This window comes from Kosakonia radicincitans DSM 16656 (assembly GCF_000280495.2).
Classification (GTDB): domain Bacteria; phylum Pseudomonadota; class Gammaproteobacteria; order Enterobacterales; family Enterobacteriaceae; genus Kosakonia; species Kosakonia radicincitans.
In genome coordinates this window covers 57,010-518,382 of sequence record NZ_CP018016.1, presented here as the reverse complement: position 1 = coordinate 518,382, position 461,373 = coordinate 57,010, and the positions used below count along the sequence as shown (strand labels likewise).

Genomic DNA, 461,373 nt, shown 5'->3' with positions numbered 1-461,373 from the left:
ATAAAGCAGAGCAGATGGTGCGTAATGGTACTGTATTGCTGGTGCTCTCTGATCGTAACATCGCCAAAAATCGCCTGCCGGTTCCGGCGCCGATGGCAGTGGGCGCGATCCAGACACGCCTGGTGGATAAGAGCCTGCGCTGCGATGCCAACATTATTGTTGAAACAGCAAGTGCCCGCGACCCGCACCACTTTGCGGTGCTGCTCGGCTTCGGCGCGACGGCCATCTACCCGTACCTGGCGTATGAAACGCTGGCGAAACTGGTCGACAACAATGCCATTGAGAAAAATTACCGTACAGTGATGCTGAACTACCGTAACGGCATCAATAAAGGGCTGTACAAAATCATGTCCAAAATGGGCATTTCGACGGTCGCCTCATACCGTTGCTCAAAACTGTTTGAAGCCGTGGGCCTGCACGATGACGTTGCTGCGCTCTGCTTCCAGGGCGTTATCAGCCGTATTGGCGGCGCGGGCTTTAGCGACTTCCAGCAAGATCTGCTGAACCTCTCTAAACTGGCCTGGCTGGCGCGTAAACCGCTGTCGCAGGGCGGCCTGCTGAAATATGTCCATGGCGGTGAATACCACGCTTATAACCCGGATGTCGTACGTACGCTGCAACAGGCAGTACAGAGTGGCGAGTACAGCGATTATCAGGAATATGCGAAGCTGGTTAACGAACGCCCGGCAGCTACGCTGCGCGATTTGCTGGCCATCACGCCGAACGGTGAAGCGGTCAGTCTGAAAGATGTGGAACCGGCGACCGAGCTGTTTAAACGCTTCGATACCGCAGCGATGTCTATCGGCGCGCTCAGCCCGGAGGCTCACGAAGCGCTGGCAGAAGCAATGAACAGCCTCGGCGGTTTCTCCAACTCCGGTGAAGGCGGCGAAGATCCGGCGCGCTACGGCACCAATAAAGTGTCGCGTATCAAGCAGGTTGCTTCTGGCCGCTTTGGTGTAACCCCGGCGTACCTGGTGAACGCTGATGTCATTCAGATCAAAGTCGCCCAGGGGGCAAAACCGGGAGAAGGCGGCCAGCTACCAGGTGACAAAGTCACCCCGTACATCGCCAAACTGCGCTACTCCGTACCCGGCGTAACGCTGATCTCTCCGCCTCCGCACCACGATATCTACTCTATCGAGGATCTGGCGCAGCTGATTTTCGACCTGAAGCAGGTCAACCCGAAAGCGATGATCTCCGTGAAGCTGGTTTCCGAACCGGGCGTCGGTACCATCGCTACCGGTGTGGCGAAAGCCTATGCCGATCTGATCACTATCGCCGGCTACGACGGCGGTACTGGTGCAAGCCCGCTCTCTTCGGTGAAATATGCCGGTTGTCCGTGGGAACTGGGGCTGGTGGAAACCCAGCAGGCGCTGGTCGCGAACGGTTTGCGTCACAAGATCCGTTTGCAGGTGGATGGCGGTTTGAAAACCGGCCAGGACATCATCAAAGCTGCCATTCTGGGCGCCGAAAGCTTTGGTTTCGGTACCGGGCCAATGGTCGCGCTGGGCTGTAAATACCTGCGAATTTGTCACCTGAATAACTGCGCAACCGGCGTAGCGACTCAGGATGACAAACTGCGTAAGAATCACTATCACGGTCTGCCGTTCAAAGTGACCAACTACTTTGAATTTATCGCCCGTGAAACCCGCGAGTTAATGGCGCAACTGGGCGTGAAACGCCTGGTCGATCTGATTGGCCGCACCGATCTGCTGAAAGAGCTGGACGGTTTTACCGCCAAGCAGCAGAAGCTGGATCTGGCGAAACTGCTGGAAACCGCCGAGCCGCACCCAGGCAAAGCGCTGTACTGCACGGAAAACAACCCGCCGTTTGATAATGGCGTGCTGAACGCGCAGTTATTGCAGCAGGCGAAACCGTATGTCGATGAGAAGCAGAGCAAAACTTTCTGGTTCGATATCCGCAACACCGATCGTTCCGTGGGTGCTTCACTGTCTGGCTATATTGCGCAGTCTCATGGCGATCAAGGGCTGGCAGCCGATCCGATTAAAGCGCATTTCAGCGGCACCGCAGGCCAGAGCTTCGGCGTGTGGAACGCTGGCGGCGTTGAGCTCTATCTGACCGGCGATGCCAACGACTATGTCGGTAAAGGTATGGCGGGCGGTTTGCTGGCGGTGCGTCCGCCGGTGGGTTCGGCCTTCCGTAGCCATGAAGCAAGCATTATCGGTAACACCTGCCTGTATGGCGCAACCGGCGGTCGTTTGTACGCTGCGGGCCGCGCAGGCGAGCGTTTTGCGGTGCGTAACTCCGGCGCCATCACGGTTGTAGAAGGCATCGGCGACAACGGTTGTGAATATATGACCGGCGGCATTGTTTGCGTGCTGGGTAAAACCGGCGTCAACTTTGGCGCAGGGATGACCGGCGGCTTTGCCTATGTACTGGATGAAGACGGTGAATTCCGTAAACGCGTTAACCCGGAACTGGTGGAAGTGCTGAGCGTCGATGACCTCGCCATCCATGAAGAGCATCTGCGCGGTCTGATCACCGAGCATGTGCACCATACCGGTTCTCAGCGTGGCGAAGAGATCCTGGCGAACTGGCCGGCATTCTCATCGAAATTCGCCCTGGTGAAACCGAAGTCCAGCGATGTGAAAGCCCTGTTAGGTCACCGTAGTCGTAGCGCGGCAGAGTTGCGCGTGCAGGCGCAGTAAGGAATTGAGATGAGTCAGAACGTTTACCAATTTATCGACTTACAGCGTGTTGATCCGCCCAAGAAACCGATCAAGCTGCGTAAAATTGAATTTGTTGAAATCTACGAGCCCTTCTCTGAAGGGCAAGCTAAAGCGCAGGCCGATCGCTGCCTCTCCTGCGGTAACCCGTACTGCGAGTGGAAATGTCCGGTTCATAACTACATTCCTAACTGGCTGAAGCTGGCCAACGAAGGTCGTATTTTTGAAGCAGCAGAGCTGTCGCACCAGACTAACACCCTGCCGGAAGTATGCGGACGCGTCTGCCCGCAGGATCGTCTGTGCGAAGGTTCCTGCACGCTGAACGACGAGTTCGGCGCAGTCACCATCGGCAACATCGAGCGCTATATCAACGATAAAGCGTTCGAAATGGGCTGGCGTCCCGATCTGACCGGCGTGAAGCAAACCGGTAAACGCGTGGCGATTATCGGTGCAGGTCCGGCAGGTCTGGCGTGTGCCGATGTACTGACCCGCAACGGCGTAAAAGCCGTCGTCTTCGACCGTCATCCGGAAATCGGCGGCCTGCTGACCTTTGGTATCCCGGCCTTCAAGCTGGAAAAAGAGGTGATGACCCGCCGCCGTGAGATTTTTACCGGTATGGGTATTGAGTTCAAACTCAATACCGAAGTGGGTCGCGATGTGCAGATCGACGAACTGCTGAAAGATTACGACGCGGTGTTCCTCGGCGTCGGTACCTATCAGTCAATGCGCGGCGGGCTGGAGAACGAAGACGCTACGGGCGTATTCGACGCACTGCCGTTCCTCATCGCTAATACACGTCAGATTATGGGCTTTGGCGAAACGCCAAATGAGCCGTATATCAGCATGGAAGGCAAACGCGTCGTGGTGCTTGGCGGTGGTGATACCGCAATGGACTGCGTGCGTACTTCTATTCGCCAGGGCGCAACGCACGTAATTTGTGCTTATCGCCGTGATGAAGAGAACATGCCGGGTTCCCGCCGCGAAGTGAAAAACGCGCGTGAAGAGGGCGTGGAATTCCAGTTTAACGTGCAGCCGCTGGGCATCGAAATCAATGCCAACGGCAAAGTGTGCGGCGTGAAGATGGCGCGGACCGAAATGGGCGAGCCGGATGCTAAAGGCCGTCGCCGTGCGGAAATCGTCCCGGGTTCTGAGCATGTGGTTCCGGCCGATGCTGTGGTGATGGCGTTTGGTTTCCGTCCGCACAGTATGGAGTGGCTGGCGAAGCACAGCGTTGAACTTGACGCTCAGGGCCGCGTTATCGCACCGGAAGGCAGCGAAAATCCGTTCCAGACCAGCAACCCGAAAATCTTTGCCGGCGGCGACATTGTACGTGGCTCCGATTTGGTGGTGACCGCGATTGCCGAAGGCCGTAAAGCGGCTGACGGCATCATGAACTACCTCGAAGTGTAATACCCATGTAGCGACCCAAAAGGAGGCTTCGGCCTCCTTTTTTATTGGCGGATCGCAGATAGTAAAACAGGGCCCTTCGGCCCTGTTTGATTACTTCACTACCCGCAACGACGGGCGTCCACCGCGCGGCGGCGGATCGTCATCAGGGTCGTTGTCCTGATCGTCAGCATGATCGGGTTTATCACCGTCGATAACCGACATCACCGTCTCACTTTCCTGCGCTGAAGTTTCGTGGTCGTCATTCATCATGGCGACGTCTTCATCGTAGGCAGCTTCCGGTTCGAACATGGTACCCGCGCCGTTTTCACGGGCGTAAATAGCCAGTACGGCCGCCATCGGCACCGCAACCTGACGCGGCACGCCACCGAAGCGCGCATTGAAACGCACCTCGTCGTTCGCCAGTTCCAGATTGCCTACCGCGCGCGGCGCGATGTTCAACACGATTTGACCGTCACGCGCATACTCCATCGGCACGCGAACATCCGGCAACGTCACATCAACAACCAGATGTGGCGTTAGCTGGTTATCCAGTAACCATTCATAGAAGGCCCGCAGCAGATACGGACGGCGTGGAGACAGTTGTGACAAATCCATTCAGTTAACCCCGGCCAAGGCGCATTTCGCGCTCGGCTTCAGTCAGAGAAGCGAGGAAGGAATCACGCTCAAATACGCGCGTCATATATCCTTTCAGCTCTTTGGCGCCTGCGCCGCTCAGCTCGATGCCCAGTACCGGTAAGCGCCACAGCAGCGGTGCGAGGTAGCAGTCAACGAGGCTGAACTCGTCGTTCAGGAAGTAAGGTTTCTGGGTGAACAGCGGGCCAATTGCCAGCAGCTCTTCACGCAGTTGCTTACGGGCGGCATCGGCCTGTGCGCCGCTGTTGTTCTGGATGATATTCATCAGGGAATACCAGTCCTTTTCAATGCGATGCATGTACAGGCGGCTTTCACCGCGCGCGACCGGGTAAACCGGCATTAGCGGCGGATGCGGGAAACGCTCGTCCAGATATTCCATAATGATGCGTGATTCCCACAGGGTGAGTTCACGATCTACAAGTGTCGGTACGCTTTGATTCGGGTTGAGGTCAATCAGATCCTGAGGAGGATTATCCTTTTCCACGTGCTCAATTTCGAAGCTGACACCTTTTTCGGCCAGCACGATACGGACCTGATGGCTATAGATGTCCACAGGACCAGAAAACAGCGTCATTACCGAACGTTTGTTGGCAGCGACAGCCATGAAAACCTCCAGGTATATTCAAGAATTTACTGCTACCGGACTTACTCGACCGGTCAGATGTGAGTTACCTACCCGCCCGTACTGTCACTTTCGTTCAGGAAGCAAACAAAAAATGAACAATCCCAGCCATTTGGGCAGAAAATTGGATGATAGTTTACCAGATTTTGCGGGGTTTGTGGTGAGGGGATTCTGCAAATGCTGAAAAAGACGCAATAAGCGATTGATTACTGTGGATAACACGATTTTTATCCATAAAAAAACCCGGCTTGCACCGGGTTTTTTCGCCAATCGTTCTGCCGAAGCAGAAAGCAATTAACGTTTGGAGAACTGCGGACGACGACGTGCTTTGCGCAGACCGACTTTTTTACGTTCAACCTGACGAGCGTCACGAGTGACGAAGCCAGCTTTACGCAGTTCGGAACGCAGAGACTCATCGTACTCCATCAGAGCGCGGGTGATACCGTGACGGATCGCACCTGCCTGACCGGAGATACCACCACCTTTAACGGTGATGTACAGATCCAGTTTTTCAACCATGTCGACCAGTTCCAGCGGCTGACGAACTACCATGCGGGCAGTTTCACGACCGAAGTACTGTTCCAGAGAACGCTGGTTGATTACGATTTTACCGTTGCCCGGTTTGATGAACACGCGAGCGGCGGAGCTTTTGCGGCGACCAGTGCCGTAGTATTGATTTTCAGCCATTGCCTATAATCCCGATTAGATGTCAAGAACTTGCGGTTGCTGTGCCGCGTGGTTGTGCTCGTTACCCGCGTAAACTTTCAGTTTACGGTACATAGCACGACCCAGCGGGCCTTTTGGCAGCATGCCTTTAACCGCGATTTCAATCACACGCTCAGGACGGCGGGCAATCATCTCTTCAAAGGTCGCTTGTTTGATACCACCGATGTGGCCGGTGTGGTGGTAGTACATTTTGTCAGAACGTTTGTTGCCGGTTACAGCAACTTTTTCTGCGTTCAGAACGATGATGTAATCACCAGTATCAACGTGCGGAGTGTATTCCGCTTTATGCTTACCGCGCAGGCGACGAGCCAGTTCGGTAGCCAGACGGCCCAGAGTTTTACCGGTCGCGTCAACAACATACCAGTCGCGTTTTACGGTTTCTGGTTTAGCTGTAAAAGTTTTCATTATAAAGCTTACCCAAATAATAAGTTACACGTTGGTGAACACCCAAACGCCTAAATACAAGTGAGGTTCACACGACATTGTCCAGTAAACCTACCCCTTCGGATATGTTTAGCCGGCACACAAGAGTTTCGGGAAAAAAACCTTGTAGTAACGTGGGGTCGCAGGATTATAGAGAAGTCGTGGGCAAAGATCGACCCCTTTTTGTGATTTGGCGCGGCTTTTGTGCAAGGCGAATCCCTTTCCCGGTGGGAAAGGGATTTACCGATTACGGCATATGCGCGCGCTTGAGATATTCTTCGCTCTGCATCTCTTGCAGGCGGGACAAACAGCGCTGAAACTCAAATTTCAGCCGTTCGCCCTGATAAATCTCATGTAGCGGCGCAGCCGCACTCACCACCAGCTTCACATGGCGCTCGTAAAACTCATCCACTAAAGCAATAAAACGTCGTGCTTCGCTCTCCATCAGTGGTGTCATTACCGGCACATCGAACAACATTACGGTATGGAACAACCGCGAGAGCGCGATGTAATCGTGCTGGCTGCGCGCATCGACGCAGAGCGTGGCAAACGACACTGCCAGCGTCTGGTTTTCCACACCCAGCGTCGGCAGCGCACGGTGATTAATCTCCAGCTGTGGCGCATGCTCACGCTTTGCGCCCGCCAGCGCTAACCACAACGTATCCATTTGCCGCGCGGTCTCGCTATCCAGTGGAGTCAGCCATAAGTGCGCCTGGGTTAATGTGCGCAGACGATAATCGACGCCCGCATCGACATTCATCACATCGCAAAACTGCTTGATGGCATCGATAGCAGGTAAAAAGCGCGAGCGCTGCAAGCCGTTGCGGTAGAGCTCATCCGGCGGAATATTCGACGTCGCCACCAGCGTGATACCACGGGCGAACAGCGCTTTCATTAGCCCGCCCAGCAGCATGGCGTCGGTAATATCCGAAACGAAAAATTCATCGAAGCACAGCACATCGGTTTCAGCTTTGAAGCGATCGGCAACAATTTCCAGCGGATCGCTATGCCCCTGAAGTGAAGTCAGTTCTTCGTGCACGCGCAGCATAAAACGGTGAAAGTGCAGACGTTGTTTACGCTCACCCGGCAGGCTCTGATAGAACATGTCCATCAGCCAGGTTTTGCCACGGCCAACGCCGCCCCACATATAAAGACCGCGCACTGGCGCGCTTTCACGCGGTTCTCGTTTTCCCAGCAGTTTGCCGAACTTCGCCAGCAAACCACCGTTTGTCGGTGCGCTGTTGTCGCTGCGGGTAATAAGTTCTTGATAGATATGTTCCAGCCGCTGAACGGCTTCTTTTTGCACATCATCCGGCTGATGGCTCCCCTCGTTGAGGGCGCTGTTGTATCGCGATGTCGGGGTAAGGCTTTGCATGGTGTTATGGTTGTTCCTTGAAAATCGATCCGCCCCCACAGGGTTGACGAAAAAAAGGCCGTTCTACACTACGCGATGATTTGTCAGGATTCCACTTCTACACCAGAAGCGGTTATAGTGGCACTATCAGGCGCAGGCAAGGAGCTTGCAGCCCACACCCTACGGAATCACAAAATAACGGGAGAAGTACATGACCTGGGAATACGCGCTAATCGGGTTGGTTGTCGGCATTATCATTGGTGCCGTGGGTATGCGTTTCGGAAACCGTAAATTGCGCCAGCAACAGGCCTTGCAGTATGAGCTGGAAAAAAACAAAGCGGAACTGGAAGAGTATCGCGAAGAACTGGTGAGCCATTTTGCCCGCAGCGCGGAACTGCTGGATAACATGGCGCATGATTATCGCCAACTGTATCAACACATGGCGAAAAGCTCGTCCAACTTGCTGCCGGAAATGTCGGCAGAAGAGAATCCGTTCCGCAACCGTCTGGCCGAATCTGAAGCCAGTAACGATCAGGCGCCGGTGCAGATCCCGCGTGATTATTCTGATGGCGCTTCCGGCCTGCTGCGCGGCGGCGCAAGCCGTAAATAATTCCGCCCTGTCATCTGTTTTTTTCGGGCGCGTTCCCCGCGCCCACCCCATCTTCCGCATCATAGCTATTATTTAGTCATTCACCTCATTGTTACCCGGTTGAAATTTCAATAACATCAAACTGTTTTGGGGCGTCATTCCTTTCACTTCAGGTTACGAGAGCCAGCATCAATGAAGAAACCAACCCTGCTGTTGAGTGCATTTGCGTTAAGTGTCGGGTTAACTCTCTCGGCACCGTTTCAGGCGATGGCCGCCATGCCATCACAAGTGCCCGGTCAGGGCGCGTTGCCAAGCCTTGCGCCCGTGCTGGAAAAGGTACTGCCTGCGGTGGTTAGCGTGCAGGTAGAGGGGACAACGACACAAGGTCAGAAAGTTCCGGAAGAGCTTAAGAAGTTTTTCGGCGACGATGTGCCGGATCAACCGCAGCAACCGCAACCTTTTGAAGGGCTGGGCTCCGGGGTGATCATTGACGCCGCGAAAGGCTACGTGCTGACAAACAATCATGTGATCAATCAGGCGCAAAAAATCAGCGTGCAGTTGAACGATGGTCGCGAGTTCGATGCCAAGCTGATCGGCGGTGATGATCAGAGTGATATTGCTCTGCTGCAATTACAGAACGCCAGCAATCTGACGCAAATTGCGATTGCCGACTCCGATAAACTGCGCGTCGGCGACTTTGTCATTGCCGTAGGTAACCCGTTCGGCCTTGGGCAGACAGCCACTTCCGGGATTGTTTCCGCGCTGGGCCGCAGCGGCCTGAATCTGGAAGGGCTGGAAAACTTTATCCAGACGGATGCCTCAATTAACCGTGGTAACTCCGGCGGCGCGCTGCTTAATCTCAATGGCGAGCTTATCGGCATTAATACTGCTATCCTCGCACCAGGCGGCGGTAGTGTAGGGATTGGCTTCGCCATTCCGAGCAATATGGCACAAACCCTCTCCAGGCAATTGATTCAGTTTGGCGAGATCAAACGCGGTCTGTTGGGCATCAAAGGCACGGAAATGAGTGCGGATATCGCCAAAGCCTTTAACCTTAACGTCCAGCGCGGCGCCTTTGTCAGCGAAGTGCTGCCTAACTCCGGCTCGGCAAAAGCCGGGATCAAATCCGGTGATGTTATCGTCAGTCTGAACGGTAAGCCGCTGAACAGCTTTGCCGAACTGCGTTCACGTATTGCCACGACGGAACCCGGCGCGAAAGTGAAGCTCGGCCTGCTGCGCGATGGCAAGCCGCTGGAGGTGGAAGTCACGCTGGATAAAAGCACGTCTTCGTCCGCCAGCGCCGATCTGATTTCACCGTCATTGCAGGGTGCAGAACTGAGCGACAGCCAGCTCAAAGATGGCACCAAAGGCATCGCGATAAATAATGTCGAAAAAGGCAGCGCCGCCGCGCAGGCCGGTCTGCATAAAGATGATGTGATCATTGGCATCAACCGTGAGCGCGTTCAGTCGATCGCTGAAATGCGTAAATTGCTGGAAACGAAACCTTCGGTAATGGCGCTGCATATCGTGCGCGGCAACGACAGCATCTATCTGCTGTTGCGCTAGGTCCCTCACTCTCCGGACATCATCATGTGATGTCCGGAGAACTCATGTTATGCTGCTGCCGTTCTTCCTTTTAGCGATAATCCCATCATGTATGTGAAGATTTTACGTTCAGTTGCAATCGGTTTGGTTGTGGGTGGCCTGATCATCGTCGCCATGCCTTCGCTGCGCAAAAACATCCCACTTAGCGCTCCCCAGCTTGAAAGCGCTGACGAAACGCCAGCCAGCTATAACCCGGCTGTACGCCGCGCAGCGCCGGCGGTGGTCAACGTCTATAACCGCAGCCTGAATAGCTCCACTCATGATCGTCTGGAGATCCGTACGCTTGGTTCCGGCGTGATTATGGATCAGCGTGGCTACATCATTACCAACAAGCACGTCATCAATGATGCGGACCAGATTATCGTCGCCCTGCAGGATGGCCGGGTGTTTGAAGCATTGCTGGTTGGCTCGGATTCCCTGACCGACTTAGCGGTGCTGAAAATCAACGCAACCGGCGGTCTGCCGGTGATCCCCATCAATACGAAACGCACGCCACATATCGGCGATGTGGTGCTGGCAATCGGAAACCCGTACAACCTTGGTCAAACGACAACGCAGGGGATTATCAGCGCTACCGGGCGTATCGGCCTGAACCCGAGCGGACGGCAGAACTTTTTGCAGACCGATGCTTCTATCAACCACGGGAACTCCGGCGGCGCACTGGTCAACTCACTGGGCGAGCTGATGGGCATCAACACGTTGTCATTTGATAAGAGCAACGACGGCGAAACACCGGAAGGCATCGGTTTTGCCATCCCTTTCCAGCTGGCCACCAAGATTATGGATAAGCTGATCCGCGATGGTCGGGTGATCCGGGGTTACATTGGTATCGGCGGGCGAGAAATTGCGCCTCTGCATTCGCAAGGCGGCGGTATCGACCCAATTCAGGGGATTGTCGTTAACGAAGTTTCGCCTGGCGGTCCTGCCGCGCGCGCCGGGATTCAGGTCAATGACGTTATCACCTCCGTCAATGGTAAAGCGGCCGTTTCCGCGCTTGAAACTATGGATCAGGTCGCCGAGATCCGCCCGGGTTCCGTCATTCCGGTTGAAGTGATGCGTGACGATAAGAAACTGACCCTGCAAGTCACCATCGAAGAGTATCCGGCAACTAACTGATTGCCATAAAAAAACCGGAGCACAGGCTCCGGTTTTTTTATGGCGGCGATAACACGTTAGCGGTTAACGAAATCCACGCCCAGTTGAATATCTTTTTTCAGCGTGTCCAGCATACCTTCCAGCGACTGTTGTTCATAAGCGCTAAGCTTGCCGATAGCATGGCGCTCTTCAATGCCGTTTTTCCCCAGCAGCAGCGGCTGTGAGAAGAAGCGCGCATATTCGCCATCGCCTTCAACATAGGCGCATTCAACCACGCCTTTCTCGCCTTGCAGCGCACGAACCAGCGACAAACCAAAACGCGCAGCGGCCTGCCCCATCGAGAGCGTAGCCGAACCGCCACCCGCCTTCGCTTCCACCACTTCAGTACCAGCATTCTGAATGCGTTTTGTCAGTTCTGCGACTTCTTGCTCGCTAAAGCTGACGCCCGGTACCTGCGACAGCAGCGGCAGAATGGTAACGCCGGAATGGCCACCAATCACCGGCACTTCGATATCGCCCGGTGATTTATGTTTCAGTTCGGCAACAAAAGTATTGGAGCGAATAATGTCCAGCGTAGTGACGCCAAACAGTTTGTTCTTGTCGTAGACACCCGCTTTTTTCAGCACTTCCGCCGCAATGGCGACGGTGGTATTAACCGGGTTAGTAATGACGCCAATACAGGCTTTCGGCGCGGTTTTCGCCACCTGGGTGACCAGGTTTTTCACAATGCCCGCGTTGACGTTAAACAGGTCGGAACGATCCATACCCGGTTTACGCGCCACGCCAGCGGAAATCAGTACGACATCGGCCCCTTCCAGCGCAGGAGTCGCATCATCGCCGGAGAAACCTTTAATGCTCACATCAGTTGGAATATGGCTGAGATCAACAGCAACCCCGGGGGTTACAGGAGCAATATCATAGAGAGAGAGTTCTGAACCAGAAGGCAGTTGTGTTTTCAGTAGTAGGGCTAGCGCCTGACCGATACCGCCGGCCGCGCCGAGGACTGCGACTTTCATCCTAAACTCCTTATTATGGTTAGCTAAATATCTTGTTACTCCGTTGCGGCGACCTTAATTCACCCTGATAATTATGGCAATGCATGCGCAAAAATTCTGCAGCACACTCCACTTTAAAATCTTATAAGAAGGTAAATACGTCGTCAGATCGGCAAACTAAGCAACTAACACTGAGAGTTTATAATATAGCTGCGATATCCACCAAAATAACATCAACTTTATAACATTTAATTTACTTTTTAATGTTATTTGCGACGTAAGACACATGTGCCTGTCCTTCAGCGCAGGATTTGGTAAACTCCGCGCCTTTCAGCATACATTTCAGAATTTCCCAGACGAGATTGTTTGCATAAAAATTCATTAATATGCATAATAATGTTGTTTTCACGGCCATATTACGGGTGACTTATGCGAAGCTCGGCAAAACAAGAAGAATTAGTTAAAGCGTTTAAGGCGCTTCTTAAAGAAGAGAAATTCAGTTCTCAGGGAGAAATTGTCCAGGCTTTACAAGATGAAGGCTTCGACAATATCAATCAGTCTAAAGTCTCCCGCATGCTGACCAAATTCGGTGCGGTGCGTACGCGCAACGCAAAAATGGAGATGGTCTACTGCCTGCCGATTGAACTGGGCGTCCCGACAACCTCCAGCCCGCTGAAGAACCTGGTGCTGGATATCGATTACAACGATGCCGTTGTGGTGATTCACACCAGCCCGGGCGCAGCGCAGCTTATTGCACGCCTGCTGGATTCCCTGGGTAAAGCAGAAGGTATCCTCGGCACCATTGCTGGTGACGATACGATTTTTACCACCCCAGCCAGAGGTTTCACCGTTAAAGATCTCTACGAAGCGATCCTCGTGTTGTTCGAGCAGGAACTCTGATATCACTTCCCCCCGCTTCGATTGCGGGGGAATGTTCTGCCGCCTCCCCCTTCGTTCACGACTTTTCACTCACATTAATTTAACAGTTAGTGCGATTTCCTGTTTCAAACCCCCGGCGCAGTGAATGCCATCGCACAAAAAATCAAATTCAAATATCTATATGATTTTCTTAGATATCACCAATCATTTTTTAATCGCATCCAGGTTTTTTATGCTTTCTTGTTATAAAAAATGATTTCATAGAGGCCTAATTACCATAGAAACAATTAGCATGGTATTAATTTTTTCTGTGACTAGTGTATACTTGATTTTGTGATGAGGGTCACGAAACAAGGCCCCAATGAATTGAAGTAAAAGAATACGACGAGGTGAAGAATCATGAATATCAAATCAACTGTTGCAACACTCGGCATTCTCTCAGCACTGTCATTTGGCGCTTTCGCTGCCGATTCCATCAGCGCAGACCAGGCGCAATCACGCCAGTCTCTGGGCACAGTATCCGTAGGATCTGTCGCCTCCTCTCCGATGGATATGCGTGCTGAACTGAACAAAAAAGCGGAAGAACAAGGTGCTTCTTCTTATCGCATTATCGAAGCACGTACCGGTGACAACTGGCACGCAACAGCCGAACTGTACAAATAAGTTTTACCGATAACCCTATGCCATCACTCAACGGCGCCAGGCACAAAAATAGCAGTTCAATCCTCCCTGCCGTTGAGACTCTCTTAAGGAGACAAACTATGAAACGCAATCTAATCATCGCATCCCTTGGCCTTGCATCCCTGATCTCTTTCGGCGCAAGCGCTGCAACGCTGGTTAACAGCGAACAAGCAAGCAACCTCCAACCTATGGGCAGTGTTTCTGTTTCACAGGTTGCCGGTGTACCGATGGATATTCGCCAGGAACTCTCTGCGAAAGCTGACCAGGCGGGCGCCAGCAGCTATCGCATCGTTGAAGCACGTACGGGTGACCACACCCACGTCACGGCGGAACTGTATAAATAAACCCTCGTCGTCTAGTCCGACGACTTGCCCCTGCCTGTCAGGGGCTTTTTTTTGCCTTTAACGCACATTAAAACGCAGCTCGCCTTCCAGCTCCTCTTCCGCTTCATCAAACAACAGGATCAATGCGCCAAAACGGCGGCGCTGTCGCTCCGGCAGATGAACAAACTCTATCTCCAGCGGCAAAGGTAATGCTCCCGCCATCACCGCGTCCCACAGTGAATCGAGATCGCGAATTTTGCCGCTTCCCAGCTCGAACTGGCGCGAGAACTCCCGGTAGAACGCGCCCTGATCGTCGATGTTTTTAAAATCGAAAGTGTAGGTATTCATTATTTCCGCCACCAGCCCAACAGGGCGGCATCCGCCGCCGACGCGTTATAATCCGCCGAGATGCAGGGTTTTCACCTCAAGAAACTCCTCCAGCCCCAGCACCGACCCTTCGCGACCGAGACCCGACTCTTTCACTCCGCCGAACGGCCCCAGTTCGGTGGATACTGCGCACTCGTTAATACCGATCATTCCACTCTCAATGGCCTGCGAAACGCGGAACACCCGCTGCAAGTTTTGCGTATAGAAGTAAGCAGCCAGGCCAAACGGCGTCGCATTCGCACGCTGGACGACTTCTTCCTCGCTGGTAAAGCGGAAACAGGCAGCAACCGGACCAAATGTCTCTTCCTGCGCCAGCTTCATGCCATCGCTACAATCGCCCAGTACGGTTGGTTGCCAGAAGTTACCGCCAAGGCTGTGCGCTTTACCACCAGCCAGCACTTTAGCGCCTTTGGCCACCGCATCTTCCACATGCTCACGCACTTTCTCGACGGCGGCCGGCTCAATCAACGGCCCCACTACCACGCCCTCTTCCAGACCATTTCCCACTTTCAATGCGCTTACCGCCGTACTCAGCTTTTGCGTGAAAGTATCGTAGACAGACTCATGAATATAGAAGCGGTTTACGCTAACGCATACCTGGCCAGCATTGCGGAATTTGTTAGCAATCGCCCCCTGAACTGCCGCATCGATGTCGGCATCTTCAAAGACGATATACGGCGCGTTGCCCCCCAGTTCCATCGACACTTTTTTCATGGTTTCGGCGGCGTTGCGAACCAGGGTTTTCCCTACCGCAGTCGAACCGGTGAAAGAGATCTTACGTACCTCGTGGCTGGCCATAATCGCATCGCTGATTTCTGCCGTGTTACCGGCAATAGCATTGAGCACACCATCCGGTACGCCCGCCTTCTTCGCCAGCGCCAACAAAGCAAACGCGCTGAGCGGGGTATTGTTCGCCGGTTTGATAACGCCGGTACACCCTGCCGCCAACGCAGGCCCCAGTTTGCGGGTCAGCATTGCCATCGGGAAGTTCCACGGCGTGATGGCAGCCACCACACCTACCGGTTCCCGGGTCGCCAGAATGCGCGACCCCGGCTTGATCGGCGGGATAATTTCACCGTTGGCGCGTTTTGCCTGTTCGGCAAACCACTGAATAAAGCTGGCGGCATACTCGACTTCCCCCTCAGCTTCTTTCAATGGTTTCCCCTGCTCGGTGGCCATTAAGCGCCCTAACCAGCTTTTATTTTCAATGATCAATTCATACCAACGATAGAGGATGGCGGAACGCTCTTTCGCGGTTTTCGCCCGCCAGCCCGGAAAAGCCCGACTCGCCGCAGCAATGGCATCTTCGGTCTCTTTTTTCCCTGCTTTCGCGACGCTGGCGATGACTTCACCGGTGGCCGGATTCAGAACGTCAAATGTGGTGTTCAGGGATTTCCAGACGCCATCCACCAGATAGCCGGTCTGAAAAAGTGGGTTGTCCTGCAATACCTGCGTTGTCATTTGTTCTCCCGATCGGTGTGTTATCAGCTTTCACAAAGTATAGCCATAAAAAAACCGACGCTTTTTAGCGTCGGTTCTCTGTTTAGTTGCTGGTCAGCGCATGCTGATATTTGTGAAGCATCCCGGTTAATCGCTGCACCGGTTCCGTCACCTGTGGCGGCGCATCCCAGATGCGCAGTTTCTCCTGGTAGATATCCAGCTCTTCCAGCAGTTGCGTAAAGTAGCGCCGTCGTTTGTTATCCGATCCAGCCGAAATCACTTGCGACGCGGTACGGCGTAACTGGCGATGAAAAGCGGAAAGATCATCGTTGATCGGCACCGGCGCATCGCGCAGACGCTGGTGGGCAATAATCAACGTTAATGCCAGACGAAACTTCGCCACGTCGCCGGGAAATTTGTTCAGCAGTAAAAACAGTTGCTGATACAGTGCGGGCAGATGGTTCTCTTTACGTCGCGCTGTATTGGTGGTCATTGCCGATACCGCCGCCGAAACAAACTGATTCAACAACGTACGCCCGGTGCGCGCCTGCGAGTTATCCCGCACCAGCAGCAGAACCACCATAGCCAGCACCACGCCCACTAACTGGCCAAGCGCATTGTCGAGAAACTGGCTGAATTTAAAGGTCATTGGGTTATCAAGCACCAGAATGTTGATGGTGCCCGCCAGCGTCGCCATCGATCCCAGACGGCGCTTCTGTACCTCAATGCCGATGAAAAAGGCCAGCACCGCCAGACTGATACAAAGCAGCAGCATGCTTTGTTGTGTCGAGGGAATAATCACCAGATAGAACAACGCCCCGATTGGTAGCGCCCACAGCATGCCGTAGATAAAGTCTTTCGCCACCATTTTTGGGTTCGGCAGACGCATCGCCAGCGAGGTAACGACGGCAATCATGACCATTGATCCACTGCCGGATGTCCAGCCGGTCCACAGCCAGAAAAGCGTACCCAGCATGCACGATAAAGTAGTGCGCCAGAAGTTAACCATTGCATGGTGACGTTCGGCGGATTCCGGTTTTACCACCACTTCGCCCTGCAGAACCTCTTCTTCAACCGCACTGATTTTGGCATTACCGATGACACCGCGTTTCAGCAGCAGGTAGCGTGTCGCCGCACCCACCCAACTATAGATGGTTACCGGCGTATCATGCTCACCGGTCCAGGCTAGCACCCGGCGCATGCGTTTCAACTGTTTATGCACATCCTGCACATTGTCGACGGGATCCGCGAACAATTCCCGGAAAGTATCAGTGACCAGTTCCGGGCGCGTATTCTGAATAAGGTAGGTTTCGCAAGCCTGAGTGATCAGCGTTAATGACAGCGTGTTGATGACTTTTAACCGCCGGTTAGCACGCCCCCAGCGGGAGGATTCAATCTTCAGGTTGCTGCGCATGCCTTCCAGCGCGGTGGTACGGCGCACCAGTGCAGCCCACGCTTGATCCACCTCTTCTCTATCGCCGTGCTTGATACACAATCGCATCAATTGATAGTGCGCCACCAGCAGAGCATCCAGTTCACGGTCAATCTCACGTTTGATCGAGCGGGGGGAAAACAGCAGATCGGCAACAATGGCACAGAGGATGCCGACGACGATTTCGCTACAACGCTCCACGGCATATTGCGGTGCCAACAGCGGCTCGGTCTGAATGGTAACGACGATGATTAACGCGGTATACCCGGCCAGCCCCCAGGCATAAGAGTTTTCAACCCGTACCAGCGAGGAGAGCCAGGTACAAAAACCGGCCCAGATACAACACACCATCAGCATCAGCAGCGGCGTGCGGATCAATACAATGATGATCGCCAGACCAGCAATACAGCCGATAAACGTCCCGACAATACGCAACATCCCGCGGTAACGGATAGCGCCGGAATAGGGCTCGCCACCGGCGGCAAACGCCGGGCCAGCCGCAACAATCGCAGCGGTCAGCACCGCCCAGCGCGGTGTTTCAAGCTGAAAGTGAAAACCGACAAACAGAGCCAGCACCACGGCAAAGGCCAGCTTGACGGCAAAGCGCAAATGCTGGCTGGCTATCGACAACAGCCCCATAGCGATTACCCCAGCTCACGCAGGCGGTGGGCCATTTTACGAAAGAAGGAGTCCTGGCTCTCGTCACGATCGGTTTTCCCGGTCACGACAACGGTCGCGGTAGTCCCCGCAGGCCAGAGATTTCCCGGCTGTTTATCGAGGCGAATACGTACCGGTACGCGCTGGGCCAGACGCACCCATTCCAGATTGGAGTCGATGGTTGCCATCCCTTTGCTGTCGTTGCTGCTGCTGGAGTTGGTCACACCAGCGGCAATACTGTCTACCGTGCCTTTCAGCACCAGGTTACTGCCGAGCGGCGTGATCTCTGCCCGGTAGCCAGGACGAACGCCTTCGAGTTTGGTCTCTTCCATATAAGCCAGAATATAGAAGGAGTTCTGTTTTACCAGCGCCACAGCGGTGGAACCGCGGGTAATAAACTCACCGGCGTAAACATTCAGGTTGGTGACCCAGCCGTCAGCTGGCGCGCGGATGATAGTGCGCTCCAGATCGAGTTTCGCCAGGTCGCGGGCCGCTTGCGCTTTCGCAAGCTGATGCATCGCCGTTTGCAGTATGTTGTTCGCCTGGTCGATCTCTTCACGCGACATCGCCTGTACGCCTAATTGATTACGACGACCGGCCTCACGGCGCTTCTCGTTGACCAGCGCGTCGTAATAAGCAACATCCGCTTCATCTTCTGCCAGCGCTTTCTGGTAGCGGGGCTGATCGATGGTGAACAGCACTTGTCCCTCTTTTACCAGTTGGTTGTCATGCACGTTGACCGAGGTCACCAGCCCGGTGACATCCGGCGCAATGGCAACCACATCCGCGCTGAAGCGCGCATCGCGCGTCCAGGGCGATTCGGTGTAATAGACCCAGGCACGGAAAATTGCGATGAACGCCAGGATAACCAGAATGACCGTAATAGCGGTACGGGAGATATTTCTTGTTAGTGTTTTCACTTCAACCTCAAACAAACAGACGCGACAGCAGGTAAAACAGGCAGCAGTACAGCGCAGTATTAAATAACGCGGGATGCCAGACGAAATCATAGATTCCGGTGGGGATCAGCACCCGTCGCACCAGCCAGAAAATCGCCAGTGACAAAATCAATTCGAAAAAAATCGGTGGGAACGACAAACCGAACACCACGATTACGGGAAACAGACTCATGTTGACCTTGATTCGAGAACAAGCAGGTGAAATTGTTTTTACGTCACCGCAGGAATAGGACAGGCGTGCCAGGGCGAGAGTGACGTGGATATTCTTAAGAGATAGTATATTAACGTAACTGTTATGCTGTTATCTATATTGTGTGATCTAAATCACTTTTAAGTAAGAATGAATAATGGAACGACTAAAACGCATGTCGGTGTTTGCCAAGGTAGTGGAATTAGGTTCATTTACCGCCACCGCCCGACAGCTGGAAATGAGCGTTTCGTCCATCAGCCAGACGGTGGCGAAGCTGGAAGATGAATTACAGGTCAAGCTGCTAAACCGCAGCACACGCAGCCTGGGGCTGACCGAAGCCGGAAAAATTTACTATCAGGGGTGTCGTCGCATGCTGCATGAAGTGCAGGATGTTCACGAGCAACTTTACGCTTTCAACAACACGCCGATTGGTACGCTGCGCATTGGTAGTTCTTCAACCATGGCGCAAAATGTGCTGGCAAAAATGACGGCAGAGATGCTGAAAGAGCATCCAGGGTTGACTGTTAACCTGGTAACCGGTATCCCGGCGCCGGATCTGATCGCCGACGGGCTGGACGTGGTGATCCGCGTCGGCGCACTTCAGGATTCCAGCCTCTTCTCCCGCCGCCTCGGCGCGATGCCGATGGTGCTGTGCGCGGCGAAAAACTATCTTGCCCAATATGGCGTGCCGGAAAAACCCACCGACCTGGCAAATCATTCGTGGCTGGAATATAGCGTCCGTCCGGATAACGAATTTGAACTGATCGCGCCAGAAGGGATCTCAACGCGGCTGATCCCGCAGGGACGCTTTGTCACCAACGATCCGATGACGCTGACGCGCTGGCTGACCGCCGGTGCCGGGCTGGCCTATGTCCCGCTGATGTGGGTGATCGATGAGATCAACAGCGGCCAGCTGGAGATCCTGCTGCCGCGCTATCAGTCCGATCCGCGCCCGGTTTATGCGCTGTATACAGAAAAAGATAAGCTCCCGCTGAAAGTGCAGGTCTGTATTAACTACATGACGGAATATTTTATTGAAGTGGGAAAGGTATATCAGGGAATGCAGGGGCGCAGTGCCTGAGCGGATAATCCTCTCCCCGCAGGGAGAGGATTTTAACGATTAAGCCGTACCGCCTACCGTCAGGTTATCTACTTTCAGCGTCGGTTGACCCACGCCAACCGGCAGGCTTTGTCCCTCTTTGCCGCATACGCCAACGCCGTTATCCAGCTTCAGATCGTTACCGACCATAGAGATCTGCTGCATGGCTTCGATCCCGGAGCCAATCAGCGTTGCGCCTTTCACCGCTTTGGTCACTTTACCTTTCTCAATCAGGTACGCTTCCGAGGTGGAGAAGACGAACTTGCCGGAGGTGATATCCACCTGGCCGCCACCGAAGTTTGGCGCGTAGATCCCGTAATCAACGGATTCGATAATCTCCTGCGGCGTCGATTTACCGGCCAGCATATAAGTGTTGGTCATGCGCGGCATCGGCAGATGAGCATAAGATTCACGGCGGCCGTTACCGGTCGGTTTCATGCCCATCAAACGCGCGTTCATCTTGTCCTGCATGTAGCCTTTCAGCACGCCATTTTCGATCAGCACATTGTATTGCCCCGGCGTGCCTTCATCGTCAATTGCCACTGAACCGCGACGATCGGCAATCGTGCCGTCATCAACCACCGTGCAAAGCTCTGAAGCCACCAGTTGGCCCATCTGACCGCTGAATACTGATGTGCCGCGACGGTTGAAGTCGCCTTCCAGACCGTGACCGACCGCTTCGTGCAACAGCACGCCCGGCCAGCCCGCGCCCAGCACCACTGGCAGCGTGCCCGCAGGCGCCGCAACAGCAGACAGGTTCACCAGCGCCATGCGCACGGCCTCTTTCGCCCACGCATCTGCACGCACATCGCCATCAACGTCTTGCAGGAACCAGTCATAACCGAAACGACCGCCGCCACCGCTGGAACCGCGCTCGCGTTTGCCATCCTCTTCCACCTGCACGCTCACCGAGAGACGCACCAGCGGACGCACATCGGCGGCCAGCGTACCGTCGGTCGCCGCGACAAGAATCAATTCATAAACGCCGGTCAGGCTGGCAGTCACTTCCTGCACGCGCCTGTCGGCCGCGCGCGCCACTTTATCCACGCGGCGCAGAATATCCAGCTTCTCTTCGCGGCTCATGCTTTGCAGCGGATCAAGGCTGGTATAAAGCGCCGTATGTTCCACCGCGCCCAGCGTCTTCACTTTGCCGTCGCCATCTTCACGCACAATGGTACGCGCGGCCTGCGCGCTCTGCTCCAGTGCCAGCAGGCTTATCTGGTCGGCATAAGCAAAACCGGTTTTTTCACCGCTCACCGCGCGAACGCCCACGCCCTGATCGATATTGTAAGAGCCATCTTTAATGATGCTGTCTTCTAAAACCCAGGATTCGTGATAGCTCGACTGGAAATAGAGATCGCCATAATCAAGACGACGTGCGGTCAATTGACCGAGAATGGCAAACAGATCCTGATGACTCAGGCCATTCGCTGCCAGCAGTTGTTCACTCACCAGATTAAGACTCATCATTTTTTACTCATCGTTGCCGCCACATCGGGCAATAAAAAAAGCGATACAAGGAGCTTGAGGCAATTCGCCGATGCCGTCAAATCATTGCGTTTTGTCCGTGCGCGGCTGGCGCAGGACTTCGTTAATCTGCGGCTGATCGACCGGGCCAGTAATGCGGTAGCGCAGAATAGAGACTTTATTCCATAGCGGCCCCAGCACTTTACTGGCGGCAAACACTGCCGCGCCTACAATCGGGTTGACGGCGAAAGCGGCTGCCACACCTACGGTTGCCGAAATTTCCGGTGCCACGACCGCTTCAACATCCAGCTCGCGACGCACCAGATCGACCGAACCTTTCATCGCGATATCCGCTTCCAGCCCGTCCACCAGCGTATCGTCGCTGTGCAGCACGCCATCTTTGATCCATGCGGTGCTGCGGATCGAATCAAACCAGAACCCTTCACTGCTGAAGGTATCGCTAAAATCGAAGCGCAGTTTGCGCAGCAGCGCGTCGACGCTGAACAGGCGCAATACCTGACCCGCATGACCGGTGCTGATATCGGTGATCTGCCCTTTCCCCAGCCGCGTACGCAGAATGCCGTTCAGCGACTCTTCCTGCGGCTGCCACGGCGGGCTGCGCCAGTGCAGGTCATAGTTGATATCAAAAGAGGAGCCACGTACCGGCGTCGGCACGCCAAAGAAACTCATCGCCGAATCGAGCTTCTCGCCGCGCAGCACGCCTTTCAGCGATGTGCGTTCCGCTCCTTCCCGGTTCACCCATTCGCCGTCTGCCGTCAGACGCGCGGTGCCGCTGTCCACCAGGCCGTTTGCCAGCGTCATCGTATCGCCATTGATCGTGAAATCACCGTCGATGCGCCCATATTTTTGCCCCCACAGCCAGCATTCAGCGCAGCGCAACTGCAAATCCGGCCAGCCGGTAAAATCAATACGGGTTTTGCCGCGCAACAACGTCGACGGCGACGAAATGTCATCATCATTCGGCTGCGTATTCGCCGGATTGTAATAGAGGTAACGGATGGCCGCCTGCCACGGCGCATTATCGCGCAGCGTCAACGTACCGCTAATTTCCCGTGCCTGCGCCTCAATGGTTGAGCCGGAAAGCTGCGGCTGCGAGACGATACTCAGGTTATTCCACTGCTGCCCGCCCAGCGTCAACGCTGGCGTGCGTAACGTGATGCTGGACGGGAAGCTCGTTGAATTACTGACATTATTCGCCACGCCCTGGCGGAACAGCGCCAGCCACTGCGCGCCGTTCATCGCGGGGAGATTCAGCTCCAGCCCGGCCTGCTCCGGCAGTGGTGGAAGGGTGCGGCTATCCGACGCCCAGATCCCACGATCGAGAGTGAGTTTGTTGTTAAGCAGCCAACGGCTGTTGAAGTGATTATTGCTACCGGCGTTGCCGGTCAGCGTAAAGCTACGCAGATCGCCGTCCACTTTCAGTTTTACCGGCAGCGCTTTACCTGCGTCTTTATCCAGCGGCGGCGGCAAGGTGCTGGCGATGTTACTCAGATCGCCATCAATATTGACCTTGTAAGTCGCACCGCCACGATGCGGCAGCTCAATACCAACATCCCCTTTCCACGCCACGCTGCCGCCGAGCGCAGACTCAAGTTGAGCGGGTAATACGCCCGTGTGCGCTGGCTGCCAGTTGCCGTTGAGATTGACCGCAACCTGGTACGCTTTATCGCCTTCGGTGGTGGAAAAATCGAGGTTCAGCGGTTGATTAAACCAGCTCGCCTGTAACGGCTCGCTCTTCAGGGTGCCATTATCAAAACTGAATTTGCCGCTGAGGTTTTTCAGCGTGCTGTTGAGCGGCTTAATAAACAGGCTGTTGTTACGCAACGCCACATCGCCTTTGGCGACAGTCATCTCGCCATCCAGCGGAATATCAAGATGTAAGCGAGCGCTTACGTCGCCATCAAGTTGCAGTTCATCCAGCGCGCTGGCCAGCGTATCGTGTAGCGGCGTCTCTTTGAAATAGGGGCCAACGGCTTTGCCCGGGCCGTTAATATCGGCATCGATCAGCAGCTTCTCTTTTTCATAATCCGGAATAACCGCGGTCAGATTGCTGGCGGTCACGCCGCCGAGGGCCGCCTTATCGCTTTTCATCCACAGACCGTCATTGAGGAAATCCAGCTCGATATCCAGATTTTGCAGCGCTGGCCAGTCAGGTTGAAAAGCAAAGGTCGCATTACGCAGTGGCACCAGTACTTCAAACTGACCTTCATTGTGCTTATAGGGGAATAAGTGCGGGTTACCGCCGTACACCAGCGTGGCATCCTGCGCCTGCCCGCCTTTAATGGCGGCGCTGAGATACGACACCAGCGCTTTGCCCATCAGGTTTTGCGGGAAGTAGCGCCAGGACTGCCCGGCGTCGGAAACATTGATCCCCGCCAGAATGCCAAGCCAGGGTTCATCATCCTGCGGCTGGAGATAACGGAAACCACCGTGCGCATGTAGCGCGTTCGCCTGCACATCAATGTTATGCCCATCAAGCTGGAAGCCACGTTCGTTCTTCTGCCAGTTCAGCGTGGCATCCGCTTTCTCAATCTCCAGCGGTGCCGGGAACACACCGACGTACGGCATTTTCGCCTGCATCACTGTGCCCGTTAAGCGCCCGTCAGCGAGGCTGCCTTCCAGCTTGCCGCTGAAATGTTCAACGCCCGGCAACAACTGCCACTGTTTCCAGCGGATATCTTTCCACTGTGCCTGGAAACGCGTTTTGTCGGCTGCCTGCAACGGGATATCCAGCGCCAGTTGCTCCAGCGAACCTTCCGGCTGCATAGTGCGCCAGATGTCGTACAGGGACGGCGAGATCTTCTGCGCAATCGGCAGCAGCCCTTCCAGCCCGCTCAACTCAAGGTTGTTGGCGCGAACGCGCAATTCATCGCTGCGAACGCCGTTCACCCCGCCCGCTTCCTGCGCCGGAACCCAGGCGAAACTCAGAGCGCCCTGCGGCCATGCGCGGTCATCAATAGCGATACGTGTTACCGGTACATCAAACTGCCAGCCTTGCTGTTGACGGGAAACATGGACGGTCAGGTTATCGACCGTCAAATGGTGGGTGGTAGCCTGCTCTCCCTGCCAGCTTGCGCCGCCTTTTTTCAGCCACGCATCGCCGCTTTCCACCACGCCTTTATTCAGCGTCATCCAGCCCTCAAGGCTAAAACGGGCAGAATCGAGCGCCACGTTGTCCTGCATCCATGTGCCGAGCCACGGTTTAACATCGATATCATCGGCTTGCAGCCAGACACGACCATTATTCAGCAGCCCGTTGTCGTCGCGGAGATCCATCCGAACCTGCATCACACCGTGCTGCCCGGTCAGACTCGAGAGACTGACTTGCCCCTCAGCGCGGTGACGATCGTTGCCATTAAGCCAGGTAAGCTGCGGGATCGCCAGTTCGGCGCGTTGGCCGGAAAGCGTCAGAAAACTGACGCGGCTGTCGCGAAGATCGAAATGATCGAACTGGCGTAAGAAGAGATCGCTGATGCGATCGCTGGCAATCGGCTCACCGTTGTCATTCCGTTGCAGCGGGGTATTGGTGCGTGCGACCAGTTGATAAAAGGTGAGGTTACGGAACTGCCAGCGCAGGTGCAGCAGGCTCTGCCAGACATCCAGCGCCAGCGTCACGCGCTTAACAGAAAGATCGCCGCCGTCATTCAGGCGGGCTTTGATATCGCGCACTTCCAGCTCTGGGCCGAAATTCTCCCAGCGCGCCTGCAACTGGCTGGCCGAAACCGGAATACCGGTTTGCGCCGTGATGCGCGTCAGGATCTCCTCGCGCCAGTTATCCAGGTGCGGCAACACCAGGCGCAAACCGCTCACCAGCAGCGCCGCGATAACAATCAGCGTCGCCCCTGTAAGCAGCAATATCCCCGGCAGTCGCCTCACGCCTCTCTCCTTGTCAACCCAATCAGACCCGCTTGTGTCGCAGCACGCTGCGTATTACATCATGACTACGTCAAACTGCTCCTGATTATAGAGCGGCTCGATTTGCACTTTTACCTGCTTGCCGACAAAGATTTCCACCTCGGCCAGCGCGTGCGACTCTTCGCCTTTCAGGGTTTCCGCTACCGCAGGTGAAGCATAGACCAGGAAGCGATCGGAATCGTAGGCATGGTGGACGCGAACAATCTCGCGCATGATCTCATAGCACACGGTTTCCACGGTTTTCACCGTTCCCCGGCCATGACAGGTGGGACATTCGTTGCACAGGACGTGCTCCACGCTCTCGCGCGTGCGTTTGCGGGTCATCTCTACCAGCCCAAGCTGGGAAAAACCGTTAATACTGGTTTTCACCCGATCTTTGCTCAACGCCTGCTCCAGCGAATGCAGCACGCGGCGGCGGTGATCCTCATTATTCATATCAATAAAATCAATAATGATAATGCCGCCAAGGTTACGTAACCGTAGCTGGCGGGCGATCGCCTGAGTGGCTTCAATATTGGTGTTGAAGATGGTGTCATCAAGGTTGCGATGGCCGACAAATGCGCCGGTATTAATATCGACAGTGGTCATCGCTTCGGTTTGATCGATGATCAGATAGCCGCCCGATTTCAGTTCAACCTTACGCTCCAGCGCGCGCTGAATTTCGTTTTCCACATCGTAGAGATCGAAGATCGGCTGGCGGCCGCTGTAATGTTCCAGTTTGCTGGTCATTTCCGGAATGTATTCGGCCGTGAATTCAAGCAGTGCCTCAAAAGTCAGCCGTGAATCAACGCGGATACGATCCAGATGCGCATCGGCAAAATCGCGCAGTACGCGCTGCGCCAGCGCCAGTTCGCCGTAGAGCTTGCAGCGCGTCTGCTGGCGCTTCTTGCGCTCCATCACTTTCGTCCAGACACGCTTCAGATAAGCGGCATCAGACGCGAGATCCTCTTCGCACACGCCTTCGGCGGCAGTACGAATAATAAAACCGCCCTGCTCATCGCAGTAGCTGGCCACTACCTGCTTCAGGCGCTCACGCTCGGCTTCACTTTCAATACGCTGGGAAACGCCAACGTGCGCCGCACCCGGCATAAACACCAGATAGCGGGACGGTAGCGTAATATCTGTGGTAAGGCGCGCGCCTTTGGTACCGAGAGGATCTTTGACCACCTGCACCATCAGATCCTGCCCCTGGCGAACCAGTTCGGAGATATCGCGAACGGTGAAGTTTTTCTGTTCTTCTCCGGCGACGCATTCGGTGTGCGGCATAATGTCGGAGGCGTGTAGAAACGCCGCCTTTTCCAGACCAATATCTACAAAAGCCGCCTGCATACCCGGAAGTACCCTGCTGACCCGACCTTTGTAGATATTGCCTACTATCCCGCGCCGTGCTTCGCGCTCGATGTGAATTTCCTGAAGAATACCGCCGTCAATATAGGCGACGCGTGTTTCCGATGGTGTAACGTTGACCAACAATTCAGCCGTCATGATTATCTCTTCCTTCACGCAGTGCGTTAAAATTGCTCAGCAATTCCCAGGTTTCCACCAGCGGTAAACCCACAACGGCATGATAACTACCGTTAATTTTCCTGACGAAACACCCACCCAGCCCCTGAATGCCGTACGCGCCGGCTTTATCCAGCGGTTCTTTGCTTTCGACGTAGGCGGCAATATCCTTTTCTGATAACACTCTGAAGGTCACTTCTGTTTCTACCAGACAATCGAGCAGGTGCTGGCGATCGGCCAACGCCACAGCAGTCATGACCTGGTGTGTTTGCCCGGAAAGCAGACGTAACATACTGGCAGCATGCGAGGAGTCTTTCGGTTTTTCAAGCACTTCACCATTAAATATCACAATCGTGTCCGCGCCTAACACCGGCAGATCGCGCGGTGCCATCGCTACGCCCGCCAGTGCCTTCTCACGCGCAAGGCGCAGAACGTACTGCCGCGCGCTCTCCTGCGGCTGGCGTTGTTCTTCAATTCCCGGAACGATACGTTCAAAAGCCACACCCAATTGGGTGAGCAGTTCCTGACGACGGGGGGAGCCGGAAGCGAGCCAGATATCTGTCATAACAACCTTTATTGCACCGCAAACTGCTGGCGGATCTTACGCATTAACAGGAAGAGCCACGGCCAGAGCACGCCATTTACGAGGCTGCTCCAGAAAATGTCGGGCTTGAACGAAACGTTGATGACCAGAAACTCAGCCCAGAAAACAATCACTTCGGTCGCCAGCGACAACAACATTACCACCAGCGCCTGTTGCCAGAGCGCCAGATTACGGAATAACTGAAATTTCAGTGCAACCAGATAGGCGACAATGCTTAATGACAACGCACGAACGCCAAGGGTGGATCCGCTAATAAGATCCAGTATGGCACCCATAGCGAAACCCGTACCGACATTTACGCGGTGCGGGAGCGCCAGGATCCAGTAAAGCAGAATAAGCAGAACCCAGTTTGGCCGGTAAACAAGAATGTCATCCGGCCAGGGCATGATTTGAAGCAACAGAGCAATGAAAAACGAGAGCCAGATAACCCAGCGCCCCTGGCTACGGTAACTTGCCACTATTGCCCTCCCGGAGAGAGTTGCGGCGGCGGCTGTGTAATACCGGTTGCCGGAGCAGGCATCGGCGCAGGCGGCCCCATCACATCAGGTGAAGGCAGAACCTGCGGCATCATTTGCAGCAGACGTTCATTCGCCACACGGTGCACATCTTCCGGCGTCCGTGGATTGGTGCCGTTACGATCCGCCCCCCACAGCAGCAACAGATAACGTAAACGTTGCAGGCCTGCCGTCGGACGCGCCTGAATCACCGTGTACGCACGCTGCGTATCCAGTTTCACCGATGAAACAACAGCAACCGGATATCCTTCAGGGAAACGACCGCCAAGACCGGAGGTAACCAGCACATCGCCCACGCGAATATCGGTGTTCGCGGGCAGGTGTTCCAGTTGCAGATCATCGGTACAGCCGTTACCGGCGGCAATTACGCGGATGTCGTTACGCAGAACCTGAATCGGCAGCGCATGCGTCGCATCGCAAATCAGCAGCACGCGGCTGGTCAGTTTCGCCACCGCGACTACCTGACCGACGACGCCTTTGTCGCTGATCACTGGTTGGCCTTCGTAAACGCCGTTCGCGCTGCCTTTGTCGATCACCACCTGATCGCTGTACGGATCGTTCACCGTCGAGATCACCTGGGTCACCATTTTCTGCTCATCCTGACGCAGCGGCGATCCCAGCAGTTCACGCAGGCGCGCATTCTCCTGTTTGTACTGCCCTAACATCAGCAGTTCGCTGTTTTTCAGCAGCAGTTCCTGACGCAATGCCCGGTTTTCAAGCTCGAGTTGATCGCGCGATGCCAGCGTTTGTGACACGCTGTCGAGTAATTCACGGGGACCGTTGGAAATAAAATAGAAGGGACTGACGGCAGTATCCATGTACGTTCTGATCTGGCTGAACGTACCGAGGCGGCTGTCGGCGATGATGACTCCAAGCGCCACCAAAACCGCCAGAAAAAGGCGAATCTGTAGCGACGGGCCACGGCTAAAAATTGGCTTCATAGGCTTTGCGTATTCTCAGGCCAGACAGAACCGGAGCGGAATATCACTCCGGTTCTGACGCGGACTATTCTTCGCTGAACAAGTCGCCGCCGTGCATGTCGATCATTTCCAGCGCCTTGCCGCCACCACGCGCTACACAGGTCAGTGGATCTTCTGCAACCACAACAGGAATACCGGTCTCTTCCATCAGCAGGCGATCGAGGTTACGCAGCAGCGCGCCACCACCGGTCAATACCATGCCGCGTTCGGAGATGTCGGAAGCCAGTTCCGGCGGGCACTGTTCCAGGGCAACCATCACGGCGCTGACGATACCGGTCAGCGGTTCCTGCAGCGCTTCGAGGATTTCGTTAGAATTCAGAGTAAAGCCGCGCGGTACGCCTTCAGCCAGGTTACGACCACGCACTTCGATTTCACGCACTTCGTCGCCCGGGTAAGCGGAGCCGATTTCGTGTTTGATACGTTCAGCGGTCGCTTCACCAATCAGGGAGCCGTAGTTACGACGGACATAATTAATGATCGCTTCGTCGAAGCGATCGCCGCCAATACGCACAGAAGAGGAGTAAACCACGCCGTTAAGAGAGATAACCGCAACTTCCGTGGTACCACCACCGATATCCACAACCATAGAGCCGGTCGCTTCAGATACCGGCAAGCCTGCGCCGATTGCGGCCGCCATCGGTTCTTCAATCAGGAACACTTCACGCGCGCCTGCGCCCTGTGCGGATTCACGAATCGCGCGGCGTTCAACCTGGGTCGCGCCAACCGGCACACAAACCAGCACACGCGGGCTTGGACGCATAAAACTGTTGCTGTGCACTTGTTTAATAAAGTGCTGCAACATTTTTTCGGTCACGAAGAAGTCAGCAATAACGCCATCTTTCATCGGGCGAATCGCTGCGATGTTGCCCGGTGTACGCCCAAGCATCTGTTTCGCTTCATGACCTACTGCGGCCACACTTTTCGGTGAACCGGCACGATCCTGACGAATGGCCACCACGGACGGCTCATTCAATACGATGCCTTGTCCTTTTACATAAATCAGGGTATTCGCGGTACCCAGGTCAATGGACAGGTCATTGGAAAACATGCCACGAAATTTTTTCAACATACTAAGGGATAATCCTGAAAGCTGGGGCGGATACAAAATCCGCTTACTTTACCAACCACACGCAGCAGCGACAAGGCGTAAGAATCATCTGCTACGGTGAAAATTAGTGCAGTTTGTTTCCTTTGTTGCAAAACGACACGACTTCAGCCGGAAGCAGAAAAAACTCTTCTGTTCCAGCGTATTGCTTTTGCGTTATTTCAAAGGTCAAACCGGCTTTGTATTACTGTCACAATCCGGCGGGCAGGCAAGCACACCCCCAAAAATGGCAGCGCGCATTATTCTACGTGAAAACGACTCAAACAGCAGTTCAAACCGAGTATCTTTGCGAATATTTTTTCACATTGGTATCGAGCGGTTGAGAAGACGCGAAAAAATCGCCCTGTCCCCCGACAACGCCCCGATCCACCAGCGTCTGCCATTCAGCCCGCGCGCGAACGCCTGTCGCGAAAACGCGTGTCCGTGTGCCTTTGCACGCCTCCACAAGACTCTGAACCAGCAACTGATTTTCGGTACGCTTTTCAATGTTCCTGACCAGTCCCGGATGCAGCTTTAATAACTCCACATCCAACACTTTAATCCAACTGGTGCTCACCAACGTCAGACCCGCCTGCACCACCGCTACGCGCGCGCCCAGAGCGTTAATTAATCGCACCACCGACTGTAACCGGCTGATATGTTGACAAACATCAGCCTCAGCAAGTTCAAAAATAATCCGTTTGCGTTGAGATTTTTCGCATTCCATTAATGTGTCGCGTAGCCAGCGCTGAAAACGCGGGCGTACCAGAGACTGAACTGTCACCTGCATCGCCAAATTCTCTTCCGGCCAGAAACCCAGGAAGGGAATAAGACGGGTGATCTGCTGGCGGTCATACTCTTCAGAGAGACCAAACTGGAGCACCATCGGCATATATTCTTCGGCGATCACTTCTTGTTCACCGTCGAAAATACGACACATCAGCTCCCGGTGATGCACCAGTCCATCGCGATTAACCGCGGGTTTCTGATAAACGCGCGGCCCGCCCCGGCTCAGCATCTGCTCTATCAGCGTCCGCCAGCGCACATTGCCACGCCCTTGCTCGGGCAATGAATCATCATAAACCGACCAGCTGTTACCGCCCTGCAATACCGCATTACGCGCCGCAGCTTCCGCATGCTCCATCACTTGTTCCGTTGACTGGCCGCTACGCCATGCACAAACGCCAATGTGCATAATATCTTCGCGGTTCTGCGCCTTATTGTGCGGCAGCCCATCGACAGATTTCAGGATCTGCCCGGCGATACTTTCCGCTTCCTTTAATGTCCGGTGCGGCAACAGCACGGCAAAATCGCTGCGGTGATAACGTGCGAGCAGCGCGCCAGGGTAACGCATAATAAAAGTAGAAAGTAAGTTGATGAGGGTGAAGAAATACTCTTCCGCCGCCGTAGTCAGCCCCCAGCTTTCGCGCATAAGATCAAAATCCGGCAGGCGGATCATCATCACCACGCCGTGCGAACCGACTTTTTCCTGATCTTCCAGCAGTGTCGCCAGTTGATTATCAAAAAACAGACGGTTATTCAGGCCGGTACGCGTATCTTGCGCCGCATAAGAGCGGATCAGCGTATCCATCCGGCTGCGCTGATCGCTGGCAAACTGGATATCGGTCAGCAGCACATCCAGCGCACTGCTGGTGCGTGATGGCCACTCGTAGATGCTGCCGCGAACCTGCGGGCCTCGCTCACCATTAAGGATCCGCGTCGCTCGCCCTTCCAGCAGTTCTTGTCCGGAAAGCTGACGACGCAGCCAGCGCACAGCAAGAAAGATAATGACGATCATAAAACCGATCGCGAGAGTCAGCGGCGCCGTATTGACCAGCGAACGAAAGTAGTTGGCCATCGGATCCTGGTAGATAAGCGAAATCGTGAGGCCGGGGTTTTTCAGCCCCGAAACGGACAGTTCACGGGTCTGCAAACTACTGCCTGCCGGACGGTAGCTACCATTGCGCGCATAGCTGAGCAGGGTTTTCTTCCCCTGCTTGATCTCAACTTTAATGATATCCAGCGGCACCATCAGCTCATCAAGCTGAGGCGAAAGCCGGTTGACAGGTGTAGAAATCAGTCGGGTATCCACAACCGCTGCGACCGCCGCCACGCGGTTAGCCACCTTGTTTTGTATGGCATTATAAAAGCTCAGTGAGCAGCCGATCAGCGTGACGAAAATCGCCAACGCGGTCAGCAGTGTCACAAAAGCGGAAAATTTCGTCGTTAATCGCATCCCTGTGTTAACTCCGTTGTATTAAAGAACAAGACGATATCGACCCGGAGCTTGTTAAAAAGTAAGCACTAACTTTCAAATCTAACCGCGATATGGAATAGTCAGGAGTAAAGTTAGAAAAATCCGAGGCCGTTTTTACCCCTGCGAGTATAGTCCTCATAAATATTTTTCCAATCAGCAATCATATGGATGATTGTTTCGGCAAATGATCCCAATGTTTGGTAACACACTCCCACTCGCGCTATCGCATCGCTTACACCATGCTTATTAACAAAATTCGCGGAGGATGCAATGAAGAAAAAACTGACTGAAGCCGACGTAACCGCTGAATCCGTATTTATGTTACAGCGCCGTCAGGTGCTAAAAATGCTCGGTATTGGCGCGACAACGCTAAGTTTGTCGCCGATGGCGCAAGCGGATCTGCTGGATTGGTTTAAAGGTCATGACCGTCCGAAAGCGCCAGCAGGAAAACCCCTCGACTTCAGCCAGCCGGCGCAGTGGCAAGCCAAGCTTGAGTTGACACCGGAAGATAAAGTTACTGGCTACAATAACTTTTATGAATTTGGCCTGGATAAAGCCGATCCCGCCGCTAACGCCGGGGGGATGAAAACCGATCCCTGGACACTGACCATTGATGGTGAAGTGGCGAAACCATTAACCCTCGATCATGCTGCGCTGACGTCGCGCTTCCCGCTGGAAGAGCGCATTTACCGCATGCGCTGCGTCGAGGCGTGGTCAATGGTCGTGCCGTGGATTGGTTTCCCGCTGCATAAGCTGCTGGCGCTGGTCGAACCCACCAGCAACGCCAAGTATGTCGCTTTCGAAACCCGTTACGCGCCGGAGGAGATGCCGGGGCAAAAAGATCGGTTTATCGGCGGCGGGTTGAAATACCCCTATGTCGAAGCACTCCGTATAGATGAAGCAATGCATCCGTTAACGCTGCTGACGGTGGGTGTCTACGGCAAAGCGCTACCGCCGCAAAATGGCGCGCCGATTCGGCTGACCGTACCGTGGAAGTACGGTTTTAAAGGCATTAAATCGATTGTCAGCATTAAGCTCACCAGTAAACGGCCCCCCACCACGTGGAACCTCGCCGCGCCGGACGAATATGGTTTTTACGCTAACGTGAATCCACATGTGGATCACCCGCGCTGGTCGCAGGCAACGGAGCGCTTTATTGGTTCCGGCGGCGCGCTGGATGTAAAACGCCAGCCAACATTACTGTTTAACGGCTACGCTGAGGAAGTGGCTTCGCTTTATCACGGGCTGGATCTACGGGAGAATTTTTAAGTGCGTTTAACGGCAAAACAGGTTACCTGGCTTAAAGTCGCGTTACATCTTGCAGGACTACTGCCTTTTCTCTGGCTGTTCTGGGCGGCAAATCAGGGCTACTTCAGCGCCGATCCGGCGAAAGATATTCAGCATTTTACCGGCAGAATGGCGCTGAAATTCCTGCTGGCGACGCTATTGGTGACACCGCTGGCGCGCTATGCAAAACAACCTTTATTGATCCGCACGCGGCGACTGCTCGGGCTTTGGTGTTTTGCCTGGGCGACGCTTCATTTGACCAGCTATACGTTGCTGGAGCTGGGCATCAATAATCTGGCGCTGCTCGGCCAGGAGCTGACCACGCGTCCTTATTTAACGCTGGGAGCCGTAAGCTGGCTGATCTTGCTGGCGCTGGCGGCCACATCAACGCAGTGGGCGCAGCGCAAAATGGGCAAGCGCTGGCAACAATTACATAACTTCGTCTATCTGGTGGCGATCCTCGCTCCGATTCACTATCTCTGGTCCGTAAAGATTCTTTCCCCGCAACCGCTCCTGTACGCCGCTGCCGCGATCGCGCTTTTAGCATGGCGTTACAAGAAGTTCCGCCAATGGTGGCGTTAATGCAGCAATCTGTGCAGTTTCCCGCAAATCTATTATCATCCGCGTCCATATGTTAGCCGGGTGGTTAATAATCTTCCCTGATAAGACCAGTATTTAGCTGCCAAATGCTACGAAATCGTTATAATGTGCGACCTTGGTTTTCACGGCAGGGTTTTCGGACTTTAACAACGTGACAACCACGCAACGAAGGTATATTTTGTTTTTTACCGGAAAATTGCAGGAGATAGCAGCACAATGGCGGACAAATTGCGTATTTTGCTTTTGAACGGCCCCAATCTGAATATGCTGGGAACCCGTGAACCAAAAACCTATGGTTCGCTTACCCTGCAGCAGATTGTTAACCGTTTAACAAATGAAGCGGAAGCGCTAAACGTCACGCTCACGCATTTTCAGTCGAACGCCGAGTTTGCGTTGATCGACCGTATTCATCAGGCAAAAGACACTGCGGACTTCATCCTGATCAATCCGGCCGCTTTTACGCATACCAGCGTCGCGATTCGTGATGCGCTGCTGGCGGTGGATATCCCGTTTATCGAGATCCATCTGAGTAATGTCCATGCGCGCGAGCCATTCAGACATCACTCTTATCTCTCCGATATCGCTGTCGGCGTTATCTGTGGATTAGGCGCCGATGGTTATACATACGCTTTACAGACGGCGGTAAAACGCCTGTCACAAACACACTAAACAAGAGTACGGAACCCACTCATGGATATTCGTAAGATTAAAAAACTGATCGAGCTGGTTGAAGAATCAGGCATCTCCGAACTGGAAATTTCTGAAGGCGAAGAGTCTGTTCGCATCAGCCGCAGCGCGCCGAATGTCGGCTATCCGATGATGCAGCAGGCTTATGCTGCGCCGGTAGCTCAGCCTATGGCAGCCGCTGTCGCACCAGCCGCAACCGCTACGGAAGCACCTGCCGCAGCAGAAATCAGTGGCCACATCGTACGTTCCCCGATGGTTGGAACCTTCTATCGCACCCCGAGCCCGGACGCGAAAGCGTTTATCGAAATCGGCCAGAAAGTCAACGTGGGCGACACCCTGTGCATCGTTGAAGCCATGAAAATGATGAACCAGATCGAAGCGGATAAAGCAGGCGTGGTGAAAGCCATTCTGGTGGAAAGTGGCCAACCGGTTGAATTTGACGAGCCGCTGGTCGTCATCGAGTAACGAGGCGCACATGCTGGATAAAATTGTTATCGCTAACCGCGGCGAGATCGCACTGCGTATTCTTCGTGCCTGCAAAGAGCTGGGCATCAAGACTGTCGCCGTGCACTCCACTGCGGATCGCGATTTAAAACACGTACTGCTGGCGGACGAAACGGTCTGTATCGGTCCGGCACCGTCCGTGAAAAGCTATCTGAATATCCCGGCGATCATCTCTGCTGCCGAAATCACCGGCGCAGTGGCGATTCACCCGGGTTACGGCTTCCTTTCAGAGAACGCCAACTTTGCTGAGCAGGTTGAACGCTCCGGCTTTATCTTTATCGGCCCGAAAGCCGACACCATTCGCCTGATGGGCGACAAAGTGTCCGCGATTACCGCCATGAAGAAAGCCGGCGTACCGACCGTTCCGGGTTCTGACGGCCCGCTGGGCGATGATAATGACGCTAACCGCGCGCATGCCAAACGCATCGGTTATCCGGTCATTATCAAAGCCTCCGGCGGCGGCGGCGGTCGCGGTATGCGCGTTGTGCGCAAAGATGCCGACCTGGCGCAGTCCATCGCCATGACCCGTGCGGAAGCGAAAGCCGCTTTCAACAACGACATGGTGTACATGGAAAAATACCTGGAAAATCCTCGCCACGTCGAGATCCAGGTGCTGGCAGACGGCCAGGGCAATGCCATCTATCTGGCCGAGCGCGACTGCTCCATGCAGCGCCGCCACCAGAAAGTGGTCGAAGAAGCGCCGGCACCGGGCATTACCCCGGAACTGCGTCGCTATATCGGCGAACGCTGCGCCAAAGCCTGTGTCAATATCGGTTATCGCGGAGCGGGTACGTTCGAGTTCCTGTTTGAAAACGGCGAGTTCTACTTCATTGAAATGAACACCCGTATTCAGGTTGAGCACCCGGTTACTGAGATGATCACCGGTGTTGACCTGATCAAAGAACAGCTGCGCATTGCTGCCGGTCAGCCGCTCTCCATCAAGCAGGATGAAGTTGTGGTCAGAGGCCATGCGGTGGAATGCCGTATTAACGCCGAAGATCCGAACACCTTCCTGCCAAGCCCGGGTAAAATTACGCGCTTCCACGCGCCGGGTGGTTTTGGCGTTCGCTGGGAATCGCACATCTACGCTGGCTATACCGTGCCGCCGTATTACGATTCCATGATCGGCAAACTGATCTGCTACGGCGAGAGCCGCGATGTGGCGATTGCGCGCATGAAGAATGCACTGCAGGAGCTGATTATCGACGGTATCAAAACCAACGTGGAGTTGCAGACCCGCATCATGAACGACGAGAATTTCCAGCACGGTGGCACCAATATCCACTACCTGGAGAAAAAACTCGGCTTGCAGGAAAAATAATCTGCAATCATCGCAAAGGGCCGGATTTTCCGGCCTTTTTTCTTTTTCTCTCCCCTCATCTTTTCCATAGGGTACAATCCCCGCTTTCTTCATCCACAAGGGAAAAAAATGGACAACCGTTTTGTTCAAGCCCACAAAGAAGCCCGCTGGGCACTGTGGCTGACCCTTCTCTATCTTGCTGCATGGTTAGTGTGCGCTTACCTACCTGGTACGGAGCAGGGATTTACCGGGCTGCCGCGCTGGTTTGAGCTGGCCTGCCTGTTGACGCCGCTGGTCTTTGTGTTGCTGTGCTGGGCCATGGTGCGCTTTATCTTCCGTGATATTCCGCTGGAGGATAACGATGCAGAGTGAAATTATCGCCGTACTGGTTATCTACCTGATCGTAGTATTCGGTCTCTCCTTTTATGCTATGCGCCAGCGCAGCAAAGGCACGTTCCTGAGTGAATACTTCCTCGGCAGTCGTTCGATGGGCGGTTTTGTGCTGGCTATGACGCTGACGGCAACCTATGTCAGCGCCAGTTCATTTATCGGCGGACCGGGCGCAGCCTATAAATTTGGCCTCGGCTGGGTGTTGCTGGCGATGATCCAGGTGCCAACCATCTGGCTCTCTTTGGGTATCCTCGGCAAAAAGTTCGCTATCCTGGCGCGCCGTTACAATGCGATTACCCTGAACGACATGCTGATGGCGCGCTACCAGAACCGTGCGGTTGTGTGGATCGCCAGCCTTAGCCTGCTGGTTGCCTTTGTCGGCGCCATCGCCGTGCAATTTATCGGCGGCGCGCGTCTGCTGGAAACCGCCGCCGGGATCAAGTACGAATCCGGCCTGCTGATCTTTGGCATCACCATTGCGCTATACACCGCATTTGGCGGTTTTCGCGCCAGCGTACTCAACGATACGATGCAAGGGATGGTGATGTTGATTGGCACGCTGGTGCTGCTCGTCGGCGTGATCCATGCCGCTGGCGGGCTGCACAGTGCGGTAGAAACGCTGCAACAGATCGATCCACAACTGGTAAGCCCGCACGGCGCTCACGATATCCTTTCGCCTGCATTTATGACCTCATTCTGGGTGCTGGTCTGTTTTGGTGTTATTGGCTTGCCGCACACCGCCGTTCGCTGTATTTCCTATAAAGACAGCAAATCGGTTCATCGCGGCATTATTATCGGCACTATTGTCATCGCGCTGTTAATGCTGGGAATGCATCTCGCTGGCGCACTCGGCCGCGCCGTGTTACCGCATCTTTCGGTACCCGATCAGGTGATCCCGACACTGATGGTCGAGGTCTTACCGCCCTGGGCTGCCGGGTTGTTTCTTGCTGCGCCAATGGCCGCGATCATGTCGAACGTCAATGCGCATTTGTTGCAGGCTTCGGCCACAATCATCAAAGATCTGTGGTTAAGCGCCCAGCCGACTAAAATTCGTCATGAACCGCGTTTAAAACGCATCTCCACCGTGACAACCCTGGTACTCGGCGTACTGATGATGCTGGCGGCATGGCGTCCACCAGAGATGATTATCTGGTTAAACCTGCTGGCGTTTGGCGGTCTGGAAGCGGTATTCCTGTGGCCGCTGGTTTTGGGGTTGTACTGGGAGCGGGCGAATGCTGCTGGTGCATTGAGCGCCATGGTCACGGGCGGCGTACTGTATGCCGTTCTCGCCACGTTTAATATTCAGTACCTGGGCTTTCATCCGATTGTGCCCTCGTTGCTGTTAAGTTTGCTGGCCTTCGTCGTCGGGAACCGTTTTGGTCAACCGGCGCCGCAGGCTCCGACTGTTTCTGTTAATGAATAAAGAGTTACGACATGCCATGGATCCAACTGAAACTGAACACCACCGGCGCAAATGCTGAAGATCTGAGCGATGCTTTGATGGAAGCGGGTGCGGTATCCATCACGTTCCAGGATACGCACGACACGCCCGTGTTTGAACCATTGCCGGGCGAAACTCGCTTGTGGGGCGATACCGACGTTATCGGCCTGTTTGACGCCGAAACAGAGATGGCCGATGTGGTCGCCCAGCTTGCGCTGCACCCACTGCTGGGTGAAGGCTTCGCCCATAAAATCGAGCAGTTGGAAGATAAAGACTGGGAACGCGAATGGATGGATAACTTCCACCCGATGCGCTTTGGCGAGCGGCTATGGATCTGCCCAAGCTGGCGCGATGTACCGGACGAAAACGCGGTCAACGTGATGCTCGATCCGGGCCTGGCATTCGGCACCGGCACCCATCCAACGACGGCGCTGTGCCTGCAATGGCTGGACAGCCTCGATCTGAGCGGCAAGACAGTGATCGACTTTGGCTGCGGTTCGGGGATCCTGGCGATCGCGGCGCTGAAACTGGGCGCCGCAAAGGCGATCGGCATTGATATCGATCCGCAGGCGATCCAGGCAAGCCGCGACAACGCCGAACGTAACGGCGTCTCCGATCGTCTGGATCTCTATCTGCCCAATGACCAGCCAGAGGTGATGAAAGCGGATGTCGTGGTCGCTAATATCCTGGCTGGTCCTCTGCGCGAACTGGCGCCATTAATCAGCGTACTGCCCGTAGAGGGCGGCCTGCTGGGGCTTTCCGGTATCCTCGCCAGCCAGGCGGAAAGCGTCTGCGAGGCTTACGCCGATCTCTTCACGCTCGATCCGGTGGTCGAGAAAGAGGAGTGGTGCCGTATCACTGGCCAGAAGAAATAGGACTTAAGCGTGGCCTGCGGGCCACGTTTTTTATCTCCCCTCGCCTTTATCTGTCGTCAAAACATCCTTTGACAATTTTCCCATCGCAATCCGGACGCTTTTCACGCTCATCATCGCCGCTAAAGCCGATGTGTGGCGGCCTGGCCACGAAAAAACATCGGCATAAAAATGCGAGCAGGTTCGCAAAATCCGCTTTTTTCTGCTGTAAAAAACAGCAATTCTGCCGCTGATGGCCAGGTAAAAAACGATAACTCGCGCGAATTTATTAGTTACGTGAAATTTTTATCTTAATCATAACGCCATGAAATATATAATTTAATTCCAGAATCACTCTGGCGGACTGGCGATTCCTTGATCTACAACAGAGGATTGCTCAAAGTTTGGCCTTTCATCTCGTGCAAAAAATGCGTAATATACGCCGCCTTGCAGTCACAGTATGGTCATTTCTTAACTCATGCGTATCGGACATCACCAGCTCAGAAATCGCCTGATCGCAGCGCCCATGGCTGGCATTACTGACAGACCATTCCGGACGTTGTGCTACGAGATGGGAGCAGGTTTGACCGTATCCGAGATGATGTCGTCTAACCCGCAAGTGTGGGAAAGCGACAAATCCCGACTGCGGATGGTGCACATTGATGAACCCGGTATTCGCACCGTGCAAATTGCAGGGAGCGATCCGGATGAAATGGCGGAAGCCGCACGCATTAACGTGGAAAGCGGCGCCCAGATTATTGATATCAATATGGGTTGCCCGGCGAAAAAGGTGAATCGCAAGCTGGCAGGCTCGGCTCTGTTGCAGTACCCGGATCTGGTGAAGTCTATCCTGACCTCGGTAGTGAATGCAGTAGATGTGCCTGTTACGCTGAAGATTCGCACAGGCTGGGCTCCGGAACACCGTAACTGCGTAGAAATTGCCCAACTGGCTGAAGAATGTGGTATTCAGGCTCTGACCATTCATGGACGCACCCGCGCCTGTTTGTTCAACGGAGAAGCTGAGTACAACAGTATTCGGGCAGTTAAGCAGAAAGTTTCCATTCCGGTTATCGCGAATGGCGACATTACTGACCCGCTAAAAGCCAGAGCTGTGCTCGACTATACAGGGGCGGATGCCCTGATGATAGGCCGCGCAGCTCAGGGAAGACCCTGGATCTTCCGGGAAATCCAGCACTATCTGGACACTGGGGAGCTGCTGGCCCCGCTGCCTTTGGCAGAGGTTAAGCGCTTGCTTTGCGCGCATGTTCGGGAACTGCATGACTTTTATGGCCAGGCAAAAGGTTACCGAATCGCACGTAAACACGTCTCCTGGTATCTTCAGGAGCACGCTCCGAATGACCAGTTTCGGCGCACATTCAACGCCATTGAGGATGCCAGCGAACAGCTGGAGGCGTTGGAGGCATACTTCGAAAATTTTGCGTAAACAGAAATAAAGAGCTGACAGAACTATGTTCGAACAACGCGTAAATTCTGACGTACTGACCGTTTCTACCGTTAACTCTCAGGATCAGGTAACCCAAAAACCGCTCCGTGACTCGGTAAAACAGGCACTGAAGAACTATTTTGCTCAACTGAATGGTCAGGATGTTAATGACCTGTATGAGCTGGTACTGGCTGAAGTAGAACAGCCACTGTTGGACATGGTGATGCAATACACCCGTGGTAATCAGACCCGCGCGGCGCTGATGATGGGCATCAACCGCGGCACGCTGCGTAAAAAACTGAAAAAATACGGCATGAACTGATTCTGAATCAGTAAGTTGTATTGATAAAAAGGCGCTAACCGGCATGGGGAAGCGCCTTTTTTATTGCCTGAAATGACGCTAAAAACGCCGCTTTCCCTCTCTTTGCACGGTTGCGGATTCGTGTATATTTTCAGCCAATGGTTGCAAGAAAGGGAGATACGGAATGATTCGCAAATATTGGTGGCTGGTCGTTTTCGCCCTCTCAATCCTTGCGCTGGATGGCTTAATCATGCACTGGGTGGAGTACATCACCACCGAGGTCGATAAATGCCGCAATATGAATTCCGTCAACCCTCTCAAACTGGTGAATTGCGATAATCTGTAAGTGATTGCTTGTAGCGAAAATTCGCGAACTTGCTGCTATCCCCTGTATATCTCGGGGATTTAAATCATTTTGCGTCATCCTTAGTCGATGATAATGTCTCAGCCCTTTTCGCCCGTACGACCGTAGTAATACGTAACGATCTTAGTGAATGAGTTGATGACATCATGCTGGTTAGCCAATACGACTATATCCTTGTTGTTGTTTCTTTTATTGTCGCCATTCTGGCCTCTTACACCGCCCTGAATATGGCCGGACGCGTCACCTCCAGTAGCGGAACCGCGTCCTGGGTCTGGTTAAGCGGCGGCGGCGTGGCGATGGGGATCGGCATCTGGGCGATGCATTTTATTGGCATGCTGGCGATGAACATTTCGATGAGCATGCTGTATGAACCCTTTCTGACTGCCCTTTCGATGGTTATCGCCATCGGCTCATCACTGTTCGCCCTGTGGCTCGTCAGCGGCTCGCAACTTCATCTCCAGCGCCTGATACCCGGCGCCATTATTATGGGGTTGGGAATTGTCGCTATGCATTACACCGGCATGGCTGCATTACAGGTTTCGCCTGCTATCGTCTGGAATATGAACTGGGTCGCGCTGTCGGTGGTGATTGCCATGGCGGCATCCTTCGCTGCATTGTGGCTCACTTTCCGTCTGCGTCATGAAGGCGCTCAAGTAGCGCTGATGCGCTTTGGCGCGGCGATCCTGATGGGGATTGCCATTGCCGGAATGCACTATACCGGCATGATGGCGGCGCAATTTCCTCCACAGCATGCAACAGGGCACCACGGATTCAACAACAACTGGCTGGTCATTCTGGTCAGTATGATGGCGTTCTCTGTACTCGGTATTACTCTGCTGGTCTCAATGTTCGATGCCCGTTTACAGGTGCGGACTTCCCTGCTGGCGGCTTCACTGGCGGCGGCTAACCGCGAGCTGGCGCGTCTGGCTCTGCATGATACGCTGACCCGTCTGCCAAACCGCGTATTGCTGGAAGACCGCCTTGAACAAGCGATCAATAAAGCCAGGCGCGAAGGATCTTTCTTTGCGCTGATGTTTATGGATCTGGATGGTTTCAAAACCGTAAATGATGCCTGGGGCCATGATGTTGGCGATAAGCTTCTGGTGGCGGTTACCGATCGTCTGAGACAACCGCTGAAAGGGCAATATACGCTGGCGCGTATCGGCGGCGATGAGTTTGTTCTGCTGGCGGAAGTCAATGCCCCGGATGAAGCAGCAACGCTTGCCAATGCGCTGGTCCGTGCAATCGACAAACCCTTCAACATCGATCCTTACGATGTGATCGTCACGCTGAGTGTCGGGATTGCCCTCTATCCTCACGATGGTAAAAACGAGCGCGAGCTGATGTTTAACGCCGATGCGGCGATGTATCACACCAAACATATGGGGCGTAACGGCTATCACTTCTTCCAGCCTTCAATGAATACGCTGGCGCAAACCCAACTGCAACTGCTCAATGATTTGTGGTTAGCGCTGGAACGCCAGGAGTTTCGCCTGGTTTACCAGCCGAAATTTAAAGCACCGTCCGGGCCGGTCATTGGTTTTGAAGCCCTATTGCGCTGGCATCATCCTTTTCAGGGGGTTCTGTCGCCGGAGGTGTTTCTTCCGCTGGCGGAGAAAACCGGCCTGATTATTCCGCTAGGTAACTGGGTGGTGGATGAAGCCTGTCGGCAGCTTAGCGAATGGCGCAAACAGGGCCATCTGGAGTGGTCGATTGCCGTTAATCTTTCCACCATGCAATTCGAGCAAAATGGGCTGGTGCAGACCATTTTGGACGCACTGAAAAAGCATGATGTTCCGCCAGAAAAGCTGATTCTTGAGGTGACAGAAACCACCGCTATGAGCAATCCTGATGAGAGCGTGCGTGTATTAACCGAGTTAACGAATGCGGGCGTGCAGGCATCGATTGATGATTTCGGCACCGGTTACTCCAGCCTGCTTTATTTGAAGCGTCTACCGGCTTGCGAGTTAAAAATCGATCGCGCCTTTGTTCGGGAACTATGTAAAGAAGGCGAAGATGCCACGATTGTTTCGGCGATCGTCGCGCTGGCCAAAACGCTGAACCTGAAAGTTGTGGCGGAAGGGGTGGAAACGGAAGAACAACAGGCTTTTCTCACTGAACTGGGCTGCAACACGCTGCAAGGTTATTTATTAGGGAAACCAGTAAGTGCGGAATCCATTACCGCTTATGGTAATAAACTTAGCCCGACGGACACCTTTTCCTGAAAATAATTAAGCAGTTAAATCCAGGCGCTTAACGGCGCTTTTATTTTACCTGACCGATAAACTGAATTATTATTCGTATCCAGTTAATTTCACAATGCCGCGCCGGTTGGCCATTAATCAATACGTTGTAGTTGAACAGGCGCTATTTTTATTCTTTGCTTCATCTTTTCTGCATTTTCTATTCTGAGCGCACTTTTCCCTCCATGATGTTTACACTGCACATACTTTGAGATTATTGCACCAGGGAATCGCCGTTACCGGATGGTAAAATAATCAATATCGACTCAGTAGAGATATCACGGGTATTGATATCGGGAGTTGTGTTTATTCGAGGTAACATTATGAAAAATTTCATCGCTGTAGCATCACTGACAACACTGCTTGCCGGTTGTGCTCATGATTCTCCTTGCGTGCCGGTGTATGACGATCAGGGTCGCCTGGTACATACCAATACCTGCATGAAAGGGACAACTCAGGATAACTGGGAAACTGCCGGAGCGATTGCGGGCGGCGCAGCGGCGCTGGCTGGTCTGACGCTCGGCATCGTGGCATTGACCCGATAAATTAGCAAAAGCGCGGCTTACCGCGCTTTTGCTTTATTGTGGTGCACTCTTTTTCCCGCCAGTAAATGTCCAGCATTTCATATCTGTCGTTATTCAAAAATAAATGATTAACCGCCGCGTATTAATATCCTGTTTTTCTATCTCTCCCCTTTCTTCGTGAGCTGATTCACAAACGCAGCCATTCACTATATTGCTTATATTCACCTGCGAAACTTGTCTGTTAATAAAAAGTAATTTCTGTGATTTTTTTGCTCCATTTTGTGGCGCAGGTTGTAGTTTTGCACCACGACGGGGCGCTGGTTTTATTTTTTCCTGTCTACACTCTCAATATTGCGTATACGCCCCTTTCAAACACGTCATTCGCAATATTGGCATTCCCTTTGCTTAAGAGAGAATGGCCATAGCCACAGACAGGTTTCAGGCGTTTCCCGGACGCCTTTATATAACGATAAATTTTTCGCCACACAGGATACATTATGAAAAAGATGATGATCGCCAGCCTGGTCGCTGCCGGTGCGCTGTTTGCTCTTGCAAATCAGGCGCATGCGGGCACAACGCTGGATGCCGTTAAAAAGAAAGGTTTTGTACAATGCGGTATCAGCGACGGCCTGCCTGGCTTCTCCTACGCGGACGCGAGCGGTAAATTCACCGGTATCGACGTAGACGTTTGCCGTGGCGTCGCCGCCGCCGTTTTCGGTGACGACAGCAAAGTGAAATATACCCCGCTGACCGCGAAAGAGCGTTTTACCGCTTTGCAGTCCGGCGAAGTGGATATTCTTTCCCGTAATACCACCTGGACTTCTTCCCGCGACGGCGGCATGGGGCTGTCATTTACTGGCGTAACTTATTACGACGGTATCGGCTTCCTGACCCATAACAAAGCGGGTCTGAAAAGTGCTAAAGAGCTGGATGGCGCAACCGTTTGTATTCAGGCCGGTACCGATACCGAGCTGAACGTGGCGGATTACTTCAAGTCCAACAACATGAAATATACCCCGGTAACCTTCGATCGTTCTGACGAATCGGCAAAAGCGCTGGAGTCAGGCCGTTGCGATACGCTGGCTTCCGACCAGTCTCAGTTGTACGCGCTGCGTATCAAACTGAGCAACCCGACTGAGTGGATCGTCCTGCCGGAAGTGATTTCTAAAGAGCCGCTGGGTCCGGTTGTTCGCCGTGGCGACGACGACTGGTTTGCCATCGTGCGCTGGACGCTGTTCGCGATGCTGAACGCCGAAGAGATGGGCGTTAACTCGAAGAACGTTGATCAGAAAGCCGCAAACCCGGCGACACCGGATATGGCTCACCTGCTCGGCAAAGAAGGCGACTTTGGTAAAGATCTGAAGCTTGATAATAAATGGGCTTACAACATCATCAAGAAAGTCGGTAACTATTCCGAAATCTTTGAACGTAACGTAGGTTCTGAAAGCCCGCTGAAAATCAAACGTGGCCAGAACAACCTCTGGAATAACGGCGGTATCCAGTACGCTCCGCCAGTGCGTTAATTCGCAAGTGCTGTAACGGGCACCACCTCGCGTGGTGCCCAGCCCAGAGTCATGGTTACTGAGGTTTTTGCTATGTCCCATCGCCGCCCAACCGTGAAAGGCTCCTTCTCCCTTTCTAACCCTGCGGTTCGTGCCTGGCTGTTTCAAATCCTTGCGATTGTCGCCGTGGTCGTTATCGCAATCTATTTGGTACACAACACGGTTACTAACCTGAACAATCGCGGGATCACCTCCGGCTTTGCGTTCCTCGATCGCGCCGCTGGTTTCGGAATTGTTCAACACTTGATTGATTATGAGCAGGGCGACACCTATGGCCGAGTGTTCCTTGTCGGTTTACTTAACACCCTGCTGGTCTCGGCATTGTGTATTGTATTCGCCTCTTTCCTCGGCTTCTTCCTTGGTCTGGCGCGCCTGTCGGAAAACTGGTTACTGCGAAAACTGTCGACGATTTATATCGAAACCTTTCGCAATATCCCGCCGCTGCTGCAAATCTTTTTTTGGTACTTTGCCGTACTGCGTAACTTGCCCGGCCCACGCCAGGCGGTTAATGCAATGGATTTGCTGTTTTTAAGCAACCGTGGCCTCTATATTCCTTCGCCACAAATTGGCGAAGGTCTGCTGGCCTTTGCTGCCGCTGTTATCGTGGCAGTGATCATTTCTGTCGGTCTGTTTCGTTTTAATAAAGCCCATCAGATCAAGACCGGTCAGTTGCGTCGTACCTGGCCGGCTGCGCTGGGGTTGATTATTGCGCTACCGCTGCTGACGCACTGGGTTTTCGGCGCAGCATTGCACTGGGAGATTCCGCAACTGCGCGGTTTTAACTTCCAGGGCGGAATGGTGCTGATCCCGGAACTTGCCGCGCTGACGCTTGCGTTATCGGTTTATACCTCAGCGTTTATCGCTGAGATTATCCGTTCAGGCATTCAGTCCGTTCCTCATGGTCAGCATGAGGCCGCGCGTTCTTTGGGGCTGCCGAATCCGGTGACGCTGCGCCAGGTCATCATCCCTCAGGCATTACGCGTCATTATTCCGCCACTGACCAGCCAGTACCTGAACATTGCGAAAAACTCCTCTCTGGCGGCCGCTATCGGCTATCCGGATATGGTGTCACTCTTCGCGGGAACAGTGCTGAATCAGACCGGTCAGGCCATTGAAACCATCGCTATCACTATGTCTGTTTATCTGCTTATCAGTCTGTCGATCTCACTACTGATGAACATTTATAACCGTCGCATTGCACTGATTGAGCGCTAAGGAATTACGATGACAAAAGCTATTCTGTCTCCCTCTGCGCGCCAGACACCTGCAAGAAGCAATGGCGCGGTGTTGTGGGTACGAAAAAATCTGTTCTCCAGTTGGTCTAACTCACTGCTAACGATCGTTTGCCTGTGGCTGATGTGGGAACTGATCCCACCGCTGCTGGAGTGGGCGTTTTTTCAGGCGAACTGGGTGGGCTCAACCCGGGCGGACTGTACAAAAGCGGGTGCCTGTTGGGTATTTATTCATGAGCGTTTTGGCCAGTTTATGTATGGCCTTTACCCGCATGAACAGCGCTGGCGTATTAATCTGGCGCTGATTATCGGCCTGCTCTCGATTGTGCCGATGTTCTGGAAAGCTTTACCAAGTCGTGGCCGCTACATTGCCTGCTGGGCTGTTATCTACCCGATCGTTGTCTGGTGGTTAATGTTTGGCGGCTTTCTGGGACTGGATCGCGTTGAAACCCGCCAGTGGGGCGGTCTGACGTTGACGCTGATTATCGCTTCTGTCGGTATTGCCGGTGCGCTGCCGCTGGGCATTTTACTGGCGCTGGGGCGTCGTTCAAAAATGCCAGTCGTGCGTATTTTGTCAGTAGTGTTTATTGAGTTCTGGCGCGGTGTGCCGCTGATCACCGTTCTGTTTATGTCCTCGGTCATGCTACCGCTGTTTATGTCGGAAGGAACCAGCATTGATAAGCTGATCCGCGCGCTGGTCGGCGTGATCCTGTTCCAGTCTGCTTATGTGGCGGAAGTGGTGCGCGGCGGTTTGCAGGCGCTACCGAAAGGCCAGTACGAAGCCGCGGAATCTCTGGCGCTGGGCTACTGGAAAACGCAGGGGCTGGTGATTCTGCCGCAGGCGCTGAAGCTGGTGATCCCGGGCCTGGTGAACACCATTATTGCGCTGTTTAAAGATACCAGCCTGGTGATCATCATCGGCCTGTTCGATCTTTTCAGCAGCGTGCAGCAGGCTACAGTCGATCCGGCCTGGCTCGGTATGTCGACTGAGGGCTATGTTTTCGCCGCATTAGTTTATTGGGTTTTCTGTTTTAGCATGTCGCGCTACAGCCAGCATCTGGAAAAGCGCTTTAACACCGGGCGTACACCGCACTGAGGAACACCATGAGTAATATGATTATGCAACCTGCCGACGCGATGATTACGCTCGATAATGTGAACAAGTGGTACGGGCAGTTCCATGTCCTGAAAGACATCAATCTGAACGTTAAGCAGGGTGAACGTATTGTACTCTGCGGCCCTTCCGGTTCAGGGAAATCAACGACTATCCGTTGTATCAACCATCTGGAAGAGCATCAGCAGGGCCGTATCGTTGTTGATGGTATCGAACTGAACGAAGATATCCGCAATATTGAAAAGGTTCGCCAGGAAGTGGGCATGGTTTTCCAGCACTTCAATCTGTTTCCGCATCTCACCGTGTTACAGAACTGTACGCTGGCACCAATTTGGGTGCGCAAAATGCCGAAGAAGGAAGCTGAAGCGCTGGCAATGCACTATCTTGAGCGCGTGCGTATTGCCGAGCATGCGCACAAATTCCCCGGACAGATTTCGGGTGGTCAGCAGCAGCGTGTGGCGATTGCCCGCTCGCTCTGCATGAAGCCAAAGATCATGCTATTTGATGAACCCACGTCAGCGCTGGATCCGGAAATGGTGAAAGAAGTGCTGGATACGATGATTGGCCTGGCGCAATCTGGTATGACGATGCTGTGCGTAACCCATGAAATGGGCTTTGCCCGCACCGTCGCTGATCGTGTGATCTTTATGGATCGCGGTGAGATTGTTGAGCAGGCGCCACCTGAAGAGTTCTTTGCGAACCCGAAATCAGAACGTACCCGCGCTTTCCTGTCGCAAGTTATCCACTGATCGTTATCGCCGTATTTCAGGGCCACCTACGGGTGGCCTTTTTTATCGCTCGCGTTCTAATGTTATGGTGTTTTACGAGAGGTCGAGCGCAACGTTCAACATCTCCCCGACGATTTATCCTCATCAGGAGATGATGTTTATGGGTAAACAGCAGATAAAACAAAAGGCCCCGTCTTTCGACAGGGCCTTTTGTTTTGTTTGATGCCTGGCAGTTCCCTACTCTCGCATGGGGAGACCCCACACTACCATCGGCGCTACGGCGTTTCACTTCTGAGTTCGGCATGGGGTCAGGTGGGACCACCGCGCTACTGCCGCCAGGCAAATTCTTTCTAAGTGCCGAACTTTAACCGCTATAACTGGTGCTGATACCCAGAGTCGAACTGGGGACCTCACCCTTACCAAGGGTGCGCTCTACCAACTGAGCCATATCAGCACGCTAAATTTGATGCCTGGCAGTTCCCTACTCTCGCATGGGGAGACCCCACACTACCATCGGCGCTACGGCGTTTCACTTCTGAGTTCGGCATGGGGTCAGGTGGGACCACCGCGCTAGTGCCGCCAGGCAAATTCTGTTCACCGCCATGCCCCAGGGGCACACCGGTTTAATCTGTATCAGGCTGAAAAAATTCTCTCTCACGCCAAAACATCTTCGGCGTTGTAAGGTTAAGCCTCACGGTTCATTAGTACCGGTTAGCTCAACGCATCGCTGCGCTTACACACCCGGCCTATCAACGTCGTCGTCTTCAACGTTCCTTCAGGACCCTTTAAGGGTCAGGGAGAACTCATCTCGGGGCAAGTTTCGTGCTTAGATGCTTTCAGCACTTATCTCTTCCGCATTTAGCTACCGGGCAGTGCCATTGGCATGACAACCCGAACACCAGTGATGCGTCCACTCCGGTCCTCTCGTACTAGGAGCAGCCCCCCTCAGTTCTCCAGCGCCCACGGCAGATAGGGACCGAACTGTCTCACGACGTTCTAAACCCAGCTCGCGTACCACTTTAAATGGCGAACAGCCATACCCTTGGGACCTACTTCAGCCCCAGGATGTGATGAGCCGACATCGAGGTGCCAAACACCGCCGTCGATATGAACTCTTGGGCGGTATCAGCCTGTTATCCCCGGAGTACCTTTTATCCGTTGAGCGATGGCCCTTCCATTCAGAACCACCGGATCACTATGACCTGCTTTCGCACCTGCTCGCGCCGTCACGCTCGCAGTCAAGCCAGCTTATGCCATTGCACTAACCTCCTGATGTCCGACCAGGATTAGCTGACCTTCGTGCTCCTCCGTTACGCTTTAGGAGGAGACCGCCCCAGTCAAACTACCCACCAGACACTGTCCGCAACCCGGTTTACGGGTCCACGTTAGAACATCAAACATTAAAGGGTGGTATTTCAAGGTTGGCTCCACGCAGACTGGCGTCCACGCTTCAAAGCCTCCCACCTATCCTACACATCAAGGCTCAATGTTCAGTGTCAAGCTATAGTAAAGGTTCACGGGGTCTTTCCGTCTTGCCGCGGGTACACTGCATCTTCACAGCGAGTTCAATTTCACTGAGTCTCGGGTGGAGACAGCCTGGCCATCATTACGCCATTCGTGCAGGTCGGAACTTACCCGACAAGGAATTTCGCTACCTTAGGACCGTTATAGTTACGGCCGCCGTTTACCGGGGCTTCGATCAAGAGCTTCTCCTTACGGATAACCCCATCAATTAACCTTCCGGCACCGGGCAGGCGTCACACCGTATACGTCCACTTTCGTGTTTGCACAGTGCTGTGTTTTTAATAAACAGTTGCAGCCAGCTGGTATCTTCGACTGATTTCAGCTCCACGAGCAAGTCGCTTCACCTACCATCAGCGTGCCTTCTCCCGAAGTTACGGCACCATTTTGCCTAGTTCCTTCACCCGAGTTCTCTCAAGCGCCTTGGTATTCTCTACCTGACCACCTGTGTCGGTTTGGGGTACGATTTCGTGTTACCTGGAGCTTAGAGGCTTTTCCTGGAAGCAGGGCATTTGTTGCTTCAGCACCGTGGTGCCTCGTCATCACGCCTCAGTGTTAAAGCGCTCCGGATTTGCCTGGAGCACACACCTTCACGCTTAAACCGGGACAACCGTCGCCCGGCCAACATAGCCTTCTCCGTCCCCCCTTCGCAGTAACACCAAGTACAGGAATATTAACCTGTTTCCCATCGACTACGCCTTTCGGCCTCGCCTTAGGGGTCGACTCACCCTGCCCCGATTAACGTTGGACAGGAACCCTTGGTCTTCCGGCGAGCGGGCTTTTCACCCGCTTTATCGTTACTTATGTCAGCATTCGCACTTCTGATACCTCCAGCAACCCTCACAGGCCACCTTCAACGGCTTACAGAACGCTCCCCTACCCAACAACACATAAGCGTCGCTGCCGCAGCTTCGGTGCATGGTTTAGCCCCGTTACATCTTCCGCGCAGGCCGACTCGACCAGTGAGCTATTACGCTTTCTTTAAATGATGGCTGCTTCTAAGCCAACATCCTGGCTGTCTGGGCCTTCCCACATCGTTTCCCACTTAACCATGACTTTGGGACCTTAGCTGGCGGTCTGGGTTGTTTCCCTCTTCACGACGGACGTTAGCACCCGCCGTGTGTCTCCCGTGATAACATTCTCCGGTATTCGTAGTTTGCATCGGGTTGGTAAGCCGGGATGGCCCCCTAGCCGAAACAGTGCTCTACCCCCGGAGATGAATTCACGAGGCGCTACCTAAATAGCTTTCGGGGAGAACCAGCTATCTCCCGGTTTGATTGGCCTTTCACCCCCAGCCACAGGTCATCCGCTAATTTTTCAACATTAGTCGGTTCGGTCCTCCAGTTAGTGTTACCCAACCTTCAACCTGCCCATGGCTAGATCACCGGGTTTCGGGTCTATACCCTGCAACTTAACGCCCAGTTAAGACTCGGTTTCCCTTCGGCTCCCCTATTCGGTTAACCTTGCTACAGAATATAAGTCGCTGACCCATTATACAAAAGGTACGCAGTCACACCCCGAAGGGTGCTCCCACTGCTTGTACGTACACGGTTTCAGGTTCTTTTTCACTCCCCTCGCCGGGGTTCTTTTCGCCTTTCCCTCACGGTACTGGTTCACTATCGGTCAGTCAGGAGTATTTAGCCTTGGAGGATGGTCCCCCCATATTCAGACAGGATACCACGTGTCCCGCCCTACTCATCGAGCTCACAGCCTGTGCGTTTTCGTGTACGGGGCTGTCACCCTGTATCGCGCGACTTTCCAGACGCTTCCACTAACACACAAGCTGATTCAGGCTCTGGGCTCCTCCCCGTTCGCTCGCCGCTACTGGGGGAATCTCGGTTGATTTCTTTTCCTCGGGGTACTTAGATGTTTCAGTTCCCCCGGTTCGCTTCACAGCACTATGGATTCATGCTGTGATGATGCACCGTAGTGCACCGGGTTTCCCCATTCGGACATCGCCGGGTCAAGGGTTCATATCACCTCGCCGGCGCTTTTCGCAGATTAGCACGTCCTTCATCGCCTCTGACTGCCAGGGCATCCACCGTGTACGCTTAGTCGCTTAACCTCACAACCCGAAGATGTTTCTTCCGATTCATCATCGCGTTGCAAAAATTTGAGAGACTCACGAACAACTTGCGTTGTTCAGTGTTTCAATTTTCAGCTTGATCCAGATTTTTAAAGAGCATATATCTCAAACATGACTCGTGAGTCAGTTTTGAGATACATCGGCAGGTGACTTTCACTCACAAACCAGCAAGTGGCGTCCCCTAGGGGATTCGAACCCCTGTTACCGCCGTGAAAGGGCGGTGTCCTGGGCCTCTAGACGAAGGGGACACATAGTCTGCTTCGCAAGACGCCTTGCTTTTTACTTTTCATCAGACAATCTGTGTGAGCACTTCAGGAGATGGTTCTTTAAGGTAAGGAGGTGATCCAACCGCAGGTTCCCCTACGGTTACCTTGTTACGACTTCACCCCAGTCATGAATCACAAAGTGGTAAGCGCCCTCCCGAAGGTTAAGCTACCTACTTCTTTTGCAACCCACTCCCATGGTGTGACGGGCGGTGTGTACAAGGCCCGGGAACGTATTCACCGTGACATTCTGATTCACGATTACTAGCGATTCCGACTTCATGGAGTCGAGTTGCAGACTCCAATCCGGACTACGACGCACTTTATGAGGTCCGCTTGCTCTCGCGAGGTCGCTTCTCTTTGTATGCGCCATTGTAGCACGTGTGTAGCCCTGGTCGTAAGGGCCATGATGACTTGACGTCATCCCCACCTTCCTCCAGTTTATCACTGGCAGTCTCCTTTGAGTTCCCGGCCTAACCGCTGGCAACAAAGGATAAGGGTTGCGCTCGTTGCGGGACTTAACCCAACATTTCACAACACGAGCTGACGACAGCCATGCAGCACCTGTCTCACAGTTCCCGAAGGCACCCCGGCATCTCTGCCAGGTTCTGTGGATGTCAAGACCAGGTAAGGTTCTTCGCGTTGCATCGAATTAAACCACATGCTCCACCGCTTGTGCGGGCCCCCGTCAATTCATTTGAGTTTTAACCTTGCGGCCGTACTCCCCAGGCGGTCGATTTAACGCGTTAGCTCCGGAAGCCACGCCTCAAGGGCACAACCTCCAAATCGACATCGTTTACGGCGTGGACTACCAGGGTATCTAATCCTGTTTGCTCCCCACGCTTTCGCACCTGAGCGTCAGTCTTCGTCCAGGAGGCCGCCTTCGCCACCGGTATTCCTCCAGATCTCTACGCATTTCACCGCTACACCTGGAATTCTACCTCCCTCTACGAGACTCCAGCCTGCCAGTTTCGAATGCAGTTCCCAGGTTGAGCCCGGGGATTTCACATCCGACTTGACAGACCGCCTGCGTGCGCTTTACGCCCAGTAATTCCGATTAACGCTTGCACCCTCCGTATTACCGCGGCTGCTGGCACGGAGTTAGCCGGTGCTTCTTCTGCGGGTAACGTCAATCAGCACGGTTATTAACCGGACTGCCTTCCTCCCCGCTGAAAGTGCTTTACAACCCGAAGGCCTTCTTCACACACGCGGCATGGCTGCATCAGGCTTGCGCCCATTGTGCAATATTCCCCACTGCTGCCTCCCGTAGGAGTCTGGACCGTGTCTCAGTTCCAGTGTGGCTGGTCATCCTCTCAGACCAGCTAGGGATCGTCGCCTAGGTGGGCCATTACCCCGCCTACTAGCTAATCCCATCTGGGCACATCTGATGGCAAGAGGCCCGAAGGTCCCCCTCTTTGGTCTTGCGACGTTATGCGGTATTAGCTACCGTTTCCAGTAGTTATCCCCCTCCATCAGGCAGTTTCCCAGACATTACTCACCCGTCCGCCACTCGTCACCCGAGAGCAAGCTCTCTGTGCTACCGTTCGACTTGCATGTGTTAGGCCTGCCGCCAGCGTTCAATCTGAGCCATGATCAAACTCTTCAATTTAAAGTTTGATGCTCATCGAATTAAACTTCGTAATGAATTACGTGTTCACCCGTGAGACTTGGTATTCATTTTTTGTCCGGAGACATCAAGAATCCAGTCACCTGAGTGCCCACACAGATTGTCTGATAAATTGTTAAAGAGCAGTTGCGACGCGGCTTTCAGCGCTTCGTCGCGAGGTGGCGTATATTACGCTTTCCTCTTTCAGAGTCAACCCTGAATTTCAGGATTTTTTCTCTTTCGTTACCCGACTATCTCGTGAAGTGATTCACGTTGTCGTGTCAACGGAGGCGCATTATAGGGATCCCAATTTTAAGCACAAGCCTTTTTGCGATCTTTTTTTCTGACTGCTGTTTTTTCATTCTTTTTGCTGCGATCCCGTACGATCTGCGCACTTAATGACGCGTAAAAGGCTTGCAGAAGGCCTTTCTAACGATCAAAGTCTCTATCTCAGCCCGTTTTTGATGAGGTAGCTATGTCAATTGTTTTACGTCCTTATAAGGATCTCTTCCCTAAAATCGGCTTGCGGGTCATGGTTGATAGCAGCAGCGTGGTAATTGGTGATGTCAGAATTGCCGATGATGTAGGCATCTGGCCGCTGGTCGTCATTCGCGGTGATGTGAACTATGTAGAGATCGGTGCCCGCAGCAATATTCAGGACGGTAGCGTTCTGCATGTTACACATAAATCTTCTTATAACCCCGAGGGAAACCCACTCATCATCGGCGAGGATGTCACCGTTGGGCATAAAGTGATGCTACACGGGTGCTCCATTGGCGATCGCGTGCTGGTTGGAATGGGCTCTATTTTGCTGGATGGCGCGGTTATTGACGACGACGTCATGATCGGCGCAGGCAGCCTGGTGCCGCAAAACAAGCGGCTGGAGAGCGGATACTTGTATCTGGGAAGCCCGGTAAAACAGATCCGCCCCCTGAAGAAAGCGGAAATAGAAGGATTAAAGTACTCGGCGAACAACTATGTGAAATGGAAAGATGAGTATCTGGATCAGGATAACCAGACAATACCCTGATCATCTTCCTTCTGTTGGCGGATCAACTGTTCCGCCTCTTCCTCCAGATCCCAGCGATAGTCACGAAACGTCGCCAGAAACTGCTCCGGCGTTTCAACGCCGAAACGTTGCTTTAGGGCATCACCTTTAATGCCGCATATCATCTGCATTCCATTAACCAGTGCCGGAAAGCAGACAGCCTGCATTGAGGGATCCCACTCTTCGCGATCCGGAAACTGGATAGCCTGATTCATTTCGCCAGCTCCTGCTTCAGCGTCTGAATGACTGGTTCAACATCCGGCAACACGCCGTGCCACAGCAATACCGCATGTGCAGCCTGCCCCACCAGCATACCCAAACCATCTGCGCACTGTTTTGCACCCAAGTTTATACTCCAGTCCAGAAACGGTGTGTTCCCTTTTTGGTAGAACATGTCGTAGCAGTAAAGCCTGGCATGAACGAGCGACGACGGTAATGCCGGGATATCCCCACCAATCCCGCTGGAAGTTGCATTGATGATCAGATCGAATTCATGCTCCTGAAGATCATCCATTTGCACGGCAACGACGCTACCGGTATGAGCAAAAAGCTTCGCCAGCTCTTCCGCCCGTGAAAATGTTCTGTTAGTAATCGTTATCGCACAATCCAGTGATAATAGAGGAAGTAATACGCCACGCGCCGCACCTCCCGCGCCAACCAACAGGATACGAAATCCCGGGCGGATAAAGCCCAGCCGTTGTAAATCGCTGAGCAGACCTATGCCATCGGTGTTATCTCCCACCAAACGCCCATCATCAAGGCGCTTTAATGTATTTACTGCACCAGCCAGCGCTGCACGTTCTGTCAGTTCATCGGCTCGGGCAAATGCCTCTTCTTTAAAGGGAACCGTAACGTTTGCGCCTTTACCACCAGCAGCAAAGAAGGCATCCAGCGTATTCACAAAGTCATTTATTGGCGCAAGCACGCGCCCATAGGGATGGTCGATGCCAAGCTGAAGAGCAAACTGTTGATGGATAAAGGGCGACTTACTATGAGCAATAGGGTTACCGAAGACTGCGTAGGATTCCATACTATTATCCCTGGCGAAAAAGTTCGCCGGTGAGGGCATCACGAATTTCCGAAGGGTTCTGCCGGCCACCCGTTGGCGCATCAATCACCGGAAAGTCGGCACCAAATTGTTCGATAACCTCTTGCGCTGTTCTGCAAGGCGGCAGCCCGGATAAATTGGCACTTGTTGAAACCAGCGGTTTACCGTAAGCCGTGCAAAGTGCAATGACCATAGGATGATCGGTGACACGTACAGCCAGCGAGTCAAAACGCCCGGTTAACCAGCGCGGTGTGGTTGGTTTTGCCGGAAACACAAAGGTTACCGGGCCAGGCCAGCATTTGAAGACGGCCTTGCGTTGTTCGTCCGTCAGCATACTGTCATCAATATAGGGTTTCAGTTGATCAAAGTTGGCAGCAATCAGGATTAAGCCTTTATCAACCGGACGCTGCTTCAGTTCAAGCAGACGATAGACGGCAGTTTCACTGTCCGGGTCGCAACCGACACCAAAAACAGCTTCAGTTGGATAAGCGATGACTTCTTCTTTATTCAGAACCCCGATCGCCGAAGCGACAGGATCTGTTGGCAGGTTATTCTTCACGAGTTTGTTCCGCCGTTACCGGCTGTCCACATTGTTTACTGGCGCAGAAGCGTTTTACACCTTGCGCGGTTTTCTTTTCGATAAGCAGCGGGTAGTGGCATGCAGGACATTCACCCGCCACCGGCTTGAAATTGATAACGAACTGACAATCAGGGTAGCGATCGCAGGAATAGAAGGTTTTGCCGTATCGGGAACGGCGCTGCACCAGATGACCGCTCTGACACTGCGGGCAGGTAATGGCGGTATCGTCAGGCTTATCAATCAGCTCGGTATGTTCACACTCCGGATACTGACTACAACCGATAAACATACCAAAACGCCCTTGCCGTAATACCATCGGTGCACCGCAATCCGGACACAGATGCCCATCCAGAACTTTAACAATATGTCCATCCGCCTGGCTCTTCAGGGGACGAACATAATCGCATTCCGGATAATGGGAACATCCGAGAAACGGGCCGTGTTTCCCGGAACGGATAACAAGTTCAGCCCCGCATTGTGGGCAGGGCTCGTTGTTGCGCACCGAAAACAGTGCTGATTTGGCCATAACGACTCTTGAAGCTGCAAAAATGATTAGTGCAGCATACCTTCATTCACTTCAAAGAGTAATTCTTCCATTTGCTGGTATGCGTTTTCACACCCTGGAATATTGAAGAGTACCATCAGGATGACCCATTTAAGGTCTTCCAGGTCGAACTCTGCCGTATCCAGCGCCAGCACACGTTCTATCACCATTTCTCGGGTTTCGAGGTTTAGCACCTGAATCTGCTCAAGGAACAACAAAAATCCCCGGCAACTGGCATCCAGCCTTTCGCACTCTTCAGCCGTATAGATACGCACGGAGAGTGGATCAGAAGCAAGCTGCATCGGTTCGGCGAGGCCTTCCTGATAATCAGCCAGCTTTTCCAGCCACAAAAGAGCGTTGTAGATATCTTCACGATCAAATCCGGCGTCGGTAAGATCCCGTTCCAGTTTGTCTTGATCCACACGCATTTCAGCTTCGTTATGGATGTAAGTCTCAAACAAGTACATTAGTACGTCGAACATGGCTTGCCCTCCTCAATCGGACATAGCCGCCGGGTACAGCTGCGATCCATCCTGCTAACTCCAGTTCAAGCAATTGAGCGGCTGTGACTGGCACAGGTTGGCCGGCACGTTCAGCGACGACGTCAACAGGTGTTACCTCATCTCCTACGTTAGCCAGGAGCTCAGGAAATGGCAATGCCACCTCTTCTTGATCTGAAGAATAAAATGAATTTCCACCTGGTTCAGGTAGCCAGCTTAGCCCATATTGCAAACTTTCGAGGATCTCATCGGCAGATGTCACCAAAGTTGCCCCTTGTTTGATCAACCAATGCGGCCCCTCGCTACCGGGACTACCAATTGGGCCGGGCAGCGCAAAAACCTCACGGCCTTGTTCAAGCGCACTTCGGGCGGTAACGAGCGATCCGCTGCGTAACGCGGCTTCAACAACCAGCACACCACGACTAAGGCCGCTGATAACGCGATTTCGTCGAGGAAAATGTTCCCGTTTGGGATGCGCCGCAAGGGGAAATTCGGAAACCAGTGCACCACCGCAATCAATAAGCTGGCTGGCAAGCGCTGAGTGTCGCCGGGGATAGAGGCTAAACAGGCCATTTCCCAACACAGCCACGCTTTTGCCTCCAACATTCAACGCGGCCCGGTGAGCAACACTGTCGATCCCCAGAGCCATACCGCTGGTAATGGTGAAACCACTTCGGGCAAGCGCTTCGCAAAACAGACGTCCCCAGCGCTCTCCATACCAGGAATGGGCACGGCTGCCAACAACTGCCAGTTGTTGAGTTTTTAGCGCTGAGACTTCGCCCTTCACCAAAATGGCACCCGGATAATCAGCAATAGCGCGCAGAGGTTCGGGATACGCCGCATCACTGGCGCTGATGAGATGATGGTTTGCCTGACTCAGCCAGTCCAGGCTCCTCTCCAGTTCCTGCGCCGACAAAGAGAAAAAACGCCTGACCTGCGCTGTTGTCAGCCCGAAATGCTCTAGTTCTTCAGGCGTTGCTCCCTTGCTTTGCTCCAGCCATTGCGCTGTACGTAACCATTTATCGCCGCACAGGTCTCCGACCTGTAGTAAACGTAATTCTATCTCTGTGGGTGTCATCCGTTTCCCCTGCCACAAGCCGTCCTGGCAATCCTTGCGATTGGTCACCGATGCTGTCAATCAGTGGGGGTTTTGTCTAGAATAGAGATAATATTCTCACCAACTCCTGAACACGACTCTGGATATTTATGGCAGTTTTGCATGTGTTACATATTCCGGACGAGCGTCTTCGCAAAGTCGCCGAGCCGGTAAAAGAAGTAAATGCGGACATTCAACGTATTGTGGATGATATGTTTGAAACCATGTACGCAGAAGAAGGTATTGGTCTTGCGGCAACGCAGGTTGATATCCATCAGCGCATTATCGTGATTGACGTTTCTGAAAATCGCGATGAACAACTGGTACTGATTAACCCGGAACTGCTGGAAAAAAGCGGTGAAACAGGCATCGAAGAAGGCTGTCTGTCAATTCCGGAACAACGTGCATTAGTACCGCGCGCTGAAAAAGTGAAAATTCGGGCGCTGGATCGTGACGGAAAAACATTCGAACTGGAAGCTGATGGGCTACTGGCTATCTGTATTCAGCACGAGATGGATCATCTGGTAGGTAAACTGTTCATTGATTACCTGTCGCCGATGAAACGTCAGCGCATTCGCCAGAAAGTTGAAAAACTGGATCGCATGAACGCTCGCGCTTAAGCGCAGGCAAAAAGGGATAAACGTGTCAGATTCTCTACGTATTATTTTCGCCGGCACACCTGACTTCGCAGCGCGTCATCTTGACGCGCTGTTGTCTTCTGAGCATAAGGTCGTTGGGGTTTTCACCCAGCCCGATCGTCCCGCCGGCCGCGGTAAAAAACTAATGCCTAGCCCGGTGAAAGTGCTGGCAGAAGAAAAAGGCTTGCCGGTGTTTCAGCCAGCATCTCTGCGCCAACAGGAAAATCAGCAACTGATTGCCGACCTTAACGCCGATGTCATGGTCGTAGTGGCATATGGTTTGATTCTTCCCAAAGCCGTTCTGGATATGCCGCGCAAGGGCTGCATAAACGTGCATGGTTCTCTGCTGCCGCGCTGGCGCGGCGCGGCGCCGATCCAGCGCTCATTATGGGCTGGCGATGAGGAAACCGGCGTCACTATTATGCAAATGGATGTGGGGCTCGATACTGGCGATATGCTATATAAGCTTTCATGCCCTATTACCGCACAAGACACCAGTGCCACGCTGTATGCGAAATTAGCGGAACTTGGCCCGCAGGGGCTGCTTGCGACACTGCAACAGCTTGCTCAGGGCAACGCGCAACCACAGGTGCAGGACGAAGCGCTGGTCACTTACGCAGAGAAACTGAGCAAAGAAGAGGCGCGTATTGACTGGTCGCTCAGCGCCGCGCAGTTGGAACGCTGCATCCGTGCTTTCAACCCGTGGCCAATGAGCTGGTTCATGATTGATGAGCAGCCGGTGAAAATATGGCAAGCCTCGGTGATTCCTTCTGCTACCCGTGCTGAGCCGGGTACGGTTCTGGATGCTTCAAAAGCGGGTATTCAGGTTGCCACCGTTGATGGAATACTGAATCTTGAGTCGCTACAGCCGGCAGGTAAAAAAGCCATGAGCGCGCAGGACCTCCTGAACTCGCGGCGTGAGTGGTTTGTCCCCGGCAACCGCCTGGCGTGATACGCATTTCCTGGCCCGGTTTTGCCGGGCATTTTTATGTTTGTGGTTATGAAAAAACAGAATAATTTACGCAGTATGGCTGCGCAGGCCATCGAGCAGGTGATAGAACAAGGGCAATCGCTCAGCAATATCCTGCCGCCGCTTCAACAGAAAGTCTCTGACAAAGATAAGGCACTGCTCCAGGAGTTGTGCTTCGGTGTTTTACGTGTGCTGCCGCAACTCGACTGGCTGATCAATAAGCTAATGTCGCGTCCGATGACCGGGAAGCAACGCACGGTACACTATCTGATCATGGTCGGGTTTTATCAGCTTCTACATACCCGAATTCCTGCGCATGCAGCGCTGGCAGAAACGGTAGAAGGTGCGGTTGCTATCAAACGACCGCAACTTAAGGGGCTGATTAATGGCGTGTTGCGTCAGTTTCAGCGTCAGCAAGAGGAGTTACTGGCGGAATTCGCCAGCAGCGATAACCGCTATCTGTTTCCGGCATGGCTGCTAAAACGAGTACAAAAAGCTTATCCGCAGCAATGGCAGCAGGTTATCGAGGCCAGTAATCAACGCCCACCAATGTGGCTGCGCGTGAACCGCCAACACCATACCCGTGACGCCTGGCTGGCATTACTGGAAGAACATGGTTTGCAAGGATTGACTCATGCGGATTACCCGGATGCCGTGCGTCTGGTAGCGGCAGCTCCCGTTACTGCGCTTCCTGGATTTGCAGAAGGCTGGGTCACGGTGCAGGATGCGTCAGCCCAGGGTTGTGTTTACTTCCTCGCTCCGCAAAATGGCGAACGCATTCTCGATCTTTGTGCTGCACCAGGCGGCAAAACAACACATATTCTTGAGGCGGCGCCGGAAGCCAGCGTTCTGGCCGTGGATGTTGACGAACAACGCTTATCCCGCGTTTACGACAACCTGAAACGTCTGGGTATGAAAGCGCAGGTCAAACAGGGAGACGGTCGTTTCCCGTCACAGTGGTGTGGTGATGAAGTCTTTGACCGTATTCTGGTAGATGCTCCTTGCTCTGCGACAGGGGTTATTCGTCGACACCCGGACATCAAGTGGCTGCGTCGCGATCGCGATATCCCTGAGCTGGTACACTTACAGTCAGAAATTCTGGATGCTATCTGGCCTCATCTAAAATCTGGCGGCACGCTGGTATACGCAACCTGTTCGATCCTGCCGGAAGAGAACAGCCAGCAGGTTGCAGCTTTCCTTAAGCGTACGCCAGATGCGCAGCTTAGCTTGACCGGTACGCCGGAACAGCCAGGGTTGCAGAAATTGCCGGGAGCGGAAGAAGGCGACGGTTTCTTTTACGCTAAGATAATCAAACAGTGATGAGAACAACGGGTCACAGCAGATGAAAATAATTATTCTGGGTGCAGGGCAGGTTGGCGGCACGCTGGCGGAAAACCTGGTCGGTGAGAATAACGACATTACCGTTGTCGATACCAATGGCGACCGTCTGCGCAGCCTGCAGGACAAGTTTGATCTGCGCGTTGTGCAGGGGCATGGATCGCATCCACGAGTATTACGTGAAGCCGGCGCAGATGATGCCGATATGCTGGTCGCTGTGACAAGTTCAGATGAAACCAATATGGTTGCCTGTCAGGTTGCTTACTCGCTGTTTAATACGCCGAACCGCATTGCACGTATTCGTTCGCCAGACTATGTGCGCGATGCCGATAAACTGTTCCACTCAGAAGCTGTACCGATCGACCATTTAATTGCACCGGAACAGTTGGTTATCGATAGTATCTATCGACTAATCGAGTATCCGGGAGCACTGCAAGTAGTGAATTTCGCCGAGGGGAAAGTCAGTCTTGCCGTAGTTAAAGCCTATTACGGTGGGCCGCTCGTTGGTAATGCATTATCGACGATGCGAGAACATATGCCGCATATTGATACCCGCGTTGCGGCCATATTTCGCCACGACCGCCCTATTCGACCGCAAGGTTCCACCATTGTAGAGGCCGGAGACGAGGTGTTCTTTATTGCCGCATCGCAGCATATTCGCGCAGTAATGAGCGAACTGCAGCGCCTGGAAAAACCGTACAAACGCATCATGCTGGTTGGCGGCGGGAATATAGGCGCAGGTCTGGCACGCCAACTGGAGAAAGATTACAGCGTCAAATTGATCGAACGCGATCAGCAGCGTGCCGCAGAACTGGCAGAAAAACTACAAAACACCATCGTTTTCTATGGGGATGCGTCGGATCAAGAATTGCTGGCCGAAGAACACATCGATCAAGTTGATCTGTTTATTGCCGTCACCAATGATGACGAAGCGAATATTATGTCGGCAATGCTGGCCAAACGTATGGGAGCGAAAAAGGTCATGGTGCTGATCCAGCGCCGCGCTTACGTCGATCTGGTACAGGGCAGCGTAATTGATATTGCGATTTCACCGCAGCAGGCAACTATCTCCGCACTGCTTAGCCACGTACGCAAAGCCGATATTGTCGGTGTATCTTCATTGCGTCGTGGCGTTGCCGAGGCGATCGAAGCTGTCGCGCACGGTGATGAAACGACTTCTCGCGTGGTGGGTCGTGTTATTGATGAGATTAAACTCCCACCCGGAACGATTATTGGCGCGGTAGTACGTGGCAACGATGTGATGATTGCTAATGATAATTTGCGTATTGAGCAGGGCGACCATGTAATTATGTTCTTAACCGATAAAAAATATATTACGGATGTTGAAAGACTCTTCCAGCCAAGCCCTTTCTTCCTTTAATCATCAAAGGATGCGAATATCCGCATCCTTTTTTAATCCCTGTATTAACAAGGGATTAAAAAGTCTGGTTAGTTTTCTCTGCAAATGGAAATTGAACAGTAATTTGTTAAACTTATCCAGACAGCCTGCCCATGGAGAAGGATATGAGTATTTTGAAAGAGTTCCGCGAGTTCGCAATGCGCGGCAATGTAGTGGATTTGGCCGTTGGTGTGATCATCGGTGCAGCATTCGGTAAAATCGTATCTTCACTGGTAGCCGATATCATTATGCCGCCACTTGGATTATTAATTGGCGGAATTGATTTCAAACAGTTTGCATTAACGTTGCGAGATGCACAGGGCGATGTGCCCGCTGTCGTAATGCATTACGGCGTGTTTATCCAGAATGTATTTGATTTTATCATCGTTGCTTTTGCCATCTTCCTTGCGATCAAGGTAATTAATAAACTGAAACGCAATCAGGAAGAAGAGCCTAAAGCCCCGCCGGCACCAAGCAAAGAAGAAGTCTTGCTGAGCGAAATCCGCGACCTGCTGAAAGAGCAGAATAACCGTAATTAATTAAGCAGAAACCAGAAGGCCAGTGGTAAATAAGCGATATGCTTGCTTGCCACTGGCCTCCTTATAGCCCCGGTTTGCATGTTTTTCTTTTCGCAGATAACTCCCTTTCCCTTTCTTATTTTTCTCAATACGCTGTCTGAACAGTGGATCATGCAACAATGCCTCGATGGCATTATCATTAATCTGCCCTTTGGTATGTTGATAGCGGCTCATAACTTCTCCAGTTTGTATATTAAAACGGCCGAAGTGTAGATCTCTGCGCAGAGAAGATCAACATGTCGACGAATCAGTCTTACCACTCGCGCCCTGTTCCAGCTCTTCCAGAATGGAACAATAGACGCTGCTGTGCGCGGTACCACAACAGGCATCGTTCAGTTTCTGCAGGGAACGCCGCATCGTCTGGAGTTCATCAATACGTGCCTCCACTTCAGCCAGACGGGTCTGCACAATACTCTTCGACTCCTGGCATGTATGATGTTCAGGATCAATTCGAATCGACAGTAATTCGCGTATCGCTTCTAACGTAAATCCTAACTGGCGCGCATGGCGGATAAATTTTAGACGTTGCAAATCCCGATCCGAATAAAGACGAAAACCGCCTTCCGTCCGTATTTCATGATCCATCATTTGTTGTTTTTCGTAGTAGCGGATGGTATCTGGCGTCACTTCAGCTAGTTTTGCAATTTCACCAATGCGGTACATAGGCTACTCCTCATTCAACTTTTGCAGCAGTTTTGTGGCGTAATCACCACGCAGAAAATCAGTACTTAAACCTGCCTGGCGCAATTTGAGCTCAAGTAAAGATAAGCGACGTTGCAACTCTCGATGCTGTGGATGATTTTCCTGCACGCCATTTAACAAATCAGCCAGCGCGATCGCTTCTCTACGATATTCAAGCTCTGGCGGTAGACAGCCGGCATTCTTTAATAAACGGTATCCAGCTCGAAGCTCCGGAGGAACATGAGAATCATCATCCAGAGTGAGCGGCTCGCCGCTGCCGGGAAGGCTGTCGAATTCACCTTTATTTTGGGCGTCAAGAATATGCCGTTCTGCCCACTGATCAAGCAACCACATAATGGGTCTCCAGGGATGAGCAAGAAAGATAAGAACATTGTAGGAAAGTGATAATGCTCAGGATATAAAAAAACCCGCCGAAGCGGGTCTTTTTACGTTACTACAGATTACTCTGCAGCAGCTTCTGCTTTCGGCTCGGCGCGATCAACCAGCTCGATGTAAGCCATCGGAGCATTGTCACCAGCACGGAAGCCACACTTCAGAATGCGAGTGTAACCACCGGCACGGCTCGCGAAACGCGGGCCCAGCTCGTTAAACAGTTTTGCCACGATCTCGTTATCACGAGTACGGGCGAATGCCAGACGACGATTAGCAACGCTATCAGTCTTGGCAAGAGTAATCAGCGGCTCAACTACGCGACGCAGCTCTTTCGCTTTCGGCAGAGTCGTCTTGATGATCTCATGACGAACCAGAGAACCTGCCATGTTACGGAACATGGCCTGGCGATGGCTGCTGTTGCGGTTCAGTTGACGACCACTCTTACGATGGCGCATGACCTTATCCTTCTCAGTAAAACCTTAACCTGTGATCCGGTTACTCGTCAGCAATGCTTGCCGGCGGCCAGTTTTCCAGGCGCATGCCCAGAGACAGACCACGTGAGGCCAGCACGTCTTTAATCTCAGTAAGAGATTTTTTACCCAGGTTCGGCGTTTTCAGCAACTCAACCTCGGTACGCTGTACCAGATCACCGATATAGTGGATAGCTTCTGCCTTGAGGCAGTTAGCAGAGCGGACAGTCAATTCCAGATCGTCAACAGGGCGCAGCAGGATCGGATCGAATTCTGGTTTCTCTTCTTTAACTTCCGGCTGACGTACATCACGTAAATCAACGAAAGCTTCCAGTTGTTCTGCCAGGATGGTTGCCGCACGACGAATCGCCTCTTCAGGATCGATTGTGCCATTGGTTTCCATTTCGATGACCAGCTTGTCCAGGTCGGTGCGCTGTTCAACACGTGCTGCTTCAACATTGTAGGCAATTCGCTCTACAGGGCTGTAGCACGCATCAACCAGTAAACGGCCGATCGGGCGCTCATCTTCTTCCGAATGAATTCGGGCAGACGCCGGCACATAACCACGACCGCGCTGAACTTTGATACGCATATTGATAGATGCGTTTTCATCGGTCAGGTGGCAGATCACATGCTGCGGCTTGACGATTTCGACATCACCGTCGTGGGTAATGTCGGCTGCGGTCACAGGGCCAATGCCAGATTTATTCAGAGTAAGAATAACATCATCTTTACCCTGAACTCTCACCGCCAGCCCTTTCAGGTTGAGCAGGATTTCAAGGATATCTTCCTGAACGCCTTCTTTGGTGCTGTACTCATGAAGTACACCATCAATCTCAACCTCAGTCACCGCGCAACCCGGCATCGATGAGAGCAGAATACGGCGCAGTGCGTTACCCAGAGTATGGCCAAAGCCACGCTCTAAAGGCTCAAGGGTCACCTTGGCGTGCGTCGAACTCACTTGCTCGATATCTACCAGGCGCGGTTTTAGAAACTCTGTCACAGAACCCTGCATTGTGTCCTCTCTTTGGTACTAAGCTTTACTTGGAGTAAAGCTCGACGATCAGGTGTTCGTTAATGTCCGCAGACAGATCAGAACGCTCCGGCTTACGCTTGAACGTACCTTCCATCTTGCCAGCATCAACTTCCAGCCAGGTTGGCTTTTCACGCTGCTCAGCCAGCTCCAGAGCGGCTTTCACGCGAGACTGCTTTTTCGCTTTCTCACGAATGCTAACCACGTCATTCGGACTAACCTGATAAGAAGCGATGTTAACAACACGACCGTTTACCATGATTGCTTTGTGGCTAACCAGCTGACGTGCTTCTGCACGAGTGGCGCCAAAGCCCATACGGTATACAACGTTGTCCAGACGACCTTCCAGCAGACCCAGCAGGTTTTCACCAGTGTTGCCTTTCAGACGTGCTGCTTCTTTGTAGTAGTTACGGAACTGACGCTCCAGCACACCGTAGATACGGCGAACTTTTTGCTTTTCACGCAACTGCACACCATAGTCAGACAGACGCGGTTTACGCGCACCGTGCTGGCCAGGAGCTTGTTCAATTTTACACTTGGTATCGATCGCGCGAACGCCAGACTTAAGGAACAGGTCTGTGCCCTCACGACGGCTCAGCTTGAGCTTAGGACCCAAATATCTTGCCATTTTCTTTCTCCAACAATCCTAGAAAACGAGCGCGTTATACGCGACGTTTTTTCGGCGGACGACAACCGTTGTGAGGGATCGGAGTCACATCAGTAATATTAGTGATGCGGAAACCAGCGGCGTTCAGAGCACGAATAGTAGATTCGCGACCCGGACCCGGTCCCTTAACCATAACTTCCAGATTCTTGATGCCGTATTCTTTTACGGCTTCAGCGCAACGCTCTGCTGCAACCTGAGCTGCAAACGGAGTGGATTTGCGAGAACCACGGAAACCGGAACCACCGGCTGTTGCCCAACCCAGCGCGTTACCCTGACGATCAGTAATAGTAACGATGGTGTTGTTGAAAGAAGCATGGATATGAGCCACGCCGTCAGAGACTTGTTTTCTTACACGTTTACGTGCACGAATTGGTGCCTTTGCCATTATTCAATCACCCCGATTATTTCTTGATCGGTTTGCGCGGACCCTTACGGGTACGTGCGTTGGTCTTGGTACGCTGACCGCGAACCGGGAGACCACGACGATGACGCAAACCGCGATAGCAACCAAGATCCATCAGGCGCTTGATGCTCATGCTAATTTCACGGCGCAGATCACCTTCAACGACAAATTTGGCAACTTCGTCACGCAGCGTGTCGATTTGTTCTTCAGACAGCTCACTGATCTTAACATTTTCAGCGATGCCCGCAGCCGCCAGAATGGCCTGGGAGCGGGTTTTACCGACGCCATAGATCGAAGTTAATGCGATCACAGCATGTTTCTGATCAGGAATGTTAATGCCTGCTATACGGGCCACTATGCACTCCTATAATTTTACTTGTACGTACCATGCTGAAAAGCCCGTTTTCAGGATACTCAAATGGAAACGTACAGACATACAAAAGATTGGCTGGCTAATCTAGCCAGCTCAACCCAACTTTGCAAGAAAAATATGCGAAATAATCAGCCTTGGCGCTGTTTATGCTTCGGCTCGGCACTGCAAATCACACGGATGACGCCATCACGTTTAACGATTTTGCAGTTACGGCATAATTTCTTGACGGAAGCACGAACTTTCATTTTTACTCTCCGTAACTTCTCGGGCGACCATTAACGACCGTAGCCTTTCAGGTTCGCCTTCTTCAATGCAGACTCATATTGACTGGACATCATCAGAGTTTGCACTTGAGCCATAAAGTCCATAATCACGACAACAACGATAAGCAGAGAAGTCCCACCGAAGTAGAACGGCACTTTCATTGCATCACGCATGAACTCCGGGATCAGGCAGATAAAAGTAATATACAACGCACCAACCAGAGTCAGACGAGTCATTACTTTATCGATATACTTCGCCGTTTGCTCTCCCGGACGAATTCCTGGTACGAATGCACCAGACTTCTTCAGGTTATCTGCTGTTTCACGCGGGTTGAAAACCAACGCCGTGTAGAAGAAACAGAAGAAGATGATTGCAGACGCATAGAGTAACACATAAAGCGGTTGCCCAGGCTGCAAATACAGCGAAATTGTTGTCAGCCAGTTCCAACCAGTACCGCCCCCGAACCATGATGCAATAGTCGCAGGGAACAGAATAATACTGGAAGCAAAAATAGCCGGGATTACCCCTGCCATATTTACTTTCAGCGGCAAATGTGTGCTCTGAGCAGCATAGACACGACGACCTTGCTGACGTTTCGCGTAGTTTACCACAATGCGGCGTTGACCACGCTCAACGAAAACAACAAAGAACGTCACTGCGAATACTAATACTGCAACCAACAGCAACAGAAGGAAGTGCAGGTCGCCTTGACGCGCTTGCTCGATAGTATGGGCAATGGCTGGCGGAAGACCCGCCACAATACCGGCGAAAATAATGATCGAGATACCGTTACCGATACCACGTTCAGTAATTTGTTCGCCGAGCCACATCAGGAACATAGTTCCTGTAACCAGACTTACAACAGCGGTGAAGTAGAATGCAAAGCCCGGATTCATTACCAGGCCCTGCATTCCGGGCATATTCGGCAAACCGGTAGCAATACCGATCGACTGGAATATAGCCAACACCAGGGTACCGTAGCGGGTGTACTGGCTAATCTTACGACGACCAGATTCCCCTTCTTTCTTTAACTCCGCCAGGGCCGGGTGAACGACCGTTAGCAGTTGGATAATAATGGACGCCGAAATATACGGCATAATACCCAGAGCAAAGATAGAAGCACGGCTGAGAGCACCACCAGAGAACATGTTAAACATTTCAATGATGGTGCCTCGCTGTTGTTCAAGCAGTTTGGCAAGTACAGCGGCATCAATACCAGGGATCGGAATAAAAGAGCCAATACGGAACACAATCAGCGCACCGATAACAAACAGCAGTCTGCGTTTCAGTTCGCCAATTCCACCTTTGGCACTTTGGAAATCTAACCCCGGTTGTTTAGCCATCTGCTACTTATTCCTCAATTTTACCGCCAGCAGCTTCGATAGCAGCACGAGCGCCTTTAGTAACACGCAGGCCACGAACAGTTACCGGACGAGCTACTTCACCAGCCAGGATCACTTTCGCGAACTCGATCTGGATGCCGATAATGTTAGCTGCTTTCAGCGTGTTCAGGTCTACTACGTCGCCTTCTACTTTCGCCAGATCGGACAGACGAATCTCTGCCGTGATCATTGCTTTACGAGAAGTGAAACCGAATTTCGGCAGACGACGATACAGTGGCATCTGGCCACCCTCGAAACCGCGACGTACGCCACCGCCAGAACGAGATTTCTGACCTTTGTGACCACGACCACCGGTTTTACCGAGGCCAGAACCGATACCACGACCCAGGCGTTTACCCGCCTTTTTGGAGCCTTCGGCCGGAGACAGAGTATTTAAACGCATCTCTTACTCCTCAACTTTAACCATGAAGGAAACCGCGTTGACCATACCACGAACCGCAGGAGTATCCTCACGTTCTACAGTATGACCAATACGACGCAGACCCAGGCCAAGCAGCGTTGCCTTGTGTTTCGGCAGACGACCGATTGCACTGCGGGTTTGAGTGATTTTAATAGTCTTTGCCATGGTCAATTACCCCAGAATTTCTTCAACGGATTTACCACGCTTGGCAGCGACCATTTCCGGAGATTTCATATTTTCCAGGCCATCAATAGTTGCACGAACCACGTTGATCGGGTTGGTGGAACCATATGCTTTAGCCAGAACGTTATGAACCCCAGCGACTTCCAGAACGGCGCGCATTGCACCACCGGCAATAATACCGGTACCTTCGGAAGCCGGCTGCATGAATACACGAGAACCCGTGTGAGTACCCTTAACCGGGTGCTGCAGGGTGCCGTGGTTCAGCGCGACGTTAATCATATTGCGACGGGCTTTTTCCATCGCTTTCTGGATCGCTGCCGGAACTTCGCGGGCTTTACCGTAACCAAAACCAACGCGACCGTTACCATCACCAACAACAGTCAGAGCTGTGAAGGAGAAAATACGACCACCTTTAACGGTTTTAGATACGCGGTTTACCGCGATCAGCTTTTCCTGCAGTTCGCCAGCTTGTTTTTCGATGTGAGCCATCTTACACCTCTACCTTAGAACTGAAGGCCAGCTTCACGGGCAGCATCTGCCAGTGCCTGGACGCGACCATGATATTGGAACCCGGAACGGTCAAAGGACACATCTTTAATGCCTTTTTCCAGAGCGCGTTCAGCTACAGCTTTACCCACAGCTGCGGCCGCGTCTTTGTTACCGGTGTACTTCAGTTGTTCAGCGATAGCTTTTTCTACAGTAGAAGCAGCTACCAGAACTTCAGAACCATTCGATGCGATTACCTGGGCGTAAATATGACGCGGGGTACGATGTACCACCAGGCGTGTCGCACCAAGCTCTTTGAGCTTGCGGCGTGCGCGGGTCGCACGACGGATACGAGCAGATTTCTTATCCATAGTGTTACCTTACTTCTTCTTAGCCTCTTTGGTACGCACGACTTCGTCGGCGTAACGAACACCCTTGCCTTTATACGGCTCAGGACGACGGTAGGCGCGCAGATCTGCTGCTACCTGGCCGATCATCTGCTTATCAGCGCCTTTCAGCACGATTTCAGTCTGAGTCGGACATTCAGCAGTGATACCGGCCGGCAACTGATGGTCTACAGGATGAGAGAAACCCAGTGCCAGGTTTACTACGTTCCCTTTGACCGCTGCACGATAACCTACACCAACCAGCTGCAGCTTCTTAGTGAAGCCTTCGGTAACACCGATAACCATTGCGTTCAGCAGGGCACGCGCGGTACCAGCCTGAGCCCAACCATCCACGTAACCAGCACGCGGACCGAAGGTCAGAGCATTGTCTGCATGATTAACTTCAACAGCATCGTTCAGGGTACGAGTCAGCTCGCCGTTTTTACCTTTGATCGTGATAACCTGACCGTTGATTTTTACATCAACGCCGGCAGGAATAACGACCGGTGCTTTAGCAACACGAGACATTTTTTCCTCCGATTAGGCTACGTAGCAGATAATTTCGCCACCAAGACCAGCCTGGCGCGCTGCACGATCAGTCATAACACCTTTAGAGGTAGAAACAACTGCGATACCCATACCACCCATAACTTTCGGCAGCTCATCTTTTTTCTTATAGATGCGCAGACCTGGGCGGCTGATACGCTGAATGCTTTCTACCACAGCTTTACCCTGGAAGTACTTGAGAGTCAGTTCCAGTTCCGGCTTGATGTCGCCTTCAATTTTAAAATCTTCAATAAAACCTTCTTCCTTCAGCACGTTGGCAATTGCCACTTTCAGCCTGGAGGAAGGCATGGTGACCGCAGCTTTGTTCGCGGCCTGACCGTTACGGATACGGGTCAGCATATCCGCGATCGGATCTTGCATGCTCATCTGTCTTTACTCCCGTGATTCAATTGGTGACAATTACCAGCTAGCCTTTTTCAGACCCGGGATTTCACCGCGCATAGCGGATTCACGGACCTTAATACGGCTCAACCCGAACTTCCGCAGGAAACCATGCGGACGACCAGTTTGACGGCAGCGGTTACGCTGACGAGACGGGCTGGAATCACGCGGCAGACTCTGCAGCTTGAGAACAGCATTCCAACGATCTTCGTCGGAAGCGTTCACATCAGAAATGATCGCTTTCAGTTCAGCGCGTTTCGCGAAGTATTTTTCAGCTAAAGCTACGCGTTTAACTTCGCGTGCTTTCATTGATTGCTTAGCCATGAAGTAACCCTACCTTACTTGCGGAACGGGAAGTCAAAGGCAGCCAGCAGAGCACGGCCTTCTTCATCAGATTTCGCAGTAGTGGTAATGGTAATATCCAAACCACGCACGCGGTCGACTTTATCGTAGTCGATCTCTGGGAAGATGATCTGCTCACGGACACCCATGCTGTAGTTACCACGACCGTCGAAAGACTTAGCGGACAAGCCACGGAAGTCACGGATACGCGGTACAGCAATAGTGATCAGGCGCTCAAAGAACTCCCACATGCGTTCGCCACGCAGAGTCACTTTACAGCCGATCGGATAGCCCTGACGGATTTTGAAGCCCGCAACAGATTTGCGCGCTTTGGTGATCAACGGTTTTTGACCGGAGATAGCTGCCAGATCAGCTGCTGCGTTATCCAGCAGTTTCTTGTCAGCGATCGCTTCACCAACACCCATATTCAGGGTGATCTTCTCGACCCGAGGGACTTGCATGACAGAATTGTAGTTAAACTCAGTCATGAGTTTCTTAACTACTTCGTCTTTGTAGTAATCATGCAGTTTCGCCATCGTACTACTCCAAATTACTTGATAGTTTCGCTGTTAGACTTGAAGAAACGGACTTTTTTACCGTCTTCGAATCTAAAGCCTACACGGTCAGCCTTGCCGGTTGCCGCATTGAAGATTGCAACGTTAGAAACCTGAATTGCAGCTTCTTTTTCAACGATGCCACCCGGTTGATTCAGGGCCGGAACCGGCTTCTGATGTTTCTTAACCAGGTTGATACCTTCAACAATGATCTTGCCGGAAGACAGGACATTTTTTACTTTACCGCGCTTACCTTTATCTTTACCGGTTAACACGATAACTTCGTCATCACGACGGATTTTAGCTGCCATGATTCGCTCCTTAGAGTACTTCTGGTGCCAGAGAGATGATTTTCATAAACTTCTCAGAACGAAGTTCACGAGTAACCGGCCCAAAAATACGCGTACCGATAGGCTGCTCGCTGTTGTTGTTCAGAAGAACACAAGCATTGCCATCGAAGCGAACGACAGAACCGTCAGGGCGACGAACACCCTTCTTGGTGCGCACCACTACCGCCTTCAGCACATCACCTTTTTTGACCTTACCACGCGGAATTGCTTCCTTAATGGTGATCTTGATGATGTCGCCTACGCCTGCGTAGCGACGGTGCGAGCCACCCAGAACCTTGATACACATTACGCGACGTGCACCGGAGTTGTCGGCGACGTTCAGCATAGTCTGTTCTTGGATCATTTCAGTGCTCCGCTAATGTCAACTACTACTGAAGACCCTAAAATCAGGGTCGTTAAAAAGCCCCATATCGAGGGCGCAGCATTATAACACCGGATCTCGGATATGGGTAGAAAAAATAAACGGCTCATCGCTGAGCCGTTTATTCGTTTGAGAACGCGTACTGTATTACAGAACCGCTTTCTCTACAACGCGAACCAGCGTCCAGGACTTGGTCTTGGACAGCGGACGGCATTCGCGGATTTCAACCACGTCGCCAGTGCCGCATTCGTTGTTCTCGTCATGTACGTGCAGTTTAGTCGTACGTTTGATGAATTTACCGTAGATCGGGTGTTTCACGAAACGCTCGATAGCTACAACAATGGATTTCTCCATTTTGTCGCTAACAACACGACCTTGCAGAGTACGGATTTTATCGGTCATTACGCACCCGCCTTCTCAGTCAGTAAAGTCTTAACGCGTGCGACATCACGACGCACTTGCTTCAACAGGTGAGTCTGTTGCAGCTGGCCACTTGCAGCCTGCATACGCAGGTTGAACTGCTCGCGCAGCAGGTTAAGCAGCTCGGTGTTCAGCTCTTCAACGCTCTTTTCACGCAGCTCTTTTGCTTTCATTACATCACCGTCTTAGTTACAAAGGTGGTTTTAATCGGCAGTTTTGCTGCTGCCAGCTCGAAGGCTTCACGGGCCAGCTCTTCCGGAACGCCGTCCATTTCATACAGGACTTTACCCGGCTGAATCAAGGCAACCCAATACTCCACGTTACCTTTACCTTTACCCATACGAACTTCCAGCGGCTTCTCGGTGATCGGTTTGTCCGGGAATACACGGATCCAGATCTTACCCTGACGCTTAACAGCACGAGTCATAGCACGACGTGCTGCTTCGATCTGACGAGCGGTCAGACGACCACGGCCAACAGCTTTCAGACCGTAAGTGCCGAAGCTCACATCCGTGCCCTGCGCGAGACCACGGTTGCGGCCTTTGTGCACTTTACGGAATTTTGTACGCTTTGGTTGTAACATCAGCGACGCTCCTTATTTACGGCCTTTACGCTGCTGCTTTTTAGGTTGAGCAGCCGGTTTTTCCGGTTGTTCAACTGCAGCCATACCACCAAGGATCTCACCTTTGAAGATCCACACTTTTACGCCGATTACACCGTAAGTGGTGTGCGCTTCGGAGGTGTTGTAGTCGATGTCAGCACGCAGAGTGTGCAGCGGAACGCGACCTTCACGATACCATTCGGTACGTGCGATCTCAGCGCCGCCCAGACGGCCGCTAACTTCAACTTTGATACCTTTAGCGCCCAGACGCATTGCGTTCTGTACAGCACGCTTCATAGCACGACGGAACATAACACGACGTTCCAGCTGAGAAGTGATGCTGTCAGCAACCAATTTTGCGTCCAGTTCAGGCTTACGAACTTCGGCGATATTGATCTGAGCAGGAACGCCAGCGATATCCGCTACGACCTTGCGCAGTTTTTCAACGTCTTCACCTTTTTTACCGATAACGATACCCGGGCGAGCAGTGTGAATGGTTACACGGATGCTCTTAGCCGGACGCTCGATAACGATACGAGATACAGACGCTTTAGCCAGTTCCTTAGTCAGGTACTGACGTACTTTAAAATCGCTGTCCAGGTTGTCAGCGAATTCTTTGGTGTTCGCAAACCAGGTAGAGTTCCATGGTTTTACAATACCCAGGCGAATACCATTAGGATGTACTTTCTGACCCATTGCTAGTCTCCAGAGTCTCAGCGATCGGACACAACCACAGTAATGTGGCTGGTGCGCTTCAGGATGCGATCTGCACGACCTTTTGCACGCGGCATAACACGCTTCATGCTCGGGCCTTCGTCTACGAAAATTTTCGCAACTTTCAGATCGTCAATGTCAGCGCCATCGTTGTGTTCAGCGTTAGCAATGGCAGATTCCAGAACCTTCTTGACCAGTACAGCCGCTTTCTTGTTGGTGTAGGTCAGAATATCCAGGGCCTGCGACACTTTCTTACCGCGAATCAGGTCAGCAACAAGGCGAACCTTCTGAGCAGAAGAACGAGCATGGCGATGTTGAGCTAAAGTTTCCATCTCTTCCTCCTACCTTATTTCTTCTTCGCTTTTTTATCAGCAGCATGGCCGCGATAAGTACGAGTCGGTGCGAATTCACCCAGTTTGTGACCGACCATTTCGTCGGAAACAAATACCGGAACGTGCTGACGACCATTATGGACAGCGATGGTCAAACCGATCATGTTAGGAAAGATCGTTGAACGACGGGACCAAGTGCGCAGGGGCTTCTTGTCTCCGCTTTCCACCGCTTTCTCTACCTTCTTCAGCAAGTGCAGGTCAATAAAAGGACCTTTCTTGAGAGAACGTGGCATGGCTTATCCTCTAAAATTATTTGCTACGGCGACGTACGATGAATTTATCAGTACGCTTGTTGCTGCGGGTCTTCTTACCTTTGGTCTGAACGCCCCACGGAGTTACCGGGTGCTTACCAAAGTTACGACCTTCACCACCACCATGTGGGTGGTCTACTGGGTTCATCGCAGTACCGCGAACGGTCGGACGAACACCACGCCAGCGTGCAGCACCTGCTTTACCCAGAACGCGCAACATATGCTCAGCATTGCCAACTTCGCCCAGAGTAGCGCGGCACTCAGCTTCAACTTTACGCATTTCACCAGAACGCAGACGCAGGGTGACATAAGCACCATCACGTGCAACGATCTGAACGTAAGTACCAGCAGAACGTGCCAGCTGACCGCCTTTACCTGGTTTCATTTCTACGTTATGAACGGTAGAACCAACCGGGATATTGCGCATCGGCAGGGTGTTACCCGCTTTGATTGCAGCATCAACGCCAGACTGAATCTGGTCGCCAGCTTTCAGGCCTTTAGGGGCCAGGATGTAACGGCGTTCGCCATCTTTGTACAGAACCAGCGCGATGTTCGCGGAACGGTTCGGATCGTACTCAAGACGTTCAACAACTGCCGGGATACCATCTTTGTTGCGTTTGAAGTCAACAATACGGTAAGCCTGCTTGTGGCCACCACCGATATGACGAGTGGTGATACGGCCATTGTTGTTACGACCACCGGATTTGCTGTTTTTTTCCAGCAACGGAGCAAAAGGTTTGCCCTTGTGCAGCTCAGGGTTAACCACTTTAACTACGTGGCGACGACCCGGAGATGTCGGTTTACATTTAACAACTGCCATTGTATTACTCCTCCGACTTACTCAGCGCCGCCAACGAAGTCCAGATTCTGGCCTTCTTTCAGGGTGACGTAAGCTTTTTTCCAGTCGCTACGACGACCGATACGCTGTCCGTGACGTTTAACTTTCCCTTTAACTACCAGGGTGTTAACGACTTCGACTTCGACTTCAAACAGTTTCTGCACAGCAGCTTTAATTTCTGCTTTGGTCGCGTCTTTAGCAACTTTGAGAACGATGGTGTTAGTTTTTTCCATCGCAGTAGACGCTTTTTCAGAAACGTGCGGTGCACGCAGCACCTTCAGCAGACGTTCTTCACGAATCATGCCAGCATCTCCTCAACTTGCTTAACAGCATCAGCAGTCATTACGACTTTGTCGAAGGCGATCAGGCTAACCGGGTCGATACCAGTCGCGTCGCGAACGTCAACCTTGTGCAGGTTGCGCGCGGCCAGGAACAGGTTCTCGTCCAGCTCACCGGTGATGATCAGCACATCTTCCAGAGCCATGTCTTTCAGTTTCTGAGCCAGCAGCTTGGTTTTCGGTGCTTCAACAGAGAACTGCTCGACAACGATCAGACGATCCTGACGTACCAGTTCGGACAGGATGCTTTTCAGCGCGCCGCGGTACATCTTTTTGTTAACTTTTTGACTGTGGTCCTGCGGACGCGCAGCGAAGGTCACGCCACCAGAACGCCAGATCGGGCTCTTGATAGAACCGGAACGAGCGCGGCCGGTGCCTTTCTGGCGCCACGGTTTTTTACCGGAACCAGTTACTTCAGCACGGGTCTTCTGAGCACGAGTACCCTGACGAGCACCGGCTGCATAAGCCACAACAACCTGGTGTACCAGCGCTTCGTTGAAGTCACGACCGAAGGTAGTTTCGGAAACAGTCAGCGCGCTCTGCGCGTCTTTCAATACTAATTCCATTGCTATCTCCTCACGCCTTCACAGCTGGTTTAACGATCAGGTCGCTACCGGTTGCACCCGGGACAGCACCTTTAACCAGCAGCAGGTTGCGCTCAGCGTCAACACGTACTACGTCCAGGCTCTGAACGGTTACACGCTCATTACCCAGCTGACCTGCCATTTTCTTGCCCTTGAACACTTTGCCCGGAGTCTGGTTCTGACCGATAGAACCCGGAACGCGGTGAGACAGGGAGTTACCGTGGGTAGCGTCCTGGGTACGGAAGTTCCAGCGCTTAACGGTACCTGCGAAACCTTTACCTTTAGAGGTGCCAGTTACGTCAACTTTTTTAACTTCAGCAAACAGCTCAACGCTAATTGCCTGACCTACGGTGAACTCTTCGCCATCAGCAAGACGGAATTCCCACAGGCCGCGGCCAGCTTCTACGCCAGCTTTAGCAAAATGGCCAGCTTCCGGCTTGGTTACACGGTTAGCTTTTTTAGCACCGGTGGTAACCTGGATAGCGCGGTAGCCGTCGTTAGCCAGATCTTTAACCTGAGTAACGCGGTTTGCTTCAACTTCGATTACGGTTACTGGGATAGATACGCCATCTTCAGTGAAGATGCGGGTCATGCCCACTTTTTTACCGACTAAACCAATCATTGTTTCAACCTCTCAATCGCTCGATGACCTGATTAACCCAGGCTGATCTGCACGTCTACACCGGCAGCCAGGTCCAGACGCATCAGAGCATCAACGGTTTTCTCGGTTGGCTCAACGATGTCAACCAGACGCTTGTGAGTGCGAATTTCGTACTGATCGCGCGCGTCTTTGTTAACGTGCGGGGAGATCAGAACGGTAAAGCGCTCTTTGCGGGTCGGCAGCGGGATCGGACCACGGACTTGCGCACCAGTGCGCTTGGCAGTCTCGACGATTTCCGCGGTTGATTGATCGATCAGACGATGATCAAACGCTTTCAGGCGGATACGGATTCTTTGGTTCTGCATGAGACCAGAGCTCCAATTATTTATAGACGAAAATAATTACTCCTCACACCCATTACGATTGATGGGGGAGTGTAATCGTTCATAACATAGCCCCCCGATTGGGAGCATTGTTAGCAGCTAAAAAACACTGCTGGGGTTCAGATTGAACCCGCCGTCAATTACGACAAGCCCGCGCATTATACGTAAATCTGGGCTGGACGCAAGTGCCGTTTAGAAAATAAGCAACATTGCGCGCAAGTCCACAGCAGGAATGTCATTGCAATCAATCAGGTGATATTTCTGGCGAGTCTTCTCGTAATTTTGCAGAAATACATTATGCAATCAGCCCCTCCTTCGCCACTCTCCAGGTACGACATCATTCTTTACTTGAGGCGAAATGCTCTTTATTTACTTATTCCTGAACTTGCTACTCGTCTGGCATGACATTCGTAGTGGACTCCTCCCTGACCGTTTTACCTGCCCTTTATTGTGGACAGGACTTTGCTGGCACACTCTTTTCCATGTGTCTTTTTTGCCATATGCCGTATGGGGAGCAATCGCTGGCTATTCTGTTTTTGCTGCTGTCTATTGGGGTTATCGCTTGTGGCGTGGTCGGGAAGGAATGGGATATGGCGATGTAAAATACCTTTCTGCGCTGGGGGCCTGGCATGGTTGGGAAAGTTTGCCCACGCTGATTGTCATTGCATCTTTGTTGGCCTGTTGCGTCGCAGGAATCAGATGCATCTGTACTCATAACTGGCAGTCATTAAAAAACCCGCTGCCGTTAGGTCCATTTCTGGCGGCTGCGGGTCTGCTGGCTGGATACCCAACACTGATATCGTTTTAATCTTCAACTTTGATTTGCGATTGCAGGTAGTTTTGAATTCCAATTTTCGCAATCAGATCGAGCTCTGTTTCGAGCCAGTCAATATGGTGCTCTTCTTCGGCGAGAATATTGATCATCATATCGCGGCTGACATAATCATGAACACTATCAGCATAGGCAATGGCTTCGCGCAGATCTTTTGCGCCTTCCAGTTCCAGCCTGAGGTCAGATTGCAGCATCTCTTCGACATCTTCACCTATTCCGAGCTTGCCCAAGTCCTGCAGGTTCGGTAATCCTTCAAGAAACAAAATACGCTCAATGTACTGATCAGCGTGTTTCATTTCATCAATGGATTCGTGGTATTCAACGTCGTTGAGGCGCGTCAGCCCCCAGTTTTTGAACATTCTCGCATGGAGAAAGTATTGGTTTATTGCGACAAGCTCATTTCCCAATAATTTATTGAGATAATTTATGATTTTAACATCACCTTTCATTATGTAGTCCCTCCGCTTCCACTTATTGAAGCGTAGATGCGCCTACAAGGATGTCAAAAAAAGATAGCGCCTTAAGCGATCTCTTTATATTCCGGCATCTGTGTAAGTTCGTTCTGCATAATCTCTCTTGCCGCGCGAACACACTTACCGCATTGATTTCCCACCGGAACAAATTTGCGAAGCTGCTGAAATGATTGGGGGTGAAACTGGCGAACTGCCTGACGAATTTTTTTATCACTCACACCATTACACAAACAAACGTACATGATCACTCCCGTTCAATTTATGCACAAAAGTGTAAATGAGAATAGTTACGATTACAATAGCACAACTGTAAAGCCCTCGTCAGAAGCGCAGGGAGAATTACATGGAAATATGTCCGCAATTAATTTTTAGCAGACAGCAAAAAGGGCGCCGGAGCGCCCTTTTTCATTCAAAGCCAGATAATTAGCTGAGAACTTTTGCCACAACGCCCGCGCCAACGGTACGGCCGCCTTCACGGATTGCGAAACGCAGACCATCGTCCATCGCAATCGGGTGAATCAGGGTAACAACCATTTTGATGTTGTCGCCCGGCATTACCATCTCTACGCCTTCCGGCAGTTCGATGGTGCCAGTCACGTCAGTTGTACGGAAGTAGAACTGCGGACGGTAGCCTTTGAAGAACGGAGTGTGACGGCCGCCTTCATCTTTGGACAGGATATAAACTTCTGATTCGAATTTGGTGTGCGGCTTGATTGAACCCGGCTTAGCCAGTACCTGACCACGTTCGATTTCTTCACGTTTGATACCACGCAGCAGAACACCCACGTTCTCGCCCGCACGGCCTTCGTCCAGCAGTTTGCGGAACATTTCAACGCCAGTACAGGTCGATTTCGCGGTGTCTTTGATACCAACGATTTCAACTTCTTCACCCACTTTGATGATACCGCGTTCTACACGACCGGTAACAACGGTACCACGACCGGAGATGGAGAATACGTCTTCGATCGGCAGCAGGAACGGCTTGTCAATCGCACGCTCTGGTTCCGGAATGTAGGAATCCAGGAAGCCTGCCAGTTCGATGATTTTCGCTTCCCACTCTGCTTCGCCTTCCAGCGCTTTCAGAGCAGAACCACGAACGATCGGCGTGTCGTCGCCCGGGAAATCGTACTGAGACAGCAGTTCACGAACTTCCATCTCTACCAGTTCCAGCAGCTCTTCGTCATCAACCATGTCACATTTGTTCAGGAACACGATGATGTACGGAACGCCTACCTGACGACCCAGCAGGATGTGCTCACGGGTCTGCGGCATCGGACCGTCAGTCGCAGCAACAACCAGGATCGCGCCGTCCATCTGCGCAGCACCGGTGATCATGTTTTTAACATAGTCGGCGTGCCCCGGGCAGTCTACGTGCGCGTAGTGGCGGGTCGGGGTGTCATATTCAACGTGAGAAGTGTTGATGGTGATACCACGAGCTTTTTCTTCCGGCGCGTTATCGATCTGATCGAATGCGCGGGCAGAACCACCGTAGGTTTTTGCCAGAACGGTAGTGATTGCAGCAGTCAGGGTAGTTTTACCATGGTCAACGTGGCCGATTGTGCCGACGTTAACGTGCGGTTTTGTACGTTCAAATTTTTCTTTAGACACGGCTTTATTCCTTACTATAGCGCTCTCCCCTTCTGGAGAGAGCACGGACTTTGGTTTTAACCCTGAGGCTTATTTACCACGGGCTTCGATTACGGCCTGAGCAACGTTGTTCGGTGCATCATCATACTTCAGGAATTCCATAGTGTATGATGCACGACCCTTGGTCAGAGAACGCAGTTGGGTTGCGTATCCGAACATTTCAGACAGCGGCACTTCAGCATGAATCTTAACGCCAGTGACTTCAGATTCCTGACCGCGCAGCATACCGCGACGACGGCTCAAGTCACCGATAACGTCACCGGTGTTCTCTTCCGGAGTTTCTACTTCAACCTTCATGATCGGCTCAAGCAGAACTGGTTTTGCTTTCTTAAAGCCTTCTTTAAAGGCAATAGACGCAGCCAGTTTAAACGCCAGTTCAGAGGAGTCAACGTCATGGTAAGAACCGAAGTGCAGACGAACACCCATATCTACTACCGGGTAACCAGCCAGCGGGCCAGACTTCAGTTGTTCCTGGATGCCTTTATCAACGGCCGGGATGTATTCGCCAGGAATTACACCACCTTTGATGTCGTTGATGAACTCGTAACCTTTCGGGTTAGAGCCCGGCTCCAGCGGGTACATGTCGATAACAACATGACCGTACTGACCGCGACCACCAGACTGTTTCGCGTGTTTACCTTCGATATCGGTAACTTTCGCGCGAATCGCTTCACGGTAAGCAACCTGAGGTTTACCGACGTTCGCTTCAACGTTGAATTCACGTTTCATACGGTCAACGATGATGTCGAGGTGCAGCTCACCCATACCGGCGATGATGGTCTGGTTAGATTCTTCGTCAGTCCATACGCGGAATGACGGGTCTTCTTTCGCCAGACGGCCCAGAGCCAGACCCATTTTTTCCTGGTCAGCTTTGGTTTTCGGTTCTACTGCGATGGAGATTACCGGTTCCGGGAATTCCATACGTTCCAGAATGATCGGGTGATCCGGGTCACACAGAGTGTCACCAGTGGTCACGTCTTTCAGACCGATAGCAGCAGCGATATCGCCTGCACGAACTTCTTTGATCTCTTCACGCTTGTTAGCGTGCATCTGAACGATACGACCGAAACGCTCACGTGCAGATTTCACGGAGTTCAGGATGGTATCACCAGAGTTAACCACACCAGAGTACACGCGGAAGAAGGTCAGGTTACCAACGAACGGGTCGGTAGCAATTTTGAACGCCAGAGCAGAGAACGGCTCTTCGTCGCTTGCGTGACGCTCAGCCGGAGTATCTTTACCGTCATCCAGAATACCGTTGATCGCAGGTACGTCAGTCGGGGACGGCAGGTAGTCAACTACCGCATCCAGCATCGCCTGAACGCCTTTGTTCTTGAACGCAGAACCACAGGTTACCAGGATGATTTCGTTGTTCAGAACGCGTTGACGCAGAGCAGATTTGATTTCCGCTTCAGTCAGTTCTTCACCACCCAGGTATTTCTCCATCAGCTCTTCAGAAGCTTCAGCAGCGGATTCGATCAGGTTCTGGTGCCATTCGTCAGCCAGATCCTGCATGTCAGCCGGGATATCTTCGTATTCGAAGGTTACGCCCTGGTCTGCATCGTTCCAGTTGATGGCTTTCATTTTCACCAGGTCAACAACACCGGTGAAACCTTCTTCAGCACCAATTGCCAGCTGCAGCGGAACCGGGTTCGCGCCCAGACGGGTTTTGATCTGACCAACAACTTTCAGGAAGTTGGCGCCCATACGGTCCATTTTGTTAACGAACGCGATGCGCGGAACTTTATATTTGTTAGCCTGACGCCATACGGTTTCAGACTGCGGCTGAACACCACCAACTGCGCAGTAAACCATTACCGCACCGTCAAGAACACGCATGGAACGTTCTACTTCGATAGTGAAGTCAACGTGCCCCGGGGTGTCGATGATGTTTACGCGATGCGGTTCATACTGCTTCGCCATACCAGACCAGAATGCAGTAGTTGCTGCGGAGGTAATGGTAATACCACGCTCCTGCTCCTGCTCCATCCAGTCCATGGTTGCGGCGCCGTCATGAACTTCACCGATTTTGTGGTTTACACCGGTGTAGAACAGAATACGTTCGGTAGTCGTGGTTTTACCGGCGTCGATGTGCGCACTGATACCGATGTTACGGTAACGTGCGATGGGTGTTGTACGAGCCATTTGATTCCTCGTTTGTCTCTTAGGCGCTCAGATTTAAGTTGCCAAACGGCGAGCGACTTACTGGAAGCGCCCGCCTGGTGACTAAAACTCCGAAGGGATTACCAACGGTAGTGTGCGAACGCCTTGTTGGCTTCGGCCATACGGTGAACGTCTTCACGTTTCTTAACTGCGGTACCTTTGTTGTCCGCAGCATCAGAAAGTTCGTTCGCCAGGCGCAGAGCCATGGATTTATCACCGCGTTTACGAGCAGCTTCAACGATCCAACGCATTGCCAGGGCATTACGACGAACCGGACGAACTTCAACCGGAACCTGATAAGTAGAACCACCAACGCGGCGAGACTTAACTTCGACAGTCGGGCGCACGTTTTCGAGGGCTACTTCGAAAGCTTCCAGTTCATTTTTACCAGAACGCTGAGCCAGGGTCTCCAGCGCGCTGTATACGATTGCTTCTGCAGTAGATTTTTTACCGTCTACCATCAGGATATTTACAAATTTAGCCAGCAGTTCTGATCCGAACTTCGGATCCGGCAGAATTTTACGCTGACCAATAACACGACGACGTGGCATGGAAATACTCCGTTGTTAATTCAGGATTGTCCAAAACTCTAAGAGTTTAGTTTGACATTAAAGTTAAAACAGTTTGGCCTTACTTAACGGAGAACCATTAAGCCTTAGGACGCTTCACGCCGTACTTGGAGCGAGCCTGCTTACGGTCTTTAACACCAGAGCAGTCGAGCGCGCCACGAACAGTGTGGTAACGAACACCCGGGAGGTCTTTAACACGACCGCCACGGATCAGGATCACGGAGTGCTCCTGCAGGTTGTGACCTTCACCACCGATGTAGGAAGTCACTTCGAAACCGTTAGTTAAACGAACACGGCATACTTTACGCAGTGCGGAGTTCGGTTTTTTCGGGGTGGTAGTATATACGCGAGTACATACACCACGTTTTTGCGGGCATGCTTCCAGCGCAGGCACGTTGCTTTTTGCAACTTTGCGAGCGCGTGGTTTGCGTACCAGCTGGTTAACTGTTGCCATTAAATAGCTCCTGGTTTTAGCTTTTGCTTCGTAAACACGTAATAAAACGACCTCATATAATATGAGGACGCAGAATTTTATGGCTGTGCTTAAAAGGTGTCAAGAAATATACAGCGATCCCACATTACCAATGCATCTGAACGGCGTGTTTTACCGTCAGGCTAACGAAATCAGTATAGCCAACCCTGACAACACTGCTCGAAATTTGACCGCTCAATCCGCGTGCGTGCACATCATCATTTAACGCATGAATGGTTATGGGGGCATTTAGCAATAAAGCAATATAACGACTGCCTTCCAGCGCCGCCGTGACGCCATCCGATAACAGCAGTACATCATCGCCAGAGCGCAACATGCGCAACAGCGCCGTCATATCGCATTGCCAGGGAGAGTGGGACAGAGTATGCAGCATAGGCGCCTCAAAACGTCAGTACGACAGTGTACTCATCAAGCTGTTCACGCAGCGCTTCCGGCTCCAGCTGTTGCGCAGGCAAGACGAAAGCCGTCTCCTCGCCGAGACCGCGTTCGCGTAGCGAGGCCGCACACAGCCAACACTGTTCGATGTCGTACAAAGGAAGGACTTTAAAGGTGGCGATGTAATCGCGCGCCAGAATCGCATCCGGCTGCTGCCCGGCTAATAGCTGAAACACGCCATCGCCGATAAAAAATACGCCAATCTCGTCAGTGAATGCTGAGGTAGCGAGTAAGGCATCCAACCCTTCGCGCCCGGAGGATGAACCGTGCGGCGCGGAAGTAAAGACAAATGCGATGCGCTTCATCAAAACTGCACCACCCGATCACAGGAGATCGCGGCTTCGGCCAGCGCGCCCAACCCGGTAAGTGAAAAACCTGCCTGTAAATTCGCGGCAGGCAGCGCTAATCGCTCAGCTTCATTATCATCAACCACACCACGGCGCAGTGCGGCAGCGACACAGATATGCAGTTTAACCTGCTGTTCATCATGCAAGCGCTGCCAGGCGCGCACAAGGTCAAACTCATCGCTGGCAGGTGCCGTAAGCGCATTCGCGTTATTCACCCCTTCACGATAGAAGAAAACGCTGCTCAGCGTATGTCCGGCTTCCAGCAACGCCAGCGCAAATTGATAAGCGCTACTGGCTTGCTGAGTGCCGTACGCCGGGCCGGTGACCATCAGGGCAAAACGCATTAACGATCCTGTCCGGAAAAATCACCGCTTTTGAACTGGCGGATGTAAAGGTAAACAGTATGTTTCGAGATATTCAGGCGATCGGCAACCTGGTTAATCGCGTCTTTAATGTCGAAGATGCCCTTCTCATAAAGGTTCAGCACAATCTGGCGATTCTTGGCATTATTGGAAACGTTGCGATCGGCATTAACCTCTTCGATGGTGAACTCCAGCGTCTGCATCACCAGATCCTCTACCGAGGATGCAAAGTTAACGGCCGAGCCAACATCCGGAGTTTCCGGCGGAATAAAGGTGTTCATGATTTGCGAGAACGGCACATCAAGGTTCATGTTGATGCACAGCAGGCCAATCACCCGATGATCGCGGTTACGGATAGCGATAGTCACTGACTTCATCAGCACGCCGCTTTTCGCGCGCGTGAAGTAGCATTTGGAGACGCTACTGTCGGCACCGGTCATATCGTGCAGCATGCGCAGGGCAAGGTCGGTAATCGGCGAGCCAATTTTACGTCCTGTGTGTTCGCCGTTCGCAATGCGGATAGCGGAACATTTCAGGTCTTGCAGGGAGTGCAGAACGATTTCGCAGTGTGAGCCAATGAGCATCGCTAACCCGTCCACCACCGCCTCGTAGGATTTAAGGATATCGAAGTCGGTCTGATCGAAAGGACGTTGATCCAGTAAATCAAGTTCACTGGTTTCGTTGGTTAATAGCGACCTGGACATGAAAAAAAACACTCCTTTTCAGGAGCCTGTCGTTAACTTTTCAGGGCAGGCTCATTATTTATATGGGGATATAAATTAATACATCGTACGTTAAGATTATATCCTTACTACAAAAAAAAACGCCGCCCGGAGGCGGCGTTTTTTCATACTGTTACTTCGTGCCAGTATCGGCAGCCTTCGCATCAGCAGGCTGATCTGCAGCGGCCGGAGCCGCATCTGATGCGCCAGCATCCGCTTTCGGCGCTGCGGCATCAGCTTTCGGAGCCGGTTTGATATCCAGCAGCTCTACGTCAAACACCAGCGTGGAGTTAGCCGGAATGCCCGGAACGCCAGTTTTACCGTAAGCCAGAGCCGGTGGGATCACCAGCTTGATTTTGCCGCCTTTCTTGATGTTTTTCAGACCTTCAGTCCAGCCCGGGATCACGCCGTCGAGGCGGAAGGAGAGCGGTTCGCCACGGGTATAGGAGTTATCGAACTCTTTACCGTCAATCAGCGTACCTTTGTAGTTTACAACGACAGTGTCGCTGTCTTTCGGCGCATCACCAGTCCCTTCTTTTTCGACTTTGTACAGCAGGCCGGTATCAGACGTTTTCACACCTTTCTCTTTGGCGAAGGTGTCACGGAAGGTTTTACCTTTCGCTTCGTTGTCAGCAGCGTCTTTCTCCATACGTTCTTGCGCGGCAGTTTTCACACGCGTTTCGAACGCTTGCAGCGTTTGTTCAATTTCCTGGTCGCTCAGTTTGCTCTTATCAGCAAACGCGTCCTGAACGCCAGCGATCAACTGGGCTTTGTCCAGTTTGATGCCCAGTTTTTCCTGCTCTTTCAGGGAGTTTTCCATGTAGCGGCCCAGAGATGCGCCCAGCGCATAAGCAGATTTCTGGTCGTCATTTTTAAATGCCGCTTTGCTGTCAGCTGCAGTGGCAGTCTCTTTCTTCGCCGTCTCCGCAGCGAAAGAGATCGGCGCATGAAGGGCAACGGCCATTGTGGTCGCCAGCAGCGTGACTTTAAACAGTGATTTCATCCATTTCTCCAGGGGTCGGGGCATCTCGCCCCAGGGTTAAACATTAAGTAAGAAGCGTACTATAAAGCGTTGCGGTAGAAATCAACATAAGGACACTACCCGAATTCACCTGTTTTCTGACTATTTTTGTTTAAATTAGTTTCTGATTTTCTGACGTAATGCTGTACCGCATGACAAACTTCAGTAAAATTCGCCCGGTTTATGAAATTTGAGCCGGAAGCAGACCCGAGGTGAAGAATGCAAGAGCTAACAACAGAAGCGCGACTGGCTGAACTGGAGAGCAGACTGGCTTTTCAGGAGATGACAATCGAAGAGCTAAACCAGACGGTTATTGCCCACGAACTGGAGATGGCAAAGCTGCGCGAGCATCTGCGACTAATGGCAGAAAAACTCAAGGCCAGCCAGCCTTCCCATATGGCGTCGCCATCAGAAGAAACACCGCCGCCCCATTATTAGGGCGTAAAAAAAGCGGGTTTCCCCGCTCAGTGCATAAATCCCTAATATTTCGTGTTGCAGGCAGGCGGCAAACTTGAAATCCCCGGGAGCATAGAAAACTATGTGACCGGGGTTTGAAAGTGAAACCAACGCACCAGCAGTGCGAAAGACGATGGGATTTTATTAGTGGCAACCGCAGCCGCCGTTACCACCGCAACCGCCTTTACCATGGTCGTGACCATGATCGTGGCCGTGACCACCGCAGCAACCGTCGTGATCGTGGTCGTGGTCATGATCGTGGCCATGCGCACCGTGAACGTGGCCATGAGCCAGTTCTTCTTCAGTCGCTTCGCGGATCGCGACAACTTCAACGTTGAATTTCAGGTTCTGGCCAGCCAGCATGTGGTTGCCATCAACCACAACGTGGTCGTCTTCGACTTCGGTAATTTCTACTGGTACCGGACCCTGGTCGGTTTCCGCCAGGAAGCGCATGCCAACCTGCAATTCATCAACGCCCATAAAGACGTCTTTCGGTACGCGCTGCACCAGGTTTTCATCGTACTGACCGTAAGCGTCGTTCGCGCCAACCGCCACATCGAATTTATCGCCGACTTCGTGACCATCCAGCGCGTTTTCCAGACCAGAGATCAGGGAACCGTGACCGTGCAGGTAGTCCAGCGGCGCACTCACCGGAGACTCATCAACCAACACACCGTCTTCTGTACGTACCTGGTAAGCCAGGCTGACCACCAGGTCTTTTGCTACTTTCATGATATCTCCTGAGCGTGGGAAAATTACTGGCGCAGATTGTAGCGGAATTCTGCACCCGTGTACCCTTTAGCTTAAAAAAAGCTGCCCGATATGGCTAGTCCGGATGAAAAATCCCAATAACTTGCTCATCTTTGCGAACATGATCGCGGGCCTCTTTATCGGCTTCACGCATCTGGTGTCCGCACTTAACACACTCAACTATATCGACATTATTTTCACGCCACATCGCCAGCGAATCCTTCGCCTGGCATGACGGACAGACCGCCCCGGCAATAAAACGTTTACGTACAGCCATTCGAATCCCCTTATTCAAACTCGTCCCAGCCATCCAGCTGGCGACGCTCTTGTTGCATTTCACGCTGGAAAATCTCCTCCAGCTCGCGCCGCGCTTCGCGTACGCGGGAAATTTGTAGCGTATCGGTATGCACCGGCATCAGTTCGCGCAGCATACGCATATCCAGCCGTTTAAAATGCAGTTGCGCGCGCTGCGCCTGGTGAGGGTGCATCCCCAGCGAAATAAGTGCCTTACGCCCCAGTTCAAGCGCACTGGAGAAGGTTTCGCGGGAAAACTGCGTCACACCGGCCTGCAACAGCTCGTGCGCTTCCACGCGTCCACGCGCCCGCGCCAAAATAGCCAGATGCGGGAAATGTTGCTGACAGATTTCCACCAGTTTCATCGTATCCAGCGGATCGTTGCAGGTAATGACGATGGATTGCGCTGATTCCGCGCCCGCCGAGCGCAACAGCTCCACCTGCGTCGCATCGCCGTAATAAACTTTATAACCGTACTTACGCATCAGGTTAACGGCGCTGATATCCCGTTCCAGCACGGTAATGCGCATCTTATTCGCCATCAGCAGGCGGCCAATCACCTGGCCAAAGCGGCCAAATCCCACCACAATCACCTGCGGTTTGTCATCTTCCACCCACGGCGCTTCGTCTTCATCTTCCGGCGTGTTAAAGCGCCATGAGAGCAGCTTATCGATGCCGCGCATCAGCAACGGCGTGGTCATCATCGACAGGGTGACGGTCACCAACAACAGCGCCATCTGATCGTGCTGAAACAAGCGCTGGGACGATGCCGAAGAGAAGAGCACAAACGCAAACTCTCCCCCCTGGCTAAGCACGCCAGCAAACTGCATCCGCTCCGAGCTGCGCAGCCCATACACACGCGCCAGCACGTACAGCACCAGCGTTTTGATCGCCACCAGCACTGCGACGCTCATCACCACCCATAGCAAGTGGGTGTAAAGCACACCCAGATTCAGGGCCATACCGACAGAAATAAAGAACAGACCGAGCAGTAAACCTTTAAACGGCTCAATAGCGATTTCCAGTTCGTGGCGATATTCACTCTCCGCCAGCAGCACTCCGGCAATAAAGGTGCCTAGCGCCATCGACAGCCCCAGTGCATCCATAAACAGCGCCGAGCCGAGCACCAGCAACAGCGTTGCTGCAGTAAAAACCTCGCGTACACCTGAACCGGCGATAAAGCGAAATACCGGGCGCAGCAGGTAACGCCCGCCAATCAACATACCCGCAAAGGCCAGCACCTTCATGCCGACCTTCATCCAGTCAAGGTGATCGTCGCCATTTCCTGCCAGCAGCGGCACCAGCGCCAGCGCCGGGATCACCGCCAGATCCTGAAACAGCAACACAGAAAAACCCAGTTGCCCGGATTCGCTGCGATTCATGCCTTTATCGCGCATCAGCTGCAGCGCCATCGCCGTCGATGACATCGCAAGACCAATACCGCCAATCACAGCGGCCTGCCAGGCGAATTGCGTCAACATCAGCAATCCGGCCAGAATCGCCGCGCTCAGCAGCACCTGCGCGGCACCGACGCCGAAAATCGAGCGCCGCAATTCCCAGAGCTTGGCCGGATTCAGCTCCAGCCCGATGATAAACATCAGGAACACCACGCCCAGCTCGGAGAAATGAAGGATCTCGTCAACGTCGCTGATAAACCCCAGCCCCCACGGGCCAATGGCTATCCCCGCCAACAAATAACCAAGCACAGCCCCAATACCAAGCCGGGCGGCCAGCGGTACGGCGACGACGGCAGCGAAGAGAAACAGCACACCAGCCAGTAACAGCGTGGAACCTTCCATCAGCGGCCTCCTGGCGGCAGGGGCGACGCCAGCCAGTCGCCGTAAGCTTTGGCATGATTTGCCAGTTCCTGCGGCGGCTGCCTGCGCGCCCAATAAACAATGATCGGGCTAAGCCAGTGCATACGGCACATGGCGGCGGTCAGCTCAAACGGGCGCAGAATGTCATTCATTGAGTAGCGATTCAGGCCATCATGACGATAAGCCGCCTCCGGCTCACCGGTGGTGACCACGCTACGCCAGTACTTTCCCGCCAGTTGATTCCCACCAATACCGCTGGCAAAACCGCGGCTTAACACGCGATCCAACCACTCTTTGAGTAATGCCGGGCAGCTGTAGGTATACAGCGGGTGCTGGAAGACGATCACGTCATGCTCGCGCAACAACGCCTGTTCACGAGGAATATCGATAAAGAAATCAGGATAGCGCGCGTAGAGATCGTGCACCGTGACGTTTTGGAGTTGCATTGCCGGTTTAAGCAAAACCCGATTAGCCACCGAGTCCTGAGATTCCGGATGGGCATACAGCAGCAACACTTTGGCTGTCTGCGACATCATTCCCCTCCCGGGTGTCGTACCTGTTATTCTTCCGGCGCGGCCGCTTTTGCCCGCCCAGAATGATTTTGTCTATCGCCTTCATTTTGGGCTACCATTGCGGCCCCGGTACGGCATTAGGCCGTAACCTTACATTATCATAATGACAAATTAACATAGTCTGAACATACGGCGCCTTATGATTGTTTTCTCCTCGTTACAAATTCGTCGCGGTGTGCGTGTCCTGCTGGATAACGCCACGGCCACCATTAACCCGGGCCAGAAAGTCGGTCTGGTGGGTAAAAACGGCTGCGGCAAATCAACGCTGCTGTCGCTGCTGAAAAACGAGATGAGCGCCGATGGCGGCAGCGTCACGTTTCCCGGCACCTGGCAACTGGCGTGGGTGAATCAGGAAACCCCGGCCCTGAACGAGGCGGCGATAGACTATGTGATAGACGGCGATCGTGAATATCGCAAACTGGAAGCCGAGCTGAACAGTGCCAACGAGCGCAACGACGGCCATGCCATCGCCACGGTACACGGCAAACTCGATGCCATTGACGCCTGGACTATTCGTTCCCGCGCTTCCAGCCTGTTGCACGGGCTGGGCTTTACCAACGAGCAACTCGATCGCCCGGTAAGCGACTTCTCCGGCGGTTGGCGCATGCGTCTGAACCTCGCGCAGGCGCTGATTTGCCGTTCAGATTTACTGCTGCTCGATGAACCGACGAACCACCTGGATCTGGACGCGGTGATCTGGCTGGAGAAGTGGTTGAAGAGCTATCAGGGCACGCTGATCCTGATCTCCCACGACCGCGATTTCCTCGATCCGGTGGTCGACAAAATTCTGCATATTGAACAGCAAAGCCTGTTCGAATATACCGGCAACTACAGTTCGTTCGAGCGCCAGCGTGCAACGCGTCTCGCCCAGCAGCAGGCCACTTACGAAAGCCAGCAGCTACGCGTGGCGCACCTGCAAAGCTTTATTGATCGCTTCAAAGCGAAAGCCAGCAAAGCCAAACAGGCGCAGAGCCGTATCAAAATGCTTGAACGCATGGAGCTGATTGCGCCAGCGCACGTCGATAATCCGTTCCATTTCAGCTTCCGCGCGCCGGAAAGCCTGCCGAACCCGTTATTGAAAATGGAAAAAGTGAGCGCGGGTTATGGCGATCGCACCATTCTGAATGCCATCAAACTGAACCTGGTACCCGGTTCGCGTATTGGCCTTCTGGGGCGCAACGGTGCAGGTAAATCGACGCTGATCAAAATGTTAGCCGGTGAACTGGTGCCGCAAAGCGGTGAAATCGGCCTGGCGAAAGGCATCAAACTGGGTTATTTCGCCCAGCATCAACTGGAATTTTTACGCGCGGATGAGTCGCCGCTGCAACACCTGGCGCGCCTGGCACCGCAGGAGCTGGAACAGAAGCTGCGCGATTATCTCGGCGGTTTCGGCTTTCAGGGCGACAAGATTACCGAAGTGACGGAACGCTTCTCCGGAGGCGAAAAAGCGCGGCTGGTGCTGGCGCTGATCGTCTGGCAGCGCCCGAACCTGCTACTGCTTGATGAACCGACCAACCACCTGGATCTTGATATGCGCCAGGCGCTGACCGAAGCGTTGATCGAGTTCGAAGGCGCGCTGGTCGTCGTCTCGCACGATCGTCACCTGTTACGCTCCACCACTGACGATCTCTACCTGGTACACGACGGCAAAGTGGAGCCGTTTGAAGGCGATCTGGAAGATTACCAGCAATGGCTGAGCGACGTGCAGAAGCAGGAAAGTCAGCCCGCGGAAGGTGCAAAAGATAACGGCAACAGCGCTCAGGCACGTAAAGATCAAAAACGCCGCGAAGCGGAACTGCGCACACAAACCCAGCCGCTGCGTAAAGAGATCGCCCGGCTGGAAAAAGAGATGGAAAAGCTGAATGCACAGTTGGCGCAAGCCGAAGAGAAGCTCGGCGATAGCGGGTTGTACGATCAAAGCCGTAAAGCCGAACTGACCACCTGCCTGCAACAACAGGCGACGGCGAAAGCCGGTCTGGAAGAGTGTGAAATGGCATGGCTTGAAGCGCACGAGCAGCTGGAAGCGATGCTGCAAGGGGAATAACTGGCGATAACAGCGGGCGAGAGAGTTATGAATCTGGATATCACCAACGACATTACGTTTCGCAAGCTGGGCATTTTCATGGCGTTTATGGAAAAGGGAAATATCGCCCGCGCGGCGGAAACCCTTAACCTGAGCGGCGTCAGTGTGCATCGCGCGCTGCACACGCTGGAAGAAAATGTGCGTTGCCCGCTATTCGTGCATAAAGGGCGCAATCTGATCCCCCTTCCTGCCGCCTGGACGCTTATGGAGTATTGCCAGGAAGTCATGCAGTTGATGGAGCGCGGGCTGGATGAAGCGCGGAAAACGGCGGGCGTCGGTCAGGGTCGTTTACGTGTCGGTACGCTTTACTCGCTGACGCTGGAAACCGTGCCGAGGCTTATTATGGGCATGAAGTTGCGCCGTCCGGACCTGGAAATGGATCTGACCATGGGGTCAAACGAGGCGCTGCTGCATATGCTGGAAGAGGGGACGCTCGATGCCATCCTCATCTCAATCTCCGGCAGCGAACTCGACCACAATAATTTCGAAATGCTGCCGCTGTTTCATGACGATATCTTTCTTGCTGCGCCAGCCAGCGCCACGCTGAAGAGCGACGACTTTGCCGATCTGCGCGATTATCGTACGCAAAAATTTGTCTCGCTGGCCGAAGGGTTCGCCACTTACGCCGGGTTTCAGGAAGCGTTTCATATTGCCGGGTTCGAGCCGGAAATCGTCACCCGTGTTAACGACATCTTTTCCATGCTCAGCCTGGTGCAGGCGGGCGTGGGTTTTTCCCTGATGCCGGGAAGAATGAAAAAAGTATACGAAAGCTCCTTGCAGTTACTGCGTCTCGCCGAGCCGTATCAGATGCAGCAGTTGATCGCTATTGTCTTCGCCCGCAACCGCGAGCACGATCCCAATTTACTGGCGCTGGCAGCCGAAGGGCGAATGTACGCCCGCAGTCTGGGAGATAGCGCCTGATCTTTGCCGGATAGCGCCTGCACCTTATCCGGCAAAGATCGGCGCTATCAGGCAATCAATCTTCCCTGTAAACCGTTCGCCAGCCTGCAGGCCCGACAAGCGGAGCGCAAACTTACCCCCGAAGCCGCTTAGCCAGATGCAGCGCAACATCCGCACCACTTCTTTCCAGCGAAATGCATTCACCGTTCCATGCCGCCTGGCGCGTCAGACAGGTCAGAATGCCGCCCGGCGGCATCTCAATCGCCAGCCTTGCGTCACGTTCATTCGCGGCAACCATCGCCTCCTGCCAGCGCACGGTGCGCGCCATATTACGTGCCAAATCGTCAGCAATTTTTTCCGGCTGCCACAGCACACGGCCAGTACTGCCGCTTAAATAAGCGCATTGCGGCCGGTTCAGCGCGATGTGAGTAAAGGCCTGCGCCAGTTTTTCCGCGGGCGCAGCCAGCAGTTCACAATGCGAAGGCACGCTGACCGCCAGACGCTGCGCTTTGTTCGCGCCTTTGGCCAGCGCACGCTGCGCGACCAGCGCCATCGCGTCATCACTACCGGCGATAACAATCTGCGTTTCCGCGTTCAGGTTGGCAATATACGCCCCGCTCCCTTCGAGCAGCGTTTCCACGACAGGCAGCGTCAGCCCCATAATCGCCGTCAGACCGTACCCGTGCGGCCAGGCCTGTTCCATTAAGTCGCCGCGCAACGCGACAAGCTGCAAGGCATCGTGGAAATCCAGCGCTCCAGCCACCACAGCGGCAGGAAATGCGCCAATCGATAATCCACAGGTGATATCCACTATCATGCCCCGGCGCTGTAATTCCCGCGCCCAGGCAACACCGGAAATCAGCAGTGCCAGTTGTACGGCACGCGTATGTTCTAATGCCTGCGGCGTATCAAGCGCATCCACTTCCGCGCCTAATATTTCACGCGCTTGCGCCAGTTCTGTGCCGGGCAGCCCCTGTAACATGCCGGGACGCTGCGTCCCCTGCCCCGGAAAGGTAAACAGAATTTTCATTACGCCTCCCTGTACCACGGATCGCTGACCAGCCGCGGCCCATGATTGGTTTTCAGCATTGCCCGCCCATCGCGTAACCACTCCGCCAGCGCAAAACCGCCATTCGGCGTCTCAATCTGGGTATCCGCCCGGCACAATCCACCGCTCAGTTGCTGTTGCCAGCGTAAAAGATCATCGGGAGAAAGCGGCTGCGGAGCGCGGATCAGCAGGTCAAGATCGCTGGTCGCATGGATAACCGGAATGCCTGTCGCCAGCGCGTAGCCGGTGCTGCCGGTCACGCCCCATATCCACGGCCAGTTCTGCTGCGCCAGTTGCAAAGCCAGTTGCACCGGCGGCTGAGAAATAAAGGGGGAACGAAGCAGCGCCAGCGGTGCGACAAGCTGCTCTGGTGAGACAATGCGGGTAATGCGCTCTGATCTCACCCACCCCGCAGCGCGCTGATCGCGTCGTAAACCGCGCACGCCAACGGGGATTCGATCGCCCTGAACAACATCACGCCGCACCACTACCGGTAAACCGGCGTGCCACACTTCATCGACCCAGGGTTCAGTTACCCCTTCCAGCGCATCGCGTGCGCCAGGCCAGAGAAGATCGTGCGGGCGTAATGTTGTGGTCATGATTACATTCCTGAAGTCAGCGAGATAAACAGCGGCAGCGACAGGATACACAGTACGGAACTTAACAGCAGTACCGCTTCCGCATCCGGCGACTGCACGCCAAAGCGGTTACCAAATACCACGCCGAAGAAACCAGCCGCCAGCGCAATCATCAGGATCGCGGTGATAGCGACAGAGCCATGCAGGCCCAGCACCAGCACAATCCCCCAGGCAATAGCAGGCTGGATCAGCAGCTTGGTGATCGTGGCAGAAATAACCATAGTGTTGATGGCGAGTTTACGCGCTGAGAGGATCACACCGGTCAGGAACAGCGCCGCAGCGGTCGCAGCCAGGCCAAGCGGTTTGATAGAAGCCAGCAGCAATTCCGGCATTTTGAGGCCAAACGCTGAAAGCACAACCCCCAGCAGCGGGCCCCAGACAATCGGTTTTTTCACCGAACGCCACATCAGCACCGGCAGCATTGCCAGCGTAGAGCCTGTGTTGCCGCCTTCTGCACGCGCTTTTTCACGTTCGAGGATCAGCAGGCAGAACGGCGTCATCAGTACCGAACCACAGGCAATAGAAACCGCGACGGAAAGAGACGTTGCAGACCCTTCGCCCAGAACGCTACCGAGGATCGGCAGACCCAGCGCCGCGTAGTTCGGCAGCGCCACTGTCAGGGTTAATACTGCAGCATCCTGCGGCGATTTTTTGAAGACAGAGACCGCCAGGAAGTAGATAGCCGCGTAGGTGATCCACATAGCGAGAACCAGCACCACAATCAGCGGCGACTGGGCGATGATACCGGCCCACGGCGTTTGCACGGTCGCGCTAAACAGCGCGGCGGGCAGGGCAAAGTCCATTACGAAGATATTCAGCAGGGAAACGTTCTTGTTGTCGACCATTTTGGCCTTCCCTGCCCAGAAACCCAACAGCATGATGACAAAAATGGGTGCGAGGGCATGAACAATTACATAAGTCATAGATCACCTATAAGCCTTTAAGAAAAAAGAGAAATAGCGCGATGGTTATTATTTTCAGATGCAGGATGCCGCGTGGGCGCGGCGTACGCGCCCACGGGTTTGCTATCTGGCAGGTTTCTTTTTTTACTTACCAGCTTGCTTTCATGCGTTCGCGCACAAGAGCGGAGCTGCGGCGGTTGTCAGCACCCAGACGGTTTTTCAACGTGGTGTCCTGACGAGCGTCTTTGATTGCCTGTTGCAGAGTGTTCTTCACCTGCGTCAGATCGCTTTCTGAAGGCGCATCCGGATTGCTGATGTTCAGCAGATCCGACAGCAGCCCCAGCGTGGCATAGTTGCTAATGTCGTAGGCCATCGGCGGAATGGTCGCCGCCAGTTTTTCCAGCGCTTCCACGGTACGCAGCGTAATACGCGCCGCCGAGTCTTTACCCATCGCGTGGATCAACACACCGGAATCGTTAAAGGCGATCAGGCGGTTGGCCTGGTAGCCGTGGGCCAGAAATGCCCCGGACATCGCTTTACCGACGATCAGACCAATCACCGGGTGGCCCGCCAGGCGCGCATTGGCATACGCCGCAGCCGCGCCAGCCAGCGCCTGGTGAATACCAAATGCCTCTTCACGACGGCCGTAAGCCTGGCTTGGCACGTCAATCACCGCAATGATCGGGCGTTTCACGCTGCTGTTCGCATCGGCAGCGACCGTTTCGCTGACCACTTTCGCCAGCGTCCAGCCTTCCAGCAAACCGACTTCGCCTTTCGCGGCGCGCGGATAGTGGTTGTTGGCGTCCGGTACCACAGCGATAAAACGCACCGCTTCACCGTTCACCTGACCATCAGCGGCCTGTACGGACGGGCACAGCCCGCTCAGACGTTGCGCATTCGGTGCCAGTTTTTCCAGCCATAAGGCACCACGGCTGACTGTCGTACTCATGCTTTACCCTCCCCGGCAAATAACGCGTTGATCTGTTCAGCATCCGCTTGTTTACGGGTGTCGAACCGGGTCAGACGTTGCAGATAATCGTCGTAGTTATCGGTGCGGTGTTTCGCCGGAACGCCTTTGGCAATGGCGTCATTCATCGCGTTTTTCACCGCGTTCACGCCGTCGCCGACCAGCGCATCCACCAGCCCGCTGCGATAACGCACTTCACCGCCGGTCATGCTCCAGATAAACGGACGGTCGCGGGAGTCGTACTCTTCAATCCCCGCTTCCTGCTCAATCACCTGCGGGCCGTTCAGACCGAGACGCGCTTCGCGGGTCACAATCAGATAACTGCACAGCGCGGCGGCGATAGACATCCCGCCAAAGCAGCCCACCGTGCCGGCAACAATACCGACAACCGGGGTATAACGACGCAGGTCAACGATCGCCGCATGAATATCGGCAATCGCCGCCAGCCCGAGGTTGGCTTCCTGCAAGCGCACGCCGCCGGTTTCAAGACACAGAACGGCCTGCGTCGGGATCCCTTTGCGGTTATCTTCTGCCGCCAGTTCCAGTGCCGCCGCCATTTTCGCGCCGGAGACTTCGCCCATACTGCCGCCCTGGAACGCGCCTTCAATCGCCACGACAACAGCCGGTTGACCATTGATGGTGCCTTTAGCGACTACCATGCCGTCATCCGCCTGCGGAACAATGCCCTGCGGCCCTAACCACGGGGAGATAATGCCCTCAAACGGATTCAACAATTCGCGGTAGCTGCCTTCATCCAGCAGCGCCTGCGCGCGCTGACGCGCTTTGAGTTCGATAAAACTGCGATCGTCACGCATAGCTCACCTCTTCGAATACCTGTTCGATACGGATGCGCGCCACACCGGGCGTCGCGCCGAAATCGTGAATCACAAGCTGGCCAGCGGGCAGCGTGCTGACCAGCCCCAGACGGGTGAACAGCGCTTCCCAACGTCCACGGCTGTTGTCCACGGAGGTGGTGATATCGATTGTCAGTGTCTGCCCCTGGTCGGCGGTGAATAACACCTCCATATCCCCGGAGCCCACAACGCCTGCCAGTGCTCTACCGCGCAATACGCGGCCGGCAGGCACAGTGATCGTGATATGTTCCATAACTTCCTCTTAATTCGCTAAATAAGGCGTGGTCAGGCGATCGAGAAACAGTGTGGCGGCCAGTAAATCCGCCGCGCCGCCGGGTGAAGCGTTCAGCGCCAGCATTTGCCTGTCGAGGTCAGCCAGCGCTTGCCAGCCGTGCGGATGGGCAACACCGCCTGCCTGCAACACATTCCGTGCGCCTTCACGCATCGTCTCCAGCCCTTCCAGACCGGCGCGCGATAAAACACAGGTGTCGCTGAGCGAGGTCATGATCGCCATCAACGCATCCAGCCGTGCGGCAGTTTCGCTGCCGCCGCGCTGGCGGCTTTGCTGCAACTGCGGCAGTGCCAGCTTCATGATGTGTGGAAACGCCTGCTGCGCTTCTTCGCGCGCGCCGGGCACCCGGTAACGATGGGTAGCACGCAGCCCTTTACTGAACACTTTCGGCGCGGCCTCGTCCGGCAGTTGCGCCAGCTTTGCGGCGGTGGCGGTAATCGCCTCAGCCGGGCCGCTGCCGCCGAGCATCGCCACAGCGCTGACCAGCAACCCCAGCGCCCAAATCGCGCCACGATGCGTATTCACACCGCCGGTTGCCGCCATCATCTGCTGCTCGCCTTCGCGGCCCAATCGCCCGATGGTTTGTCTGAGCGCCACATCTACCGGCCGTAACCAGCTCTGTTGCGCCAGCGCCTGAAACGTGGGGGTCAGGCTGTGCGCGGAACGCTCCATCAGTTCAAGCGTTAAATCGTGGTGCGCGCCGTTCCCCCGACTGTCCACCAGACCGGGCTTGGGGCTTAATCGTGCTTCGTCAATCAGACTCTGCGTGGCGGCTCGCGCCAGCCAATCGGCACCGCCTTCAGCTTCAATCCGTGGCAGAAGTTTCATTACCAGCTCCGGAATTTCGCAGGTGGGTTGTAAAGACCGCCGGACCATTCCACCAGATCCGCCACGCTGCTGGCTGCCAGCAACGAACGGGTGGCATCAGTACGACGAATGCCCATATCTTCCGGGTAAACCACTTTGCCACTCTGACGAAGTTGCGCCACGCGTTTGGCGTCAACACCCAGACCGATATCGGTGATACCGGCCACCGCCGCCACCATCGCGCGGCGCTCTTCGATGCTTTCCGCACGATAGAGGTAAGCAATCCCCTCTTCGGTGAGCACGTGAGTCACGTCATCGCCATAGATCATGACGGGTGCCAACGGCATGCCGGAGGTTTTCGCCACTTCAACAGCGTCGAGTTTTTCCACAAAGGTCGGTTTCGCCCCGGCCTGGAAGGTTTCAACCATCTGCACGACCAGTTTTTTACCGCGTTGCATCGGATCCGGTTCGGTGATCATATTCAGCCAGGCAGGTGTTGCATGGCGACGACCGTGCGGGTCATGCCCCATGTTTGGCGCGCCGCCGAAGCCAGAGAGACGACCACGAGTAACCGTGGAGGAGTTCGCCAGGCCATCAACCTGCAGCGTAGAGCCGATAAACATATCCACCGCGTACTGACCTGCTAACTGGCAGAACGCACGGTTGGAACGCATTGAACCATCAGAACCGGTGAAGAACACGTCCGGACGCGCGCGGATATACTCTTCCATCCCCAGCTCGCCGCCGAAGCAGTGCACGCTTTCCACCCAGCCGCTCTCAATCGCCGGGATCAGCGTCGGATGCGGGTTCAGCGTCCAGTGTTTACAGATTTTGCCTTTCAGGCCGAGCTGTTCGCCGTAAGTCGGCAGCAGCAGTTCAATCGCCGCCGTATTGAAACCGATACCGTGGTTCAGCGACTGCACCTGATGTTCTGCGTAGATGCCTTTAATCGCCATCATCGCCATCAGGATGTGTTCTTGTTTGATCAAACGCGGATCGCGGGTAAACAACGGTTCGATAAAGAACGGTTTGTCCGCTACCACTACGTAGTCGATCCACGAGCCAGGAATATCGACACGCGGCAGATCGCATTCGTCATCCACCAGTTCGTTAACCTGCGCAATGACAATACCGTCGCGGAACGCAGCGGCTTCCACCAGAGCCGGCGTATCTTCGGTGCTGGGGCCGGTGTAGAGGTTACCTTTACGGTCGGCTTTGTAACCGGCAATCAGTGCCACATTCGGGCACAGGTCAACATACAGGCGGGAGTAAAGTTCGATGTAAGTGTGGATGGCGCCGATTTCCAGCAGACCATCTTCCAGCAGCTGCGAAATGCGCAGGCTCTGCGTACCGGAGAAAGAGAAATCGAGTTTGCGCGCGATGCCTTTTTCGAAGATATCAAGATGTTCGCTACGGCCGACGCTCGGCATAATCATATGCAGATCATGCACTTTCTGCGGATTGACTTCAGCCAGCGAGCGGGAGAGAAAATCCGCCTGCTTTTGGTTGTTCCCTTCGAGAACGACACGGTCGCCGGGGGCGATCAGTTTTTCCAGCATGGCGACAAGGTCGCCGGTCGGCAGTACCTTGCCCTGCACGGGAATGGACGCCAGGCGACGCTGTTTCTCGCTGCGCCGCGTGTTCCATACCAGTGCTGGCGTTTGCCCAGATAACATTGTTAACCTCCTGATTCAGCTCATCATTTTGACTTGCTTAACACTGAACTCAGTGTGCGCTTTGCTGAGAAAGGCATCAATTAAGGAGGCGACGAAATCATTAGCCTGGGAGTAATAATCAACGAAACAATCTGTGATGTGGATCAGTTTCGCCAGATAAGAAAAGTATTATGGCGGTACGGAACGTACCGCCAACGAAAGATTAGCGCTGGCTGGCCAGACGCTGGCGAATCTGCTCGAAATGCTCCGTTTGATAGAGTTTGCCATCAAGGAAGCGCGTTTTCAGTTCACCGCCTTTTTCCTGCTCCCAACTCTGTTCATCATACAGTTGCAGTTCCCCCTGCGCATCGCGCTCCACGCGCAGTAGTCCCCGCGCCGAACGTTTCAGACCATTATCGGTTTTCGGCTCTTTAAAAATCATGCGTCCTTCGCCGTTTACCGCTCCCCAGGTCGCTTTCATCGCGAAACCGAAGGTGTCACGGGTGTTGTACTGATAAGTAAAGGAACCGACGCCAAACACCACGTTGGAGCTGGCAAAACCTTTGGCTTCCAGACGGCGCAGGATCTCATTCGCACGCGCCAGGGTGATGGAGTCCCCATAAATCAGGCCAACATGCGGATCCAGCACTTTGTAACCTTTCTCATTAATCGTGCCGCCAAAGATTTCCCACAGCACCTCTACCGAACCTTTCTCTTCCGGGCTGCGTTCCGGATGCATGTCATTATCTGCCCCCGTCCCGCAAAGGATCTCTACCGGATCGCCGCTGTCCGGGCGGAACACCACGCGTCCCTCACGGTGGAGAATGATCTGTTTCAATTCCCTGGTGTATTCCGTCAGTACACGCCAGTAATCCCAGGTATCCGATACGATAGAAACAAATCCCTGCGGATAAATATCGGCAATCAGACGACGGAACGTTTCGATTTCATGATCGTGTTCACCCATGCACATCACGCTGTGTTCTGTAGCGGGAATGCTGGCACCAATAAAGTATTCTTCACCGCCAGTGTAGTGATCGCGGACATACAGCAGCGACGGAATGCTGTCGGTACCTTTGAAACTCAGCAGGTGACCGGCCCCAGCCTGCGCCGTATCGTGGAGACCGGCCATGCCGCGAAAAGAGAAGTCGTGACACTGGAAATCCAGATGCGATAAATCGGTGCAGGTTTTCTCTGCCCACTGCTGACAAATTTTACGGTAGTGGTGGGCAATGGTGGCGTTGGTGGAGGCTTTCCATAATTCAGCGGAGAGCACAGTTTCCAGGTAGTTCACCAGCCAGAAAAACTCCTCACGGGTGTTGGTAATCGTCAAAACCGGGACTTTCATTGGCACTTTACTGCCTTCATCCAGCGACTTTATGTGCAGCGGCAGATACCCCAAACGATGCAGCGCGCGAATATGATCGACCGCCACGGCATCCCTGCCGAGATAATTATCCATCACCTGCTTATATTCATTGACGACGTCATCTTCCTGGCGGGTAAAAAAGTCGGCATTGAACAAATCAACCATAAACCACTTCAGAAAGCCTTGCAGGCCGAAAAACACCAGCTTGCCATCCGCAACGGGAGACTGGAAAAAGCGGTCGCTGCGCGGGGTAAAGTTGGAGTAAACCTGAGTTGTTCCCTGCGGGTATTGCACACGGTGCGAAACTTTATAACCGTCGATAGCCAGAATGGGATTGATTTTCATAATGTTGGCTCCCTTAAGCGCGGAAAATAGTGTTGATGTCGATCAGTTCAACTCGCGGGTCTGCAAGCTCAGGCGAGGTGAAGGAGGTGGTGGTGTAAATTGCGTCAATGCCATTATTCAGCAAGTGTTCGACCCCTTTGGAGAAGACGCCGTGCGTGACATACAGACTGACACTGCGAGCCCCGGCATCGCGCAGCACCTGCGCTGAGCCGATAAAGGTGCCGCCCGCATCGCAAAGGTCATCAACGATCAGCACATCCTTGCCCGCCACATCACCAGCCACCAACGCAAACCCCGTAAGATTTCCTGTTGCAACATCACGTTCTTTCGTCAGGATGGCGTAGCTTTGCGCGCCGCTGGCTTTTGCCACGTTGTGGATTTTCTTCAGCGCACCGGCGTCCGGCGCGACCAGCATCAGCTCGCCCTTGCCTATGGCGCGACGCAGCGTTTCGCTCTGCATTAGGCCACTTTCCTGCGCAATCACTACGCAGTTCTTGATGGCTGCCGCCGCAGCATCGCTGTGCGGGTCGAGGATATACACTTTGTCGAAATTCAGGGTATTGAGCTGGTCGGCAAAAACCTTCAGTGCGAAGCTGTCACCTGCCACCATATGGCGGTCCTGACGTGCCCACGGCAACCATGCCAGCTCCAGATGGCTCACTGCGATATCGGTAACATGGCGCACGGCATCCACCAGTTGTGCCAGTAACATAAAGTCGTTCATATCGCGCATGGCGGCGACACGTACCCGCATATGCAGGGCGAATGAGGGAAGTTTACCGGCCACTTTTAGCCATACAGCGCCATCGGGAAAGACGCCATGGCTAATCTCAACCTGCTCATTATCAATCACTAATTCGATTCTGCTCGCCATCATTCACCTCGCTTTAACTCATTAATGTCCCTTGGACACTTTTAATATTGTCTATGAGACACTATTAAGGCAAGCGTTTTTTCCAATTACCACGAAATAACAAGTTAACTCGCTGAAAATTAAGCTGATAAAAGTTAGCTTGCCGCTCCAGGGCAGGCTGATAAACTTGTGACGTGTAAAAAGGAGCGAGAGAGCCATGATCAGCGAAGCAGAGTACCTGGAAGCTTATGATGCCAGCCGTTTTCCCTCACCACTGGTGACGGTGGATAGTGTGCTGTTTACCGTGCATCAGCAGGTGCTTTGCGTGCTATTGGTAAAGCGTGCAAGCCAGCCGCAGCAAGGGCGCTGGGGATTGCCCGGTGGGTTTATCGACATGGCGCAGGATGATTCCACACGCACCACAGCGCTGCGCAAACTCACGGAAAAAACCGGCGTCTCTCCCTCCTGGCTGGAACAGCTCGATACCTTTTCCGGCCCACAGCGAGATCCACGCGGCTGGAGCCTGACTATCGCCTGGTACGCGCTGATTTCATGGGTTTCTTGTGCGCCGCATATTGCCAGTGTGAGTGATGCGAAATGGGTGCCCGTCAGCGAGCTGGATACCATTGAGCTGGCATTTGATCACCGCGATATTATTCAGGCGGCGCTGCACCGGCTGCGTCAGAAAACCATGTACTCGTTACTGCCGGTTTACTGCTTGCCGGAGACGTTTACCCAGGCGCAATTGCAGGAGGCGACCGAAATCATTCTTGGTCAGCCTATTCAGCGTAAAAGTTTGATCCGCCGCTTTGAAGCTTCTGGCATGTTTGAAGAGACGGGTCAGAGCGTGGCGACCGGCGCGCGTAAAGCGCGTTTGTGGCGACGCAAACCGGACGCCGACATTCATCTTTTTACACGGAATTTACTGGCGGATGGGTAACATACCTGCACCCACGCTATTGCGGGTGCAGGCGCGCTTTTATTTCACATAGCCGTCTGTTTTAAGAAGTTTGTCCAGCGTTCTGAGCTCTGAATCAAAATCGTCCGTGTCGTTTTCCAGTAGCGCCTGATGCTGCTGATGAAAAGCACTTCTTAAGCGGATCAACATATCCAGTTGATCTTCAGTCGTCTTTCGGCGCAACTCATCGTCTATCAACTGCTTTGAAAGGGACTGCCCCTGCGTGACGATCATTTCAACGCCCGGCAAGTAGCGCTCCAAAAATCTCCGTCCGGACACTTCATCCCGCTCGTCAGTCTTCATGCACACCACAATCTGCTGCGCCGAATGAATGATTTGAGCGAGCTCGACCAGTAGCGGCCCAGGCAAATCGCTGATTTGTTCCAGACGAGATATCCGCTGCACCAGCGCTTTATCCGAATCAGCCAGTTTTTCTTTCTCTCTTTCCGCTTCGGCAAACATTGCCAACCGGTCCTGTTGCCTGCGGGCGTTAACTTTCAGCGCCAGCTCGTACAGGAGGTATCCGGCAAATAGCAAGGCAAACAGCGTCAGGTAAACAGGATGTGCGGTGTATTCATAGATCGAGCCATACTTCAACGCGGCCGAGAACCATAAAAACAGATACCAGATGTGGATTTTACCCAGTTTGCTCCACCCGCTTCTGTAGATGTGCACCAACAGCGCCATTGTTCCTGCCCAAAATGGCAGCGCTACCGCATCGCCCACAAAAAGCCAGCAAAAGCCCGCCAGCATCCCGACACACAGCGCGATACGATCGAAGAACAACGTGCGGCAGAGCAAAATAAAACAAAACCAGTCCACCGCAGCGAAGCTCGTTTCTATCCCGACCGCTTCACTACCCAGCCCTGTATTAGCCTGCGTGGCGTACGGAGCAAAATAAGTGGCATACATCGCTCCAATGAAAAACATAAGTAGCTGGAGAGCGACCCGATTCAAACGCTTGCTGTAAATAGTATCCAGCCGCGTTCCTACTTTATCGAACATCGTCTTTCTCCCGCCTTACTGCTGACGCACCGCGCCGTTGGCAATAGACGCCAGGCGGCTACGCAGATCGTTTTCCATCGTGACCAACTCTTTTTCCACCTCGGCTCTGCGCTGGCGCGCGTCGGTAGCGATCTTCACGGAGTCTTCAATGGTGCTGAGCAACCGCGTCTGCACCTCACGCAGGGTTTCGATATCCACGACCGAACGCTCCACTTCGCGCGCTGTTTCCAGCGTTCCGGTTTGCAACATTTCTGCATTGCGGCGCAGTAAGTCGTTGGTCGTATCGGCAACGTCTTTTTGCAGTTTTGCCGCCTGACGCTGAGTCTGTAATGACATCGACAGCGCAATCTGGCTCTTCCAGACAGGAATAGTGGAAAGAATGCTGCTCTGGATCTTTTCCGCCAGGGACTGGCTGTTACTTTGCATCAGGCGGATTTGTGGCGCGGACTGCATCGCAATGGTGCGCGACAGCATCAAATCATGCAGACGACGCTCAAAGCGCTGAATGCCCTCCAGCAGATCCCGAAGGCGCTGTGCGTTCATCGGATCGGTTGCCGCCTGCGCCTGCAAAGCGGGTAGTTCGTTCTGTTTGATCTGCTCCAGCTTTTGCTTACCGGCAATGATATGCAACGTGATTTGCTGAAAAACGTCGCGGTTACGATCAAACAGGATCTCCAGGACCGAGATATTACGCAGCAGATCCACCATCGCTTCGTTCAGCTTTTCGGTGATGGTATCTACCTGCTTCGCCAGCGTCTGGTATTCCAGCATGGTGCGCTCGATCCGGTTAAACAGCGATCCCAACAGCGGTAGTGAAGCGAGGAAACCCGGTTTTTGCTCGAAGGCGCTGATATCCACCTGCTTGATTTTCATCAGCAGATCGGTCAGCTGTGCGCCAATCACGCCAGCGTCTTTCGCCCGGACTTCCTGCATCAGCGATTCAGAAAACTGCGAGATGCTGTTCATGGTTTTGGCGCCAAAGGCCAGCGAGAACACCGGATCGTTAATATTAATTTCTTCAACGATATTCTGGATTTGCGTTTGCTCGGCTGGGGTTAAATTTTCACTGCCGGGTAAGTCGTTAATTGCCTGATTGAGCTGCTGTGGCGCCGCAAGGTCAAGCGAGGTATTTTCCGTCATCCAATGAGTCCTCAATGAGTGAAAAGCGGACAGCAGTAATGGAATGAAATTGCTGATTTATTAAATCGTTATAAGGCTGTCCATAGAGCGTAATACGGTACAACAGCAGCAAAGTATTAAACAGCTTAAATATTCGCAAGTATAATAAGCGTCAGTTTCTTGAGATGATTTAACACGATGGCAGATATTACCCCTGCAAATCTTCTTGAAAATCAGGAAGATTCGCACAACTTTCATCCGATGCCGGGTGCGCGGAATCCGCATCTACAAACGATGCTGCCTCGCATTCTACGCCGCCGCTTACAGTTTGATCCCTGGTGGCAGCGCCTGGAGTTGCCGGACGGCGACTTCGTCGATCTCGCCTGGAGCGAAGAGCCCGGGCAAGCAAAACACAAACCGCGTCTGGTCGTGTTTCACGGCCTGGAAGGAAGCCTGCACAGTCCGTATGCGCATGGTCTTATCCATGCGGCAAAAGAGCGCGGCTGGCTGGGCGTGGTGATGCATTTTCGCGGGTGTAGCGGCATTCCCAACCGCCTGAACCGCATCTACCACTCCGGCGAAACCGAAGATGGCACCTGGTTTTTGCGCTGGCTGCCAGAAACCTTCGGCCCGGCGCCGACCGCGGCGGTAGGGTATTCGCTGGGCGGCAATATGCTTGGCTGTCTGTTGGCCAAAGCCGATGATTCTCTTCCCGTTGATGCAGCCGTGATTGTCTCTGCGCCATTGATGCTGGAAGCGTGCAGCTATCATATGGAAAAAGGGTTTTCCCGCTTCTATCAGCGTTACCTGCTGAATTTGCTGAAAGCGAACGCCGCACGCAAATTAAGAGCCTATCCCGGCTCGCTGCCGACAACGCTGCCAGCGCTGCGGAAAGTGCGGCGTATCCGTGAATTTGACGATTTGATCACCGCCAAAATCCACGGCTTTGCGGATGCGCTGGATTACTATCGCCGCTGTAGCGCCATGCCGCAGTTGCCGCTGATCCGCAAACCGACGCTGATCATTCACGCCAAAGATGATCCGTTTATGGATCACAACGTCATTCCCGACGCCGGGCATTTACCGCCAAATATTGAGTACCAACTGACAGAACACGGCGGTCATGTCGGGTTTGTCGGCGGTACACTGCGCCGACCGGAAATGTGGCTGGAAAAGCGCATTCCGGACTGGCTTTCCACCTGGCTGAGAACATCATGATTATTCCCTGGCAAGAGATTGACGCCGACACGCTGAACAATCTGATTGAGAGCTTTGTCTTGCGCGAAGGCACCGATTATGGTGAACATGAACGTTCGCTAGAACAAAAAGTCGCTGACGTTAAACGTCAACTGCAACGCGGTGAAGCTGTACTGGTGTGGTCGGAACTGCACGAGACAGTAAATATTATGCCGCGGGGGCAGTTCCACGGTTAACCGGGTAGATGGCGGCTGACTATACTGCAAACACAGTTTTATTCAGGGAGTTGCTATGTCCGCCAAACATCCGGTCATCGCCGTTACTGGCTCCAGCGGCGCGGGAACCACCACGACCAGCGTCGCCTTCCGTAAAATCTTCGCCCAGCTCGATATGCATGCCGCAGAAGTGGAAGGTGACAGCTTCCATCGCTATACCCGTCCGGAAATGGATATGGCGATCCGCAAAGCCCGCGATCTTGGGCGGCATATCAGTTACTTTGGCCCGGATGCCAATGACTTTGGCCTGCTCGAACAAACCTTTAGCGAATATGGCCAGAGCGGAACCGGGCAAACGCGTAAATATCTGCATACCTACGATGAAGCGGTGCCGTGGAATCAGGTTCCGGGCACGTTTACGCCCTGGCAACCGCTGCCGGAACCCACCGACGTGCTGTTTTACGAAGGGCTGCACGGCGGCGTAGTAACACCGCAAAATGACGTGGCGCGGCACGTTGATTTGCTGGTTGGCGTGGTGCCGATCGTCAACCTGGAGTGGATCCAGAAACTGATTCGCGACACCAGCGAACGCGGACACTCCCGTGAAGCAGTGATGGATTCGGTGGTTCGCTCGATGGAAGATTACATCAACTTTATCACCCCGCAGTTTTCCCGTACGCACATCAACTTCCAGCGTGTGCCGACAGTCGATACTTCTAACCCTTTTGCCGCAAAAGGCATTCCGTCACTCGATGAAAGCTTTGTGGTCATTCACTTCCAGAATTTGCAGGGCATTGATTACCCGTGGCTGTTGGCGATGCTGCAAGGTTCGTTTATTTCCCATATGGATACGCTGGTGGTACCGGGCGGCAAGATGGGGCTGGCGATGGAATTGATTATGACGCCGCTGGTGCAACGGCTGATGGAAGGGAAAAAGATTAAGTAGCCCGGCAAACCGATCGCCGGGCCAGGGCATCAGGCTTCGATAACCTCGTAGGAGTGGGTGATCTTCACGGCCTTCTCCAGCATCAACGCTACGGAGCAATATTTTTCTGCCGACAGATCCACCGCGCGGGAAACCGCCGCGTCTTTCAGCGCCTTACCGGTGACGATAAAGTGCAGATTGATGTGCGTAAACAGACGCGGCGCTTCTTCACGGCGCTCGGAAGTCAGCTTCACTTCGCAGTCGGTCACGTCGTGGCGTCCTTTCTGCAGGATGGAAACGACGTCAATTGCGCTGCAACCGCCCGCAGCCATCAGCACCATCTCCATCGGACTTGGCGCTTTATCCCCGGAATTACCGTCCATCAGAATTTGGTGGCCAGATGCGGACTCACCCAGGAAGGTTAACCCTTCAACCCATTTCACTCGTGCCTGCATTTTATTCACTCCGGAGTAGTAATTTTCTCCACAGATTACGCGTACATAACAAAACTCGCAACGGAAGGCGACCTGCGTCATGCTGAAGCGAGACACCAGGAGACAGGCGTGAAAACCTATGCTAAAACAATCTGGATGCTACAGAGATAAATGGATGTTACGCATGTATGCATGACATCGTAGATTAGAGGCCGCAGATAACGCTGACGGCCTACTTCTCAGGACATGAGAAGCTTTGATTGCAACCCCGGAAGCAGGCTGAAACTACATCCCCGCTTTCGGAGCCAGCTTATAACAGAGGATAACCGCGCATGGTGCTTGGCAAACCGCAAACAGACCCGACTCTCGAATGGTTCTTGTCTCATTGCCACATTCATAAGTACCCGTCGAAGAGCACGCTGATTCACCAGGGTGAAAAAGCGGAAACGCTGTACTACATCGTTAAAGGCTCAGTGGCAGTGCTAATCAAGGATGAGGAAGGTAAAGAGATGATTCTCTCTTACCTTAATCAGGGTGATTTTATCGGTGAACTGGGCTTGTTCGAAGAAGGTCAGGAGCGCAGTGCCTGGGTACGCGCCAAGACCGCTTGTGAAGTCGCCGAGATTTCCTACAAAAAATTCCGTCAGCTTATCCAGGTGAACCCGGATATTCTGATGCGCCTCTCCGCACAGATGGCGCGTCGCCTTCAGGTGACCTCGGAGAAAGTCGGCAACCTGGCGTTCCTGGACGTAACGGGCCGTATCGCGCAGACGCTGCTGAATCTGGCAAAACAGCCGGACGCAATGACTCACCCGGACGGCATGCAGATTAAAATCACTCGCCAGGAGATTGGCCAAATCGTTGGCTGCTCCCGTGAGACTGTCGGCCGCATCCTGAAAATGCTGGAAGATCAGAACCTGATCTCCGCCCACGGTAAAACCATCGTGGTATACGGAACACGTTAATCCGTAAAACGGCGCATCGTTTACCCGGCGCGCCGTTTTTCTCTCCTCATGTGGCGCAGGCTGATTTATCACCCCGAAATCAACTACGCACTGCGACAAACGCTGGTGTTATGTCTGCCTGTGGCGATTGGCCTGCTCGTCGGCCATCTGCAACAGGGTCTGCTTTTCTCACTCGTTCCCGCTTGCTGCAATATTGCCGGTCTCGACACGCCGCATAAGCGTTTCTTTAAGCGCCTGATTATTGGCGGCAGTCTGTTTGCGGGTAGCAGCCTGGCTGTGCAATTGCTGTTGGCGGAAGATCTTCCGCTGCCGCTGATCTTTACCATGCTGACCCTGCTACTGGGCGTCACGGCCGAGATCAGCGCATTGCACGCGCGCTTACTGCCCGCCTCGCTGATTGCCGCCATCTTCACGCTCAGCCTCGCCGGGAATATGCCGGTGTGGGAACCACTGCTGATCTACGCGCTGGGCACGCTGTGGTACGGGCTGTTTAACTGGTTCTGGTTCTGGATGTGGCGGGAACAACCGCTGCGCGAATCGTTAAGCCTGCTCTACCGGCAACTGGCTGATTATTGCGAGGCCAAATACAGCCTGCTGACGCAGCACGCCGATCCGGAAAAAGCCCTGCCGCCGCTGCTTGCACGCCAGCAAAAAGCGGTGGATATGATAAGCCAGTGCTATCAACAATTGCATATGCTGGCGGCCAATCAGCATAACGACTACAAACGCCTGCTGCGCGTTTTCCAGGTCGCGCTGGATTTGCAAGAGCATATTTCCGTTAGCCTGCACCAGCCGGAAGAAGTACAAAAACTGGTTGAACAAACCCATGCCGAGCAGGTGATCCGCTGGAATGCGCAGACCGTTGCCGCCCGTTTACGCGTGCTGGCGGACGATATTCTCTACCATCGGTATCCGACGCGTTTCACGATGGAGAAGCAAATTGGCGCGCTGGAAAAAATCGCCCGCCAGCACCCGGATAATCCGGTAGGCCAGTTCTGCGCCTGGCACTTTAGCCGCATCGCCCGCGTACTACGTACGCAGCGTCCTCTGTACATCCGCGATTTGATGGCAGAGAAGCAGCGTCGATTACCATTTCTCCCGGCGCTGAAAAGCTATTTGTCCCTGAAATCCGCCGCGCTGCGTAATGCGGCGCGCATCAGTGTGATGCTCAGTATTGCCGGCCTGATGGGCAGCGCCCTGCATCTGCCGAAGCCCTACTGGATCATGATGACAATTATGTTTGTTACGCAAAATGGTTATGGCGCGACACGCGTACGCATTGTCCACCGGGCGGCAGGAACCATTGCCGGGCTGGTGATCGCCGGGATCACGTTGCACTTTCATGTTCCGCTCGGCTTTACGCTGACGGCCATGTTATTGATTACGCTGGTCAGCTATCTGATTATCCGCAAAAACTACGGCTGGGCGATGGTCGGCTTTACCATTACCGCGGTGTACTCATTGCAACTGTTGACCTTAAACGGCGAAGAATTTATTGTCGCGCGGCTAATCGATACCTTAATTGGCTGCCTGATCGCCTTTGGCGGTATGGTCTGGCTGTGGCCGCAATGGCAAAGCGGTTTGCTGCGCCAGAATGCCCACGACGCGCTGGAAACAGACCAGCAGGCGATTCGCCTGATCCTCAGCGATGACCCGCAGCCCACGCCGCTCGCCTGGCAGCGTATGCGCGTCAACCAGGCACATAATGCACTTTTTAACTCGCTCAATCAGGCAATGCAGGAACCGGGCTTTAACACCCGTTATCTGGAAGATATGAAGTTGTGGGTGACGCACAGTCAATTTATTGTCGAACATATCAATGCGATGACCACGCTGGCGCGTGAGCATACGATGCTGACGCCGGAGCTGGCGCAGCGCTATTTACAGTCCTGCGAAATTGCGCTGCAACGTTGTCAGCAGCGGCTGGAGTATGACGGACCGGGAGAGTCCGGTGATGTGAATATTCTTGAAGCGCCGGAAACGTTGACCCACGGGCCAATGAGCACGCTTGAACAGCATTTACAACGGGTTATCGGGCATCTGAACACCATGCACACCATTTCGTCAGTGGCATGGCGTCAGCGCCCGCATCATGGCATCTGGCTAAGCCGACGCCTTAACCATTAACCACTTTCTCTACCGCGCTGGCAAAGCGGCGCATCCCTTCATCAATATCCTGCTCGTCAATAACCAGCGACGGCGCAAAGCGCATTACGTCCGGACCGGCGTTCAGCACCATTACGCCCGCATCTGCGGCAGCATAGAGAAAATCACGCGCGCGGCCTTTGAACGGCGCAGTCAATTCAGCGCCAATCAACAACCCCATGCCGCGAACTTCGCTGAAGAGTTGATATTTTTCGCCGATCTGCTGCAAATGCTTAACGAAAAGCTGGCGTTTAGCATTCACACCGTTGAGCACTTCTGGCGTGTTGATAATGTCAAAAGCCGTTCCCGCTACCGCGCAGGCCAGCGGGTTGCCGCCATAGGTGGAACCGTGCGAACCGGCGTGGAACACGCTGGCGATCTCATTGGTCGTCAACATTGCGCTGATCGGGAAACCGCCCCCCAGCGCTTTCGCACTGGTCAGAATGTCCGGCGTCACGCCATAGTGCATATAAGCAAACAGATCGCCGCTACGGCCCATGCCGCATTGCACTTCATCAAATACCAGCAGTGCTTTGTGCTGATCGCACAGTTCGCGCAGCCCTTGCAAAAACTCCGGCGTTGCTGCCGTAACACCGCCTTCCCCCTGGATCGGCTCGACCACCACCGCGCAGGTATGATCATCCATGACAGCTTTCACCGCGTGCAGATCGTTGAACGGCACATGAATGATATCGGCTGGTTTCGGGCCAAAACCGTCGGAATATTTCGGTTGACCACCAACCGTGACGGTAAACAGCGAACGACCGTGGAAAGCATTGTGGAAGGCAATAATTTTGGTTTTATACGGACTATGGCGAGTGGATGCATAAAAACGCGCCAGCTTAAAGGCGGTTTCGTTCGCTTCCGTGCCGGAGTTCATAAACACCACGCGCTCGGCAAAAGTCGCGTCAATCAGTTTACGCGCCAGACGCAGAGCCGGTTCGTTGGTGAATACATTGCTGATATGCCACAGCGTTTCACCCTGCGTTTTCAACGTTTCTACCAGCGCGGGATGGCAGTGTCCTAAAGCAGTTACCGCAATTCCACCTGCAAAATCAACATACTCTTTACCCTGCTGATCCCACACACGACTGCCTTTTCCCTTCACCGGGATAAACTCGGCCGGTGCGTAAATTGGCAGAATCACTTCATCGAAGTTTGCACGCGTTACCGCGTCTTGCTGAGTTGCCATGTCTTGCCCATCCAATTTTTTGTTGCATTGATTATGAAAATATAATCACGAAATATGCATAAAAAATCACTGCATGGCAACCAGAAATCACCGTTTGAGGAAGTTTTCCAGTAACTGGTGGCCCTGCTCGCTAAGAATACTTTCCGGGTGAAACTGTACGCCTTCCAGATCCCACTGCCGATGGCGAATCCCCATTATTTCCCCGCTTTCCGTGCGCGCAGTGACTTCAAAGCAGGCGGGTAGCGTAGGTGGATCAATCACCAAAGAATGGTAACGGGTGACGGTTAACGGATTATTAAGCCCGGTAAACACGCCGCTATTGTTATGGGTAATGGGCGATGTTTTGCCGTGCATCACTTTTGCCGCACGGACGATCGTCGCGCCAAAGGCCTGGGCAATCGCCTGATGACCAAGACAGACGCCCAGCACAGGAAGTTTGCCTGCATAATGGCGAATGACTTCCAGTGAAATACCGGCCTCATCGGGCGTACAAGGGCCTGGCGAGATAACGATTTTTTGCGGTGCCAGCGCGGCAATATCCTCAAGCGAAAGCTCATCGTTACGCCTCACCTCCACCCTTGCGCCCAGTTCGCAAAAGTATTGATACAGGTTCCAGGTGAAGGAGTCGTAATTGTCGATAAGCAGGATCATAGCGGCCTCGGTAAAATAAACCGCGCTAGTTTACTCGCTTTCGACAGCTTCGCTTACCACTTTACGGAAGATAGCGCACAGTGGATCTAAATCACCCATCGCTCCGGCCTGGTTCGCCGCGCTCCAGCGTTCAGGAGCGATACCGCGCCAGTCCAGAATATAGCCGGCGTGCAGCGCAAGCTGTTCAAAAAAGATGCGCTGTGCGATGCCATTGCCGAGGCGGAATGGATGCAGCACATTGATCTCACAGTAGTAGTGCGCAAGTCGTTCGATAAACGCATCCGCAGACAGGCCGCACAACCACTCTTCTTCTTCCAGTTGCTGCATCAGCGCGTTGCCCTCTTTTTCGATGTATTCGAAATGGCAAAAACGCGTATCGCCCTCGTAGATGTCTACTTCCCGAAACTTCCCGGCCCAGTCGAACACATCCTGATAAAGGTGATGATGAATAGCGCAAAGATGCGGAAGCCCGCGCGCCAGCGGCCCCAGTCCAAGCGTCGCTGCACGTAATGCCGTCAGCTCATAAGCAGCTTGTTCAAGGCGCTGCGCCTGGTGGATACCCAGTAAGTTGCGCATCACATTCAGGCCTGGATAGAGGTAAGGATCGCGGCCATCGCCAAATTTATCGCTCATAGTGCCTCCGGAGTTCTGCAAGTCGGATGTTGGCTTCTTCGGCGGTGAGCGTCACCAGCGCGCTGTCAACGCCTTCCAGTCGTCGGCTGGCCTGAAAGTTAACATTGCGCTGCTGCTCCCAGAGACGGGATTTTTGCCTGTCGGTGAGTTTTTTCGGCATAGCGCCTCCCTGTTTGCACATGTAGTTGCCCAAATTATAAGCAGCAATTTAACGTTACGCAGGGAAGCGAACTAAGCACGGGCGAAAAACCCGTGCGAAGGGAGTGTTACGGCAGCACTTTTGCGGAAAGGATAACAACCGGTTTTGACGGGACATTCTGGTACGGGCCAACATCGTGCGTGGGCACCTGAGAAATTTTATCCGCCACATCCATCCCTTTCACAACTTTACCGAATACCGCATAGCCGAAATCACGTTGGCCGTGGTCGAGGAAAGCGTTATCCGCAACGTTGATGAAGAACTGGCTGGTCGCGCTGTCTTTATCCGCAGTGCGCGCCATTGCAATAGTACCGCGCGTGTTACGCAGACCGTTGTCAGCTTCGTTTTTGATCGGCGGGTTAGGCTGTTTCTGCTGCATCTGCTCGTTGAAACCACCGCCCTGCACCATGAACCCCGGGATCACACGATGAAACGTCGTGTTGTTGTAGAAACCGTTGTTAACGTAATCAAGGAAGTTTTTCACCGACACAGGGGCTTTCTGGTTGTTCAGCTCCAGTTCGATATTACCTGCGGAGGTGGTGAGCAGAACATGGGGGTCGCCTTTTGCCGCCAGCGCAACAGGGGAAAGAGCAGAAAGGGCAAACACAGCCACAACAGCCGCCAGAGTCGATTTAACCATAGGGTTTCCTTAACGAAGTGCAGTAAAGAAAGCGAGTGGCTTGATTCTAAAGAGCAGTCAGCCAGCAGGCCAGCCTTTTACTTAATTTTACGTATTTGGAAACATATGTAACGTCAGGCCGCTCACAACCGCAAGAATACGGCCTGACGCCGCAGGTTATCGTGCGTGATAACGGCTGAACAGCACCTCTTCACCGCCGCTGTCCATCTTCACCCAACTTTGCGCAGGCTGCGTACTGGCAATCACTCGCCCCTGGCGAATAGACCATCTCACAGGCACCTGGCAACGCACAGCATCAAACCCGCTTTCCACCGGCAAAATAATCATATTGGCCGGGTTGCCGGGGACGATACCGTACTGTGTCAGACCGAAAGTTCTGGCGCTGTTATGGGTGATTAAACGCAGCCCTTGATCAATTTGCTGATAGCCCATCAGCTGGCAGACATGCAGCCCCATATGCAGCACCTGCAACATATTGCCCGTACCAAGCGGATACCAGGGATCAAACACATCATCATGACCAAAGCAGACATTGATGTCCGCCGCCAGCAGCTCTTTCACGCGCGTGATGCCCCGACGTTTCGGATAATCATCAAAACGCCCTTGCAAATGAATATTGACCAGTGGATTGGCGACGAAGTTAATGCCGGAAAGCTTCAGCAGGCGGAACAGTCGCGAGGTGTAAGCACCGTTATAAGAGTGCATGGCGGTGGTATGACTGGCCGTCACACGCGGGCCAATCCCCATTTTCAGCGCCAGTGCAGCCACCGTCTCAACAAAACGCGACTGTTCGTCATCGATTTCATCACAGTGAATATCCAGCGGGCGGTCATATTTTTGCGCCAGTTCAAAGGCAATGTGCAGCGATTCCACGCCGTACTCGCGGGTAAACTCAAAATGCGGGATCGCGCCGACAACATCGGCGCCCAGACGTAACGCCTCTTCCAGCAACTCCGCACCATTGGGGTAAGAGAGAATGCCTTCCTGTGGAAACGCAACAATCTGCAAATCGATCCACGGCGCGACCTCCGCTTTCACTTCCAGCATCGCTTTCAGCGCAGTCAGGGAGGGATCGGAGACATCAACATGGGTGCGCACATGCTGCACGCCATTAGCCATTTGCCACTTCAGCGTCTGCCAGGCGCGTGCTTTCACATCCTCATGGCTAAGCAACGCCTTGCGTTCCGCCCAGCGTTCAATCCCCTCAAACAGCGTACCGGACTGGTTCCAGTTCGGCTCACCGGCGGTTTGCGTAGTATCAAGGTGGATATGCGGTTCGATAAAAGGTGGCAGCGCCAGGCCGCCGCGGGCATTCAGTACTTCGAGGCTATCGCTGTGCGTTGCGCCCATCGGCGTAATTTCGCCAAAGCGCCCTTGTTCGATGGCGATTTGCCACAGCCCTTCGCGATCGGGTAAATGCACATTCTGAACCAACCAAAGCGGTGTTGCCGACATAGCATGCCTCCGTGTTTTCATCAGATATCTTGTATCAGAGACGCGAGCAAAAACCCGCTTTTTTTTGCACACATTTAACGCAAACCATAAAAACCATTGATATCCACAACTTATAAAAACTAATAAAAATCAATAAGCTACTCATTAAGTGGTAGGCGAAGATGTATTTGATGCACATCAATAAGTGGGGGGGCTGAATCGTTAAGGTAGGAGGTAATAGAAAAGAAATCGAGGCAAAAATGAGCAAAGTCAAACTCGCTATTATCGGTAACGGCATGGTCGGCCACCGTTTTATTGAGGATCTCCTCGATAAAACCGACGCCGCTCAGTTCGATATTACTGTCTTTTGTGAAGAGCCGCGTAAAGCCTACGACCGCGTCCATCTCTCTTCCTATTTTTCTCATCATACCGCCGAAGAGTTGTCGCTGGTTCGCGAAGGCTTTTACGAAAAACACGGTGTGAAAGTGCTGGTAGGCGAACGCGCCATCACTATCAATCGGCAGGAAAAAGTGATTCACTCCAGCGCCGGGCGCACGGTCTATTACGACAAGCTGATCATGGCGACCGGCTCCTATCCGTGGATCCCACCGATCAAAGGTTCCGAAACGCAGGACTGCTTCGTCTACCGCACCATTGAAGATTTAAACGCTATTGAAGCCTGCGCGCGTCGTAGCCGTCGTGGTGCCGTGGTCGGCGGCGGTCTGCTGGGCCTGGAAGCTGCTGGCGCGCTGAAAAACCTCGGCGTCGAAACGCATGTGATCGAATTCGCCCCGATGCTGATGGCCGAGCAGCTCGATCAGATGGGCGGCGAACAGCTGAAGCGTAAAATTGAAAGCATGGGCGTACGCGTTCACACCAGCAAAAACACCAAAGAGATCGTGCAGGAAGGCAGAGAAGCGCGCAAAACCATGCGCTTTGCCGACGGCAGCGAGCTGGAAGTGGACTTTATCGTCTTCTCAACCGGTATTCGCCCGCGCGACAAGCTGGCGACTCAGTGCGGCCTGGAAGTGGCGCAACGTGGCGGTATCGTGATCAACGATAACTGCCAGACCTCCGATCCGAACATCTACGCCATCGGTGAATGCGCCAACTGGAATAACCGCGTGTATGGCCTGGTCGCGCCGGGTTATAAAATGGCGCAGGTCGCTGTAGATCATATTCTGGGTACGCAAAACGCCTTTGAAGGCGCGGATCTCAGCGCCAAACTGAAGTTGCTCGGTGTCGATGTGGGCGGTATCGGCGATGCGCATGGCCGTACGCCAGGCGCGCGCAGCTATGTTTATCTCGACGAAAGCAAAGAGGTCTACAAACGTCTGATCGTCAGCCCGGATAACAAAACCCTGCTCGGCGCGGTGCTGGTGGGCGACACCAGCGATTTCGGCAACCTGCTGCAACTGGTGCTTAACGCCATCGAACTGCCAGAAAATCCGGATGCGCTGATCCTGCCTGCACATGCCAGCAGCGGCAAACCGTCAATCGGTGTCGATAAGCTGCCGGACAGCGCGCAAATCTGCTCCTGTTTCGACGTGTCCAAAGGCGCTCTGATCGCCGCCATCAATAAAGGCTGTCATACCGTTGCTGCGCTGAAAGCTGAAACCAAAGCCGGTACCGGCTGCGGCGGTTGTATCCCGCTGGTGACGCAAGTGCTGAACGCCGAGCTGGCAAAACAGGGTATCGAGGTTACCAACAATCTGTGCGAGCACTTTGCCTACTCGCGCCAGGAGCTGTATCACCTGATCCGTGTGGAAGGGATTAAATCCTTCGACGAGCTGCTGGCGAAATACGGTAAAGGCTACGGCTGCGAAGTATGTAAACCGACCATTGGTTCGCTGCTCGCTTCCTGCTGGAACGAGTACATCCTGAAACCGCAACATACGCCGTTGCAGGACACCAACGACAACTTCCTCGCCAATATCCAGAAAGACGGTACGTATTCGGTGATCCCGCGCTCCGCAGGCGGCGAAATCACACCGGAAGGGTTGATGGAAGTGGGCCGTATCGCCCGTGAGTTCAACCTGTATACCAAAATCACCGGTTCACAGCGTATCGGCCTGTTCGGCGCGCAAAAAGACGATCTGCCGGAAATCTGGCGTCAACTTATCGACGCCGGTTTCGAAACGGGCCATGCGTACGCTAAAGCATTACGTATGGCGAAAACCTGCGTCGGCTCCACCTGGTGCCGCTACGGCGTTGGCGACAGCGTTGGCTTTGGCGTCGAACTGGAGAATCGCTACAAAGGCATCCGTACGCCGCACAAAATGAAATTCGGCGTTTCCGGTTGTACCCGCGAGTGTGCGGAAGCCCAGGGGAAAGATGTCGGTATGATTGCCACCGAAAAGGGCTGGAACTTGTATGTTTGCGGTAACGGCGGTATGAAACCACGCCATGCGGATCTGCTGGCTGCCGATCTCGACCGCGAAACCCTGCTGCACTACCTTGATCGCTTTATGATGTTTTACATCCGCACCGCTGACAAGTTGACCCGTACCGCCTCCTGGCTGGAAAGCATGGAAGGCGGCATTGAGTACCTGAAAAGCGTGATTATCGACGACAAGCTGGGCTTTGACGCGCAACTGGAAGAAGAGATGACCCGCCTGCGTGAAGCAGTAATTTGCGAATGGACAGAAACCGTGAACACACCTGCCGCCCAGACGCGCTTCAAACACTTTATCAACAGCGATCGCCGCGACCCGAATGTGCAAGTGGTGCCGGAACGCGAACAACATCGCCCGGCAACGCCCTATGAACGTATTCCGGTCGTATTAGTGGAGGAAAACGCATGAGCCAGTGGAACACTATCTGCAAAATCGATGACATTGTGCCTGCCACCGGTGTCTGCGCGCTGGTAAACGGCAAACAAGTCGCCGTTTTCCGCCCGCGCCATGACGATCAGGTTTTTGCCATCAGCAATATCGATCCCTTCTTTGAAGCCAGTGTGCTCTCTCGTGGGATTATCGCCGAACATCAGGGCGATCTGTGGGTGGCAAGCCCGCTGAAAAAACAGCGCTTCCGTCTGCGTGATGGCCTGTGTATGGAGGATGAAAGCCGTTCTGTCGCGCATTTCGACGCGCGAGTCAAAGAAGGTGAAGTCCAGATCAAAGCCTGACTCTCCAGCGGGAGCGCAACGCTCCCGCTCCTTCAAGATTCCCTTAACTTCCGCAGTTCTCTTGCTGGTATGCTACGTCGAACAACAACAATACCGAGGTAATGTCGTGGATCATTTGCCCATTTTCTGTCAATTACGCGATCGCGCATGCCTGCTGGTTGGCGGCGGCGATGTCGCCGAACGCAAAGCCCGGCTGCTGATGGACGCAGGCGCCCGGCTGACCGTTAACGCTCTCGCGTTTACGCCACAGTTTACCGTCTGGGCGGCGGAAGGCATGCTGACGCTGGCGGAAGGCGCATTCGAAGAGACGCTGCTTGATGATTGCTGGCTGGCGATCGCCGCCACGGACAACGAAGCCGTTAACCAGCAGGTCAGCACTGCGGCTGAAGCGCGCCGCATCTTCTGTAATGTAGTCGATGCTCCCACGCAGGCGAGTTTTATCATGCCGTCAATTATTGACCGCTCACCGCTAATGGTGGCCGTCTCCTCCGGCGGTACTTCGCCGGTACTGGCACGCTTGCTGCGTGAGAAGCTGGAATCGCTGCTACCGCAACATCTCGGCCATGTTGCACACTTTGCTGGCAAGCTACGCGGTCGTGTAAAGCGCCAGTTCGCCAGCGTCGGTGAACGCCGCCGTTTCTGGGAAAAACTGTTTGTTAACGATCGGCTGGCGCAATCTCTGGCGAACCAGAACACTCCAGCGGTAGAAAAAATCACCGAACAGCTGCTGGCCGAGCCGCTGGATAACCGCGGCGAAGTTGTGCTGGTGGGTGCGGGCCCTGGCGATGCCGGATTACTGACGTTGAAAGGTTTGCAGCAGATCCAGCAAGCCGATGTGGTGGTCTACGATCGTTTGGTTTCGGATGAGATCATGAACCTGGTGCGCCGCGACGCCGATCGTGTCTTTGTCGGTAAACGCGCAGGTTATCACTGTGTACCGCAGGAAGAGATCAACCAGATCCTGCTGCGAGAAGCGAAGCAGGGCAAACGCGTTGTGCGTCTGAAGGGCGGCGATCCGTTTATTTTCGGCCGCGGCGGCGAAGAGCTGGAAACCTTGTGCCATGCAGGAATTCCCTTCTCCGTTGTACCGGGGATTACCGCAGCCTCCGGCTGTTCGGCCTATTCAGGCATTCCCCTGACGCACCGCGATTATGCACAAAGCGTACGGCTGGTAACGGGGCATCTGAAGACCGGCAGCGAGCTGGACTGGGCCAACCTGGCGGCAGAAAAACAGACACTGGTGTTTTATATGGGCTTAAATCAGGCCACCACCATTCAGGCTCAATTGATTGCACACGGCATGCAGGCCGATATGCCGGTTGCGCTGGTGGAAAACGGCACCTCGGTGCAGCAGCGTGTGGTGAGCGGTGATTTATCGCAACTCGGCGAACTGGCGCAGCAGGTGGAAAGCCCGGCGCTGATTATTGTGGGTCGCGTCGTGGCGCTACGCGATAAACTGAAATGGTTTTGAAATAAATTGCCGGATGGCGGCTTCGCTCATCCGGCAATCATCAATTACGGTTTGGCGACAAAGCCAATCGCTTCGTAGACTTTTTTCAGCGTTTCAGAGGCGCGTGCACTGGCTTTCTCAGCCCCCTCTTTCATCACCTGCTGCAGGAAGGCTTCGTCATTGCGGTAGCGATGATAACGCTCCTGCAACTCGGTCAGCATACCGGAAACCGCTTCCGCCACTTCGCCTTTCAGATGTCCATACATTTTGCCTTCGAAGTGCTGTTCCAGCTCCGGAATGCTCTGGCCGGTAACGGCGGAGAGAATATCCAGCAGGTTGGAAACGCCCGCTTTGTTGGCGATATCATAACGCACAACCGGCGGCTCGTCGGAATCGGTCACCGCGCGTTTGATTTTCTTCACCACGGATTTCGGATCTTCCAGCAGGCCAATCACGTTATTACGGTTATCGTCCGACTTGGACATCTTCTTCGTTGGTTCCAGCAGCGACATCACGCGCGCACCGGATTTCGGAATGAACGGCTCCGGCACTTTAAAGATATCGCCGTAGATCGCGTTAAAACGCTGGGCGATATCGCGGCTCAGTTCCAGATGCTGCTTCTGATCTTCCCCAACCGGCACCTGATTGGTCTGGTACAGCAAAATATCTGCCGCCATCAGTACCGGATAATCAAACAGACCGGCGTTGATGTTTTCCGCATAGCGAGCGGATTTGTCTTTGAACTGCGTCATACGGCTCAGCTCACCAAAATAGGTGTAGCAGTTCAGCGCCCAGCCCAACTGGGCATGTTCAGTCACATGCGACTGAACGAAAATGGTACTTTTCTGCGGATCAATACCACAGGCCAGATACAGCGCCAGCGTATCCAGCGTCGCTTTACGCAGCGCCTGCGGGTCCTGACGCACGGTAATCGCGTGCTGGTCAACGATGCAATAGATACAGTGGTAGTCGTCCTGCATGTTTACCCACTGACGCAGCGCACCCATATAGTTGCCAATGGTTAGTTCACCTGAGGGCTGTGCGCCACTAAAGACGATGGGCTTAGTCATGTTTCATTTCCTGATGTTCAATATGCGAAAGCCCAAATGCGGGCAGTAAGTCCTTAAAGTGATCAAATACGAGATCTGGTTCGCTCAGGGTGATCGCTTCGCCGTAGTTATAACCGTAAGTCAGGCCCACAGAAACGCTGCCTGCCGCTTTCGCAGCCAGGATATCGTTACGCGAATCACCCACGAAAAGTAGCTCGTGAGGCTGAATATTGAGCTTTTTACACACCAGAAGCAACGGTTCCGGGTGCGGCTTTTTGTTCACCACATCGTCGCCGCCGACGACAAAAGAGAAGAATTGTGCGATATCAAGCGCTTCCAGCAGCGGAGCGACAAACGGCGTCGGTTTGTTGGTCACCAGCGCCAGCGGCAGACCTTGAGCGTGCAGTGCAGCCAGGGTGTCTGCCACGTCCGGGAACAGGAAACTGCCCTCTTCCACCGTCTCTTCGTAATAGCGGTTAAACAGCTTACGCAGCATGCGAATCTGCTCTTCCTGCGGAACATGCTCTTCAATGTCTGGCTTGCCCTGCGCCGCACGCTGGATAGCACGTTCCTGGCGCGACCAGTTGAATGCTCGCTCCATCAGCACATCCGCGCCGTTACCAATCCAGGTCACCACGCGCGCTTCACCGGCCTGGGGGAGTTCCAGCGCATACAACGCGCTGTCTACGGCGGCCGTCAAACCCGGCGCGCTATCCACCAGCGTACCATCCAGATCGAAAGCCACACCTTGAATCGACTGCAATTTATCCATGACTTACCTTCGCCAGTTCGCTACGCATTTCATCAATAACCTGTTTGTAATCCGGCTTATCAAAAATCGCCGACCCCGCCACGAACATATCCGCACCAGCAGCGGCAATCTCGCCGATATTGCTGGCTTTAACCCCGCCATCAACTTCCAGACGAATATCAAAACCGGAAGCATCAATGCGGCGGCGAACTTCGCGCAGTTTATCCAGCGTATGCGGAATAAAGGATTGACCACCAAAACCGGGGTTCACCGACATCAGCAGGATCACATCCAGCTTGTCCATTACATAATCCAGGTAGCTCAGCGGCGTCGCCGGGTTAAACACCAGCCCCGCTTTACAACCCTGCTCTTTGATCAGTTGCAGCGTGCGGTCAACATGCTCGGAAGCTTCAGGATGAAATGTAATGATGCTCGCACCCGCGGCGGCGAAATCCGGCACCAGACGGTCAACCGGTTTCACCATCAAATGCACGTCGATAGGTGCGGTGATGCCGTAGTTGCGCAGCGCTTTAAGCACCATCGGCCCGATAGTCAGGTTCGGTACGTAATGGTTGTCCATTACATCGAAGTGGACAACGTCGCCACCAGCGGCCAGCGCGTTGGCAGTGTCTTCGCCCAGGCGAGCAAAGTCAGCCGATAAAATCGAAGGGGCAATCAAATACTGTTTCATCCGCATCTCCTTGAGAAAATAGGGCCTGGCAACGCGGCGAAAGCGAGTTAAGGTGTCGCCGGGCGATAGAGCGCCAGCAATTCATCCACCTTTTTACGTGTGCCGCCGTTACTGCTGATACTGCGGCGCACTTTCACCACATGCAATTTTGCCTGATGATACCACTCACGCGTCAACGCGGTGTCGTGGTTGGAAATCAATACCGGGATCCGGTTCTGCACCAGGTTCTCGGCAATGGTGGCCAGGTGCGCCTGCTGCTCCAGACTGAAGCTGTTTGTGTGGTACGCCGTAAAGTTTGCCGTTGCAGAAAGCGGGGCATAAGGCGGATCGCAGTAGACGACTGAATTCTCGTCAGCGCGCGCCATACTGTCGGCGTAGGATTCGCAGTAAAAAAAGGCATTCTGCGCTTTTTCCGCGAAGTGATACAACTCCGCTTCCGGAAAATAGGGTTTTTTATAGCGACCGAACGGCACATTAAATTCGCCGCGCAGATTATAACGGCACAGGCCGTTATAACCATGCCGGTTGAGGTACAAAAACAGCAACGCGCGCCGGAACGGATCCTGGCACTGGTTAAATTCCTCGCGCAACTGATAGTAAATCACCGACTGATTCGTCGCAGGCATGAACAATTCCCGCGCATACTGAACGTATTCATCAGGGCGGTCTTTGACGATGTTATAGAGGCTAATCAAATCGCTGTTGATATCAGCGAGGATATAGCGGGAGAACGAGGTGTTAAGAAACACCGAACCCGCGCCGACGAACGGCTCGATCAGGCATTCACCCTCTGGCAGATGCCTTCCGATATCGTCCAGCAGGGGGTATTTCCCCCCTGCCCATTTCAAAAAAGCGCGATTCTTTTTCATGCTGACTGATTACTTACACTCTCTCCGGCTGTGGAGAAAGCTCCGACAGCATCCTGCGCTTTAAACATTACTTCAGATCGGCCTGAACCTGATGCAGCGGCTTAGCCCACGGGTTTTTCGCCTGTACATCAGCGGGAAGCGTAGCAACTGCGCGTTTTGCATCATCTTTTGATGCATATACGCCGCTTACCAGCACATACCACGGCTGGCCGTTACGCGTAGTCTGATAAACCACGAAGTTTTTCAGATTTTCTTTCTTCGCCCACGAATTCAGGTTGCTGTAATTCGAGGAACTGCTCAGTTGCAGCGTGTAGTGGCTGCCCGGAGCCGATTTCAGCGCGCCAACATTCCCGGTTGAGACTGCGCTGCTTGCAGCGGGTGCAGTAGCCTGCGCAGCGGCTTTCGGCTGTTGTACCGGCGCAGCAGTCGCAGCAGTTGTCGTTGTCGCCGGTGCTTTCACCGGAGCGGTTACCGCAGTTTCAGTGCGTTTTGGCGGCTGGGCAACCGGTTTTGACTCGGCTTTCGCGACCGGCGCTTTAACGACCGGTTTCGGCTCAATCACCATCTGCTTGCGCTCAGGACGCGTTGCCGCCGAATGACTTTCTGCAGTCTGCCGTGCATTGCCGTTATGTACCGGTGCTACCGTTGCAGGTTCTGTTGGCAACGTGGAGCTTACCGCATTGTCAATCTGCGCCTGGCTTTGCGGCTGCGACAGCGCGGTGTTCAGATCGCCCTGAACTTCCACACGCTGCTGGCCCGCAGGCGTTGCAGGCGATTCACCCTGAGATGGCGTCGAGGAGATCGGCGGTAAGGTAACATCCTGCGGCGCAGGCGCATTGCCAGCAGGTTGCTGGACAGGCGATGTACCGGCAGCGGGCTGTGCGTTATTCGCCTGGTTAGCGGCGGCGGAGCTGTCCGCACTGCCATTGTTACCGGAGAGATCGATATTCTTCTCTGCCGGAGCATTCTGTTCATTGGCCGTGGAGGGCGCAGGGGATTTCAACGCGGAACCGATACCGATAATGAGCAATAACAGAACCAGAACGCCAATGCCCATCATCATGTACTGGCGCGAAGCAGGTTTCGCGGCAGCCGCTTTCTTACGCTTGCGCGGACGACGTTCTTCACGCTCTTCGTCCAGAGCTTCATCTTCTTCGTCGTAGCCCTCTTCTTCGCGCTCATCACGCGCCCGGCGGGTACGCGAAGGACGGCGGTCGTCGGCATCGAGATCAATATCATCGAAATTGATCTGCGGTTCATCGACACGATCGGAAGATTGACGAGAACGACCAGTACGACGATCGCTGGGATCGGTTTTCAGCTCGTCTTCTGGTTTGTATTCATCCATTTAACACCCCACACAAAGGCGTATGCCACGACATGCATAGCGCCCGAAGTTAAACGTCACGCAACAGGTGACCAGACCTTTCTAATAGTTACGCCTGCTGACAATCAGCAATAGCGCCAAGTACTACGTCGTGCGACACTCCGCCGCGCACTTCGCTCTTCCCTATGGCCAACGGGAGCACTAAGCGCATTTCCCCCGCCAGCACTTTTTTATCGCGCATCATATGTGGCAGATAGGCTTCCGCCGCCATTTCATGCGGCCCCTGAACTGGCAGGCCAGCACGTTTGAGCAGCGTTTTGATACGCTGCGTGTCTGCTTTGCTGAACTGACCCAGACGCTCAGAAGCATGTGCCGCCATCACCATGCCAGCTGCAACAGCTTCGCCGTGCAGCCAGTTACCGTAGCCCATTTCTGCTTCGATAGCATGGCCGAAGGTATGCCCCAGATTCAGTAAAGCACGTAAGCCGGTTTCCCGCTCATCGGCAGCAACAACTTCGGCTTTCAGCTCACAACAACGCCGAATACAGTATGCCATCGCCGGGCCGTCGAGACGCAAAAGCGCATCCATATTCTGTTCCAGCCAGTCAAAGAACTCACCGTCAAGAATAATGCCGTATTTGATCACTTCCGCGAGACCGGAGGAGAGTTCACGGGCGGGAAGGGTTGCGAGGCAATCAAGGTCAACAACGACAGACGCAGGCTGGTAGAATGCGCCGATCATGTTTTTGCCAAGGGGGTGGTTTACCGCCGTTTTACCGCCAACGGAGGAATCAACCTGAGACAGAAGCGTGGTTGGAACCTGAATAAAGCGTACGCCGCGCTGATAGCTGGCCGCTGCAAAACCGGTTAAATCACCGATTACGCCGCCTCCCAGCGCAACCAGCGTCGTGTCACGCCCGTGCGGTTTTTGCAACAAAGCAGTAAATACGGTATCCATCACCGCCAGGCTTTTGTATTGCTCGCCGTCGGGAAGAATCACGCTATCGACCTTCACGCCAGCCTGTTCAAGAACGTGGCGAACCTTATCAAGATAGAGCGGAGCCAGTGTTTCATTAGTGACCAGCATGACCTGATCACCAGACTTCAGGGGCGAGAAGGAAGCTGGATCGTTAAACAAACCAGCCGCGATGGTGATAGGGTAACTACGTTCCCCAAGAGTGACTGTGATCCTCTCCATGACGCGACATCCACCTTAGTTGCTTAAACCCGCAGGCCTGTGTATTAAGCCAGAATTAGTTGCTTTCCAGCATATGGATAATCTGGTTTGCGACCACTTTAGCGCTCTGGTCGTCGGTGCGAATGGTCACGTCTGCAATCTCTTCGTACAGAGGATTGCGTTCGTCAGCCAGTGCTTCCAGTACTTCACGCGGCGGCGCGTCCACTTGCAGAAGCGGGCGTTTTTTATCACGTTGAGTGCGAGCCAATTGCTTTTCGATAGTGGTTTCCAGATACACCACTACGCCACGGGCGGAGAGACGATTACGGGTTTCGCGAGATTTCACAGAACCACCGCCAGTCGCCAGAACGATGCCCTGTTTTTCCGTCAGCTCATTGATGATTTTTTCTTCGCGATCGCGGAAGCCTTCTTCACCTTCAACATCGAAGACCCAGCCCACATCAGCTCCGGTTCGTTTCTCAATCTCTTGATCAGAATCGTAAAATTCCATATTGAGTTGTTGAGCTAACTGACGCCCAATAGTGCTTTTGCCGGCACCCATAGGCCCAACCAGAAAGATATTGCGTTTCTCTGCCATTTTTTCGGTACTACTAAGACTATTCGTTGATGATAAACCCGCTTCACAGATACCCAGCGTAGCAGGACATGAACTGAAACCTCATATGCGATAGTGCGAGAGTCAGATCGAAAATTATCTCAGTACTCCGGCTTGTTTGGCAACTGAATAAACACGTTATCCTTCACGCTGCTTGCTATACGACGGAGACCACTGACGCTCAAATCGGTACTCCTTGTAAGCTAAATCATCTCTCACGTCAAACACCTGAACCAAGTTCCGAAGAAAAAGGGGGATTACGGCAGGTTTAATGTACCGCCGCCAACCTTGGGGTAATAAAGACGACCAGTTCTCGCCGTTCGCTATCCTTCCCATCCTGACGAAACAGCTGACCAATGCCAGGCAGAGACCCAAGCCCCGGAATTTGGTTTTTATTCGTGGTGCGCTTTTGCGAAAAAATTCCGCCAAGCGCCAGCGTGTCACCGCTTTTCACCTCCACCAGCGTTTCAATTTCCTGTTTATCAATCGCCAGGGCTTCGCCTCCGGACTGTTGCAGCACCTGACCAGGCATATTCTGACTGATACGCAGCTTCAGACGAACGCGTTTATCAGGCAGCACAGTTGGCGTCACTTCCATCCCCAGCACAGCCTCGCGAAATTCGACCGAGGTATTATTTTCGCCGTTGGCGACCTGATAAGGAATTTCGCTCCCCTGTTTGATGCTGGCAGGCTGCCGGTGTGAAGCCAGCAGACGTGGGCTGGCGATGATCTCCAACTGCTGCTTTTGCTCCAGCGCGGAAAGCTCCAGATCGAGCAAGCGGGCATTAATACTGCCGATATTGAACCCCACGCGCGTACTGGCATCGGGAACGGAGAGATCCGCAGATAGCGCGTTTATCTGCCCACGCGCTGTTTCGGCGCTCTGCGCCAGCCCCCATTTCACACCCAGCTCGCGCAGGCTTTTTTCATTGATGGTCACAATATGCGCCGCCAGCTCAACCTGCTCGACCGGTAAATCCATTTGCGCCACCCATTTTTCGAGTGTCGCCAGCCCCTCTTTATTATCCCGGATCAGCAGGCGGTTAAGCCGCGAGTCCACGGTTATTGCGCCTTGCGGGCTAAGCAGTTTTCCGCCCGCTTTTGCCAGTTCTTCGGCGTCCGCATAACGCAACACGATGCTGCGCGTTTGCAGCGGGGCATTCTGTTTTTGTCGGGCCTGCCGGGCATCCTGTTCCGCCTGTTTTTGTTGCTGCCACGACGCGGAGTGAACCTGCCAGATTGTCCCCTTCTGACTGAGCGTTAATCCGGCACTTTCCACCACGGTTTGCAATGCCTGCCGCCAGGGAACATCGGTTAAATGCAGCGACAACGTGCCACTGACATCTTTCTGGATCACCAGATTTTGCTTTTCAATCGCGGCCAGCGTCTGTAGCACCTGTACCACCGGCACATCATCGACGGTCAGCGTGACGAGCTGCGTTGTCGCTGTGCTGACGTAAGACAGGGCGAAGAGCATGAGGCCCGTTATCCATTTTTTCATTCTGAGTTCCTTCTCGTTTCCAGCGCCACTGCGCCGGGATGCAATCTTTACCCGTGGAAATTTGCAGCTCATCCACGGTGACAGAAACAACGAGCCAGCCCGTTGGCAGCAACTCGCCAGCAGCGACCCGATGCCAGCGTTCACCGGCATCACGCAATATGCCCACCGCCTGCTTGCCCTGAATCATGCCGCGAAACTGCCATTGGTTCAGTTGGGTAAGCTGACAGGTATCCGGCGGCGGCTGGAAGGGGTCGCGCATACCGCTCAGCAACAGGCATAACGCACAGGCAAAAACCACGCGTTCAACGATCATCGTCATGCTCCAGTTGCAGGGTAAAACGCAACAAATCAGCGCCCACTGCCAGCGAAAATGCCGGAACCTGCATGTCGCAACTGGCAAGGCGCGCAAAAGTTTCCGTCACCGGTTCCCAGCGAGTTTCCAGTACCAACTCCCCCCCATTTTTTCCGGGTTGCCAGCGGATGAGTTGCCTGTTGGTCTCCTGAAAATCCAGAGGACTAAAAGGCTGCGCTGTGGGTAAGGGCGCACTTTCTGTCGGCGGGAATAATGCACGTAGCGTGCGCCACTGAGCCTGTAATGCGGCCTGTTGACCGCTTTGCTGAATATTTAACTGCGCCTGTGCCGCACTAAGCGGGGAAATGGCTAACCACCACACCAAAAGCAAGCCGCAAAAAACGCTCAGCAGCCAGCATGCCGTACGTTGCCACGGCGATAATGCAAACCAGAAATCAGCGTTCAGGGACATCCCTGTTCTCCTTATTAAGCTGGTAGTGGAATTGCCAGCGCCCCTGCGCATCCCGTTCCATTGCGCCGGTTTGTTGTAACTGAAACCCCGCGATGTTGCGCAATTGCTGTTCAAGCACACCTAACGCCCGAACCGAGCTGGCAAGGCCTGATAGCGTCAACTGGTTTTGCTGCCAGCGCAGTTGCGTCAGCCAGGCATTCTGCGGAAGATTTGCGGCCAGGCTAAGCAAGCGTGGCTGCCAGGCCTGCGTATCCTGCCGCCGCTGTCTGCGAACCTGCGCCTTGCGCCACGCGTCTTGCCGTGCCAGCAAAGTTTTTTCACCCGCCTTCAGCGAGGCCAGCAGTGCGGCATCGGCTTGCTGCCAAAGAACCCGCACGTGAAGATTGGCGGCTACCGATGCTCGCCATAGCAAGCCAGCACCACCTGTCAGCAGGAGGCTGGCGATAAAAACGCTCGCCCAGAGACGCACGCTGCGTCGCCGCCGGTATTGCCGCCAGGGCAGAAAATTCACGCCAGCCATCAATATCCCCTGGCGACGGCCAGCCCGAGAGCGACAGCATAGCGATCGCCTGCTGTCGGCAACGGCGGCTGACGCGAAGGTACAGCACTCCAGCAATCAAAGCCGCCGGGTAAATCACTGCACTGCACAACTTCATCAGCAGGCAACCCCAGCACGCTGGCTAACTGAACAGCGCTATCGGCGTCCTCCTGCGCACGCCGACCCCAGCTCTCTTTCGTTGCCCATAACCATTGCCGTTCGTCGCGCCACACCAGGCAACGGGCAGGAGGCGCGAGCCAGGGCAGCAAAGCCTGCAATGCACTGGCATCGGGCGTAATAGAAGAGAGATGTAGTGAGAGGGTCTGCGCCATATCGAGCAGCACCGCCACGTCTTTATTCTGCGCTGCGGTCACGCCATAGGTTTTTCCCGGCTCATCCTCCGTAAAATCAAAGCAGAGCTCGTTTTCCGCCATTTCCAGTTCGCGCGCCATAGCCTGTGATACCCAGCGATTAAGCGCCTCTTCACGCAATGCAATAGCCGGACGTGGTAGCTTTTTTTGTAGGGTTTGTACGGCGGGAAAAGCCAGTCGAACACAGTGCCGTTGTGGTAAAGATTGTCGCCAGGGACGCAGCGCGGCAAGAAGCGGCTCGGGTGTTTTAATACGCCCCTGAACAATCGTTCCGGCAGGTAAAGGAAAGTGCCACCAGCGGCGTAAAGCCTGACCGCCACGTGCGGCGGCAAGCGCCACAATAAAGATTCCATCTTGTTGAATATGCAGCCCAATTTGCCAGTGCCTGAATGCCATAAGTTACGATCTCCTTATCGTCTGCGGGGATGACGCTATATCAATGCATCAGGCTTGCCTTTATACTACCGCGCGGTTGTTTATAAACTGCCCAAATGACTCTTAATGGGAAATCTCCAGTGAAGTTCGTAAAGTATTTATTCATCCTTGCAGTCTTTTGCATTCTGCTGGGAGCAGGCTCGATTTACGGTCTGTACAAATATATTGAGCCACAGTTACCCGATGTCGCGACGCTCAAAGACGTCCGGTTACAGATTCCAATGCAGGTGTACAGCGCAGATGGCGAATTGATCGCGCAATATGGTGAAAAGCGCCGCATCCCGCTGACCCTGAGCCAAATTCCGCCAGAACTGGTAAAAGCGTTTATCGCCACTGAAGATAGCCGTTTTTATGAGCACCACGGTGTTGACCCGGTGGGGATTTTCCGTGCCGCCAGCGTAGCACTCTTCTCTGGCCATGCATCACAGGGAGCCAGTACCATTACGCAGCAGTTAGCGCGTAACTTCTTCCTGAGCCCGGAACGCACCATGATGCGTAAAATCAAAGAGGTGTTCCTGGCGATCCGCATTGAGCAACTGTTGAGCAAAGACGAGATCCTTGAGCTTTACCTCAACAAAATCTATCTCGGTTATCGCGCTTACGGCGTGGGCGCTGCAGCTCAGGTCTATTTTGGTAAGTCGGTCGATCAACTGACGCTAAGTGAAATGGCGGTGATTGCCGGTTTACCGAAAGCGCCATCGACTTTTAACCCGCTCTACTCGCTCGACCGGGCAACCGCACGTCGTAACGTTGTGCTGGCGCGTATGGAAAGTGAAGGCTATATCACCGAACAGCAAGCCGACCAGGCGCGCAGCGAGGCGATAGACGCTAACTACCATGCGCCGGAAATCGCCTTCTCCGCCCCTTATCTTTCCGAGATGGTGCGTCAGGATATGGTCGCCCGTTATGGCGACAAAGCCTATGAGGATGGCTACCGCGTTTACACCACCATTACGCGTAAAGTGCAGCAGGCTGCGCAGGATGCCGTACGCAATAACGTGATGGATTACGACATGCGCCACGGCTATCGCGGTCCGTCAAATGTGTTGTGGAAGATCGGTGAAGCCGCATGGAGCAGTAAAAAAATCACTGACTCGCTGAAAACGCTGCCTACGTACGGGCCGCTCTCTCCGGCGGTCGTCACCAGCGCAAATCCGCAAGAAGCCGTGGCGATGATGGCTGATGGCACGTCGGTTTCATTGCGCATGGACGGCGTCCGCTGGGCTCGCCCTTACCGCTCTGATACGCAACAAGGCGCCACACCACGTAAAGTGACGGATGCCATACAGGCCGGGCAGCAGATTTGGGTGCGCCAGGTCGATAACGCCTGGTGGCTGGCGCAGGTGCCGGATGTGAACTCTGCGCTGGTCTCTATCAATCCGCATAATGGCGCGATACTGGCGCTGGTCGGCGGCTTTGACTTTAACCAGAGCAAGTTTAACCGTGCAACTCAGGCGCTGCGCCAGGTGGGTTCGAACATCAAGCCGTTCCTTTACACGGCGGCAATGGATAAAGGCCTGACGCTGGCAAGCATCCTCAATGATGCCCCGATTTCCCGCTGGGATGTGGGTGCAGGTTCCGACTGGCGGCCAAAGAACTCGCCGGATGAATATGCCGGTCCAATCCGTCTGCGCCAGGGGCTGGGGCAATCGAAGAACGTAGTGATGGTACGTGCGATGCGCGCGATGGGCGTCGATTATGCCGCAGAGTATTTGCAGCGTTTCGGTTTCCCGGCACAAAACATTGTGCATACCGAATCCCTGGCGCTGGGCTCAGCCTCATTTACGCCGATGCAGGTAGCAAGAGGCTATTCGGTGATGGCGAACGGCGGGTTCCTGATCGATCCGTACTACATCACGAAAATCGAAAACGATCAGGGCAATGTGCTGTTTGAAGCGCGCCCGAAAGTGGCCTGTGCCGATTGCGACATTCCGGTGATTTACGGCGAAACGCCGAAATCAAATGTGCTGGAAAACAAAGATATGGAAAACGTCGCCACGTCGCAGGAGCAGCAAAACAGCTCGGTGCCGCAACCGCAACTGGAGCAGGCAAACCAGGCGCTGGTTCAGCGCAGCGGTGGCGAAGAGTATGCGCCGCATGTGATTAGCACGCCGCTGTCGTTCCTGATTAAAAGCGCGCTGAACAGCAACATCTTTGGCGAACCCGGTTGGCAGGGAACGGGCTGGCGCGCGGGACGCGATCTCAAGCGTAACGATATCGGCGGTAAAACCGGCACCACCAACAGCTCGAAAGATGCCTGGTTCTCCGGTTATGGTCCGGGCGTTGTCACTTCCGTGTGGATCGGTTTTGACGATCATCGTCGCGATCTGGGGCGAACCACTGCTTCCGGCGCGATCAAAGATCAGATTTCCGGCTACGAAGGCGGTGCGAAAAGCGCCCAGCCAGCCTGGGATGCATACATGAAAGCGGTGCTGGACGGTGTGCCGGAAGATCCGTTAACGCCGCCGCCAGGCGTGGTCACCGTCAATATCGACCGCAGCACCGGGCAGTTGGCAAGTGGTGGCAGTAGCCGTCAGGAGTACTTCATCGAAGGAACTCAGCCGACGCAGCAAGCAGTACATGAAGTGGGCACGACCATCATTGATAACGGGGAAACGCACGAGCTGTTCTGATAGCGCGTGAACCCAGAGAAGCAAAAAGGGCGCTGCGGCGCCCTTTTTATTTATGATTTTGTGCCTTCAGAGCCGACCCTGCCCTTTTAGCCATTCACGCACTAAAAACAGCGCGCTGACATTGCGGGCTTCATTGAAATCCGGGTCTTCCAGCAAATCCATTAAGTGCTTCAGCGGCCAGCGCACCTGCGGTAGCGGCTCCGGTTCATCACCCGGCAGCGACTCCGGATAAAGGTCTTCCGCTACGATAATGTTCATCTTGCTGGAGAAATAGGAGGGGGCCATACTGAGTTTTTTCAGGAAAGTAAGCTCTTTTGCGCCAAATCCTACTTCTTCTTTTAACTCACGGTTCGCCGCTTCGTATATACTCTCACCGGGATCGATAAGCCCTTTGGAAAACCCCAGCTCGTAAGATTCGGTTCCAACGGCGTATTCGCGGATCAGAATCAGATGCTCGTCCACAATCGGTACAATCATCACTGCTTCGTGCGTAGAAGGACGCATGCGCTCGTAAACACGGCGCACACCGTTGCTGAACTCCAGATCCACGCTTTCAACGTTAAAAAGTCGTGAAGAGGCAACCGTTTCTACGTTAAGAATGGTGGGTTTTTGCAATGATTTGCTCATTATTATCGGTCTTTGCAGAGAAACTTACGTTATTGTGCGACACTACGCACTGTTTCGGCAATGTCATTCGCCGCTAATTTACATTCTTGTAACCTCTCCAAAAGCAATCCCAATTTATCACAAAAGTCAATAGGTTGATATAAAACTAAGAATTTGCTGATATTCCCGCTTGGGTGGTTTTGCTATTCTTTCTCGCAATGGTATGCGCTTAAAAATTCTCAAGTAATTTCTTGCTTACAGCGGCCAGCCACATTAAATGTTTACAGGAAGGGTGCAACTGACTACACCTGTTAGAAAAAGTAAGATGGGGAAAGCATGAGCACCATTTTGATTTTTTTCGCTGCTATGCTGGCCTGCGCATTCCTCGCTGGATGGATTTTCAGGTTCAGGTCTCAACGCCGGTACAGGTTGCCTCATTTACAGGCATTTGCCGGCGCGACAACCCGTAAACTCTTGCCAGAGGAGCGCGATGCTGTTGAGCGCTATCTGGACACGCTTTCCCGTATACAAAATACGCCAGGCCCAACGGGCGCTACGGCTGCGCCGATCTCCATCAAACTCAATGCTCAGAGCAATACCGTCCTGTTTGTCGCGCACTCGATCACGCGCTATGGCATCACCACCGATGCTCCCAACAAATGGCGCTACTATCTCGATTCCGTCGAAGTGCATCTGCCGCCCTCCTGGGAGCAATACATTACCGATGAGAACAATGTTGAGCTGATCCGCACCGATTCCATGCCGCTGATCATTTCGTTAAACGGCCATACGCTTAGCGAATATATGCAGGAAGAGCGCAGCGGAGAGCTGGAGCGCGTATCTTCCACGCGCTCCGCTATTCGCGGCGAAGAGACGGAACAGATCGAGCTGCTGAATATTCGCCGCGAAACACCGGAAGAGTATGCGTTAAGCCGCCCGGACGGTATGCGCGAAGCGTTGCTGATCTGCGCCTCTTTTTTACTCTTTTTCTTCTGCCTCGCGGCGCCGGAGGTTTTCGTTCCGTGGCTGGCGGGCGGCGCCGTGATGCTGTTCGCCGCGGGAATGTGGGGGCTGTATGCGCCGCCAGCGAAAAACACACTGCGCGAAATTCATTGTCTGCGCGGTACGCCAAAGCGCTGGGGGCTGTTCGGTGAAAACAATCAGGAGCAGATGAATAACATCTCTCTGGGGATTATCGATCTGATTTATCCCCGCCACTGGCAGCCCTTTATCACCCGCGATCTCGGTCAGCAAACGGATATCGATATTTATCTGGATCGCCACGTTGTTCGCCAGGGGCGCTTTTTGTCCCTGCATGACGAAGTGAAAAATTTCCCGTTGCAGCACTGGGTGCGCAGCGCGGTAATCGCCACCGGTTCGCTGGTGGTGGTGGCGATGCTGCTGATTTGGGTGCCGCTGGACATGCCGATCAAATTCACCGTTTCGTGGATTAAAGGCGCGCAAACTATCGAAGCCAGTAGCGTTAATCAGCTTGAATCCGCCGGGTTGCGCATCGGCGATACGCTGCGGATCAGCGGTACAGGAATGTGCAACATCCACACGCAAAACTGGTCATCGCGCCAGATATCGCCGTTTACGCCGTTCGACTGTTCGCAGATTATCTGGAATAACGCCCCTCCGCTGCCCTTGCCGGAATCGGATACCGTGACCAGAGCCACTGCGCTTGCGCAAGCGGTGAGCCGTCAGTTACACCCTACAGCCGAAGATGATTCACGCGTTAGCCCGGTGTTACGCTCAGCCATTCAAAAGTCGGGTATGGTCTTGCTGGATGACTTTGCCGATATCGTACTGAAAACAAAAGATTTATGCTCAGCAGAAGACGATTGTCTGAGGTTGAAAAATGCACTGGTAAACCTCGGAAACAGTAAAGACTGGGATACGCTGACCAAACGCGCCAGCGATGGCAAGCTGACCGGTGTTAACGTGCTGCTGCGCCCGGTAAGCGCCGAATCGCTGGATAATCTGGTGACCACCTCAACCGCGCCCTTTATCCTGCGCGAGACAACCCGTGCCGCACAGGCGCTGAACAGCCCGGCGCCGGGCGGGTTCCTGATTATTAGCGAAGAGGGTAACGAACTGGTGGATCAGCCGTGGCCGCCAATCGCGCTGTATGACTACCCGGCGCAAGAGCAGTGGACCGAGTTCCAACGGCTGGCGCAAATGCTGATGCAGACGCCGTTCCACGCTGAAGGGATCATTACCAATATCTATACCGACGCCAACGGTACCCGACACATTAGCCTGCACCGCATGCCGGATGCCACGGGCTTGTGGCGTTACACCGGTATAACGCTGTTACTGTTTGCCATGGTCATTTGTTGCCTCTACAACGGTGTGCTGGCGCTGCGTCGCTACCAGCGTAACCGTACACGCCTCGAAGAGATTGCGCAGTATTACGAAAGCTGCCTGAATCCGCGCCTGCTTCCTACGCAGGACAGCCTTACCTGATAACCACCCGCAACGTGAGCTGTGTTAATCTGTCGCGCACGTTTTCCCCTGGCTGGAGTTTTAATGCACCTTGATATTGCATGGCAGGACGTTGATACCGTTCTGCTGGATATGGACGGCACTTTGCTTGATCTGGCGTTTGATAACTTTTTCTGGCAAAAACTGGTGCCAGAAACTTTCGCCGCTCAACAGGGGCTGACGCCAGAGGAAGCACAGAACGTTCTTCGCCAGGAGTATCACGCGGTGCAGCATACGCTAAACTGGTACTGTCTGGATTACTGGAGCGAACGTCTCGGGCTGGATATTTGTGCGATGACGACACAGCAAGGGCCGCGCGCAGTGCTGCGCGAAGATACGGTGCCTTTTCTGGATGCGCTGAAAAAAAGCGGTAAGCGCCGTATTCTGCTGACCAATGCGCATCCACATAATCTTGCCGTCAAGCTTGAGCACACGGGCCTGGCGTCGCACCTTGATTTATTACTTTCCACCCATACATTTGGTTATCCGAAAGAGGATCAGCGCCTGTGGCAGGCCGTAGCGGAAGAGACCGGGCTATGCGCCGAACGGACGCTGTTTATCGACGACAGCGAACCGATTCTCGATGCGGCAGCAACCTTTGGCATTCGTTACTGCCTTGGCGTGACGAACCCGGATTCCGGGCTGGCAGATAAACACTATCTGCGTCACCCGGGAACCAATGACTACCGTTATCTGATCCCCTCACTTCTCAAGGAGATGTGATGAAACAGCAGCCCGCACAAGAAGTCCGTCTGGATAAGTGGCTGTGGGTGGCGCGTTTTTATAAAACTCGCGCCCTCGCCCGCGAGATGATTGAAGGCGGCAAAGTACATTACAACGGTCAGCGCAGCAAGCCGAGTAAAATCGTCGAGCTGAATGCCACGCTCACGTTGCGCCAGGGAAATGACGAACGTACTGTCGTCGTCAAAGGCGTTACGGATCAGCGCCGTCCGGCAACCGAAGCCGTTGAGCTGTATGAGGAAACGGCAGAAAGTATTGAGAAACGTGAAAAAATGGCGCTGGCGCGTAAGCTGAACGCGCTTACAATGCCGCACCCCGATCGCCGACCGGACAAAAAAGAGCGCCGCGATCTGCTGAAATTTAAATCTGGTGGCAGCGAGTAACGCGCACCTGCAAGAGAGATAATCATGGCCAATCAAGACCAATTACACCGCTATCTGTTTGAAAATTATGCCGTGCGCGGCGAACTGGTGACTGTTTCCAACACCTGGAAGCAGGTACTGGAAAACCATAACTATCCGCTGCCGGTAAAAACGCTGCTCGGTGAACTGTTGGTTGCGACCAGCCTGCTGACCGCAACCCTGAAATTTGCCGGCGATATTACCGTGCAGTTGCAGGGTGACGGTCCGATGAATCTTGCAGTGATCAACGGTAACAACCGCCAGCAAATGCGCGGCGTTGCCCGCGTGCAGGGCGATGTCCCGGCGGATGCCGATCTGAAAACGCTGGTGGGTAACGGCTATCTGGTGATCACCATTACGCCGGAAGAGGGAGAGCGTTATCAGGGCGTGGTTGGCCTCGAAGGCGATACGCTGGCGGCGTGCCTGGAAGATTACTTTATGCGTTCAGAACAGCTGCCGACCCGCCTGTTCATCCGCACGGGTGAAGTGGATGGCCAGCCGGCAGCCGGCGGGATGCTGTTGCAGGTGCTGCCAGCGCAGGAAACCCAGGCCAACGATTTCGAACACCTGGCGGTACTGACCGAAACGGTAAAAGCGGAAGAGCTGTTCTCCCTGGCGGCAGAAGATGTGTTATGGCGTTTGTACCATGAAGAAGAGGTCACGCTGTACGATCCACAGGACGTTGAATTTAAATGCACTTGTTCGCGCGAGCGCTGCGCTGCGGCGCTGAAAACGCTGCCGGATGAAGAAGTGGACAGCATTATTGCCGAAGAAGGTGAAATCGACATGCACTGCGATTACTGCGGCAATCACTATCTGTTTAATGCGATGGATATTGCGGAGATCCGTAATAACGCCTCCCCGGCCGACCCGCAAGTTCATTAATTCCCCCTTCCCTCATGCCGCCTTCGGGCGGCATTTTTTGCATTACACGTCACGTTTCCGCTAAAATCCTCAATGTAATTCTTACGTAATTTTCTTTCATGAAAGCGATTGCAGTCACAAAGTGACGGTTAAAAATATCGGTTTATAGCCTTTTGGGGACATTTTCCCGATTATTGTCACTGTTTTTGCCACAATACATCTCGCTAAGTGACGCAAATGACAGCGTTTTGCGGAAGTCAGCTTTATCGGGATTCGAAAATCTATGAACATCGTCCGGGTAAGCGGCGATAAACAACCCTACAATTTCAGGCAGTACAATTGGCTAAGGAGTAGTGACATGCGCGTTAAGAGCTTAACCCCGCAAGATCTCAAGGCTTATGGTATCAACGATGTTCAGGATGTCGTCTACAACCCCGATTACGATACGCTGTATCAGGAAGAGCTCCGTCCAGATCTGGAAGGATATGAGCGTGGTGTGCTGACGAATTCTGGTGCTGTCGCCGTCGACACCGGTATTTTTACCGGCCGTTCGCCAAAAGATAAGTACATTGTCCGAGATGAAACCACCCGCGACACCGTGTGGTGGGCCGATAAAGGCAAAGGCAAGAACGACAACAAACCGCTCTCGCCGGAAGTCTGGAAGCATTTAAAAGGCCTTGTGACGGAGCAACTCTCCGGCAAGCGCCTGTTTATTATCGATGCGTTTTGCGGCGCTAACCCGGACAGCCGTCTTTCAGTCAGGTTTATCACCGAGGTCGCCTGGCAGGCGCACTTCGTCAAAAACATGTTTATTCGCCCGACGGATGAGGAGCTGGCAGGCTTCAAACCCGACTTTATCGTGATGAACGGGGCGAAATGCACCAATCCGCAGTGGCAGGAACAGGGCCTCAATTCGGAGAATTTCGTTGCCTTCAATCTGACCGAACGCATCCAGCTGATCGGCGGAACCTGGTACGGCGGCGAAATGAAAAAAGGGATGTTCTCGATCATGAACTACCTGCTGCCGTTGCAGGGGATCGCCTCGATGCACTGTTCTGCTAACGTTGGCGAGAAAGGCGACGTTGCGGTCTTTTTCGGCCTTTCCGGCACCGGCAAAACGACGTTGTCCACCGATCCGAAGCGCCGCCTGATTGGCGATGACGAGCACGGCTGGGATGACGACGGCGTCTTCAACTTTGAAGGCGGCTGTTATGCCAAAACCATCCGGCTCTCGGAAGAGGCTGAACCGGATATCTTCCACGCCATCCGCCGCGATGCGCTGCTGGAAAACGTCAGCGTCCGCGACGACGGCAGCATCGATTTTGATGATGCGTCGAAAACGGAAAATACCCGCGTGTCGTATCCGATTTACCATATTCATAACATCGTCAAACCCGTGTCGAAAGCCGGTCACGCCACGCGAGTGATCTTCCTGACTGCTGATGCGTTCGGCGTATTGCCGCCGGTTTCCCGCCTGACGGCCAGCCAGACGCAGTACCATTTTCTCTCTGGCTTTACCGCCAAACTGGCCGGAACAGAGCGCGGCGTGAATGAGCCGACGCCAACCTTCTCCGCCTGCTTCGGCGCAGCATTCCTGTCGCTGCACCCGACGCAGTATGCCGAAGTGCTGGTGAAACGGATGCAGGCTGCCGGTGCGCAGGCGTATCTGGTAAACACGGGCTGGAACGGGACCGGCAAACGCATCTCCATCAAAGATACGCGGGCGATTATCGACGCAATTCTGGATGGTTCGCTGGACAATGCGGAAACCTTCACCCTGCCGATGTTCAACCTGGCCGTGCCGACATCATTACATGGCGTGGATTCGCGCATTCTCGATCCGCGCAATACGTACGCATCGCCGGAACAGTGGCAGGAGAAAGCGACACAGCTGGCGAAGCTGTTTATTGAGAACTTTGATAAGTATACCGATACCGCAGCCGGAGCCGCGCTGGTCAGCGCCGGACCGAAACTGTAATTCGGCTACGCAAGAGAAACAAAACCCGCCATATTCCGGCGGGTTTTTTTATGCTTCTTTGGTGGGCCCATTCAGGCGAACAACCGGGATTGGCAACCAGGCGCGAATCGACAACCCGCCACGCTCGCTGGTACCCAGCTCCAGCAGGCCGTTATGGTTGTCGATGATTCGCTGCACGATAGCCAGCCCTAAACCGGTGCCGCTGGTGCTACGCGCGCTGTCGCCGCGAACAAACGGCTGGAACAGATGTTCACGCTGTTCTGGTTTAATCCCCGGCCCGTCATCCTCAACCTGGAACCAGGCGCGATTCAGTTCAGTACCGCTGCTGACCTTGATCCAGCCGTTACCGTAGCGCGCCGCATTCACCACCATATTGGCGACTGCGCGCTTAATAGAGAGCGGATGCATGCGTACAAAAATCTCACTGTCGTTCAGACCGGTTTCGATCTCACGTTCGTAACCACTTTCGGCGGCGATGACCTCGCCCAGCACGGCATTCAGATCTGCCACTTCCATTGGCATCTCCTGGCCGGTACGCAGGTAATCGATAAACTGCTCGATGATCGCGTTACACTCTTCGATATCTTTATTAATCGATTCAGAGAGATAACCATCTTCTTCCGCCATCATCTCAGTCGCCAGACGGATACGCGTCAGCGGCGTGCGTAAATCGTGGCTCACCCCGGCCATCAGCAGCGTGCGATCGTCCGCCAATTGTTTCACCCCGGCGGCCATCTGGTTGAAAGCGCGGGTGACGGAACGGACTTCTGATGCGCCGTACTCACGCAGCGGCGGCGGAATATGCCCTCGCCCAACCTTCAGCGCCGCGTGTTCAAGGTCAACAAGCGGTCGGTTCTGAATACGAATAAAGAGCCAGGCGCCGCCTATCGCCAGCAGCATAATCGCCAGCGTGTAGCGGAACAGAGGCGAAAAATCGCCCTGATGGATTTCCGTCAGCGGCACGCGCACCCAGATATTGGGCGACAGCCAGGTTTTCAGCCACACCACCGGAGAGCTTTTGTTCACTTCAACGCGCACTTCGGTCGGGCCACCGAGCTGCTGCGCCATCTGCTGACTTAAGAATTCATAGTGCTGCGCCCAGCGTAGGCCCGCGTCTTCCGCCGCTTCATTGGAATAGAGAGAAATACCCAGTTCACGGTAAATTTCACGACGAAACGCAGGTGGCACCACCAGTTGCGTCCCATCCTCCAGTTGCAGTTTGTCGGTCATCAGCATACGAACTTCGTAGGCGAGTACCTTATTAAATTGCTGGAGGCTGGGCAAAATGGCGAAATTCAGCACCACAAGGTATGTCGTCACCAGGCTGACGAACAGCAAGGTGACGATAAGCAACAGCGTTCGGGCAAATGAACTTCGCGGCGAGAAGCGCACGCGCATCATGCTTTAGAACCGTCCGGCACAAATACGTAGCCCAGGCCCCAAACGGTCTGAATATAGCGCGGATGCGCCGGATCCTCTTCCACCATGCGGCGCAGGCGGGAGATCTGCACGTCGATGGAACGTTCCATCGCTGAATACTCACGACCGCGCGCCAGATTCATCAGCTTGTCGCGGGAGAGCGGCTCGCGCGGGTGGCTAACCAGTGCTTTCAGCACGGCAAACTCACCGCTGGTTAACGGCATCGGCTCATCTTCACGGAACATCTCGCGCGTACCGAGGTTCAGTTTGAACTTACCAAACGCAATTACTGCTTCTTCCTGCGACGGCGCGCCCGGCAGCTCATTCGCCTGACGACGCAGTACCGCGCGGATACGCGCCAGCAATTCACGTGGGTTAAACGGTTTCGGAATATAGTCGTCGGCGCCGATTTCCAGGCCAACAATACGGTCCACTTCTTCCCCTTTTGCCGTCACCATAATGATCGGCATCGGGTTGCTCTGGCTACGCAGGCGGCGGCAGATGGAGAGGCCATCTTCGCCCGGCAGCATCAGATCCAGCACCATCAGGTGGAAAGATTCACGGGTTAACAACCGATCCATTTGTTCGGCGTTAGCCACGCTACGAACCTGGAAGCCCTGCTCGGTAAGGTAACGCTCAAGTAATGCGCGCAGACGCATGTCGTCATCCACTACCAGAATCTTATAATTCTCTTGCATTGTTTATACTCCCAAAGGTTCCGAAATTTCTGTTTCCGTATTCTAAAAAAGTGCGCGTTAACGACCAGCGAAATCTGGTATAAATTCTAGTCTAAATTGTTACAAAGCATATTTAACAGCAAGTTATATGCATTCAACATCACATAAAACATGATTAATCCGCACTTTACGCAATACCGTTTGTAAAGTCTGTACATCAAAGCTGTCACAAAGAGAAGGCAGAAGTATGAAAACGCCCCTGATCACCCGCGAAGGTTATGACAAACTGAAGCAGGAACTCGATTTTCTCTGGCGTCAGGAGCGCCCGGAAGTCACGAAAAAAGTGACCTGGGCGGCAAGCCTGGGCGATCGCAGCGAAAACGCTGATTATCAGTACAACAAAAAACGCCTGCGCGAAATAGACCGCCGGGTACGTTATCTGACGAAATGTCTGGAAAACCTGAAAATCGTTGATTATTCACCGCAACAGGAAGGCAAAGTTTTCTTTGGCGCATGGGTGGAGATCGAAAACGATGATGGCGATACTCTGCGCTTTCGCATCGTCGGCTACGATGAGATCTTTGGCCGCAAGGATTACATCTCTATCGATTCGCCGATGGCCCGCGCCCTGCTGAAAAAAGAAGCCGGCGATGTGGCGATCGTACAAACACCAGGTGGCGAAGCCACCTGGTACGTTAATGAAATCGAATATGTGAAATAACCGCACAGAACAATCCAGGAACCACCCCGGTGGCTGGCATTTTACAGTGCCAGTCCGTATAACTATCCGCTGATTTTGTTCAGAAGATGATGAAAGAAATGATGAATGATTCGCTCTGCCGCATTATTGCGGGTGAACTTCAGGCACGGACCGAACAGGTGGAATCCGCCGTTCGCCTGCTTGATGAAGGGAATACCGTGCCGTTTATCGCGCGCTACCGTAAAGAGGTCACCGGCGGTCTGGACGACACGCAATTGCGTCAGCTCGAAACCCGCCTTGGTTACCTGCGCGAGCTGGAAGAGCGCCGCCAGGCAATCCTGAAATCGATTGGCGAGCAGGGCAAACTCAGCGAAGAGCTGGCGAAAGCCATCAACGGTACGCTGAGCAAAACCGAACTCGAAGACTTCTATCTTCCCTACAAACCGAAGCGTCGCACGCGCGGGCAAATCGCGATTGAAGCCGGTCTCGAACCGCTGGCAGACCAACTGTGGAATGACCCGTCGCAGGATCCGGAAACGCTGGCCGCCACGTTTGTGGATGCAGATAAAGGTGTTGCCGACAGCAAAGCGGCGCTTGATGGCGCGCGTTATATCCTGATGGAGCGCTTCGCTGAGGATGCGGCCCTGCTGGCGAAAGTCCGTGACTATCTGTGGAAAAACGCCCATCTCGTGGCGACGGTGGTCAGTGGCAAAGAGGAAGAAGGCGCGAAATTCCGCGACTATTTCGATCATCACGAACCGATTTCTACCGTTCCTTCGCACCGCGCGCTGGCCATGTTCCGTGGGCGTAATGAGGGTGTGCTGCAACTGGCGCTGAATGCCGATCCGCAGTTTGACGAGCCGCCGAAAGAGAGCCACTGCGAGCAGATTATTATCGACCATCTCGGCCTGCGCCTGAATAACGCCCCGGCAGATAGCTGGCGCCGCAGCGTCGTGAGCTGGACGTGGCGCATTAAGGTCCTGATGCACCTTGAAACTGAATTAATGGGTACTGTGCGCGAACGCGCGGAAGATGAAGCGATTAACGTCTTCGCCCGCAACCTGCACGATCTGCTGATGGCCGCACCGGCCGGGCTGCGTGCAACGATGGGGCTCGATCCGGGCCTGCGTACCGGCGTAAAAGTGGCAGTAGTCGATGCCACCGGCAAACTGGTCGCAACCGACACGATTTATCCGCACACCGGGCAGGCAGCGAAAGCGGCGGTTGCCGTGGCGGCGCTGTGCGAGAAACACAACGTCGAACTGGTGGCGATCGGTAATGGTACAGCATCGCGCGAGACCGAACGTTTCTACCTGGATGTGCAGAAACAGTTCCCGAAAGTGACCGCACAGAAAGTGATTGTCAGCGAAGCGGGGGCGTCAGTCTACTCCGCCTCCGAACTGGCGGCGCTGGAATTCCCGGATCTCGACGTTTCTCTGCGCGGTGCGGTGTCTATCGCCCGCCGTTTACAGGATCCCCTGGCTGAGCTGGTGAAAATCGACCCGAAATCAATCGGCGTTGGCCAGTATCAGCATGACGTCAGCCAGACACAGCTGGCGCGTAAACTGGACGCCGTCGTTGAAGACTGCGTGAACGCCGTCGGCGTTGATCTGAATACCGCCTCGGTGCCGCTACTGACGCGCGTGGCCGGTTTAACCCGCATGATGGCGCAAAATATTGTCTCCTGGCGCGATGAAAACGGTCAGTTCCAGAACCGTCAGCAACTGCTAAAAGTGAGCCGCCTTGGGCCGAAAGCCTTTGAACAGTGCGCGGGCTTCCTGCGTATTAACCACGGCGACAACCCGCTGGATGCTTCCACCGTTCACCCGGAAACCTATCCGGTGGTCGAGCGAATTCTGGCGGCAACCGCACAGTCCCTGCGCGATCTGATGGGCAACAGCGCCGAGTTACGTAAGCTGAAACCGTCCGAGTTTACCGACGAGCAGTTCGGCGTGCCGACCGTCACCGACATCATCAAAGAGCTGGAGAAACCGGGCCGCGACCCGCGTCCGGAGTTCAAAACCGCGACCTTCGCCGAAGGCATCGAAACCATGAACGATCTGTTGCCAGGTATGGTGCTGGAAGGCGCAGTGACCAACGTCACCAACTTTGGCGCGTTCGTTGATATCGGCGTGCATCAGGACGGGCTGGTACATATCTCCTCGCTGGCGGATAAGTTCGTTGAAGATCCGCATACGGTGGTGAAAGCAGGCGATATCGTGAAGGTGAAAGTGCTGGAAGTCGATCTGCCGCGTAAACGTATTGCGTTGACCATGCGTCTGGACGAACAACCAGGCGACAGTAACAGCCGTCGCGGCAGTGGCAATGGCGGTAGTCGCGATGTTGGTAACCGGAGTAGCGCGCGTCCGGCAAAATCACCGCGGGATCGCAGCCCTCAACCCGGCGGCAACAGCGCAATGATGGATGCACTGGCGGCGGCGATGGGTAAAAAACGCTAATCCTCTCCCCTCTCTTGCGCCTGCGGGAGAGGGGTTATTTTTGGTGCAACACCGTCGAAAAAGCGCCTTTTTCTTAGTGCTGTTAATCATAGAGAATTATTAACCTATTATTTTTGCTGGTTATTGATATTCAAAATTATTAATCAATTTACTGACATCGTATTTATTTATCGGAATTTACATCAGCGGACTTACGGCCCGCGCACCATTTCAAATATGAATAAAAGATTAAGATCCCGATATAAATAACAATTATTTATTTCTCATTAATGTGTTACTGCGCCGCGCAAAATTCAGAACCCAACTTATTTTTGAGCTACGTCAAAACAAAATCGAATTTTTATTTCCTCTCCCGTCCTGACGCATTTTTATTATTGATGATAAAAACTATTCTCATTATCATTGTTCTCGTTGGCTGTTCTTTACTCTTCATGGGTTCACGGTGCGTCGTGATGACGTACGGCAAACATCGGCTCGCAGCAAAAATAAGTAGGCACTATGCATTTCTCTCCTGACAGTGTGTGGAAAATTACCGGCTTCTCACAGCAAATAAGCCCGGCCTGGCGGCAAAAACTCCTGTCATTAGGTATGTTGCCCGGCTCATCTTTTAATGTGGTGCGGGTGGCACCATTAGGCGATCCCATTCATATCGAGACCCGCCGCGTTAATTTAGTGTTACGGAAAAAAGATCTCGCTTTTCTCGAACTGGAAGCGATGTCCCGTTAACCGGTCAGCTATGACATAGAGTGCTAAGTAAAATGAAAAAATTGACCATTGGTTTAATTGGTAATCCTAATTCCGGCAAGACGACATTATTCAATCAGTTAACGGGAGCGCGCCAGCGGGTGGGAAACTGGTCTGGCGTAACGGTAGAGCGCAAAGAGGGCTTTTTCACCACAACCGATCACCAGGTTACGCTGGTTGACCTGCCTGGCACCTATTCGCTGACCACCATTTCGGCGCAAACATCGCTGGATGAGCAGATTGCCTGTCACTACATTTTGAGTGGCGATGCCGATCTGCTGATCAACGTGGTGGATGCTTCGAACCTTGAACGCAATCTTTATCTGACACTCCAACTGCTGGAACTGGGCGTACCATGCATCATCGCGCTCAACATGCTGGATATCGCTGAAAAACAAAAAGTGCGCATCGATGTAGATGCCCTTTCAGCCCGCCTTGGCTGCCCGGTTATCCCGCTGGTATCCACACGTGGTCGCGGTATTGAAGCGCTGAAGCTGGCGGTGGATCGTCATCGCGCCAATGACAATATCGAACTGGTGCATTACGCCCAACCGCTTTCCCGTGAAGCCGACGCGCTGGCCGCGCAGATGCCGGAGGAGCTTCCGCAACAGCAGCGCCGCTGGATGGGTCTGCAAATACTCGAGGGTGATATCTACAGCCGCGCGAACTCGGGCATCAACAACCAGCAATTCGACGCTGCACTCTCCCGTCTGAAAGACGGGATGGACGATCCGGCGCTGCATATTGCCGATGCGCGTTACCAGTCGATTGCCGCCATCTGCGACACCGTCAGCAACACGTTAACGGCCGAGCCGAGCCAGTTTACCGCCGCCGTTGACCGCATTGTGATCAACCGCTTTTTGGGTCTGCCGATCTTTCTGTTTGTCATGTATCTGATGTTTCTGTTCGCCATCAACATTGGTGGTGCGTTCCAGCCGATCTTCGACGCCGGTTCAGTGGCGATTTTTATCCATGGCATTCAGTGGCTGGGTGCCACGCTGCACTTTCCGGAATGGCTGACAATCTTCCTTGCTCAGGGGCTCGGCGGCGGGGTGAATACCGTACTGCCGCTGGTGCCGCAGCTTGGCATGATGTACCTGTTTATGTCGTTCCTTGAAGATTCCGGCTATATGGCGCGCGCGGCCTTTGTGATGGACCGGCTGATGCAATCGCTGGGGCTGCCAGGAAAATCCTTTGTGCCGCTGATTGTTGGTTTCGGCTGCAACGTGCCGTCAGTGATGGGCGCCCGTACGCTGGATGCCCCGCGTGAACGGTTAATTACTATCATGATGGCGCCGTTTATGTCCTGCGGCGCACGTCTGGCCATTTTCGCTGTCTTCTCGGCGGCTTTTTTCGGCCAGCATGGTGCGATCACCGTCTTCTCACTCTACGTGCTGGGGATTGTAATGGCGATCCTCACCGGGCTGATGTTGAAATTTACCCTGCTGCGCGGTGAAGCCTCGCCGTTCGTGATGGAGCTTCCGGTCTATCACGTACCGCATCTGAAAAGCCTGCTGCTGCAAACCTGGCAGCGCCTGAAAGGCTTTGTGATCCGCGCGGGTAAAGTCATCATCATCGTCAGCATTTTCCTCAGCGCAATGAACAGTTTCTCGCTGGATGGCCGGACGGTACATAAAATCGATGAATCTGCGCTGGCGTCGATCAGCCGGGTATTTACACCGCTGCTGGAGCCGATTGGCGTGCATGGCGATCACTGGCAGGCCACTGTCGGCCTGGTCACTGGCGCGATGGCGAAAGAAGTGGTGGTGGGTACACTGAATACGCTCTATACCGCCGAAAATATTGAGCAAGCTGGCTTTAATCCGGCGGAATTCAGCCTGAGCGACGAGCTGATTGCCGCGCTGGAAGACACCGTGAAAAGCGTGCGCGATACCTTCAGCCTGAGCGTGCTGGCCAACCCAATCGAAGCCAGTAAAGGCGACGGTGAAATGGCGACGGGTACGATGGGCGTAATGAGCCAGAAATTCGGCAGCGCGGCCGCCGCCTATAGCTACCTGATTTTCGTCCTGCTCTACGTGCCGTGCATTACCGCGATGGGCGCAATCGCCCGCGAATCGAGCCGCGGCTGGATGGGATTCTCGGTGCTGTGGGGGCTGAATATCGCCTACTCACTGGCAACGTTGTTCTATCAAAGTGTCACCTTTAACCAGCATCCACTCTACAGCCTGACCTGCATTCTGGCGGTTCTCCTGTTTAACGTGGTGGTCATTGGCGCGCTGCGCCGGGCCAGAAGCCGGGTGGATATCAGTACGCTGGCTACACGTAAAACTGTCGCCAGTTGCTGTGACAGCCCGGCGGGCGACTGCCATTAAGGAGTGAAGCGATGGCATCATTACTTGAGATTCGCGATCTGCTGGCGCTTCGGGGAAGAATGGATGCGCAGCAGTTGAGCAGCACGCTGCGCACGCCCAGAGCGATGATTGATGCCATGCTGGGTCGCATGGAAGCGATGGGTAAAGTGATGCGTGTTCAGGAAGATGCTACCGGTTGTTTAACCGGTAGCTGTAAACAGTGTCCGGAAGGGAAAAGCGCCTGCCAGCAGGAGTGGTGGACGCTGTGCTGAAGGCCCGATAAGCAGCTCACTACCGGGCTGCTTTCACAGCTTCGCTTTTAATGCCAGCAGGGTTTCGCAGAATTCAACCGGATGCGAGATAAAAGGCGCATGCGCTGCTTTTGCAAACACAATCGATTCGCTTGCAGGCCACATCTCATCCAGCACCGGCACGATTTTGCGCGGCACCAGCCCATCGAGCCGCCCGTAGAGGCGTAAAAACGGCAGCGTCAGCGATGATAATGCTTCGCGCAAATCCGCTGTCTTCAGGATCTCCAGCCCGCCGTTCAGCACCTCAGCAGAAGGCATTTCCAGCGACAACACTGCGTTTTTTAGCTGACGCGCGTCCTGCCTTGCGGTTTCCGTTCCCAGCGTTTGCAGCGCGAGAAAACGCTCGACGGTACGCTGAAAATCTTCACTCAACTGATGCTGAAAACCGGCCAGCACTTCGGGTTTAATGCCCGCCCATTCGCCCTGTGCGCTGAAGCACGGCGAGGAAGCAACCGTCACCAGCGCGCTTACACGCTCGGGTGCCTTCAACGCCACGCGGCTGGCCACCAGCCCGCCAAGGCTCCAGCCCAGCCAAATCGCCCGTTCCGGCGCCTGTGCCAGAACAATATCAACCATCTGCCCAAGCGACAAAGGGCTAAATCCCGTACTTCTGCCGTAGCCCGGCAAATCGACCAGATGCAGCGTAAAATGCGCACTCAGTTCCGGAGTTATGCAATCCCATACCTGGGCATTCAGTCCCCAGCCGTGCAACAGCACAAGATGACAATCGCCTTCACCTTTGGTTTGCCACCAGATGTCTTTCATCCGCTATCGTTCTCTTTCTTCACACAAGGAGGTGGAACATGCTAACAGTGCCGGGCTTGTGCTGGCTATGCCGAATGCCGTTAATGCTCAGCCACTGGGGAATCTGTTCGGGCTGCGCCCGCGCGATGCAAACGCAGGGAAAAGTTTGCCCTTTGTGCGGTTTACCTGCTGCCCATGAAAATGTGCCCTGCGGCCGTTGTCTGCAAAAACCGCCGCCCTGGCAACGGCTCATCTCTGTGGGTGGCTACGCCCCGCCGCTCAGTACGCTGGTACAGCAGTTTAAATTTCATCCTCGCCCGGAGCTTGCCAGCGCACTGGCGCGGCTATTGCTGCTCAGGGTGATACAGCGCGGTAAACGTCCGTTACCGGACCTGCTCCTCAGCGTTCCGCTGCATGCCCGACGCCAGTGGCGGCGCGGGTTTAATCAAAGCGATTTGCTGTGCCGACCGCTGGCGCGCTGGCTGTCGTGCCGCTATTCGCGCGTGGCGCTTAAGCGTCTGCGGGCAACGCCGGTGCAGCATCATTTAAGCGCCAGGCTGCGCAGGCAGAACCTGAAAAATGCTTTTCGCCTTGAATTGCCAATAGCCGGGCTCCATATCGTTCTGGTGGATGATGTCGTCACGACCGGCAGTACTGTTGCGGAGATCTCCCGGCTGCTTTTGCGCAGCGGCGCAGCGACTGTTCAGGTCTGGTGCCTGTGTCGAACCTTGTAGACCCTCGATGATGGGCGTATTATAACCAAGTAAAATAGTCAACTATTAGGCCATTGCTATGATCCGTATTTCCGACGCTGCCCAGGCGCACTTTTCCAAACTGCTGGCAAATCAGGAAGAAGGGACACAAATTCGCGTATTTGTGATTAACCCTGGCACGCCAAACGCTGAATGCGGCGTCTCTTATTGTCCGCCAGATGCAGTTGAAGCGACCGATACCGCGCTGAAATTTGAACAACTGGTTGCCTATGTCGATGAACTGAGCGCACCGTATCTGGAAGATGCGGAAATTGATTTTGTAACCGATCAATTAGGTTCTCAGCTCACGCTGAAAGCGCCAAACGCTAAAATGCGTAAAGTTTCCGACGACGCGCCGCTGATGGAGCGCGTTGAGTACCTGCTGCAATCGCAAATCAACCCGCAGCTGGCTGGCCACGGCGGCCGCGTGACGCTGATGGAGATCACCGATGAAGGCTACGCCATTCTGCAATTTGGCGGCGGCTGTAACGGTTGCTCCATGGTCGACGTAACGCTGAAAGAAGGGATCGAGAAGCAACTGCTGACTGAATTCCCGGAACTGAAAGGCGTGCGCGATCTCACTGAGCACCAGCGCGGCGAGCACTCCTACTACTAAGCCTGTTCCGCAGAGCATTGCCCGGTGGCGTAACAGCATGCCGGGCCTGTTTCACCTGCCCGTTTTCATTCCCGGCTGACCCGCCCGTTAATCTCCGGTCATTGTTGTATTCGCAAGATCTTCCCTGCGCCCGCTATCCCTTTTGTGCCTGTCATCTCAAGACGTTACCCGTATCTTTGCGCGCGTTTCCTGCCCTTTAAAGCAAACTAGTTTCCCGGCGTTAATATGACACAGGTCTCAGATCTCACATTTAGATCGGCAGGGTGATTCTCTTTTCACAGATGTTACCCGTATCATTCCAGCCAGCACCAACAAGATAAAAACATCCGACTACAATTTTTAGCAATGGATGTCCAGCCGTAATGGTGCCGCAGTTCGCCCTTCCCGGTTCGGGAGCTTTTAGCGGCTGCCAAGAAACACTGACGTTACCCATAACAAATTAAAGGCCAGGTAAATCATGCCATTAGTCATTGTCGCTATCGGTGTTGTCCTCTTACTCCTGTTAATGATCCGTTTCAAACTCAACGGATTTATCGCTCTGATTCTGGTGGCGCTCGCCGTCGGGATGATGCAGGGCATGCCACTGGATGCCGTTATCAAATCGATTAAAGCGGGCGTGGGCGGTACGTTGGGCAGTCTTGCGCTGATCATGGGCTTTGGCGCCATGCTCGGCAAACTGCTGGCAGACTGCGGCGGCGCACAGCGCATCGCCACTACGCTTATCGAAAAGTTCGGTCGTAAACATATTCAATGGGCCGTTGTGCTGACCGGTTTCACCGTCGGTTTCGCGCTGTTCTATGAAGTCGGTTTCGTGCTGTTGCTGCCGCTGGTATTTACTATCGCCGCCTCTGCACGCATTCCGCTGCTGTATGTTGGCGTACCGATGGCGGCAGCCCTCTCTGTGACACACGGCTTCCTGCCGCCGCACCCGGGCCCGACAGCTATCGCCACCATCTTCCACGCGGATATGGGTAAAACACTGCTGTACGGTACGCTGCTCGGTATTCCGACCGTGATCCTCGCAGGCCCGGTCTATGCGCGTTTCCTGAAAAGCATTGATAAGCCGATCCCGGAAGGTCTTTACAACTCCAAAACCTTTACCGAAGAAGAGATGCCAGGTTTCGGCGTCAGCGTCTGGACTTCCCTGGTGCCAGTGATTCTGATGGCGCTGCGCGCGGTCGCGGAAATGCTGCTGCCGAAAGGCCATGCGATTCTGCCTTATGCAGAGTTCTTCGGCGACCCGGTAATGGCAACCATGATCGCGGTACTGATTGCGGTGTTCACTTTCGGTCTGAACCGCGGCCGTTCTATGGATGACATCAATGACACGCTGACTTCATCCATCAAAATCATCGCCATGATGCTGTTGATCATCGGCGGCGGCGGCGCATTCAAACAGGTGCTGGTTGATAGCGGCGTGGATAAATACATCGCTTCCATGATGCATGCCACTAACCTCTCTCCACTGTTTATGGCCTGGTCGATTGCTGCGGTACTGCGTATTGCGCTGGGTTCCGCAACCGTTGCGGCGATTACCGCAGGCGGTATTGCCGCGCCGCTGATTGCCACCACCGGCGTCAGCCCGGAACTAATGGTGATTGCCGTTGGCTCCGGTAGCGTGATTTTCTCTCACGTTAACGATCCGGGCTTCTGGCTGTTCAAAGAGTATTTCAACCTGACCATCGGTGAGACCATGCGTTCATGGTCGGCACTGGAAACCATTATCTCGGTGTGCGGCCTGGTGGGTTGTCTGCTGCTGGGAATGGTGGTCTGATTTTCAATTGCCCGGTGGCGCTAACGCTTACAGGACAACAAAAAGCCCGGATATCCGGGCTTTTTTATTAACGTTTTCTTCCGGCTTTGCGCCGACGGTCGAGATCTTTAATCAGCTTGTTAACCTTCTCATCACTAAACATCGCTTCCAGCGACACCGACAGCTTACGTCGCCAGTTTTTGTACTGATAACTGGTGCCCGGAATGTTCACCGGCCCCGGCATGTCCAGCCAGTCTTCCGGCTGCAACCCCAGTAATGCGCTGTTGCTGTCGGCAATATAGCGTTGCATACCGCGATTGAGGATCGCTGTCATCGGCATGCGCGACGCTTTATGACCAGCGCGTTTCGGCAGGCAACCGTGCTGATGCAGCGCATCCAGCAGCCCCTGCTTCGCCCGCTCGCGATCCTGATACAAACCGCGCAGTACCTCTTCGTCGGGATATAACCCCAGCGTTTTGCCGAGGGTTAAATCGCCGCTCTCCCAGTAACCGCGCAGGGTCGGAAGATCGTGCGTCGTCGCTACCGCCATCGACTGCTGCGGCCAGGCCTGCGGCGCGCGGAAGTTTTTCTGATGATCGTTTTCGAAGTAGAGCACTTTGTAGGAGTAGACGCCGCTGCTGCGCAGCTTGCCGACAATCTCTACCGGTACAGTTCCCAGATCTTCGCCAATCACCATGCACTGATGCCGCTGGCTTTCCAGCGCCAGAATGGCCAGCAGGTCATCCACCGGATACTGCACGTAAGCGCCGTGATCCGCCGTTTCGCCGTACGGGATCCACCACAGACGCAGCATCGACATAACATGGTCGATACGTAACGCGCCGCAGCTGGTCATATTGGCACGCAGCAGATCGATAAATGGCGCATAGGCGCGCGCCCGCATCACGTGCGGATCCATGGGCGGCAGCCCCCAATTTTGCCCGAGCGGCCCCAGAATATCCGGCGGCGCGCCGACGGAAGCTTTCAGACAGTACAACTCGCGATCGCACCAGGTTTCTGCGCCACCTTCCGCCACACCGACCGCCAGGTCGCGGTAGAGGCCGATGGGCATCCCATTGTACTGGCTGGTTTCCCAGCACTCAGCAAACTGGGTGTAAGCCAGCCACTGCAACCAGAGATAAAAATCGACCTCGTCAGCATGCGCCTTGCAGAAGGCTTTCACCTGCGGGCTGCGGGTAGATTGATACCCTTCCGGCCATACCGGCCAGCCCCAGCGCAGCGCATCTTCTTTCATCTGATTCGCATGCAGCGCGTCAAATGCAGCCTGCCAGTAGAGGCTTTCACCCTGCTGCTCAACAAAGCGGCGGAAAGCGGCTTGCTGCGCGTCATCGTCCGCACGCTGGCGGAAACGCCGCCATGCAAGGCTCAGCGCCGCCAGCTTCAGCGCCGTCACCGAGGCGTAATCCACCCACTCCGCATCGCGCGCGGCGCGCAAGGTTTGTTGAGTAGTGGGAAGTTGCCACCACGCCTGCGCCTCTTCGCTGTCGCGGAAATCCGCCACTGCGTTAACGTCGATGTAGATAATATTCAGCCAGCGCCGTGATGAAGGGCTATAGGGGCTGGCGCTCTCCGGATTTGCCGGGTAGAGCGCGTGGATCGGGTTGAGGCCAATAAATGCCCCGCCGCGCTGCGCCACATCGCCGAGCATCTTTTTCAGGTCGCCGAAATCCCCTATCCCCCAGTTATCATTTGAACGCAGGGTGTAGAGCTGCACACAGGCGCCCCACAACTTTTTTCCTTCCAGCAGAGCCTGAGGTTCATAGCAGCGGGCAGGCGCGATGATCAACCGGCACTGCCAGCGCTGCTTCTGCTGTTCCAGCGTCAGCATGTGATAGCCCAGCGCCAGACCGCCTGGCAACGGCAGATTTTCTCCGCCGTTTACCTGACCCTGGTACTGCTTGCCAGCTTCTGTGACCAGTTGCCACTGGAAACTCCCTTTGCCTGCCACCGGCAACGTTTTCTTTTTGCCGTGAATAAACACCTGCACGGCAGGAACCGGCGGTACGCTGAGCGCCGTTGCGTTTGCGGCGTGCATTGCCGCCAGCAAACGCTGTTTTGTCTGCGCCGTAATGGACTGCGGTTTACCGTGCGCATTGATGTAGTTTGGGCTGATCCCCGCCGCCAGTGCGGCCTGTTCCAGACGTTTACTCTCCATCGCGCTTCCTTAGCGTTTTGCCTGCCAGATGCGGGTTTGATAATCGCGGATTGAGCGGTCAGAACTAAACATACCGCAGCGCGCCGTGTTCAGGATCGCCGCACGGGTCCAGGCTTCCTGGTCGCGATAGAGCACATCCACCTGCTTTTGCGCCTCCACATAGGCCGCAAAGTCCGCCAGCACCAGATAAGGATCTCCCCCCTGTTTGCCAATGCTGTGCAGCATCTGGTCAAAAGCATGTTTATCCCCGTCGCTGTACTTCCCGCTTTCAAGCTCCTTCAGCACCGCATCCAGCAGCTTGTCTTTTTTACGCCATTTCAGCGGATCGTAGCCTTTGGCTTTTAGCGCTTTCACCTGCTCCACCGTGTGGCCGAAGATAAAGATATTCTCTTCGCCAACCTGTTCGGCAATTTCAACGTTCGCGCCGTCCAGCGTACCGACCGTCAGCGCGCCATTCAGCGCCAGCTTCATGTTGCCGGTACCGGAAGCTTCTTTGCCCGCCGTGGAGATCTGCTCAGATACATCCGCCGCCGGGATCAGCTTCTCCGCTGCCGAGACACAGTAATCCGGCAGGAATACCACTTTCAGCTTGTCGCCGACCTTCGCATCGTTGTTAATCACTTCCGCCACTTTATTGATGGCAAAGATAATGTTTTTCGCAAGGTAGTAGCCCGGCGCAGCTTTGGCGCCAAACAGGAAGACACGCGGCACGCGGTCGGCTTTCGGGTTTTCGCGAATTTCTTTGTACAGGGCGAGAATGTGCAGCAGCCCCAGATGCTGACGTTTGTATTCATGCAGACGTTTGATCTGGATATCGAATAACGCCTGCGGATTGATCTCAATACCGGTACGGGCTTTGACAAACGCCGCCAGTCGCACTTTGTTCTGCTGTTTAATCTCGCGATACTGCTTGCGGAATGCCGCGTCGTCGGCGTACTTCTCCAGATTGATCAACTGATCGAGATCGTTGGCCCACTCTTTTTTCAACGTCTTGTCGAGCAGCGCGGCCAGTAGCGGGTTGCACTGTTTGATCCAGCGACGCGGCGTGATGCCATTGGTGACGTTATGGAATTTGCCCGGCCAGAGCTGGTGATATTCCGGGAACAGATCCTTGACCACCAGATCCGAATGCAGCGCCGCCACGCCGTTAACCGCAAATCCGCCCACCACGCAAAGGTTCGCCATGCGTACTTGTTTGTGATGCACCACCGCCAGTTTTGCCCATACTGCGTCGTCGCCCGGCCAGGTTTTCTCGACCAGCAGCTTAAATTTGTCGTTGATCTGTTTGATGATTTGCATGTGCCGCGGCAGTAGCGCTTTGACTAACGTTTCATCCCAGCACTCCAGCGCTTCCGGCATCAGCGTATGGTTGGTATAGGCAAACGTCCGGCTGGTGATCGCCCAGGCATCGTCCCAGCTTAGCTGGTGTTCATCGAGCAGCACGCGCAGCAGTTCCGGAATGGCGATAGTCGGGTGCGTGTCGTTAAGCTGGATCACTTCGAAATCCGGCAACTGCGCCAGTTTGCGGCCTGCCAGATGGTGACGACGCAGAATATCGGCAATTGAACAGGCGCACTGGAAGTATTGCTGCATCAAACGCAGCTTTTTCCCGGCCTGGTGGTTGTCGTTCGGGTAGAGTACTTTCGTCAGCTTTTCCGCGTCGATCCCGGTTTGCTCGGCGCGCAAAAAATCACCGTCGTTGAATTTGGTCAGATTAAAGGGATGAGCATGTGTTGCCTGCCATAAACGCAGCGGCTGCGTCACGCCGTTACGGTAGCCAATAACCGGTAAATCCCAGGCTTCGCCAATCAGCGTAAAAGCGGGCTGCCACTGTCCGGATTTGCTCACTTTGCCGCCAATCCCCACTTGCACATCTAACTGCTCGTTATGGCTGAACCACGGGTAGCTGCGGCGATGCCAGTCGTCCGGGGCTTCATGCTGTTGCCCATCAACAAAAGACTGGCGGAACAGGCCGTACTGATAATTCAGGCCGTAGCCGGTCGCCGACTGGCCAACCGTCGCCATCGAGTCAAGGAAACAGGCCGCCAGACGCCCCAGACCGCCGTTACCCAGCGCCGGATCGATCTCCTCTTCCAGCAGGTCGGTCAGGTTGATGTTGTGTTCCTGCAATACCGCGCCAACATCCTGATACCAGCCCAGGTTCAACAGGTTATTGCCCGTCAGGCGGCCAATCAGAAATTCCATTGAGATATAGTTAACGTGGCGCTGCCCTTTCGCCGCTTTCGGCGCGGGCTGCGCCGCCAGCAGTTCTGCCAGCGCACCGCTCACCGCTTGCCACCACTGTCGGGTTGTCATGTCACCGGCAACCTGAATCCCTAAACGCTGCTGCTGGCGCGTGAGCGCCGCTGCAAATTCCGCTTTATTAAACGTTGGCTTTGACATAAAGAATCCGGGTCCTGTAATGAAGTAAATCGACGTTTGCGTTAGTGTGCCTGGCTCGGTTTATGACTTCCTCATCCTGCCAGGGATTAGCCGGGGAGGAGCAGCGGGGATGAGCAAAAAGTGTGATCGCCGCCACCTAAAGGTAGCGTTTTTTTCGCACGTTATTCAATCAAATTGACTGGAAATTGTTCAGTAAAAATGAAATATCGTTTCGGAGGAAATTAATTTTAGTAACGCGTTAAAAGCAGAAAAAATAATATTCACTGCACTATCACTAATCAATTTTTGCTATTTGTGCGTTTTGTCTGATATGCCGGTTAATAATGCGAACAAACCCTTACTACATGTATAGCTATTAAGCCTTCTGCCATGCGCAGCGCGCCAGCCGTGCCCCGGCTATTTTTCCCCTTTTTTGTCCTTAACTATTCATGAAATAAATAGAAATGTGACATAGTGCAAATTCACAATCGTTAGATCTGGACATAACTTGCAATATTTCTTCATCTGACCGACCTTATTAGTATTAATTACGAAGCGCAAAAAAAATCACCCCCTCCGTTTTCGCACAGTGAAGTGATAACTATGTTGATTCCGTCAAAATTAAGTCGCCCGGTTCGTCTCGACCACACCGTGGTTCGGGAACGCCTGCTGGCTAAACTTTCCGGCGCTAACAATTATCGCCTTGCGCTGGTGACCAGCCCTGCGGGTTACGGAAAAACCACGCTCATTTCGCAATGGGCAGCCGGAAAAAATGATGTCGGCTGGTTCTCTCTGGATGAAGGTGATAACCAGCAGGAACGTTTTGCCAGCTACTTTATCGCTGCGGTTCAGCAGGCGACGGGCGGGCATTGCGCCCGCAGCGAGGCGATGGCGCAAAAACGCCAGTACGCCAGCCTGCCGTCACTCTTTTCCCAGTTGTTCGTTGAATTGATGGAGTGGCAACGTCCGCTGTTTCTGGTCATCGACGATTATCATCTGATCACCAACCCGGTGATCCATGATGCAATGCGGTTCTTTTTACGCCATCAGCCGGAAAACCTGACGCTGATTGTGCTGTCACGTAATTTGCCGCAGTTAGGTATAGCCAACCTGCGCGTACGTGAACAACTGCTGGAAGTGGGTAGCCAGCAACTCGCCTTTACCCATCAGGAAGCAAAACAATTTTTTGACTGCCGCCTGACCTCGCCGATTGAAGCAGCGGAAAGCAGCCGCCTGTGCGACGACGTTGCCGGCTGGGCGACAGCGCTGCAGCTTATCGCCCTCTCCGCTCGGCAAAACCACAGCGCACCGCATCAGTCCGCACGCCGCCTTTCCGGCATTAATGCCAGCCATCTCTCCGATTATCTGGTGGATGAAGTGCTGGATAATGTCGATATCGACACGCGTAAGTTCCTGCTGAAAAGCGCCCTGCTGCGCTCGATGAACGACGCGCTGATCGTCCGCGTGACCGGTGAAGAGAATGGGCAAATGCGGCTCGAAGAGATTGAGCGTCAGGGGCTGTTTTTACAACGTATGGACGATTCCGGCGAATGGTTCAGCTACCACCCGCTGTTCGGCAATTTCCTGCGCCAGCGATGTCAGTGGGAACTGGCAACCGAGCTGCCGGATATTCACCGCGCCGCAGCGGAAAGCTGGATGGCGCAAGGCTTCCCCAGTGAAGCCATTCATCACGCGCTGGCGGCCGGAGACGGCATTATGCTGCGCGATATTCTGCTGCATCACGCCTGGGGTTTGTTTAATCACAGCGAGCTGAGCGTGCTGGAAGAGTCGCTGAAAGCGCTGCCGTGGGAAAGCCTGCTGGAGAATCCACGTCTGGTACTGTTGCAGGCCTGGCTGATGCAAAGCCAGCATCGCTACAGCGAAGTGAATACGCTGCTGGCACGCGCCGAGCAGGAGATGACCACACAAATGGACGCCTCGTTGCACGGTGATTTCAACGCCCTGCGCGCCCAGGTAGCGATTAATGATGGCGATCCGGTGGAAGCAGAGCGGCTGGCGATGGTGGCGCTCGACGAGTTGCCGCTGGCGAACTATTACAGCCGTATCGTGGCGACCTCTGTTCATGGTGAAGTGCTGCACTGCAAAGGCGAACTGACCAGTTCGCTGTCGGTGATGCAGCAAACTGAACAGATGGCGCGTCGTCACGATGTCTGGCACTACGCGCTGTGGAGCTTGATCCAGCAAAGCGAAATCCTGTTCGCGCAGGGGTTTCTGCAGGCGGCCTGGGAGACACAGGAAAAAGCCTTTACGCTGATCCGCGAGCAGCACCTTGAGCAACTGCCGATGCATGAATTTTTGCTGCGCATTCGCGCCCAGTTACTGTGGGCGTGGGCGCGGCTTGATGAGTCCGAAGCGGCGGCGCGCCAGGGGATGGAAGTGCTCTCTGCCATGCAGCCGCAGCAGCAGTTGCAATGTCTGGCGCTGCTGGTGCAAAACTCGCTGGCACGCGGCGATCTGGATAATGCCCGCAGCCATTTGAACCGCCTGGAGAATCTGCTCGGCAACGGTCAATACCACAGCGACTGGGTGTCGAATGCCGATAAAGTACGGGTGATCTACTGGCAGATGACCGGCGACAAAAAGGCCGCCGCGCAGTGGCTGCGCCTGACGCCAAAACCGGAGTTTGCCAATAACCATTTCCTGCAGAGCCAGTGGCGCAACATCGCCCGTGCGCAGATCCTGCTGGGCGAGTTTGATCCCGCAGAGATGGTGCTGGAAGAGTTAAATGAAAACGCGCGCAGCCTGCGTTTGATGAGCGACATCAACCGCAATTTGTTGCTGCTCAACCAGCTTTACTGGCAGGCCGGGCGCAAAAACGACGCGCAGCGCGTGCTGCTGGAAGCGCTGCAACTGGCTAACCGCACCGGATTTATCAGTCATTTTGTGATTGAAGGCGAAGCGATGGCGCAGCAGTTGCGCCAGTTGATCCAGTTGAATACGCTGCCGGAGCTCGAACAGCATCGCGCCCAGCGTATTTTGCGCGACATCAACCAGCATCACCGGCATAAGTTTGCGCATTTCGATGAGAATTTCGTCGAACGCCTACTGACGCACCCGGATGTGCCGGAGCTTATCCGCACCAGCCCGCTGACCCAGCGCGAGTGGCAGGTGCTGGGGCTGATCTACTCTGGCTACAGCAATGAACAGATTGCAGGCGAGCTGGATGTTGCCGCGACGACCATTAAAACTCACATCCGCAATCTTTATCAGAAACTGGGCGTCGCCCATCGTCAGGATGCCGTGCAACACGCACAGCGGCTGCTAAAAATGATGGGCTACGGCGTGTAATTAGCACAGCTCCAGTTGCACATTGTTGTGGTTGATCACCTGTAATACCCCGGCAGGCGGCATGGCATCGGTATACACCGCATCCACAAGGCCAATGCTGCCCATATTCACCATCGCGTTACGGCCAAATTTCGAGTGATCCACCACCAGCATGACGTGACGCGAGTTTTCAATGATCGCGCGTTTGGTGCGCACTTCGTGGTAGTCGAACTCCAGCAGCGAGCCGTCCGCATCAATCCCGCTAATACCGAGGATGCCGAAATCGAGGCGGAACTGAGAGATAAAATCGAGGGTCGCCTCACCAACAATGCCGCCGTCGCGGCTGCGCAGTTCGCCGCCCGCGAGGATCACGCGGAAATCCTCTTTCTTCATCAGAGTATTCGCGACGTTCAGGTTGTTGGTCACAATGCGCAGATCGCTGTGTTCCAGCAGCGCATGGGCGACGGCTTCCGGCGTGGTGCCAATATCGATAAACAGTGTTGCACCGTTCGGGATCTGTTCTGCTACCTTGCGGGCAATGCGCTCTTTTTCCGCCGTCAGCGTTGATTTGCGATCGTGCCAGGAGGTGTTCACCGAACTCGAAGGCAGCGCCGCGCCGCCGTGGTGACGCAAGATTTTGTTTTGATCCGCGAGGTCATTCAGATCGCGGCGAATGGTCTGCGGGCTGACGGAAAATTGTTCAACCAGCTCTTCGGTACTGACATATCCTTGTTGTTTAACCAGTTCAATAATCGCGTCATGACGCTGTGTTTGTTTCATGAAATGTCCCTGGATAATTATGTTCGTTTCCGCACATTCTGCGTGTCCACCAGCGCCATCGCCAGCCCAATCACCATGCCAGCCGTGTGCGCACCGGTAGCAATCTCAAAGCCCATAGCGCCGAACCACTCGGCGACCATCAGCGCGACCGTAAAAATAAACAGCCCATTCGGTAACGCCACCTGAGGAATCGGATCGCGTACACCGTGCAGCCAGACATAACCAATCAGCGCATACACCACGCCGGATAAACCGCCAAACCACGGGCCGGTAAGTTGGTGCTGCACAAAACCGCTTAATAAGGCGCTAATCAGGGTAATGACCACCAGTTTGCCGGTGCCGAGACGCTTTTCCACCGCTCCGCCAAGATACCACCACCAGAACAGGTTGAAGAGGATGTGCACCAGCGAAAAATGCATTATTGCGTGAGTGAAGTAACGCCAGATCTCAAACTGTACGCTGGCATCCCACGGCCAGGCGAGCCACATCATCACGGTTTGATCGCCAATCACGCTCATCACCACGAAGACAAACACGCAGAGCGCGGTCATCAGTAGCGTCAATGGCCCGCCGCGTTCGCGAATAGCCGCCGTCAGGGGAAAACGACGATAGCGCAGGCCGCTGTCGACCTGCCCGGATTGCCAGCTCGCCGCCAGATAACGCGGGTCGGCAGGATTTTCGATAAAGCGCGCCAATTCATTTTTGACGCGCTCAGTCTGGCTCTCATCTGCCAGCCAGATATCGCTTTGCTCGTGATGTTGAATGGTGAGGATCACGCCCTGGGTCTGCATATAATCGACAAACGCCTGGGCGACGCGAGGGTTAGTAAAAGAGGTAATCATCAACATGGCGGGCGTCGCTTAATCCATACAAAGAGAGACAGTATAGCGGCACGGGACGGATGCCTAAAGCGTACCGTGCGCCACTTCCGCCGGGAAATGACGTTGCCAGGCGTCGAAACCGCCGTCAACGCTGTAGACCTGATCGTATCCCTGCTGGAGCAGGTATTGCGCTGCACCTTTGCTGCTATTGCCGTGGTAGCACATCACCATCACCGGGGTATCGAAGTCGTTGTCGCGCATAAACGCGCCCAGCGTATCGTTGGTCAGATGGAATGCGCCCGGCGTATGCCCCATCGCGAAGCTTTGTGGATCGCGGATATCCACCAGCACCGCCTGCTGCTGATGCAATTTCTGATGGGTTTCTTCTACGTTAATGCATTCAAAGTGATCCATGACGTTCTCTTAATTGACACAGGAAATGGCTATTCTGCCGTCAAGTGTACGTCGTGACGGCGGGTAAACGCCATTATGTTATGCATATCACTCTAAATTGTTTTTTTGATGTTACCAAAAGCGCGTTCCTTTGCTATCATGAGCGATAACGAACATTTATGAGCTTTAACGAAAGTGCGTGAGGGCAGCATGGAAACCAAAGATCTGATTGTGATAGGCGGGGGCATCAACGGTGCCGGCATCGCGGTAGACGCCGCAGGGCGTGGTTTATCCGTGCTGATGCTGGAAGCGCAGGATCTGGCCTGCGCGACATCCAGCAACAGCTCCAAACTGATTCACGGTGGCTTGCGCTACCTTGAACACTACGAATTCCGCCTGGTGAGCGAAGCGCTTGCCGAGCGCGAAGTGCTGCTGAAAATGGCACCGCATATCGCTTTCCCGATGCGTTTTCGTCTGCCGCACCGCCCGCATCTGCGTCCGGCGTGGATGATCCGCATTGGTCTGTTTATGTACGACCACCTTGGAAAACGCACCAGCCTGCCGGCCTCAGCCGGTTTGCGTTTTGGCTCAGAATCGGTGCTGAAACCGGAAATCGTGCGCGGTTTCGAATATTCCGACTGCTGGGTGGACGATGCGCGTCTGGTACTGGCGAATGCGCAGATGGTGGAGCGTAAAGGCGGCAAAGTACTGACCCGCACCCGCGCCACCAGCGCGCGCCGTGAAAATGGTCTGTGGATTGTTGAAGCGGAAGATATCGACACCGGAGAAAAATATAGCTGGAAGGCGCGCGGTCTGGTGAACGCCACCGGTCCGTGGGTCAAACAGTTCTTTGACGACGGTATGCATCTGCCTTCGCCGTACGGTATCCGCCTGATCAAAGGCAGCCATATTGTGGTGCCGCGCGTACACTCGCAGAAGCAGGCCTATATTCTGCAAAACGAAGACAAGCGTATTGTCTTTGTTATTCCGTGGATGGATGAGTTCTCCATTATCGGTACCACCGATGTAGAGTACAAAGGCGATCCGAAACACGTTGAGATCGATGAAAACGAAATCAACTACCTGCTGAAAGTCTATAACGCGCACTTTAAAAAACAGCTCACGCGCGACGATATCGCCTGGACTTACTCCGGCGTGCGCCCGCTGTGCGACGACGAATCCGATTCGCCGCAGGCCATCACCCGCGACTATACGCTGGATATTCATGATGAGAACGGCCAGGCTCCGCTGCTGTCGGTGTTCGGCGGCAAGCTGACCACCTACCGCAAACTTGCCGAGCATGCGCTGGAAAAACTGACGCCGTACTACAAAGGCATTGGCCCGGCGTGGACAAAAAATTGCGTACTGCCAGGCGGCGATATCAGCGGCGATCGCGACGACTACGCGGCGAAACTGCGCCGTCGCTATCCGTTTATCAGCGAATCGCTGGCGCGCCATTTTGCCCGCACCTACGGCAGCAACAGCGAACTGCTGCTGGCAAACGCCACCCGCATTGAAGATTTGGGAGAACACTTCGGTCACGAGCTGTATGAAGCCGAACTGCGTTACCTGGTTGAACATGAATGGGCGCGCCGCCTTGATGATGTGATCTGGCGTCGAACGAAGCTGGGAATGTGGCTGAATGCCGAAGAGCAATCCCGCGTGGCGCAGTGGTTAACGCGTCATAACAAAGCGGAATTATCGCTGGCGTCGTAATGGTTGTGCCGGATGGAGGCTACGCCTTATCCGGCCTGAGTTCTGCATGTTTGCAGGCCCGGTAAGCATCACGCTACCGGGCCTGCATCGTTACAGTCGTACCGGATCGATATGCCAGATATATTCGGCGTACTCCTGAATCGTACGATCCGACGAGAAATACCCCATATTGGCGATATTGTGCATCGCTTTGGTGGCCCACTCTTCCGGATGGAGGTACAACTCATCCACCTTATCCTGGCAATCAACATAACTGCGGAAATCCGCCAACACCTGGTAATGGTCGCCAAAGTTGATGAGCGAATCCACCAGATCGCGATAGCGGCCGGGCTCGTTCGGGCTGAACTGCCCGGTGGCGATTTGCGTCAGCACCTGATGCAGTTCTTGATCTTTCTCGTAGTATTCGCGCGGCGAATAACCTTTGCGTCGCAGCGCCTCAACTTCATCTGCCGTATTGCCGAAGATAAAGATATTCTCCGCGCCGACATGCTCCTGCATCTCAACGTTGGCGCCATCCAGCGTACCAATTGTCAGCGCGCCGTTAAGGGCGAACTTCATATTACTGGTACCGGAGGCTTCCGTACCCGCCAGGGAAATCTGCTCTGACAGATCCGCCGCCGGAATGATCACCTGCGCCAGGCTAACGCTGTAGTTCGGGATAAACACCACTTTCAGTTTGTCGCCGATTTGCGGATCGTTATTGATCACCTGCGCCACATCGTTGATCAGGTGAATAATATGCTTCGCCATGTAATACGCCGAAGCGGCTTTCCCTGCGAAGATATTGACGCGCGGCACCCACTGAGCGGTGGGATCTTCTTTGATACGGTTGTAACGCGTGATGACATGCAGGACGTTCATCAACTGACGTTTATATTCATGGATACGCTTGATCTGCACATCGAACAGCGCTTTTGGATTCACCACCACATTAAGCTGATGGGCAATGATCTCCGCCAGCCGCTTTTTGTTCTCCAGCTTGGCCTGCCGCACAGCCTGGTTAACCAGCGGATAATCAATATGCTGCTCCAGCTCGCTCAACTGGCTGAGATCGGTACGCCATGTACGCCCAATATGTTCATCCAGCACGCCGGAAAGTGAAGGGTTGGCCAGCGCCAGCCAGCGTCGCGGCGTCACGCCGTTGGTGACGTTGAGAAAACGCATCGGGAAAATAGCAGCAAAATCGGCAAACAGCGACTGAACCATCAAGTTGGAGTGCAGCTCAGACACGCCGTTGACTTTATGGCTGATCACCACTGCCAGCCATGCCATGCGCACACGGCGGCCGCTGGATTCGTCAATGATCGACGTCCGGCTCAGCAGCGCGGTGTCGTTCGGGTACTGCTCCTGCAACGTTTTCAGGAAATAATCATTAATTTCGAAAATGATTTGCAGATGACGCGGCAAAATTTTGCCCAGCATATCCACCGGCCAGGTTTCCAGCGCTTCACTCATCAACGTATGGTTGGTGTAAGAGAAGACCTGACAGGTGACTTCAAACGCTTCATCCCATTCGAATTTATGTTCGTCGATCAACAGGCGCATAAGCTCCGGAATCGACAGCACCGGATGGGTGTCATTGAGGTGAATGGCGATTTTATCCGCCAGATTGCTGAAGGTTTGATGCAATTGATAGTGGCGGCTGAGGATATCCTGCACGGTCGCTGAAACGAGGAAATACTCCTGCCGCAGACGCAGTTCACGCCCGGAATAGGTGGAGTCATCCGGGTAGAGCACGCGGGAGACGTTTTCCGAGTGGTTTTTATCTTCCACCGCCGCAAAGTAGTCGCCCTGGTTAAATTTACCGAGGTTGATTTCGCTACTGGCCTGCGCATTCCATAGGCGTAGAGTGTTGGTCGCATCGGTGTCGTAGCCGGGAATGATCTGGTCGTAGGCTACCGCGAGGATCTCCTCGGTTTCCACCCAACGGCTCCGCTTGCCTTCCTGCTGAACACGCCCGCCAAAGCGCACTTTATAGCGCGTATTGTGGCGTTTGAATTCCCACGGGTTGCCGTATTCCAGCCAGTAATCCGGCGATTCCTTCTGCCGACCGTCGACGATATTTTGCTTAAACATTCCGTAGTCATAACGGATGCCATAGCCGCGACCGGGCAAGCCCAGCGTCGCCAGCGAATCCAGGAAACAGGCCGCCAGCCGCCCGAGGCCGCCATTACCGAGGCCGGGGTCGTTCTCTTCATCAATCAGCTCTTCAAGATCGAGCCCCATCTCTTCCAGCGCGTTTTTCACGTCGTCATAAATACCCAGTGAAAGCATGGCGTTGGAGAGCGTGCGGCCAATCAGAAACTCCATCGATAAGTAGTAGACCTGGCGGACTTCCTGGGAAAGTTGCGCGCGGGTGGAACGCAGCCAGCGCTCCACCAGACGATCGCGCACGGCGAACAGCGTGGCGTTCAGCCATTCATGGCGGTTAGCAATAGCTGGATCTTTACCGATGGTGAACATCAGTTTATAGGCAATCGAATGTTTTAATGCCTCAACGCTCAACGTCGGTGAGGCATAAGTAAATGGCGCATTCATATAAGTGATTCCTGGAAAACTATTTCAACCGAAGATAAAGATCGCGATAAGACTGCGCTGCGACCTGCCAGCTAAAATCCATGGCCATCGCCTGGCGCTGTACAAAACGCCAAAGCGAAGGTCGGGACCACAACACGAAAGCACGCCTGATCGCCCTTAACAGCGACCAGGCATTACTGTCTTCAAAAGCAAAACCGGTAGCGATGCCATCCGCCAGATTTTCCAGCGAACTGTCGGAAACAGTATCCGCCAGCCCGCCGGTTCGCCGCACCAGCGGCAACGTCCCGTACTTCAGACCGTACAACTGCGTTAAGCCGCACGGCTCAAAACGGCTCGGCACCAGAATGACATCCGCGCCGCCCATAATGCGGTGGGAGAACGCTTCGTGGTAGCCAATCTGTACGCCAACCTGACCCGGATGCTCCGCCGCCGCCGCGAGGAAACCTTCCTGCAAGACCGGATCGCCCGCGCCCAGCAGCGCCAGTTGGCCGCCCTGTTCCAGCAGGCCTGGCAAAGCTTCCAGCACCAAATCCAGCCCTTTCTGGCTGGTCAGACGGCTGACCACGGAGAACAGCGGAACTTTGTCGTTGACCTTCAGCCCCATGGCGATTTGCAACTGACGTTTGTTCTCCGCTTTCTCTTCCAGCGTATCCCGCGTGTAGCGCGCGCCGAGAAGCAGATCCGTCGCCGGATCCCAAATCTTCTCATCCACACCATTCAGAATGCCGCTGAGGCGGCCCTCCTGCTGGCGCTGGCGCAGTAATCCTTCCATGCCATAGGCATATTGCGGCTCGGTGATCTCCCGGGCGTAGGTGGGGCTAACGGCGGTAATATGATCCGCGTAATACAGCCCCGCCTTCAGAAATGAAATCTGTCCGTTAAACTCCAGCCCGTGCATGTTAAAGAATGACAATGGCAACTGGATGTCATTCATATGATGGGCAAAAAACATCCCCTGGTAGGCAAGGTTATGGACGGTAAAAACCGACTTTGCCGGGTGCCCTTTCGCCGCCAGATAGGCCGGAGCCAGCCCCGCATGCCAGTCGTGCGCATGAACCACATCCGGACGCCAGAAAGGATCCAGTCCGGTGGCCATCTCGCTGCCCACCCAACCGAGCAGCGCAAAACGCAATACGTTGTCAGTATAGGCAAATAAATTGGTATCGTGATAAGGACTGCCGGGGCGCGCATATAAATGCGGCGCGTCGATCAGGTAGATCCCTACTCCATTGAAATGCCCAAACAGCAACGTGATGGGCCCGGCAAAGGTCTCCCGGCGGGAGACCACCTGAGCATCGCTCACGCCGCGGCGTATATCCGGGAATGCAGGCAACAGTACGCGTGTATCAACACCACCGGCGATTTGCGCCGCAGGCAATGCACCAATAACGTCCGCCAGACCTCCGGTCTTCAGCAACGGAAACATTTCAGAACAGACATGTAAAACCTGCATTATCGCTCCTGTTCAAATCCATACGGCAAGGATGGCCGTCAGGGGGGGAAACAGCGCGCGGACCTCTTCCGCGCAAGGTTTCAATTCACTTATCAGCCTTGCAGTTTGCGTAGCATCTCTCGCGTTACCAGCACGATGCCCTCTTCGGAGCGGTAAAATCGGCGCGCGTCTTCTTCTGCGTTTTCACCGATCACTGTGCCTTCCGGGATCACACATCCTCTGTCGATAATGCAGCGGCGCAAGCGGCAGGAGCGCCCTATCCAGACCTCCGGCAATACCACCGACGAATCAATATTGCAGAAGGAGTTGACGCGTACGCGATAGAACAACACCGACTGCACAACGACCGAGCCTGAAATAACGCACCCGCCAGCCACCAGCGAGTTCAGCGTCATGCCGTGGCTGCCCGATCGATCCTGAACAAATTTCGCCGGAGGCAGAGATTGATTATAGGTACGGATAGGCCAGTTTTGATCGTACATATCCAGTTCTGGCATCACCGACGCTAAATCGAGGTTCGCTTTCCAGTAAGCTTCAAGCGTTCCCACATCGCGCCAATATGGTTCTGAATTCGGATCCGATTGCACACAGGATTGCGGGAAAGGATGTGCATAGGCCATGCCAGATTTGACGATTTGCGGAATGATGTCTTTACCGAAGTCATGGCTGGAGTTCTCGTTTTTATCATCCTCCTCCAGCAGGTCGTACAGATATTCGGCATCAAAAATATAGATCCCCATACTGGCCAGCGCCTTGCTGTCATCGCCGGGCATAGAGGGCGGATTCGCCGGTTTTTCGACGAAGTCGACTACCTTGTCCTGCTCATCAACCGCCATCACGCCAAAAGCGGTTGCTTCGTGAATGGGCACCGGCAGGCAGGCCACGGTGCAACGCGCCCCTTTTTCGACATGGTCGAGCAGCATGCGCGAGTAATCCTGCTTGTAAATGTGGTCGCCCGCCAGAATGACGATATATTCCGCGCGATAACGGCGAATAATATCGAGGTTCTGCGTCACCGCATCTGCCGTGCCGCGATACCAGTTTTCGCCATGCACACGCTGCTGGGCAGGCAACAAGTCGACAAACTCGTTCATCTCGTTATTGAAGAAAGACCAGCCGCGCTGAATATGCTGAACCAGTGTGTGGGATTGGTACTGAGTTATCACCCCAATACGGCGAATACCGGAGTTGATGCAGTTGGAGAGCGCAAAATCGATGATGCGGAATTTACCGCCGAAGTGAACCGCCGGCTTGGCGCGTTTTTTTGTTAAATCTTTCAGGCGCGTCCCGCGCCCGCCCGCCAGAATCAGGGCGACGGATTTCAAGGGCAACTGGCGCGCTAACATTGTAGGGTCGTTCTTATCTAATCTCACCATGACAGACTCCGTTTTTATGACCGCTGAAATACGCATACTCCATGCGCAGGCCCATGCCAGGCAGTTATCACTACCGGATTGTCCTCTCCGGCAAAGGGAGGAATGGCGTGCCATCCTCCTCGGGGCAAAACCATTTCTGCAACATCGCTGGTTGCGTTAATGGCGATTAAAACCGTATCGGAGAGCAGAATTTGTAAGCGCAGAGCCCCGTGCTGCCACGCCTGCGCCGTCAACGGTTGTCCGGCGTGATCCAGCCAGGCTACACTGCCGTCTCCTTCTTCCCACCAGACGTCGCGCGTCAAAGCGGGGATCCGTTGACGTAACTGGATAAGCGCAGCAGTGAAGTGCATTAGCCCGCTATCCGCATGCTGCCAGCTCAGCCATGTCAGCGCGTTATCCTGACAGTACGCATTATTGTTACCGTGCTGGCTGTGCCCCAGTTCATCTCCGGCCAGCAGCATCGGCGTTCCCTGAGAAAGTAGCAGCGTGGTCAGCAGCGCATGCACGCTGGCGCGCCGCCGTTCTACCACATCAAAACTGCCGCCCAGGCCCTCGTGTCCATGATTATTGCTGTGGTTTTTATCGGTGCCGTCGCGATTGTCCTCGCCGTTCGCCTCGTTATGCTTATGGCTGAAGCAGACACAATCACGCAAAGTAAAACCATCGTGCGCGGTGATCAGATTGACCGAAGCCGACGGCAAACGGCCCGCACGTTTAAACAGATCGCTGGAGGCAGCAAACCGCCCGGCCAGCTCGCCCAGCGACAACGACTGTTCCAGCCAAAAACGACGCGTCGCGTCGCGGAAATGATCGTTCCATTCGGCAAACGGTGCGGGGAAATTCCCCACCTGGTAGCCGCCAGGGCCGATATCCCACGGCTCGGCGATCAGTTTCAGATCGCAAAGTAGCGGATCGTTTTTGATCGCGCTAAACAGCGGCGCCTGCGGATCAAAACCCGGTGTGCGTCCCATTACTGTCGCCAGATCGAAGCGAAAACCGTCAATGTGGAATGTCTCCACCCAGTAACGCAGGCAGGCATGCGCATAGTCCACGCCTGCAGGATGGCTCAGGTTCAGCGTGTTGCCGCATCCGGTCCAGTTGTGGTAATCGCCATCGTCTCTGATCCAATAATAGGTACTGTTATCAATGCCGCGCAGGGAGAAAGTCGGCCCATCGAGATCGGTTTCGGCGCTGTGATTAAGCACAATATCGAGGATCACTTCGATGCCCGCCTGATGCAGCGCCCTCACCGCTTCGCGGAACTCATTGATGGCCTGTTGCGGATCGCTGGCATAGTGCGGATGGAGCGCAAACAGCGCCAGCGGGTTATAGCCCCAGTAATTAGAAAGCCCCAGCCGTTGCAGGCGCGGCTCACTGGCAAAATGAGCGACGGGCATCAGCTCCAGCGCGGTGATGCCAAGCTGCTTAAACCAGGCAATCATCAACGGATGCCCCAGTGCCTTATAGGTGCCACGGATATTTTCCGGTAACTGAGGATGAAGCCAGGTGAGCCCTTTGACGTGCGCTTCGTAAATGACGGTGTTGCCCCACGGCGTGCGCGGCGGCACATCGTCTTGCCAGTCGAACGCGTCATGTACTACCACACTGCGCAAGCCAAGCGAGGCATTATCGTGAGGATCCGGCGAATCATAGCCGTCATGGAACAGCGGGCTGTCAACGGCTTCGCCGTCGACGCGTTTCGCGCAGGGGTCGAGCAAAAGTTTTGCTGGATTAAAACGGTGGCCTCGCGCCGGTTCCCAGGGGCCATGTACGCGGTAGCCATAGTGCAGGCCGGGCTTTGCGCCGCTGAGAAAACCGTGCCAGATATCCCCGGTGCGGCCAGGCAGATCGACGCGCTGTTCGTTACCTTCATCATCGAACAGGCACAACTCGACGCGCTCCGCATGGGCGGAAAACAGCGTAAAATTAACGCCGTCCGCCTGCACTTCTGCGCCGGGCGGCAACGATTGCCCCACCGTCAGCTTCGTCATTCCCCCTCCCGCACCAGCCATATAGTCGCCAGCGGCGGTAACGTCAGCAGTAGCGAGTGTTCACGCCCCCGGTTAGCAATTGCATCGCTGTGTACCACGCCGCCATTACCGGTATTGCTGCCGTGGTAGTGCATCGAATCGGTGTTTAACTCCTCGCGCCAGCGGCCGGGCTGATTGATACCAAAGCGATAATCGTAGCGCGGCACCGGCGTAAAGTTACTGGCGACAATGATTTCGTTGCCCTGTTTGTCGCGCCGGACAAAGACAAACACCGACGCTTCATGATCATCCACCACCAGCCACTCAAAACCGTACGGGTCAAAATCCACCTCATGCAGCGCTTTGTGGTGACGGTAGAGATGGTTCATGTCGCGCACCAGCCGCTGTACGCCGTGGTGCCAGTTGTCGCCACCCTCAAGAAGATGCCAGTCCAGGCTGCCGTCGTGGTTCCACTCGCGTCCCTGGGCAAATTCGTTGCCCATAAACAGTAATTTTTTACCAGGGAAAGCCCACATCCACGCGTAGTAAGCACGCAGATTGGCAAACTTTTGCCAGGCATCGCCGGGCATTCTGTCGAGGATCGATTTCTTGCCGTGAACCACTTCGTCATGGGACAGCGGCAGGATAAAGTTTTCGCTGTAGTTGTAGAGAATGCCGAAGGTGAGTTTATCGTGGTGGTACTTGCGATACACCGGATCGAGCTTCATGTAGTCCAGCGTGTCGTGCATCCAGCCCAGATTCCACTTGTACCAGAAACCCAGCCCGCCCTGAGAAGGCGGCCGCGAAACACCGGCAAAATCGGTGGACTCTTCCGCCATACTGACAACGCCCGGCGCCTGCTCGCCGAGAATGCGGTTGGTGTTGCGCAGAAATTCAATCGCTTCCAGGTTCTCGCGCCCACCATACTCATTGGGGATCCACTCGCCCTCTTTGCGGCTGTAGTCGCGGTAGATCATTGAGGCCACCGCATCGACGCGCAGCGCATCAATACCGAAGCGTTCGATCCAGTAGAGCGCGTTGCCTACCAGATAGTTACTCACTTCGCGACGCCCGTAGTTATAGATCAGCGTGTTCCAGTCCTGGTGATAGCCTTCGCGCGGATCGCTGTGCTCATACAACTTCGTCCCGTCAAACTCCGCCAGGCCAAAATCGTCCGACGGAAAATGCCCCGGTACCCAGTCGAGGATCACCCCCAGCCCGGCAGCATGAGCGGTATGAATGAAGTGCAGAAAATCATCGCGGGTGCCAAAGCGGCGGGTCGGCGCGTACAGCCCGGTCGGCTGATAGCCCCAACTGCCATCAAAGGGGTGCTCATTCACCGGCATCAATTCAAGGTGGGTAAATCCCATCCATTTGGCATACGGCACCAGTTGATCGGCCAGTTCACGATAGCTGAGCCAGAAGTTGTTGTCGGTATGGCGACGCCAGGAACCAAGATGCACCTCATAAATACTGATTGGTGCATCAAACTGGTTTGCCCGTTTGCGCTCATCGCTCTGGGTTTTCTTGCCCGGCAGACCGCAGATCAGCGAGGCACTGTCCGGACGCATCTGGGCTTCAAAGGCGTAAGGATCGGCCTTAATCTTCAACCTGCCGTTTGCATCACGGATCTCGAATTTGTAGAGCTGACCGTTGAGCGCGCCAGGAATGAACAGCTCCCAGATCCCGCTTTCACGACGCAAGCGCATAGGATGACGGCGGCCGTCCCAGTAGTTGAACTGCCCAACCACCGAAACTCGTTGTGCATTCGGCGCCCAGACGGCGAATCGCGTTCCCACCACGCCATCCATCGTATCAGCATGCGCACCCAGCGTTTCATAGGGGCGCATATGTGTTCCTTCACTGAGCAGCCAGCTATCCATATCCTGCAACAGCGGGCCGAAACGATAGGGATCATCAATCAGATTCTGCTGGCCATGCCAGATCACAGCAAATTGATAACGGAAAGGATTTTTGCGGCGCTCCATCACGCCGCTGAAGAAGCCCCGTGAATCCAGGCACTCCAGTTGTCCTACTTTGCGCCCGGTTTTCGGCTCAATGACCCACACTTCAGTGGCGTCAGGCAACAGAGCGCGAACTTCAATACCGGCATCGGTACAATGCATGCCAAGAACGGAGAAAGGGTCGGCAAAACAGCCGGAAATTAGTGCGTTAATCACGTCTCTGTCGATATGAACAGACATGGCTTTCATCCTGTTATGGTGGTATCGCGCTTTCCACCGCCGTTTCACGCGGTTGCGATACTTTTTGAACCTGAACGGAGCAGCACAAATGTGCGCATCCTCTATGCTCCGTCCCGCTTTCAGGTAAGGTGTTCAGACACCTTACTTAAAGCATAGCCAACACTTTTCAACTCCTGAGAAAATAAACACATCAACCACATTTTCCGGTAAAAACTCATAAAAAAAGGTGCCGAAGCACCCTTTTTTTATTTTTCTCTTACGCCAGTTGGCGCAACATTCGACGCAATGGTTCCGCTGCGCCCCACAATAGCTGGTCGCCAACGGTAAAGGCGGAGAGGAACTCCGGCCCCATATTCAGTTTGCGCAGACGGCCAACCGGCGTGGTCAGCGTACCGGTGACAGCCGCAGGCGTCAGTTCGCGCATGCTGATTTCGCGATCGTTTGGCACCACTTTGGCCCACGGGTTGTGCGCAGCCAGCAGCTCTTCCACGGTCGGAATTGACACATCTTTTTTCAGTTTGATGGTAAACGCCTGGCTATGGCAGCGCAGCGCGCCGATACGTACGCACAGACCGTCAACCGGGATGGTGGACGCCGTGTTGAGAATTTTGTTGGTTTCGGCCTGGCCTTTCCACTCTTCGCGGCTCTGGCCATTATCGAGCTGTTTGTCGATCCACGGGATCAGGCTGCCCGCCAGCGGTACACCGAAGTTATCAACCGCCAGTTCGCCGCTGCGGGTCAATGCTGTCACTTTGCGCTCGATGTCGAGGATAGCCGAAGCCGGATCCGCCAGTTCTGCCGCCACATGGCTGTGCAACTGGCCCATCTGCGTCAGCAGTTCGCGCATATGACGCGCGCCGCCGCCAGAAGCCGCCTGGTAGGTCGCTACAGAGACCCATTCCACCAGATCGTTAGCGAACAGACCGCCCAGCGACATCAGCATCAGGCTGACGGTACAGTTGCCGCCAACAAAGGTTTTGATGCCATTGTTCAGGCCGTCATTGATCACCGCCTGGTTAACCGGGTCGAGGATAATAATGGCGTCATCTTTCATGCGTAAAGAAGATGCTGCGTCAATCCAGTAACCCTGCCAGCCGCTTTCACGGAGCTTTGGATAGATTTCGTTGGTATAATCGCCGCCCTGGCAGGTGACAATAATGTCGAGTGCCTTCAGCGCTTCCAGGTTGAACGCGTCCTGAAGCGTACCTGCTGCATGGCCGCCAAACGCGGGTGCAGTCTGCCCAAACTGGGAAGTGGAAAAGAAGACAGGGCGAATGGCGTCGAAATCGCGCTCCTCAACCATGCGTTGCATGAGTACAGAGCCGACCATTCCACGCCAGCCGATAAAACCAACATTTTTCATAGCGAAAGTTCCTGCAGAGGTATGTGCTGAAGATGTGTACCAGTATCCCACTGGGCCAGTGCTCACATTACAAAATGCAGCCAAAGTCGCAAGTGAAATTAATCAATGATAGCGAATGCATCAGAAATGCGGCTAATTACTGCAAGTTGGCCGCCAGCGTCAGGGATAATAATAAATGAGTGAAATCATCTCCGCAGCGGTGTTGTTGATCCTGATAATGGATCCGTTAGGCAACCTGCCCATTTTTATGTCGGTGTTAAAACATACCGAGCCGAAACGCCGCCGGGCGATCATGATCCGCGAACTGCTGATCGCCCTGCTGGTGATGTTTATCTTCCTATTTGCCGGGGAGAAAATCCTCGCACTGCTCAATTTACGCGCGGAAACGGTGTCGATTTCCGGCGGCATCATTCTGTTCCTGATCGCCATTAAGATGATTTTCCCCAGCGAAACCGGCAGCAGCTCCGGCCTGCCCGCTGGTGAAGAACCGTTTATCGTGCCGCTGGCGATTCCGCTGGTTGCTGGCCCTACGCTGCTGGCAACGCTGATGCTACTTTCACATCAGTATCCAAACCAAATGAGTCATCTGGTGATTGCGCTGTTAATCGCCTGGGGCGGAACGGTCGCCATTCTGCTGCAATCGACGCTGTTCTTACGCCTGCTCGGCGAGAAAGGGGTGAACGCGCTGGAACGCCTGATGGGGCTGGTTCTGGTGATGCTCGCCACCCAGATGTTCCTCGACGGCATTCGGGTGTGGATGAAGGGTTAACGACTGAAACGCCGGGTGGTGGTTTTGCCTTATCTGGCCTACAGATATTGATAACAATCGACGAGACAGCTAAACACATTCATAAAAAAGGCAGCGACCAAACGGCGCTGCCTTTTTCTTTACGAAGAACTTAACTCAACAACGTGAAAGCAATCATCCCGATAATTGCACCGGTGGTGCCGAGGATGGTTTCCATCATGGTCCAGGTCTTCAGCGTTTGCGCTTCGCTTGCACCGGTAAAACGGCCATACAGCCAGAAACCGGCGTCGTTCACGTGGCTCACCACGATGGAACCGCCCGCGATACAGATGGAGAGTGCCGCCATCTGCGCGCCGTTGAAGTGCAGTTGTTCGATAACCGGCATCACCAGGCCGACCGCCGTCAGACAGGCAACGGTTGCAGAACCCTGAATGATGCGCACCGCCGCCGCCAGCACGAAGCAGGTAATAGCGACAGGCAGGCCCATACCGGTCAGCGCTTCACCCAAAGCCGGGCCTACGCCTGAGTCCACCAGCACCTGTTTGAACACACCGCCTGCACCGATCACCAGCAGAATAATGCCCGCCGGTTGCAGCGCATGGCCGCAGATTTCCATCACGCGATCTTTCGGCATCCCCTGGCGCATCGCCAGGCCGTAAATCGCCACCAGGCACGCCACGAGGATCGCCGTGAACGGGTGACCGATAAATTCCAGCCAGTCATACAGGTTGCTGCCTTCGGTAACGAAACGCGCAGCGATGGTTTTCATTCCCACCAGCACCAGCGGCAGCAGGATCAACGACAAGCTGAACGCGAATGACGGCATTTTGCCTTCGCCAAGATGTGGCTCGCTCACGTCATCAGGAATATGCAGTTCGACATAACGGCTGATGAAGTTGCCCCACAGCGGGCCGGCAATCAGCATGCCCGGAATGGCTGCGCACAGGCCGATCAGGATCATCCAGCCGAAATCAGCGTGCATCTGCGAAGCCAGCAGCATCGGCGCAGGCCCCGGCAGCAGAAACGCCGCCGCTGCCGCAACACCGGCAAACAGAGGAATCACCAGTTTCACCAGGTTGGTGCCCGTATGGCGCGCCATTGAGAAAGCAACGCTGATCAGCAGCACAATCGCCACTTCAAAAAAGAGCGGCAATGCGCAAATCAGCCCGGCCAGACCAATCGCATAATGCGCGCGGCTGTGGCCGAAAGATCTCAACATCTTGACGGCGATTTGGTCCACCGCCCCGGTTTCATGCAGAATTTTGCCGAACATTGCGCCAAGCGCGACCACAATGGCCAGAAAGCCGAGCGTTCCGCCCATCCCTTTTTCCATGGTCTGCGCGATTTTAATCAGCGGCATACCGGAAAAGAGCCCTGCACCAATAGAAACCACCATCAAAGCGACGAAAGCGTGCATACGCGCTTTCATCACTAAAAACAGCAGCAACAGCACGGAGCCGACTGCTGTTAAAACCAGTGTTAATGTACTCACTGCACATTGCCTTTGTTAATAATCTCAATGGTGCTGGCAACAACACCTTCCAGCGGCTGGTCGATATCAACGACCAGAACATCGCGCTCGTCTGCACCCGGCTCTTCAAGGGTGTCAAACTGCGTGACCAGCATTTGCGTTTTAAAGAAGTGGCCCTTACGCGCCTTCAGACGGCTTTCGATAACCTCGAAATCCCCTTTCAGATAGATGAAAGAGAGGTTCGGGTTACCGTCGCGCAGCAGATCGCGATAGTGCTTTTTCAGTGCCGAGCAAACAATCAGCGACACTTTATTGGTGCGCTGCATGGCGAAAGCGGCATCGTTCAGCGCCTGCAACCACGGTTTGCGGTCATCGTCATTGAGCGGCTCGCCGGAAGCCATTTTCATGATATTGCTGCGCGGATGGAGGAAATCGCCATCGAGAAACGCGGCATGTAACTGATGCGCCACTTCGCTGGCGACAGCAGATTTGCCACTGCCTGAAACGCCCATCAGGACATAAATGTGGTGATCAAAGTTCGTCGTGCTCAAGGGTAGCCCCCACAAAGTGCAAGAGTGAATTGTTACGGGTAACTGTTATCGGTAACATTGTCCTGCCGGGGTCTGGGAGAAGCAATATCCATTCGTGCCAGAGATAAATAAGTGTGAGCTACTTCAAATTTGTCAGACTAAATAGATCCACCTGGTGACAAAGTGAAACCTAAATCTAACATTTTCGGCGTAACTGCTTCACCGCGAATGCGCGCCAGTAAGCGCTCTGCGCCAATGCGTCCCATGCGCTCACGTGGCGTCAGGACGCTCGCCAGACGTGGCTCCATCACCTGGCCGATATCGTGACCGTGGAACCCGGCAATCGCCATATCTTCCGGGATCCGCAGCCCCAGACGCTGGCACTCGAACGCGGCGCCGACGGCAAGGTCATCGTTGGTACAGAAAATCCCGTCCAGTTGCGGGTACTCGCGGCGCGCCTGACGCATCAGTTCTATCCCTGACGTATAAGAGGATGACTGCTCCATCATGACGCTATACGGCGTCAGCCCGGCATCCAGCATCGCCTGCTCGTAACCCTTCTGTTTGATGATAGTACGTTCGTCCAGACGTGCGCCGAGATATGCCACGCGCCGGTGGCCGCGTGCGAGAATAGCGGCGGTCATCTGCCGCGCGGCTTCGAAGTTGTCAAAACCCACGGCGATATCAATGCACGGCGAGCGGCTGTCCATCAGCTCCACCACCGGAATACCCGCAACCTGAATCATCTTCAGCGTGCGCGCGGTGTGTTTGCGTTCAGTGAGGATCAGCCCGTCGATATTCCACGAAAGCATCGATTCCAGACGTTCTTCTTCCATCTCCGGTTTATAACCGTAGTGGGCAAGCATCGTCTGATAGCCGTGCGCATCGGTCACGCTTTCAATACCGCGTAACACTTCAGCGAAAACCTGGTTGGTCAAAGAGGGAAGCAGAACACCAATAGCCCGGCTGGTGGCATTGGAGAGAATATCGGGAGCGCGATTGGGAATATAACCCAGTTCATCAAGCGCAGCGGCGATTTTGCCACGTAATGCCTCGGAAACCTGCTCCGGGTTACGTAAGAAACGGCTGACCGTCATTTTGGTCACGCCAACGCGATCGGCCACATCCTGAAGTACGGGTCTTTTCTTTTTCATCGTCCTGACATTTTTATCTGAGTGAGAGTTTCTCAGTTTATCACGGACAATGCGCAACCTTCCGGTAATAACCGAAAGGTTGCGTTATTTATTCAACTAAATCAGATCAAACCGGCGGCAAATCGAACAGCAGAATTTCACTGTCGCTGTCGGCATGAACCGAAATAGCCTGCTCGTCCCAGATTGCCAGACCATCACTGGTCGTCGCTTTGGTGCCATTAATGGTCACGCTGCCTTTCACCACCTGGATCCAGACGCGGCGTTCGGCGGCAATCTGATGGACAGACTGCTCATCTTTCAACAGCGCCCAGCGGTACAGTTCCATATCCTGATTCACTTTCAGCGAACCGTCGCGGGCATCCGGCGAAAGCACAAGCTGTTTGCCCTGCAGGGCGTCGAAGCGGCGCTGTTCGTAACGTGGCGTGATACCTGTTTTTTCCGGAATGATCCAGATTTGGTACAGACGCAGACGATCGGTGTCGCTCGGGTTGTACTCAGAGTGACGCACCCCGGTACCAGCACTCATAATCTGGAATTCACCGGCGGGCACCTGCTCTTTATTGCCCATGCTGTCCTGGTGTTCAACTGCGCCTTCCAGCACGTAGGTCAGGATTTCCATGTCTTTGTGCGGATGCGTGCCAAACCCCTGGCCCGGATCGATCACGTCATCGTTAATCACGCGAAGAGCCGAGAAACCCATGAAATTCGGATCGTAATAATCGGCAAAAGAGAAGCTATGCCAGGAATCCAGCCAACCATGATTTGCGTGGCCGCGGTCGTTTGCTTTACGTAAATAGATCATCTTTTTTACCCCCGTATGTTTTCGATGGGGTAAGTGTGGACGCAAACGACAGGCAATCATAGAGGGTGAAAATTGACTCCTCTGTTCAAAAAAAATGAACAATCACAGAGGAGCCATTTGTACTTATTTCGCGAGGGTTATCGTGGCCGGAGAGGCCTGCTCAAAGGCGCGTTCGAGCAACTCAAGGTTGGTGAGAACTTCAGATTCCTTGACGTAATTTGGCGCCCCGGTTGTCAACGTTTGATAGAGCGCATCATAGACGCGGCCATAGTCGCCGGTTTCCGGCGCAACCTCTTCGCGAACCGTTTCGCCCGCCGCATTCACATACTCCAGAATGCCAATACTGTCGTCAGCGGCAAAGCCTGGTTCCCCCGGCATGATATTGGCTTTCAGGCTGGTTTCCTGCTGATCGATACCGTATTTGATAAACGACCCTTTCGTGCCATGCACAATAAATTTCGGGTAATCGATTTTTACCAGATGGCTGGTTTTCACGATGGCTTTTAAATCGCCGTAGAAGAGCTGAGCTTCAAAGGTATCGTCCGGATTGGCCTTGTTGCGCAGGCTGCGAATATCGTAGGCCGCATGATCGGGACGACCAAACAGCGAGATAATCTGGTCCATGGTGTGCACGCCGAGGCCATAAAATGAGCCATCCTGCGGCAAGCCGGGTTTGGTTTCCGCCACCGGGCGGTAATAGTCAAAGTGGCTTTCAATTTCAATAATATTGCCGAGCTTACCGCTTTCGATCGCTTTTTTAGCGGTCAGGAAGCAGGAGTCAAAACGGCGGTTCTGGTACGGAGAGACCGTCAGACCCTTGCTTTTCGCCAGTTCAAACAACGCGATCGCTTCCGCCATCGTCGGGGTAAACGGCTTCTCCACCAGCACGTTTTTCCCTGCTTCCAGCGCGCGCTTCGCATAGTCGAAATGGCTGTCGGCGTGAGTACAGACAATCACCAGTTTTACCTGCGGATCGAGCAGGATGTCGTCCAGATCGCTGGTGAAATGAATATGTTGATACGCGGGATGTTGTTCTTCCGGTTTTGCATGGCGGCGAAAGATGTGCGCCACATTCCAGCTCGCTTTCCGGTTGAGAACATAAGGAAGATGATAACGGGTCGTGCTTTTGCCAAACCCGATAAATGCGCAATGTAGAGTCATGATCCAGTCCTTGTTGAGGTGACTGTCACTACCATAGCGCAACTTCGAAAGCCGTGCCCCTCGCCCTTTTCTCAAAAGGCCGCCGTCGGCAAATGACAGGCAAAAAAAAGCCAGCACGCGGCTGGCTAAGAAATACTGGAAGCAATGTGAGCAATGTCGTGCTTTCAGGATTACCGCAACGGTTTCCCTGAATGCATGGCAATAATAATCATTATCATTCGCACTTGTCTACACCTTTTTGCAAAAAATGGCAGTTGACGCTTTTTATGAAAGCCCGGAAGGTATGGGTAAACCTAACCAAATGGAGAAGCAGGATGAGTGAGATAGTGATACGCCATGCCGAAGCGCGCGATGCCGAAGATTTACGTCAGTTCTATGCGCTACCTGAGGTGTATCACAACCTGCTACAGCTACCGCATCCACCTGCCGAACTCTGGGAAGATCGCCTGAAACCACAGCCAGGACGCCGTCAACTGGTCGCCTGCATTGATAATCAACTGGCCGGAAACCTGACGCTGATGGTGGAACAAAACCCGCGCCGCAGCCACGTTGCCACCTTTGGCATGGCGGTTTCGTCGGCGTTTCATAACCGTGGCGTCGCCAGCGCGCTGATGCGCGAGATGATCAACCTGTGCGACAACTGGCTGCGCATCGACAGAATTGAGCTAACCGTGTTTGTCGATAATGCTCCGGCGCTGGCGGTGTACCGTAAATTCGGTTTTGAAATTGAAGGCACCGGAAAACGTTATGCGCTGCGTAACGGTGAGTTTGTCGATTCGTACTTTATGGCGCGCATGAAAGCCTAAGCCATTCCCTCTCCCTGCGGGAGAGGGAAATCATTCAATATCCGGCCGTTAAATCATCCACCGAGCGCGGGTCCGACGCGCCATACAGTGTACCGTCCGGCGCCACCATAATGCTCTGCGTGCTGCCCATCGCCTCCTTCACCGCCACTTTTTGCCCTCTCTGTTCCAGCAGTTTCAGCGTATCCGGGCTAAAGCCTTTTTCGACGCGCAGCTCATCCGGCAACCATTGATGGTGGAAGCGCGGTGCGTTGGTGGCTTCCGCGACGTTCATCCCGAAATCAATGGAATTCACCACCATTTGCAGCACCGTGGTAATAATCCGGCTGCCGCCAGGGCTGCCGGTCACCAGCCAGGTTTTACCGTCTTTCAGCACAATGGTTGGCGACATCGACGACAGCGGCCGTTTGCCCGGCCCAACCGCGTTCGCATCGCCGCCTACCAGACCATACACGTTTGGCACACCGGGTTTGGCGGAGAAGTCATCCATTTCGTTGTTCATCAGGATGCCGGTATTACCGGCCACAATACCGGTGCCAAAAACCGTATTCAGGGTATAGGTGACGGCCACCGCCGTGCCCTCTTTATCCACCACCGAATAGTGCGTGGTTTGGTTGCTCTCGTAGGGTTCGAGCTTGCCAGGGCGGATCTGGCTGGAAGGGCGGGCTTTATTGAGATCAATCTGTGCGGCGATCGATTTGGCATACGCTTTGTTGGTCAGCGCCTGCCACGGCACTTTGACGAAGTCCGGATCGCCGAGATATTCGGAGCGATCAGCATAGGCGTATTTCTCCGCTTCGGTCATCACCTGTATGGCATCGGCGCTACCAAAGCCATATTTCGCCAGATCGAAGTTCTCCAGAATATTGAGGATCTCAACGATATGGATCCCGCCGGAAGAGGGCGGCGGCATGGAGTAAACCTGATAGCCGCGGTAGTCGCCGCTGATCGGCGTGCGCTCCACGGCTTTGTAATTAGCTAAATCTTCTTTGGTGATAAGCCCGCCGTTTTTGCTCATCTGCTGGGCGATTTGCTCAGCGATAGCGCCTTTGTAGAAGGCGTCCGGCCCTTTTTCCGCAATCATCTCCAGGCTTCTGGCCAGATTGCTCTGCACCAGTTTGTCGCCCTTTTTCAGCGGTTCGCCATCCTTCCAGAAGATCGCTTTACTGTTTTCATGATTTGGCAGCACTTCACTGCCGTAGGTTTTCAGATCGTTCGCCAGCGCATCGTTGACCACAAAACCCTGCTTCGCCAGTTTAATGGCCGGCTGCACCACTTTCTTCAGCGGCAGCGTACCGTACTTTTCCAGCGCCATTGAGAAACCTGCCACCGTGCCGGGCGTCCCGGATGCCAGATGTGAGGTCAGGGATTTTTTGCTGTCCGGGTTACCCTGATCGTCGAGGAACATATCGCGCGTGGCGGCGGCGGGCGCCATTTCCCGGAAATCGATCGCCGTGACCTTCCCCTCTTTGGTACGAATCAACATAAAACCGCCGCCGCCGAGATTACCGGCCTGCGGATGCGTGACCGCCAGCGCATAACCCACTGCGACGGCCGCATCAACGGCATTACCACCCTGCTTCAGAATATCGACGCCGACGCGCGTCGCGGCTTCATCTACCGAAGCCACCATGCCTTGCTTCGCAACCACCGGGTGGAAGACATCGGCTTCAACACCGTACGAGACCGGCGGCGGCGCGGTTGCCTGCCCTTCTGGCGGCGCAGCCGCAACGCTAAAACACCCTCCCGCTGTCAGCGCGGCAATCAGCATCCAACGCGCAAACTTCTGTTTCATCATCGTCGTTACTCCCAGGTAAGGGGCTACAGTTCCCGCTTAAGCCTGGTTCACAACTCTTAAAAAATCATTTTCATGAATGAAAGCAAGTAAACTGAAAGGAAGCCTCAACAGGAGGGAACAACGATGAAACATTTACTGATTCTGGCGGCTCTGCTGCCTTTTAGCGCCTTTGCACAGCCGCTAAACCCGACGAATAACCCAAACCAGCCGGGATATGTGATCCCCAGCCAGCAGCGGATGCAGACGCAAATGCTCAACCAGCAGCAACAGCAGCAGGGCATGCTGAGGCAGCAACAGCAGACGCAAAGCCGCCTGCAACAGCAAAATCTGCAAACGCAAATGAATAACAACTCACAGCGGATTAAACAGGCGCAGCCCGGCGCGCTTAACCAGGGCCAGCAAGTGCTGCCAAATACCGGTAGCGGAATGTTAAGCGGCGGAACGGCTTCTGGCGGGATGACGACGCAGCAGCATATGCTGCCGCAGAGTCAAAACGGCAACATGCTGCAAAGCACGCCGCCGTCGACCACCTCTCAATAACGGAAGTTCGGCCCGATATCGTCGATTTTATCGGTGCAGATGCTGTCCACACCCCAGCGCAACAGCTCGGCAGCGCGCGCGGGTTGGTTTACGGTGTAAACCAGAATGCGTAAGCCCGCGTCGCGCAGCATGCGCACTCGCGCTTCATCCAACAGCTTGTGATTGAGATGGATGGAGACGCATCCGAGGCGCGTGGTCAGTTCCTGCCAGTCATCGCGCCACTCGTCAAGCAACAGGCCGCGCGGCAGTTCCGGCGCGGCTTGCTGAGCGGCTTCCAGCGCATCGATTTCAAACGAAGAGAGCAAGGGCGAGGTCATGCCTGCCCACAATTCGCGGGCGGCCAGCGCCACCACTTTGCCGGTCAGCGGACCGGTGCCGGTGGTGGGTTTGATTTCGATATTCGCCATCATGCCGTGCTGGCGGCAACGCTCCGCCACCTGCGAAAGCAGCGGCAGCGGCTCGCCTTTGAATTCGCCGCTAAACCAGCCGCCGGCATCCACTTTCAGCAAATCACTCCACGCCAGTTCGCCCGCCACGCCCCAGCCATTGCTGGTACGCTCAAGGTTGTCGTCATGCAGCAGGAAAATCTCGCCGTCTTTCGACAACTTGGCATCGAACTCAATCATGGTATGCCCGTAACTCGCGCCGACGTCGATTGCCGCCAGCGTGTTTTCCGGAGCCAGTTTCCCGCCGCCGCGATGGGCGACAATATGGGGATAAGGCCAGTTACTCATACGCGTTGTCCTGTTTCACCATCAAATAAGTGCAGGTGATTTTCCGGCAGATGCAGCCACAACGTGCTGCCCGCAGCCGGGCGTTCGTGATGCGATAAGCGAACCACCAGCTTCTGCTCGCCCCAGCGGCCGTGCGCCAGGTTGTCTGCGCCGAGCATCTCCAGCGTCTCCATCACCAGCGGAACGCCACCTTCGGCCTGTGAGCTTAACGCAATATGTTCCGGGCGGATACCCAGCGTCATTTTGCGCCCGGCGTAGCCGCGGTAGTACCAGTTGATCGGCAGCGCCATACCGCTTCCCAGTTCAAAATGGGTGCCCTCGCTATTGATGCGGCCCTCCAGCAGGTTCATCGCCGGGCTGCCGATAAAGCTCGCCACAAAACGGCTGGCGGGTTTTTCATACACTTCCACTGGCGTTCCGATTTGTTCAGCAACGCCTTTATTCATCACCAGCACGCGTTGTGCCAGCGTCATCGCTTCAACCTGATCGTGCGTGACATACAGCGAAGTGGTGTTCAGGCGGCGGTGCAGTTGTTGTAACTCCAGACGCATCTGCACGCGCAATTTAGCATCGAGGTTCGACAGCGGTTCATCAAAGAGAAACACCGCCGGATCGCGCACAATAGCGCGACCCATCGCCACGCGCTGACGCTGACCACCGGACAACTCGCGCGGACGGCGCTTCAACAAACCATCCAGTTCAAGAATACGCGCCGCCTCCGCCACCCGACCGGCAATGTGCGCTTTGCCCATACCGCGGATTTTCAGCCCCCACGCCATGTTCTCTTCCACACTCATATGCGGGTAGAGCGCATAGTTCTGGAACACCATCGCAATACCGCGATCTTTCGGCTCCTTTTCGGTCACGCGCTGGGTGTCGATCCAGATATCGCCGCTGGAGACGCGCTCCAGCCCGGCAACCATACGCAGCAACGTTGATTTCCCGCAGCCCGACGGGCCAACCATCACGATAAATTCACCGTCCGCGACGTCCAGCGTCAGCGGTTGAATTACCTGCGTTTTGCCGCTGTCCCAGCTTTTGGTTACAGCCTGTAATTTTAAACCTGCCATCTTATTTCTCACTGTCCACTAAACCACGCACAAACGCGCGCTGCATGGCTAAAACGATAACGACCGGGGGGATCAACGTCAGCAGCATCGCTGCCATCACCTGGTTCCATTGCGTGGTGCCTTCACCGCTGGCAATCATGCCTTTCACGCCCGCTACGGCAGTGCCGAGGTTGACGTCGTTGATAATCAGCAGCGGCCACAAATACTGGTTCCAGCCGTAGATAAAAGTGATCACGAACAGTGCAGCCAGGTTGGTTTTGGAAAGCGGCAGCACAATGTCGCGGAAAAAACGCATTGGCGAGGCGCCATCAATGCGCGCGGCTTCCAGCAGCTCATCCGGCAGGGTCATAAAGAACTGGCGGAACAGGAATGTCGCGGTGGCCGACGCCATCAGCGGCAACGTTAGACCGGTGTAGCTGTCGAGCATCTTCAGGTTGGCGATCACTTCCACCGTCGGGAAAATACGCACCTCGACCGGCAGCATTAAGGTGATGAAAATCATCCAGAAGAAGAGGTTACGCAGCGGAAAGCGGAACCAGACGATAGCGAAAGCCGACAGCATCGACACCGTGATTTTGCCCACCGTGATCGCCAGCGCCATGATGAAGCTGTTGGTCAGCATCAGCCAGAATGGCGCGCTGTTTACGCCGACGCCGTTCATCCAGATGTTGCGCAGGTTTTCCCACAGGTGAGTGCCAGGAATTAAGGTCATCGGCGTGTCATAGACGGCGTTGATATCCAGCGTCGCGGTCACGAAGGCGACATATAGCGGAAACAGCACCACGACGACACCGAGAATAAGCATGATATGGCTGAACAGCGCCAGTCCGGGGCGATTCTCAATCATTGGTAGCGCACCTTACGTTCAACATAGCGAAACTGGATAACCGTCAGCACAATTACCAGCACCATCAGCACCACCGACTGCGCCGCCGAAGCAGAAAGATCCAGGCCGACAAACCCTTCGCGGTAGATCTTATAAATCAACGTCGTGGTTGCCTGCACCGGGCCACCAGCGGTCGCGGCATCAATCACCGGGAAGGTATCGAAGAAGGCGTAAACGAGGTTCACCACCAGCAGGAAGAAACTGACCGGCGCGATGAGGGGCAGCGACAGTTTGAAGAAGCGGCGAACCGGCCCGGCGCCATCAATAGCCGCCGCCTCGACCAGCGAGCGGGGAATCGATTGCAACGCAGCGAAAAAGAACAGGAAGTTGTAGCTGATCTGCTGCCACACCGAGGTAAAAACCACCAGAAACATCGCCTGGCCGCTGTTTTGCGCGTGGTTCCAGTTGTAGCCGAACTGTTCCAGAAAATGGGTAATCAACCCGCGCCCGGGGTTAAACAGGAAGATCCACAGTACGGCGGCAACGGCTGGCGCAACCGCATAAGGCAGCAGCATCAGCGTCTGGTAGATACGGCTGCCGCGCACCACGTTGTCCACCAGCGCCGCAAAAAACAGCGAGACAAACAGGCCGCTAAAGGTCACCAGCGCGCTAAAACGCATCGTGGTCCAGAACGAATCCAGATAATAGCCGTCATGAAACAGCGCGATAAAGTTGTCCAGCCCGACAAACTGGCTGGAAAGCCCGAACGGATCCACGCTTTGTACCGAGTACCACAACGCTTCGCCCGCAGGCCAGATAAAGAAAATAATGGTGATAACCAGTTGCGGGGCAACCAGCAAATAGGGCAGCCAGCGCGAGCGGAACACCGGACGGGATGATGACATTGCGATTTGCTTCCTGAACCGTGTCGGGTGGCGCTCCGCTTATTCAGCCTGCAAGCATGTGCAGGCCGGGTAAGGCAAAGCCGCCACCCGGCATTTCTACATTAGGACTTCGTTGACTGCTCGAAACGGCGCAGCAGCTGGTTACCACGCTCAACGGCAGAATCCAGCGCCTGTTGCGGGGTTTTCTTACCGGTCCACACGCTTTCCAGCTCTTCATCGACAACACTGCGGATCTGCGGCATGTTGCCCAGACGCAGACCTTTGGTGAACGCCAACGGCGGCTTGTTCAGCATCTGACGCGTAGCGATATCAGCCCCCGGATTTTTGTCATAGAAACCCTGCTTGCGGGTCAAATCGTAAGCGGCAGTGGTGATCGGCAGGTAACCGGTTTTCTGGTGCCATTCGGCAGCAATTTCCGGTTTCGTCAGGAAGTCGAGGAACTGCGCCACGCCTTTGTAGGTCGCGTTATCTTTGCCCTGCATCACCCACAGGCTGGCTCCGCCAATGATGGCGTTCTGCGGCGCGCCTTTCACGTCAGCGTCGTAAGGCATCATGCCCACGCCGTAGTTGAATTTGGCGTAGTGACGAATATCCGCCAGCGAGCCAGAAGAAGCCGTGGTAATGGCGCAATCACCGTTGTAGAACTTCTCGGTGGATTCGTCTTTACGCCCGAAGTAGCTGAAATCGCCCTTCTTGTTCATCTCTTCCAGCATGGCGATATGTTTCACCTGCTCCGGCTTGTTGAACTCCAGCACCGCATCAGTACCGTCGAAACCGTTATTTTTGGTCGCCACCGGCAGACCGTGCCAGGCGCTGAAGTTTTCAATCTGGATCCAGCCCTGCCAGCCGCTGGCGTAACCGCATTTCATTCCGGCCGCTTTCAGCTTCTCGGTGTAAGCGGCCAGATCCTGCCAGGTTTTCGGCGGCTGCTCCGGATCTAAACCGGCTTTTTTGAAGGCATCTTTGTTGTAGTACAGCACCGGCGTGGAGCTGTTAAACGGCTGAGAAAGCAGATGACCGGATTTAGAATCGGTGTAATAACCGGCAACGGTCGGTACGAACTGGCTTTCATCAAAGTTGATACCGGCATCTTTAAACACCTGATACACCGGCTTGATAGCTTTGGACGCCATCATGGTGGCGGTACCCACTTCATAAACCTGCAAAATGGCAGGCGCGTTACCGGTACGGAACGCAGCGATACCTGCGCTCAGGCTCTGCTCATAGTTGCCTTTGTAGACCGGAACAATTTTGTAATCCGGGTGTGTGTCATTGAAACGTTGCGCCAGGGAGTCAACTTCTTTACCTAACTCCCCTTCCATCGAATGCCAGAACGGAATGGTGGTTGCAGCCATGGCGTTGCCTGCAAAAACTAACCCCATAGCCAGACCCAAAGCGGTATGCCGTAACGTTGTCATTGTGATCTCTCTTGTTATGCGGGATGCGCGATATCACGCGTTTTTATGCTCGCGAGGTAACATGACACGCTCGAATTACAGAAAAATAACCTTTTAATTACAATCAGATGACAGCCAGGCGTCAGGAAAATGTCGCAGAGATGATGGTACGGTGACGGAAAAATGGCGGCTCATCGGCGATTCGATGATGCCGCCCGTAAAGGTAAAAAGGCTTCTCTGTCGCAGAGAAGCCTTTTTATTACATGAATCGCCCGGCGACTCAGCTTGTCAGGTATATCGACAAGCCGCCAGGATACTTGCCCGCATAAAATTTGATAAAAAAACCGGCCCCTGGAGGCCGGTTTAAATACTGTTACCTCAAGGAGTTACCCGCCGAGATAAGCGCTGCGCACCGCTTCGTTCGCCAGCAGCGCGTCGCCGGTATCTTCCAGCACCACGTGGCCGTTTTCCAGCACGTAACCGCGATCGGCGAGCTTCAGCGCCTGGTTGGCGTTCTGCTCCACCAGGAAGATGGTCATCCCTTCTTTACGCAGCTGCTCGATGGTGTCGAAGATTTGCTGAATGATGATAGGTGCCAGGCCCAGCGACGGTTCATCCAGCAGCAACAAACGCGGCTGGCTCATCAGCGCGCGGCCAATCGCCAGCATCTGCTGTTCGCCGCCGGACATGGTGCCCGCACGCTGAATACGCCGTTCATGCAGACGCGGGAACAGCGCATAAACCCGCTCAATGCGGCTCTGGAACTGTTCACGATCGGCGAAGAAACCGCCCATCGCCAGGTTCTCTTCCACAGTCATTCGTGAGAAGACACGACGCCCTTCCGGCACAATCGCCACCGCTTCACGCATGATTTTCGCGGTCTGCCAGTCGGTGATCTCTTTGCCGTCAAATATAATGTGCCCGCTGCTCGCACGCGGATCGCCGCACAGGGTGCCCAGCAGGGTGGTTTTGCCCGCGCCGTTAGCGCCGATCAGGGTCACGATTTCCCCCTGATTAATGTGCAGACTGACATCGTGCAGCGCCTGAATCTTGCCGTAGTGGGCGCTGACTTTGTCAAAAGATAACATCACTTTTTCCATCTTATGCCTCACCCAGGTATGCGCGGATCACGTCCGGATTGTTACGGATCTCTTCCGGCGTCCCGTTCGCCAGCGGCGTCCCCTGGTTCACCACATAAATCCTGTCGGAAATCCCCATCACCAGTTTCATATCGTGCTCAATCAGCAGAATGGTGGTGTTGTGGTTGTTACGCAGCTCGACGATCAATTCGTCCAGCTCTTTGGTCTCTTTCGGGTTCAGGCCGGCCGCAGGTTCGTCGAGCATCAGGATCTCCGGCTGCGTTACCATGCAGCGGACGATCTCCAGACGACGCTGGTCGCCGTAAGCCAGGTTACTGGCCTGGCGGTTAGCGTGGGCTAACAAACCGATACGCTCCAGCCACACTGCGGCGCGATCCAGCGCTTCACTTTGTGCGCGGCGGAATGACGGAGTTTTCAGCAGGCCGGAGAAGACGCCGGTTTTCAGTTGCTGATGCTGGCCAACCAGCAGGTTCTCAATCACCGTCATTTCACGGAACAGGCGCACGTGCTGGAAAGTACGCACCACGCCCATCCGCGCGATTTGCTGGCCCGGCAACCCTTCGAGGTGCTTATCACGCAGCATAATGGTGCCGCCGGTCGGTTTATAGAAACCAGTGAGGCAGTTAAATACGGTGGTTTTCCCCGCACCGTTCGGACCAATCAGCGAAACGATCTCTTGTGGATGCAGATCCAGCGCGACGTTGTTCACCGCCAGCAGACCACCGAAGCGCATCATCAGACCGTTTACGGATAACAATGGCTGACTCATGCCTGCTCTCCTTTCGCTTGCCCGTTTTTCAATTTCAACTGCGGACGGGTCATCGGCAGCAAGCCTTGCGGACGCCAAATCATCATCAGTACCATCAAACCACCCAGCATCAACATGCTGTATTCATTGAAATCACGCATCAACTCGCGGGAAACCACCAGCAGGATGGCCGCGAGAATAACCGCAAACTGCGAGCCCATACCGCCCAGCACCACAATCGCCAGCACAAAAGCAGATTCGGCAAAGGTGAAGGATTCCGGGCTGACAAACCCCTGGCGGGCAGCGAACAGCGTTCCGGCAAAACCGGCAAACGCGGCGCTGATGGTAAAAGCGGTCAGCTTGATGCGCGTCGGATTCAGGCCCAGCGAGCGACAGGCGATTTCATCTTCACGCAGCGCTTCCCACGCACGGCCAAGCGGCATACGCAGCAGGCGGTTAATGACAAACAGCGTGACCACGACCAGCAACAGCGCGACCAGATAGAGGAAAACCACGCGGTCATTCGGATCATAGGACACATGGAAGAAGTTGCTGAAGGTATCCCAGCCGCCTTCTCGCGCAGTACGGCTGAACTCCAGGCCGAACAGCGTCGGTTTCGGGATCTGGCTGATGCCGTTCGGGCCGCCGGTAATTTCGGTGTTATTCAACAGCAGGATACGGACGATTTCACCGAAGCCGAGCGTCACAATCGCCAGATAGTCGCCGCGCAGACGCAGAACCGGGAAGCCCAGCAGGAACCCGGCAGCCGCGGAAACCAGCCCCGCCAGCGGCAGGCAGGTCCAGAAACCCAGCCCGTAATAGTGGTTCAACAGTGCGAAGGTATAGGCACCGATGGCGTAAAAACCGCCGTAGCCCAGCACCAGCAGGCCGGAAAGCCCCACGACTACGTTCAGCCCAAGGCCGAGGATGATATAAATCATCGTCATAGTGGCGATATCCACCGTGCCGCGCGACACCACAAACGGCCACGCCACGGCGATAACCAGCAGCGCCAGCAGGAACAGTTTCTGTTTTACCGTTGAGCCATCGATAGCCGGCAGAACGAATTTCGGACCGGAAACGCCGCGCAGGCCTTTCTGTAACAGCGGTCGCAGCAACTGGAAGAAAAAGACCACGGCAGTACCGATGATGATCCACTGCCAGCGGATATCCGCAGCGGTGTTCACCACCAGTTTGGTGCCATCCAGCTCAAGCTGGACACCCATAAAGACGCCAGCCAGCACGAAGAACATCGCGGCGGAAAGCAGCGCCATCGCAAAATGCATCGGTTTCATACTTTTTCCACCTCCGGGCGGCCCAGGATACCGGTAGGCATTACCAGTAGCACCACGATCAACAGCGCGAACGAAACCACATCTTTATATTCCGTACTGAGATACGCAGAGCAGAGCGATTCGGTAACACCGAGGATCAGCCCGCCAATCATCGCGCCAGGAATGCTGCCGATACCGCCCAGCACCGCTGCGGTGAACGCCTTCATCCCGGCCATAAAGCCGATGTAGGGGTTGATCACGCCGTAGAACTGGCCCAGCAACACACCAGCCACCGCCGCCATTGCCGCACCGATCACGAAGGTCAGCGCGATAACGCGGTCGGTGTTAATGCCCAGCAAGCTGGCCATTTTCAGGTCTTCTGCACAAGCGCGGCAGGCGCGGCCCATACGGGAGTAACGGATAAACAGCGTCAGCGCCAGCATCGCCACGAAAGTCACAATCCAGATCACCAACTGCATGGTGGTGACAGAAGCAGAGAAGTTTTCGCTGCTACCGACAACCCACTGGCCGTTGAACAGGCTCGGCAGCGCCACATCGCGCGAACCTTCGGTCAGGCTGACGTAGTTTTGCAGGAAGATGGACATGCCGATGGCGGAGATCAGCGCAATCAGGCGCTTGGAGTTACGCACCGGGCGATAGGCCACCCGTTCGATGCTCCAGCCGTATGCGCTGGCGATCACGATGGCGCCAACAAAACCGGCGGCGACCAGCAGCCAGCTGCTGTCGATGCCCATCATCATCAGCGCGGCGATGATCATGAAGGAGACATAGCTACCGATCATGTAAACCTCGCCGTGGGCGAAGTTGATCATGCCGATGATGCCGTAAACCATGGTGTAACCAATGGCGATCAATGCATAGGTGCTTCCCAGCGTTACGCCGTTAAACATCTGCTGCACAAAATAGAGAAACTGCTCGGACATAACTTAACCTTCTTAAAACTTCCCGGACATTGCGCCCAGGAAGCGGGATGACAGTTATTTCGCCACAGAGGACGAACCATCGGCGTGCCATTGGAAGACGCCAAACTCAAATCCTTTCAGATCGCCTTTTTCATCCCAGTTCAGCGGCCCAATCACGGTTTTAGCCCCGTTGGCTTTTAAATCTTTGATAAGCGTCAGCGGATCGTCGCTGCCGGTACGCTCCAGCGCGGTCGCCAGCGATTGCACGGCAGCGTATGTGATCCACACATATGGCCCGCTCGCATCTTTCTTCTGCGCTTTCAGGGCATCGACGATGCTCTGGTTCGCCGGATCCTGGTCATAGCGCTTCGGCATCGTCACCAGCATGCCTTCCGCCGCATTGCCCGCGATGTTAGACAGAGAAGCGTTACCCACGCCTTCCGGCCCCATAAATTGGGTTTTCAGTCCGCTGGCGCGCGCCTGGCGCAGCATTTGTCCCATCTCCGGGTAATAACCACCGTAGTAGACAAAATCGATATTTTCTTTTTGCAGACGGGCGATAAGCGCGGAGAAATCTTTCTCCCCGGCGGTGATGCCATCAAAAAAGACAATGTTTGCGCCGCCAGCTTTCAGCCCTTCCTGCACGGAACGAGCAAGACCTTCTCCGTACTGCTGCTTATCGTGAATGATGGCGATACGCTGCGGTTTAACCGAATTCAGAATGTATTTCGCGGCGGTCGGCCCCTGCGAAGAGTCCAGCCCGGCGGTGCGCATAATGTGCTGATAGCCGCGCTGAGTCAGTTCCGGATTCGTCGCGCCTGGCGTGATCATCAGAATACCTTCGTCTTCGTAGATATCAGATGCAGGCTGCGTGGAGGAGGAGCAGAGATGGCCAATTACATATTTCACACCGTCGTTAACGATTTTGTTCGCTACGGCAACGGCTTGTTTCGGGTCACAGGCGTCGTCGTACTCAACAGCAACCAGTTTGTCGCCCTTGATTCCGCCTTTGGCGTTGATATCGTGGATAGCCTGGCGCGCGCCATTAAATTCCATGTCGCCCCACTGCGCAACAGGACCGGACATCGCCCCAACAACCGCCACTTTAATATCCTTCGCCACGGCCGCGTGAGACATCGCAAGTGCAACCATTCCCGCGATTAATGTCTTCGCGTTCCTTCTCATTGTTGTAAATCCCCATTCGTGATGTCGTGTAATAATTTTGTTTTTTTATGGTTAAAAAGCATTCTGTACTTTTAATGCACAACGCTATTTTTACCAGCGCCTTTAATGGTTTAGCGCAGTTTTTTGGCAAAAACCAGACTAAATCCTCTATTTTTCAGGCGATTAAGCACAGATAATATTCTGTATTTAATCGGAGATAAACAAAAAAAGTCCCATTGCCAGCATAAAATAATGGTACATAAAGCGGAATAAATCACTACCAATCAGGTTAAAATGCTGCCTGCTTTTCGATCTCTAATGTTTCACACTGGCTGAACGTCTGCGGCAAAATTATTCACCTGCCGAATGAAAAATAAAAAACTACCCCTCTCCGGCCGATGAAATTGATTACACTCACACTATCTTTTGCGTTTTGGACAAGCTGTACATGAAATTGACTATCATCCGACTGGTAACCTTTACCGAGCAGGATCATATTGATTTAGCGAAAGTCTGGCCGGAATACTCTCCTGCTTCCCTTGAAGTGGATGATGACCACCGCATTTATGCGGCCCGCTTTAACGATCGCCTGCTGGCTGCCGTGCGCGTCACCCTGCGCGGCACCGAAGGTGCGCTGGATTCGCTGCGCGTGCGCGATATCACTCGCCGTCGCGGCGTTGGGCAGTACCTCGTTGAAGAAGTGATTCGTGATAACCCCAGCATCACCAGTTGGTGGATTGCTGATATTGGTGTCGAAGATCGCAGTGTGATGGCGGCGTTCGCTCAGACGTTGGGCTTTACCGCGCAGGAAAATGGCTGGGAAAAACGATAAAAAATGCCGGGTAGCGTTTGCTTACCCGGCATAGAAAATAACGATCTTCTGACCAGGAATTTCGTGTCGCAGGAAGCCAGCAAGTTCGTTCATCCCCGGGAGCTTACTGAAGTAAGTGACCGGGGTGAGTGAATGCAGCCAACGAATCTGTGGCGCGAAAGGCGACGGTCAGTTCATAAAATTACTTAGCGTCAGTCGCCGTACCGTTCGCGTGCCAGGTAAACACACCAAACTCAAAGCCTTTCAGATCGCCCTTCTGATCCCATGACAGCGGCCCCATCACGGTATCAACAGTGTGCCCTTTCAGGTAAGTGGCAATCGCGTCCGGTTCCGCAGTCTGGTTCAGACCTGCCGCCAGAGACTGCACGGCTGCGTAGGTGGTCCACACGAATGCGCCGCTCGGATCCTGTTTCTTCGCTTTGATAGCATCAACAATCGGTTTGTTCGCCGGGATCTGATCGTAGTTCTTCGGCTTCGTCACCAGCATGCCTTCTGCTGAATCGCCCGCGATGTTAGACAGGGAGACGTTCGCTACGCCTTCCGGCCCCATAAACTGGGTTTTCAGGCCAGCTGCGCGTGACTGACGCAGGATCTGCCCCATTTCCGGGTGATAGCCGCCGTAGTAGACGAAATCGATGTTCTCTTTCTTCAGACGCGCCACCAGCGTGGAGAAATCTTTCTCACCAGCGGTGATACCGTCAAAGAACACCACGTTGGCGCCGCCTTTTTTCAGGCCGTCCTGCACCGCACGCGCCAGACCTTCACCATACTGCTGTTTATCGTGGATGACCGCGATGCGCTGCGGTTTCACTTTGTCCAGAATGTATTTCGCCGCGGTCGGGCCCTGATCGGAATCCAGGCCAGTCGTGCGCAGCGTCAGTTTGTAACCGCGCGCGGTCAGCTCCGGCGCTGTCGCCGCAGGCGTGATCATCAGAATACCTTCGTCTTCATAGATATCAGACGCAGGCTGAGTAGAAGAGGAGCACAGGTGACCGATAACATATTTGATGCCGTCGTTGACCACTTTGTTGGCTACTGCAACCGCTTGTTTTGGGTCACACGCATCGTCATATTTTACCGCTACCAGTTTGTCGCCTTTGATGCCGCCCTTCGCGTTGATGTCTGCGATAGCCTGCTCAGCGCCGGTAAATTCCTGGTCGCCATACTGCGCAACCGGACCGGACATCGCACCGACAACGGCAACTTTAATATCTTTGGCGAATGCCACGTTGCTCATTGCTAACGCAATACATCCTGCCAGTAACGCTTTGCCCTTCATTTTCATCCTGAGTTTCCCCATTGTTATGGTTATTGCATTTGTTGTGATGTTGTTGTGTGGCACATTATTTTGATTACCATCATAAGCAAAGAATATGATAGTAGTTATTAGCCATTCTGCCGGTGCCTTAGCAGCATACTCTGCTAAAACATACCCCATTTTTCAGAATATGGAATAACAATTTTGAAGGTTATGCGACAGAGTGATGACACGCTGTAAAAAAGCCGCCCATAAGGCGGCTGAATACTTAGCGGGTCAGCGACTGGTGGATAATATCCAGCGCTTTGCGGAACTGAACTTCCGGAATGGTTAACGGATAGAGGAAACGGATCACGTTGCCGTAGACACCGCAGCTCAGCAGCAGCACACCTGCAGCCAGCGCCTTGTCCTGTACCTGTTTGGTAAATTCAGGCGATGGCGCACCGGTACTGGGATCGTTAAATTCCACAGCCACCATCGAGCCCTGCGAGCGGATATCCGCGATGTACGAGCACTGCGCTTTTGCCTGCGTCAGCACTTCCACCAGATGTTTGCCCAGATGGTTAGCGCGTTCACAGAGGTTCTCTTCGTCAATCACATCCAGCACCGCGTGTGCTGCGGCCACCGCCAGCGGGTTACCAGCGTAAGTGCCGCCCAGCCCGCCAGGCGCAGGCGCATCCATCACCTCTGCACGCCCTGCCACCGCCGATAGCGGCAACCCGCCCGCCAGGCTTTTCGCCATGGTGATCAGATCCGGTTTAACATCGTAATACTCGGTCGCGAACAATTTGCCGGTACGGGCAAAGCCGCTCTGCACTTCATCAACAATCAAAAGAATGCCGTGGCTGTCGCACAGTTTGCGCAGCGCGTTCATGAAATCCGCTGGCGCCACGTTAAAGCCGCCTTCGCCCTGAACCGGCTCCAGCAGGATGGCCGCAACCTGATCCGGCGCGATATCCGCTTTAAAAATGCGTTCGAGACTTTTCAGCGCATCTTCGGTACTGACGCCATGCAGCGCATTCGGATATTGTGCGTGGTAAATCGAGCCGGGGAACGGACCAAACCCGATTTTGTACGGGGCAACCTTCCCGGTCAGCGCCATGGTCATAAACGTACGGCCATGAAAACCGCCGCCGAAGGTAATCACGCCAGGGCGTTTGGTGTAAGCGCGGGCAATTTTCACCGCGTTCTCCACCGCTTCCGCGCCGGTTGAGAAAAACGCCGTTTTCGCCGGGCCATCAACGGGCACGCGTTCGTTAATACGTTCCGCCAGCGAAACATAGCTTTCGTAAGGAACGATTTGGTAAGCGGTGTGCGTAAATGCCTGCAACTGCTTTTCCACCGCAGCCATTACTTTCGGGTGACGATGCCCGGTATTGAGCACCGCGATCCCGGCAGCGAAGTCGATGACTTCGTTGCCTTCGACATCCCATAATGTGGCATTTTCTGCTTTTTCCGCATAAAACCCGCACATCACTCCAATACCGCGCGGCGTCGCCTGTAAACGGCGCTGATGTAGTTCGTTATTCTTCACCTGATTACCCTCGTCTGTGTTCGTTGTTGCTGCGTCTGTTGTGAAAACATGACATAAGTGGTTCTATAATCGAGTACCAGTTTTGAATAATTGAGGGATCCAATTGCGCTCACTCGTCTCTGACTTGCTGCAGCTGCGTCTGGACGAGCAGCACGAAGGCAAGCTGCATAAGAAATTATATAACGCGATTCGCCTGTCGATACTCGACGGTAGCCTGCCGACACAAAGCCGACTGCCGCCGAGCCGCGATTTAGCCGCGCAACTGAATCTGTCGCGCAATACGGTGCTGACGGTGTATGAGCAGCTACTGGCCGAAGGGTATGTCGTTTCCCGTACCGGCAGCGGCACCTTTGTGGCCGGCACCGTCCCGGACAGCCTGCTTTCCGCGCCGCTGACGCCAGGTGAAAAACTCAGCGCCAGCCTGCCTTCACAGCTTTCCGCCCGCGGTCAGCATCTGCTGAGCCACAGCAATGCCAGCGCGCGCCAGTGGGGCGCGTTTCTGCCTGGCGTCCCGGATATCAACGCTTTCCCGCATGCGCTGTTGCGAAAAATACAGTCTCGCGTAAGTCGAAAACCGCAGGCAATACAGCTTTCTTATAGCAACGCTGGCGGCAGCATCGCGCTGCAGCAGGCTCTGGTGGAGTATTTGCGGGTCACGCGCTCGGTTCGCTGTAGCGCGGAGCAGATCCTGATTACGGAAGGCATTCATCAGGCCATCGATCTGGTATCGCGCATGCTGTGTAATCCTGGCGATCTGGCGTGGATTGAGGAGCCCGCCTACTGGGGAATTCGTAATGTGCTGGCAGTAAATGGCGTTAACTTGCAGGCCATCGAAGTTGACAGATCCGGGATGAATCCGCCGGAGCCGGGCGATGCGCCGCCGAAACTGATTTTCGTCACGCCCTCGCACCAGTATCCGCTGGGCTGCGTGATGAGTCTGGAACGCCGCCAGCGGCTATTAGCGCTGGCGCGGCAAACCGGGAGCTGGATTATTGAGGATGATTACGACAGCGAATTTCGCTTCTCGGGCCAGCCCATTCCCGCCCTGCAGGGGCTGGTGGACGATGCGCCGGTGATTTATACCGGTACGTTCAGTAAAACGCTCTACCCTGGGTTGCGGCTCGGTTATCTGGTGTTGCCGCGCCCGCTAATGCAGGCGCTTAAAACCGCGCATGCCGAGCTCTATCGCGGCGGACGTTTGCTGGATCAGGAAGCGCTGGCGCAGTTTATCCGCGAGGGGCATTACACGGCGCATATTCGCCGGATGCGATTGCTGTACGCACGGCGCCGAGCGCAGCTGGCGCAGCTTATCACTGATTATCTTGGCAAAGAGGCGCTTAGCGAGTTTAACGATAATGCCGGGCTGCATCTGGTGCTGTCGTTGCCTGCTGCCTGCGATGATGTCGCGCTGGCGCAAACGGCTAACGCGCGAGGCATTCTGGTACGGCCACTTTCACGTTATTACAGCGGCGACACGCCCGCGCGCGGCCTGTTGATGGGATTTGCGGCGATGGAGGAAGAAGAGATGGAGCCAGTGTTTGCCGAGCTTGCAGAACTGATACGCGAAGCGCCGGGAAGCAAAAACGCAGCGCGTTAAAAAGCAAAAAGCCGGGCGAGGCTTGCGCCGACCCGGCTTGTTCACTGCATACGCTTACGCTTCGATAGCGGCGCGCAGTTTTTTCATCGCGTTCTTTTCCAGCTGTCGTACACGTTCGGCGGAAACACCATAACGGTCAGCCAGCTCCTGCAGCGTAGACTTGTTCTCTTCGTCCAGCCAGCGGGCGCGGATGATCTGCTGGCTGCGTTCGTCCAGCCCTTTCATCGCGTCGGTCAGCTTGTTCGCAGCCTGTTCTTCCCAGTTGTCGTCTTCAATGCCATCGGCAAAGTTCGACGATTTATCCTGCAAATAGAGCACCGGAGCCATCGGCTGGCTGTCCTGGGCGTCATCGTCCGGGGACATATCAAACGTCATGTCCTGCGCCGCCATACGCGATTCCATTTCGCGCACGTCTTTGCTGGTCACGCCCAGTTCACGGGCCACCATTTCGACTTCGTCCTGGTTAAACCAACCCAGACGCTGTTTCGCTTTACGCAGATTAAAGAACAGTTTGCGCTGTGCTTTGGTAGTTGCCACTTTCACGATACGCCAGTTGCGCAGCACATACTCGTGGATCTCAGCTTTGATCCAGTGCACGGCGAAGGAAACCAGTCGCACACCCACTTCCGGGTTGAAGCGACGCACAGCTTTCATCAGGCCGATATTACCTTCCTGGATAAGATCCGCCTGCGGCAGACCATAGCCCGAGTAATTACGAGCAATATGAACAACAAAGCGCAGGTGAGACAGAATCAGCTTTTTCGCTGCTTCCAGATCGCCCTGGTAATGCAGCTTTTCAGCCAGCGCCCGCTCTTCATCAGCCGTCAACATCGGCCATGCGTTAGCGGCCCGGACGTAAGATTCCAGGTTACCAACAGGGGCTAAAGCTAAAGTTTGCATTTCTTTGGTCATTCAAATCCTCTCAATTTACTTTCCACTGGCGGCGGTCTGTCCCCATCAGGCAACAAACATGCCAGTCCTTATGAGCAACGAGATTAGCATTCACACTTTTATCAGACAGTGATTTTATCCACAAGTTCCATGTCGCCTTGTGTATAAATTACGCACAAATTGTGACATCTGGATGAAAAAGCCGGTGCAAGGAAAACATCAGAAAGGGGCGATACGCTTTCCCTGCTACGGGAATACTTCATTGCAGGGAAAGAGTATACCAGAGTTTTTTTAATCGGGAGTAAAGTGACGTAAATGTTGCACCGTCGCCAGCCAGGCGGCTATCCAGCCGATCATCGAACAGACCAGCAGCAGCAATAAGCACTCGTCAAAAGACAAGCCGCTTAGCTCGAACTGAGTGCCAAACACTTTCGCCACTTCGGTAACGGCCGAGGAGAGCCGCATCACCAGAATTTCCGACAGGATCAGCGATAAAAACGCGCCGGAGAAGCCGAGCAGCGCGCCGCCATACAGGAACGGACGCAGGATAAAACCGTCCGTTGCGCCGATCAATTTCTGCACGTTGATGGTGTCGCGGCGGGCAAAAATACTCAGCCGCACGCTGTTGCCGATAACCAGGAAGACGGCCGCAACCATCAGTAGGCCTATCATCGCCGACACGCGCCCGACCAGCCCGGTCAGCGACGCCAGACGCGCAAACCAGCTATCGTCCATACGCACTTCATCAATGCCCTGGAGATGAGAGATGCGATCGCGCAGCGTGTTCAGCGAATCCGTGCTCTGAAAATCCAGTTTAGGAACCACTACCGCCACGGCGGGCAGCGGGTTCTCTTCCAGCATATCCAGCGCACCGCCAAACCCGGACCAGTTGCGGAACTCGCCTAGCGCATCTTCGCGGGAAAGATAGTTCACCTTCTCCACGCCCTGTTCGGACTGGAGCTGGGCGACCACCTGCTGTGCGGCGTTATCATCCAGCGTTTTGTCGAAATAGACGGTGATCTGCGGCGACGGATAGTACTGCGACGCCGCCTGGTTGACGTTTTTGTAGACCATATAGCAAACGCTCGGCAGCGTCAGCGAGATGGCAATCACCATCACCGTCAGGAACGTCGCCAGCGGTTTGCTTTTCAGATCCTGTAACGCGCCGTGCCAGGCGTAGCGAACCTGCTCGTTAAAGACATTGGTTTTACGTGATGGCGGTTTGTTTGTCGCTTTGCCACGTCGTGGAGTATTGCGATTACCGTCGCCGGAGCCAGCGGCGGATTTACGGAAACGGTCAAGCCGGCTGCCAAACTGCCGGATATGATTTAATGCGTCGCGCTTATTCACCCGCCGGGCCTCCATGCAAATGGCCATCGCTCAGGGTCAGCATGCGATACGAACGCCGGGAAATCAGCCCCAGGTCGTGAGTCGCCATCAGTACCGTAACCCCAACGCGGTTAAACTCTTCGAACAGACGTAAAATCCCTTCCGACAACGCGTCGTCCAGGTTACCGGTCGGTTCATCTGCCAGCAGCACTGCCGGTTTATTCACTACCGCGCGGGCAATGCCGACGCGCTGCTGTTCACCGCCGGAAAGTTGAATCGGGAAGCTTTTCGCTTTATCAAGCAACCCGACCTTATCCAGCGCCGCCGACACACGACGACGAATGTCATCACCGCTCGCGCCAGCGATGATCAGCGGAATCGCCACGTTGTCATACACCGTGCGATCCATCAGCAAGTGGTGATCCTGAAAGATCATGCCGATCTGGCGACGTAAAAACGGCACTTCACGGTTCTTCAGACGGCTAATGTCGTGGCCGCTGAACAGGATTTTCCCGGTGCTTGGCCGCTCAATCCCGCAGATAAGCTTCAGCAGGGTACTTTTCCCCGCGCCGGAGTGCCCGGTCAGAAAGGCCATCTCGCCTGGTTGCAGGTGGAATGTCACCCCCTGCAACGCTTGTCTCCCACCGAGATAGGCTTTGCTGACATGTTCAAAGCGAATCATTGTTAATCCTCTCGGGCAAAAAGCGCCTCAATAAAATCGCCCGCGTTAAACGGACGCAGATCTTCGATACGTTCGCCGACACCAATGTAGCGGATCGGAATACCGAACTGATCCGCCACCGAGAAAATCACGCCGCCTTTGGCGGTGCCGTCGAGTTTGGTCAGCGTGATGCCGGTAAGACCAACAGCTTCGTGGAACAGTTTGGCCTGGCTTATCGCATTTTGCCCGGTGCTGGCATCAATCGTCAGCATCACTTCATGGGGAGCGTCTTCGTCCAGCTTTTTCATGACGCGGACAATTTTCTTCAGCTCTTCCATCAAATGCGATTTGTTCTGCAAACGCCCGGCGGTATCGGCAATCAACACATCAATATTGCGCGCTTTCGCCGCCTGAATGGCGTCAAAAATGACCGAAGCGGAATCCGCGCCGGTATGCTGGGCAATCACCGGAATATTGTTGCGCTGGCCCCAAACCTGCAACTGCTCAACCGCGGCCGCGCGGAAGGTGTCGCCCGCCGCCAGCATCACCGATTTGCCCTGCTGCTCGAACTGACGCGCCAGCTTACCGATGGTGGTGGTTTTACCCACGCCGTTAACGCCAACCATCAAAATCACAAACGGTGTTTTGCCTTCAATATTCAGCGGCTCATCAACCTTCGCGAGGATGTCGCTCATTTCCTCTTTCAGCAAACCATAAAGTGCTTCTGCATCGCGAAGCTGCTTACGGCTTGCGCCTTCCGTCAGGTTGGTGATGATTCTGCGCGTGGTCTCAACGCCAACATCCGCAATCAGTAGCTGCTCTTCCAGCTCTTCAAACAGATCATCATCGATTTTTTTACCGCGAAACAGACTGATAAATCCGGAACCCAGATTTTCTTTTGTTTTCAGCAAACTGCGTTTCAGACGCGCGAAGAAACCCTCTTTTGTCGGTTTCTCCTGCTCCTGCGCTGCGTCCTCTGGCGGCACAACCATCACCGCTTCTTCCGCGGCTTCAGCGGCCAGCGCCTGTGCGTCCAGCTCTTCATCGCTCAGCGGCGCATCTTCTTCCACCAGCGGTTCAGCTTCCGTCTGCCACTCTTCCGCGCCGATCTCCTGCTCTGCGACCTCTTCCGGCAGCGGCAGTTCTTCGTGTTCAACCTGAAGCGCCTGCTCTTCGACGACAGGCTCCGGCTGCGCCTCTTCGTGCGCCAGCTGTTCGCTGACCTCAACAACCTCTTCGGCAAATTTTTCGCTGTCGGCGGCAGGTTCAGTTGCCGGTGTCTCTTCGACCGGCTGCTCAGTTACCTGCTGTGATTCGGTTTGCGCCTCTTCGGCCTGTTCTTTCTGCCCAAAGCCGAGCCAGGAAAAAAAGCCACGTTTCTTCTCATTTGCCATTGGCGACTACACTCCCGCTGTTGATTCATGGCGCAGCCCGTCTTACATGACAGGGACTGAAAACATTTGTTAATTAGTCGGATAGTCTAACACTTTCCTCAACTCGCATCACGGCCTGAGGATTAGGGTTTAACGTCCTTCGTCAGACCGCTAGAATAGCAGGCCGAAATGATGAGCAAAGCGAAAACCATGAAGAAACCTAACCGTGCCGCCAGCGGCCAGATACGCATTATTGGCGGGCAGTGGCGGGGCCGCAAATTACCGGTTCCGGATAGCCCCGGCCTGCGCCCAACCACCGATCGCGTGCGGGAAACCTTATTCAACTGGCTGGCGCCATCCATGGTTGATGCGCACTGTCTTGATTGCTTTGCCGGAAGTGGCGCATTAGGGCTGGAAGCGCTCTCGCGCTACGCCGCCAGTGCGACCCTGCTGGAGATGGAGCGCAGCGTCGCACAGCAGTTACAGCAAAATCTGGCGACGCTGAAAGCCGTCAATGCCAAAGTGGTGAATACCAATACGCTGGCCTATTTAGCAGGCCAGGGCACTCCGTACACCATTGCCTTTATCGACCCGCCGTTTCGTAAGGGGATGCTGGAAGAGACCGTGCGCCTGCTGGAAAACAACGGCTGGCTCGCCGATGACGCATTAATTTATATCGAAAGTGAAGTCGAAAATGGCTTACCGCCGGTGCCAGCGCACTGGCTTCTGCACCGGGAGAAAGTCGCGGGCCAGGTCGCGTATCGTTTATATCACCGCGAAGCACCACAAGGAGAGAAGCATGCCGCTGCTGATTAATCTGGGACGCCTGCTGATGCTTTGCGTCTGGGCCTTTCTGCTCTGGAATCTGATCCAGCCGTTTCCGCGCCCGTTGAACATTTTCGTCAACGTCGCGCTGGTCTTTACCGTTTTCATGCATGCCTTACAGGCGACAATGCTGAAAACCGCGTTGCCGAAAGAGGGCCCGCAAATGAGCAAAGCTGAGCAGATCCGCATTTTCCTGTTTGGCGTGTTTGAGCTATTGATTTGGCAGAAAAAACTAAAAGCGAAGAAGTAACGTTATAGCCCGGAGGCATCTCGCTTACCGGGCTTGTTCAAAGCCGACAAAACGTGACCCTTTATAGCTCAGCACGCCTTTGTCGCCGACCGTCAATGCATGATATTGCTGCGCATCAACGCGAAAAACCATCTCCAGCCCGCCGCTTTGCGGTTTGAAACGCGCTTCATAACGCATGGCGCTGCCCGCCGGGATCTCCTGCTGCTGGCGCGTACGGCGATCATTGAGCGGTTTTTCCCGCTTACTGCTCACCACCACGTTTTTTTGCTGTAGCGGAGCCGCATCGTTATCCGCCTTTTCCCGCCGCTGTTGAACATAGCGAAAAGAAGCGAGTACGACGATCAAGCCAATGACAAGAATGAAAAAAAGCGGTGGTTTACTCATGACGGCGCCCTGTCAGAAAAAGCGGAATTGAGCTTATCGCGGGTGAAATAGCATTGTCATCCTCCTTTTTCCGCCACTACACTGAACAGGAGAGATTTACGCAACAATAACAGATACAGGGACTTAATTATGCTGTGGTCATTTATCGCTGTCTGTTTGTCCGGCTGGTTGTATGTCGATGCGTCTTATCGCGGCCCGACCTGGCAGCGCTGGGTTTTTAAACCCGTCACCCTACTGCTCCTGCTGTTGCTGGCCAGGCAAGCGCCAATGTTCGACGCCATCAGTTATCTGGTGCTGGCTGGCCTCTGCGCTTCGCTGGTGGGTGATGCGCTAACCTTGCTGCCGCGACAAAAAATGCTCTACGCCATCGGCGCTTTTTTCCTCGCCCATCTGCTTTACACCATTTACTTCGCCAGCCAGATGACACTCTCCTTTTTCTGGCCGTTGCCGGTGGTGCTGCTGGTTATTGGCGCGTTGCTGTTGGCGGTGATCTGGACGCGCCTCGAAGAGCTGCGCATGGCCGTATGTGCCTTTATCGCCATGACGCTGGTGATGGTCTGGCTGGCAGGCGAACTGTGGTTCTTCCGCCCTACCAGCCCCGCGCTGTCGGCGTTTGTCGGTGCGGCGTTGCTGCTGCTCGGCAATATTGTCTGGCTGGGGAGCCACTACCGTAAACGCTTCCGTGCCGATAATGCCATCGCTTCGGCCTGCTACTTCGCCGGACATTTTCTGATCGTCCGTTCGCTGTATATTTAAAAGGCTTGACTCTGGAGTCGACTCCAGAGTGTATCCTCCGGTTAATGAGAAAATTATCATTCACCGGAGGATGCTATGCCGACCCCCACCTCGCCCGCCGGCACGAAAAAAGCCCCACAGTTTGCGGCAATAAAACTGCGCCCGTTGCCGGAGAAACCGCAATCCTGCTGCGCTGATGGTGCCTGCGAAAGCAAGGCGCAACCGGCGCTGAGCGCGGAAGGCGAACGCTATAGCTGGCTGGTTTCTGGTATGGACTGCGCCGCCTGCGCCCGCAAAGTGGAAAATGCTGTCCGCCAGGTTGAAGGCATTGGCCAGGTTCAGGTGACTTTTGCGACAGAAAAACTGATCGTTGTGGCCAACGGCGATGTGCGCGAACGCGTCGAGCAGGCAGTTCAGCAGGCTGGCTACCAGTTGCGCAGCGAGAACAACACGCCCGAGCCAGCACCTTCACGGCTGCGGGAAAACCTGCCGCTGATTGTCCTGATGGTAATGATGGCGCTCAGTTGGGCGCTGGAGCAGTTCAACCATCCTCTGGGCCAGGCTGCTTTTATCGCCACCACGCTGGTCGGCCTGTGGCCGATTGCCCGCCAGGCGCTGCGCTTAATCAAAAGTGGTAGCTGGTTTGCTATCGAAACGTTAATGAGCGTGGCGGCGATTGGCGCCCTGTTTATTGGCGCAACGGCGGAAGCAGCGATGGTATTGCTGCTGTTTCTGATTGGCGAACGCCTTGAAGGCTGGGCTGCCAGCCGCGCACGCCGCGGCGTAAGCGCACTGATGGCGCTGAAACCGGATACCGCCATCCGCTTGCGTAACGGTGAGCGCCAGACGGTCGCCGCCAGCGAGTTACAGCCAGGCGACACCATTGAAGTTCCGGCGGGTGGGCGTTTACCCGCCGACGGCAAGCTGGTGTCGGCATTTGCCAGTTTTGATGAAAGTGCCCTGACCGGCGAATCGGTGCCGGTGGAACGCACTTGCGGCGAATCAGTACCGGCCGGTGCCACCAGCATCGATCGGCTGGTGACGCTGGAAGTGGTATCGAAGCCCGGCGAAAACGCTATCGACCGTATCCTCAAGCTGATTGAAGAGGCCGAAGAGCGTCGCGCGCCAATTGAGCGCTTTATCGATCGCTTTAGCCGCATCTATACACCGGCGATTATGGCAGTAGCGCTGCTGGTCGCGGTTGTGCCGCCGCTGCTGTTCGCTGCGCCGTGGTTACCGTGGATCTACAAAGGGCTGGCATTGCTGTTGATCGGTTGCCCGTGCGCGCTGGTGATCTCTACGCCAGCCGCGATTACTTCCGGGCTGGCAGTAGCTGCACGGCGTGGCGCGTTAATCAAAGGTGGCGCGGCGCTGGAGCAACTTGGTCGCATCCGCCAGGTCGCATTTGATAAAACCGGCACGCTGACCATTGGCAAACCGCAGGTTGTCGCGGTCACGCCGCTGGCAGGGATCGACGAAGCGGAACTGCTGGCGCTCAGCGCCGCCGTTGAACAGGGTTCCACTCACCCGTTGGCGCAGGCTGTTGTACAGGAAGCACAGCGCCGCCAGTTGCCGATTCCGACGGCGCAAGCGCAGAGAACACTGGCCGGAAAAGGGATCGAAGCACAGATTGACGGGCAATATATTCGCATCAGCGCACCGGATAAACTGCCGCAAGATACGCTGGGGAACCTGTTAGCACACATTCATCAGCAGGAGAGCCTCGGCCAGACGGTGATTGTGGTTGAGCGCGATGGCGAAGCGATTGGCACGCTGGCGTTGCAGGATACGCTGCGTGATGACGCCAAAGAAGCGGTTGCCGCGCTGCATGCGCTGGGCGTTCAGGGGGTGATCCTGACCGGAGATAACCCGCGCGCGGCGGCAGCGATCGCCGGGGAGCTGGGGCTGGATTTCCGCGCCGGTCTGTTGCCGGAAGATAAAGTGCAGGCGGTACAGGCGCTGAATCAGCGTTCACCGCTGGCGATGGTAGGCGATGGCATCAACGATGCGCCCGCCATGAAAGCCTCAACCATTGGGATTGCGATGGGTAGCGGCACCGATGTGGCGCTGGAAACGGCGGACGCGGCCTTAACGCATAACCGTCTGATCGGCATTGGGCAGATGATCCGCCTGGCGCGTGCGACGCACAGCAATATTCGCCAGAACATCGCCATGGCGCTGGGTTTGAAAGCTATCTTTCTGCTGACGACGCTGCTGGGAATGACCGGGCTGTGGCTGGCAGTGCTGGCGGATACCGGCGCAACGGTGCTGGTGACAGCCAATGCGTTGCGCCTGTTACGCAGCAAAGATTAGTGGCTTTTACGCACCACGTACCGATACGGCAGTGATTCGGTTTGCCCGGCAACCAGCTCGTGCTCCATAAAACGACAAAAGCCGGGAATATCGCGGGTGGTTGCCGGATCGTCGGCGATAATCAGCAATGTTTCGCCAACCTGCATATTGCGCACGGTTTTGCGCACCATCATTACCGGCTCCGGGCAACGTAAACCCTGCGCATCCAGCGTATGGTCAGCAGTGGAAAAGAAATCGGTCATCTTCATCTCGCAAGGGAAAAAACCGCATTAGTTTACGCTGCCTTTTTTGTGACGCAAGCAAGGTTAACGATTGCGTTAAAATTAACCATTGCATCCGGCAATAGTTGCAGTATCATGCGGCGGCTCTGCGTGGCAGAGCACAAAAAAGTACTGGGTTCCCTCACCCCATTTACCAAAAAGGTCACAATATGACGCAATTTTCATCCTCACAGCGCATGAAAGCGCTGGTCTGGCTTTCGCTTTTTCATCTGCTGGTGATTATCTCCAGTAACTATCTGGTGCAGCTGCCGGTCGCCATTTTTGGTTTCCAGACCACCTGGGGCGCATTCAGTTTCCCGTTTATTTTCCTCGCGACAGATTTAACCGTGCGCATTTTCGGCGCGCCGCTGGCAAGACGCATTATTTTCGCCGTGATGGTGCCTGCGCTGCTGGCCTCTTACGTGATCTCTTCGCTGTTCTATATGGGAAGCTGGCAGGGTTTTGGCGCACTCGCGCATTTCAACCTGTTTGTCGCCCGTATCGCCAGCGCCAGCTTTATGGCCTATGCGCTGGGGCAAATTCTCGACGTGCATGTGTTTAACCGCCTGCGTCAGAATCGCCGCTGGTGGCTTGCGCCTGCAGCCTCCACCGTATTCGGTAACGCCAGCGACACCGTTGCGTTCTTCTTTATTGCTTTCTGGCGCAGTCCGGATGCGTTTATGGCGCAGCACTGGACGGAAATCGCGCTGGTGGATTACAGCTTTAAAGTACTTATCAGCATCGCCTTCTTCCTGCCGATGTACGGTGTGTTATTGAATATGTTACTGAAAAGGCTGGCAGACAAATCTGAAATTAACGCGTTGCAGGCCAGTTAAGAGTACCGCTAAGCAGATGTGATAAGATGGAGCGCTGAGCCGTTATGGCTGTTTATTGAAAGGAAGAAGTCAATGCGCAATCTGGTTAAATATGTCGGTATTGGCCTGCTGGTCGTCGGGCTGGCTGCCTGTGATAACAGCGACAGCAAGAAGCCGGTTCAGGCCGCTTCAGCTGAAAGCAATGCAACAGGCCAGCCGGTAACGCTGCTTGACGGCAAGCTCAGCTTTTCGCTGCCGGCGGATATGACCGATCAGAGCGGCAAGCTGGGCACCCAGTCTAATAATATGCACGTTTACTCCGACGCCACCGGCCAGAAAGCGGTGATCGTTATCGTTGGCGACAATACGCAGGAAGATTTAGCGGCGCTGGCGAAACGTCTGGAAGATCAACAACGTGTCCGCGACCCGCAGTTGCAGGTTGTGACCAATAAAGCGATTGAGATCAAAGGCCAGACGCTGCAACAACTCGACAGCATTATCTCGGCCAAAGGTCAGACAGCCTGGTCTTCCGTGGTGCTGGGGAAAGTCGACAATAAACTGCTGACCTTGCAGGTCACGCTGCCGGCAGATAACCAGCAGCAGGCGCAAACCGCCGCAGAAAACATCATCAATACCATCGTGGTGAAATAATCACGCTGCGAGTGGTAAAAAGGGAACCTGCGGGTTCCCTTTTTTATTGCCGAATGGCACTGTCGGCCCGATAAACAGAGCGCTAGAGAGCAATCATCCCACCGACACCGGCTTTTGTTTTAATCGCCAGGCTAACAACAAGGCGATTGCCACCAGCCCTGCCGCCGCCAGATAAATCGACGACACGCCCGCCCATGCCATCAGCAACCCTGCCAGCGGACCGGTAATACCCAGCGATAAATCCATAAACACCGTATAGGTCGCCAGCGCGGAACCCTGGTTATTCTGCGGCACCGCTTTCACGGCTACGACGCCCAGCGCCGGGAACACCAGCGAGAAACCGGCGCCGGCAAGAAACACACCGAGTTTTGCCATCCACGGATCTACCGCCAGCCCCACCAGTACCAGACCGAGCGTTTCGACCACAAAACAGATCATCGATACATTCAGGCCGCCAAAACGGTTGATGCCATTCGGTATCAGCAAACGGGTGCCAACAAACGCACAGCTGAACAGCGTCAAGGCAAATGCCGCGCCGTCCCAGCCTTTGGCCGCGTAATAGAGCGTGATGAAGGTCGCTATCACGCCAAACCCTGCCGAGCCCAGCGCCAGTGCCATGCCGTACGGCAAGACGCGCCCCAGCACTGCGCGAAACGGCAGTGGTTTGCCTTTACTGGCCTTCACACTCGCCCGCGGTAATGCCAGCACAATCGCCAGCAACGCAATGCCCATAATGGCTAAAGACAAACCCTGTAACCCACCATAGCGGTAACAGAGTACGCCGAGCGGCGCACCCACCGCCATTGCGCCGTAGCTGGCAATGCCATTCCACGAGATCACGCGACCAATATGAATGGAACCGACAACGCCCACGCCCCACAGCGTCGCGCCGGTCCCGGCAAAGCTCTGGCCGATACCCAAAATCACACGCCCGAGGCCCAACAACACCAGGCTTAATATGCCAGGGCTGCTGCCCATTGCCGCCAGCAAGTAACTGAGACCGCTAAGAAAGGCACCGCACAGACCAAAGATAACGACCTTTTTCGGCCCCAATAAATCGGCATAGCGCCCGGCATGCGGTCGGCTGAGCAGCGTGGCGAAATATTGCAGGCTAATCACTAACCCGGCCCAGAAGGCGCTATAACCCATCACATCATGGACATAGCCAGGCAGCACCGCCAGCGGCAGTCCAATGGTGAGATAACTGGCAAAGTTAAAAATAACGACGGACAAAATCCGCAGATTGAGGCGCAATCCGCTAAGCGCCGGTTCAGCGGCATTTTCAGGCATGAAGTTTGACCCAGAGATTCACAACAGTGTTTCACTATTATCACGTCAGGGCGCAGAAATCAGCACCCACTTTAAGAATATCTCTGTCGGGCGAAGACGTTACGGGGCACTACACTTAACGGGCGTGATGACAAAAGGAATGCCGAATGACACAACCTCAACCGGACCAGGCAGGTCTTCATATTCTGTTAAAACTGGCAGCACTGGTGGTGATCCTCGCCGGGATCCACGCCGCCGCTGACATTATTGTGCAACTGCTGCTGGCGCTCTTTTTCGCCATCGTCCTTAACCCACTGGTGAGCTGGTTTATTCGCCGCGGCCTGAAACGCCCGGTCGCCATTGCAATTGTGGTGCTGGTGATGCTGATTTTCCTCACCGCACTGCTCGCGGTGCTTGCCGCATCGGTGAATGACTTTATGACCCTGCTGCCGAAATACAATCGCGAATTCACGCGCAAATTTCTCCAGTTGCAAGATGCTATGCCCTTCCTCCGGCTGCATATGTCGCCAGAGCGCATACTGCAACGCATGGACTCCGAGCGGTTAATGACTTTCGCAACGTCCATGGCGACTCAGCTATCGAACGCGATGGCCAGCATTGTGCTACTGGTGATGACCGTGGTGTTTATGCTGTTTGAAGTACGCCACGTTCCCTACAAAATGCGTTTTGCCCTTACCAACCCGCAGGTGCATATTGCCGGGCTGCACCGTGCGTTAAAAGGCGTCTCTCACTATCTGGCGCTGAAAACGCTGCTCAGCGTCTGGACCGGCCTGATTGTCTGGCTGGGGCTGGTTTTGCTGGATATTCAATTTGCGTTAATGTGGGGCGTACTGGCTTTTCTGCTCAACTATGTACCGAATATCGGCTCGGTGCTCTCCGCAATCCCACCGATGATTCAGGCGTTGCTGTTCAATGGCGCCTACGAATGTTTGCTGGTTGGCGCGCTGTTCCTGGTGGTACATATGGTGATTGGCAACATTCTTGAACCGCGCATGATGGGCCACCGTCTCGGGATGTCCACGCTGGTGGTGTTCCTGTCATTGTTGATTTGGGGATGGCTGCTCGGACCGATCGGTATGCTCCTGTCAGTACCGCTGACCAGTGTCTGTAAGATCTGGATGGAAACCACCACCGGTGGCAGCAAACTGGCGATTTTGCTGGGGCCAGGCAGACCGAAAAGCCGCCTGCCCGGGTAAAATGCCTACCAACGGGGAATTTTTATATCTGTAGTCTCAGTTGTTAATCTTGATAAAATAAAAGCGCCCATATTCTTATGGGCGCTTTTATTTTTAAATCCCGCATCAGATAAATCGCAAAATTTACCTTAAGATGAGATAATAAACATAACAAATATATAACGTAATTAAATAGCCAATTATTAATCAAGAAACTCAGCAGTCATCGGTTCAACTAACCATTTGGGTTCTCATGCCTTAATAAAAGCTACCGTTGCGCAAAACATAATGGTATTTTATGCTCGTTCTGTAAAAGCCATATGATTCCATCATAAAAATCAAGGCAGTATCATTTACCTTCAGAACAACATCATTATTTCGCCTTAGCTTACGATATTAAATGTGTCACCAATCTTATATTTATTTGATACGGAGTTCTCATGAAAAAGATTGTTCAATTACTGACTGCGATTGCTGTCGTAGGTGCGCTGACAGGCTGCGCGCGTACAACCAGCATTCATAATATTACCACTCCGGTCAGTGCGGGCCATTCTCAGGCGCAGGTTCGTGCTGCGATTCTGAAAGCGGGTCAACAACGCCAGTGGATCATGACCGATGCAGGCCCTGGCGTAATCAAAGGACGCCTGCAAAGTCGCGACCATGTTGCAGAAATTCGCGTTAACTACTCGGCAAGCAGCTATTCAATTAACTACGAAAATAGCCTGAACCTGAAAGCCTCAGACGGTAAAATTCATAAGAATTACAACCGCTGGGTTAACAACCTCGACAAAGATATTCAGCTGAATTTGTCCACAGGCGCTGCGCTTTAATTATCATTCTGCCTAAAGTCGGACCGGGAACGGTCCGATAATCAATGTGCTCTTAATTAAGGTTATGCACACCATGTATGAACAGGATCCCTTCAGCGCGCTGGAAGCGATAGCTGAAGCGCAGCGTATTGCTTTTGCCCCAATGTTATTTCAGACCGCGGTCTGTTTGCGGAGATTTGGACTGCTGGAATTTCTGGATAAACAAGGAAAGCGGGGCGCCACTCTCGATGAAGTTGTCGAAGGTTGCGAGGCAGATGAGTATGCCGCCAGCGTGTTGCTCGACATGGCACTTAGCGGGCGAATTATCACCCAGAGTGAAGATCGTTTTTATATCGCGAAGGTTGGACATTTCCTGCTTCATGATCCGATGACGCGCGTGAATATGGATTTTTCCCAGGACGTTTGCTATCAGGGACTTTATTTCCTTGAAGACGCCTTAAGACACGGAAAACCCGCAGGGCTGCGCGTATTTGGCGAGTGGCCAACGATTTATCCGGCTTTATCGCAATTACCAAACCCGGCCCGGGATAGCTGGTTCGCTTTTGATCATTATTATTCCGATGCGGCATTTACAGCGGCGCTGCCACATATATTCGCCAGCCAGCCTGTAAGGCTGTACGATGTTGGCGGCAATACCGGGAAATGGGCGATGACTTGCTGCAAATATGATGCAAATGTCACAGTAACCTTATTAGATTTGCCTGAACAAATTGCACTGGCACAGAAAAATGTTGATGCCGCAGGCCTTTCCGCACGGATTCATTTCCATCCGGTCGATATGCTTAGCGAAGCACCACTACCCAGTGAAGCTGATATCTGGTGGATGAGTCAATTCCTGGATTGCTTTTCTCCCGAACAGATTGTTGGGATGTTAAATAAAATAGCTGGCGTCATGAAGCCGGGTGCCAGACTGTGTATCATGGAACTGTTCTGGGATGCGCAAAAATTTGATGCTGCCGCATTCAGCCTGAATGCAACCTCGCTGTATTTCACCTGTATGGCGAACGGTAACAGCCGTTTTTACAGTGCAGAGAATTTTCTGCGCTATCTGGAAATGGCCGGATTCAGCATTGAAAAACGCCTCGATAATCTCGGGGTTGGGCATACGTTATTGATATGTCATAAAAAATAAGACAGAGCGGCAACTGTGCCGCCGTGATGCCTGACGGGCATCAATGGAAAAACCGTTTTTCGCGGATACGCGTTGATGAAATTTGCACTGAATATTACGGATTGGCTGGCCAGAGCACCGGGTTTGAGCGAAACAACACAGTGGCAACAATGGTCGCTGAGTGGTGGCGCCATCGATCCTGCACTACCGCAGGCGAAACTGGCCGCGCTGCCGATGATGACCGCGCGCCGCCTCAGTTCTGGCAGTCGTCTGGCTGTCGAATGCGGTATGACGCTAATGCGCCAGCATGCGGTGGATGCCGTCGTGTTTAGCAGCCGTCACGGTGAACTGGAACGCAACTATCGCATCCTGCAAGCGCTGGCGAGCGGACTGGATATCTCTCCTACCGATTTTGCCATGTCAGTGCATAACTCCGCAGTGGGTAATCTCACCATCGCCATGGAACAGCCAATTGTTTCATCCTCCGTTTCAGCCGGGCTCGACACTTTCCAGCAGGGGCTGTGTGAAACGATTTGCTTCCTGCAGGCTGGCTATAAACGCGTGTTGATGGTGGATTTCGACGGCAATCTGCCGGCATTTTATCATCCAGAATTGCCTCCGGATATGCCCACCTGGGCCTATGCCGTTGCACTGGTTATCGAAGCAGGCGATGCCTTTCAGTGCGTCAGCGAAGTGGCAGAAGGGAATAGCGAACCCCGATTGCCGCAAAGCGTGCAGTTTTTGCAGCATTATCTGCGTAATGAATCTGCTTTCAGCATTGCTGGCGAGCGTCTTAACTGGCGCTGGAGCCGCGCATGAGCCGTCTCAACTGGCTGTGGCGCTTACTCATGACCGGGCTGTGCTTTGCGCTGTTCGGCATCGGTGGTCTGCTGCTGTCGTTAGTCTGGTTTAATCTGCTGATCGTCGTTGTGCGTAACAAAGCAAAGCGGCGTATGTTGGCGCGCCGCAGCATTGCCGCCAGTTTCCGCCTGTTTTTAAACACTGCAAAGTTTACTGGCGCGCTGGATTATCGTATTGAGGGAATTGAAGCCCTGCGCAGCGAACGCGGTTGTCTGGTCATTGCGAATCACCCGACATTGATCGATTACGTTTTACTGGCCTCTGTGATGCCGGAAACTGACTGCCTGGTCAAAAGCGCGCTGCTCAACAACCCCTTCGTTAGCGGTGTCATTAAGGCAGCGGATTATTTGATCAACAGCCAGGCAGACACACTGTTGTCCGCCTGCGAACAACGTCTTCGACAAGGCGAAACCATATTAATTTTCCCGGAAGGCACGCGTACACGGCCCGGCGAAAAAATGACACTGCAACGTGGCGCCGCAAACATCGCCGTGCGCTGCGGTTGTGATTTACGCATCGTGGTTATCCACTGTAGTGAACATCTGCTGGACAAACACAGCCGATGGTATGACGTCCCACCACGCAAGCCGCTCTTTACCGTTAAAATGCGGGAACGCGTGGCAATAAAACAATTTTATGATGCGGAATCGCAAGAACCGGCGCTGGCGGCAAGACAGCTTAACCGGCATCTTCTGCGTCAATTAACATCAGGTTTTGCACTTTTTTAGGAACGGATGATGCAACAGCTCTATCTTGAAATTAAAAATCTTATTATCAGCACATTGAATCTGGATGAACTCAGCGCCGATGACATCGAAACCGAGAGCGCGCTCTTCGGCGATGGGCTGGGACTGGACTCCATCGATGCGCTCGAACTGGGTCTGGCGATCAAAAATCAATACGCGGTGGTACTTTCAGCGGAAAGCGAAGAGATGCGCCAGCATTTCTACTCTGTCGCCACGCTGGCATCTTTTATTCAGTCCCAACGCGCATAAAACGGATTCGCTATGACCGAGAAAAACGAAATTTATCAGGAAGTTTCTGCACTTCTTATCAAGCTGTTTGAAATCGACCCGCAGGATATCTCTCCCGAGGCCCGTCTGTACGAAGATCTGGAGCTCGACAGCATTGATGCCGTCGACATGATTGTGCATCTACAGAAAAAGACCGGTAAGAAAATCAAACCGGAAGAGTTCAAAGCCGTGCGCACCGTACAGGATGTTGTCGATGCCGTAGAACGTCTTCTGCGCGAAGAATAAGCCACCGTGTCTGGATCTCGTCTGGAAACGGGACTGAAGCTGATCGCCGCGTTATTGATGCTCTGCTGGCCCTTTGTGGTCTGGTTCGGCCTTGCGCATAACAGTCTGCACTGGTTGCTCCCTTTGATGGCCGTCATGCTGCTTTTCCGTTTGCGGCAAGCCCGACAAGCACTGGCGCCGATGCGCTTTGTTACGCGCAGCGTGGCGCTGACCGGTATCGCGTTGTGCGCAACAAGCTGGCTGCTAAAAACGCATCAGCTCTTGCTCTATTACCCGGTGACCGTCAGCCTCATCATGTTGCTGGTATTTGGCTGTTCACTGTGGAGCAACATGCCGCTGGTTGAACGCCTGGCGCGCCTGCGTACACCTGATCTGCCTGAGTCAGCCGTACGCTATACCCGCCGCGTCACGCAGGTCTGGTGTGTTTTTTTCATGGTAAATGGCGGGATCGCGCTGTTTACGGCGCAGTATGGCGATATGCGTCTGTGGACGCTCTGGAATGGCATGATCTCCTACCTGCTGATGGGGTTACTGATGGCAGGTGAATGGCTGATACGCCGCCAGTTGATTAAACGAGAGATGCAATGAAGACTCTTCCCTTCACCGCCTGGCTAAGCTATTCGCGGGCCAATGACACGCCTGTCGCCTGGCTTGGCGACAGGACGTGGACGCTGGAAGACCTGCGCCACGATGTCGCTCAGCTTATGGTATGGCTACAGAAGCACGATGAGGAACGCTGGGCGCTGTGCTTTGAAAACAGCTACCTGTTTATCGTTGCGCTACTGGGCACGCTGCATGCCGGAAAAATCCCGGTGATCCCCGGACACTGCCGGGAATCGCTGCTGGCTGAGCAAAAATCACTCTTTCAGGGCGTCCTGAGCGATCACGCTTTACGCTGGGATGGCCCACATTCGGTGGTGAAGGCAAACACGATACACACAGCGCAAACATACGCATTTCCGCCACTTCGTGAAGGGGCATTTATCGAGCTGTTTACTTCAGGCTCGACCGGACAACCGCGCCGTGTCATCAAACCTGTAGCCTGCCTCGATCGCGAAGCGACGATCCTGGCCGCGCGTTTTGGTGACAAGCTGGCGGGCTGTCGTGTCGTCGCGTCGGTCGTGCCACAACATTTATACGGGCTGACATTCCGCATCTTCCTGCCCATGTCGCTCGGGCTGCAGCTACATGCCGCAATGCTCTATTACGCCGAGCAATTGGCCGCGCTGGAAAGCCATCATCGCTATGCGTTTATCAGCAGTCCCGCCTTCTTAAAACGCCTTGATCCCAGGCTAACGCCGCCGCCGGTAACCATCATTCTCTCGGCTGGCGGCATGCTGCCATGGTCAGATGTTCAGGAGACCGCCGCCTGGTGCGGTATTCAACCGGACGAGATTTATGGCAGCACGGAAACGGGAATTCTGGCCTGGCGGCACCGCCAGCAGGATATGATCCCGTGGCAACCTTTCCCGGGCGTCACGATTGTGCCGGAAGGCGACGCATTTCGCGCGCATTCACCGATTATTCACGAACCGGACGGTCTGTTGCTTGACGATATCCTGATCCTCGATGGCAGCGGGACGTTCCACATCGCCGGGCGTCGTGGGCGCGTCGTTAAAATCGAAGAAAAGCGCATCTCACTCAGCGAAATAGAAAAACGTGTACTTGCGCTTGAGGGGATTCGGGAAGCGGCAGCACTTCCCATCTCCCGTGGCGGGCGTCAGGGCGTTGGAGTGCTACTGGTGCTGGAAGAAGAAGCACGCCGCCAGTGGCTTAATTGCGACAGCAAAGCAATGGAACTCGCCTGGCGAAGGGCGCTGATTCCGTGGCTGGAGCCGGTGGCAGTGCCGCGCTACTGGCGCATCCTGGAGGAAATTCCCGTCAACAGTATGAACAAGCGTGTTTATGCGCAACTACAGGAGTTATTTCATGAAACCTCATGAAGTTGAACGCCGCCAGGTGTCGCCCGCTCACGCAGAAATCGACATCCAACTGGAGAAGGATCTGTTCTGGTTCCGCGGTCATTTCGCGGTTCAGCCGCTGCTACCCGGCGTGGCACAGCTCGACTGGGTGATGCATTATGTGGCGCTGATGCTCGCGCCCGGCTACCGTTTCCACAGTATTCAAAACGTCAAATTTCAGGCACCGCTACTGCCGGGAAATAGAGTCACGCTGATACTCGACTGGCAGGAACAGAAGCAGCAACTGAGCTTTAGCTACCAGCGCCATGTGGGCGAAGAACGCCATACCTGTAGCAGCGGGAAGATTCGCTTATGTCAGTGACATTTAACCCGTGTGTGGTCATTCCTTGCTATAACCACGGCGCAATGATGGCGCGTGTGATTGAACGCCTGCAACCGACAGGTCTGCACTACTTTATCGTCGATGACGGTAGCGATGACACGACACGTCAGGTACTGGAAACGCTGGCCAAAGAGCATGAAACACTGACTCTGACGCGTCTGGCGCAAAACGCCGGTAAAGGCGAGGCGGTGATTCGTGGTTTACAACACGCTGCCCGCGCGGGTTTTACCCACGCTATCCAGGTGGATGCCGACGGGCAGCATGCGATTGAAGACATTCCCAAACTGCTGGAGCTGGCCAGACAGCACCCGCAAGCGCTGATTTCCGGCCAGCCTATTTATGATGACTCCATTCCCCGTTCGCGGCGTTATGGCCGTTGGGTCACGCACGTGTGGGTATGGATAGAAACGCTGTCTTTGCAATTGAAAGACAGCATGTGCGGTTTTCGCGTCTACCCCATCGCCTCAACACTACATCTTGCGGAACGCGTTACGCTGGGCAAGCGTATGGATTTCGACACTGAAGTGATGGTTCGCCTCTACTGGCAGGGAACGCCCAGCTACTTTGTCCCGACACGCGTGACTTATCCGCAGGACGGACTCTCTCATTTTGACGCGCTTAAAGACAATGTCTGCATTTCGCTGATGCATACCCGACTCTTCTTCGGCATGCTGCCGCGCATTCCTTCGTTACTGTTTCGCCGCTCCGGTTCGCACTGGGCTCAGCAGCAGGAGAGGAAAGGATTATGGGGAATGCGCTTTATGCTGCTGGTCTGGAGAGTACTTGGACGACGCGCATTCTCACTGTTGCTCTATCCGGTTGTTGCCGTCTATTGGATTAGCGCGGGTAACGCACGTCGGTCATCGCAGCTCTGGCTGGCGCGCGTATCCACCACCCTGGCGCTGCGTGGACTAACAGCACCAGCAAAACTCAGCAGCTATCGCCACTTTCTGCGTTTTGCCGAAGCCATGCTGGATAAAGTGGCAGGCTGGCGCGGCGAGCTCCAGTTAGGTCGCGACGTTGAATTTGCACCCGGCACTGAAGCAGCGATGGAGCTGGACGATAACAAAGGCAAGCTGTTGCTGGCGTCACATTTGGGCGACGTCGAAGCCTGTCGTGCGTTGGCGCAGCTACATAACAGCAAAGTGATCAATGCGCTGGTGTTCCATGAGAACGCACAACGCTTTAAACAGATCATGCAGGAGATGGCTCCCGAAGCCGGAGTGCACCTGATCCCGGTAACGCATATCGGCCCGGACACCGCCATGCTGCTGAAAGATAAGCTCGATAAAGGCGAATGGGTGGCTATTGTCGGCGATCGTATTGCCGTTAATCCACAGCGCGGTGGCGACTGGCGGGTATGCTGGAGCACTTTTATGGGCCACGCCGCACCCTTCCCACAGGGGCCGTTTATTCTGGCGGCGGCGCTGCGTTGCCCTGTGCTGTTAATGTTTGCCCTGCGTCAGAACGGCAAATTACGTCTGCATTGCGAACACTTTGCCGATCCACTGCCCATGCCACGCGCAACCCGGCAAGCGGCGCTGCGTGCTGCCGTCGATAACTATGCTTCACGCCTTGAGCACTACGCCCTGCAATCACCACTCGACTGGTTTAACTTTTTTGATTTCTGGCGGTTGCCCGACCACGTACCGCAAGCCATGGATAAGGAGTAAAGGTGTTAAACGATCCCCGTTTTACCGCCGAGGTTACGCTGAGCGTTCCCTTTCATGACGTCGATATGATGGGCGTTGTGTGGCATGGAAACTATTTTCGTTACTTTGAAATAGCGCGCGAGGCGCTACTGAATCAATTTGATTACGGCTACCGCCAGATGAAAGCCTCGGGCTATTTGTGGCCGGTCGTGGATACGCGGGTGAAATACCGCGATGTACTGACATTTGAACAGCATTTCCGCGTGCGCGCCCGAATCGAAGAGTTCGAAAACCGCCTGAAAATCGCTTACGAAATCTTCGACGCCGCCAGCGGCAAACGCACCACCACCGGTTACACCATTCAGGTGGCGGTTGAGGAGAAAAGCAGGGAAATGTGCTTTGTCAGCCCGGCCATTCTGTTTGAACGTATGGGAGTAACACCATGAAATACTGGCCTCTGCTGGTGCTGTTTTTCGCCCCATTCGGCAATGCAGTGACGCTGGAGGAGTTGCAGCAGCGCTTTACCCAGCAACCCGTAGTACGTGCGCATTTTACCCAAACCCGAACCATCAAAGATCTGCCGCAGCCGTTGCGATCGCAGGGCGAGATGCTGATCGCCCGGGAGCAGGGATTATTATGGGATCAAACCACGCCGTTCCCGATGGCGCTGATGCTGGATGACTCGCGGATGGTGCAAATCATTAACGGTCAGCCACCACAGGTGATCACCGCGCAGAACAATCCGCAAATGTTCCAGTTTAACCATCTTCTGCGGGCGCTGTTTCAGGCCGATCGCAGGGTACTTGAGCAGAACTTCCGCATCGATTTTAAAGATGCAGGGACAGGTCGCTGGACATTGAAGCTGACGCCGATCACCACGCCGCTGGATAAAATTTTCGCCTCCATCGACCTGGCCGGGGAGCAGTATCTCGACAGCATTCGCCTGAATGATAAACAGGGCGATCTCACCGATATCGCTTTCTCCCAACACCGACTCACGCCCACGACGCTGACCGATGACGAACGCCAACGTTTTGCCACACACTAACTCCCCGCGCCCGGCACTGCTCTGGAGTGCCGTATGTCTGGTTCTGCTGGGCATATTGCTGGTACTGCTTCCCAAAGCGCGAATGAACAGCAGCGTGCTGGCAATGCTACCAACACAGACTATGGGCGCGCTGCCCACGGCATTGAATGACGGTTTTATGCAGCGCCTCGATAAACAGCTGGTCTGGCTGGTCAGCCCCGGTAAACAAGCCAGCCCCGAAGCGGCGCAATACTGGCTGGCGCTGTTGCGTCAATCGCAGGCCGTTAATCATCTGAAAGGCGCGATGGATGCAGAGAGTCAGCAAGCGTGGGGAGCATTTTTTTGGCAGCACCGTAACGCGTTGCTCGACAGCGCAACCCGCGCACGTCTACAAAACGGCGGCGAGGCGCAGGCGCAATGGGTGCTGACTCAGCTCTACTCGGCCTTTTCCGGTGTATCAGGTAAAGAGCTACAAAACGATCCGTTGATGTTGATGCGCGGTGCGCAATTGGCAATGGCGCAAAATACGCAGCGACTGCGGCTGATGGATGGGTGGTTAGTCACACAGGACAATGAAGGCAATTACTGGTATCTGCTCCATGGCGAGCTGGCAGGCTCCTCCTTTGATATGCAGCAAACGCACCAGTTTGTGACCACGCTCGGCTCGCTGGAAAAGCGGTTGAAGACGCACTTCCCGCAGGCGCAACTGCTGTCTCGCGGCACCGTATTCTATAGCGATTACGCAAGCCAGCAGGCAAAACGCGATATTTCGACGCTGGGGATCGCGACGATCGTCGGCGTAATGCTGCTGATTGTTGCCGTATTCCGATCTCTGCGCCCACTGATGTTATGCCTGATTTCTATCGCTATTGGCGCGCTGGCAGGAACGGTAGTCACGCTGCTGATATTCGGTGAGTTGCACCTGATGACGCTGGTGATGAGCATGAGCATCATCGGTATCTCTGCGGATTATACGCTCTACTATCTGACCGAACGCATGGTGCACGGCGCAGACGCATCGCCATGGCAAAGTCTTGCCAAAGTGCGCAATGCGCTGTTGCTGGCGCTGGTAACGACAGTTGTGGCGTATCTGATCATGATGTTGGCGCCGTTCCCTGGCATTCGCCAGATGGCAATTTTCGCCGCCACCGGTCTTAGCGCCTCCTGCCTGACCGTTATTTTCTGGCACCCCTGGCTGTGCCGTGGTTTGCCGGTGCGCCCCGTTCCGGCAATGACCTTGTTACTGCGCTGGCTGGCCGCCTGGCGGCGCAATAAAAAACTGTCAGTGGGATTACCGGTGCTGCTCGCGCTGCTCTCGCTTGCCGGGCTGGCGACATTGCGTATCAATGACGATATCAGCCAGTTGCAGGCATTGCCGCAGGATATTCTTACCCAGGAGAAGGCCATTACTTCGCTGACCGGACAGAGCGTCGACCAGAAATGGTTTGTCATCTACGGCCAGACGCCTCAGCAAACGCTGGAACGGCTGGAGTCCTTTATTCCGCAACTGGAACATGCCCGGGAGAAGGGGACAATTTCAGGTTTTCGTTACGTTCCCGTCAATTCGCTTGCGCGCCAGCAACAGGATCTAAGGTTACTCAAAAATGCGACCCCTACCGTTGCACAAACCTTGCAGAATGCTGGATTGCAGGCGGTTACACCCGATCTCAGCCCAATGACGGTCACGGTCGAGGAGTGGCTGGCCAGTCCGGCCAGTGAAGGCTGGCGTTTGCTATGGCTGACCCTGCCTGACGGGCAAAGCGGCGTACTGGTTCCCGTTGATGGCGTAAAAGACAGCGCAGCGCTAAGCACATTGGCAGAGGCGAAAGCGGGCATCGCATGGGTGGATCGGAAAAGTGCTTTCGATACGCTTTTCGCGTTCTACCGTCTGGTCCTTACCGGGCTGCTCTTTGTCGCGCTGGCGGTGATTGCGGCCGGTGCAGTACTCCGCCTGGGCGGGAAAAAAGGGCTTATCAGCCTGGTGCCCTCAATTCTGTCGCTCGGATGTGGGCTGGCCGCGTTGTCGCTCAGTGGCCATTCGCTCAACCTGTTCTCCCTGCTGGCGTTGGTACTGGTGCTGGGGATTGGAATTAACTACACGCTATTTTTTAGTAATCCTCGCGGCACGCCACTCACATCCCTGCTGGCGATCGCGCTGGCGATGGCCACGACACTTCTCACTCTGGGTATGCTGGTCTTCAGCGCTACTCAGGCGATTAGCAGTTTCGGTATTGTGCTGGTAAGCGGCATCTTTACCGCCTTTTTGCTTTCACCGCTCGCAATGCCGGGTAAAAAAGAGAGAAAACGATGATCCGCACCCTCTGGACTGGCGTGGCACTGGCCACTGCCCTGCTGCTCACCGGATGCAGTCACACAACGCGCTCCTCCGACAGCGCCCGCCCGCAAGCATGGCTGGAACCGGGCACACGTATTACCTTGCCTGCGCCGGGCATTACTCCGGCGGTCAATTCCCAGCAGCTACTCACCGGCAGCTTTAACGGGCAAACACAGTCCCTGCTGGTGATGATGACTGCAGACGATAAAAAAATTACGCTTGCCGGGCTCTCTTCCGTGGGCATTCGTCTGTTTCTCGTGACGTATGACGAGCGTGGCATTCATACCGAGCAATCCATCGTCGTACCGCAATTACCACCGGCAAACCAGGTCCTGGCCGACGTGATGATCAGCCACTGGCCTATCGCTGTCTGGCAGCAGCAGCTGCCAAAAGGCTGGACGCTAACTGACACAGGTGACAAACGCGAGCTGCGCAATGCGCGCGGGAAGCTGGTGACGGAAATCACTTATTTACAGCGCAAAGGCAAGCGCGAACCGATTAGCATTGAGCAGCATGTTTTTAAATACCACATCACCATTCAATATCTGGGTGACTGAGATGATCTACATTTCCGCCATCGGCATGATTAATGCGCTGGGCCACACGTGTGATGACATTGCTGCCAACATGAGCCGTGGCGTTGCGCCGGGGATGATCCCCCGTAAAGGCTGGTTACAGGGCTATGAAGAAGTGATGCTCGGCGGTGTGGATGCCGCACTTCCGTCGATTCCTGAGACGTGGCAGGCGCATCGCAGCCGCAACAACCAGCTTTTACTGGCCGCACTGGAGCAGATCCAACCGACAGTGGATGAGGCGATTTCCCGCTATGGTCGCGATCGCGTGGCCGTCGTATTGGGCACCAGCACATCGGGTCTCGACGAAGGGGATAAACACGTTCATTACCTGCATAACGGCGAAGAGAGTCTGGCATGGCGCTACCCGCAGCAGGAACTTGGCGATCCTTCGCGCTTTTTAAGCCACTGGCTGGCGCTCAATGGCCCGGCATTTACCGTTTCCACCGCCTGTTCATCCAGCGCCAGAGCAATCATTAATGGTCAGCGCCTGATTAATGCGGGACTTGCTGATGTCGCCATCGTTGGCGGCGCGGATACACTCAGCCGGATGCCGGTCAATGGCTTTAACAGTCTTGAATCTTTCTCCCCGACATTATGCCAGCCGTTTGGCCGCGACCGTTGCGGCATCACCATTGGTGAAGCCGCTGCGCTGATGGTATTAACCCGCGAACCGCAGGCGCTGGCGCTGCTTGGCTGTGGGGAGTCCAGTGACGCCTGGCATATTTCTGCGCCACATCCGCAAGGAGAAGGCGCGATCCGCGCAATAAATATGGCGCTAGCCCAAGCCAGCCTGACGCCAGACGACGTGGGTTATATCAATCTGCATGGCACTGCCACGATCCTTAACGATCAAATTGAATCGCAGGTTGTACATACGCTGTTTGGCAACCGTACACCTTGCAGTTCCACCAAACATCTAACCGGCCATACCCTTGGCGCGGCCGGTGTCACCGAAGCGGCGCTAAGCGCACTGATTCTGCTGCGCGATCTTCCATTGCCACCACAGAATTTCAGCCAGTCTCCGCGAGATACAACCTTACCGAAGTGCGGCCTGCTGAGCCAACCACAGCCACTTTCGCGCCCGGTGATTTTATCTAACTCCTTCGCCTTCGGCGGAAACAATGCCAGCATTTTGCTAGGGAGAGTGCCATGAGCCTTTACCTTACCCCGGGTGCCTATTTACCTCACGACGCACCAATGATCCTGCTAGCTGAGGTTATTGCCGTCGAAGCTGATAGCGCCCACTGCCGCGTGGCCGTCGATAAAAATGGCGTTCTTGCGCCGTTTATTGATGCCGCAGGCAACTTGCCTGGCTGGTATGCGCTGGAACTGATGGCGCAAACTATTGGCGTCTGGTCGGGTTGGCATCGCCAGCAACGCGGTGCGGAAAACATTGCTCTCGGTATGGTGCTGGGAGCGAGAGAATTAACTTGTGCGACGGGCTCATTTCCTGCGAATGCCGTGCTGGATATCCACGTCAGATTGCTGATGCAGGATGAACGTTTCGGCAGCTTCGACTGTACCATTCAGGCACAGGCCGCCACGCTGGCTTCGGGCCGGGTCAATACCTTCCAGCCGACAAAGGAAGAGTTAACGTCACTTTTTACTCAAGGGAAAACGGCATGAATCGTTCTGTATTGGTCACCGGCGCCAGCAAAGGCATCGGCCGCGCCATCGCCCAACAACTTGCCGCAGATGGCTTTACGATTGGCGTGCATTATCATCGCGATGAACAAGGTGCGCAGCAAACGCTGCACGCGATTGAACAGGCTGGAGGAAGCGCGCGACTGCTCAGCTTCGATGTGGGCAACCGCGAGCAATGCCGTGACGTGCTGGAGAGCGAAATTGCCCGCTACGGCGCGTGGTACGGAGTGGTCAGCAATGCCGGAATCGCACGCGATGCAGCCTTTCCGGCGCTGAGCGAAGAGGACTGGGATGCGGTCATCCATACCAATCTCGACAGTTTTTACAATGTGATTCAGCCCTGCATCATGCCGATGATTGGCGCCCGCAATGGCGGACGTATTATTACGCTTTCGTCGGTCTCCGGCGTGATGGGCAACCGTGGCCAGGTCAACTACAGTGCGGCAAAAGCAGGGATCATTGGCGCAACCAAGGCGCTGGCGATTGAACTGGCGAAACGCAAAATCACTGTCAACTGCATTGCGCCGGGCCTGATTGATACCGGGATGATCGACATGGAAGAGGCGGCGCTGAAAGAAGCGATGAGCATGATTCCCATGAAGCGTATGGGCCAGACGCAAGAAGTCGCCGGACTGGCCAGTTATTTAATGTCCGATATTGCGGGGTATGTCACCCGTCAGGTGATTTCCATTAATGGGGGGATGCTATGACGCGTCGCGTAGTCATTACCGGTATGGGCGGCGTCACCGCCTTTGGTCAGAGCTGGCAGGATGTCGCGAAGCGCTTACTGGCTTATGAGAATGCCGTACGAAAAATGCCGGAATGGCAGATTTACGATGGGCTGCATACCCTGCTGGGGGCGCCGATTGACGACTTCGTTCTGCCGGATCATTACACCCGCAAACGCATCCGTGCGATGGGCCGTGTATCCCTGCTCTCCACGCGCGCCAGCGAGCTGGCACTGGAGCAGGCCGGGTTAATCGACGACCCGGTGCTGACCAATGGCAGTACCGGTATTGCTTATGGCTCATCGACCGGTAGCACAGGCCCGGTGAGTGAGTTTGCGACAATGCTGACGGAAAAGCACACCAACAACATTACGGGCACCACCTATGTGCAAATGATGCCGCACACCACCGCCGTCAATACTGGTCTGTTCTTCGGCTTGCGCGGTCGGGTTATTCCCACGTCCAGCGCCTGCACTTCAGGCAGCCAGGCAATAGGTTACGCCTGGGAAGCCATTCGCCACGGTTATCAGGATGTGATGGTCGCAGGCGGTGCGGAAGAGCTATGTCCGTCGGAAGCCGCCGTGTTTGATACGCTATTTGCCACCAGCCAGCGCAATGATGAGCCGAAAACCACGCCGTCGCCTTTTGATACCCGCCGTGATGGCCTGGTGATTGGTGAAGGTGCAGGCACCCTGATTCTGGAGGAGCTGGAACATGCGAAGGCGCGCGGTGCCACCATCTATGGCGAAATCGTCGGCTTTGCCACCAACTGCGATGCCGCACACATCACCCAACCCCAGCGGGAAACCATGCAAATCTGCATGGAACAGGCACTCAAAATCGCCGGACTTAGCGCGCAGGATATTGGCTATATTTCCGCACACGGTACGGCTACCGATCGGGGTGATATCGCTGAAAGCCAGGCCACTGCGGCCATCTTCGGTAACACAGTGCCGATCTCCTCATTAAAAAGTTACTTCGGCCATACGCTGGGTGCCTGCGGTGCCCTGGAAGCCTGGATGAGCCTGCAAATGATGCGTGAAGGCTGGTTTGCGCCGACGTTAAACCTGAATACGCCAGATGAAAATTGCGGCGAACTGGATTATATCCGTGGGGAAGCAAGGCATATTGATTGTGAATTCCTGCAGAGCAATAACTTTGCGTTTGGCGGGATAAACACGTCAATCATCATCAAACGCTGGGCGTAACAATGTATCGTGTTGCGCTGGGTACGATCTCTGAACTGTGCGCGGGTACGATCCCGCCCGCGTTACAATTGCAAGCACCGACAGGCACTCGCCACAACAGCTGGCTTGCCGGGCGAATTTTGCTGAGCCGTGTGATCTCCCCGCTGCCGGAGATAATCTATGGCGAACAGGGAAAGCCGGGGTTTCCCGCCGATTTTCCCTTCTGGTTTAGCCTGAGCCACAGCGGTGATCACATTGCCCTGCTGGTTAGCGATGAAGGGGAAGTCGGCTGCGATATTGAAGTGATTCGTCCTCGCAGCAACTGGCGTAGCCTGGCGAATGCCGTTTTTAGCCAGGCGGAACACCGTGAAATCGAACAGGAGCATCCGGAACAACAACTGGATGCTTTCTGGCGCATCTGGACACGAAAGGAAGCCATCATCAAACAACGCGGTGGCAGCGCCTGGGATATTGTAAGCGTTGATAGCTGTCACCCCCGGAATCTGCATCTGAGCCATTATCAAGGTCAGGAACTGAGCTTTGCCGTCTGCACGACCACACCTTTTACGATCTCTGCCGACCAGATCGAGCGCGCCCGGGCAGAAAAATAACCAGCACACCGGCGACAATCAGCAGCACGCCAAGCCCGCCGCGCAGAGAGAAGGGTTCATGCCAGCCGGGCAACCAGATGGCGGCGGCCCACACCAGAATGTAACTCACGCTGAGCAGGGCATAAGCTTTGCTCAGCGGCAAACGGTGCAGCGCAAAATACCAGCACCCCATCGACGCCAGGTAGCCGCACAGCCCGGCAATCAGCGCCAGCGTTCCTTTCTGCGGCTGAAGCAGTACCCATACAAACTCCCACGAAAGGCTCGCCGGCGGCAGTGAAATCATCGCGTAACGCAGCAGCAACTGCGCGATGCTGACCAGCAGCACGCTTGCCAGCGCCCATACCATGCCCCTCATCGCGTACTCCCCAGCAGCACAATACCGGCAATGATCAACGCAACTCCCACCGCATGACGCGCGGTAACTCGCTCATGCCAGATAAACCGCGCGGCCAGCGTAACCCAGACAAAATTGAGGCTCAGCATCGGATACGCCACGCCGACCGGAATACGCTGGAGCACCAGCAGCCACAGCGCCATACCGGCGCCCAGCGATGCCAGCGCCAGCCCCAGCCACAGACCGAGATGCCTGCCACGATGCCCTGGCGGCGCGGGGCGTGTCGCCTGTTTCTGGCACAATTGCCCTACGCAGCTCAACAGGCTGGCGAGGAGGAGCCAGATCCAGCTTGTCATTGTGGATAGTACTGAATAAAGACCATACGCCCCTGCACATAGACGTTATCAGGTTTCGGGATCGGCAAACGGGTGAAATCATCCGGTTTAGACTGGTGCAATACCAGCGATATCACGCCTTGCTGACGATGTTGTGCCAGCCAGTCAGTAAAACCATCCTCACTGACAAAGCGGCCCTGCCCGTCAGGATACGCCATCCCGTAGGTAAGCTCACCCTCAGTACCGAAGAGAATAATATCTTTGCGCTTCAGCTCCCACGCCAGACCAGCGGCAACCCCGACGTTATCGGCCAGCACATAGCGGCTGGGGGTCAGCGAGTCGTTGACGAAGTTAATTAAAAATTGCGGCTGTTTGGAATCCATCACTTTGTCCGGGATAACAATGCCCACCAGCAGTGCAACCCCCAGCGGACACAGCGCGGCGTACGACCAGCGCTCGTGACTGGCGCGCAACGTAAACAGCCCGACCAGCAACCAGCAGAAAAAGGCAAATGCTGCCAGCGCCGCTTTATAGACTTCGATCGGCATCCATACCGGGTGCTTCAAAAAGCCCCACGGCGACACCACCAGCGCGGCAACCGTACCGATCAAACCAAAAGCAATGTTGATCCAGGCGTTAATGCGCAGCGCCCGGCCATGCTCTTTGGCTACCGCCACCGCATAGCGCGCCATCAGGATCGCCAGGGGTCCGAAACACGGCAGAATATAGGTCGGCAATTTCCCCTTCGCGATGCTGAAGAAAATCAGCGGCATCACCACCCAACCCAGCAGATAGAAAGCTTCGCGCAGCCCCTCTTTACGCGCCAGCCAGCCCGTTTTCAGCGCGCCAGGTAACAGCGCGAGCCACGGCAGCGAACCGGCAACCAGAAACGGAATGTAATACCAGAACGGTGCTTTGTGCTGCGCGTCCTGCTGGGCAAAACGCTGAATATGCTCCACCCAGAAGAAGTAGCGCCAGAAATCCGGCTCGCGGGCAGCAATCGCCAGCCCCCAGGGCAGCACAGTCACAACGCAGCAGATCACCGCCAGCCAGCCCCAGAGCAACACCTCTTTCCAGCGTTTCTGCACAATCACCCACGGCAGAACACCGATCACCGGCACCGCCAGCGCGAGGAACCCTTTGGTCATCACCCCCATGCCGCAGGCAACGCCCAGCAGTACATAACCGCCAAACTTACCGCGCAGCGTGGAAGCCTGCGACGCAAGCCAGAAGCTGAACATCGCCAGCATCATCCACAGCGTGATCATCGGGTCGAGCACCGCATAAGTGCCAATGCCGTAAACCAAAAACGCCGTCAGGAATATCACGCCGGAGAGCACTGCAATCCGTTTGTCGCGCCACATCTTCCATGCCAGCCCGCCAACCAGCAGCCCCGACAGCGCAATCGAGAAGATGGCACCGAAACGCACCGCGAAGTTATTGTGACCAAACAGCCACTGGCCAATATTGTTGATCCAGTAACCGGCAATTGGTTTTTCGAAATAGCGCAGGCCGAGGAAATGCGGCACTACCCAGTCGCCGCTGTGCAGCATCTCCCGGCTGATTTCCGCATAGCGGGTTTCATCAGGCTGCCAGAGCAAACGATATTCAATGGGAATGAGATAGTAGAGGGCAAATAGCGCGAACAGCGCCAGCGTAAAATAACGGGATTTCATGACCCTGAACTCAACAGTTGTTGGCAACCCAGCCAGCCTTCCCGGCCGACCACTTCTCCGCGCACGACTTTGCCCACCGGCAACGTGGCAACATCATCCGGCAATAGCTGGCTCAACGGGCAAAAGACGATTTGCTCGCGGGTCGCCATTGTCAGTAATTCATCAAATCCATCCGCGCCGATGATCCCTTCCACTTCAGCATGAATGGTATAAACCGGCGTCCCGTTATCACTGTGGATACAGTCGAGAATATAACGATTGTATTCAGCGGCGCTCACCGTGGTGCCGACCACTTCATCCCAGGTCGGCAAGGTCACCGGGATCTGCGGAGCAGCACAGGTGTTGGCCGTCAGTTGCGGGCGAAACGGCTGCGTACCGCGACAATCGCTGTTATAACGGAAGTCGAACGCAGACTTCGCTTTCACTATCCGCTGATCGGCGCGCCAGCCCGCGACGGCCGAACAGGTCACCGAACGACCAATAATCACTTCCAGCGCCAGCAGGCCGCGTTCGATCTCCGCCTCTAAACGCTTTTGATCCCATACGCCGCTCCAGCGCTGCCAGCCGTGGTGATCCCAGGCGTGCAGCCCGACTTCGTGGCCCTGCGCGGTCTGGCGAATAATCTCCGCATTCCCTTCGCCAATTAACCGTCCCGGCCAGGCCGTTCCGGCCAGCAGAATATCCCAGCCGTAGAGCGATGCCGCGCGCGAGCGCAGCATCTTCCACAGAAACTTCGGCTTAAGCAGGCGCCAGATATGGCGCCCCATGTTGTCCGGCCCGACGCTAAAGAAAAAGCTCGCCTGAATATGGTGCTTTTTTAACAGCTCCAGCAGGCGCGGTACGCCATCACGCGTGCCGCGAAAGGTATCGACATCAATGCGTAAGCCGACATATTTCATGCTTATTTCTCATCCGTCAGTTCGACAGTACGCAGGAAGAAATCCAGCGTCTCATCAATGGTCTGGCGCATATCGACGGTCGGCTCCCAGTGCAGGCAGCGTTTAGCGTTACGGATGCTCGGTTTGCGGTGCTCGACATCCTGGTAACCTTTGCCGTAATAGCTGCTGCTTTCCACTTCGCGGAAACCGGCGAACGGCGGGAAACGATCGCGCAGCGGGTGTTTCTCAAAGCTCGCCAGCAGCATTTCAGCCAGCTCTTTGATGCTCGCTTCGTTATCCGGGTTACCGATGTTGATGATCTCGCCGTCGCAGCGACCATCTTTGTTTTCGATAATGCGGAACAGCGCTTCAATACCGTCGCTGATATCGGTGAAGCAGCGTTTTTGTTTACCGCCTTCGATCAGTTTGATCGGCGAACCTTCCACCAGGTTGAGGATCAGCTGGGTGATAGCGCGGGAGCTACCGATGCGCGCGGCGTTCAGGTTATCCAGGCGCGGCCCCATCCAGTTAAACGGACGGAACAGGGTGAATTTCAGACCGTGCTTGTCGCCATATGCCCAGATCACGCGGTCGAGCAGTTGCTTCGATACCGAGTAAATCCAGCGCTGTTTGTTGATCGGGCCGACCACCAGGTTCGAATTGTCTTCGTCGAAATTCTTGTCGGTACACATGCCGTACACTTCCGACGTCGACGGGAAAATGATGCGTTTATTGTATTTCACGCAGTCACGGATGATTTTCAGGTTCTCTTCGAAATCCAGCTCGAACACGCGCAGCGGATTGCGGGTGTATTCGATCGGCGTGGCGATCGCCACCAGCGGCAGCACCACGTCGCATTTTTTGATGTGATACTCGATCCACTCGGAGTGAATGCTGATATCGCCTTCAACGAAGTGGAAGCGCGGGCTGCCGAGGAAACGGCTGATCGCATCCGATCCGATATCCAGGCCGTAGATCTCGTAATTGTCATCACGCAGCAGACGTTCGGTCAGATGGTTGCCGATAAAGCCGTTCACACCAAGGATCAGCACGCGGGTACGGCGTTTAACCGCCACCACCGGTTTGCTGGTCAGCAATGCGCCAGCGACCAGCCCCAGCGACTGCGCCAGTTGCGCGCCCTGCATATAAACGCCGTTGTCGGCCTGGCCGGTCAAAATTTCCAGCGCGCCTTCACCACAGGCGACAACCAGCGGCGCAACAGACAACACGGTACCTGCGCGGGCCGGGCTGAGATCGGTACGTACGCGGGATTTCCAGACGATAAATTTATGAGTACCGGCAAAGCTGTAAGCGCCCGGCCACGGATCGGAAACAGCACGCACCAGGTTTTGCAGCGTCTGCGCCGGTTTTTCCCAGTCAAGACGGCCATCTTCCGGCGTGCGGCGACCAACATAGCTGGCTTTGCTTTCGTCCTGCGCGGTTTCGCTAAAGCGCTGCGCTTTGATGTCGGGCAGCACGCTGCTCAGCATCGCTTTTGCCGCCTCGGAGAGCTTACGGTGCAGCGAGAGGGCTTCATCATTTTCTTCAATCGCCACGCGCTGCTGCGCGATAATCGCGCCCGCATCGGCCCGCGCGACCATGCGATGCAGGGTGACGCCGGTTTCCGTTTCACCATTCACCAGCACCCAGTTTAGCGGCGCGCGGCCACGGTAAGCCGGCAGCAGAGAGCCATGCAGGTTGAACGCGCCAAAACGCGCAGTGTTGAGGATGTTTCCGCACAGCAAGTTGCGGTAGTAGAACGAGAAGATCACATCCGCGTTGAGGTCGCGAATACGGTCCACCCACAGCGGGTGGTTAACATCCTCCGGTGCGTAGACCGGAATGCCGCGCTCAGCGGCAATGCGTGCCACGGAGCCAAAAAAGTGGTTTTCGTTCGCGTTGTCAGGGTGAGTAAAAATCGCCGCAATCTCAAATCCGGCATCCAGTAACGCCTGTGTACCAACACATCCCATATCGTGGTAAGCAAAAACTACGGCTTTCATTGTTTTTTTTCCTCTTGCGAATCATCAGATTCTTGACGGACAACACGTTGAATAAAGTAGCGGGGACGAGCGCGCACATCGTTGTAGATACGGCCGATATACTCCCCAAGCAGCCCCATGCCGATAAACTGCGCGCCGATAAAGGTGAACAGGATGGCGAAGAGCATGAACACCCCTTCCCCCGCCCACTGCGGGCCAAACGCCAGACGCAGCACCACCAGCAGTACCGCCAGCGAGAAGCCCGCCAGGGCAATCACGCTGCCGAAGACGCTCAGCAAGCGCAGCGGCGTGGTGGTCAGGCAGGTCACCAGGTCGTACATCAGATTGATCAGTCGCATGAAGCTGTATTTCGAATCACCGAACTCACGTTCGGCGTGCTGCACCGGGATCTCAACCGCCCGGCGGGCAAAGGTGTTGGCGAGGATTGGGATAAAGGTGCTGCGCTCGTGGCAATGCAACATGGCATCGACAATATGGCGGCGGTAAGCGCGCAGCATGCAGCCGTAGTCGCCCATTGCTTTACCGGTAGTGCGCTGGATCAGGCGGTTGATGGTGCGTGACGCCATTTTGCGGAACAGGCTGTCCTGGCGGTGCTGGCGCACGGTGCCGACCACGTCATAACCTTCATTGGCTTTCGCCACCAGACGCGGGATCTCTTCCGGCGGGTTTTGCAGATCGGCATCCAGCGTGATGATCAGATCGCCGGTGACATGGCTGAAACCGGCCATGATCGCCGAATGCTGGCCGTAATTGCGGTTCAGTAACACAGCAACAACACGGCTGCCTGGCTCTTCAGCCGCAGCGGTTAACATCTGCGCGGAGTCGTCGCTGCTGCCGTCATCGACCAGCAGAATTTCGTAATCAACGCCCAGCAGGTTGCAGCTCGCCGTAGTGCGGCGAATCAGTTCCGGCAGGCTCTCTTGCTCGTTGTAAACCGGGATAACCACGGAAACTTTTTCGACAAGGGGTAAGGTAAACATATCAGCGCCCTGCAATGTTTTTGAGCGCATCAATGACGCGGGTTGAGTCGTCATGGGTCATATCCGGGAAAAGCGGCAGGGAACAGATACGTGCGCTGTTCCACTCCGTATTGGGTAAAACAATCGGGAAGCGTTCGCGGTAGTACTTCTGCGTATGTGCCGCGCGAAAATGCAGGCCAGTGCCAATGCCCTGCGCTTTCAGGGTTTCCATCAGTGCGTCGCGGGAGATACCGCAACGTTGTTCATCAACGCGAATAATAAACAGATGCCAGGCGTGCTGATGCGGCCATGACGGCAGCGCCAGCGGCTGGAACGGGGTATCAGCCAGTTCCTGCAAATAGCGTTGAGCAATCTCCTGGCGGCGGGCATTGGCCGCTGGCAACTTGCCAAGCTGCACCAGCGCAATGGCGGCGTTGATATCGGCCAGGTTGTATTTAAAGCCAGGGGAGATCACTTCCGCCTGCGGCGCGCGGCCGTGGGTCTGCCGATCGTAGGCATCCACGCCAAGCCCGTGGAATTTCAGGCTGCGAATACGGTTGGCCAGTTGTTCGTCATCCGTCACTACTAACCCGCCTTCAGCGGAGGTCATGTTTTTAATGGCGTGGAAGGAAAAAATCGCCGTACCGCGCGAACCCACATGCTGACCTTTGTAGTAAGTTCCGGCCGCGTGTGCCGCATCTTCAATCACCGGAATACCGTGCTTCTCGCCAATGGCGCGAATGGCATCAATATCAGCAGGCGCGCCTGCGTAATGGACGGGAATAATGGCTTTGGTTCGTGGAGTAATCGCCGCTTCAACCGCTTCAGGGGTGACCATCAGCGTATCGCGATCGACATCGATCATCACCGGCGTCGCGCCGAGCAGGACGATCATGTTGAGAGTGGAAACCCAGGTCATCGACGGGGTGATCACTTCATCACCCGCACCAATCCCCAGCGCCATCAGCGTGACGTGCATTCCGCCTGTCGCAGAACTCACCGCAATCGCATGACGGTTACCGGTCAGCGTGCAAAAAGCCTCTTCCAGCGCCTGATTTTTCGGACCTGTCGTGATCCAGCCGGAAGAGAGCACTTGCTGAATGGCTGCGAACTCTTCATCTCCCATTGACGGGCGCGAGAACGGTAAAAAATCACTCATCATTTTTCCTTGGCGTCAAAGACGCATAAACAGACCGCCACAAAGACACTTTGCGGCTAGTGAGTAAAATGGCGGATGAATGTTAAACCACAATATAATGACTGCATTTTTTTATGCATTAATCATCATTCACAGTTGGTCGGTAGATGTTACCAAAGGAATATTAGGACAAGATTAAGAAAGCTGAGAAGTGACAAATTTAACAATTATAAAAAATATTTATTTTACAAAGCGTTAAATTGATGGAATAGAAAATTAAGCTGTGACAATTGTCAAAAAAATGAAACAATTAACGCCTCTGCGTTGTATACAAAGGCGTTTTCTTTGTTATTTAAACAGTACATCAACAAAAGCGGAAAAAATTAATATTGTTATGCAATTAATTATTTCTATCGTTACTGTTTAAATGTATTTTCTGAATAAGAAATCAGGATAAATTCTGCGGAAAATTAGCCGGTAATTCGCTGGCAGCGCAGTCAATCACGCTATCGTTATTCGCGCCGCAATCGCGCACAAACGTAATGGTGGCGAATTCGTCGATCACTTCGGTCGGATAAGCCGGGCCTGCCGCGCGGTAAGACTCCATCAGCGGAATGTGATCGTTCTGGAAGCAGACGGTTTTTTCCGGGTTGTTGATCACCCAGCGCGGGAAGAAGATAGTGCCGTGGAATAGGCGGTCGCCGAGGTTCACAATCAGGCTGACATCTGTGCCGGTCGGTTCAGTCCAGGAAATTTTATAAATACTTTCCCCCACGCGAACAATATACGCATGCTGGTTTTTCACCCAACGGTTCGCCACGATGCCGCTATGAATACGGTAATCAAGGGTTTCGCCGTTTTTCACGTAGATCTCGTAATTCCAGCCATTATCGTAGGTATAAACCAGATGTTTGCCGATAAAACCGCTCAAATCATGTTTATCAAAGGTGCTCATTTTTCATCTCCTCTGTTCGATAAGGTGATCCTACGCTCGTAAAAATCCAATGAATAACGCTATATTTGCATCACATTCATTCAATTTTTAGATGAGTTATGCACAAGACCACGCTGGAACAATGGACGCTGCTGCAAAAAGTGGTGGAACTGGGCAGCTTTGCCAAAGCCGCCGACGAAACGCACCGCAGCCAGTCATCCGTGAGCTACAACCTGGCGCTATTGCAGGAGAGGCTGGGCGTTGCCTTGCTGGTCCAGGAAGGGCGTCGCGCGGTGCTGACACCCGCGGGCGAACTGCTGCTCAACCAAGTGAAACCGCTGCTCAAAGCCTTCGACTGGGTCGAAACCCGCGCGGCAACGCTGCGTAACGGCATGCGCACCCGGCTGGATCTGGTAGTGGATAACATCTTTCCCCGCGCGCGCCTGTTCGCCATCCTGCGCCAGTTCCAGCAGCGCTATCCGCAAACCCAGGTGCGCTTGACCGAGGTGCTGGAAAACGCCTCTAACGAGCTGCCGGTGTATGCGCAGGCGGATGTGATGGTGCTGACTCGCCGCCAGGACACCACCGGGCGCGGCGAATGGCTGATGAATATCGATTTTGTCGCCGTCGCGCATCGCGATCACCCGCTGGGCGCGGCGCAACAGGTGAGCGAAGAGATGCTGGCCGAGTGGCCGTTAATCCGCATTGCCGAGAGCGATGCCCGGCAAAACCAGAGCGCGCAGGAGTCGTGGACTTTTTCCACCATCGATGCGGCGATAGAAGCGGTGCAGTACCAGGTCGGCTATGGCTGGCTGCCGGAAGAGCGCATTCAGCCCTTGCTGACAAACGGCGTGCTGAAAGTTCTGCCGCTCAGCCACGGCGCGCGACGCGCCACGCCGCTGCATCTGATCGTAAAAAAAGATCTCGCGCCGCTGGATGAACAAGTTGAGATGCTGTTACAGCTATTTAAGGCATAGCACCTGCACGCACATTATTCGCCACCGGGCGAAATCTGACCACAATCAGCGCGGTCTGCGCGCTCAACGCCGCCAGCCATCTTATGCGCCGCGCGCCGGGAGATAAATCCTTGTGATTCACATGGTTTTTGATCCAGGACAGGCCATAAGTATGATGAATAAATAAAATCGTCATACCTTCTCGCTACCGACTTTCGTCAGGGAATTCAACGTGTCCTTCTTTCGCCACGCCTCCGCGCTGCTGTTATGCGCCTCTTTTGCCGCCTGGGCGGCGCTACCCACATTGACCACCGCCTGGCCGGTGAATGTCGGCCCGCTCAACCCGCACCTTTATACGCCGAACCAGATGTTCGCCCAGAGCATGGTGTATGAACCGCTGGTCAAATATCAGGCTGACGGCAGCGTAAAACCCTGGCTGGCCACTCACTGGACGCACTCGGAGGATGGCAAAACCTGGGTGTTTACCCTGCGCGACGGCGTGCTGTTCTCCAACGGCGAGCCGTTTAACGCCCAGGCCGCCGCAGAGAACTTCCGCGCGGTACTGGAGAACCGCCAGCGCCATGCCTGGCTGGAGCTGGTAAACCAGATAACTGACGTCAAAGCCCTGAGCCCCAGCCAGTTACAAATCACCCTGAAAAGCGCTTACTATCCGTTTTTGCAAGAACTCTCCCTGCCCCGCCCGTTTCGCTTTATCGCCCCGTCGCAGTTTAAAAACCAGCAAACCATGAACGGCATTATCGCGCCGATCGGCACCGGACCGTGGGTGTTGCAGGAATCCCGGCTCAATCAATACGACGTCATGGTGCGTAACGAACGTTACTGGGGGGAAAAACCGACCATCGGCAAAGTTGTTATCAAGGTGATCCCCGATGCCACCAGCCGCGCGGTGGCGTTCGAAACCGGTGATATCGACCTGCTCTACGGCAACGAAGGGCTGCTGACACTGGATACCTTTGCCCGCTTCAGCCATAACCCGGCCTGGCGCACGCAGCTTTCCGCACCGGTAGAAACGGTGATGCTGGCACTTAACTCCACGCGTGCGCCCACCAGCGAGCAGGCGGTACGTGAAGCGCTGAACTACGCGGTAGATAAAAAAACGCTGATTGATGGCGCGCTCTACGGCACGCAGCAGGTTGCCGATACGCTATTTGCGCCAACGGTGCCTTACGCCAGTGTTGGGCTACAACCCCGCAGCTACTCGCCGGATCGGGCGCGGGCATTGCTGGAAAACGCAGGCTGGAGGCTGCCCGCCGGGAAAACCATCCGTGAAAAAGCCGGTCAGCCGCTACACATCGAGCTGGCGTTTATCGGCACCGACGCGCTGAGCAAATCGATGGCGGAGATAATCCAGGCCAACCTGCGCCAGGTGGGCGTCGAGGTGGCGCTGGTGGGGGAAGAGGAGAGCAGCATTTACGCCCGTCAGCGCGATGGCCGTTTCGGTATGATTTTCAACCGAAGCTGGGACGCGCCGTACGATCCGCACGCCTTTATGAGTTCTATGCGTGTACCGTCCCATGCTGATTACCAGGCGCAACGCGGCCTGGCGGATAAAGCAATCATCGATCGCGAGATCGGCGAAGTGCTGACCACCCGCGATGAGCACGCTCGTCAGGCGTTGTACCGCGATATTCTCACTCGTCTGCACAACGACGCGGTTTATCTGCCGATCAGCTATGTATCAACGATGGTGGTAGCAAAACCAGAACTGGGTGTGATTCCGTTCGCGCCGATTGCTTCTGAGATCCCCTTCGATCAGATTGCACCGGATGCGGCGCAATGAGCCGCTATTTACTCCGTCGTCTGCTTATCCTGATCCCGATGATCCTCGCCGCATCAGTGGTAATTTTCCTGCTGCTGCGCCTCGGCACGGGCGATCCGGCAATGGACTATTTACGCCTTTCCAGCCTGCCGCCAACGCCGGAGATGATTGCTGCCACGCGAGCGCAGCTTGGCCTCGACCAACCGCTGGCCGCGCAATATCTCCACTGGCTGTGGCGCGCGCTGCACCTCGACTTCGGTATCTCCTACGCCACCCAGCGCCCGGTGCTGGATGACGTGCTGCACTTTCTGCCCGCCACATTACTACTGGCGGGTGCAGCGCTGGCGCTGATTTTGCTCATCTCGGTGCCGCTTGGAATCTGGGCTGCTCGCCACCGCGACGGTCTGCCGGACTTTATCGTGCGCGCAATTGCCTTTCTCGGCGTGTCGATGCCCAACTTCTGGCTCGCTTTTTTACTGGTGATGTTCTTCTCGGTACACCTGCAATGGCTACCTGCGCTGGGTTACGGCGGCTGGCAGCACCTGATTTTGCCTGCGGTGTCGATTGCGCTGATGTCGCTTTCGATCAACGCCCGTCTGCTGCGCGCCAGCATGCTGGAAGCGGCGGGCCAGCGCCATGTCACCTGGGCGCGGCTGCGTGGCTTAAACGAAAAGCAGACCGAGCGCGGGCATATCTTGCGTAACGCCGGTTTGCCGGTGATCACCGCGCTGGGCATGCATATTGGCGAGCTGATTGGCGGCACGATGATCATCGAAAACATCTTCGCCTGGCCCGGTATTGGCCGCTATGCGGTGTCGGCGATTTTTAACCGCGACTACCCGGTGATCCAGTGCTTTACGCTGGTGATGGTGGTGGTGTTTGTTCTGTGCAACCTGGTGGTGGATCTGCTGAGCGCCGCGCTGGATCCCCGCATTCGCCATCATGAAGGAGCGCACTGATGCACTTTTTTCTTACCGCGCGCTGGCCGGTACGTGGAGCGATGCTGATCCTGCTCCTGCTGCTGGTGATTGCGCTGACCTGTCAGTGGTGGGTGCCGTTCGATCCGCAGGCGGTTGATCTGCCTTCGCGCCTGCTGCCGCCCGACAGCCAGCACTGGCTCGGCACTGACCACCTCGGGCGCGATATTTTCTCCCGGCTGCTGGCCGCCACTCGCGTATCGCTCGGCGCGGTGATGATTTGCCTACTGCTGGTGCTGGCGTTGGGGCTTGCAGCGGGCGGCTGTGCCGGATTGCTGGGCGGGCGCGTCGATCAGGCGATTATGCGCGTGGCGGATATTTTCATGACCTTTCCCACATCGATCCTGTCGTTTTTTATGGTCGGCGTGCTTGGCACCGGGCTGACCAATGTGATTATCGCCATCGCCCTTTCCCACTGGGCATGGTACGCGCGCATGGTACGCAGCCTGGCGATCTCCCTGCGCAGCCGGGAGTATGTACTGGCGGCGCGCTTAAGCGGTGCAGGCTACTTGCCGCTGTTTCGCGACCATCTTGCGGGCGCGGTAGTCCCCTCGTTACTGGTGCTGGCGACGCTGGATATCGGTCATATGATGCTGCATGTGGCAGGCATGTCATTTCTTGGGCTTGGCGTGACCGCGCCCACGCCGGAATGGGGCGTGATGATCAACGATGCGCGGCAGTTTATCTGGACGCAGCCCCTGCAAATGCTGTGGCCGGGGCTGGCGCTGTTTATCAGCGTGATGGCGTTTAACCTGCTGGGCGACGCCCTGCGCGACCACCTCGATCCTCATCTGGTTACGGAGCACGCACACTGATGCCTGGACAACTGTCTCTGGAGAGTCTCACCCTGCATGCCGAAAGGCCGCTGGTACAGGAGGTTTCGCTGACGCTGCGACGCGGGCGCGTACTGGCGCTGGTTGGCGGCAGCGGCAGCGGTAAATCACTGACCTGCGCGGCAGCGCTCGGCGTGTTACCTGCCGGTGTGCGGCAGGTAAGCGGCCAGTTGCGGCTGGATGCACAGCCCGTCACCCCGCAGGCCTTGCGTGGCATCACCGTCGCCACGGTGATGCAAAACCCGCGAAGCGCCTTTAACCCACTGCGCACGATGGCCGCGCATGCGCGGGAAACTTGCCAGGCGCTTGGCAAACCCGCCGATGACGAGACGTTAATTGCCGCGCTGCGCAGCGTCGGGCTTGAATCACCGCAGCGCGCGCTGGCCTGTTATCCCTTTGAGATGAGCGGCGGCATGTTACAACGCATGATGATTGCCATGGCGCTGCTCAGCGATGCGCCGTTTATCATCGCCGACGAACCCACCACCGATCTCGACGCCGTAGCGCAGGCGCACATCCTCGATCTGCTTGATGAAATCGTACAACAGCGCCAGCCCGGTATGCTGCTGGTGACGCACGATATGGGCGTGGTTGCCCGTCTGGCCGATGACGTAGCGGTGATGGATAACGGGCGAATTATCGAACACGGCCCGGTGACAGCGCTGTTTACGGCGCCGCAGCATCCTGTCACCCGGCAGTTAGTGGCGGCGCATCTGGCACTGTATGGCATGGAGCTGACGCAATGAATATTCTTGAGGTTAATGGGTTATCCCATCGCTACCAGCAACAGCCAGTGTTGCAACAGCTCTCCCTGCAACTTAAGCGCGGCGAAACCGTGGCGCTGCTCGGGCGCAGCGGTTGCGGTAAAAGTACGCTGGCACGGCTGCTGGTCGGGCTGGAAGCGCCGCACGCAGGCGAAATTTTCTGGCAGGGCGCGCCGCTTTCCCGGCTGAATGCCCGTACACGTAAAGCGTTTCGCCGCGATATTCAGATGGTGTTTCAGGATCCGCTCAGCGCGGTGAATCCGCGTCAGACGGTACGCGAGATCCTGCGCGAGCCACTGCGCCATTTGCTGGCGCTTAACAGAGCGGAGCAGCAGGCGCGTATCGCGCAGTTACTGCAAGATGTCGAGCTGGACGAAGCGTTGCAGCATAAGCGCCCGCCGCAGCTTAGCGGCGGCCAGCTTCAGCGCGTCTGTCTGGCGCGGGCGCTGGCGGTAGAGCCGGGGTTATTGATCCTCGACGAAGCGGTCTCCAGCCTTGATGGGGTGCTGCAAGCCGGGATGATTAATCTGCTGAAGCGCCTGCAACAGCGTACCGGCCAGGCGTGCCTGTTTATCACCCACGACCTGCGGCTGGTTGAGCGTTTTTGCCAGCGGGTGATGGTGATGGAAAACGGCAGTATTGTTGAAACCGTGGAGGTCGCCGCGCCGCTGCGCTTTACCTCCACCGCAGGCCAGGCATTACAACAGGCGGTACTACCCGCCTTCCCTTCACCACGACAAAGAAGAGCGCCATGCAACGCGTAACCATTACCCTTGACGATGATCTGCTGGAAACGCTGGATAACCTGAGCGAGCAGCGCGGCTACAACAACCGCTCGGAGGCGCTGCGCGATATTCTGCGCAGCGCGCTGACGCAGGAATCGACACAGAACAGCGAGCAGCAGGGCTATGCCGTACTCTCCTACGTTTACGAGCATGAAAAGCGCGATCTGGCGAGCCGCCTTGTCGCCACACAGCATCACCATCACGAGCTTTCTGTCGCCACGTTGCATGTGCATATCAGTCACGACGACTGTCTGGAGATCGCCGTGCTGAAAGGCAAAATGGGCGATGTGCAGCATTTCGCCGACGATGTGATTGCCCAGCGCGGCGTGCGCCACGGCCATTTGCAGTGCCTGACAGAAGAATAATTACACGGCGTAGCGCGGAGTGAAAAACTGCTCCGTCTGGCGCAGCGCGCGCTCAATACGTGCCGGATCGAGGGAAAACGGCAGGTGATCGGCCGCCGCCTTCGGGAAACTGATACTGCGCGCCACCGCCTGAATCACCGCCAGGCGGATCTCCTTTAACGGCGCCAGCGTCAGCGGCGCATCGTACTGGCGCAGCAGCGCCAGCAGTGTGGCATCCGGCGTGTCGCTGTCATTCTCCAGAAACGACTGTACCAGCAGGCTGTAGCCAACGCGTTCGCCGTGCAGCCAGTCGCGCAGCGCCGGTTCATAGGTCAGACGGTTATGAATCGCGTGCGCCACGCCGGGCGTGGGGATTTCACCACGAATACTGTTGGCCATACCGGCAACGGCAATATTGGCGTCAATAACGCTGATAAGCGCATCGCTGACCCGCTGCGCCTGATTATCCTGCAACGCCTGCTGACCGTGTTTTTCATAAATATCCACCGCCAACCGCGCAGTCTGTACTTTTAATTGCAGCGATAAGTTATCCGGCGCGTGTTGTAAATAGGGGCGGAATTCATACCATTTCGCTAGCGCATCAACGATGCCCGCTTTTAAATAACGCACATCGCTTTGCGCAATAATTTCACTGTCAACCAGCACCAGCCGCGGCAATGTTTTTAATGGCTGGCTGCGTATCTGCCCACCCTCTTCGGTGTAAAACACCGACAGCGGCGACCAGGCCGCACAGGTAGAGGCCACCGTCGGAATGGTGATCGATGCGCCACCGTCAAGGGCATCCGCCACCGCTTTGGCGGTATCCAGCACGCGCCCGCCGCCAACGCCAACGATATACTGCACGCCCAGTTTGTGCGCCCGTTTAACGTAGTGCGCCACGCGTTCATCGGTACAGTAACCGGTCATGATCTCCGTCTGCCATGCGATGCCGCTGTTGCGCAAACTGTTTTCCAGCGCCGGATTCACCCGCGCCCAGGCCTGCGCGCTGGTAATAATTAAAATATTTTGCGTCAGCGGCGCAATATATTCCCCTGCATCATGACGAATACCTGCGTGATGAAACCAGGTGTGCGGCGTTTTTATTGCAAGCATGAGATTGTCCATATTGAGAGGGATTAACAGCCGTTATTCCCTCATGCTACAAAAATAAAAATAAAAAACAATCTTTGCCATTTCCTGTATTTTCATATCGATAGAACAATATTAGCTATAGCGACAAATACCTTGCCGCCGATATATTCATCCGTGAAGATGCTGAGCAGAAAATAAATTTAACCATGCTTCTTTTTCATTTTTCACCGACAGGTAACAGCGTCTATGTCATCGCATCCCATCGATTTTCTGATTATCGGCAATAACTTCGCCACGCCGGAAATGCGCTCCATCTGGTCGGAGGAAAACCGTCTTCGCCAGCAGGCCGCCGTGGAAGTGGCGCTGGCCCGCGCTCAGGGCGAACTGGGCGTTATTCCCGCGCAGGCGGCGCAGGAGATCGCCGAGCGTGCGCAACCGCAGGCGCTGCAACTGAGCGATATCGCCACGCTGGCCGCGCAAATGAAACACTCGTTTATGCCGACCCTGACGGCGCTGCAACAGCAGATTGGCCCGGCGGGCGAGTATCTGCATTACGGCGCGACGACGCAGGATATTGTCGATACCGGCACGATCCTGCAACTGCGCGATGCGCTGACCATTATTCGCCGCGATACGGTGGGTGTGGCGTGCGCGTTGCGTCAGCTTGCTGAGCGGCATCAGCGCACGCTGATGGTCGGCCGCACCCACGGCATGCAGGCATTGCCCACCACGTTCGGTTTTAAGGTCGCCGTCTGGCTGGATGAATTTCTGCGTCACCTGACGCGCATTGATGAAATCAGCCCGCGCGTGCTGACCGGCAATATCAACGGCGCGATCGGCACCAATGCAGCGCTGGGCGATAAAGGGCCGGAAGTGGAACGCCGCGCACTGGCGCTACTGGGGCTGGCAAGCCCGAATATCGGCTGGCAATCGGCGCGCGATCGCCTGAGTGAATTCGCCTCGCTGGCGGTACTGATCAGCGGCTCGCTCGGCAAAATTGGCAATGAACTCTATAACCTGATGCGCACCGAAATCGGCGAAGTTGAAGAGCCGTTCAGCGCCGGGAAAATCGGCTCCACCACCATGCCACATAAACGCAACCCGGCCGCGATTGAAGGGCTGGCAAGCCTGACCGCGCCGGTGCGCCACAGCGCCGGGTTGATTTTTGAATCGATGCACGTTGAGCACGAACGCGACGCCATGAGCTGGCGGGCCGAGTGGCTGGCGCTGCCGGAAATCTGCCTCTACCTTTCGGCGCAACTGCAAAATGCGCAGGGCATTCTCAGCGGCCTGACGGTCAACGAAGCGAAAATGCGTACTAACCTGGATATTCAGGCCGGGCTGCTGCTCTCTGAACGCGTGATGTTTGAAGCGGGCAAAACCCTCGGCAAACAGACAGCACATCACCTGGTTTACACCTGCGCGATGGCCGCTTTTGAGACTGGTCGTGATTTTAAAAGCATGCTGGCGGAGCAGCCGGAAATCGCAGCGGCGATCAGCGGAGCCGATCTTGATGCGTGGCTTGATCCGGCGCGTTACCTTGGCAGCGCGGTGGAAAAAGTGAATGACGTCCTGCGCGCCGCCGATCGCTCCGCATTACTGGAGCCGCAATGAGCGAACACTACCGCCAGCTTACCGCTGCCGACAGCGAGATCTACCTGGCGTTGATGCTGGAAGCCTACGCGCAGGTGAAAGAGCTGGGGATCCATTTTGATGCTGCCACCACCAGCAAGGCGCAGGTGACGCAACACCTGCAACAGCACGGCGTCTGGGGGCTGTTTGTCGATGACGATCTGGCCGCCTCGATCACCCTGCGCTACCCGTGGGGGCCGCTGCCGGGGCCATTTGGTCTGCCGCATATCGGCTGGTTTGGCGCGCATCCACGCTATCGCGGCGAGCAGCGCGGGCGGCAAATCTACGACTGGGTGGAAACGCATATTCTGCGCGAGCAGCTTCGCGCCCCGGCGGTATCACTGGGCACCGCCATCAACCATCCGTGGCTGATCCCGTTTTATCAGCAGTATGGTTTTGAGCCTTCCCATGAAGCGGATCTGGGCAAAGGCCATATCACATTGTTTATGAAGAAAATCCTTGATAGCGCCGCCCACAGCGCGTGGCTGGCGCGTCAATCTCCCTGATGAGTAACCCTATGACTGATATCGCTGCATTATCCGGCTGGCTGACCGACTTTCGCCATGAATTACACCGTTTCCCTGAACTCTCTAACCAGGAGTTCGCCACCACCGCCCGCCTGCGCGCCGCGCTGGAAAAACACCAGATTCGTATTCTGCCGCTGGATTTAGCCACCGGGCTGGTCGTTGAACTGGGCGGCCAGCAGCCTGGCCCGCTGGTGGTGCTACGTGCCGACATTGATGCGCTGCCGATTGACGAAAAATCCGGTGTGCCGTTCAGCTCTGAGCATCCCGGCGTGATGCATGCCTGCGGCCACGACTTCCACAGCGCCAGCGCGCTCGGCGCAGCCATTTTGTTAAAAGCGCAGGAAGCCGAACTCCCGGGCCGGGTGCGCATTCTGTTTCAACCGGCGGAAGAGACGGGCCAGGGTGCGCCAGCAGTAATTGCCGCCGGCGCGCTGGATGGCGCAACGGCCATTTTTGGTATTCACAACGATCCGGCGCTGCCGGTCGGGGTAATGGGCAGCAAAGCCGGGGCGCTGACCGCCGGGGTTGACCGTTTCCGCATTGATATTACCGGCACCGGCAGCCACGCCGCGCGGCCGCACGAAGGCAATGATCCGGTGGTGATTGCCGGGCAGCTTATCACCACGCTGCAAACCTTAATCAGCCGCAATGTTCCCTCAGAGGAAAATGCCGTTCTGTCGATTACCCAGGTTCACAGCGGTAGTACCTGGAACGTAATCCCCGACAGCGCCTGGCTGGAAGGTACTGTGCGTACCTTTAGCCAGACGGTGCGCGAGCAAATCGAGCAGCGCCTGCGCGATGTACTCTCCGGGTTGGGCACGGCGTTTAACGCGCAAATCGCTCTCGACTGGCAGCCCGGACCGCCGTCGGTGGTCAACAGCGAAACGTGGGTTGATCTGGCGCTGAAAACCGGACGCCAGAGCGGTTTTGACGCCCGGCGTATTGCCGCCAACCCGATCGGCGAAGACTTCGCGTTTTACCAACAGCATCTGCCCGGCGCGTTCATCATGATCGGTTCCGGCGGCCCTTATGCCCTGCACCACCCGCAATTCCGCGTTGATGACGCGGCGCTGTTCCCGACGTCGCAATGGCTGGCAAACCTGGCCGTGCAGGCGCTAAAAAAGGCGGCAGAATGAGCGAACTGACCCAGGCCGTTGCGCGGCTGATTGTTGACGCTCAACCCGACGATAACGCGCGGGAGCAGGCGCGACGCGGCGTACTCGATTTCTTTGCCGTCGCGCTGCCGCTGGTGAACGGCACGCTGCCCGACACCACGCTGCTGGCGTTACGCAAGATTTGGCCGGGGCAGGATACCCAGTCACGCGCATTGCGTCTGGGCTACAGCGGGCATGCGCTGGATTTTGATGATTTTCATCCGGATTTTCGCGGCCACGTCGGAACGGTTATCCTCCCGGCGCTGCTGGCGTTGTCGGCGGCAGACGATATAACGGAGGGGTCACGTTTTCTCGATGCATTTGTGCTGGGGGTCGAGATGGCGGGTCGCCTCGGGCTGGCAGTGGGCAGCGGCCATTATGTGCAGGGGTTTCACAATACCGGCACGCTGGGCGCGCTGGCTGCAGCAGCCGCCTGCGCACGGCTGATTAACGCCAGCGCAGCGCAGACGGCAAATATCCTCGCGATTGCCGCAAGCCAGGCCGCCGGGCTGCGTGTGCAGTTCGGCGCTGATATCAAACCGCTGCACGCCGGGCTGGCAGCAAGAGCGGCGGTGACCACCGTGCAGTTGACACAGCATGGCGTGGAAGCGAAAACCGACGGCGCGCTGGCAGGTTTTCTCGCCGCCTATAGCCCGGCGACGGCCGATCCGGCAAAACTGACCGCAGGCTGGGGCGCGCCCTGGCGCATTATCACGCCGGGGCTGGAATTCAAACCCTGGCCGACCTGTAGCGGCACCCACGGCGCGGCGCTGGCCGCGCTGGATCTGCGAGCGCAGTGGCTGGCGGCGGGATTTTCCGTCGAACAGTTATTTGCTGAGGTGGAACAGATTGCGGTGGCCTTTCCGCCCGGCGGCGATGTGGCGGCGTTTATTCGCGCACCCGCGAACGGTGTTGAAGCCCGTTTCAGCCTGGAATATGTGATTGCAGAATGCTTGCTGGAAAAGGATTTACCGCTCGGCAGCTTCGGGCCCGGTGCAGTGAAAACCCGCACCGCCGGGCTGGCGGCCCGCATCATCCGTATACCGGATAACAGCGCTCCGCCCGATGCCCTTAACCCGTCAGCGCGTTTTCATCGCCTGACTTTAACCACCCGCTCCGGCGCGCAGTTTACCGCGCACGCCACGCGCCAGCAGTTACTGGCGCAGGGAGTGGATTTAACGGAGAAGCTGCGGCGCTGCCTGCCGCAGGTGGATGATGCCACCCGCGAACACTGGCTCGCGCTAACGCGTCTGGAAAACACGCAGGCGTTACCGGCATTACAGGCGCTGCTGCTGGTTTAGAGCGGCGCAAAAGCCTGCACTTCGCCGACATCGCCAGTGAAGAGGGAAACCTGCACCACAGTGATCTGTCCGCTGCACCCCTGACCTAATGATGAAGTGCCGATATCGCGCGTTAACACGTTGGGGTTGCCGTGGCGGCACAGTGGACGCTGCGCCAGCGGGTCGACGGGATCGTACCAGGCGCCTGTCGGAAGCTGGACGACGCCGGGCATAATATCGTCGGCAATCCGCACCGCTGCCAGTACCGCACCGCGCGTGTTATGCAGCATCACAATCGCGCCCTCATCAATACCACGCGCGGCGGCGTCTATCGGGTGCATCGTACACACCTCTTTCCCCTGCTTTTTGTGCCGTGCGCTGTGTCGCCCGTAATCAAGCTGGCTGTGCAGGCGGGTGGCGGGTTGATTGGCGATCAGCCACAGCGGATGCTGCGCGTCGGGCTGCTCGTCCGGCGTCAGCCACACTGGCAGACCTGGGCAATCCGGATAATTAAAACTGGCAATGGTCGCCGAGTAGATCTGGATTTTCCCGTCCGGCGTCGGTAGCGGATGCGCATCAGGATCGGCGCGGAAGCGGCGCATCAGCCGCCCGCCGTCGTCCACCTGCGGCAGTTGCAATATGCCTTCCCGCCAGAAATCGTCAAACGCGGGCGTGGAGACCCCTTCCTGCGTTAGTTTCTCCTGCATCTGACCGTACAGATGTTGTAACCACTCGCGCACCGTCCGGCCTTCGGTAAACGCCTCTTCACGCCCCAGACGGGCGGCAATATCGCGGAAAATAGCAAAGTCATCCCGCGCATGTCCCCACGGCTGCGCCACCGGGTGCATGGCGAACAGATAGCGATCGGTCGGCGCGCCGCCGATATCTTCACGCTCCAGCGTCATGGTGGCGGGCAAAATCAGATCCGCATGGCGGGCCGTGGCCGTCAGGCTGTGCTCATGAACGATTAAGGTATCCAACTGGCAAAACGCATGGCGCAGCCGCGCCAGATCCTGATGGTGATGGAACGGATTACCGCCCGCCCACCACGCTAATTTAATGTGTGGATAACGGCGACGCACGCCGTTGAAGTCGAACGGCTCGCCGGGATTGAGCAGCATATCGGCAATGCGCGCCACCGGAATAAGATCCTCCACGCCGTTGACGCCCTGCGGTAGCGCAGGAAACGAGACGCGGTTAAACGCTTTACCGTAATGCCCCAGCGCCCCCATCGCATAGGCGTATCCGCCGCCGGGCAGACCGGGTTGCCCCAGGGCGGCGGCCAGCACCAGGCCCAGCCATACCGGCTGCTCGCCGTATTGCGCCCGTTGCAGGGAGTGGGCGACCGTCACCAGTACCCGTTTACCGTGCAGACGCCGCGCCAGCGCGACAATCTTTTCCGCCGATACGCCGCAAATGGCTTCTGCCCATGCAGCATCGCGCACAGTGCCATCCTGTTCACCGGATAACGAAGCCACCAGCATCGGCCAGCCAGTGCAGTAACGGGCAAGAAATGCTTCATCGCTCAACCCTTCGCGCCACAACGTGTGAAGCAGCGCGAGGATCAAGGCAGCATCGGTGCCCGGACGCACCGGCAGCCACTCACCGGCGGCTTCCTGCGGCAAGTCGCTGCGCAGCGGGCTGACGGAGATAAACGTCGCGCCACGCGCGGCGGCCTGGCGCATATAGCCGCGCTCGGTATGTTCACTCATTCCACCGCTGGCGACCTGCGAGTTTTTCAGCGCCAGCCCGCCGAACGCCAGCACGATATCGCTGTGTTCGGCGATCTCGCGCCAACTTACGCCGCGCCGGGCGATCTCATCCTGCGGAGCAACAATGTGCGGCAGAATGACGCAGGCAGCGGCGGAGCTGTACGACCACACCGAGCGCACATAACCGCCGATAGTGGTGTTGAGAAAGCGATGAAGCTGGCTTTGCGCATGGTGAAAACGCCCGGCGCTCGACCAGCCGTAAGAGCCGCCGAACACCGCCTGCGGGCCAAAATTATCCGCCACACGTTTCAATTCACTGGCCGCCAGATCCAGCGCCTGCTCCCAGCTAATAGCGATGTACTCATCTGCGCCGCGGCGCGCATCCGGGCCAGGGCCGTTCTCCAGCCAGCCTTTACGTACCATCGGCTGCGTGACACGCGCCGGGTGGCGCAGCGTATCAGCAAGGTTTTCCAGCAGCGGGCTGGGATCGGGATCGCCGGGAAACGGCGTAATCTGCAGTTCGTCGCCGCTATCGGAGGCGGTGAATGCCCCCCAGTGCGAGCTGTGGGTAACAGAAGCCATAATTACAACACCGTAGAGAGGAAATGGCTGACGCGGGCGTTGGCGTTATTCTCCAGCAACTGGCGCGCCGGGCCGGAAGCGATGATTTTGCCTGCCTCCATAAAGACGATGTTGTCGGCCACTTCGCGGGCAAAACCAATCTCGTGGGTGACAATGACCATCGTGATGCCGGAGTGCGCCAGTGCTTTGATCACCTGCAATACTTCGCCCACCAGTTCCGGATCCAGCGCCGATGTCGGCTCATCAAACAGCATCACTTCCGGGTCCATCGCCAGCGCTCTGGCAATCGCCACACGCTGCTGCTGACCGCCGGAAAGCTGTTGCGGCCAGTCGTTTTCCCGCCCCGCCAGCCCCACTTGCTGCAACAGCAAGCGCGCTTTCGCCACCGCCTGCGCGCGCGGCTGTTTCTTCACGCGGATCGGCGCGTCGATAATGTTTTGCAGCACCGTGCGATGCGGGAACAGATTAAATTGCTGGAACACCATGCCAATGCGGCTGCGCTGGCGGGCGATTTTACTGTCGCTAACTTCAAACAGCGCCTGGCCTTTTTGTTCATAGCCCACCAGCTCCCCGCCGATACGTATGGTGCCCGCATCGAGCTTTTCCAGATGGTTAATGCAGCGCAGCAGCGTGGATTTCCCGGAACCCGACGGGCCGAGGATCACGGTAACCGAACCGGCATCGACATCCAGATCGACACTATCGACCACCGTCTGCCCGGAGAAGCGTTTGGTAATGTTGCGTAATTCGATGGCTTCAGCCATTGCTCACTCTCCTGGCATTCAACAGATAAACCGGCAGCTTACGGGCAAACCAGACTTTTGCTTCCACGCGTTTCACGCCGCGCGAGAAGTAGCGCTCGACATAAAACTGCCCAACCGACAACACCGAGGTGAGCAGCAGATACCATGCCGTTGCCACCAGCAGCAGCGGGATCACTTCATAGGTGCGCTGGTAGATGATTTGCGCCGAGTAAAGCACGTCCTGCAAGGAGATCACCGACACCACAGCGGTGGTTTTGAGCTGGCCAATCACTTCGTTACCGGCAGGCGGCAGAATGGCGCGCATCGCCTGCGGCAGCACGGTATGGCGGAAAATCTGCCCGCGCGAATAGCCGAGCGCCCGCGCGGCTTCCAGTTGGCCGTTGCCGACGCTCTGAATTCCTGCGCGAATGATCTCCGCCGCATAGGCCGACTGGTGCATCACCAGCGCAATGACCGCCGCGCTGAACGGGCTTATCAGCGCGTTCGCCGGAGAACTGTAGAGTTCGCCAATCCCTGGCAAGGTTACTGAAATCGTTGGATAGAGCGCCGCAATGTTGTACCAGAGGAACAGTTGCACCAGCATCGGCACGCCACGGAAAAACCATGTATAGCCCCAGCTAACAGCGACCAGCACCGGATTCGACGAAAGGCGCATCAGCGCCAGCACAGTGCCGCCGGCAAAGCCGAGCACCACCGAAATGGCGGTCAGTTGCAACGTCATCAGCACGCCGCTGAGGATGGACTCTTCGGTGAAGCTTTGCGCCACTACGCCCCACTCAAAACGCGGGTTATTGAAAACAGAGTGCAGCAGCCCTGCCAGCAGCAGCAAAACGAACAGGGCGCTGAACCAGCGCCCGTAGTAGCGTTTTCCGATGATGCGCAGTTCATCCTGCGATTGTGAAGCGGTGGTGTGCGCCATTAGAAAATCTCTTCGTTACGTTTGGACTCTTTTACCGCGCCAAAACCGATCGACCAGTGGTCGAGGATCTTCTGGTAAGAGCCATCTTTGATCAGGGAGTTGAGCGCGGCCTGAACGGCCTCTTCCAGCCCGGAACCTTTCGGGAAGGCGATAGAAACCGGTGCATCGTTAACGCTGATTTGCCCGCTCATGGTTAGCGGTTTCACTTTGCTGACCTGCCAGGTCAGGCCTTCGTAAGGGCCAAAGAACATCGGCACGCGGCCGCTGACCACCGCCTGCACACCTGCCGGGCGATCCGGGAAGACGGCGATTTTAATCGGCGGTTTACCCTGCGCTTCACAGGCTTTGCTGCCTTCGTTCAGGCGGTTGATTTGCGTAGTGCCAGCCCCGGCACCAATCTCTTTGCCGCACACCTGGGTGAGTTCGGTGAAGGCGGGAATATTGGCATCCTGGCGGGAAATAATGCCTAAGCGCGAGGCGTCGTAATAACTGACAAAATCAACCTGCTCCAGGCGTTTTTGCGTGGCGTTAATATTGGCGAGCGCCACATCGTAGCGGCCTGATTTCAGCCCCGGAATAATATTGTCGAAACCGCCGGTATCGTGCCATTGCACTTTCACGCCGAGACGTTCGGCAACGGCGGTCATAATATCGATTTCACGCCCGGCCAGCGTTTTATTATCTTCCTGATAAAACGTGGTTGGCGGCGTATTTGGATTGGTACCGGCAATAATATAACCACGCTTTGCAATATCGGCGGGTAATTTTGCGTTTAATGTTTTGTCCGCCTGAATCGTAAATGTCGGATGCGCGGGTACACTCTCTTCCGCCGCATTGGCCTGCTGCACGCCGCTTATTGCGAGGAGAAGGGAAAATATGCCGTATTTATTCATCTGTTTGTTGGTCCCCTGAAATGAGCAAAAAAAAACCAATATATTTTGTGCAATCCATTCTGGTAGAGCGCTGAAAACGAGGGAACGAATAAAACCGGAAAAGCAATGCCAGGAATGGCATAAGCCAGCCTCCACGCGTAATGGCGCAACAATTGACAACGGTTCTGCGGCGCAGGTGCTAGCCTTAGTTATTTGTAAAATCCAACTGGCAAGGAGCGGACGATGAAGATTGAGCTGCACGATAAAGTCGCGCTGGTCACCGCCTCAACGGGCGGGATCGGCTTTGCAATTGCGAAAGGTCTGGCACAGAGCGGTGCGGAAGTGATCCTGAACGGACGCAGCGAAGGGTCGGTCAATAAGGCGAAAGAGGCGCTGACAAAGCAGGTGCCGGGCGCGCGTCTGCGCACGGCGATTGCCGATCTCGGTTCGGCGCAGGGCGTGGAAACACTGCTGAAAGCGGTGGCGGAAGCCGACATTCTGGTTAATAACGCCGGGATTTACGGCCCGCAGGATTTTTACGCTACCGATGATGAAACCTGGGAAAAATACTGGCAGACCAACGTGATGTCCGGCGTGCGCCTTTCCCGCGCGCTGCTGCCGGGCATGGTGAAAAAAGGCTGGGGCCGCGTGGTGTTTATCTCTTCGGAATCGGCGCTGAATATTCCGGCGGATATGATTCATTACGGGGTGACGAAAACTGCGCAGCTCTCGCTGGCGCGCGGGCTGGCAAAATTCGTCGCCGGTAGCGGTGTGACGGTTAACAGCGTGCTGCCGGGGCCGACGATGTCGGACGGTTTTGCCGATATGATGAAAGACGAGATCGAGAAAACCGGTAAATCGCTGGAAACGCTGGCGAAAGAGTTTGTGATGGCGCACCGCCCGAGCTCGGTGATCCAGCGCGCGGCCACCGTCGAAGAGGTAGCAAACATGGTGGTTTACGTCTGTTCGAAACAGGCTTCGGCCACTTCCGGCGCGGCGCTGCGCGTTGATGGCGGCGTGGTGGACGATATTGTCTGAGCCGGTGGCTGCCCTCAACCCGGGCAGCCACTGTTTCAATTAAGCGTTTTCACCAGTACTTCGAACAGCAGACCGGGCCGGGTCGGAATGCCAAACCGGGTATCATCCACCGGAAACGGCTCGGTTTCCCCGGTGCGGCGATAGCCGCGACGCAGATACCAGGCCAGCAGCGACTCCCGCACCTGCAACACCGTCATCAGGATACGTTTCCCGCCGCGCGCCTGACACCACTGTTCCGCCGCTTCCAGCAGGCGTCGGCCATACTGCGCATTCTGCTGCGACGGAGAAATCGCCAGCGATCCGAGATACCACACGCCGTCCTGCTGCGGCTCTACCCAGACACAGCCATCAATGCCGCTGGCGGTTTTCCAGACCAGCAACGTCGCCTGTGGTTTGCTCGCCAGCTCTTCACGTAGCGTTTGCTCGCTAATGCGATCGCCATCCAGTAAACCCGCTTCGGTTGTCCAGCCAGCTTCTTCGCCACCGCTGCGGTAAGCGCGGTTCAGTAATTTGACGACATCGGCGATTTCGTCTTCCCTCACGGGGCGAACATCGAGTTTGGTGTAACGCGCGCCACGAACCGGCAACGGGCGCTCGGCAAGGCGTTTTTCAAGCTGCGTGATCTGCTCGATAAAGTTGCCCGAAAGGCCTGCCGTCAGCTCCTGAACGACTTTGCCCAGCAGCGGCCATGCCATCTCTTCACCCCGCACAATGGCGTTTGTCCCCTCGTCCGTTAAGCGAATAAACGATTTTCGTCGATCTTCACCGTCACTCTGACGGGTGACTAACCCAGCGTGGATCAGGCGGTTGATACTGCTGGTCATCGCAGGCTGGCTAACCCGCGAACAGCGGGCCAGTTCGCCAATCGTCAAACCAGGCTGGCGATGGAGCGCCAGCAAAACCGGGTACAACCCGGCCGGTACATGAATCCCGGTATTTTGTACCAATACACTGGCTTCCGCCTGCAACTGCTCGGCCAGCCGTTTTAACCGGCTACCGAGAAAGGCGTAAGGCATATCAGAGAGAATATCCATTAGTCACCCGCAGAAATATATAATGACTTATATAAATCATTATATATACATACATACGGCAAATGAATTCAAGTCCAGAAGGCGAAAGAGAGAGAATCTTCAGGGCCAGTTGGGGTAGAAATGTGCCATCAAAATCATACACAGCGGCGTCGTTACGGTAGAGAACAGCGTGGAAAGCAGCATGCTGGTTGCCGTTGCGCCCTGCAATACCTGGAACTTTTGCGCCATCAGATAGACATTGATCCCCACCGCCATTGAGCCTAACAGCACCACCACCTGGCTTTCCTGACGCGGCAGATGCAGCAGATACGCTATCGCCCAAATCAGCCCCGGCATCAGGATCAGCTTCAACAGGCAGATAGCGCCGCTTTCGCGCAGCCCTTTGCGGATTTGATAGCGCGACAGGCTCATGCCGAGGGTGATGAGCGTCAGCGGCGCGGCCACCTGCGCCACCATGCTGACCGGGCTATCGAGGAAGCCAGGCACCGGGCGATGCAGCAGAAAGCTCCAGGCAAAACCGGTGAAAATGCCGATGATAATCGGGTTACGCAGTACGCTGAGCAGCGTTTTGCCAATCCCGCGCAGCGAGAAGCTGCCGTTCTGCGCCCACTCCACCGACACGGTGACCAGCGTCCACAGGATCAGGCTGTTAAACACTAAAACCAGCGCCACCGAAGCGAGACTCGCCGGGCCAAGCAGGATTACCGCGACCGGAATGCCGAGCATCACGTTGTTAGAGAAGATGCCCGCAAGGCCAAACACCGAGGCAGAAACCGAATCCAGGCGAAATATGCCTTTCGCCAGAATCCGCCCGATCACGTAGATCACAAAGCAAGTGCCGAAATAAGCAATCAGCAACCGCACATCCACCGCCGGGCTTTCGTAGAATTTACTCATTACTTTGAATAGCATGCAGGGGATCGCCACGTTAAAGCAGAAGCGGTTTAACCCCTCATTGACCGATTCCGGCCAACCAGCAAAGCGCCCCAGCGAGTATCCCAGTGCAATCAGTAAAAAGAGCGGCGCAGAGAGCAGCAGTTGCTGCACAAGCTGGCCGAAAAATTCAGCTGTGTCCATCCCTTACCCTGTTGATATTGATAAAAGTGATTTTCTCTTTGTTTTCCGCAGTATAGGGGATGGTTTTGCGTACGTCTGCTTGTCTGACATCTGTTTTGTGAGAAATGGCTTGCGCCTGGAAATCTCAAAAAAGGATGTGGAACTAAAACGGGGGGCTTACAATTACCCCCAACTTTTTTAATTGTTTCTTCGCGCTATTACTTATTGCATCATTATTAGCGGCACTAAGTAACTTTAATTTTTCAATAGCATCTTTATTATTTATTTTTGCCAAGGTTCTTATACATTTATCTGCCAACACGAAATCTTCATCATAATCACGATAACTGAGCTTTAATAATGCTGCGTAATATAGAGAATTTACACTTGACGCACTCTTATAAAAATCCAATAGTCTAACCAATTCTTCATGCTTTTCATGCCAATCATCTGTAATCAAATCATTTAAGACATCAATGCATTTGAATTCATAACTTACCACAGCAGCAAGATATAGCAATAGATCAACGAATTCACCATCCTTCGCTTCACGGGCTAAAATAAGTTCGTTGCATATATCTAGTTCTCCATGCGCTTCATTGAATTTATTAAGAAATCGTGAAAAGTCAATATCGTTTTTCATTAACGACACAATCAATTTTTTCTTTTCAGGTATCATTTATGTTAATTTAACCTCTCAAAACTCTGAATGCTATTATTGAATATATCTAACGCTTTACCTTTTCCTGGGTCGATATTTATTTGGTCGTCTTCAGATTTAAAGAATGCATTATTTTCTTTCCATCTTTTACCCACTTCTGGCATATCAGGATAGGTCATCCAGGTCAGTGCTGCTGAATCTTTAACATTTATAGATTTTATGCGCTGAACGCGCCGCGCCAGACGATATCGCCGTTACTGTCGGTGACCGATTGCGGCAGCCCGTTGATTTCGCTGTGATACCAGTAAATTTCTGCATACTGCTGGCGACGCGCGCCAGCGGCTCGTAGCTGTTTTCCGTGTAGATATACTGCACGGCGGCTTCCGGGTCGCGGTCGCCAGTTTCGCCCACCATTTGCAGCCCGGACAATGCGTACTGCGTGCGTTCCGGCGTGCGGGTGTGGCGTCGCCACACCTGTTTCTCCGTGCGGCGGCCCAGCGCGTCGTAACGGTATTCCGCTTTGCTGAACTCCGCATCGCCTTGTTAATGCTCTGGTATGTTTAATAAAGCCCGAAGGCTATCGTTATAACCATCGAGCTTTTCAGGCATTATTTTTAATTATCACCAGCCAGCCCAGGCATCATATTTGAAATTTTCGTCAATAGATTTAAAGTCAACTCCTTTTAAACCCAGCATTTCAAATTTTTCTTTAAAAGACCCGGAGCATACTGGCTTTGATAATTCCTGACAGAAAAAGAGATTGTTTTTTATTTCTTTTTTTACAATAAACAAATCAATTGTATCATAATACGTTTTATCAAGCCCACGAGATTCCGGGGTATTCAGTAAACCTGACTCAACATCCTGAGAAATCGTATAGTCAGACTTTTCTCGATCGAGAATCTCAATATAGTCCAGCAAGAAAAATAAATAATACTCTTTTCCAGGTTTTTTCTTTCTAAGGAGTGAGATATCAACTGGGATATGTATGCTATGTACCAAATATTCTTCACACAGTCTAAGAAAATCAAAAGAGACCAGATTATCACTAATCAAAAAATCGCCATCTAATTGTGTAGCACTCGCTTTTAAACGATATGCCGGAGAAAAATCAGTGGATTTTGGCGGCGCTGTAAAAATATCATAATCCGGTAATTCCGGGTCCCACTCTTTATCCATAAAATACGGAGAACCAGCATCATCTGGTAAATATTCCATAACATAAAATTGTTCAGTTGTATTACTCATAGTAATCTCCCGGTATTCGGATCAATTTTAAACATGCCAGACTCAAGACCTTTGCTTGCCCAATCCTGGATGTTTTTTACGCCTAATGCCAGTTGAGTATCACTCATTCTGCTGGCCTGACTTGCAAGTTGAGTTAATCGGCCTCTAACAGCAGCGGTATACTGATTGTGATTAGACCAGTGGCCAGGGAGTCCTATCTTCCCTGCCAGATCTTGAGAGCCAGGTAAGAAAATGCCATTTGAAGCGCCATCGCCATTCCAACCAATTTTTCGAAGCCTTTCAAAAATTGGTTTAAAGTTTTTATCTTTTATCAATTCTTCCGGAATAAGGTGATGGTTCGCCATGCCATCACCACTCCGTGCTCCCATATTACGCCCTAACACACAGCTACTAAGTCCCAAAGGGTCAATCCATGCTAAGGGATCGCCAACATAGGTATACGTATTCAACCCACCCAGCAACCCTATCGGGTCCATCTGGGCGTAGCAGCCGCCGGTCGGGTCATAGTAGCGAAACGTGTTGTAGTGCAGCCCGGTTTCGCGATCGAGGTACTGTCCCTGGAAGCGCAGGTTTTGTGGGGTGTCCCACCTCAGCGCGTCGTTTTCCCGCTCTGTGCGTCCCCATGCGCTGAACGCGCCGCGCCAGACGATGTCGCCGTTACTGTCGGTGACCGATTGCGGCAACCCGTTGATTTCGCTGTGATACCAGTAAATTTCCGCGTACTGCTGGCGGCTGTCGACGCGCGCCAGCGGCTCGTAGCTGTTTTCCGTGTAGATATACTGCACGGCGGCTTCCGGGTCGCGGTCGCCAGTTTCGCCCACCATTTGCAGCCCGGACCATGCGTACTGCGTGCGTTCCGGCGTGCGGCTGTGGCGTCGCCACACCTGTTTCTCCGTGCGGCGGCCCAGCGCGTCGTAACGGTATTCCGCTTTGCTGAACTCCGCGTCGCCTTCAATGAGGACCTGGCTGATGCGCTGCTCATCGTCATAACTGAAGCGCTGCACGATACCGCGATGCGTATCGTGGCGTTCCGTCATGCGCCCGAAGCCGTCATATTCGCGGCGCACGCCGTCGAGGCGTTTTAGCAGGTTGTCCCAGACTGGCGGCAAATCCGCTGTTGTGCGGTTGTCTGCCGCGTCATACCAGAAACGCTCTTCTCCAGAAGGCTGAATACTCTGCGTCATGCGACCTGCTGCATCGTATCCCCACAGCGACTGGCGATATTTATCCGCAGGCGTCGACGGCGCGCCATCGGTGTACATCTGGCGGATGATCTGATCGGCCCGATCCCACTGGTAGCGGCGCTCAAACACCAGCCGCTGGCGCACATTATCAACGCAGCGCCGCTGGCTGATGCGCCCGGCGATGTCGTAGTGCGTTTCCAGCTCCACCGCACCCGTGGTGCGTCGGGTCTCCCGGTGCAGTTTGTCACGCTGGTAACTGGCAACCGGCAGCGTATTCCCGCCAACGGCAAGCTGCATCTCCAACAAATGCCCGGTACCGTAGCGCAGATACTGCAACTGCCGCCCGTCCGGGAAAGTGGTCGCGCTGAGATTGCTTAATGCATCGTACTGATGCAGATACGCGCCGGAATGGTTCTCTTCCCCCACCAGATCGCCGAGTTTATTGCGGCGGAAAACCACCACTTCGCCATTCTCCGGCTCGCGCTGGTCGATCATCGCCTGCCGCCACGCTCTGTACGGGAAGCGGTGAATTTCGGTAGTCAGGGCGTTGTAGCGATACTCGGTGCGGTGTTGCTCGGTTTCCCGCACAACCATGCGGCCGATCGCATCGTATTCATAATTCGTCACCAGCGGCGACAAACCGCTACCGCTGGCGGGATGACGCACCAGCGTCGCCACCTGCTGCATGGCGTTGTACTGATACTCCGTCTGCCGACCGGCGTAATCGTGCTGGCGGGTCAGCAAGCCTTCAGGCGTATAGTCAAAGCGCCATTGCTGGTTGTTAGCGTTGGTCAGCGTCACCAGGCGGCCCGCGCGGTTGAAGCGAAAACGCGTCACCTGCCCGGCGGGATCGATAGCCTCAATCACCTGGCCGCGCGCATTGAGCGTCACTTTACGCTCCAGCAGGCCATCAATGTTCTGCCCGCACAGCAACCCGGCGTGGTTATAGCTGAACAGGGTTTCTCGCCCGTCGGCGCGGATCCAGGTTTGCAGACGGCCTGCCGGGCTCCAGATATAGCGTTCGCTGTTGCCGAGCGGATCGGTGGTGCTAATCAGTTTGCCGGAAGCGTCATACTGGTTGCGACTCTGATAGCCGGAACAATCTTCTTCACGGATAAGCTGGCCGAGCGCGTCCCACCAGAAGCGGTGGCTGTTCTCCAGCGCATCAATGCGCCGCAGCAGATCGCCCTGCGCGTTCCACTCAAAGCGCGTTACGCCACCTTCCGGATCGGTCAGTTTCACCACATCGCCCGCAACGTTGTATTCGTACTGCCAGATTGCGCCATCGGGCAGCACTTCTTTCAACGGGAAGGCGTACAGCGGATGCCATCTGGTCAGCGTCGTGCGGCCCAGCGGATCGCGCTCCATGGTCAGATTGCCGCGCGCATCCCATGCATATTCCCAGCTCGCGCCGTCCGGCTGCACCATTGCCAGCAGTTGTTCAGTGTTGCCCGCCCAGCGAAATTGCCATTTGCCGCCGTGCGGATCGGTGTAAGCGGTGATGCGAAACAGTTCATCCCAGTGATGTTCGCTTGAGACGCCTTGGTCGTTGCTGACGCGCGCACGGCGCTGTGTTTCGTCGGCATCGATGCGCCAGCGTTCCAGCACCTCGCCACGATCATCAAGCACCTGATACGCCTCAACGCGCCAGTGCCGCGAGTTGGCGTCGGGCCGCCACTGGTACTGCACTTTCAGCCCGGTGGCGTAGGCATGCCAGGCCATCATCTCGCTGGCCTGATCCCAGCCGAACTGGCGGGTGACGATGCCGTCGGCGTCGGTGACGGCGATCAATTGCCCCTGCTCGTTAAAACGGTAAGAGACCAACAGATGGCGCGCGCCATCGTACGCCTGATAAACCGCGCACAGGCGGCCGGAAAGCGCGTCATACTCCAGCTCAACGTCCAGCGCCTCGTTATCGCCGGAGATGCGCGCCAGTTGCCCGCGCTCGTTCCAGCTAAAGTGCTGTACGTTTTCATGGCGGTCATAAATGCGCTGAATGCGCCACTCGCCGGGACGCGTTGGGTCCGGTTCGTACAACTGGTGCTCGCCGTCATTTTGCTGAATGACCATCGCCCCGTTCGGGCTACAGAACAGCTTAATGCCATCTTCCTGGTAATCGATCATGTCGCCCGGCTGCACATTTCCCATGCCCAGCTCGCGGCCAGTCATATCGAGGAATATCAGCTGATTATCCGCTTGCCGGTAAAGGCGGGTTTCAAACGGTAGCATCCAGCCGGTGCCGAGCATGCCGGTTGACAGGTTGCGGCTGTGGTAAATGCGCTGCCAGTAAAGCGGCATTCTGTCCGGCAGCACGAAATCGAGATCCTCTTCTTTGCTGAGGATTTTCGCGCCGGTAAGGATATTGACCGGGTGTACGGTGTTTACTGCTGCCGCCAGTACCGGCATCACGCCCGCCGAGGCAACATAAGCGCCAAGCGGACAGATAATTTCCCGCATCAGGCGGTTCACGATCAGCCGGTTACAGCCCATCTTGATAAGCGAGGGGATAATCGCCACGACCGCGCTGCCAAGCAGGTTGCCCGCGAGGTAAGCCAGTTGGTTTTTACCGCTGTGGATATCGCGCACGGTGATGGTGTCGCCACCGATACGCACGCGCGGGTTTTCGCTGACTTTGATTTCCGCTTCGCAGGTGCTGAGGTGACCATTGCGGGCAGCGGGCTGGTTGTTGATCAGCACCGCTTTTGAACCCTGGGCGATAAAGTTGCTGCTGGTAACCATATGGCCTTTTTTGCAGGCCACGTTATCGTGCGGCGCGGGAGACGCATACGGGCTGGCGCTCTCCACCAGCGGCTGCGTCAGGTCGTTCCAGGTGTTTTTGCCCCACTGTTTGACATCGTCGAGGGTCAGCTTGCTGGCGCGTTCAGCCATCGCCATCAGCGCTTCGCCCGGCATCAGCGCCGTTTTCAGCGTTGCGGCGACGCCCGCCAGCGCCATCATGCCGAACCCGGCCCAGTCGAAGCTGCTCTCGTCCGCAGAAGCGGTCGCGTTCAGATAATCGCGATCGACGGTGCCAGCGGCACGTGCCGCCTTTTTGCCCATGATCAGCACGTTATCCGAGCCAGAGATAATTTGCGCATCGGGAGGCCCAGGGTCTATCAGGCTATCGACGAGTTTTCCCGCCGCATTGCCCACGCTCTCCAGCGCGCCGCTGAACATCAAGCCAGCCACCGCCACACCGGCGACGACGATACCGATAGGCGTGGTAGCGGCAATAAAGATCGCGGCGACAATCGCCCCTTCCACTAATCCGCCGACAAAATCCGCCAGCGCGGAGCTATGGATCAGCGGGTCATCAATGCGCGCTGCAAGGTAATCCGTCATCCGTTACGCCCCCGGCTGCACACCGCTTTTTACCGTTGTCCAGAACGCCTCTGCGTCGGCATCAAACGGGGCGACACGGCTGAGCGTGAACGCCATCAGGTGATCTTCCACGCGGGCGACGGCGAGTTTTTCATACACGGTAACGTGCTGATTTTCAAAACGTAGCGCGACTTCACGCGCGGGCAGCCCGCCGATGACGCTATCCTGCACCTCGTCCAGCACCACCTTTTTCATGCTGCGCTTCACTTTCGCCAACTGCTGCTGGAGGAAATTCTCTTCCTCGCCGGGTTTGATATCCCACGCGCGGGTGATGACAAGCGTTGCGCCCTGCTCTTTGAATTTCAGCACATTGATGCTGTGATCCTGATACGCGCCCGGTAACGCCAGCACGCCTTCAGAAAGTGTGAACGTCGCCATTATTTATCCGTCCCTTGATTAAATGCGGCTTTTACCGCGGCCTGAATTTGTTCCGGCGTCGGCTCGACAGTCGGCAGGCTCTCTGGCCGCGTAATATTCAGATCCAGCGTTCCGCCGGTGTTGATTTCACCATTGCTCAGCGCATCAATGCTGAAGTTCAGACATTGCAGTGAAACCGTGCCGTTGGCGCCAAGCGTCAGCACCGATTTGCCCGCCACCAGCATGATGCCGCTGTCGGAAGCCTGAACCAGCGCGCCCTGCACTTTTTGGGTAAAACCGCCGCCGACCAGTTGTTCATGCGCCAGTTGCGTGGCCTGGGTATGCGATCCCGCCACCGCGCCGGTGTAATCCCGCGTCACATTAACGGTCTGCGAACCGCCAACGGTATGCGTTTCGTCGTTTTTCACGTTGGTATCAAGATTGCGCTCGGCCTGAATCCACACCTGCTCTTCCCCGGCTTTATCTTCAAAGCGCAGGGCGTTGGCGTTATCGACTGAGCCATCTTTCGAACGGCTGAGGAAGCCCATTTGCGTCGCGGCGGCGGGCAGCGCCCACGGCGGCATACTGGCTTCGTTATAGACGCGCCCGGTGATGATTGGCCTGTCCGGGTCGCCGTTGATAAAGTCGATCACCACTTCATCGCCGACGCGCGGAATTTGCACCCCGCCAAAACCCTGGCCCGCCCAGGCGCTGGAGACGCGCACCCAGCAGGAGCTGGTGTCGTCGCCCTTCGCCAGTCGATCCCAGTGAAACTTCACCTTCACCCGGCCATATTTGTCCGTCCAGATGCTTTCGCCCTGCGGACCGACGACGCGCGCGGTTTGTGGGCCATAAGTTCGCGGCCAGGCGGTTTGCTGCGCGGGGCGGAAGACCACCGAGGAGGGAATGACGCTGAAATCAATGCGGTGCACCGTCTGGCTATCCGCACCGCTGGCATAGCGGTTCTCTTCAAAGTTGTAATGCGCGGCGGTTACCAGATATTCGCCGTTATCATTGAAAAACGCGGCGTTGGTCAACTGGAAAGTGCTGCCCGGCACGATGCCGATCGCCGTGGCGGTGCCTTCGATTTGCTGATGTTCCACCTGCCAGCGTTCCTGGCGGATGCGGGCATAAAACTCGCCGTGGCCATGTTCAACAAAACGCCCTGGCCAGTCGTAAACGTCAATGCTGCCCGGCTGTGGCGATGAAGGGTTTTGCCGCGCCTGGAACAGCCATGCATTCGGCTTGCGGAAATCATAATCGTCAAGGCTGTAGATGCCCGGCGTGACGCTGTCTTCCAGCGCCCACTGGCTGATGCCCTCTTCATCCGTGCTGCCGCCGGACGGCGTCTGGTGATAAGGAATGGTTTCATAGCCGCTGAAGGGTTGATGTTGCGTAGCGGCGTCGGTCAGCACCAGCGTGTGTTTATCTGCTTCATGCTTAAAGTGGTAAGCAATCCCTTCCAGCTCCATCAGGCGGCTGATGAAATCGAAGCTGCTCTCCTGGTACTGAACGCAATACTCCCAGACGCGGTAACTGCCGCTCAGCTTATCTTCCAGATTGACCTGGTATTCGCCAAGCAGGGTTTTGACGATTTGTGGCACCGTCTGCCCCTGGAAGATGCGCAGGTTACGGTCGCGTTTCATTGGCCACAGATCCGGCTCGACGGTAAGCTGATAGACGGCGTAGCGTGTCCCGCTCAGTTCCACCGCGCTGACTGCCACGCGGGTAATTTTGCCGTTGAAGTAGCGGGAGCCGGAAAGCGATTGCGTGGGCACGGTAACGGTGACCGCTTTGCCGAGCAACTGGCTGCGATCCATGCGCGCGTCGGTGCCCAGCAATTGCAGGTTGAATGCAAACGCCTCGGATAACGCCTCACGACCTGAAAATTTCCAGAAAAGCAGTCCTTCGACGGGTAACTGAACAGTAATACGATTGCTCATAAATCGGATCCTGACATAACGACGCAAGCCGCTCCGGGCTTCGCCTGTAAGTTTAACGTTACGGAATAATTGACACGCTACCGCACAATTTCTGTAAATGTAAAAGGACGTTATTGTCTGATTTTTCGGCGCGAGAAATGCCAGGAATAGTCCTAATCAGGTATCTAAAAACCAGAAAACCCGCCAATTTTTAGAGGGTTAGCCACGTAGCACAATCTGGAAATAATACTTATACGAAATTTTTATGACAATTACTCACGCGGAAACATGTCATACAAGTGTTATTTACCACAGATAAAACTATACCGGTGATAACGTTTTCTCGCCTATTCTCGCACTTTAACATTAAAGATGAGACAGCCGACCGGAAACACGGTATAACGTTTTCATTACTATCGCATCCTTATTTTTTACTTATATCAAATTAAGCCATTATATGCCCAAGGCATAGACCCTACGAATATTTAATACCCATTTAATGGTCGTTAAGCAGGATTAAATCAGTACTAAACTGGAGGGAATAATGGAAACGTATAATCAGTATGGACAACGTATTGGTCAGGAATTTTCGGAATGGACAAAACGGGCGATGCCCGAGAAAGTCGCTCTTGCTGGTCAATACTGTAACGTTGTTCCACTGGCGGTTGATCACGCCGAAGACCTCTTCCCGGAATGGCAGAGTATCGACGACGATCGCGACTGGACCTACCTTGAGGATGTCAGGCCAAAGGATATGACGGCCTGTTATTCCTATTTAAGAAATCTGTCTACACACAAAGAAAGAATTTATTATGCCGTACAGGATAAAGCCGATCAGCAAATAAAAGGGATATTTTATGCCGGTAAATTTGATCCGGAGAATGGCTCCTTCGATATTGGCGGCGTTAACTGGACGCCATTAATGAAAAGGACGCGCATCAGCACCGAAAGCCTTTATTTGGTTCTGGCTTATTTCTTTGATCAATTAAAATACCGCCGCTGTGAATGGCGCACCAGCAGTTATAATACGGAAGCGATTAAGTCGGCAGAACGAATTGGTTTTGTGAAAGAAGGCGTATTAAGGGATAAGCGAATTCGCAAAGGCCATCTGACGGATATTTCGGTGTTCTCGATTACCTTACGGGAATGGCCGGCGATCTCGTCAATGATAACTGGCTGGCTGCGCGCAGATAACTTCGACGACCGCAGCCGCCAGCTGCACAAGCTGGCGTCGTTTCGCCGCTACTGAGGTTGCCATGCGTTGGCTTACCGCGCAACGCATGGCTTTAGGGCTTATTTTCCGTGCTGTTTGAAACGGAAATCGTCCATAAAGTTGCTCAGTTTTTCCACTGCACCAAGCGTCAGCGCGTTATAGATCGAGGCACGGATGCCGCCGATCGCGCGGTGTCCCGTCAGACCAGAGAAACCCGCCAGCTCCGCTTCCTGCAGGAATTTATCCTCCAGCGCCGCCGTCGGCAGTGTAAACGCGGCATTCATATCTGAACGGAAGGCCGCATCGCCCCAGTTACGATAGAAACCGTCGCTGTTATCAATGGTGCTGTAGAGCAGCGCAGATTTCTGCTGGTTGATGCGCGCCATGTTTTCCAGACCGCCAATATCATTCAGCAACCAGCGGGTCACCAGCATCACCACGTAAATGGCGAATACCGGCGGTGTATTCAGGTTAGAGTGCGCTTCCACCTGGCGACGATAATCAAGAAACGCTGGCAGGTTAGTCGGGCCGTTTTGCACCACACTGTCGCGAACCAGTACGATGGTCACGCCCGCCGGGCCGATGTTTTTCTGCGCGTGGGCATAAATCAGCGAGAATTTACCGGCATCGCACGGTTTGGAGAGAAAATCAGAAGACATATCGCAAACGCGTGGCACATCATCACGGCCCAGCACGCGATCGAACTGTAAGCCTTCTACCGTTTCGTTGGAAACATAGTGGATGTAAGGCGCGTCCGGGGAGAAATCCAGCTCTTCGTCGGTCGGCAGACGACGGTAGCCCTCTTTTTCACCGCTCCAGATCACGCGTACCGGCCCTTCGCGCATTGCTTCGGTGATCACTTTGCGGCTCCAGTAACCGGTATCGAAATACTCAGCCGGGTGCTTTTTGCCGCGCAGCATGGTCATTGGCACCATCGAGAATTGCTGCGTTGCGCCGCCCTGTAAAAACAGAATGTGATAATCCGCAGGCAGTCCCAGCAGGGTGCGAATATTATTTTCGGTTTCGCGAACCACATTTTCGAACCATGCGGAGCGATGGCTGATACCCAGAATCGACAGGCCCACTTCCGGGACATTAATAATAGCCTGCTGTACCTGGTTTAATACGACGTCAGGTAATGCGCCCGGCCCGCCGGAGAAATTAAGGGTGTTGTTAGGATTTAATGACATGTTATTTCCTGAGTCATAGTTATCGTTTTAAAGGGCCTGACCGGCGTACTTAAGCAGCATTTCCCGCATCGCGGTTTTCACTTTCAGCATGTGAACTTGCTTATTCGGGAACATCTCTTCATCGTCCATCGCATGAACAACCATCGCCGGATCGATTTCAAAAATCAGCAGTTCGCCGTCGCGCGTTTCCGCGCAGTCGATGCCGATATACTCCAGCCCGGTACGCTGGCTGATGGCGTCCAGCGCTTCGCGATGACGTTCAGCAAAGTCAGCAAACTCATTGAAGAAACGGCCTTCCTGCGCACGTTTGTCCGCATCTTCGTACATCCCGGCGTTAACGTAGTGGATCATCCAGTGCGAAGAGACACCCATATGGCAGGCGAACGGTTTACCGTCGATCAGTACCACGCGCATTTTGCGGAACAGGCCATCTTCGCCGCTGTAATCGACAAAGCGCGAAACGAAAAACTCCTCTCCGGCCGTCTCTTCCAGGTAGGCTGTAACAGCAGCGGCAGAGTCGATTTTTTGCAGGCCGTGACCGCCGTGGCTACCTACCGGGCGAACAATAATCGGGAAGTCGTGATCAGCGGCGATATCTGCCAGCGCTTTCTGACCACAAGCGACATCATGCAGCGCCTGGCGGGAGACATGCAGCGCCGGACAAATCACTAAACCGGGGACATTTTGCAGCAGCAGGCTGGCGTTATGGCGTTCAGAAGTCGGGACATTTTTCGGCGGGTTCAGTACCGGTTTTGGCCAGTTACGCAGAGCATATTCAAGACGCAGCAGCACGGATTCCTGCTCATCGCTGGCGCCAATCGCCACCATAACCACGTCATGTTCCGGCACCGGTGCCGTCAGCGGATTGTCGTTCAGCGGATCGACGTAGTAGTAGATGAGGTCGATATCGCTGTCTTCCATCAGGCAGTCGAGCGGAATATTTGCCGAGAGATTGCCCGGTACCATTAACATCAGCAGGCGTAATTTTGTCGGCTGACGCGCCGGCCAGTGATAAACGCGCTGCATATCCAGCGCCTGCGCCTGGATTTGCAGGCCCAGCTCTTCGTGCTTCAGGCTCATCATCGCAGTCGCGAGATTCATCCATAACACGGCATCTTCAGGGGCATTTTGCGCCTGCGCGATCATCTCCTGCGTGGCGGAGGTGAAGTCAACGCCCGCAATACTCATACGCAAAAAAGGCGCCATTCCGAGGAATCGCGCCGACGAAACGCCTGATTCAGTCGTTAGTGGCATGGTGGTTAATCCTGTTTGTATGGTGCATATCGCTTATGATGCGACATAACGCCAACAAACAATTCGCGGAATAGCGGCCTTAGTTGTCGGGATAACTGAGCGTAAACCGGCCAAATCAGTTACGCGGTGAATAAGTAAAAGTAAAACTCAAAAAAAATAATTAATAAAAACAATCAATAAATAACGACACGTCTGACAGGAAATATAATGAAATATTTCGGCTTTAGCCGCTTCGTTAGCACAGGTAAATCGCGCATCTTCGGGATATGAAAACCTGAGCCTTTCGGCTCAGGTTGATTCAGGACTAGCGTGTTATCTGCAGATCTTTGATGGTGACGGGCAGTTCCGCGCCGTCTTTCCACTGCGTTAATGGCAGAAAAACATTGTAATCGACAAGCCAGGCCAGCGTCTGTTTCTCGCCTTTATCGCCACTCTGCATTTCGCATGCGACTTTCCAGTAGCGGCCACTCAGCGCACTGCTGATCTGGCGAGCCTCATCGCTACCGGTCACTTCGCAACGGCGGTTGATCGCGGTTTTATCACCATCTTTGCCCTTCGCAGGCAGCGCTGTATCAAAGGTGAATTTCTGTCCCTGATGCAGCGGGAAACGCAGGTTGGTGTGTAGTTCGCTGATGATACTCGGCGAGCTATCCAGGCTGATACCGCCTTTTAACTGCCCAAGGTTACCTAAAGTCAGGCGCTGCGCCTTAAACACGTTGTAATTTTCCAGCAGCAGCATCAGCCCGTTGGGTTGAACATCCAGCTCCATCGGCACGCCTTCATCACTCCCCCAGCTCAGAGTCCACTGCATTTTTTTGAAGCGAGGCGTCGCCCACGGGTTAACAATCTGCTGCGCTTGTTTGTCGATCTCCGCAGGCAGCGGGAATTGCGCCAGCCATTGTGGCGAATTGCTGCTCATATCTGGCAGCATCGGGCCAAGCCTGGAGGAGACGCTTTTTTTCTTCGCCTGGGGAACATAAGCCCCTTCCCCTTTAAAAGCAGAAGGCGTGCTCATTGCGCATAGCTGCTTAAACGCCGCAGCGGTGGCAGGCGTATTGGTAAAATCCGCCGCCCGGCGCAGCGCCGCTTTCCCGCTCAGACTATCGGATACATAACCTTCCGGCGTCATATCCAGCCCGGCGAGCACGCTGTCTTTATTGGTTGCGCAGTTATATGCGTGTACTTCGATTTTCATGTCGTACGGCGCATTATACGGCGGATCGTACTGTATCTCGTTGTACTCGAAGCCGATTTTCGCAATCAACAGATCTTTGGCGCGGATAACTGAAGCGGTATCCAGCAGGATCGGCGTGTCATATTGCGATTTTTTTTCAATGTAGACCCAACTGGCATTTTTCAGCCCGGGGGATTTGCAGAGGCTGGCGGCGACATCATTCAGTTCGCTGTTCGGGCTGGGGGCGGCATAACGTCCGTAGCTATCGCCATAAAAACGGCGCACGACCGCCTCTTTATCGTCGAGCATTTCCCAGTAGAGTTTCACCGCTTTTTGCGTGGAGCAATCGAAGCCGTCCCAACGGTTAATGTTTTGCCCATCTTCAAAAACAATATGATTCATTGCCGTAATGCGATCGTTAAGCCGAATCATTACCAGCGGATTTACCGTGCTGCTAACGACTTTTTTGCCTTGCCCGTCAGCCGCATGGCTGCTTAACGTCACGGCCAGTAATGCTGGCAGAAGAATCTTGCCCGTCTTCATTTTCATTCCTTTGTCAGCGCAAATGGAGTAGCGCAACAGATGTGTAGTGATGAGGTTATCGGCAGAAGGCAGGAAATATAAAGGTCTTAAAGGGGAGGCTGAAAGTCACCAAAAATGATAGTGATGGATGAACCCGGTAGTGCGATTCACCCCTCTGGCAACGCCGTCGTTTACGGCGGAAAGATTACTCCGCCAGCGCCTGCGCGCAGGCCCATGCGCTGGACCACGCCCACTGGAAGTTATAGCCGCCCAGCCAGCCGGTGACATCCATCACCTCGCCGATAAAGTAGAGCCCCGGCACATTGCGGGCTTCCATCGTGCGGGAAGAGAGTTCGTGGGTATCAACGCCGCCCAGCGTCACTTCCGCGGTACGGTACCCTTCCGTGCCGTTCGGTTGAACGCGCCAGTGCGTGAGTAACTCGACCAGTGACTCCTGTTCGCGACTGTTGAGCTGCTTCAGCGTGACATCCGGGATCTGCCCCAGTTGCTGCAAGCATTCAACCAGCCGTTTCGGTAACTGCATCGCCAGCGTGTTTTTCAGGCTTTGATTCGGGTGCGCTTCGCGCTGTTCATCCAGGAAGCTTGCCAGATCGCACTCCGGTAACAGGTTAATGCTGACGAATTCGCCTGGCTGCCAGTAGCTGGAAATTTGCAGAACTGCCGGACCTGAAAGCCCGCGGTGGGTAAAGAGCAGATTTTCCCGGAAAACCGTGCCGTCTTCAGCGGTAATAACCGAAGGCACTGACACGCCGGAGAGCGTCTGCATCTGCTCCAGCAGCGGCTTATGCAGGGTAAAAGGCACCAGACCGGCGCGTGTCGGCAGCACTTTCAGGCCGAACTGTTCGGCGATTTTATAGCCAAACGGTGAAGCGCCAAGCCCCGGCATCGACAGCCCGCCGGAAGCAATGACCAGCTTCGCAGCCTGCACGCTGTCGCCATTCAGTTGCAGCGTGTAACCCTGATCATCACGCGTTACGCTCAGCACTTCGCTGCGCAGGCGCTGTGTGACATTGCCTTTTTCGCACTCTGCCACCAGCATATCGACAATCTGTTGCGCCGAATCGTCGCAGAAAAGTTGTCCCAGCGTCTTCTCATGCCAGGCGATACCGTGCTTGCCGACCAGATCGATAAAATCCCACTGGGTATAACGCGCGAGAGCAGATTTACAAAAATGCGGGTTCTGGCTCAAATAGGCTGCGGGTTCGACATAAAGGTTAGTGAAATTGCAGCGACCACCGCCGGACATCAGGATTTTGCGCCCCGGTTTTTTGCCGTTGTCCAGTAACAGCACACGACAGCCCGCCTGCCCGGCCAGCGCCGCACAGAACATACCCGCCGCACCCGCGCCGATAACAATGACATCAAACCTTTCCACACCTGCACCCTCATCAAAAAATCGTGGCGGATTGTAAAGAGTTCACGCTGGTCACACCAGCGCGAAGAGAGCTAAAAACAACATGACATTGAAAAATATACGATAATTTTAAAGTTTCAGCGGAATGTAAGAAATAATGTCAAAAAAAATACATATTTCACTTTGCCGACACCGCTAATGTCCCTGATAATGCGCCGCGTTCATGTCCTCAAAATGGCTTAACGTCCTATGTTACATTTGTTTGCTGGCCTGGATCTTCATACCGGGTTATTACTCTTGCTTGCTCTGGTTTTTGTTCTGTTCTACGAAGCAATCAATGGCTTCCATGACACAGCAAACGCCGTGGCAACCGTAATTTATACACGCGCTATGCGTTCTCAGCTGGCGGTTGTGATGGCGGCGGTGTTTAACTTCTTCGGCGTTTTGCTGGGCGGGTTAAGCGTTGCCTATGCAATTGTGCATATGTTGCCAACCGATCTGTTGCTGAATGTCAGCTCCGCGCACGGCCTGGCGATGGTCTTCTCCATGCTGCTGGCGGCGATTATCTGGAACCTTGGTACCTGGTATCTGGGTCTGCCGGCTTCCAGCTCCCACACTCTGATTGGCGCGATTATCGGCATTGGTTTAACTAATGCGCTGATGTCCGGTACTTCAGTAGTGGATGCCTTAAATATCCCGAAAGTGCTGGATATCTTCGCCTCCCTCATCCTTTCGCCGATTGTCGGGCTGGTAATTGCTGGTGGTCTGATATTTATCCTGCGCCGCTACTGGAGCAATACCAAAAAACGCGCGCGTATTCATATGACGCCAGCTGAACGCGAGAAGATCGATGGTAAGAAAAAGCCGCCGTTCTGGACGCGTATCGCCTTGATTCTTTCCGCTATCGGCGTGAGTTTCTCCCATGGCGCGAACGATGGTCAGAAAGGCATCGGCCTGATTATGCTGGTGCTGATTGGCGTTGCGCCTGCAGGCTTCGTGGTGAATATGAACGCGTCAGGTTATGACATCACTCGTACGCGTGATGCCGTCAACAACGTAGAAACTTACTTCCAGCAACATCCGGCGCTGCTGCAAAAAGCCACCGGCGTTGATCCGCTGATTCCGGCACCGGAAGAAGTGAACACGCAGCCTGGCGAGTTCCACTGCCATCCGGGTCGCGCAATTGTGGCGCTGGATCGTGCGAAGGTGATGCTGACCGGTATCGAAAACTACGAGCAGATTCCGCTGGAGCAGCGTAGCCAGCTGCGCCGTATTATGCTCTGCCTCTCCGATATTACGGATAAAGTGGCGAAGCAGCCGGAGATCAGCACGGACGACCAGCGTCTGCTGAAGAAACTGAAAGGCGATATGCTGAGCACCATTGAGTATGCGCCAATCTGGATCATCATGGCGGTAGCGCTGGCGTTAGGTATCGGCACAATGATCGGCTGGCGCCGCGTGGCGACCACCATCGGCGAGAAAATTGGTAAGAAAGGTATGACCTACGCTCAGGGAATGTCTGCGCAGATGACTGCAGCGGTATCTATCGGGCTGGCAAGTTATACCGGGATGCCGGTTTCCACCACGCATGTGCTCTCCTCTTCCGTGGCCGGGACAATGATTGTCGACGGCGGCGGTTTGCAGCGCAAAACCGTAACCAATATTTTGATGGCCTGGATCTTCACCCTGCCAGCCTCGATTATTTTGTCCGGCGCACTGTACTGGCTCTCGCTGCATCTGATTTAACGCAGCGCAGGCGCAATAAAAAAACGGGTCAGGAAACTGGTCCGTTTTTTTTATTCTCTGATTAGCGCACGCAGCGCTCAATGCCAAATCATCAACGCAATCAGGCTGATGACCACCAGACCACACAGCGAACTGGTTAAAATAAACTGGCGGCGAACGCGCTCACAGCGTCGGATGAATTCGTCATCATGGTGATCGCGGTAGCGCTGGGCATAGATATACCAAACCAGACGCATCTGCTTACTGGGCTGGCCGTGCGCGGTAAAAAAGCCGCCGCCATCCACGTACTGATAGAGTAAGGGATCACAACCACGAAGTACCACTAACAGCGCGCGTAGTGATGAGTAATAACGCGCCATGTTAACCAAACACACCACACATAAAGCCCAAAACAGCGCAACAGTGTTGATCACCATATCCCCTCCCCGGCGATCGCCCGCGGAGAAAGCCTCCGGAACGCTCGCGCCTGGATACCCAACCAAGTCTGACAACGAATAGTGTTACCAATCCCCGGACGGGAAGACAAGCACAGGCGGAGTCCCGCAATTGACCGCATTTCCTTACGCGGATAACTGGGGGACGCCGTCTGTTTCCGTACGGTTTATTTATAGTGTAGGAGATCCGTTTATTTTTTTACCACAAGCTTAATCACCATCAATGCATCTGGCTGTAAATATTGCTTAAGTGATTCGTGATCCAGGTTAATTGACGGTGTGAAAAGAGCGTTATAAGGTAGAAATATCTTCTGAAAAAGATCCTTAAGGCCGGGCGCTACGCTCACGTGAAACGCAGGATGCGGGCGCAGTGCAACTGTATCAGGGGCAATCACCCCGATGGTCATCGACAACTTATGGAAGGAGTACCACTATGGCTTACAAACATATCCTCATCGCAGTCGATCTCTCCCCCGAAAGCAAATTGCTGGTTGAGAAAGCAGTATCCATGGCGCGGCCATACAACGCGAAGATTTCCCTGATTCATGTCGATGTAAACTACTCCGATCTTTATACCGGTCTTATCGACGTTAATCTCGGCGATATGCAAAAACGCATTTCTGATGAAACTCACCAGGCGCTGACCGAGCTGTCCACTAACGCGGGCTATCCGATCACCGAAACTCTGAGCGGCAGCGGCGACCTGGGCCAGGTACTGGTTGATGCGATTAAAAAATACGATATGGATCTGGTGGTGTGCGGCCATCACCAGGATTTCTGGAGCAAACTGATGTCCTCCGCGCGCCAGCTTATCAACACGGTTCACGTTGATATGCTGATTGTCCCGTTGCGGGATGAAGAAGAGGATTGATATTCCCGCTAACAATTAACCGTTAGCCTGAACATAGCCCGGTACGCGCAACGCGACCGGGCTTTTTTATTCCCCGGAACCGGGGTAGATATCGAAACGATGGCTTTTGGTCACTACCGCCGACTGTGTGGCGACACCGGCCAGCGGCGGCGCGTAATCCGGGCGTTTCACCACTACACGCTTGATGGCAAGCTTGCGCGCAGGCTCCAGCAAACCATCGGCGTCAAGATCCGGGCCAACCAGCGACTGGAATACCCGCATCTCCTTCTTCACCAGCGCGCTTTTTTGCTTATGCGGGAACATCGGATCGAGATAAACCACCTGCGGGCGCGGCGTGATATCCGCCAGGCTCGTCAGACTGGACGCGTGAATCAGTTGCAGCCGTTCGCGCAGCCACGGGCCGATTTCCGCATCGGCATAGCCACGATGAAGACCATCCTCCAGCAGCGCAGCAACGACCGGGTTACGCTCCAGCATCCGCACGCGGCAACCCACCGAGGCCAGCACAAACGCATCGCGACCCAGCCCTGCCGTGGCATCCACCACCTCCGGTAAATAGCTGCCTTTGATACCAACCGCTTTGGCGACAGCTTCACCGCGACCACCGCCAAACTTACGCCGGTGCGCCATACCGCCCGCGACAAAATCGACAAAGATACCGCCCAGTTTCGGCTCATCGCGCTTACGCAGTTCCAGATGCGTCGGCGTTAACACCAGCGCCATCAGGTTATCGTCATCCGGCTCCAGCCCGAAGCGGGCCGCAAGAACAGATAAGGCGCCGTCTCCGGCGCCTGTTTCATCCAGCAAACAGATTTTCACTGCATCAGCCTTCGATACCGTAATGCTCAAGCATGGCGTCAATCTGCGGCTCGCGGCCACGGAAGCGTTTGAACAGCTCCATCGGCTCTTCCGAACCACCACGGGTCAGGATGTTATCGAGGAACGACTGCCCGGTTTCGCGGTTGAAGATGCCCTCTTCTTCAAAGCGGGAGAAGGCATCTGCCGCCAGCACATCGGCCCACAGATAGCTGTAGTAACCCGCCGCATATCCGCCCGCGAAAATATGGCTGAAGGCATGCGGGAAGCGGCCCCACGACGGCCCCGGCACCACGGCGACCTGACGTTTGATTTCGGCCAGCGTTTCGAGGATTTTTGCCCCCTGCTCCGGGCTAAATTCGGCGTGCAGACGGAAGTCGAACAGGCCGAACTCCAGCTGACGCAGGATAAACATCGCCGCCTGGTAGTTTTTCGCCGCCAGCATTTTGTCCAGCAACTCCTGCGGCAACGGCTCGCCGGTTTCATAATGACCGGAGATAAACGCCAGCGCTTCCGGCTCCCAGCACCAGTTTTCCATAAACTGGCTCGGTAGCTCGACCGCATCCCACGGCACACCGCTGATCCCTGCCACCCCGGCGGTTTCAACGCGCGTCAGCATATGGTGCAGACCGTGGCCAAACTCATGGAACAGGGTGATCACTTCGTCATGAGTGAACAGCGCCGGTTTGCCGTTGACCGGGCGGTTAAAGTTACAGGTGAGGTACGCGACGGGTTTTTGCAGCGAACCGTCGGCGCGGCGCATCTGGCCAACGCAGTCATCCATCCACGCGCCGCCACGTTTGTGTTCGCGGGCATAAAGATCGAGGTAGAAGCTGCCGCGCAGCTCGTTGTTCTCATCGTAAAGCTCGAAGAAACGTACGTCCGGATGCCAGACATCAATATCCTTGCGTTCTTTGGCGGTGATGCCGTAAATGCGTTTCACCACTTCAAACAGGCCGTTCACCGCGCGGTTTTCCGGGAAGTACGGACGCAGTTGCTCATCGCTGATGCTGTAGAGGTGCTGCTTCTGTTTTTCGCTGTAGTAACCGATATCCCACGGTTGCAGCTCATCAACACCAAATTCGGCTTTAGCGAAGGCGCGCAGTTGCGCCAGCTCTTTTTCGCCCTGCGGACGCGCACGTTTGGCAAGATCAGTTAAGAATTCCAGCACCTGCGCCGGGTTTTCCGCCATTTTGGTGGCCAGCGATTTAAAGGCATAGCTTTCAAAACCGAGCAGTTGCGCCAGTTCATGACGCAGCGCGAGGATCTCGGCCATGATCGGGCTATTGTCCCACTTACCCGCATTCGGCCCCTGATCGGAAGCACGGGTGCTGTAAGCGCGATACATCTCTTCACGCAGCGCCTGGTTATCGCAATAGGTCATCACCGGCAGATAGCTCGGGATATCCAGCGTCAGCAACCAGCCTTGCTGCTCTTTGGCTTCTGCCTGCGCTTTCGCCGCCGCCAGGGCGCTTTCCGGCATGCCGGAGAGTTCAGATTCGTCAGTGACCAGCTTGCTCCAGCCCATAGTGGCATCGAGCACATTGTTGCTGTAAAGGTTACCCAGTTCAGAGAGGCGTGAGGCGATTTCGCCATAGCGCTGCTGTTTCTCTTTTGGCAGGCCGATGCCCGACAGTTTGAAATCGCGCAGCGCGTTATCCACCGCTTTTTTCTCCGCCACGCTCAGCGCAGCGTAATGCGGGCCGTCACGCAGATCGCGATAGGCGTTGTACAGCCCTTCGTTCTGCCCGACCCAGGTGCTGTATTCCGACAGCAGTGGCAGCGTTTGTTCGTACGCTTCGCGCAGTTCCGGGCTGTTTTTCACTGAATTCAGGTGGCTGACCGGCGAGAAGAGACGGCCAAGGCGATCGTCCACTTCAGCCAGCGGCTGACAAAGATTGTCCCAGGAGTAGGGGCCGCCCTGCGCAACAACGCGTTCCACTGCGCTCCGGCAGTCGTCCAGCGCTTTGGTCACCGCAGGAACAACATGCTCAGGAAGAATTTTAGAAAAAGGGGGGAGCACAAAAGGCGTCAATAATGGGTTGGTCATAGCGCAGTCCTTGGTATGAAGTATTGGTTAAGAATGGGGCCAAGTCCCGCAGATTTCAATCCCGTGCGCTCCGCGTACCAGGGTATCGTTGCAATAAGCCACAACGAAGAAAACGCCCGGCGGCATTGCGCTCGCCGGGTATTACACACGCAAACCTCAGCGGGATTTATGCGCCATCTCATAGGCCGCAGACAGGTTCAGGCGCTGCCAGAAGCTCTGTTCATCGTTATCGCCAGAAAGCGGGTAACCCGCCGGTATCGCCGTTTTCACCATCAGCGCACGGCGCTGGCTGGCGGAAAGATTCGGCAACGCCGCTTCCAAAAGCACATCAGCCCCTTCCGGTACTTTCAGTTTTTTCTCTGTCCCTTTCTGCTGCGGCAAATTGTAAGTCATGGTGAAACGGTAGAAATCGCGCATTGCCGGGTCGCGATACGGATCGTCTTTCCCGGCGCTCTGCGCACATTGCGCAAGCGACGTGCCGCACTCTTTTTCCAGCGCGGCGCGAAGCTGGTCGCGGGCTTCATTGAACAGGGCACGGTATTTCGCATCATTCAGGTAATGTGCGACGTTACGCTCCGCCACCATCCTGGAACCGATGACATCCAGCGGATAGTGCACACCCAACACCACGCGGGAATAACCGTAGCGCGCACCGCGCGTCAGCAGTGCGTCAAAACGTTCCGGGATCATCTCCGCCATCAGCAACGAATCAGTATAACCGGTGTTGGTATGGCCGCTGGGGAACGAGCCACCATCCGCGGTATAGGCTTTGTTATCTTTCACCACCACGTCGTCCGGCACCAGGTGAATGCTGTTGTTCTGGATCAGGAACGGACGCTTATAGTCAAAATGCTTTTTCGCCGCGCCAGTACTCACTTCGCTGGCTTTGATTAACGCCGCCGCTTTGCCTAACTCGCCTTTGTCATAGGCAGTGAGAAAAGCGTTGCCCAGTTTTGGCCCCAGCGCATCGGCAATAAAATAGAGATAGCTGATTCCCTCAGCATCAGCCAGCGCCTGACGGCGCAAACCCTGCGTGGCATCGCGGTTAATCGCCTCAACGGTATGCAGATTGGTATCCAGCACCGGCTTTGGCAGAGCGCTAAAACTGGAGAGTAGCGCGATACCCGCCTGCTGATTTGCTTTAGTCTGGAAATCATAACCGCGCGCCTTCAGCCAGGCGCTATCCGCCTGTTTAGCGCTCTGCGCGGCGTGCTCCAGTTGATCGCGGGTCAGCGACGCAGCGTTACCCTGCAAGGCCTGGCGCAGCCCGGCCAGTGATTGTGCTTCCAGCGCAACATACGCCTGGCTGTCCGAGGCTGGCGTGGTGGTATTGGCAATATCGCGCGCCTGCACCAGCGGAATATCTTTTGCCATCGCCTGGTTAGCCAACAGCAGCGCGGCAGTTAAAAGAGTGAGACGGATTTTCATTTTTTATCCTTTTATTCAAAGAATTACCTTGCCTGAACCCGACGCTAGCGCGGCAGTTTGACATTTTCATGACACCGTTATGTTTTGAAACCTTTTCCGCTGAAATGAAACAAGCCCGCGGTGCAGCGGTAATCTGCGGCAATCTACGGTAAACTGTGCAGAATCTCGTTTATTTTCCGGAATCTCAGTCCCCATGCTCAGTTATCGCCACAGCTTTCACGCTGGCAACCACGCCGACGTCCTTAAACACACCGTTCAGAGCCTGATCATTGAAGCGCTGAAAGAAAAAGAGAAACCGTTTCTCTATCTCGACACCCATGCAGGTGCCGGACGCTATCAGCTCTCTGGCGAACATGCGGAGCGCACGGGCGAATATCTGGAAGGCATCGCCCGCATCTGGCAGCAGGACGATTTACCGGCCGAGCTTGAGCCGTACATGACTGCAGTGCGCCACTTCAACCGCGGTGAGCAACTGCGCTATTACCCGGGTTCACCGCTGATTGCCCGTGAATTACTGCGCGAGCAGGACAGCCTGCAATTAACCGAGCTGCACCCAAGCGATTACCCGCTGCTGCGCCAGGAGTTCCAGAAAGACAGCCGCGCCCGCGTTGAACGCGCCGACGGTTATCAGCAGTTGAAGGCCAAACTGCCGCCGGTTTCCCGTCGTGGTCTGATTCTTATCGACCCGCCGTATGAGATTAAAACCGACTACCAGGCAGTAGTGAGCGGTATTCTGGAAGGCCATAAACGTTTTGCCACAGGCATTTACGCGCTTTGGTATCCGGTGGTGCTGCGCCAGCAGATCAAACGCATGCTGCGCGATCTGGAAGAGACCGGCATTCGCAATATTCTGCAAATTGAACTGGCCGTGCGGCCGGACAGCGATCAGCGCGGCATGACGGCTTCCGGCATGATCGTCATTAACCCGCCGTGGAAGCTGGAAGCACAGATGAACAGTGTGCTGCCGTGGTTGCACAGCAAGCTGGTGCCGGCCGGTACCGGGCACACGCTGGTTCACCAGATCGTCCCGGAGTAATCGCAGCCATCGGTGGAACCTTTCGGATTGCGCGTTACAATCGCGACAATTTTCGACTTCGTTCAGGATTAAGGAAAAAACCATGAGCAAACATTACGACTACATCGCCATTGGCGGCGGCAGCGGTGGTATTGCCTCGATCAACCGTGCAGCCATGTACGGTCAAAAATGCGCGCTGATTGAGGCCAAAGATCTTGGCGGCACCTGTGTGAACGTGGGTTGTGTTCCGAAAAAAGTGATGTGGCACGCCGCACAGATCGCTGAAGCCATTCATCTCTATGGCCCGGACTACGGCTTTGACACCACCGTCAACCATTTCGACTGGAGCAAACTGGTTGCCAGCCGCAGCGCTTACATCGACCGTATCCATACCTCTTACGAGAACGTGCTGGGTAAAAATAACGTCGATGTGATCCGTGGTTTTGCCCGTTTTGTTGATGCCAAAACCGTGGAAGTGAACGGTGAAACGATCACCGCCGATCATATTCTGATCGCCACTGGCGGCCGTCCGAGCCACCCGGACATTCCGGGCTCGGAATACGGCATTGATTCCGATGGTTTCTTCGCCCTGCCCGCGCTGCCAAAGCGCGTTGCCATTGTTGGCGCAGGGTACATCGCCGTTGAGCTGGCGGGCGTGGTGAACGGCCTTGGAGCTGAAACACATCTGTTCGTGCGTAAACATGCGCCGCTGCGCAACTTCGATCCGCTGATCACTGAAACGCTGGTCGAAGTGATGGCGGCGGAAGGCCCGACGCTACATACCCACGCGATTCCGAAAACGGTAGTGAAAAACGCTGACGGCAGCCTGACCATCACCCTGGAAGATGACCGCTCGCAAACCGTTGATTGCCTGATCTGGGCGATTGGCCGTGAACCGGCGACCGATAACTTCAACCTTGCAGCCACTGGCGTGAAAACCAATGACAAAGGTTATATTGAAGTCGATAAATTCCAGAACACCAGCGTGCCGGGGATTTACGCGGTGGGCGATAATACCGGCGCGGTAGAACTGACTCCGGTTGCCGTTGCCGCTGGCCGTCGTCTCTCCGAACGCCTGTTTAACAACAAGCCGGATGAGCATCTCGACTACACCAATATTCCTACCGTTGTGTTCAGCCACCCACCGATTGGCACCGTCGGTTTAACCGAGCCGCAGGCGCGCGAGCAGTACGGCGACGATCAGGTGAAAATCTATAAATCGTCGTTCACCGCGATGTACACCGCCGTCACCTCTCACCGCCAGCCGTGTCGCATGAAGCTGGTCTGCGTCGGTCCGGAAGAGAAAATCGTCGGTATCCACGGTATCGGCTCCGGCATGGACGAGATGTTGCAGGGCTTTGCGGTTGCGCTGAAGATGGGCGCCACCAAAAAAGACTTCGACAACACCGTCGCCATTCACCCGACTGCCGCAGAAGAGTTTGTCACGATGCGCTAAGCATCAGCGGTAAAAACGACACACCAGAGAAGCCCCAAACGGGGCTTCTTTTTTTTCATCGGTGTCGCCTGCATCAGATGAGCGGAGAAATGCATATCACCAAGTCGGAATGTTGGTCAGAAAGCGAACCGTCACTGATGCAAGAAATCACCCACTTTTTTAAGAAGCAAGCTGAACCACAAAACGTGTCACGCGGGCAGCCTCAATAAATGGCTGGCGATTCCCCAGCGCATCACCCGACAAGATTTCTCCTCTATCGCCAGCAGCGAAAAGCTGGCATTCGGGTGGTGGTAACGCGCAACATTGCTCAGCGAGTTTTCCATCAGTTGCGCAATAACCGCCTGAATCACATGACCATGCGAGACCAGTGCCACTGTTTCCTGCGAGCAAATATCCGGCAATCTGTGCAGAAAAGTGAGTAGCCGCTGCACCGCCTGCGCCAAAGATTCGCCCTGCGGCGGACAGAAATGTTCATCATCGATAAACGGCGGATATGCGCGCTGTATTTCGCTCAGACTGCGACCTTCAAGCTCGCCAAAATGTTGCTCCTGTAGCGCGTCGTGCAACTGAAAATCGCAGGCGAAATGCGCGGCTATCCGCGCCGCCATCTGCTGTGCCCGGCCTGCCGGAGAGGAGATAACAGCGCCAGGCGTTACCTCCTCGGCCTGCAACCCGGCAATCAGTGCGTTGCACTCTTCCTGTCCGCGCAATGTCCACGGGCTATCGAGACGCCCCTGGATAATTCCGGCGCGGTTCCACTCGGTTTGCGGATGGCGAATTAAAAACACGTTCATTTTCGAAGCTCGCGGCTTATCGGCCTGAAATATTAAAAGGCAGGAAGTGGTTAACTCCCTGCCCTTAGGTACGTTTCCGTTATCAGTTCAGCAACTGAAGTAGATAACGGATCAATTCCAGCAGCGCGATTAACGCTCCCAGAATGATGATTGCTTTATCAATCACCCGTTTTCTCCATAAAACGGAGTGAGAACGCCGCTGCTTACTCGTGGACTGCCTGTCACAGAGGTTGATCTCAGTGTTAGTCAGAGACAGTTCTACTCCGGCCAGAGCACCCGATGCGGCACCACCCGTACATCCGGCCAGGACTTAAAAAGCGTAAAAGCGGCCCCGGAGTAGTCTTGTCACCAGCACTAACGGGCAGATTATAACCACCCTCAGGGCATCCGACGAGTTCAAAATTTGCTCGCTTATCCCCCTTGTTTTATACTGCAGCGGTTAGTCAGAGACAGTTCAAAACCGGCCAGAGCAGTTGGCTGTTCCGGATGTAAAAAAGCCGACCTCACCAGTCGGTTTTTTTTCGCCTGTAGATTCGCTAAACCCGCACCGCCTTCAACTCATTGATCAGCCACTGCACCGCAGGCTGATAATCATAAAGCCGGTGGGTAAGCAGCAGTAAATCGTAAGAGGGTGCGCCGTCCGGCAGCGCCATGATGCGCAGCGGCAGCATCTTTGCCAGCTCCTGGGCGATACGGAACGGAACGCACATCAAATAACCGGTCGCGACAGCCACACGTCCTCCAACAGCATAACTTTGCACTACCGTCGCCAGCGGACGGTAGAGATGCTGCGACAGCAGCCAGCTATCAATATGATCCGCGCCAGAGCTAACCGCCGGTAAATGGATTTGTGACTCGCTGACCAGATGTTTAAGCGTCAGGGTTTCCGGCAAATCGGTGCGCTCCATAGAAGCAATTGCCACGAAATGGTCGGAAATCAGCGGGTATCGATTAAAGTAGTGCGGAATATGCTGCACGGTATCAACGCCGATAAACGCGTCGAGTTGCCCTTTTTCTACCCGTTCAACCTTGATGGTTTCCGAAAGAATATCGACCGACAACCGCACATTCGGGGCGATGGTTTTAAAGCGGGCGGTCAGCACTGGCATAAACATAAATTCGAAGTAATCCACCGCGCCGATATAAAAAGTATGTGCATCGCGGGCGGGATCGAAGTGGCTTGGCCCGCGCGTGGCGGTATCCAGCTTGCTGAGCGCATTCTCAATCACCGGGATCATCATCGCTGCGTACGGCGTCGGCTCCATGCCGTTGCGCGTGCGAATAAACATTTCGTCTTTGAGCTGCTCGCGCAGACGGTTCAACGCATGGCTAAACGCAGATTGTGAAAGATTGGCCTTCTGCGCCGCCCGGGTCACGTTTTTCTCTTTCGCCAGGATCGGCACCAGCCGCAGCAAATTCAGATCGACCACTACTATGCACCCTTTTCATGTTTTCATGATAACAATACATTTTATGCATAACGAAGATCGTTGCTATAGTTTGCAGCAAAAGAAGTGCGGATGATTTGCACTGTCTGAACCGAGACCAACGGGAGAGAATTGATGAGAAATGTAACTGTTGCCGCGACCCAGATGGCTTGCACCTGGGAACTGGAAAAAAACGTACAGAACGCGGAACGTTTAGTTCGCGAAGCGCACCGCCAGGGCGCACAGGTGATCCTGATCCAGGAGCTTTTTGCTGCCCCTTATTTCTGCATCGATCAGAGCCCGGAGCACTATGCGCTGGCGCAGGAAGTCGCAACCAGCCCGCTGATTAAGCATTTCTCAGCACTGGCGAAAGAGCTGGAAGTGGTGCTGCCGCTGAGCTTGTTCGAAAAATGCAATAACGCGTACTACAACTCGCTGGTGATGATCGATGCCGACGGCAGCGTGCTGGACACCTACCGTAAAACCCATATTCCGAACGGTCCGGCTTACCAGGAAAAACAGTTCTTCATCCCTGGCGATACCGGATTCAAAGTCTGGAACACCCGCTACGCCAAAATCGGCGTCGGCATTTGCTGGGATCAGTGGTTCCCGGAAACCGCGCGTTGCCTGGCATTGCAGGGCGCAGAGCTGATCTTCTACCCGACCGCGATCGGTTCTGAACCGGCCTACCCGGATATCGACAGCCAGCCGCACTGGACCCGTGTTCAGCAGGGCCACGCTGCCGCCAACGTCATTCCGGTGATTGCCTCGAACCGTATCGGCACCGAAGCCAGTAAATACATTGAAGGCCTGGAAATGACCTTCTACGGTTCTTCATTCATCGCCGATCAGACCGGTGAACTGGTAGCGCAGGCCAATAAAACCGACGAAGCGGTGCTGGTGCACACCTTCGATCTGGATGCCGTTGCCGCGCAGCGCGCCTCCTGGGGTCTGTTCCGCGACCGCCGCCCGAACATGTACGGCGCGATTGCGACCTCTGACGGTAGCGTGAGGAGCTAAGCGATGGCGCAGCTGACCACGCCCGTAAAAGACGGGTTCGCAATGCCGGCAGAGTGGGCGCCGCATCAGGCTGTGTGGATGATCTGGCCTTATCGTACCGATAACTGGCGCGCCAATGCTGCACCAGCCCAGCAGGCGTTTGCGGCCGTGGCAAAAGCGATTTCCCGCAATACGCCGGTCATCATGGGCGTTCCTGTGGTCGAAATGGCGAAAGCGCGCAGCACCATGCCAGCGGAAGTGACGCTGATTGAAATGGAGAGCGACGACGCCTGGATGCGCGATACCGGCCCGACCGTAGTGCTGAATCAGGCGGGCGAACAGCGCGGTATTAGCTGGACGTTCAACGCGTGGGGCGGCCTGAACGGCGGGCTTTATGCCAGCTGGGATCGCGATCAGTTAGTGGCAGGCCATGTGGCGAATTACCACCAAATGCCATGCTACAACACGGACTTAGTGCTGGAAGGCGGCTCCATTCACGTTGACGGTGAAGGCACCCTGCTGACCACCGCCGAGTGTCTGCTGAACCCGAACCGCAACCCGAATCTGAGCCAGGCGGAGATCGAGCAACAGCTGCGCGATTACCTTGGCGTGTCACAAATCATCTGGTTGCCGGAAGGCGTGTTTAACGATGAGACCGACGGTCACATCGACAATATGTGCTGCTTCGTGCGCCCCGGCGAAGTGGCGCTGCACTGGACTGATGACCAGAATGACCCGCAGTACGCCCGCTCCGCAGCGGCGTTGCAGGTGCTGGAAAACACCAAAGATGCACAGGGTCGTACGCTGAAAGTGTGGAAAGTCCCGTCGCCGCCGGCGCTGTACGCCAGTGCGGAAGAAACCAATGATGTGGAAAAAGGGACGGCGATTGAGCGCCACGAAGGCAATCGTCTGGCGGGTTCCTACGTCAACTATCTGGTCAGCAACCAGCAGATTATCTATCCGCAGTTGCACCCGGCCACCGATGGCGCGGCGCAGGCGCTGTTTGAGGAGATGTTCCCGGATTTCGTCATCACTGGCGTTCCGGCGCGCGAAATTCTGCTCGGCGGCGGCAATATTCACTGCATCACCCAGCAAATCCCGCGTTGATCCACAGCCCGGCGGTGAACGCCGCCGGGTGTTTTACAGCGTGCGCGACATCCGAATGTACTGCACCTCTTTTTTATAAAACGTCTCACCCTCTGGGGCAAAACCGAAGCGCGTATAAAACCCTGCCGCCGAAGTTCTGGCGTCCAGAGTGACCGTTTTCACCCCGTCCTGCATCAGCTTATCCAGCACCGACTGAAACAGAAAACCGCCAAACCCCTGCTGCTGATACGCCTGCAAAGTGGCGAATTTGCGGATCTGGCAACGCTTCTCGCCGATGATGAACACCGACAGGCAACTCACCACCTGAGCATTGAACAGCGCGCCAAAATGTGCGGCGCTTTCGTCGCCCTCCACGCGTGAAGCATTGCGCTCCAGATGCGGCCACAGTACCGCCTGGCGAATATCCAGACATTGCTCTAACGTAATAGTGGCGAAATTCACGGGTTCTCTCTCCCTTTAATGGGGCTTCCGGGCAATGTAAGCGTGCAGGGGCGATTATTCATAAATCGTTGCAAATTGATTACTCTGAAAGCCGCCGCTGCGTTATCCGATCCGTTTTCCAATTTTAATAAAATTAATCAATAGGTTGCTTAATTTTTGCTTGCGCGTAACGGGAAACAAAACGTGATCTAACGCACATTTCATCCCCCAGAGATCGAAGCGAATGTCTACGCTTTATAGATAGCCGGGACACACCCGTCATTTTTTACGACGACATCCGGAGGCCAGAGCCACTATGTTCAACCAGAAACTACAAAGCGCAGAAAACGTCGAGTTTATCATCGAAGAAGAGCTTCTCTATGAAACCGATCCGTGCGAGTTAAAACTGGATGAAATGATTGAAGCGGAGCCGGAACCCGAAATGATCGAAGGGCTGCCGGCGTCCGATGCGCTGACGCCTGCCGATCGTTACCTTGAATTGTTTGAACACGTGCAGTCGTCACGTCTCTTTGCCGACAGCAAAACCTTCCCCGACTGTGCGCCGAAACGGGATCCGCTCGACATTCTGATTCGCTATCGCAAAATTAAACGCAAACCCGAGTTCGACCTGAAGCAGTTCGTGAAAGCGCATTTCTGGCTGCCGGAAAACACGACTAAAGAGTATGTTTCCAATCCGGAGCATTCGCTGAAAGAGCATATCGACAATCTGTGGCCGGTGCTGACCCGCGAGCCACAGGATCATATTCCGTGGTCATCGCTGCTGGCGCTGCCGCAGGCATACATTGTGCCGGGCGGTCGATTCAGAGAGACCTACTACTGGGACTCTTACTTCACCATGCTGGGGCTGGCGGAGAGCGGCCGTGACGATCTGCTGCGCTGTATGGCCGATAACTTCGCGTGGATGATCGAACGCTACGGCCATATTCCGAACGGCAACCGGACTTACTATCTGAGCCGTTCGCAGCCGCCGGTTTTCGCTCTGATGGTGGAACTGTTCGAAGAGGATGGCGTGCGCGGCGCGCGGCGCTACCTTGAACATCTGCTGATGGAGTACGCTTTCTGGATGGATGGCGCGGAATCGCTGGTGCTGAACCAGGCTTACCGCCATGTCGTGCGGATGCCGGACGGTTCGCTGCTTAACCGTTACTGGGACGATCGCGATACGCCACGAGACGAATCCTGGCTGGAGGACGTGGAAACCGCCCGCCACTCTGGTCGCCCGGCGAATGAAGTTTATCGCGACTTGCGCGCAGGTGCCGCCTCCGGCTGGGATTACTCTTCCCGCTGGCTCCGTGACGCGCACCGGCTGGCGAGCATTCGCACCACGCAGTTTATTCCCATCGATTTGAACGCCTTTCTGTTCAAACTGGAAAGCGCGATCGCCAATATTTCCGGGCTGAAAGGCGATCGCGAGCGTGAAGCGGAATTCCGCCAGAAAGCGAGCGATCGCCGGGCGGCGGTTAACCGCTATCTGTGGGATGAGGAGAATGGCTGCTACCGCGATTACGACTGGCGCCGAGAAGAGATGGCGCTGTTCTCCGCCGCCAGTATCGTGCCGCTGTACGTCGGTATGGCGACGCATGAACAGGCGGATCGGCTGGCGGAATCGGTGAAAAATCGTCTGCTCACACCTGGCGGCATTCTGGCGACGGAATATGAAACTGGCGAACAGTGGGATAAACCCAACGGCTGGGCGCCATTACAGTGGATGGCGGTGCAGGGCTTTAAGCTTTACGGTAACGACGCGCTGGGTGACGAGATCGCCCGCAGTTGGCTGAAAACGGTGAATCACTACTACCAGAATCACCACAAGCTGATCGAGAAGTACCATATTGCCAGCAGCACACCGCGCGAAGGGGGCGGGGGGGAATACCCGTTGCAGGACGGTTTCGGCTGGACAAACGGCGTGGTGCGCCGGTTAATCGGGCTGTACGGCGAGCCGTAATGCTCGCCGCCTTTCGTTAATTGCGCCATCGGGCTAAACGCCTGATGGCGCTTCGCTTATCAGGCCATCTTAATTGATGGCGTTATAAATGGCGGTCTGAATATCCGCCCACTTACGGTTTTCGTCACCCGGCTCTGCCTGGTAACGCAACTGCGCCTGTTCCATCTCATAACGCTGACGCTCAACCACCGGTTTTATGGTGCAAAATGCCCGTAAATAACTTTTCCCGATCGATGACAACCCCTTGTTATTCACCGCCATTTCATGGGTCAACGTGCTGATAAACCGACGGCAGGGGCGACTCTCATCCATTTGTATCCGGTAACGCAGCAGCATATCCAGCACCTCGGTATAATTGGCCGCCACCGCCTGCTCCGTCCACGACAGTTTCCAGTTCATTCCGGTACGCAAAAACAGCGACACCACGCGCGTATCGTTACGATCGATTGCCGCGCGGAAGTTGTTCTCGTCGCGCGGCAGCCCCATGCGGCTCAGCTCCTCTTTCGGCGAGATTTTTTCCTTATCCTGCGAAATGGGCACCGTAATGCCACTGCCGCGCGCCATCGGTGCCTGAACATCACTGAGGAACAGCCAGAAGCCGCCAATCGCCACGATCAGCGCCACCACGGCCACCGAACCCCATAACATGCTGACAAACAGCTGCTCCCGCTCTTCACGGCTACGTACCGGGCGTTTAGCCGGTCTGTCGATACTGTCACGCATTGGCATCGCATCACCTCCTGCGGCGCGGTCTTTTTTCCGCGCCTGCTCCCAGAAAGCGTCTAAGTTATCGCCCGCCTCGCGCAATATTTCAGCGGGATTAGTTGTGGTGCGCCCCTCTTCCCATGCGCGTTGTACCGGCCCCGTAATCTGCGGATAGTAGCTATCCAGTAAACTGAGTTGACTGGAGGTCAGCGGCTGTCCCGCCACGACCAAAGCGCGCATGTGCCGCACATCGTCGAGGAACGTGTGCAACGTTTTACGCGTTTCCAGATACAGGTTTAATACCGCGTTATCGTTAAACAAACGGGCGTAATGCTGGCTGAACTCTTTTTTATCCACCAGCAACAACGCCAGCTCGCTAAAGCGCATCCCGCTCAAAACATCGTCGCGATCGCCCAGCCGCAGCCAGCGGCGCACATGATCGGCGCCAAACTGCATTTTCAAATGGTTACGCAGTCGTTCCGTATCCGGCCACGCCTGCGCCACCAGCGAGGTGATCATTATCTCCAGCGCGCGCAGTTGCTGCTGAGCGCGCTGCTGCTGGTTCTCCTCCACTTCGAGCGACGTGCTGTAGCTGAGTAACGGCTGCCGGGTACGCAGATTTTCCAGCGCACTAACAAAGCGGAGCGCGGCAATCAGTTGATTTTCCGTCACGTTCTGCCCGCTCTCATAGCGCGGGACAAGCTGCTGCAAATGACGGAGCTGCAAAGTGAACTGTGTTAATTCCGCATCGTTGAGTTTAAGTCGTTTAGCCACCGCGCCCCAGCCACCCATACTCAGGCGCGCAATATCAAGTTGTTCTAAAAACCAGCGCGGATCTTTACCCTCGTCGAAACGGACATTCAGTAATAACAGAATTTCGACGGACGCCTGGCGAATCACGGCAATGCATTTTTCAAACTGTTCACCCGTATTAACAGGGGCGTTACTTGTCATTATTTTCCTTTAAGTACAACTTAAGAAATAATTATCTGGCCAATGTCAGCGCTGAATTTTTTCTTTAATTACGTGTAGTTAAAAGATAGACCACTTAAGGATTATGATCAGTGATACTGGTTTCAACGCCTAAAAAAAAACGGCTGGAGACATTCATCATGCTTATATTTCATACGCCCAGACTGACCTGTTCGCCGCTGTCTGAAGAGGACTGGCCCTTTTTTCTTGCGCTGCAACAGCACCCCGATGTGATGCGTTACGTTTCGGATACCCGCAGTGAACAGGAGATCCGCGCGGCGTTTGACGCCCGTCTGCCTGAATGGCACCCCGGCAGCCCGCACTGGCTCTGTTTGCTGGTACGCGATAACGCCACCAACGCGCCACTGGGAGTGACCGGCTATATCCACCGTGAGGATGATTGCGCCGAAGTGGGGTTCCTGTTTGCGCCGCAAGCGCAGGGCAGAGGTTACGGCCAGGAATCCCTTACCGCCCTGTGTCATTACGCGTTTAACCAGGGCGGTATTCGTCGGCTGGTCGCCACAGTTACCGCCGGGAATCTGGCTTCGCGCCGTTTACTGGAAAAAACAGGGTTTGTACTGGAAGGTGAACTGCGGGAGGCCTGGTGGCTGGCGGGAGCGTGGCATAACGACTGGCTGTTTGGCTTACTGCGCCATGAATATACAGAAAAAGGCTAATTTATCAGCACATCGCACGCCCTTCTGCCAGGCTTAAAGACGTGTTCCGGCAACTGACAGGAGAAGTTATGAAGAAAACTGTGCTCACCCTCTGTGTAGCAACACTGTTCTCCATGACGGCATTCGCCGAAGATTCACCCGGCCTGAAAACCGATAAAGCCCCGCCGCCGCCACACAAAATGGAGGATGGCTACCGTGGAATGGAAGATGCGCGAAGTTCCACCATCAAAGACGTAAAAGCCATGCATGACGGCGCATCCGTCTCGCTACGCGGCAACCTGGTGAAAAAGGAGAGCGAGGATCGCTACCTGCTTCGCGATAAAACAGGCGAGATAAACGTAGTGATTCCGCTGGCGCTATTTGACGGCAAATCCGTATCGCCGGATGAACTCGTCGGTATCAGCGGCTCGCTGGATAAAAAGCAGCAGCCCGCGTTTATCCGGGTTACGCATTTTCAGAAACAGTAGCCAATGCGCGCCCGGCAGCCAGAAGCCCGCCGGGCGTCGTTATTTTACAGGAACATACCGCCAGAAACTTCCACGCGCTGCGCGTTCATCCAGCCCAGCTCATCGCTCAGCAACGCTGCCATCGCATCGCCAATATCGTCCGGCAGACCTACGCGCCCTAGTGCGGTTTGCGCAGCGATATACTGATTAATCTGCTCATTATCACGCACCTGGCCGCCGCCAAAATCGGTTTCGATAGCGCCCGGCGCGATGATATTCACTGCAATTCCGCGCGCGCCAAGCTCTTTTGCCTGATAACGGGTCAATACTTCCATCGCCCCTTTCATTGACGCATAAACGGCATATCCTGGCTGGCAAAAACGCGTCAGGCCGCTGGAAACATTAAGAATGCGACCGCCATTTTTCAGCAGCGGCAGCAGATTCTGCGTCAGGAAGAATGGCCCTTTCATGTGGATGTTCACCAGTTGGTCAAACTGCGCTTCGGTGGTTTCAGCAAACGCCGCGCGAATGCCGATTCCGGCATTGTTCAATAAATAATCGAACGTCTCACGCTGCCAGACCTGTTTCAACTGTTCATGGACTTCATGGGTAAAGGCAGCAAAACTCGAAATATCGCCGACGTTCAATTGCAATGCTACAGCTTTTACACCTTTTTGTTCAATTTCGCGTACGACTTTCTGTGCTTCTTCGGCATTGCTGTTGTAGGTCAGGATAATGCCCGTTCCCTTCGCTGCCAGCTTCAGGGCCGCATTTTTACCCAGCCCACGGCTGCCACCTGTCACTAATGCAATAGGTTGTGTCATAAGGAACCTCGTTTTCGCTGATGTAGAGAGTGAGAAAAGCTTATTAACTGAGACAGAAACAATAAAGATGCTAAATTAAGCTTCACTGTTTCGCTCACGACAACAATAGAGTGTCAACATGGATAAAATTTACGCAATGCAACTGTTCATCCGCGTCGCGGAACTGGAGAGTTTTTCCCGGGCGGCGGATTCAATGGGATTACCTAAAGGTAGCGTATCTCGCCAGATTCAGGCGCTGGAAACCCATCTCGGCACCCAGTTGTTGCACCGCACCACCCGCCGGGTACAGCTCACGCAGGACGGCATGGTCTATTACGAGCGGGCAAAAGATCTGTTAGCGAATATGGACGAGCTGGACGGCCTGTTTTTGCACGACCCTTCCAGCATCAGCGGGCGATTGCGCGTGGATATGCCGGTCGGTGTGGCGAAGAATCTGGTGCCGCGCTTGCCCGCTTTCGTGCAGCAGTACCCCGGTATTGAACTGGAGTTGAGCAGCAGCGATCGGCTGGTGGATATCATCCGCGAAGGCTTCGACTGCGTGGTACGCGTTGGTACGCTGAAAGATTCCGGCTTAATCGCCCGCCAGCTGGGTCGGTTATCGGTCATTAATTGCGCCAGCCCCGATTATCTGGCGCGTTTCGGTTACCCGGAAAATCTGGATGATTTGTCCTCTCATGCGTTGGTGCATTACACGGTGAATCTCGGTACGCGTCCGCAAGGTTTTGAAGTCTGGCAGGATAAGCAGACGCGGTGGGTAAAAACCGGCGGCATTCTGACAGTCAACAGCACCGAAACCTATCAGGCCGCCTGCCTTGCCGGGCTGGGGATTATTCAGGTGCCTCGTATCGGCGTGCGCGAAGCGCTGCGCGCCGGAAAGCTGGTAGAGATCCTGCCGCAATATCGCGCCGAGCCGATGCCGGTCTCGCTGATTTACCCGCACCGCCGCAATCTCTCCCGCCGCGTACATCTGTTTATGGAGTGGCTGGTGACAGCGCTGAAAGATTATGTCGATTAGCGCCAGGCTATAATTTCCGTTACAGACATATTCAGGAGAAGGAAAAAAGCGCTGATGACGCCGGAAAATCATGAAAAACGCCCGACGCAAGACCTCGACTATGAACCCGTAAGGAAAATGACGGAACAGCCTGCACAGCAGAAGAACGCCACGGAAGGAAAAGTCAGCAGCACGCTGGCGACGGTGACCAGCACGGCGCAAAAACTCCAGCGCCTTCCCGTCATCGCGCACCTGATCCGCGCCGCAGAACGCTTTAATGATCGTATGGGAAACCAGTTTGGCGCGGCCATCACCTACTTCTCTTTTCTGTCGATGATCCCGATTCTGATGGTCTCGTTTGCCGCCGCCGGGTTTGTGCTGGCCTCGCATCCAACATTGTTACAGGACATCTTCGACAAAATTGTGTTGAGCGTCAGCGATCCGACCATGGCGGCAATGCTGAAGAACACCATCAATATTGCCGTACAACAGCGCACTACGGTGGGGATTGTCGGGCTGGCCATCGCCCTCTACTCCGGCGTGAACTGGATGGGCAACCTGCGCGAGGCAATTCGCGCCCAGTCGCGCGATGTCTGGGAGCGTAATGCCCAGGACGCGGAGAAAATCTGGGTGAAATATTTCCGCGACTTTATTTCGCTGATTGGTCTGCTGATAGCCCTGATTATCACGTTGTCGATCACCTCGATTGCTGGCTCAGCGCAGCAGATGATTATCTCGGCGCTCTATCTCGACAATATCGAGTGGCTAAAACCGGCCTGGCGGCTGATTGGCCTGGTGATCTCGATATTCGCCAACTATCTGCTCTTTTTCTGGATTTTCTGGCGCTTGCCGCGTCATCGCCCGCGCAAAAAAGCGCTGATCCGCGGCACCTTTATCGCTGCCATTGGTTTTGAGGTGATCAAAATCGTAATGACCTGGACGCTGCCATCGCTGGTGAAATCGCCCTCCGGCGCGGCGTTTGGTTCAGTCCTTGGGCTGATGGCGTTCTTCTACTTCTTTGCCCGCCTGACGCTGTTTTGCGCCGCATGGATTGCCACTGCGCAATACAAAGGTGATCAGCGCATGCCGGATAAAACCCGCCACTAAATTCGCGATCGGGCTGAGTGAAAATGTAAAATATCAGCCCGTTCTCGCTTTTTAGCATGAAAATCCAGGCCGTAACTTTTATTTAACCGAAAACCAGTTTTATTCACTAATTTATAAAATATGTGAAGCATTTCATGGAAGAGAAATCGCACGTGTGAAAATTATCCGCTTTTTGCGTATTTTTCATGCGATCTGCCGTTTTGTTACAGATTGAAATGTCGCTTTTGCTGTGGCTAATATGGCTGTTCGTTCGCGCAAAAATAAGAAAATTCTATGCAAGCTACAGCTACCACTTTCGACAACGAGCAGGAAAACCCACCGGTAAACTCACGCAATAAAGTCGTCGTTGCTTCTCTGATCGGCACCGCCATCGAGTTCTTCGACTTCTATATTTACGCAACCGCTGCGGTGATTGTATTCCCGCATATCTTCTTCCCGCAGGGCGACCCAACGGCAGCCACGCTGCAATCGCTGGCGACCTTCGCCATTGCCTTTATCGCGCGTCCGATCGGCTCTGCAGTGTTTGGCCACTTCGGCGACCGCGTTGGCCGCAAAGTGACGCTGGTGGCATCGCTGCTGACCATGGGCATCTCTACCGTGGTGATCGGCCTGCTGCCGGGCTACGAAACGATCGGCGTAATGGCGCCGTTGCTGCTGGCGTTGGCCCGTTTTGGCCAGGGTCTGGGGCTTGGCGGCGAGTGGGGCGGCGCAGCGCTGCTGGCCACGGAAAACGCCCCGCCGCGCAAACGCGCGCTGTACGGTTCTTTCCCGCAGTTGGGCGCGCCAATCGGCTTCTTCTTCGCGAACGGCACGTTCCTGCTGCTCTCCTGGCTGCTGACCGACGAACAGTTTATGAACTGGGGCTGGCGCGTACCGTTTATCTTCTCTGCGGTACTGGTGCTGATCGGCCTGTATGTACGCGTTTCGCTGCATGAAACGCCGGTGTTCGCCAAAGTCGCAGCAGCGAAAAAACAGGTCAAAATTCCGCTGGGTACGCTGCTGACCAAACACGTCCGCGTGACGGTGCTGGGTACCTTTATCATGCTGGCAACCTACACGCTGTTCTACATCATGACGGTCTATTCAATGACGTTCAGCACCTCGCCGCAGGGGCTTGGCATGCCGCGTAATGAAGTGCTGTGGATGCTGATGATGGCAGTGATTGGCTTCGGCGTGATGGTGCCGGTGGCGGGCCTGCTGGCCGATGCGTTTGGCCGTCGCAAAAGCATGGTGATCATCACCACGCTTATCATTCTGTTCGCGCTGTTTGTCTTCCCGCCGCTGCTGGGTTCCGGTAACCCGGCGCTAGTGATGACTTACCTGCTGATTGGCTTAAGCCTGATGGGGCTGACTTTCGGCCCGATGGGCGCACTGCTGCCGGAACTGTTCCCGACCGAAGTGCGTTATACCGGTGCGTCATTCTCCTATAACGTGTCGTCCATTCTCGGCGCGTCCGTGGCACCGTATATCGCCACCTGGTTGCAGGCGAATTACGGCCTGATGTATGTCGGGTTCTACCTGGCGGCCATGGCGGGGTTAACGCTGATTGCACTGCTGCTGACCCACGAAACTAAACACCAGTCGCTGTAATCCTTTCTCCCTCTCGCCACCGGCGAGAGGGTCAATTCTTAATGTTTCATCTGCGTCAAAATCGTCTGGCACTGATTTTGCTCCCCTTCTGAGGGCGAGATCAGCGCCAGCAACGCGGCCGCCGGAGTCACTAACGTCGCCAGCGCCGCGGCTACTGCGCCGCGCGCAATCAGCGGCCCGGCTTTAACCCCGGCCTGCGGATTTTTGAAGCTACCGCGCACATACAACGGCGAGCGCAGCGTCACGATACGAATGCCTTTACTCTCCGGATCGATGGTTAAATCCAGTTGCTCAGAAGCAAAGCTGGCGGTGCCGGTGACATTAATTAGCGCATTTTCGGTGTCGAAAGCGAAGATTTGCGGACGCGCCACGCCGTTCGTCAGATCCAGATTGGCCGCCGCGCAGTTGACCCGCACTTCGTCATCGCCAAACAACTGGCCGATAACATAGTTGCCCACGTTCAGGCCGAGGATCTCCATCAAATTGCGGCTCACCAGCCCGTCATTCATCAGCAGCTTGAGATTGCCATTACTGGTGCCGAGCAGCGCGGCGACCGAGTTCCCGACGCCACGAATGTCCGCATCGCCGTTCATCTCGCCAAGTGTTTTTTGCATCAGCTCAACGTTCGGCATCAGTTGTTTTAACTTCAGCCGCCGCGCCTGGATCTCTGCGCGGCCCTGCATCGGTTTTTTATCCCCTTCAAAATGGAGGTTCGATGAGATAGTGCCGCCCGCGAGGCCAAATTTCAGCGGTTGCAGGCGCAGGTCAGCGTTATTAAGGATGATGTGCGTGGAGAGGTCGCTGATGGGCAACGTTGAACCATGCTCAATACGACGGCCTTTAAAGCGGACATCGGCATCCATCACATCCCATTTATCGGTTTCAAAACGATCGTACGGCAGCGCTTTGCCCGCCGGTTGCACCGATTTTTCCCCTTTTTGCTGCTCACTGTGTGTGGAGTGCTGCCCCCCTTTGCCGGAATCAACGCCAATGAGCGGCCCCAAATCCGCCAGCCGCAACTGGCGCGACTCGACATCGCCTTCCAGTTTCGGGCGCGGTTTACCGGTGGTGTAATTGAGCGAGCCGTGAATGTCGCTGTCGCCGATATGGCCGTTGAAATCGCGGTAATCAAATGCCGAGCCTTTTTCACTGTCGATCTTCGCCACCAGATGACCGTCGGTCTCGAACGGCGGCGTATCCGGCAACAGCACGCCGGTTAAGTCATACAGATCGCCCAGCGAATCGCCGCCGAACTTCAGTTGCAGATCGACGCCGCCGATGTTCAGCGGATCGTTGACCGTACCAACAAACGCGACGCGGGTATTGCCGGAGCGAAAATCCGCCTGCACCGGGAAAGGCGTTCCTTCGCTACGCAGCGCCAGCATGCCGCCGATTTTCCCCGTCCCGGAGAGCGGCTGTCCGTTGTAGCGCCCTTTTGCCGTCAGGCCAAAGACATAATCGCCCGCTTTCGTTTTACCATCGTTTTTGCCGGTCACTTCGCTAAATGGCAACGGCTTACCGAGTGGATCGACGAGGATCTCGATATCAGCGCGCGTCACCGCATCATCAATGGCAATACGCCCGCGATCGAAGAGAATGTTATCAAGGCGAAATGACCATGAAGAGGGCTGTGCATTCGTCTCTTTATTGGTGTCGCTGGCGAGGGTGAAGGTCCAGTTATTGAGTTTTTCTGAGCGGCGAATAAGGCGGGCATCCGGCTGTTGCAGTTTGATCCACGGCAGATAGACCGTTTTGCTGAGCAGCGCCAGCGGCGCCAGCGTGGCTTCTACACGCGGCAGATGAACCATGGCCACTTCATCAATGCCCGGCGGATTGCCCAGCATAATATCGTCAGCGTGAACATGCGGCCACGGCACCCAACTGCGCCAGCCGGTCTCCTCTTTTTGCCGCTCCCAGATCACGCCCAGATCGCCACGAATGGCAAACGGACGATTCAGTTCGGCGGAGACTTTTTCATTAATGGTGGGTTTCAGGCGGTTCCAGTCGAAGGTGGCGATGATAACGACGGCAACCACAATCAGTAACAGTACGGTGGCTATAACAGCGGTGATCGCTTTACGCGTTTTTGTCATTGTTTCCCTTTCCTCTTAAGCCTTACCTCTCATAAAGATAGTTTAGGCTCACTGAAAGGGCGGAATTACAAATCGAGTATCACATGTTCAAGTCGGGCCAGAGGAACCGGACGCGACAGAAAATAGCCCTGCGCCGCAAAAGCCGGAGACTCCTGCACATCGCGCCACTCTTCAAGGGTTTCAACCCCTTCAACGATAACGCCCTGACAGTAGCGGTTCATCAACTGCAACAGCATGGTGAACAGGTTTTGCCCTTCCGGAGTTTTACGCAGCATGATAAACAGGTCGCGCGCCACTTTGATGTAGTCGTAACGCACTTCGCTCAGCGCCGAGAAATTCGCCATTCCGGTGCCGAAATCATCCAGCCACAGCGGGCCAATTTCGCTGATCGACGCAAAGGTAGAATCCTGCGGTAAACGAATGTGCTCCACCAGTTCAAAACGGATCCACGGCAGCGACTCGACCAGCGCCATCAGTCGCGTATTCTCGCGCATCGCCAGCAGCGTCGGGCCATCGACATTGACCGAAGCCAGCACATCGTTATCAGCGAAGAAAGTGCGCTGTTCTGCCAGCAATTCGACCTGCTCATGTACCACTTCTACGCGCAGGCGCACGGGGATTTGGCTGAAATAACGATCGGGGGCAATTCGCTGATCCGGCTGTGACGGATGCGTCACAATGGTCAATACTTCAACAGCCATCAGACGACCATCGGTTTTATAGATGGGTTGATAAGTATAAGCACGTTCGCATTGCAGCCAATAGCGACGCTCCTCAAGGCTTTCAATGCTCGCTTCAGGAATGTTTAGCCGCTGGATGACCTGCTTTAACTTCATGTCTGGTGTCCTGTCGATGGGGATGAGCTGGAACAACTCGTCAAAGGGTTATCGGCGCTACGACTAAGAACTTTATGTCCTGCTTTTCGGCAAAATTAAAAACCAGGATGCAGGAATCTGCGCAGAACAGGGTTTAGCTCAAAAAAATACTGGAACGTTGTTTTAATATGATTGACCACGCTTCACGCAAAACGCACACTACTGTTAATTTATCTGATCCAGGTTCACGACTATGTCCAGGAAAATTGCCGTTATCGGCGAATGCATGATCGAATTGTCACAAAAAGGCGCAGAAGTTAATCGTGGCTTTGGTGGCGATACCCTTAACACCTCCGTTTATATCGCCCGCCAGGTCAATCCGTCAGCGCTTTCTGTGCACTACGTTACGGCACTTGGCGCCGACAATTTCAGCCAGCAGATGCTCGACGCCTGGCAGAGCGAAGATGTCGATACCCGTCTGACGCAGCGCATGGAAAACCGCCTGCCGGGCCTGTACTACATCGAAACCGACAGCACTGGCGAGCGCACGTTCTATTACTGGCGCAACGAAGCAGCGGCGAAATTCTGGCTGGAGAGCGAGCAGTCTGCGGCAATCTGCGAAGAACTGGCGTCATTCGACTATCTCTATCTGAGCGGTATCAGCCTGGCGATTTTAAGCCCGGCCAGCCGCAACAAGCTGCTGTCTCTGCTGCAAACCTGCCGCGCCAACGGCGGCAAAGTCATTTTTGATAACAACTACCGTCCGCGCCTGTGGGCCAGCAAAGAAGAGACGCGCCAGGTCTATCAGCAAATGCTGGCCTGCACCGACATCGCGTTCCTGACGCTGGACGATGAAGATCTGTTGTGGGGCGAAAAACCGGTCGAAGAGGTTATCGAACGCACGCAGCGCGCAGGCGTAAAAGAAGTGGTGATTAAGCGCGGCGCAGACTCTTGCCTGGTGGCGATTGCCGGTGAAGCGCTGGTTGAAGTGCCGGCCGTGAAACTGCCGAAAGAGAAAGTGATCGATACAACGGCGGCAGGTGACTCCTTCAGCGCGGGCTACCTGGCCGTACGCCTGACCGGCGGCGATGCCACGGCAGCGGCAAAACGTGGTCACTTAACGGCCAGTACGGTCATTCAGTATCGCGGGGCGATTATTCCGCGCGAAGCAATGCCAAAGTCAGAGTAAAGCTTCTGCCCCCTCTCAACCTTGCGGAAGAGAGAGGGCACACATTACTGCTGCGGCGGGATATCCGACACATCGGTATGCCCGTCGTCACCCGCTGCAGGCGCTGCTGCGGAACCTGCCGGACGCATCACGTCATCCCACGTTGCCTGCAACTCTTTCATGTTGTATTCCGGCTCGCCTTTCGGCTGCATCAGAATCAACGCCATATCCTGCGACAACTGCTGATGCAAATCCTGATTCAGCATCTCCGGCGTAAGGCCATTTAAGAAGCTCTGACGCAGCTTTTGGTACTGCTCCGGCGCGATATCCACCACCTGGTTCTGCCACGAGCGCAGCCGCTGGCCGATCAAAATATCGGTATCGGCGCGGGCGTAGGTCGCGAAAAGCTTTTGCAGTTCAAGGTTTTTCTGCGCAATCAGCGCCTTAAACTCCTCTTCCGGCAGACCTTTTTCACGGACTTTCGCCAGTTCACGCGCGATCACACCGACATTGGCGCTGAGCTTGTCGTTTGGCGTATCGACATTAATGGCGCACTGCGCGCGCTGGAACAGCACGCGGCAATCAAAGCCCAAGCCGATCTCTTTGGCGTTATTTTTCGTCAGGTTCTGCTGGATATGCCAGAACAGCGCTTCGCGCGCCAAATCTGCACGCCAGTAGCGTTCCAGCGCTGCGGATTCGCGGATTGGCTGCCAGGCGGAATCCCACATAATCGACAATCGATCCTGGGTCACCGACTCGCTCATCAGGCTGACCGCCTGGCGCGGCAGCGGAGAAAGTGTGGCCACCGGCGTTGGCGTCTGGCGTTTACCTTTCAGCTCGCCGAAGGTTTTGCTAATTTGCTCGGCCACCGCGCGGCTGTCCACATTGCCGACCACTACCAGCGTCATCGCGTCCGGCGTGTACCATTTTTCGTAGTACGCTTTCAGCTGTGCCGCATCAATCGGCTCTTTCAGCGTTTCGGCGGGATCGTGTCCCAGCAGCGACGAACCCTTCAGACGGTAGCGCCACCAGCTATCTTTGGTATCCGCAGGCCAGGTTGCCACCATATCGTTACTGGCGAGCGCGTGACTGATGGTGGCAGGCGTAATGGTGAGTTTGCCCGTCGCATCCGCCAGATAGACCAGCGCTTCTTTCAGCAGGTCCGTGCGGTTATTCGGCAGGCTCAGGTTGTACTGCGTGTATTCATAGGAGACCAGCGCCGGCGGCAGCGGGCGTTTAGGGTCGATCCCTTGTTGCCACAGCGAACGAACCTGCGCCGGTTCAAGACTACCGCTGTGGGTCAGTGCGACGCGGGGAATAAAATGGGTGTAGCCGCTCTGCTGCGTACTTTCGGCGAGCGAACCGGTATCAATAGACAGGCGAATTTCAATGCGATCGCTGGGACGCTGCGGCGTGGCCAATACCTGCCACTGAAAACCGTTCGCCAGTGTCCCCTGTTGCCAGGCCGGGTCGGGCTGGAGCGCATCTGCCTGCACATAACCGACAGCTGCCAGCATCAGCAAACCGCCCGTTAACAGTCGAATTTTTGTGCCCTGCATGTGAACCCCTAATCAACATTCCTGGTTAAAAAGTATGCCCGCCAGAAGGAGGCTAAAGAGAGATAAAAACACTTCGCTTTTAGACCGCAGGAAACGCAAAACGTCACAACACGAAGCGAATTTTCCCGAAAACTCATCATGAATGGTAACGGAGACAGGGGTCAATTATGCGCAGGAGCCAGCAGTCCGACAAGGGCTGCTGGCTTAAGTGCTGAAATTACGAGGAGATTTCGCGCGTTTTCGCGGTGCTTGTACGATTATCCAGCGTATCGACAAGCTGTTTTTGATCGAGCTCTTTTACCCATTTAGCCACCACGATCGTCGCCACACCGTTACCGACCAGGTTGGTCAACGCACGCGCTTCGGACATAAAACGGTCGATACCCAGAATCAACGCCAGCCCGGCCACCGGCAGATGGCCGACCGCAGAAAGCGTCGCCGCCAGCACGATAAACCCGCTGCCCGTCACTCCTGCTGCGCCTTTGGAAGAGAGCAGCAACACCACCAGCAGCGTAATCTGGTGGACAATATCCATATGGCTGTTGGTGGCCTGCGCGATAAATACCGCCGCCATCGTCAGGTAAATGGAGGTTCCGTCGAGGTTGAACGAGTAACCCGTTGGGATCACCAGCCCCACCACCGATTTACGGCAGCCCAGCCGCTCCATCTTCTCCAGCATGCGCGGCAGCGCAGACTCCGACGAGGAAGTGCCCAACACAATCAGCAGCTCTTCGCGGATGTAGCGGATAAATTTAAAGATATTGAATCCGGTCACGCGGGCAATCGACCCCAGCACCACCACCACGAACAGGATACAGGTGACGTAGAAGCAGATAATGAGCTGCCCCAGTTGCACCAGCGTACCGACGCCGTATTTACCGATGGTGAAAGCCATCGCGCCGAAAGCGCCAATTGGTGCCAGGCGCATGATCATATTGATGATGCCGAAAATGACCTGCGAGAAGCTTTCAATAACGTTAAAAATCAGCTGGCCTTTGTGGCCCAAACGGTGCAGCGCAAAACCAAACAGCACGGCAAACAGCAGCACCTGCAGGATATTACCGCTGGCGAAGGCACCGATAACGCTGGACGGGATCACATCCAGCAGGAAGTCGATAATCCCCTGCTGTTTTGCCTGCTCGGCATAAACGGCCACGGCTTTTGCATCCAGCGTCGCCGGATCAACGTTCATTCCTGCGCCGGGTTGCACCACGTTAACAATAATCAGGCCGATGATCAGCGCCAGCGTACTGACGACTTCAAAGTACAGAAGCGCAACCGCACCGGTGCGACCTACAGCCTTCATGCTTTCCATACCGGCAATACCGGTAACAACCGTACAGAAGATCACGGGGGCGATGATCATCTTGATGAGCTTCACGAAGCCGTCACCAAGAGGTTTCATCTGCGCCCCGATGTCAGGGTAGAAGTGGCCAAGTAAAATACCGATGGCGATTGCCGTCAGAACCTGAAAGTAGAGACTTTTAAACAGGGAGGTTTTCATAAGGTGTCCTTGAAATTAAAACCTCAGGCTTTTTAGGGCTTTCATTAAGCCTGCGGTTTAAAAATAACACCCGATAAACATGACAGAAATGAACTTACATCAAATCAGAAACAACAATGTTAAAAGTTTGAACTGACTCGCACAACCTCGTAACAATTTAGGATTTTTCAACCCTTTCCGAAGCGGCAAGGTAGCGATGTTCAAACTGATCCGCCGACGTTGCACGATCAAATAAAAAGCCCTGCGCCACTTCCACGCCAGCCGCCACCAGCCACTCCCGCTGCGCCTGCGTTTCTACGCCTTCGGCGATAATGTGCAGCTCCAGGCTACGCGCCAGATGAATGATGGCCGACACCATGCTGTCGTCTTCCGGCAAACCTTCAACAAACATTTTATCGATCTTCAGCATATCCACCGGCAGTGATTTCATATGATGAAGTTGACTCAGACCGGCATAGCCCATGCCGAAATCATCCAGCGCAATGCGTACCCCGGCATTACGCAGCGGACGCAGGATCTCCACGGCGGCTTTCGGGTCATCAATATGGCGACTTTCCGTCACTTCAAGGATCATCGTCTGCGGGGCGATTCGGTAGCGATTCAACAGCGCCAGCATGTCCGGTACCATATCGTGATGCAGCAGTTGGATTGCCGAGAGATTAACCGACAGCGGCAACATAATGCCGCGCGACTGCCAGGCGGCCAGCAGACGGCAGGCCTCTTCCAGCACCCAGTAACCAACGGTCACCATCAGGCCGCAGGATTCAATGCGTTCAATCAACCCCTGCGGTAAATCCCAGCTCCCATCAGGCTGGCGAACCCGCAGCAACGCTTCCGCGCTAACCAGTTCACCGCTGTCGATCGCCACCTGCGGCTGAAGCCAGAGCGCAAATTCTCCCTGATCAAGGGCGGTGAGGATATCGCTCTCCTGCGTTAACCGCTGCTGCGCCAGCTCCATCTGCTCAGGATCGAAGAACTGGATCTGGTTTTTCCCTTTACGCTGTGCGCTGGTCACCGCGGACATGGCGCGATGGTAAATCTGCCCGGCGCTCAGATCGCCATAAAACATTGCCACGCCGATATTGGCGTTAGGCCGCAATTGAATACCGTTCAGTGGAACACGTTCATTAATGACAGTGAGTGCTTGCTTACCTAACGTCATCGCATGCCACGGTTCCTGAACGCCGTTGGCAATAATGGCAAAGTCATAACCGCTGACCTGCGCCAGCATCATGTGTGGAGAAAGCACCGATTTCAGCTTCTCAACCAGCGTGACCAGCAGTGCTTCACGTTGGGATTCCTGCAACACACCGGCGGTGTCGCGCAGCGTTTCGCAGGAGACAATCATCAGCGCCGTCGGCTTTTGCCGGGCCACGGTTTGCTCCAGCATCGCCATCAGGAACGCCTTGTTGGGCAGCTCCGAAACCGGGAAGCGGGTAGACTGGATATTCATCTCTTCAAGCTGGCGCAGCAGCATCTGCTGGTTGCGGTTGTAGTTGCGCACCAGAACGCCGATTTCATCATCAAAGTGGTGGCCGGGCAGCGTTAACTGGTGACCAATGCTTTCCTGCGCGGACAGCGCGTTCAGTTCGGCAGAGAGTTTGCGCAGCGGATGGACGATCAGCCGGTTAATGCACCAGGTAATCGCCACGGTAATCATCAGCGACAAAAGTAAGTAAGTCGTTACTAACATAGAGAGCGTGCTGAGGATAAATTTGTAGGTGCGCCAGGAATCCGCCTGCAACACCAGATACGCCAGCGGCTGCGGGTTCGCCGGACGCTCAAGCGAGTAAATCGGCAGCGTAATCTGGATCGGTAATTCGAAAAAGCGGGTGATGGTGATCGGCACCGGATGTTCCGCAATAAAGCGTACGCGCAGCGCCTGAAATTGATTCGGCAACACCACATCCGCCCGGCTGACCACGCCCGCCGGTTTAATCTGTTTCAGGATGGTTTCCGCTTCGGGGATATCGGCTTTCAAAATGGCCGCCGAGAGCGGTTCACGCACAGAGCGGGCAATGCTTTCCAGTTGCGTAGCCGTGTTATAGCGATTCTGCTGTAAGAAGTGAAACAGCAAAATAACGCAGAAAATAAAAACAAACACCATGGAAACACAGGCAACCATGGCCATCTGTTTAATGGTTAAAGAACGGCTGACACGCAAAATTACTTCTCCAGAGACACAAAGCCATGAGTTCAGAGCTAACACAGTAAACTCTGACGCCAGAGTATACTCGATCGCAATGCGGTTAGATAAACGGGCTGATAGATCGTTTTCGCGGGCGAAACAACGGCAGAAAAGGAAGATAACAGTTTGAATATCTGGCGGTTAACCGCAGTATCGACAGCCTGTCTTTACCGCGTATCCCGCCAGGAATGTTCTTGTATTACCAGTCAGCGTACGGCGTCAACGGCTGCGGAGGCATATCCATATCGCCCTGCCAGCCCGCCATTGAATACCGCACGAACAGAATGCCGTGGCTTGGAGTGTAATCCTTCGCCTGCTGAATATCGATGCCAGCACCAATTGACCAGTGCGATGTGACGCGCCGCTCCACCAGCAACCTTGCGGTATAACCGAAACCATTCGAACTGCTGCCCGCGCCTAAATTATCTTTATCCGCATACATTGCCGTACCGTCCGGGAAGAACTGGTTATCCGGGATCAGGTTCTGCAACGGATAGCGCAGAATCGAATCGGTCTTCGAGTGCGACCACGAGACCGAACCACCCAGCTCCCACGACCAGTTTTCCGTGCGTTTGCGCCAGTTGACCGGCAAAGCAAAGGAGAGATATTGCTGCGGACTGTAGTAACCGCCCTGGCCGAGCGAATAACCGCTCAGATCTTTATCGTAGTGCCACAACATATTGTTGACGCCAATGGTCAACCGCTCGTTGTTTTTGTTGATCAGCTTGTAGTAGTAACCGGTCATCCAGCGAACGCGCCAGTTATCTTCGACGTTTTTACCGGTGAGAGTGTCGGCGTTCAGGCTCGACCAGACGCCGTTAGCTTCACCTTTATCGTAACTGATGCTGACCCCGCCGCCGGTCGCGCGTACGCCGCCCCAGGTGGTGCCGGTATTCGGGTCTTTCTGCCCGGCAAAGGCCAGCAGTGAGCTGGAGATCGGACGCCGGTGCGCGTTAACGGTATAACCAATGGGGCCGAGATCGCTGCTGTAACTCACGCCGCCGACCACATTGACCACATCAAATCCCATCGGCGTGGTGCCGATATCCGCCGCCCAGGTACGGTTTTGCCAACCGACGGCAACGCTCGCGCCGTTCGCGGTCTGGCTGGTGCTGCCGCTACACGGTGTAGCGGAACATGTCCCCCATGTTGGATCGTAAGTGCCATTGGTGGTGGCAAAACTCCCGGCATCCATATTGACGACGTCGGTACGGAAAAACATGCGCCCGTCTGATAGCGGCGCATCAACCTGCAACATGGTGGTATGCGCTTTCAGGTCAGAATAACCGCCCGTACCGCTGGAACCCCAGTAGTCATGTTGCAGGGTGGCGTTAACATCTTGCTGGCGGTAAAGATCCGCCGCATCGCTGCGCACGCCGCGCTTCAGCCAGTCATCTTTTTCATCGTTGCGCGTCAGTTGGGTAAAGCTGTCGTTATCCGCCGGGCGCGTGGTGGTAATACCGGAGGCAACCATCGCATCTTTCCAGATTTCCAGCGCCTGCTGCGGTTCGCCATTTTGCACTTCGAAACGAGCGGCATCGCGCAGTACCAGCGCATTCTCCATGGATGGCGGCCGGGATTTAGCCTGCGGTACAAGCGCACTGAAAGCCTGCTGCGCGCTGGCGCTATCACCAAGCGACGCCTGCATCAGCGCAATCCGCCGCTGGGTATTGATGGAACGCGGCTGCGCCGCTGTCGGCGCAGGCAGTTTTGCCAGTTGATCGCGCGCCGCCATCTTATTGCCTTCTGCGGTATACACTTCCGCAAGGCCAAGTAATGCGTCCTCATTGGCCGGTTCACGGTCAAGTACGCGCTGGTAATATTGCCGCGCCGCGCTGAAGTCACCGCGCTGCTGCGCCCAGTCAGCCAGTGTTGAATCAATACGCGTGGAAGCGGGTTGCTGGTTTAAGAAGGCAATCGCCTGCACTTCGTCGCCGTTGTCCCGTAGCCTGTTCGCCTTCTCCAGTAACTGGTTGGCTTGCAGCCGGTCGGCCAGCTCCTGAATATTGCTGTTCCATTTTGCTTTCGGTAGCCCGTTGAGATGGTTCAGCGCCGCCAATTCCTGATTGTTGCCCGACAGATAGAGCCCGTAAGCAAAGACCTGCTCCGGATCGTCCGGCTTTTGCACAGCCAGCTGGCTCATCAGCGAATCGGCTTCGCCACGCCTTCCGGACTGGCGTAAATCACTGGCCAGTCGATAAGTTATCCAGACGTCGCCGGGCGAGAGTGCCAGCCGTTTACGTTGCAACTCCGCTGCCTGCGCCCATTGACCCTGGTTTTCCAGCGCTTCGGCCTGCTGCGACAGACGATCGTTGGTCATGCCGCGTTCAATATCGTCAATGCTGCGCCGCTGGCTGGCGGAGAGCGACTGAATAAAACGTTCGGCTTTCTCCGGCGACTGGGCGCGGTAAATGTTCGCCAGACCGCGCACCGCGTTGCTGTTGCCGCTGTCCATGCGCAATGCCTGACGATAGAAACCCTCTGCCGCCGCGTTATCCTTGCGCGCCACCGCCGCATCGCCGAGGCCCAGCACCGCATAGCTGTCGGTGTTATCAATGCTGCGTGCTTGCTGGTAAAGCCGCTCGGCCTGCGCCGGATTATTGGCTTTCAGCGCCGCATCACCCTGCTGGATCAGCAGCCAGTAGCGGTTCACTTTCAGCAAACTTTCCCATTTGCTGCGGCTGCCGCTCGTTGGATCCATGGCGATGGCTTTCTCAAACTGCGTGACCGCACGGGCGCGATCGCCCCGCTGAGAATATGCCTGCCCCAGCGCGCCCACGGCTTCGCTGTCGTTATGGTTAGCGTTAACCGCTTGCTGCAATTCCCCCACCGCCTGCGCACCTTTACCGGCATCCACTGCCGCAAGGCCCGTGGCGCGAGCGCGAAACGCCGGATCGGCCATCTGTTTTTGCTGCGTAGCCAGCAGCGTACGGGCGCTGTCAACGGCATCGCCCGTACTGAAGATCGTCAGAAAATGCTGCAACGCTTTCACGCTGGCATCACTGACCGGCATGTTCTGAAGTTGCTGATACCAGAGTGTGGCAGCAGCATTGCGTCCATTACTCGATTTCGCCATCTGCTCCAGCACAGCATAGCCTTCCGCGTCACGACCATCGGCAAACAGCAACTGTGCCAGCGAGTTTTGCAACTGATCGTTGCCGGGATAACGGGCGTTCAGCCGTTTCAACTGATTCACGGCTTCCGCACGGCGCGCCGGGACTTTCGACACCAGTACCCAGTACTCGACCGCCAAATCGCCATCCGGCGTATGACCTTTAAACAGCGCATCGTAGGCGGCAATTGCCTCCTGCGTATGCCCGGTGGTGGCCTGCAAACGCGCCTGCTGCAACGCCTGACGCCCCTCCGCCGTGGAGAGCGACATCGCAAGCAGAGAGGACTGGTAAGCCGCGGATTCCGGTGCCAGTTGCTTCATCCGATCGAGCTGCTGCTGCGCGCCTGCATTGTCGCCCTGGCGCAGCAAATAGCGGAAACGGGCGGCAATCACCTCCGGGTTGTTCGGATCGATCAGTTCAAGGCGATAGAGCGACTGACGAACTAAATCTTCGCGTTTGGTTGTTTCCCCCAGGCGCACCTGATCCAGCAACTGTTGCTGCGCGGCGGTATCCGCCGCGCGCGCGGCTGGCGCCAGCGCGAGGCCAAGTGAGAAACAGAGAAGACTTACTGTGAACTTACGCATTCCTGGCCCCAGTCAGGTTGTAACTCACCACGAGGGGTGAAACGAAAACGGTGCTCATCCCACCCTTGTCCAAACAGGGTGAGAACATAGCTGTAGTAGGCATCGTCACCGGGAAAATGGTCTGCGACGTTCTGCCGCTGCCGGGCCTGGGCATCACGATCCTGTAAAAATGGCAACAGTGCCGCGGCAAAACCGACCGGCCCGTTACCCTGGATCTTGCCGGTCGCTATATCCACTTTTTCCGGGGGCACGTTATTTTTCTTTGTGACCGTCGCCATCGGTTTAAACTTCGCCAGCAACCGCGCTTTCTGCGTGTCGCTGTCATTCAGCATGCCAGCCCACAAATAGACGCGAATCGCATCGTAGCTTCCGATCAGCGTCTTTTCGCTTTTAAGTTGCCAGCCCTGCCCCTTTTGATAGCGCACCCAGTCCGGCGAAAAGCCTTTTGGCGCGGTCTCCAGCAACAGCCGCAGATTGGTTTCGCGCAGCGTTGTCCAGGGCGCGCCGAAACGGGTGAAATAGCTCGCCAGTTGCGGCGGCAAATAGCTGGGGTTAAAACGCCATGCGCTGTCATCGGCAAAGCCGATTTTTCCCGGCAGCAACATCAACCCAAGCTCTGGCACCTTCACCACCTCTTCTTTGGCGATGCGATCTAACAGCGCTTCCCCCAGGCGGGTGTAAGCATCGTTTCTCCACAAGCGCCCGGCTTCCAGCAGTGACCAGGCGATCCAGAGATCGGCATCGGAAGCCGAGTTGGTATCCAGCACCGTCCAGCTCTCTTCGTCTTTTTTCCCCCACAGCCAGGCAGGAAGATGGTCGCTGAGCGAGCCTTGCGCCAGGTTGTTTTGCGTCCATTGCAGCAGGTTATCGAATGCCTTGCGATCGTTGGCGGCCAGCGCGAAGAACATCGCATAGCTTTGCCCTTCCGATGTGGTGATTTTGCGCGCATCGCTTGGGTCCACCACCCGTCCGCCATCGCTGATATAGGCCTGTTTAAAATGCTCCCAGGCAGGCCAGGTGCAGGCGGCGCGCGTACTCATCGCCGCCAGCATCAGCGCCATCATCACCACCCAACGTAGCGCCTTCATTACTGATTACTCATGGTCCGAATCAAGGCGGCGGCGGCTGATAATCCGCAGCAAGCGCCACAGTACCCATGCCAGCAATACAACGCTGACCGCAGCCAGAATGGCCAGCAGTACCGGGTGGTTCGCCAGCGCATACCAGATACGCTCAAACCACGGCAAGTGACCGACATAGTAAACATCGCCCACGCGCAGACCGTTAACACCGGATTCACGGATCACCGTCACTGAACCAAAAATCGCCGCGCGTTTACCGCTGTCGTTCATGGCATTGTTCAGCAGTTCGTAGCCGCGCGGGCTGTCCGCCAGCAACGCCACAACGCTGCGCTGATCGTTAAATGGCGACTGGAAGCTAATCACTGCCGCCATTGGGCCATCGGAACTGACTGCCGTTTTCGTATCGGCTTTGCGGTCGGCGGCATCCGTTTCACTCGCCATGAATGGCGACTGGCGCAGCGGCGTTTTCACCCAGCTTTGCGTCGCATTCACCAGCAGGTCGATCTTCTCGTCATTCTTCAACGGTTGCGGAATCGAGCCGATGATCATGATGTCGGCATCTTTGCCCTGCAGCTGGCTGGCATCGCTGGTCAGTTGCATATTAATGGCCGGGAAGCCGGTTTGCGCGCCGATGGTGCCAAGCGTATCCAGCAGCGTACCAACCTGTGCTGTCGTCGGCTGCACCGGAGTGACAATGAGGGTTTGCGACAGATCCGCCATCCGGCTAAACGGGAAGCCTGCATTAGCAAAGGCACGCAGATCCGGCATGGCGATAAAGTGGTAATACTTCGAGAAATCGATAGTTGAGTCGTCGCCAATCACCACGCGGTTCGGTACTTGCTGGAACGTCACGCAGTTATCGATGCTGCCGCCCGGCATGGGATTCATATACTGGAAGTCGAAGCGCAACTGGTTGACCGCCCCCAGTTTCAGCGCCGGAATCGACACATCCGTTTTGCTGTCCAGCAGACCTTGCAGTACCGGCAGGCGCAGCAACAGACGGTTCGTGTCCTGGTTGCTGGTCAGGTTGAAATATTGCAGGAACTGGTTATTCAGGCTGATATCCATGCGCGAGCTATCTTTGGTCAACGGCGCGGTATAACGATAGTTGAGATTCATATCGATACCGGTGCTGCGCAGCAGATAGAGGTCCGGCGGCAAGTTCAGCGACACGTTGATGGACGACGGCTCCAGCCCGGTGGACTGCAACTGTTCCTCATAGGTTTTCAGCTCGCCGAAGGTCACCGGGCGGTCAGTACGCACCCAGTTCGGCGCGTCATACGGCTGGCGAGCCAGCAGCGGCTTAACGTCATCCACCGTGACGCTATCGCCACGGAACAGCACGTTCCCCTGAGCGATACCTTTTGCCGCCTGCAACAGATCTTTATCGTCACGCCCCATCACGATCAGCAACTTCACATACGGGTTATCCGGATGGTTGATCATGCTGATGGTCGGCCCTTTCACCGCAGGCGCATCACGCAGGAAATCCGGACGTTTATCGTTAGTGGCGAAAACAATAGCATTACGATCCGGCAGACTGTTGTAAGAGACCGGGAAAGTCTGGCCGCGCCAGCCGGCACGTGAACCGAACCACGAAGCGATGATCGCCGCAGCCTGCTGCTGCGCGATGTCCGGCGCACCGGCAAAGACCATCGGCAGAGTTAACGCCCGGTTATCACGCGGGTCGAAGAACGGCACCGGGAAGTGGGAGAGATCGTTTTTCAGCGGCAGACTTTGGTAGGTCATCTCCAGCGAACTGCTGCGACCGATATCCAGCCACAGCGTGCTGCTGGCCGGGTTTTCACAAACATCGCGATAGTGGCCAACAAACTCCAGCCGCACGCGGTTGAAATCGCTAATAAACAGCGGGTTGATCGGCACCTGCGCCAGCGTTTTCTTACCGAGCTGCTCTTTGGTGACCGGCAAAACGCCCATCAACTCATCATTCAGATAAACCTTTAACTGGGATTGTACCGGCAACAGCGATGGCGATGGCGTGTACTCAAGGTTCAATACCGCTTTTGACACCACTTCGTCGCTACGAACGCCAAACTCAACGCCACCGTCCGGGTTAATGCCGCGCAACACCATGCTGCCCGGCGGCGGTGCGATCTGCGCGAAGGTGAGTTTGACGTCGCGGGATGGCGAATCTGCCGCCACCACTGGCGCATTAGCGCCTGGCAGGCCCGGCATCACCTGGCCCACAACATTCCCTGCGGTCGGCGTTGTTGGCGTTAGCGATTCAGCTTGCTGCGGTGCAGGCGTTGCAACCGGATCCGTAGCCGGTGCGACAGCCGGGACATTAGGCGCCGGAAGCGAGGGCGCGGCAGAAGTCATCATCGGAGTCAGGGCGCTTAACCCCTACCGCCACAGCACAAATCCAGGAAAGTTTTCTTTTCATCGCGTTTTCATCATTGTTGAGCCAGTCACGTCGTTGGTTGCTGCACGGCCATATTCCGTGCCGGGCGACGCGGAATAAATGACACCACCCAGGCCACCAGATCGGTGAATGAGCGGAAAATCACTTTGACGGACGGCGGAGCAAATTCCGCGAGATGGCGATAGCCGCGGAAACCCAGTTTTAAAATATCAAACAGACTTTCCAGAGGTTTATCTTCCGGGAAGCTGTCCTGCCACAGCGCCCATGTGTCTGCACGGGCAAAGGTACACTGCACAAAATCGATATGTTGTTTGGTGGTGAGCGGCATCAGTTGCAGACCGACCTCATTGCCAATGACACGCGCTACCGTAGTCGGAAACGCATACTCTTGCTGACCACGTTTCAGCAGCAGGTTCACTTTCTGCCCTTCCAGCACCTGCGCCTGGCCATTAATCTTGATGCCCAGACCGCCGTCGGAGAAGTCATGGACGGTACAGGAGAAGAGATGACCATCTTCGCGGGCAATGGCCGCTGGCATGGAGATTTCGACACGGTGCGCGCGGCGCACCTGTTTGCTTTCGACCGATACCGCTACTGCGCCGCCAAGAATAACCATGTTGTAGAACACCCAGGCCATACTGACGAACACGGTGAGCACTTCGTTCTCCGGGCCGTAGAAATAGCGCCAGATCCCCACCAGCACACCTACCAGGTTAAGCAGAACCAGGAAGATGTAAGGACGGGAGATCACCCAGTCCACGTACTCCTCTTCCACCAGCCCGCCTTTGGCGGTGACGTTAAATTTGCCTTTGTGTGGGTTGAACAGCGCCACCAGCGTAGGCGGCGCGATATACCATGCCAGCACCGTTTCGTAGATCTCGCTCCAGAAAGAGTGGCGATATTTCCCCTGAATCTTCGAGTTCGTCAGGCTGGCGTGAATCATATGCGGCAGCACGAACAGGGCGATCATCAGCGCCGGGGCGTAAATGATGTAGGCATGTAACAGCAGAAATGCCAGCGGCGCAGTCAGAAAGATCAGCCGCGGGATGCCCGATAAGAAGTGGAACATGGCGTTGACGTAACACAGCCGCTGCGGCAGTTTCAGCCCTTTACCAAACAGTGGGTTATCGAGGCGGAAAATCTGCACCATGCCGCGCGCCCAGCGAATACGCTGACCAATGTGCGCCGAAAGGCTCTCGGTCGCCAGCCCTGCCGCCTGCGGAATACGCATATACGCAGAGGTATGCCCAAGGCGGTGTAAACGCAGTGAGGTATGTGCATCTTCAGTGACGGTTTCCACCGCAATCCCGCCAATCTGATCCAGCGGCCCACGACGAATAACCGCGCAGGAGCCGCAGAAGAAAGTGGCATCCCACATGTCGTTGCCGTCCTGCACCAGACCATAGAACAGCGTGCCTTCGTTAGGCGTTTTACGAAAGCGTCCGAGGTTACGTTCAAACGGATCCGGCGAGAAGAAGTGGTGCGGCGTCTGCATCATCGCCAGCTTTTTCTCTTTCAGGAACCAGCCCATAGTCATTTGCAGGAAAGAGCGCGTCGGAACGTGGTCGCAGTCGAAAATCGAGACAAACTCGCCCTTCGCATATTTCAGCGCGTTATTGATGTTCCCGGCTTTCGCATGTTCATGCGTCGTGCGGGCGATATACTCCACGCCCACCATGCTGGCGAACTGGCGAAACTCTTCGCGGCCGCCATCATCGAGGATCCAGATTTTAAGTTTGTCTTTCGGCCAGTCGATACCGAGCGACGCGTAAATGGTGTTTTTCACCACACTGAGATCTTCGTTATAGGTCGGCACGAAAATATCTACCGACGGCCACAACGACATATCTTTCGGCAGCGGCACCGGCTGGCGGTTCAGCGGCCAGGCGACCTGGAAATAGCCCAGCACCAGCACTATCCAGGCGTAAGTTTCGGCAAACAGCAGCACCAGGCCGCACACCAGGCTGACCGGATCGTCCCAGTTGAGGGTTGAGGTATAGCGCCACCAGATATAGCGACAAGAGACAGTCAGCGACAGCACAATCAGCATCAGCGCTGAAAAGCGTCCCGGAATACGGCGCACCAGCAGTGCAACACCCCACAGCAACACCAGGAAAACAAACTGCGCCAGCGGGTTAAACGGCTGCGTAATGCACAGCAGGGCGAGGATCAGCGAAAACACCACAATGACGCCTAAAATAAAGCGCCGCAGGTGCGGGCTGATATGGCTAAGCTCTTTTTTGTGATCGAGATGACCCGTACGATGCGTCACGCGTTCCGGCAAGGTATCAAGCCAGTGATACCAGCGTCCACGCAATGCGCGGATACGGGCAAAACGCTGGCGCCGCGCCGATTTCGGCGGTCCCCAGGGTAATGTCACCAGCAGCCAGAGGCTTTGCAGCAGGTAGCGCGCCGGATCAAGCGGGCGCGGCCGGTCAGGATCGATATGCGGAAACCAGTGCTGCTGTTGTGCCCGTAACTGCTGCCAGCGCGGATGTTCAAGCGGGATAAACAGCCAGGCGAGGATCACCCAGAAGCAGCCAGAAGCTGCGCTGAACCACGAGGCGCCATGCTGGCGATAGTGCTGATAGCGCGCGCGTAAGCGTGCGCTGACCGGCGGAATCAACAACCAGCTGGCGGGACCGCTCATGGCCGGCTCCCCTCTCGCTCACCACCTTCGCGCGGCTTTGCGCAATGTAGCAGGCACCAGTTCGCCAGCGTCACCATCTCTTCTGCGGCCAGCGAGTCGCTGCGGTATTCCCCCAGCGGTTGTTTCGATGCCAGACACTCCGCCAGCGCTTCATCACGATGGATAGTCGTCGGCAGGATGCGCGTCTGGCTTTGCAACCAGACCTGCCACAAATCGTCCTGCAACTGGCTACCGATCCGCAGGTCGTTAATCAGAATATGCGACCCCGCAGGCAGCGGCTGCTGATGCAGGCGAATATGACAATTGATATCGGGTTTGATAATGGTGAAAACATGATCGCACGCGGCGACGAATTGCCGCGTCAACGGTGAAAAACCGTGCGGCAGATCGATGAGCACCCAGTGATACTGTTGCTGCGTTTTTAACGCCTGTAAAAGAGCAGCAAGTTGGTTTAACGCGTCATGCTGATGAATAACATCCCACTCGTTCGTCGTGAGTTGGCCGAACGGCAATACATCAAGCTGCGAAGTGTAGCGCAAACCGGCATCGCGCCAGTCCTGACCATCAAGCACGGAGCGCGCCCAACCGCCACGGCTGGCAAAATCGACATTAAATGAAAGGCGCAGCAGATTGTCAGGGCTGGCATCAATAACCAGCACCGATTCGCCTAATAATTGCAATGACCAGGCCAGAGCCGCTGTAATCGATGTTGTACCCACACCGCCGCGGATCCCCTGTAATCCCAAAATGGCCATCTACTGTTGCCTTATTGTTGACGGGATAATTCAGCCAGCAACGGCCAGCGCTTAATAGCCGCAGCCAACTGTTCACGCTGGGAAATATCGGCGTAATCTATTTCGGGTAGAGAAAAAGCCTTGCTCAGCGCCAAAAAATCATTCTGGAATGTATAACCCAGAGTTGGGTCTGTTTGCGTTTTTGGTTCATTGTTATGCATTCTGGCCCGATCCATTTGAATAGAAAACACATGCACTGATTGTAGCAAGGCATCATGCCCGACAAAATTCATTTACATGCTAAAACTGATGTTCTTTAATTTCAATGTTAGGTTTATTTCTCAGCTTTCGCTAGTAAACTGAGATACAGATAAATTTGTTTCAAGAGGGACATCGTGGACCCCATATTTTCTATTGGCATTCAGTCTTTATGGGACGAATTGCGTCATATGCCTACAGGCGGCGTTTGGTGGTTAAATGCCGATCGCGAAACTGATGCAGTTAGCCTTATTAATCAAACTATTGCACAACAAGATACCGAGGCAAATGTCGCGGTTATCGGTATGGACCACGATCTACGGGGCATCCTTAAACTGGATAAAGATCACGGCCCCCAAAAAATTCGTCTATTTTCCATGCCAAACCAGAGTAATAGCCTATACTTTTTCGCCCGCGATTTACTCTGCACCATTGAGCCTGAGAATTATTTACTTATACTGCTCTGTGCTAATAATGCCTGGCAGAATGTTCCTGGCCCCAAAATACATCAATGGTTAGAAAAAACGCATGAGTGGGCGAAATATCATAATTGTACTTTGCTGGTTATTAATCCCGGCAATAACAATGACAAACAAGCCTCGATTTTGATGAGTGAATATCGCTCACTGTTTGGTCTGGCAAGTTTACGCTATCAAAACGGTATGCATCTTTATGATGTTGCCTGGTGGTGTAATGAAAAAGGGATCAGCGCCCGCCAGCAACTGATTCTTCATCATCATGATGACCGGTGGCAATTAGCGAAGCAGGAAGAAACCGCCGTACAACCGCGCAGCGATGAAAAAAGAATATTAAGTAATGTGGCGGTTCTGGAAGGTGCGCCGCCGCTTTCCGAATATTGGTCTTTATTTGAAACAAACGAAGCGCTGTTTGAAGAAGCCCGTTCAAGCCAGGCGGCAACGCTGATTTTTTCCCTGGCGCAAAACAACCAGATCGACAGTATCGCCCGCCAGGTACATACCCTGCGCCGCCAGCGCGGCAGCGGTTTAAAAATTATCGTCCGTGAAAGTCAGGCCAGCCTGCGCGCGACCGATGAGCGATTATTGCTGGGCTGCGGCGCGAATATGGTTATTCCCTGGAACGCGCCGCTATCGCGCTGCCTGACTCTGATTGAAAGCGTGCAGGGGCAACAATTCAACCGGCTGGTGCCGGAAGATATCACCACCCTGCTTTCCATGACCCAGCCTCTGAAGCTGCGCGGCTACCAGCCGTGGAATATCTTCTGCGATGCGATAAGCAATATGGTCAATAACCAACTGTTGCCGCCGGATGGCAAAGGGGTAATGGTTGCGCTGCGCCCGGTACCGGGTATTCGCGTCGAACAAGCACTTACCCTTTGTCGCCCTAATCGCGTGGGGGATATTGTCAGCATGAGCGACAACCGGCTGGTGCTGTTTTTGTCCTTTTGCCGTGTCAACGATCTTGATACCGCCCTGAACCACATTTTCCCGCTGCCAACGGCGGATATCTTCTCAAACCGGATGGTGTGGTTTGAAGATAATCAGATTGCCGCGGAACTGGTGCAGATGCGTATGCTGACGCCGGAAAAACTGGCTAAACCGCTGCCTGACACTGCCGGAATGAAGAAAGTCATTAACGCCGAACATGACGGTACAGGCTGGCGCCGTATTCCGGAGCCTTACCGCTTATTCAGTGACACCACGGAGCGCACATCATGATGTCAGTCAGCGATATCGTTCAGCTTATCATCTTCTGCGCACTGATCTTTTTCCCGCTGGGTTATCTTGCGCGCCACTGGATACGCCCTATCCGGTCCGCATTTCGGATCTTGTTTACCAGACCTCGCTATGTAAAACCGGCAGGAATATTGCGCCGGGAATCGTTCGTCAAGGCAGACCGCAAACATGACTAATTCATCGATGACCACTTCAACGCCTTCGCCGCTGTGGCAATACTGGCGCGGCCTCTCCGGCTGGAACTTCTATTTTCTGCTGAAATTCGGTCTGTTATGGGCGGGCTACCTTAACTTTCATCCGTTGCTGAACCTGGTTTTTATGGCATTCCTGCTGATGCCGTTGCCGCGCATGAGGTTACATCGTCTGCGTCACTGGATCGCACTGCCGATTGGTTTTGGTCTCTTCTGGCATGACACCTGGCTGCCTGGCCCGGAAAGTATGATGAGCCAGGGCTCGCAGGTCGCGGGTTTCAGCGCCGACTATCTGCTTGATCTGGTGACCCGTTTTATCAACTGGCAAATGATTGGCGGGGTTTTTGTCCTGCTGGTGGCGTGGCTGTTTTTATCACAGTGGATCCGCGTTACTGTGTTTGTCGTTGCCATTATGATCTGGCTGAACGTGCTGACCCTGACCGGACCGGCATTTAACTTGTGGCCAGGCGGCCAGCCAACCACCACGGTGACCACAACCGGCGGCGGTGCGGCAGCAACCGTCGCGGCGGCAGGCGATACCCCGGTAGTGGGCGATATGCCTGCGCAAACCGCGCCGCCGACCACGGAAAACCTGAATGCTTATCTTGCCAGTTTCTACGCCTCAGAAGAGAAGCGCCAGAGCACTTTCCCGGCGCAGCTTCCCGCTGACGCCCAGCCGTTTGATCTGCTGGTCATCAATATCTGTTCCCTTTCGTGGGATGATATTGAAGCAGCAGGGCTGATGTCGCACCCGCTGTGGTCGCACTTCGACATCGTATTTAAACACTTCAACTCTGCCACCGCTTACAGCGGCCCGGCGGCGATTCGTCTGTTGCGCGCCAGCTGCGGCCAGTCGTCGCACAAAAACCTCTATCAGCAGGCCAATAACCAATGCTATCTGTTTGATAATCTGGCGAAACTGGGCTTTACCCAGCAGTTGATGATGGACCATAACGGCGAGTTCGGCGGTTTCCTGAAAGAGATCCGCGATAACGGCGGCGTGCAGGTACCATTGATGGATCAGTCTGGCCTGCCGCCTGTACTGCTCTCTTTTGATGGTTCGCCGGTCTATGACGATACTGCCGTGCTGAACCGCTGGATGGAGTCGGACAGCTTCAAACAGGGGCAACGCACCGCAACCTTCTACAACCTGCTGCCGCTGCACGACGGGAACCACTATCCCGGCGATCGTAAAACGGCGGATTACAAACTGCGCGCGCAGAAACTGTTTGATGAGCTGGATGCCTTCTTCACGCAGCTGGAGAAATCCGGGCGGAAAGTGATGGTGGTGCTGGTGCCGGAACACGGCGCGGCGCTGAAGGGCGACAAAATGCAGGTTTCCGGCCTGCGTGATATCCCCAGCCCGTCAATTACCAATGTACCGACAGCGATTAAATTCTTCGGCATGAAAGCGCCGCATCAGGGCGCGCCGATTGAGATTAACCAGCCGAGCAGCTTCCTGGCGATATCAGAACTGGTGACACGGGTGCTGGATGGCAAAATCTTCACCGAGGACAGCGTCAACTGGCAGCAGCTCACCAGCAATCTGCCGCAAACGGCACCGGTTTCTGAAAACGCCAACGCCATTGTGTTGCAGTACCAGAACAAGCCGTATGTTCGCCTGAACGGCGGCGACTGGGTACCGTATCCGCAGTAACGTCCTGCGCCCTCTCCCGCAAGGGAGAGGGTCAATCGGTTAGCGCTGCTGCGCCAGCCACACCAGCATCTTCAGGCTGGCAGAGTAGTAATCATCCTGCGCGGTGATTTGCGGCTCGGCCAGCGGTTCTCCCAGCGTTAAATCACGTACCGCCAGCAGACCGTCATTCATCATATACGGCGCCGTTTCGTTGGTCGCCACATTCACCCAGGCCGGCGTCTGATTGCGGCTAAAGCCCTGCCACCAGCTACGCCACGGCATCAGCAGCGCGCTTTGCGGATCCTGCCAGCTGATATACAGCGGAATACGGATAGCATCATAACTCATGCGTGGCGGCCACTCTTTTGCCGGGGAAAGCTTGCCATCCGCCGCCAGCGAAACCCAGTCTGTCGGGAGCTGTGCTTTGCCAAAGCGCATTTTCCCCAGCAGCTTTTGCCCGTCGGCGATCAAATCGCGCCACACCACTTGATGGCTTCGTTTCGCGAAATCCTGCCACGCCGGGAAGATGAAATAGGCGGGATTCAGGTTCACATAGGTGTTGAGGTTGAAGCCGTTCGCGCCTGGCAGCATCACGCGGTAACCGGCATAACTCACCACGGTATGTTTCAGCACGGCCTGCGTAATAGCGTCCGACGCGCTGGTATAAGCCGGAACATTCCAGCGCTGCCCCGCTTTCAGCAGCGCCCAGGCCAGCAGAACATCGCCATCCGTCGCATCGTTTTTATCAGCAACAGGATCGGCTTCCACCGGGTTATAACGCCAGAAAAAGAGGCCGTTATCTTTATTTCTCAGGGTCTTATTCGTCCAGTTCCACATGCTGTCAAAGGCAGCTCTGTCATCACTGGCCACCGCCATCAACATGGCGTAACCCTGGCCTTCAGTATGGGAAACACTTTTATTACCGGTATCGACGACGCGTCCATCCGGCATTAAAAAACGGGCTTTATAACTATCCCAGGCCGCAGAAGCCTGGGAAAATGACGTAAACAACAGACTCACCATCACCACCAGAGCGGCGAATACGCGCTTCAACATGGGTTTACTCACTTGGGTTAGCGTAACGGAAGAGAACATCCGACACAGAATAGAGCCTTTCGCGGGTAAAAACGAGACCTGCCGCACCACCCTGCTCTTGCATCCAGCGGGTATACAGCCCCTCAAGCACGGCGCAAAAAGCAAAGCACCAGCGCTTCCGGTGCGCTTCTTCCCGCGCGACCGGCAAGCCCTGATGACGAAATGCCAGCCCGTCATCACGGGTATCGATATCGATAAAACCCCAGTTGAACAGCGCCAGTTGCGCATTGATATTGGCTTCCAGTTCGCCCACGGTTTCCGACGGCGGAAGCGGCGTGCGTTCCGCCATTGCATCACCCATCTGTCGCAGGAACGGCAGGCTTTCCGCTTCACCGACGTTGTTTACCATGCCGTCAATCATTACGCTCAGCAAATCAAACCAGCCCGGCGCGGTTTGCTGCTGCTGAAACCACAAGAGCAACGGCGTATCAGAAGTGTGTGTCATCATTTGTCTCCCAACATGTACCGGAGCCAAATCCCGGCGGTGCTTTCGTTATAATTGCCGAAGGTGTCGTAGCCGACTTTGCCGCCCACCGTCATATTTTTATTCACGTTGTAATCCAGCCCCGCATGGAAGTTGTAGCCGATACCGTTTTGCGAAGTGCCCTGGTACTGCGCCTCTTTGATAAAGCCAAGATCCGCCAGTTGCTGGAGCATCTTCTGTGCCTCAGGCTCGGTCGGGAAATAGTCGCTTTTATCCTGGGTATAAGACTGATATCCCACAGCGCCGCCGATGCTCAGCTTCCAGTTATCGATTTTCTGCGAAAGATCGACCGGTAAAGAGACGCTGACATAGTTCTGCGGACTGAAATAACCGCCCTGGCCGTAAGTGAAGTAGCTGAGGTTTTTCGAGAAATCCATCCAGCTCACGCTCAACCCGGCCTGCAACTGGCGGAAATCGTCATGCCACGGGCGTAAATAGACCCCGGCATTGGCGTTCATGCTGGTGTTGCTGGCAACATCCGTCCCGAGATAACTGTAACCTCCGCCGCCGACGTAGAACCCGGCATCGCCATCATCGTAACTTAACTGTACCGATCCGCCGTTTTTGGTGACCTGCCCCCAGCGCTGGCCGGAGTATTTATCCTGTAGTCCGACATACGACAGCAGGCTGTCGGTGATCGCGCGGCGCTCGCCGGTGAAGATCAGCGTCAGGTAGTTGGTCAGTTTCGGCGACCACTTCACGCCGCCCACCAGCGAGGTGAGATCCTGCCCGAGCGGCGTACTGCCGATATCCAGCTTGTAGCTGTCGCCGCTGAGCGCCATATTCAGCTCCACGCCGCTGGCGTTTTGCGAATCGGTAGAGGCGTTAATTGCATCGTTGTAATTCTTCTTGTAGTTCGATGCGCTCAGGCTTTTCAGGCGGCTCGAACCCAATAAAGAGGTCAGGTTGTTGTAACCCTCATCAGTAAACGGTGTCAGTTTGCTGGCATCGGCGTAACTTGTCAGATCGGTAAATTTATCGCTGCCGTCCGTTGCCGTAGAACTGTTGGCATTGCTGATGGAGGTGGCAATATTGCTCGCCGCATCTGCCAGCGGGTTTGAACCATAACGACGCCAGGCATCGCCCGAAGCGCTACCGGAACTGAGGCTGACTGGCGTGGCAGTAAATTCAAAGCGCGCATCGCCGAACGGCGAACTGGACCAGGTCAGCGGCGCTTTCGCTTCCGTTAACTTGCTGGTGCCGGTTTCCCCGTCGCGACCGCGAATATCCACTTCACCTTGCAGCCACATGCCGGTTTTTTCGTTCATCTGCTGCATCATGTCATCCACCTGGCGCAGCGTACGGCTTTGCGCCGTTTCTACCGGCAGATCGGTACGCGTAGTGCCCGGCAGATTACTGCCCGGCTCACGGGCCACCTGCGCCACCTGCCACGGCAACGTCTGCCCATACAGCGACTGAGGCGCAGCCGTGTCAGCCGTGGTTTTACTGGTAGTCATAAACGGGTTATCAGCCAACAAAACGCCGCCAATTGTTGGCGTGGCCGCGCTGTTGGTCGATTCCAGCCCCACCAGCTTGCCGCGGGCGCTACGCAACAGGGTCATCGCCTGCTGATGGTTACCCTTTGCTTCTTCCAGCCGCGCCAGCAGTAGCAGGCGTTCCGGTGAACTGTTACTGCGCAGACCATTCGCCAGGGTCTGGGCTTTATCAATATTATTTTCCGCCAGCGCCACATCAATCGCGCCGACACGCGCGGCCTGATCATCGCTGTCGCGCGTCATCAGATAGTCATACAGCACGCCCGCTTCTTTGTTCATTTTGCCGCTCTGGTAGAGACGGCCCATGGCGAACATCAAATCGGTATTCTGCGGATCGCTTTGCAACGCGCGAATCAGCTTGTCATAGGCGGCGGCATAGTTGCCCTGCTCACGCAGACGATCGGCTTCATTAATCACATAACCGTTACGCACGCCCGCCAGTTGCGCCGGGGTGCTGCGCGCCTGCATCTCGGGGCTGGAAACAAAGGCCTGTGCTTCCTGGTTCAGCCCGGCCTGATTCAGCACGGCAATTTGATCGGCGTAATCCCCGGCATTGCCCTGCACGCCCTGCTGCATATTGGCCCGCACCAGCGAAACCGCCGTTGTCAGATCGCCGGTTTGCGCCAGCATCCGCGCCAGTTTCCCGGCATCGGCCGGGCTTTCCGGTGGCGTGCTGGCGAGCGCTTTCAGGGTATTCGACGCGGCAACAGTATTGCCCTGTGCCAGGTAACGATCGGCGGTCGCCATTTGCAGGTTGTAGTTCACCCGGCGGGCGAGATCGCGCGTCTGGCTGTTTTGCCCCGCGGGCGAGATCCGCGACAACAACGAGCTGGCCTGCTGCCAGCCGCCATTTTCACTGGCGAACAGCGCGGCGGCATACAGGGAGCTTGCGCCCGCGCCGCTGCTTTGCGCCGGAAGCATAACGCTCGCCGCTTCATTCTGCTGGCCGGATTGCTGTAATAATCGCGCCAGATCGAGGCGCAGCCACGGATCGTCCGGCAACCGCTCAACGCCCTGACGCAACAGCGCAATCGCCTGCGGCGTATTGCCGCTGGCAGCCAGTTGTTGCGCCTGACGGCGCAGCGGATCGCCCGGCGCGCCGGTTACTACGCGCGGTTGCAGCTTCGCCTGCAAGCTGGCCGGTAGGGTTCGCAGCATGCTCTGAGCTTCTGCCGTTTTGTTTTGATCGCGCAGAACGTAATAGAGGTTTTCGCGCGCCGGGGCATTCTGCGGTTGGTCGTTCAGAATAGCGCGCAGTGCCTGCTCCGCCTGCGGGTAATCTTTGTTCTGGCGTAACACATCGGCGCGGAACAGTTTTGCCGCCGTTCCCCGCTCGCCGCTCTGCTGCGCCAGCGGTGCGGATAGGGCCAGCGCCTGGCTGACATTGCCCTCTTTCAGCGCCTGTTGCGCCTGCGCCAGTTGGCCGTAAAACGCCGCGTCCTCCGCCTGCGTTTTGCGCTCGGCAGAGGCATCGCCACCCAGGCTCGCCGCCCGATTCAGGTATTGCGCCGCCGCCTGATAATCTCCATTGCGCTGAGCGATATAACCCATGCCCGCCAGCGCATCGGCATCCTGCGGATTGGTTTGTAGCACCTGTTCAAACTGCCGCTTCGCCGTACTGCTGTCGCCGCTGTTCAGGGCGGTAAAGCCCGCGCCTTTCGCTGCGCCGCCGATGTTTTTGCGGTAGTAATCCTGAACTTCGCTGTCCTGCGGATGGCGTTGCAACCAGGTGTCGTAGAAGCGCTCATCGCCGGACTGCGGCCCAAGCCACAGCAGTGCCTGTCGTAAACCGGCATCGGCATCTTTGCTGCCGCTGGCCATCGGTTCGAGCATTAAAATCCCGTCGCGGCGCGTCTCTTCACGCCAGGTGAGCATCTTGCCCAGTGCCACGCGCGCGGCATTGTCCTGCGGATTCTGCGCCACAATGTGCTGCATCTGCGCCAGCGCCTGCGGATAGAGCGCTTTGTCGCTCGCCATCGTCAGGTAATATTCCGGCGCCAGACCCGGCGGAGGCGTATTGCCGTTAAACAGGCTGCGCCAGGTCTCCAGCGCGGCCGGAATGTTGCCGCTCCGCGCCTGCTGACGCGCCAGCGTGAGCTGCCCTTGCGGCACCTGCGCCATCTGTTTGGCGTTATCCAGCGCCTGCAATTCGCCATCGCCGGGCGCGGTTTGCGCCAGCCGCGAACGCCACTGCGCGGCGGTCTGCAAATCGCCATTTTGCTGCGCCCACAGCGCCATCAGATACATCGCCCGGGTGTTATTGGCATCAACCATTAACACCTTTTTCAGCGACTCCATCGCCAGGTCGTCATGGGATTTTTCATGCCAGTAGTTGGCCTGATCGAACAGCGCTTTTAAGGCCGCATCATTCGGCGCGGCCTGTGCCTGCCCGGCAGCGCTGAGCGCAAGTGCGCCGGAGAGGCAAACGGTCGTCCACCGGCGGGCGGTTTTGTTTCGCATTGTGGTCACCCTTTTCACTTGCTGTTCTCCGGATGCAGACGTTTACGCTCGCGCTTTTTCAGCGCCAGATAGAACAGCCAGCCCGCCAGCGAACCGACCAGCAGTCCCAGAATGGCCAGCAGCGCTGAGTGCTGGTTGGCATACCAGACCACCATCATCTGCGGTGGCATTTGACCGCTCGGGAACTGTTCGCCGACGCGGAAGCTGCGTACCCCGTTTTCATTGGTGATGATGGCGGCATCGCCGCGAATACCGGCGTTAATACGCGCTGAGGCCAGATCGCTATGCAGGTGCGAAAGCTGTTCATCGCTGCTGCCCAGCGCCAGTACCACCAGACGCTCATCGTTCCACGGTGAGCGGAAACTGATAAAACCGCGCCATGCTTCGTTAGAGGAGAAGTAGCGATCGGCCTCCAGCCCTTCGGCCGCCCAGTCGCCCGCCATCCAGCGCTGCACTTTCTGCCACAGGGAGGGCGCGCGCACGCCCAGCGTGTTGTCATGGGTGATAAACGGCGAGTCAGCCAGCAGCGCATGGTTGAAGTCGTGCTGATCCATGCCCGTGACCGCCAGCACGTCGCGATCGCGCACCAGCTCTTGCAGGCCGCCGCCGGTGGGAACGCCAAGCACCACGCGGTTATGTCCCAGCGCCGTTCCGGTGGCATTACCGGAGCGAGCAGCCATATCCAGTAGCGTGGCGAGTTGCGTTTCCGACGGATTCTGCGGCAGCATCAGCACCGTTTCCGCGTAGTCCGCCATGCGGGTAAACGGGAACGACGCGCCAACGAAATAGGAGAGGTTCGGCAATAGCGCAAAGTGACGCGTGTGGCTTAAATCGATCCATGAATCATCATCAATGCGGCTTTTGATGTTGTTGTTGAGCAAGGTGCTGCACGGCGCATTCTCTTTCGGCACGATGTTGAAGTAGAGCGAGAGCTGGTTATCGCCGTAGATCATGTACGGCTCCAGCGGCATATCGAACGACTCCTGACGCGCATCGCCGCCCAGTTTGTGCCACAGCGTTTCCAGCGCGCCCTGTTTATTGACCGGCAGGTTGTGCAGGAAAGTGTCGTTCATGGTCATGCTCAGCCAGGAGCGCTGCTCATCGATCCAGTTTTCCGTCGGGAAGCGGTAACCAATATGCAGCGGGATGGTTTCTCCGTCCCACAAAAACAGATCCGGCGCGGCGCGAAATGCCACCTGCAACGGCGAGTGCCAGATCCCGGTGGCGGTCAGGCTTTGATCTTTGCGGATCAACTCATGAAGCTTGATGGGACGATCGGTTGGGATCCAGCGCGGCGCATCATAGGGTTTGCTCAACGGAATGGTCTGCGCCGTAACATCAAACGCAGGCGTTTGCGGCGTGAAATTGCCCCGCGTCAGCCGCCAGGCCGCCGCACGCAGTTCATGTTCATCTTTGCCGACAACCAGCAGCAGCTTGTACACCGGGTTCGCCGGGTTATCGATAATTTTCAGCAGCGGCTGCGTGGTTTGCGGCAGCGTCAGGCCGCCGATCTGCTCGCCGGGATGGCCGATCAGGATGCCGTTCTGTTCCGGCAGACGATCGTGATATACCGCAAACGAGATGCCGCGATAATCAGCCTGAATCCCCATCCACGAGGAGATCAATGCACCCGCGCTAATGGCATCGGCGCTCAACGTCGAGCCGAATGCCATCGCAATGCTGGTGGGCGACATCTGCATGCTGTCAAAGAACGGGCGCGGGAAGTGGCTCAGATCGGCACCAATATCCAGTTGCTGCCCTTCCAGCTCAAAACGCGAATCCGGCAGGACGGTGACACGATACTTATCGTTCAGATCGCGCTGGCACTGCATCGCATCGCCATCATTGATTTTGAAGCTCAGGTTGTTGCTGGAAACCATCAGCGCTGCCGGAATATCCAGCTGGTAGCGCGACAGATCACTATCAGTAGCGGTCAGTGGTACGGTGCCCAGCGGCTGGCCATTAAGCATCAATTGCAGGGTGGCATTACGCGCCGCCATTGCCGGGGAGATCTTTAGATTCAGCGCCAGCCGGGCGTTGGTGATCACCTGATCCATCGGTAGGGTAAAATCGATGCCGCTCTGGAACTGGCCGCCGCTCAGGGTTAATCCCTGCGGTTGCCCCATCTGCGCCAGACTCACGCTGTTGACCACCGACGGCACAAAGGCCGATGCGCTTTGCGTCGTTGTCGGCGGGGGTAAATCAACCGGCAGCAGCGATGAAACCGTTGTTTCCTCACTGTGCAGCGGCGCCATAAACAGCATACCGACCAGCATAGCCAGCGTTGTCAGACGTTTCATACGCCGCCCTCCTCCGACGTCGCCTTCGCCGCCAGCTCTGCCCGCAGGCGGCGGTTTTCCCGACGCGATGTCCAGGTCAGCCAGAAGAGATCAAAGACGCAGCGCACAATGGTCAGCATCGAGCGGAACGGGTTGTCCTGCGGTTTCGGCGGATGGATCCACGCATCCGCGCGGGAAAGCACCACGCGCACCAGTTCACGGCGGCGCGACAGCGGAATATCGTCGAACATCAGGCGGATATACTCTGCATCGCTGGCGATGATGCGAGCCGGAATGGCAATCGCACCCGATTGCAGCAGCAGCTCAATCTCTTCGATTTCATCGCTCTGGTGGCGCTCGTCCGGTACCACGATACGGCAGCCGCCCATCGATAAATCGGCGGTCTGGCTGCGCGAGGTAATACCGCTGGCATAGTGGATCAACACCGGAATATCGACATCAATACGGATGGTTTTGCGGGTCTGACGGGTTTCCCGCGCCACGGCAATTGCCGCCAGCAGGAAGATCAGGCTGTACAGCCCCCAGCCGACGTTAAGGGCGATAACGCGCGGATCGACGCCGAAGTAATCATGGGCGCAGGCGCGGACAATCCCGGCCACCACGCCAGCTGCCAGCAACACCGCGATAATCAAATGCGGGCGCACCACGCTGAAATCGAAATAGCCAACGTTCAGCAGGCCGCCTTTATCGGTGACGTTAAATTTCCCGCGTTTCGGGAACAGCATGGTGACGACGGTCGGCAGGACAATATGGAACGCCAGCACGATGTCATAAATCTCTCCCCAGAAGCTGTAACGGAAACGTCCGTTCAGACGCGAGTTAACGAACACGGCAAGGAACAAATGCGGCAGCGCGTAGGCGAAGACCAACGTGGCCGAAGAGTGAATAATGTTCAGGTTAAACAGCAAATAAGCCAGCGGCGCGGTCAAAAAGGCGATTCGCGGCAGCGCAAACTGGTAATAAAGCATCGCGCTCAGGTAGCACAGACGCTGCGGAAGGGTCAGCCCACGTCCCAGCAGCGGGTTATCGAGGCGGAAAATCTGCGTCATGCCGCGCGCCCAGCGGGTACGCTGGATCACATGCAGTACCAGGCGTTCGGTCGCCAGACCGGCCGCCAGCGGGATATCGATAAACGCTGTGCCCCAGCCCAGGCGCTGCAATTTCAGCGCGGTATGTGCATCTTCGGTCACCGTTTCCACGGCAAAACCGCCAATCTCCTCCAGCGCGCTACGGCGGATCACCGCGCACGAGCCGCAGAAAAAGGTGGCGTTCCAGTTGTCGTTGCCTTGCTGGATCGGGCCGTAGAACAGTGAGCCTTCATTAGGAATGTTGCGGCCTACCGACAGGTTGCGTTCGAACGGATCCGGTGAATAGAAGTAGTGCGGCGTCTGTACCAGCGCCAGTTTCGGATCTTTCAGGAAACCGCCGACCGTAGCTTGCAGGAAAATTCGCGTGGCAACATGGTCGCAGTCGAAGACGCAGATCAGCTCGCCGTGGGTAAGCTTCATCGCGTGGTTCAGGTTGCCGGCTTTGGCGTGCGCATTGTCGTTACGGGTGATATACCCAACGCCGACATCGGCGGCGAACACCGCAAACTCCCGGCGTTTACCGTCATCAAGCAGGTAGATTTTCATCTTATCACGCGGGTAATCAATACATTGCGCGGCGAGCACCGTATCACGCACCACATCCAGCGGTTCGTTGTAGGTCGGAATGTAGACATCCACCGTCGGCCACTGGCTCATATCATCCGGCAGTTGCACTATTTCACGCTTCAGCGGCCACACAGTTTGCAGGTAGCTCAGCAGCAGCATCACCCAGACATAGACTTCCGCAAGGAACAGTCCCATGCCGAGCAGGGTTTCAATCTCAGAGTTAAAATGCAGGGTTTGGGTCAGGCGGAAATACATGTAGCGTGTCGACAACAGCGCTGACATCACGACCATAATCACCGAAACACTGCGCTTTTTGCTGAATCCAAGCAGGAACAAAATACCCATGCTGATCAGGCCAAAAATATACTGCTTTTGGCTGTCCATCGGCGTAATGACCACCAGCAGGGCGACAGGAACCATTGCCAGTACCAGCAAAACAGAAAGAAGCTTTTTCATAGGTTGCCCGTGAGCGTTAGAAACCTGACATGCGCGGCGAGTTGTGAACCGTCCCGTCACCGATTTTGACGCCTAAGATGCCGGCGACGCGTTTTGCAATGAGTTCAATATCGAAAGCGGCTGCGGAAGCCGGGCTAAAATCGAACACCGATTGCTGTGAGGCATTCGCTTCGGCAACGCTTTCATCGCGGTGCAGCACACCCAGGAGCTGGTTGCCCAGGCGCTGCTCAAGAAACGTGGTGACATCACGGCTGATCTGGCGGCGGTTATCACTCTGGTTGACCACAAAATAGTGACCAGCTTTACGGTTGAGCACGTCCCCCGTCAGGCGGTTGTTTTCGATTTGCGGCAGCAGGGAGAGCGATGCGGTATCCGCCAGCAACGTCACCAGATGCACATCGGCCAGCCGCGACATGGCTTTTAACGCAGCCGACGGCCCTGGCGGAAAATCCGCGACGATAATCAGACCCGGATAGTTCAACAGCGTATTCAGTCCACGCGTTAAAAAGTGCTCGTCATTCGCCAGCCGCTCTTCAAATGTGAGTCGCTGCTCTTCCGTGGCGTCGCCATAAGGCAGGACGAAGATATTGCCGCCTGCGGTGAGGACAAACTGGCTCCAGTCCGACGATTCCGCCGCTTTGGCAACGTAGCCGCGTCCGTCCGTTAGCGGTACGCCAAAATGCAGGCGCAGCGCATTCTGCACGTCAAAATCGAGCGCCAGAACTTTGCTGCCCGAACGGGCCAGCGCGTACGCCAGATTCGCCGTCAGGGTCGTTTTTCCGACACCGCCTTTCGGTGAACAAACACAAATCAACGGCATGACGCGATCCTTTCTAACAACGAGTGTAATGGCTGGTTTTTTTCCGTTTTCGGCTTTGCTTCCGGCACTTTGGCGGCGAAGAGTTGCGCGTAATTGACGGTGGCAGATTTTACCCCCTCGGCAGGCAACGCTCTCACCGGTGTGGGGGCGAGCACAGGCGCCGGGGGCGGAATGACCGTCGCAAGCTGGCTGGCAACTCCTTGAAAAATGGAAGGAGCCGGTATTGACGCAGGTTCGCTGACGTCGACTGCGGGCGCATTCTCTGTGCGGGCAAAGAGATCCGGTTCAACGGATTGCGGGACAGGAAGAGAAACATGGCCGCCCATGGTCAGCGTCGATTCATCCGTTGCCGGAGAGAGCTGCTGGATCAGTGCCCAGTTTCCCTGGTCGCTGCCAGGGTTTTGCGCGGAGAGATCCTTAAAATCGTGTTTCTGGTTGCGGGTTTTATCCTTAAACCTCTGCAAATCATCATAATGATTCATTGTTAATCTCATGATTTACAAAATAATATTGTACCCACCACCGCTAAAGATCTCAGCGCCCGGATATTGGTCGAGTTGTGGCTTTTTATTTTGGCTGTGCTGTGTTTGCGCGGGTACAAGATAATGTTTCGGCGATGATCTTCCGCCTGTTTTTACGTGTTACATTTCAGCATTGCTAACACGGTGTTTATTTCCGGTAAATATATAAACAATACCCATACATGTGCCATCTTTTTTTGCTGCTGTATCTATTAAAGTATTAACGTCCAAAAATGTAGGGATATTATGGGGATAAAAACCAGCTTAACCTAAATTTATATTAATAAATGTCATTTTTACCTTGATTAAAAGAGTAATAATCCAGACAAAGAAATAATAACCTTAATTTTTGCTTACTCAGAGAAATATTTAGAAATAATTATTGGGAGTCATAAAACTGTTTTATTCCGCTAACCCATTATTCCTACTGAAATTATCTCTCCGTTCGTTTTAAGGTAAATTTATTGAAAATTTCAAAATTAAGTCGGAACGTTTATAAGGATTGTCAGCAGCGGAGAATATCGATTGTCGGGTGCAGAGTAAAGTGGCAGGCCCGGCAACCTGAACGCTGCCGGGCACATGAGGATTACGCGTGCGGTTTCTCGCCGTTCTCATCCTGGTCGACGGCAAAGCAGGCAACCAATTGACCGCCGTAATCTTTCAGCTGCGGCTGCAGCTGCGTGCAGGGGCCGAAACGACGGGAGCAGCGGGCGTTAAACGCGCAGCCCGGCGGTGGATTCAGCGGGCTTGGCAGCTCGCCGGTCAGTTTAATACGCTCGCGGCGCTCATCCGGATTCAGGCGCGGCGTTGCAGAGAGCAGCGCCTGAGTGTACGGGTGACGCGGGTTGGAAAAGATCTGGTCTTTCGTGCCTTTTTCCACGCAGCGGCCGAGATACATCACCATCACTTCATCGGCGATGTGCTCAACCACAGAGAGATCGTGGGAGATAAAGACGTAAGAGAGCCCCAAATCCTGCTGCAAATCCATCATCAGGTTGAGCACCTGAGCGCGCACGGAGACGTCCAGCGCGGAAACGGGTTCGTCGGCAATCACGACATCCGGATCGAGCATCAGACCACGGGCGATAGCGATACGCTGACGCTGACCGCCGGAGAACATATGCGGATAACGATCGTAATGCTCGGTTTTCAGGCCAACTTTCGCCATCATCGCCAGCGCTTTTTCCCGACGCGCCTCTTTGCTGAGAGAAGTGTTAATCAGCAGAGGTTCTTCGAGGATCTGCCCTACTTTTTTACGCGGGTTCAGCGAGCCATACGGGTTCTGGAAGACGATCTGAATCTTCTGCCGACGCAGCTTCTGCGCATGGGGATCGTGTTTCAGTAGATCCTGACCCTGGTAATACAGCTCGCCGCCGGTCGGGGTTTCAATCATCGTCAGCAGACGGCCGAGCGTGGATTTACCACAGCCGGATTCGCCCACCACTGCCAGCGTTTTACCGCGTTCCAGGTTGAACGATACGCCATCCAGTGCTTTCACCAGGCGTTCCGGGGCAAACATTCCCTTCTTCACCGGGTAGTATTTTTTCAGGTCGATAGCCTGCAACAGCGGCTGCTGCGAGGTGGCCTCGTGCGTACTCATAGTGTCGGCCTCCCGGCGTCATCGAGTGGGTAGTGACATTTGGACTGACGGCCGCCATCGACGGTGTTCAGTGCCGGTTCCTGCTCGCGGCATTTGTCCGTTGCATACGGGCAGCGCGGATTCAGCAGGCAGCCAGTGGGGCGGTCATATTTGCCAGGAACAACGCCCGACAGCGAAGCCAGACGCGCTTTGTCCTGCGCAAACTCCGGCAGCGCACGTAGCAGCGCCTGGGTGTAAGGATGACGCGGCGCGCGGAAGATATCTTTCGCTTCGCCGGTTTCCACCACCTGGCCTGCGTACATCACAATGATTTTGTGCGCCGCTTCCGCCACCAGCGCCAGATCGTGAGTGATCAGGATCAGCGCCATATTCTCTTTTTGCTGCAACTCCAGCAAAAGCTCGATGATCTGCGCCTGGATGGTCACATCCAGCGCGGTGGTCGGTTCATCGGCAATCAGCAGTTTTGGCTGACAGGCAATCGCCATGGCAATCATCACGCGCTGGCTCATCCCGCCAGAGAGCTGGTGCGGGTATACGTCCAGACGCGAGGCCGGATCGGGAATACCGACCTGCGTCAGCAGGTCAATTGCGCGCTGACGACGGGTTTTCTTATTCCCGCCCTGATGCACCTTAATCGCTTCCATTATCTGGAAACCGACTGTGTAGCACGGGTTCAGGCTGGTCATCGGATCCTGGAAAATCATCGCGACTTCGGAGCCCACCAGACTGCGGCGCTCTTTTTCAGAAATGCGTTTCAGATCCTGGCCGTTGAACTCCAGGTTTTCGGCCATTACGCGACCGGGGAAATCAATCAATCCCATAATCGCCAGTGAACTGACGGATTTACCGGAGCCAGATTCACCGACGATGCCAACCACTTCGCCCTGGTTCACGCTATAACTTACGCGGTCTACGGCGCGGAACTCGGAGCCAACGTCGCCGAAGTGCACCGATAATTTATCTACATTTAATAACGCCATCTCGAACCTCTTACTGCTTCAGTTTGGGGTCGAGCGCATCACGCAGTCCGTCACCCATCAGGTTAAATGCCAGCACCGTCAGCAGGATCGCCAGACCCGGGAAGGTCACGACCCACCAGGCACTCTGCGCGAACTGCAACACGTCGGAGAGCATCGTGCCCCACTCCGGTGTTGGCGGCTGCGCACCCATGCCAAGGAAGCCAAGGGCGGCCATGTCGAGAATGGCGTTCGAGAAGCCCAGCGACGCCTGAACGATCAGCGGCGCGAGGCAGTTGGGGAAAATATTGACGAACATCTGGCGCATCGCGCCCGCACCAGCAACGCGGGAAGCGGTCACGTAGTCGCGATTCACCTCCACCAGTACGGCGGCGCGCGTGAGTCGCACATAGTGCGGCAGGGCGACAAACGTCAGCGCCAGCGAGGCGTTGACGATCGACGGGCCGAAGATAGCCACCAGCACCAGCGCCAGCAGCAAGCTCGGCAGCGCCAGCATAATGTCGACGACACGCATAATGATGCTGTCGATAACGCCGCCAAAGTAACCGGCCACCAGGCCGAGCACGATGCCCGCAATCAACGACAGCACGACCACCAGACAGCCCACCAGCAGCGACAGACGGGCGCCAAACATCAGGCGCGACAGCGTATCGCGGCCCACATCATCGGTACCCAGAATGTGCGTCCAGGTGCCGCCGTCCTGCCAGACCGGTGGCGCCAGCAGCGCATCGCGGAACTGATCGGCCGGGTTGTGCGGCGCAAGGAAGTTAGCAAACACGGCGATAATCAGCATGATCACCACGTAAGCCAGGCCAACAACCGCACCTTTGTTGCGTTTGAAATAGTGCCAGAACTCCTGCAACGGCGTCATTGGCACCGGTGCAGCAATAACTTTATTTTCAGTAACTTGTGACATGATGGCCCCTTACTTCTTATGCCGAATACGCGGGTTCACCACGCCGTAGAGCAGGTCGACCAGCAGGTTGACGAGGATAATCATCGTCGCGACCAGTAATACCCCGCCCTGCACCACCGGATAGTCGCGGCGCTGCAGCGCATCAATCAACCAACGACCCAGACCCGGCCAGGAGAAGATGGTTTCCGTCAGGATCGCGCCCGCCAGCAGCGTGCCGACCTGCAAGCCGATAACCGTCACCACCGGCAGCATGGCGTTGCGCAGCGCATGCACGATGATCACGCGCATGCGGGTCAGCCCTTTTGCGCGCGCGGTACGGATGTAATCTTCACCCAAAACTTCCAGCATAGAGGAGCGGGTCATACGCACGATCACCGCCAGCGGAATGGTGCCGAGCACAATGGCTGGCAGGATCATATGCGCAAGGGCATCGATAAAGTTGCCCTGCTCGCCCCAGATGGCGGTATCTATCAGCATAAATCCGGTTAACGGATTGCTGTCGTCAAGGAACACCATATCGCTGACGCGTCCGGAAACCGGCGTCAGGTTGAGCTGCACCGAAACCAGCATGATCAACATCATGCCCCACCAGAAGATAGGCATGGAGTAGCCGGTCAGCGCAAGGCTCACCGCAGTATGATCGAAAATAGAGCCACGTTTGACGGCGGCCAGTACGCCCACCGGAATACCCACAGCGACCGCAAAAATCATGGCGCAGATACCGAGTTCCAGCGTCGCTTTAAAACGCGGCACAAACTCGTCCCACACCGGAAGTCGGCTCTTCAGAGAGATGCCTAAGTCACCGTGCAATACGCCCCAAACATAGTGGACATATTGTTCCCAAAGCGGCTTATCAAGACCAAGCTCAGCCAGCAATTGAGCGTGACGCTCAGGAGAGATACCACGCTCACCCGCCATGATCATTACCGGGTCGCCGGGGATCATATGGACAAAGGCAAAGGTGAGAAGGGTGATACCGATAAACGTTGGGATAACCAGCCCCAGACGTCGGAGAATGAACTGCAACATAACCCGGATTCTCAGTAGTGACGCAGCGCCTGGCGGCGGCGCGTCTGTATTGCTCACAAACAGGAATTCCCTCCGCAGAGGGAAAACGCTTTACCCCCTCTCCCGGAAAGGAGAGAGGGTAGCTATCGTGCTTATTATTCGACAGACACGTTTTCGAAGTGGTGTTTGCCTAACGGATCAACAACATAGCCTTTGACTTCTTTACGCACCGGCTCATACACGGTGGAGTGAGCGACGATCAGCGCCGGAGCCTGGTCATGCATCACTACCTGAGCCTGCTTGTAGAGTTCAACACGCTTGTTGTGATCGTCGGTTGCGCGAGCCGGTTGAATCAGATCTTCAAACGGCTTGTAGCACCAGCGAGAGTAGTTAGAACCGTCTTTCGCCGCTGCGCAACTGAACAGGGTGGCGAAGAAGTTATCCGGATCCCCGTTGTCGCCGGTCCAGCCCATCATGACTGCCTGGTGTTCGCCCGCTTTCGCGCGCTTCAGGTATTCACCCCACTCGTAGGTCACGATTTTGGCTTGTACGCCGACTTTCGCCCAGTCAGCCTGAATCATCTCAGCCATACGGCGAGCGTTCGGGTTGTACGGACGCTGTACCGGCATCGCCCACAGTTCAACGGTAAAGCCTTTATCCTGACCGGCTTCTTTCAGCAGCTGTTTCGCCTTCTCCGGATCGTAGGTGTAGTCTTTAACGTCGTCGTTATAGCCCCACATGGTCGGCGGGATCAGGTTTTTCGCCGCCACGCCAGCGCCCTGGTATACCGCTTTGATGATCGCTTCTTTGTTCACCGCGTAAGTCAGCGCCTGACGCACTTTCACGTCATCAAACGGTTTCTTCTCGGTGTTGAAGGACATGTAGCCAACGTTCAGGCCAGCCTGCTCCATCAGCGTGATGTTTTTGTCCTGCTTCATACGAGCGATATCCGCCGGGTTCGGGTACGGCATAACCTGGCACTCGTTTTTCTGCAGTTTGGCATAACGTACGGAAGCATCCGGGGTGATGGAGAAGACCAGACGATCGATTTTCGGCTTGGTGCCCCAGAAACCGTCAAACGCTTTGTACAGGATGCGGGAATCTTTCTGATATTGCAGCAACTGGAACGGACCGGTACCGATCGGGTCGAGGTCCACTTTCTCCGGCGTACCGGCTTTCAGCATGTTGTCCGCGTACTCTTTGGAGAGAATAGAAGCGAAGTCCATTGCCAGGTCGGCCAGGAACGGCGATTCCGGACGGGTCAGCACGAACTGAACGGTATTGTCGTCGACTTTCTTCACTTCGCTAATCAGGTCAGGCAGACCCATGCCTTCGAAATATTCGTAGCTGCCGCCAGAGACTTTATGGTACGGGTTCTGATCGTTTTTCTGACGGTCAAAGGAGAACACCACGTCATCCGCGTTGAAATCGCGCGTCGGTTTGAAGTCTTTGTTGTCCTGCCACTTCACGCCTTTACGCAGGTGGAAAGTGTAGGTTTTGCCATCAGCGCTGATTTCCCACTTCTCAGCCAGGCCAGGAATCACTTCCGTGGTGCCGATTTTGAATTCCACCAGACGGTTATAAATCGGTACGGAGCTGGCATCATAGGTGGTACCAGAGGTGAAAAGCTGTGGGTTAAAGCCTTCAGGCGAGCCTTCAGAACAATAAACCAGGGTTTTAGCCTGCACGCTTGCCGCGACGGTCATGGCCACCAGGCTAAGACCGAGCTTCAGCATCCCTGACTTCTTCAAGGAAATACTCATTGATTCTGCTCCAATGTGATATGTGTTGTTACCCATGCAGTGGGTATGTCCGACAGACCTTTATTAGTTTTTTACCCGGTCTGGTCGGTTGTGCCCGAAGGCGTTATGAGAGATGGGGATTCCTTTCACAAGGTTGACTGAGTTGCAGTGCAGATTCTCCTTGAAATGCCCCTCATGCCCTACAATCTGTCAACAGAATGTCAAAACGTCAATACAGGTAATCGGGATTTACAACGACGGTGAGAATCGGTAAACAAAGTTTAAAAAAACTTCAAGCCTCTATTTTCAGCAGGGAAATTTGTGCTAGCGCCGAGGCAGCAGAATAATTCGCTCATTAACCACCAAAATCCAGTGCTTAACTTTCATGCAGATTATGAAAAATTTCTTGCAGAATGATGATTATCTGAGCGATTAATGCCATGAACGCTAAAACGCACAGCGAAAAATGCTGTCATTATCCATAAGCAACGCGAAAAAAGATCCAAACATATATAAAAAAATACAATGGAATATCGTACAAAATTGTGAACTGGTAGCGAGAAGTGGGGATAACGGAGATTTTCGATAATTTCGCCGGCTGGCGCTGCGATTGTCCGGTCTACGGGATCGCGCCAGGCCGGTAAGGCGAAGCGGCCTTCAGGCTATTTTCCAGGATGCAGAAAGCAAAAAACCCAACCTTGCGGTTGGGTTTTTCTGAATTTGGTCGGTGATAGAGGATGACCCGCCACTGTGTGGCTCGCCCTGCGGGCCGTTTCTGAAGCAACGTTCTCTCGCGATGCTCGAGTCGAACCTCTTCCCCCGGAGGTTCTCATCCTCTTTTCGAGGCCGGAAAGCAAAAAACCCAACCTTGCGGTTGGGCTTTTTTGAATTTGGTCGGTGATAGAGGATTCGAACCTCCGACCCCTTCGTCCCGAACGAAGTGCGCTACCAGGCTGCGCCAATCACCGAATGCGGGGCGCATCTTACTGCCGTGAAGCTACCCCGTCAATCCCCTAATGTAAAAAACCATACTGACTGGCGATAAAGCCAGCAGAGCGCTTACTTCGCCGCCTGAGCCGGCAAATGGCACCAGTTATTGTTCTCGTTAATACCGCCATTTGGCGAGGTATAACCGAGGCAACCCATAATGGTGTCGTACAGTTCAACATGGCGACGCGGCGTTTTAAACGCTGCCTGCTGCTTAAGCTGAGCAAACATCTGCGCCTTTTGCGGATCCTCAAGATACTTGTCGGACATCCACACCATCATCGGCACGCGGAACTGCTCCGGTGGCGCCATTTTGCGCGGCGTACCGTGCAGATGCTCCTTTTCATTGATCGACTCCCCGTGGTCAGCGGCATAGAAAATGATCGCTTTCCGGTCGCGCATCTTATCAATCACGCTATCAATAAAGTAATCCACATAGCTGACAGAGTTATCGAAGGAGTTTATCAGCTCTGCTTTGCTGCACTTGTCATCGACGCCGACACACTCTGGCGTCCACTGCGCAAAGTTGCGCGGATAACGCTGGGTATAGTTAAAGTGTGAGCCTTTGGTATGCATAATAATCAAATGCTTACCTGCGGATTTATTGTCCAGCGAATTCTGCATTTCATCGACAAGCAGCATATCGTCCACGCTTCTGCCACGGTTACGCGGCTCCGCACCAATCTGCTCGCGATAAGCAATGTTGTCGGCCATGGTATTGCTGTAGAACCACATCTCGCTCTGCATGGCGTACAAATCGCTGGCGAAGCCCAGTTGTTTAAGCACGGCAAAGACGTTTTGCTCTTTCAGCGTGCGCTGCGGGTTATCTTCCGCGCCGCCTTCACGCACAAACATACAGCGCAGAGAGAGCTTGGTCGCGGTGTCGCATGAGTAACCGCGAAACGCCACGAGGTTCTTCTCCTTCGCCAGCTTCGGCGTGGTATCGCGGGAGTAACCCAGCAGCCCCATATGATCCCAACGCGTGGTCTCGCCAATAATGAATACCACCCAGGTATCATCGATATCTTTTGGCGCGACATAGGTAAACTTCGTCGCCGGGTTGATCAGCGATTTATTGCCGGAGGATTCATCCACCTGTGCCCAGGCATACAGCCCCAGCGCAGAGAGCCAGTTTGACGGCAGATAGGAGTTCGCCACTACCCCGCCATAGCTCGGCATATCAACCTTTGACGTCCGCTCGGCCTGTTTCTGCTCCATGTCCAGCAGACGGATTGGCCCCCAGACCAGCAACCCCGCCAACAGCACCAGGCCCAGACTGCGAATGCGCATCCCCGGCGTACGCAGCTCGTTCAGCAGCGTAAAGCGGCAGCGGTTGCCCCAAATCAGCAGCAACGGCAGCGCGCTCACTGCCACCATCCAGACAATAAGCTGCCAGCCCACCACTTCTTTGGAGAGATCGATATCCGTGGTCATGACCGAAGCAATGATGCCATAGCCAATCACCACGTTGAGAAACGTCATGTAATAGCTGGCAGCCGCAGAGCACACAACCACCAGCGAAGCCAGCACGCGCCAGACACGGCGCCCCGTCAGCGACAACAGGCGTAATAAAAAGAAAGTGACCAGTACCGTACCAACGAGTTCAACAACTGCGGAGATACCTTTCAACGCAGTGAAGGATTGCGCATATCCATCAAACCGACGGAAAAAAACCGCGCTATTCATAAACAGACCGATATATAGCGCTAGCAGGAAGCTCAGCTTCTGCTGCGTCATTGTTTTGATATAACTCATGCAAGCAACTCTACAACTAAGGGGAAAAATCCTGACTCAGGCAGGCTATTAATTGGCAGCGGAAGTTAACAGCGGAAACTTCTGAAGCGTGGTAAGTAGACCATAGCGGGGCGGAAAAGTGTCATGCGGAAAGCTTAACCAGCCATATATTTACAAAATATATGGCTGGCGTCAGAAATTTAGCACGAAAGAGCGTTATCAGGAGGTAATCACGTTAAGTTTTACGTCAATGTTGCCACGCGTTGCGTTGGAGTAAGGACACACAATATGGGCTTTTTGTACCAGCGCTTCGGCTTCCTGATGATCCATACCCGGCAAGTGAATATCCAGCTGCGCTTCAATACCAAACCCGGTCGGTAGTGGCCCAATGCCAACTTGTCCTTCAATGTAAGCATCCTGCGGTACTTTCTTTTTCTCTACCGAGGCAACATGTTTCAGCGCTCCAAGGAAACAGGCTGAATAACCTGCGGCAAAAAGCTGCTCCGGGTTAGTGACTTCACCGCCAGCACCGCCCATCTCTTTGGGTACGCCAAGTTTTACATCCAGAACGCCGTCAGAGGAGGTGGCACGACCATCACGGCCACCGGTTGCTTTTGCTTTAGCGCGATAAACTACTTTTTCTAAAGACATCTATAGACTCCTTCAGTAGGGAAGAACCTGACCAATAAGGATAGACGCTCTGGAGAAGGTTGGCGGCAGAGACAGAAAAACCGCCAAAACGGCGGCTTTTCATGTTGTCGGTTCGCGATCAGGCGTGCGCTTCTTTATACACGCTACGCTGCGGCTGACGAATGGTGGTGGAGAGCGCCAGCGAAAGAATCAGCAGTGCGAAGATAACGCAGAAGGTGACATAGAAGCCGCCAAACACCGACGCAATCAGCGAACCACAGATACTGCCGATACCGAAGCCCAGGTAAATCACACCGTAGTTTTTCGCCAGGTTGTTGAGGCCGAAGAACTCGCTGACCAGCGACGGGAAGACGGTGATCGTACCGCCGAAGTTAAAGGCAACACAGGCAATGGCTGCAAAGAATGTAGTCGCATTCAGCGGTGCGAACAGCAGAGCCGCCATACCGACCAGCGAAATCACCTGACCGATAGTAATCACACGGATACGGGCAATTTTATCAGAGAGAATGCCGAGCACCAGGCGACCGCTGAGGTTAGCAATGGCGATAATGGTAACCGCATTCGCCGCTGTTGCGACATCCAGATGAACCATGCCCTGGGCGATATCTTTCGCAACACCAATCACATACAGGCCGCTCATGCAGGCGGTGAGGAACATAACAGCCAGCATCCAGTATTGCGGTTTACGCATGGACTGCGCCAGGGTGAAGTCGTTTGCAACAACACCATTCACGGTCGCAGCTTTCTGCAGCGGCGCATCGGTCATCAGGGTTGCGCCGAAGACAATCATCACCAGCGTAATCAGGCCCCAGATCATAAAGGTTTTTTCCAGGCCAACACTTGCCAGCAAGTGGCTGTCGATGAATTTAAAACCGAGGCTGCCGAGGCCGTAAGAACCAATAGAGAAGGCAGAAATCAGGCCCTTACGTTCCGGGAACCATTTCACGCAGTTCGAGAGCGTTAACAGATAACCCGCGCCATCTGCCAAACCCACCAGCACGCCTGCGCTCATCCACAGCATCAACAGGTTGTTGGAGTGCGCGGTCAGGAAGAACCCCAGACCCAGCAGAATACCGGAAGCTATGGTGACGCGTTTCACGCCAAAGCGCTCCTGCAATTTCCCGGCAATAGAGGAGGAAAGCGCAAGGCCAAGGCTCAACAAACCGAAAGAGAACGCAATCTGACTGACGGGCTCGTTCAGTTTTTCCGCCAGCGAGCTGTTGAACAGGCTCCAGGTATAAACAGACCCTAACGCGAATTGCGTAATAATGGTCCCGATCAGCGTCAGCCAGCGAGTGTGATTAGCAGTTGAAGTTTTCATGGCAGTTGTCCTGCAGAAATAAATGAGAAGTTTCACTGCCGACAACCATAACGAAGCGCATTTCATGCCTGGTGAAAAAAGGCATGAAATGCAGCAGAGGAGGAATGAAATGCATCTAAGCGGGAATGAATGACACAGTGAAATTTCATGCCATCAATAAATCAAGGTAAGTTAGTACATACTATCAATAAGAAACGTGCCAGCTATTGTTTCTTAAGTGTAAAAAGTTTGTTTTAAGCGTGCTTCAAAAACGTGCACTAACGCCCATACTGTATAAATAATGTTGCCCCAGCGTTACATTTTCCGACTGCGATAACGACGCATAAGCGGCAAGGTGTGGATTCAGCAGCATATCGGCGCCTAAAGTCACATCCATCCAGTTACCGTACTGATTCGCCGCCGTTAAGCGATTAAGCCCGGACTGGTTTTTCCAGACATTATCGCCGAACTGCTGATTGAAGCTGATTTGCGCCCACGGGCGAAGGTCGCCAAAACGGCTGTCTACGCGCCATCCAAGCGAGCTAACACTGGCGTGCCATAAAGGATCGCTGTACTGCGCGGTGGTCGCGCTGTCGCCAAATTCGTTATACATTGACGTGGCTGAGCCATCGTAATGCCAGGCCGCAACCGGGCCGGTGGTAACGCTGCTGACCAGCGGAATATTCCAGCCAATACTCATGGTAGTGATCGGATCTAGCGGTGTGTCATCCGGCAAATTCAGCGCAATACCCGGCGAATTTTGCGCAGAGCGGATACGCTCTTCCAGAATATCGTTATAACGTGGTTGTCGTTCGCTATCCCAGGTATAGCGTTCGGTCGCGGTACTTTGCGGGTCGGTAACTATATATTCTTGCTGCCACGCCGCCGCCGTCTGAGCAAAAAGCAGACACGCAGGCAGCAGCGCCAGCGGAAGGCCACTGTTTTTTATTTTCATCAAGTTGCGACTCCAGAGAAGAGCCGAATCCGGCGTATTCGTTATGATTGTTTATGGGCTAAAGCCCTTTACTAAATATTGTCTTTCTGTTGTGCGCGTCAAGGCAGGCGGACGTTTATTTTACCAGGCATAAATGGAGTAAGAATATGCAGCGTTGTGGTTGGGTTACTCAGGATCCTCTGTATCTCACGTACCATGATACCGAGTGGGGCGTCGCGCAAAGGGATGGTAAAAAGCTGTTTGAAATGATCTGCCTGGAAGGGCAACAAGCCGGGCTGTCATGGATTACCGTATTGAAAAAACGGGAGAATTATCGCGCGGCTTTTCATCAATTCGATCCTGAACGCGTAGCGGCGATGAGCGCAGAAGATGTGGAGATTCTGCTGCAAAATGCCGGCATCATTCGCCATCGCGGCAAGATAGAAGCCATTATTGGCAACGCCCGCGCATACCTGGCAATGGCGCAAAACGGCGAGTCATTTTCAGAATTTGTCTGGGGGTTTGTCGATAACACGCCGCAAATCACCCAAGCGGCGACGCTCGGCGAAATTCCAACTTCGACAGCAGCGTCAGATGCTTTATCAAAGGCGCTGAAAAAGCGCGGCTTTAAATTCGTCGGCACCACCATTTGCTACTCGTTTATGCAGGCCTGCGGTCTGGTCAATGACCATATTACCGGCTGCTTTTGCCACCCCGGAGGCATGCATGATCCGCGCGTGGCATAGCCGGGATTTATCGCCTCTGCTGACGCTGTGGATGGAAAGCACCTGTTTTGCTCACCCGTTTATCGACACACGCTACTGGCAGGAGAGCGAAGCGCTGGTGCGTAATGCCTATCTCCCGTCGGCGAAAACCTGGGTCTGGGAAGCGCATGGCGAGCTGGAAGGGTTTATCAGCGTGATGGATGAACAATTTATCGGGGCGCTGTTCGTGCGCCCTGCCGCCATTGGCCAGGGAATTGGCAAAGCGCTGATGAATCACGTCAAACAGCGCTTTCGTTGGCTAAGCCTGGAGGTGTATCAGAAAAACGAACGGGCGGTGAAGTTCTACCATGCGCAGGGCTTTCGTATTGAAGAGAGCGCCTGGCAGGAAGAGACCCGCCACCCGACGTGGATCATGAACTGGCAGGCGGATCAAAGGCCGTCAGCGTAAGCGCCGGGCCGGTATACTTCTCTACCCATGCCAGCGCCGTGTTTCCTGCACAACCATTGCCCAGGCGCGAGCTGGGCAGATCTTTGGTCAGCACGTTCACGGCGCCGTTTTTACAGATGCCGCCCGCCGCAGGCTCCAGGTCCGGCCAGTCGCCTTCGTGAATACAGATCACGCCAGGCTTGATACCCTCGGTCACCACCGCCCCCGCCAGAACCTGCCCACGCGCATTCCATACGCGCACAACATCGCCCGCGACAATTCCGCGCGCCTGCGCATCGGCAGGATGCAGGGTAATGGGTTCGTGGCCAGCAACAGCATACTGTTCACGCAAACGGGTAAAGTTAAGCTGACTGTGCAGACGATGCGCCGGATGAGCCGACAGCACCTGCAACTGATCCGGTTCGGCATTACCGTGCCATTCGTCCGGCTCCAGCCACATCGGATGCGGCGGACAATCAGCGTAACCAAAGCTACGAATGCGCTCCGAGAAGATTTCGATTTTGCCGCTCGGCGTCTTCAGCGGGAACTGTGCAGGATCGCGACGGAAATCGGCAAAGCGCACAAACCGGGCATTCTGATCGCTTTCCGGCATCTCAATGAGCTGGTTTGCTTCCCAGAATTCGGCAAACGGCGGTAGCGTCACCTGCTGGCTGGCACCGCGCTCAGCGGCAATATTGTAAAAGGTTTCCAGCCACTGAAGCTCGCTTTTGCCTTCGGTAAAACGCTCGCGGCCGCCCGTTTCCCAGCGCTCGCTCAGCTCGGCAAACACCTCCCAGTCATCGCGCGCTTCATACTGCGGAGCAACCACGCGCTTCATCGGCACCAGATGTTGATTGCTGTAATCGCCGGTCATCGTCAGATCGTTGCGCTCGAACGAGGTGGTGGCAGGCAGAACGATGTCCGCATGCTTCGCCGCTGCTGTCCAGAAACACTCCGAAATCACCACCAGCTCCGGCTTCTGCCAGGCGCGGATCAGGCGATTGGTATCCTGATGATGGGTAAAGTTCGCACCGCCGGCCCACCAGACAAAACGGATCTGTGGGAAGTGCCTGTCCATGCCATTGTGCTGATACGGTGCGCCGGGGTTTTCCAGCGCTTCCACAATGCGGGCGACCGGGATTTTATCCACCGCGTCAACGCCGCCCTGCACCGTGCCCTGCATCGATGCCAGCACGGCTGCGCGCCGCGTCGGGTTACCGCCGTTGGCAAAATGGTAAGAGAGACCAAAACCGCCGCCGGGCGTACCAATCTGCCCGATCATGGCGGCGAGCGTGACCAGCATCCAGTGTTTCTGCTCACCATACTGCTGGCGCTGCATACCCCAGCCGGACATCAGCATTGTGGTATTTTCATGAAAAAGTTGCGCCAGTTCGCGGATTTTCGCCGCATCAATGCCGCAAATTGCCGCTGCCCATTCTGCCGTTTTCGCGACGCCGTCCTGCTCGCCGGTCAGGTAGGCGGCAAACGTGGGGTAACCTTCTGTGCAGCGGGCCAGGAAATCGTCATCCTGCCAGCCATTTTCCACCAGCGTATGGGCGATGCCCAGCATCAGGGCAACATCGGTTCCCATATGCGGAGCAATCCACTCCATGCTCTCGCCAAAGAAATCAACGGTCTCCGATCGCATCGGATCGATACAGATCACCCGCTTGCCGCTTTTACGCAGCGCATCAAAGTAAGGAATGCCCTGTTCGTCGGTCGCATTCCAGGCAATTTTCAGAGTGTTGAGCGGGTTTGCGCTCCACAGCACCACCACTTCGCTGTGCTCCAGAATCAACGGCCAACTGGTTTGCTGCTGATAGACTTCGTTGCTGCCGACGACGTGCGGCATGATGGCCTGCGCCGCGCCAGTGGAATAATCACCCAGATGGCCCGTGTAACCGCCCGCCAGGCTCATATAGCGTTGCAACAGCGTCGCCGCTTTATGCAGCACGCCGTTGGAGCGCCAGCCGTAGGAGCCGGCAAAAATAGACGACGGGCCGTAGCTGTCGCGAATCCGTTTGTGCTGGGCGTGGATCAGCGCCAGCGCATCCTCCCAGCTCACACGCACAAATTCGTCCTGCCCGCGCACACCCTGCGGATTGGACGGCGAAGCGAGAAAGCCTTTGCGCACCATCGGATAGCGCACGCGCGTCGGGCTGTGCACCTGCTCCTGCACCACGGTTTGCAGTGAGTTCGGATGGCGAGTCGGTAGCGCACCGCGCGAAGCGAGCACGTTTTCACCGTCGGTATCGACCAGCATCGGCCCCCAGTGGGCCGCCGTAAGAACTGTTTTGATAGCAGGGTTTGCCAAAGCGCGCTCCTGAATAGCTTGCAGGTGATGGCGGCACGATGCCGCTCTGATGTTCTGTTCGCTCTATCATCCACAGCCGCGGTGTAATCGCAAAGAATTAAACGTCATTACGCGCACACTCCGGGTGATATGCCTGTGTTAGTGCTTGATTGCCCGCGATTTCGCGCTAAGGTGTGGACAATCATTTACGGCGAGGGAAGCAGCAATGGCGAAAACGGCACGCCCAACCATCAGCGATGTGGCAAAAGCAGCGAAAACGGGGAAAACCAGCATTTCGCGTTACCTTAACGGTGAAAGGCATCTGCTGTCGGCTGACTTGTTGGCGCGTATTGAGCAAGCCATTGCCGATCTGGATTATCGCCCCAGCCTGATGGCGCGTGGCCTTAAGCGCGGCCGAACCCGCCTTATCGGCCTGATTATCGCCGATATCACCAACCCCTATTCAGTGCATGTGCTAAGCGGTATCGAAGCTGCCTGCCGGGAAAAAGGGTTTACGCCGCTGGTCTGTAATACCAACAACGAGCTGGATCAGGAGCTGCATTACCTCGACCTGCTGCGCAGTTATCAGGTAGAAGGCATTGTGGTGAATGCGGTCGGCATGCGCGAAGAGGGGTTAAACCGGCTGCAACAATCCGCCCTGCCGATGGTATTGATTGACCGTAAAATCCCTGATTTCGCCTGCGATGTGGTTGGGCTGGATAACACCCAGGCCGCCACCACGGCCACAGAGCACCTGATTGAACAGGGTTTTGAGGCGTTACTCTTCCTCAGCGAACCGCTGGGAACGGTAAACACCCGCCGCGAGCGGCTCAGCGCCTTTCGCGCTACCCTTGCCCGCTATCCGGGCGTGGTGGCGGAAAACGCCGAAGTGCCGCTGCATGAAGCTGCACTACTGGACAATGCCCTGCGCCAGTTCCATGCCCGCCACCGCGGGATGCGCAAAGCGGTGATCTCCGCCAACGGCGCGCTGACCTTACAGGTAGCGCGTTCACTCAAACGCATCGGCCTGAACTGGGGCAGCGACATCGGCCTGCTCGGTTTTGACGAGCTGGAGTGGGCTGAGCTGGCGGGCGTGGGCATTACCACGCTTAAACAGCCAACCTGGCAAATCGGTTACGCCGCTGTAGAGCAGGTGGTACGACGCATTGAAGGCCAGAGCGACACGGTGCGCGAGCAGGTATTTTCCGGCGAACTGATCGTCCGCGGCTCCACGTCTCGTTAACGACACTGCGTGATAGCGATCATAAATTCAACATACCGCGCTTTTCTTTGGAACCGGTTCCATCTAGCGTTAAAGACAGAACCTATTTGCTGTCTTTGCCGGGGAGCCGGAGTATGCCGAGAAAAATTATCGTTGTTACCGCCGCATACGGTCATGACACGATCCACGCAATGGGCGGGCAGATGGCCCTGCTGCCCGTTATCGCCGCCGCCGGAGCTGACGGCGTAGAAATCCGCCGCGAGCTGCTGAGCAGCGAAGAGATCGGCCATTTGTCCTCGCTGGCGTTCGCCATTGAAATGCACAATCTGCAAGCTTGTTACTCCGCGCCGGAGCCACTGTGCCTGGCGGATGGCGCGCTCAATCCTCGTTTACCCGCTTTGCTGCACGAAGCCCATACGCTTAAAGCCCGCTGGTTGAAAGTCTCGCTGGGCCATTTTACCGATCAGGCGGTACTGGCAACGCTGCGCGACTGGCTACTGACCGGCCCGGTGCCGCTGGTGGTGGAAAACGACCAGACGGACTGCGGCAAACTTGCGCCGATGCTGCGCTTTAAAGCTGCCTGCCATACCCTCTCGCTGCCGGTGACGCTGACATTCGATACTGGCAACTGGTTGTGGGTCGGTGATTCACCCGAAGAAGCTGCCCGCCATCTGGCGCCAGCGGTCAGCTATATCCACGTCAAAGCGGCTGTCGTTCATGGGCACACTTTTCGCGCCGTACCGCCGGATGAAGCCGATGCCCGCTGGCTGGCGCTGCTGGATAACCTGCCCGCCGACGCGCCGCGCGGTATTGAATTCCCCCTGCAGGGCGACGACCTGATCGCCGTTACCCGTCATTACGTTGAACAGTTACGTAAGGAGCCACGCCATGCATAACGCGCTGGATGTCATCACTATTGGCGAAGCAATGGCCATGTTTGTCGCCACCGAAACCGGCGACCTCGCCGGGGCCGGACACTTTATTAAACGCGCGGCAGGCGCAGAACTGAATGTGGCGACGGGCCTGTCGCGGCTGGGTTTGAAAGTCAGTTGGGTCAGCCGCGTCGGCGATGACAGCTTCGGGCGTTTCATCCTCAATACGCTGCGCCAGGAGGGAATTGATACCCGTTGCGTGACGCTGGATGGGCGCTTCGCTACCGGGTTTCAGCTTAAATCTAAAGCCGAAAATGGAACCGATCCCATCGTGGAGTATTTCCGTAAGGGCTCTGCGGCCAGCCATCTGTCGCCGGAGGATTTTAACGCCGACATCTTTAGCCAGGCGCGCCATTTGCACATCAGCGGCGTGGCGGCTGCGCTGTCTGCAACCTCATATGCGCTGCTGGAACATGCCGTCGCGCGGATGAAAGCACAAAACAAAACCATTTCGTTCGATCCGAATCTGCGCCCGGTGTTGTGGAACAGCGAAGCCGAAATGGTGGAGAAACTGAACCGCCTCGCCTTTCAGTCCGATTGGGTGCTGCCGGGGCTGAAAGAGGGTGTCATTCTGACCGGCCAGCGCACACCGGAAGGGATCGCCGATTTCTATCTGCAGCGCGGCGTTCAGGCGGTGGTGATCAAAACGGGCGCCGATGGCGCATGGTTTAAAACCGCCAGCGGTGAGCAGGGCGCGGTGCCGCCGGTCAAAGTGGAAAATGTTGTCGATACGGTCGGTGCCGGGGATGGTTTCGCCGTGGGCGTACTGAGCGCGCTGCTGGAAGATAAAACCCTGCCTGAAGCGGTACGCCGGGGTAACGCCATCGGCGCGATGGCCATTCAGGTGCCGGGCGACAGCGAAGGATTGCCGACACGCGCACAGTTAGGCGCGTTGTAGTTGTAAAGCCTGAAAGTTATTCAACCAAAAACATCCGCCGCACTGTGCCCTACACACAGGCGGTAAGTAACCTCAACCATAGAGGCAATCTTATGAGTAACGCGACAAATTCGTCCAAACGCTGGCTGTACATCATGCCGATTGTATTTATCACTTACAGTCTGGCGTATCTCGACCGTGCAAACTTCAGTTTCGCCTCCGCCGCCGGTATCAATGACGACCTGGGCATCACCAAAGGCATCTCTTCGCTGCTCGGCGCACTCTTCTTTCTCGGCTACTTCTTTTTCCAGATCCCCGGCGCGATTTATGCAGAGCGCCGCAGCGTCCGCAAACTGATTTTTATCTGCCTGATTTTGTGGGGCGGCTGTGCGTCATTAACCGGTATCGTCAGCAATATCCCAATGCTGGCCGCCATCCGCTTTATTCTCGGCGTGGTGGAAGCGGCGGTCATGCCCGCGATGCTTATCTACATCAGCAACTGGTTTACCAAATCGGAACGCTCACGCGCCAATACCTTCTTAATCCTCGGCAACCCGGTGACAGTACTGTGGATGTCGGTGGTGTCCGGCTATCTGATCCAGGCTTTCGGCTGGCGCGAAATGTTCATTATTGAAGGCATTCCGGCAGTGATCTGGGCGTTTTGCTGGTGGGTGCTGGTGAAAGACAAACCGGCGCAGGTAGCGTGGCTCTCCAGCGATGAGAAAGCGGCGTTGCAGGCCCAGCTTGAAAAAGAGCAGCAGGGCATCAAAGCCGTACGTAATTACAGTGAAGCCTTCCGCTCGCGTAATGTCGTTCTGCTGTGCCTGCAATATTTTGCCTGGAGCATTGGCGTATACGGTTTTGTACTGTGGCTGCCGTCAATTATTCGCAGCGGCGGCGAAAACCTCGGCATGGTCGAAGTAGGCTGGCTCTCTGCCGTTCCGTACCTTGCCGCAACGCTGGCAATGATCCTGGCCTCCTGGGCTTCCGATAAGCTGCAAAACCGTAAACTGTTTGTCTGGCCGCTGCTGCTGATTGGCGCATTCGCCTTTATCGGTTCATGGGCAGTGGGCGCCAACCATTTCTGGATCTCTTATACCCTGCTGGTGATTGCCGGTGCCGCAATGTATGCCCCATACGGGCCGTTCTTCGCCATCATCCCGGAAATGCTGCCGCGCAACGTCGCTGGTGGCGCAATGGCGCTGATTAACAGCATGGGCGCGCTCGGCTCATTCTGCGGCTCATGGGTGGTAGGTTACCTGAATGGCGCAACCGGCAGCCCGTCGGCCTCGTACATTTTCATGGGGGTAGCACTTTTCGCCTCTGTGTGGCTTACTTTAATTGTTAAGCCTGCTAACAATAAGCAGATTCCGGCAGGCGCACCATCACAAGGGAGAACCGCATGAAGCCGTCTATCATCCTGTACAAAGCCTTACCCGATGACCTGCAACAACGTCTGGCCGAGCACTTCACCGTAACCCAGGTTGCCAACCTGAAACCGGAAACGGTGCAACAGCACGCTGAGGCTTTCGCCACTGCGCAAGGGCTGCTGGGTTCCAGCGAGAAAGTCGATGCCGCGCTGCTGGAGAAAATGCCGCAGTTGCGCGCGACGTCAACGGTCTCGGTAGGCTATGACAACTTTGATGTGGACGCGCTGAACGCACGTAAGATTTTATTGATGCATACCCCGACCGTGCTGACGGAAACGGTCGCCGATACCATTATGGCGCTGGTACTGAGCAGCGCCCGCCGCGTGGTAGAGGTCGCCGGGCGGGTAAAAGCGGGGGAATGGACATCCGGTATTGGCGCAGACTGGTTCGGCATCGATGTGCATCACAAAACAATGGGCATCATCGGGATGGGTCGTATCGGGCTGGCGCTGGCGCAACGCGCGCACTTTGGTTTCGGCATGCCGATTCTCTATAACGCGCGTCGCCATCACGCCGAAGCGGAAGCGCGCTTCCAGGCGCGCTATTGCGATCTCGATACCCTGTTGCAGGAGTCCGACTTTGTGTGTCTGGTGCTGCCTCTGACCGAAGAGACGCATCATCTGATCGGTAAAGCGCAGTTTGAAATGATGAAAAAATCGGCGATCTTCATTAACGCCGGACGCGGCCCGGTAGTGGATGAAAATGCGCTGGTGGAAGCCCTGCAAAACGGCGAAATCCATGCGGCCGGGCTGGACGTCTTCGAGAAAGAGCCGCTGCCCGTTGATTCACCGCTGCTGTCACTGCCCAACGTCGTGGCGCTACCGCACATCGGCTCCGCAACGCACGAGACACGCTACAACATGGCGGCCTGCGCGGTGGATAACCTGATTGACGCGCTCAATGGCAAGGTGGAGAAAAACTGCGTCAACCCGCAGGTCGCAGGCTGACGATTCACCCTGCTGCGGACATAAAAAAAGAGGCGATTAATCGCCTCTTTTTTTGTCTGCGCCCGCTTACTGCTGCGTGGCGTTAACGGTCGCGGTCCAGGCCTGGTTGAACGCCTGATGCTGCGCCGCCAGCGGAGCAATCAGCGCGTTATACTGGCTGGCCTGCTGGGACGTCGGGAACTGGATGCCGTTAGCAACAAAGCTCACCTGCGTATCCTGCTGGGCAATAAAGTCGCCCACCTGCACCAGTTGCTGAGTGAAGACCTGCGCCGCCGGGATCAGCGGTTGCAGTGCGTTGGCCGGATTGGTAACCACTTTGGTATACACCTGGTCAAACACCGGCTTGAGATCGTCCGCCTGTTTTAACGCCGCGTGGGAAGCATCCGCCTGCATTTTTGCATTCTGCAGTTGCTGGCTAAGTACGCCGAGCGAGCCATTGGCCTGACGAAGCGGTTCACGCTGGGTCATATAATCCTGCGGTACCCGGATGGCGTTAACGCTGTCCACTACCGGACGCAGACCGGAGTCCATCGCCTGGTTCACCTGCTGGGAATAGCCATAAATCACAGCATAATCAGAGACAAACGGACCGAACTGTTTTTTCTGATCTGCTGTCAGAGCGGGCAGACGTTCACTGCTACGCATCGCCGTATTTTGCAGGAAGTCGATAAACGCCTTGCGCTGATCGCCTTCTTTATCGAAACACCCACTCAGGCTAACTACCATTAATAACGCCGCAAGAGGCGCAAACCAGCGAGAGCAGGACTTTCCTGTCGCCATTTTATTACTCCTTTCACCCATAAAAGCGCACACCGGCACACGCGTGCCTGACGGCTTACAAGGATAGTCCAGGTCCGCCTCGCAAGATACCCTTTCCTTACATTCTTAATACGATGAATTCGACCTGGCATGAAAATTTCCCGGAAGGCGTGCAGATAATTCTTAATCCAAATTAAACGAAAGGTTTTACACAAAAATACTGAGCGCCGACAGATGCATATGAATCAAACAATTAAGCGGCAGAAAACTCACTTAAGATGCATCTGAAGCGCATGAAAAGTCATTTACCGTCTAATTAATCACAGCCAAAACCACACACCAGGAATTTTCACGACTATTCTTAATAAGCTGTATCACGATCCCGCTGTGTGATTTTTACGAGGAGTTCTCAATGGAGTATAAAGATCCTATGTTTGAACTGCTGAGCAGTCTGGAACAGATTGTTTTGAAAAATGAAGTAACGCAGCCGGTAACTCTGAGCAAAAATCCGAATTCCTTTAGTGACTTTGAACAATTGCGACGCGGAACCGGGCTTCAAATTGATGACTTCGCTCGTGTAATGGGAGTCTCAGTATCAATGGTGCATGAGTGGGAATCACAACGAATAAAACCCACCGCGACTGAAATGAAACTGATGCGTCTGATTAATGCTAACCCGACGCTCAGCAAACAGCTTATTGATTGAACGTATTTACCACCAGAACCCCCGCTGAGCCGGGGGTTTGTTATTTCTGCTTTAAAGTCCCCCAGACAACCCATACCCACGATTGAAGCCCCCACAACGACAGGCCTGACTCTCTGCGCTTCAGGATTAAATTTCACGTGATGCTGTTATTCAGCGCTAATTTTTTGCGCGCGATTGCCGATGAATATGATGACTTAACTAAAAGCAGCAGACAGGGCGTGTAATCCAGGTACGCAATTTCACAAAGGAAACGACTAAACAAGGCATTAGCGCAAAGCGCAACGCTGCGGCAAGTGCAAGCAATAATCAGGGAAGGCAGTTCCATAGAGAAGCATTGTTCTGGTGTTACGGCAACGAACCACTAAAAGAGAATGAATGATGTCCAGATATATTCTGATTGTTGACGACAGCCGCCTGTCGCGCATGATTTCACGGCAGTTTGTCACTAATTTGCATAACGACTGGAAAATTGACGAGGCCGGCACGGGCGAAGAGGCGATCGCTCTGGCCGCGACGACGCCACCGTATCTGATCTTGCTGGACGTTAATATGCCGGGCATTGGCGGGCTGGAGACGGCTTCGCGCATTCGTAAAAGCCACCCGCAGACCCACATTATTCTGCTCACTGCCAATGTGCAGCATTCCGTGCAAGCCGCCGCCGAAGAACTTGGCCTTGGTTTTCTGCCGAAACCGCTGAAAGAGCCGCAGCTCCATGCATTGCTGAATAGCCTGGAGACGAATTCATGAACGCGCTGACGGATATCAGCGATATCGAAGCTGACAGCCTGATGGAGATCTTCAACATTGGCGTCGGCCATGCGGCTGCAGCGATGAGCAATATCGTCAATGAAGAAGTACGCATGTCGGTACCAACCATCCGCTTTACCACCCGCTCCGACGCTGCCGATGAGCTGGGCGCAGGTGTCTCACTGTTTGGTATCAGTCAGCATTATGAGGGCGCGTATGCTACGGAAGCGATTTTGATGTTTCCGGAAGCCGCCAGTTTTGAAATCGTACGCATGATGGTTGGCGATCTGATCCCCGCCCACGAACTGGGGGAGATGGAACGTGAAGCGATGAGCGAAATCGGTAATATCGTGCTCAACGCCTGTGTCGGTACGCTGGCGAATATGTTCCAGAAAGAGCTACAGGGCTCACTGCCCGAAGTGCGCGTCGGCACCAGCAAGGAGATCCTCAATCCGGACAAAGATGAAAACGATCCGATAGTGATGATGCTGCGCATCGATTTTGCGCTGGAGCGCCAGCAAATTCAGGGGTATCTCGCGTTTATCCTGGATATGTCTGCGCTGCAAGACTTACGTGAGCAAATCCGGCTCTATATCAGCCGCCTTGAATCCGGTTGTGTTCCCGACGGAATGTAATCATGAAAGATAAGTTGCTACTGGATGCATTCTCTGCGCTCAGCCTCGGCGTGATCATCGTTGATGCGCAATACCGCATTACGTTGTGGAACGCCTGGCTGGAAGCCCATACCGGCCTTGCCGCCAGCGAAACGCTGGGGGAGGATTTTTTTACTGTCTTTCCTGACTTGCAGTATCACCGCGTGGGCGATGCTATCCGCCAGGCGATTGGCCACAATTTATCAGCCCTGCTGTCGCAGTCGCTGCACCGTTCTCCGTTTCCGCTTTATGCCGAACCGGCACGGCCTGCTGCCCGGCTGAGCCAGGCCGTGACTATTGTTCCGCTGGGTGATGCTGAACGGTTTTGCCTGATCCAGATTGTGGACGTTACGGCCGCAGTCCGCCGCGAATCCCTGCTGCGCGATCAGGCGCACGAACTGTTATCACAATCGCTGTCGGACGGCCTTACCGGCGTGGGCAACCGGCGTTACTTCGATCTCTGCATTGACCGCGAATGGCGCGCCAGCAAGCGCAACAACAAATCGCTGTCGCTACTGCTTATCGATGTCGATCACTTCAAACGCTATAACGATTGCTACGGCCACCAGCGCGGAGATGAGTGCCTGCAACAGATCGCGACCGCTATGCGTAATGCACTGGATCGCCCAAACGACATTCTGTTTCGCTATGGCGGCGAAGAGTTCTGCGCCCTGCTGCCGGAAACGCGCTCCGCCGATGCGGTGGAAATTGCCGAACGGTTGCGCACCAGCGTTCAACTGCTGGATTTACCCCATGCTAACTCGCCCGACCGCATCGTCAGCGTGAGCATTGGTGTCGCCAGTCTCAACCAGCAACAACACGCAGAATACGGCCAGCTTATTCAGAGTGCGGATGACGCGCTGTACGTAGCCAAACGCGCGGGCCGCAATACGGTGCGCGTAAAATCCGCCACCAGACAATCGCAACCGGTTAAGAGCTGATGAAGTGGGGCTATAAAAAAACCCGCCGGAGCGGGTTTTTTCGTTGCAGATGACCTATTGCAGCAGGGAGATATCCGCTACCTGCAGGAACAGTTCACGCAGTTTCGCCAGCAGCGTCAGGCGGTTAATACGCACGTCTTTGTCGTCGGCGTTTACCATTACCTTTTCGAAGAACTCATCAACCGGCTCACGCAGTTGCGCCAGTTCGATCAGTGCTTCCTGATAGCGACCTTCTGCAAAGAACGGCTCCAGCTTATCGCGCAGCACCACCAGATTACCGGCCAGCTTGATTTCGGCCGCTTCTTTCAGCACCGAAGCATGAACGATATCGTTCAGCGTTTCATCAGACTTCGCCAGAATGTTGGAGACACGCTTGTTGGCTGCCGCCAGCGCCGCCGCTTCTTCCAGGGTACGGAAGTGCGAAACCGCCTTCATGCGCGCATCGAAGTCCGCCGGTTTGGTTGGACGGCGCGCCAGTACGGCCTGAATGGTGTCAACGCTGAAACCTTCGTCCTGATACCAGGCGCGGAAGCGACCCAGCATAAAGTCGATCACATCATCCACCACGTTAGCATTGGTCAGCTTGTCGCCGTACAGACGCACCGCTTCTTCGGTCAGCGTTTGCAGATCCAGCGCCAGGTTCTTCTCAACGATAATACGCAGCACACCCAGAGCGGCGCGGCGCAGTGCGAACGGGTCTTTATCGCCTTTTGGATGCTGGCCGATACCAAAGATACCCGCCAGCGTGTCCATTTTATCGGCAATCGCCAGCGCGCAGGCAATTGGGTTCGACGGCAGTTCATCACCGGCGAAACGCGGCTGATACTGCTCGTTCAGCGCAACAGCAACATCTTCTGCTTCGCCGTCGTGACGCGCATAGTGCATGCCCATCACGCCCTGGGTGTCGGTAAATTCAAACACCATGTTGGTCATCAGGTCGCACTTGGAGAGCAGACCCGCGCGGGTGGCATGATTGACGTCAGCGCCAATCTGCCCGGCGATCCAGCCTGCCAGCGCCTGAATGCGGTCGGTTTTGTCGCGCAGCGTACCCAGTTGCTGCTGGAACAGCACGGTTTGCAGGCGCGGCAGATGATCCTCAAGACGTTTTTTGCGGTCGGTATTGAAGAAGAACTCGGCATCCGCCAGACGCGGGCGCACTACTTTCTCGTTACCGGAGATAATCTGCTGCGGATCTTTCGATTCGATGTTGGCGACGAAGATAAAGTTCGGCAGCAGTTTGCCGTCGTTACCGTAAACCGGGAAGTACTTCTGGTCACCTTTCATGGTGTAGACCAGCGCTTCCGCCGGAACCGCGAGGAATTTCTCTTCGAACTTCGCCGTCAGCACCACCGGCCATTCCACCAGCGAAGTGACCTCTTCCAGCAGGCTGTTGCTCAGATCGGCATTACCGCCGATTTTGCGCGCCGCTTCTTCAGCATCCGCTTTGATTTTGGCTTTACGCGCGTCGTAATCGGCGATCACTTTGCCGCGCTCGAGCAGAATTTGCGGATACTGATCGGCATTATCGATAGTGAATTCCGGCTCGCCCATAAAGCGATGGCCGCGGATCACACGATCGGAATTGATGCCCAGAATCGTCGCCGGAACAACGGTGTCGCCCAGCAGCAGCGTAACGGTGTGCACCGGACGCACAAACGTCACTTCCGACGCGCCCCAGCGCATCAGTTTCGGGATCGGCAGCTTAGCAAGCGAGGTGGCAACCATGTTCGGCAGCAGCGTTTCGACGCTTTCGCCTTTTACATGGGCGCGATAGAGCAGCCACTCGCCTTTGTCGGTGGTCAGGCGCTCGGCCTGATCGACAGTAATACCGCAACCACGCGCCCAGCCTTCAGCAGCTTTGCTTGGTTTGCCTTCGGCATCAAACGCCTGCGCAATCGCCGGGCCGCGTTTTTCAACTTCACGATCCGGCTGCGATGCGGCAAGTTTTGCCACTTTCAGCGCCAGACGGCGCGGCGCGGCAAACCACTGTACGTCGCCGTGAGCCAGGCCCGCGGCATCCAGTTCAGCGGTAAAATTGGCAGCGAAGGACTCGGCCAGGCTGCGCAGTGCTTTTGGTGGCAGCTCTTCGGTGCCGATTTCCACCAGGAATGTTTTCTCAGACATGGCCGCCTCTTATTTATTTCTGTTGCACATCGGGAAGCCAAGGGCTTCACGGGAAGCGTAATACGCTTCAGCGACTGCTTTGGTCAGCGTACGGATACGCAGGATATAGCGCTGACGTTCCGTTACGGAGATGGCTTTACGCGCATCCAGCAGGTTGAAGCTATGGGCGGCCTTCAGAATGCGTTCGTACGCAGGCAGCGGCAGCGGGTTTTCCAGCGCCAGCAGCTTCTGCGCTTCTTTTTCATATTGCTCGAAGCAGCTAAAGAGGAAATCGACGTCTGCGTATTCAAAGTTGTAAGTGGACTGCTCCACTTCGTTCTGATGGAAAACGTCGCCGTAAGTGGTTTTACCCAGCGGACCATCGCTCCAGACCAGATCGTAAACGCTGTCTACGCCCTGAATGTACATGGCCAGACGTTCCAGACCGTACGTGATCTCACCGGTAACCGGTTTGCACTCCAGACCGCCTACCTGCTGGAAGTAAGTGAACTGCGTCACTTCCATGCCGTTCAGCCACACTTCCCAGCCGAGACCCCAGGCACCCAGCGTCGGGTTTTCCCAGTTATCTTCCACGAAACGAATATCGTGAATCGTCGGATCCATGCCCAGCTCTTTCAGTGACCCGAGGTACAGCTCCTGAATGTTATCCGGGGAGGGTTTAATCACCACCTGGAACTGGTAATAGTGCTGTAAGCGGTTCGGGTTTTCGCCATAACGGCCATCGGTCGGGCGGCGGGATGGCTGGACATAAGCAGTCGCCATCGGTTCTGGCCCCAGCGCGCGCAGACTGGTCATTGGGTGGGAGGTGCCAGCGCCAACTTCCATGTCCAGAGGTTGAACGATGGTGCAGCCCTGACGGGCCCAATAATCCTGTAAGGTCAGGATCAGACCCTGAAAGGTCCTGGTATCAAACTTTTGCATATTCTTTCGTGCTGGATACGTGTGGATTTAAAGGAAGCGACCAGTATACCCGCTGACTGCAAGATATACAGTATGAAACGGAGGTGTTTACGGAAAATTGGGAAAATCACACGGCCGCAGGCCGCATTCTGGACGCTTAGCGCATCGAAAGATGTAGAAACTGACCTTCTGCGTCAAAAGTGCAGACAAACGCCTCGCTACGGGGTGTCATACCACGCATTTCGTAGCTGCCGCGAAATTGTTCAAAACCGGTAACGGCAATTTTTTGCGTTGCGGTATTGTAGCGATGCGCAGCGTTTTGCCGGCATAACTGCTCCATATCGAGGGAGTGAACGGGGTCCGGTCTGGCGTTTTGCGCGCGCTGCACGGGCGTGCCCGGTGCAGCGCTGCATCCTGCCACTAACAGCAGCAACATCGGTACAAGAGATTTCATCATTTTTATCACTGCCCTGTTCGCTGGCTGTTATTTTTAAAGGGGAAGAACACTAGTTTTGCAAATCTGTGGAAAACTGCACAAGCGGATGCGGGAAAACTCAGAATTATCCAGAGCGTCAGGTGGATAAATGGCAGGTCAGAGGATATTTAACATTGAAACAGAGGAACTGATGCAGTCGAAAATTTACTGGATAGATAATCTGCGAGGGATAGCCTGTTTGATGGTGGTGATGATCCATACCACCACCTGGTACATCACCAACCCGGCCAGCATTACCACTTTCGACTGGAATGTCGCGAATCTGCTGAATTCCGCCTCCCGCGTCAGCGTACCGCTGTTTTTTATGATTTCAGGTTATCTCTTTTTTGGCGAACGCAGCGCGCAGCCGCGCCATTTCCTGCGCATCGCACTGTGTCTGATGTTTTACAGCCTTATCGCCCTGCTCTATATCGTGCTGTTTACCTCGATTAACAGCGAGTTATCGCTGCGTAACCTGCTGCAAAAACCGGTGTTCTACCATCTGTGGTTTTTCTTCGCGATTATCGTTATCTACCTGGTTTCGCCGTTGATTCAGGTGAAAGCACTCAGCGGCAAAATGCTGCTGGCGCTGGTTATAGTGATTGGCATCGTGGCTAACCCGAATACGGTGTCGCAGAAGATCGGCCATTTTGAATGGCTGCCCATCAATCTCTACATCAGTGGCGACACGTTTTACTACATTCTTTACGGCATGCTGGGACGGGCGATCGGCATGATGGAGACGCAAAGACGGCAGTTGACGCTTTTCAGCGCGGCGATCTTTTTGCTGGCGGTCTGGGGAATTTCGCGCGGTACGCTGCACGAGTTGAAGTGGCGCGGCAACTTTGCCGACACCTGGTATCTTTACTGCGGTCCGTTAGTGTTCCTCTGCGCCATCGCGCTGTTCACGCTGGTTAAAAATACGCTCAACGATCGCACGCTACCGGGCCTGGCGCTGGTTTCACGCCACTCGCTGGGAATTTACGGTTTCCACGCACTTATTATCCATGCGCTGCGCACGCGCGGCATGGAGCTGCGCAACTGGCCGCTACTCGATATCGTGTGGATTTTTGTCGCCACGCTGCTGGCAAGCCTGGCGCTGTCGATGCTGGTTCAGCGCCTCGACCGACGGCGTTTCGTTAGTTAGCCGTCCGTGCCCGTGCCCGGTGCAACTGGCGCGGCGAAGAGAACCCGGCGGCCAGCGCCGCCTGCTCCGCGCCGTGCCCCTGCAATAAGCACTGCTCAGCAATCACCAGGCGTAACTGTTCAAGGTAGTCACGCACGCTGATACCCAGATGTTGCTGGAACAGGCGCGTCAAATGGCGCGGGCTGACGTGCGCGCATTCGGCGATTTCCGCCAATTGCCACGCTTTTTGCGGCTCGGCGGTAAGCGCATCCTGCGCACGATGCACTGCCGGGTGAAGATGATTGCGGTAACGCAGCCACGGCGAAATCTGCGGATCGTCGCCGGAACGGCGGAACCAGACCACCATCTCACGTGCTACCGCCAGCGCCGTTTCCGGCCCCCGCAGGCGGTTGATCAGATGTAGGGCCAGATCGATGCCGGAGGTGATACCCGCGCTGGTCCAGATACCGCGATCTTCAATAAAAATACGGTTCTCTTTCACCTGCGCCGTCGGCGCTGCCGCTTTTAAACGCGCAATCACGTCATGATGCGTGGTGCACTGCACGCCGCTCAACAACCCTGCTTTCGCCGCCAGCACTGCGCCCGAACAGACGCACATCAGGGTAATGCTCTGGTTGTGGATCTGCGGTTGCAGGCGCATCAGCCAGTGCAGCACAAGACTGGCCTGCGGCGTGTTGAAAAAATTCGCCGAATCGCTGACGCCAGGCAACACCAGCAAACTGCCTGCTGGCAATGTTTCCGGCAGCGGCGAGATGTTGCCCATATTCAGGCCAATCGACGTGGGCACTTCGGCGTCTGGCCCGATGTAATGCAGGCGGAAAGCATCCTGCGCCAGCACGAATGTTTCCGCCGGGCCGGTCATATCCAGCGCCAGCACTCCCGGCAACATCACAAACCAGACATCTGTCGTCATTAGCGTTCCAGAATTTCGTGGACAGTTTGAATCGTGGCGAAGCGGCCTTCCAGCACCGTTTCAGTACGATGACGCAACGCATCGCAATCCAGCGTAATCCCTTTATGCGTCATCGGAAAGGTCAGCGTCGCTTCGCTGGCAAACGTCACACGATAGCCCAAATCCGACGCCACGCGCGCCGTGGTTTCGCAGCACTGTTCAGTGCGAATACCGCAAATAATCAGATGATTTATATCACGCGCGCGCAGCCAGTGATCCAGGCCAGTATCGGTAAAGGCATTGTGCACATGCTTGTAAAAGGTAACGGCTGGTTGATGCGTCAGAAAAGGCATCGGCACAACAAAACCGCTTTCCAGCGAGAAGGGGCCGCTGTCTGCAACGTGAAAGATATCGACAACCGGAATGCCGCGCGCTTCACAGCCGGAAATCAGAGCAGAAATGGCCTGCTGGAAAGCAGGAAAATCCTTCTCCTGCCAGTATTCACGATGAAAGAAAGATTGTTGTGTATCGATATTGATAAGGGCGGTACGTGACATTTCAGGACTCCTTGCTCAGTGGGGATAACGCTATTCTGGCAAGGAGTGTTACGTCTGCTAAGACCAAAAAAGGACAACCTCAGGGTGATTCCGGCCCACTGAAGAAAGTGAGCCGGAACGGTCAGGACATTAGCGGCAACAGCTGCTGATAGATGCGCCGGAACGTCTCGCGACGCGAAGCGTATCCACCATGACGTTCAGCGTTCGGCAGGTGTTGTTGTTCAATGGGAAGCTGTGGTAGCAACGTTGCCAGCGGAACATCCGGGTTCACCGCGACCTGCGCCAGCCGCGCCGCACCCAGCGCCGGGCCAACATCGCCACCAGTACGGTAATCGAGTTGCAGGCCGCTGATATCCGCCAGCATTTGCCGCCACCAGGCGCTGCGTGCGCCGCCGCCGATAAGCGTAATACTCTTAGGCGTCACGCCGCAGGCATGCACCACATCCATACCATCCGCCAGCGCATAACCGACACCTTCCAGCACTGCGCGCGCCAGTTCGCCCTGCCCGTGCTGATGCGTCAGGCCGAAGAAAACGCCCTTCGCCTGCGGGTTGTTGTGCGGTGTGCGTTCGCCAGAAAGATAGGGCAAAAACCAGAGATCGCCCGCCTTGTCGTCCGCCTGCTCCGCCGCGTGAATCAGCGCGGGCACCGATTCCAGCCCCGTAAGCCTTGCGGCCCAGTCCAGACAGGAAGCAGCGCTAAGCATCACCGACATCAGATGCCAGCGCCCCGGCAGCGCGTGGCAAAAGCTGTGTACCGCGCTCTCCGGCTTGCTCAGAAACCCTTCGCTGACCGCGAAATAAACACCGGACGTCCCCAGCGAGAGCATCGCCTGCCCGGCATCGGCCATGCCCACACCCACGGCGCCTGCCGCATTATCACCGCCGCCCGCCACCACGGGAACAACGGGCATTGACCAGCGTCGGGCAACCTCCGGCAGCAGTTCGCCGGTTATTTCGCTGCCTTCAAACAGCGCCGGCATATGTGCGCGGGTGAGCGAGCAGGCCGCCAGCATCTCATCGCTCCAGTCGCGCTTCGCGACATCCAGCCACATAGTGCCCGCCGCATCCGACATATCGCTGGCAAAAACACCGGACATTTTCAGACGCAGATAATCTTTGGGCAGCAATACTTTCGCGACTCTGGCGAAGACGTCCGGCTCGTGGCGCTGAACCCACAGCAGCTTCGGCGCGGTGAAACCAGGCATCATCAGGTTGCCGGTAATGGCGCGGGAATTTTTCACCTGCGCTTCCAGTAGCTTGCACTCTTCGCCGCAGCGGCCGTCATTCCACAAAATAGCCGGGCGCAGCACGCGGTTTTCGTTATCCAGCAGCGTGGCGCCGTGCATCTGCCCGGCAAGCCCGATGGCTTTCACCTGCTGTAACGAATGCGCGGCGGCCAGCGCCTGAATTGCACGATCCGTTGCCTGCCACCACTGTTCAGGATCCTGCTCGGACCATAATGGCTGCGGGCGCGATACGCTGAGTTTTTCCGTATGAGAGGCCAGCACATCCCCCTGCTCACCGAGCAGAATAGCTTTCACGCCTGAGGTGCCGAGATCGATCCCGATATACATAGTGACCACTCCTGTTGATGTGCGCCGCGTTATCCGCGGCGCGGCACCGGTTACTTGTCAAAGAGGTAATGATTGACCAGATTTTCCAGTTGTTCCTGATGACCGCTCTGATGGCGCGGCGCCAGGTTTTGCTGCTCAGCGTACTTCGCCAGCTCCGCCAGGCTAAGCTGCCCCTGCAAAATTTGCTGGCCCAGCTCACCATTCCAGCCGGCATAGCGCTTCGCAACACGTTTATCCAGCTCGCCATCTTCCACCATGCGAGCGGCCACTTTCAGCGCCAGCGCCATGGTATCCATTGCGCCGATATGTCCGTAGAAAAGGTCATATTTATCGGTGCTCTGGCGACGCACTTTGGCGTCAAAGTTCAGCCCACCAGTAGTGAAACCACCAGCTTTGAGAATTTCATACATCACCAACGCATTCTCTTCCACGCTGTTCGGGAACTGATCGGTATCCCAGCCGAGCTGCGGGTCACCGCGGTTCGCATCCACCGAGCCGAACAGCCCCAGCGCAATGGCGGTGGCGATTTCGTGATGGAAAGAGTGGCCCGCCAGCGTGGCGTGGTTGGCTTCGATATTGAGCTTGATCTCTTTCTCCAGACCAAACTGTTTCAGGAAGCCATACACGGTAGCTGCGTCATAATCGTATTGATGCTTGGTCGGCTCCTGCGGTTTCGGTTCGATAAGCAGCGTGCCGTGAAAACCAATTTTGTGTTTGTGCTCAACCACCATATGCATAAAGCGGCCGATTTGTTCGCGCTCCTGGCGCAAATCGGTGTTCAGCAGGGTTTCATACCCTTCACGCCCGCCCCACAGCACATAGTTTTCGCCGCCGAGCTTATGGGTGGCATTCATCGCCGTCACCACCTGCGCGGCGGCCCAACTAAAGACTTCCGGATCGGGATTGGTCGCCGCGCCTGCGCCATAGCGCGGATTGGTAAAGCAGTTCGCCGTGCCCCACAGCAGCTTCACGCCGCTCTGCTGCTGTTTTTCAGCCAGCACATCCACCATCTGTGCAAAGTTGTTGAGGTACTCTTTCAGCGATGCGCCTTCAGGAGAGACATCGACGTCATGGAAGCAGTAATAGGGGACGTTCAGCTTATGGAAAAACTCAAAGGCGACATCAGCTTTGCGTTTCGCCTGTTCCATGGCCTCGCCGGGGTGTTGCCACGGGCGATCGAAAGAGCCCACACCGAACATATCCGCGCCATTCCAGCAGAAAGTGTGCCAGTAGCAGGCGGCAAAACGCAGGTGATCTTCCATGCGCTTACCGAGCACTAGCTCATCCGGATTGTAATGACGAAACGCTAAAGGATTCGTGGTTTTTGGGCCTTCATAACGAACCCGATCCAGCTGATCGAAATAAGCTTGCATAATGAGCTCCATTGGCGAGTGAACAATTCTGAAGTAATACTGGATTCTCTCTCTGGCTTGCTCAATTACGTTATTTCACACCGCTATTAAGAGAATGCACAAACGTGCGCTGGCTCGCAAAATAACGCCGACAATTGTTGCGTGTCGCCTTCCTCTTTTTTATGCAAAATCGGTTTTGCTTTTTTTAAAATAAGATCGCGGTCATAAATCAGCAAATAAACCAAAAAACGTAATGCGTGGATAAAAATCAGTAATTGCCAACTTAACGTTCCGTGTTAAAAATTTGCTCGTCCAAAGCATTGCATGTTTCTTTTATCTCGCTCATCACCCTACGAAAGGTATTACTATTATGAAGATAAAGAACCTTTGCCTTACACTCTGCGCCTCCCTGCTCCTTGCCAGCGCCGTTGGTCACGCCAAAGAAGTGAAGATTGGCATGGCGATTGACGATCTGCGCCTTGAACGTTGGCAAAAAGATCGCGATATTTTTGTTAAAAAAGCCGAATCGCTCGGTGCTGATGTGTTTGTTCAATCCGCCAACGGCAATGAAGAAACACAAATGTCGCAAATTGAAAATATGATAAACCGTGGCGTTGATGTGCTGGTTATTATTCCCTACAACGGTCAGGTATTAAGTAACGTAATAAAAGAAGCCAAACAGGAAGGAATTAAAGTTCTGGCTTACGATCGCATGATTAATAATGCCGACATCGACTTCTATATTTCCTTCGACAATGAAAAAGTCGGGGAATTACAGGCGCAAAGCCTGGTCAAGAAAGTGCCGCAAGGGAATTACTTTTTAATGGGCGGCTCACCGGTGGATAATAACGCTAAGCTGTTCCGCGCCGGGCAGATGAAAGTTTTAAAACCGTATATCGATAGCGGAAAAATCAAAATTGTCGGCGATCAGTGGGTCGATGGCTGGCTGCCGGAAAATGCGCTGAAAATAATGGAAAACGCGCTCACCGCTAACAACAACAAGATTGATGCTGTCGTCGCCTCAAATGATGCCACCGCTGGCGGCGCAATCCAGGCGCTTAGCGCCCAGGGGCTGGCAGGGAAAGTCGCCATCTCCGGCCAGGATGCGGATCTCGCCGGGGTAAAACGGCTGATTAACGGCAGCCAGACCATGACCGTCTACAAGCCGATTACACAGCTTGCCAACACCGCGGCGGAAATTGCCGTTGAACTGGGCAACGGCCAGCAGCCGAAAGCAGATACCACGCTCAACAACGGTCTGAAGGATGTTCCGTCCCGCTTGCTGACGCCTATCGAGGTGACGAAAGACAATATCGACGCCACCGTCATCAAAGATGGTTTCCATCAGAAAAACCAGCTCTAGCACGTTCGGCGCGCCTCTCCATTGCGGGCGCGCCCTCCGCCTCCTCTTTCAGGCGTTGTCAGACCAGCAAATGACGTGGAGCAGCTATGCCTTATTTACTCGAAATGAAAAACATCACCAAAGCCTTTGGTGCTGTGAAAGCCATTGATAATGTCAGCCTGCGACTGAATGCCGGCGAAGTGTTATCACTGTGCGGCGAGAATGGTTCCGGTAAATCAACACTGATGAAAGTTCTGTGCGGGATCTACCCGGCGGGCAGCTACGACGGGGAGATCGTGTTTGCCGGCGAAACCTTGCAGGCCAGCCATATCCGCGACACCGAACGTAAAGGTATCGCCATCATTCACCAGGAACTGGCGCTGGTGAAGCACCTGACGGTGCTGGAAAATATCTTCCTCGGCGCGGAAATCACCCGTAATGGCGTGATGGATTACGACCTGATGACACTGCGCTGCGAAAAACTCCTTAACCAGGTGAGCCTGGCCATTTCACCGGACACCCGGGTGGGCGATTTAGGGCTGGGGCAACAGCAACTGGTGGAAATTGCCAAGGCGCTGAATAAGCAGGTGCGGCTGCTTATTCTGGATGAACCGACGGCCTCGCTTACCGAACAGGAAACCGCGGTGCTGCTGGATATCATCCGCGACCTGCGCAACCATGATATCGCCTGTATCTACATTTCCCACAAACTCAATGAAGTCAAAGCGATATCTGACATGATTTGCGTCATTCGCGATGGCAAACATATCGGCACCCGCGATGCGACGGGCATGAGTGAAGATGACATCATCACCATGATGGTCGGCCGCGAGCTTACGGCGCTTTATCCCAGTGAGCCACATACTACCGGCACGGAGATCCTGCGCGTTGAACATCTGACCGCCTGGCACCCGGTTAATCGCCATATTAAACGCGTCAACGACGTCTCCTTCAGCCTGAAACGCGGCGAAATCCTTGGTATTGCCGGGTTAGTCGGCGCAGGCAGAACCGAAGCCGTGCAGTGCCTGTTCGGTGTGTGGCCTGGCCGCTGGGAGGGCGCGATTTACCTTGATGGCAAGCAGGTGGAGATCCACAACTGCCAGCAGGCCATCGCGCACGGCATTGCAATGGTGCCGGAAGATCGCAAAAAAGACGGCATCGTGCCGGTGATGGCGGTGGGAAAAAATATTACCCTTGCGGCGCTGGATCAGTTTACCGGCGTGCTCAGCAGCCTGGACGATGCCGCAGAACAAGCCTGCATTTTACAGTCTCTGCAGCGGCTGAAAGTGAAAACCTCATCGCCAGCACTTGCCATAGGTCGCCTCAGCGGCGGCAATCAGCAAAAGGCGATTTTAGCCCGCTGCCTGCTGCTTAACCCGCGCATTTTAATCCTCGACGAACCGACGCGCGGTATTGATATCGGCGCGAAATACGAAATCTACAAACTCATTAACCAACTGGTGCAGCAAGGGATTGCCGTCATCGTTATCTCATCCGAGCTGCCCGAAGTGCTGGGCTTAAGTGACCGGGTGCTGGTGATGCATGAAGGCAAGCTGAAAGCCGATCTTATCAATCGTAATCTGACCCAGGAGCAGGTCATGGAAGCGGCACTGAGGAGCGAACATCATGTCGAAAAGCAACCCGTCTGAAATGAAGCTATCCACGGTCTCACCGGGCGTATTTTCCGGTCTGAAATCCCTCAACTTACAGGTCTTTGTCATGATCGCGGCCATCGTGGTGATCATGCTGTTTTTCACCGGTATGACCGATGGTGCTTATCTGAGCGCACGCAATATTTCTAACCTGCTACGCCAGACCGCCATCACCGGCATTCTGGCGGTCGGCATGGTGTTCGTCATTATTTCCGCTGAAATTGACCTTTCCGTTGGCTCAATGATGGGCCTGCTCGGCGGCGCAGCGGCGATTTTTGATGTCTGGCTTGGCTGGCCGCTGCCGCTCACAGTGGCAGTAACGCTGGTGCTCGGCCTGTTGCTGGGCGCATGGAACGGCTGGTGGGTGGCCTACCGCAAGGTACCGTCATTCATCGTCACTCTCGCCGGTATGCTGGCGTTTCGCGGCGTGTTAATCGGCATCACCAACGGCACCACGGTTTCTCCTACCAGCGCGGCGATGTCGCAAATCGGCCAGAGCTATCTGCCAGACGGCGTCGGTTTCGGCGTCGGCGTTCTGGGGATGGTGGTGTTTGTGCTCTGGCAATGGCGCGGGCGGTTGCGCCGCCAGTCGCTCGGCCTCACAACACCCGCCTCCACCAGCGCGATTGGCCGTCAGGCGCTTATCGCAGTGATTGTGCTGGGTGCTATCTGGCTGCTCAATGATTATCGCGGTGTTCCTACACCCGTGCTGCTGCTGGCATTTCTGCTGCTGGCCGGGATGTTTATGGCTACGCGAACCGCGTTTGGCCGCCGGATTTACGCCATCGGCGGCAATCTGGAAGCTGCCCGGCTTTCCGGTATCAACGTTGAGCGAACCAAGCTGGCGGTATTCGCCATCAATGGTTTGATGGTGGCTATCGCCGGGTTAATCCTCAGTTCACGCCTCGGCGCGGGTTCGCCTTCGGCCGGGAATATCGCCGAGCTGGACGCCATTGCTGCTTGTGTCATTGGCGGCACCAGCCTCGCAGGCGGGATCGGTAGCGTTGCGGGTGCCGTAATGGGGGCGTTTATTATGGCTTCGCTGGATAACGGCATGAGCATGATGGATGTGCCCACCTTCTGGCAATACATCGTCAAAGGTGCGATTTTACTGCTGGCGGTGTGGATGGATTCCGCGACCAAACGCCGGGCCTGAAAGGAGTGAATACAGGCGCGATCACACTGCCGGATCTTTTTTATCCGGCAGTGTCCTGAATATGATAATCAGAACAGGTCGAAAGCCAGGAATCATAGAGACATGTTTGAAAAACGCCATCGCATCACGCTGTTATTTAATGCGAATAAAGCCTATGACCGCCAGGTTGTCGAGGGCGTCGGCGAGTATTTGCAGGCGTCGCAATCCGAGTGGGACATCTTTATCGAGGAAGATTTCCGCGCGCGCATTGAAAACATTAAAGAGTGGGTTGGCGACGGTGTTATTGCCGATTACGACGACCCAGAAATAGAACAGGTACTGGCCGATGTTGACGTTCCGATCGTCGGCGTTGGCGGCTCCTATCACACGCCAGAAAGCTACCCTGCGGTCCATTACATCGCCACCGACAATCACGCGCTGGTTGAGAGCGCATTCCTGCATTTGAAAGAGAAAGGTGTACACCGTTTTGCTTTTTACGGCCTGCCCGTTTCCAGCGGTAAACGCTGGGCTGCTGAACGTGAATATGCTTTTTGCCGGCTTGTCGCGCAGGAGAAATACCGCGGTGTGGTCTATCAGGGGCTGACCACCGCGCCAGAAAACTGGCAGCACGCACAGAACCGGCTCGCCGACTGGCTACAAACGCTCCCGCCGCAAACCGGCATCATTGCCGTTACCGACGCCCGCGCCCGCCACGTGCTGCAAGTGTGCGACCATCTGCATATTCCGGTGCCGGAAAAGTTGTGCGTCATTGGCATCGATAATGAAGAGCTGACCCGTTATCTCTCACGCGTCGCGCTCTCGTCGGTGGCGCAGGGTACGCGGCAGATGGGCTATCAGGCGGCAAAATTACTGCATCGTCTGCTGGATAGCGAAACCCTGCCGCTTCAGCGACTACTGGTGCCGCCGGTGCGGGTGGTGGAACGACGTTCGACTGATTACCGGTCGCTGAACGATCCGGCGGTCATCCAGGCGATGCACTACATCCGTAATCATGCCTGCAAGGGGATCAAGGTCGATCAGGTGCTGGATGCTGTTGGTATTTCACGTTCCAATCTGGAGAAGCGCTTTAAAGAGGAAGTGGGGGAAACTATCCACGCGGTGATCCACGCGGAGAAACTGGAAAAAGCGCGCAGCCTGCTGATTTCAACGTCACTCTCGATCAACGAGATTTCACAAATGTGCGGCTACCCGTCGTTGCAATATTTCTATTCCGTCTTCCGCAAAGAGTACGACAGCACGCCGAAAGACTACCGCGACCGCTACAGCGAAGTGCTGATATAACGCGCAAAGAAAAACGCCTTCCACAGGGAAGGCGTTTTAGCAGCGAAAACAGTTACATGTGCGCGGCGATTAACTGCTGATTGTCCTGATACATGGCAAACAGATAGTTGTTGTAACTCGCACCGCGGGTCGAGTAACCCTTCAGCTTATGAATCATGTTTGAAGCCGTCACTTCCTGATCGGCCTTGCGTAACTGTGCGCGGGATTTACGGAACGACGCATAAGCAGCATGCGTGTTCAGATTGGTGACGTAGGCATCCACCGACTCCTGCAAGGATTCAAAGTGGGAATAGCCTTTCACCTTACCCGGGCCATTTTTACAGGCACCTTTGGCACACTTCATACCAAACAGATTGTTGTTGGTACGCGCCAGTTTGGAGGTGCCCCAACCGCTTTCCGCCGCCGCCATGGTGGCGACCATGCTGTCAGGAATAATGTCAACGCGCTCCAGCAGCGTGTTCCAGGGGATACGGCGCGTATTCCCGGACCAGCTCACTTTGTAGCGTTTGGCAATATCCTTCAGGCGCGTGCGTTCAGCAGGCGACCATTGGCTGTCGTACTGTTTCTTTTGCAGCCAGTTACGCTCAGCGGTAATCGCTGAGTTTTTACTGGTGATATAAGGCATTACTGTCCGGAGAAACGCTTTTTTCCTTGGGGTTCCGGAAGGGTATTTTCGCAAATCAGGAAGTGAACTGCTATTTACACTATTGCGAGAATACTCTTGTTTACTGCTTGCCTGCTTCTTTACGTTTGCCTTAGTGACGTGGGCTTTGTGACTCGCTGTTTCTGTGTGCGTCTTTGCCAGCACCCCACCCGAAAATATAAGGGTGAAAAACATGAGTATCGTAGCCCCAGGTCGTCGCATGGGTATCGATATCATTAGGTCTCCTGGTCGGATATGAACATTCCAACACCTTCTTTTTTGCATAAATTTGAGAGCTGAATCTCAAATCATACCAAAAATAGCTTACAAGAGCACGTACAGAAATAATCCAATTCCGAAACCATGTCACCAGGAAATTGTGTAGAAAATGGACAGAGAGTGATAAATGTGGTGGTTATCGCAAATCCGTGACGTTCTGTGTGGCTTATCACTCACCCGTTGCTCTCCTCCCTGGCGATAACGCGCCCAGGATGAGTCGGCCCTGTTTTCGGCGTGGCAAACTGAAAGAAACCGCCGTTAACGGGACATCAGATGAAACACGCCGCGCTTTCACTGCTTTTTATACCCTGCTTCGCCTTCGCCGACTGGTCCGCCAGCCGTTTTCCCGCCTTAACCAACGATGGCACCGGTCTGTGGCGCAGCCAGGCGACGCTGAAAAAAGGGGCTTATCCACTCACATTGCAGGAGGGGCAGCAATGCTGGCAGCCTGCTGAAGGGGTGAAGCTCAACCAGATGTTATCCCTGGTTCCCTGCACAGGCAGCCCACCGCAGTGGCGCATTTTCCGCGACGGCGATTACCAGTTGCAGCTCGATACCCGTTCCGGCACGCCCACTCTGTTACTGAGCGTGAAAAGCGAGAATACCGACGCCCGCGCAAACGTGGCGCGCCAGTGCCCGGTGCGCAGCGATAAGCCACTGACGATAGACGTCGGCACAACGTTCCCGGAAGGCAGCCAGGTGCGCGATTTCTACAGCCAGCAAATCACCACCGTCCGCAACGGCAAAATTACCCTTCAGCCTGCGCCAGAGAGTGACGGGTTGCTGCTGTTAGAACGTGCGGAAACCAATGGTCCCGCGCCTTTCCAGTGGCATAACGCCACCGTTTATTTTGTTTTAACTGACCGTTATGTGAATGGCGACCCGTCAAACGACAACAGCTACGGGCGACACAAAGATGGCATGCAGGAGATCGGCACCTTCCACGGCGGCGATCTGAAAGGGCTAACCAGCAAACTTGATTATTTGCAGCAACTGGGCGTGAACGCGTTATGGATAAGCTCACCGCTGGAGCAGATCCACGGCTGGGTAGGCGGCGGCACGAAAGGCGATTTTCCCCATTACGCTTACCACGGCTACTACACGCAAGACTGGACGCGCCTGGATGCCAATATGGGCCGCGAAGAGGATTTGCGCACGCTGGTAGATGAAGCGCACCGACGCGGCATCCGCGTGTTGTTTGACGTGGTGATGAACCACACCGGTTACGCCACACTTGCGGATATGCAGACGTATCAGTTTGGCGCGCTTTATCTGAAAGAGGATGAACGGCGCAAAATCCTCGGCGAGCACTGGACAGACTGGAAGCCCGCCGCTGGCCAGACCTGGCACAGTTTCAATGACTACATCAACTTCAGCGATAAAACGGCGTGGCAAAACTGGTGGGGCAAAAACTGGATCCGCACAGATATTGGCGATTATGACAACCCCGGCTTTGACGATCTGACCATGTCGCTGGCGTTCTTGCCTGACCTGAAAACAGAATCGACCACGCCATCCGGCTTGCCCGTCTTCTACCAACATAAACCGGACACCCACGCGCGGGAGATTGCCGGTTACACGCCGCGCGATTATCTGACTCACTGGCTCAGCCAGTGGGTGCGTGATTATGGTATCGACGGTTTTCGCGTTGATACTGCCAAACACGTTGAGCTGGCGGCCTGGCAGCAGCTGAAAACCCAGGCGACAGAGGCGCTGGCCGAGTGGAAAAAAGCCAACCCGCAGAAGAAAATTGATGATGCGCCATTCTGGATGACCGGCGAATCCTGGGGCCACGGCGTCATGCGCAGCGCTTACTACGACCACGGTTTCGACGCGATGATCAATTTTGATTATCAGGAGCAGGCCGCCAGCGCCGTGCCGTGCCTGGCGAATATGGATACTGTCTGGCAGCAAATGGCGGACAAACTGCAAAGCTTTAACGCCCTGAGTTATCTCTCCTCGCATGATACCCGCCTGTTCCGCGAAGGCGGCCAGCAATCGGCAGAGCTGTTATTGCTTGCGCCAGGCGCGGTGCAGATCTTCTACGGTGATGAATCCGCCCGTCCGTTTGGCCCCACGGGATCCGATCCGCTGCAAGGCACGCGATCGGACATGAACTGGCAGGATCTTGACGGCAAAGCCGCGCAAAGCGTGCGCCACTGGCAAACGCTTGGCCAGTTCCGCGCGCGCCATCCGGCACTGGGCGCAGGAAAACAAACCACGCTGACATTGCCGCAAGGATATGGGTTCGTACGCGAGCAAGGAGAAGACAAAGTCATGGTTGTCTGGGCGGGTGCGGCCACGCGCTGAGCCATAAGGCAAATATCAGCATATTATGCTGACAAAAAATACAGAGTTAGTATAAACAGCGAAAATCGTCACGACGCGGCAATTTGCACACTGCTCTGCGGAGCGTTATGGTTAGCCACTTTGAACAGTAGCCCGACAGAGCAGTAGCGATGACATTTTCACTTTTCGGCGACAAATTTACCCGCCATGCAGGCATTACGCGCCTGATGGAGGATCTCAACGACGGTTTACGCACCCCTGGCGCTATCATGCTCGGCGGCGGTAACCCGGCACAAATCCCGGCCATGACCGATTACTTCCATAACCTGCTTGCCGGGATGGTAGAAAACGGCAAAGCGATTGATGCGCTGTGCAATTATGACGGTCCGCAAGGCAAAACCGAGCTGCTGACGGCGCTGGCCGCGATGCTGCGCGAAGAGCTGGGTTGGGATATTGAACCGCAGAATATTGCACTGACAAATGGCAGCCAGAGCGCGTTTTTCTACTTGTTCAATCTGTTTGCAGGCCGTCGTGCCGATGGAAGTACCAGAAAAGTATTATTTCCGCTGGCGCCGGAGTACATCGGCTATGCGGATTCCGGGCTGGAAGAGGAGATGTTTGTTTCGGCGCGACCCAATATTGAACTGCTGCCTGATGGCCAGTTTAAATACCATGTCGATTTCGAACATCTGCATATCGGCGAAGAGACCGGGATGATTTGCGTCTCGCGGCCAACCAACCCTACCGGCAACGTGATCACCGACGAAGAGTTAATGAAACTCGATGTGCTGGCGAATCAGCACAACATTCCGCTGGTGATCGATAACGCTTACGGCGTGCCTTTCCCGGGCATCATCTTTAGCGAAGCGCGTCCGCTGTGGAACCCGAATATCATCCTGTGCATGAGCCTGTCGAAGCTGGGCCTGCCAGGCAGCCGCTGCGGAATTATCATTGCCAACGACAAAATTATCTCCGCCATTCGCAATATGAACGGCATCATCAGCCTTGCGCCTGGCGGCATCGGCCCGGCAATGATGTGCGAGATGATTAAGCGCAAAGATCTGCTGCGCCTCTCTGAAAACGTGATCAAACCGTTCTATTACCAGCGAGTTCAGGAAACCATCGCCGTTCTGCGCCGCTACCTGCCCGAAGAGCGCTGTCTGATCCATAAACCGGAAGGGGCGATTTTCCTCTGGCTGTGGTTCAAGGATCTGCCTATCAGTACCGAATTACTTTATCAGCGCCTGAAAAAACGCGGCGTGCTGATGGTGCCGGGCGATTACTTCTTCCCGGGGCTGGATAAACCCTGGCCGCACACGCACCAGTGCATGCGCATGAACTATGTGCCGGAACTGGCGCTTATCGAAGCCGGGGTAAAAATTCTCGCCGAAGAGGTTGAAAAAGCCTGGCAAGAAAACGAGGCCTGAAAAGAATTAAAAAAAGCCATCATCAGGATGGCTTTTTTATGCCTGCCAGATAACCACACAAAGGTTAATTTTAATTAAACAGAGATTTGTTTTTACATGGATATATTCCATAAATAAAAACTAAACTTGCTTTCTGTTAATCAAAATAATTGTCAAGGACATATCTATTTTTAATAAAATCTAAAAACGCAAATCTTTGTTAAGTATGAATTAAATTAAAGTCACAAACCTAACTAATTGATTTTAAATCACATACAAAAGGAAAAAACTGGCACTTTAGGAATAATCATATTTTTCATTTTTTTGCAAAATATTAATGCGCCAACGTTGCTGGTCTATAAATGCGATTTACACTTAATTCATGCGTCGTCCGGCGTGTTAATTGAGCGGAGTATCAGCATGGCAACTAATAACATTCGCCACCTCAGCGCAATTGCGGCGACGACGGTGTTTCTGCCAAGGCCTCCGGGCTGCTGGCGAACGTCAATCCCCCCCGAATACGGTCATACAGGCTCAACTATCAGCAATTCCACCAGCACCGGGGAAGCACCACCTCGAAGCCTCTCAGCGATATGAGCGGTATCGTCGGCGGCAGATAAAAACCAACCCAGCAGTAAAAATTTTTGTGCCCCCGCAAGGGGGCACGTCTTCACAGCAATACTTGTCATCGCCGTTCAGCGCACTGATTGAAAAGGGATTGCGTGATGAAACGCTTATTGTGCCGCAGCCCGCTCCTGGCGAACGCGCGCCAACACGCTGACGTAGAACTTTAACGACTTACGCTAACTGGCTTCGCAGACGATACTCGCGCAGTTGCGACGGGTTCACACAGCTGAGAGCGCTGGTCGGGCAGGCTTCCACACAGGCGGGTCCGGTTTCGCGGTGCTGGCACAGATCGCACTTCAGCGCCTGCGCCCGCGCGTCAACCCGCGTCACCTGCATCGCGCCAAACGGGCAGGCGATCATGCAGCTTTTACAGCCGATACAGCGGGATTGTTCCACCCGTACCGCACCGTCGGCGCGATGAATCGCACCAACAGGGCAGACATTTGCACAGGGCGCATCTTCGCAGTGATGGCAGGTTACTGCCGTGGAAAATGTACCGGTTTTAACCACCCGAATGCGGGCAGAAAAGGCGGAGGCCGAGAGGGTTGAGCAGTCCTGATTATCCTGGTGCGACACCACGCAGGCCACTTCGCAGGTGCGGCAGCCAATGCATTTTGCCGAATCGGCGATAATAAAACGGTTCATTTTCCACTCCAGCAGGCATTAAAAAAGCCAAGAGTGCCGAAAGCGTCGCTGCTGCGCTTTGATCGCAGAGGGGAAAGGCGCCAGATTTGTCATTTGCATGAACATTTCTGGCGCTCTGCCTGGGGTTTATTCCTTCAGGAAAAGGGCTTTGTCACGCAGGATATGGTCATTGCCGCGTCGGCGGGTAAAACCAATGCGGTCAAAATATTCCAGGATCTGAATCGCCAGTTTGCGTCCCACGTTCAGCGTATCGCGGAAATCGGCGGCGCTGGTGGAACCGCGCGCCTGATCCAGATCGCGGATCATGCTGGCAAAAGTGACAATCCGATCGTTACGGTAATAACGATCTTTCACGATCGCCGTAATGAGCCCCTGCTGAGCCGCCTGTCGCAGCACGCCGCGCATCACCTGTTCGTCGCTTGCGGTTTCGCGTGCCAGATCGCGCACCCACCATGGTTCGTCACCAAACAGCGGAGCCACCTTTTGCCACAGATGCTCCTGTTCATCGCTGAAGCCAGTTTTATGATCCGGCAGATGCAGCCAGCCATGATGGCTGTGAATGTCGCCCGCCTCGCGCATCCGTTCGATAAGGGTGAGCACCAGCGCTTCATCTTCCATCGGCAACGCCATGCGCCGCAGACGCTCGCGCCCAGGGCCTGGCTCTTCGCGGTGCTGCTCATGGTAGATTGCCAACGTATCCAGCAGCTTCCGCTGCCAGCGCGCCGCTACCGGCGCATTCAACAGGTTATTACCAGCGCGAATAAAACCGGGGTTATCCAGCAGCGCTTCCAGCCCGCGCGCGCTGAGCTGCCGCGCCCAGCCAAACGCCGTCAGATCAACAGCGCCGCGCGATAAATGCGCCAGCAGCGCCTGCGCATCATCACCCGCCTGCGCCAGCTCCGCGATCCATTGCAGATACTCGGTTTTACGTTTGCCGCGACGCGGTGAGTTGAGTGTTACCACGCGCGCTCCGGCCAGCGTACTGCGCGCAGAGATATCACGCAGCACCAGCCGATCGTTATCGGCCAGCCACAGCGGCATATCCAGTACCAGCTCGGCGAGACCGTTTTCCAGCAGCGAAACGCGGCCGGTAACATGGCTGGCGGCATGGTGGATATGCACCGGCTGCCACTGGGTCAGCGGCGTGTGCGTTTGCAGCGCGACAATCACCCGCTCCGTTGGCTCCGGCGGTTGCTGTGACAGCAACCAGTCACCGCGGCTGAGCGCCTCTTTTTCCGCGTCCCCGGCAATATTGAGCGCAATACGCTGCCCGGCATGAGCATGATCAACTGGCTGATTCTGCGCATGCAGGCCGCGCACGCGCATCAGTTTATTCACTCCGGTCAGCCACAACGTATCGCCCACGCGCACATCGCCAGAGAGCGCTGTACCGGTCACCACCAGCCCGGCACCTTTGACGGTAAACGCGCGATCCAGCGCAAGACGAAAACGTTGATTTTCCGGGTGCGCGCGCTCCGGCAACTGCAACAGATGCGCACGTAATTCAGCGATGCCACGCATCTCTGTTGCGGCAGTGACAAACAGGGTTGCCTGCGGATAACCAAAGGCTTTCAGCGTTTCTTGTACTTCTGCGCGCACCTGCTCAATTCGTGCGCCATCCACGCGATCGGCCTTCGTTAGCGCCACGGTCAGCGCCGGGTTACCGGTGAGCTGCAAAATGGCCAGATGCTCGCGAGTCTGCGCCATCACACCATCATCGCAGGCAACCACCAGCAGCGCATGATCGATGCCGCCGACGCCCGCCAGCATGTTCGAGAGGAATTTTTCGTGCCCCGGCACATCAATAAACCCCGGTACGCGCCCGTCCGGTTGCGGCCAGTAGGCGTAGCCCAGATCGATAGTCATGCCGCGTTTTTTCTCTTCCGGCAAACGATCGGCATTCACGCCGGTCAGCGCCTCGATCAGAGTTGTTTTGCCGTGGTCAACATGCCCGGCAGTGGCAATAATCATTTCAGCAACATCTCCAGCAAGCGGGATTCATCATCAAGACAGCGGCAGTCCAGCCACAAGCGACCATCGTAAATGCGGCCAATCACCGGCTGCGGCAACGCCCGCCACTGCGCCGCCAGCGCTTCCAGCCGACGCCCGCTGCCGTTACGCGGCGTAAAGGTCACGGCTGCGCCAGGCAGGCGATCGACCGGCAAAGAGCCGCTGCCAATCTGTGACAAACAGGCTTCGACACGCAGGTCGAACTCGCTATATCGCGCATTCAGCGCCGCGCACAGCCGCAACGCCTGCTCGCGGATCTCCGGCTCCGGGCGCGTCAGATAACGTAGCGTCGGCAGGCTCTGCGGTAACTTTTCCGGGTGCAGATAGAGACGCAGCGTAGCTTCCAGCGCCGCCAGCGTCATTTTGTCCGCCCGCAGCGCCCGTTTCAGCGGGTGCTGCTGCAACTGCGCAATCAGCGCTTTTTTACCGACGATAATCCCCGCCTGCGGGCCGCCGAGCAGCTTATCACCGGAGAAGCTCACCAGGCTGACGCCTGCGGCGATCAGCGCCTGCGGCATCGGCTCTTTTGGCAGGCCGTAACAGGTTAAATCCACCAGCGAGCCGCTACCCAGATCGACAATCACCGGCAGACCAGCCGCTTCGGCAAGGGTCACCAGCTCCGCTTCGTCCACCGCGGCAGTAAAACCGTCAATATGATAATTGCTGGTATGCACCTTCATCAGCAGCGCCGTGTTGTCGTTGATCGCCTGGCGGTAATCTTTAGCATGCGTGCGGTTAGTGGTTCCCACTTCATGCAGCACGCAGCCCGCCTGGCGCATCACGTCCGGAATGCGGAACGCGCCGCCAATCTCCACCAGCTCGCCGCGCGACACCACCACTTCACGCCCCGCCGCCGTGGCTGCCAGCATCAGCAACACGGCAGCAGCGTTGTTATTGACGATGCAGGCGTCTTCCGCGCCGGTTAGCTGGCAGAGTAAATCCGCCAGCGCGCGATCGCGATGCCCCCGCCCGGCGCCGTCGAGATCATATTCCAGCGTCACCGCAGAACCCATGACCGCCGCAACAGCATCGACCGCTGCCTGCGGCTGCACCGCGCGGCCTAAGTTGGTATGCAGTACGGTGCCGCTCAGGTTAAACACCGGGCGCAGCGCGCTGGCGTTGCTCTGTTCCAGCCGCTTTTGCGTTTCACTGGCCCAGGCATCGCACCAGTCGGGTAATGCCTGCTGCTGACGGATTTGCTCACGCGCTTCATCCTGTAGCTGGTGCAGCATCTGCGTTACGCGGCTATGGCCGAAAAGCGTTAATAAAGTGGCGAACGCCTCGTCACGTAACAGGCGATCGGTCGATGGGATCTGGCTGTAAAGAGTTGTCATGAAAAGGCCTGGCTATGAGTTGCCCCCTCCCGTCAGGGGGATTGACGTGAGGGGATTGTACAGCGACTTTGCTCAGGCCGACACCATGCTTATCAGGCCCTTGGCGGCTCCGTACGGGCGAAACTCTCACGCTGGAAGAGGTTCTCGACCAGCTTCACCAGCAGCGGGCGATTCACGCACCAGCCCGGCGAGACATGGCGGAAGTTGAGATAACCAATCGCGCAGGCGATGGCAATGGTCGCCAGGTTCAGCGTATCCACGCTGAGCGTTCCCTCTTGCAGGTAGCGTTCCAGCGTATCCAGGCCCTGCGAAACTTTCTCCCGCTGGCGCAGCAGCTCGCTTTGCGATTGCTGCTCAACCGGGCGCGCCAGTTCACGCACCGAGACCAGCGCAGCATCCATAATGCCGTCGGCCAGCGCTTCCAGCTGGCGAATTTTTAGCGCAGCCACAGGCTCCGTCGGCAATAACGCCGGTGCGATAGCCAGTAACTCAATGTATTGCGCGATGATCGGCGAGTCGAACCAGACTTCACCCTCATCCGTAATCAGCGCGGGGACCTTACCGAGCGGGTTGTATTGCGCCACGCCGTTGATCGCGTTGTAGGGCTGCTCGTTGATAAATTCAAAGGTGATCCCCTTTTCCAGCAGCATCACGGAGATTTTGCGGACAAAAGGGCTGGTGTAGCTGCCGATAAGTTTCATTTTTGGGTCCTTTTTTGCCAACAAAAACCTAATTATGTACTAGTCGTCGTAAATTGTTTCATCAATGTGAAAACTTCCGATACTAGATTAAGCCTCGCCAGACGACGTGAAAGGAAGTTACAGGTTGTCCTGAGTGTAAAAAATACAGTTTGCTGGCGATCACACTCGGAAAACTCCTGACAAAAATATCTTGTGATTTAGGTCACAAATAAATAACAAAGTCACGCACATCAATTGTGAACATGATCACATTTACCCCCTTTAATCGTTCAGTTTTTATCCTTTGTTCTTTTTTTACACTGATTTTTTGTGATGAACATCACGCTAAGTGGCAGGGTATCCCCCTCATTAGTGTGATCAACATCACGTTAAAGGCCATCGTCTGGACAGTTACGCAATTCGGTGCGAGATTTCGCCTCACAGATAACCCAGGTCCGGCTACCTCTGCCGCCACGTTAACAACAAAACCTCGGGCTTCCGGCCTGTGCGATAGTAAACATAAGAAGGGGTGTTTTATGTCATCCGATATCAAGATCAAGGTGCAAAGCTTTGGTCGCTTTCTCAGCAATATGGTGATGCCCAACATCGGCGCGTTTATCGCGTGGGGTATCATTACCGCATTGTTTATTCCTACAGGGTGGTTACCAAACGAGACGCTGGCGAAACTCGTCGGCCCCATGATTACGTATTTGCTGCCGCTGCTCATCGGTTTCACCGGTGGTCGTCTGGTTGGCGGCGATCGCGGCGGCGTGGTGGGTGCTATCACCACAATGGGGGTTATCGTCGGTGCGGATATGCCGATGTTCCTCGGCGCGATGATTGCCGGCCCGCTGGGCGGCTACTGCATCAAGAAATTTGACGCCGCTGTAGACGGCAAGATCAAATCCGGTTTCGAAATGCTGGTGAATAACTTCTCCGCTGGCATCATCGGTATGATCCTCGCCATTCTGGCGTTCCTGGGCATCGGCCCGGCCGTTGAAGTGCTGTCCAAAGCGTTGGCTGCGGGCGTTAACTTCATGGTTGTGCATGACATGCTGCCGCTGGCGTCCATCTTTGTTGAACCGGCGAAAATCCTGTTCCTCAACAACGCCATCAACCACGGTATCTTCTCGCCGCTGGGTATTCAGCAGTCTCATGAACTCGGCAAGTCCATCTTCTTCCTGATTGAAGCAAACCCGGGTCCGGGTATGGGCGTGCTGATGGCATATATGTTCTTCGGTCGCGGCAGCGCGAAACAGTCTGCGGGCGGCGCGGCAATCATCCACTTCCTGGGTGGTATCCACGAAATTTACTTCCCGTATGTGCTGATGAACCCGCGTCTGCTGCTGGCGGTGATCCTCGGCGGTATGACTGGCGTGTTTACGCTGAGCGTGCTGAACGGCGGTCTGGTTTCTCCGGCTTCTCCGGGTTCCATCCTGGCAGTGCTGGCGATGACGCCGAAAGGTGCCTACTTCGCTAACATCACGGCAATTCTGGCTGCGCTGGTCGTCTCCTTCGTTATCTCTTCTATCCTGCTGAAAACCAGCAAAGTGAAAGAAGAAGATGAAGATATTGAAGCCGCTACCCGTCGCGTACAGGACATGAAAGCCGAGTCCAAAGGCGCAACTCCGCTGTCGGCTGGCGATGTCACTAACGACCTGAGCCACGTACGTAAAATCATCGTGGCCTGTGATGCCGGTATGGGTTCCAGCGCCATGGGCGCAGGCGTACTGCGTAAGAAAGTGCAGGATGCTGGCCTGACCAACATCTCAGTGACCAACAGTGCGATTAACAGCCTGCCGCCGGATGTCGACCTGGTGATCACGCACCGCGATCTGACCGAGCGTGCAATGCGTCAGGTACCGCAGGCGCAGCATATTTCGCTGACCAACTTCCTGGACAGCGGCCTGTACACCAGCCTGACTGAACGTCTGGTCGCCGCGCAGCGCCACACGGACAACGAAGCAAAGGTGACGACCAGCCTGAAAGACAGTTTTGATGAGACCGACAGCAATCTGTTCAGGCTGGGCGCAGAGAATATCTTCCTTGGTCTCAGCGCGAGCACCAAAGAAGAAGCGATTCGTTTTGCCGGTGAGCAACTGGTGAAAGGCGGCTATGTTGAGCCGGAATACGTGCAAGCAATGCTGGATCGTGAAAAACTAACCCCGACCTATCTGGGTGAGTCGATCGCCGTTCCGCACGGTACGGTGGAAGCCAAAGACCGCGTACTGAAAACCGGCGTGGTGTTCTGCCAGTATCCGCAAGGTGTACGTTTCGGCGAAGAAGAAGATGATATCGCCCGTCTGGTCATCGGTATCGCCGCACGTAACAACGAGCATATCCAGGTGATCACCAGCCTGACGAACGCACTGGACGATGAGACGGTCATTGAACGTCTGGCTCAGACTTCCAGCGTTGAAGAAGTGCTGGCGTTGCTGAACAAGTAATCCCCAAAGCCCGGTAGCAAAATGCTTACCGGGCTTTTGTCCTCTCCCTTCGGGGAGAGGGTCAGGGTGAGGAGAACGGTATATGTTCCTTCACCCAGGCCCTCTCGGGTAAAACATTTATGAAGGTTAATTCTATGAAAGCATTACATTTTGGCGCAGGTAATATCGGACGTGGCTTCATCGGCAAACTGCTTGCCGACGCGGGGATTGAACTGACATTCGCCGATGTGAATCAGGTGGTGCTCGACGCCCTGAATGCCCGTCATAGCTATCAGGTTCACGTTGTGGGAGAAAAACAGCAGATTGATACCGTTTCCGGCGTCAACGCTGTCAGCAGCATCGGTGATGAAGTGATTGACCTGATAGCGCACGTCGACCTGGTTACCACTGCCGTGGGACCGGTTGTTCTGGAGCGTATCGCCCCGGCGATTGCCAAAGGTCTGGCGAAGCGCAAAGCGCAGGGCATCAACACGCCGCTGAATATCATTGCCTGTGAAAACATGGTACGCGGCACCACCCAACTGAAAGGCCATGTGATCGCCGCACTGGCCGATGCCGATAAAGCGTGGGTGGAAGAGCATGTCGGCTTTGTCGACTCGGCCGTTGACCGCATCGTTCCGCCAGCGGAATCCGCCACCAACGATCCGCTGGAAGTGACAGTGGAAACCTTCAGCGAGTGGATTGTTGATAAAACCCAGTTCAAAGGCGCGCTGCCAGCCATTCCTGGCATGGAGTTAACCGATAACCTGATGGCATTTGTTGAGCGCAAGCTCTTCACGCTGAATACCGGGCATGCTATAACCGCGTACCTTGGAAAACAGACCGGCCATCAGACCATTCGCGATGCCATCCTCGACGACGCTATCCGCGCCGTAGTGAAAGGCGCAATGGAAGAGAGCGGCGCGGTACTGATCAAGCGTTATGGCTTCGATCCCGAAAAGCACGCTGCGTACATTCAGAAAATCCTCGGTCGTTTTGAAAACCCGTGGCTGAAAGACGATGTGGAACGCGTTGGCCGTCAGCCGCTGCGTAAACTGAGCGCCGGCGACCGTCTGATTAAACCGCTGCTCGGTACGCTGGAGTACAACCTGCCGCACGCAAACCTGGTGAAAGGTATCGCCGCTGCAATGCACTACCGCAGCGAGCAGGATCCGCAGGCGCAAGAGCTGGCCCAGCTTATCGAAGAGAAAGGCCCGCAGGCTGCGCTGGCGCAAATTTCTGGCCTGGATGCTAACAGCCCGGTCGTTACCGAAGCCATCGACGCATATAACGCAAAGGCATGATGCCGGTTTTGGCGCGGGAATCCCCGCGCCAGTTAACGAAATTGTCAGATATGCAGGCAATAATGGAACAAACGCAGGCTTTCGAAAACCGTGTACTCGAGCGTCTGAATGCGGGCAAAACCGTACGAAGCTTTTTGATTGCTGCCGTTGAACTGCTCAATGAAGCCATCAATATTCTGGTGTTGCAGGTATTTCGCAAAGATGACTACGCGGTGAAATATGCTGTAGAGCCGCTGCTTGACGGAGATGGACCGCTGGGCAATTTATCCGTACGGCTGAAGCTGATTTACGGCCTGGGCGTGATTTCCCGTGCGGAGTATGAAGACGCGGAGCTCCTGATGGCGCTGCGTGAAGAGCTGAATCACGACGGTACGGAATACGCATTTACCGACGATGAAATTCTCGGTCCGTTCGGCGAACTGCATTGCGTGGCCGCCCTGCCGCCAACCCCACAATTTGATACCAGCGATGCCGATCTGTTCGCCATGCAGAAGCAGCGCTACCAGCAAGTGGTGCGCTCCACCATGGTGCTTTCATTGACTGAGCTCATCTCCCGCATCAGCTTAAAAAAGGCATTCCATAAGTAAGCGCCGCCGCAAATGTTGTATCCTTGCATTTTCCCCCAACAAAACTGAGCACCATGAAAGACGTTGAAAAGAACGAAATCAAGCGCCTGAGCGACCGCCTCGATGCAATTCACCACCAGCAGGCTGACCTCTCTTTAGTCGATGCGGCAGAAAAATACGCCGAACTGGAAAAAGAGAAATCCACGCTGGAGACGGAAATTGCCCGCCTGCGCGAGCAGCACAATCAGAAGCTGAGCAAAGAAGCGCAAAAGCTACTGAAAATGCCGTTCAGCCGCGCCATCAGCAAAAAAGAGCAGGCCGATCTCGGTAAGCTGAAAAAAAGCGTTCGTGGGCTGGTGGTTGTGCACCCGATGACGGCGCTGGGCCGCGAAATGGGTCTCGACGTGATGACTGGCTTTGCCAAAAGCGAATTCTAATTGGTATCGCCCTTGTCGCGTGCTGAGCGCGGGGGCGATCTGAATTGGCCCTACCAATTCCACTTTGATTCTCTCCCTGCTTCACAGTTCCATCAAATCCCGTCACATAGCCATTGCCCAAATGCAACATTTGGATAACCATTCGTTATCACCAACCCTACACCATCGCATTGGCAGGACCACTTTTACAAAACTTGTGACGCAGCGTTAAGCACAGACTTACCGCGTACCGGCTTTGTTGTGGTTCTCGGGAGACACCTGCATGAGCCTCTGGCAACAGAATTACGACCCGGCCGGGAACCTCTGGCTATCAAGTCTGATCGCATCGCTACCGATCCTGTTTTTCTTTTTTGCTCTGATAAAACTCAAGCTCAAAGGCTATGTGGCCGCGAGCTGGACGGTCGCCATCGCCCTTGCGGTGGCGCTGCTGTTTTACCATATGCCCGTGGATCACGCCCTTGCCTCGGTGGTTTACGGCTTCTTCTATGGCCTGTGGCCGATTGCGTGGATCATCGTGGCGGCAGTATTTGTCTACAAGATCTCGGTGAAAACCGGGCAGTTCGACATTATCCGCTCATCAATCCTCTCGATTACGCCCGACCAGCGCCTGCAAATGTTAATTGTTGGCTTCTCGTTTGGCGCGTTTCTCGAAGGGGCGGCCGGGTTCGGCGCGCCGGTGGCAATCACCGCCGCATTGCTGGTCGGGCTGGGCTTTAATCCACTGTATGCCGCCGGTTTATGCCTGATTGTGAATACTGCGCCCGTGGCGTTTGGCGCGATGGGTATTCCGATTCTGGTCGCAGGCCAGGTCACCGGGCTGGAGAGCTTTGAGATTGGCCAGATGGTAGGCCGCCAGTTGCCGTTCCTGACCATTATCGTGCTGTTCTGGATCATGGCGATTATGGATGGCTGGCGCGGCGTGAAAGAGACCTGGCCTGCGGTGCTGGTAGCGGGCGGCTCGTTTGCTGTTGCCCAATATCTGAGCTCCAACTTTATCGGCCCGGAACTGCCGGATATCATTTCGTCGCTGGTTTCGCTGGTGTGCCTGACGCTGTTCCTGAAACGCTGGCGGCCGGTGCGCATCTTCCGCTTTGGCGATATGGGTGCGGCGCAGGTTGATCTCGATTTAAAACGCACGCACTACAGTGCCGGGCAGGTTCTGCGCGCCTGGTCGCCGTTCCTGTTCCTGACAGCAACCGTCACGCTGTGGAGCGTACCGCCGTTCAAAGCGCTGTTTGCACCAGGCGGCGCGCTGTATGACTGGGTATTCAATATTTCCGTGCCGCATCTCGACAAGCTGGTTGCCCGCATGCCGCCGGTTGTCAGTGCCGCCACGCCGTATGCCGCGGTGTATAAATTCGACTGGTTCTCTGCCACCGGCACCGCCATTCTGTTCGCGGCGATCCTGTCAATTGTCTGGCTGCGCATGAAACCAAAAGAGGCGGTCAGCACCTTTGTCAGTACGCTGAAAGATCTGGCGCTGCCGATTTACTCAATCGGTATGGTACTGGCCTTCGCCTTTATCTCGAACTATTCCGGGCTGTCGTCGACGCTGGCACTCGCGCTGGCACATACCGGCAGCGCCTTCACCTTCTTCTCGCCATTCCTCGGCTGGCTGGGGGTATTTCTCACCGGTTCCGACACGTCGTCGAATGCGCTGTTTGCCGCGCTGCAAGCGACCGCCGCTCAGCAGATCGGCGTCTCGGATGTGCTGATGGTCGCAGCCAACACCACCGGCGGCGTCACCGGCAAAATGATCTCGCCGCAGTCGATCGCCATTGCTTGTGCGGCGGTCGGACTGGTTGGCAAAGAGTCAGACCTGTTCCGCTTTACCGTTAAACACAGTCTGATTTTCACCTGCATGGTGGGTGTGATCACCACACTTCAGGCTTATGTACTGACCTGGATGATCCCATGACGGTTTTACCCCGACGCCTGGCTGACGAGGTTGCAGACCGCGTTCGGGCGCTGATTGCTGAACAACAACTGGAAGCGGGCATGAAACTGCCCGCCGAACGCCAGCTGTCCGTACAGCTTGGGGTTTCGCGCAATTCGTTGCGTGAAGCCCTTGCGAAACTGGTCAGCGAAGGCGTGCTGCTGAGCCGTCGCGGCGGCGGTACTTTTGTACGTTGGCAGCACGAAACCTGGTCAGAACAGAATATTGTTCAGCCGCTGAAAACGCTGCTCAGCGATGACCCCGATTACAGCTTTGATATCCTCGAAGCCCGTCACGCCATTGAAGCCAGCACCGCATGGCATGCTGCCATGCGCGCCACCGAAGCGGATAAAGAGAAGATTGCCCTGTGCTTTGACGCCTCGCAGTCGGATGACCCCGATCTCGCGTCGCAGGCAGATGTGCGTTTCCATCTCGCCATTGCAGAAGCCTCGCATAATGTGGTGCTGCTGCAAACGATGCGCGGCTTCTTCGACCTGCTGCAATCCTCGGTAAAACAGAGCCGCCAGCGCATGTATCTCGTGCCGCCCGTTTTTGCCCGTCTGACCGAACAGCACCGCGCGGTGATGGACGCCATTTTCGCGGGCGATGCTGATGGCGCGCGTCAGGCGATGATGGCGCACCTCGGTTTTGTGCATACCACTATTCGACAATTTGATGAAGATCAGGCCCGCCAGGCGCGCATCACCCGCCTGCCCGACGAGCAGAATTCGCATTCAAGGGAGAAAAAAGCATGATTATTTCCGCAGCCAGCGACTATCGCGCAGCGGCAAAACGCATTTTGCCGCCGTTCCTGTTTCACTATATCGACGGTGGCGCATATGCCGAATATACCCTGCGCCGCAACGTGGAAGATTTGTCACAGGTGGCGCTGCGCCAGCGGGTGTTGAAGGATATGTCCACGCTCAGCCTCGACACCACGCTATTCAATGAGAAGCTCAGTATGCCGGTGGCGCTGGGACCGGTCGGGCTGTGCGGTATGTATGCCCGTCGTGGCGAAGTGCAGGCCGCAGGCGCTGCCGATGCGAAAGGCATTCCATTCACACTCTCCACCGTTTCGGTGTGCCCGATTGAAGAAGTGGCACCAACCATCAAACGCCCGATGTGGTTCCAGCTCTATGTGCTGCGCGATCGCGGTTTTATGCGTAACGCGCTGGAGCGGGCAAAAGCCGCAGGCTGCTCGACGCTGGTCTTCACCGTGGATATGCCGACGCCGGGCGCGCGCTACCGCGATGCCCATTCCGGAATGAGCGGCCCCAATGCCGCCCTGCGCCGTTATGTGCAATCGGTATTGCATCCACAATGGGCGTGGGATGTGGGGGTAAATGGCCGTCCGCATGATTTGGGCAATATTTCCGCCTATCTCGGCAAACCGACCGGGCTGGAAGACTATATTGGCTGGCTGGCGAAGAATTTCGATCCCTCCATTTCCTGGAAAGACCTGGAGTGGATCCGCGAATTCTGGGACGGCCCGATGGTGATCAAAGGGATCCTCGATCCGGAAGATGCCCGCGATGCGGTGCGTTTCGGCGCTGATGGCATTGTGGTTTCCAACCACGGTGGCCGCCAGCTGGATGGCGTGCTCTCTTCCGCCCGTGCATTACCAGCGATTGCCGATGCGGTAAAAGGCGATATCACCATTCTGGCTGACAGCGGTATTCGCAACGGTCTTGATGTGGTGCGTATGATTGCGCTCGGTGCCGATTCCGTGCTGCTGGGCCGCGCGTATCTGTATGCGCTGGCAACGCATGGCCGCAAGGGCGTGGCGAACTTGCTGGATCTGATCGAGAAAGAAATGAAAGTGGCAATGACGCTGACCGGCGCGAAATCGATTCGCGAAATCAGCAAAGAATCGCTGGTACAAACGCTCCACCAGCTACCCGCCGCGCTGGCACCGCTGACGCATGGCGATGCGGCTTAGAGAGTGCTATCCTGCCCCCGCTATTAAGGGGGCAGTATGTTAAACATCGTATTATTTGAACCAGAAATCCCACCCAATACCGGGAACATTATTCGCCTGTGCGCCAATACCGGTTTCAGCCTGCACATTATCGAACCGATGGGTTTTACCTGGGACGATAAACGTCTGCGCCGCGCGGGGCTGGATTATCATGAGTTCGCTGCCGTGAAGCGCCACGCGGATTACGCTGCGTTTGTCGAAGCTCAGCAGCCGCAGCGCCTGTTTGCGCTCACCACTAAAGGTACCCCTGCACACAGCGCGGTCAGTTTTCAGGACGGGGATTATCTGATGTTTGGCCCGGAAACGCGCGGCCTGCCCGCCACGATCCTTGATGCGCTGCCGCCACAGCAAAAAATCCGTATTCCGATGATGCCGGACAGCCGCAGCATGAACCTGTCAAATGCCGTATCCGTGGTGGTGTATGAAGCCTGGCGCCAGCTGGGCTATCCCGGCGCGGTGCTGCGGAGTTAACGGATTGTCGGATAGCGGCAATGCCTTATCCGACCTGGAAGTTGGTGTTAACGCGTCAATTTTTCTGGCGTTATTGGCGAGGGCAGACAGAACACGGACAGCGCGGAAAAATCGGAGCGTACACAATGTACGTGAGGATTTTGAGCACTGCCCTGGTTCAGGCGAGCAAAATAGCCGGAAAATTAGATGCCGTCGCCGTACTCGAACCCGTGGTTGATCCCATTAAAATGCTGATCCATATCCATCGACGGTTTATCGCTTTCGGGTTTGCCCACGATGCGCGCCGGAACCCCGGCCGCAGTGGTGTGCGGCGGCACGGGTTGTAGCACCACCGAACCGGCACCGATTTTCGCGCCGCGTCCGACTTCAATATTACCGAGAATTTTCGCTCCGGCACCAATCATCACCCCTTCGCGGATCTTCGGATGGCGATCGCCGCTGGTTTTCCCGGTACCGCCGAGAGTAACCGACTGGAGAATCGAGACGTCGTCTTCAATGACGGCGGTTTCACCAACCACAATACCGGTGGCGTGATCGAGCATAATGCCACGACCGATTTTCGCCGCCGGGTGAATATCCACCTGGAAGCTCACCGACACCTGATTTTGCAGGAAAATTGCCAGCGCCTGACGGCCCTGTGACCACAGCCAATGACCAATGCGATAGGCCTGTAAGGCGTGAAAACCTTTCAGATAGAGCAGCGGCGTGGAGTATTTATCCACCGCCGGGTCGCGCGTGCGCACGGCCTGAATATCGCAGGCGGCGGAGGCGATCATTTCCGGGTCGGCAGCGTAGGCTTCTTCCACCACTTCACGGATGGCAATCGCCGGCATAATCGGCGAAGCCAGTTTGTTCGCCAGCATATAACTCAGGGCGCTGCCCAGATTCTCGTGCTTGAGTAGCGTTGCATGATAAAAACTGGCAAGCATCGGCTCACACTCCGCCAGCGCCCGGGCTTCGGCTTTGATATTATTCCAGACCAGATCCAGTTCTTCACACGGCATTGCTTACTCCAGGAATATCTGCGTTTCAATAAACAAAAGTATTCAGGATGCGTCAAAGCAGTAAGCCCGTGCGCCCTGGTACTTATACAAGCCACCGGGGACACAGGCTTAGCCAACAAAGAGGCAACAAGAAGAAGTGTATTTAGTGATTGCTGCGTTCGTCTTTGCGAGCACGACCCAATAGTGTCAATGCTGCCTCGCGTGCATTCTTTCCGCAATACAATACCTGATAAATTTCCTCGGTTATTGGCATTTCAACGCCAAACCGGTGCGCCAGAGCGCGAACTTCTTTGGTATTGCGATAACCTTCCACCACCTGGCCAATTTTGTCCTGTGCGCTTTGCACATCCATTCCCTGGCCAAGCATCATGCCGAAGCGACGGTTGCGCGACTGGTTGTCGGTACAGGTCAGCACCAGATCGCCTAAACCCGCCATGCCCATAAAGGTGGACGGATCGGCCCCCAGCGCCGCGCCAAGACGCGACATTTCCGTCAGACCGCGAGTAATCAGCGCCGTACGAGCATTCGCGCCAAAACCAATGCCATCAGACATTCCCGCGCCGATCGCAATCACGTTTTTCACCGCGCCGCCAAGCTGCACGCCGATGAAATCCGGGTTGCTGTAAACACGGAAGCTTTTGCCGCAGTGGAGAAGTTGCTGAAGATCTTCAGAAAATTGCGGATCGGTAGAAGCCAGCGAGATAGCCGTCGGCAAACCTGCCGCCAGTTCTTTGGCAAATGTCGGACCGGAGATTACCGCCAGCGGGATCGCCGAACCTAAAACTTCACGCGCCACGTCCTGTAGCAGTCGTCCGGTTTCCGCTTCCAGACCTTTCGTTGCCCACACAATGCGTGCATCATCGCGCATCAGCGGCTTTATCTGTGACAGCACATCGCCAAACACATGGCTGGGTACGACCACCAGAATATTGCGGCTGGCGGCCAGCGCACGCGCAAGGTCGCTTTCTAATTGCAGCGAATCAGGAAAAGGCACATCGGGAAGAAATGCGGCATTGCAACGATCGTGTTGCAGGGTCGCGATATGTTTCGGGTCATGACCCCACAGCACAACCTGGTGGCCATTTCTTGCCAGCGTGATAGCAAGAGCGGTGCCGTAAGAGCCGGCACCGATCACAGTCATTGCAGCATTAAGTGCGTTCATCAGGCATCCTGATGTTGTTCAGCACCTTCGCCAGTCTGCTGTTGCAGGTAGTTCATGAACAGCGCATCAAAGTTAACCGGCGCAAGGTTCAGTTGCGGGAATGTACCGCGGGATACCAGGCTGGTGATGCATTCACGGGCATACGGGAACAGAATGTTCGGGCAGTATGCACCCAGGCAATGCGCCATCTGCGTTCCTTCGATACCGTCGATAGAGAAGATACCGCCCTGCTGCACTTCGCACAGGAAGCCGGTTTCTTCACCAAGAGAAGCCGTGACAGTAACGCGCAATACGACTTCATAAACGCCTTCAGCCAGCTGCGTGGAGGCTGTGTCGAGATCCAGTTTCACTTCCGGCTGCCACTCTTTCTGGAAGACGTGCGGTGCATTCGGCGCTTCGAAAGAGATATCTTTCGTATAAATACGCTGAATCTGGAAAGTCATTTCGGTGTTGTTTTGTTCAGACATGAGTGAATAACCCTTAAGTGTTGTAGTGCTTTAAAAGCATTAACGTAAAAGCGGATCCAGCCCGCCACGCGCATCCAGCGCATATAAATCGTCACAGCCGCCAATGTGCTGTGCATCAATAAAAATCTGCGGAACCGTTGTACGGCCACTACGTTGAATCATCTCTTCACGTTTTACCATGTCGCCATCGATAGGCAGCTCAGCAAAAGCGACGCCTTTGCTGCTCAGCAGCGCTTTTGCGCGATGGCAGAACGGGCAGGTTGCTTTCGTGTAGATCTCAATATTGGCCATGACTTTAGTCTCCTGATGTCCCCTGCGAGCCGCAGCTCGCCGGAGCAATTATTTACCGCGAACCAGTGGCAGATTCTCACCGATCCAGCCAGAGATGCCATCTTTCAGCACAAAGACTTTCTCGAAGCCCGCTTTCACCAGCTCATTTGCCGGCGCCTGCGCCTGCATGCCACTACCGTCAACAACGATAATTGGCGCACTTTTGTGTTTCTCAAGCTCACCTACATTATTGGCTTTGATCTCGTTTGGCAGCAAATTAACTGAGCCTGCAATGTGCCCTTTTCGGAAATCATCACGCTGACGCAAATCCACAACGACAGCCTCTTCTTTGTTGATCAGGCGTGTGGCTTCGCCGCGAGAAATCACTTTTACTTTCGACGCCAGGCCTTTGAAAGTAGTGAATAATACAGCCCCGAATAACGCAATCCAGGCGATACACAGTATGGGGTTGCGGCTAATAAATTGCATAATTTCTTGCATCTGGGGTAACAGCTCCCGACTTAGTGATTAAAAAACCAGGAAAGGAGTATACCTGCGCAGTGTGGCAAATACAGCCAGCGAGCGCGATGGAATGCATTTTCTGCGGAGTGTTACGAAAAAAAGAAAGAAACACCCGTAAATCAGCCCCACAGGCAGCCGCTTTCTTTGATCTTCTGCGGCTATTTTATCGATTCAGCTGTAGTAAAATTACGCAAAATTTTTTTTGTCTTCTGAGCAAGAGGGTGTCGCAATGTCGGTTTCTAAAAAACCTATGGTACTGGTGATTCTTGATGGCTACGGCTACCGCGAAGACCAGCAGGATAACGCTATTTTCAACGCAAAGACCCCGGTAATGGACCAGCTGTGGGCAAAACGTCCGCACACCCTGATTGATGCGTCAGGCCTTGAAGTCGGTCTGCCGGATCGCCAGATGGGGAACTCCGAAGTCGGCCACGTCAACCTCGGCGCGGGTCGCATTGTTTATCAGGATCTGACCCGTCTGGACGTTGAAATTAAAGAACGTACCTTCTTCAGCAACCCGGTGCTGAGCGGCGCGGTGGATAAAGCCGTAGCAGCCGGTAAAGCCGTGCACATTATGGGCCTGCTTTCCGCAGGCGGCGTGCACAGCCACGAAGACCATATTATGGCGATGGTAGAACTGGCCGCAGAGCGCGGCGCTGACAAAATCTACCTGCATGCGTTCCTCGACGGTCGCGATACGCCGCCGCGCAGCGCGGAATCTTCACTGAAAAAATTCGAAGACAAGTTTGCCGCGCTGGGCAAAGGCCGCGTCGCTTCAATCATCGGCCGTTACTACGCCATGGATCGCGACAACCGCTGGGATCGCGTAGAGCAGGCATATGATCTGATGACGCAAGCGAAAGGCGAGTTTACTGTCGACAGCGCGGTGGCTGGCCTGCAAGCGGCTTACGCCCGCGATGAAAACGATGAATTCGTCAAAGCGACCGTGATCCGTGCTGCGGGTCAGGCTGATGCCGCGATGCAGGATGGCGATGCGCTGATTTTCATGAACTTCCGTGCTGACCGCGCGCGTGAGATTACCCGCGCTTTCGTCAACGCGGATTTCGACGGCTTCGCACGTAAGAAAGTGGTTAATGTGGATTTCGTGATGCTGACGGAATATGCCGCAGACATCAAAACTGCCGTGGCTTACCCACCAGCCTCTCTCGCTAACACGCTTGGCGAGTGGATGGCGAAGCACAACAAAACGCAGTTGCGCATCTCTGAAACAGAAAAATATGCGCATGTGACCTTCTTCTTTAACGGCGGTGTTGAAGAGCCGTTCCCGGGCGAAGACCGTATTCTGATCAACTCGCCAAAAGTGGCGACTTACGATTTGCAGCCGGAGATGAGCTCCGCCGAGCTGACCGAAAAACTGGTTGCGGCGATCGCCAGCGGCAAATACGACACCATCATCTGTAACTACCCGAACGGTGATATGGTTGGTCATACCGGCGTATTCGATGCAGCAGTTGCCGCGGTTGAAGCGCTGGATCACTGTGTGGCGGAAGTGACCAAAGCGGTCGAAGCTGTGGGCGGTCAATTGCTGATCACCGCCGATCACGGTAACGCAGAACAGATGCGCGACCCGGCAACCGGCCAGGCGCATACCGCGCACACCAACCTGCCGGTGCCGCTGATCTACGTTGGCGATAAGCCAGTGAAGGCTGTTGCAGGCGGAAAACTTTCCGATATCGCACCGACCATGCTGACGCTGATGGGCATGGAAATCCCGCAAGAGATGACTGGTAAGCCGCTGTTCATCGTGGAATAATCGCTCCCCATGAGGGGAAAGGCGATTTTTTCAATTACATGGGGCAGGTTCCGGCCCCTTCTCTGCGCCAGCGCACTCAGCGCTGGCGCATTGCTGTGCGCCGTTTCCGCCCATGCGGATGACCGCGACCAGCTCAAATCCATTCAGGCCGATATCGCCGAGAAAGAGCGCGCGGTACGCCAGCAACAACAGCAACGCTCCGGCCTTCTTGCCCAGCTTAAAGCGCAGGAACAGGCTATTTCCGCCGCCGCCCGCCAGTTGCGGGAAACCCAGAACACACTTGCGCAACTCAACCGCCAAATCGATGAGATGAATGCCTCGATCGCCAAACTGGAACGCCAGCGCGCGGCGCAGGAACGCAATCTCGCAGCGCAACTTGATGCCGCGTTCCGCCAGGGGCCGCACACGGGCATTCAGTTGCTTTTAAGCGGTGAAGAGAGCCAGCGCGGCCAGCGTTTACAGGCTTACTTCGGCTATCTCAACAAGGCACGCCAGGAAACGATCGCCCAGTTGAAGCAAACGCGTGAAGAAGTGGCGACGCAGAAAACCGAGCTGGAAGAGAAACAGAGCCAGCAACAAACCCTGCTTTACGAGCAAAAAGCGCAGCAGGCCAAGCTTGAACAAGCCCGTAATGAGCGGCAGAAAACCCTTTCCGGGCTGGAATCCTCTATCCAGGAAGGACAACAGCAGCTCAGCGAGATGCGCGCCAACGAATCCCGCTTGCGTGACCGCTTAGCCCGTGCGGAAGCGGCAGCCAAAGCGCGCGCCGATCGTGAAGCGCGTGAAGCGCAGGCCGTGCGCGATCGCCAGAAAGAAGCCAGCAGCAAAGGCACCACCTACAAACCCACCGAAAGCGAACGCTCGCTGATGTCCCGTACCGGCGGGTTAGGCTCGCCATCGGGCCAGGCAATCTGGCCGGTTCGCGGTCCGTTGTTGCATCGTTATGGCGAACAGTTGCAGGGTGAGCTACGGTGGAAAGGGATTGTTATCGGTGCGTCTGAAGGCAGCGAAGTTAAAGCGATCGCCGATGGACGTGTGATCCTGGCCGACTGGCTACAGGGTTACGGCCTGGTGGTCGTGGTTGAGCACGGTAAAGGCGACATGAGCCTCTACGGTTATAACCAGAGCGCGCTGGTCAGCGTCGGCACGCAGGTGCGCGCAGGCCAACCGATAGCCCTCGTAGGCAGCAGTGGCGGTCAGGGCCGGCCTTCACTCTATTTCGAAATTCGCCGTCAGGGTCAGGCGGTCAATCCACAGCCGTGGTTGGGAAGATAAGTTTTGCTTCAGTTTCGTCATCTTGCGCTTTCTCTCGCCGTTGCGCTGGTTTTTTCTGCGCCGGTTCTCGCTGGAAAACTGGCTATCGTTATCGATGACTTTGGTTATCGTCCTCAGACTGAAAATCAGGTGCTGGCGATGCCACAGGCGATTTCCGTTGCGGTATTGCCCAACGCCACACATGCGCGGGAAATGGCGACCAAAGCCCATAACAGCGGCCATGAAGTGCTGATTCACCTGCCGATGGCGCCGCTCAGCAAACAACCGCTGGAAAAAGACACGCTGCGTCCGGAAATGAGCAGCGCGGAGATTGAACGTATTATCAGCGATGCCGTCAGCAAAGTGCCCTACGCCGTGGGGCTGAATAACCACATGGGCAGCGCCATGACGTCGAGCCTGTTCGGCATGCAGAAAGTGATGCAGGCGCTGGAGCGCTATAACCTCTACTTTCTCGACAGCATGACCATTGGCAACAGCCAGGCGATGCGCGCAGCGACGGGAACCGGCGTGAAGGTGTTGAAACGCAAAGTGTTTCTCGACGATACGCAAAACGAAGGCGATATTCGTCGTCAGTTTAACCGCGCCGTTGAGCTGGCTCGCCGCAACGGTTCCGCCATTGCTATCGGTCATCCGCATCCGGCGACCGTCCGCGTCCTGCAACAGGCGCTGTCCAGCCTGCCTGCGGATATCACGCTGGTGCGCCCGAGCAGCCTGCTGAATGAGCCGCAGATCGATACCTCAACACCAAATACCACAGCGCCCGGCGGCATCACTCCGCCACCACGTAACCCGTTCCGCGGTGTTAAACAGTGTAAAACGAAGCAAAAACCGCAGCCGGTTTATGCCAGCCGCTTCTTTAGCGTGGTGGGTGAAAGCATTAGCGACAGTTCGTTGGTTCACTATATGCAAAACCAGTGGCGCGGCTGGGGTCAAAAACAATAATTTCGCGCCGGTTAACTGAGATTCAGCACACGGTGCCTGTGTTTTAAGCATCACTATTGTGCAAGCCAAAAGGTTAAGAAATGCCGCAACGACATAAGATTCTCCTGCTTGATACGGGTAAAGAGTGGGGTGGTGGTACAAACAGCATGCTCGAACTTCTGAAGCGTATCGATCGCCAGAAGTTCGATATTACGTGCTGTTTTTACAATAATTACAACCGCGCCCAGGGACAAACTATCGAGCAGGTTTTACACAGCATCGGCATTCCGCTTATTGTCATCCCGCAACGCAGGCAGCCCTGGTGGGCAAAACTCGCCAAAGAAACGGGCCGCGGGTTACTCTTTTTTTCCAGAACTGCACGTAAATCTTATACCCGTTATATCGATCGGCTGTGGCGTATCCAGCCGAATGTCCACAGTATTGAGAGCTTATTGAAACAAGGCGGCTACGATACGCTGTACATGAACAACCAGCCGGGCTCCAACGAAGAAGGCTACCTTGCCGCGGCGAGGCTGCCAGTGCGCCTGATTCAACACTGCCGTATCGAGCCAGTGCTGAATGAACCTTTGGTGGCACTGGTGAACCGCTATGCCACGCAGATCATTGCCGTATCCCACGGCGTTGAACGCGTTTTGCTTCAGCATGGCGTTAAGCCGGAGCTCTGTACGACGGTAAATAACGCGATTGATATCCATCAGAAAATGCCGGACCGCCGCGCAATGCGCCAACAGTTGGGGCTGGATGATGAAACGTTTATTTTTGGCAGTATCGGCTCGCTGATCCCGCGCAAAGCGAACCATCATACTCTCAGCGCATTAAGCGCATTTAGCCAGCGCAACCCGCAGGCTAAATGGAAGATGATCATTGTTGGCGAAGGCGTGGAACGCGGTGCGTTGCTTAATCAGGCAAAATCACTGGGGATTGCGGAACGGATCGTGTTTACCGGTTTTCAGAACCAGCCTTTTGACTACCTTTCCACTTTCGATGCCTTTATTCTGGCATCGCAAAGCGAAGGTCTACCGCGCGTTGTTCTGGAAGCCATGCTGTTAAAAATCCCCGTTATTGGATCCGCCGTGACTGGTACGGCCGAGCTTATCGAAGATCAGGTAACAGGATTATTGTTTCCGTGGAGTGATATCGCCCTGCTTTCATCACATCTGGAGCAGGTATGGGCAAGCGAAACGCTGCGCTCACAGCTGGTCACCAGAGCCTACGAAAACGTATGCCATCATTACGCCATTGAGCATTACGTGGCTGGTGTTGAAGCCGTGCTAGAAACCCCTTCTTCAGAACGAGAGCGTCATGTTTAAATTTCTCAACTCCCGATACCGCCATATTACCGGCCGCCACAATATTCCTTATGCGACGCTTTCTCCGAATGAGAAACGTGTTGCGGTGGATTCCGTCGTCATTCCCTGTACAGGCGCGGATTACATTGAGGAAGCGCTGTTATCGGCAACCTTTGCCGAACGTTATGCGCAAGAGATAACGGAAATTGTCATTGTCAGCGATCAGCCGGCATCCGCATTTGGTCAGTTGCCCGCTAAAACGCGCGTCGTGACGCTCGATCTGCCGAAACGTGAAGAGCACTATCGCTACAAACAAATTTACCTGAGCCGCCTGATTAAGCTGAATGCGCCTTTGCAGGCCAAAGGAGAAGGTATTTTGATGATCGATTCCGATCTGAATTTACTCAAAATGCCTGAAATCCGTATGACGGATATGCATATATATTCCAGCTTCCGGCAGGGAAAAATGATTGCCAAGCTGGACGGCGCGCCCACAGAAAAGGTTCCTGCCTACTATAAAGAGACCGTGCGCCCGTATTTAGTGGATCACGTTAACGGCGCTTTTCTTGCGGCAACAAAAAAAACCTGGCGGCGTATTTGTCCGCTTTGGCTGACGTTGTTCCAGGATACCTGGGAACTGATGGACGATAGCCAGCCGCCAACCGATCAGCTGCCGCTCGCAGCGTTACTGGATTTGCTGGACCTAAAGACGATTAATTTGGGTGACTGGATGAACTGGCCGGTTTCCAAGAAAATCGGCGGTCAGGAAGCGGTTATTCCCAAAGAGGTTATTGGCGCCCATGGTGGTTTTCCGCTCTCCGAATGGCAAAAATATCTCGACTCGACAGATAATAAATTGCTTTTCAAAGGTCAGGACTATACGCGTAAAGTGCGCTACCTGACCGATCAAGAGAAGTTACAGAAATGACAAAGGGGCCGCGGCCCCTTTTATTGTTGAAATGTGCTTCACGGCTCTGGGCGGAGTGGCTGCCTTAAGTTGTTCTTTTCTCATGATCTTCCGTCGTTGCAGAGAATTTCTCTTCCTTGTGGGCATACCAGGCTTTGAAATATTTCATAAAGCTGTAGAGCGTGGCATACAGCCCGGTGGCAGCGCCCACTTTCCCTTCACGCCATGCGCCGCTAAACAGATACCATTTAAAAAAAGCCCCGATAGCGCTAATAATTCCCCGCAAAACAGAAGGCCGAATATCACGATATTTAACCAACCGCGAGGTGTAGCTATTTAGCTTATTAAACATCTCGTGCAGTGTATGAAACGTATCATGACGTACCCGGCCTGGTATTTTTTCGCAGGTCATCTCTCCGATGACCTGATCGTCAACCGGACGATCGTTAAAGCGTGCACGCTGGCGGTTAAATAAACGTACCGGAAAATCCGGTGAAGAAATGGGATAGAGCGTACGCACTTCTTTTCCCAACACATACCAGTAACGGGGCAGTTGCCACGCCCGCTCAGGCGTGGGTTCCTCACCCGCTTTTAATTTAAGGATATAGTTAACGACCTGCTCATCGAGTATTTCATCGCTGTCCATGCACAGAACCCAGTCGTGAGCGGCAATACTAATGGCATAGTTCATTTGCTGTCCGTGTATATCGAAGGGACGGTGATGAACATCTATTCCGTATTCCCGGCATATTTCCAGCGTTGCATCCGTACTACCGGAATCCACAACAACGAAATCATCTGCAATGATAATGAGCGGCGGCAAGACTTCCCGTAACAGGCGCGCCGAATTAAATGTCAGCAAACAGACCGATATTTTGAACATATCGCTCACCCGCAATGAAAGTTAAACCAATCATCAACAGCGTAGCCGAGTTAGCATTATCGACCAGGTGAAATGTTGCGGTTACACAGAATTGCACGTCAGGAGGTGAACTTTGTTGTAAAAAAAGACGCCCGCAGGCGTCTTTTTTATTTATTCCCAGCTCAGAATCACCTTGCCGGATTGACCCGAGCGCATGGCATCGAAGCCCTGTTGGAAGTCGTCAACGCCGAAACGGTGAGTGATAATCGGTGAAAGATCCAGACCAGACTGAATCAACGCCGCCATCTTGTACCAGGTCTCAAACATTTCACGGCCGTAAATCCCTTTGATAAACAGTCCTTTGAAGATGACTTTGTTCCAGTCGATCGACATATCCGAAGGCGGAATACCGAGCATTGCGATGCGCCCGCCGTGGTTCATGGTATCGAGCATCGTACGGAATGCCGGTGGCGCGCCGGACATCTCGAGGCCCACATCGAACCCTTCGGTCATGCCCAGCTCTGCCATCACATCGGCCAGGCTCTCTTTGGCTACGTTCACGGCGCGGGTAACGCCCATTTTGCGAGCCAGTTCCAGGCGATACTCATTCACATCGGTGATCACCACATGGCGGGCGCCGACATGCTTCGCCACGGCCGCCGCCATGATGCCAATCGGACCGGCGCCGGAGACCAGCACATCTTCCCCCACCAGATCGAAAGAGAGCGCGGTATGCACGGCGTTGCCAAACGGATCAAAAATAGAGGCCAGATCGTCAGAGATATTGTCCGGAATTTTAAACGCGTTAAACGCCGGGATCACCAGATACTCGGCAAAACAACCCGGACGATTTACGCCGACGCCAATGGTGTTGCGGCACAGATGCGTACGCCCGGCGCGGCAGTTACGGCAGTGGCCGCAGGTAATATGACCTTCACCGGAGACGCGATCGCCAATCTTGAAGCCTTTCACTTCCTGACCGATCCCCACCACTTCGCCGACATATTCGTGGCCAACCACCATCGGCACGGGAATGGTTTTTTTCGACCAGTCATCCCAGTTGTAAATATGCACGTCGGTGCCGCAAATCGCGGTTTTACGAATTTTAATCAGCAGATCGTTATGGCCGACTTCCGGTTCCGGGACGTCGGTCATCCAGAGGCCTTCTTCCGCTTTCAGTTTGGATAACGCTTTCATGTCAGGCCCTCAGGCAATCACACCCAGTTGTTTACCAATGCGGATAAACGCCGCCACCGCACGTTCAATTTGCCCAGTGCTGTGCGCCGCAGACATCTGCGTGCGGATACGCGCCTGGCCTTTTGGCACCACCGGGTAGAAGAAACCGGTGACGTAAATGCCCTCTTTTTGCAGCTCGCGGGCAAAGTTTTGCGCCACGACAGCATCGCCCAACATCACCGGGATAATGGCGTGATCGGCACCCGCCAGCGTAAAGCCTGCAGCGGTCATTTTTTCGCGGAACAGGCGAGCATTGGCCCACAGACGGTCACGCAACTCCGCGCCGGATGCCAGCATCTCCAGCACTTTAATGGAGGCAGCAACAATCGCCGGTGCCAGCGAGTTGGAGAACAGATAAGGGCGGGAACGCTGACGCAGCCACTCCACCACCTCTTTGCGCGCGGCAGTGTAACCGCCGGATGCGCCGCCCAGCGCTTTGCCGAGCGTACCGGTGATGATGTCCACGCGCCCCATGACATCACAGTACTCGTGCGTACCGCGACCGTTCGCGCCAACAAAACCAACTGCGTGAGAGTCATCCACCATCACCAGCGCGTCATATTTATCTGCCAGATCGCAAACGCCTTTCAGATTCGCGATCACGCCGTCCATTGAGAACACGCCATCGGTGGCAATCAGCACGTGGCGAGCGCCCGCTTCACGCGCCTCTTTCAGACGAGCTTCCAGCTCCTGCATATCGTTATTGGCATAGCGATAGCGCTTCGCTTTACACAAACGCACACCGTCGATGATCGATGCGTGGTTCAGCGCATCGGAAATAATGGCATCTTCCGCGCCGAGCAGCGTTTCAAACAGCCCGCCGTTGGCGTCGAAGCAGGAAGAGTAGAGAATGGAATCTTCCATGCCGAGAAACTCGGCCAGCTTCTGCTCCAGCACTTTGTGGCTGTCCTGAGTACCGCAAATAAAGCGTACCGACGCCATGCCGAAACCATGGCTGTCCATTCCCGCTTTCGCGGCGGCAATCAGTTCGGGATGGTTGGCCAGACCGAGGTAGTTATTGGCGCAGAAGTTAATGACGTGGCTACCATTCGCCACGGTGATATCAGCCTGTTGAGCCGACGTGATAATGCGTTCTTCTTTAAACAACCCTTCCGCCCGGGCGGTTTCCAGGTCATTCGTTAACTGTTGATAAAAATCCCCACGCATCGCAATTCTCCAGACTGGGCAAATTTCGGCACATCTTACCGAAAGCTATGCAGTGATACGAGATGACGCATCACCCATTATGTAATTTGTAGCATAAATCACGCATCGCTAAGCCCTTCTCTGGGGGAATGGCTGAAGGGGCGACAATGTGATGGTATGATAAGAATTATTAGTGTCTGAGATTGTCTCAACGCTCCACTTTTCAAAGGTACAGTTATGATCATCGTTACCGGCGGCGCGGGTTTTATCGGCAGTAACATTGTTAAAGCCCTGAATGATAAAGGCATCACTGATATTCTGGTGGTGGACAACCTGAAAGACGGCACCAAGTTTGTCAATCTGGTTGACCTGCACATCGCCGACTACATGGATAAAGAAGACTTCCTGATCCAGATTATGGCCGGGGAAGAGTTCGGCGACATTGACGCGGTATTCCACGAAGGTGCGTGCTCCTCCACGACAGAGTGGGACGGCAAGTACATGATGGATAACAACTATCAGTACTCTAAAGAGCTGCTGCATTACTGCCTGGAACGTGAAATCCCCTTCCTGTATGCCTCTTCCGCAGCCACGTACGGCGGTCGAACTTCCGACTTCATTGAATCCCGCGAGTATGAAAAACCGCTGAACGTTTACGGCTACTCAAAAATGCTGTTTGACGAATATGTGCGCAGCATTCTGCCGGAAGCGAATTCACCGGTTGTCGGTTTCCGCTATTTCAACGTTTATGGTCCGCGTGAAGGCCACAAAGGCAGCATGGCAAGCGTGGCTTTCCATCTCAATACCCAACTGAACAACGGTGAAAGCCCGAAACTGTTCGAAGGTAGCGATAACTTTAAGCGCGACTTCGTCTACGTTGGCGATGTGGCCGCCGTGAATCTGTGGTTCTGGGAAAACGGCGTTTCCGGTATTTATAACCTCGGCACTGGCCGCGCAGAATCTTTCCAGGCGGTTGCAGATGCGACGCTGGCTTACCATAAGAAAGGTTCTATTGAGTACATTCCGTTCCCCGAGAAACTGAAAGGTCGCTACCAGGCGTTTACCCAGGCGGATCTTACTAACCTGCGCAAAGCGGGCTATGACAAGCCATTTAAAACCGTTGCCGAAGGCGTCACCGAGTATATGGCCTGGCTGAACCGCGACGCGTAAGTATGAAAATTTTGGTCATTGGCCCGTCATGGGTGGGCGACATGATGATGTCGCAAAGTCTCTATCGCACGCTCAAAGCGCGCTTTCCCCAAGCGATAATCGATGTGATGGCACCCGCGTGGTGCCGTCCTCTTTTATCACGCATGCCGGAAGTCAACGAAGCGATCCCGATGCCATTGGGCCACGGCGCGCTGGAAATTGGCGAGCGCCGCAAGCTGGGCCATAGCCTGCGGGAAAAACGCTATGACCGGGCATACGTCCTGCCAAACTCCTTTAAATCGGCGCTGGTCCCCTTCTTTGCCAGAATCCCTCATCGTACCGGCTGGCGCGGCGAGATGCGTTATGGGCTGCTGAACGATGCGCGGGTACTGGATAAGCAAGCCTGGCCGCTGATGGTCGAACGCTACGTAGCGCTGGCCTATGACAAAGGCGTCATGGCCTCGGCGAAAGATCTGCCGCAGCCGCTACTGTGGCCACAGTTGCAGGTCAATGACGGGGAAAAAACACAAGCCTGCGCCGCATTTGCCATCTCAGCAGAACGCCCGATGATTGGCTTCTGCCCCGGCGCGGAGTTCGGCCCGGCCAAGCGCTGGCCGCACTATCACTATGCGGAACTGGCAAAGCAGTTGATTGACGAAGGTTATCAGGTGGTGCTGTTCGGTTCCGCGAAAGACCATGAAGCGGGCAACGAGATCCTCGCCGCGCTGAATGTCGAGCAACAAGCCTGGTGCCGCAATCTGGCCGGGAAAACCCAGCTGGAACAAGCCGTGGTGTTGATCGCCGCCTGCAAAGCGGTCGTCTCCAACGACTCCGGTTTGATGCACGTCGCCGCCGCGCTCAACCGTCCGCTGGTGGCGCTGTACGGCCCAAGCAGCCCGGATTTTACCCCGCCGCTGTCGCATAAAGCGCGCGTCATCCGTTTGATTTCCGGCTATCACAAAGTGCGTAAAGGCGATGCTGCCGAAGGCTATCACCAGAGCCTGATCGATATTACGCCGCAACGCGTACTGGAAGAGTTAAATGCATTGCTGCTGGATGCGGAAGGATAACCGATGCGGGTATTGATCGTGAAAACCTCCTCAATGGGCGATGTGCTGCATACCTTGCCCGCGCTGACAGATGCCATGCAGGCGATTGCTGGGGTCCGCTTTGACTGGGTGGTCGAAGAGGGATTTGCCCAGATCCCCTCCTGGCATGCCGCCGTTGATCGCGTTATTCCGGTGGCAATCCGCCGCTGGCGTAAAGCCTGGTTTTCCGCGCCCATTGTGGCAGAGCGCAAAGCCTTCCGCGAAGCCGTGCAGGCCGAACGTTACGATGCCATTATTGATGCGCAGGGCCTGGTGAAAAGCGCCGCGCTGGTTACCCGGCTGGCGTGCGGAGTAAAACACGGGCTGGACTGGAGCAGCGCCCGCGAGCCGCTGGCAAGCCTGTTTTACAATCGTCGCCACCACATCACAAAACAGCAACATGCGGTGGAACGTATCCGCGAGCTGTTTGCAAAAAGCCTCGGTTACGCGAAACCGCAAACCCAGGGCGATTATGCGATTGCGCGCCATTTTGCCGTTGCCGATACGGCGCATCCGCCGTACGCCATCTTTTTGCACGCCACCACCCGCGATGATAAACACTGGCCGGAAAGCCGCTGGCGTGAACTGCTCGAATTAATGCAACCAACCGGCATCCATATTAAACTCCCATGGGGTGCGGAACATGAACGCCAACGAGCGGAACGCATGGCTGCGGGCTTTGATCATGTTGAAGTTTTGCCTAAACTTTCGCTGGCGCAGGTTGCGGCACAACTTGCCGGCGCGCAGACTGTCGTTTCCGTCGATACGGGGCTGAGCCATTTAACGGCTGCGCTCGATCGCCCCAATATCACGCTGTTTGGCCCAACCGATCCGGGGCTAATTGGCGGATACGGCAAAAATCAGCATCAGGTGGTAAGCCCAACCGGGCGGATGGGAGATATAACAGCGGATGAGATTTTCACGTTTCTTCAGAACCACCAGCCACTGCGCGACAGAGATGCCTAATCAATGAGTTATATTTTTCTGCTGATTTTATTACTGCCGGTGAAAATCATCCGCAAGTTATTCCGTAAGAAAACCGGGCGCAATCTGGTCATTCAAACGGCTAAAATCGGCGATTTTATTAACGTGACACCCTTACTGGCGTACCTGCAGAAAAGTGACGTACTGATGAGCCGAAGCGTCAGCATGCTGGCACAGCATGATGAGACCATTGAAACGGCTTTTTTTATTGAGCAGCGCAAACGCAATCTGTGGCAAAAACTCAGTTTCGCCTGTCATATCATGAACCGCTACGACAATGTTTATCTGCTGCAACCGAATAGCGCAAACCTGTTCTTTGCCGCTGTTTGTAATGCCAGTAATAAGCAGTTTCTCAGTACTTACGCGCGCAAGTGGTATCACGGGGTCTTCTATGCAACGGCAGATGGTATCGTCGATCATGGAAAAAAGACGTTGTCCGTAACCAATTATCTGCAGCTGGCTGACCGTTCACTGTCCTGGGAGATGTCTCCCAAGCACGCGACAAAACCGCTCTTCAGGCCTGCCGTCTATCCGGAGATCCTCGATAAACCCGGCGTCATTCGTATCGGTATCAGTATTTCCGCAGGTAACAAAGCCAAAACGGTTCCGCCGGTTATCTGGAAACGGATTGTTGATTGCCTGGCAACGCTACCCTGCGTGTTTTACGTGTTTGGAACGCCGAATGAGCAGTCGTGGATGGATGACATTACCGCAGCCTACGGCAACTTCCCCAATTTCGTTAATATGATAGGTAAAGTCTCACTTGAAGAATTGCCCTGGGCTATTTCCAAAATGGACTGCTATATCGCTTCGGATTCGGGGAATATTTATATCGCCGATGCGGTTAATGTTCCGGTCGTTATGCTATTCGGGCCGTGTTGCCATTACGAACAACGCCCCTTAGGCAAGACACTTTTGATTGGTGATGACAAGAATATTTGCTCTTATGTTTTTGAAACACAATATTATTTTTCGCAAGATCGTGAGGAATTATTTGCCGTTACCGATACCTCGCTTGATCAGATTGAACAATTCATTCGTGAATTACCCAAAGCCAGCGCATTACTAAATGTTAGCGACGCACAAGGTAACTGATTCTATGGCTTTTCTTAGCGTCATCATCGCAGCACATAACGCTGAAAAAACACTTACCGAGACCCTTGAAAGCCTGCTGGCAGCAATCGATACCTGCGCTCAAGAGCTTGAAATTATTATTTTTAACGACAGCTCAGAAGATGCAACGCAAACCATTATTGATGCGTGGAAGGATAAATTACCGCACGTTATTAGCCGTCAGGTAAACTACCGCAATGTCGGCCAGGTTCGTAATAGTGCCGTTTCTCTGGCCTCGGGTGAATACATCACAATGCTCGATAGTGATGACCAGCTAAAACCCAATAGTCTGCGTGATGCAGTAAATTTCCTCAAAGCACAGCAGCCAGATATGCTGTTGACACGTTTGCTTGAGATCCGCGATACCAGCAAAATTTCCACCTCGTGGCAGGGTTTTAATCCGATACCGTTATCAACACATGATGCTGTGCGACGTTTTCTGCTCCATAAGGATTTTCAGGCGCATCTTATTGGGCAGTTTATCCGTCGGGAGCTCTATAACAGTAATCCCATTCCTTCAATGATTTGTTACGAAGATTTTGCTGTATTTCCCGGGATGTTGATGCAGGCTAAAAAAATATTTTATCAGCGCCAGGGATATTATTATTACATTAAACGTAACGACAGCCTCTCCAGTACCCTGAGCGCCAGCAAAATTGCGCCGCTTATTGAGTGTACGTTACAGATGGAAAAAACCTTTCCACGGAAATTCCGGCACCTGGTTAATTGCCACTGGTTTGATATTTACAGCAATCATAAGAAATATCTTACTGATAAACAGTTGCTCATAGTCAGGCAGCGCGTCAGTGAGCTTTATTCGCTTTCATTTTATCTGTCCAGCGATGTTCGTTTCAGCTATAAAAAAAGGGTCATTGAGGCACTATGGAAAAAGTAAGATTACGGCTTTATCTGTTAACACTTGTTTTAGCATTTGCCTCGGTGGCACTTGCCCTTGTCAATTCAGGCATGCAGAGACAATGCTTTTATATTGCCGTATACGCCAGTATTATTGGCTTACTTTTTGAGTACAAACGAATTTCCCTTCGTCCTTTTAGTATCGCACTGCCAATTTTACTTATCGGCGTGTTAAATCTGGCGTGGTACTTCATTTATGAATACCAGACGGAAGGCATTAACAGATATAGCGACTACCTTGGCGCCAGCAAGAAGCTGATGCTGGCAAGCTTGTTAGTTTTCTATATTGATCGATTTAAGTACTACGTAACCAAAGAGAACTTCCAGAAATATTTCCTGATCGCCACAGCTACGGGTTATACGCTGGCAACGGCTTACGGCCTGTGGCAAGCCTCACAGGGCGTGGATCGCGTTATGATGGCAATTAATCGCGCGACCGTGTCCGCCTATGTGTATTCCGTTCTTTCGTTGGCCTTCGTTTATAGCCTCTATTTGCAGCAAAGTGTAAAACTCTACGTGCTGGCTGGCGTCACTATTTTGCTTTCCTGGTTCATTATTCTACTGACCGGTACGCGAGCGGCTATGGGGCTGTATTTAATTCTGGCCATTGTGCTGACACTTTACCATTTCCGTAAATTCCATCTTAAATCCATGGTGATTTTTTGCTGCATCGTGGCAGGTATTTTTCTCGTAAGCTATAAGCCGCTGATTGAGCCTAAGATAGCACAAACGCAATCGGAGATTGAGGATTATCAGAAAGGTCAGGATAGTACTTCACTCGGCGCTCGCTTCTCCATGTGGATTATTGGCGTACAAAACGGCCTTGCACACCCATTAGGGCAGTCCATCGAGAGCCGTGAAATCTGGTCGCAAAATTATGTCAACGATGGGCATCCGCATCTTGCGGCCTCACTTGAATACATCAGGATTCATTTGCACAATGAATTTATCGAGAAGTATTCGCTTCAGGGTATCCCGGGGCTGCTGCTGCTCTTATTCTTCTTTATTTCGGTGATTTCTTACGCCATCCGCAATAATAACGGACTGCTGCTGGTGACAGTGCTGCTTTTACTACTGTACGGAATGACTGACGTCATACTTCTGAGTTCCGAGGCGGTGCTATTCTTTATGGCCATCTTTGCGCTGGCCACATCCTTTTCGCGAAGGGAAGCGTGACGATAAAAAAATGCCCGATAAATCGGGCATTTTTTATTTCTGCTGCTGATAAAACCCGGCCAGCGTCATACCCTGTGTTCTGGTAGCCAGCCACTCAAACAGCTCTTCAAGATCCCGGTACAGCCCCTCAATCGCGGCCTCATCCTTAAAGGTTGGGCTGCCGCCCGGCATAAATTCCGATGAATGCAGCATAAACTCGACGTATCCATTCCCTTGCGCCAGACATTTTTGCGCAACATCAATCATCTGTGCTGTATTTCCGCCGGAAGGGCGTAACCAGTTCACCGAAGGCGAACGGTATTTACCGCGCAACCGATCGTAGCTCTGCTTAATCACGTTGAGCCACGCGGGATGCTTATATTGAATACTCATCGGAACCTCAAGCAGTGAACTGGTTCCGGGCTTAGAAATATCATCAACATCAATGAAATAGGCATGCTGCGGGAAATGCTGGTAATCCGTACCGCCAGAACCCTGCGGCGCGCCTTTCGCATTACGCCAGTTAACACGAGGTGTAACCGAACAGTCTACCTGGTAGCCCAGTTCGATAAGCAATTTCGCGTAGCGGCTGTCGAACGCCCAGCGTCCGGCGCGATGGCTCAACATTTTGGTGCTGAATGTATCCTCAAGTAACTGCGTCATAAAACAGACTTTTTCACGCAATACTGCCGAGGGATACTCAATCAGATAGGGCTGCCAGCGCCAGTCATCGCCCGTTAAATCATGATCCGGGGGGCTATTCCATGCATGCAGGTGCATCCCAACCTCCCCTTCCCCCCGGGCGATGACGTCTTTCGCGAACTCAACAAACGCTGGATCGGTTGCCATTTCATAATTGGTTAGCCAGACAGGTTTAAACCCGAAACGCTCACACAATGATTGAAAACGTGCCAGATACCGCGTGTTCTCCGTTTTGATCTCGCGGCGATTTTGCCAGAGGTTATCACCCTCTGTATCAATCGTGATGATAAACGCCGGTTTATCCATATTTAGCCCAGGTAAAATAAAGGTCAGTGCTATGTTACGCACTCTCATCACAATGAGTAAACCCTTAGAGATAAAATCCTGACGGCATGGAGAAAGAGTGCAAGACAACAGCAGGTCTATTAGAATTGCAGGCAGGTTGTTGCCGATAAGACGATGATGAATAACATACTGAATACGCCTGATTTACGCATTTTATTGATTAAACTTCGTCATCATGGCGACATGTTGCTGACCACTCCGGTGATAAACTCGCTTCGCCGGGGCTTGCCGGATGCACAGATTGATGTCCTGCTGTACGAAGAAACACGCGATATGCTGGCAGCGCACCCGGCGATTAATACGATTTACGGTATCGATCGCAAATGGAAGCAACTTGGTACGCTCAAACATTTGCAAAAAGAGTGGCAGTTACTGTGCGCACTCAGGGCCCGCCAATATCATCTGGTGATAAACCTTGCCGATCAATGGCGCAGCGCTATCGTTACTCGCTTTACCGGCGCACCGGTTCGTCTCGGCTTCGGCTTCAATAAACGTAAAAACGCCTTTTGGCGCTTTTGTCATACCGAACTGGTTTCCGTTGCAAACCACAATGCGCTGCACACCGTTGAGCAGAATTTATCTATTCTTTCTCCTTTATCGGTTCCTCCCGTCTCAACGGTGACGATGAGTTACAGCGCGGATGACTGGAATTTCGCCCGGCAACAGCTGACAGCACAAGGCGTCAGCGATCGCTATATCGTTATTCAGCCAACATCACGCTGGTTCTTCAAGTGCTGGGATGAAAACAAAATGGCGCAAACTATCACGGCGCTGCGACAGGAAGGCCATACCATTGTGTTGACGGCCGGACCGGATAAAAAAGAGCTGTCGATGGTCGACAGGATCCTCAGCGCATCGCCGCAGGACGGCGTTATCTCGCTGGCAGGCCAGCTCTCGCTGTGCCAGCTTGCGTCGCTTATCGACCATGCCGATCTGTTTATTGGTGTTGATTCTGTACCCATGCACATGGCCGCAGCGTTGCAAACACCCTGCGTTGCGCTTTTCGGCCCGTCAAAACTCACTTTCTGGTCGCCCTGGCAAGTTAATGGCGAAGTTATCTGGGCGGGTAATTTTGGGCCACTCCCCGACCCTGACGCCGTTGATACTAAAACCAGTGAACGTTATCTCGACGCTATCCCCGTTGATGCGGTTGTCGATGCAGCGAAGAGGTATCTGGCATGAAACGTCATCGGCTGGCTATTGTTCGTCAAAAATATCGTCCTGATGGCGGTGCGGAGCGCTTTGTTTCCCGTGCGCTCATGGCGCTTGGTAATCAGGATCTGGAATTAAACGTCATCACCCGCGAATGGCAAGGGGAGCGCCAGGACGACTGGCACATTCATATTTGCAATCCCGCCAAATGGGGACGTATTAGCCGGGAACGGGGCTTTGCTAACGCTGCGCGCGCGCTATGGCAGGAGCAGCAATTTGATATCGTTCAGAGTCACGAGCGTATTGCGGGTTGCGATATCTATCGCGCCGGCGACGGCGTGCATCAACGTTGGCTCCGGCAGCGTTCGCGTATTCTTCCCGGTTGGCGTGCAAAAATGCTGATGCATGACCGCTATCACCGCTATGTTATGCGCGCCGAACGCGAAATGTATCAGTCGCCAGAGCTGAAAGCAGTCATCTGCAATGCGGAGATGATTAAGCGAGAAATCATCGAAGACTTTTCCGTTGACGCAAAAAAGATTCACGTCATTTATAATTCAATAGATTCCAGCCGTTTCATTCCGGCGGAGAGCGCGCAGCGTGCAGCGTTGCGCCAGCAGTATGGGCTTCCTGCTGCTGCAACTGTTTTTTGCTTTGTTGGCTCGGGTTTTGAACGAAAAGGCCTCGCTGCGGCGATTGAGGCGATAGCAGGAACTACGGCTTATCTGATTGTCATAGGCCAGGATAAAGCAGAAAAGCGTTATCAGGCGCTTGCCCAGTCACTGGGCTGTAAAGAACAGATCCGGTTTATGGGTATGCAAAAAGAGACGCTGCCTTTTTATCAACTTTCCGATGGCCTGTTGCTACCAACGTTGTATGATCCTTTCCCAAACGTCATTCTGGAAGCGATGGCATGCGGTTTACCCGTCATCACTTCGGATAGCTGCGGTGGAGCGGAATTTATAGAGCAAGGAAGTAATGGTTTCTTCTGTGATGCCCTTGATATCGGCAAGTTAAGAGAGGCTGTGATGGCCATTCCATCACTGGAAAAGAGTAATGACATGGGCAGGAAAGCCCGCGATAAGGTTAAGGACTCAACCCCAGGAAAGCTGTCAAGCCAGCTAATTTCGCTTTATCAAAATATTCTGGATTAATATGCGCATCCTGATGATTATTGATGGCTTACCCGGTGGAGGCGCAGAAAAAACCGTCCTCACGCTCTCCAGCGGCTTAGTGGAAATGGGACACCAGGTCTCGCTTTTCTCACTGCGTAAAGTGTGCGATTACCCCATTCCCGAAGGTGTGGATTTCCAGGTAATTCAGGATAAATGCAAAAAACCCTGGCGCAAGCTGACAGAGATCCCGCGTCGGGCAAAGCTGTTAGATGAAGCGATTACTACGGCAGAACGTAGCGGAAAGTTTGATATTGTTTTTTCCCATCTGCATAAAACCGACCGTATTGTTGCCCACAGCCGCGCGCTTGATCGCGACAAAGTCTGGTTTTGTATTCACGGCATGTTCTCATTTTCTTATCTTTGCCACCGCCGTGGATTTTCCCGCTGGTTTAAGCATCTGAAGATTCGGCACACCTACGAAAACCGCAATGTGGTGGCCGTCTCGTCAGCCGTGCTGCACGATCTTTCCGACACGCTGGCAATCCCTCTGCGTCGCAGCGCAGTTATCCATAACCCCTTCAATATTGAAGCTATCCAGCAACTGGCCGAACAGCCGTTTGAAATGCAGGGGCAGGACTACCTGATTCACGTTGGGCGTTTCCACGAACACAAAAGGCACGACCGCTTGCTGCGCGCTTATGCGCTTAGCAAAATCGAGGCGCCTTTAGTGATGATGGGTAACGGCTCAGATGCAAAAATCGCCCAGTTAAAGGCGCTTGCAGGCAGTCTTGGAATCGCTGACAGGGTTGTGTTTCGTTCATTTGTACCTAACCCCTATCCCTGGATCAAGGGTGCTCGCCTCTTAGTGTTAAGCTCGGACTGCGAAGGATTTGGTAATGTTCTGGTCGAGGCGATTATCTGCCAGACGCCACCGGTGAGCACTAACTGCCCGGGTGGGCCGGCGGAGATTTTGACAGGGCCACTTGCACGCGGCCTTAGCGGCCTGAGCGACGAGTCGCTGGCAAAAACGTTATCCGATATGTATGCCAATAATTCCCAGGGAATAGATGGCGAGAAAATTTCATCTTACGGTATCAACGCGATTTGCCAGCAGTATCTTGCTCTGGCGGAAAATAATAAGTAATCAGGTTTCTTATGCAAATTTCAGCGCCTATGTTAAGCGTGGTGGTTGCCGTCTATAACGGCGAAGCGTTCCTCGACCAGTTTTTCACTTGCCTCGTCGCACAAAAAATCGACAGCATGGAAGTGATCATTGTCAATGATGGTTCTACGGATGGATCGATGCAGATCGTGGAACAATGGCGCGATCGACTACCGCAGTTACAGGTTATTGAGCAAGAAAACCAGGGTGTATCGGTTGCCCGCAATTCCGGGCTTGCCTGCGCAAAGGGAAAATACCTCTCCTTTCCGGACATTGATGACGTTTTCAAACCCGGTATGTATCAGCGCCTGCTTGACATGGCCAACACAGGGAATCTGGATGTTGCGACCTGTAACGGTAACTATGTCTGGGAAAACGACAAAAAACCCACCCGTCCGATTTTTCCGCCTGAAAAGTTACAGTCAACGGGCGTCATGACCGGCCCGGCATGGCTTAAACAGGCCCTGGATTCGCGTAAATTCCTGCATGTCACCTGGCTGAATATCTATCGCCACGATTTCATTCTTCAGAATAACTTTCATTTCGAACCGGGTCTTCGCCACCAGGATATCCCCTGGACAACGGAAGTTCTGCTCGCTGCCGAGCGCGTGCAATATACCAGCGAGCAATTTTACGATTACTACATCCACTCAGCATCTGTTTCGCACATGCCGGACACTGACGACACGCTGATTCGCTCGGCGCGCCACTACATGAAAATCCTGCAAATGCTGGACGCAATTAACCAGCGCTATGCGGATAAAGTGAAAAATATACCGGCATGTTACTGGCAGATAGCCAAAGAAGGGCTCGGCATCATCCATACCTTTGATAACATGAAGGATGAAAGCAAGAAAGCGATGATCATTCGCGAGTTTTTCGAAAAAGGCATCTGGAAGCTCATCTGGAAAAGTGCAAAAAGTCCACGTTTGCGCTGGCGCCTTGGCCGCCGCTACTTCCGTCTCAAAAGGTATCTGGCATAAGGTATAGCTTTAGCTGCCCTAAATGCTTAGAATTTGCCCGCCGAATCTTAAAAAAACGGATAGTCGCTTGGAATTGTTGTATACCACCCTGCTTTACTTAATACAGCCTCTGGTGTGGTTGCGATTATTACTTCGCAGCCGCAAAGCCCCTGCTTACCGTAAGCGCTGGGCTGAACGCTATGGATTTTGTCGTAACAAAGTGAAGCCGGACGGTATTTTGCTGCATTCCGTCTCCGTAGGCGAAACCCTGGCGGCGATCCCGCTGGTACGTGCGCTGCGCCATCGCTACCCTGCATTACCGATCACCGTCACCACCATGACACCAACCGGCTCGGAACGCGTGATGTCCGCGTTTGGTAAAGACGTTCATCACGTTTATTTGCCCTACGATCTGCCGTGCGCCATGAACCGTTTCCTGAATACCGTGCGCCCGAAGCTGGTGATCGTAATGGAGACCGAGCTATGGCCGAATATGATTTCCGCCCTTCGTGCCCGGAAAATTCCGCTGGTAATTGCTAACGCGCGCCTTTCCGAGCGCTCGGCGAAAGGCTATTCCCGGTTGGGTAAAGCGATGCGTCGTTTGCTCAGCAAAATCACCTTAATTGCCGCGCAAAACCAGGAAGATGGCGACCGTTTCCTGCAACTGGGCCTGAAACGTAATCAGCTTACCGTCACCGGTAGCCTGAAGTTCGATATTTCTGTGACGCCGGAACTTGCCGCGCGCGCCGTGACGCTGCGCCGCCAGTGGGCGCCGCGCCGTAAAGTATGGATTGCCACCAGTACGCATGAAGGTGAAGAAACCATCATTTTACAGGCGCACCGCAAGCTGCTGGAAACCTTCCCCGATTTGCTGCTGATCCTGGTTCCTCGCCATCCTGAGCGTTTTCCGGATGCGCGCAACATGACGCAAAAAGCCGGGTTCAGCTACATCCTGCGCAGCTCGGGCGAGATCCCGTCCGGCAGCACCCAGGTGGTCATTGGCGATACCATGGGCGAACTGATGCTGCTGTACGGCATTGCCGACCTTGCTTTCGTCGGCGGCAGCCTGGTTGAGCGCGGCGGTCATAATCCTCTGGAACCCGCTGCCCATGCCATTCCTGTGCTGATGGGGCCGTATACCTTTAACTTCAAAGACATTTGCGCACGTTTGCAGGAAGCGGAAGGGCTGATCACTGTGACCGATGCCGATTCGCTGGTGAAAGAAGTTTCCACACTGCTGACGGATGAAGACTACCGTTTATGGTACGGTCGCCATGCCGTTGAGGTTCTGCACCAGAACCAGGGCGCGCTGGCGCGTCTGCTGCAACTCCTGCAACCGTATTTGCCTCAGCGGAGCCATTAATGTCCAGACGTTTGTCGGTGGTGATGATCGCCAAAGATGCGGCGGATCTGCTGCCCGATTGCCTTGCGTCCATAGCCTGGGCGGATGAAATCGTGCTGCTGGATTCCGGCAGCAGCGATGATACCCCCGGCATTGCCAGCCGCGCCGGTGCTAAAGTCTTCAGCCATACCGACTGGCAGGGTTATGGTATTCAGCGTCAAATTGCCCAGCGTTATGCCAGCGGCGACTATATTCTGATGATTGATACCGACGAGCGCGTAACCCCTGAGCTGGCAGAACAACTGCGTCAGGCGCTGGCTGCGCCGCAGCCCGGCGCGGTTTATAGCATTGCTCGTCGCAATTACTTTCTCGGGCGTTTTATGCGCCACAGCGGCTGGTATCCGGATCGCGTCACGCGCCTGTACGAACGCGAACGTTATCAGTACAACGATAACCGCGTTCATGAGTCACTCGATGCGCCACAGGCGCAGACTATCGCCCTGAGCGGTGATTTACTGCATCTGACCTGCCGTGATTTCGCCAGTTTCCAGCGCAAGCAGCTCAATTACGCCACGGCGTGGGCGCAGGAACGTCATCAGCATGGGAAAAAAACCTCGCTGCCGGGGATTTTCGCTCATACTTTGGGCGCATTCGCAAAAACGTTGCTGCTGCGCGGCGGCGTGCTCGATGGCAAACAGGGCTGGCTACTGGCGGTGGTTAACGCGCAGTATACGTTTAATAAATACACCGAGCTGTGGGCGCTGAACCACGGTTATTCAGAGAAAGAATAAGCGATGAGTACAAAAGCGATTTATCCCGGTACTTTCGATCCGATCACCAATGGCCACATCGATATCGTGACCCGCGCTGCGACCATGTTTACTGAGGTTGTACTGGCCATTGCCGCCAGCCCAAGTAAGAAGCCGATGTTCAACCTTGAAGAACGCGTAGCGCTGGCGCAATCGGCAACAGCACATTTATCAAATGTGACAGTGGTGGGATTCAGTGATTTGATGGCGAACTTTGCCCGCGCGCAGCAGGCAAATATTCTCATCCGCGGTCTGCGTGCCGTCGCAGATTTCGAGTACGAAATGCAACTGGCGCATATGAACCGCCATCTGATGCCGGAACTGGAAAGCGTGTTTCTGATGCCGTCGAAAGAGTGGTCGTTTATCTCTTCATCGCTGGTGAAAGAAGTGGCGCGCCATCAGGGCGATGTCGCTCACTTCCTGCCGCCGAACGTGCATCAAGCGTTGCTGGAGAAGCTTAGTGCCTGATGGCGCTTCGCTTATCAGACCTGCAACACCGGTGTGCCTGACCGCTATTTAGCAAAGCACAACAGCATCCCGCAGCCGCCATCCAGCAAAAACGCGCTTATTTCTGGCAGCGGCGACAGTAAAACGTTGAGCGCTGTGCGTGCTTCGCGGCCATAATCGGCGTACCGCAGACGCGACAAGGTTCCCCTTCCCGCCCGTACACCTGTAACTCCTGCGCAAAATAGCCGGGTTTCCCGTCGCTTTGCAGGAAATCTTTCAGCGTGGTTCCGCCCTGTTCAATGGATCGCAACAGCACGGCTTTGATCACCCTCACCAGGATTTCACACTCCTGGCGCGACAGCGAAGAGGCCAGGCGATCGGGATGGATCCCGGCGGCGAACAGCGATTCGCTGGCGTAGATGTTTCCTACGCCGACCACCAGCTTGTTATCCATCAGCCAGGGTTTGATGGCCGTCTTTTTCTTCGCGCACTTCTGCTGCAAATAATCGGTATTAAAGGCTTCGCTTAACGGTTCAGGGCCAAGGTGTGCCAGCACATTGTGGCCTTCCAGCTCTTTGGTCCACAGCCATGCGCCAAAGCGGCGAGGATCGGTGTAGCGCAGCACTTTGCCGTTGCTCATCACCAGATCAACATGGTCATGCTTTTCAGCCGGAAGCTCGTGGGGAAGGATGCGTAAGCTGCCGGACATACCCAGATGGATGATGATCCAGCCATCCGGCAGCTCCAGCAGCAGATATTTCGCGCGGCGCTGAACACTCAGCACCGGTTTATCGCTCAGGGCGTGGATCTCATCGGAAACCGGCCAGCGTAATCGCCCGTTGCGTACCACCGCATGAAGAATGGTTTCGCCAACCAGGTGCGGTTCGATACCCCGGCGGCTGGTTTCTACTTCGGGTAATTCAGGCATCTCATCTCCGGCTTGCGGGTTATCAGAAATGCAAAAACCCCGACAGTGCGGGGTTTTTGTGCAAGAAAACTAAAATTATTTGATTTTAGCTTCTTTGTACAGCACGTGCTGACGGACAACTGGATCGAATTTTTTCAGTTCCAGTTTTTCCGGCTTAGTACGTTTGTTCTTCGTGGTGGTGTAGAAGTGACCAGTACCAGCGGAAGAAACCAGCTTGATTTTCTCACGAATACCTTTAGCCATGATTTATATCCTCTAAGTACTTAGTACTTTTCGCCACGGGCACGCAGTTCAGACAGAACTGTATCGATGCCTTTCTTATCAATTACACGCATACCTTTAGCAGATACACGCAGGGTGACAAAACGCTTCTCGCTCTCAACCCAGAAACGGTGAGAGTGCAGGTTCGGCAGGAAACGGCGTTTGGTCGCGTTCAGTGCGTGGGAACGGTTGTTACCGGTCACCGGACGCTTGCCAGTAACTTGGCAGACTCGGGACATGTCTATTCTCCAAAAATCAAATTAGCTCGAGCTTCGTATGGGGTATCGGCGCCTCGTCAGGCTTTACAGCCCGGTCATCGCAGTTCTACACGTCATCTTTCCGGCTGCCTCTGTGTTGGCTGCGCTCGCTTATCCAGGTCACGTACTTATACGCTCACGGGGATTCACTCTCTTGCCGCCCTGATGCAACTTGAATGATTTAGTGTCTAAGTGAACTCTCGATTGCCAGGCCCAAATGCCAAACCCGAGATTCTCAAAGGTGGCGTAGTATACGCTGAGTCGGCGGTGTGCTCAAGTCCCGAACAGACAAAGATCCCGATGGATCGCCTAAAATGGCTTAAATCCAGCCGCGTTCTGCAAACGAAACGCACTCTCCGCGACCAACAACCAGGTGATCAAGCACACGGATGCCCATGAACTGGCAGCATTTTATCACTCGCTCAGTGATTTGCTTATCCGCCTTGCTTGGCTCAGCGTTACCTGAAGGGTGATTATGCGCGAGGATCACAGCGGCTGCATTCACTTTTAACGCTTCACGCAGAATTTCCCGCGGATGCACTTCGACATGGTTAATGGTGCCGCTAAACAACCGGCAGTGCTTCAGTATCCGGTTCTGGTTATCCATCAGGATCACCATAAAGATCTCGCGCTCTTCTCCCGCTAGCTGACTCTGCAGGAATTCACGCGTCATATCAGGACTTAGCAGCGAGCTCTCTTCCAGCAGGCGCGCATTATAGTAACGACGCGCCAGCTCGCCGATGCCTCTTAACTGCGCATATTTCGCCACGCCGATTCCGTGTACATCCTGAAAATCTTCCAGCTCGGAAGAGAGCAATGTATAAAGCGAACCAAATTGCTTCAGCAGTTCGCGGGCAACGGTTAATACACACTTTCCTCGCGTTCCGGTGCGCAGAAAAAGCGCTAATAATTCCACATCCGATAGTGCCTCAATGCCGTACTGCAGCATCTTTTCGCGCGGCTTCTGGGGTGTCAAAACAATGTCCATATTACCTCCTCCCGATCCCACATTTATGTTGCCATTTCACGCCCCCCTCTTTCGACAACCAATTTCAAAGCCTGCGTAGCGCCTCGCAAAGTGCTCTGCGGGCAAAAGCACGACAACATCAGGATTGTGATAAAATGCCCAGCTTCTGGTGAAATCCAACAGGAAAGAATCATGATCAGTCTGGCGGGTAAAAAAATTGTCCTCGGCGTAAGCGGCGGTATTGCGGCTTACAAAACGCCTGAGCTGGTGCGCCGTCTGCGCGATCGCGGCGCGGAAGTTCGCGTGGTAATGACCGAAGGCGCCAAAGCCTTCATCACCCCGCTGAGCCTGCAAGCCGTTTCCGGGAATCCGGTTTCCGACAGCCTGCTCGATCCCGCTGCCGAAGCGGCAATGGGCCATATCGAGCTGGGTAAATGGGCCGACCTGGTGATTCTGGCGCCCGCCACCGCCGATTTGATTGCCCGCGTCGCCGCCGGAATGGCCAACGACCTGGTTTCCACGATTTGCCTCGCCACCCCTTCGCCTGTCGCGGTAGTACCAGCGATGAACCAGCAAATGTATCGTGCCGCAGCAACCCAGCATAATTTGCAGGTGCTGGCCTCACGCGGTCTGCTGCTGTGGGGGCCGGACAGCGGTAGTCAGGCCTGTGGCGATGTCGGCCCTGGCCGCATGCTGGATCCGCTGACGATCGTCGATATGGCAGCCGCGTATTTTTCGCCTGTCAAAGATCTGCAACATCTGAACATCATGATTACCGCCGGCCCGACCCGTGAGCCGTTAGATCCTGTGCGTTACATTACTAATCTCAGTTCCGGTAAGATGGGCTTCGCCATTGCCGCCGCCGCCGCCAGCCGCGGAGCGAACGTCACGCTGGTTGCAGGCCCGGTCACGCTACCGACACCTGCGCTGGTGCAACGCATAGATGTCACCACCGCGCTGGAGATGGAAGCAGCCGTGCAGCGTAGTGCGCAGCAGCAGCACATTTTTATCGGCTGTGCCGCCGTCGCGGATTACCGCGCGGCCAGTGTGGCGGAAGAGAAAATTAAAAAACAAGGCGATGAAATCACGATAAAAATGGTAAAAAACCCGGATATCGTCGCTGGCGTAGCCGCACTTTCTGCCCATCGCCCCTTTGTCGTGGGGTTTGCCGCCGAAACAAATAATGTGGAAGAATATGCCCGGCAGAAACGCGCCCGCAAAAACCTTGACCTGATTTGCGCTAACGATGTTTCACAATCAGATCAAGGCTTTAATAGCGACAACAACGCACTACATCTTTTCTGGCAGGAGGGCGACAAACGTCTGCCGCTGGAACGCAAAGAACTTCTGGGACACCAATTACTGGACGAGATAGTTACCCGTTATGATGAAAAAAATCGACGTTAAGATTCTGGACCCGCGTGTCGGCAAGCAATTTCCGCTACCGACTTATGCCACCTCCGGTTCCGCCGGACTTGACCTGCGCGCCTGTCTCGACGACGCCGTAGAGCTGGCGCCAGGCGCAACAACGTTGCTGCCAACCGGTCTGGCAATCCATATTGCCGATCCGTCGCTCGCTGCGGTTATTCTGCCGCGTTCAGGGCTGGGCCATAAGCATGGCGTGGTGCTGGGTAATCTGGTTGGTCTGATTGACTCGGATTATCAGGGGCAACTGATGGTTTCCGTCTGGAACCGCGGCCAGGACAGCTTCACTATCGTTCCGGGCGAACGCATCGCGCAAATGGTGTTTGTACCAGTTGTGCAGGCAGAATTTAATCTGGTGGAAGAGTTCGACGCGACTGAACGCGGCGAAGGCGGCTTTGGCCATTCCGGGCGTCAGTAAACCGCTCTATTTAACGCATCACACGGCGAAATAACGCGATAACATCACCGCAAACGCACATTGTTTGCGGTCGCCGTGTGGTCGCTCGCCTGACAAGTGTTTATTTTCAGGGGTATTTTAGAACATGGCAGAAAAACAAACTGCGAAAAGGAATCGCCGCGAGGAAATACTTCAGTCTCTGGCGCTGATGCTGGAATCCAGCGATGGAAGCCAGCGTATTACTACCGCGAAACTGGCCGCTTCCGTTGGCGTATCCGAAGCCGCTCTGTACCGTCATTTCCCCAGTAAAACGCGCATGTTCGATAGCCTGATTGAGTTTATCGAGGATAGCCTGATCACCCGCATCAACCTGATTTTAAAGGATGAGAAAGACACGACCACTCGACTGCGCCTGATTATGCAGCTAATCCTCGGCTTCGGTGAACGTAACCCTGGTTTAACGCGCATCATGACCGGCCACGCGCTGATGTTTGAGCAGGATCGCTTGCAAGGGCGCATTAACCAGCTTTTCGAACGCATTGAGGCGCAGCTGCGCCAGGTCCTGCGCGAGCGCAAAATGCGTGAAGGCGAGGCCTATGCCACTGACGAAACGCTGCTGGCAAGCCAGTTGCTGGCGTTTTGTGAAGGGATGCTGTCGCGCTATGTGCGCAGTGAATTTAAATACAGCCCAACCGACGACTTTGACGCCCGCTGGCCGCTGCTCGCCGCGCAACTGCGATAATCTCTCTTTATGCAGCCTTTGTGGCTGCATTCTCACTTTCCGGCAATCTGTGAAAAAGCCCAACGCAATTCGTTAACTGTTGATAGCCTCAAGCACCTCAGTTTATTCACTCTATGTGAACACGCAGGGCACAAAACTGTTATGACACACGCCCGGCAGGCAACGTCTGCCGGGCACTACGGTTATACGCCGTACTGTTCGCGATACGCACGAACCGCAGCCAGGTGATCGGCCATCTCCGGCTTCTCTTCCAGATACGCAATCAAATCTTTCAGCGTGATAATTGAGATCACTTTGCAGCCGTAATCACGCTCCACTTCCTGAATCGCAGAGATGTCAGCGCGGCCGCGCTCCTGACGATCCAGCGAAATCAGCACGCCAGCCAGCGTCGCGCCATTGGCCTGGATAATTTCCATCGACTCGCGGATAGCGGTGCCCGCGGTAATGACGTCATCCACCAGCATCACCCGGCCCTGCAACGCGCTACCGACCAGATTGCCGCCTTCACCGTGATCTTTCGCTTCTTTACGATTAAAGCAGTACGGCACATCGCGTTCATGATGTTCCGCCAGCGCCACCGCAGTGGTAGTCGCAATCGGAATACCTTTATAAGCAGGGCCAAACAGCAGGTCGAAATCAATCCCGGAATCCACCAACGCTTCGGCGTAAAAACGGCCTAACAGAGCCAGATCGCGCCCGGTATTAAACAGCCCGGCGTTGAAGAAATAGGGGCTTTTACGCCCGGATTTCAGCGTGAATTCGCCAAACTTCAGTACCTGCTTATTAAGCGCAAATTCAATAAACTGACGCTGATACGCTTTCATGGATTCGCTCCTCATCTCACTTTTCAATTTACAGATTACGCAAAATAGTTCGCGCAGCATCGCGAAGGCAACCAGAGCCTGCCGCTAGCAAAGAGGCTGCGTGAAGTATGACGCGCAAAAAAAAGGGCGACTCTCAGTCGCCCTTAATAATTAATTCGCCAGCGCCGCTTTCTGCGTCGCGATAATCGATTCGATTCCCCCTCTGGCCAGCGCCAGCAGAGTCAATAACTCTTCATGGGAGAACGGCTCGCCTTCCGCCGTGCCCTGAACTTCAATCATGCGGCCATCTTCGGTCATCACCACGTTCATATCGGTCCCGGCGGCGGAGTCTTCCACATACTCCAGATCGCACACGGCCTCGCCGTTAACGATACCCACGGATACGGCGGCAACCATGCCTTTCATCGGATTGGTTTTCAGTTTTCCGGCCGCAACCAGTTTGTTCAGCGCATCCGCCAGCGCTACACAAGCACCGGTAATAGACGCGGTACGGGTGCCGCCATCGGCCTGGAGCACGTCGCAGTCGAGCGTGATGGTGAATTCACCCAACGCGTTCAGGTCAACCGCTGCACGCAGCGCACGGGCAATCAGGCGCTGGATTTCCATGGTGCGACCGCCCTGTTTGCCTTTTGCGGCTTCACGCGCGTTGCGGGTATGGGTGGAACGCGGCAGCATGCCATATTCAGCGGTGATCCAGCCCTGTCCCTGACCTTTCAGGAAACGCGGCACACCTTCTTCAATAGAGGCGGTGCAGAGCACTTTGGTATCACCAAATTCAACCAGCACGGAGCCTTCAGCGTGTTTTGTATAGTTACGGGTCAGGGTGACGGGACGCACCTGAGTGGCGCTACGACCTGCTGGACGCATGATGATTTCTCCGGCTATTCGAATGTGGCTGCGCATTATACTGGCTTACCGTGGTTATTCCTATCCTGATAAGGCCACGAAAGCTATAATCCCCGCATCTCTCTTTAAAAACGGGAACGTCTATGATCCGCAGTATGACCGCCTACGCCCGGCGTGAAATCAAGGGTGAATGGGGCTCAGCCTCCTGGGAACTGCGCTCGGTAAACCAGCGTTATCTGGAAACTTACTTCCGCCTGCCGGAGCAATTCCGCAGCCTTGAACCGGTTGTCCGTGAACGTCTTCGTACCCGTCTGACTCGCGGCAAAGTGGAGTGCAACCTCCGTTTTGAACCCGATTCCAGCGCGCAAGGGGAACTGATCCTCAACGAAAAACTGGCTAAACAGCTGGTATCTGCCGCCAACTGGGTCAAATTGCAAAGTGACGAAGGGGAAATTAATCCGGTAGATATCCTGCGCTGGCCTGGCGTGATGGCCGCACAAGAACAGGATTTGGATACCATCGCGGCACAAATTCTCGCTGCGCTGGACGGTGCGCTGGATGACTTTATCGTCGCCCGTGAAACCGAAGGTCAGGCGCTGAAAGCGCTCATCGAGCAGCGTCTGGAAGGTGTGAGTACCGAAGTCGCCAAAGTACGTGCACATATGCCGGAAATCCTGCAATGGCAGCGCGAGCGGCTGGTTTCCAGGCTCGAAGAGGCGCAGGTACAACTGGAGAATAATCGCCTTGAGCAGGAACTGGTGCTGATGGCGCAACGTATCGATGTTGCCGAAGAACTCGACCGGCTCGAAGCGCATGTAAAAGAGACCTACAACATTCTGAAGAAAAAAGAAGCCGTGGGTCGTCGCCTCGACTTTATGATGCAGGAGTTCAATCGTGAGTCGAACACGCTGGCATCCAAGTCGATTAATGCTGAAGTCACCAATTCCGCTATCGAGCTGAAAGTGTTGATTGAGCAAATGCGCGAGCAGATCCAGAATATTGAGTAATCTTTTTCGCGCTGTAGCTTTACCAGTAAAAAAGCCATCTAAAAAATGGCTTTTTTACTGAGTTTTATACCAGGCAGAGGCCATATCATCCACGAACTGTCTACAAATGATAATCGTTCGGCGCTGTTCCATAAAAGCAGCATTGCTGCTGCTTTTATGTTGAACATGGATATCAGAATTACTTACCGACAACCGTACCCAAAATATTGCTCACAGGAACACTGGAGTTTAACCCCTGAACGCCGCCAATAACCCCGAGCAGATTATTTACCGACTGTGCAGTGATATTGACTACGCCATTGCTGAAAAGATTGCTGTAATTATAAACACCGCCACCTGCGTTGATATTAATAACTTTTCCGGCAAAAATATCACCATAGTTATTCAGGTTGTTCGCTACGTTGAAATTCATTTCATTATCAGAAGAAATAGTATTTCTGTTAGTTAATGAACCCTTTGCAGTGGTAACCGAAACTTTATTTTTCCCGACAAGATATCCTGTGTTCTCAAAAGAGTCGTTCATCGTCAATACCAAATCCTTATCCGCCGTGATAACACCCGTCAGATTGCCGTTTTTGGCGTTACCGGTGCTGCGGTTATCCAGGGATGATGCAGTGATATTAACATCACCATAAGATTTGATGACAGCATAGGCATTATTTATAGCATTAGCTTTAATATTTGCAGCCGTTCCCCCGACTGTCTGGCTATTGGCATTAGAGAACAGACCGGTGGTCATAACATCTAATGTACCCGCCTGAGCAATAATACGGCTATCTTCGCTATAAATATTTTTAGCGGTCAAATTAACTGAACGTTTACCGATGATCCCACCTTTTTGGTCAGCCATACCAAAATAGAACCCATACGGATCGCCATAGTTGTTACCATTATTATTAAAGAGACTACCTTTGGTGGTAATGTTGATATCATTAACAGCAACAACCAGCGCTGCATTGCTGTTCACATCACCTGTAGCAGTGATATTGATATCTTTACCGAGCAACATGCCGCCGTAGTTATCAATTAACCCGCCGTTTATACTCAGTGTTCCTTCATCAGAACGGAGCACACCCACATAGTTCTCAAGTTTACCGGATGCCGCGACGCTTACATTACCCACAGCACCGATGCTGCTTGCATAGTTAACCAGATTTTTTGTTTCAACGTTAACGTTTTTCTCTGAAGAGATTTTGCCGTAGTGGTTATCGATATTATAGCTGCTCTTAATATCGATATTACCATTCGATGAAATTTGACCATTATTTTCCAACGCATAGGATGAAATCATAATGCCACCATCGCCAGCAATAATCCCGCGAGAATCACTGCTGCTAACATCGGCGGTCTTCGTATTATTGTTAATCAGAGTACTGTTTTTAGCATCAATTTTAATATGACCATTTACAGTACGGATACGACCACCGGTATTGTCGATGGTATTATAACTATTATTAATTAACTCGATATTCTGAATCGCATCTATAGTACCATTTCTGTTTGCGGTATTCAGGGAGTTAATGCCAATATAGCCGCCGTTAATCTGGCCATCGCTATTGTCAAAGAACCCTGTTTCGAGAGCAACGATTCCGCCGGTCAGACCATATGTTTTTTCCGTTCCAGCGTTACGCAGTGTATTGCCATTAGTGTTGATCGCCAGCAACCCAGCCGAAGCCATTTTGCCGTTCATGTTGTTCAGATAGCCGCTACTGATTGCGATATCTTTACCTGCCTGAATATTACCAAGGCCAGAGTTGTCTAACGTATTTTTGGCAGTATCGATGTACACTGACGCGTCACTGGCAATACTGCCGCCAGAGTTATTAAGATCGCCAGCCAACTTCATCAGAACAGTGGCATTGGATTTAATCGACGCATTTTTATTATGTAACTGACCCTGGGCATCAAGGGTAAAACCACCCTTGCCTGCGGCGATCACACCGCTATTATTTACGCCAGTTCCTTGTTCTGTACTGATAAGCGTGATTTTGTCCGCATACATTCCCCCCAGCTTCGCAACGTCGAGGCTATTGCTTTTACGGAAACCTTCAGCTCTCACGCTGCCGGTGATTTGATTGTTCGTATTAACATAGTTATTACCCAGAATGAGTGTCAGATCTTTAGCTACGCCGACATAACCCTTGACCGTTACAGCACGAGTAATAAGTTCCGTTGGGGACTCATTGAGCAACTGAGCCTCAACGCTAATATCACCGCTATTAACGGCGTATCCTCTCAGCACGCCATTCTGCACGTCAGGCGTCCCGGAGGTTAACGTCACTTTATTCGTATTAATAAAACCGCAGCCCGAACAGGTGATACCCGATGGGTTAGCAATGATCAGATGTGCTTCATTACCCGCAACTTCCAGCATACCGGCCAGGTTACTACGACCTGAACGTACTTCGTTGAGAATAATTTTGGCGCTACCGGAAGTCAGATTGCTGTTACCGCTTATCACACCCGCGAGAGCCGTATTAGCACCATTGGTGCTGTTATTAAATATGGCCCCTTCCTTTCCCACATTCAATTTGTCATAGATATTATGTGAGAGCCCATTTTCATTCGCTTTATTGATATCTATAACCGATACATTATTAACAGTTCTGGCCGCTGCTGCACGATTACTGTTAATCATGTCCGCGTATACAACCAACGGTAATGACAAAATAACCGCAGTAGCAATAGGTGTGACTTTAACTAAATAACGCTTTTGTTTCATTATAACCTCCGAATATGATCTTTAGTTATTTGTGCGTGGCTGTATACGGAAATTGTTGCCAATCAGTAAGTAAAGAAGAGCTGACACCCAGAAAAATAAGTCAGTATTTGTCCGGGAAGAAGAATTGAAGCCATGATGATAAATGCCGTTGCTATTCGTTTAATAACAGCACTAATAAAATGAATTTAATAACACAACACAGTAAACATCAGAACTCCCTGTCACTGGTTATTCCTTCATTTATCGATAAACATCGACTCACAATTCCATTCACAAATAAAGTGACAACAGGCCATGCTCAAATCGCATTAAAACTCCGATAACTCATTACTGTAAAAGAAAAATCCTCAGAATCAGTCCGCCTTTATTTACCAAAGGCGATACTAATTGTATTGTCACAGCTCTGGCAAGCCTGTTTTATCCCGACAACTAAAAAATCATATTTTTCTCGCGCTCTGCATAAGACATATTACTATAAACAATAACAGAAATTAAATTATTGATATTAAGAAATAAATCACCTCATCAAAAAATAGAACATCTTCGATAAACCCAAATCAAAAGAATAAACATTGACTTGTCTTTCTTGTGAAAAATAAAATTAAAACGTCATCAGGACATTTATTTAAGGGAAAAGAAATGCGTGAATTAAACACTCAAGAAATTGCAGCAGTTTCCGGTGCCAGCCTTGCCTCCATTGGGAGCTTTTTAGGTTTCCAGGCAGGAAATCTTGCCGACTTCATCACATCAAAAATTGGTCTGTCTACTAATTTCGGCAGCTATACCAGCCAGATTGGCACAGGTATCGGCCAATTATTCTCGCTGAATTTTACTGACGCCAAAGCAAACATTACCAATGGTTATAACGGCCTGGTAAGTGCAATAATTACAGCCGTTGGCAGCTTTTTTAAAGAATAAAAAAACCTGTAATTAACAGGAAGAGCCAGCGCATTACTACTGCTGGCTCTTTTTATTAAAAACCAGCATTATTGCCCAGATTTAACGTGATGCTGTTCAATTGATTACCTCCAGAAATATCGAATGATTATTCACTGCCCACGGTAAATCCTCGTACTTTCTGTTTCTCCAGCCAGTCCGCCAGAGATGTCACTTCCGGCAGACTCAACCAGCGCTGTATCTGCCGGACACGCTCTGCCCCCACGCCTGGCAACGCAAGCCATTCTTGTTCCGTCTTTCCGGTAAGTTCCTGCCAAAGGCTGATGCCCTGTGCATTTAATGCAGACTGAGGCAAAGGAATTCCTAACGCGTTAACCCAACGGATAAAAGGATATTGGCGTACCACGTTAAAACGATGCCAAAGCTTTAGCCCGCGAGCGGGAGAAATGCCGGGCGTCGCCTGCAACTGCTCCTTTGTTAATGCCAGCCAGGAAAAGAGATGTTCGAAATGATGTGCCTGATGCAACATCCGCCAACTACTTTCTCCCAGCCCCTCGATCCCCAGAGCCTTTGCAGAACTTAGCCATACCAGCCTGGCAATAAACTGTTCATTGCACTCTGCCGTGGCATAAAAGCAGCTAAGCGATGAAAAAAGTGGAGCCGGTGGAACCGGTTTTTCACGAACAAGGCTGCGCCAGACCACACGGTTAAGACGGGGAATACCCTGCCCGGCAAGACTCACAGAAACCTGATCGCCCGGTGCAATATCCAGTTCCTGCCAGCGCCGGACAGAACCAAGATTTACCCTCTGGACGCGTTTATCATCCAGTTGCACGGGTTCAAGCTGTGCAACGACGGCAATTTTCCCGGTACGCCCAACGGCAAACTGAATATCTTTTACGCTGGCGACTTCCTCTACCGGATCATATTTCCATGCCACCACCCAGTCACCGTGCCCAGGCAACCACGCCTTGCCCTGAGGTTCAGCGCCCGAGCGAACGACGATACCGTCTGTCACGAAGGGTAAGGGTGAGGTAAACCAGCGGGCACGTAAGCGCTCCACGTCCTGAACAATATTGACCGGCACGCTGTAATCGAGCACCTCGCTAAATCCGCTCTTGCTCAGCGCAACCAGCCGTTGTGCCAGCGTTGCCGGGCCATCCGGCCATGCCCAGACAAAAAAACCCATTTCTCGAAGCAGGTCTGGTGCGTCGCGGCGCATCATCGCACCAGCAACTCTGGCTCGGGCATTTAAGCCACCCGATTGTTTCTGGATATGGTTTTCACGGCGCAGAAAGAGTTCGCCCTGCAAAACGCTGTTCGCCAGCTCGCCGCTAACATTGTTGGGAATCGCCGGGATCGCGAGGGCTTTTGTCGTCCAGTCCTCGCCCGCCAGCCCATTTCCACGGCTGATGGCCTGTACCAGCTTGCCCTGGCGGTAGACCAGCGTGAGCGCTACGCCATCCACTTTTGGCTGTACCCAGAGATCTTTTTTCCCGGCCATCCACTGTTGCAGCGCCTGCTTATTCGCCAGCTTGCGCACACCGGTATGCGCAACCGGATGAGTTGTATTACCGCCAGGCGGTATTGATGAGTTGAAGGATATTTCGAGCGAAAAGCAGCGCTGCCAATAGGCAAGCCGGGCGTTTAGTCTATCGTAAACATCATCGCTGACATCGCTTGCTCCCGATTTCCAGTAGGCCTCATTCCACTGCGCGAGCTGCTGCTGCAAACGGCTTACTTCTTCCTGCGCCCGCGAAGGCGACCAGACAGGGCAAGTTGCAAAGCTGAATACGCTCCATAGCAACAGACAAACTGCGGCTCCGGCTCTTCTCCACATAGATATTTCTCCCTTTTGATAGCGCAATCGTTATAACGCCGGGAGGGAACCGTTTTCGATCAATAAACAGAGCGGTTGCGAGACAGGTTCCGGAGATTCGCGATGGCGGTGAAAATTTGCAAACAAAACAGGAAAGCGGGCCGCAAAATGCCATACTGAGAGGGAAAAAGTGTGACAAATGCTACGTCACGTAGCGCTGATGTGTATAATAGGCACGTATGTAAGTTTCCTTTCGCAATTCACATACAAAAGACTCTCATGGCTCAAGGCACGCTATATATTGTTTCCGCCCCCAGCGGCGCGGGTAAATCAAGCCTCATCCAGGCTTTGCTGAAAACCCAACCGTTATACGACACTCAGGTTTCTGTTTCGCACACCACGCGCGCACCGCGCCCGGGTGAAGTGCACGGCGAACACTATTTCTTTGTTAATCATGACGAATTTAAAGCCATGATTGATGATGACGCGTTTCTTGAGCATGCCGAAGTATTTGGCAACTTTTACGGCACCTCCCGCGCAGCCATTGAGCAAGTACTGGCGACCGGCGTGGATGTGTTCCTTGATATCGACTGGCAGGGCGCGCAGCAAATTCGCAGCCGCATGCCGCAGGCGCGCAGCATCTTTATACTGCCGCCGTCAAAGCTGGAGTTGGATCGCCGCCTGCGTGGACGCGGTCAGGACAGCGAAGAGGTAATTGCAAAGCGGATGGCGCAGGCCGTTGCGGAAATGAGCCATTACGCAGAATATGATTACCTGATTGTGAATGATGATTTTGATACCGCTCTGGGCGATTTGAAAACCATTATTCGCGCTGAACGCCTGCGTATGAGCCGCCAGAAGCAGCGACATGACGCTTTAATCAGCAAACTATTGGCAGACTGAGCCTGGTTTCAGTATCATGCCCAGTCATTTCTTCACCTGTGGAGCATTTTAAGTATGGCACGCGTAACTGTTCAGGACGCTGTAGAGAAAGTAGGTAACCGTTTTGACCTGGTGCTGGTCGCCGCGCGTCGCGCTCGTCAGATGCAGGTTGGCGGTAAAGATCCGTTAGTACCGGAAGAAAACGATAAAACCACCGTTATCGCGCTGCGCGAAATCGAAGAAGGTCTGATCAACAACCAGATCCTCGACGTGCGTGAGCGCCAGGAACAGCAAGAGCAGGAAGCCGCAGAACTGCAGGCCGTTACCGCCATTGCTGAAGGTCGTCGTTAATTAACCTGCAGGTCACCCTTGTATCTGTTTGAAAGCCTGAATCAACTGATTCAAAACTATCTGCCTGAAGATCAAATTAAACGTCTCAGGCAGGCGTATCTCGTTGCACGTGACGCTCACGAGGGCCAGACACGTTCAAGCGGTGAACCCTATATCACGCACCCGGTAGCGGTGGCCTGTATTCTGGCCGAGATGAAACTCGACTACGAAACGCTGATGGCCGCGCTGCTGCATGACGTGATTGAAGATACCCCGGCCACTTACCAGGATATGGAACAACTGTTCGGCAAAAGCGTTGCCGAGCTGGTGGAAGGGGTATCCAAACTTGATAAGCTCAAGTTTCAGGATAAAAAAGAAGCACAGGCCGAAAACTTTCGCAAGATGATCATGGCGATGGTGCAGGATATCCGCGTCATCCTGATCAAACTGGCCGACCGCACCCATAACATGCGTACGCTGGGCTCGCTTCGCCCGGACAAGCGTCGCCGCATCGCCCGTGAAACCCTCGAAATCTATAGTCCGTTGGCGCACCGTTTAGGTATTCACCACATCAAAACCGAGCTGGAAGAGCTGGGTTTCGAGGCGTTGTACCCGAACCGCTATCGCGTGATTAAAGAAGTGGTGAAAGCCGCACGCGGCAACCGCAAAGAGATGATCCAAAAAATCCTCTCGGAAATCGAAGGGCGTTTACAGGAAGCGGGCATTCCCTGCCGCGTCAGCGGACGTGAAAAGCACCTCTATTCCATCTATTGCAAGATGGTGCTGAAAGAGCAACGCTTTCACTCGATCATGGATATTTACGCTTTCCGCGTTATCGTTCATGACCTGGATACCTGTTACCGCGTCCTGGGCCAGATGCACAGCCTGTACAAACCGCGTCCCGGTCGCGTGAAAGACTACATCGCCATTCCGAAGGCGAACGGCTATCAATCCCTGCACACCTCGATGATTGGTCCACATGGCGTACCGGTAGAGGTGCAAATCCGTACTGAAGATATGGATCAAATGGCGGAAATGGGGGTTGCAGCGCACTGGGCCTATAAAGAGCACGGCGAGAGCAGCACCACTGCCCAAATCCGCGCCCAGCGCTGGATGCAAAGCCTGCTGGAGCTGCAACAGAGCGCCGGTAGCTCGTTTGAATTTATCGAGAGCGTTAAATCTGATCTCTTCCCCGATGAGATTTATGTTTTCACCCCGGAAGGCCGTATTGTCGAGCTACCTGCTGGTGCGACGCCGGTGGATTTTGCCTACGCGGTTCACACAGATATCGGTCACGCCTGTGTCGGTGCACGTGTTGACCGCCAGCCGTATCCGCTGTCGCAATCACTCGCCAGCGGCCAGACGGTAGAGATTATTACCGCGCCGGGCGCCCGCCCGAATGCCGCATGGCTGAACTTTGTCGTCAGCTCAAAAGCGCGCGCGAAAATCCGTCAGATGTTGAAAAACCTCAAGCGCGACGACTCGGTAAGTCTCGGTCGACGTCTGCTGAATCATGCGTTGGGCGGCAGCCGCAAGCTGGCCGAAATTCCGCAGGAGCATATTCAGCGCGAGCTTGAGCGTATGAAGCTGGCGACGCTTGACGATCTTTTGGCTGAAATCGGCCTTGGCAACGCCATGAGCGTCGTGGTCGCGAAAAACCTGCAACAAGGGGAAGCGGTGCAAGCCGCACCAACGCCGTCCAGCTCCAGCGGCAACGGTCATTTGCCGATTAAAGGCGCAGATGGCGTGCTGATCACCTTTGCCAAATGCTGCCGTCCGATCCCCGGCGACCCGATTGTCGCCCATGTCAGCCCCGGTAAAGGGCTGGTTATCCACCATGAGTCCTGCCGTAATATTCGTGGCTACCAGAAAGAGCCAGAAAAATTTATGGCTGTGGAGTGGGATAAAGAGACCGCGCAGGAATTTATCACCGAAATCAAGGTGGATATGTTCAACCATCAGGGAGCGCTGGCCAACCTCACGGCAGCAATTAACACGGCTTCATCCAACATTCAGAGCCTGAATACGGAAGAGAAAGATGGCCGCGTGTACAGCGCTTTCATCCGACTGACGGCGCGCGATCGCGTCCATCTGGCGAATATCATGCGTAAAATCCGCGTGATGCCGGATGTGATTAAAGTCACCCGTAACAGAAACTAATTGTATGAATTCTCAACGTTATGCGCGTATTCGCGAGATGCTCGCCAGACGTCAGCCCGATCTGACAGTTTGCATGGAGCAGGTTCACAAGCCCCATAACGTCTCTGCTATTATCCGCACCGCAGACGCCGTCGGCGTGCATGAAGTCCACGCTGTCTGGCCAAGCAACCGCATGCGCACCATGGCCTCCTCCGCCGCAGGCAGTAATAGCTGGGTGGAGGTGAAAACACACCGTACCATTGGCGATGCTGTCGGCGTACTGAAAGCGCGCGGCATGCAGGTACTCGCCACGCATCTGTCGGACAAAGCGGTCGACTTTCGCGAGATCGACTACACGCGCCCGACCTGCATCCTGATGGGTCAGGAGAAAACCGGGATCACTCAGGAAGCACTGGATCTGGCGGATCAGGACATCATCATTCCGATGATCGGCATGGTGCAGTCGCTCAACGTTTCCGTGGCCTCAGCATTAATTCTGTATGAAGCGCAGCGTCAGCGGCAAAACGCCGGTATGTACCAGCGCGAAAACAGCATGCTGCCGGATGAAGAGCAGCAGCGCTTGCTGTTCGAAGGAGGTTACCCGGTGCTGGCGAAAGTCGCGAAACGTAAAGGGCTGCCTTACCCGCACGTCAATTCGGAAGGCCAAATCGAAGCCGACCCCATGTGGTGGTCCACTATGCAGGCGGCAGGATAACCGATGAAAGGTAAGCTGCTCGACGCGGTGCCCTTAAGTTCGCTGACCGGCGTCGGCGCGGCGCAGAGCAGCAAACTGGCGAAAATCGGCCTGCACACCGTGCAGGATCTGCTGCTTCACCTGCCGCTGCGTTACGAAGATCGCACCCAACTTTACCCTATTGCCGACCTGCTGCCGGGCATCTACGCCACGGTGGAAGGCGAAGTGCTGAACTGCAATATCACTTTCGGCGGTCGCCGAATGATGACCTGCCAGATCAGCGACGGTTCCGGCATCCTCACCATGCGCTTTTTCAACTTCAACGCGGCAATGAAAAACAGCCTCGCCACTGGCCGCCGCGTGCTGGCCTATGGCGAAGCAAAGCGCGGGAAGTATGGTGCGGAGATGATTCACCCGGAATACCGCGTGCAGGGCGATCTCAGTACTCCCGAATTACAGGAAACGCTTACGCCGGTTTATCCCACCACCGAAGGGATTAAGCAGGCGACATTGCGTAAACTGACCGACCAGGCGCTGGAACTGCTGGCGACCTGCGCCATCAGCGAACTGCTGCCGCCTGAGCTGGCACAGGGCATGATGAGCCTGCCGGAAGCGCTGCACACACTGCATCGCCCACCGCCGTCATTGCAGCTGGCTGAACTCGAAGCGGGTACGCATCCGGCACAGCGCCGTTTGATCCTTGAAGAATTACTGGCGCATAACCTGAGTATGCTGGCGCTGCGCGCCGGGGCTCAGCGCTATCATGCGCAGCCGCTCGTTGCCAAAGATGAGCTGAAGCAAGACCTGCTGGCGTCGCTACCGTTTAAACCGACCGGCGCACAGGCGCGGGTCGTGGCGGAAATCGAGCGCGATATGGCGCTGGATATTCCGATGATGCGCCTGGTACAAGGCGATGTCGGCTCCGGTAAAACGCTGGTTGCCGCACTGGCCGCATTACGGGCGATCGCCAACGGTAAGCAGGTGGCGATGATGGCACCGACCGAGCTGCTGGCTGAGCAGCACGCCAACAATTTCCGCAACTGGTTTGCGCCGCTCGGTATCGAAGTGGGCTGGCTGGCGGGAAAACAAAAAGGGAAGGCGCGCCAGGCACAGCAGGATGCCATTGCTAATGGCGAAGTCCAGATGGTGGTCGGCACGCACGCTATTTTCCAGGAGCAGGTGCAGTTTAACGGCCTCGCGCTGGTGATTATCGATGAGCAACACCGCTTTGGTGTCCACCAGCGTCTGGCGCTGTGGGAGAAAGGCCAGCAGCAGGGTTTCCATCCTCACCAGTTAATCATGACGGCCACCCCGATTCCACGCACGCTGGCGATGACCGCCTATGCCGATCTCGATACGTCGGTTATCGACGAACTGCCGCCGGGCCGTACGCCAGTCACCACGGTTGCCATCCCGGATACACGCCGCAATGAGATTATCGATCGCGTGCGCAATGCCTGCATCGATGAAGGCCGTCAGGCGTACTGGGTATGTACGCTGATTGAAGAGTCCGATCTTCTGGAAGCGCAGGCGGCAGAAGCCACCTGGGAAGAGCTGAAACTCGCGCTACCGGAGCTGAATGTCGGGCTCGTGCATGGCCGCATGAAGCCAGCGGAAAAACAGGCAGTCATGCAGGCGTTCAAACAGGGTGAGCTGCATCTGCTGGTCGCGACCACGGTAATTGAAGTCGGCGTGGATGTGCCCAACTCCAGCCTGATGATTATCGAAAACCCGGAGCGGCTCGGCCTTGCGCAACTCCACCAGCTACGCGGGCGCGTCGGGCGCGGCGCGGTAGCCTCGCACTGCGTTTTGCTCTACAAATCCCCGCTCTCAAAGACAGCGCAAAAACGCTTACAGGTGCTGCGCGACAGCAACGACGGCTTTGTCATTGCGCAAAAGGATCTGGAAATTCGCGGTCCCGGCGAGCTGCTCGGAACCCGCCAGACCGGCAATGCGGAATTCAAAGTCGCCGACCTGCTGCGCGACAAGGCGATGATCCCGGAAGTTCAGCGTGTCGCCCGCCATATTCACGAGCGTTATCCGCAGCTTGCAGCGGCATTAATCGAACGCTGGATGCCGGAAACAGAACGCTACTCCAACGCCTGAGTTTCAGGACTTTAGCCGGTAGAAATAACATCCCTTCGAAAAGTGTGTTTTTAACATAGCAACCGTTTGCTTTTACCAAACAGTCCGATAAAATCAGCGCTTTTCCATCAGGGGATTGTCTGAGATGTCCTTAAACACCATCGAGTCCGAAAGTGCGCAACCGGTTGCGCAGACTCAACCCAGCGAGCTGATCTATCGCCTTGAAGACCGCCCGCCGCTGCCGCAAACCCTGTTTGCTGCACTGCAACACCTGCTGGCGATGTTTGTTGGCGTGATTACGCCCGCGCTGCTGATCTGTCAGGCGCTGGGGTTACCGGCTCAGGACACTCAGCACATCATCAGCATGTCGCTGTTCGCCTCCGGCGTCGCTTCCATCATCCAGATTAAAGCCTGGGGCCCGGTGGGTTCCGGTCTGCTATCGATTCAGGGCACCAGCTTCAACTTCGTTGCGCCACTGATTATGGGCGGCACGGCGCTGAAAACCGGCGGTGCGGATGTACCAACTATGATGGCTGCGCTGTTCGGCACCCTGATGCTGGCAAGCTGTACCGAAATGGTTATCTCGCGCATTCTGCCGCTGGCACGCCGCATTATTACCCCGCTGGTTTCCGGCGTGGTGGTGATGATTATCGGCCTGTCGCTGATCCAGGTTGGCCTGACTTCCGTCGGCGGCGGTTTTGCCGCAATGGGCAACCACACCTTCGGCGCGCCGAAAAATCTGCTGCTGGCGGGCGTGGTGCTGGCCATCATTATTCTGCTCAACCGTCAGCGTAACCCGTACCTGCGTATTGCTTCGCTGGTGATTGCCATGGCGGTCGGTTATGTGCTGGCGCTGTTTATGGGCATGCTGCCGGAATATAGCGCGCCAGCGAACGCCTTTATGGTACCAACCCCGCTCTATTACGGCCTGAGCATCGACTGGAACCTGCTGCTGCCGCTGATGCTGGTATTTATGATCACCTCGCTGGAAACCATCGGCGACATCACCGCCACCTCTGACGTTTCCGAGCAGCCCGTCGCCGGCCCGGTGTACATGAAGCGCCTGAAAGGCGGCGTGCTGGCAAACGGCATCAACTCGTTTGTTTCGGCGGTGTTCAACACTTTCCCGAACTCCTGCTTTGGCCAGAACAACGGCGTGATTCAGTTGACCGGCGTCGCCAGCCGCTATATCGGTTTCTTCGTGGCGCTGATGCTGGTTGTGCTGGGTCTGTTCCCGGCGGTCAGCGCTTTCGTTCAGCAGCTGCCTGAGCCGGTGCTCGGCGGCGCAACGCTGGTGATGTTCGGTACGATTGCCGCTTCCGGCGTGCGTATCGTCTCCCGCGAGCCACTGAACCGTCGCGCGATTATGATTATCGCGCTGTCGCTGGCCGTGGGCCTTGGCGTTTCCCAGCAGCCGCAGATCCTGCAATTCGCGCCTGACTGGCTGAAAAACCTGCTCTCCTCCGGTATCGCCGCAGGCGGTATCACCGCAATTGTATTGAATCTGATTTTTCCGCCAGAGAAAAACTGACCGCGCCACGGCAGCCGGGCTTACCGGCTGCCGCTGTCATCTCCTTTCATCATTCCGCCCTTGAGCATTGCGCATAAATCGTGCATAACTGCCTGATTGACACTTCGGGGATGGAAGATCATGAAATTTCTTGGAAAGCTGCTTTTAGTTGTCGTTATCGTCCTGCTACTGGCGATAGTGGCCGCTTATTTTCTGCTGCAAACCCGTTGGGGTGCGACACAGGTCAGCAACTGGGTGAATAACAACAGCGACTATCACCTCACCTTCGACGTGATTGATCACCGCTTCTCCTCGCCTTCCCATGTATTACTGAAAAACGTCAATTTCGGCCGCAAAGGCAACCCGGCGACACTGGTCGCTAAAACCGTGGATATTGGCCTGAGCAGCCGCCAGTTGACCGATCCGCTGCACGCCGACACTATTTTATTGCAGGATGGCACGCTCAATTTCTCCCCGTCTGCCGCGCCGCTTCCCTTCCAGGCCGATCGCCTGCAACTCAATAATATGGCGTTCAATAGCCCGACCACGGGCTGGGATCTGAGCGCGCAACGGGTGATGGGCGGCGTCTCGCCCTGGCAGCCGGTGGCTGGCAATGTGCTGGGCAGTAAAACGCAAATTCAGATGAGCGCCGGTTCGCTGACGTTAAACGGCGTTCCGGCCAGCAACGTGCTCATTCAGGGCAGCATCGACAAAGATGTTGTTACCCTGACGACTATCGGCGCGGACATGGCGCGCGGCTCGCTGACCGGCGATGCGAAACGCACTGCCGATGGCGGCTGGGTGGTGAATAATCTGCGCCTGAACGATATTCGCCTGCAAAGCGATAAAACCCTGCTCGATTTCTTCAACCCGCTCACCACACTGCCGTCATTACAGATTGGCCGTGTCGACGTGACGGACGCGCGTTTACAGGGGCCGGGCTGGGCGGTTACCGACCTCGATCTGAGCCTGAGCAATTTGACGCTGATTAAGGGTGACTGGCAGAGCGACGACGGCAGGCTGTCGATGAACGCCAGCGAGTTTATTTACGGCTCGCTGCACCTGTTCGACCCGATCCTGAATGCTAACTTTTCTCCGCAGGGAATTGCGCTACAGCAATTCACCTCGCGCTGGGAAAACGGCATGGTGCGCACCTCCGGTAACTGGTATCGCGCGGGCCATGCGCTGGTGCTCGACGACGCCGCATTCGCCGGGCTGGAGTACACACTGCCGGAAAACTGGAAGCAACTGTGGATGGACGATCTGCCGCCGTGGCTGAACACGGTAACGCTGAAGAAATTCAGCGCCAGCCGCAACCTGGTGATTGATATCGATCCGACGTTCCCGTGGCAGCTCACCTCGCTGGATGGTTATGGCGACAATCTGCAACTGGTGCGCGAAGGAAAATGGGGCGTCTGGAGCGGTAGCGCAAAACTAAATGCCGCAGCGGCAACATTCAACCGCGTGGACGTGCGCCGTCCGTCGCTGGCGCTGAATGCCAACGGCAACATGGTCAATATTACCGAGCTGAGCGCCTTCACCGACAAAGGGTTGCTGGAGGCGAAAGCCGTGGTCTCGCAAACGCCGGATCGCAGCGTCAATGTCAGCCTGAACGGACGCGGTGTACCGCTGAATGTGCTCCAGGAGTGGGGCTGGCCAGCATTACCGATAAGCGGCGATGGCAACCTGCAACTGACCGCCAGCGGCAGCATACGCGCCGATGCCCCGCTGAAGCCCAGCGTTAACGGCGAGTTATCTGCGGTAAACGTACAGAAACAGCAGGTAAAACAGAGCATGCATGGCGGCGTGGTATCGGGCGGCGTAGTGGCGCCATCCGCAACTGAGACGCCCGCACAGCCCGCCCCTGCCCAGCCCTGAAACATTACTTTAACAAAAATTGCGCCTTCCCCGTGAGAATGTGGAAGGCTTTTTAACGGTGATCTACGATTCTTCTCAATTTTTGAGGAAGGACAGTTACGATGACCGCCGTTATCATTCTCGCCGTTTTTCTTATCAGCGTGTTCTATGCGCATTCCCGCGGCATAGAGAAACAAAAGCTTTCGCGCCAGCTGTTTGATCATTCGACGTTTATGGCGCCGATCAATATGTTTATGACCGGTTTTTCGCGCCTGCCGCCAAAGCAGCCTTTTTTTGATACTGCCGCGTTTCCCGAGTTACAAAAGATTACTGATAACTGGCAGGTAATACGTGAAGAAGCGCTGCGTTTGCAGGATCACATCAAAGCAGCGCAGACCAATAATGACGCCGGTTTTAACACCTTCTTTAAACGCGGCTGGAAGCGTTTTTATCTGAAATGGTACGACGATGCCCATCCTTCGGCGCAGGCGCTCTGCCCGGTCACTACCCGGCTGGTTAACCAGATCCCCTCCATTAAGGCGGCGATGTTTGCCGAGCTTCCTCCGGGCGCTTATCTTGGTAAACACCGCGACCCGTATGCCGGTTCCGTGCGTTACCACTTAGGCTTAGCCACGCCGAACGACAATCGTTGTTTTATCGAAGTCGATCGCCAGCGCCACAGCTGGCGCGACGGAGAAGCCGTGATTTTTGACGAAACATATGTTCACTGGGCGGAAAACAAAACGGACCAGACACGCATTATTCTGTTCTGCGACATCGAACGGCCAATGAAATGGCGATGGGCGCAGGCGATCAACCATTGGGTTGGTGCCACGCTGATGTCTGCCGCCAGTTCGCCGAACGACGAAGGCGACCGTACCGGCGCCATCAACCGGATCTTCAAATATATTTATGCCCTGCGAGAAGGCGGCCAGCGCCTTAAAAAACGCAGCCGCAAGCTCTACTATGCGTTGAAATACCTGGTTATTATCGCGATCTTTGCTGCGATTATTGTGCCGGGTTTACTGTAATTGCTCCCTCTCCCGACAAGGAGAGGGAAATACCCCTCAAAATCAGAGCGTAATACGCACTTCACTACCCTGCGGCGTAATCACCACACCCAGCTCGCTGCCGGACTGCGTTGCGCCCTGCACCCCGGCAATCTGTGCGATATTGCGCAGGCACAGCGTCCAGTTACGCCCTGCACCGTCAGCCTGTATCGTAATCACGCCATGTGCACGTTTCGCCCGCAGACTGAAGATCACCGCGCCGCGGGCATCCGGCACTTCGCACAACGCTTCACGTCCGTCATCCAGGGAAAACAGCTGAAATGCCGTGTCCTCGTGCCAGGCATAATCCGGCCGCTGATCGTTACTGCCCAGCGCCAGCAGCGTATTGTCACGTACGTAAACCGGCAGGCTCATAAAGTTGTGGCGCTGTTTATGCCAGTGGCTGCCGATCTGGACGTCGTTATGCCACAGGTGCGTCCAGCGTCCTTCCGGCAGATAAAACTGCACATCGCCCGCTTCACTGAACACCGGCGCGACCAGTAGCGCATCGCCGAGCATATACTGCCTGTCGAGATAGTCGCAGGCGGGATCTTCCGGGAAGGCCAGCACCATGGCACGCATCATCGGCACGCCAGATTCATGCGCCTGCGCAGCCTGGCGATAAATGTACGGCATCAGGCGACATTTCAACTGTGTGAAGTGGCGTACAACATCGCAGGACTCTTCATCGTACGCCCACGGCACGCGGTAGGATTTGCTGCCATGCAGGCGGCTGTGGCTGGAGAACAGCCCGAACGCGCACCAGCGTTTGTAGACATGCGCAGGCGCAGTATTTTCGAAGCCGCCGATATCGTGGCTCCAGAAGCCAAAACCGGAAAGTCCAATGGATAACCCACCGCGCAGGCTTTCGGCCATCGATTCGTAGTTGGCGTAGCAGTCGCCACCCCAGTGAACCGGGAACTGCTGCGCACCCACGGAAGCCGAGCGGGCAAACAGCACCGCTTCCTGCTCGCCAAGCGTCTCTTTCAGCACATTCCACACCAGTTCGTTGTAGATGTACGCATAATGGTTGTGCATCTTCTGCGGGCACGCGCCGTTATGCCAGGCCACATCGGTCGGAATGCGTTCGCCGAAATCGGTTTTGAAGCAATCCACACCCATCGCCACCAGGCCTTTGAGCTTATCGGCGTACCACTGGCAGGCTTCCGGGTTGGTAAAGTCATAAATCGCCAGCCCCGGCTGCCATTTGTCCCACTGCCATAGCGAGCCATCCGGGCGTTTCAGCAGGTAACCCTTCTCTTTCAGCTCGCGGAAAACGGGCGATTTTTGCCCGATATAGGGGTTGATCCAGACACAGATTTTCAGCCCGCGCGCTTTCAACCGCTTCAGCATGCCGGCCGGATCCGGGAAGGTCAGCGGGTCCCATTCGAAATCGCACCACTGGAAGGCCTTCATCCAGAAGCAGTCAAAATGGAACACATGCAGCGGCAACTGGCGTTCGGCCATGCCATCGATAAAGCTGTTCACCGTCGTTTCGTCGTAGTTGGTGGTGAACGAAGTGGTCAGCCACAGGCCGAATGACCACGCGGGCGGCAGCGCCGGACGGCCAGTAAAGCGGGTATAGCGATCCAGTACCGCCTGCGGCGTCGGCCCGTCGATAACGAAATACTCCAGATATTCGCCTTCAACGCTGAACTGCACTTTGGAGACCTTCTCCGAACCGATTTCAAATTCCACGGCTTCCGGGTGATTGACCAGCACGCCATAACCATGATTGGTCAGATAGAAGGGGATATTTTTGTACGACTGCTCGGTGCTGGTGCCGCCATCGCGGTTCCAGGTTTCCACCGCCAGGCCGTTGCGCACCAGCGCGGTAAAGCGCTCGCCGAGACCATACACCGTTTCGCCCACGCCGAGATCCAGCCGCTCAAAAAGGTAGTTGCGCCCGCTGTTGCCATTCTGCACATAGCCGTTATTTTTCAACTGGCTGCCGGTGATGCGTTCGCCATCGTGCAGAAAATCTATCGCCCAGTTGTCGCCTTTCCCCACGCGAACGCTAAGCGAACCGCTTTGCAGCTCGGCAAACGCTTCCGTGTTGCGTATCTCCACGTGGACGTTTTGCGCAACGTTAAGCGGGAAGTGCGGGCCGTTATCCAGCGCCCCCTGAAAGTGCTCAATGCGCACGCCGATAATCCCCTCCTGCGGCGAGAAAAAGCGCAGCGTAAACAAAGGAGTATCCAGTTGCCAGGTGCGCTCACGCACATCGCGCGGTGCGGCATAGACCACCATCTCATTGCCCTGCGGTTCAACTTCAAATACCTGAACCGGCTGGATTAACGTCAACCCCGGCTGGATAAGCCAGTTGCCATCACTAATTTTCATCTGTCACTCCTTACAGTAATTCTTCCCGGGCTGAAACATGGCCAAACCCCTGCTTGCCGCGGTGCTCGCCACGCGCCAGTTGCGCCATGATCGCTTTCAGGAACGGGGTTTTCAGCGTGTAAAAGCGTTTGGCGATAATGGCGCTGAGCAGGTAGCAAAGCGCCGGAACCAGCGTGAACAAGGCAATAATGATGCTGATGGTGGTGCTGTTCTGGCTGTGAGCCGCGGCATCGTAACCGCCACCGGCCAGCGCCCAGCCAATCAACGCGCCGCCAAATGCAAGGCCGAGTTTCAGTACAAACAGCGTACCGGCAAAGCTGATGCCGGTAAGGCGCTTACCGTTGCACCATTCGCCGTAATCGACGGTGTCGGACATCATCACCCACTGGATTGGCGTTACCAGCTGGTGCAGCACGCCGATGACAAAGATAAAGATGAACATGGTGACGCTGGCCTGGATCGGCACGAAAAACATGGCAATGCTCAGCACGGTGAGCGCGGCGTTAGTCCACCAGAAGATGGTGACTTTGCATTTCCAGTCAGTCAGCGGTTTCGCCAGCGCACTGCCAATCAGGTTGCCGACACAGTAGGTGGTGAGGAACGCGGTAAAGATGGCGGCATCGCCCATGATCCAGGTGACGTAATACATCATCGCGCCGCCGCGCACGCAGACGGCGAGGATGTTGAGGATGGTCAGCACGCCGACGATGCGCCACTGGTCGTTCTGCCAGATATCGCGCAGATCTTCACGCATTGAGGTGGTGCTCGGCGGTGCCTGGATACGCTCTTTGGTGGTGAAGAAGCAGAACGCCAGCATCATAAAGGCGACCACCGAGAGCACCGCAATCCCGCCCTGGAAACCAGCGACTTTGTCTTCGCCGCCAATTAATTTCACCAGCGGCATCATCAGCACCGTGGAGAGCATGCCGCCTGCGGTGGCGAGCACGAAGCGCCAGGATTGCAGCGAGATGCGCTGTGTCGGGTCATTAGTGATAACGCCGCCGAGCGCGCAATAGGGAATATTGACCACGGTGTAAAGCAGGGTGAGTAACGTATAAGTTACAGCGGCATAAATCATTTTGCCGCTCATGCTGAGATCCGGCGTGCTGTAGGCCAGCACGCAGACCACGCCAAACGGCAGCGCGCCGAAGATGATCCACGGGCGGAATTTCCCCCAGCGGCTGCGCGTGCGGTCGGCAAGCAGCCCCATGCACGGGTCGGAAATGGCGTCTAACGCGCGCGCCAGCAGGAACATGGTGCCGGCAAACCCGGCGGGAATACCGAAAATATCGGTATAGAAAAACATCATGTACAGCATCACGTTATCGAAGACGATATGGCTGGCGGCATCGCCCATCCCGTAGCCAATTTTTTCTTTTACAGAAATAATCTGACTGTCCATTTTTGTTTCCTTTACGCGTGAAAAGTGCACAGAGAGCGGTTTCACACGTTGTAAACGATTGGTTTTCAGCCGGGTATTGCGATTTCTTGTTATCAATTTACGTTTATTCTTTTCTGTGATCGCACCCCCTTTCACCGAAGCGAAGCGGCTAAGCGATGGAAAAGATTGGGATTTATCTTAAACCGAGGATTTTACCGGCAGCACAATGAGAAAAATTCTGATGAGGGTATGTGGTAAATGACTGAAAGTAGCTATAATGCGCCCCGCCTCCATGTAGCAATGCAGGCGCGGAAGATCGTCATCTCCGGTGAGGTGGCTGGACTTCAAATCCAGTTGGGGCCGCCAGCGGTCCCGGGCAGGTTCGACTCCTGTGATCTTCCGCCAAAATGTCTTTTTGTTCTGCTATAACTTCCAACCTCATTATTACTGATACAAACATGAGAAGTATGCCTTTTTAAATTCATAGATTAGGAATGTTCAATGAATGCAATTTTCGGAATGGAATCAAAAGATATTATTATGACTGCCGCAGTGATTATTGGTCCAATACTTGCTGTGCAAACACAAAAATTATTAGAGCAATTCAGGGAAAGAAAAAACCAACGCCTTTCTATTTTTCGAATATTAATGTCGACCAGAGCACAAAGATTGCATAGAGAACATGTTCAGGCCTTAAACATGATTGATATAGAGTTCTATGGAAGAAAATTTCCATTATTCAAAATTAAATATCAAACTAAAAGGGAACAAGCCGTAACACATGCATGGAAAAGTTATAACAGCCATTTAAATAAGCTCCAGGATTACCCTGATATTAATATATGGTTTTCCAAATCAGACGATCTCTTTACTGATCTGCTATATGCGCTTTCACAAGCCATGAACTATGACTTTGATAAAGTACAATTGCAAAGAGATTGCTACAGCCCAATCGCCCACGGCGATCAAGAAGCTACACAAGCAAATATTCTAAAAGGCCTTGAAAAAGTTCTCTCTGGTGAAAATCCTTTACCTATGCATATAACAAATATTCCGGTTAATACTCCAAGTGAAAGTTTTCAAGGCGACAACCAAGAGATGAACAAAAACTAAGACCAGTCTAAGCTTTTGGTTCAATGCCCCTTTCCCGCAAAGCCTCCCTCGCTAGTTCCTTTAACCAACTGGCGAGGCTTACCCCTTCTTCAGCTGCCACAGCATCAAGCTGTTCCTTTAACGCCGGATCAATACGCATTTTGAACTGCGGTGATTGACCGCCACCTTTCGGTTTTTTCTCGCGTGATATGGTTGACATGGGGCCACCTATTTAACTATTCTCACTTTATAGGAGGCCACCTAAAAGCAATCCTTCCTATCATAGCAACGCTCCGAAAGTGCAGGAACACAACCGGAGCGTCTAACCATCCCCAACTATCAAGGAGTTGATAATGGCTGATCCGCATTCTACCCCAGACTTTACGCCCACCGGAACCGAGCACAGTGTAATTGTGCGCTATCGCCCGAATCAGGGCGACACCAGTACGCCGTGCATTATGCTTTCCGGCAAGTGGCTGCGCGATGCCGGGTTTGATACCGGGCAACATCTGCTGGTGAAGGTGATGCAGGGTTGCATTGTGCTAACCAAACACAGCGAGAAGGAAGAGTGGCTGGCAAGCGAGCTGGATAAAACCCGCAGGCAACTCAGGGAAGTGAAAAGCGTCATGAAAAACGCCTATCTGCAATCAAAGCCTAACTGAGCGCCCTTTCTCCTTTATCTTCATAGTGGTTGCGCTAATGAAATGCAGTATGAGTATCTGGCATACTGCATAGCTTATTCAGCAATCAGAACGCATATCGCGGAGGCAGCATGGCAGATGAACGCTTAACCCAATCCCCGGCAGGTGAATTTATCATGTTCGCCAGCGGTGACGGGAAAGTACGCATTACATGCCGCTTCGAGCATGAAACCTTATGGCTCCCGCAGGCATCCATTGCCGCACTTTACCAAGTCACCCCGCAAGCAATAACCCAACATATCAAAGCCATTTATGAAGAGGGAGAACTTGAACAAAACGCAACCTGTAAGCCTTACTTACAAGTTCAACAGGAAGGGACACGGCAGGTAAGTCGCAACACTCTTCACTACAGTTTGCCAGTCATACTTGCCATCGGCTACCGCGTTCGCTCCACCCGGGGCACACAGTTCCGTCAGTGGGCAACCCAGACGCTCCAGGAATACCTGATTAAAGGTTTTGTGATGGACGACGAGCGGCTGAAAAACCCGCCAGTCGGTTCTTCTGCCGTGCCTGATTATTTCGATGAGATGCTGGAACGCATCCGCGATATTCGGGCCAGTGAGCGCCGGGTATATTTACGGGTTCGGGAGATCTTTGCGTTATCCGCCGATTACCAGCCGTCACTCAAAGAAACGACGCTATTTTTCCAGACTATCCAGAACAAATTACATTTTGCCTGTACCGGCCTGACCGCCGCTGAGCTTATTCATCAGCGGGCTGATGCTCGTCAGCCAATATGGGGTTAAGTGAAAAAGTGCATAAAATCGACGTTTATATATCATAAAAATTTTTATAATACTCTTAATTGTCAGTCGGGGGTATAAAATACCCCCGAGACGTTATGGTTCATCAGTTTTTTATAATCACGATCTTGTTTTTTTCAAGCGCATAAAAACATGTCCATCCCAGCGCAGATCATATTTTATATTTCCGATACCGGATAAACCAAGGTTATGAGCGATAACATTAAAAACAGCTTCGCATGAGCAGGCATTATTTTTTCTCAGCCTGTAAACCCCCTCGTTAACATCAAATAAATAAACCGATCCGCCACAATTTAACAGTGCCGTAGAATGTGAAAAGCTGGAATACGTATGCTCAAGGGGATGCAGGATCCTTTCGCTTAATGCCGTGGATATAACAATGGCAGTATTATTATATGCAGGAACATTGTTCAGAATACATTTCATGTGGAATCTCGCAGCAGTGTCACCCGCCAACTCATAATGTAATCTGTAACCGGCTCGCCTTGCCAATAAATCCTCCTGCCTGTTTAGCGTTTGCAGAAGTTGTATACGCCCTTCTGTTGTTCTGTGCATTTTTATGGCAGAATTTTGCACATAGTTACCAAAATCAAAAAAACGCTGTTTGTCATTAATGGCAAATCCAACTGTATTTTTATCATTGGCAATTTCTCGCAGCGCATCAGAAGTCCAGTACAGAGAAGAACCGAAGCAAATCCCATTAAGCTGATGCTTATCAAGATAATTATTATAATCCCTATAAATATCGACGCACTTCTCAAATCCATTTAATATTTCAGTCATTTGCATTGCACCTTAATTTTATAACTTATTAATCCATTAAAAAAGCACATTAAGATCGAATCGCATGGATGAAAACTATATAAGCATGCACTATAAGAATCTTCTAAAAACGCTTTAAATAAGAATTACAATAAACACTAACGCATTTAACACAATGATTGTTATTTGATGGTTTGTTATTTGCGTTAAGACGCAACGCAAACAGCATTAACAATGCAATACACTATTTTCCCTTCACCTCTAATGGGCCCCTCTGTATTTGCAAGGGTGACGATAATAATGGAGGATAAGGAAATATTACCGCATTCACCAAACGCGCCCGGCCAGAAAGACGAACCCTGTTGCATAAACCTCACCAACGTTATCCGCGCATAAATCAACCAATATCGGGCGCAACTGCGATTTATCACTCAGGATGTTCAGGAGTAACATAGACACTCCAAAAACCGACAGATAACCACCGACAGACAACAACCGATGAAACGCTCACTTTTTATCGTCATCACCGTTTTTTACTTCAACACCACTTTTGCCGCAGCGCCGTTACCAAAAGATGTCAGTGATTTCCGCGCGCTTGCCGAGCAGTGTGAACATTTTGCCAGCGAACAGGACAGCGATCTCAATGAGCAACAGCAAAAAGCACTGGATGCCAACCTTGAAGCTACCTGCGGTAAGGCCGTGGTTCAGCTCAAAACGTTACGGGAAAAGTATAAAAACGACGAGGAATTAATGAAGGTCATCAATGCCTATGATTTCTGATAGCTCTTCTGACGTGAATACATCATGGAAGGTGCCAACAGAATCTCCTGGTATATTGCCGCGGCGTTGCACCAGGCAATCTGAACCGTTTTGCGAAGAAAGCTTATTGCATATGCGTTAACAAATGTCGGCCAGGGGGAGCAGGAAGAGTGTAGCGTGTCGGGGATCTGACCATTTTCAACTCGTTGCTGTCTTTGCGCTCCTGAAAGGTTGCCTCCGGTACAACTTTACCGGCAATACAGCAAAAACAGTCATTCCAGTTATTGTAGATCTGGATCAGTTCCGCGACGCTGTTTAACCCGAGTTTCCGCAGGATCGCATTTTTATAATTACTGACGATTTTCTTATCCAAACCGAGCGCTTGCGCAATTTCATCACCCGCCTGGTAATCCAGCAGGTGGAGTAAAATCTTATGTTCCGTTTTATTCAGGTGGATTTCCCGGGCAGTATCAAACTTTTCCTTTCCTTTCAATAGCTTAAGAATTTTCTTAAGCTCATGCTTCAGAAAAGACAAAGAGGAAGCTTTGTCCACTTTTATGAATCTTGAACATATAAATGAAGGAAAACTTTTTTCTTCACTCAGGATTAAAATGAGTTTATCAACACTAAAGAATAATATTTGTTCATCCCCACGATCGTACGCAATCAATGTATGCGTTGCGCAAGGATTAATCGCTTTGAGCAGTATATCCATGCCCATCACAAAGTAACTGTCCTGTGAGATGATATACATATTCAGCCCCCGATAAGGTTATTTCTCGCCTCGTCCACATGACTGATACGTTTGTCAGAGTAATGTTAACGTTTGCCGCAGGGTTTATCTTTCACATTGAAAAACAAAGTTTTCCAACCCATTGTATTATTAATAAATAATGTCCTCAGGTATTCTTATCTGCCGGCTCGCCTGCACCATCTGAGTTGTTAACAATACATTATATTTCCGTTAAAAACTTCGCAAGCTCATCGGTAACATAAAACGAAAAAAAAGAACTGGAATATATCAACCAAATGCACTACGAGAGCCCAAAAGTTTATTCATACGGAATTTTTTAACACCGTATGTATTAACAGGTTGATTAACATATCTTAATTATGAAAAAAGAAAAAAAGGATGAAGGGAAAATTTCATTTTCTAATTTTTGCTACCTGTCTAATAGTCGACCTACTAAAATTAGTTATCTTTTTCTTAATAGCAAGAATATCGATCATGTTTTAGGATTTTTCATGTGGCAAGTGAGTGATTAAGAAATTAATTAACAAGTTGCCTTTTATCCTGGGCTGACAAACGATGTTGTTAACCTGCCTCTTAAATTTTACCTGTAATATTAATGTAATATACAAAAGCGAACTGTGCTACACAGTGCCAGATGAAAGATTGCACAGCCCGAAGAGAACGCTTACATTCGAAAGACATGCCTTGCTTTTCAAACTGTTATTATTCGGGGAGTGTTATGTTTTTCGCTGATCCCACGGTTATCACTGTCACTCATCCGGAGTGCTGCTGATGGCGATACCCAAACTGCGTAACTGGTTGCCTCTTCTCATCCTCTCACTGCTCTTTGTTGCCATGATGGAGCTGGTCCATTTGCCTGCGGCGCTCCTGCTGGGTCCGATGTTTGCCGGGATTATTCTCGCCATCCTTAACCGGCCTGTGGTAGTAAGCAAAACCAGTTTCGGCGTTGCGCAGGCGGTGGTCGGCGCCATGATCGCCCATGCCATTCCCCCTTCGGTGTTCGGTCGCATTGCTGCCGACTGGCCGCTGTTTATCAGTTGTATTGTTTCGGTGATTTTCGCCAGTGCCATTCTCGGCTGGATTATGGCGAAGCTACAGGTTTTTCCTGGCTCCACGGCGATCTGGGGTTCATCGCCAGGCGCGGCGGCAGCCATGACCATTATGGCCGAGAGTTTCGGTGCCGATGTCCGCCTGGTGGCGTTTATGCAGTATCTGCGGGTGATGATTGTGGCGCTGGTTGCGGTGCTGGTAACCCGCATGTGGATGGGCGCGACCAGCCCGGATCACGCGGTCGCGACATTTACCCTGTTCGGCCCGGTGCGCTGGCTGCCGTTTGTCGGTACGTTGCTGGTCATTGCGGCAGGTTATCTGATCGCCCGGCGGGTAAAACTTCCCTCTGGTCCGATGCTGATAACGTTAATTCTGGGAACCATTATCGAAGATACCGGGGTGTTGTCACTGGAATTGCCGCCGTGGCTGCTGGCGCTCTCCTACGCGGTGATTGGCTGGAGCATTGGGCTGCGCTTTACGCGGGAGATTGTCTGGTACGCCGCCCGCGCACTGCCGCGCGTGTTGCTGTCGGTGCTGACACTGGTGGCCGTGTGCTGCGGCTTTGCATTTTTGCTGGTGCAGTTCGCCGGTATCGATCCGCTCACCGCCTATCTCGCCACCAGCCCCGGCGGGGCAGACACGGTGGCGATCATCGCCTCTTCAAGTCACGTTGATATCTCGTTTGTGATGGCGATGCAGACCGGGCGCTTTATTCTGGTGCTGATCACCGGCCCGGCGATCTCACGCTTTGTGGCGAAAAGGCTGGGAGCATAACCCCGGCAGGAACGTCAATGCCGGGGCGACAATCACCCCACAGCCAGACGCAGCCTTTCGATCACCCCAGCCACTTCACGGCGCGCGTCGCCTTGCAGCGTCTGTAATGGCGGCGGCAGACACGGCGCCGTCACCACGCCCAGTAATTCGGCGGCAGTTGCGATCACGCGCAGGCTGCCGCCATAGCGGTTGAACAGATCCCACAGCGGTGCCAGCGCGTCGGAATGCGCCCGTGCCTGCGCCATGTCACCGGCCTGCGCCGCGCGGGAGATGGCCAGCGCCGCTTGCGGGAAGAGTCCGCCGAGCACCGAATACCAGATCCCGCAGCCAACGCTCAGACCATCAACTGCGATGGCATCGCCGCTGATGCCGAGCGTAATATGTGCCGGAATGTGCGCCCGCAGCGCCGCAATCCGCTCCAGCGCGGCAATGGGAGGAATTTTGATCGAGCCGACATTGGGTAACTGGGCGATGCGGGCAAGCAGCGCATCGCTGAAGGTGAAATGCGTCGCACGGGGATTATCGTAAACGCAGAGCGGCACCGACAATTCGCGTGTCACCGCCGCGTACAGGCCGAACACTTCATCTTCGGTTAACGCGTGATAGGAAACCGGCGCCAGCAACACCGCGCTAACGCCCGCTTTTTGCGCATCTTCCGCCAGCCACAGCACATCGCGGGTACGCAGTGCGCCAATCCCGGCGATCACCGGCACCGCGCCGGAGTGTTCCGTCGCCAGACGCAACGCAGCAGCGCGTTCATTACGGCTGAAATAGGGATAGCAACCCGTCGATCCTAACGCCCCAATCGAATCCACCCCGGCCACGCGAAGTTTTTCGATCAGCCGAACGTATGCCGCTTCATCCAGCCGCTCATCAACCAGCGGCGTCAGCGGAAATGCGCTCAGTCCAGTGAAATCCATGCTTTACCCCCCTTCAGAGTCAGAAACCCAGCGCTGTTTTCTCACAGCAACAGCCTGGCATCATACGTTGCAATCCGGCGATCGGTTCGTCGCCTGCCTCACATAATGCAGCCTGCGGCATTTCCGGCAGGCTCTTGAGGATGAACCTTAGTTTTCGTCGCCAACCGGAACAGCGTAGCGCAGGCTGATAGCGTTGTAGAGATCCACCACCGGGTCAATGGCCGGTACCACGCCGTGGCGCAAACGGATATCCCGCACCACTATGCCAACGACAGCGCGCAGCCGGTGATCTTTACCATGACGGCCAGCGAGCGCCATTCATGAATCTCCCTCATAACGTCATTATGATTTAATGACATCATCATTTGTGTCGCTCTGATTAAGATAACGTTCCGCCTTTGTCGGCACCCTCCTCGTTACTGAATCAGGATCCTATGAGCAACAAGATACACGGGCCGCTGTTCCTCGCGATCCTCAGCGCGCTGATGGCCTTTACTTCTCTGTCGACAGATATCTATCTGCCCGCCATGCCGCTGATGGCCAGCGAGCTGCAAGGGGATATCGAACTAACCATTACCGGTTTTTTAATCGGCTTCGCGCTGGCACAACTGGTATGGGGACCGATCAGCGACGCCATTGGCCGCCGTCGACCGCTGTTTATCGGTATGCTGCTGTTTATTATCGGTTCCGCTGGCTGCGCCCTGTCGACGGACATTCAGCAAATTGTCTTCTGGCGCGTGTTTCAGGCCTTTGGCGCCTGTACCGGGCCGATGCTGGCGCGGGCGATGATCCGCGATCTGTTCGCCCGCACCCGCGCCGCGCAGATGCTCTCGACGCTGACCATCATTATGGCTATCGCCCCGATTATCGGGCCGCTGACGGGTGGGCAAATCATTAAGATCACCAGTTGGCACGCCATTTTCTGGCTGCTGGCGGTGATTGGCGGGCTGATGTTCTTCTCTCTCTATGCGCTGCCGGAAACCCTGCCGCCGGAAAAACGGGTCAACACCTCGCTGGCGGGCGCATTTACCAACTATTTCTCGCTGTTGCGCAATCGTACCTTTATGCGTTTTACGCTGTGCCTGACCTTTTTCTACGTTTCCGCGTATGCGTTTATTACCGGGTCGCCGTTTGTCTATATCCGCTATTACGGTATCGATCCGCAATATTACGGCTGGCTGTTCGCCATCAATATTGTGGGGCTGATGGGGATGAGTATGGTGAACCGGCGGCTGGTGCAGCGCCATCCGCTGGAAAGACTGCTGAAAATCGCCGTAGCCGGTGCCGCTGTTGCAGCCGTTGCGCTGGCGCTGGTGGTGAAGCTGCAACTGGGTGGCATTGCTGCGGTCGTTGTCTGTGTCTTCCTGTTCTTCTCAATGAACGGCATCATCGCCGCGACTTCTACTGCTGCGGCGCTTGATGCGGTGCCTGCCATTGCCGGGTCAGCCGCCGCGTTAATGGGTTCCTTGCAGTACGGCAGCGGCATCATTTCATCACTGCTGCTGACGTGGTTTCGCGACGGCACGCCATGGACAATGGTGTGGATCATGGCGCTCTTCACGCTCGCCAGCGCGGCGATGGTACTGCGCCGCCATTCATGACCCTGGCTCATAAGCTCATGCCGATTTCTCCCAATAGTCGCAGGTAATCGGCAGGGCTATGATCGCTGTTCCCGGAAAACGTGCGGGGCAGCGGTCACGCCAGCCTCCACCGATTTTCCGCCCGGTGAGTAAACTTAACGATAAGACCCACACTGGAGAAGACCATGAAGATCATCCGCAATGCTTCCGTTCCTTCTGCGCAAGGCCCAAAGGAATATTTCACTGGCCATGTTCGTATCGACGCGCCGTTTAAGGCCGAAGAACCTGCCCGTGTGGGCGGCGCAACGGTGACGTTTGAACCGGGCGCGCGCACCGCGTGGCATACCCATCCGCTCGGCCAGACGTTGATCGTCACCCACGGTAAAGGCTGGATCCAGTGCGAAGGCGAAGCCATTCAGGAGATGAACCAGGGCGATATCGTCTGGATCCCGGAGGATGTTAAACACTGGCACGGCGCGACAGCGGATACAGCGATGACACATATCGCCATCGCCGAGTCGTTAAATGGCAGCCCGGTGACCTGGCTTGAACAGGTTACCGACGAGCAATATCGCGGCTAACGAAGAAGCCATGAATAGCGTTGAAAACAACGTGGTGGTGATCGCCGACGATGTGGATATCAACGAAATTCTCTTCCGCCCGGCGCGACAAGCGCTGTAAAACCGTGGCGCAGGACGTGCCTGCGCCGGTTTAACGTGGCAACAATTCTGGCGTAAAACGCTGCAACTCACTCAGCAACAGCGGGTTATCCGGCGAGTTAAACAGCTCGCTAAGCTCCGTTTTTTTGTTATGGAAGGCCAGCGCTTCCGGGTTCGCTTTACCACTGATCGCCTGTTTCGCTTTACGGTTACACCACTGGCGGTACTCTTCCAGCGTGGCGCGGTAGCGCTGTGCATTCTCACGCATCAGGTGTTCGGCCAGACGGAATTTGCCGTAGCGGTCGCAAAGCTGACTTTCGATGTAGATCGCTTTCGGCAGGATATCCATCATCAGGGTGATAAAATCCAGCACCTGCTCAAGGTGGCGATCGGTCAGCTCATCGGCGAACGAGAGCAGATTATCAATCAGCGACAACACTTCATTACGCTCGCAGGCCAACTGCGCCAGCAGGCTTGCCGCTACGTCTTTGGTCTCCTCCACCAGCGCTTTATCCAGCAGCAGCACGCGGGCCGATTCCACCACGCCAAAATAGCGCGACAGTTTTTCCATATAAAAGATGACGTTCTGCGCATGAATATCGGCGGAGATCACGTCAATGCTCTGCTGTAGCTTGTCGATTTTTTTCGCCAGATACAGGGTTTGCACCACAATTGCGCCGACAACAATGCCTGTCGAAAGGCCGATCGCCGCCAGTTGCGTGGCTTGCGCCATCTGTACCAGCTGTTTCAGTTCGGTGATGGATTCCGGGTTAAAAGGGATCTGTTTGAGCGGCATATGCTGCGCAATCCCTGATTTTTCCGCCAGTTCCGTCCAGTACGCCACGCCGTCGCGCAGCACCGCTTTCCCGTTTTGCAGCGCCTCCAGTACGTCCGGATAGACCTTAAGCCAGTCAAACGTAAATATGGTATCCATCAAAAAATGTCCTCTTCAGGTTTCAGAAGCTGCTGGCGCATCGCCGCAATTTGTACCACCGCCGGCAACGTAACGCGGTAGGCCGGGCCGGTCAGCGCCGGTAGCGTGAGCAGCGCGGAGATCGCCATCCCCACTGGACCGGCAAAAATACCGATCGCCCGCACCAGTCCCGCATTGGCCGCCAGCGCCAGCCCGCGTCCCAGCAGCGCTCTGGCGACAGCATTGGCCACAATCAACGACACCTGGTAAGACATAAATCCGCCGAGGCGAATCGCCGCGATAATGGCGGACAGCGCCGCGCCGCCCGCCAGATTGCCGTTGATTTTCAACTGCGCGCGCACGCTGGCGCGTTCGGCTTCACTCATGTTTTCCCAGGAATCCTCAAACAATTTCGCCAGCATCGCTTTCTCGATTTCTACCGTGTCGGCGGAGAAATCCGTTTTCACGCCGATTTTTTTACACACATCGGTCAGGATCTCTTTGTACGGCACGCCGTTGCGGCGAATGAAATTCATCAGAGAATCGCCGCCAAAATGCTGCAATTCAGCCCCAATAAGCTGCCAAACCTGGCGAAAATCGCCGTTTGCGGCCTTGAATGCCTCATCGCCGGTTAATGACTCGGTGTAGCGCGTGGAACCATCTTTGTCGGTGGTTAAATAGTTCACCAGTACGCCCAGCATCTCCTGGTCTGCATAGCGCAGAAGCTCCAGGTCTGTATCCTGCCTGTAGTTATTTGCCATCGGTTATTGACTCTGTGGTAGTGCTGTCCTGACGTGCGGCAGCATGGGTGAGAAATTGCACTTCAACGCGGCGGTTGCGCTCATCATCAGGCGAAATGCCGCTGAGCGGCTGTGAATCGCCAAAACCGGCGACAATCACGCGCCGCGATTGTTGTTCATCCAGCGAGGTGACCAGCAGCTTGCGCGCTTCCCGCGCACGGGCGGCGGAGAGCGTGTAGTTGTCGTCATAAACGGTACAGAAACGGGAAATATCGGTGACCGGATTGCTGACCTGCAAGTTGTCGGTATGCCCTTCCACAAACACCTGGGTATTCGCCGCGCTGCCAACAAACTCAGCAATCCGCGGGGCCAGGCGCGCCAGCGCATCTTTTGCCTGATCGGTGATACAGGCGCTGCCTTTGGCGAAGATTTTGTCGCGCAGGGTGATTTTGCCGCTGGCCATATCAAACCCCACCAGCATCTCTTCACCACGATCGGCCATCTCCTTTTGCATGCTGTGCATCAGGGTGTTCAGCTTCTGCTGCGCTGCCGCCAGGCCGCTGTTTTTCTCCTGCTCGCGCTTCACTTCCGCCACTTTATTTTGCAGCACCGATAACACCAGCATCAGCATGACCACGGCCATCACGCCCGCCATCAGATCCGAGATAGAGACCCACTCATTTGGTTTATCTTTCATCGGCTGATTTACGCCTCTGCGCTTTCAGGCAGCGGATTCAGCCTGTAGTGTTGCGCTTCGGTCAGCAATGTCGCGAGCTTACGCTGCATATCCATCACCGCGGCAATAAGCGCCTCTTTTTCTGCCGATGGCAACTGGCTGGCGAGCTGTTTCGTCGTAACGTCACACAGGTCTTCCAGCTTCTCATGCAGCGTAACGATGACCTTACAGGCGTTTTCCAGCGCGGCTTGCGAGTCATTAAAGCGCTTCGGCAGCGACTCCAGCCGCTGGTTGCTGACGGAGACGGCCATCAGGCTGGTCTGGATCTCTTTGGTGACCCGCTTGATGTATTGCGTCATCTCCTGCACTTCAATGTTGAGGTTTTCACTGGTGATGGAGAAGTCGTTCATCACCCGGCTCTGTACTTTCGCCGCCTCATTGGTTTTCTCGCTCAGCTCCGTCATGGTGCTATCAATACGCGCCGACATGGTATCGACCGACAGGCTGATCACGGAGGTCGCCGAGGTAAGCTGGCTGGCCATCTCCGTCATATTGCTGCTGAAGGCATCGCCCATCTCGCCAATCGCCGCTTTGAGAGAGCGTTCGATGGTTTCCATGGTGGCGCTTAGCTGGCGGGTGGAAGCAGACAGCATCTCGCTCATCTGCTGTACGTTGCGGGTAAAGTCGCTGTTCATCTCTGTCACCACAGCAGAAAGCTCGCTGCGGATATCATTCATCACGCTGCTTAAATCCTCGCCCAGCGTGGAAACAACTCCTTGCAGGCTTTCCGCGGAATCCGCCACTTTCTGCGAAGCGTTACTCATCGCGCCAGCCGCCTGTTGCAGCGCCTCCAGGTTCTGCTGGCTGCTGCGCGTATAGCTCTCCAGCAGGCTGCGGGATTGCCCGTTGATATCGGCAATTTCCGTCAATGTCGCCAGTTGATGCGTATGGCGCTGCGTTTCGTACTCTTCGGCGCGTTTCGCCTGCTGAACAAACTCATCGCGTAATGTCTGAGTTTGCTGCGTCAGCGCCGCGACGAGACTTTCGGTGGCCGTTATCTGCGCCTGCTGTTGCTGCGCGTGGCGCTGCGCTTCGGCTTCTTCGCCCTGTTTTACCTGCTGCACAAACGCATCGCGCAGCGTTCGGGTTTCCTGCGCGAATGCCGCAACGAGCGTGTCAGTCGCCGTTATTTGTGCCTGCTGCTGTTGTTGAAGTTGCTCGCGGCGCGCGGCCTCTTCCGCTTCGCGGCTCTCATCAATCGCCTGCTGCAACCGGGCCATGCACCAGCTTAAGCGGCGCTCTTCATAGCCGTTATGGGTTTCCCACCACTTCAGGACAATAAAGGCGATAATCCCCCAGGTGGAGGTTTTAAATTTCACCCCCAGCCCCTGCATCATATTCATCAGATCGCCCATGGCGCTATCCATTGCGCCAATGCTGTTGCCGGTGTTATGCAGAATGCCGGAGGCTTTATCCAGCGCCAGCCCAAGGCCAAGAAACGTGCCCAACAGGCCGACAATTAACAGCATCCCCGGCATAATGGCGGCGATCTTCTCCGCTTTCGTCGCCACCGACTGGCTAAGTTCAGCGGCGGAACCCAGCCCGGAATTCATTTTTCCCTGCGTCTGACCATCCCATAATGTTTGCCAGTTCGCCTCTTTCGCCCGACGTTTCACGCTGCGAATAGTCATCGCCACGCCAGCTACCATCACCAAAAAGAAGAAAAGCTGTAACACATCCAGACCGGGAATCAGGAAATGGCCGACCTCTGCCAGCAGGTTCATGCCATCACCTCAACCATCAGCCCTTTTTCGGTACGTTGCTCGCAATCGTTGGCAAAGATGAGCGCAAAGTCGTTGATCAGATACTGTTCTTCCGTCGAGAGCGCCGACCACGGGCGGTTGTCCTGTGAACACTGAATCAGCAGACGCCCCACTTCCGCGCCGCGCTCCAGCAGAAATTCATTTCCTTCATCAATCAGTTGCTGTTCGTCTTTTTCCAGCATTTGCAGGAAGCCTTCGGCCGCATTCACGTAACAGCGACGCGCCTGCAAGGTATCTTCCAGTGCATTCAATTCTTGTTCTTCGCGCGGCAGGGAAATCTGCAAGTCGTTGAGCATAGCCATATCTTCCGCGCTCAGCGTTTCATTGTTCTGGGCGCGCAACAGGCGATCGCGCAGCATGCGGCTGCGGGAGAGCACCTTGCTATCGCGTTCCCAGTCCGCCTCCAGTAACTGACGGCTTTTCTCCCAGGCGATGATCATCTCTTCGAAGATAAACGGAATGATCGGCTTACCGAACTGACGAGTCGTCAGTGCATCCAGTTGCAGTGTGTGCTCTTCGCTGAACTCCGCATCCTGTTGAATCAGACGGTTAGCGGCGAAAATGATAAACAGCAGGTCATCATCAATCTCTTCCACGCGGGTAACGGATTCCATACGGCTTTCGTAAAACGCCAGCAGTTTCTGTACCGCGCGCAGGCGCAGGTAGTATTCAAAGTCCTGCAAATCGTCGCGCTCAAGGGCGATGTCCACTTCCGCTTTGGCAATCATGTAGTTGTTCAGCATCGCAATGGCGGAAACGGCGGATTTCTCTTCACCGTGCAGTTCACGTTCCGCTTCGGCCAGCGCTTCTGCATGGCGGCGAGCCTCT

General features: G+C 54.6%; 432 protein-coding genes, 4 tRNA genes, 4 rRNA genes, 1 other RNA gene and 3 pseudogenes (2 of these 444 cut by a window edge). 186 read left to right on the top strand and 258 right to left on the bottom strand.

Translation table 11 applies throughout. The features are described from left to right. Positions 1–2,669: the 3' portion of a glutamate synthase large subunit gene (gene gltB, locus Y71_RS02540; RefSeq protein ID WP_007369888.1), read on the top strand. Its footprint begins 1,792 nt before the window's first position; the window shows 2,669 of its 4,461 coding nt (coding positions 1,793–4,461); its start codon lies beyond the left edge, outside the window; the stop codon is at positions 2,667–2,669. Positions 2,670–2,678: 9 nt separating this feature from the next. Next, positions 2,679–4,097 (top strand): glutamate synthase small subunit, encoded by a 1,419-nt coding sequence (locus tag Y71_RS02535; RefSeq protein WP_007369887.1) that lies wholly within the window; start codon positions 2,679–2,681, stop codon positions 4,095–4,097. A 90-nt stretch (positions 4,098–4,187) separates the two neighbouring features. Here Y71_RS02535 and sspB read toward each other — a convergent pair whose 3' ends face one another. The 5 genes from sspB to zapE form a co-directional block, all read right to left on the bottom strand. Beyond that, positions 4,188–4,691 carry a ClpXP protease specificity-enhancing factor gene (sspB, locus tag Y71_RS02530; protein WP_007369886.1) on the bottom strand — a complete coding sequence of 168 codons (504 nt, stop codon included), beginning with the start codon at positions 4,689–4,691 and terminating at the stop codon, positions 4,188–4,190. A 4-nt stretch (positions 4,692–4,695) separates the two neighbouring features. Further along, positions 4,696–5,334, bottom strand: coding sequence for a stringent starvation protein SspA (gene sspA, locus Y71_RS02525; RefSeq protein WP_007369885.1), 639 nt, complete (start codon positions 5,332–5,334; stop codon positions 4,696–4,698). A gap of 312 nt (positions 5,335–5,646) precedes the next feature. Continuing rightward, complete coding sequence (rpsI, locus tag Y71_RS02515; protein ID WP_000829818.1) at positions 5,647–6,039, bottom strand: 30S ribosomal protein S9; 393 nt, start codon at positions 6,037–6,039, stop codon at positions 5,647–5,649. A 15-nt stretch (positions 6,040–6,054) separates the two neighbouring features. Further along, complete coding sequence (gene rplM / locus Y71_RS02510) at positions 6,055–6,483, bottom strand: 50S ribosomal protein L13 (RefSeq protein ID WP_007369884.1); 429 nt, start codon at positions 6,481–6,483, stop codon at positions 6,055–6,057. Positions 6,484–6,748: 265 nt separating this feature from the next. Then, positions 6,749–7,876: a cell division protein ZapE gene (zapE, locus tag Y71_RS02505; protein WP_007369883.1), complete on the bottom strand. Its 1,128-nt coding sequence runs from the start codon at positions 7,874–7,876 to the stop codon at positions 6,749–6,751. Positions 7,877–8,066: 190 nt separating this feature from the next. Between zapE and zapG the strand changes: the two genes are divergently transcribed. The 3 genes from zapG (at position 8,067) to degS (ending at position 11,165) form a co-directional block, all read left to right on the top strand. Further along, positions 8,067–8,465, top strand: coding sequence for a Z-ring associated protein ZapG (zapG, locus tag Y71_RS02500; protein ID WP_007369882.1), 399 nt, complete (start codon positions 8,067–8,069; stop codon positions 8,463–8,465). Positions 8,466–8,636: 171 nt separating this feature from the next. Then, positions 8,637–10,010, top strand: a complete 1,374-nt coding sequence (gene degQ / locus Y71_RS02495; protein WP_007369881.1) for a serine endoprotease DegQ — start codon at positions 8,637–8,639, stop codon at positions 10,008–10,010. A gap of 87 nt (positions 10,011–10,097) precedes the next feature. Next, positions 10,098–11,165 carry an outer membrane-stress sensor serine endopeptidase DegS gene (degS, locus tag Y71_RS02490; protein WP_007369880.1) on the top strand — a complete coding sequence of 356 codons (1,068 nt, stop codon included), beginning with the start codon at positions 10,098–10,100 and terminating at the stop codon, positions 11,163–11,165. Positions 11,166–11,221: 56 nt separating this feature from the next. Here degS and mdh read toward each other — a convergent pair whose 3' ends face one another. Next, the gene (gene mdh / locus Y71_RS02485; RefSeq protein ID WP_007369879.1) at positions 11,222–12,160 is read right to left on the bottom strand and encodes a malate dehydrogenase; all 939 of its coding nucleotides are present in this window, start codon (positions 12,158–12,160) and stop codon (positions 11,222–11,224) included. Between the two features lie 408 nt (positions 12,161–12,568). Here mdh and argR point away from each other — a divergent pair, with 408 nt between their 5' ends. The 3 genes from argR to yhcN (Y71_RS02470) all read left to right on the top strand — a co-directional run bounded on the left by argR (position 12,569) and on the right by yhcN (Y71_RS02470) (position 14,043). Further along, entirely contained in the window at positions 12,569–13,039 is a 471-nt protein-coding gene (gene argR, locus Y71_RS02480; RefSeq protein ID WP_007369877.1) for a transcriptional regulator ArgR, read from the top strand. A gap of 378 nt (positions 13,040–13,417) precedes the next feature. Then, on the top strand, positions 13,418–13,681 hold the full coding sequence (gene yhcN / locus Y71_RS02475) for a peroxide/acid stress response protein YhcN (RefSeq protein ID WP_007369876.1): 264 nt from the start codon (positions 13,418–13,420) through the stop codon (positions 13,679–13,681). Between the two features lie 98 nt (positions 13,682–13,779). Further along, a complete protein-coding gene (gene yhcN / locus Y71_RS02470) occupies positions 13,780–14,043 on the top strand; it encodes a peroxide/acid stress response protein YhcN (protein ID WP_035887996.1) in 264 nt (87 codons plus the stop codon). 57 nt (positions 14,044–14,100) lie between these two features. Here the strand turns inward: yhcN (Y71_RS02470) and Y71_RS02465 are convergent, their stop codons facing one another. The 5 genes from Y71_RS02465 to aaeX form a co-directional block, all read right to left on the bottom strand. Beyond that, a complete protein-coding gene (locus tag Y71_RS02465; RefSeq protein WP_007369874.1) occupies positions 14,101–14,370 on the bottom strand; it encodes a barstar family protein in 270 nt (89 codons plus the stop codon). Between the two features lie 45 nt (positions 14,371–14,415). Further along, positions 14,416–15,870, bottom strand: coding sequence for an NAD-dependent succinate-semialdehyde dehydrogenase (locus Y71_RS02460; protein ID WP_007369873.1), 1,455 nt, complete (start codon positions 15,868–15,870; stop codon positions 14,416–14,418). 82 nt (positions 15,871–15,952) lie between these two features. Further along, positions 15,953–17,920, bottom strand: coding sequence for a p-hydroxybenzoic acid efflux pump subunit AaeB (gene aaeB, locus Y71_RS02455; RefSeq protein ID WP_007369872.1), 1,968 nt, complete (start codon positions 17,918–17,920; stop codon positions 15,953–15,955). Positions 17,921–17,925: 5 nt separating this feature from the next. Further along, positions 17,926–18,858 (bottom strand): p-hydroxybenzoic acid efflux pump subunit AaeA, encoded by a 933-nt coding sequence (aaeA, locus tag Y71_RS02450; RefSeq protein ID WP_007369871.1) that lies wholly within the window; start codon positions 18,856–18,858, stop codon positions 17,926–17,928. A 7-nt stretch (positions 18,859–18,865) separates the two neighbouring features. After that, entirely contained in the window at positions 18,866–19,069 is a 204-nt protein-coding gene (aaeX, locus tag Y71_RS02445; protein ID WP_007369870.1) for a p-hydroxybenzoic acid efflux pump operon protein AaeX, read from the bottom strand. A 175-nt stretch (positions 19,070–19,244) separates the two neighbouring features. On the opposite strand from aaeX, the gene aaeR reads away from it, so the two are divergent. Continuing rightward, the gene (aaeR, locus tag Y71_RS02440; RefSeq protein WP_007369869.1) at positions 19,245–20,168 is read left to right on the top strand and encodes an HTH-type transcriptional activator AaeR; all 924 of its coding nucleotides are present in this window, start codon (positions 19,245–19,247) and stop codon (positions 20,166–20,168) included. 39 nt (positions 20,169–20,207) lie between these two features. Here aaeR and tldD read toward each other — a convergent pair whose 3' ends face one another. From tldD to csrD, 8 genes are all read right to left on the bottom strand, one after another. Next, positions 20,208–21,653, bottom strand: coding sequence for a metalloprotease TldD (gene tldD, locus Y71_RS02435; protein ID WP_007369868.1), 1,446 nt, complete (start codon positions 21,651–21,653; stop codon positions 20,208–20,210). Positions 21,654–21,737: 84 nt separating this feature from the next. Next, positions 21,738–25,550, bottom strand: a complete 3,813-nt coding sequence (yhdP, locus tag Y71_RS02430) for an AsmA2 domain-containing protein YhdP (RefSeq protein WP_007369867.1) — start codon at positions 25,548–25,550, stop codon at positions 21,738–21,740. A gap of 54 nt (positions 25,551–25,604) precedes the next feature. Next, on the bottom strand, positions 25,605–27,074 hold the full coding sequence (gene rng, locus Y71_RS02425) for a ribonuclease G (protein ID WP_007369866.1): 1,470 nt from the start codon (positions 27,072–27,074) through the stop codon (positions 25,605–25,607). Then, on the bottom strand, positions 27,064–27,657 hold the full coding sequence (locus Y71_RS02420; protein WP_007369865.1) for a Maf family protein: 594 nt from the start codon (positions 27,655–27,657) through the stop codon (positions 27,064–27,066). The genes rng and Y71_RS02420 overlap by 11 nt, the downstream gene beginning before the upstream one ends. 8 nt (positions 27,658–27,665) lie before the next feature. After that, positions 27,666–28,154 carry a rod shape-determining protein MreD gene (gene mreD / locus Y71_RS02415; RefSeq protein ID WP_007369864.1) on the bottom strand — a complete coding sequence of 163 codons (489 nt, stop codon included), beginning with the start codon at positions 28,152–28,154 and terminating at the stop codon, positions 27,666–27,668. Beyond that, positions 28,154–29,152 carry a rod shape-determining protein MreC gene (gene mreC, locus Y71_RS02410; protein WP_007369863.1) on the bottom strand — a complete coding sequence of 333 codons (999 nt, stop codon included), beginning with the start codon at positions 29,150–29,152 and terminating at the stop codon, positions 28,154–28,156. The genes mreD and mreC overlap by 1 nt, the downstream gene beginning before the upstream one ends. A 64-nt stretch (positions 29,153–29,216) precedes the next feature. After that, positions 29,217–30,260, bottom strand: a complete 1,044-nt coding sequence (gene mreB / locus Y71_RS02405; RefSeq protein WP_006818047.1) for a rod shape-determining protein MreB — start codon at positions 30,258–30,260, stop codon at positions 29,217–29,219. 307 nt (positions 30,261–30,567) lie between these two features. Continuing rightward, the gene (gene csrD / locus Y71_RS02395; protein ID WP_007369862.1) at positions 30,568–32,511 is read right to left on the bottom strand and encodes an RNase E specificity factor CsrD; all 1,944 of its coding nucleotides are present in this window, start codon (positions 32,509–32,511) and stop codon (positions 30,568–30,570) included. A 291-nt stretch (positions 32,512–32,802) separates the two neighbouring features. Here csrD and msrP point away from each other — a divergent pair, with 291 nt between their 5' ends. From msrP to Y71_RS02310, 17 genes are all read left to right on the top strand, one after another. After that, entirely contained in the window at positions 32,803–33,801 is a 999-nt protein-coding gene (gene msrP, locus Y71_RS02390; RefSeq protein ID WP_007369861.1) for a protein-methionine-sulfoxide reductase catalytic subunit MsrP, read from the top strand. Beyond that, a complete protein-coding gene (gene msrQ / locus Y71_RS02385; protein ID WP_007369860.1) occupies positions 33,802–34,401 on the top strand; it encodes a protein-methionine-sulfoxide reductase heme-binding subunit MsrQ in 600 nt (199 codons plus the stop codon). 234 nt (positions 34,402–34,635) lie between these two features. Then, a complete protein-coding gene (gene aroQ, locus Y71_RS02380; protein ID WP_007369859.1) occupies positions 34,636–35,088 on the top strand; it encodes a type II 3-dehydroquinate dehydratase in 453 nt (150 codons plus the stop codon). Positions 35,089–35,109: 21 nt separating this feature from the next. After that, entirely contained in the window at positions 35,110–35,571 is a 462-nt protein-coding gene (gene accB, locus Y71_RS02375; protein ID WP_007369858.1) for an acetyl-CoA carboxylase biotin carboxyl carrier protein, read from the top strand. Between the two features lie 10 nt (positions 35,572–35,581). Then, on the top strand, positions 35,582–36,931 hold the full coding sequence (gene accC, locus Y71_RS02370; protein ID WP_007369857.1) for an acetyl-CoA carboxylase biotin carboxylase subunit: 1,350 nt from the start codon (positions 35,582–35,584) through the stop codon (positions 36,929–36,931). Between the two features lie 108 nt (positions 36,932–37,039). Further along, entirely contained in the window at positions 37,040–37,282 is a 243-nt protein-coding gene (locus tag Y71_RS02365; protein WP_007369856.1) for a YhdT family protein, read from the top strand. After that, positions 37,272–38,723, top strand: coding sequence for a sodium/pantothenate symporter (gene panF, locus Y71_RS02360; protein ID WP_007369855.1), 1,452 nt, complete (start codon positions 37,272–37,274; stop codon positions 38,721–38,723). The genes Y71_RS02365 and panF overlap by 11 nt, the downstream gene beginning before the upstream one ends. Positions 38,724–38,734: 11 nt before the next feature. After that, positions 38,735–39,616 carry a 50S ribosomal protein L11 methyltransferase gene (gene prmA, locus Y71_RS02355; protein ID WP_007369854.1) on the top strand — a complete coding sequence of 294 codons (882 nt, stop codon included), beginning with the start codon at positions 38,735–38,737 and terminating at the stop codon, positions 39,614–39,616. 454 nt (positions 39,617–40,070) lie between these two features. Continuing rightward, complete coding sequence (dusB, locus tag Y71_RS02350) at positions 40,071–41,036, top strand: tRNA dihydrouridine synthase DusB (protein ID WP_035888013.1); 966 nt, start codon at positions 40,071–40,073, stop codon at positions 41,034–41,036. Between the two features lie 25 nt (positions 41,037–41,061). Further along, the gene (fis, locus tag Y71_RS02345) at positions 41,062–41,358 is read left to right on the top strand and encodes a DNA-binding transcriptional regulator Fis (protein WP_000462905.1); all 297 of its coding nucleotides are present in this window, start codon (positions 41,062–41,064) and stop codon (positions 41,356–41,358) included. A 163-nt stretch (positions 41,359–41,521) separates the two neighbouring features. Next, positions 41,522–41,683: a DUF2556 family protein gene (locus tag Y71_RS02340; RefSeq protein ID WP_007369851.1), complete on the top strand. Its 162-nt coding sequence runs from the start codon at positions 41,522–41,524 to the stop codon at positions 41,681–41,683. A gap of 164 nt (positions 41,684–41,847) precedes the next feature. After that, on the top strand, positions 41,848–43,926 hold the full coding sequence (locus Y71_RS02335; protein WP_007369850.1) for a putative bifunctional diguanylate cyclase/phosphodiesterase: 2,079 nt from the start codon (positions 41,848–41,850) through the stop codon (positions 43,924–43,926). 341 nt (positions 43,927–44,267) lie between these two features. Further along, positions 44,268–44,489: a putative periplasmic lipoprotein gene (locus Y71_RS02330; protein WP_007369849.1), complete on the top strand. Its 222-nt coding sequence runs from the start codon at positions 44,268–44,270 to the stop codon at positions 44,487–44,489. A 476-nt stretch (positions 44,490–44,965) separates the two neighbouring features. Then, complete coding sequence (locus Y71_RS02325) at positions 44,966–45,991, top strand: amino acid ABC transporter substrate-binding protein (protein WP_007369848.1); 1,026 nt, start codon at positions 44,966–44,968, stop codon at positions 45,989–45,991. A 72-nt stretch (positions 45,992–46,063) separates the two neighbouring features. Continuing rightward, positions 46,064–47,245: an amino acid ABC transporter permease gene (locus tag Y71_RS02320; RefSeq protein WP_007369847.1), complete on the top strand. Its 1,182-nt coding sequence runs from the start codon at positions 46,064–46,066 to the stop codon at positions 47,243–47,245. Positions 47,246–47,254: 9 nt separating this feature from the next. Further along, positions 47,255–48,358 carry an amino acid ABC transporter permease gene (locus Y71_RS02315; protein ID WP_007369846.1) on the top strand — a complete coding sequence of 368 codons (1,104 nt, stop codon included), beginning with the start codon at positions 47,255–47,257 and terminating at the stop codon, positions 48,356–48,358. Between the two features lie 8 nt (positions 48,359–48,366). Next, on the top strand, positions 48,367–49,125 hold the full coding sequence (locus tag Y71_RS02310; protein ID WP_007369845.1) for an amino acid ABC transporter ATP-binding protein: 759 nt from the start codon (positions 48,367–48,369) through the stop codon (positions 49,123–49,125). A 203-nt stretch (positions 49,126–49,328) separates the two neighbouring features. On the opposite strand, the gene rrf (Y71_RS02305) is transcribed toward Y71_RS02310, so the two are convergent. The 6 genes from rrf (Y71_RS02305) to Y71_RS02280 all read right to left on the bottom strand — a co-directional run bounded on the left by rrf (Y71_RS02305) (position 49,329) and on the right by Y71_RS02280 (position 54,583). Further along, a 5S ribosomal RNA gene (gene rrf, locus Y71_RS02305) occupies positions 49,329–49,444 on the bottom strand. A 38-nt stretch (positions 49,445–49,482) separates the two neighbouring features. Next, positions 49,483–49,558: transfer RNA gene (locus Y71_RS02300), tRNA-Thr, on the bottom strand. A 14-nt stretch (positions 49,559–49,572) separates the two neighbouring features. Further along, a 5S ribosomal RNA gene (gene rrf, locus Y71_RS02295) occupies positions 49,573–49,688 on the bottom strand. A gap of 96 nt (positions 49,689–49,784) precedes the next feature. After that, a 23S ribosomal RNA gene (locus tag Y71_RS02290) occupies positions 49,785–52,690 on the bottom strand. Between the two features lie 193 nt (positions 52,691–52,883). Further along, a tRNA-Glu gene (locus Y71_RS02285) sits at positions 52,884–52,959 on the bottom strand. An 84-nt stretch (positions 52,960–53,043) separates the two neighbouring features. Beyond that, positions 53,044–54,583 (bottom strand): 16S ribosomal RNA (locus tag Y71_RS02280). Together the 16S, 23S and 5S rRNA genes with 2 tRNA genes alongside form the textbook arrangement of a ribosomal RNA operon. Before the next feature lie 472 nt (positions 54,584–55,055). On the opposite strand from Y71_RS02280, the gene Y71_RS02275 reads away from it, so the two are divergent. Next, entirely contained in the window at positions 55,056–55,610 is a 555-nt protein-coding gene (locus Y71_RS02275; RefSeq protein WP_007369840.1) for a gamma carbonic anhydrase family protein, read from the top strand. Here Y71_RS02275 and Y71_RS02270 read toward each other — a convergent pair. From Y71_RS02270 to dprA, 6 genes are read right to left on the bottom strand one after another with little or no spacing between them, the layout of a single operon-like run. After that, positions 55,586–55,843, bottom strand: a complete 258-nt coding sequence (locus Y71_RS02270) for a DUF1488 family protein (protein WP_007369839.1) — start codon at positions 55,841–55,843, stop codon at positions 55,586–55,588. The genes Y71_RS02275 and Y71_RS02270 overlap by 25 nt on opposite strands. Next, positions 55,840–56,658, bottom strand: a complete 819-nt coding sequence (aroE, locus tag Y71_RS02265; protein ID WP_007369838.1) for a shikimate dehydrogenase — start codon at positions 56,656–56,658, stop codon at positions 55,840–55,842. The genes Y71_RS02270 and aroE overlap by 4 nt, the downstream gene beginning before the upstream one ends. A gap of 4 nt (positions 56,659–56,662) precedes the next feature. Further along, positions 56,663–57,235 carry an L-threonylcarbamoyladenylate synthase type 1 TsaC gene (tsaC, locus tag Y71_RS02260; RefSeq protein ID WP_007369837.1) on the bottom strand — a complete coding sequence of 191 codons (573 nt, stop codon included), beginning with the start codon at positions 57,233–57,235 and terminating at the stop codon, positions 56,663–56,665. Further along, positions 57,225–57,782: a DNA topoisomerase family protein gene (locus Y71_RS02255; protein ID WP_007369836.1), complete on the bottom strand. Its 558-nt coding sequence runs from the start codon at positions 57,780–57,782 to the stop codon at positions 57,225–57,227. Before Y71_RS02255 ends, tsaC begins: the two co-directional genes overlap by 11 nt. Before the next feature lie 26 nt (positions 57,783–57,808). After that, entirely contained in the window at positions 57,809–58,282 is a 474-nt protein-coding gene (smg, locus tag Y71_RS02250; protein ID WP_007369835.1) for a DUF494 family protein Smg, read from the bottom strand. Beyond that, positions 58,254–59,378, bottom strand: coding sequence for a DNA-protecting protein DprA (gene dprA / locus Y71_RS02245; protein WP_007369834.1), 1,125 nt, complete (start codon positions 59,376–59,378; stop codon positions 58,254–58,256). Before dprA ends, smg begins: the two co-directional genes overlap by 29 nt. 128 nt (positions 59,379–59,506) lie before the next feature. Here dprA and def point away from each other — a divergent pair, with 128 nt between their 5' ends. The 5 genes from def to mscL all read left to right on the top strand — a co-directional run bounded on the left by def (position 59,507) and on the right by mscL (position 64,280). Next, positions 59,507–60,016, top strand: coding sequence for a peptide deformylase (def, locus tag Y71_RS02240; RefSeq protein ID WP_007369833.1), 510 nt, complete (start codon positions 59,507–59,509; stop codon positions 60,014–60,016). 22 nt (positions 60,017–60,038) lie between these two features. Beyond that, positions 60,039–60,986, top strand: coding sequence for a methionyl-tRNA formyltransferase (fmt, locus tag Y71_RS02235; protein WP_007369832.1), 948 nt, complete (start codon positions 60,039–60,041; stop codon positions 60,984–60,986). 48 nt (positions 60,987–61,034) lie between these two features. Beyond that, entirely contained in the window at positions 61,035–62,324 is a 1,290-nt protein-coding gene (gene rsmB / locus Y71_RS02230) for a 16S rRNA (cytosine(967)-C(5))-methyltransferase RsmB (RefSeq protein ID WP_007369831.1), read from the top strand. A 22-nt stretch (positions 62,325–62,346) separates the two neighbouring features. Then, positions 62,347–63,723: a Trk system potassium transporter TrkA gene (trkA, locus tag Y71_RS02225; protein ID WP_007369830.1), complete on the top strand. Its 1,377-nt coding sequence runs from the start codon at positions 62,347–62,349 to the stop codon at positions 63,721–63,723. Positions 63,724–63,866: 143 nt separating this feature from the next. Beyond that, on the top strand, positions 63,867–64,280 hold the full coding sequence (gene mscL / locus Y71_RS02220) for a large-conductance mechanosensitive channel protein MscL (protein ID WP_035890470.1): 414 nt from the start codon (positions 63,867–63,869) through the stop codon (positions 64,278–64,280). Here mscL and Y71_RS02215 read toward each other — a convergent pair whose 3' ends face one another. The 31 genes from Y71_RS02215 to rpsJ form a co-directional block, all read right to left on the bottom strand. Beyond that, complete coding sequence (locus tag Y71_RS02215; RefSeq protein WP_007369828.1) at positions 64,281–64,493, bottom strand: alternative ribosome-rescue factor A; 213 nt, start codon at positions 64,491–64,493, stop codon at positions 64,281–64,283. Between the two features lie 57 nt (positions 64,494–64,550). Beyond that, a complete protein-coding gene (gene zntR, locus Y71_RS02210; RefSeq protein WP_007369827.1) occupies positions 64,551–64,982 on the bottom strand; it encodes a Zn(2+)-responsive transcriptional regulator in 432 nt (143 codons plus the stop codon). 3 nt (positions 64,983–64,985) lie between these two features. Continuing rightward, positions 64,986–65,354, bottom strand: coding sequence for a DnaJ family domain-containing protein (locus Y71_RS02205; protein WP_007369826.1), 369 nt, complete (start codon positions 65,352–65,354; stop codon positions 64,986–64,988). A 107-nt stretch (positions 65,355–65,461) separates the two neighbouring features. Beyond that, entirely contained in the window at positions 65,462–65,848 is a 387-nt protein-coding gene (gene rplQ, locus Y71_RS02200; protein ID WP_002919206.1) for a 50S ribosomal protein L17, read from the bottom strand. Between the two features lie 40 nt (positions 65,849–65,888). Continuing rightward, a complete protein-coding gene (locus tag Y71_RS02195; RefSeq protein ID WP_007369825.1) occupies positions 65,889–66,878 on the bottom strand; it encodes a DNA-directed RNA polymerase subunit alpha in 990 nt (329 codons plus the stop codon). 25 nt (positions 66,879–66,903) lie between these two features. Continuing rightward, positions 66,904–67,524, bottom strand: a complete 621-nt coding sequence (rpsD, locus tag Y71_RS02190; RefSeq protein ID WP_003031138.1) for a 30S ribosomal protein S4 — start codon at positions 67,522–67,524, stop codon at positions 66,904–66,906. A 34-nt stretch (positions 67,525–67,558) separates the two neighbouring features. Beyond that, positions 67,559–67,948, bottom strand: coding sequence for a 30S ribosomal protein S11 (gene rpsK, locus Y71_RS02185; RefSeq protein WP_002919257.1), 390 nt, complete (start codon positions 67,946–67,948; stop codon positions 67,559–67,561). A 16-nt stretch (positions 67,949–67,964) separates the two neighbouring features. Continuing rightward, positions 67,965–68,321 (bottom strand): 30S ribosomal protein S13, encoded by a 357-nt coding sequence (gene rpsM / locus Y71_RS02180; RefSeq protein WP_007369824.1) that lies wholly within the window; start codon positions 68,319–68,321, stop codon positions 67,965–67,967. A 146-nt stretch (positions 68,322–68,467) separates the two neighbouring features. After that, complete coding sequence (rpmJ, locus tag Y71_RS02175; RefSeq protein WP_000868187.1) at positions 68,468–68,584, bottom strand: 50S ribosomal protein L36; 117 nt, start codon at positions 68,582–68,584, stop codon at positions 68,468–68,470. Positions 68,585–68,614: 30 nt separating this feature from the next. After that, the gene (secY, locus tag Y71_RS02170) at positions 68,615–69,946 is read right to left on the bottom strand and encodes a preprotein translocase subunit SecY (RefSeq protein WP_007369823.1); all 1,332 of its coding nucleotides are present in this window, start codon (positions 69,944–69,946) and stop codon (positions 68,615–68,617) included. 7 nt (positions 69,947–69,953) lie between these two features. Beyond that, entirely contained in the window at positions 69,954–70,388 is a 435-nt protein-coding gene (gene rplO, locus Y71_RS02165) for a 50S ribosomal protein L15 (protein WP_007369822.1), read from the bottom strand. Positions 70,389–70,391: 3 nt separating this feature from the next. Continuing rightward, positions 70,392–70,571, bottom strand: coding sequence for a 50S ribosomal protein L30 (gene rpmD, locus Y71_RS02160; protein ID WP_001140434.1), 180 nt, complete (start codon positions 70,569–70,571; stop codon positions 70,392–70,394). Between the two features lie 6 nt (positions 70,572–70,577). Beyond that, complete coding sequence (gene rpsE / locus Y71_RS02155) at positions 70,578–71,078, bottom strand: 30S ribosomal protein S5 (RefSeq protein WP_007369821.1); 501 nt, start codon at positions 71,076–71,078, stop codon at positions 70,578–70,580. 14 nt (positions 71,079–71,092) lie between these two features. After that, on the bottom strand, positions 71,093–71,446 hold the full coding sequence (gene rplR / locus Y71_RS02150; protein ID WP_007369820.1) for a 50S ribosomal protein L18: 354 nt from the start codon (positions 71,444–71,446) through the stop codon (positions 71,093–71,095). A gap of 9 nt (positions 71,447–71,455) precedes the next feature. Beyond that, the gene (gene rplF, locus Y71_RS02145) at positions 71,456–71,989 is read right to left on the bottom strand and encodes a 50S ribosomal protein L6 (RefSeq protein ID WP_007369819.1); all 534 of its coding nucleotides are present in this window, start codon (positions 71,987–71,989) and stop codon (positions 71,456–71,458) included. A 12-nt stretch (positions 71,990–72,001) separates the two neighbouring features. Next, positions 72,002–72,394 carry a 30S ribosomal protein S8 gene (gene rpsH / locus Y71_RS02140; protein ID WP_007369818.1) on the bottom strand — a complete coding sequence of 131 codons (393 nt, stop codon included), beginning with the start codon at positions 72,392–72,394 and terminating at the stop codon, positions 72,002–72,004. 33 nt (positions 72,395–72,427) lie between these two features. Then, positions 72,428–72,733, bottom strand: a complete 306-nt coding sequence (gene rpsN, locus Y71_RS02135) for a 30S ribosomal protein S14 (RefSeq protein ID WP_007369817.1) — start codon at positions 72,731–72,733, stop codon at positions 72,428–72,430. Positions 72,734–72,747: 14 nt separating this feature from the next. Continuing rightward, on the bottom strand, positions 72,748–73,287 hold the full coding sequence (rplE, locus tag Y71_RS02130; RefSeq protein WP_001096200.1) for a 50S ribosomal protein L5: 540 nt from the start codon (positions 73,285–73,287) through the stop codon (positions 72,748–72,750). Between the two features lie 14 nt (positions 73,288–73,301). Beyond that, positions 73,302–73,616, bottom strand: coding sequence for a 50S ribosomal protein L24 (gene rplX / locus Y71_RS02125; protein ID WP_007369816.1), 315 nt, complete (start codon positions 73,614–73,616; stop codon positions 73,302–73,304). A gap of 10 nt (positions 73,617–73,626) precedes the next feature. Then, on the bottom strand, positions 73,627–73,998 hold the full coding sequence (gene rplN, locus Y71_RS02120) for a 50S ribosomal protein L14 (protein WP_004388611.1): 372 nt from the start codon (positions 73,996–73,998) through the stop codon (positions 73,627–73,629). A 165-nt stretch (positions 73,999–74,163) separates the two neighbouring features. Next, positions 74,164–74,418 carry a 30S ribosomal protein S17 gene (gene rpsQ / locus Y71_RS02115; RefSeq protein ID WP_003031120.1) on the bottom strand — a complete coding sequence of 85 codons (255 nt, stop codon included), beginning with the start codon at positions 74,416–74,418 and terminating at the stop codon, positions 74,164–74,166. Next, positions 74,418–74,609, bottom strand: coding sequence for a 50S ribosomal protein L29 (gene rpmC / locus Y71_RS02110; RefSeq protein ID WP_004388609.1), 192 nt, complete (start codon positions 74,607–74,609; stop codon positions 74,418–74,420). Before rpmC ends, rpsQ begins: the two co-directional genes overlap by 1 nt. Then, positions 74,609–75,019 (bottom strand): 50S ribosomal protein L16, encoded by a 411-nt coding sequence (gene rplP / locus Y71_RS02105; protein ID WP_007369814.1) that lies wholly within the window; start codon positions 75,017–75,019, stop codon positions 74,609–74,611. Before rplP ends, rpmC begins: the two co-directional genes overlap by 1 nt. 12 nt (positions 75,020–75,031) lie before the next feature. Continuing rightward, complete coding sequence (rpsC, locus tag Y71_RS02100) at positions 75,032–75,733, bottom strand: 30S ribosomal protein S3 (RefSeq protein ID WP_000529945.1); 702 nt, start codon at positions 75,731–75,733, stop codon at positions 75,032–75,034. 17 nt (positions 75,734–75,750) lie between these two features. Beyond that, on the bottom strand, positions 75,751–76,083 hold the full coding sequence (gene rplV / locus Y71_RS02095) for a 50S ribosomal protein L22 (protein WP_007369813.1): 333 nt from the start codon (positions 76,081–76,083) through the stop codon (positions 75,751–75,753). 14 nt (positions 76,084–76,097) lie between these two features. Continuing rightward, complete coding sequence (rpsS, locus tag Y71_RS02090) at positions 76,098–76,376, bottom strand: 30S ribosomal protein S19 (RefSeq protein WP_001138115.1); 279 nt, start codon at positions 76,374–76,376, stop codon at positions 76,098–76,100. Positions 76,377–76,392: 16 nt separating this feature from the next. Next, entirely contained in the window at positions 76,393–77,214 is an 822-nt protein-coding gene (rplB, locus tag Y71_RS02085) for a 50S ribosomal protein L2 (RefSeq protein WP_007369812.1), read from the bottom strand. A gap of 17 nt (positions 77,215–77,231) precedes the next feature. After that, positions 77,232–77,534 (bottom strand): 50S ribosomal protein L23, encoded by a 303-nt coding sequence (gene rplW, locus Y71_RS02080; RefSeq protein WP_000617546.1) that lies wholly within the window; start codon positions 77,532–77,534, stop codon positions 77,232–77,234. Then, complete coding sequence (rplD, locus tag Y71_RS02075) at positions 77,531–78,136, bottom strand: 50S ribosomal protein L4 (RefSeq protein WP_007369811.1); 606 nt, start codon at positions 78,134–78,136, stop codon at positions 77,531–77,533. The genes rplW and rplD overlap by 4 nt, the downstream gene beginning before the upstream one ends. Positions 78,137–78,146: 10 nt before the next feature. Next, entirely contained in the window at positions 78,147–78,776 is a 630-nt protein-coding gene (gene rplC / locus Y71_RS02070) for a 50S ribosomal protein L3 (protein ID WP_007369810.1), read from the bottom strand. 32 nt (positions 78,777–78,808) lie between these two features. Beyond that, complete coding sequence (gene rpsJ / locus Y71_RS02065; protein ID WP_001181005.1) at positions 78,809–79,120, bottom strand: 30S ribosomal protein S10; 312 nt, start codon at positions 79,118–79,120, stop codon at positions 78,809–78,811. 376 nt (positions 79,121–79,496) lie between these two features. On the opposite strand from rpsJ, the gene Y71_RS02060 reads away from it, so the two are divergent. Further along, the gene (locus tag Y71_RS02060) at positions 79,497–79,946 is read left to right on the top strand and encodes a prepilin peptidase (protein WP_071531967.1); all 450 of its coding nucleotides are present in this window, start codon (positions 79,497–79,499) and stop codon (positions 79,944–79,946) included. Here Y71_RS02060 and bfr read toward each other — a convergent pair. The 11 genes from bfr to fkpA all read right to left on the bottom strand — a co-directional run bounded on the left by bfr (position 79,943) and on the right by fkpA (position 88,184). After that, entirely contained in the window at positions 79,943–80,419 is a 477-nt protein-coding gene (gene bfr / locus Y71_RS02055; RefSeq protein ID WP_007369807.1) for a bacterioferritin, read from the bottom strand. The genes Y71_RS02060 and bfr overlap by 4 nt on opposite strands. 71 nt (positions 80,420–80,490) lie before the next feature. Next, positions 80,491–80,685 (bottom strand): bacterioferritin-associated ferredoxin, encoded by a 195-nt coding sequence (bfd, locus tag Y71_RS02050; RefSeq protein ID WP_007369806.1) that lies wholly within the window; start codon positions 80,683–80,685, stop codon positions 80,491–80,493. Positions 80,686–80,866: 181 nt separating this feature from the next. Next, the gene (gene tuf / locus Y71_RS02045; protein ID WP_017460031.1) at positions 80,867–82,051 is read right to left on the bottom strand and encodes an elongation factor Tu; all 1,185 of its coding nucleotides are present in this window, start codon (positions 82,049–82,051) and stop codon (positions 80,867–80,869) included. Between the two features lie 69 nt (positions 82,052–82,120). Further along, positions 82,121–84,235, bottom strand: coding sequence for an elongation factor G (gene fusA / locus Y71_RS02040; RefSeq protein ID WP_007369803.1), 2,115 nt, complete (start codon positions 84,233–84,235; stop codon positions 82,121–82,123). A gap of 98 nt (positions 84,236–84,333) precedes the next feature. Further along, positions 84,334–84,804 carry a 30S ribosomal protein S7 gene (gene rpsG, locus Y71_RS02035; protein WP_007369802.1) on the bottom strand — a complete coding sequence of 157 codons (471 nt, stop codon included), beginning with the start codon at positions 84,802–84,804 and terminating at the stop codon, positions 84,334–84,336. Between the two features lie 97 nt (positions 84,805–84,901). Beyond that, positions 84,902–85,276: a 30S ribosomal protein S12 gene (gene rpsL, locus Y71_RS02030; protein ID WP_000246815.1), complete on the bottom strand. Its 375-nt coding sequence runs from the start codon at positions 85,274–85,276 to the stop codon at positions 84,902–84,904. A 124-nt stretch (positions 85,277–85,400) separates the two neighbouring features. Then, positions 85,401–85,688, bottom strand: a complete 288-nt coding sequence (gene tusB, locus Y71_RS02025) for a sulfurtransferase complex subunit TusB (protein ID WP_035888982.1) — start codon at positions 85,686–85,688, stop codon at positions 85,401–85,403. Positions 85,689–85,695: 7 nt separating this feature from the next. Then, a complete protein-coding gene (tusC, locus tag Y71_RS02020; RefSeq protein ID WP_007369800.1) occupies positions 85,696–86,055 on the bottom strand; it encodes a sulfurtransferase complex subunit TusC in 360 nt (119 codons plus the stop codon). Then, positions 86,055–86,441 carry a sulfurtransferase complex subunit TusD gene (tusD, locus tag Y71_RS02015; RefSeq protein ID WP_007369799.1) on the bottom strand — a complete coding sequence of 129 codons (387 nt, stop codon included), beginning with the start codon at positions 86,439–86,441 and terminating at the stop codon, positions 86,055–86,057. Before tusD ends, tusC begins: the two co-directional genes overlap by 1 nt. Beyond that, complete coding sequence (locus Y71_RS02010) at positions 86,441–87,163, bottom strand: helix-turn-helix transcriptional regulator (protein WP_007369798.1); 723 nt, start codon at positions 87,161–87,163, stop codon at positions 86,441–86,443. Before Y71_RS02010 ends, tusD begins: the two co-directional genes overlap by 1 nt. 151 nt (positions 87,164–87,314) lie before the next feature. Beyond that, entirely contained in the window at positions 87,315–88,184 is an 870-nt protein-coding gene (gene fkpA / locus Y71_RS02005) for an FKBP-type peptidyl-prolyl cis-trans isomerase (protein ID WP_007369797.1), read from the bottom strand. A 237-nt stretch (positions 88,185–88,421) separates the two neighbouring features. On the opposite strand from fkpA, the gene Y71_RS02000 reads away from it, so the two are divergent. Then, the gene (locus Y71_RS02000) at positions 88,422–88,640 is read left to right on the top strand and encodes a protein SlyX (protein ID WP_007369796.1); all 219 of its coding nucleotides are present in this window, start codon (positions 88,422–88,424) and stop codon (positions 88,638–88,640) included. Between the two features lie 162 nt (positions 88,641–88,802). On the opposite strand, the gene slyD is transcribed toward Y71_RS02000, so the two are convergent. From slyD to kefG, 4 genes are all read right to left on the bottom strand, one after another. Continuing rightward, complete coding sequence (gene slyD, locus Y71_RS01995; RefSeq protein WP_007369795.1) at positions 88,803–89,390, bottom strand: peptidylprolyl isomerase; 588 nt, start codon at positions 89,388–89,390, stop codon at positions 88,803–88,805. A gap of 94 nt (positions 89,391–89,484) precedes the next feature. Next, complete coding sequence (locus Y71_RS01990; protein WP_007369794.1) at positions 89,485–89,685, bottom strand: YheV family putative zinc ribbon protein; 201 nt, start codon at positions 89,683–89,685, stop codon at positions 89,485–89,487. Between the two features lie 10 nt (positions 89,686–89,695). Beyond that, a complete protein-coding gene (gene kefB, locus Y71_RS01985) occupies positions 89,696–91,501 on the bottom strand; it encodes a glutathione-regulated potassium-efflux system protein KefB (protein WP_007369793.1) in 1,806 nt (601 codons plus the stop codon). Then, positions 91,501–92,052, bottom strand: coding sequence for a glutathione-regulated potassium-efflux system ancillary protein KefG (gene kefG / locus Y71_RS01980; RefSeq protein WP_007369792.1), 552 nt, complete (start codon positions 92,050–92,052; stop codon positions 91,501–91,503). Before kefG ends, kefB begins: the two co-directional genes overlap by 1 nt. 178 nt (positions 92,053–92,230) lie before the next feature. Between kefG and Y71_RS01975 the strand changes: the two genes are divergently transcribed. Both Y71_RS01975 and Y71_RS01970 read left to right on the top strand, forming a co-directional pair. After that, positions 92,231–94,135: an ABC transporter ATP-binding protein gene (locus Y71_RS01975; RefSeq protein ID WP_007369791.1), complete on the top strand. Its 1,905-nt coding sequence runs from the start codon at positions 92,231–92,233 to the stop codon at positions 94,133–94,135. Positions 94,136–94,162: 27 nt separating this feature from the next. Then, positions 94,163–95,095 (top strand): LysR family transcriptional regulator, encoded by a 933-nt coding sequence (locus Y71_RS01970; protein WP_007369790.1) that lies wholly within the window; start codon positions 94,163–94,165, stop codon positions 95,093–95,095. A gap of 112 nt (positions 95,096–95,207) precedes the next feature. On the opposite strand, the gene mdcH is transcribed toward Y71_RS01970, so the two are convergent. The 10 genes from mdcH to prs form a co-directional block, all read right to left on the bottom strand. Next, positions 95,208–96,104 carry a malonate decarboxylase subunit epsilon gene (gene mdcH / locus Y71_RS01965; protein WP_007369788.1) on the bottom strand — a complete coding sequence of 299 codons (897 nt, stop codon included), beginning with the start codon at positions 96,102–96,104 and terminating at the stop codon, positions 95,208–95,210. Continuing rightward, positions 96,104–96,721 (bottom strand): malonate decarboxylase holo-ACP synthase, encoded by a 618-nt coding sequence (locus Y71_RS01960; RefSeq protein WP_007369787.1) that lies wholly within the window; start codon positions 96,719–96,721, stop codon positions 96,104–96,106. Before Y71_RS01960 ends, mdcH begins: the two co-directional genes overlap by 1 nt. A gap of 2 nt (positions 96,722–96,723) precedes the next feature. Next, complete coding sequence (locus tag Y71_RS01955) at positions 96,724–97,683, bottom strand: AEC family transporter (RefSeq protein WP_035888975.1); 960 nt, start codon at positions 97,681–97,683, stop codon at positions 96,724–96,726. Positions 97,684–97,810: 127 nt separating this feature from the next. Continuing rightward, a complete protein-coding gene (gene mdcE, locus Y71_RS01950; RefSeq protein WP_007369785.1) occupies positions 97,811–98,611 on the bottom strand; it encodes a biotin-independent malonate decarboxylase subunit gamma in 801 nt (266 codons plus the stop codon). Next, positions 98,608–99,444, bottom strand: coding sequence for a biotin-independent malonate decarboxylase subunit beta (locus Y71_RS01945; protein WP_007369784.1), 837 nt, complete (start codon positions 99,442–99,444; stop codon positions 98,608–98,610). The genes mdcE and Y71_RS01945 overlap by 4 nt, the downstream gene beginning before the upstream one ends. Beyond that, positions 99,437–99,736 (bottom strand): malonate decarboxylase acyl carrier protein, encoded by a 300-nt coding sequence (gene mdcC, locus Y71_RS01940; RefSeq protein ID WP_007369783.1) that lies wholly within the window; start codon positions 99,734–99,736, stop codon positions 99,437–99,439. Before mdcC ends, Y71_RS01945 begins: the two co-directional genes overlap by 8 nt. A gap of 9 nt (positions 99,737–99,745) precedes the next feature. Then, complete coding sequence (locus Y71_RS01935; RefSeq protein WP_007369782.1) at positions 99,746–100,603, bottom strand: triphosphoribosyl-dephospho-CoA synthase; 858 nt, start codon at positions 100,601–100,603, stop codon at positions 99,746–99,748. Beyond that, positions 100,603–102,258, bottom strand: a complete 1,656-nt coding sequence (gene mdcA, locus Y71_RS01930; RefSeq protein WP_007369781.1) for a malonate decarboxylase subunit alpha — start codon at positions 102,256–102,258, stop codon at positions 100,603–100,605. The genes Y71_RS01935 and mdcA overlap by 1 nt, the downstream gene beginning before the upstream one ends. A gap of 202 nt (positions 102,259–102,460) precedes the next feature. Then, the gene (locus Y71_RS01920) at positions 102,461–103,951 is read right to left on the bottom strand and encodes a nicotinate phosphoribosyltransferase (RefSeq protein WP_007369780.1); all 1,491 of its coding nucleotides are present in this window, start codon (positions 103,949–103,951) and stop codon (positions 102,461–102,463) included. A 13-nt stretch (positions 103,952–103,964) separates the two neighbouring features. Continuing rightward, entirely contained in the window at positions 103,965–104,825 is an 861-nt protein-coding gene (gene prs / locus Y71_RS01915; protein ID WP_007369779.1) for a ribose-phosphate diphosphokinase, read from the bottom strand. A 196-nt stretch (positions 104,826–105,021) separates the two neighbouring features. Here prs and Y71_RS01910 point away from each other — a divergent pair, with 196 nt between their 5' ends. Beyond that, positions 105,022–105,744: an NUDIX hydrolase gene (locus Y71_RS01910; RefSeq protein WP_007369778.1), complete on the top strand. Its 723-nt coding sequence runs from the start codon at positions 105,022–105,024 to the stop codon at positions 105,742–105,744. 39 nt (positions 105,745–105,783) lie between these two features. On the opposite strand, the gene Y71_RS01905 is transcribed toward Y71_RS01910, so the two are convergent. Together Y71_RS01905 and Y71_RS01900 are read right to left on the bottom strand one after the other, a co-directional pair. Then, complete coding sequence (locus Y71_RS01905; protein WP_007369777.1) at positions 105,784–106,767, bottom strand: 5-bromo-4-chloroindolyl phosphate hydrolysis family protein; 984 nt, start codon at positions 106,765–106,767, stop codon at positions 105,784–105,786. 15 nt (positions 106,768–106,782) lie between these two features. Beyond that, positions 106,783–107,907 (bottom strand): toxic anion resistance protein, encoded by a 1,125-nt coding sequence (locus tag Y71_RS01900; protein ID WP_007369776.1) that lies wholly within the window; start codon positions 107,905–107,907, stop codon positions 106,783–106,785. A gap of 177 nt (positions 107,908–108,084) precedes the next feature. Here Y71_RS01900 and Y71_RS01895 point away from each other — a divergent pair, with 177 nt between their 5' ends. The 3 genes from Y71_RS01895 to Y71_RS01885 are packed head-to-tail and all read left to right on the top strand — an operon-like array spanning position 108,085 to position 110,244. Next, positions 108,085–109,104, top strand: a complete 1,020-nt coding sequence (locus tag Y71_RS01895) for a hydrolase (RefSeq protein WP_007369774.1) — start codon at positions 108,085–108,087, stop codon at positions 109,102–109,104. Further along, positions 109,101–109,319, top strand: a complete 219-nt coding sequence (locus Y71_RS01890) for a YheU family protein (RefSeq protein ID WP_007369773.1) — start codon at positions 109,101–109,103, stop codon at positions 109,317–109,319. Before Y71_RS01895 ends, Y71_RS01890 begins: the two co-directional genes overlap by 4 nt. A 55-nt stretch (positions 109,320–109,374) precedes the next feature. Then, positions 109,375–110,244, top strand: a complete 870-nt coding sequence (locus tag Y71_RS01885; RefSeq protein ID WP_007369772.1) for a phosphoribulokinase — start codon at positions 109,375–109,377, stop codon at positions 110,242–110,244. A 29-nt stretch (positions 110,245–110,273) separates the two neighbouring features. On the opposite strand, the gene Y71_RS01880 is transcribed toward Y71_RS01885, so the two are convergent. Further along, a complete protein-coding gene (locus Y71_RS01880; RefSeq protein WP_007369771.1) occupies positions 110,274–110,678 on the bottom strand; it encodes an OsmC family protein in 405 nt (134 codons plus the stop codon). A 311-nt stretch (positions 110,679–110,989) separates the two neighbouring features. Here Y71_RS01880 and crp point away from each other — a divergent pair, with 311 nt between their 5' ends. Beyond that, a complete protein-coding gene (gene crp / locus Y71_RS01870) occupies positions 110,990–111,622 on the top strand; it encodes a cAMP-activated global transcriptional regulator CRP (protein WP_000242755.1) in 633 nt (210 codons plus the stop codon). Between the two features lie 48 nt (positions 111,623–111,670). Then, on the top strand, positions 111,671–113,749 hold the full coding sequence (locus Y71_RS01865) for a YccS/YhfK family putative transporter (protein WP_007369770.1): 2,079 nt from the start codon (positions 111,671–111,673) through the stop codon (positions 113,747–113,749). Here Y71_RS01865 and argD read toward each other — a convergent pair. The 6 genes from argD to Y71_RS01835 all read right to left on the bottom strand — a co-directional run bounded on the left by argD (position 113,739) and on the right by Y71_RS01835 (position 118,537). After that, the gene (argD, locus tag Y71_RS01860; RefSeq protein WP_007369769.1) at positions 113,739–114,959 is read right to left on the bottom strand and encodes a bifunctional acetylornithine/succinyldiaminopimelate transaminase; all 1,221 of its coding nucleotides are present in this window, start codon (positions 114,957–114,959) and stop codon (positions 113,739–113,741) included. The genes Y71_RS01865 and argD overlap by 11 nt on opposite strands. Positions 114,960–115,046: 87 nt before the next feature. Further along, complete coding sequence (gene pabA, locus Y71_RS01855; RefSeq protein WP_007369768.1) at positions 115,047–115,610, bottom strand: aminodeoxychorismate synthase component 2; 564 nt, start codon at positions 115,608–115,610, stop codon at positions 115,047–115,049. A 30-nt stretch (positions 115,611–115,640) separates the two neighbouring features. After that, complete coding sequence (locus Y71_RS01850; RefSeq protein WP_007369767.1) at positions 115,641–116,243, bottom strand: putative adenosine monophosphate-protein transferase Fic; 603 nt, start codon at positions 116,241–116,243, stop codon at positions 115,641–115,643. Further along, positions 116,233–116,403, bottom strand: a complete 171-nt coding sequence (locus Y71_RS01845) for a YhfG family protein (RefSeq protein ID WP_007369766.1) — start codon at positions 116,401–116,403, stop codon at positions 116,233–116,235. Before Y71_RS01845 ends, Y71_RS01850 begins: the two co-directional genes overlap by 11 nt. Before the next feature lie 106 nt (positions 116,404–116,509). Then, positions 116,510–117,082, bottom strand: a complete 573-nt coding sequence (gene ppiA, locus Y71_RS01840) for a peptidylprolyl isomerase A (RefSeq protein WP_007369765.1) — start codon at positions 117,080–117,082, stop codon at positions 116,510–116,512. 156 nt (positions 117,083–117,238) lie between these two features. After that, positions 117,239–118,537, bottom strand: coding sequence for a cytosine deaminase (locus Y71_RS01835; protein WP_007369764.1), 1,299 nt, complete (start codon positions 118,535–118,537; stop codon positions 117,239–117,241). Positions 118,538–118,776: 239 nt separating this feature from the next. Here Y71_RS01835 and nirB point away from each other — a divergent pair, with 239 nt between their 5' ends. From nirB to cysG, 3 genes are all read left to right on the top strand, one after another. Further along, the gene (gene nirB / locus Y71_RS01825; protein ID WP_007369762.1) at positions 118,777–121,320 is read left to right on the top strand and encodes a nitrite reductase large subunit NirB; all 2,544 of its coding nucleotides are present in this window, start codon (positions 118,777–118,779) and stop codon (positions 121,318–121,320) included. Next, positions 121,317–121,643 (top strand): nitrite reductase small subunit NirD, encoded by a 327-nt coding sequence (nirD, locus tag Y71_RS01820; protein ID WP_007369761.1) that lies wholly within the window; start codon positions 121,317–121,319, stop codon positions 121,641–121,643. Before nirB ends, nirD begins: the two co-directional genes overlap by 4 nt. 106 nt (positions 121,644–121,749) lie before the next feature. Then, positions 121,750–123,114, top strand: coding sequence for a siroheme synthase CysG (cysG, locus tag Y71_RS01815; RefSeq protein ID WP_007369760.1), 1,365 nt, complete (start codon positions 121,750–121,752; stop codon positions 123,112–123,114). A gap of 44 nt (positions 123,115–123,158) precedes the next feature. On the opposite strand, the gene trpS is transcribed toward cysG, so the two are convergent. The 12 genes from trpS to Y71_RS01750 form a co-directional block, all read right to left on the bottom strand. Continuing rightward, entirely contained in the window at positions 123,159–124,163 is a 1,005-nt protein-coding gene (trpS, locus tag Y71_RS01810) for a tryptophan--tRNA ligase (RefSeq protein WP_007369759.1), read from the bottom strand. Then, on the bottom strand, positions 124,156–124,914 hold the full coding sequence (gph, locus tag Y71_RS01805) for a phosphoglycolate phosphatase (protein WP_007369758.1): 759 nt from the start codon (positions 124,912–124,914) through the stop codon (positions 124,156–124,158). The genes trpS and gph overlap by 8 nt, the downstream gene beginning before the upstream one ends. Continuing rightward, positions 124,907–125,584, bottom strand: a complete 678-nt coding sequence (gene rpe / locus Y71_RS01800) for a ribulose-phosphate 3-epimerase (RefSeq protein ID WP_007369757.1) — start codon at positions 125,582–125,584, stop codon at positions 124,907–124,909. Before rpe ends, gph begins: the two co-directional genes overlap by 8 nt. Positions 125,585–125,631: 47 nt before the next feature. Further along, on the bottom strand, positions 125,632–126,453 hold the full coding sequence (dam, locus tag Y71_RS01795; RefSeq protein WP_007369756.1) for an adenine-specific DNA-methyltransferase: 822 nt from the start codon (positions 126,451–126,453) through the stop codon (positions 125,632–125,634). A gap of 67 nt (positions 126,454–126,520) precedes the next feature. Next, positions 126,521–127,801 carry a cell division protein DamX gene (gene damX, locus Y71_RS01790; protein WP_007369755.1) on the bottom strand — a complete coding sequence of 427 codons (1,281 nt, stop codon included), beginning with the start codon at positions 127,799–127,801 and terminating at the stop codon, positions 126,521–126,523. 88 nt (positions 127,802–127,889) lie between these two features. Continuing rightward, positions 127,890–128,978 (bottom strand): 3-dehydroquinate synthase, encoded by a 1,089-nt coding sequence (gene aroB / locus Y71_RS01785; RefSeq protein WP_035888962.1) that lies wholly within the window; start codon positions 128,976–128,978, stop codon positions 127,890–127,892. Positions 128,979–129,033: 55 nt separating this feature from the next. Then, the gene (gene aroK, locus Y71_RS01780) at positions 129,034–129,555 is read right to left on the bottom strand and encodes a shikimate kinase AroK (RefSeq protein ID WP_002920267.1); all 522 of its coding nucleotides are present in this window, start codon (positions 129,553–129,555) and stop codon (positions 129,034–129,036) included. 286 nt (positions 129,556–129,841) lie between these two features. Next, positions 129,842–131,074 carry a DNA uptake porin HofQ gene (gene hofQ, locus Y71_RS01770; protein ID WP_071531965.1) on the bottom strand — a complete coding sequence of 411 codons (1,233 nt, stop codon included), beginning with the start codon at positions 131,072–131,074 and terminating at the stop codon, positions 129,842–129,844. Continuing rightward, positions 130,986–131,387, bottom strand: coding sequence for a HofP DNA utilization family protein (locus Y71_RS01765; protein WP_007369752.1), 402 nt, complete (start codon positions 131,385–131,387; stop codon positions 130,986–130,988). The genes hofQ and Y71_RS01765 overlap by 89 nt, the downstream gene beginning before the upstream one ends. Then, a complete protein-coding gene (locus tag Y71_RS01760; protein ID WP_007369751.1) occupies positions 131,377–131,838 on the bottom strand; it encodes a HofO family protein in 462 nt (153 codons plus the stop codon). Before Y71_RS01760 ends, Y71_RS01765 begins: the two co-directional genes overlap by 11 nt. After that, positions 131,822–132,358 carry a PilN domain-containing protein gene (locus tag Y71_RS01755; RefSeq protein WP_007369750.1) on the bottom strand — a complete coding sequence of 179 codons (537 nt, stop codon included), beginning with the start codon at positions 132,356–132,358 and terminating at the stop codon, positions 131,822–131,824. The genes Y71_RS01760 and Y71_RS01755 overlap by 17 nt, the downstream gene beginning before the upstream one ends. Next, positions 132,358–133,143 (bottom strand): hypothetical protein, encoded by a 786-nt coding sequence (locus tag Y71_RS01750; protein WP_007369749.1) that lies wholly within the window; start codon positions 133,141–133,143, stop codon positions 132,358–132,360. The genes Y71_RS01755 and Y71_RS01750 overlap by 1 nt, the downstream gene beginning before the upstream one ends. A 119-nt stretch (positions 133,144–133,262) precedes the next feature. Here Y71_RS01750 and mrcA point away from each other — a divergent pair, with 119 nt between their 5' ends. Next, positions 133,263–135,815, top strand: coding sequence for a peptidoglycan glycosyltransferase/peptidoglycan DD-transpeptidase MrcA (mrcA, locus tag Y71_RS01745; RefSeq protein WP_035942000.1), 2,553 nt, complete (start codon positions 133,263–133,265; stop codon positions 135,813–135,815). A gap of 66 nt (positions 135,816–135,881) precedes the next feature. Here mrcA and nudE read toward each other — a convergent pair whose 3' ends face one another. Then, positions 135,882–136,442 (bottom strand): ADP compounds hydrolase NudE, encoded by a 561-nt coding sequence (nudE, locus tag Y71_RS01740; RefSeq protein ID WP_007369747.1) that lies wholly within the window; start codon positions 136,440–136,442, stop codon positions 135,882–135,884. Between the two features lie 315 nt (positions 136,443–136,757). Here nudE and Y71_RS01735 point away from each other — a divergent pair, with 315 nt between their 5' ends. The 5 genes from Y71_RS01735 to pckA all read left to right on the top strand — a co-directional run bounded on the left by Y71_RS01735 (position 136,758) and on the right by pckA (position 142,892). Continuing rightward, positions 136,758–138,890, top strand: coding sequence for an intracellular growth attenuator family protein (locus tag Y71_RS01735; RefSeq protein WP_007369746.1), 2,133 nt, complete (start codon positions 136,758–136,760; stop codon positions 138,888–138,890). A gap of 63 nt (positions 138,891–138,953) precedes the next feature. Beyond that, complete coding sequence (gene yrfG, locus Y71_RS01730) at positions 138,954–139,631, top strand: GMP/IMP nucleotidase (protein WP_007369745.1); 678 nt, start codon at positions 138,954–138,956, stop codon at positions 139,629–139,631. Then, complete coding sequence (gene hslR, locus Y71_RS01725) at positions 139,631–140,032, top strand: ribosome-associated heat shock protein Hsp15 (RefSeq protein WP_007369744.1); 402 nt, start codon at positions 139,631–139,633, stop codon at positions 140,030–140,032. Before yrfG ends, hslR begins: the two co-directional genes overlap by 1 nt. Before the next feature lie 24 nt (positions 140,033–140,056). Beyond that, complete coding sequence (hslO, locus tag Y71_RS01720) at positions 140,057–140,935, top strand: Hsp33 family molecular chaperone HslO (RefSeq protein WP_007369743.1); 879 nt, start codon at positions 140,057–140,059, stop codon at positions 140,933–140,935. Positions 140,936–141,272: 337 nt separating this feature from the next. Next, the gene (gene pckA, locus Y71_RS01715) at positions 141,273–142,892 is read left to right on the top strand and encodes a phosphoenolpyruvate carboxykinase (ATP) (RefSeq protein ID WP_007369742.1); all 1,620 of its coding nucleotides are present in this window, start codon (positions 141,273–141,275) and stop codon (positions 142,890–142,892) included. 48 nt (positions 142,893–142,940) lie between these two features. Here the strand turns inward: pckA and envZ are convergent, their stop codons facing one another. Together envZ and ompR are read right to left on the bottom strand one after the other, a co-directional pair. Beyond that, positions 142,941–144,293, bottom strand: a complete 1,353-nt coding sequence (envZ, locus tag Y71_RS01710; protein WP_007369741.1) for a two-component system sensor histidine kinase EnvZ — start codon at positions 144,291–144,293, stop codon at positions 142,941–142,943. Further along, positions 144,290–145,009 (bottom strand): osmolarity response regulator transcription factor OmpR, encoded by a 720-nt coding sequence (ompR, locus tag Y71_RS01705; protein WP_001157751.1) that lies wholly within the window; start codon positions 145,007–145,009, stop codon positions 144,290–144,292. The genes envZ and ompR overlap by 4 nt, the downstream gene beginning before the upstream one ends. A gap of 226 nt (positions 145,010–145,235) precedes the next feature. Here ompR and greB point away from each other — a divergent pair, with 226 nt between their 5' ends. The 5 genes from greB to feoC all read left to right on the top strand — a co-directional run bounded on the left by greB (position 145,236) and on the right by feoC (position 151,475). After that, positions 145,236–145,709 (top strand): transcription elongation factor GreB, encoded by a 474-nt coding sequence (gene greB / locus Y71_RS01700; RefSeq protein ID WP_007369740.1) that lies wholly within the window; start codon positions 145,236–145,238, stop codon positions 145,707–145,709. A gap of 98 nt (positions 145,710–145,807) precedes the next feature. Further along, positions 145,808–148,147 (top strand): Tex family protein, encoded by a 2,340-nt coding sequence (locus Y71_RS01695; RefSeq protein WP_081120910.1) that lies wholly within the window; start codon positions 145,808–145,810, stop codon positions 148,145–148,147. Positions 148,148–148,645: 498 nt separating this feature from the next. After that, a complete protein-coding gene (gene feoA / locus Y71_RS01690) occupies positions 148,646–148,873 on the top strand; it encodes a ferrous iron transporter A (RefSeq protein ID WP_007369738.1) in 228 nt (75 codons plus the stop codon). A 32-nt stretch (positions 148,874–148,905) separates the two neighbouring features. Next, positions 148,906–151,224, top strand: a complete 2,319-nt coding sequence (feoB, locus tag Y71_RS01685; RefSeq protein ID WP_007369737.1) for a Fe(2+) transporter permease subunit FeoB — start codon at positions 148,906–148,908, stop codon at positions 151,222–151,224. Positions 151,225–151,235: 11 nt separating this feature from the next. Further along, positions 151,236–151,475 carry a [Fe-S]-dependent transcriptional repressor FeoC gene (gene feoC, locus Y71_RS01680; protein ID WP_007369736.1) on the top strand — a complete coding sequence of 80 codons (240 nt, stop codon included), beginning with the start codon at positions 151,236–151,238 and terminating at the stop codon, positions 151,473–151,475. 33 nt (positions 151,476–151,508) lie between these two features. Here the strand turns inward: feoC and bioH are convergent, their stop codons facing one another. Beyond that, positions 151,509–152,279, bottom strand: coding sequence for a pimeloyl-ACP methyl ester esterase BioH (gene bioH / locus Y71_RS01675; protein WP_007369735.1), 771 nt, complete (start codon positions 152,277–152,279; stop codon positions 151,509–151,511). A gap of 38 nt (positions 152,280–152,317) precedes the next feature. On the opposite strand from bioH, the gene gntX reads away from it, so the two are divergent. The 3 genes from gntX (at position 152,318) to gntT (ending at position 155,400) form a co-directional block, all read left to right on the top strand. After that, positions 152,318–152,992: a DNA utilization protein GntX gene (gene gntX, locus Y71_RS01670; RefSeq protein ID WP_035941996.1), complete on the top strand. Its 675-nt coding sequence runs from the start codon at positions 152,318–152,320 to the stop codon at positions 152,990–152,992. 58 nt (positions 152,993–153,050) lie between these two features. After that, entirely contained in the window at positions 153,051–153,626 is a 576-nt protein-coding gene (gene nfuA / locus Y71_RS01665) for a Fe-S biogenesis protein NfuA (protein WP_007369733.1), read from the top strand. Positions 153,627–154,083: 457 nt separating this feature from the next. Further along, positions 154,084–155,400 carry a gluconate transporter gene (gntT, locus tag Y71_RS01660; RefSeq protein WP_007369732.1) on the top strand — a complete coding sequence of 439 codons (1,317 nt, stop codon included), beginning with the start codon at positions 154,084–154,086 and terminating at the stop codon, positions 155,398–155,400. Positions 155,401–155,467: 67 nt separating this feature from the next. Here gntT and malQ read toward each other — a convergent pair whose 3' ends face one another. Together malQ and malP are read right to left on the bottom strand one after the other, a co-directional pair. Beyond that, on the bottom strand, positions 155,468–157,555 hold the full coding sequence (gene malQ / locus Y71_RS01655; RefSeq protein WP_007369731.1) for a 4-alpha-glucanotransferase: 2,088 nt from the start codon (positions 157,553–157,555) through the stop codon (positions 155,468–155,470). Between the two features lie 9 nt (positions 157,556–157,564). Continuing rightward, entirely contained in the window at positions 157,565–159,958 is a 2,394-nt protein-coding gene (malP, locus tag Y71_RS01650) for a maltodextrin phosphorylase (RefSeq protein WP_007369730.1), read from the bottom strand. A gap of 582 nt (positions 159,959–160,540) precedes the next feature. Here malP and malT point away from each other — a divergent pair. After that, entirely contained in the window at positions 160,541–163,246 is a 2,706-nt protein-coding gene (malT, locus tag Y71_RS01645) for an HTH-type transcriptional regulator MalT (RefSeq protein ID WP_007369729.1), read from the top strand. Here malT and Y71_RS01640 read toward each other — a convergent pair whose 3' ends face one another. From Y71_RS01640 to glpE, 3 genes are read right to left on the bottom strand one after another with little or no spacing between them, the layout of a single operon-like run. After that, entirely contained in the window at positions 163,247–164,005 is a 759-nt protein-coding gene (locus Y71_RS01640; RefSeq protein WP_007369728.1) for a DeoR/GlpR family transcriptional regulator, read from the bottom strand. A gap of 17 nt (positions 164,006–164,022) precedes the next feature. Beyond that, positions 164,023–164,853, bottom strand: coding sequence for a rhomboid family intramembrane serine protease GlpG (gene glpG / locus Y71_RS01635; protein ID WP_007369727.1), 831 nt, complete (start codon positions 164,851–164,853; stop codon positions 164,023–164,025). 57 nt (positions 164,854–164,910) lie between these two features. Then, on the bottom strand, positions 164,911–165,240 hold the full coding sequence (glpE, locus tag Y71_RS01630; RefSeq protein ID WP_007369726.1) for a thiosulfate sulfurtransferase GlpE: 330 nt from the start codon (positions 165,238–165,240) through the stop codon (positions 164,911–164,913). Positions 165,241–165,429: 189 nt separating this feature from the next. On the opposite strand from glpE, the gene glpD reads away from it, so the two are divergent. Next, positions 165,430–166,935 (top strand): glycerol-3-phosphate dehydrogenase, encoded by a 1,506-nt coding sequence (gene glpD / locus Y71_RS01625; RefSeq protein ID WP_007369725.1) that lies wholly within the window; start codon positions 165,430–165,432, stop codon positions 166,933–166,935. Positions 166,936–167,025: 90 nt separating this feature from the next. Here the strand turns inward: glpD and glgP are convergent, their stop codons facing one another. The 6 genes from glgP to asd all read right to left on the bottom strand — a co-directional run bounded on the left by glgP (position 167,026) and on the right by asd (position 177,839). Further along, entirely contained in the window at positions 167,026–169,473 is a 2,448-nt protein-coding gene (gene glgP, locus Y71_RS01620) for a glycogen phosphorylase (RefSeq protein WP_007369724.1), read from the bottom strand. A 19-nt stretch (positions 169,474–169,492) separates the two neighbouring features. After that, positions 169,493–170,926: a glycogen synthase GlgA gene (gene glgA / locus Y71_RS01615; RefSeq protein ID WP_007369723.1), complete on the bottom strand. Its 1,434-nt coding sequence runs from the start codon at positions 170,924–170,926 to the stop codon at positions 169,493–169,495. Positions 170,927–171,018: 92 nt separating this feature from the next. Continuing rightward, positions 171,019–172,302: a glucose-1-phosphate adenylyltransferase gene (glgC, locus tag Y71_RS01610; protein WP_035888941.1), complete on the bottom strand. Its 1,284-nt coding sequence runs from the start codon at positions 172,300–172,302 to the stop codon at positions 171,019–171,021. Between the two features lie 14 nt (positions 172,303–172,316). Next, positions 172,317–174,293 (bottom strand): glycogen debranching protein GlgX, encoded by a 1,977-nt coding sequence (gene glgX / locus Y71_RS01605; protein WP_007369721.1) that lies wholly within the window; start codon positions 174,291–174,293, stop codon positions 172,317–172,319. Further along, entirely contained in the window at positions 174,290–176,476 is a 2,187-nt protein-coding gene (gene glgB, locus Y71_RS01600; protein ID WP_007369720.1) for a 1,4-alpha-glucan branching enzyme, read from the bottom strand. The genes glgX and glgB overlap by 4 nt, the downstream gene beginning before the upstream one ends. 256 nt (positions 176,477–176,732) lie before the next feature. Then, positions 176,733–177,839, bottom strand: a complete 1,107-nt coding sequence (gene asd, locus Y71_RS01595; RefSeq protein WP_007369719.1) for an aspartate-semialdehyde dehydrogenase — start codon at positions 177,837–177,839, stop codon at positions 176,733–176,735. 175 nt (positions 177,840–178,014) lie between these two features. On the opposite strand from asd, the gene Y71_RS01590 reads away from it, so the two are divergent. Continuing rightward, entirely contained in the window at positions 178,015–178,608 is a 594-nt protein-coding gene (locus Y71_RS01590) for a YhgN family NAAT transporter (RefSeq protein ID WP_007369718.1), read from the top strand. 130 nt (positions 178,609–178,738) lie between these two features. Here Y71_RS01590 and gntU read toward each other — a convergent pair whose 3' ends face one another. The 5 genes from gntU to Y71_RS01565 all read right to left on the bottom strand — a co-directional run bounded on the left by gntU (position 178,739) and on the right by Y71_RS01565 (position 183,705). Then, positions 178,739–180,079, bottom strand: a complete 1,341-nt coding sequence (gene gntU, locus Y71_RS01585) for a gluconate transporter (protein WP_007369717.1) — start codon at positions 180,077–180,079, stop codon at positions 178,739–178,741. Next, positions 180,076–180,609, bottom strand: coding sequence for a gluconokinase (gene gntK / locus Y71_RS01580; RefSeq protein WP_007369716.1), 534 nt, complete (start codon positions 180,607–180,609; stop codon positions 180,076–180,078). Before gntK ends, gntU begins: the two co-directional genes overlap by 4 nt. Positions 180,610–180,746: 137 nt before the next feature. Further along, the gene (gntR, locus tag Y71_RS01575) at positions 180,747–181,742 is read right to left on the bottom strand and encodes a gluconate operon transcriptional repressor GntR (RefSeq protein ID WP_007369715.1); all 996 of its coding nucleotides are present in this window, start codon (positions 181,740–181,742) and stop codon (positions 180,747–180,749) included. 106 nt (positions 181,743–181,848) lie between these two features. Further along, positions 181,849–182,544, bottom strand: a complete 696-nt coding sequence (locus tag Y71_RS01570; protein ID WP_007369714.1) for a pirin family protein — start codon at positions 182,542–182,544, stop codon at positions 181,849–181,851. A gap of 123 nt (positions 182,545–182,667) precedes the next feature. Beyond that, positions 182,668–183,705, bottom strand: a complete 1,038-nt coding sequence (locus tag Y71_RS01565) for an oxidoreductase (RefSeq protein ID WP_007369713.1) — start codon at positions 183,703–183,705, stop codon at positions 182,668–182,670. A gap of 314 nt (positions 183,706–184,019) precedes the next feature. Here Y71_RS01565 and yhhY point away from each other — a divergent pair, with 314 nt between their 5' ends. Next, positions 184,020–184,511 carry an N-acetyltransferase gene (gene yhhY, locus Y71_RS01560; protein ID WP_007369712.1) on the top strand — a complete coding sequence of 164 codons (492 nt, stop codon included), beginning with the start codon at positions 184,020–184,022 and terminating at the stop codon, positions 184,509–184,511. Positions 184,512–184,545: 34 nt separating this feature from the next. On the opposite strand, the gene ggt is transcribed toward yhhY, so the two are convergent. After that, a complete protein-coding gene (gene ggt, locus Y71_RS01555) occupies positions 184,546–186,303 on the bottom strand; it encodes a gamma-glutamyltransferase (protein WP_370520908.1) in 1,758 nt (585 codons plus the stop codon). Between the two features lie 126 nt (positions 186,304–186,429). Here ggt and Y71_RS01550 point away from each other — a divergent pair, with 126 nt between their 5' ends. Then, positions 186,430–186,846, top strand: a complete 417-nt coding sequence (locus Y71_RS01550) for a DUF2756 family protein (protein WP_007369710.1) — start codon at positions 186,430–186,432, stop codon at positions 186,844–186,846. On the opposite strand, the gene ugpQ is transcribed toward Y71_RS01550, so the two are convergent. The 10 genes from ugpQ to livK form a co-directional block, all read right to left on the bottom strand. Then, positions 186,840–187,580, bottom strand: a complete 741-nt coding sequence (gene ugpQ, locus Y71_RS01545) for a glycerophosphodiester phosphodiesterase (protein WP_007369709.1) — start codon at positions 187,578–187,580, stop codon at positions 186,840–186,842. The two genes, Y71_RS01550 and ugpQ, sit on opposite strands and share 7 nt — an antisense overlap. Beyond that, on the bottom strand, positions 187,577–188,650 hold the full coding sequence (locus Y71_RS01540) for a sn-glycerol-3-phosphate import ATP-binding protein UgpC (RefSeq protein WP_007369708.1): 1,074 nt from the start codon (positions 188,648–188,650) through the stop codon (positions 187,577–187,579). Before Y71_RS01540 ends, ugpQ begins: the two co-directional genes overlap by 4 nt. Position 188,651: 1 nt before the next feature. Beyond that, on the bottom strand, positions 188,652–189,497 hold the full coding sequence (ugpE, locus tag Y71_RS01535; RefSeq protein WP_007369707.1) for a sn-glycerol-3-phosphate ABC transporter permease UgpE: 846 nt from the start codon (positions 189,495–189,497) through the stop codon (positions 188,652–188,654). Continuing rightward, positions 189,494–190,381, bottom strand: coding sequence for a sn-glycerol-3-phosphate ABC transporter permease UgpA (gene ugpA / locus Y71_RS01530; protein WP_007369706.1), 888 nt, complete (start codon positions 190,379–190,381; stop codon positions 189,494–189,496). Before ugpA ends, ugpE begins: the two co-directional genes overlap by 4 nt. Before the next feature lie 101 nt (positions 190,382–190,482). Continuing rightward, on the bottom strand, positions 190,483–191,799 hold the full coding sequence (gene ugpB, locus Y71_RS01525) for a sn-glycerol-3-phosphate ABC transporter substrate-binding protein UgpB (RefSeq protein WP_035941994.1): 1,317 nt from the start codon (positions 191,797–191,799) through the stop codon (positions 190,483–190,485). Positions 191,800–192,164: 365 nt separating this feature from the next. Then, positions 192,165–192,878, bottom strand: coding sequence for a high-affinity branched-chain amino acid ABC transporter ATP-binding protein LivF (livF, locus tag Y71_RS01520; RefSeq protein WP_035888915.1), 714 nt, complete (start codon positions 192,876–192,878; stop codon positions 192,165–192,167). A 1-nt stretch (position 192,879) separates the two neighbouring features. Beyond that, a complete protein-coding gene (livG, locus tag Y71_RS01515) occupies positions 192,880–193,647 on the bottom strand; it encodes a high-affinity branched-chain amino acid ABC transporter ATP-binding protein LivG (protein ID WP_007369703.1) in 768 nt (255 codons plus the stop codon). Beyond that, positions 193,644–194,921: a high-affinity branched-chain amino acid ABC transporter permease LivM gene (locus tag Y71_RS01510; RefSeq protein WP_007369702.1), complete on the bottom strand. Its 1,278-nt coding sequence runs from the start codon at positions 194,919–194,921 to the stop codon at positions 193,644–193,646. Before Y71_RS01510 ends, livG begins: the two co-directional genes overlap by 4 nt. Then, a complete protein-coding gene (livH, locus tag Y71_RS01505) occupies positions 194,918–195,844 on the bottom strand; it encodes a high-affinity branched-chain amino acid ABC transporter permease LivH (protein WP_007369701.1) in 927 nt (308 codons plus the stop codon). The genes Y71_RS01510 and livH overlap by 4 nt, the downstream gene beginning before the upstream one ends. Positions 195,845–195,898: 54 nt before the next feature. Further along, positions 195,899–197,008 carry a high-affinity branched-chain amino acid ABC transporter substrate-binding protein LivK gene (livK, locus tag Y71_RS01500; RefSeq protein WP_007369700.1) on the bottom strand — a complete coding sequence of 370 codons (1,110 nt, stop codon included), beginning with the start codon at positions 197,006–197,008 and terminating at the stop codon, positions 195,899–195,901. A 427-nt stretch (positions 197,009–197,435) separates the two neighbouring features. Here livK and panM point away from each other — a divergent pair, with 427 nt between their 5' ends. Continuing rightward, positions 197,436–197,819, top strand: a complete 384-nt coding sequence (gene panM, locus Y71_RS01495; protein ID WP_007369698.1) for an aspartate 1-decarboxylase autocleavage activator PanM — start codon at positions 197,436–197,438, stop codon at positions 197,817–197,819. A gap of 181 nt (positions 197,820–198,000) precedes the next feature. Here the strand turns inward: panM and Y71_RS01490 are convergent, their stop codons facing one another. Both Y71_RS01490 and Y71_RS01485 read right to left on the bottom strand, forming a co-directional pair. After that, positions 198,001–199,104, bottom strand: a complete 1,104-nt coding sequence (locus Y71_RS01490; RefSeq protein ID WP_007369697.1) for a branched-chain amino acid ABC transporter substrate-binding protein — start codon at positions 199,102–199,104, stop codon at positions 198,001–198,003. Positions 199,105–199,345: 241 nt separating this feature from the next. Further along, complete coding sequence (locus tag Y71_RS01485) at positions 199,346–200,611, bottom strand: 4-aminobutyrate--2-oxoglutarate transaminase (protein WP_007369696.1); 1,266 nt, start codon at positions 200,609–200,611, stop codon at positions 199,346–199,348. Positions 200,612–200,714: 103 nt separating this feature from the next. Between Y71_RS01485 and pdxR the strand changes: the two genes are divergently transcribed. After that, complete coding sequence (gene pdxR, locus Y71_RS01480) at positions 200,715–202,208, top strand: MocR-like pyridoxine biosynthesis transcription factor PdxR (protein WP_007369695.1); 1,494 nt, start codon at positions 200,715–200,717, stop codon at positions 202,206–202,208. 54 nt (positions 202,209–202,262) lie between these two features. Here the strand turns inward: pdxR and rpoH are convergent, their stop codons facing one another. The 4 genes from rpoH to ftsY all read right to left on the bottom strand — a co-directional run bounded on the left by rpoH (position 202,263) and on the right by ftsY (position 206,483). Further along, positions 202,263–203,120, bottom strand: coding sequence for an RNA polymerase sigma factor RpoH (gene rpoH, locus Y71_RS01475; protein ID WP_007369694.1), 858 nt, complete (start codon positions 203,118–203,120; stop codon positions 202,263–202,265). Positions 203,121–203,390: 270 nt separating this feature from the next. Continuing rightward, entirely contained in the window at positions 203,391–204,449 is a 1,059-nt protein-coding gene (gene ftsX, locus Y71_RS01470) for a permease-like cell division protein FtsX (protein WP_007369692.1), read from the bottom strand. Then, positions 204,442–205,110 carry a cell division ATP-binding protein FtsE gene (ftsE, locus tag Y71_RS01465; protein ID WP_007369691.1) on the bottom strand — a complete coding sequence of 223 codons (669 nt, stop codon included), beginning with the start codon at positions 205,108–205,110 and terminating at the stop codon, positions 204,442–204,444. The genes ftsX and ftsE overlap by 8 nt, the downstream gene beginning before the upstream one ends. Positions 205,111–205,112: 2 nt before the next feature. Next, complete coding sequence (ftsY, locus tag Y71_RS01460; RefSeq protein WP_007369690.1) at positions 205,113–206,483, bottom strand: signal recognition particle-docking protein FtsY; 1,371 nt, start codon at positions 206,481–206,483, stop codon at positions 205,113–205,115. 189 nt (positions 206,484–206,672) lie between these two features. Between ftsY and rsmD the strand changes: the two genes are divergently transcribed. Beyond that, the gene (gene rsmD, locus Y71_RS01455) at positions 206,673–207,278 is read left to right on the top strand and encodes a 16S rRNA (guanine(966)-N(2))-methyltransferase (protein WP_007369689.1); all 606 of its coding nucleotides are present in this window, start codon (positions 206,673–206,675) and stop codon (positions 207,276–207,278) included. After that, positions 207,268–207,537 (top strand): DUF1145 family protein, encoded by a 270-nt coding sequence (locus Y71_RS01450; protein ID WP_172825198.1) that lies wholly within the window; start codon positions 207,268–207,270, stop codon positions 207,535–207,537. Before rsmD ends, Y71_RS01450 begins: the two co-directional genes overlap by 11 nt. Before the next feature lie 24 nt (positions 207,538–207,561). Here the strand turns inward: Y71_RS01450 and Y71_RS01445 are convergent, their stop codons facing one another. Beyond that, a complete protein-coding gene (locus tag Y71_RS01445) occupies positions 207,562–207,921 on the bottom strand; it encodes a DUF2500 domain-containing protein (RefSeq protein WP_007369687.1) in 360 nt (119 codons plus the stop codon). 129 nt (positions 207,922–208,050) lie between these two features. Between Y71_RS01445 and Y71_RS01440 the strand changes: the two genes are divergently transcribed. Then, on the top strand, positions 208,051–208,677 hold the full coding sequence (locus tag Y71_RS01440) for a lysoplasmalogenase (protein WP_007369686.1): 627 nt from the start codon (positions 208,051–208,053) through the stop codon (positions 208,675–208,677). 75 nt (positions 208,678–208,752) lie between these two features. Continuing rightward, positions 208,753–210,969 (top strand): Zn(II)/Cd(II)/Pb(II) translocating P-type ATPase ZntA, encoded by a 2,217-nt coding sequence (gene zntA / locus Y71_RS01435; RefSeq protein ID WP_035941990.1) that lies wholly within the window; start codon positions 208,753–208,755, stop codon positions 210,967–210,969. On the opposite strand, the gene tusA is transcribed toward zntA, so the two are convergent. Next, a complete protein-coding gene (tusA, locus tag Y71_RS01430; protein ID WP_007369684.1) occupies positions 210,966–211,211 on the bottom strand; it encodes a sulfurtransferase TusA in 246 nt (81 codons plus the stop codon). The genes zntA and tusA overlap by 4 nt on opposite strands. Positions 211,212–211,399: 188 nt before the next feature. Between tusA and Y71_RS01425 the strand changes: the two genes are divergently transcribed. After that, positions 211,400–212,065: a 7-cyano-7-deazaguanine/7-aminomethyl-7-deazaguanine transporter gene (locus Y71_RS01425; RefSeq protein WP_007369683.1), complete on the top strand. Its 666-nt coding sequence runs from the start codon at positions 211,400–211,402 to the stop codon at positions 212,063–212,065. A 72-nt stretch (positions 212,066–212,137) separates the two neighbouring features. Continuing rightward, the gene (locus tag Y71_RS01420; protein ID WP_007369682.1) at positions 212,138–212,695 is read left to right on the top strand and encodes a DcrB family lipoprotein; all 558 of its coding nucleotides are present in this window, start codon (positions 212,138–212,140) and stop codon (positions 212,693–212,695) included. A 93-nt stretch (positions 212,696–212,788) separates the two neighbouring features. Here Y71_RS01420 and Y71_RS01415 read toward each other — a convergent pair whose 3' ends face one another. Then, positions 212,789–213,985 (bottom strand): MFS transporter, encoded by a 1,197-nt coding sequence (locus tag Y71_RS01415; RefSeq protein ID WP_007369681.1) that lies wholly within the window; start codon positions 213,983–213,985, stop codon positions 212,789–212,791. Between the two features lie 146 nt (positions 213,986–214,131). On the opposite strand from Y71_RS01415, the gene Y71_RS01410 reads away from it, so the two are divergent. The 20 genes from Y71_RS01410 (at position 214,132) to acpT (ending at position 231,284) form a co-directional block, all read left to right on the top strand. Then, positions 214,132–215,181: an AI-2E family transporter gene (locus tag Y71_RS01410; RefSeq protein ID WP_007369680.1), complete on the top strand. Its 1,050-nt coding sequence runs from the start codon at positions 214,132–214,134 to the stop codon at positions 215,179–215,181. 419 nt (positions 215,182–215,600) lie between these two features. After that, positions 215,601–215,990 (top strand): hypothetical protein, encoded by a 390-nt coding sequence (locus Y71_RS01405; protein ID WP_007369679.1) that lies wholly within the window; start codon positions 215,601–215,603, stop codon positions 215,988–215,990. Positions 215,991–216,063: 73 nt separating this feature from the next. Then, on the top strand, positions 216,064–217,122 hold the full coding sequence (locus tag Y71_RS01400) for a methyltransferase (protein ID WP_007369678.1): 1,059 nt from the start codon (positions 216,064–216,066) through the stop codon (positions 217,120–217,122). A gap of 75 nt (positions 217,123–217,197) precedes the next feature. Next, the gene (locus tag Y71_RS01395) at positions 217,198–217,920 is read left to right on the top strand and encodes a beta-ketoacyl synthase chain length factor (protein WP_007369677.1); all 723 of its coding nucleotides are present in this window, start codon (positions 217,198–217,200) and stop codon (positions 217,918–217,920) included. Beyond that, positions 217,917–218,690, top strand: coding sequence for a lysophospholipid acyltransferase family protein (locus tag Y71_RS01390; protein WP_007369676.1), 774 nt, complete (start codon positions 217,917–217,919; stop codon positions 218,688–218,690). Before Y71_RS01395 ends, Y71_RS01390 begins: the two co-directional genes overlap by 4 nt. A 9-nt stretch (positions 218,691–218,699) precedes the next feature. Beyond that, positions 218,700–218,957 (top strand): phosphopantetheine-binding protein, encoded by a 258-nt coding sequence (locus Y71_RS01385; RefSeq protein ID WP_007369675.1) that lies wholly within the window; start codon positions 218,700–218,702, stop codon positions 218,955–218,957. 12 nt (positions 218,958–218,969) lie between these two features. After that, the gene (locus Y71_RS01380) at positions 218,970–219,221 is read left to right on the top strand and encodes an acyl carrier protein (RefSeq protein ID WP_007369674.1); all 252 of its coding nucleotides are present in this window, start codon (positions 218,970–218,972) and stop codon (positions 219,219–219,221) included. Positions 219,222–219,227: 6 nt separating this feature from the next. Continuing rightward, positions 219,228–219,809 (top strand): COG4648 family protein, encoded by a 582-nt coding sequence (locus Y71_RS01375; RefSeq protein WP_007369673.1) that lies wholly within the window; start codon positions 219,228–219,230, stop codon positions 219,807–219,809. Next, positions 219,806–221,164 carry an AMP-binding protein gene (locus Y71_RS01370; RefSeq protein ID WP_007369672.1) on the top strand — a complete coding sequence of 453 codons (1,359 nt, stop codon included), beginning with the start codon at positions 219,806–219,808 and terminating at the stop codon, positions 221,162–221,164. Before Y71_RS01375 ends, Y71_RS01370 begins: the two co-directional genes overlap by 4 nt. Beyond that, on the top strand, positions 221,151–221,504 hold the full coding sequence (locus tag Y71_RS01365) for an ApeI family dehydratase (protein ID WP_007369671.1): 354 nt from the start codon (positions 221,151–221,153) through the stop codon (positions 221,502–221,504). Before Y71_RS01370 ends, Y71_RS01365 begins: the two co-directional genes overlap by 14 nt. Then, positions 221,495–223,198, top strand: a complete 1,704-nt coding sequence (locus Y71_RS01360) for a glycosyltransferase family 2 protein (RefSeq protein WP_007369670.1) — start codon at positions 221,495–221,497, stop codon at positions 223,196–223,198. Before Y71_RS01365 ends, Y71_RS01360 begins: the two co-directional genes overlap by 10 nt. Positions 223,199–223,200: 2 nt before the next feature. Further along, positions 223,201–223,623, top strand: coding sequence for an acyl-CoA thioesterase (locus Y71_RS01355; protein ID WP_007369669.1), 423 nt, complete (start codon positions 223,201–223,203; stop codon positions 223,621–223,623). Then, positions 223,620–224,225: an outer membrane lipoprotein carrier protein LolA gene (locus Y71_RS01350; RefSeq protein ID WP_007369668.1), complete on the top strand. Its 606-nt coding sequence runs from the start codon at positions 223,620–223,622 to the stop codon at positions 224,223–224,225. The genes Y71_RS01355 and Y71_RS01350 overlap by 4 nt, the downstream gene beginning before the upstream one ends. Further along, entirely contained in the window at positions 224,194–226,515 is a 2,322-nt protein-coding gene (locus Y71_RS01345; protein WP_035941987.1) for an MMPL family transporter, read from the top strand. The genes Y71_RS01350 and Y71_RS01345 overlap by 32 nt, the downstream gene beginning before the upstream one ends. Continuing rightward, entirely contained in the window at positions 226,512–227,096 is a 585-nt protein-coding gene (locus Y71_RS01340; protein ID WP_007369666.1) for a DUF3261 domain-containing protein, read from the top strand. The genes Y71_RS01345 and Y71_RS01340 overlap by 4 nt, the downstream gene beginning before the upstream one ends. Before the next feature lies 1 nt (position 227,097). Further along, positions 227,098–228,267 carry a beta-ketoacyl-[acyl-carrier-protein] synthase family protein gene (locus Y71_RS01335; RefSeq protein ID WP_007369665.1) on the top strand — a complete coding sequence of 390 codons (1,170 nt, stop codon included), beginning with the start codon at positions 227,098–227,100 and terminating at the stop codon, positions 228,265–228,267. Next, positions 228,264–228,740 (top strand): hotdog family protein, encoded by a 477-nt coding sequence (locus Y71_RS01330; RefSeq protein ID WP_007369664.1) that lies wholly within the window; start codon positions 228,264–228,266, stop codon positions 228,738–228,740. The genes Y71_RS01335 and Y71_RS01330 overlap by 4 nt, the downstream gene beginning before the upstream one ends. Then, on the top strand, positions 228,737–229,468 hold the full coding sequence (locus Y71_RS01325; RefSeq protein WP_007369663.1) for a 3-ketoacyl-ACP reductase FabG2: 732 nt from the start codon (positions 228,737–228,739) through the stop codon (positions 229,466–229,468). The genes Y71_RS01330 and Y71_RS01325 overlap by 4 nt, the downstream gene beginning before the upstream one ends. After that, positions 229,465–230,694 carry a beta-ketoacyl-ACP synthase gene (locus Y71_RS01320; RefSeq protein ID WP_007369662.1) on the top strand — a complete coding sequence of 410 codons (1,230 nt, stop codon included), beginning with the start codon at positions 229,465–229,467 and terminating at the stop codon, positions 230,692–230,694. The genes Y71_RS01325 and Y71_RS01320 overlap by 4 nt, the downstream gene beginning before the upstream one ends. Positions 230,695–230,696: 2 nt before the next feature. Next, positions 230,697–231,284, top strand: coding sequence for a 4'-phosphopantetheinyl transferase AcpT (gene acpT, locus Y71_RS01315; RefSeq protein WP_007369661.1), 588 nt, complete (start codon positions 230,697–230,699; stop codon positions 231,282–231,284). Here the strand turns inward: acpT and arnF are convergent. The 8 genes from arnF to Y71_RS01275 all read right to left on the bottom strand — a co-directional run bounded on the left by arnF (position 231,238) and on the right by Y71_RS01275 (position 239,562). Further along, complete coding sequence (gene arnF, locus Y71_RS01310) at positions 231,238–231,639, bottom strand: 4-amino-4-deoxy-L-arabinose-phosphoundecaprenol flippase subunit ArnF (RefSeq protein WP_035941984.1); 402 nt, start codon at positions 231,637–231,639, stop codon at positions 231,238–231,240. The two genes, acpT and arnF, sit on opposite strands and share 47 nt — an antisense overlap. Continuing rightward, positions 231,636–231,974, bottom strand: coding sequence for a 4-amino-4-deoxy-L-arabinose-phosphoundecaprenol flippase subunit ArnE (gene arnE / locus Y71_RS01305; protein ID WP_007369659.1), 339 nt, complete (start codon positions 231,972–231,974; stop codon positions 231,636–231,638). The genes arnF and arnE overlap by 4 nt, the downstream gene beginning before the upstream one ends. After that, entirely contained in the window at positions 231,971–233,629 is a 1,659-nt protein-coding gene (gene arnT / locus Y71_RS01300; RefSeq protein ID WP_007369658.1) for a lipid IV(A) 4-amino-4-deoxy-L-arabinosyltransferase, read from the bottom strand. Before arnT ends, arnE begins: the two co-directional genes overlap by 4 nt. Next, positions 233,626–234,528, bottom strand: a complete 903-nt coding sequence (gene arnD, locus Y71_RS01295; RefSeq protein WP_007369657.1) for a 4-deoxy-4-formamido-L-arabinose-phosphoundecaprenol deformylase — start codon at positions 234,526–234,528, stop codon at positions 233,626–233,628. Before arnD ends, arnT begins: the two co-directional genes overlap by 4 nt. Before the next feature lie 2 nt (positions 234,529–234,530). After that, entirely contained in the window at positions 234,531–236,510 is a 1,980-nt protein-coding gene (gene arnA / locus Y71_RS01290) for a bifunctional UDP-4-amino-4-deoxy-L-arabinose formyltransferase/UDP-glucuronic acid oxidase ArnA (RefSeq protein ID WP_007369656.1), read from the bottom strand. After that, positions 236,507–237,490: an undecaprenyl-phosphate 4-deoxy-4-formamido-L-arabinose transferase gene (arnC, locus tag Y71_RS01285; protein WP_007369655.1), complete on the bottom strand. Its 984-nt coding sequence runs from the start codon at positions 237,488–237,490 to the stop codon at positions 236,507–236,509. Before arnC ends, arnA begins: the two co-directional genes overlap by 4 nt. Position 237,491: 1 nt before the next feature. Beyond that, the gene (gene arnB / locus Y71_RS01280; protein ID WP_007369654.1) at positions 237,492–238,628 is read right to left on the bottom strand and encodes a UDP-4-amino-4-deoxy-L-arabinose aminotransferase; all 1,137 of its coding nucleotides are present in this window, start codon (positions 238,626–238,628) and stop codon (positions 237,492–237,494) included. Positions 238,629–239,055: 427 nt separating this feature from the next. Then, entirely contained in the window at positions 239,056–239,562 is a 507-nt protein-coding gene (locus Y71_RS01275; protein ID WP_007369652.1) for a phenolic acid decarboxylase, read from the bottom strand. Positions 239,563–239,660: 98 nt separating this feature from the next. Here Y71_RS01275 and Y71_RS01270 point away from each other — a divergent pair, with 98 nt between their 5' ends. Continuing rightward, positions 239,661–240,518, top strand: coding sequence for a LysR family transcriptional regulator (locus Y71_RS01270; RefSeq protein ID WP_007369651.1), 858 nt, complete (start codon positions 239,661–239,663; stop codon positions 240,516–240,518). Here Y71_RS01270 and Y71_RS01265 read toward each other — a convergent pair. After that, positions 240,508–240,693, bottom strand: a complete 186-nt coding sequence (locus Y71_RS01265) for a hypothetical protein (protein ID WP_007369650.1) — start codon at positions 240,691–240,693, stop codon at positions 240,508–240,510. The two genes, Y71_RS01270 and Y71_RS01265, sit on opposite strands and share 11 nt — an antisense overlap. Positions 240,694–240,729: 36 nt before the next feature. On the opposite strand from Y71_RS01265, the gene nikA reads away from it, so the two are divergent. The 6 genes from nikA to nikR are packed head-to-tail and all read left to right on the top strand — an operon-like array spanning position 240,730 to position 246,001. Further along, positions 240,730–242,298, top strand: a complete 1,569-nt coding sequence (nikA, locus tag Y71_RS01260; protein ID WP_035941982.1) for a nickel ABC transporter substrate-binding protein — start codon at positions 240,730–240,732, stop codon at positions 242,296–242,298. Beyond that, positions 242,295–243,236, top strand: coding sequence for a nickel ABC transporter permease subunit NikB (gene nikB, locus Y71_RS01255; RefSeq protein ID WP_007369648.1), 942 nt, complete (start codon positions 242,295–242,297; stop codon positions 243,234–243,236). Before nikA ends, nikB begins: the two co-directional genes overlap by 4 nt. Continuing rightward, positions 243,236–244,069, top strand: coding sequence for a nickel ABC transporter permease subunit NikC (nikC, locus tag Y71_RS01250; RefSeq protein WP_007369647.1), 834 nt, complete (start codon positions 243,236–243,238; stop codon positions 244,067–244,069). Before nikB ends, nikC begins: the two co-directional genes overlap by 1 nt. Then, the gene (gene nikD / locus Y71_RS01245; protein WP_007369646.1) at positions 244,069–244,833 is read left to right on the top strand and encodes a nickel import ATP-binding protein NikD; all 765 of its coding nucleotides are present in this window, start codon (positions 244,069–244,071) and stop codon (positions 244,831–244,833) included. The genes nikC and nikD overlap by 1 nt, the downstream gene beginning before the upstream one ends. Continuing rightward, entirely contained in the window at positions 244,830–245,615 is a 786-nt protein-coding gene (nikE, locus tag Y71_RS01240; RefSeq protein WP_007369645.1) for a nickel import ATP-binding protein NikE, read from the top strand. Before nikD ends, nikE begins: the two co-directional genes overlap by 4 nt. Continuing rightward, positions 245,603–246,001, top strand: coding sequence for a nickel-responsive transcriptional regulator NikR (gene nikR / locus Y71_RS01235; RefSeq protein WP_007369644.1), 399 nt, complete (start codon positions 245,603–245,605; stop codon positions 245,999–246,001). Before nikE ends, nikR begins: the two co-directional genes overlap by 13 nt. On the opposite strand, the gene Y71_RS01230 is transcribed toward nikR, so the two are convergent. After that, on the bottom strand, positions 246,002–247,093 hold the full coding sequence (locus Y71_RS01230) for an iron-containing alcohol dehydrogenase family protein (protein ID WP_007369643.1): 1,092 nt from the start codon (positions 247,091–247,093) through the stop codon (positions 246,002–246,004). It abuts the gene before it with no gap. A gap of 225 nt (positions 247,094–247,318) precedes the next feature. Here Y71_RS01230 and purB point away from each other — a divergent pair, with 225 nt between their 5' ends. The 4 genes from purB to Y71_RS01210 are packed head-to-tail and all read left to right on the top strand — an operon-like array spanning position 247,319 to position 251,686. Further along, positions 247,319–248,686, top strand: coding sequence for an adenylosuccinate lyase (gene purB / locus Y71_RS01225; RefSeq protein WP_007369642.1), 1,368 nt, complete (start codon positions 247,319–247,321; stop codon positions 248,684–248,686). After that, positions 248,683–249,210 carry a GNAT family N-acetyltransferase gene (locus Y71_RS01220; protein ID WP_007369641.1) on the top strand — a complete coding sequence of 176 codons (528 nt, stop codon included), beginning with the start codon at positions 248,683–248,685 and terminating at the stop codon, positions 249,208–249,210. Before purB ends, Y71_RS01220 begins: the two co-directional genes overlap by 4 nt. 11 nt (positions 249,211–249,221) lie before the next feature. Next, positions 249,222–250,367 carry an amidohydrolase gene (locus tag Y71_RS01215; protein WP_007369640.1) on the top strand — a complete coding sequence of 382 codons (1,146 nt, stop codon included), beginning with the start codon at positions 249,222–249,224 and terminating at the stop codon, positions 250,365–250,367. Continuing rightward, positions 250,364–251,686 (top strand): MmgE/PrpD family protein, encoded by a 1,323-nt coding sequence (locus Y71_RS01210; protein WP_007369639.1) that lies wholly within the window; start codon positions 250,364–250,366, stop codon positions 251,684–251,686. The genes Y71_RS01215 and Y71_RS01210 overlap by 4 nt, the downstream gene beginning before the upstream one ends. Here the strand turns inward: Y71_RS01210 and Y71_RS01205 are convergent. From Y71_RS01205 to Y71_RS01190, 4 genes are read right to left on the bottom strand one after another with little or no spacing between them, the layout of a single operon-like run. Further along, complete coding sequence (locus tag Y71_RS01205; RefSeq protein WP_007369638.1) at positions 251,683–253,959, bottom strand: molybdopterin-dependent oxidoreductase; 2,277 nt, start codon at positions 253,957–253,959, stop codon at positions 251,683–251,685. The genes Y71_RS01210 and Y71_RS01205 overlap by 4 nt on opposite strands. 2 nt (positions 253,960–253,961) lie before the next feature. Beyond that, entirely contained in the window at positions 253,962–254,723 is a 762-nt protein-coding gene (locus tag Y71_RS01200; protein WP_007369637.1) for an amino acid ABC transporter ATP-binding protein, read from the bottom strand. Beyond that, the gene (locus Y71_RS01195) at positions 254,716–255,642 is read right to left on the bottom strand and encodes an amino acid ABC transporter permease (RefSeq protein WP_007369636.1); all 927 of its coding nucleotides are present in this window, start codon (positions 255,640–255,642) and stop codon (positions 254,716–254,718) included. The genes Y71_RS01200 and Y71_RS01195 overlap by 8 nt, the downstream gene beginning before the upstream one ends. Next, on the bottom strand, positions 255,642–256,535 hold the full coding sequence (locus Y71_RS01190; protein ID WP_007369635.1) for an ABC transporter substrate-binding protein: 894 nt from the start codon (positions 256,533–256,535) through the stop codon (positions 255,642–255,644). The genes Y71_RS01195 and Y71_RS01190 overlap by 1 nt, the downstream gene beginning before the upstream one ends. Positions 256,536–256,757: 222 nt before the next feature. On the opposite strand from Y71_RS01190, the gene Y71_RS01185 reads away from it, so the two are divergent. After that, the gene (locus tag Y71_RS01185; RefSeq protein WP_007369634.1) at positions 256,758–257,552 is read left to right on the top strand and encodes an SDR family NAD(P)-dependent oxidoreductase; all 795 of its coding nucleotides are present in this window, start codon (positions 256,758–256,760) and stop codon (positions 257,550–257,552) included. 35 nt (positions 257,553–257,587) lie between these two features. Here the strand turns inward: Y71_RS01185 and Y71_RS01180 are convergent, their stop codons facing one another. The 9 genes from Y71_RS01180 to Y71_RS01145 all read right to left on the bottom strand — a co-directional run bounded on the left by Y71_RS01180 (position 257,588) and on the right by Y71_RS01145 (position 268,416). After that, the gene (locus Y71_RS01180; protein ID WP_007369633.1) at positions 257,588–258,586 is read right to left on the bottom strand and encodes a bifunctional helix-turn-helix transcriptional regulator/GNAT family N-acetyltransferase; all 999 of its coding nucleotides are present in this window, start codon (positions 258,584–258,586) and stop codon (positions 257,588–257,590) included. Between the two features lie 99 nt (positions 258,587–258,685). Beyond that, on the bottom strand, positions 258,686–259,663 hold the full coding sequence (locus Y71_RS01175) for an AEC family transporter (RefSeq protein WP_007369632.1): 978 nt from the start codon (positions 259,661–259,663) through the stop codon (positions 258,686–258,688). A gap of 142 nt (positions 259,664–259,805) precedes the next feature. Further along, positions 259,806–260,285, bottom strand: coding sequence for a hypothetical protein (locus Y71_RS01170; protein WP_236946367.1), 480 nt, complete (start codon positions 260,283–260,285; stop codon positions 259,806–259,808). A gap of 41 nt (positions 260,286–260,326) precedes the next feature. Continuing rightward, complete coding sequence (locus Y71_RS29865) at positions 260,327–260,482, bottom strand: hypothetical protein (RefSeq protein ID WP_007369630.1); 156 nt, start codon at positions 260,480–260,482, stop codon at positions 260,327–260,329. Between the two features lie 38 nt (positions 260,483–260,520). After that, positions 260,521–260,775, bottom strand: a complete 255-nt coding sequence (locus Y71_RS01165) for an RHS domain-containing protein (RefSeq protein WP_071531963.1) — start codon at positions 260,773–260,775, stop codon at positions 260,521–260,523. Between the two features lie 149 nt (positions 260,776–260,924). After that, entirely contained in the window at positions 260,925–261,551 is a 627-nt protein-coding gene (locus Y71_RS01160) for an imm11 family protein (RefSeq protein ID WP_007369628.1), read from the bottom strand. Further along, entirely contained in the window at positions 261,548–266,077 is a 4,530-nt protein-coding gene (locus Y71_RS01155) for an RHS repeat-associated core domain-containing protein (protein WP_007369627.1), read from the bottom strand. Before Y71_RS01155 ends, Y71_RS01160 begins: the two co-directional genes overlap by 4 nt. 3 nt (positions 266,078–266,080) lie before the next feature. After that, positions 266,081–266,494, bottom strand: coding sequence for a DcrB-related protein (locus tag Y71_RS01150; protein WP_007369626.1), 414 nt, complete (start codon positions 266,492–266,494; stop codon positions 266,081–266,083). Next, on the bottom strand, positions 266,494–268,416 hold the full coding sequence (locus tag Y71_RS01145) for a type VI secretion system Vgr family protein (protein WP_007369625.1): 1,923 nt from the start codon (positions 268,414–268,416) through the stop codon (positions 266,494–266,496). Before Y71_RS01145 ends, Y71_RS01150 begins: the two co-directional genes overlap by 1 nt. Positions 268,417–268,939: 523 nt before the next feature. Here Y71_RS01145 and Y71_RS01140 point away from each other — a divergent pair. After that, entirely contained in the window at positions 268,940–269,644 is a 705-nt protein-coding gene (locus Y71_RS01140) for a GNAT family N-acetyltransferase (RefSeq protein ID WP_007369624.1), read from the top strand. A 44-nt stretch (positions 269,645–269,688) separates the two neighbouring features. On the opposite strand, the gene Y71_RS01135 is transcribed toward Y71_RS01140, so the two are convergent. The 4 genes from Y71_RS01135 to Y71_RS01120 form a co-directional block, all read right to left on the bottom strand. After that, a complete protein-coding gene (locus Y71_RS01135) occupies positions 269,689–270,798 on the bottom strand; it encodes a phosphoserine transaminase (RefSeq protein WP_007369623.1) in 1,110 nt (369 codons plus the stop codon). A 27-nt stretch (positions 270,799–270,825) separates the two neighbouring features. After that, the gene (locus Y71_RS01130; RefSeq protein WP_007369622.1) at positions 270,826–272,052 is read right to left on the bottom strand and encodes an ATP-grasp domain-containing protein; all 1,227 of its coding nucleotides are present in this window, start codon (positions 272,050–272,052) and stop codon (positions 270,826–270,828) included. 304 nt (positions 272,053–272,356) lie between these two features. Then, on the bottom strand, positions 272,357–273,769 hold the full coding sequence (locus Y71_RS01125) for a hypothetical protein (protein ID WP_007369621.1): 1,413 nt from the start codon (positions 273,767–273,769) through the stop codon (positions 272,357–272,359). Positions 273,770–273,953: 184 nt separating this feature from the next. Further along, positions 273,954–275,144, bottom strand: a complete 1,191-nt coding sequence (locus Y71_RS01120) for a BaiN/RdsA family NAD(P)/FAD-dependent oxidoreductase (protein WP_007369620.1) — start codon at positions 275,142–275,144, stop codon at positions 273,954–273,956. Between the two features lie 228 nt (positions 275,145–275,372). Here Y71_RS01120 and pitA point away from each other — a divergent pair, with 228 nt between their 5' ends. Next, positions 275,373–276,869: an inorganic phosphate transporter PitA gene (gene pitA, locus Y71_RS01115; RefSeq protein WP_007369619.1), complete on the top strand. Its 1,497-nt coding sequence runs from the start codon at positions 275,373–275,375 to the stop codon at positions 276,867–276,869. Positions 276,870–276,946: 77 nt separating this feature from the next. Here the strand turns inward: pitA and uspB are convergent, their stop codons facing one another. Together uspB and Y71_RS01105 are read right to left on the bottom strand one after the other, a co-directional pair. Continuing rightward, positions 276,947–277,282, bottom strand: coding sequence for a universal stress protein UspB (uspB, locus tag Y71_RS01110; RefSeq protein WP_007369618.1), 336 nt, complete (start codon positions 277,280–277,282; stop codon positions 276,947–276,949). Positions 277,283–277,494: 212 nt separating this feature from the next. Further along, complete coding sequence (locus Y71_RS01105) at positions 277,495–277,710, bottom strand: hypothetical protein (protein WP_035886712.1); 216 nt, start codon at positions 277,708–277,710, stop codon at positions 277,495–277,497. A gap of 26 nt (positions 277,711–277,736) precedes the next feature. On the opposite strand from Y71_RS01105, the gene uspA reads away from it, so the two are divergent. Further along, positions 277,737–278,174 carry a universal stress protein UspA gene (uspA, locus tag Y71_RS01100; RefSeq protein WP_007369617.1) on the top strand — a complete coding sequence of 146 codons (438 nt, stop codon included), beginning with the start codon at positions 277,737–277,739 and terminating at the stop codon, positions 278,172–278,174. Between the two features lie 66 nt (positions 278,175–278,240). Here uspA and rsmJ read toward each other — a convergent pair whose 3' ends face one another. From rsmJ to Y71_RS01085, 3 genes are all read right to left on the bottom strand, one after another. Continuing rightward, the gene (gene rsmJ / locus Y71_RS01095; RefSeq protein WP_007369616.1) at positions 278,241–278,993 is read right to left on the bottom strand and encodes a 16S rRNA (guanine(1516)-N(2))-methyltransferase RsmJ; all 753 of its coding nucleotides are present in this window, start codon (positions 278,991–278,993) and stop codon (positions 278,241–278,243) included. 4 nt (positions 278,994–278,997) lie between these two features. Beyond that, positions 278,998–281,040 carry an oligopeptidase A gene (gene prlC, locus Y71_RS01090; RefSeq protein WP_007369615.1) on the bottom strand — a complete coding sequence of 681 codons (2,043 nt, stop codon included), beginning with the start codon at positions 281,038–281,040 and terminating at the stop codon, positions 278,998–279,000. A gap of 156 nt (positions 281,041–281,196) precedes the next feature. Then, positions 281,197–282,468: an acid phosphatase gene (locus Y71_RS01085; RefSeq protein ID WP_007369614.1), complete on the bottom strand. Its 1,272-nt coding sequence runs from the start codon at positions 282,466–282,468 to the stop codon at positions 281,197–281,199. Positions 282,469–282,661: 193 nt separating this feature from the next. On the opposite strand from Y71_RS01085, the gene Y71_RS01080 reads away from it, so the two are divergent. Together Y71_RS01080 and gorA are read left to right on the top strand one after the other, a co-directional pair. Further along, positions 282,662–283,504, top strand: coding sequence for a 23S rRNA (adenine(2030)-N(6))-methyltransferase RlmJ (locus tag Y71_RS01080; RefSeq protein ID WP_007369613.1), 843 nt, complete (start codon positions 282,662–282,664; stop codon positions 283,502–283,504). Between the two features lie 82 nt (positions 283,505–283,586). Then, a complete protein-coding gene (gorA, locus tag Y71_RS01075) occupies positions 283,587–284,939 on the top strand; it encodes a glutathione-disulfide reductase (protein ID WP_007369612.1) in 1,353 nt (450 codons plus the stop codon). A gap of 188 nt (positions 284,940–285,127) precedes the next feature. On the opposite strand, the gene Y71_RS01070 is transcribed toward gorA, so the two are convergent. The 3 genes from Y71_RS01070 to Y71_RS01065 form a co-directional block, all read right to left on the bottom strand. After that, positions 285,128–285,733, bottom strand: coding sequence for a histidine phosphatase family protein (locus tag Y71_RS01070; RefSeq protein WP_007369610.1), 606 nt, complete (start codon positions 285,731–285,733; stop codon positions 285,128–285,130). Positions 285,734–285,815: 82 nt separating this feature from the next. Next, a complete protein-coding gene (gene dinQ, locus Y71_RS29860; protein WP_143091372.1) occupies positions 285,816–285,899 on the bottom strand; it encodes a damage-inducible type I toxin DinQ in 84 nt (27 codons plus the stop codon). A gap of 370 nt (positions 285,900–286,269) precedes the next feature. Further along, on the bottom strand, positions 286,270–287,163 hold the full coding sequence (locus tag Y71_RS01065) for a LysR family transcriptional regulator (protein ID WP_007369609.1): 894 nt from the start codon (positions 287,161–287,163) through the stop codon (positions 286,270–286,272). Positions 287,164–287,295: 132 nt separating this feature from the next. Here Y71_RS01065 and aguB point away from each other — a divergent pair, with 132 nt between their 5' ends. Together aguB and aguA are read left to right on the top strand one after the other, a co-directional pair. After that, positions 287,296–288,180, top strand: a complete 885-nt coding sequence (gene aguB / locus Y71_RS01060; RefSeq protein ID WP_007369608.1) for an N-carbamoylputrescine amidase — start codon at positions 287,296–287,298, stop codon at positions 288,178–288,180. Between the two features lie 3 nt (positions 288,181–288,183). After that, on the top strand, positions 288,184–289,266 hold the full coding sequence (gene aguA / locus Y71_RS01055) for an agmatine deiminase (protein ID WP_007369607.1): 1,083 nt from the start codon (positions 288,184–288,186) through the stop codon (positions 289,264–289,266). Positions 289,267–289,299: 33 nt separating this feature from the next. Here aguA and Y71_RS01050 read toward each other — a convergent pair whose 3' ends face one another. After that, a complete protein-coding gene (locus Y71_RS01050; protein ID WP_007369606.1) occupies positions 289,300–289,707 on the bottom strand; it encodes a GNAT family N-acetyltransferase in 408 nt (135 codons plus the stop codon). A 295-nt stretch (positions 289,708–290,002) separates the two neighbouring features. On the opposite strand from Y71_RS01050, the gene Y71_RS01045 reads away from it, so the two are divergent. Then, entirely contained in the window at positions 290,003–291,652 is a 1,650-nt protein-coding gene (locus Y71_RS01045) for an alpha,alpha-trehalase (RefSeq protein ID WP_007369604.1), read from the top strand. A gap of 69 nt (positions 291,653–291,721) precedes the next feature. On the opposite strand, the gene Y71_RS01040 is transcribed toward Y71_RS01045, so the two are convergent. Beyond that, entirely contained in the window at positions 291,722–293,311 is a 1,590-nt protein-coding gene (locus Y71_RS01040) for an STY4199 family HEPN domain-containing protein (protein ID WP_007369603.1), read from the bottom strand. A gap of 158 nt (positions 293,312–293,469) precedes the next feature. On the opposite strand from Y71_RS01040, the gene Y71_RS01035 reads away from it, so the two are divergent. Both Y71_RS01035 and Y71_RS01030 read left to right on the top strand, forming a co-directional pair. After that, entirely contained in the window at positions 293,470–294,006 is a 537-nt protein-coding gene (locus Y71_RS01035) for a GNAT family N-acetyltransferase (RefSeq protein ID WP_007369602.1), read from the top strand. Between the two features lie 68 nt (positions 294,007–294,074). After that, positions 294,075–294,473, top strand: coding sequence for a YdeI family stress tolerance OB fold protein (locus Y71_RS01030; protein WP_007369601.1), 399 nt, complete (start codon positions 294,075–294,077; stop codon positions 294,471–294,473). A gap of 44 nt (positions 294,474–294,517) precedes the next feature. Here the strand turns inward: Y71_RS01030 and Y71_RS01025 are convergent, their stop codons facing one another. Next, positions 294,518–295,276, bottom strand: coding sequence for an SDR family NAD(P)-dependent oxidoreductase (locus Y71_RS01025; RefSeq protein WP_007369600.1), 759 nt, complete (start codon positions 295,274–295,276; stop codon positions 294,518–294,520). A 118-nt stretch (positions 295,277–295,394) separates the two neighbouring features. Between Y71_RS01025 and Y71_RS01020 the strand changes: the two genes are divergently transcribed. The 3 genes from Y71_RS01020 (at position 295,395) to Y71_RS01010 (ending at position 298,967) form a co-directional block, all read left to right on the top strand. After that, on the top strand, positions 295,395–296,291 hold the full coding sequence (locus tag Y71_RS01020; protein ID WP_035941981.1) for a LysR family transcriptional regulator: 897 nt from the start codon (positions 295,395–295,397) through the stop codon (positions 296,289–296,291). 54 nt (positions 296,292–296,345) lie between these two features. After that, positions 296,346–297,377 (top strand): inner membrane protein YhjD, encoded by a 1,032-nt coding sequence (gene yhjD / locus Y71_RS01015; protein ID WP_007369598.1) that lies wholly within the window; start codon positions 296,346–296,348, stop codon positions 297,375–297,377. Between the two features lie 273 nt (positions 297,378–297,650). Next, a complete protein-coding gene (locus Y71_RS01010; RefSeq protein ID WP_007369597.1) occupies positions 297,651–298,967 on the top strand; it encodes an MFS transporter in 1,317 nt (438 codons plus the stop codon). 38 nt (positions 298,968–299,005) lie between these two features. On the opposite strand, the gene Y71_RS01005 is transcribed toward Y71_RS01010, so the two are convergent. Together Y71_RS01005 and pdeH are read right to left on the bottom strand one after the other, a co-directional pair. After that, positions 299,006–301,060 carry an AsmA family protein gene (locus Y71_RS01005; protein WP_007369596.1) on the bottom strand — a complete coding sequence of 685 codons (2,055 nt, stop codon included), beginning with the start codon at positions 301,058–301,060 and terminating at the stop codon, positions 299,006–299,008. Positions 301,061–301,125: 65 nt separating this feature from the next. Beyond that, positions 301,126–301,896 carry a cyclic-guanylate-specific phosphodiesterase gene (pdeH, locus tag Y71_RS01000; protein WP_007369595.1) on the bottom strand — a complete coding sequence of 257 codons (771 nt, stop codon included), beginning with the start codon at positions 301,894–301,896 and terminating at the stop codon, positions 301,126–301,128. A gap of 232 nt (positions 301,897–302,128) precedes the next feature. Here pdeH and kdgK point away from each other — a divergent pair, with 232 nt between their 5' ends. Continuing rightward, complete coding sequence (gene kdgK / locus Y71_RS00995) at positions 302,129–303,064, top strand: 2-dehydro-3-deoxygluconokinase (RefSeq protein ID WP_007369593.1); 936 nt, start codon at positions 302,129–302,131, stop codon at positions 303,062–303,064. 44 nt (positions 303,065–303,108) lie between these two features. Here the strand turns inward: kdgK and Y71_RS00990 are convergent, their stop codons facing one another. From Y71_RS00990 to bcsR, 9 genes and pseudogenes are all read right to left on the bottom strand, one after another. Next, positions 303,109–304,602, bottom strand: coding sequence for a M16 family metallopeptidase (locus Y71_RS00990; protein ID WP_007369592.1), 1,494 nt, complete (start codon positions 304,600–304,602; stop codon positions 303,109–303,111). 217 nt (positions 304,603–304,819) lie between these two features. Next, a complete protein-coding gene (locus Y71_RS00985; protein WP_007369591.1) occupies positions 304,820–306,106 on the bottom strand; it encodes a dicarboxylate/amino acid:cation symporter in 1,287 nt (428 codons plus the stop codon). A gap of 157 nt (positions 306,107–306,263) precedes the next feature. Beyond that, on the bottom strand, positions 306,264–308,270 hold the full coding sequence (gene hmsP / locus Y71_RS00980) for a biofilm formation regulator HmsP (protein WP_035941980.1): 2,007 nt from the start codon (positions 308,268–308,270) through the stop codon (positions 306,264–306,266). A gap of 223 nt (positions 308,271–308,493) precedes the next feature. Next, positions 308,494–311,991, bottom strand: coding sequence for a cellulose synthase complex outer membrane protein BcsC (gene bcsC, locus Y71_RS00975; RefSeq protein WP_007369589.1), 3,498 nt, complete (start codon positions 311,989–311,991; stop codon positions 308,494–308,496). Continuing rightward, positions 311,973–313,079 carry a cellulose synthase complex periplasmic endoglucanase BcsZ gene (gene bcsZ, locus Y71_RS00970; protein WP_007369588.1) on the bottom strand — a complete coding sequence of 369 codons (1,107 nt, stop codon included), beginning with the start codon at positions 313,077–313,079 and terminating at the stop codon, positions 311,973–311,975. The genes bcsC and bcsZ overlap by 19 nt, the downstream gene beginning before the upstream one ends. A 6-nt stretch (positions 313,080–313,085) precedes the next feature. Then, positions 313,086–315,477: pseudogene (bcsB, locus tag Y71_RS00965) on the bottom strand (cellulose biosynthesis cyclic di-GMP-binding regulatory protein BcsB). A gap of 25 nt (positions 315,478–315,502) precedes the next feature. Continuing rightward, entirely contained in the window at positions 315,503–318,106 is a 2,604-nt protein-coding gene (gene bcsA, locus Y71_RS00960; RefSeq protein ID WP_007369586.1) for a UDP-forming cellulose synthase catalytic subunit, read from the bottom strand. Beyond that, the gene (gene bcsQ / locus Y71_RS00955) at positions 318,103–318,861 is read right to left on the bottom strand and encodes a cellulose biosynthesis protein BcsQ (RefSeq protein ID WP_007369585.1); all 759 of its coding nucleotides are present in this window, start codon (positions 318,859–318,861) and stop codon (positions 318,103–318,105) included. The genes bcsA (Y71_RS00960) and bcsQ (Y71_RS00955) overlap by 4 nt, the downstream gene beginning before the upstream one ends. Positions 318,862–318,872: 11 nt before the next feature. After that, complete coding sequence (bcsR, locus tag Y71_RS00950; RefSeq protein WP_007369584.1) at positions 318,873–319,061, bottom strand: cellulose biosynthesis protein BcsR; 189 nt, start codon at positions 319,059–319,061, stop codon at positions 318,873–318,875. Positions 319,062–319,235: 174 nt separating this feature from the next. Between bcsR and bcsE the strand changes: the two genes are divergently transcribed. From bcsE to bcsG, 3 genes are read left to right on the top strand one after another with little or no spacing between them, the layout of a single operon-like run. Beyond that, complete coding sequence (bcsE, locus tag Y71_RS00945; protein WP_007369583.1) at positions 319,236–320,795, top strand: cellulose biosynthesis c-di-GMP-binding protein BcsE; 1,560 nt, start codon at positions 319,236–319,238, stop codon at positions 320,793–320,795. Then, positions 320,792–320,989: a cellulose biosynthesis protein BcsF gene (gene bcsF / locus Y71_RS00940; protein WP_043956159.1), complete on the top strand. Its 198-nt coding sequence runs from the start codon at positions 320,792–320,794 to the stop codon at positions 320,987–320,989. The genes bcsE and bcsF overlap by 4 nt, the downstream gene beginning before the upstream one ends. Beyond that, positions 320,982–322,661, top strand: coding sequence for a cellulose biosynthesis protein BcsG (gene bcsG / locus Y71_RS00935; RefSeq protein ID WP_007369581.1), 1,680 nt, complete (start codon positions 320,982–320,984; stop codon positions 322,659–322,661). The genes bcsF and bcsG overlap by 8 nt, the downstream gene beginning before the upstream one ends. A gap of 39 nt (positions 322,662–322,700) precedes the next feature. Here bcsG and Y71_RS00930 read toward each other — a convergent pair whose 3' ends face one another. The 18 genes from Y71_RS00930 to Y71_RS00835 form a co-directional block, all read right to left on the bottom strand. Then, positions 322,701–323,696 (bottom strand): family 8 glycosyl hydrolase, encoded by a 996-nt coding sequence (locus tag Y71_RS00930; RefSeq protein WP_007369580.1) that lies wholly within the window; start codon positions 323,694–323,696, stop codon positions 322,701–322,703. Between the two features lie 4 nt (positions 323,697–323,700). Then, positions 323,701–324,183, bottom strand: coding sequence for a cellulose biosynthesis protein BcsD (bcsD, locus tag Y71_RS00925; RefSeq protein ID WP_007369579.1), 483 nt, complete (start codon positions 324,181–324,183; stop codon positions 323,701–323,703). After that, entirely contained in the window at positions 324,180–328,175 is a 3,996-nt protein-coding gene (locus tag Y71_RS00920) for a cellulose biosynthesis protein BcsC (protein WP_007369578.1), read from the bottom strand. Before Y71_RS00920 ends, bcsD begins: the two co-directional genes overlap by 4 nt. 14 nt (positions 328,176–328,189) lie before the next feature. Further along, on the bottom strand, positions 328,190–330,475 hold the full coding sequence (gene bcsB, locus Y71_RS00915) for a cellulose biosynthesis cyclic di-GMP-binding regulatory protein BcsB (RefSeq protein ID WP_007369577.1): 2,286 nt from the start codon (positions 330,473–330,475) through the stop codon (positions 328,190–328,192). Then, entirely contained in the window at positions 330,472–332,586 is a 2,115-nt protein-coding gene (bcsA, locus tag Y71_RS00910) for a UDP-forming cellulose synthase catalytic subunit (protein ID WP_007369576.1), read from the bottom strand. The genes bcsB (Y71_RS00915) and bcsA (Y71_RS00910) overlap by 4 nt, the downstream gene beginning before the upstream one ends. Positions 332,587–332,602: 16 nt before the next feature. Beyond that, the gene (gene bcsQ / locus Y71_RS00905) at positions 332,603–333,406 is read right to left on the bottom strand and encodes a cellulose biosynthesis protein BcsQ (protein ID WP_007369575.1); all 804 of its coding nucleotides are present in this window, start codon (positions 333,404–333,406) and stop codon (positions 332,603–332,605) included. Beyond that, positions 333,397–333,888, bottom strand: coding sequence for a cellulose biosynthesis protein BcsO (gene bcsO, locus Y71_RS00900; RefSeq protein ID WP_007369574.1), 492 nt, complete (start codon positions 333,886–333,888; stop codon positions 333,397–333,399). Before bcsO ends, bcsQ (Y71_RS00905) begins: the two co-directional genes overlap by 10 nt. 625 nt (positions 333,889–334,513) lie before the next feature. After that, entirely contained in the window at positions 334,514–335,527 is a 1,014-nt protein-coding gene (gene dppF, locus Y71_RS00895; protein WP_007369573.1) for a dipeptide ABC transporter ATP-binding subunit DppF, read from the bottom strand. Next, positions 335,524–336,507: a dipeptide ABC transporter ATP-binding protein gene (gene dppD / locus Y71_RS00890; RefSeq protein ID WP_007369572.1), complete on the bottom strand. Its 984-nt coding sequence runs from the start codon at positions 336,505–336,507 to the stop codon at positions 335,524–335,526. Before dppD ends, dppF begins: the two co-directional genes overlap by 4 nt. 10 nt (positions 336,508–336,517) lie before the next feature. Continuing rightward, positions 336,518–337,420: a dipeptide ABC transporter permease DppC gene (dppC, locus tag Y71_RS00885; protein ID WP_007369571.1), complete on the bottom strand. Its 903-nt coding sequence runs from the start codon at positions 337,418–337,420 to the stop codon at positions 336,518–336,520. A 9-nt stretch (positions 337,421–337,429) separates the two neighbouring features. Continuing rightward, positions 337,430–338,449: a dipeptide ABC transporter permease DppB gene (dppB, locus tag Y71_RS00880; protein WP_007369570.1), complete on the bottom strand. Its 1,020-nt coding sequence runs from the start codon at positions 338,447–338,449 to the stop codon at positions 337,430–337,432. Between the two features lie 134 nt (positions 338,450–338,583). Next, a complete protein-coding gene (gene dppA, locus Y71_RS00875; protein WP_035886750.1) occupies positions 338,584–340,191 on the bottom strand; it encodes a dipeptide ABC transporter periplasmic-binding protein DppA in 1,608 nt (535 codons plus the stop codon). 700 nt (positions 340,192–340,891) lie between these two features. After that, positions 340,892–341,024: non-coding RNA, RtT sRNA (locus Y71_RS00860), on the bottom strand. A gap of 37 nt (positions 341,025–341,061) precedes the next feature. Next, a tRNA-Pro gene (locus tag Y71_RS00855) sits at positions 341,062–341,138 on the bottom strand. A 91-nt stretch (positions 341,139–341,229) separates the two neighbouring features. After that, positions 341,230–342,912 (bottom strand): kdo(2)-lipid A phosphoethanolamine 7''-transferase, encoded by a 1,683-nt coding sequence (gene eptB / locus Y71_RS00850; RefSeq protein ID WP_007369568.1) that lies wholly within the window; start codon positions 342,910–342,912, stop codon positions 341,230–341,232. Positions 342,913–343,110: 198 nt separating this feature from the next. Further along, the gene (locus Y71_RS00845; protein ID WP_007369567.1) at positions 343,111–343,542 is read right to left on the bottom strand and encodes an organic hydroperoxide resistance protein; all 432 of its coding nucleotides are present in this window, start codon (positions 343,540–343,542) and stop codon (positions 343,111–343,113) included. Between the two features lie 118 nt (positions 343,543–343,660). Continuing rightward, positions 343,661–344,863: an L-lactate MFS transporter gene (locus Y71_RS00840; protein ID WP_007369566.1), complete on the bottom strand. Its 1,203-nt coding sequence runs from the start codon at positions 344,861–344,863 to the stop codon at positions 343,661–343,663. Positions 344,864–345,107: 244 nt separating this feature from the next. Beyond that, a complete protein-coding gene (locus Y71_RS00835) occupies positions 345,108–345,797 on the bottom strand; it encodes an autotransporter domain-containing protein (protein ID WP_007369564.1) in 690 nt (229 codons plus the stop codon). 146 nt (positions 345,798–345,943) lie between these two features. Here Y71_RS00835 and tag point away from each other — a divergent pair, with 146 nt between their 5' ends. Further along, positions 345,944–346,522 carry a DNA-3-methyladenine glycosylase I gene (tag, locus tag Y71_RS00830; RefSeq protein ID WP_007369563.1) on the top strand — a complete coding sequence of 193 codons (579 nt, stop codon included), beginning with the start codon at positions 345,944–345,946 and terminating at the stop codon, positions 346,520–346,522. After that, positions 346,503–346,949, top strand: a complete 447-nt coding sequence (locus Y71_RS00825; protein WP_007369562.1) for an N-acetyltransferase — start codon at positions 346,503–346,505, stop codon at positions 346,947–346,949. The genes tag and Y71_RS00825 overlap by 20 nt, the downstream gene beginning before the upstream one ends. Here the strand turns inward: Y71_RS00825 and Y71_RS00820 are convergent. Next, complete coding sequence (locus tag Y71_RS00820; protein ID WP_007369561.1) at positions 346,912–349,242, bottom strand: molybdopterin guanine dinucleotide-containing S/N-oxide reductase; 2,331 nt, start codon at positions 349,240–349,242, stop codon at positions 346,912–346,914. The two genes, Y71_RS00825 and Y71_RS00820, sit on opposite strands and share 38 nt — an antisense overlap. A gap of 205 nt (positions 349,243–349,447) precedes the next feature. On the opposite strand from Y71_RS00820, the gene Y71_RS00815 reads away from it, so the two are divergent. From Y71_RS00815 to ghrB, 5 genes are all read left to right on the top strand, one after another. Next, positions 349,448–350,464, top strand: coding sequence for a LacI family DNA-binding transcriptional regulator (locus tag Y71_RS00815; RefSeq protein ID WP_007369560.1), 1,017 nt, complete (start codon positions 349,448–349,450; stop codon positions 350,462–350,464). A gap of 113 nt (positions 350,465–350,577) precedes the next feature. After that, on the top strand, positions 350,578–351,339 hold the full coding sequence (locus Y71_RS00810; RefSeq protein WP_007369559.1) for a sugar phosphate isomerase/epimerase family protein: 762 nt from the start codon (positions 350,578–350,580) through the stop codon (positions 351,337–351,339). After that, positions 351,332–352,273 (top strand): sugar kinase, encoded by a 942-nt coding sequence (locus Y71_RS00805; RefSeq protein ID WP_007369558.1) that lies wholly within the window; start codon positions 351,332–351,334, stop codon positions 352,271–352,273. The genes Y71_RS00810 and Y71_RS00805 overlap by 8 nt, the downstream gene beginning before the upstream one ends. 92 nt (positions 352,274–352,365) lie before the next feature. After that, positions 352,366–353,658 (top strand): MFS transporter, encoded by a 1,293-nt coding sequence (locus Y71_RS00800; protein WP_007369557.1) that lies wholly within the window; start codon positions 352,366–352,368, stop codon positions 353,656–353,658. Further along, the gene (gene ghrB / locus Y71_RS00795; protein WP_007369556.1) at positions 353,655–354,629 is read left to right on the top strand and encodes a glyoxylate/hydroxypyruvate reductase GhrB; all 975 of its coding nucleotides are present in this window, start codon (positions 353,655–353,657) and stop codon (positions 354,627–354,629) included. The genes Y71_RS00800 and ghrB overlap by 4 nt, the downstream gene beginning before the upstream one ends. Before the next feature lie 66 nt (positions 354,630–354,695). Here ghrB and Y71_RS00790 read toward each other — a convergent pair whose 3' ends face one another. Next, positions 354,696–355,409: a DUF3053 domain-containing protein gene (locus Y71_RS00790; protein WP_007369555.1), complete on the bottom strand. Its 714-nt coding sequence runs from the start codon at positions 355,407–355,409 to the stop codon at positions 354,696–354,698. A 391-nt stretch (positions 355,410–355,800) separates the two neighbouring features. Between Y71_RS00790 and Y71_RS00785 the strand changes: the two genes are divergently transcribed. The 4 genes from Y71_RS00785 (at position 355,801) to Y71_RS00770 (ending at position 358,435) form a co-directional block, all read left to right on the top strand. Then, positions 355,801–356,094, top strand: coding sequence for an HTH-type transcriptional regulator (locus Y71_RS00785; RefSeq protein WP_007369554.1), 294 nt, complete (start codon positions 355,801–355,803; stop codon positions 356,092–356,094). Positions 356,095–356,469: 375 nt separating this feature from the next. Then, positions 356,470–356,841 (top strand): response regulator, encoded by a 372-nt coding sequence (locus Y71_RS00780; RefSeq protein WP_007369552.1) that lies wholly within the window; start codon positions 356,470–356,472, stop codon positions 356,839–356,841. Further along, the gene (locus Y71_RS00775) at positions 356,838–357,476 is read left to right on the top strand and encodes a chemotaxis protein CheC (protein WP_007369551.1); all 639 of its coding nucleotides are present in this window, start codon (positions 356,838–356,840) and stop codon (positions 357,474–357,476) included. The genes Y71_RS00780 and Y71_RS00775 overlap by 4 nt, the downstream gene beginning before the upstream one ends. 2 nt (positions 357,477–357,478) lie before the next feature. Beyond that, positions 357,479–358,435, top strand: coding sequence for a GGDEF domain-containing protein (locus Y71_RS00770; RefSeq protein WP_007369550.1), 957 nt, complete (start codon positions 357,479–357,481; stop codon positions 358,433–358,435). A gap of 54 nt (positions 358,436–358,489) precedes the next feature. On the opposite strand, the gene glyS is transcribed toward Y71_RS00770, so the two are convergent. The 3 genes from glyS to Y71_RS00755 all read right to left on the bottom strand — a co-directional run bounded on the left by glyS (position 358,490) and on the right by Y71_RS00755 (position 361,916). Next, positions 358,490–360,559 (bottom strand): glycine--tRNA ligase subunit beta, encoded by a 2,070-nt coding sequence (gene glyS / locus Y71_RS00765; protein WP_007369549.1) that lies wholly within the window; start codon positions 360,557–360,559, stop codon positions 358,490–358,492. A gap of 9 nt (positions 360,560–360,568) precedes the next feature. Then, positions 360,569–361,480, bottom strand: a complete 912-nt coding sequence (gene glyQ / locus Y71_RS00760) for a glycine--tRNA ligase subunit alpha (RefSeq protein ID WP_035886762.1) — start codon at positions 361,478–361,480, stop codon at positions 360,569–360,571. Between the two features lie 136 nt (positions 361,481–361,616). After that, entirely contained in the window at positions 361,617–361,916 is a 300-nt protein-coding gene (locus Y71_RS00755) for a YsaB family lipoprotein (protein ID WP_007369547.1), read from the bottom strand. Positions 361,917–362,085: 169 nt separating this feature from the next. Between Y71_RS00755 and Y71_RS00750 the strand changes: the two genes are divergently transcribed. After that, complete coding sequence (locus tag Y71_RS00750) at positions 362,086–363,081, top strand: acyltransferase (RefSeq protein ID WP_007369546.1); 996 nt, start codon at positions 362,086–362,088, stop codon at positions 363,079–363,081. Here Y71_RS00750 and Y71_RS00745 read toward each other — a convergent pair. The 4 genes from Y71_RS00745 to xylA all read right to left on the bottom strand — a co-directional run bounded on the left by Y71_RS00745 (position 363,074) and on the right by xylA (position 367,479). Continuing rightward, positions 363,074–363,994: a GlxA family transcriptional regulator gene (locus Y71_RS00745; protein ID WP_007369545.1), complete on the bottom strand. Its 921-nt coding sequence runs from the start codon at positions 363,992–363,994 to the stop codon at positions 363,074–363,076. The genes Y71_RS00750 and Y71_RS00745 overlap by 8 nt on opposite strands. Continuing rightward, positions 363,994–364,530: an isochorismatase family protein gene (locus Y71_RS00740; protein ID WP_007369544.1), complete on the bottom strand. Its 537-nt coding sequence runs from the start codon at positions 364,528–364,530 to the stop codon at positions 363,994–363,996. The genes Y71_RS00745 and Y71_RS00740 overlap by 1 nt, the downstream gene beginning before the upstream one ends. A 121-nt stretch (positions 364,531–364,651) precedes the next feature. Continuing rightward, entirely contained in the window at positions 364,652–366,106 is a 1,455-nt protein-coding gene (xylB, locus tag Y71_RS00735; RefSeq protein WP_007369543.1) for a xylulokinase, read from the bottom strand. Between the two features lie 50 nt (positions 366,107–366,156). Continuing rightward, a complete protein-coding gene (gene xylA / locus Y71_RS00730) occupies positions 366,157–367,479 on the bottom strand; it encodes a xylose isomerase (RefSeq protein WP_007369542.1) in 1,323 nt (440 codons plus the stop codon). 349 nt (positions 367,480–367,828) lie between these two features. Between xylA and xylF the strand changes: the two genes are divergently transcribed. The 4 genes from xylF to xylR all read left to right on the top strand — a co-directional run bounded on the left by xylF (position 367,829) and on the right by xylR (position 372,889). Continuing rightward, on the top strand, positions 367,829–368,821 hold the full coding sequence (gene xylF, locus Y71_RS00725) for a D-xylose ABC transporter substrate-binding protein (RefSeq protein ID WP_007369540.1): 993 nt from the start codon (positions 367,829–367,831) through the stop codon (positions 368,819–368,821). Positions 368,822–368,907: 86 nt separating this feature from the next. After that, a complete protein-coding gene (locus Y71_RS00720) occupies positions 368,908–370,449 on the top strand; it encodes a xylose ABC transporter ATP-binding protein (RefSeq protein ID WP_007369539.1) in 1,542 nt (513 codons plus the stop codon). Beyond that, the gene (xylH, locus tag Y71_RS00715) at positions 370,427–371,608 is read left to right on the top strand and encodes a xylose ABC transporter permease XylH (RefSeq protein ID WP_007369538.1); all 1,182 of its coding nucleotides are present in this window, start codon (positions 370,427–370,429) and stop codon (positions 371,606–371,608) included. Before Y71_RS00720 ends, xylH begins: the two co-directional genes overlap by 23 nt. Before the next feature lie 102 nt (positions 371,609–371,710). Continuing rightward, positions 371,711–372,889 (top strand): D-xylose utilization transcriptional activator XylR, encoded by a 1,179-nt coding sequence (gene xylR, locus Y71_RS00710; protein WP_007369537.1) that lies wholly within the window; start codon positions 371,711–371,713, stop codon positions 372,887–372,889. A gap of 52 nt (positions 372,890–372,941) precedes the next feature. On the opposite strand, the gene Y71_RS00705 is transcribed toward xylR, so the two are convergent. After that, a complete protein-coding gene (locus Y71_RS00705; protein WP_035886767.1) occupies positions 372,942–373,769 on the bottom strand; it encodes a protein bax in 828 nt (275 codons plus the stop codon). A 315-nt stretch (positions 373,770–374,084) separates the two neighbouring features. Here Y71_RS00705 and Y71_RS00695 point away from each other — a divergent pair, with 315 nt between their 5' ends. Both Y71_RS00695 and avtA read left to right on the top strand, forming a co-directional pair. After that, the gene (locus tag Y71_RS00695; RefSeq protein ID WP_007369535.1) at positions 374,085–376,121 is read left to right on the top strand and encodes an alpha-amylase; all 2,037 of its coding nucleotides are present in this window, start codon (positions 374,085–374,087) and stop codon (positions 376,119–376,121) included. 149 nt (positions 376,122–376,270) lie between these two features. Next, complete coding sequence (gene avtA / locus Y71_RS00690) at positions 376,271–377,527, top strand: valine--pyruvate transaminase (protein WP_007369534.1); 1,257 nt, start codon at positions 376,271–376,273, stop codon at positions 377,525–377,527. A gap of 777 nt (positions 377,528–378,304) precedes the next feature. On the opposite strand, the gene Y71_RS00685 is transcribed toward avtA, so the two are convergent. The 4 genes from Y71_RS00685 to Y71_RS00670 all read right to left on the bottom strand — a co-directional run bounded on the left by Y71_RS00685 (position 378,305) and on the right by Y71_RS00670 (position 382,823). After that, on the bottom strand, positions 378,305–378,778 hold the full coding sequence (locus Y71_RS00685) for a 4Fe-4S dicluster domain-containing protein (protein ID WP_007369532.1): 474 nt from the start codon (positions 378,776–378,778) through the stop codon (positions 378,305–378,307). Between the two features lie 126 nt (positions 378,779–378,904). After that, on the bottom strand, positions 378,905–380,749 hold the full coding sequence (gene selB / locus Y71_RS00680; RefSeq protein WP_007369531.1) for a selenocysteine-specific translation elongation factor: 1,845 nt from the start codon (positions 380,747–380,749) through the stop codon (positions 378,905–378,907). Beyond that, the gene (selA, locus tag Y71_RS00675) at positions 380,746–382,122 is read right to left on the bottom strand and encodes an L-seryl-tRNA(Sec) selenium transferase (RefSeq protein ID WP_007369530.1); all 1,377 of its coding nucleotides are present in this window, start codon (positions 382,120–382,122) and stop codon (positions 380,746–380,748) included. The genes selB and selA overlap by 4 nt, the downstream gene beginning before the upstream one ends. A gap of 92 nt (positions 382,123–382,214) precedes the next feature. Continuing rightward, positions 382,215–382,823 carry a glutathione S-transferase gene (locus tag Y71_RS00670; RefSeq protein ID WP_007369529.1) on the bottom strand — a complete coding sequence of 203 codons (609 nt, stop codon included), beginning with the start codon at positions 382,821–382,823 and terminating at the stop codon, positions 382,215–382,217. Between the two features lie 515 nt (positions 382,824–383,338). Between Y71_RS00670 and Y71_RS00665 the strand changes: the two genes are divergently transcribed. The 8 genes from Y71_RS00665 to trmL all read left to right on the top strand — a co-directional run bounded on the left by Y71_RS00665 (position 383,339) and on the right by trmL (position 391,920). Beyond that, positions 383,339–385,249 carry a PTS mannitol transporter subunit IICBA gene (locus tag Y71_RS00665; protein WP_007369528.1) on the top strand — a complete coding sequence of 637 codons (1,911 nt, stop codon included), beginning with the start codon at positions 383,339–383,341 and terminating at the stop codon, positions 385,247–385,249. Positions 385,250–385,383: 134 nt separating this feature from the next. Beyond that, positions 385,384–386,532 carry a mannitol-1-phosphate 5-dehydrogenase gene (gene mtlD, locus Y71_RS00660; protein WP_007369527.1) on the top strand — a complete coding sequence of 383 codons (1,149 nt, stop codon included), beginning with the start codon at positions 385,384–385,386 and terminating at the stop codon, positions 386,530–386,532. Continuing rightward, on the top strand, positions 386,532–387,119 hold the full coding sequence (gene mtlR, locus Y71_RS00655) for a mannitol operon repressor MtlR (RefSeq protein ID WP_090397976.1): 588 nt from the start codon (positions 386,532–386,534) through the stop codon (positions 387,117–387,119). The genes mtlD and mtlR overlap by 1 nt, the downstream gene beginning before the upstream one ends. A gap of 53 nt (positions 387,120–387,172) precedes the next feature. Further along, positions 387,173–387,535, top strand: a complete 363-nt coding sequence (locus Y71_RS00650) for a YibL family ribosome-associated protein (RefSeq protein WP_007369525.1) — start codon at positions 387,173–387,175, stop codon at positions 387,533–387,535. A 262-nt stretch (positions 387,536–387,797) separates the two neighbouring features. Further along, a complete protein-coding gene (gene lldP / locus Y71_RS00645; RefSeq protein ID WP_007369524.1) occupies positions 387,798–389,453 on the top strand; it encodes an L-lactate permease in 1,656 nt (551 codons plus the stop codon). Further along, complete coding sequence (gene lldR, locus Y71_RS00640; protein ID WP_007369523.1) at positions 389,450–390,226, top strand: transcriptional regulator LldR; 777 nt, start codon at positions 389,450–389,452, stop codon at positions 390,224–390,226. Before lldP ends, lldR begins: the two co-directional genes overlap by 4 nt. After that, entirely contained in the window at positions 390,223–391,410 is a 1,188-nt protein-coding gene (gene lldD, locus Y71_RS00635; RefSeq protein ID WP_007369522.1) for an FMN-dependent L-lactate dehydrogenase LldD, read from the top strand. Before lldR ends, lldD begins: the two co-directional genes overlap by 4 nt. 36 nt (positions 391,411–391,446) lie before the next feature. Beyond that, positions 391,447–391,920 carry a tRNA (uridine(34)/cytosine(34)/5-carboxymethylaminomethyluridine(34)-2'-O)-methyltransferase TrmL gene (trmL, locus tag Y71_RS00630; protein WP_007369521.1) on the top strand — a complete coding sequence of 158 codons (474 nt, stop codon included), beginning with the start codon at positions 391,447–391,449 and terminating at the stop codon, positions 391,918–391,920. Between the two features lie 182 nt (positions 391,921–392,102). Here trmL and cysE read toward each other — a convergent pair whose 3' ends face one another. From cysE to Y71_RS00605, 5 genes are all read right to left on the bottom strand, one after another. Continuing rightward, entirely contained in the window at positions 392,103–392,924 is an 822-nt protein-coding gene (gene cysE / locus Y71_RS00625; RefSeq protein WP_007369520.1) for a serine O-acetyltransferase, read from the bottom strand. Between the two features lie 142 nt (positions 392,925–393,066). Beyond that, positions 393,067–394,086, bottom strand: coding sequence for an NAD(P)H-dependent glycerol-3-phosphate dehydrogenase (gene gpsA, locus Y71_RS00620; RefSeq protein WP_007369519.1), 1,020 nt, complete (start codon positions 394,084–394,086; stop codon positions 393,067–393,069). Beyond that, positions 394,086–394,553: a protein-export chaperone SecB gene (gene secB, locus Y71_RS00615; protein ID WP_007369518.1), complete on the bottom strand. Its 468-nt coding sequence runs from the start codon at positions 394,551–394,553 to the stop codon at positions 394,086–394,088. Before secB ends, gpsA begins: the two co-directional genes overlap by 1 nt. 39 nt (positions 394,554–394,592) lie before the next feature. Beyond that, the gene (gene grxC / locus Y71_RS00610; RefSeq protein WP_007369517.1) at positions 394,593–394,844 is read right to left on the bottom strand and encodes a glutaredoxin 3; all 252 of its coding nucleotides are present in this window, start codon (positions 394,842–394,844) and stop codon (positions 394,593–394,595) included. A 48-nt stretch (positions 394,845–394,892) separates the two neighbouring features. Then, positions 394,893–395,324, bottom strand: a complete 432-nt coding sequence (locus Y71_RS00605) for a rhodanese-like domain-containing protein (RefSeq protein WP_007369516.1) — start codon at positions 395,322–395,324, stop codon at positions 394,893–394,895. Between the two features lie 250 nt (positions 395,325–395,574). On the opposite strand from Y71_RS00605, the gene gpmM reads away from it, so the two are divergent. From gpmM to Y71_RS00580, 5 genes are all read left to right on the top strand, one after another. Beyond that, positions 395,575–397,119: a 2,3-bisphosphoglycerate-independent phosphoglycerate mutase gene (gene gpmM / locus Y71_RS00600; protein ID WP_007369515.1), complete on the top strand. Its 1,545-nt coding sequence runs from the start codon at positions 395,575–395,577 to the stop codon at positions 397,117–397,119. A 9-nt stretch (positions 397,120–397,128) separates the two neighbouring features. Beyond that, on the top strand, positions 397,129–398,394 hold the full coding sequence (gene envC / locus Y71_RS00595) for a murein hydrolase activator EnvC (RefSeq protein ID WP_007369514.1): 1,266 nt from the start codon (positions 397,129–397,131) through the stop codon (positions 398,392–398,394). Positions 398,395–398,397: 3 nt separating this feature from the next. Beyond that, the gene (locus Y71_RS00590; RefSeq protein ID WP_007369513.1) at positions 398,398–399,336 is read left to right on the top strand and encodes a divergent polysaccharide deacetylase family protein; all 939 of its coding nucleotides are present in this window, start codon (positions 398,398–398,400) and stop codon (positions 399,334–399,336) included. Between the two features lie 80 nt (positions 399,337–399,416). Beyond that, positions 399,417–400,646 (top strand): glycosyltransferase, encoded by a 1,230-nt coding sequence (locus Y71_RS00585; RefSeq protein WP_007369512.1) that lies wholly within the window; start codon positions 399,417–399,419, stop codon positions 400,644–400,646. Beyond that, positions 400,639–401,553: a hypothetical protein gene (locus tag Y71_RS00580; RefSeq protein ID WP_007369511.1), complete on the top strand. Its 915-nt coding sequence runs from the start codon at positions 400,639–400,641 to the stop codon at positions 401,551–401,553. The genes Y71_RS00585 and Y71_RS00580 overlap by 8 nt, the downstream gene beginning before the upstream one ends. Positions 401,554–401,617: 64 nt before the next feature. Here Y71_RS00580 and Y71_RS00575 read toward each other — a convergent pair whose 3' ends face one another. The 3 genes from Y71_RS00575 to kbl form a co-directional block, all read right to left on the bottom strand. Continuing rightward, positions 401,618–402,415: a glycosyltransferase family 2 protein gene (locus Y71_RS00575; protein ID WP_007369510.1), complete on the bottom strand. Its 798-nt coding sequence runs from the start codon at positions 402,413–402,415 to the stop codon at positions 401,618–401,620. Positions 402,416–402,565: 150 nt separating this feature from the next. Next, complete coding sequence (gene tdh / locus Y71_RS00570; protein ID WP_007369509.1) at positions 402,566–403,591, bottom strand: L-threonine 3-dehydrogenase; 1,026 nt, start codon at positions 403,589–403,591, stop codon at positions 402,566–402,568. A 9-nt stretch (positions 403,592–403,600) separates the two neighbouring features. Continuing rightward, on the bottom strand, positions 403,601–404,797 hold the full coding sequence (gene kbl / locus Y71_RS00565) for a glycine C-acetyltransferase (protein ID WP_007369508.1): 1,197 nt from the start codon (positions 404,795–404,797) through the stop codon (positions 403,601–403,603). Positions 404,798–405,013: 216 nt separating this feature from the next. Between kbl and rfaD the strand changes: the two genes are divergently transcribed. The 6 genes from rfaD to Y71_RS00535 are packed head-to-tail and all read left to right on the top strand — an operon-like array spanning position 405,014 to position 411,201. Then, positions 405,014–405,946, top strand: coding sequence for an ADP-glyceromanno-heptose 6-epimerase (gene rfaD, locus Y71_RS00560; protein ID WP_007369507.1), 933 nt, complete (start codon positions 405,014–405,016; stop codon positions 405,944–405,946). Positions 405,947–405,948: 2 nt separating this feature from the next. After that, positions 405,949–406,995 carry an ADP-heptose--LPS heptosyltransferase RfaF gene (gene rfaF / locus Y71_RS00555; protein ID WP_007369506.1) on the top strand — a complete coding sequence of 349 codons (1,047 nt, stop codon included), beginning with the start codon at positions 405,949–405,951 and terminating at the stop codon, positions 406,993–406,995. Positions 406,996–406,998: 3 nt separating this feature from the next. Further along, complete coding sequence (rfaC, locus tag Y71_RS00550) at positions 406,999–407,979, top strand: lipopolysaccharide heptosyltransferase RfaC (protein WP_007369505.1); 981 nt, start codon at positions 406,999–407,001, stop codon at positions 407,977–407,979. A gap of 3 nt (positions 407,980–407,982) precedes the next feature. After that, positions 407,983–409,092 carry a glycosyltransferase family 9 protein gene (locus Y71_RS00545; RefSeq protein ID WP_007369504.1) on the top strand — a complete coding sequence of 370 codons (1,110 nt, stop codon included), beginning with the start codon at positions 407,983–407,985 and terminating at the stop codon, positions 409,090–409,092. Positions 409,093–409,096: 4 nt separating this feature from the next. Beyond that, positions 409,097–410,005 (top strand): glycosyltransferase family 2 protein, encoded by a 909-nt coding sequence (locus Y71_RS00540; protein WP_007369503.1) that lies wholly within the window; start codon positions 409,097–409,099, stop codon positions 410,003–410,005. Next, a complete protein-coding gene (locus tag Y71_RS00535; protein ID WP_035886787.1) occupies positions 409,993–411,201 on the top strand; it encodes an O-antigen ligase family protein in 1,209 nt (402 codons plus the stop codon). Before Y71_RS00540 ends, Y71_RS00535 begins: the two co-directional genes overlap by 13 nt. Positions 411,202–411,234: 33 nt before the next feature. On the opposite strand, the gene Y71_RS00530 is transcribed toward Y71_RS00535, so the two are convergent. Further along, complete coding sequence (locus Y71_RS00530; protein WP_007369501.1) at positions 411,235–412,188, bottom strand: polysaccharide deacetylase family protein; 954 nt, start codon at positions 412,186–412,188, stop codon at positions 411,235–411,237. A 153-nt stretch (positions 412,189–412,341) separates the two neighbouring features. Here Y71_RS00530 and rfaQ point away from each other — a divergent pair, with 153 nt between their 5' ends. From rfaQ to coaD, 7 genes are all read left to right on the top strand, one after another. After that, complete coding sequence (rfaQ, locus tag Y71_RS00525) at positions 412,342–413,409, top strand: putative lipopolysaccharide heptosyltransferase III (protein ID WP_007369500.1); 1,068 nt, start codon at positions 412,342–412,344, stop codon at positions 413,407–413,409. Continuing rightward, on the top strand, positions 413,406–414,533 hold the full coding sequence (locus tag Y71_RS00520) for a glycosyltransferase family 4 protein (RefSeq protein WP_007369499.1): 1,128 nt from the start codon (positions 413,406–413,408) through the stop codon (positions 414,531–414,533). Before rfaQ ends, Y71_RS00520 begins: the two co-directional genes overlap by 4 nt. Position 414,534: 1 nt before the next feature. Further along, complete coding sequence (locus Y71_RS00515) at positions 414,535–415,638, top strand: glycosyltransferase (RefSeq protein WP_007369498.1); 1,104 nt, start codon at positions 414,535–414,537, stop codon at positions 415,636–415,638. Positions 415,639–415,649: 11 nt separating this feature from the next. Further along, positions 415,650–416,639, top strand: coding sequence for a glycosyltransferase (locus Y71_RS00510; protein ID WP_007369497.1), 990 nt, complete (start codon positions 415,650–415,652; stop codon positions 416,637–416,639). Positions 416,640–416,706: 67 nt separating this feature from the next. Then, positions 416,707–417,981, top strand: coding sequence for a lipid IV(A) 3-deoxy-D-manno-octulosonic acid transferase (gene waaA, locus Y71_RS00505; protein ID WP_007369496.1), 1,275 nt, complete (start codon positions 416,707–416,709; stop codon positions 417,979–417,981). Next, entirely contained in the window at positions 417,981–418,751 is a 771-nt protein-coding gene (locus tag Y71_RS00500) for a glycosyltransferase family 2 protein (RefSeq protein ID WP_007369495.1), read from the top strand. The genes waaA and Y71_RS00500 overlap by 1 nt, the downstream gene beginning before the upstream one ends. Before the next feature lie 3 nt (positions 418,752–418,754). Beyond that, positions 418,755–419,237: a pantetheine-phosphate adenylyltransferase gene (gene coaD / locus Y71_RS00495; RefSeq protein ID WP_007369494.1), complete on the top strand. Its 483-nt coding sequence runs from the start codon at positions 418,755–418,757 to the stop codon at positions 419,235–419,237. A gap of 97 nt (positions 419,238–419,334) precedes the next feature. On the opposite strand, the gene mutM is transcribed toward coaD, so the two are convergent. From mutM to radC, 4 genes are all read right to left on the bottom strand, one after another. Continuing rightward, positions 419,335–420,144: a bifunctional DNA-formamidopyrimidine glycosylase/DNA-(apurinic or apyrimidinic site) lyase gene (mutM, locus tag Y71_RS00490; RefSeq protein ID WP_007369493.1), complete on the bottom strand. Its 810-nt coding sequence runs from the start codon at positions 420,142–420,144 to the stop codon at positions 419,335–419,337. 75 nt (positions 420,145–420,219) lie between these two features. Then, the gene (gene rpmG, locus Y71_RS00485; RefSeq protein WP_003024094.1) at positions 420,220–420,387 is read right to left on the bottom strand and encodes a 50S ribosomal protein L33; all 168 of its coding nucleotides are present in this window, start codon (positions 420,385–420,387) and stop codon (positions 420,220–420,222) included. A 20-nt stretch (positions 420,388–420,407) separates the two neighbouring features. After that, complete coding sequence (rpmB, locus tag Y71_RS00480) at positions 420,408–420,644, bottom strand: 50S ribosomal protein L28 (RefSeq protein ID WP_002436699.1); 237 nt, start codon at positions 420,642–420,644, stop codon at positions 420,408–420,410. A gap of 337 nt (positions 420,645–420,981) precedes the next feature. Next, positions 420,982–421,650: a RadC family protein gene (radC, locus tag Y71_RS00475; RefSeq protein ID WP_007369492.1), complete on the bottom strand. Its 669-nt coding sequence runs from the start codon at positions 421,648–421,650 to the stop codon at positions 420,982–420,984. Between the two features lie 171 nt (positions 421,651–421,821). On the opposite strand from radC, the gene coaBC reads away from it, so the two are divergent. The 3 genes from coaBC to slmA all read left to right on the top strand — a co-directional run bounded on the left by coaBC (position 421,822) and on the right by slmA (position 424,193). Next, positions 421,822–423,036, top strand: coding sequence for a bifunctional phosphopantothenoylcysteine decarboxylase/phosphopantothenate--cysteine ligase CoaBC (gene coaBC / locus Y71_RS00470; RefSeq protein WP_007369491.1), 1,215 nt, complete (start codon positions 421,822–421,824; stop codon positions 423,034–423,036). Next, complete coding sequence (gene dut, locus Y71_RS00465; protein ID WP_035886792.1) at positions 423,014–423,472, top strand: dUTP diphosphatase; 459 nt, start codon at positions 423,014–423,016, stop codon at positions 423,470–423,472. The genes coaBC and dut overlap by 23 nt, the downstream gene beginning before the upstream one ends. Positions 423,473–423,596: 124 nt before the next feature. Then, positions 423,597–424,193 carry a nucleoid occlusion factor SlmA gene (gene slmA, locus Y71_RS00460; protein WP_007369489.1) on the top strand — a complete coding sequence of 199 codons (597 nt, stop codon included), beginning with the start codon at positions 423,597–423,599 and terminating at the stop codon, positions 424,191–424,193. A gap of 182 nt (positions 424,194–424,375) precedes the next feature. Here the strand turns inward: slmA and pyrE are convergent, their stop codons facing one another. Next, positions 424,376–425,017, bottom strand: a complete 642-nt coding sequence (pyrE, locus tag Y71_RS00455; protein WP_007369488.1) for an orotate phosphoribosyltransferase — start codon at positions 425,015–425,017, stop codon at positions 424,376–424,378. Between the two features lie 150 nt (positions 425,018–425,167). Next, a complete protein-coding gene (gene rph / locus Y71_RS00450) occupies positions 425,168–425,884 on the bottom strand; it encodes a ribonuclease PH (RefSeq protein ID WP_007369487.1) in 717 nt (238 codons plus the stop codon). 122 nt (positions 425,885–426,006) lie between these two features. Here rph and Y71_RS00440 point away from each other — a divergent pair, with 122 nt between their 5' ends. Then, positions 426,007–426,870 carry a YicC/YloC family endoribonuclease gene (locus Y71_RS00440; RefSeq protein ID WP_007369486.1) on the top strand — a complete coding sequence of 288 codons (864 nt, stop codon included), beginning with the start codon at positions 426,007–426,009 and terminating at the stop codon, positions 426,868–426,870. A 178-nt stretch (positions 426,871–427,048) separates the two neighbouring features. Here Y71_RS00440 and Y71_RS00435 read toward each other — a convergent pair whose 3' ends face one another. Then, a complete protein-coding gene (locus tag Y71_RS00435) occupies positions 427,049–429,592 on the bottom strand; it encodes a two-partner secretion domain-containing protein (RefSeq protein WP_007369485.1) in 2,544 nt (847 codons plus the stop codon). 639 nt (positions 429,593–430,231) lie between these two features. On the opposite strand from Y71_RS00435, the gene Y71_RS00430 reads away from it, so the two are divergent. Further along, positions 430,232–430,510: a hypothetical protein gene (locus Y71_RS00430; protein ID WP_007369484.1), complete on the top strand. Its 279-nt coding sequence runs from the start codon at positions 430,232–430,234 to the stop codon at positions 430,508–430,510. A gap of 127 nt (positions 430,511–430,637) precedes the next feature. Here Y71_RS00430 and ligB read toward each other — a convergent pair whose 3' ends face one another. Beyond that, positions 430,638–432,329, bottom strand: a complete 1,692-nt coding sequence (ligB, locus tag Y71_RS00425; RefSeq protein ID WP_007369483.1) for an NAD-dependent DNA ligase LigB — start codon at positions 432,327–432,329, stop codon at positions 430,638–430,640. A gap of 258 nt (positions 432,330–432,587) precedes the next feature. On the opposite strand from ligB, the gene gmk reads away from it, so the two are divergent. The 8 genes from gmk (at position 432,588) to lpxO (ending at position 442,836) form a co-directional block, all read left to right on the top strand. Further along, positions 432,588–433,211 (top strand): guanylate kinase, encoded by a 624-nt coding sequence (gene gmk, locus Y71_RS00420; protein ID WP_007369482.1) that lies wholly within the window; start codon positions 432,588–432,590, stop codon positions 433,209–433,211. 54 nt (positions 433,212–433,265) lie between these two features. After that, positions 433,266–433,541 carry a DNA-directed RNA polymerase subunit omega gene (gene rpoZ / locus Y71_RS00415; RefSeq protein WP_007369481.1) on the top strand — a complete coding sequence of 92 codons (276 nt, stop codon included), beginning with the start codon at positions 433,266–433,268 and terminating at the stop codon, positions 433,539–433,541. A gap of 18 nt (positions 433,542–433,559) precedes the next feature. Continuing rightward, the gene (gene spoT, locus Y71_RS00410) at positions 433,560–435,680 is read left to right on the top strand and encodes a bifunctional GTP diphosphokinase/guanosine-3',5'-bis pyrophosphate 3'-pyrophosphohydrolase (RefSeq protein ID WP_007369480.1); all 2,121 of its coding nucleotides are present in this window, start codon (positions 433,560–433,562) and stop codon (positions 435,678–435,680) included. Positions 435,681–435,684: 4 nt separating this feature from the next. Then, positions 435,685–436,374, top strand: a complete 690-nt coding sequence (trmH, locus tag Y71_RS00405) for a tRNA (guanosine(18)-2'-O)-methyltransferase TrmH (protein ID WP_007369479.1) — start codon at positions 435,685–435,687, stop codon at positions 436,372–436,374. A 3-nt stretch (positions 436,375–436,377) separates the two neighbouring features. After that, the gene (recG, locus tag Y71_RS00400) at positions 436,378–438,459 is read left to right on the top strand and encodes an ATP-dependent DNA helicase RecG (RefSeq protein WP_007369478.1); all 2,082 of its coding nucleotides are present in this window, start codon (positions 436,378–436,380) and stop codon (positions 438,457–438,459) included. Between the two features lie 124 nt (positions 438,460–438,583). Next, the gene (locus Y71_RS00395) at positions 438,584–439,969 is read left to right on the top strand and encodes a nucleobase:cation symporter-2 family protein (RefSeq protein WP_007369477.1); all 1,386 of its coding nucleotides are present in this window, start codon (positions 438,584–438,586) and stop codon (positions 439,967–439,969) included. Between the two features lie 120 nt (positions 439,970–440,089). After that, positions 440,090–441,826: an AsmA family protein gene (locus Y71_RS00390; protein ID WP_007369476.1), complete on the top strand. Its 1,737-nt coding sequence runs from the start codon at positions 440,090–440,092 to the stop codon at positions 441,824–441,826. 101 nt (positions 441,827–441,927) lie between these two features. After that, positions 441,928–442,836 (top strand): lipid A hydroxylase LpxO, encoded by a 909-nt coding sequence (lpxO, locus tag Y71_RS00385; RefSeq protein ID WP_007369475.1) that lies wholly within the window; start codon positions 441,928–441,930, stop codon positions 442,834–442,836. A 42-nt stretch (positions 442,837–442,878) separates the two neighbouring features. Here lpxO and yicI read toward each other — a convergent pair whose 3' ends face one another. Beyond that, entirely contained in the window at positions 442,879–445,197 is a 2,319-nt protein-coding gene (gene yicI, locus Y71_RS00380) for an alpha-xylosidase (protein ID WP_007369474.1), read from the bottom strand. A 10-nt stretch (positions 445,198–445,207) separates the two neighbouring features. Next, positions 445,208–446,599 (bottom strand): glycoside-pentoside-hexuronide family transporter, encoded by a 1,392-nt coding sequence (locus Y71_RS00375; RefSeq protein ID WP_007369473.1) that lies wholly within the window; start codon positions 446,597–446,599, stop codon positions 445,208–445,210. Positions 446,600–446,888: 289 nt separating this feature from the next. On the opposite strand from Y71_RS00375, the gene Y71_RS00370 reads away from it, so the two are divergent. Next, positions 446,889–446,983, top strand: a tRNA-Sec gene (locus Y71_RS00370). 96 nt (positions 446,984–447,079) lie between these two features. Then, a complete protein-coding gene (locus tag Y71_RS00365) occupies positions 447,080–447,691 on the top strand; it encodes a DUF6680 family protein (RefSeq protein ID WP_007369472.1) in 612 nt (203 codons plus the stop codon). Between the two features lie 7 nt (positions 447,692–447,698). Here Y71_RS00365 and Y71_RS00360 read toward each other — a convergent pair whose 3' ends face one another. Next, on the bottom strand, positions 447,699–447,890 hold the full coding sequence (locus Y71_RS00360; RefSeq protein WP_007369471.1) for a toxin-antitoxin system HicB family antitoxin: 192 nt from the start codon (positions 447,888–447,890) through the stop codon (positions 447,699–447,701). A gap of 133 nt (positions 447,891–448,023) precedes the next feature. On the opposite strand from Y71_RS00360, the gene Y71_RS00355 reads away from it, so the two are divergent. Further along, positions 448,024–448,332: a SymE family type I addiction module toxin gene (locus Y71_RS00355; protein WP_007369470.1), complete on the top strand. Its 309-nt coding sequence runs from the start codon at positions 448,024–448,026 to the stop codon at positions 448,330–448,332. A gap of 110 nt (positions 448,333–448,442) precedes the next feature. After that, positions 448,443–449,114: pseudogene (gene rhuM, locus Y71_RS00350) on the top strand (RhuM family protein); the annotation flags it as partial. A 120-nt stretch (positions 449,115–449,234) separates the two neighbouring features. Here the strand turns inward: rhuM and Y71_RS00345 are convergent. Then, complete coding sequence (locus Y71_RS00345) at positions 449,235–449,918, bottom strand: hypothetical protein (RefSeq protein WP_007369468.1); 684 nt, start codon at positions 449,916–449,918, stop codon at positions 449,235–449,237. 477 nt (positions 449,919–450,395) lie between these two features. Here Y71_RS00345 and Y71_RS00340 point away from each other — a divergent pair, with 477 nt between their 5' ends. After that, complete coding sequence (locus Y71_RS00340) at positions 450,396–450,677, top strand: hypothetical protein (protein ID WP_007369466.1); 282 nt, start codon at positions 450,396–450,398, stop codon at positions 450,675–450,677. A gap of 103 nt (positions 450,678–450,780) precedes the next feature. On the opposite strand, the gene Y71_RS00335 is transcribed toward Y71_RS00340, so the two are convergent. Then, entirely contained in the window at positions 450,781–451,410 is a 630-nt protein-coding gene (locus tag Y71_RS00335; protein WP_007369465.1) for a helix-turn-helix transcriptional regulator, read from the bottom strand. Between the two features lie 771 nt (positions 451,411–452,181). On the opposite strand from Y71_RS00335, the gene Y71_RS00330 reads away from it, so the two are divergent. Next, positions 452,182–453,234, top strand: a complete 1,053-nt coding sequence (locus Y71_RS00330; RefSeq protein WP_007369463.1) for an AbrB family transcriptional regulator — start codon at positions 452,182–452,184, stop codon at positions 453,232–453,234. 32 nt (positions 453,235–453,266) lie between these two features. On the opposite strand, the gene Y71_RS00325 is transcribed toward Y71_RS00330, so the two are convergent. Further along, entirely contained in the window at positions 453,267–454,154 is an 888-nt protein-coding gene (locus Y71_RS00325; RefSeq protein ID WP_007369462.1) for a dihydrodipicolinate synthase family protein, read from the bottom strand. Positions 454,155–454,173: 19 nt separating this feature from the next. Then, positions 454,174–454,397 (bottom strand): annotated as a pseudogene (locus Y71_RS00320) (hypothetical protein); the annotation flags it as partial. 191 nt (positions 454,398–454,588) lie between these two features. On the opposite strand from Y71_RS00320, the gene Y71_RS00315 reads away from it, so the two are divergent. Together Y71_RS00315 and Y71_RS00310 are read left to right on the top strand one after the other, a co-directional pair. Further along, entirely contained in the window at positions 454,589–455,755 is a 1,167-nt protein-coding gene (locus Y71_RS00315; RefSeq protein ID WP_007369460.1) for a multidrug effflux MFS transporter, read from the top strand. A 164-nt stretch (positions 455,756–455,919) separates the two neighbouring features. Then, positions 455,920–456,315, top strand: coding sequence for a (R)-mandelonitrile lyase (locus tag Y71_RS00310; protein WP_007369459.1), 396 nt, complete (start codon positions 455,920–455,922; stop codon positions 456,313–456,315). A gap of 130 nt (positions 456,316–456,445) precedes the next feature. On the opposite strand, the gene Y71_RS00305 is transcribed toward Y71_RS00310, so the two are convergent. The 5 genes in view from Y71_RS00305 to Y71_RS00285 are tightly spaced (at most 8 nt apart) and all read right to left on the bottom strand, a layout consistent with a single transcriptional unit that may run on beyond the window. Continuing rightward, the gene (locus Y71_RS00305; RefSeq protein ID WP_007369457.1) at positions 456,446–457,327 is read right to left on the bottom strand and encodes a hypothetical protein; all 882 of its coding nucleotides are present in this window, start codon (positions 457,325–457,327) and stop codon (positions 456,446–456,448) included. Continuing rightward, positions 457,327–458,067: a YaaW family protein gene (locus Y71_RS00300; protein WP_007369456.1), complete on the bottom strand. Its 741-nt coding sequence runs from the start codon at positions 458,065–458,067 to the stop codon at positions 457,327–457,329. The genes Y71_RS00305 and Y71_RS00300 overlap by 1 nt, the downstream gene beginning before the upstream one ends. Beyond that, positions 458,057–458,743 (bottom strand): OmpA/MotB family protein, encoded by a 687-nt coding sequence (locus Y71_RS00295; protein ID WP_007369455.1) that lies wholly within the window; start codon positions 458,741–458,743, stop codon positions 458,057–458,059. Before Y71_RS00295 ends, Y71_RS00300 begins: the two co-directional genes overlap by 11 nt. A gap of 8 nt (positions 458,744–458,751) precedes the next feature. After that, entirely contained in the window at positions 458,752–460,506 is a 1,755-nt protein-coding gene (locus tag Y71_RS00290) for a coiled-coil domain-containing protein (protein WP_007369454.1), read from the bottom strand. Next, on the bottom strand, positions 460,503–461,373 hold the 3' portion of the coding sequence (locus tag Y71_RS00285; RefSeq protein ID WP_007369453.1) for a hypothetical protein. Its footprint extends 395 nt past the window's final position; 871 of the gene's 1,266 nt are visible here — the last part of the coding sequence; its start codon lies off the right edge, out of view; it ends in the stop codon at positions 460,503–460,505. The genes Y71_RS00290 and Y71_RS00285 overlap by 4 nt, the downstream gene beginning before the upstream one ends.

Bases quoted from the DNA above. Each gene is read 5' to 3' on its own strand.
- rplW (WP_000617546.1), bottom strand. From the start codon at position 77,534: ATGATTCGTGAAGAACGTCTGCTGAAGGTGCTGCGTGCACCGCACGTT.
- Y71_RS01020 (WP_035941981.1), top strand. From the start codon at position 295,395: ATGGATAAAATTTACGCAATGCAACTGTTCATCCGCGTCGCGGAACTG.
- Y71_RS01415 (WP_007369681.1), bottom strand. From the start codon at position 213,985: ATGCCTGAAAATGCCGCTGAACCGGCGCTTAGCGGATTGCGCCTCAAT.
- Y71_RS01760 (WP_007369751.1), bottom strand. From the start codon at position 131,838: ATGTCCCTGAACGCTGATTTCTGGTTTGCATTATCGCCGTGGCAACGT.
- avtA (WP_007369534.1), top strand. From the start codon at position 376,271: ATGACATTTTCACTTTTCGGCGACAAATTTACCCGCCATGCAGGCATT.
- Y71_RS00750 (WP_007369546.1), top strand. From the start codon at position 362,086: ATGCAGTCGAAAATTTACTGGATAGATAATCTGCGAGGGATAGCCTGT.
- aroE (WP_007369838.1), bottom strand. From the start codon at position 56,658: ATGGAATCCTACGCAGTCTTCGGTAACCCTATTGCTCATAGTAAGTCG.
- Y71_RS00800 (WP_007369557.1), top strand. From the start codon at position 352,366: ATGAGTAACGCGACAAATTCGTCCAAACGCTGGCTGTACATCATGCCG.
- Y71_RS01135 (WP_007369623.1), bottom strand. From the start codon at position 270,798: ATGTCATTAAATCCTAACAACACCCTTAATTTCTCCGGCGGGCCGGGC.
- Y71_RS00605 (WP_007369516.1), bottom strand. From the start codon at position 395,324: ATGCAAGAAATTATGCAATTTATTAGCCGCAACCCCATACTGTGTATC.
- slyD (WP_007369795.1), bottom strand. From the start codon at position 89,390: ATGAAAGTAGCAAAAGACCTGGTGGTCAGCCTGGCTTACCAGGTACGT.
- xylA (WP_007369542.1), bottom strand. From the start codon at position 367,479: ATGCAAGCTTATTTCGATCAGCTGGATCGGGTTCGTTATGAAGGCCCA.
- sspB (WP_007369886.1), bottom strand. From the start codon at position 4,691: ATGGATTTGTCACAACTGTCTCCACGCCGTCCGTATCTGCTGCGGGCC.
- Y71_RS00310 (WP_007369459.1), top strand. From the start codon at position 455,920: ATGAAGATCATCCGCAATGCTTCCGTTCCTTCTGCGCAAGGCCCAAAG.
- livG (WP_007369703.1), bottom strand. From the start codon at position 193,647: ATGAGTCAGCCATTGTTATCCGTAAACGGTCTGATGATGCGCTTCGGT.
- Y71_RS00755 (WP_007369547.1), bottom strand. From the start codon at position 361,916: ATGATGAAATCTCTTGTACCGATGTTGCTGCTGTTAGTGGCAGGATGC.
- mdh (WP_007369879.1), bottom strand. From the start codon at position 12,160: ATGAAAGTCGCAGTCCTCGGCGCGGCCGGCGGTATCGGTCAGGCGCTA.
- hslO (WP_007369743.1), top strand. From the start codon at position 140,057: ATGGCCAATCAAGACCAATTACACCGCTATCTGTTTGAAAATTATGCC.
- rpoH (WP_007369694.1), bottom strand. From the start codon at position 203,120: ATGACCAAAGAAATGCAAACTTTAGCTTTAGCCCCTGTTGGTAACCTG.
- gntR (WP_007369715.1), bottom strand. From the start codon at position 181,742: ATGAAAAAGAAAAGACCCGTACTTCAGGATGTGGCCGATCGCGTTGGC.
- prmA (WP_007369854.1), top strand. From the start codon at position 38,735: ATGCCATGGATCCAACTGAAACTGAACACCACCGGCGCAAATGCTGAA.
- rplD (WP_007369811.1), bottom strand. From the start codon at position 78,136: ATGGAATTAGTATTGAAAGACGCGCAGAGCGCGCTGACTGTTTCCGAA.
- rpsG (WP_007369802.1), bottom strand. From the start codon at position 84,804: ATGCCACGTCGTCGTGTTATTGGTCAGCGTAAAATTCTGCCGGATCCG.
- rpsI (WP_000829818.1), bottom strand. From the start codon at position 6,039: ATGGCTGAAAATCAATACTACGGCACTGGTCGCCGCAAAAGCTCCGCC.
- gmk (WP_007369482.1), top strand. From the start codon at position 432,588: ATGGCTCAAGGCACGCTATATATTGTTTCCGCCCCCAGCGGCGCGGGT.
- Y71_RS01350 (WP_007369668.1), top strand. From the start codon at position 223,620: ATGAAATACTGGCCTCTGCTGGTGCTGTTTTTCGCCCCATTCGGCAAT.
- kdgK (WP_007369593.1), top strand. From the start codon at position 302,129: ATGTCCAGGAAAATTGCCGTTATCGGCGAATGCATGATCGAATTGTCA.
- Y71_RS01895 (WP_007369774.1), top strand. From the start codon at position 108,085: ATGGCAGATATTACCCCTGCAAATCTTCTTGAAAATCAGGAAGATTCG.
- zntR (WP_007369827.1), bottom strand. From the start codon at position 64,982: ATGTACCGCATTGGTGAAATTGCAAAACTAGCTGAAGTGACGCCAGAT.
- rpsD (WP_003031138.1), bottom strand. From the start codon at position 67,524: ATGGCAAGATATTTGGGTCCTAAGCTCAAGCTGAGCCGTCGTGAGGGC.
- ppiA (WP_007369765.1), bottom strand. From the start codon at position 117,082: ATGGTTAAATCGACTCTGGCGGCTGTTGTGGCTGTGTTTGCCCTTTCT.
- rplF (WP_007369819.1), bottom strand. From the start codon at position 71,989: ATGTCTCGTGTTGCTAAAGCACCGGTCGTTATTCCTGCCGGCGTTGAT.
- Y71_RS01420 (WP_007369682.1), top strand. From the start codon at position 212,138: ATGCGCAATCTGGTTAAATATGTCGGTATTGGCCTGCTGGTCGTCGGG.
- ugpA (WP_007369706.1), bottom strand. From the start codon at position 190,381: ATGTCATCATCCCGTCCGGTGTTCCGCTCGCGCTGGCTGCCCTATTTG.
- yhcN (WP_007369876.1), top strand. From the start codon at position 13,418: ATGAATATCAAATCAACTGTTGCAACACTCGGCATTCTCTCAGCACTG.
- lldR (WP_007369523.1), top strand. From the start codon at position 389,450: ATGACGGTTTTACCCCGACGCCTGGCTGACGAGGTTGCAGACCGCGTT.
- Y71_RS01955 (WP_035888975.1), bottom strand. From the start codon at position 97,683: ATGACTTATGTAATTGTTCATGCCCTCGCACCCATTTTTGTCATCATG.
- uspA (WP_007369617.1), top strand. From the start codon at position 277,737: ATGGCTTACAAACATATCCTCATCGCAGTCGATCTCTCCCCCGAAAGC.
- fis (WP_000462905.1), top strand. From the start codon at position 41,062: ATGTTCGAACAACGCGTAAATTCTGACGTACTGACCGTTTCTACCGTT.
- bcsZ (WP_007369588.1), bottom strand. From the start codon at position 313,079: ATGAAGGCGCTACGTTGGGTGGTGATGATGGCGCTGATGCTGGCGGCG.
- Y71_RS01220 (WP_007369641.1), top strand. From the start codon at position 248,683: ATGAGCGAACACTACCGCCAGCTTACCGCTGCCGACAGCGAGATCTAC.
- gpmM (WP_007369515.1), top strand. From the start codon at position 395,575: ATGTCGGTTTCTAAAAAACCTATGGTACTGGTGATTCTTGATGGCTAC.
- rph (WP_007369487.1), bottom strand. From the start codon at position 425,884: ATGCGTCCAGCAGGTCGTAGCGCCACTCAGGTGCGTCCCGTCACCCTG.
- Y71_RS00390 (WP_007369476.1), top strand. From the start codon at position 440,090: ATGAAATTTCTTGGAAAGCTGCTTTTAGTTGTCGTTATCGTCCTGCTA.
- csrD (WP_007369862.1), bottom strand. From the start codon at position 32,511: ATGCGATTAACGACGAAATTTTCCGCTTTTGTGACACTGCTGACCGCG.
- Y71_RS00770 (WP_007369550.1), top strand. From the start codon at position 357,479: ATGAAAGATAAGTTGCTACTGGATGCATTCTCTGCGCTCAGCCTCGGC.
- gpsA (WP_007369519.1), bottom strand. From the start codon at position 394,086: ATGAACGCACTTAATGCTGCAATGACTGTGATCGGTGCCGGCTCTTAC.
- Y71_RS01085 (WP_007369614.1), bottom strand. From the start codon at position 282,468: ATGAAAATCCGTCTCACTCTTTTAACTGCCGCGCTGCTGTTGGCTAAC.
- mtlD (WP_007369527.1), top strand. From the start codon at position 385,384: ATGAAAGCATTACATTTTGGCGCAGGTAATATCGGACGTGGCTTCATC.
- Y71_RS00720 (WP_007369539.1), top strand. From the start codon at position 368,908: ATGCCTTATTTACTCGAAATGAAAAACATCACCAAAGCCTTTGGTGCT.
- panM (WP_007369698.1), top strand. From the start codon at position 197,436: ATGAAATTGACTATCATCCGACTGGTAACCTTTACCGAGCAGGATCAT.
- rpsK (WP_002919257.1), bottom strand. From the start codon at position 67,948: ATGGCAAAGGCACCAATTCGTGCACGTAAACGTGTAAGAAAACAAGTC.
- Y71_RS01210 (WP_007369639.1), top strand. From the start codon at position 250,364: ATGAGCGAACTGACCCAGGCCGTTGCGCGGCTGATTGTTGACGCTCAA.
- zapG (WP_007369882.1), top strand. From the start codon at position 8,067: ATGACCTGGGAATACGCGCTAATCGGGTTGGTTGTCGGCATTATCATT.
- pdeH (WP_007369595.1), bottom strand. From the start codon at position 301,896: ATGAAGTTAAAGCAGGTCATCCAGCGGCTAAACATTCCTGAAGCGAGC.
- ugpE (WP_007369707.1), bottom strand. From the start codon at position 189,497: ATGATTGAGAATCGCCCCGGACTGGCGCTGTTCAGCCATATCATGCTT.
- dppB (WP_007369570.1), bottom strand. From the start codon at position 338,449: ATGTTGCAGTTCATTCTCCGACGTCTGGGGCTGGTTATCCCAACGTTT.
- accB (WP_007369858.1), top strand. From the start codon at position 35,110: ATGGATATTCGTAAGATTAAAAAACTGATCGAGCTGGTTGAAGAATCA.
- Y71_RS01160 (WP_007369628.1), bottom strand. From the start codon at position 261,551: ATGAGTAATACAACTGAACAATTTTATGTTATGGAATATTTACCAGAT.
- glgC (WP_035888941.1), bottom strand. From the start codon at position 172,302: ATGGTGAGATTAGATAAGAACGACCCTACAATGTTAGCGCGCCAGTTG.
- Y71_RS01130 (WP_007369622.1), bottom strand. From the start codon at position 272,052: ATGCCACTAACGACTGAATCAGGCGTTTCGTCGGCGCGATTCCTCGGA.
- tusC (WP_007369800.1), bottom strand. From the start codon at position 86,055: ATGAAGCGCATCGCATTTGTCTTTACTTCCGCGCCGCACGGTTCATCC.
- Y71_RS01080 (WP_007369613.1), top strand. From the start codon at position 282,662: ATGCTCAGTTATCGCCACAGCTTTCACGCTGGCAACCACGCCGACGTC.
- Y71_RS01490 (WP_007369697.1), bottom strand. From the start codon at position 199,104: ATGAAAATGAAGGGCAAAGCGTTACTGGCAGGATGTATTGCGTTAGCA.
- lldD (WP_007369522.1), top strand. From the start codon at position 390,223: ATGATTATTTCCGCAGCCAGCGACTATCGCGCAGCGGCAAAACGCATT.
- ftsE (WP_007369691.1), bottom strand. From the start codon at position 205,110: ATGATTCGCTTTGAACATGTCAGCAAAGCCTATCTCGGTGGGAGACAA.
- prs (WP_007369779.1), bottom strand. From the start codon at position 104,825: ATGGCGAGCAGAATCGAATTAGTGATTGATAATGAGCAGGTTGAGATT.
- mdcA (WP_007369781.1), bottom strand. From the start codon at position 102,258: ATGTTATCTGGGCAAACGCCAGCACTGGTATGGAACACGCGGCGCAGC.
- Y71_RS01230 (WP_007369643.1), bottom strand. From the start codon at position 247,093: ATGCTTGCAATAAAAACGCCGCACACCTGGTTTCATCACGCAGGTATT.
- Y71_RS01265 (WP_007369650.1), bottom strand. From the start codon at position 240,693: ATGACGATTTTATTTATTCATCATACTTATGGCCTGTCCTGGATCAAA.
- pabA (WP_007369768.1), bottom strand. From the start codon at position 115,610: ATGATCCTGCTTATCGACAATTACGACTCCTTCACCTGGAACCTGTAT.
- feoA (WP_007369738.1), top strand. From the start codon at position 148,646: ATGCATTTCTCTCCTGACAGTGTGTGGAAAATTACCGGCTTCTCACAG.
- Y71_RS00440 (WP_007369486.1), top strand. From the start codon at position 426,007: ATGATCCGCAGTATGACCGCCTACGCCCGGCGTGAAATCAAGGGTGAA.
- accC (WP_007369857.1), top strand. From the start codon at position 35,582: ATGCTGGATAAAATTGTTATCGCTAACCGCGGCGAGATCGCACTGCGT.
- Y71_RS01695 (WP_081120910.1), top strand. From the start codon at position 145,808: ATGATGAATGATTCGCTCTGCCGCATTATTGCGGGTGAACTTCAGGCA.
- Y71_RS00790 (WP_007369555.1), bottom strand. From the start codon at position 355,409: ATGGCGACAGGAAAGTCCTGCTCTCGCTGGTTTGCGCCTCTTGCGGCG.
- rpsH (WP_007369818.1), bottom strand. From the start codon at position 72,394: ATGAGCATGCAAGATCCGATCGCGGATATGCTGACCCGTATCCGTAAC.
- Y71_RS01145 (WP_007369625.1), bottom strand. From the start codon at position 268,416: ATGAGCAATCGTATTACTGTTCAGTTACCCGTCGAAGGACTGCTTTTC.
- Y71_RS00825 (WP_007369562.1), top strand. From the start codon at position 346,503: ATGATCCGCGCGTGGCATAGCCGGGATTTATCGCCTCTGCTGACGCTG.
- Y71_RS00805 (WP_007369558.1), top strand. From the start codon at position 351,332: ATGCATAACGCGCTGGATGTCATCACTATTGGCGAAGCAATGGCCATG.
- Y71_RS00670 (WP_007369529.1), bottom strand. From the start codon at position 382,823: ATGAAACTTATCGGCAGCTACACCAGCCCTTTTGTCCGCAAAATCTCC.
- glpG (WP_007369727.1), bottom strand. From the start codon at position 164,853: ATGTTGATGATTACCTCTTTTACTAACCCTCGCGTCGCCCAGGCGTTT.
- Y71_RS01370 (WP_007369672.1), top strand. From the start codon at position 219,806: ATGAAGACTCTTCCCTTCACCGCCTGGCTAAGCTATTCGCGGGCCAAT.
- eptB (WP_007369568.1), bottom strand. From the start codon at position 342,912: ATGAGTTATATCAAAACAATGACGCAGCAGAAGCTGAGCTTCCTGCTA.
- glgB (WP_007369720.1), bottom strand. From the start codon at position 176,476: ATGTCTGTTCATATCGACAGAGACGTGATTAACGCACTAATTTCCGGC.
- rfaQ (WP_007369500.1), top strand. From the start codon at position 412,342: ATGATGAATAACATACTGAATACGCCTGATTTACGCATTTTATTGATT.
- Y71_RS00535 (WP_035886787.1), top strand. From the start codon at position 409,993: ATGGAAAAAGTAAGATTACGGCTTTATCTGTTAACACTTGTTTTAGCA.
- rpsC (WP_000529945.1), bottom strand. From the start codon at position 75,733: ATGGGTCAGAAAGTACATCCTAATGGTATTCGCCTGGGTATTGTAAAA.
- malP (WP_007369730.1), bottom strand. From the start codon at position 159,958: ATGTCAAAGCCAACGTTTAATAAAGCGGAATTTGCAGCGGCGCTCACG.
- nikC (WP_007369647.1), top strand. From the start codon at position 243,236: ATGCACTTTTTTCTTACCGCGCGCTGGCCGGTACGTGGAGCGATGCTG.
- Y71_RS02000 (WP_007369796.1), top strand. From the start codon at position 88,422: ATGCAAGAGCTAACAACAGAAGCGCGACTGGCTGAACTGGAGAGCAGA.
- glgP (WP_007369724.1), bottom strand. From the start codon at position 169,473: ATGAATGCGCCATTTACTTATGCCTCACCGACGTTGAGCGTTGAGGCA.
- kefB (WP_007369793.1), bottom strand. From the start codon at position 91,501: ATGGAAGGTTCCACGCTGTTACTGGCTGGTGTGCTGTTTCTCTTCGCT.
- Y71_RS01750 (WP_007369749.1), bottom strand. From the start codon at position 133,143: ATGGCATTCAGGCACTGGCAAATTGGGCTGCATATTCAACAAGATGGA.
- def (WP_007369833.1), top strand. From the start codon at position 59,507: ATGGCAGTTTTGCATGTGTTACATATTCCGGACGAGCGTCTTCGCAAA.
- Y71_RS02270 (WP_007369839.1), bottom strand. From the start codon at position 55,843: ATGAATCAGGCTATCCAGTTTCCGGATCGCGAAGAGTGGGATCCCTCA.
- Y71_RS01910 (WP_007369778.1), top strand. From the start codon at position 105,022: ATGATCAGCGAAGCAGAGTACCTGGAAGCTTATGATGCCAGCCGTTTT.
- dppD (WP_007369572.1), bottom strand. From the start codon at position 336,507: ATGGCGTTATTAAATGTAGATAAATTATCGGTGCACTTCGGCGACGTT.
- Y71_RS01640 (WP_007369728.1), bottom strand. From the start codon at position 164,005: ATGAAACAAACACAGCGTCATGACGCGATTATTGAACTGGTTAAACAA.
- hslR (WP_007369744.1), top strand. From the start codon at position 139,631: ATGAAACAGCAGCCCGCACAAGAAGTCCGTCTGGATAAGTGGCTGTGG.
- Y71_RS02315 (WP_007369846.1), top strand. From the start codon at position 47,255: ATGACAAAAGCTATTCTGTCTCCCTCTGCGCGCCAGACACCTGCAAGA.
- tag (WP_007369563.1), top strand. From the start codon at position 345,944: ATGCAGCGTTGTGGTTGGGTTACTCAGGATCCTCTGTATCTCACGTAC.
- Y71_RS01970 (WP_007369790.1), top strand. From the start codon at position 94,163: ATGAATCTGGATATCACCAACGACATTACGTTTCGCAAGCTGGGCATT.
- Y71_RS02010 (WP_007369798.1), bottom strand. From the start codon at position 87,163: ATGTCCAGGTCGCTATTAACCAACGAAACCAGTGAACTTGATTTACTG.
- rplP (WP_007369814.1), bottom strand. From the start codon at position 75,019: ATGTTACAACCAAAGCGTACAAAATTCCGTAAAGTGCACAAAGGCCGC.
- Y71_RS01425 (WP_007369683.1), top strand. From the start codon at position 211,400: ATGACGCAATTTTCATCCTCACAGCGCATGAAAGCGCTGGTCTGGCTT.
- selA (WP_007369530.1), bottom strand. From the start codon at position 382,122: ATGACAACTCTTTACAGCCAGATCCCATCGACCGATCGCCTGTTACGT.
- Y71_RS00545 (WP_007369504.1), top strand. From the start codon at position 407,983: ATGAGTTATATTTTTCTGCTGATTTTATTACTGCCGGTGAAAATCATC.
- Y71_RS00580 (WP_007369511.1), top strand. From the start codon at position 400,639: ATGTTTAAATTTCTCAACTCCCGATACCGCCATATTACCGGCCGCCAC.
- Y71_RS00325 (WP_007369462.1), bottom strand. From the start codon at position 454,154: ATGGATTTCACTGGACTGAGCGCATTTCCGCTGACGCCGCTGGTTGAT.
- nudE (WP_007369747.1), bottom strand. From the start codon at position 136,442: ATGAGCAAATCATTGCAAAAACCCACCATTCTTAACGTAGAAACGGTT.
- aroQ (WP_007369859.1), top strand. From the start codon at position 34,636: ATGGCGGACAAATTGCGTATTTTGCTTTTGAACGGCCCCAATCTGAAT.
- livH (WP_007369701.1), bottom strand. From the start codon at position 195,844: ATGTCCGAGCAGTTTCTCTATTTTGTGCAGCAGATGTTTAACGGCGTA.
- dprA (WP_007369834.1), bottom strand. From the start codon at position 59,378: ATGACACCCACAGAGATAGAATTACGTTTACTACAGGTCGGAGACCTG.
- rpmD (WP_001140434.1), bottom strand. From the start codon at position 70,571: ATGGCAAAGACTATTAAAATCACTCAAACCCGCAGTGCAATCGGTCGT.
- degS (WP_007369880.1), top strand. From the start codon at position 10,098: ATGTATGTGAAGATTTTACGTTCAGTTGCAATCGGTTTGGTTGTGGGT.
- ftsY (WP_007369690.1), bottom strand. From the start codon at position 206,483: ATGGCAAATGAGAAGAAACGTGGCTTTTTTTCCTGGCTCGGCTTTGGG.
- rplV (WP_007369813.1), bottom strand. From the start codon at position 76,083: ATGGAAACTTTAGCTCAACATCGCCATGCTCGTTCTTCTGCTCAGAAG.
- Y71_RS01885 (WP_007369772.1), top strand. From the start codon at position 109,375: ATGTCCGCCAAACATCCGGTCATCGCCGTTACTGGCTCCAGCGGCGCG.
- coaBC (WP_007369491.1), top strand. From the start codon at position 421,822: ATGATCAGTCTGGCGGGTAAAAAAATTGTCCTCGGCGTAAGCGGCGGT.
- malT (WP_007369729.1), top strand. From the start codon at position 160,541: ATGTTGATTCCGTCAAAATTAAGTCGCCCGGTTCGTCTCGACCACACC.
- Y71_RS01565 (WP_007369713.1), bottom strand. From the start codon at position 183,705: ATGACTCTACATTGCGCATTTATCGGGTTTGGCAAAAGCACGACCCGT.
- rpsL (WP_000246815.1), bottom strand. From the start codon at position 85,276: ATGGCAACAGTTAACCAGCTGGTACGCAAACCACGCGCTCGCAAAGTT.
- Y71_RS00775 (WP_007369551.1), top strand. From the start codon at position 356,838: ATGAACGCGCTGACGGATATCAGCGATATCGAAGCTGACAGCCTGATG.
- arnC (WP_007369655.1), bottom strand. From the start codon at position 237,490: ATGTTTACCTTACCCCTTGTCGAAAAAGTTTCCGTGGTTATCCCGGTT.
- arnA (WP_007369656.1), bottom strand. From the start codon at position 236,510: ATGAAAGCCGTAGTTTTTGCTTACCACGATATGGGATGTGTTGGTACA.
- Y71_RS01850 (WP_007369767.1), bottom strand. From the start codon at position 116,243: ATGAGCGATAAATTTGGCGATGGCCGCGATCCTTACCTCTATCCAGGC.
- Y71_RS02365 (WP_007369856.1), top strand. From the start codon at position 37,040: ATGGACAACCGTTTTGTTCAAGCCCACAAAGAAGCCCGCTGGGCACTG.
- arnE (WP_007369659.1), bottom strand. From the start codon at position 231,974: ATGACAAGCTGGATCTGGCTCCTCCTCGCCAGCCTGTTGAGCTGCGTA.
- Y71_RS01400 (WP_007369678.1), top strand. From the start codon at position 216,064: ATGTATGAACAGGATCCCTTCAGCGCGCTGGAAGCGATAGCTGAAGCG.
- rplO (WP_007369822.1), bottom strand. From the start codon at position 70,388: ATGCGTTTAAATACTCTGTCTCCGGCCGAAGGCTCCAAAAAGGCGGGT.
- Y71_RS00365 (WP_007369472.1), top strand. From the start codon at position 447,080: ATGAATGCAATTTTCGGAATGGAATCAAAAGATATTATTATGACTGCC.
- Y71_RS01040 (WP_007369603.1), bottom strand. From the start codon at position 293,311: ATGACAAGTAACGCCCCTGTTAATACGGGTGAACAGTTTGAAAAATGC.
- Y71_RS01180 (WP_007369633.1), bottom strand. From the start codon at position 258,586: ATGGATATTCTCTCTGATATGCCTTACGCCTTTCTCGGTAGCCGGTTA.
- Y71_RS01935 (WP_007369782.1), bottom strand. From the start codon at position 100,603: ATGAAACTTCTGCCACGGATTGAAGCTGAAGGCGGTGCCGATTGGCTG.
- Y71_RS01320 (WP_007369662.1), top strand. From the start codon at position 229,465: ATGACGCGTCGCGTAGTCATTACCGGTATGGGCGGCGTCACCGCCTTT.
- damX (WP_007369755.1), bottom strand. From the start codon at position 127,801: ATGGATGAATACAAACCAGAAGACGAGCTGAAAACCGATCCCAGCGAT.
- Y71_RS01190 (WP_007369635.1), bottom strand. From the start codon at position 256,535: ATGAATAAATACGGCATATTTTCCCTTCTCCTCGCAATAAGCGGCGTG.
- Y71_RS00695 (WP_007369535.1), top strand. From the start codon at position 374,085: ATGAAACACGCCGCGCTTTCACTGCTTTTTATACCCTGCTTCGCCTTC.
- Y71_RS01905 (WP_007369777.1), bottom strand. From the start codon at position 106,767: ATGTTCGATAAAGTAGGAACGCGGCTGGATACTATTTACAGCAAGCGT.
- Y71_RS00300 (WP_007369456.1), bottom strand. From the start codon at position 458,067: ATGGCAAATAACTACAGGCAGGATACAGACCTGGAGCTTCTGCGCTAT.
- tusB (WP_035888982.1), bottom strand. From the start codon at position 85,688: ATGCTGCATACTCTGTCCCACTCTCCCTGGCAATGCGATATGACGGCG.
- pckA (WP_007369742.1), top strand. From the start codon at position 141,273: ATGCGCGTTAAGAGCTTAACCCCGCAAGATCTCAAGGCTTATGGTATC.
- Y71_RS01510 (WP_007369702.1), bottom strand. From the start codon at position 194,921: ATGAAACCGATGCATTTTGCGATGGCGCTGCTTTCCGCCGCGATGTTC.
- rplQ (WP_002919206.1), bottom strand. From the start codon at position 65,848: ATGCGCCATCGTAAGAGTGGTCGTCAACTGAACCGCAACAGCAGCCAT.
- yhhY (WP_007369712.1), top strand. From the start codon at position 184,020: ATGAGTGAGATAGTGATACGCCATGCCGAAGCGCGCGATGCCGAAGAT.
- Y71_RS00685 (WP_007369532.1), bottom strand. From the start codon at position 378,778: ATGAACCGTTTTATTATCGCCGATTCGGCAAAATGCATTGGCTGCCGC.
- Y71_RS01140 (WP_007369624.1), top strand. From the start codon at position 268,940: ATGGAAACGTATAATCAGTATGGACAACGTATTGGTCAGGAATTTTCG.
- hofQ (WP_071531965.1), bottom strand. From the start codon at position 131,074: ATGAAAAAATGGATAACGGGCCTCATGCTCTTCGCCCTGTCTTACGTC.
- glyQ (WP_035886762.1), bottom strand. From the start codon at position 361,480: ATGCAAAAGTTTGATACCAGGACCTTTCAGGGTCTGATCCTGACCTTA.
- rpsE (WP_007369821.1), bottom strand. From the start codon at position 71,078: ATGGCTCACATCGAAAAACAAGCTGGCGAACTGCAGGAAAAGCTGATC.
- Y71_RS00665 (WP_007369528.1), top strand. From the start codon at position 383,339: ATGTCATCCGATATCAAGATCAAGGTGCAAAGCTTTGGTCGCTTTCTC.
- nirB (WP_007369762.1), top strand. From the start codon at position 118,777: ATGAGCAAAGTCAAACTCGCTATTATCGGTAACGGCATGGTCGGCCAC.
- feoC (WP_007369736.1), top strand. From the start codon at position 151,236: ATGGCATCATTACTTGAGATTCGCGATCTGCTGGCGCTTCGGGGAAGA.
- bcsQ (WP_007369575.1), bottom strand. From the start codon at position 333,406: ATGCCGTTGATTTGTGTTTGTTCACCGAAAGGCGGTGTCGGAAAAACG.
- mdcE (WP_007369785.1), bottom strand. From the start codon at position 98,611: ATGAGTACGACAGTCAGCCGTGGTGCCTTATGGCTGGAAAAACTGGCA.
- Y71_RS01440 (WP_007369686.1), top strand. From the start codon at position 208,051: ATGCTGTGGTCATTTATCGCTGTCTGTTTGTCCGGCTGGTTGTATGTC.
- Y71_RS01385 (WP_007369675.1), top strand. From the start codon at position 218,700: ATGCAACAGCTCTATCTTGAAATTAAAAATCTTATTATCAGCACATTG.
- Y71_RS01005 (WP_007369596.1), bottom strand. From the start codon at position 301,060: ATGACAAAAACGCGTAAAGCGATCACCGCTGTTATAGCCACCGTACTG.
- fusA (WP_007369803.1), bottom strand. From the start codon at position 84,235: ATGGCTCGTACAACACCCATCGCACGTTACCGTAACATCGGTATCAGT.
- Y71_RS00845 (WP_007369567.1), bottom strand. From the start codon at position 343,542: ATGTCTTTAGAAAAAGTAGTTTATCGCGCTAAAGCAAAAGCAACCGGT.
- fkpA (WP_007369797.1), bottom strand. From the start codon at position 88,184: ATGAAATCACTGTTTAAAGTCACGCTGCTGGCGACCACAATGGCCGTT.
- Y71_RS01975 (WP_007369791.1), top strand. From the start codon at position 92,231: ATGATTGTTTTCTCCTCGTTACAAATTCGTCGCGGTGTGCGTGTCCTG.
- Y71_RS01540 (WP_007369708.1), bottom strand. From the start codon at position 188,650: ATGGCAGGTTTAAAATTACAGGCTGTAACCAAAAGCTGGGACAGCGGC.
- Y71_RS02205 (WP_007369826.1), bottom strand. From the start codon at position 65,354: ATGTGGTTGCTTGATCAGTGGGCAGAACGGCATATTCTTGACGCCCAA.
- nikB (WP_007369648.1), top strand. From the start codon at position 242,295: ATGAGCCGCTATTTACTCCGTCGTCTGCTTATCCTGATCCCGATGATC.
- xylH (WP_007369538.1), top strand. From the start codon at position 370,427: ATGTCGAAAAGCAACCCGTCTGAAATGAAGCTATCCACGGTCTCACCG.
- recG (WP_007369478.1), top strand. From the start codon at position 436,378: ATGAAAGGTAAGCTGCTCGACGCGGTGCCCTTAAGTTCGCTGACCGGC.
- Y71_RS02275 (WP_007369840.1), top strand. From the start codon at position 55,056: ATGTCAATTGTTTTACGTCCTTATAAGGATCTCTTCCCTAAAATCGGC.
- Y71_RS02420 (WP_007369865.1), bottom strand. From the start codon at position 27,657: ATGACAGATATCTGGCTCGCTTCCGGCTCCCCCCGTCGTCAGGAACTG.
- xylR (WP_007369537.1), top strand. From the start codon at position 371,711: ATGTTTGAAAAACGCCATCGCATCACGCTGTTATTTAATGCGAATAAA.
- Y71_RS00335 (WP_007369465.1), bottom strand. From the start codon at position 451,410: ATGTATATCATCTCACAGGACAGTTACTTTGTGATGGGCATGGATATA.
- Y71_RS01330 (WP_007369664.1), top strand. From the start codon at position 228,264: ATGAGCCTTTACCTTACCCCGGGTGCCTATTTACCTCACGACGCACCA.
- rsmB (WP_007369831.1), top strand. From the start codon at position 61,035: ATGAAAAAACAGAATAATTTACGCAGTATGGCTGCGCAGGCCATCGAG.
- nikR (WP_007369644.1), top strand. From the start codon at position 245,603: ATGCAACGCGTAACCATTACCCTTGACGATGATCTGCTGGAAACGCTG.
- nikE (WP_007369645.1), top strand. From the start codon at position 244,830: ATGAATATTCTTGAGGTTAATGGGTTATCCCATCGCTACCAGCAACAG.
- arnD (WP_007369657.1), bottom strand. From the start codon at position 234,528: ATGAAATATGTCGGCTTACGCATTGATGTCGATACCTTTCGCGGCACG.
- mdcC (WP_007369783.1), bottom strand. From the start codon at position 99,736: ATGGAACATATCACGATCACTGTGCCTGCCGGCCGCGTATTGCGCGGT.
- Y71_RS01410 (WP_007369680.1), top strand. From the start codon at position 214,132: ATGACACAACCTCAACCGGACCAGGCAGGTCTTCATATTCTGTTAAAA.
- rplR (WP_007369820.1), bottom strand. From the start codon at position 71,446: ATGGATAAGAAATCTGCTCGTATCCGTCGTGCGACCCGCGCACGCCGC.
- rsmD (WP_007369689.1), top strand. From the start codon at position 206,673: ATGAAGAAACCTAACCGTGCCGCCAGCGGCCAGATACGCATTATTGGC.
- Y71_RS00740 (WP_007369544.1), bottom strand. From the start codon at position 364,530: ATGTCACGTACCGCCCTTATCAATATCGATACACAACAATCTTTCTTT.
- aroB (WP_035888962.1), bottom strand. From the start codon at position 128,978: ATGGAGAGGATCACAGTCACTCTTGGGGAACGTAGTTACCCTATCACC.
- Y71_RS01880 (WP_007369771.1), bottom strand. From the start codon at position 110,678: ATGCAGGCACGAGTGAAATGGGTTGAAGGGTTAACCTTCCTGGGTGAG.
- tusD (WP_007369799.1), bottom strand. From the start codon at position 86,441: ATGCGTTTTGCCCTGATGGTCACCGGCCCGGCGTACGGCACTCAGCAA.
- rfaF (WP_007369506.1), top strand. From the start codon at position 405,949: ATGAAAATTTTGGTCATTGGCCCGTCATGGGTGGGCGACATGATGATG.
- sspA (WP_007369885.1), bottom strand. From the start codon at position 5,334: ATGGCTGTCGCTGCCAACAAACGTTCGGTAATGACGCTGTTTTCTGGT.
- asd (WP_007369719.1), bottom strand. From the start codon at position 177,839: ATGAAAAATGTTGGTTTTATCGGCTGGCGTGGAATGGTCGGCTCTGTA.
- kbl (WP_007369508.1), bottom strand. From the start codon at position 404,797: ATGCGTGGGGATTTTTATCAACAGTTAACGAATGACCTGGAAACCGCC.
- Y71_RS00815 (WP_007369560.1), top strand. From the start codon at position 349,448: ATGGCGAAAACGGCACGCCCAACCATCAGCGATGTGGCAAAAGCAGCG.
- Y71_RS01205 (WP_007369638.1), bottom strand. From the start codon at position 253,959: ATGGCTTCTGTTACCCACAGCTCGCACTGGGGGGCATTCACCGCCTCC.
- pyrE (WP_007369488.1), bottom strand. From the start codon at position 425,017: ATGAAAGCGTATCAGCGTCAGTTTATTGAATTTGCGCTTAATAAGCAG.
- Y71_RS00985 (WP_007369591.1), bottom strand. From the start codon at position 306,106: ATGAAAACCTCCCTGTTTAAAAGTCTCTACTTTCAGGTTCTGACGGCA.
- bcsG (WP_007369581.1), top strand. From the start codon at position 320,982: ATGACTAATTCATCGATGACCACTTCAACGCCTTCGCCGCTGTGGCAA.
- Y71_RS00435 (WP_007369485.1), bottom strand. From the start codon at position 429,592: ATGAAACAAAAGCGTTATTTAGTTAAAGTCACACCTATTGCTACTGCG.
- prlC (WP_007369615.1), bottom strand. From the start codon at position 281,040: ATGACCAACCCATTATTGACGCCTTTTGTGCTCCCCCCTTTTTCTAAA.
- arnT (WP_007369658.1), bottom strand. From the start codon at position 233,629: ATGAAATCCCGTTATTTTACGCTGGCGCTGTTCGCGCTATTTGCCCTC.
- bfr (WP_007369807.1), bottom strand. From the start codon at position 80,419: ATGAAAGGTGATGTTAAAATCATAAATTATCTCAATAAATTATTGGGA.
- Y71_RS01275 (WP_007369652.1), bottom strand. From the start codon at position 239,562: ATGAGCACCTTTGATAAACATGATTTGAGCGGTTTTATCGGCAAACAT.
- radC (WP_007369492.1), bottom strand. From the start codon at position 421,650: ATGGACATTGTTTTGACACCCCAGAAGCCGCGCGAAAAGATGCTGCAG.
- msrP (WP_007369861.1), top strand. From the start codon at position 32,803: ATGAAGAAAAAACTGACTGAAGCCGACGTAACCGCTGAATCCGTATTT.
- Y71_RS01405 (WP_007369679.1), top strand. From the start codon at position 215,601: ATGAAAAAGATTGTTCAATTACTGACTGCGATTGCTGTCGTAGGTGCG.
- mtlR (WP_090397976.1), top strand. From the start codon at position 386,532: ATGCCGGTTTTGGCGCGGGAATCCCCGCGCCAGTTAACGAAATTGTCA.
- bcsA (WP_007369576.1), bottom strand. From the start codon at position 332,586: ATGAAAAAGCTTCTTTCTGTTTTGCTGGTACTGGCAATGGTTCCTGTC.
- ggt (WP_370520908.1), bottom strand. From the start codon at position 186,303: ATGAAACAGAAGTTTGCGCGTTGGATGCTGATTGCCGCGCTGACAGCG.
- Y71_RS00705 (WP_035886767.1), bottom strand. From the start codon at position 373,769: ATGATATCGATACCCATGCGACGACCTGGGGCTACGATACTCATGTTT.
- rplX (WP_007369816.1), bottom strand. From the start codon at position 73,616: ATGGCAGCTAAAATCCGTCGTGATGACGAAGTTATCGTGTTAACCGGT.
- rpsN (WP_007369817.1), bottom strand. From the start codon at position 72,733: ATGGCTAAGCAATCAATGAAAGCACGCGAAGTTAAACGCGTAGCTTTA.
- envC (WP_007369514.1), top strand. From the start codon at position 397,129: ATGAGGGGAAAGGCGATTTTTTCAATTACATGGGGCAGGTTCCGGCCC.
- Y71_RS01325 (WP_007369663.1), top strand. From the start codon at position 228,737: ATGAATCGTTCTGTATTGGTCACCGGCGCCAGCAAAGGCATCGGCCGC.
- Y71_RS00395 (WP_007369477.1), top strand. From the start codon at position 438,584: ATGTCCTTAAACACCATCGAGTCCGAAAGTGCGCAACCGGTTGCGCAG.
- glgA (WP_007369723.1), bottom strand. From the start codon at position 170,926: ATGCAGGTTTTACATGTCTGTTCTGAAATGTTTCCGTTGCTGAAGACC.
- Y71_RS01365 (WP_007369671.1), top strand. From the start codon at position 221,151: ATGAAACCTCATGAAGTTGAACGCCGCCAGGTGTCGCCCGCTCACGCA.
- cysE (WP_007369520.1), bottom strand. From the start codon at position 392,924: ATGCCGTGTGAAGAACTGGATCTGGTCTGGAATAATATCAAAGCCGAA.
- mscL (WP_035890470.1), top strand. From the start codon at position 63,867: ATGAGTATTTTGAAAGAGTTCCGCGAGTTCGCAATGCGCGGCAATGTA.
- Y71_RS01045 (WP_007369604.1), top strand. From the start codon at position 290,003: ATGTTCAACCAGAAACTACAAAGCGCAGAAAACGTCGAGTTTATCATC.
- aaeR (WP_007369869.1), top strand. From the start codon at position 19,245: ATGGAACGACTAAAACGCATGTCGGTGTTTGCCAAGGTAGTGGAATTA.
- rpmG (WP_003024094.1), bottom strand. From the start codon at position 420,387: ATGGCTAAAGGTATTCGTGAGAAAATCAAGCTGGTTTCTTCCGCTGGT.
- Y71_RS01125 (WP_007369621.1), bottom strand. From the start codon at position 273,769: ATGAAGACGGGCAAGATTCTTCTGCCAGCATTACTGGCCGTGACGTTA.
- Y71_RS00745 (WP_007369545.1), bottom strand. From the start codon at position 363,994: ATGACGACAGATGTCTGGTTTGTGATGTTGCCGGGAGTGCTGGCGCTG.
- Y71_RS01765 (WP_007369752.1), bottom strand. From the start codon at position 131,387: ATGATCGTTGAACGCGTGGTTTTTGCCTGTGCGTTATGCCTGTTGCTG.
- greB (WP_007369740.1), top strand. From the start codon at position 145,236: ATGAAAACGCCCCTGATCACCCGCGAAGGTTATGACAAACTGAAGCAG.
- aaeX (WP_007369870.1), bottom strand. From the start codon at position 19,069: ATGAGTCTGTTTCCCGTAATCGTGGTGTTCGGTTTGTCGTTCCCACCG.
- ghrB (WP_007369556.1), top strand. From the start codon at position 353,655: ATGAAGCCGTCTATCATCCTGTACAAAGCCTTACCCGATGACCTGCAA.
- Y71_RS01380 (WP_007369674.1), top strand. From the start codon at position 218,970: ATGACCGAGAAAAACGAAATTTATCAGGAAGTTTCTGCACTTCTTATC.
- Y71_RS01845 (WP_007369766.1), bottom strand. From the start codon at position 116,403: ATGCCGAAAAAACTCACCGACAGGCAAAAATCCCGTCTCTGGGAGCAG.
- Y71_RS01340 (WP_007369666.1), top strand. From the start codon at position 226,512: ATGATCCGCACCCTCTGGACTGGCGTGGCACTGGCCACTGCCCTGCTG.
- Y71_RS02335 (WP_007369850.1), top strand. From the start codon at position 41,848: ATGCTGGTTAGCCAATACGACTATATCCTTGTTGTTGTTTCTTTTATT.
- Y71_RS02215 (WP_007369828.1), bottom strand. From the start codon at position 64,493: ATGAGCCGCTATCAACATACCAAAGGGCAGATTAATGATAATGCCATC.
- mdcH (WP_007369788.1), bottom strand. From the start codon at position 96,104: ATGAAAATTCTGTTTACCTTTCCGGGGCAGGGGACGCAGCGTCCCGGC.
- Y71_RS00780 (WP_007369552.1), top strand. From the start codon at position 356,470: ATGATGTCCAGATATATTCTGATTGTTGACGACAGCCGCCTGTCGCGC.
- Y71_RS02060 (WP_071531967.1), top strand. From the start codon at position 79,497: ATGCTCTTTATTTACTTATTCCTGAACTTGCTACTCGTCTGGCATGAC.
- Y71_RS01395 (WP_007369677.1), top strand. From the start codon at position 217,198: ATGAAATTTGCACTGAATATTACGGATTGGCTGGCCAGAGCACCGGGT.
- rpsS (WP_001138115.1), bottom strand. From the start codon at position 76,376: ATGCCACGTTCTCTCAAGAAAGGTCCTTTTATTGACCTGCACTTGCTG.
- aaeB (WP_007369872.1), bottom strand. From the start codon at position 17,920: ATGGGGCTGTTGTCGATAGCCAGCCAGCATTTGCGCTTTGCCGTCAAG.
- Y71_RS00295 (WP_007369455.1), bottom strand. From the start codon at position 458,743: ATGAAAGATAAACCAAATGAGTGGGTCTCTATCTCGGATCTGATGGCG.
- argD (WP_007369769.1), bottom strand. From the start codon at position 114,959: ATGGCAACTCAGCAAGACGCGGTAACGCGTGCAAACTTCGATGAAGTG.
- Y71_RS02320 (WP_007369847.1), top strand. From the start codon at position 46,064: ATGTCCCATCGCCGCCCAACCGTGAAAGGCTCCTTCTCCCTTTCTAAC.
- Y71_RS01570 (WP_007369714.1), bottom strand. From the start codon at position 182,544: ATGATCTATTTACGTAAAGCAAACGACCGCGGCCACGCAAATCATGGT.
- Y71_RS00430 (WP_007369484.1), top strand. From the start codon at position 430,232: ATGCGTGAATTAAACACTCAAGAAATTGCAGCAGTTTCCGGTGCCAGC.
- trkA (WP_007369830.1), top strand. From the start codon at position 62,347: ATGAAAATAATTATTCTGGGTGCAGGGCAGGTTGGCGGCACGCTGGCG.
- kefG (WP_007369792.1), bottom strand. From the start codon at position 92,052: ATGTCGCAGACAGCCAAAGTGTTGCTGCTGTATGCCCATCCGGAATCT.
- livF (WP_035888915.1), bottom strand. From the start codon at position 192,878: ATGGAAAAAGTGATGTTATCTTTTGACAAAGTCAGCGCCCACTACGGC.
- Y71_RS01200 (WP_007369637.1), bottom strand. From the start codon at position 254,723: ATGGCTGAAGCCATCGAATTACGCAACATTACCAAACGCTTCTCCGGG.
- dppA (WP_035886750.1), bottom strand. From the start codon at position 340,191: ATGAGTATTTCCTTGAAGAAGTCAGGGATGCTGAAGCTCGGTCTTAGC.
- Y71_RS00840 (WP_007369566.1), bottom strand. From the start codon at position 344,863: ATGAAAACTTCAACTGCTAATCACACTCGCTGGCTGACGCTGATCGGG.
- gntT (WP_007369732.1), top strand. From the start codon at position 154,084: ATGCCATTAGTCATTGTCGCTATCGGTGTTGTCCTCTTACTCCTGTTA.
- yhcN (WP_035887996.1), top strand. From the start codon at position 13,780: ATGAAACGCAATCTAATCATCGCATCCCTTGGCCTTGCATCCCTGATC.
- Y71_RS01345 (WP_035941987.1), top strand. From the start codon at position 224,194: ATGACGAACGCCAACGTTTTGCCACACACTAACTCCCCGCGCCCGGCA.
- Y71_RS01900 (WP_007369776.1), bottom strand. From the start codon at position 107,907: ATGACGGAAAATACCTCGCTTGACCTTGCGGCGCCACAGCAGCTCAAT.
- Y71_RS00785 (WP_007369554.1), top strand. From the start codon at position 355,801: ATGGAGTATAAAGATCCTATGTTTGAACTGCTGAGCAGTCTGGAACAG.
- degQ (WP_007369881.1), top strand. From the start codon at position 8,637: ATGAAGAAACCAACCCTGCTGTTGAGTGCATTTGCGTTAAGTGTCGGG.
- rpmB (WP_002436699.1), bottom strand. From the start codon at position 420,644: ATGTCCCGAGTCTGCCAAGTTACTGGCAAGCGTCCGGTGACCGGTAAC.
- Y71_RS01865 (WP_007369770.1), top strand. From the start codon at position 111,671: ATGTGGCGCAGGCTGATTTATCACCCCGAAATCAACTACGCACTGCGA.
- Y71_RS00930 (WP_007369580.1), bottom strand. From the start codon at position 323,696: ATGTTGAAGCGCGTATTCGCCGCTCTGGTGGTGATGGTGAGTCTGTTG.
- ugpQ (WP_007369709.1), bottom strand. From the start codon at position 187,580: ATGAGTAACTGGCCTTATCCCCATATTGTCGCCCATCGCGGCGGCGGG.
- Y71_RS00920 (WP_007369578.1), bottom strand. From the start codon at position 328,175: ATGCGAAACAAAACCGCCCGCCGGTGGACGACCGTTTGCCTCTCCGGC.
- nirD (WP_007369761.1), top strand. From the start codon at position 121,317: ATGAGCCAGTGGAACACTATCTGCAAAATCGATGACATTGTGCCTGCC.
- rpsQ (WP_003031120.1), bottom strand. From the start codon at position 74,418: ATGACCGATAAAATCCGTACTCTGCAAGGTCGTGTTGTTAGCGACAAA.
- Y71_RS01960 (WP_007369787.1), bottom strand. From the start codon at position 96,721: ATGACCACAACATTACGCCCGCACGATCTTCTCTGGCCTGGCGCACGC.
- Y71_RS01445 (WP_007369687.1), bottom strand. From the start codon at position 207,921: ATGAGTAAACCACCGCTTTTTTTCATTCTTGTCATTGGCTTGATCGTC.
- mreC (WP_007369863.1), bottom strand. From the start codon at position 29,152: ATGAAGCCAATTTTTAGCCGTGGCCCGTCGCTACAGATTCGCCTTTTT.
- Y71_RS00540 (WP_007369503.1), top strand. From the start codon at position 409,097: ATGGCTTTTCTTAGCGTCATCATCGCAGCACATAACGCTGAAAAAACA.
- Y71_RS00305 (WP_007369457.1), bottom strand. From the start codon at position 457,327: ATGGATACCATATTTACGTTTGACTGGCTTAAGGTCTATCCGGACGTA.
- lpxO (WP_007369475.1), top strand. From the start codon at position 441,928: ATGACCGCCGTTATCATTCTCGCCGTTTTTCTTATCAGCGTGTTCTAT.
- secY (WP_007369823.1), bottom strand. From the start codon at position 69,946: ATGGCTAAACAACCGGGGTTAGATTTCCAAAGTGCCAAAGGTGGAATT.
- trpS (WP_007369759.1), bottom strand. From the start codon at position 124,163: ATGACTAAGCCCATCGTCTTTAGTGGCGCACAGCCCTCAGGTGAACTA.
- mutM (WP_007369493.1), bottom strand. From the start codon at position 420,144: ATGCCTGAATTACCCGAAGTAGAAACCAGCCGCCGGGGTATCGAACCG.
- secB (WP_007369518.1), bottom strand. From the start codon at position 394,553: ATGTCTGAACAAAACAACACCGAAATGACTTTCCAGATTCAGCGTATT.
- Y71_RS01735 (WP_007369746.1), top strand. From the start codon at position 136,758: ATGAGCACCATTTTGATTTTTTTCGCTGCTATGCTGGCCTGCGCATTC.
- bioH (WP_007369735.1), bottom strand. From the start codon at position 152,279: ATGAAAGACATCTGGTGGCAAACCAAAGGTGAAGGCGATTGTCATCTT.
- rpmJ (WP_000868187.1), bottom strand. From the start codon at position 68,584: ATGAAAGTTCGTGCTTCCGTCAAGAAATTATGCCGTAACTGCAAAATC.
- Y71_RS01070 (WP_007369610.1), bottom strand. From the start codon at position 285,733: ATGAACGTGTTTTTAATTCGCCATCCGCAAACCGAGTGGAACCGCGCC.
- rfaD (WP_007369507.1), top strand. From the start codon at position 405,014: ATGATCATCGTTACCGGCGGCGCGGGTTTTATCGGCAGTAACATTGTT.
- Y71_RS01550 (WP_007369710.1), top strand. From the start codon at position 186,430: ATGAAACATTTACTGATTCTGGCGGCTCTGCTGCCTTTTAGCGCCTTT.
- Y71_RS01150 (WP_007369626.1), bottom strand. From the start codon at position 266,494: ATGGCGACGTTCACACTTTCTGAAGGCGTGCTGGCGTTACCGGGCGCG.
- Y71_RS01025 (WP_007369600.1), bottom strand. From the start codon at position 295,276: ATGACACAACCTATTGCATTAGTGACAGGTGGCAGCCGTGGGCTGGGT.
- Y71_RS00290 (WP_007369454.1), bottom strand. From the start codon at position 460,506: ATGAACCTGCTGGCAGAGGTCGGCCATTTCCTGATTCCCGGTCTGGAT.
- Y71_RS01195 (WP_007369636.1), bottom strand. From the start codon at position 255,642: ATGGCGCACACCACCGCTTCACAATCGCAGGATGAACTGCGCATCATC.
- Y71_RS02460 (WP_007369873.1), bottom strand. From the start codon at position 15,870: ATGACAACGCAGGTATTGCAGGACAACCCACTTTTTCAGACCGGCTAT.
- feoB (WP_007369737.1), top strand. From the start codon at position 148,906: ATGAAAAAATTGACCATTGGTTTAATTGGTAATCCTAATTCCGGCAAG.
- Y71_RS00530 (WP_007369501.1), bottom strand. From the start codon at position 412,188: ATGGATAAACCGGCGTTTATCATCACGATTGATACAGAGGGTGATAAC.
- Y71_RS01945 (WP_007369784.1), bottom strand. From the start codon at position 99,444: ATGCGTGACGATCGCAGTTTTATCGAACTCAAAGCGCGTCAGCGCGCG.
- zntA (WP_035941990.1), top strand. From the start codon at position 208,753: ATGCCGACCCCCACCTCGCCCGCCGGCACGAAAAAAGCCCCACAGTTT.
- Y71_RS00810 (WP_007369559.1), top strand. From the start codon at position 350,578: ATGCCGAGAAAAATTATCGTTGTTACCGCCGCATACGGTCATGACACG.
- Y71_RS00345 (WP_007369468.1), bottom strand. From the start codon at position 449,918: ATGACTGAAATATTAAATGGATTTGAGAAGTGCGTCGATATTTATAGG.
- rpoZ (WP_007369481.1), top strand. From the start codon at position 433,266: ATGGCACGCGTAACTGTTCAGGACGCTGTAGAGAAAGTAGGTAACCGT.
- Y71_RS00520 (WP_007369499.1), top strand. From the start codon at position 413,406: ATGAAACGTCATCGGCTGGCTATTGTTCGTCAAAAATATCGTCCTGAT.
- dam (WP_007369756.1), bottom strand. From the start codon at position 126,453: ATGAAAAAGAATCGCGCTTTTTTGAAATGGGCAGGGGGGAAATACCCC.
- dusB (WP_035888013.1), top strand. From the start codon at position 40,071: ATGCGTATCGGACATCACCAGCTCAGAAATCGCCTGATCGCAGCGCCC.
- Y71_RS01175 (WP_007369632.1), bottom strand. From the start codon at position 259,663: ATGGACACAGCTGAATTTTTCGGCCAGCTTGTGCAGCAACTGCTGCTC.
- zapE (WP_007369883.1), bottom strand. From the start codon at position 7,876: ATGCAAAGCCTTACCCCGACATCGCGATACAACAGCGCCCTCAACGAG.
- glyS (WP_007369549.1), bottom strand. From the start codon at position 360,559: ATGTCTGAGAAAACATTCCTGGTGGAAATCGGCACCGAAGAGCTGCCA.
- Y71_RS00330 (WP_007369463.1), top strand. From the start codon at position 452,182: ATGGCGATACCCAAACTGCGTAACTGGTTGCCTCTTCTCATCCTCTCA.
- ligB (WP_007369483.1), bottom strand. From the start codon at position 432,329: ATGTGGAGAAGAGCCGGAGCCGCAGTTTGTCTGTTGCTATGGAGCGTA.
- rpmC (WP_004388609.1), bottom strand. From the start codon at position 74,609: ATGAAAGCAAAAGAGCTGCGTGAAAAGAGCGTTGAAGAGCTGAACACC.
- Y71_RS00835 (WP_007369564.1), bottom strand. From the start codon at position 345,797: ATGAAAATAAAAAACAGTGGCCTTCCGCTGGCGCTGCTGCCTGCGTGT.
- tldD (WP_007369868.1), bottom strand. From the start codon at position 21,653: ATGAGTCTTAATCTGGTGAGTGAACAACTGCTGGCAGCGAATGGCCTG.
- rpsJ (WP_001181005.1), bottom strand. From the start codon at position 79,120: ATGCAGAACCAAAGAATCCGTATCCGCCTGAAAGCGTTTGATCATCGT.
- Y71_RS00375 (WP_007369473.1), bottom strand. From the start codon at position 446,599: ATGGACAGTCAGATTATTTCTGTAAAAGAAAAAATTGGCTACGGGATG.
- Y71_RS02330 (WP_007369849.1), top strand. From the start codon at position 44,268: ATGAAAAATTTCATCGCTGTAGCATCACTGACAACACTGCTTGCCGGT.
- Y71_RS01990 (WP_007369794.1), bottom strand. From the start codon at position 89,685: ATGGCTGTACGTAAACGTTTTATTGCCGGGGCGGTCTGTCCGTCATGC.
- gntX (WP_035941996.1), top strand. From the start codon at position 152,318: ATGCTAACAGTGCCGGGCTTGTGCTGGCTATGCCGAATGCCGTTAATG.
- Y71_RS01360 (WP_007369670.1), top strand. From the start codon at position 221,495: ATGTCAGTGACATTTAACCCGTGTGTGGTCATTCCTTGCTATAACCAC.
- Y71_RS02535 (WP_007369887.1), top strand. From the start codon at position 2,679: ATGAGTCAGAACGTTTACCAATTTATCGACTTACAGCGTGTTGATCCG.
- Y71_RS00585 (WP_007369512.1), top strand. From the start codon at position 399,417: ATGCCGCAACGACATAAGATTCTCCTGCTTGATACGGGTAAAGAGTGG.
- grxC (WP_007369517.1), bottom strand. From the start codon at position 394,844: ATGGCCAATATTGAGATCTACACGAAAGCAACCTGCCCGTTCTGCCAT.
- yhjD (WP_007369598.1), top strand. From the start codon at position 296,346: ATGACGCCGGAAAATCATGAAAAACGCCCGACGCAAGACCTCGACTAT.
- panF (WP_007369855.1), top strand. From the start codon at position 37,272: ATGCAGAGTGAAATTATCGCCGTACTGGTTATCTACCTGATCGTAGTA.
- bcsB (WP_007369577.1), bottom strand. From the start codon at position 330,475: ATGAAACGTCTGACAACGCTGGCTATGCTGGTCGGTATGCTGTTTATG.
- Y71_RS01105 (WP_035886712.1), bottom strand. From the start codon at position 277,710: ATGACCATCGGGGTGATTGCCCCTGATACAGTTGCACTGCGCCCGCAT.
- malQ (WP_007369731.1), bottom strand. From the start codon at position 157,555: ATGGAGAGTAAACGTCTGGAACAGGCCGCACTGGCGGCGGGGATCAGC.
- Y71_RS02325 (WP_007369848.1), top strand. From the start codon at position 44,966: ATGAAAAAGATGATGATCGCCAGCCTGGTCGCTGCCGGTGCGCTGTTT.
- Y71_RS00315 (WP_007369460.1), top strand. From the start codon at position 454,589: ATGAGCAACAAGATACACGGGCCGCTGTTCCTCGCGATCCTCAGCGCG.
- xylF (WP_007369540.1), top strand. From the start codon at position 367,829: ATGAAGATAAAGAACCTTTGCCTTACACTCTGCGCCTCCCTGCTCCTT.
- rng (WP_007369866.1), bottom strand. From the start codon at position 27,074: ATGACGGCTGAATTGTTGGTCAACGTTACACCATCGGAAACACGCGTC.
- purB (WP_007369642.1), top strand. From the start codon at position 247,319: ATGTCATCGCATCCCATCGATTTTCTGATTATCGGCAATAACTTCGCC.
- Y71_RS01270 (WP_007369651.1), top strand. From the start codon at position 239,661: ATGCACAAGACCACGCTGGAACAATGGACGCTGCTGCAAAAAGTGGTG.
- gph (WP_007369758.1), bottom strand. From the start codon at position 124,914: ATGGATAAATTGCAGTCGATTCAAGGTGTGGCTTTCGATCTGGATGGT.
- dppF (WP_007369573.1), bottom strand. From the start codon at position 335,527: ATGAGTACGCACGAGGCCACCTCGCAGCAGCCGCTGTTGCAGGCTATC.
- livK (WP_007369700.1), bottom strand. From the start codon at position 197,008: ATGAGAAGGAACGCGAAGACATTAATCGCGGGAATGGTTGCACTTGCG.
- bcsO (WP_007369574.1), bottom strand. From the start codon at position 333,888: ATGAATCATTATGATGATTTGCAGAGGTTTAAGGATAAAACCCGCAAC.
- nfuA (WP_007369733.1), top strand. From the start codon at position 153,051: ATGATCCGTATTTCCGACGCTGCCCAGGCGCACTTTTCCAAACTGCTG.
- Y71_RS01030 (WP_007369601.1), top strand. From the start codon at position 294,075: ATGAAGAAAACTGTGCTCACCCTCTGTGTAGCAACACTGTTCTCCATG.
- rpe (WP_007369757.1), bottom strand. From the start codon at position 125,584: ATGAAACAGTATTTGATTGCCCCTTCGATTTTATCGGCTGACTTTGCT.
- rplM (WP_007369884.1), bottom strand. From the start codon at position 6,483: ATGAAAACTTTTACAGCTAAACCAGAAACCGTAAAACGCGACTGGTAT.
- Y71_RS01215 (WP_007369640.1), top strand. From the start codon at position 249,222: ATGACTGATATCGCTGCATTATCCGGCTGGCTGACCGACTTTCGCCAT.
- bcsD (WP_007369579.1), bottom strand. From the start codon at position 324,183: ATGATGACACACACTTCTGATACGCCGTTGCTCTTGTGGTTTCAGCAG.
- ugpB (WP_035941994.1), bottom strand. From the start codon at position 191,799: ATGACAACGTTACGGCATACCGCTTTGGGTCTGGCTATGGGGTTAGTT.
- bfd (WP_007369806.1), bottom strand. From the start codon at position 80,685: ATGTACGTTTGTTTGTGTAATGGTGTGAGTGATAAAAAAATTCGTCAG.
- Y71_RS01155 (WP_007369627.1), bottom strand. From the start codon at position 266,077: ATGACGGATTACCTTGCAGCGCGCATTGATGACCCGCTGATCCATAGC.
- lldP (WP_007369524.1), top strand. From the start codon at position 387,798: ATGAGCCTCTGGCAACAGAATTACGACCCGGCCGGGAACCTCTGGCTA.
- nikD (WP_007369646.1), top strand. From the start codon at position 244,069: ATGCCTGGACAACTGTCTCTGGAGAGTCTCACCCTGCATGCCGAAAGG.
- glpD (WP_007369725.1), top strand. From the start codon at position 165,430: ATGGAAACCAAAGATCTGATTGTGATAGGCGGGGGCATCAACGGTGCC.
- tusA (WP_007369684.1), bottom strand. From the start codon at position 211,211: ATGACCGATTTCTTTTCCACTGCTGACCATACGCTGGATGCGCAGGGT.
- glgX (WP_007369721.1), bottom strand. From the start codon at position 174,293: ATGACGAAGCTGACGGTGGGGCAATCGTTGCCGCCCGGCGCAGAAGTG.
- xylB (WP_007369543.1), bottom strand. From the start codon at position 366,106: ATGTATATCGGGATCGATCTCGGCACCTCAGGCGTGAAAGCTATTCTG.
- aroK (WP_002920267.1), bottom strand. From the start codon at position 129,555: ATGGCAGAGAAACGCAATATCTTTCTGGTTGGGCCTATGGGTGCCGGC.
- ompR (WP_001157751.1), bottom strand. From the start codon at position 145,009: ATGCAAGAGAATTATAAGATTCTGGTAGTGGATGACGACATGCGTCTG.
- Y71_RS01835 (WP_007369764.1), bottom strand. From the start codon at position 118,537: ATGTCGGCAACACCGCTTTGGTTGGTTCAGAATGTGCATTTACCCGAT.
- Y71_RS00575 (WP_007369510.1), bottom strand. From the start codon at position 402,415: ATGTTCAAAATATCGGTCTGTTTGCTGACATTTAATTCGGCGCGCCTG.
- selB (WP_007369531.1), bottom strand. From the start codon at position 380,749: ATGATTATTGCCACTGCCGGGCATGTTGACCACGGCAAAACAACTCTG.
- Y71_RS00355 (WP_007369470.1), top strand. From the start codon at position 448,024: ATGGCTGATCCGCATTCTACCCCAGACTTTACGCCCACCGGAACCGAG.
- Y71_RS01335 (WP_007369665.1), top strand. From the start codon at position 227,098: ATGATCTACATTTCCGCCATCGGCATGATTAATGCGCTGGGCCACACG.
- dppC (WP_007369571.1), bottom strand. From the start codon at position 337,420: ATGTCACAAGTTACTGAAAATAAAGTTATTGCTGCACCGGTGCCAATG.
- Y71_RS01590 (WP_007369718.1), top strand. From the start codon at position 178,015: ATGAGTGAAATCATCTCCGCAGCGGTGTTGTTGATCCTGATAATGGAT.
- rplC (WP_007369810.1), bottom strand. From the start codon at position 78,776: ATGATTGGTTTAGTCGGTAAAAAAGTGGGCATGACCCGCATCTTCACT.
- aguA (WP_007369607.1), top strand. From the start codon at position 288,184: ATGGCGCAGCTGACCACGCCCGTAAAAGACGGGTTCGCAATGCCGGCA.
- arnF (WP_035941984.1), bottom strand. From the start codon at position 231,639: ATGAGGGGCATGGTATGGGCGCTGGCAAGCGTGCTGCTGGTCAGCATC.
- dut (WP_035886792.1), top strand. From the start codon at position 423,014: ATGATGAAAAAAATCGACGTTAAGATTCTGGACCCGCGTGTCGGCAAG.
- arnB (WP_007369654.1), bottom strand. From the start codon at position 238,628: ATGAGTGATTTTTTACCGTTCTCGCGCCCGTCAATGGGAGATGAAGAG.
- bcsA (WP_007369586.1), bottom strand. From the start codon at position 318,106: ATGAGCGGTCCCGCCAGCTGGTTGTTGATTCCGCCGGTCAGCGCACGC.
- Y71_RS01390 (WP_007369676.1), top strand. From the start codon at position 217,917: ATGAGCCGTCTCAACTGGCTGTGGCGCTTACTCATGACCGGGCTGTGC.
- Y71_RS01890 (WP_007369773.1), top strand. From the start codon at position 109,101: ATGATTATTCCCTGGCAAGAGATTGACGCCGACACGCTGAACAATCTG.
- Y71_RS00990 (WP_007369592.1), bottom strand. From the start codon at position 304,602: ATGCAGGGCACAAAAATTCGACTGTTAACGGGCGGTTTGCTGATGCTG.
- Y71_RS00515 (WP_007369498.1), top strand. From the start codon at position 414,535: ATGCGCATCCTGATGATTATTGATGGCTTACCCGGTGGAGGCGCAGAA.
- aguB (WP_007369608.1), top strand. From the start codon at position 287,296: ATGAGAAATGTAACTGTTGCCGCGACCCAGATGGCTTGCACCTGGGAA.
- trmH (WP_007369479.1), top strand. From the start codon at position 435,685: ATGAATTCTCAACGTTATGCGCGTATTCGCGAGATGCTCGCCAGACGT.
- slmA (WP_007369489.1), top strand. From the start codon at position 423,597: ATGGCAGAAAAACAAACTGCGAAAAGGAATCGCCGCGAGGAAATACTT.
- Y71_RS00340 (WP_007369466.1), top strand. From the start codon at position 450,396: ATGAAACGCTCACTTTTTATCGTCATCACCGTTTTTTACTTCAACACC.
- crp (WP_000242755.1), top strand. From the start codon at position 110,990: ATGGTGCTTGGCAAACCGCAAACAGACCCGACTCTCGAATGGTTCTTG.
- Y71_RS01920 (WP_007369780.1), bottom strand. From the start codon at position 103,951: ATGAAAATCAATCCCATTCTGGCTATCGACGGTTATAAAGTTTCGCAC.
- yicI (WP_007369474.1), bottom strand. From the start codon at position 445,197: ATGAAAATTAGTGATGGCAACTGGCTTATCCAGCCGGGGTTGACGTTA.
- smg (WP_007369835.1), bottom strand. From the start codon at position 58,282: ATGTTCGACGTACTAATGTACTTGTTTGAGACTTACATCCATAACGAA.
- Y71_RS02195 (WP_007369825.1), bottom strand. From the start codon at position 66,878: ATGCAGGGTTCTGTGACAGAGTTTCTAAAACCGCGCCTGGTAGATATC.
- Y71_RS00510 (WP_007369497.1), top strand. From the start codon at position 415,650: ATGCAAATTTCAGCGCCTATGTTAAGCGTGGTGGTTGCCGTCTATAAC.
- trmL (WP_007369521.1), top strand. From the start codon at position 391,447: ATGTTAAACATCGTATTATTTGAACCAGAAATCCCACCCAATACCGGG.
- Y71_RS01755 (WP_007369750.1), bottom strand. From the start codon at position 132,358: ATGGCTGGCGTGAATTTTCTGCCCTGGCGGCAATACCGGCGGCGACGC.
- bcsC (WP_007369589.1), bottom strand. From the start codon at position 311,991: ATGCGTAAGTTCACAGTAAGTCTTCTCTGTTTCTCACTTGGCCTCGCG.
- Y71_RS02255 (WP_007369836.1), bottom strand. From the start codon at position 57,782: ATGGCCAAATCAGCACTGTTTTCGGTGCGCAACAACGAGCCCTGCCCA.
- yrfG (WP_007369745.1), top strand. From the start codon at position 138,954: ATGCACCTTGATATTGCATGGCAGGACGTTGATACCGTTCTGCTGGAT.
- glpE (WP_007369726.1), bottom strand. From the start codon at position 165,240: ATGGATCACTTTGAATGCATTAACGTAGAAGAAACCCATCAGAAATTG.
- rplE (WP_001096200.1), bottom strand. From the start codon at position 73,287: ATGGCGAAACTGCATGATTACTACAAAGACGAAGTAGTTAAGAAACTC.
- argR (WP_007369877.1), top strand. From the start codon at position 12,569: ATGCGAAGCTCGGCAAAACAAGAAGAATTAGTTAAAGCGTTTAAGGCG.
- rplN (WP_004388611.1), bottom strand. From the start codon at position 73,998: ATGATCCAAGAACAGACTATGCTGAACGTCGCCGACAACTCCGGTGCA.
- pitA (WP_007369619.1), top strand. From the start codon at position 275,373: ATGTTACATTTGTTTGCTGGCCTGGATCTTCATACCGGGTTATTACTC.
- Y71_RS02340 (WP_007369851.1), top strand. From the start codon at position 41,522: ATGATTCGCAAATATTGGTGGCTGGTCGTTTTCGCCCTCTCAATCCTT.
- Y71_RS00650 (WP_007369525.1), top strand. From the start codon at position 387,173: ATGAAAGACGTTGAAAAGAACGAAATCAAGCGCCTGAGCGACCGCCTC.
- acpT (WP_007369661.1), top strand. From the start codon at position 230,697: ATGTATCGTGTTGCGCTGGGTACGATCTCTGAACTGTGCGCGGGTACG.
- bcsQ (WP_007369585.1), bottom strand. From the start codon at position 318,861: ATGGCCATTTTGGGATTACAGGGGATCCGCGGCGGTGTGGGTACAACA.
- Y71_RS00360 (WP_007369471.1), bottom strand. From the start codon at position 447,890: ATGTCAACCATATCACGCGAGAAAAAACCGAAAGGTGGCGGTCAATCA.
- Y71_RS29865 (WP_007369630.1), bottom strand. From the start codon at position 260,482: ATGACCTATCCTGATATGCCAGAAGTGGGTAAAAGATGGAAAGAAAAT.
- coaD (WP_007369494.1), top strand. From the start codon at position 418,755: ATGAGTACAAAAGCGATTTATCCCGGTACTTTCGATCCGATCACCAAT.
- Y71_RS02310 (WP_007369845.1), top strand. From the start codon at position 48,367: ATGAGTAATATGATTATGCAACCTGCCGACGCGATGATTACGCTCGAT.
- bcsR (WP_007369584.1), bottom strand. From the start codon at position 319,061: ATGCATAACAATGAACCAAAAACGCAAACAGACCCAACTCTGGGTTAT.
- Y71_RS01170 (WP_236946367.1), bottom strand. From the start codon at position 260,285: ATGAAAAACGATATTGACTTTTCACGATTTCTTAATAAATTCAATGAA.
- Y71_RS00500 (WP_007369495.1), top strand. From the start codon at position 417,981: ATGTCCAGACGTTTGTCGGTGGTGATGATCGCCAAAGATGCGGCGGAT.
- Y71_RS01010 (WP_007369597.1), top strand. From the start codon at position 297,651: ATGCAAGCTACAGCTACCACTTTCGACAACGAGCAGGAAAACCCACCG.
- mreB (WP_006818047.1), bottom strand. From the start codon at position 30,260: ATGTTGAAAAAATTTCGTGGCATGTTTTCCAATGACCTGTCCATTGAC.
- envZ (WP_007369741.1), bottom strand. From the start codon at position 144,293: ATGATGCGCGTGCGCTTCTCGCCGCGAAGTTCATTTGCCCGAACGCTG.
- tdh (WP_007369509.1), bottom strand. From the start codon at position 403,591: ATGAAAGCGTTATCCAAACTGAAAGCGGAAGAAGGCCTCTGGATGACC.
- Y71_RS01035 (WP_007369602.1), top strand. From the start codon at position 293,470: ATGCTTATATTTCATACGCCCAGACTGACCTGTTCGCCGCTGTCTGAA.
- Y71_RS01185 (WP_007369634.1), top strand. From the start codon at position 256,758: ATGAAGATTGAGCTGCACGATAAAGTCGCGCTGGTCACCGCCTCAACG.
- rfaC (WP_007369505.1), top strand. From the start codon at position 406,999: ATGCGGGTATTGATCGTGAAAACCTCCTCAATGGGCGATGTGCTGCAT.
- bcsF (WP_043956159.1), top strand. From the start codon at position 320,792: ATGATGTCAGTCAGCGATATCGTTCAGCTTATCATCTTCTGCGCACTG.
- rplB (WP_007369812.1), bottom strand. From the start codon at position 77,214: ATGGCAGTTGTTAAATGTAAACCGACATCTCCGGGTCGTCGCCACGTA.
- gorA (WP_007369612.1), top strand. From the start codon at position 283,587: ATGAGCAAACATTACGACTACATCGCCATTGGCGGCGGCAGCGGTGGT.
- Y71_RS02465 (WP_007369874.1), bottom strand. From the start codon at position 14,370: ATGAATACCTACACTTTCGATTTTAAAAACATCGACGATCAGGGCGCG.